The organism is Streptomyces sp. NPDC048255 (assembly GCF_040652415.1).
Classification (GTDB): Bacteria; Actinomycetota; Actinomycetes; order Streptomycetales; family Streptomycetaceae; genus Streptomyces.
On record NZ_JBEZMA010000001.1, the window covers coordinates 1 to 429617 of the forward strand.

The following is a 429617-nucleotide window of genomic DNA, read 5'->3' on the forward strand; positions in this document are numbered from 1 at the left end:
TCATCCACCGAAGTGGACGGGGTATCAACTTCTGGCGTTGATTTTTGGCACGCTGTTGAGTTCTCAAGGAACGGACGCTTCCTTTGTACTCACCCTCTCGGGCTTTCCTCCGGGCTTCGTTCTTCGTTTCCGACTCTATCAGATCCTTTCGGGCCTGACCCCCAGTCAGCGGGGTTTGTCTTCCGGGCTGTTGGGCCCTTCCGACTCCCGAACTCTAGCGGATTTCCGCGGCGACCGATAATCGGCCTTCGGAAATGAATTCGGGCATGCCGAATTCGTTCCCGGTGGGAGATCGTGCTGAGTTGGGTGCCGCAACGAGGCGGCGGGATTCGCTGTCGCCAAAACCGTCCGGCTCTGGGACAACTCGAAGAACCTTACGGATCCTCGGCGGCCGTGTCAAACCCGCGGGTCAGCTCGGCGACTGGAGGTCTTCCACGCGGTCCAGGAGGCGGGTGAGCATGTCGCCCAGCACCCCGCGTTCCGCGGTGGAGAGGTCCTGGAGGAGGTCCTCCTCGAAGACCGTGGCGGCGCGCATCGCGTCGAGCCACTTGCTGCGGCCCTCGTCGGTGAGCTCCACGATCACGCGGACCCGGTTGTTCTCGTCCCGCTCTCGGGTGACCAGGCCTTCGGCCGTCATGCGGTCGATCCGGTGGGTCATCGCCGCCGGGGTGAGGCCGAGCTGCTTGGCCAGTTCGCTCGGGCCCATCCGGTAGGGGGCGCCCGAGATGACCAGAGCCTTGAGGACTTCCCACTCCGCGTTGCTGATGCCCAGGGCCGCGGTCTGGCGTCCGTACGCGACGTTCATGCGGCGGTTCAGCCGGCTCAGCGCCGAGACCACCTTCTCGACCTGGGGGTCGAGGTCCTGGAACTCGCGCTGGTAGACGGCGATCTGCTCGTCGAGGCTCGGCTCGTGGACGGGCGTAGTGCCGTCGGGGGTGTCACCCATGGGTCGAAGTATGGCACGAGCCCGTTGGCGTCTAACTCCTTCGATGTGTAGAGTTAAGGATCGAAGTTTAGGTATGAAGTTCTGAAGTCTTCAGTCTTCGGCTCTCAAAGGCAGGTGAGAAGTGACCAAGGTGATGGGCGCTGCGATGCGGCGGATCCAGGCCGGGAACGCGCTGACCGCGTTCGGCATCGGTTTCACGGTTCCGTTCCTCTACATCTATGTGGCGCAGGTGCGAGGTCTGGGGTCCATGGCGGCCACGAGTGCGTTCGTGGCCTTCGCTCTGGGCGCTCTCGTCGCGCTGCCCCTCACCGGACGGGTGATCGACCGACGTGGTCCGGTCCCCGTGGTCATCGGTGCGGCCGTGACCGCGTCGGCGGGTGCGCTCGCGCTCGGGCTCTCCACCGGCGTGGTGCCCATCCTGCTGTCCGCCCTGGCACTCGGCGCCGGACAGGCCGTGATGCAGCCGGCGCTCGCCACGATGATCGTGTGGTGCTCCACGCCGTCCACCCGGACCCGTGCCTTCGCCCTCCAGTTCTTCATGCAGAACCTGGGCCTGGGCATCGGCGGTCTCATCGGCGGCCAGATCGTCGACGAGACCCGGCCCGGGAGCTTCACCCTGCTGTTCGGCATCGAGGCCGTGATGTTCCTGGTGCTGGCGGGGGTCATCCTCACCGTGCGGATGCCGCACGCGCCGGTCATCAAGGACGCGACGCCGAAGGACCCGTCCCAGGCGGGCGGCAGCGGCTGGAAGCGGCTGCTCCGGCACCAGGCCATGGTCAAGCTGCTGGTTCTGGGTTTCGTGATCTTCTTCGCCTGTTACGGGCAGTTCGAGTCCGGTCTCGCCGCCTTCGGTACCGAGGCCGCCGGGATCTCGCCCTCCACGCTGGGCTTCGCGCTCGCCGCCAACACCGGCGCGATCGTCGTGGCGCAGTTCGTGGTGCTGCGGCTGGTCGAGAAGCGCCGCCGGTCCCGGGTGATCGCGCTGGTCGGGCTGATCTGGACCGTGGCCTGGGTCATCGCCGGGTTCTCGGGGCTGGGGCACGGCAGCGCGGTGATGGCCGCCGCCGCGTTCATCACCACGTACGCGCTCTTCGGCATCGGCGAGGCCATGCTGTCGCCGACGCTGGCGCCGCTGGTCGCCGATCTGGCGCCGGAGGGCTCCGTGGGCCAGTACAACTCGGCCTTCGCACTGGTCAAGCAGATGGCGCTGGCCCTGGGGCCGCTCGGGGTGCCGCTGGGGGCGGGCGTTCCGATGCTCTACATCGGGGTCTTCGTCGTGGTCTCGCTCGGGATCGCCTGGCTGGCGCTGCGGCTCGGCAAGCAGCTGACGCCGGTGCAGGACAACCCCTCGCTGTCGAGGGTCGTGGCGCAGGGCGGCCCGGCCGTGGCGGCCAAGGCTGCCACGGCAGCGGTCGCGGAGCCCGCCCACGCGTGAGGCGCGTACGGATGGCGTGTACGGACGGCCTGTAGCCAGGTATGCGGAAGGCCCCGGTCCTTGTGGATCGGGGCCTTCCGCGTGTCCGGACTACTTGTCCGGCAGGGCGAACTCGCACCAGACGGCCTTGCCGCCGCCCGGGGTGCGGCGGGAGCCCCAGGAGGAGGCGATGGTGGCGACGATCGAGATGCCCCGGCCGGTCTCGTCGGCCGGTTCGGCGCGGCGCCGACGGGGGAGGTGGTCGTCCCCGTCGGTGACTTCGATGATCAGGCGGCGGTCGGTGCGGCGCAGTCGCAGGCGCATCGGCGGGGTGCCGTGCTGGAGGGAGTTCGCGACGAGCTCGCTCGCGGCCAGGACCCCGAGGTCGCACAGTTCGACGGGGAAGCGCCAGGAGGCGAGGACCCCCTGGGCGAAGGCGCGGGCGCGCGGGGCCGCCTCGATGCCGCCGAGGAGCTCCAGGGCGGCGTTGTGGAAGAGCTCGGCGTCCTGGCCGGTGCGGGCCGGCTGCTGGAGGACCATCACGGCGACGTCGTCGTCGTGGTCGGCGTCGACTCCCAGGGCGCGCATGAGGCGGTCGCAGATGACGGCCGGGGTGCCCTGGGCGCCGGAGAGGGCGCGTTCCAGGGCGGCGACGCCCTCGTCGATGTCCTCGCCGCGGCGTTCGACGAGGCCGTCGGTGTAGAGGACGGCGGTGGAACCGGGGCCCAGCGCGATGGTGCCGGAGGTGTGCAGCCAGCCGCCGGTGCCGAGCGGCGGGCCCGTGGGGTCGGCGGCGCGGCGTACGGTGCCGTCCTCGTCGCGGACCAGGATCGGGAGGTGGCCGGCGGAGGCGTACGCGAGCAGGCCCTCGTTGGGGTCGTGGACCGCGTACACGCAGGTGGCGATCTGGCTGGCGTCGATCTCGGCGGCGAGGCCGTCGAGGAGCTGGAGCACCTCGTGCGGGGGCAGGTCGAGGCGGGCGTACGCGCGGACGGCGGTGCGCAGCTGGCCCATGACGGCGGCGGCCCGGACCCCGCGGCCCATGACGTCGCCGATGACGAGGGCGGTGCGGCCGGCGCCGAGGGTGATGACGTCGTACCAGTCGCCTCCGACGGCGGCCTCGGTGCCGCCGGGCTGGTAGGTCGCGGCGACGCGGAGGTCGTCTGGCTGTTCGAGCTCCTGCGGGAGGAGGGAGCGCTGGAGGGTGACGGCGGCCTCGCGCTGGCGGCGTTCGCTGGCGCGGAGCCGTTCGACCGCTTCGGCGTGGTCGGTGACGTCGGCGAGGTGGACCAGGACGCCGGTGTGGTGCGGTTCGGGGTCGCTCGCGGTGTCGGTCTTGGGGAACTCGACGGGGGTGCAGGTGACGGTGTACGAGCTGGTGCCGCCGGGGGCGGTGCGGTTCTTGGCGGTACGGGGCTTGCCGCTGCGCTGGACCTGGTCGAGGAGCGGCAGGAGGCCGAGCTCGCCGAGTTCGGGGAGGGCCTCGTGGGCGGGGGCGCCGGTGGTGCGGGTGCCGAAGCCGGCGGTGTAGGCGTCGTTCACGTAGGCGACGCGGTGCTCGGGGCCGTGGACGAGGGCGACGAGGGCCGGGAGCCGGCCGAGGACCTCCCGTACGGAGAGCTCGTCGAGGGAGGGCACGGCGGCGAGGACGTCCGGCCGCGCGGCGTGGGCGCTTCCGGCTCCGGTCTTGGGTCCCGTCTTGGATCCCGTCTTGGGTCCGGTCGTGGCTCCCGTGCCGGTGCCGGTCCCGCAGACCGTGGGGTCGGCGGGGGCCGCGTCCGCGGACCGCTCGCTTCCGGGGTCGGCGCGGCCGCCGCGGGCGGCCGGGACGGAGCCTTCGCCCCGCTTGGCCTGGGCTGCGGCGTGTTCGGTCCGGGCGGCGGCGCGGCGCTGCGTTCCGGGAAACCGGGCGCTCCAGCGCGTGAAGTTCACTGCGTTCAAGCCTCGTGGTGTCGCAAGTGGTCGCTGTGTCGCTCGTGGTCGGTCACTGGACGATGTCACTCTGTGCAGGTGTGAGCCCACCTATGGTCACACGTCCAGTGTGGCCGACCGCACTGACAACGTCAGCCCTGGCTGTCCTGCGGGGGGTCGGGGGCGGGGTGGGGTGGTGGGGTCTTGGGGCCGCCACCCGCGGCCAGTTCGAATTCTGCCCTGGGGTGTTCGAGGGAACCCAGAGAAACGATCTCGCGCTTGAAGAGACCGGAGAGGGTCCATTCGGCGAGGACGCGCATCTTGCGGTTGAAGGTGGGGACGCGGCTGAGGTGGTACGCGCGGTGCATGAACCAGGCGGGGTAGCCCTTGATCTTGCGGCCGTAGATGTGCGCGACGCCCTTGTGCAGGCCGAGGGAGGCGACGGAGCCGACGTACTTGTGGGCGTACTCGGTGAGGACCTCGTCGCGGAGGGAAGCGATCAGGTTGTCGGCGAGGACCTTGGCCTGGCGGACGGCGTGCTGGGCGTTGGGGGCGCATTCGCGGCGGGGGCCCGTGGCGTCCTCGGGGGCGGTGATGTCGGGGACGGCTGCCGCGTCGCCGGCCGCGAAGGCGTGCTCCACGCCCTCGACGGTGAGGAAGGCGGTGCAGGTGAGGCGGCCGCGTTCGTTCGTGGGCAGGTCGGAGGCGGCCAGCACCGGGTGCGGTCTGACGCCGGCCGTCCACACGACGGTGCGGGTGGGGAAGCGGGCCCCGTCGCTGAGGACGGCCACCCTGTTCTCGCAGGAGTCGAGACGGGTCTCCAGGCGGACGTCGATGTTGCGGCGCCGCAGTTCGCGGACCGTGTACACGCCCATCTCGGGGCCGACCTCGGGGAGGATCCGGTCGCTGGCCTCGACCAGCACCCACTTCATGTCCTCGGGCTTGATGTTGTGGTAGTACCGCGCCGCGTAGCGGGCCATGTCCTCGAGTTCCGCGAGGGCTTCGACGCCCGCGTAGCCGCCGCCGACGAAGACGAAGGTGAGGGCGGCGTCGCGGAGGGCGGGGTCGCGGGTGGAGGAGGCGATGTCCATCTGTTCGATGACGTGGTTGCGCAGGCCGATGGCCTCTTCCACGGTCTTGAATCCGATGGCGTAGTCGGCGAGTCCCGGGACGGGGAGGGTGCGGGAGATGGAGCCGGGCGCGAGGACGAGTTCGTCGTAGGCGATCTCGACCGGGCCGGTGCCCTCGTCCTCGGTGGCGAGGGTGGTGACGGTGGCCGTGCGCTTGGCGTGGTCGATGCGGTGGGCCTCGCCGATGACGATGCGGCAGCGTCCGAGGACCCGGCGCAGCGGGACCACGACGTGGCGCGGGGAGATCGACCCGGCGGCTGCCTCGGGGAGGAAGGGCTGGTAGGTCATGTACGGCTCGGGGGTGAGCACGGTGACCTCGGCTTCGTCGGCTCTGAGCTTCTTCTGGAGCCGGAGGGCCGTGTACATGCCGACGTAGCCGCCGCCGACGATGAGGATGCGCGTCCGGGGCGGGGTGCCGGGGGCCGTGCCCCGGGAGTTAGCAGCCTTCACCACCCCATGACGCAACGTGGCTGGGAGTTTGTCCACAGGCCCGACAAATTGTGTGACCGGAGAGAGTGCCGGGACGGGGTTGTCGCGGGCCTTGAGGCGGAGTCAAAATGCGCAGGTCAGAGGGTACGGAGGGGGTGGTTCCGCGGGCATTGGACGGAAAAATGGGGGTGAATGCTCCGATCGGGCGGTGGTCCGTCCGGGGCTGCCTCTTCTGAATTGACTCTGGCTCAACTATGTTCGTATCTCGTCGAGGAGTAGGACCAGGGCCCTCATGACCGTGGCCCCCCTCGACACGAAGGCGGGGAGTGTCTCCGGGGGGAGACAAATGATTACCGGGGGAAACATATGAACATTTCCGATTTCCATGGTTCTGCGACCGCGCTCTCGGTCGAGAGCAACGGTCGTGTCGTCGCGGGCGGCAGCACGACGCACGGCGTGGGCCGCTCCACGCCGCTGCGCGTCGATGCCCAGCGCAATCTCGAACACGTCCTGCGAGCGGCACGTGAGGTGTTCGGCGAGCTGGGCTACGGGGCTCCGATGGAGGACGTGGCCCGGCGGGCGCGGGTCGGCGTCGGCACGGTGTACCGCCGCTTCCCGAGCAAGGACGTCCTGGTCCGGCGGATAGCCGAGGAAGAGACCGCTCGGCTGACCGAGCAGGCCAGGACCGCGCTCGGCCAGGAGGAGGAGCCGTGGCAGGCGCTCTCGCGCTTCCTGCGCACCTCCGTGGCCTCGGGTGCCGGGCGGCTGCTGCCGCCGCAGGTGCTGCGGGTCGGCTCGGCGAGCGAGGACGGCGTCGAGGAGGCCGAGGCGGCGCGGGTTCCGCACCAGCGCCAGGCCGTGGTCGCCGGGGCGGCTCCCGAGCTGCGGGTCGTCGGTACGCGGGCTCCGGTCGAGGACGAGCCCGCGGACGACTCGGGTGCGGGTGCGCTGCTCGAGGTCGTCGGCCGGCTGGTGGACCGGGCCCGGGAGGCGGGTGAACTGCGCGCCGACGTCACGGTGGCCGATGTGCTGCTGGTGATAGCTACGGCCGCGCCCGCGCTGCCGGACCCGGCGCAGCAGGCGGCGGCTTCGACCCGGCTGCTCGACATCCTGCTCGAAGGGCTGCGCTCCAGGACCGTGTGAGGGGCTGAGCCTGGTGGTGTGGGTGGCTGACCGGATGGGCGGCTGACGCTCTGGGTGCCTGACCCTGTGGGTGCCTGAGCGTGCGGTACCTGACCCTGCGGTGCCTGACCGTGCGGTGCCTGACCGTGCGGTGCCTGACCGTGCGGTGCCTGTGCGGGTGTTCGGTCCCGCGGCTGTCCGACCTCTCGAGGGGCCTGCTCCTCGAGAGGCCTGGCCCTCTGCCGGGTGTTGGCTCTCTGCCGGATCTTGGCTCTCTAACGGGTGAGGGCTGGTGCGGTGTTGTCGCCGCGCCGCCGAATTGTGCCCGGATGAGTGGATGCGACGGAGACGGCCTCGGCGTGCGTCCGCCGTGTGACACGCTTGATCGGTGTACCGGTTGAGTGTGTCGTGCGGGGGCTGCCTCGATGGGCGTTGACGGGCGGGACGAACCATTCGGTGACGTCGGCGGCGAGGTCGAGGCGGGCAGCCTGCCCGCCCGTCAGGTCCCGGCGCAGCGCGAACCGGGTGGACGGCATGCCCGCTCCTCAAGGGCCGACGCCACGGCCGGTGCCGGTTCCGGGGTCCTCGCGGGTTCCGGGGGCGAGCCGGCGCCTTCCGACGCGGACTTGATCGCCCGGATGCGTGGCGGTGACGACGGTGCGTACGAGGAGCTGTTCCGTCGCCATGCCGATGCCGTACGGCGCTACGCGCGGACCTGCTGCCGGGACGGCCACACCGCCGACGACCTGACCGCCGAGGTGTTCGCGCGGACGCTGCAGGCGGTACGGGGCGGGGCCGGGCCGGACCAGTCGGTGCGGGCCTACCTCCTGACCACCGTACGGAGGGTCGCGGCGGCCTGGGCGAAGACGGCCAGGCGGGAGCATCTCGTCGAGGACTTCGCGGTGTTCGCGGAGCAGGCGGCCACGGGCGTGGAGAGCGGAGCGGGGATCTCCGGGCTGTCGGGGGACGACACCCTCGAACTCGGCGCGGACGTCCGGGCGATGCGGGAGGCCGAGCAGTCGTTGGCCATGCAGGCCTTCCGGAGCCTGCCCGAGCGGTGGCAGGCCGTGCTGTGGCACACCACCGTCGAGGAGGCCTCGCCCAGCGCCATCGCGCCGCTGTTCGGGCTGAGCGCCAACGCGACCGCTGTCCTGGCCAGCCGGGCGCGGGAGGGGCTCAAGCAGGCGTACCTGCAAGCCCATGTGAGCTCCGCCCTGAGCGAGGGCGGGGACTGCGCGCGGTACGCGGACCGGCTCGGCGCCTATGCGCGGGGCGGGCTGCGGATGCGGGCGGAGCGGGGGCTGCGCAAGCACCTGGAGGAGTGCGCGAAGTGCCGGCTGGCCGCCGGGGAGCTCAAGGACGTCAACGCGGGGATTCCCGCGCTGCTTCCGGTCGCGGTCATCGGCTGGTTCGCCGCCGGGTACGCGGCCAAGGCGGCCGGAGTGGTGGCCGGGGGTGCCGTCGCCGCGGGTGGCGCCGGGGCCGCTGCGGCTGCCGCTGGTGGGTCGAGCGCGGGAGCCGGTGCCGGTGGGGCTGCGGGGGCGGGTGCTGCTGGTGGCGCCGCCAGTGGTGCTGCGGGCGGTGCGGGTGCGGCCGGTGGGGCTGGTGGGGCCGGGTCGGGGGCCGGCGGAGCCGTGGTCTCCGAGGGGCTCGGGCTGCCCGCCAAGGCTGCCATCGCCGCCGGGATCGCCGTCGCCGCGGCCGCCGGGGTGGTGTTCGCGCTGGCCGGGGACGATGCCGAGCCGCAGGCCCGGGCGAAGCCAGCGCCGAGTGCGGCGGCGCCGGCGGTGCCGGAGGTTCCCGCCCCGTCCTCGCCCGAGCCGAGTCCGCCCGGGGAGGAGCCGCCGCCCGCGCGGAGCTCCGTACCGCCGCGGAAGGCGTCCCCGTCGCCCTCGAAGCCGGCCGCCCTCGTTCCCCCACCCTCCTCGTCCCCGTCCCCCTCCCGCTCGCCGTCTCCTTCGCCGAGCCGGGAGAGGCCCTCGCCCACGCCCTCTCCGGCCAGGCCCTCGCCGAAGCCGAGTCCGCCCCAGCCCCCGCAGGGCTTCCAGCTGGCCCGGCTCGGGCAGTCGGCCTACGGGGACCACAGCAGCCCCGAGGTGGAGACCTGGCGCAGCAGCTGGGTGTGGCAGCGCTGGGGGCTGGAGGTCGGGGACCGGCGGTTCGCGCAGGGCATCACCGTGAACTCCCGCTCCTCGGTGGAGATCACCCTGAACCGGCAGTGCACCGCCTTCTCGGCGCGGGCCGGGGTGGACGGCCTGTCGCTGTTCACCGACGGCACGGTGCGGTTCTCCGTATACGCCGACGGGCAGCGGCTGTGGCAGTCCGGAGCCCTGGGACACCGGGATCCGGCCGTGGCCGTGCAGGTCCCGCTGGCCGGGCGCACGAGCCTGCGGCTGGTGGTGGAGCGGGTCGGGCAGGGCAGTCTGCCGACCCTGGCGAGCTGGGCCGACGCGGTGATCAGCTGCCGTTGAGCGCGGCGGCCAGCGCCGCCGGGCTGAGCGCCGCCCCGGCCGCCTCCTCGCGGGCGTGGCGGTCCGCGCCGAGCGCGGTGCGGGCCCGGTCCGGGAGACCCCCGACGGCGGCGGCCTCGGGGACCGAGCGGGGATTGCCCGCGCGCCAGGCGGTGGCCGCCGCGAGGGCCCGTACGGCCTCGGCGGGGCGATCGGCGGCGGCGAGGAGCAGGGCGGCGGTCTCGGCCAGCCCCGCAAGGACGCGTTCCGCGCAGTGCGCGGTGACGGCGGTGGCGAAGGCGGGCCCGAGCACGGCGAGCCCGGCCGAGGGCCCGTGTTCGCGGGCGGTGACGGCGGCTTCCAGATCGGCCAGTGCAGCGTTGAACTGCGGGGGGACGGTTATCTGCCCGCCCTGCTCCCGGGCCGTGTCGCATGCGGTCCGTGCCCGGTCCGTCTCACCCCGGCCGAGGGCGATCTGTCCCGACAGCAGCCGGGCAAAGGCGCACACGTCGGCGACGCCGTGTCGCTCGGCCTCGGCTTCCGCCTCCGCGAGCAGCCGCTCGGCGCCCTCCGTGTCCCCGGTGCAGTAGACGGCCTCCGCGGTCCGGGCGATGGCGAACGGTGCCTCGATGTGGGCGCCGACTTCGCGGGCCAGGCGCAGGCATTCCTCGTACTCGGCACGGGCCCAGTCGTACCTGCCGCGGGACAGCGCGACCTCTCCGGCCGCGCTCGCGACCTGGGCGCGGGTCCAGCGGTCGCCGGAGCGGCGGGCGATCTCGTGCAGTTCGGCGAGGTCCGCGTCGACGGTGGGGAGGCCACCGGTGATGTCGATGGCGACGTGGGTGCGGAGCATGAGCGTGACGCCGAGTTCCCAGTCGCCCGCGTGGCGGCGGCAGTTCTCGACGGCCCGGTCGAGGTCGGCGTGCACCTCGCGGGCGTCGTCGGAGAGGTAGCCGGTCATGGGCCACAGCATTCCGGGGAAGCGGGTGGTCTCCGGGGAGCCGCGGCGGAAGGCCGTCTGGATCCGGGCGGTGCGGGCGCGGGCCTCGGGGTTGCGGAAGTCCTCGGCGGGCTGGACCTCGGCGATCAGGAAGATGTGCAGGACCAGGAGCCGCATGTGGCGCCAGTACTCCGCGGAGCCCTCGGGGGCGTCGTCGCGGGTGACGGCGAGGACCCGGGTGGCCCATGCGGCGCCCTCGGTGCGGTAGTTGCGCAGCCACCAGAACCAGCCGAGGGCGAAGGCGAGGCGCTGGGCGGTCTCGGTGGCGGCCGGTCCGGGCGTTTCGGCAGCGGCGGCCTCGGCGCTTTCGCTTGCGGCGGTTTCGGACTCGGCGGTTTCGGACTCGGCGGTTTCGGACTCGGCGGTTTCGAGGGTGCGCAGGAGGGCCGCGCGGAGGTTGTCCAGCTCGGTCTCGGTGCGCCGGATCCAGGGGAGCTGGGCCGCGGAGCGCATGAGGGGTTCGGCTTCCTCGGCGAAGGCCAGGAAGTGGGCGGTGTGGCGGCGGGCGGTGGCCGCCCGGTCCACGGGGTCGGCGGCGGCGCGCTCGGCGGCGTACTCGTGGATGGTTTCGAGCATGCGGTAGCGCATGCCGTCACCGGGTTCCGCGGCCGGCTCGGCCAGGACGAGGGATTTGTCGACGAGGGAGCCGAGGATGTCGGCGACGTCGTACGAGGGGTCGGCGCAGACCGCTTCGGCGGCGCCGAGGTCGCAGCCACCGGCGAAGACCGACAGCCGGCGCAGCACGGTGCGTTCGGCCTCGTCGAGCAGGTCCCAGGACCAGTCGACGACGGCCCGCAAGGTCTGCTGACGCGGCAGGACCGTCCGCGCGCCGCTGGTCAGCAGGCGGAAGCGGTCGTCGAGCCGGTCGGCGATCTGGCGCGGCGTGAGCAGCCGCAGCCGCGCTGCCGCAAGCTCGATGGCGAGCGGCAGCCCGTCCAGGCGGGCGCAGATCTCGGCGACGGCGGCGGGGGCCTCGGCGGGGGTGAAGCCGCGGCGGGCCGAGGCACCGCGGTCGGCGAAGAGCTGCCGGGCGGGGTCGGGCGGCAGCGGTTCGAGGGGGCGGACGGTCTCGCCCGGTACGCCGAGGGGTTCGCGGCTGGTGGCGAGGATCTGGACGCCCGGGCAGTGCGTGAGGAGGCGTTCGGCGAGCTCGGCGGCGGCGCCGATGACGTGCTCGCAGTTGTCCAGGAGGAGGAGCAGGCGGCGGTGCGCGCAGTGCTCCACGAGGCGGGCGGTGGGGTCGTCGGCGGTGGTCTTCTCGCGGGCCACCAGGGAGTTCTCGCGCAGGCCGAGGGCGCTGAGGACGGCGCCGGGGACTGCGGCGGGGTGGTCGAGGCGGGCGAGTTCGACGATCCAGCCGGATGCGGAGTGGGCGGCGGCCGCGTGTTCGGCGAGGCGGGTCTTTCCGGAACCGCCGGGGCCGGTGAGGGTGATGAGGCGGTGGTGGGCCAGGTCGGTGTGGAGGGCGGCCAGTTCGGGCTCTCGGCCGACGAAGGAGGTGAGGCGGGGGCGGAGGTTGCCGCCGGACTGCGGGTGCTGGAGGTGCTGGTGGTGCTCTGGGTGTTGGAGATCCTGAGGGTGCTCCGTGTGCTCCGGGTGCTCCGTGTGCTCCCTGTGCTCCGTGTGCTCCGGGCGGGGCTTCGGCTGCGGCCCGGGCCGGAGGAGTTCCGCGTGCAGGGCGGCGAGTTCGGGGCCGGGGTCGGTGCCGAGCCCTTCGGCGAGGGTGCGGCGGGTGCGTTCGTATGCGGCGAGCGCCTCGGCGTGGCGGTCGGCGGCGCGCAGGGCGCGCACCTGCTGGGCGCGCAGCGGTTCGTCGTACGGGTGCTCGTGGATCAGCGCCTCGATCTCCGGCAGGAGGGCCGCCGGAGCGGATCCGTGGCGCAGGTCGGCCTCGATCCGGTCGCGCAGGGCGGCGGCGCGGTGGGCCTCGGGGGCGACGGCGTACGCGGTACGGGCGGGCTCGGGCAGGTCGGCGAGGGCCGGGCCCCGCCACAGGGTGAGGGCGCGGCGGAGGGTTCCGGCCGCGGTGGCGGGGTCCGTGGCCAGCTCGCGGGCGCCTTGGCGGGCCAGCCGGGTGAAGCGGTGCAGGTCGACTTCGTCGCGGTCGGCGGCGAGGCGGTAGCCCCCGGCGGGGTCGGCCCGGACGGAATCCCGGCCGCCGAGGGCGCGGCGGAGCCGGGCGACGAGGGCCTGCAGGGCGGCGGGGGCGTCCTGGGGCGGTTCGTCGCCCCAGACCTCGTCGACCAGGTCGGTGACGGAGGCGGCGGGGCCGCCGGCGCGGAGGGCGAGCGCGGCCAGCAGCGCGCGCAGGCGGGCGCCGCCGATGGGAAGGGGGGCGCCCGTCTCGTCGCGCGCCTCGGTGACGCCCAGGATCAGATACCGCACCGGCCAATTCTGCCTGGCCCCCTGCGGGGAGCAGGAACGGATTTCGGCGCCCGAGCCCCGGCTGCGCCGGTCAGCCCAGCCCGGGCGGGGTGGCTGCGCCGAGCCGGACCGCGCGTGCGCCGCCCCCGGCGGGTCTCGCGGGGAGGCGGGCCCGGCGGGGAGCCGGCCGCACCCGGCAAGCGCCGTCCTGGCACCGGCCGCACCCAGCCGCGCCGTCCTGGCACCGCACGACCCGGACGGCCCGCCTGGCCGCACGACCCGCACGTCCCGAACGGCACCGCACGACCCGCCTGGCCCGGACGGCACCGGACGGGCCGGACGGGCCGGACGGGCCGGACGGCCAGCCTGGTACCGGACGACCCGCACGGCCCGCCTGGCACCGGACGAGCCGCACGGCACCGCACCACCCCCACGGCCCGCCTGGCACCGGACGGCACTGGAGGCTGGCGGTCAGGCGAGACCCGCGCCCGGCCTGATCGACAAGGCGCCCCCTACGTGATCGAGGTGTCGCCCTGGGTTTCCAGGAGGGTGCGGAGGGCGGTGGCGACCGTGGCGCACGTGGTGGCGTCCAGCGGGGCGAGGAGTTCCGCGTAGTGGTCGAGGTGGTCGGTCATCAGCGCCTCGGTGAGCACGAGGCTCTGCTCGGTCAGCCGGATCCGGACCGTACGGCGGTCCTTGCCGTCCCGGACCCGCTCGACCAGGCCCTTGGCCTCCATGCGGTCGATGCGGTTGGTGATCGCGCCCGAGGTCACCATGGCGGCGGGGATGAGGGCGCCGGCCGTCATGGCGTACGGGGGGCCCGAGCGGCGGAGGGTGAAGAGGATGTCCAGCTCGCCCATCTCCAGGTCCCGTTCGGCGGCGAAGCTCTTGATCTGCTTCTCGATGATCCGGTTCATCCGCTGGATGCGGGCCAGTACCTCGACGGACCACAGGCCCGCGGCCAGGTCGGGGCGTTCCTTCGCCCATTGGCCGACGATCACGTCCACTGCATCGCCCATCGTGGCGTCCTCTTCCTCTTCTGTCGGTTCTGTGGGGTCCCGTCGGGCGGCGGGACCCGTCGAGGTTCCGTCGCTCCCGGCTTCCGCCCTACCCCGCGCGCTCCCCCTCAAGATATCTCAACGTTAAGACACTTGACGTTGAGATGACCGCCTGCTTTTATCTTAACGTTGAGATTCTCAATCTTGAGACGCATTGGAGCGGGCACACCATGACCACCGCCACCACCGCCACCACCCAGTCCCCGGCGCACAGCCCGGCACCAGCCGCCCCCGCGCGCGGACCCGTCCCCGCCTTATGGCTGGCCCTGCTGGCCACCCCCGTCGCCGCCGGGGCCAACGCCCCCGTGCTGATCCTTCCCGACATGGCCGGCGCCCTCGGGGCGGGCACCTCGGCCGCGACCTGGCTCGTCGCCGCCTTCGCCTGGGCCATGGCCGTCGGCACTCCCCTGCTGGCCGGGCTGCTGCGTCACCGGGGCCTGCGGGCGGTGCTCCGGCTGAGCAGCGTCCTCGTACTCGGCGGCACGCTCCTGGTCGCGGCGTCCCCCTGGCTGCCGCTGACCCTGGTCGGGCGGGCGGCCCAGGCCGCGGGCGGCGCCGGGCTGGTGGCGGCCGCGATGAGCCTGGCCGGATCCGCCCGCCGCATGGGCGTCATCAGCGCGGGCTTCGGCATCCTCGGCGCGGCCGGCCCCCTGCTCGGCGCCCAGCTCGCGCAGGCCGTGTCGTGGCGGCTCTCGCTCTCCGTGTCCGTGATCGCGCTGCTGGCCGTGCCGGCGGTCGCCCGGTACGCCCAGGCCCCGACGGCCTCAGGGGCCGCGAAAGCCCCGGCGCCCGCACGCGACAGGTTCGACGCCCGCGGTGCCGGGCTGCTGACGGCACTGGTCACCGCGCTGGTCCTGCTCCCCCACGCCCCCTCGGCCGCGCTGGCCTCCGCCGCCGTCGCCGCGGTGCTGCTCGCGCTGCACGTACGCCGCCGCCCCCAGGGCTTCGTACCGGAGGCGCTGCTGCGCTCGCCCCGTTTCCTCGCCTCGGCCCTGCTGGCCCTGGGCCTGTCGGCGTCCTACTTCACCCTGCTGTTCTCGGTGCCGCGGCTGCTCGCCGACCGGGCGGGCTGGGACACCGGCGCCGCCGGGTCGGGGCAGCTCGCGGCGCTGCTCACCGGATCGGCGCTGTCCTGGCTGCTGGCCGCGGCGTCGGCCCGGATGGGGCGCACGGCCGTACGCGCGGTGCTGGCCGGGGTAGGCACGCTCGCCGCGGTGACGGCGGCGGCCGCCGACCAGGGGCCGCTGCTGCTGGCCGCCACGGCGGGGGCCGTCTTCGCCGCCACCGGGGCCAACGCCGTCCTGTCGACGCACGCCGCGTCGAGCGCCCCGGACTCCCAGCGGCCCACGGCCATCGGCCTGTTCGTCCTCTGTTACCAGCTGGGCGGCGCCTTCGGCCCGGCCGTCGCCGCGGCCCTGGTGCTCGGCGCCTGATCAGGACAGGGCAGGCCGGTGCACGGGAACCCCCGTCGGAACGGCGCGGCGGCGTGCGCTCGTGGTACCCGTCCAGCAGGTGCCGCGGCGGGCGAGGAGCCGGCCCAGCCACAGTTCCATCGAGACGAGCTCCGCGAGCCCGTCGAGCGGGACCGGGCGGCCGTCCGCCGCGTCGAGCAGGGCCTGTTGCACGACCCGGGCCTCGATGAGGCCCGCGTCCGCGAGCAGCGGGGTGGCGAAGAGGGACAGCAGCTCGGTCAGGGCGGCCCGCAGCCCCAGCCGGGTGGCGGTCTCGTTCGGGGTGTTGGCGGTGGCGCCCCAGCCCGGGGGGAGTTCCCGTACCCCAGCCGAGGACAGGACGCTGCGCAGGATCTCCGCCCGGGCCCCGGGCTGGACGCGCAGGGATTCCGGGAGGGCGCGGGCGGCCCGTACGACCTGGTTGTCGAGGAACGGGGCGTGCAGGCGCTGGCTGCGGACCTCCACGGCCTGTTCGAAGACCCGGTGGTCGGCGGCGTGGCGGGCGAGGACCGAGCTGGCGCGGGCTTCGCCCGGCCGCAGGGACAGGGGAGGGCGGCCGGCCGCGGCCGCGAGGCGGATCGATACTTCCGCCAGGGCCTCGCCCGTCAGCCAGCCCGCCGCCGGGCCCGGCCGGGACCAGGTCAGGGCGGCCAGGGAAGCGTCCACCGGACCGGAAGCGCGCTCGGTGACCCCGCCTTCGCGGAGCCTGGCCGCGGCGGCTTCCATGCCCGCGCGGTACGTCGTACGGGCAAGTCTGCGGGCCGCCGAGTACACGGTCAGCGGGACCAGCAGGGACTCCCCGGAGGCCGAGGCCGAGCGGGCCAGGGCCGCCACCGGGCGCAGCAGGTGGCGCCGGCGGCGGTCCATCAGGAGGTCGGCCATGCGGGCCGGGTGCGCGTCGAGGACCTGGCGGGCGCCGTGGCCGGTGAAGTGGTCGGCGGATCCGGCGGCCAGCCGGCGCCGCTCGCGGGCGGCGAAGACCAGGGAGGGGCCGGGTTCGTCGGTGAGGGGGCCGTCGAGTTCGGCGTACGGGAGGGCTTCCTCGGCGGCGGCCACGACGACGTGGTGCAGGCGCGGGTCGGCGGCGATGGCCCGGGCCCGTTCCAGTTCGGCCTCGCGGCCCTGCGGGGTGGCGAGGTCGTTGAAGGTGACCGCCAGCAGCCGGGCGCCGGCGGGGCTCAGCAGGGTGCCCGGGGCGCCGGGCAGGCCGGCCGCGAGCAGTGCCAGGGTCGCGGAGGCGCTGCCGCCGGAGAGGTCGGCGCCCACACCGGGGGCCGGGGCGCCGCGGGCCGCGCGCCGGTCGGCGGGGCCCATTCCGGGCACGGGGCCGGGATCGTACGGCGGCGCCGCGTCGGGGGCATGGCGGGGCGCCGTGAGCCGGGCGCGCACGGCATCCACCAAAGCTTCCCGTACGCCCTCCACCGCGCGCTCGGGATCCGCCGCGGGCGCGGCCACCGCGAGCGAGGCCACCGGCTCGTACCCGGTGATCTCGCGGGAGCCCTCGCGCAGGATGAGCGCGTGCCCGGGCGGGATCCTGCGGACACCGGCGTACGGTGTGCCGTCGCCCAGTGCCTCGGGGCTGTCGGGGCAGGCCAGCAGGGCGGCGAGATGGCCGATGTCGAGCTGTGCCTCGATGAGGTCGGCGAGCGGGAGGGCGGCGGTGGCGTACGCGGTGCCGCTCGCCCAGGGGGTATAGAAGACGGGCCGGGCGCCCGCGAGGTCGCCGACGACGGTGATCCGGCGGCCGGCCTGGACGACGGCGGTGTAGCTGCCGGACCACTGGGTGAGGTGGCGCAGGGCCCCGCCGCGGGCGGCGTAGAGGGCGCGGCGCAGTTCGGCGTCGGTGGCGCCGCAGCAGCCGAGGACGGCGAGCCGGGTGAAGGGGTCGGAGGGGTCGGCGGTGAGGGTGCGGATCTCGTCGGGGCGCCAGTCGCCGACGGCCCAGAGGGGGTCGGGATCTCCCCAGAGCAGCTGGGCGCCGACGGGGTGGACGGTGCGTTCGGCGTCCGCGCCGGGGTCGTCGGGATGGGCGGCGTCGGCGATGCCGCCGCGCAGGCCGCCGGTGTCCCCGTAACCGGAGTTGTCCCCGTAACCGCCGGGGCCGCCGTATCCGCCCGGGCCGGCGGACGTGCCCTGGCCAGGGCTTTGGCCGGAGACTCGGCCGGCCGTGCCGAAGCTCGCGGCGATACTGCTCCAACCCACCAACCAGCGCACCGCCGCCTCCCCAGCCTGTGGGCACATGACCGGGGCACGGGCAGCACGGTCAGCGCTGAGGGCGCGGCCGGCGGGACCCCGGGTGGCTCGGGACCATGCTGCCACGGGACAGGCGTACGAGAGGTGCTAAAGGGGGCGCACATGCAAACGAACACGCTGCGGCCACACAGTATTTGGCGTTCCGTTCCCACCGCCCCATAGGTCGCTTTCGGCCATTCTTCGGCCGTGCTGAGCGGCGATGTGTGCCGCCGGCCGGCCGTGGGCGGGCGCGGTACGGGAGGCGGAATCCACCCCCCGGACCGTTCCGCCACCCGCGGGGATTGAGGCAGCGGCATCCCCCGGCCCACCCGATCCGCGCAGCGGGCCGACCCACGCACCGCACATCGAATCGCCGGGCCCCGCGGCCGACCAGAGCGCACGGGCGGGCGCACGGCCACACGGGCGGAGCACGCGATGACACGTGCGCCCCGGGGACGGGCCCCGGGCGGACTGTGCAAACGGACAACAATCCCGCCATACGGAAGTCGGGGCCTTAACGCTTGGGAGGCGGGGAACTACGCTGGGTTTACGAAATGCCGGGCGCCTATGCCCCGGCGGCGTCTGCGTTCCGCGTGTGACGAGGGGTGGCGCATGTCCAGGGAGCTCCGCGAGCCCAATGAGAAGCTCGGCGCCGTCCTCGCCCTCGCGGGCATCAGCAACGCCGGACTGGCCCGTCGGGTCAACGACCTCGGCGCACAGCGCGGTCTGACGCTTCGCTACGACAAGACCTCGGTGGCCCGGTGGGTGTCGAAGGGGATGGTGCCGCAGGGCGCCGCCCCGCATCTGATCGCCGCCGCCATCGGGGCGAAGCTGGGGCGGCCGGTGCCGCTGCACGAGATCGGGCTGGCGGACGCGGATCCCGCGCCCGAGGTCGGCCTGGCCTTTCCGCGCGACGTGGGCGCGGCGGTGCGCTCGGCCACCGACCTCTACCGGCTCGACCTCGCGGGGCGGCGCGGCGGTGGCGGGATCTGGCAGTCGCTCGCGGGCTCCTTCTCCGTGTCGGCCTACGCGACGCCCGCTTCGCGCTGGCTGATATCTCCCGCGGACGGCTCGGTGGCGCGCGAGCCGGCGGGCCCGGCGCACGGCACCCCGGGCCAGGGACCGGGGCAAGGGCAGGGACAAGGACAGGGTCAGGGACCGGGGCAAGGACAAGGGCAGGGGCAGGGACAAGGACAGAATCCGGCTCACGGCACCACGCCTCAGCCCCTCCCCGCTCCGGCCGTGCCCGCGCACGACGTACCGGCGCGCGACGCGACGGCTCCGGTCCAGGTGCCTCCGGCTTCCCCGCAGGGCCGTACGGCAGGACCGGCGACAGGATCGGCGGGCGGCCTCACGGCTCCGCCGTCCACCGTTGTGCCCGCGCAGCCCTCGGCCGAAACGCCGCGCGACCACGGTCAGCGCGTGGGCCACAGCGATGTGACGAAGCTGCGCGAGGCCGCCGAGGACGCCCGCCGCTGGGACTCCAAGTACGGCGGCGGCGACTGGCGTTCGTCGATGGTGCCCGAGTGCCTGCGGGTGGACGCGGCGCCGCTGCTGCTCGGCTGCTACACGGACGAGGTGGGCCGCGCCCTGTTCGGCGCCACCGCCGAACTGACCCGGCTGGCCGGGTGGATGGCCTTCGACACGGGCCAGCAGGAAGCGGCCCAGCGCTACTACATCCAGGCGCTGCGCCTGGCCCGCGCAGCCGCGGACGTACCGCTCGGCGGGTACGTGCTGGCCTCGATGTCCCTCCAGGCGACCTACCGGGACTTCCCCGACGAGGGCGTGGACCTGGCGCAGGCGGCCGTGGAGCGCAACCGCGGCCTGGCCACCGCCCGCACCATGAGCTTCTTCCGCCTGGTCGAGGCGCGGGCGCACGCGAAGGCGGGCGACTCGGTGGCGGCCGGAGCGGCGCTGCGGGCGGCGGAGGGATGGCTGGAGCGGGCGCGGGAGGGCGATCCGGATCCGACCTGGCTGGGCTTCTACTCGTACGACCGTTTCGCGGCGGATGCGGCGGAATGCTACCGGGACCTCAAACTCCCCCGGCAGGTGCGGCGCTTCACCGAGCAGGCGCTGTCCCGGCCCACCGAGGAGTACGTGCGCTCGCACGGGCTGCGCCTGGTGGTGAGCGCGGTCGCGGAGCTGGAGTCGGGCAATCTCGACGCGGCGTGCGCGGCGGGCACCCGGGCGGTGGAGGTGGCGGGCCGGATCTCCTCGGCGCGGACGAACGAGTACGTACGGGACCTGCTGCACCGCCTGGAACCGTACGGGGACGAGCCGCGCGTCGCGGAGCTGCGCGAGCGGGCCCGGCCGCTGCTCGTGGCGCCCGCGTAGGGGGTGTCTTGTCGGTCGGGCCGGATCAGCCCGGGTCGTCTGGTGCCGTGGATCGCAAGGCCGAGGAGGGAGGCGACGCGGAGCGTCGTCGACCGACGAGAACGCCGCGAGGCGCGGCACCAGACGACCCGGGCCCGGCCCGACCGACAAGGCACCCCCTCACGGCGGACGGCCCCGCGTGGCCGCTTTGTCGGTGGCGGGGTGCAGTATGCAGGGGTGGGAGGTGTCGGCTTGGGCGGCGGCAGGGGCAGGCTGGGCGGCGTGGGACGTGTGGGCGGCGTGCGCGGTGCGGGTGCTGTGCGCGGCGTGCGCGGTGCGGGTGCTGCGGGCGGCATGCGCGGCGGAGGTGCTGCGGGCGGCATGCGCGGCGGAGGTGCTGCGGGCGGCGTGGACTGCGATGTGCTGGTGGTCGGCGGCGGGATCGTCGGCCTGTCGACGGCGCACGCCCTGTCACGCCTCGCCCCGGGCACCCGGGTGGTCGTCCTGGAGAAGGAGGCCGGCCCCGCCCGGCACCAGACGGGCCGCAACAGCGGCGTGATCCACAGCGGGATCTACTACCGCCCCGGATCGCTGAAGGCGCGCTTCGCGGTGCGCGGGGCCGCCGAGATGGTCAAGTTCTGCGCGGAGCACGGGATCGCGCACGAGGTGACGGGCAAGCTGATCGTCGCCACGGAGCGCGAGGAGCTGCCGCGGCTGCACGCCCTGGTCCAGCGCGGCCGGGAGAACGGCATTCCGGTGCGCGAGCTGGGCCCGGCGCAGATCGCCGAGTACGAGCCGGAGGTGCGCGGCCTGGCCGCGATCCACGTCGGCACCACCGGAATCGTGGACTACGGCCAGGTGAGCGCCCAGCTGGCGGAGTCCTCGGGCGCGGAGATCGTCTACGGCGGGGCGGTGGACCTGATCTCGCGGCGCCCGTCGGCGGTGGCGGTCCGCACCACCTCCGGCCTGGTCGTCAAGGCCCGGGTCCTGGTGAACTGCGCGGGCCTGCAGTGCGACCGGATCGCCCGGCTGGCCGGGGACGACCCGGGCATGCGGATCATCCCCTTCCGGGGCGAGTACTACGACCTGGCCCGGCCCGAGCTGGTCCGGGGGCTGGTGTACCCGGTGCCCGACCCGGCGTTCCCCTTCCTCGGGGTGCACCTGACCCGCGGCGTCGCGGGCGGCGTCCACGTCGGCCCCAACGCCGTGCCCGCCCTGGCCCGCGAGGGCTACGCCTGGTCCACCGTCCGCCCGCGCGACATCGCCTCCGAGCTGGCCTGGCCGGGCTCCTGGCGGATGGCCGCGAAGCACTGGCGGTACGGGGCGGGCGAGATCCACCGCTCCCTGTCGAAGCAGGCCTTCACCCAGGCCGTACGCCGCCTCCTGCCCGCCGTCACCGCGGCGGACCTGCGCCCCGCCGCGGCCGGGGTCCGGGCCCAGGCCGTCCTGCGGGACGGCACCCTGGTGGACGACTTCCTGATCCGGGACGCCCCGCGCACGGTCCACGTCCTCAACGCGCCCTCGCCCGCGGCTACCGCTTCGCTCCCGATCGGCCGCGAGATCGCCGCCCGCGTCCTGCGCACCCTCGGCTCGGCCTGAGCGGAAGTTCAGGCCCGCCGGCGTTCGGGGCGCGGGGTCCGGGGCCGAGCCCCGGGACGCCCGGGCGCAGCCCGTGGCCGCTCGCGCGGCGGTGGTGGCCCGGCCCCCCGTCGTAGAATCAGGGCATTGTGTCTGAGTCCCTGAATCCCCAGCCGCCCAGCCTCCCGGATGCCGCGCCGGAGGCGCATTCGTACGTGCCGCCCAAGTGGCGCACCGAGCCCCGGTTCCCCGACGGGCCCTCGCCCGACCCGGCCGGGTCGCACCACGAGCGGCGGATCCGGAGCTTCCAGCCCCGGCGCAGCCGGGTCACCACCGGCCAGGGCGAGGCCCTGAAGCGCCTGTGGGGCACCTGGGGCCTGGACATCGACGGCCACGAGGTCATCGACCTCAAGGCGCTCTTCGACGGCCTTCCCGTCGTCCTGGAGATCGGCTTCGGCATGGGCGAGGCCACCGCGCAGATGGCCGCCGCCGACCCGGGCACGGGCATCCTCGCGGCGGACGTGCACACCCCCGGCCAGGGCAATCTCCTCGCCCTCGCCGAGCGGGGCGGCATGACCAACGTCCGCGTGGCCAACGGCGACGCGATCATCCTGCTGCGCGAGATGCTGCCGCCGGACTCGCTGGCCGGGATCCGCGTGTACTTCCCGGACCCGTGGCCCAAGGCCCGCCACCACAAGCGCCGGCTGATCCAGCCCGAGTTCCTCACCCTGGCCGCCACCCGGCTGGCACCGGGCGCCGTGCTGCACTGCGCGACCGACTGGGAGCCGTACGCCGAGCAGATGCTCGAAGTGCTCACCGCCCACCCGGACTTCGAGAACACACAGCCCGACGGCGGCTACTCCCCGCGCCCCGACTTCCGGCCGCTGACCCGTTTCGAGGGCCAGGGACTCGACAAGGGCCACCTCGTACACGACTTGCTCTTCCGTCGCGTACAGAACTGACAACGTCACCGCGCGTGTCAGACCCGCTCGGTAGGGTCATGACGTGTTCCGAGCGCTCCTTGGTGTGCTCGCACGTCCGTCGGGCACGGTCCGCACGCGCGTGCTCGTCGTCCTGCTCGCCGTGCTGGCCGTATCGGGTCTGTGGATCCTCGAACTCGTGCGGGAACAGACCGGCACCCCCGGCTTCTTCGTCGGCCTCGGTCTGGCCCTGCTGCCGGTGCCGCTCCTCATGGCGGCCTTCCGGTGGCTGGGCCGGGCCGTGCCCTCCCCCTGGGCGCTGTTGCTCTTCTGCTTCGGCTGGGGGGCCTGCACCGCGGCGCTGATCGCCATACTGGCCAACAGCTTCGCCACCGAGTGGATAGCCGCGGCCACCGCCGACCCGTCCGACGCCGACCAGCTCGGCTCGGTGGCGATCGCCCCGGTGGTCGAGGAGAGCGCCAAGGCGGCCGCCCTGCTCCTGGTGTTCGCGTTCCGAAGACGCCGTTTCACCGGCCCCGCCGACGGTTTCGTGCTGGCCGGTTTCACCGCCACCGGCTTCGCCTTCACCGAGAACATCCTCTACCTCGGCAACGCCTTCGGCGAGGACCTGGCGGAGGGCACCGGCGTCCTGGACTCGGTGACGGCCGCGACCTTCTTCGTGCGGGTCGTCGTGTCGCCCTTCGCGCACCCGCTGTTCACGGTGCTCACCGGACTGGGCCTCGGCGCGGCCGCGCTCAGCGCGCACCGTTCGCGCAGGGTCGGCCTGCCGCTGCTCGGCCTGGCGCTGGCCATGGGTCTGCACGCGCTGTGGAACAGCTCCTCGCGGCTCGGGGAGCACGGCTTCTACGTGGTCTACGGATCCGTGATGGTCCCGCTGTTCGGGCTGCTGGTGTACGCGGCCGTACGGATACGGCGCGGCCGGCTGCGGGCAGTCGCGGCGGAGCTGGCGGTGTACGCGGCGGCGGGCTGGTTCACCCGGGCCGAGGTGCCGGCGCTCGCGTCGATGCCGGCCCGGTCACTGGCCCGCGCCCTGGCGCGGCGCAGCGGGGGCCGGGCGGCGGGCCGGGTGGTCAGCCACTACGCGGCGGACGCGGCCGCGCTGGCGCTGCTGCGGCACCGGGCGCGCCGGGGCGGACCGGCCTGGGAGCCGGACTTCGCGCGCCGGGAGCGGGAGTTGCTGCACCGGCTCTGGCGGCGCAGGGCCACGGCGGCGCCCGCGCTGGCCCGCGCGGCGGTCATGGAGGAGCTGCTGCCGCCGAGGTTCGACCCCTTGGAGCGCGGCCGGCCGGGCAAGGGCCCGGACCGGGGCCCCGAGGCCGCGCGGGCCGGCGTACCGGCGCCCAGGCGCGCGGACCCCTGGCCGGCGGACCCGGCGCGTACGGACCACCCGGGCGGGACGGACCCCGGGCGATCAGGCCCTGGGAGTTCGGACCCCGGAAGGCCGGACCTCGGGCGTGCAGACCCAGGACGTTCAGATCCAGGACGTCCAGATCCGGGACGTCCAGGCCTCAGACGTTCAGACCCTTGGAGTTCAGCCACGCCAGCGGGTCCATCGTCGAACCGCCCTTGCGTACTTCCAGGTGGAGATGGGGGCCGGTGACGTTGCCCGTGGCGCCGACGCGGCCGATCGTGTCGCCCGCGCCGACCGAACCGGAGGTCACCGACATGGAGGAGAGGTGGCAGTACCAGATCTCCGTACCGTCCTCGAGCTCCAGCACGATCCGGTAGCCGTACGCCCCGGACCAGCCCGCCGAGGTGATCTTCCCGGCGCCCACGGCCTTGGCCGGGGTGCCGGTCGGGGCGGCGAAGTCGAGGCCGGTGTGGTGGCCCGAGGACCACATGGAGCCGGCCTGGCCGTAGTGCGAGGTGAGGGTGTAGGCGGAGGTGGGCAGGGAGTAGGAGCCGGCCAGCTTGGCGATTCGCTCCTGCTCGGCCTTGGCCTTGGCGGCCTCCTCGGCCGCCTTGGCCTCCTGCGCGGCCTTCTCCTCGGCCTTCGCCGCGGCCGCCTCGGCCTCCTTGCGCGCCGCCTCCAGCTTGTCCTTGGCCTCCTGGGCCGCGGCCGCCTGGGCTGCGCGTTCGGCCTCGGCCCGGATCTGGGCCTCGGCGGCGTCCTGCTGGGACTCGGCCTGCTGGAGGATGCGGTTGCGCAGGACCTCGCCGGCGTCCGCGCTCCGGTCGGCCTGCTGCGGGATGATCCCGGTGCGCGCGGCCGCTGCCCCGCCGCCGTCCGCGTTCCGCGCCTTTGCGTCGGAGGCGTCGCCGCCGAGCAGCTCGGGGAGTTCGGGCATGTCCGGCAGGGAGGGCATGGATATCGCGACCTGGGGCCGGTCCTGCGCGGTGGCGATGCCGCCCGCTCCGACCGCCGCGATGACGCCCACGCCGAGGACGGTGGAGCTGCGGGCGAGTCCCCCGCGCTGCTTGGCCACCCGGTGCTTGCCGCGGACCGGCCGGACCGAATCCTCGGTGGGATTCCACTCGCCCCAGGCGCCCGCCGTGGGCGGCTCCTGGATCTCGGTGCCTTCAGGGGCAGGCAAGTTGGAGGCCACCGGGGCACACTCCTCATTGGCGCGCACGCGCGCGGCGCCGTCTCTGACGACGGCTGGGACGACCGCGCTGCGTTATCAAAAGGTAATAGACGCGGGGGAGTGATTCCAAGCTGTTGCGCTTGATCGTTCTCACCAATCGGCCACTCCCTGACTGGCTTTGGCCTGGCCTTTTCATCATTAACAGGGTTTAAACCGGTCAAAACTCAAGTGCCACCCTCATCACTTCAGCCACACACAGAAAATGACGAACCGTCATTCATCTTGCGGAGCGCTCCCTTTCGGTCACCGGCTGTCACTCCCCTTCGCCCCGTCGTACGACCGGCACCGTGCGCCGCCGCTCCGGCTGCCCCTCCCCGGGCCTGCCGACCGCGAGCAGCGCCATGTCGTCCGTCGCGCCGCCGCCCGTGTGCCGGCGCACATCGCTGCTGAGCGCGCTGAGCAGCGCGTCCGGCCCCGGGAAGACCCTCCCGCGCAGCCGGTCCGCCGGATCATAGAAGGCCCCGGCCCGGTCCCGGGCCTCGGTCAGGCCGTCGGTGTACAGCAGCAGGGTGGCGCCGGCCGGGAACCGCCACTCCTCGGCCCGGTCCGGCCAGGCCCCCAGCTCGCCCATGCCGAGCGGCAGCGCGGGCTCCGCCGGGGCGAGGACCGCCAGCCGCCCGTCCCCGTGCAGGAGCAGCGGCTCGGGGTGGCCCCGGTTGAGCAGCCGCAGCACCCCCGTCCCCGGCGGGATCTCTCCGAGCACGCACGTCGTGAACCCCTCCACCGCGTCCAGGCTGTCGCGCCGCATCCCCTCCCGGGCCAGGGCGCGCTCCAGCCGCCGCGCCACGCACTCCAGCGTCGGCTCGGTCTCCGCCGCCTCCCGGAAGGCCCCGAGGACCACGGCGACGGCCTCGACCGCCCCCAGCCCCTTGCCCCGCACGTCGCCCACGGCCAGCCGCACGCCGTACGGGGTGTCCTGGACGGCGTACAGGTCCCCGCCGATGAAGGCGTCGGCCTGCGCGGCCTCGTACCAGGCGGAGACGTTCAGCCCCGCGATCCGATCCGCCGGGGTGGGCAGCACCGCCCGCTGCGCGGCTTCGGCGATCCCGCGCGCCGAGGCCAGCCGCTCGCCGCTGCGCCGGACCACCCGGTTGATCAGCAGGGCCAGCCCGGAGACCGTCAGGACGGTGACCAGCTCGGTCACCGCCTCCACCTTCCAGGTGGTGCCGTTCAGGGCGTGCAGCACGACCACGGCGAGCGAGGCGATGGCGCCGGTCAGGGCCGTGGCCCGGAGGCTGGACAGCGGGGCGGCGATCAGCGGGGCCGCCGAGAAGAAGGGTGATCCGGTGAAGCTCGGCGGGGTCAGCAGGTCGAACACCAGCCCGAGGGCGATCAGTACGCCGGGCAGCACCCGGACCACCTGCCGGGCCGCACCGTTGCCGAAGCCGCCACCGTCACGGGCGCCACCGCTGTCGCCGTCGCCGTCGCCGTCGGCGCGCTCGCCGTTGTCCCGCTGGCCCAGCCCCACCACGCTGCTCTCCTGCCGCCCGGTCCCTCGCACGGGTGCGGGCCACCGCCGCCTCGCCCCCCAAGGCTGGCGGGGACGCGGCCGCACGGCGAGCGGGCCGAGGCCGATCGGGTGAGGGGGAAACGACGAAGGCCCGGTTCTCCAGAAAGGAGAACCGGGCCTTCGTACTGAGTAGCGGGGGCAGGATTTGAACCTACGACCTCTGGGTTATGAGCCCAGCGAGCTACCGAGCTGCTCCACCCCGCGTCGGTAAACACAACTCTACGCCATCCGGGGGGAGGCCTCCGCCAATTAACCTCCCCACCCTCCCTCAGATCACCATCACCGCAGGTCAGAGCCTTGCAAACTGCTCTGAAGCCCGGTTTCGGAGACCGTTTCGACCGGGCCTTACGGCTCCGCACCGACCCCTCCAACAAGCCTGGCGGCGACGCTGAGTTCACCCTGACCCCGGCCGAACGGCCGCCCCGGTGCGGGGGAACACGACTGAGCGCGGAAGCGGCGACGTACCGGACGCGCGTCCCGCCCGCTCCCGGTCGACACCCCGGTGCGGGAGGGTGAGCATGGAAGAGGCGAGCACAAGCCGCCTGCGCCGGGTTGCCGCCGATGAGACGCGGCAGCCGGAGAAGGAGAGCCGGGGGCTCTTCGGACGGACGCTGCGGCCCGTAGGCGGACGTGTGCCCGCGGCGTGCGCGCCTTCGTCCCGGCGGCCGTCTCCCCCTCACGTTCCTCCCTCGCACTCCCGATGGGAGCATCACCATGCATCGACGCAATCGGCGCGCCGTGATCACTTCTCTGCTCGCGTCCGCGGTCGTACTCGGCGGCACGGCTTCCCTGTCGGGGACTGCCACCGCGGCGGTTCCCGCCGCCAGCTGCACGGTCACACCCTCGGCGAACGGCACGTCCGTCACCATCACCGGCGAGGGCTTCACGCCCCCGCGGACCCTGAACGACGGGGAGAGCACCGAGCCCTTGAACCTGGACGCGAACGGAAACTTCAAGATCACGCGGTTCCAGAAGAACGTCGACTACACCGTTCTCGCGGTCAACGAGGACCAGGACTTCGTCTTCGTGAACTGCAAGGTGGTCAAGGCCCCCGGCACGCAGCCGCCGAGCCCGACCCCGCAGAGCCGGCAGAGGGATTTCCAGCAGGGCTACCGGGCCGGACACGAGGCCGGCCGGGCCGCGGCAGACCTCGACTGCTCCACACGCCCCACAGCGGACAAGAGTGAGGAGCACTCGGACGCCTATTGGCAGGGCTGGACGGCGGCCGCCAACCGTGCCTTCGACATGATCTGCAACGCCGACTGACCCGAGGCCCGGCCGGTTGCTCAGCCCGGCTCCGGGCGGAGCCGGGTGAAGTAGGCCGAGTCCTTGAGGAGTACAGACCCCGGAAACGCCGGAACCCCCGTTGACGCAGGTCAACGGGGGTTCCGCCCAGAGGGGGTCAGTAGGCCATGTCGGACTCGAACCGACAACCAACGGATTAAAAGTCCGCTGCTCTGCCAATTGAGCTAATGGCCCCTCCACGTGCTCACCCCAGAGCATAGCCGCAGAGCGCCCGTCAGCCGATCGGGTATCGAGTGACCGGCCTGTCGTGGTGAGTTCGGGACCGCCGACGCATCTCGGCCGGCGCGGAGTCATGACAAAGGGCCCGTACGACACGGGGTGTCGTACGGGCCCTTTCAGTCATTCGGTCACCCGGCCAGGAGGTCGGCCGGAGCCGGACCGTCAGCCGTTGCGCTTCCAGCGGGGCTTGTCGTCGCGGCGGCCGCCGAAGGAGCCGGTGGAACCGGAGCCGGACGGACGGTGGTCGTCGCGGCGGCCGTAGGGACGGTCACCGGCGCCGCCGGAGCGGAAGCCACCGGACGGACGGTCGTCACGACGGTCGCGGTTGAACGGGCGGTCGCCGCCACCGGAGCGGAAGCCACCGGAGGGACGCTCGTCACGGTTGAAGCCACCGGACGGACGGTCGTCGCGACGGAAGCCGCCACGGTCGCCACCGCGGTCACCGCGGTCGTCACGGTTGAAGCCGCCCGAGGGACGGTCGTCGCGACGGAAGCCGCCGGACGGACGGTCGCCACCGGAGCGGAAGCCACCGCGGTCGCCGCCACGGTCGTCACGGTTGAAACCACCGGACGGACGGTCGTCGCGGCGGAAGCCGCCGGACGGACGGTCGCCACCGGAGCGGAAGCCACCGGACGGACGGTCGTCGCGGCGGAAGCCGCCACGGTCGCCACCGCGGTCGTCACGGTTGAAGCCGCCGGAGGGACGGCCACCGCGGTCACCGCGGTCGTCACGGCGGAAGCCGCCACGGTCACCGCCACGGTCACCACCGCGGTCGTCACGGCGGAAGCCGCCACGGTCGCCCCCGCGGTCGCCGCCACGGTTGTCGCGACGCTCGAAGTTGCCGCGGTCGTCACGCTGGGCGCGCTGCTCCTCGCGGCGCTCCTGCGCGGCCAGTTCGGCGGCAGCGGCCGCGGCAGCAGCCGCGACCTCGGCCTCGGCGGCCTCGGCCACCTCGGCGACAGCGGCCTCCGGGTCCTCGCCACGCTCACGCGCGGAGCGGGCGACCAGGCGGTCGGCCTCCTCGCGCAGCTCCACGGCACGGCGCGACAGGCGCTCCAGCTGCTTGGTCAGCTCGGCGACCTCGCGCTCGGCCTGCTTGGCGGCGTTGTTCGCGGAGTCGGCCTGGACCTCGGTCAGCGAACGGGCACCGGTGATCTCGGCGACCTCGGGCTCGAAGGCGCCGGCGCCCTGGACGATGTGGCGCGAGGCGTCGACGCCCGCGTCCTCCATCAGGCGGAAGATCTGGCGGCGCTGGTGCGGCAGGGCCAGGGAGACCACGACGCCCGACTTGCCGGCGCGGGCGGTACGGCCCGAGCGGTGCAGGTAGTCCTTGTGGTCGCCGGCCGGGTCCACGTTCAGGACCAGGTCGATGCCGTCGACGTGGATGCCGCGGGCGGCGACGTCGGTGGCGACGAGCGCGTTGACGTATCCGTCCTTGAAGTCGGCGAGGACGCGGGTACGGGCACCCTGCGTCATGCCGCCGTGCAGCGCGTCGGCCTTCACGCCGGCCTCGACGAGCTGCTCGGCGATGCGGTCGGCGCCCAGCTGGGTGCGGACGAAGATGATGGTGCGGCCCTTGCGGGCGGCGATGGCGGCCGTGACCGGCGCCTTGTCCTTCGGCTTCACGACGAGGACGTGGTGCGTCATGGTCGTGACGTTGCCCTGGGCGCTGTCGACCTCGTGCGTGACGGGGTTGGTCAGGTAGCGCTTGACCAGGGTGCCGATCTCGTTCTCCATGGTGGCGGAGAAGAGCATGCGCTGGCCGCCGCCGGGGATCTGGTCGAGCAGCTCGGTGACCTCGGGCAGGAAGCCCAGGTCGGCCATCTGGTCGGCCTCGTCGAGAACCGCGACCTGGACGTTCGCCAGGGAGCAGGCGCCGCGGTTGATGATGTCGCGCAGGCGGCCCGGGGTGGCGACGAGAACGTCGACACCGCGCTCCAGAGCGAAGATCTGGTTGCTCATGGAGGTACCGCCGCAGACGACCTTCATCTTCAGGCCGAGCACGTCGCCGTAGGGCTGGAGGGCGTCCGCGACCTGCATCGCGAGCTCACGCGTCGGCGTGAGGATGATGGCGCGGGGCTTCTTCTTCTCGGTGTGGCCGCCGGCCAGCGAGGCCAGGGTCGGCAGACCGAAGGAGAGGGTCTTGCCGGAGCCGGTGCGGCCGCGGCCGAGGATGTCCTTGCCGGCCAGGGCGTCCGGGATGGTCGCGGCCTGGATCGGGAAGGGGGCGGTGACGCCGTTCTGCGCGAGCTTGCGCACGATGCCGTCGGGGAGACCGAGGTCGCCGAAGGTGATCGTGGGCTCGGCGTCAGCGTCGGCGTCGCCGTCGAAGTCGGTGTCGAGGGAGTCCTCGAGGGACTCGATGATCTCGTCCGTCTCGATGGCCTCGATCGCCTCGTCGACCACAAGGGTCTCAACGGCGTCGACGATCTCGTTGGAGTCGTTCTCGGGCATGACGGAACGGTCAGAACTGGAAATGGACATGCGAAATGCGAAACCTTCCGGAGTCTCGGCACGCGCCCAAACTCCGTGAATCGCAAATCGACCGCCTCAATGCGGTCAGCCACGGCTAGGGAGAGTACGCGCCACGCGGCGCTCTTCGGAGTCGGCGCCGGGCAATGGGATCAAACGATCTATAACCATACGCACCCTCCCCCGGGTCTGGCAAGTCACTCCGGTCAATACGGCTCTGACCTGCGAAGACTCCCCAAGCCCCGAGGGCTTGCGACGACGAACACGACCGCAGCCACAGCCCTGCGGCGGCCGTCGGACTAGGGCTGCGGCGGCTGCGGCTGGGTGCTGGGCTGCGGCTGCGGAGACGGCGGCTCCGGAGTGGGTTCCGTCACAGGCGGCGTCGGATCCGGCGGCTCCGGAGTCGGGCTGGACGGCTGCTGGCCCTCGCCCGGGCCACCCGAGCCACCCGAGGCCCCGGAACCGCCCGAGCCGCCCGCACCGCCCGACCCCCCGGAGCCGCCGGCGCCTCCGGAGCCGCCCCCGGGCGGCTGCTGGGGCCCCTGGCCGCCCGCCGCCCCGCCCGGCCCCGCCGACGGCGAGGGCGCTCCCGGGTGGCCGCTGGGCGCGCCCTGGCTGGGCGTGGCCCCGGTCGCCCCGGAGGCCTTGCCGTCCTCCTTGGGCTTGCCGTTCCCCGCACCGTCCTTCGTTCCGTGCCCGTTGCCGTGGACACCCGAGCCCCGCCCGGAAGCGGAACCTCCACCCGCCCCGGCCGTCGCCTTCTGGTCCGCCGACGAAGCGGGGCCCGGCTTCGCGGCGTCCTCGCCGACACTCATGCAGCCCGCCGACGCCGCGACCGCGAGCGCGGTGACAGCGAGTCGGAGGGAAGCGGACAACTGGCGCACGGATGGCACCTCCGGAACCTGGAGACCTGGGGGACGAGCAGTCCGCATGAGCGGGTCAATGTGCCCAACTCCCCATGACCCGTAAGAGACACGCCCCCGCGGACACCGGCTCTCCGCGTGCCGACGCCCCGTCAGCCCAGCAGCCCGCGCGCCAGCAGCGACCCGAGGCGTACGGCGCCCAGCCCGACCAGCACCGACGCCACCACGTTCGCCGCCGCGAGGAAGGTCCGGCCGCGCTCGGCCAGCCGGAGCGTCTCGTACGAGAACGTCGAGTACGTGCTCAGCGCCCCGCACAGCCCGGCCCCCAGCAGCAGCTCCAGCCGCGCGGGGGCCGCCCCTGCCAGCACCGCGCCGGTCAGCGTTCCCAGCACCAGGCAGGCTGCCGCGTTGACCGTGAAGGTGCCCCAGGGGAAGAGCGAGTCGTGGCGCGCCTGCACCGCGCGGTCCGCCAGGTAGCGCAGGGGCGCCCCGACGACCGCGCCCGCCACCACGAGCAGCCAGTTCACCGGCGCCCCCGGACCGCGACGCGGGTCAGCGAGGCCGCCGCCCACACCGCGCCCAGCGCGGCGACCACCGTGAGGCAGGCGTACGCCAGGGCGGCCCCGGCCGCCCCGTCGTCCAGGAGCCGCGAGACGTCCAGCGCGTAGGTGGAGAAGGTGGTGAAGCCGCCGAGCACGCCGGCCCCGGCGAAGGGTCGCACCAAGGGATGCGCGGCCCGGCCGCCCGCGCCGATCAGCACCATCAGGACGCCGATCAGCGCACAGCCGGCCACATTGATCCAGAAGGTCGCCCACGGGAAGGCCCCGGGCCCGGCCGGCCACAGCACGGAGATCCCGTAGCGGGCACAGGCCCCGACCGCGCCGCCCGCCGCGATCGCGGCGAGCACCCGGCCCTGCGGCTCGGCCCGCTGGGCGGGGACGTGGAGGTCGACGTCCGGGTCGATCGCCTCGGCGGCGCCGCCCCGCGGTGCGCCGCCGCCCTGCGGTTCCGGCGCCGGGACGGGTCCCGGAGGGCTCATCCGTAGCCCAGCTCGTGCAGCCGTTCGTCGTCGATCCCGAAGTGGTGGGCGATCTCGTGCACCACGGTGACCTCCGTCTCCACGACCACGCTCTCCCGGTCCTCGCACATCCGCAACGTGGGGTTGCGGTAGATGGTGATCCGGTCGGGCAGCACCCCCGCGTACCACTCGCCGCGGTCCGTGAGCGGAGTCCCCTCGTACAGGCCGAGGAGCTCGGGGTCGTCGGCGGGCGGTTCGTCCTCGACGAACACCGCCACGTTGTCCATCAGCCGCGTCAGCTCCGGCGGGATGCGGTCCAGGGCCTCTGCGACGAGCTCTTCGAACTCCTCGCGCGTCATCTCCAGCACCCGGTCATTGTCGCTCCGGGGGAAACCGTTTTGGCGATAGCTCCCCGGATCCCATATGCTTCTCACGTCCCCGACGCGCTGAGAAGTGCCCGGCGGGCCTTTAGCCCTCATCGTCTAGTGGCCCAGGACGCCGCCCTTTCAAGGCGGTAGCACGGGTTCGAATCCCGTTGGGGGTACGCATTACCGTGTGCGAGACTTGGTCTCGCGCACTGCAAGGTCCTGTGGAGCAGTTGGTTAGCTCGCCACCCTGTCAAGGTGGAGGTCGCGGGTTCAAGTCCCGTCAGGATCGCTGAAGCCGGAAACGGTTTCGTGGCTGGGTAGCTCAGTTGGTACGAGCGATCGCCTGAAAAGCGATAGGTCGCCGGTTCGACCCCGGCCCCAGCCACCATCAAGAAGGCCCCGTCCATCGGACGGGGCCTTCTGTGGTTACTCCGCCTCGGTGGCGGACCCGGCGGGCTCCGCGGACCGGGCCCTGCGGCGCCACTGCACCAGGCCGACGGCCGAGGCCACCACGGCGACCAGCCCGAGCAGCGCCACGTCCGGAACGCCGTCGGCGAGGGAGCGCACCCACTGCTCCACGGCGAACGAGTCGTCCACGTCCAGCAGCCCCGGCAGCGCGCTCGCCCCGTCGTAGACCAGGAACAGCACGCCCAGGGTGATGAAGAACAGCCCGGACAGCAGCGAGGTGGTGTGCAGCTCGAAGCGGCCCACCGTGAAGGCCCGGCCGCGCAGCCAGCGCCGCCGGCCCAGCCCGAACCGCTCCCACAGCAGGGCCAGCACGAACAGCGGTACGGCCATCCCCAGGGCGTAGACGGCCAGCAGCAGGCCCCCGTAGACGGGGCTGCCGCTGACCGCCGCCACCGTCAGGACGCTGCCCAGGATCGGGCCGGCGCAGAAGCCCGCCAGCCCGTAGACCGCGCCGAGCGCGTACACCGACAGGGCGGTCGTCGGCCGGATCCTGCCCGACAGCTCGGAGAGCCGCTTCGAGGCGAAGCCCAGGCCCAGGATCTGCGCGCAGCCGAGGACGATGATCAGCCAGCCGCCCGCGAGCACCAGCTCGTCGCGGTTGCTGTGGAAGAACCGCCCGGCGTACGACCCGGCCGCCCCGAGCGGTACGAGGGTGCTCGCGAGGCCGGCGTAGAAGATCCCGGTCCGCGCCAGCAGCCGGGAGGTGGAGTCGATCGAGTACGCGAAGAAGGCGGGCAGCAGCAGGGCGCTGCACGGGCTGAGCAGCGCGAGGAGGCCGCCCAGCAGGGCGGCCAGGTATCCGATCTCGCTCACTGCTTCGCCGCCGCCTCGGCCTGGGCGATGGCGGCCGTGAAGGCGCCGATGGGCTGGGCGCCGGCGATCGGCTTGCCGTTGACCAGGAAGGACGGGGTGGAGGTGACGCCGATGCGGTAGCCCTCCTCCTGGTCCTTCTTCAGGGCCGCCGCGGCCTGCTCACCGGCCATGTCGGCCTTGAAGCGCTCCAGGTCGGGCACCCCGGCCTCCCGCGCGAGCTCGGCCAGGCGGGCCTCGCCGAAGCCCTTCTCCTTCGAGCCGTCGGCGTACGCGGCCGCGTGGAACTGCGCGAAGCGGTCCTGCTGCCCCGCCGCCCAGGCGGCCTTGGCTGCGGCCTCGGACTCGGCGCCGAAGATCGGGAAGTTGCGCCACTCGATGCGCAGGGTGCCCGCGTCGACGTACTTCTTCACCAGTTCGGGTTCGGTGTCCCGGGCGAACTTGCCGCAGTAACCGCACTTGAAGTCGGAGTACTCGATCAGCACGACGGGCGCGTCGGCGCGGCCGAGGGCGAGCTTGTCGCCGGACTCGCGGCGGGCCAGCGCCTTGAGCTCGGCGGCGGGGTCGTTCCGGGGCGCGGCCTCGGAGGAAGAGGAGGAGGAGCCGGAGCCGCCGGAGCCCTTCTCGGCGGGGGCGGTGGCCTGCCAGGAGACGATGCCGAGGGTGACGGCGGCGAGGGCGACCCCGGCGGAGATGAGGAGCGGCTTGCGGGAGGAGGACGAGGAGGAGGAACGGGAGGAAGAAGAGGAAGGGGACATGCGGGTGCGTTCTCCAGTGGATGCGGAAGGGCTGGGTGGACCGGTGGTGAACCGGTTCTCCTAGACCCGCATCACGGAGAGCTCCACCGGGCCGGGCGCCGGCCGGTCGGGCCCGCGTACGAGGACCCGTACGGGCTGGTTTCCGTGCGGGCGCGCGCCCTCGGGCACCGCCCGGCCGGGCGGGAGCTGCGCGTGTTCGGCCCCGGCGCGCGGGGGCATCGCGGGGAGGCCGCCGTGGTCCGGGCCTCCGGGGGCGCAGGCGGGCCCGCCGCCCGCGTCGAACACCGCGGCGGCAGCGACCGCGACCAGTTCCGGAGCCGCGGCCGGAACCGCCGCCGGGGCCCCGGAAGCCGCCGCGGCCGGAACGGCAGCCGCCCCGGACGGCGCGGCCAGGAGCATCGCGAGTGCGGCCAGTACCGCCGCCACGACCGCCACGACCGGCACGGCGGCCGATCGGCACCGCACGCCACGGCGCGTGCTGCTGGGCATACGTGGGGCCTCTCACGGAAGCGGTCGGGGGACTCGTCCCGAAATGGTACGGGTCCACCCCACAAATGCGTTCGCCACCCGTAGGGCCCAGGTGAGATCCTCGATCAGGTATGTCTACTTCCTTCGCCGCCCTGCAGACGCTTCTCGGTGAGATCTCCCTCCGTGACGCGCACCGCCTCGGCCGCCGCCTCGAGGGCGCCCGCCGTATCCGCAAGCCCGAGGCCAAGCAGGCCGTGCTCGACGAGATCGCCGAGGAGGCCGCGAAGGCCGCCGCGCGACTGGCCGGCCGTGCCTCGCGGATGCCCGAGGTCACGTATCCCGAGAACCTGCCCGTCAGCCAGAAGAAGGACGAGATCGCCGAGGCGATACGCGACCACCAGGTCGTGATCGTCGCGGGCGAGACCGGATCCGGCAAGACCACGCAGATCCCCAAGATCTGCATGGAGCTGGGCCGGGGCGTCCGGGGCATGATCGGGCACACCCAGCCCCGCCGGATCGCGGCCCGCACGGTCGCGGAGCGGATCGCCGAGGAGCTGAAGTCCGAGATCGGCCAGACGGTCGGCTGGAAGGTCCGGTTCACCGACCAGGTGGACCAGGACGCGACCTTCGTGAAGCTGATGACGGACGGCATCCTGCTCGCCGAGATCCAGACGGACCGCGAGCTGCGCGCCTACGACACGATCATCATCGACGAGGCCCACGAGCGGTCCCTGAACATCGACTTCCTGCTGGGCTACCTGGCGACGCTGCTGCCGAAGCGCCCCGACCTCAAGGTGATCATCACCTCGGCGACCATCGACCCGGAGCGTTTCTCCCGGCACTTCGGGGACGCGCCGATCGTCGAGGTCAGCGGGCGGACGTATCCGGTGGAGGTCCGTTACCGGCCGCTCCTCGAAGAGGAGGGCGACGACAGCGACCGCGACCAGATCACCGCGATCTGCGAGGCCGTGGACGAGCTCCAGTCCGAGGGCGCGGGCGACGTCCTGGTGTTCCTCTCGGGCGAGCGCGAGATCCGCGACACGGCGGACGCGCTGAACAAGCGGAATCTGCGCTTCACCGAGGTGCTCCCCCTCTACGCCCGTCTCTCGCACGCCGAGCAGCACCGGGTCTTCCAGCAGCACACGGGCCGCCGGATCGTGCTGGCCACGAACGTCGCCGAGACCTCGCTGACCGTCCCCGGCATCAAGTACGTGATCGACCCGGGCACCGCCCGGATCTCCCGCTACAGCCACCGCACCAAGGTGCAGCGCCTGCCCATCGAGCGGATCTCGCAGGCCAGCGCCAACCAGCGCAAGGGCCGCTGCGGCCGCACCAGCGACGGCATCTGCATCCGCCTGTACTCCGAGGACGACTTCAACGCCCGTCCCGAGTTCACGGACGCCGAGATCCTGCGCACGAACCTGGCCTCCGTCATCCTCCAGATGACCGCGGCCGGCCTCGGCGAGATCGAGAAGTTCCCCTTCATCGACCCGCCGGACCACCGCAACATCCGCGACGGCGTGCAACTGCTCCAGGAGCTCGGCGCGCTGGACCCGTCGGAGAAGGACTCCCGCAAGCGGCTCACGCCCATGGGCCGCCAGCTCTCCCAGCTGCCCGTGGACCCGCGCCTCGCCCGCATGGTCGTGGAGGCCGACAAGAACAACTGCGTCCGCGAGGTCATGGTCATCGCGGCGGCCCTGTCCATCCAGGACCCGCGCGAGCGCCCCTCCGACAAGCAGACCCAGGCCGACCAGAACCACGCCCGCTTCAAGGACGAGACCAGCGACTTCCTGGCCTTCCTGAACTTGTGGCGCTATGTCCGCGAGCAGCAGAAGGAGCGGGGCTCCTCCTCCTTCCGCCGGATGTGCAAGCAGGAGTACCTGAACTTCCTGCGGATCCGCGAGTGGCAGGACATCTACTCGCAGCTGCGTACGGTCGCCAAGATCATGGGCATCCACGTCAACGAGGCCGATGCCCCCGAGCACAGCGTCCACGTCTCGCTGCTGGCCGGGCTGCTCTCGCACATCGGCCTGAAGGACACCGACAAGAACGAGTACCTGGGAGCGCGGTCGGCGAAGTTCGCGATCTTCCCCGGCTCGGCGCTCTTCAAGAAGCAGCCGAAGTTCCTGATGTCGGCGGAGCTGGTGGAGACCTCGCGGCTGTGGGCCCGGGTCAACGCCAAGGTGGAACCCGAGTGGGTGGAGCCGCTCGCGCAGCACCTCGTCAAGCACACGTACAGCGAGCCGCACTGGGAGAAGGACCAGGCGGCCGTGATGGCGTACGAGAAGGTCACGCTGTACGGCGTACCGATCGTGGCCCAGCGGAAGATCAACTACGGGCGGATCGACCCCGAGGTCTCGCGCGAGCTGTTCATCCGCAACGCGCTGGTCGAGGGCGACTGGCGGACCCACCACAAGTTCTACGCCGACAACCGCAAGCTCCTCACCGAGGTGGAGGAGCTGGAGAACCGGGCCCGGCGCCGCGACATCGTGGTGGACGACGAGACCCTGTTCGACTTCTACGACCAGAAGATCCCCGAGCACGTGGTCTCCGGGGCGCACTTCGACTCCTGGTGGAAGCACAAGAAGCGCGAGGAGCCCGAACTCCTCGACTTCGAGCGCGAGATGCTGCTGACCGAGAAGGCGGCCGGGGTCACCAAGGCCGACTACCCGGACTCCTGGCGCCAGGGGCAGCTGAAGTTCCGGGTGACCTACCAGTTCGAACCCGGCGCGGACGCGGACGGCGTGACGGTCCACATCCCGCTCCAGGTGCTGAACCAGGTCACCGACGAGGGCTTCGACTGGCAGATCCCCGGGCTGCGGGAAGAGGTCGTCACCGAGCTGATCCGCTCGCTGCCCAAGCCGATCCGCCGGCACTACGTGCCCGCGCCGAACTTCGCGTCCCGCTTCCTGGACACCGCGGTGCCCTTGCAGGAGCCGCTGCCGGTGACGCTGGCGCGCGAGCTCCAGCGGATGGTCGGGGTCCCGGTGTCGGCCGAGGACTTCGACCTGAGCCGGATCCCGGATCACCTGAAGATCACCTTCCGGATCGTCGACGAGCGCCGCAAGAACGTCGCCGAGGACAAGGACCTGGAGGCCCTGCGCCTGCGGCTGAAGCCCAAGGCCCGCCAGGCCCTGTCCAAGGCCGCCGCCGCCACCGCCGAGCGGGCGGGCGGGGAGTCGCTGGAGCGGACCGGGCTGACCGACTGGACGATCGGCACGCTGACCAAGGTCTTCGAGACCCGGCGGGCGGGCCAGCCGGTGAAGGCGTACCCGGCGCTCGTGGACGAGGGGACGAGCGTCTCCGTACGGCTCTTCGACACCGAGGCCGAGCAGCAGCAGGCGATGTGGCTGGGCACGCGGCGGCTGATCCTGCTGAACATCCCGGTGAACCCGGCGAAGTTCGCCTCCGACCACCTGACCAACCAGCAGAAGCTGGCCCTGTCCAGGAACCCGCAAGGCTCCATCCAGGCGCTGTTCGACGACTGCGCGACCGCGGCGACCGACAAGCTGATCGCCGACCACGGCGGCCCCGCGTGGGACGAGGCGGGCTTCCGCCGGCTCTACGAGGCCGTACGGGCCGACCTGGTGGACACCACCGTGAAGACGGTCGGTCAGGTGCAGCAGGTCCTGGCCGCCTGGCAGTCCTGCGAACGCCGGCTGAAGGCCACCAGCAGCCTCGCCCTGGTCGCCAACCTCCAGGACGTGAAGACCCAGCTCGCGGCCCTCATGCCGGCCGGCTTCGTGACCCTGACGGGGCTGAGCAGGCTGGCGGACCTGATGCGGTACCTGGTGGCGGCGGACCGGCGGCTCCAGCAGATGCCCACGGGCGTCCAGCGGGACACCACGCGGATGCAGAAGGTCCACGAGATGCAGGACGAGTACGCCTGGCTGCTGGAGCAGTTGCCGAAGGGACGGCCGGTCCCGTCCTCGGTCACCGACATCCGCTGGATGATCGAGGAGCTGCGGGTCAGCTACTTCGCCCACGCGCTCGGCACGGCGTACCCGATCTCCGACAAGCGGATCGTGAAGGCGGTGGACGCGGCGGCCCCGTGATCGGGTTCGACCGCACCCCCTGAGCTGCTGTACAGTCTGATTCGCAGCCAAGCAATCGGCCGCAAATCAAGGACCTGTGGAGCAGTTGGTTAGCTCGCCACCCTGTCAAGGTGGAGGTCGCGGGTTCAAGTCCCGTCAGGTTCGCAGCAACATCAGGGCCCGCATCCCCAGGGATGCGGGCCCTGATGCGTTGGCGGGGGACATCCCCACACACCGCCCCGTACGAGGCCGCGCGCCCGGCCTCGCGCCCGGCCTCGCGGGCGGCTTCGTACGCGACCTCGCGCAGACCCCGTCCGCGACCTCGTGCGGGCCTCGTACCCGCCCCCGCGCGCGGGCTTCGCGCAGGCGCGCGCTGAGCCCCGTACGGGCCCGTCCGCGACCTCACACGCCTCACGCGTCCCTGAGGGCCCGTCCGGGGCGCCTGGAGGGCCCGTCGGGGACTCCTTGGAGGGTCGTCAGGTCCCCCGCCCGCTCCTCGCGGTCCCACGGACCGAGAATCCCTCGTTCGCATGATGCGTCCCGCGACGCGCGTCCCCTTACGGGGTGGATTGCCGGATGTACAAGAGTGATCATCTGTGACGGGTGTCACCATATGAGTTTTTGGGACTCATACTTTTATCGCATGCCTACGCTCGCTCGATTTAATATGTGCAATGGCACCCACCCCTCCGCCGGCTCGGCACCCACCCCGGACCACCCTGACCTGGGCATAAAAAAGATCGCGCTGGACCCGGCGGAGTCCAGCGCGATCGAACGACCGAAGGGCCTGTTGGGGCAGGCCCGGCCGTATGAAGCTATGTAGGTTTCATCGGATTGGGGGACCCGATATAAACCCGTTAAAGCGGGGTGTTACGAGACCTCAGGCCTCGCTGCGCTGCTGCGGAATTCCCGCGAGCAGTGCGCGAACCTCAGCCTCGCGGTAACGGCGGTGTCCACCCAGGGTGCGGATGGACGTGAGCTTGCCAGCCTTGGCCCAGCGGGTGACCGTCTTCGGGTCCACGCGGAACATCGTGGCAACCTCAGCCGGGGTCAGCAGCGGCTCGGCATCAGGGGTGCGAGCGGTCATGAGCGGCCTCCTCGGGAGAACCGAACCATCTCGGTTCTTTCCTCTAAATTCTGCACCTTGGCCCGCGGTGCCCGAAATGGACATACGCGGGCCGAGTCGGTTATAGGACGAACGGCTTGTCCTCGGCACTACAACTACACCATCCGTCCAGCCCCAAGGGCCAAACCGACGGAATTGCCCTCCGAGGTGTTCATCAGCGGCGGAAGCCGATGGACCGCCCCATAACGGACAGTCACCCCACTGTGACGATCAGTCACAGAGCGATCAGGAGTCGTCAGACCCCCCGTAGAGCGCAATGCCGAGCATTCCGCCCTTAGTTGGACGGAAGGAACCCTCCCCGGACTCCTTGTCCTATTTTGGCACGAGGGTAGGGGAAGGGCGCAAGGGTGTAGTTAGTGCGGTCCGTCACGCTTGGGCCAATGGCCCGTATCGGGACGTAGGTCCTGGTACTAGGACCTAAATGTAGTGATCAAGGCGCTGATCAGCCAGTTGTGACCCATCGACCGATACGCAACGGTACGTTCCGGGAAGCCGTGACCTTTCCGGGTGTTCTGCTCGATGTCGCGAAGAACACCCCGATCCGGGCCTAATTCGCGAAGAGCCTCTCCCGGACCGCCCGCCACCGCTCCGCCAGATCCTCGTACGCCCGGCCCGCGCCGTCCATGTCCCCCGCCCGCAGAGCCGCGATTCCCGCCGCCAGGTCCCCGGCCGAGCGGTCGGCCGCCAGCCCCTCCGCCGGGAGCGCGTACAGCAGCCCGCCGTAGTCCAGCTCGACCATCGAGCGCGGGTGGAACTCCTCCAGCCAGCTGCCGACCTCCACCAGCCCCTCGGCGAGCATCCCGTAGCCCTTCGCCTCGCGCAGGGTCCGCAGCCCGCGGGCCAGCCGCCGCCTCGCCTGGACCATCGGCGTCCGGTAGCGCAGCCGCTCGCCCGGCAGGTACTCCCGCTCCTCGTCCGCGAACAGCACGAACCAGCGCAGCGGCACCTGCCACACCCCCGTACGGATCCACGGGCGGGCGTCCGGGTTCCGCTCGCGCCAGCGCTCGTACTCCTCGGCCGCCCGCCGGCGCATCACCGGCGGGAGCGCGGCGTCCAGCACCGGAGCCGGGAACCACTCCACGAGCTCCTGGAGCGCGAGCCAGCCGCGCAGCCTGGTCCGCCACGGGCAGACCAGCAGCACGCCGCCCACCTCCGCCGTGAAGGCGTCCGCGCTCTCCTGCGCCGGCACCCCCACCACCGGCACCCGGACCAAATCCGCCAGCGACCGGCGCAGTTCGTCCTGGGCCGTCGGGGTCACCCCGCGGCGGGCGTAGTCGGCCCAGTGCGTGCGCTCCGCCTCCGGAAAGGCCGCCAGCGGCTCGTAGACGCGCAGGTAGGAGGCGTACGGGACGGTCGGCGCCGAGCGCGCGGCGGGCAGCAGGGGATCCGGGGATTCGCTCACGCTCTCGTACTGCCCCCTTTGGAGGCCGGGTTCACCTCCGGCGGGCCCGTTACCCGCTCGTGAGGGGCGTACGCCCGCCTCCGGCGGGGGCGGGCGGGGCCTTCGTACTCCGGGAGGGTTCCGATCCCCGGACAGGTCAACCGCGTGCGGCCCGCAGGTCTTACGCTGCTCCCAGCGCGCCCTCCCCCACCCGCAGGGCGGGCGTCATTCCGCCGCATCTCACCCATGGGAGTCACCACCGTGACCGAAATGACCGACGGCGTCCTGCACACCCTGTTCCGTACGGAGCAGGGCGGCCACGAGCAAGTCGTGCTGTGCCAGGACCGCGCCACCGGACTGAAGGCCGTCATCGCGATCCACTCCACCGCCCTGGGCCCCGCCCTCGGCGGTACCCGCTTCCACGCGTACGCCTCGGACGAGGAGGCCGTCCTCGACGCGCTGAACCTCTCGCGCGGCATGTCGTACAAGAACGCCCTCGCCGGTCTCGACCTCGGCGGCGGCAAGGCCGTGATCATCGGCGACCCGGCCAGCAGGGATCAGGGCGGTCTCAAGACCGAGGAACTGCTGCTGGCCTACGGCCGGTTCGTGGAGTCCCTCGGGGGCCGCTACGTGACGGCCTGCGACGTCGGCACCTACGTGGCGGACATGGACGTCGTGGCCCGCGAGACCCGCTGGGCGACCGGCCGCTCCCCCGAGAACGGCGGCGCCGGCGACTCCTCGGTGCTCACCGCCTTCGGCGTCTTCCAGGGCATGCGCGCCAGCGCCCAGCACATCTGGGGCGACCCGACCCTGCGCGGCCGCAAGGTCGCCGTCGCGGGCGTCGGCAAGGTCGGCCACTACCTGGTCGAGCACCTGCTGGAGGACGGCGCGGAGGTCGTGATCACCGACCCGCGCCAGGAGTCCGTGCAGCGGATCCTCGACAAGCACCCGGGCAAGGTCACCGCGGTCGCCGACACGGACGCCCTGATCCGCGTGGAGGGCCTGGACATCTACGCCCCCTGCGCGCTCGGCGGCGCCCTGAACGACGAGACGGTCGCGGCCCTCACCGCCAAGGTCGTCTGCGGCGCGGCGAACAACCAGCTCGCCCACCCCGGCATCGAGAAGGACCTCGCGGACCGCGGGATCCTCTACGCGCCGGACTACGTGGTGAACGCGGGCGGTGTCATCCAGGTCGCCGACGAGCTGCACGGCTTCGACTTCGACCGCTGCAAGGCCAAGGCCTCGAAGATCTTCGACACCACCCTGGCCATATTCGCTCGTGCGAAGGCGGACGGGATCCCGCCCGCCGCGGCGGCCGACCGGATCGCCGAGCAGCGCATGGCGGACGCCCGCGCCGCCCGCGCGGTCTAGACCCTGGTTCGGGCCCGCCCAGGGCCTTCGGGTGCGCCCGCCGGGGTTGCGGCGAGACGGAACTCACTGCACTTCGGCGGGTCGCCCGCCAGGAAAGGGTTAAAATCGCGGTTGACCAGCGAGGACGGGGCGCCTCGTTGGTCCTGCACCGGGGCACGTCATGCGGGCGGCGTACCGTATGGCCGCGGAAGCAGGTACCGTTAAACCCCTACGGACGGTCTCTCCACGGAGAGCCCGCTCCGAACCATGAACGCGTGTCAGACTCTGGGGCCGTCGAGCCCCGTCACCGAGGGGGTCGAGCCATGGGGCGCGGCCGGGCCAAGGCCAAGCAGACAAAGGTCGCCCGCCAGCTGAAGTACAACAGCGGCGGGACTGACCTCTCGCGTCTGGCCAATGAGCTGGGCGCATCGCCGACAGAGCCGCTGCCTATCAGCGAGCCGGTCGAAGTCGATGACGATCTGGATGACGACGACGACCCGTACGCCAAGTACGCGGATCTGTACAACAGCGATGACGACGACGAGGACGAGGAGTCCGGTCCGTCGGCACAGCGTCGCGGCGCTTGACGCCCTGAGGCGTCTGCACAGGTCAAAGAACTGAAACCCGGTCCAGGGCATTGCCCCGGGCCGGGTTTCAGTGCTGCTCAGCTCGCGTAGGAACCGGTGAGGGTGGCGCCCTCGGTGTGGTCGCCGCGGTCCAGGATCTCGCCCGCGACCCAGGCGTCGACGCCCCGGTCGGCCAGCGCGGTCAGGGCCACGTCCACCGACTGGCCGGGCACGACGGCCATCATGCCGACGCCCATGTTCAGCGTCTTCTCCAGTTCCAGCTGCTCGACCTGACCCGCCTTGCCGACCAGGTCGAAGATCGCGCCGGGGGTCCAGGTCGAACGGTCGACCGTGGCGTGCAGGTGGTCCGGGATCACCCGGGCCAGGTTGGCCGCCAGGCCGCCGCCGGTGATGTGCGAGTAGGCGTGCACCTCGGCCGTACGGGTGAGGGCGAGGCAGTCCAGCGAGTAGATCTTGGTGGGCTCCAGGAGTTCCTCGCCGAGGGTGCGGCCGAGCTCCGCGATCTCCTGCTCCAGGGACATCCCGGCCCGGTCGAAGAGGACATGCCGGACCAGCGAGTACCCGTTCGAGTGAAGGCCGGACGAAGCCATCGCGATGACGGCGTCACCCGTACGGATGCGATCCGCGCCGAGCAGCCGGTCGTACTCCACGACACCGGTGCCCGCGCCCGCCACGTCGAAGTCGTCCGGTCCCAGCAGACCCGGGTGTTCGGCGGTCTCGCCGCCCACCAGTGCGCAGCCGGCGAGGACACAGCCCTCGGCGATGCCCTTGACGATGGCCGCGACCCGCTCGGGGTGGACCTTGCCGACGCAGATGTAGTCGGTCATGAAGAGCGGCTCGGCGCCGCAGACGACGATGTCGTCCATGACCATCGCGACCAGGTCGTGGCCGATGGTGTCGTACACGCCGAGCTGGCGGGCGATGTCGACCTTGGTGCCGACCCCGTCGGTGGCGGAGGCCAGCAGCGGACGCTCGTAGCGCTTGAGGGCGGAGGCGTCGAAGAGGCCGGCGAAGCCGCCGAGGCCGCCGAGGACCTCGGGGCGCTGCGTCTTCTTCACCCACTCCTTCATCAGCTCGACGGCGCGGTCTCCCGCTTCGATGTCCACGCCTGCGGCTGCGTAGCTGGCACCGGTGGTCTTCTCTGTCATGACAGGAGAGAGCTTTCGTGTCGTTACTGCGTGTGGTGCTGGGCCCCCGGAGAAGCCTCAAAGAGAGGGCCCAGCGCAGGTTGAGCAGGCCAAACCGAAAAAATGCCTACGGACGGCGGAGCGCGTCGGCGGCGTCCGTGCCGCCCGCGAGCTCGGACTCCAGGAGCTGCTTGCCCAGGAGCTGCGGGTCGGGCAGCTCCATCGGGTACTCGCCGTCGAAGCAGGCACGGCAGAGGTTGGGCTTCTGGATGGTGGTCGCCTCGATCATCGCGTCGAGCGAGATGTACGAGAGCGAGTCCGCGCCGAGGGACGTGGCGATCTCGTCGACCGTCATGCCGTTGGCGATCAGCTCGGCCCGGGTGGCGAAGTCGATGCCGAAGAAGCACGGCCACTTCACCGGCGGCGAGGAGATCCGGATGTGGACCTCCGCCGCGCCGGCCTCGCGGAGCATCTTGACCAGGGCGCGCTGGGTGTTGCCGCGGACGATCGAGTCGTCGACGACCACCAGGCGCTTGCCCCGGATGACTTCCTTGAGGGGATTGAGCTTCAGGCGGATGCCGAGCTGGCGGATCGTCTGCGAGGGCTGGATGAAGGTCCGGCCCACGTAGGCGTTCTTCACCAGGCCGGAGCCGTACGGGATCCCGCTCGCCTCGGCGTAGCCGACGGCGGCGGGCGTGCCGGACTCCGGCGTCGGTATCACCAGGTCGGCGTCGACCGGGGCTTCCTTGGCGAGGCGCCGGCCCATCTCGACACGCGAGAGGTAGACGTTCCGGCCGGCGATGTCGGTGTCCGGGCGCGCCAGGTAGACGTACTCGAAGACACAGCCCTTGGGCTTCGCTTCCGCGAAGCGCGAGGTGCGCAGACCGTTCTCGTCGATCGCGATGAGCTCGCCCGGCTCGACCTCGCGGACGAAGCTGGCGCCGCAGATGTCGAGGGCGGCGGTCTCACTCGCGACCACCCAGCCGCGCTCCAGGCGGCCGAGGACCAGCGGGCGGATGCCTTGCGGGTCACGGGCGGTGTAGAGGGTCCCCTCGTCCATGAAGACGAGCGAGAACGCGCCCTTGACCTTCGGGAGGACCTTGGTGGCCGACTCCTCGATCGTCAGGGGCTTGCCGTCCTCGTCGGTCTGCCCCGCGAGCAGGGCGGTGACCAGGTCGGTGTCGTTGGTGGCCGCCACCTGGGTGGCGCGGCCGTCCTGACGGGGGAGGTCGGCGACCATCTCGGCGAGCTCGGCGGTGTTCACCAGGTTGCCGTTGTGACCCAGGGCGATCGAGCCGTGGGCGGTCGCGCGGAAGGTGGGCTGCGCGTTCTCCCAGACGGAGGCCCCGGTGGTCGAATAGCGGGCGTGACCGACCGCGATATGACCCTGGAGCGAGCCGAGAGAGGTTTCGTCGAAGACTTGGGAAACGAGGCCCATGTCCTTGAAGACGAGGATCTGGGAACCGTTGCTCACAGCGATTCCCGCGGACTCTTGTCCGCGGTGCTGTAGTGCATACAGTCCGAAGTAGGTGAGCTTGGCGACCTCTTCACCCGGAGCCCAGACACCGAAGACGCCGCAAGCGTCCTGGGGGCCTTTCTCTCCGGGGAGCAGGTCGTGGTTGAGTCGTCCATCACCACGAGGCACACCCTGAGTGTAGGCGAGGTCGACCACTGGTCCGAATTGGGGACGGCCGGGAAATGTCACAGCACAGAGGGTGACCGGACGCCTCCGTCTCGGTATTCGGATCACCTTGTTGACATGTACGAAGGCATTCGTACAGGCTCTCGCTCCATGCAGCCTCTCGGTGACCGCACTGTCACCCTCGTCGAGCGCCGCCACGTAGACCTGGTCCGTGTCGCGAGCGCCATCTGTCGCTGTTCCGCGTAGCCACAACTCTTTCTCTCCTTTCCCCATTTCCGCTCCGCCCCGCCCTGCCCTGCCGTGCCGCGCGCCGTCCCCGCGCCCGCCCGGGGCAGGGGGCCGGACCGTGCCTTGGAGTACCTGTGTCTTCGTACGAGAACAAGCTGTCCCGTCGTGCCTTCGGCGGCGCCGTCGGTGTGAGTGCTGCCGCCGCCGCGGTGGGGCTGGGCGCTGCCCCGGCCGCGGCCGCCGAGGCTCCGGCCGCACCGTCCGCGGGCCCCCGGGAGCAGGAGTTCCGGGCCGCCCGGGGGCGCCGCTCCCGCCGTCCGAACATCCTGTTCATCCTGGGCGACGACCTGGGCTGGGCCGACCTCTCCGCCTACCGCTCGCCGCACATCGAGACCCCGAACCTGGACCGCCTCGCCCGCCAGGGCGTCCGGTTCACCGATGCCTACTCCGGCTCCGCGACCTGCTCGCCGACCCGGTTCAGCCTGTACACCGGGCGCTACCCGGGCCGGACCAGGGGCGGGCTGGCGGAGCCGATCGCCGACAAGTCGGCGGGGCTGGAGCCGACGCACCCCACGCTGGCCTCGCTGCTGCGCGGCTCCGGCTACGCCACCGCCCTGATCGGCAAGTGGCACGCGGGCTACCTGCCCGACTACAGCCCGACGAGGTCCGGCTGGGACGAGTTCTTCGGCAACTTCGGCGGAGCCCTGGAGTACTACTCCAAGCTGGGCCTCGGCGGCGAGTACGACCTCTACGAGGGCGACGCCGCGTACAAGGACCTGCGCTACTACACCCGGATCATCACCGAGCGGGCGAGCGAGTACGTCTCCCGCGACCACCACGGCAAGCCCTGGCTGCTGAACCTCAACTTCACCACCCCGCACTGGCCGTGGATCGCCGACGGGGACACCGAGGAGAGCGCGGAGATCGTCCGGCGGATCAAGGCGGGCGACGGGCGGGCCCTGTGGCACCAGGACGGCGGCTCGGTCGGGAAGTACAAGGAGATGGTCGAGGACCTGGACCGCTCGGTCGGCGAGGTGCTGGAGGCCCTGAAGCGCTCCGGCCAGGAGGACGACACCCTGGTCGTCTTCTCCAGCGACAACGGCGGCGAGCGGTTCTCGTACAACTGGCCGCTGTCGGGCAGCAAGGCCTCCCTCCAGGAGGGCGGGATCCGGGTGCCGAACATCGCGCGCTGGCCCGCACGGCTGGACGGCGGCCAGGTCAGCCACGTGCCGGTGTTCAGCCCGGACTGGACGGCGACCCTGCTGGAGCTGGGCGGGGCCCGGCCGGACCGGGCGTACCCCCTCGACGGGGTGAGCCTGGCCGGGTACCTGCTGCGCGGCGAGAAGCCGGCCGGGCGGGACCTGTTCTGGCGGGTGCGCGGGGAGCGGGCGCTGCGCCGCGGGAACTGGAAGTACTACCGCGGCAAATCGGGCCGGGACCAGCTGTTCGACCTGGCCGCCGATGTCCGCGAACAGGCCGACAAGGCCGCGGTGGAACCGGCCCGGCTGGCGGAGCTGCGGGCGGCCTGGGAGTCCGTGGACGCGGGGCTGCTGCCGTACCCGGGCTGATCCCCGCCCGCCCGGCCGTGGTCACGGCCGGACTCGATGGTGACGTCCGCCGGTCGCCGTCCTCCGCTGCCATGGCGGAGGACGGCGGCGCGGCGCACGTGCGGTCACTCGGCGGCGGAGGCGGCCCTGGCGCCCAGGCCCTTGCCGTCGGGCGCGGTGAGGGTCAGCTGCGTGCCCTTGACCTGCCAGGTGAGCGGGCCGCTGCCGAAGAGCCCGGTCAGCGTCCGCTCCACCTCGCCGGCCGGGCCCTCGCAGGCCATCCGGGTCGTGGTGAGCGGCCCGAAGGTGACCGAGGAGCCCTCGACGGCGGCCGGGGCGCTGAACCGGTTGCAGCCGAGGTTGCCGCCGGCCGTGCCGTCGGCGGCGAGCGTGAACCGGGCCTTGCCGGCCGCCTCGGGCGGTACGGAGGACACGGTCCCGCCGCTGAGCAGGGAGTCGACGGTCCACTCGGTGGTGGTGAGCGGGGCGTCCGCCACCGGGGGCTTCGACGTCATGGCGATGGTGCTCCCGTCGGCGGTCTTCAGGGTGAGCCGGTCCGGGCCGCGGTCGACGGTCAGCCGACCCTGGAACAGCTTGGCGAACGCCGTCTCGAATTCCATGTTCTCGCAGGCCATGGCGGTGGTGGCGCCCGGTGTGACGGTCAGCGCGGAGTCCCCGTCCAGGGCGACCCCGGCCGTGAATCCGTTGCAGCCGTAGTTGCCCGTGGCCTCGTCCTGGGTGAGCTCGACGCGGGCGGCCTCGGGCGCGTGCAGGGTGCGGCCGCCGGTGGTCAGGGACTCGACGCCCCAGGAACCCGTGGGACCGGGCAGCGGACCGCTGCCGCTCTCCGAGACCTGACCGCAGCCGGTGAGGCCGAGGGCGAGGACGAGGCCCAGACCCAGAGCGGCCCGGGCGGGAACGTGGTCGCGGACGTGCCGGAAGGTACGCATGCTCCTGGGACGGAGCGGCGGCCCGGACGGTTCCCCGCCCGGGCCGGGCCGGCGCGGCTCCGCTCGGCCCGGCCCGGCCCCGCTCAGCTCATCAGCGGGAGCAGCGCCGAGAGGTCGGCCCGCTCCCCGCTGGCGCGCACCCGCGCCGCCGAGACCGACTCGGCCCAGCCGCTCCGGCCCGTGGCCAGCCTGATCCAGGTCAGCGGGTCGGTCTCCACCACGTTGGGCGGGGTGCCGCGGGTGTGCCGGGGCCCCTCGACGCACTGGACCACCGCGAACGGGGGCACCCGTACCTCCACCGAGGCACCCGGCGCCTTGACCGCCAGGGCGTCCGCGAGGACCCGGGTGCAGGCGGCGAGGGCCTGCCGGTCGACGGGGATGTCCAGACCCGCGGCCCGGTTCAGGTCGTCGGTGTGGACGACGAGCTCCACGGTCCGGGTGACCAGGAAGTCGGCGACGGTCATCCCGCCGATCCACAGCGGGAGCACGTGCCCGCCGGGCAGGACGTCCAGCAGCTCGGCGAGCCGGGCGCCGGTCCGCTCGTACAGCGCGTCGAGCGGTTCCGCGGCCCGGCCGGGCCGTGCGTCCGCCGTACGGTGCGCCTCGGCGATCACCCCGGCGATCGGCCCGGTCGCGAACGGCCAGGTCTGTACGGTCACTTCCGCGCGCGCGGCGGGCGGCCTGGCGGCGGCCCCGGCGAGCGAGCCGACCGCCCACGCCAGGTGCTCCGCCAGGTCCCGTACGGTCCAGTCGCCGAGCTGCGCGGGGCGCGCCAGGCGCTCCTCGTCCAGCCCGCGCAGCGCGTCGGCGACGTGGCCGAACTGGGCCAGGACGGCCGTGCGGATCCGGTCCGGGGCGTAGGTACGGGTCTTGGGTGCCATGCGGCGAGTCTGCCCGATCAGTCACCGCCCCCGCCGCAGCCTCCGCCACAACTGCTGCCGCCGTCACCGCTGCCGCAGGCGAAGCCGACGCCTCCGTGGTCGCCGCGGGCGGCCCGGGCGGCCCGCTCCACGCGCCGGCGCTCGTCCTCCACCCGGGACCTGAGGGTGTACGAGTTCCCGGCCGGCTGCCACGGCGGCAGGGAGTGGCGGCGTACGGGCAGCAGCGGGGCGGTCGTGACGGCGGTGACGATCCGGGTGTCGCTCTCGTAGTGGGCGTACTCCAGGACGACTTCGGCGCCTTCGTGGGGCACCCCGTACAGGAGCGCCTCGAAGGGCTCGCGGCGCGGGTCGATGTCGTGGTGCTCGGCCCGCAGCCGGCTCTCCTCCCCACCGGCCAGCAGCCGGCCGCTGCCGGAGCCGTGGCTGTTCGCGAAGAGGTCGCGGAAGGCGACCAGCGGCTCGGCCGTCGTCGTCACGGCGTCGGCGACCAGCCAGCAGGGCCCGACCAGCGGATTGCGCACGCCGACGCGCAGCACGGGCTGCGGCCCGTCGTGCAGCCGCCGGGCGGCGCGCCGCGCCTGGAGGCCGCGGCCGAGCAGGGTGGTACCGGGGACCAGCAGCAGGAGGGCGACGAGCTGCTGGCCGGCGGCGTCGTACGGGGTCCCCGTCCCCGCCGCCCGCAGATCCGCGGCCAGACCCCAGGCCAGGAGCACCGCGGCCGCGAGGCAGAGCGCGGCCCCGGGGGCGATCAGCCACCGGCCGCGCCGCCGGTGCCCCGTGGTGAGGCGCTGGGGGACCGGGCGGCGGGCGCCGCCGGCCGCCGCGAGGAAGAGGTTCCGCTGCCGGCTCCGGGCCCGCCGCCGCAGCAGCGCCCCGGTGAACGCCCAGGCGCACAGGGCCAGGACCAGCCAGGCGCCGGGCCCGTCGGAGCGCTCGGGGAGGGCCAGGGAGAGGACCGTGTCCAGGGCTGCGAGCGGGGCGCCGACGAGGGTCGCGCCCGGCAGGAAGCGGTACCAGGCGGGGAGCGCGAGCAGCAGGACCGCCCCGGGAAAACCGGTCCACGCGGTGCCGAGGTGGGTGCGCTCGGGTTCGTACCGGACGAGCAGCACGATCGCGAGGAGGACCAGCGGCGCCAGGACCCAGCCGACGACGGTCGGGGAGAAGGCCCACGGCACACGGGCATCGCGCCACCGCCGGGCGTCCTCGGGCTTCCAGACCGGGGCGCCGCCCTGGGGTATCGCCGCTTCGGGCAGGTTCTTGACGATGCTCACGGCGTCAGTATGCGCAAGCGCCGCCGCTGGTCAGAAGCCGGTTCCGGGTACGGAATCGCTACGGCCGGATGGCCGGGCCACGCGCGAGCCCCCGCCCGGAGGGGATCCGGGCGGGGGCTCGTACGCGTACGACGGGCGGGGATCAGGCCAGCAGGGCCGGGATCGTCGCCTCGTGGGCCGCGCGGAGTTCGGCCAGCGGGAGGGTGAACTCGCCCTGGATCTCGATCTCATCGCCGTCGACCACGCCGATGCGGGTGGCCGGCAGGCCCCGCGCACCGCACATGTCGGTGAAGCGGAGCTCCTCGCTGCGCGGGACGGCCACGATGGCGCGGCCCGCGGACTCGGAGAACAGGAAGGTGAAGGCGTCCAGTTCCTCGGGCACCACGATCCGGGCACCGTTGCCGCCGCGCAGGCAGGACTCGGTGAGCGCCTGGATCACGCCGCCGTCGGAGAGGTCGTGCGCGGCGTCGACCATGCCGTCGCGCGAGGCGGAGATCAGGATCTCGCCCAGCAGCTTCTCGCGGCCCAGGTCCACCTTGGGCGGCAGGCCGCCGAGGTGGTCGTGGACGACCTGGGACCAGGCCGAGCCGCCGAACTCCTCGGTCGTGTCGCCCAGCAGGTAGAGCAGCTGGCCGGCCTCCGAGAACGCCATCGGCGTGCGGCGGTTGACGTCGTCGATCACGCCGAGGACCGCCACGACCGGGGTCGGGTGGATCGCGGTCTCGCCCGTCTGGTTGTAGAGCGAGACGTTGCCGCCGGTCACCGGGGTGCCCAGCTCCAGGCAGCCGTCGGCGAGGCCGCGGGTGGCCTCGGCGAACTGCCACATGACGTCCGGGTCCTCGGGGGAGCCGAAGTTCAGGCAGTTCGAGATCGCGAGCGGCTTGGCGCCGGTCGCGGCCACGTTGCGGTACGACTCCGCCAGCGCCAGCTGCGCGCCCGCGTAGGGGTCGAGCTTGGCGAAGCGGCCGTTGCCGTCGGTGGACATGGCCACGCCGAGGTTGGTCTCCTCGTCGATGCGGACCATGCCCGCGTCCTCGGGCTGCGCGAGCACGGTGTTGCCCTGCACGAAGCGGTCGTACTGGTCGGTGACCCAGGACTTCGAGGCCTGGTTCGGGGAGGAGACCAGCGCCAGGACCTGCGCGCGGAGCTCCTCGGAGGTCTGCGGGCGGGGCAGCTTGCCGGCGTCGTCCGCCTGGAGCGCGTCCTGCCAGGAGGGGCGCGCGTACGGGCGGTTGTAGACGGGGCCCTCGTGGGCGACGGTGCCCGGGGGCACGTCCACGATCTGCTCGCCGTGCCAGAAGATCTCCAGGCGCTCGCCGTCGGTCACCTCACCGATGACGGTGGCGATGACGTCCCACTTCTCGCAGATCTCCATGAAGCGGTCCACGTACTGCGGCTCGACGATCGCGCACATGCGCTCCTGCGACTCGCTCATGAGGATTTCCTCGGGCGAGAGCGTCGCGTCGCGCAGCGGGACGGTGTCCAGCTCGACCCGCATGCCGCCGGAACCGGCGGAGGCCAGCTCGCTCGTGGCACAGGAGAGCCCGGCGCCGCCGAGGTCCTGGATGCCCGCGACCAGCTTCTCCTTGAAGATCTCCAGGGTGCACTCGATGAGGAGCTTCTCCTGGAAGGGGTCGCCGACCTGCACGGCGGGGCGCTTGGTGGGCTTCGTGTCGTCGAAGGTCTCGGACGCGAGGACCGAGACGCCGCCGATGCCGTCGCCACCCGTGCGGGCGCCGTAGAGGATGACCTTGTTGCCGGGGCCGGAGGCCTTGGCGAGGTGGATGTCCTCGTGCTTCATGACGCCGATGCAGCCGGCGTTCACGAGCGGGTTGCCCTGGTAGCAGGCGTCGAAGACGACCTCGCCGCCGATGTTCGCCAGGCCCAGGCAGTTGCCGTAGCCGCCGATGCCCGCGACCACGCCCGGCAGGACGCGCTTGGTGTCGGGGTGGTCGGCCGCGCCGAAGCGCAGCGGGTCCACGACCGCGACCGGGCGGGCGCCCATCGCGAGGATGTCGCGGACGATGCCGCCGATGCCGGTGGCCGCGCCCTGGTAGGGCTCGATGTACGAGGGGTGGTTGTGCGACTCCACCTTGAAGGTGACCGCGTAACCCTGGCCGACGTCGACGACGCCGGCGTTCTCGCCGATGCCGACGAGCATGGCGTCGTTCTGCGGGACCTTCTCGCCGAACTGCTTCAGGTGGACCTTGCTGCTCTTGTACGAGCAGTGCTCGGACCACATGACCGAGTACATGGCGAGCTCGGCGCCGGTCGGGCGGCGGCCGAGGATCTCGCGGATGCGCGCGTACTCGTCCTCCTTGAGGCCGAGCTCCTTCCAGGGCTGCGCGGCGTCCGGGTTCTCGCTGGCGTTCTTTACGGTGTCGAGGCTCATGCGCTGACCAGCTTCTTCAGGACCGAGGTGAAGAACGGGAGACCGTCGGTGCGGCCCGTCCCGATCAGCGGCTCGACCGCGTGCTCGGGGTGGGGCATGAGACCGACGACGTTGCCCGCGGCGTTGGTGATGCCGGCGATGTCGCGCAGCGAACCGTTCGGGTTCACGTCGAGGTACCGGAAGGCCACGCGGCCTTCGGCCTCCAGTTCGTCGAGCGTGCGCTCGTCGGCGGTGTAGCGGCCGTCCATGTTCTTGAGCGGTACGGAGATCTCCTGGCCGGCGGTGTAGTCGCCGGTCCACGCGGTCTCCGCGTTCTCCACCCGCAGCTTCTGCTCGCGGCAGATGAAGTGCAGGTCGTTGTTGCGGAGCATCGCCCCCGGCAGCAGGTGGGCCTCGGTGAGGACCTGGAAGCCGTTGCAGATGCCGAGGACGGGCATGCCGCCCTTGGCCTGCTCGATGATGGTCTCCATCACCGGCGAGAACCGGGAGATGGCCCCGGCGCGCAGGTAGTCCCCGTAGGAGAAGCCGCCCGCGAGGACGACCGCGTCGACCTGGTGCAGGTCCTTGTCGCGGTGCCAGAGCGAGACCGGCTCGGCCCCCGCGAGGCGGATGGCGCGCAGCGAGTCACGGTCGTCGAGCGTTCCGGGGAACGTGACGACTCCGATGCGAGTGGTCACCGTCAGGCCTCGACCTTCACGGTGAAGTCTTCGATGACGGTGTTGGCGAGGAAGGTTTCGGCCATCTTGTGGATGCGGTCGAGGGCGGCCTGGTCGACCGGTCCCTCCACCTCCAGTTCGAAGCGCTTCCCCTGGCGGACGTCGGCGATTCCTTCGAAGCCCAGACGCGGCAGTGCACGCTGCACCGCCTGGCCCTGGGGGTCGAGGATCTCCGGCTTGAGCATGACGTCGACTACGACGCGTGCCACTGGCACTCCCGTGTGGTGGTTGGTGCGAAGGCGGTTCCCTCAGCGTACCCGGCCAAAATTTCTACGCGGGTAGATATCATCTGACCTTGATCGCCGACCGGTTTCGCCTTCACCAACGCTTCGCAAAATCCCCCGGAAAACCGCGTACCCGGCATTGCGGCAAGACACGCGGAGATAATTAACTGGGCTTCGCAATGCAATGCGAATCGGGGTACAAAGGAATCACCCGAGGCGGTGGCATTTGTCGCTTCGCGACGGGGGCAGAAAGACGCATTGCTCCGAAACATCCACACAGGCGACATCACCGCACGTCAACGGGTGACGACGTCGCACGAAGGGACCGATATCCGTGGCGCAGCGCGTAGTAGTCACGCTCTCCGATGACATCGATGGCGGAGAAGCGGCGGAAACGGTCGTGTTCGCTCTGGACGGTAAGTCGTACGAGATCGACCTCAATGTGGCCAACGCAAAGAAACTGCGGAAGGGCCTGGCCCCCTTCGTGGCCGCCGGCCGCCGCCAGTCCCGCTCGGGGAAGGCCTTCAAGCACACCTCCATCGCACCGGACCCGGCGGTCGTCCGGGCCTGGGCCCGGTCCAACCAGTACGACGTGCCGCCGCGCGGCCGCATCCCGAAGAAGATCTACGAGGCCTACAACGCGGCCCACTGAGGGCCGATTTGCCATCCACCCCCCTGGATCGGCTAGTGTGTGGATCACGCCGAGGGGCGAGGCCGCAGGCCGAAGCCCCGAAGTCGTGCGGGTGTAGTTCAGTAGCAGAACATCCTCCTTCCAGGGGGAAGGCGCAGTGTGCGATCCCTGTCACCCGCTCTGCATCGTTTACCGACCACTCCGGTGGATCGGGTAGAGTGATGCACGCATTGCCGAGCGCAGTGCATGCGGACGTAGCTCAGTTGGTAGAGCACCACCTTGCCAAGGTGGATGTCGCGCGTTCGAGTCGCGTCGTCCGCTCAGAGTGGGAAGGCCCCGGTCATTACGACCGGGGCCTTCTTCGTGTTCCCCGAGAAACCACCGGCGTCTGCGGACGGGCCGCCCTGACAAATGTCATCCCGGGTCATGACGGCACGCACTGCCGTAGTGGCCCGCGCTGCACGAGACTCGGAGCAGTCACCGCCCTGGCCTGCATCATGATCACCGTGTTTGCTGTCCAGCGGTGGCCGCGCCGGGAATCGCGCGGCCGGAGCGCAGGAAGACCCAGGGGGACGAGGACCGTGTCGAAGCTGACGGGGTGGTGGAGGAACCGCAGCACCGCGGGGAAGGTCGAGGTCTACACCCGCTGGTCGTTCCACTTCTTCGTGCTGATGGAGATCCTCGGGTTCGGGCTGGGCCCGCTGGTCGGCCGTTCCGGGAAGTCCTCGGCGCTGGTGGCGGGCCTGCTCTTCGTGATGATGTGCGGCCACGCGGTGCTCTGCGGGGTGCTCTCGTCCAGGGCCCTGAGCTGGGTGGTGGGCAAACGTGAGCGCCCGGACCGGCTGGCGGCGGCCACCGTCGTCGCGACCGCCGCCGCGGCCCTGGCCGTCCTCGCCGTGCGGGCCGGCGGGGAGCTCGACCCGACCGCCGCGCCCACGCTGGTCATGGGGCTGGCCTGCTTCACCACCGGATCGCTGGTGCTCTTCCTGCGGACCGTCCGGCGCATCCGGTACGTCCCCCCGGTCGCGGCGCTCGGCACGGGCCTGGCCGTGCTCGGCCTGGGACTGGAGCCCACGGAGGCCGTGGGGTACGCCGTCGGGGTGCTGGTGGGCAGCCTGTTCTTCGGCGCCACCTGCGGGTTCTCGGCCTGGCTGCTGGACACGGTCCACGAACTGGACCGCTCCCGCGAGGCCCTGGCCCGGCTGGCGGTGGCGGAGGAGCGGCTGCGGTTCGGCCGGGACCTGCACGACGTGATGGGCCGCAACCTGGCGGTGATCGCCCTCAAGAGCGAACTGGCGGTCCAGCTGGCACGGCGCGAACGGCCCGAGGCGGTGGACCAGATGATCGAGGTGCAGCGCATCGCGCGGGAGTCCCAGCGGGAGGTACGGGACGTGGTGCGGGGCTACCGGGAGGCGGATCTCGCGGTGGAGCTGGAGGGTGCCCGCGGGGTGCTGAGCGCGGCCGGGATGGACTGCCGGGTCGACCTCCAGGGCGCGCGGGAGCTGCCGTCCGAGGTCCAGTCCGCGCTCGGCTGGGTGGTGCGCGAGGCGACGACGAACGTGCTGCGGCACGGGGACGCGCAGAACTGCGTGATCCGGCTGACGGCGCCGGAGGCGGGCGACGTGACGCTGGTGGTGGAGAACGACGGGGCGCCCGAGACGCCCTCGGGGCCGCCGGGTTCGGGGCTGGCCGGGCTGCGCGAGCGGCTCGCGGCACTGGACGGGACCTTGCAGGCGGGGCCGGTGGACGGCGGCCGGTTCCGGCTGCGTGCCGAGATCCCGGGCCGACAAGCGCAACGACTGGAGGTGCGGGCGTGAGCCCCGTACGCGTACTGCTCGCCGACGACGAACACCTCATCCGCGGAGCCCTGGCCGCGCTGCTGGGACTGGAGGACGACCTGCTGGTGATCGCCGAGGCGGCCTCGGGGCCCGAGGCGCTCGCGATGGCGCGGGCGCACCGGCCGGACGTGGTGGTGCTGGACCTGCAGATGCCGGGGGCCGACGGTGTGAGTGTGGCCACAGCGCTGCGGGCCGAACTCCCCGCCTGCAAGACCATGATCGTGACGAGCCACGGCCGCCCGGGGCACCTCAAGCGGGCCCTGGCCGCGGGGGTGCGGGCCTTCGCGCCGAAGACGGTTTCGGCGCAGCGGCTGGCCGAGCTGATCCGGACCGTGCACGCCGGAGGGCGTTATGTGGACCCGGAGTTGGCGGCCGACGCGATCAGCGCGGGGGACTCGCCGCTGACCGCGCGCGAGGCGGAGGTGCTGGAACTCGCGGCCGACGGGGCGCCGGTCGCGGAGATCGCGGAGCGCGCCTCGCTGTCGCAGGGGACCGTACGGAACTACCTGTCCTCGGCGGCGTCGAAGCTCGGGGCCGAGAACCGGCACACGGCAGTGCGTCTCGCACGCGAGCGGGGTTGGGTATAGTAGGTCTCGCGTTACGGCGCAGTGCGGACATAGCTCAGTTGGTAGAGCACCACCTTGCCAAGGTGGATGTCGCGCGTTCGAGTCGCGTTGTCCGCTCAGAACGAAGAAGCCCCCGGTCCTCGGACCGGGGGCTTCTTCGTGTCTCAGGCCCGGCTCTGCCAGGTCAGGCCGGTGAGCCGCTCGTAGGCCTCGATGTACTTGGCGCTGGTCTGCTCGACGACCTCCTGCGGCAGGGCGGGCGGCGGCAGTTCCCCCTTCGGGTCCCAGCCGGAGGCCGGGGAGGACAGCCAGTCGCGGACGTACTGCTTGTCGAAGGAGGGCTGCGCGTGGCCCGGCTCCCACAGGTCGGCCGGCCAGAAGCGGGAGGAGTCCGGGGTCAGCACCTCGTCGGCGGCGACCAGCGTGCCGTCCTTCGGGTCGAAGCCGAACTCGAACTTGGTGTCCGCCAGGATGATCCCGCGCTCGCGCGCGATGTCCCGGGCGCGGCCGTACACGGCGAGGGTGGTCTGGCGCAGCAGCGCGGCGGTCTCGGCGCCGGCGGTGCGGGCGACCTCCTCGTAGGAGACGTTCTCGTCGTGCTCGCCGACTGCGGCCTTGGCTGCCGGGGTGAAGATCGGGGCGGGCAGCTCGGAGCCGTCCACGAGCCCCTCGGGCAGGGCCAGTCCGCAGACGGTACGGGTCTGCTTGTACTCGGCGAGGCCCGAGCCCGTGAGGTAGCCGCGGGCCACGCACTCGACGGCGACCATGTCGAGGTTGCGGCAGATCAGCGTGCGGCCGGCCCAGTCGGCGGGGGCGCCTGCGGGCAGCTCGGTGGAGATGACGTGGTTCGGGACGAGGTCCGCGAGCTGGTCGAACCACCACAGGGAGAGCTGGGTGAGGACGCGGCCCTTGTCCGGGATCTCGGTGGGCAGCACCCAGTCGAAGGCGGACATGCGGTCGCTGGCGACCATGACGAGGCGGTCTTTCTCGTCGCGGTAGAGGTCGCGGACCTTGCCGGTGTGGAGGTGGACGAGGCCGGGAACCTCAACCGGCTCGGGCTTTTCGACGAATCCGGACACGGGGTCTCCCTGTGGGTCTGTACGAGCGCAAACCCATTCTCCCGTACGGCGGCCCGTGCCCCGCCCACGGGGTGTCATGCGGGCGCGGGGCTCAGTCGCGCTTGCAGATCCGGTCGAGGAGGTTGGCGGTGGCCCGCTGCACGCGCTCGTCGACGTGGCCGGGGCGGTCGAGGGCGGGGGACCAGGCGAAGGTGCCGGAGGCGAAGACCAGGGCGCCGCTGGGGGCCCGGTAGAGCGAGGTCTCCTGGTGGCGGCGGTGGCCCTCGGTGTCGAGGTAGGGGGAGTGGGCGAGCAGGATCCGGTCCTGGTGCTCGGGGAGCTGGGTGCGCGGGAAGTACCGGTCGGCCTCACCGGCGACCAGGCCGGGGAGTTCGTCGTTCTCGGTGGCGCCGGTGGAGTCCCAGAGCCAGTGCGTGGCATTGCGCACGATCAGGGGTGCGGGTTCGGGGACCCGTCCCGCGTACTGGATGCCGAGCAGCTGCTGCTCCGGGCGGTCGACTTCGCGCCACAGGCTGGGGCGGCCGGGGCCGCGGCGTTTTCGGCAGGTGAGGAGCCGGTCCTCGACCCCGGAGGGGGACGGGGCGAGCTCGACCTGCCAGTACATGGTGTTGGCGGAGAGGAAGACGAGCGAGGTGCCGTGGTCGCGGGCGCGCTCGGCGGTGCGGCGCATCGGCCCCGACCAGTACTCGTCGTGGCCGGGGAAGATCAGGCCGCGGTAGCGGGTCGGGTCCACGCGGCCCGCGTGCAGGTCGCGGGTGTCGGCGTAGGCGAGGTCGTAGCCGTAGCGCTCGGCCCAGCGGATGAAGTCGTAGGCGTGGCCGACGTGCAGGGGCAGGCCCGCGCCGGCGTAGGGGCGGTCGAAGGAGACGGTGATGGCCGCGTCCTCCTCGCCGAGCAGCCGGCCCTCCTCGTCCCAGGCGTGGTAGAGGCTGGCGCCGGTGCGGCCGTCCTCCGGGTAGAGGTTGTACGCCTGCCAGGTGATGTCGGGGAGCAGGAGCAGGAGGTCCGCGGGGTGGTCGTCGCGGACGGTGAAGGGGATGTGGGAGCGGTAGCCGTCGGCGGTGGTCAGCACGGCGACGTACGCGCCCACGCTCCAGTAGGAGGGGACCTGGAGGCGCCAGGACAGCCACCAGTGGTGGCAGGAGACGGTGCGGTCGGCGGCCAGCGGGGCGGGCTGGACGATGCCGGAGAGGCGGGGGCTGGTGGTGATCTTGGATGCCCCGTCGCCGCCGTAGTGGCCGATCCGGTAGACGTCGACGGAGAACTGCTGGGGCGGGTCGACGGTGATGTGGAAGTCGATGGCCTCGCCGGGGGTGACGGCTCCGGTGGAGGCGAAGCCCTTGATCTGGCGGTGCACGTCGTCGGCGCTGCGGGGTCCGCCGTTGCCGCGGGCGCGCGGGGCCTGGCCGGCGCCGGCCGCCGCCGGATCCACGTACCAGGGCACGACCTGGCCGGTGTCGCCGAAGTAGAACTCACTGCCCCGGAACCAGGGCAGGGGGCCCTGCCCGAAGGGGTCGGTCACCGCATGCGCGAGCGCACCTGACTCCCAACGCCGGATCTGGTCCGCACCCATACCGCTCCCCTCCCTCGCTCCCCCGAACGACGCTTTCAGGACACCCCGGTTCAGGACATCCAGCCGCGGCCGGTCCCAGCACATCACATAACGCACGCACTCCGTCACCGTTCGTCGCGAATTGACGTGACCGGAACATTCGGATCCGCTTATTCGTGCGAGCCGTAGCCCGGCCGGGCGCGGGCCGACCCGGGGAACCGGCGCGGGCGGGCGGCCGCCCGAACGGTCGGAGCCGCAGGTCCGGGCCGTGAGGGCCGCGGGTCCGGCCGCACGGGCCGGGCCGTCGGGGCCGCCCGGGCCGCCCGGTCAGACCAGCCGGACCGGCTTCTCCGGGCGGACGCCGATCTCCGAGAGCCACTGCCTCAGGGGCTCCGGATCCCCGTCCTCGACCAGGCACAGCACGCGCGGCGCCAGATCCGACCGGCGCTCCCCGCCGATCAGCAGGACCGGCCCGTCCAGCCAGTCCAGCCCCGGCGCGGCACCGGCCGAGTCCACGGCCGCGCAGCACACCATCGCCGTCACGTGGTCGGCCAGCAGGTCCCGCGCGCTGCGCGGCGGCTGCAAGGGGAACAGCGGCACGGTGTCCGCACCGCGCGCCTTGCCCGCCCCGGCGCCCGGACCCGCGGCCCGCTCCTCGCGGGCGAGGTCCCCGCTGAGCCGGCCGGCCAGCGCCTCCCCGGCCACGCCGTCGCCGGCGGGGTCCGAGAGGTGCCCGAGCACCCGCTCCAGCGTGGGCCCGGCGAAGCCGTCCCCGGGCGGGGACAGGGCTGCGGGAGCGGCGGCCACGGCGTCCAGCGCCGCGTGCAGACGGGCCGCCTCCGTACGCCACTTGCGGTCCACGACCTCTTCCGGATACGCCGCCCACTCCACCGGCGACCAGTCCGGGCCGGGCTCGGCCGGACCGCCGTGGAACAGCCGCGCGGCCAGCAGCGAAGCCGCCTCGTCGATCGCCCCGGGCTGCTCCAGCAGATCGCAGGCCGGGCGCTCGCCCAGCCGCGAGGTGAACCCGTCGGCCAGCCGGTCCCGCCGGGAAAGTTCCGTCAGCGCGGAGACCACTCCCGCGTCCAGGTGCGCCGGCCAGCGGCCCATCCGCCACGCGGGCAGGGCGACCCGGGTCAGCAGCCGGTCCCAGCCCGCGTACGCGAGGCCGACCTGCTCCTGGGCGACGATGCGCAGCCCGTAGTCCACACCCTGTGCACGGTCCGAGGCGGCCGCGGCCACCCCGCGCTCCATCTCGGTGGCGTCGACCCGGCACAGCCGCAGCAGGAACCGCGCGGGCGGGGCGATCCAGCCGAGGCCGCGCCGGCCGCCCACGTCCACGGCGGCGTCCAGACCGCGTACGAAACCGCGGGCATCGGCTATGTCCGGGTGCGCGGAAGGACCCGTACCGGCGACGACCGGGGCGAGGACGGCCCGTAGCTCCGCGACCCGCATCCACCACAGGAAGGGCGAGCCGATCACGAGCACGGGAGCCGCGCCCGGTTCGGACTCCGGGCCCGCGGGTCCGGCTGTGCCGGCAGATGTGCGCGCGCCGCCGCGGCGGTGGGCCGCATGCGTGCGGTCCTCAAGCCAGCTGTCGCAGTCGGGCGTCAGCGCTATGGCGGAGGGCGACGGGACGTCCATCCGGTCGGCCAGGTCCCGCACCAGCCGGTAGAGGTCGGGGGCCGCGGCCTCCGACAGGGCCACCGTCGGCGTCACGGCGGGGCCGGCCCGCAGCACCACCGCGGCGAAGACTCCGCCGACCAGCAGCACGAGCGCGGCGACCGCGCACACGGCCAGGGTCACGGCAGGCCAGGGATCCCCGGCCAGCCGGCCGGTCATCCTGGCGGCGACGAGCACCACCGCGAGGGCGGCGGGCAGCATCGCGGCGGCCAGGGCCCTGCTGCGCACACGCAGCACGGCCAAGGCGCGGGAACGTGCGGACGGCACGCCCGCTTCGACGATCGAACCGGTTCCGGACACGGCCGGACCTCACCCCCTCTGCCCTGCGGCGGCATTGCTCACTCCCCCACTGTGACACCCGCCACCGACATCGCAATGCCGGTGGGCCAAGTGCCGGAATGCTTGCGCCGCACCCTAGTTGGGGCCTGCCCGGTCGTCAGGCAGACGGGGTGACGATCACCCGATGGAATGGCTTTGGGTAAAGGTGGGTGCGTTCGAACGCGGCCGGATGCAGTCGTACGCGCACGCGCACGCGGGCCCGGGCGCACCTTCGTGCACACCGGGCCCGCGGGGTTCGTGGAGCCGCAGCTCAGCGGCGTCCGGCCGCCTGGGCCGCCTTGGCCGCGATGTCCGTACGGTGCTGGGAGCCGTCCAGCCGGATGCGCGCGACCGCCTTATACGCCTTGTCCCGGGCCGCCGCCAGATCGGAACCGGTCGCCGTCACCGACAGCACGCGGCCGCCCGCGCTGACGACCGCGTCGCCCTCGCGCCGGGTCCCGGCGTGCAGCACGTACGCGTCGGGGCCGTCCTCGGCGGCCACCTCGGCCAGGCCTTCGATCGGGTCCCCGGTGCGCGGGGTCTCCGGGTAGTTGTGGGAGGCGATGACCACCGTGACGGCCGCGTCCTCGCGCCAGCGCAGCGGGGGCTCGGTGTCCAGGGTCCCGTTGGCGGCGTTCAGCAGCACGCTCGCGAGCGGGGTGCGCAGCCGGGCCAGGACCACCTGGGTCTCCGGGTCGCCGAAGCGGGCGTTGAACTCGATGACCCGGGTACCGCGGCTGGTGATCGCGAGACCGGCGTAGAGCAGGCCGGAGAAGGGGGTGCCGCGGCGGCGGAGCTCGTCGACGGTCGGCTGGAGGACCAGCTCCATGACCTCGTCGACCAGCTTCGGGTCGGCCCAGGGCAGCGGGGAGTACGCGCCCATGCCGCCGGTGTTGGGGCCCTCGTCGCCGTCCAGGGCCCGCTTGAAGTCCTGCGCGGGCTGGAGCGGCAGCACGGTGACGCCGTCGGTGATCGCGAAGAGGGAGACCTCGGGACCGTCGAGGTACTCCTCGATGACCACGCGGTCGCAGGCCAGGGCGTGCGCCCGGGCGGCCGCCAGGTCCTCGGTGACCACGACGCCCTTGCCGGCCGCGAGGCCGTCGTCCTTGACGACGTACGGGGCGCCGAAGGCGTCGAGGGCCTCGTCCACCTCTTCCGGGGTGGTGCAGACGTAGCTGCGCGCGGTCGGGACCCCGGCCGCGGCCATCACGTCCTTGGCGAAGGCCTTGGAGCCCTCGAGCCGCGCCGCCTCGGCGGACGGGCCGAAGACGGGGATGCCGGCGGCGCGCACGGCGTCGGCGACCCCGGCGACCAGCGGGGCCTCCGGGCCGACGACGACCAGGCCGGCGCCGAGTTCGGTGGCGAGAGCGGCGACGGCGGCGCCGTCGAGGGCGTCGACCGGGCGGAGCTCGGCCACCTCGGCGATGCCGGCGTTGCCGGGAGCGCAGTACAGCGCGGAGACGTCGGGGTCGAGGGACAGAGAGCGGCACAGGGCATGTTCGCGGGCGCCGCCGCCGATGACGAGGACCTTCACGCCGCTCAGCCTAGCCCGGCCGGCGCGGCCGGTTTCGTGCGGCCACCCAACTAGCAGGCGCTACTCATTCGTGTATTCCTCCACAACGGTCGCTCCGAGCTCGCGCACGATCAGGTCGTGTCCGGTCAGCGCGCTCTCGACGAGGTCGGGATCGTCCTCCTCGGGAACGTCGTCCTCGGGGGCCACCGGCGGCGGTGCCTGCCGTACGGGGGGCTGCGGGGCGGAGCCCTGTTGCTGGGGGGACGCGTGGGGCGGCTGGTGCGGCTGCTGCTGGGCGGGGGAGGCCTGCGCCGGTGCCTGCGGCGGCGGGCTGTAGGCCGGGGCGGGCGCGGGCGGGGCGGCGTACGAGGAGGTCTGGAGCGGAGCCGGGGATCCGCCGCCCACCACGGCGTCGATCTTCCAGTTCACCTGGAACTGCTCGGCCAGGACCGCCTTCAGCACGTCCTCGCTGCCGCTGCTCGCGAAGTTGTCGCGGGCTCCGGCATTGGGGAAGCCGAGCTGGAGGGTGGTGCCGTCGAAGCCGGTGACCTGGGCGTTCTGGCTGAGCAGGATCCAGGTGAAGCGGCGGCGGTTCTTGACGGCCTCCAGGACGCCCGGCCACATCGCCTGGACCTGCCCGGCGCCGGCGGCCATGCCGGGAGAGGGCGCAGGGGCGGCCGCCGGGGTCTGGGCGGGGCTCGGGGCCTGGGCGGGCGCGGGGGCCGCGGGGGCTCCCTGACCGGGCGCGGCCGCGCTCGGCCAGGCACCGGCCGCCGGGGCGGAGGCGGGCGCGGGGGCCGCCGGGGCGGCGGGCGTGGCGGGGGTGGCGGCTCCCGGCCAGGCGCCGGGGGCACCGCCGCCGGGGGCACCGCCGCCGGGCTGCGCGGCCCCGGGCCATGCCCCGGGCGCGGGGGCCGGGGCGGCGGGGGCCGGGGCGGGAGCGGCCACGGGCGGGGCCACCGGGGCGACGGGTGCGGCTGCGACAGGCGCGGCTGCAGGTGCGACCGGCGGGGCGGGCGGGGCCACGGGCGGGGCCTGAACCGCCGGCTCGGGCTCGGGAGCCCGTACGGCGGCCCGCGCGGCGGCGACGCCCCCACCCGGCCCGGCGGGCGCCATGGGATGCGCCTCGGGCCCGGGCACGTAGCCCATGACGGGCGGGGCGGCGGGGCCGCCGGCCGCGGCGGCTGCCGCGAAGGCGGCGGCCCCGCCCCGCTCCAGCCGGTCGAGCCTGGCCTGGAAGGACCGCTCGTCGTCGAAGGCGGCGGGCAGCAGCACGCGGGCGCAGATCAGCTCCAGCTGGAGCCGCGGCGAGGTCGCCCCGCGCATCTCGGTGAGCCCGGTGTTGACCAGATCGGCGGCCCGGGACAGCTCGGCCGCCCCGAACACCGAGGCCTGCGCCTGCATCCGCTCCACGACATCGGCGGGGGCGTCGATCAGCCCCTTCTCCCCGGCATCGGGCACGGCGGCGAGGATGACCAGGTCACGCAGCCGCTCCAGCAGGTCGGCGACGAACCGGCGGGGATCGTTCCCGCCTTCCACCACCCGGTCCACGACCTCGAAGGCGGCCGCCCCGTCCCCGGCGGCGAAGGCGTCGATGACGGAGTCGAGCAGGGACCCCTCGGTGTAGCCGAGCAAGGACGTCGCCATGGCATACGTCACACCCTCGTCGGCGGCGCCGGCGAGCAGCTGGTCCATGACGGACATCGAGTCACGCACGGACCCGGCACCGGCGCGCACGACGAGCGGCAGCACGCCGTCCTCGACGGTGGCGCCCTCGCGCCCGCAGACCTCGCCCAGGTAGTCCCGCAGGGTGCCGGGCGGCACGAGGCGGAAGGGGTAGTGGTGGGTCCGGGACCGGATGGTGCCGATCACCTTCTCCGGCTCGGTGGTGGCGAAGATGAACTTGAGGTGCTCCGGCGGCTCCTCGACCACCTTCAGCAGGGCGTTGAAGCCCGCCGAGGTGACCATGTGCGCCTCGTCGATGATGTAGATCTTGTAGCGACTGGAGGCCGGCCCGAAGAAAGCCTTCTCCCGCAGGTCACGGGCGTCGTCCACACCACCGTGCGAAGCGGCGTCGATCTCGATGACGTCGATGGACCCCGGCCCGTTCCGGGCGAGGTCGCGGCAGGACTGGCACTCCCCGCAGGGGGTCGGAGTGGGACCCTGCTCACAGTTCAGGCACCGGGCGAGGATGCGCGCACTGGTGGTCTTGCCGCACCCGCGCGGCCCGCTGAACAGGTACGCGTGATTGACCCGGTTGTTCCGCAGGGCCTGCATCAGAGGTGCAGTGACATGCTCCTGCCCGATGACCTCGGCGAACGACTCGGGGCGATAGCGGCGGTACAGCGCAAGGGACGACACGTATACGAGGTTATCCGGGCCCACCGACAACAGCCGCCCGCCGACGCCCCCAGGGCCCCGGAACGCAAAGCGCCCCCCACGCACCCGCCAGAGCCCACTTACCCTTGCTGCCTTCCGGCCCTGGGGGAGTTGGGTGAGATAGCGCCACGTGAGGGGCTGGCCCCACCCTAGCGGATGAACGGCCCCGGAATCGAGCCGGACCCCCGCCAGGTCCCCCGCCGACGATCACGTTCGCGAGCACCCCTCAACGTCTTGTATTGTTTGCGGCGGAGGATTCGCCTAGTGGCCTAGGGCGCACGCTTGGAAAGCGTGTTGGGGGCAACCCCTCACGAGTTCGAATCTCGTATCCTCCGCACCCGCCCACCAGGGCAAACGAAGGACCCGACCGCATAGCGGCCGGGTCCTTCGTCGTTCCGTGGTTGCAGTTTTGGTTGCAGTTCCCGATCTACGCCCCTCGCTGCCTTGGGATGGCCGAGGCCCGGCAGGCGTCACAGGCCATCGCCGCGTTGGGCCCGTACCGGCGCATCAGCTGCCCGCAGCCGATGCACGGCCCGACCTCCCACGGTGGACATCCCAGGGTGGCTGCTGCGGCGGACCGCTCGACTTGTGTGATCCACGTCGCACGCCGCTTCCGCTGGGCCGGCATGCGGGCGAGGGTGAAGCCGCCCGTGGGCTGCCCAAGATCCCTGACCGGCCTGGGGTCGCTCCGAAACCATCCTTCCTCGCCGGCCCGGCAAGAGCGATCGATCTCCTGCTCGGAGAAGGTGATCTCGTCGTCAGTCTGCTCCTGCACCTTGGGCAGGGGGTTCCACTGACCGGTCAGCTCCCGCCAGGTCCGACACTCGGTACGGGGAACCCACATGTGGCGGCCGGCACGACCGCCACCACGGCTCGGCACGAAGACCGGCACGCTGTCGCCGGTGGCGCTGGTCAGGATCAGGTCCTCGATCCGAACGGGCGGCTTGGGCGGGTCGCAGAGCGCTGGGAGAAACCACTCGGCGTGGATCGCGCCGCAATGGCCCGTACCGCCGTTGTCGGGACAGTGGAGCGCGCTGCTCGACAGACAGCGCCAGACCTGTAGGTGCCGATACCCGCCGCGGATGACCATCTCGCTGCCGTCGGCGATCTCCCGCCAGGACATGTCGTCGACCCGGGCCCAGGGTGCTCGGTCAATCAGGGCCGCCGTGTCGTCCTTGGCAACCCACAGCGGTGTGATGTCGTGCTCCATGGCGTTGACCGACCGCCGGTGGACGCTGCTGGGGCTGAGCGGGGAGTACTGGATCTCCCAGCCGATCTGGATGCCGGAAGGCCCAGTAACCACAGCATCGGTAACGCCACGCCGGTTGGGCATACCCACCTCGGCGTCTGCGGCCAGCCCGTACCCCTCGGCGGTCTCGACGATCCGCTCCTTGGTGGCCTTGTGCTGATCGCTCTCCGCCGGCGTCGGCTTGTGCGTGATCGGCAGGTGAGCGGCAACCAGCGGTGAGCGGCCACCGACGCGAGCCCGCCGAATGAACATCCACGGGGACTTCCCGCCCGCCTCGGACGCGCACGGCTTGCCTCGGTGGTGCGCGAGGCACTCCAGCATCTGCGGGTTCCGCTCCGAGACGCTGGTCATGATCTCTTCGAGTAGACCGGGGTAGCCGCGGACCCCCAAGTCTGGCTGCGTCAGGTTGATCTCAATGCCGTATTCGGTATGCCACACGCCATTGGCCATCCCTCCACGATAGGAACGGCCACCGACAGGCAACAGGGCGCGCGAGGGCCTGAACTCCGAAAGCCGGCCCCCAAGTTCTGGAGGACCGGCAATCGAGAATGGGCTGGACGATCACTGACCGCCCAAGGTGATCAGCGGCGCCACCGGTCCCAGAGCCACCCGATGGCCGTGACCGTCACGAAGCCGAGCACCTGCTGCGCCTCGTTGCCGATGCCGGCGGTGTAGCCCGCCGCGTAGCCGACCGCGACCGCGGCCACGAACATCTCGAACCTGGGCGGCCGCTCGCTTCCGACCAGGGGGACACGCATACTGGACATGGTTCTTCTCCTCATCAGATGGGTTGGACCATCCGCCGGACCCCGGAGATCTGTGGAAGGTGACACGGGATCCGGCGGAAGCATGTGGGCTAGCTGTCGTCGCCGCGCTCCTCAGCCGCCGGCAACTCCTCGTACAGCTCGGAGCTCACGAGCTCGCCGAGCCTCGCCGCCATTTCAAGGCGTTGCCGCTCGGACAGGCTGCGGAAGGCTCGCCAGGCGAGTTCGGTGGGGGAGCTGGGTCGGCGGCCCATGGCGATCCAGGCGAGGATGAGCGACCTCTCGTTTTGGGAAAGATCCTTCAGCCGCTCCCAGACCGCCTCCGGGTCCTGGGGACGATGGACCCTGACTACGTCCGCGAGCCGGAGCTCCTGGACCCGTTCGACCGATGCCGAACGGAGAGGGGCCAACTCACGGCGTTCACGCAAGGTGCGAGCGCGGGCACCCGGCTCCCATACGGGATCTCCAGCCTGGACGAAACGGGCCTCGTGAGAGGTGAGGCGCGGGTCATCACGGTTGGTCGCGATGACCCAGCCGTAGTCGCGCAGCTCTCGAACCCGGCGGTCAATCTGCGTAACGTCGGGGAATGCCGCCCGCAGTTGCTCCTTGGTGTAGACGTTCCCCTCCCCCACCTCGGTAGCGAGCCACAAGGCGGTGCGCACCTTGGTCGCCATCTTCTGATCGGTCCAGTCCGGCAGTTGAGACTCCGTCATGCAGCCTCACCTCCTTCGTCCGCTGCACTCTCAGTAAAACATATCCGGCGGACTTCGGCGCCGTTTTCCGGCGCAGTCCGGCGCACGGTCGAACGAGAACGCAGAGGGCCCCGACCAGACAGGTCGGGGCCCTCTCCATACGCACCAACTACCACTCGTCGGTGTCGCCGTATCTTCCCGGGTTTCGGGCTCGGTCCGCGGCCTGAGCACACGCCTCTACAAGGGCCGCCTCCACGGCCGCCTTGTCCGTGCCTCGCACCTGTGCCTCGACCTCCTGGCCCGAACCGGGGCGTCGCGCCGTACGCCAGGCCGAGGCGCGGTCGGTGTAGACGTCGGTCTCGAAGTCCCAGGCCGGCACCGACCACAGTTCGGGAAGCGCGGTCAGCACGCGTTCCCCACCGGGGAGGAACAGGGCTCGGCCGTGGAAGACCACGGAGCGCTCCGGCATCTGATCGCGAAGGACGCTCGCGCCGCCGGGGCCCTGGTGCTCCCAGCGCCAGCGGTCCCACACTTCCACCTCGGCGGCGTGATCAGGCCAGTCCTCGCTCCACCGTGCGACGACCTCGTCGGCGTGCTCGCGGTGGAGGAAGGGAATCCGGCGCTCGCCGAGGCGGGCTACGTGGATCATCAGCTCGGTGGGGACAGGGCTCCGACCTGCGCCGGCAACACCTTCTTCTGCCCCTTGCTCGGTACCCCACAGGAGGCCGCCGATCTTGTCTGCGGTGTCCTTCAGGACGCGGCTGGTGAGGTGTTGGTAGCGGCGGCGCATCCGGGCGGACTTGCCGGGTTCCCAGCCCATGATGGCGTCGACGACCGCGTCCGGAACGCCGAGGATGAGCAGGACGGTCGCCGCGGTGTGGCGGGCGTCGTGGAGGCGAGCGTCGCGAACGCCTGCGGCTTTCAGCAGCTCCTTCCACTTGTGGTAGTCGGTGTTCGGGTTCAGGGGCTCGCCGGTGGGCGACGTGAAGACGTACCCCTTCTCGGTCCACAGGTCTCGGGCGAGGGCACGCTCACGAGCCTGTTCCTCCTTGTGCTGGCGCAGAAGCTGGAGCAGCTCGTCGGGGGCGCCGATGGGCCGCTGGCCGGCGCGGGACTTCGCGTTCTTCGTCTCCCGGCGGGTGTTGATCTTCTGCGGGCAGAAGCCGGGCTTACGCCCGCAGCGGTCGCCGCAGCCGTGCCTATACCGGGGCCGCAGCCGGCCACGGCGAACGCGGATCACGCCGAGCTCGAAGTCGACGTCAGTCCACTGCATGCCCAGGACCTCGCCCTGGCGAAGGCCCAGCGCCAGGGCGATGACCCAGCGTGCGGTGTTGCGGTGCTTGGCGGCCTCGGCGAGCAGGTGCTGGACCTCCTCGACGGTGTAGGGCTCGACCTCCTCCTCTTCCAGCCGCGGGGCCTTGGCGATCGTGGCCGGGTTGACGGTGAGGTGGGCGCGGCGGACCGCTTCGTTGAGAGCGGTGCGGACGGTGCGGTGGACCTGGTGGGCGGTGCCGGCGGCGCTGCCGGAGTCCTGCATCTTCTTGTAAAAGCGCTCCAGGTGCTCGGGCTCGAGCTTCGCCAGACGGTGGGCACCGAGGCCGGGTATGAGGTGGTGGTTCACCGCGACGCGGTAGCCGTCGATGGTGTTCTCCGAGACGTGCGCGGCGGCGATGTTCTCCACCCAGTGCGTCAGCCACGTCTCCAGCGTCCAGCTCTGACCGACCTTGCGGACGGCGCCCTTGTCACGCTGCTGTTCCAGCTCGCGTACGAGCTTGGTGACCTCGGGGCGAGTCTTGCGGCTGACGTGGCGCCGGTCGAGATTGCCGTTGTCCTTGGTGCCGACGGTGACGTAGCCGTGCCATCGGCCGTCCTTGCCCTGGAAGATCGACGAGGCGCCGTTGGGCTGGCGGGACTTCGGTGCGGAGGCTCGCGTCACGCGGCGGCCCCGAAGTCGCTCGCCGACAGGCGGCGGGCCAGGAAGTCGTTCACCGCCTCTGCTGGGATGCGGCGCAAGCTGCCGATCTTGACGGAGACGATCTCGCCCGAGGCGACGTACTCGTACAGCTTCGTGCGGCCCATGCCGATCCGGCGGGCGGCCTCGGCGACGGTTAGGGCGACGAGGGTCGTGTCGCCGACGGGGCGCTGCTCGGCCATGAGGGTGCGCAGGGCGTCCTCGGGGACGTCGAGGAGATGCGCTATCTGGGCAAGCGGAAGATCGCTTCGGTGCATGGTGGACTCCTCCTCGCCGGATCTGGCATTCCGGCGGGATCGTGTGATGGGTGGTCATGCAGCGTGTGGCTGCGGTCCCGGCTCCTGGTGCGCTAACACCGTCGGCGAGCTGGGATGGTGGGGGTTATTCGGGGTCGTCGAGGAACGCGAGGTCCTCGGGGAGGGCCGGGGGCTCGATGCCCCGTGCACGGAGCTTGCCGCGGTACTCGCGGAGCTCGCGTGCAGTCTCGCGGGTGTAGCCCTGAAGGCCCTCCAGAATGCTCTTGCCGTTGAGGCGCTGCCCGTGGAACAGGCCGTGGCGCTCAGTCTCCTCGGTAAAGGAAATCGCCTTCTGCACCTGGTTGACGGCCTGCGCGTGGATGCGCAGCTCGTAGATGATCTCGCTGGCCGTACCGGGATTCGGCTCGCTGCCCAGAAGGGTCTCGCCGCTGACCCAGGCGATGGCGTCCCAGATCGGGAGCTCCTCCCCTGGTACGACCTCGACCGAGCCGGCCATGCCAACGGGAAGCATGAGCGTGATCGGCGGGACCTCCAGAGCCTTGGCGAGAACCAGCAGTTCCGCGATCTCCACCCCGGACCGGCGGCCGTTCTCCAGGTTGGCGATCGAGGTCCGCGGGACCGGGTACCCGAGTTTGGCGCAGGCGTCCGCGAGGGCCTGAGCGCTCAGCCCCCGTTCCTTCCGATAGTGGCGCACCGCGTCGGCCACGTGCTGCGTGAGGCGCCCCTGCCAGTCGTTCTGCGTCATACCACCACGTTAACTTGGCCTGCGGCACAGCTTCAAGCCCTCATGGTGCATCCAGCGCACATTTTTTGTGCTGTGGAGATTCAAAGTCAGGTCTTGACTGTGCGCTCGATGCAGATGATGCTTCTGGTCCCGGGCATGGCCCGGCCGTGCCCGGAAATGGGTGCGGCCCCCGGTGTTAGCGCACCGGAGGCCACGAACGGATCCCAAGACCACCCATCATCCAGACGATCACCGGGGTGCGGCCTGCCAGGGCCGTATGCACTCCGGGGAGGGAATCCATGTCCCACATTACGGCCATCGGCCCCAGCGACACACCCCTCACCGCACACTTCGACCGCCCGTCCATTCCGGCGCCCATGGCCCCCGGGGCGGCAAATATGCCCCGCAACGAGGCGGCCGAGATGGCCGTGCTCGGCGCGTGCATCTTCCAGCGCGACGTCATCGACCAGATTCGCCGCATTCTCGAACCCGGCGACTTCTACCGCCCGGCGCACACCACCGTCTGGCACGCCCTGCTGGAGCTGCACAAGCGGCAGGCGCCCACCGACCCCATCGCACTCGGCCACGAGCTCCAGCGGAGCGGGGACCTCAACCGCGTCGGCGGCACCAGCTACCTCCACACCCTCGCCTCCGCCGCAGCGGTCGGATCCGGCGCCGCGTACTACGCCGAGATCGTCCGCCAGCAGGCCGATCTGCGCGCCATGCAGGCGATGGCGGTACGCGTCCTGCAAGGCGCCACCGCCGAGGGCGCCGACCCCGCAGAGGTCAGGACCCTGCTCAACACCTCCCTGAAGGAGGTCGCCGACCGTGCCCGCCGCAGCTCCGGTGGGCGCCTGCAGCGCTACGCGGTCGATGGCTGGGCCTTCGTCACCGAGACCGCGACCGACAGCGAGCCGGTCTGGGGCCAGCCGGGGAAAGCCGCCTGGGCAACCGGGGAGAGCCTGATGCTGGTCGGCCCTCCCGGGGTCGGCAAGTCCACCATCGCCCAGCAGGTGGTCCTGGCCCGCATCGGCCTGATCACCCAGGTCCTGGACATGCCCGTGCAGGAAGGCGAGAAGGTCCTCTACATCGCCGCCGACCGGCCCAGCCAGCTGGCCCGCGCCTTCTCCCGGATCATCCGGCCGGTCGACGAAAAGATCCTCCGGCAGCGCCTGGTGTTCTGGTCCGGGCCGCTGCCCGCGTCCCTGATCGCCGAGCCGCACCTGCTCGCCGAGCTCGCGGCCGAGCACGGCGCCGACACCGTGGTGATCGACAGCCTCAAGGACGTCGTCGGCAAGCTCACCGATGACGAGGCCGGACTCGCCTACAACAACGCCCGCCAGCAGCTCCTGCGCGACGGCGTCCAGCTGATGGAGCTGCACCATCAGCGCAAGCAGGGACAGGACGCCTCCCGCAGCCAGCGCCCCGTCCTGGACCAGGTCTACGGCTCGGCCTGGTTCACCGCCGGTGCGGGCAGCGTCCTCTTCGTCGCGGGTGCGGCGGGCGACCCGATCGTCCAGGTACACCACCTCAAGACCATCAACGGCGAGATCGGGCCCCTCCCGGTCACCCACGACCACGAGCGCGGAACCTCCCGCGTCGAGGACCACCTCGACCCGCTCACCCTGCTCCGCCGGGCAGGCACGGGCGGCCTGACCGCCCGCCAGCTCGCCGAGCAGATCACCGGTGAGGCCAACCCCAGCCAGGCGGACGTAGCCAAGGCCAGGCGCCGCCTGGAAACCCTCGCCAGGAGCGGCCACGCCGCCCAGGAGACAGGCGCCGGGGGCGGGGCCGGCGGAGGCCAGGCCACCCGCTGGACCGCCACCCCCAGCCGCCACATGGCTGTCGTCTCCTGACGCCCCGGGCGCGTACGCGGACCCGTACGCGCCCAACCGGGCAGAACACGCCTACGCAGCGCCTACACCGCATTCGAATTTCACGAAACCGCAGGTCAAGCGCGTACGGCCTCTCGAACGGCGCCTCCGCCCCAAAGCGCCTACGCGCTTCCCCCTCTTTAGAGAGGGGGAAGCGTAAGCGCCCCCTGAGTGAGCGCCCTTCGCTGCCACCGGCAAGACCCGCTTCCGCACCCTGGAGCCCTCCACCTTGCACTCCCCTGCCCCGAGCCCACTGGCAGCCATACGCGACAGCCGCAGCGTCCGTGTCGGTATCGCCCCGCACCCTGCCGGACCGGGCCACCAAGGACGAAGTCCTCGCCAACCTGGCGATCCCGGCGATGCCCGCCGAGCAGCCGAACCCGCCGGGGGCCGTCACGTGAACCGCAGCGGACGCATCGCCCTCGTCATCGGCCTGGTGGCCGTGGTCCTGATGGCCTTCCGCGTCTCGTGGAACGCGTTGTCCGACGTGGCCCGCGCCATCGGAGCAGACTCCACCGCCGCTCTTCTCTACCCGATCGTGGTCGACGGGCTGATGGCCCTCGCGCTGGTCGCCGCGCTCGTGCTGACCGGTGCCGACCGCACGTTCGCGCTGCGGGTCCTGGCCACCTACACGATCGCCAGCCTCCTGCTGAACTACGTACACGGCCTCGTACCGGCCCTGCACACCGAGTCGGTCCAGTGGGGCCGACTGACGGACTTGGACTACGCGAACTGGGCCCTCGTACTGCTGGCGACCTCGCTCCCGGTCGGGTCGATCTACTTCGGGTCGGACCTCGTGGCGAAGGTGCTGCACCACAACCCCGAGTCGGCCGACCCCGCGGAAACGGCCACCGACCAGTCGGGCGACCGGCAAGCCGACCAGCCGGCCAGCGAGGAGGCCCCACAGTCGAGGTCTGACCAGGCCAAACCTGACCCAGAGCAGCCAGCCGATTCGACCCCCATAAAGGTCACCGAACCACCCGTGACGAGGCCGACCGAGCCCGACACACCGTCCCCCGCTGCTGCTGCCCGACCGCCCCGGTCAGCCGCCGTGGCGGAGTCGACGGGATCTGCGCCGCGTCGGGCGACCGGTCGGGTCCCCGCCGCCGCCAAGCCGACCGCCCACCGCAACCGCACCGACGCCGAAGTCCTTCACGAGGCCCGACTCCTGACCGCCGACTGGAGCGACGACCAGCTGACCGCCGAGCGTCTGCGCACCACGCTACGGATCGGCCAGAAACCCGCCCGCCTCCTGCGCAACCAACTGCAGGCCGAGCGCACCGGCCAGACCCAGCCCGTCGCGGACGGCGGCTTCAAGGTCGGGCCACTCGACGAAGCCGCAGACCCCGCCGGCAACGTCTGACCCCCCACAAAGGCACCGCCCCCGCCCTTCCGGCGCGTCCCGCGTCCCCATTCAGCCGAGCACAAGGCAGCACGCAGCCATGCACCCCACGGAGAACCAATCCATGCACGACCCGACCCACGAACTCCCCACCGCCCAGCAGCACATGACCACCAGCGTCAACAGCGCAGCAAGTTGTACCCAGAGCATTGCTCCCGTCGGGAGCAATGCTCTGGGCTCCCCCGCCCCCAGGGTGGCGGGAGGGGACCCGCGCCAGGGGGCGCCGGTCCTTCGGGATGCGGCCGAGGGCGGACCGCACCCGGGCAGGGACGGACAGCACACCTGCCACACCACCCGCTGCACGCACACCACGTCGAGCTCGTCGCACGTGCGCCAGCGTGAACGTCTGCGCGCCGAGAACAAGCGCATGCACCAGCCCAGCTGCCGCCTGAACGACGACGAATACCAGCTCCTCACCGACGCGGCCTCGGTCTGCCGGATGAGCGTCGCCGGCTTCCTCGCCCACGCCGCACTGAAGGCCGCACGCGACCTCGACCGCACCGAAGCCGAGATCGCCACCCGCCGGGAGATCGTCAGCGAGCTGTTCGCCCTGCGCCGGGCCCTCGGCCAGATCGGCAAAAACCTCAACCAGGTCGCCACCGTCCTGAACTCCGGAGCCGACGCCCCGCACGCCAAGGCAGTCCTCGACGCCGTCCAGCGGACCGCCGAGCGCGTGGAGGACTTCACCCAGCGCTACCTGGAGACGGAGAACCCCGCCGGATGATCCCCCGCGTCCACAAGATGGGCAGCCGCACCATCGGCCTGATCCGCTACCTCTACGGCCCCGGCACCCACGAAGAACACATCGACCCGCACCTCGTCGCCGCTTGGGACAGCCTCGTCCCCGACCCCGGCCGGGACCCGGCCGCCACCTACGAGGACCTGCAAAGGCTCCTCGACCAGCCCGTCGAAGCCCTGCCGAAGTCGCGCCGCCCTACCGAGCACGTGTGGCACCTGTCCGTACGCGCCGCACCCGAAGACCCGATCCTCACCGACGAGCAGTGGGGCGACATCGCCCGCCGCATGGTTGCCGCCACCGGCATCGACCTGGGCGACGGCTCTGGCTGCCGGTGGGCTGCCGTCCGCCACGCGGAGGACCATATCCACATCATCGCCACCACCGTCCGCGAGGACGGCCGCAAGCCCCGCCGCCACAACGAAGCCAAGCGCGCCCAGGCCGAGGCCCGCCACATCGAGGCCGACTACGGCCTGCGCCGCCTCAACACCGGCGACGGAACCGCAGCCCAGCGCCCCACCAGCGCCGAACGCCACAAAGCCAGCCGCCACAACAGGGAGCGCACCCCGAGGGAGGAACTGCGCGAGAGCGTCCGGCGCGCGGCAGCCGGCGCCCATAGCGAGGAGGAGTTCTTCGACCGCCTCGCCGGCGCCGGTCTCCTCACCCGGCGGCGCGTCGCGCCGTCCGGGGACCTCCTCGGCTACACCGTGGCCCTGCCCGACGACCGCAACAAGCACGGTGAACCGGTCTACTACTCGGGGTCCAAGCTCGCCCCCGACCTCTCCCTGCCCCGCATCCGCGAACGCTGGACCGGGTCGGCGGAAGCCACCTCGGAAGACGACGGGAGGCCCGAGCAGCCCGCCCTGCCGCCCGTGACCGGCCCCGCATTCGCTCGGCGCAGGGCCACCGCTGCGACCTGGCAGGCGCTGCTGATCATCGACCACGACGACGACGGAACGGCAGCAGCCCAGATCGCCGCCGCCGGGGAGATCCTCGACGCGCTGGCCAAGACCTCCGCCGCTCACACCCGCGAGGAACTCCGCGACGCGGCCTTCGCGTTCGAGCGGGCCACCCGCTCCCACGTGAAGGCAGTCCGAGGGCACGACCGCGACCTGCGGCAGGCCGCCCGCGACCTCGTCCACAGCGGACCCGCCCTCGCCCGCGGCGAGGACGGCGCCACCACCGCCATGCTCATCGACATGGCCTTCTTCCTCGCCATCACGGCAGCGAACTGGCACGCCAAGAAGCACCACGCCCAACAAACAGCAGCCGCACGGCAGGCCGCCGAGCACTTGCGCGCCGCCTACCAGGCCGCAGCCGCCCAGCCCATGGCCTCACTCCACCAGCGAGGCCGCCACATGTCCCAGCCGTTGCAGCGCCGGCAGGCGGCCGTCCTGCGACACGCAGTCCCTGACCTGGCCGAACAGATCCTGGCCGAGCCCGGCTGGCCCGCCCTGGCCGCCACCCTCGCCGAAGCCCAGGCTGTCGGCCACAACCCGGCCGCCCTCCTTACGGAGGCCACCCGACGCCGGGAACTGGCCAGCGCCACCTCCATCAGCGATGTCCTCGTCTGGCGCCTACGCCGCACCGCGGGCCTCCCCGCCTACGGCGCCTCGGCGGCGGAAGCCCACCGGGCCACACCTGCCAATGGTCAGCCGACCCCCGCGCGGCAGATGCCGACACCATCGACGCCCCGCACACCGCACCGCTGATCACGGCGATCCGGCAGGGGACGCCATCTGGCTGATGGGCTCGACCACCCATTGTCCTGGGCCATCAGCAGCCCGTCACCCGCTCAGCAGCCGCCCCACACCCCCGGTGTGAAAGCCCTTCGCCCCAACCAAGGCACACCCCTATGCCCCGAGCACCACCCACAGGCACCGCCCCGAACCGCTCACCATCCCAAACCGATCACACGAACACGACAGAAGGAACCCACCCGTGCCCCAGCCTTCCATCCGCCCCGACGTCGTCGTCCTCTTCACCGACGTCGACTGGCACGGCCACCTCGACGACCCCCAGCGCCCCTACCATCGCGACGGGCGTCCGTTCACCCACGCCGAGCACCTCCTGCTCAACACCATCACCCCGGAAGAGCAGAACGCCGGGCTGGCGCAGTTGCGACGTGAGGCCGACTGGCTGCGCGACGTCGATGCGAAGCGTCAGGTCTTCGTCGACCTGGTCCTGAAGTACCTCGCCAAGCTTCCCGAGGGCTCCGTGGTCAGCGACGCCGTCGCCATCATGACCGACCAGGACTACGCCGAGTACGAGCGCCTGCTCCCCATAGTCACTGCGGAAGACACCCTCGAGTACCTCGCCGAACACGCAGAGGACTGACACAAGGGGAAATCAAAACGCCACCCATCGGCCAGCACGCTCAGCACACCGCGCCATCACCACTGCCCTTGGGTCCCCACATATGCCGCAGGCCCGACCGGAAGCTACGGCCGGGCCTGCGGCATACGCGTCGAACAAACTCGGCAGGAGCCTTCAGCCCCTCGCTGAGCCGAAATATCGACAGGCTCAGCCACTCGGAGATCAAAGGCGGGATGGTGTCGCATTGCCGTTCGTGGCAGGGTCGCCCTCATGCGGATTTTGGTGATGGGTGGCACCTGGTTCCTTGGTCGAGCGATCGTTGACGATGCACTTCGACGCGGATGGGAGGTCACGACGTTCAACCGGGGCAGATCCGGTGCGGTTGAGGGCGCCGACACGGTCCGGGGTGACCGGACGAGTCCCGACGACCTGAAGCGGCTCGCCACACACGGGCCGTGGGATGCCGTGATCGACACATCCAGCAGCGAGTTCCCACCCCGTGATGTGCTTCTCGCCGCCGACATCCTGCGCCCGGCCGCCGCCCGGTGGGTGCACGTATCCACAGTGTCCGTCTATGAGGGCTGGCCCCACGAACCGCTCACCGAGGACTCCTCGCTGTTGGAGTGCCCGCCGGACGCCGATGAGTCGTTCGGGTACACCGGCGCCGATGGCAGCCCGACGAAGTACGGGTTCCAGAAGGCAGGCGGGGAGGCCGCGGTGCGCGCCGCCTTCGGAGACGACGTGGTGTTCCTGCGGCCTGGGGTGATCTTGGGGCCTGGCGAGTACGTCGGCCGCCTCCCCTGGTGGCTCACCCGTGCCCAGCGCGGCGGCCCGATCGTTGTCCCCGCCCCAGCCGCCCGGATGATCCAGCCCGTGGACGTGCGGGACGTCGCCGCCTTCGCCGTCGATCAGGCCGCCGGCACCGATGGCCCCGGCCAGGCGTTCAACATCGCCCACCCCGAAGGCATCAGCTGGGCCGACTTCATCGCCACGTGCCTGACCGTCACCGGTAGCACTGGCAGCCCGGCGTGGGCCGATGCGGCGGCACTTACCGCGCACGGTGTGAAGCAGTGGACAGAGCTCCCGCTGTGGCGCACCCACTCCGGAGTGTGGTCCGTCGACGCCTCCCGTGCCGTAGCGGCCGGGCTCCGCTGCCGTCCACTCGCCGACACCATTGCCGACACATGGGCGTGGATGCAGGCAGACGGTCAACCGGTCGAACACCCACGGTGGGACGAGCACGGAGTGGACCCAGCCAAGGAAGCCCTGATCCTCGCCGCCCTCGGCCACCCGTAGGAACAGGGGGGCAGGTTCAGGGCTCGATGGCGAGGAGCCCGCTCCCCGTACCCAGCTGCCTCGGTGCCGAGAGACGCCCGAATTCCTCGATCTGTTCGCCGAGCGTGACAGCCACCCGTGTCTCCCTGAACGCGGGGGCTGTCAGAGCCCGCCGCAAACCGCCGGTGCGCTCCAGCAGCCCCGCCACACGCTGTTCCGCCGGAATCGCCCACACCGTCTCCAGCGTCGCAGCCGCCGCGTCCAGGTCGCCTCGGAGCAGCTGCGCCGCTGCGAGGTCGGCCGCGGCCTTGCCCCGTACTGGTACCGACTGCCGGGCCGGCGGCCGGGACGCGACCAGATCCAGCGCCCGTCGCGCCGTCACCTCCGCCCCCGCTCCGTCACCTACAAGCAGAGCGGTGGTGCCATTGGACATCAGCAACCGCTCCTCGTTGAAGGCGAACTCACCGCCGACGTCATCGTGCAGGGCGTCCCGCTCGCCGCTGTCCTGCCGCGTGGACGCGACGAGCGCGCGGGTGGCCCGTTCCCGGTCCCCGAGGTGCCCGTGGGCGCGGGCTTCGATGGACAGCAGCCGCCGCCTGGCCGTATCGCCTAGGCCGGCGTAGGCCAGCGCGGTCCGCGCGTGCCGTACGGCTTCGGAAGGACGGCCCGTGAAGTACGCGCAGATTGCCAAGGACCCGGTGGCATAGGCCCGTAGAGGATCGAACCGCGCCATCTCCCCGTACAGGGCCGCCGACCGGGCGAGGCGTGCCGAGTCGTTCAGGGCGCCGAGGTCGAACGCGGCGGTCGACAGCAGCGCGCACGCCTGTCCCGCCACGATCAGTAGGTCCTGCTGCTGCACAGGCACGTTGGTGAGTCCACGTTGGTGCTCCGCCTCCGAGCGCAGGACCTTCGCCCGCCGGAACACGTCGAAGGCGCTGGCGGCGCCGTACGAGCGGGCGAGGGACAGGGCGTCGTCACGGAGCTGGTCGATGGTCGTGTCGGATACGGACTGCGCGGCGGCAGCCCCCGCCTCATCGGCGGCGTCACGTGCGGTCATAGCGATTTCACTTTCGAGGTCGTACGCAGTGGAAGCCACCGATGTCGAGTTCGACAGCGCGGGCGGTGACCCGAACAGTGCCGCGGCCTCCACGTCGAAGAGCCGCTCCAGTACCCGACACGTGTCCGGCCCCGGCATGGTCTTGATCCGGCCCGAGGTCCACCGCCGGAACTGTGCCTCGGACACCGACAGGCCCTGTACGCCTGCCTGTACGGCCGCGCGCTCGAACGCCGTGACGAAGTCCCTGTAACGCCAATGCCGCTGCTGGACTAACACGCGCAGCAGCGTCGCCGGATCGTCCATCGGTCGCTCCCTCAAGGTCAGGAGACGGGCCACGTCGCGCCTCGCTCCACTTCGTGCCTACCCGTCAACGCCCCTGCTGCGCAATGAAATCCGAGCAGATGACATCGCAGAGCTACCTCCATGACACCTCGGTCACCCGGGCGAGCGCCAGATGACACCCACCGCGTCGTGGCCGTGACACCCGTACCAGGGGGACTCTTACGTCACTTCGACGACCCCGGTGAAAGGGAGTGGACCGTGAGCAGCCCCCGGCTTCCCCGACGAACCCCTGGCGCGACCAGCACGCACTACGAGGCCGTCGTAGCCCCGTACGTGGAGACGGACGCCGTCACCCCGTCGGAGCGCCGCGGTCTGCCCCGGGCCGCCGAGGCGTTCCGTAGCAGGAACGGCGATCCCTCCACCTGGAGCTCCGCCCAGTTCGACGCCTTCCTCGGCCTCGGAGGAGCCCAATGAGCGAGACCACGGGGGCGGACGTCTGGGTCACGGAGGACACCGGGCACCGGTTCCTCGGCCAGGACGTCGCGCACCCCGCCAGCGGACGTCGCGGAACCGTGGGCGCCGTCCTGATCTACGTATCGAAACTCACCGGCAGGCCGGTCAGGAAGGTGGCGCACATGCGCCCGCTGGACCATTCGGGTCGGGAATGGACCGCCGATCCGGACACCCTCCAGCTCCTCCAGCCGATCGCCCACTCGGCACAGACCAGCCGCACGAAGGGCTGAACAGGCTTCCCGCCCGGTGCTGATCAAACGGTCGGCACCGGTGGGGAACGGCGCCCAGGGCGCCGTGCACGAAACCGGTCTGGTGCCGTACGGCACCAGACGGGCGGCACCAGAGCGGATCCAAGCTGCCCGTCCCGGGCAGTCACCCTTCGACCAAGGAGATCAGCTATGCCGAAGCCCAGGAAAGAGAAGCAGAACCACCTCATCTACGCGGACGTCGTGGACTCCAAGTCCAAGGCGGGTGTGTGGATGGGTGAGCGTGCTTCCTTCCGCGACAAGCAGGGCCGCATCTTGGAGGCCCTGAAGGACCGCACCGACTGGGTCAGCCTGGAGGGCGCGGTCATGGTCATCAGCACCGAGCCGGCCGGTCTCACGGTCATCGCGCCGAACCCGACGCTCCCCGGTGTGATCGTCCTCTCCGACGGCGGTTCCCCTGCGGCCTCCGCCCGGCTCCAGGCCGACGCCGAGGACAAGGTCCGCGCCGTCATGGCCGAGCTGGGCATCGCCGAAGAGGAAACGGCGGCCTGACCCAGTGGCCACTCCCCAGCTGCTGTGGGGGAAATACTTCCAGTACGACCGGGACGGCGAGGCTGTCCTCCTCGACCCGGTCACGCTGGAGAGTGTGCTTCTCGACTCCGGCGAGGTCTCTGACCTCGCCGGGGTCCCCCCGACCGCGACACACTTAGCCCTCGCCGGGCTCGGCTTCACCCAGGACGGCCCCGCGGCCGACCGCCGGGAAGCACTCCACCACCGCCTCCACACCCTGGGCATCGACCCGACGCCGCGCAGGATCAGCGGCCTGCGGGTGGTGCTCACCGACCGCTGCAACATGGCCTGCACGTACTGCTTCGTCGACACCAACAGCGGCAAGCCGGATATGACGGAGGAGGAGCTCGCCGCCGGCCTGGAGTTCCTGTTCGAACAGAACGCTGGGCAGGAAGAGGTCTCGATCCAGTGGTTCGGCGGCGAGCCGACTATCCGCTTCGACCTCATGCAGTACGGCGACGAACTCGCCGACACCCTCGCGGCCCGGTACGGCGTCGAGCGGGTCCGGCGCACGGTCGTCACCAACGGCGCCCGCCTGACGGACGAGGCCCTCGACCACTTCGTACAGCGCGAGTACGGGGTGGGCATCTCCATCGACGGCCCACCAGGGATCAACTCGGCGAACCGGCTCCTCCTCGGCGGGCAGCCGGCGGACGACCGCATCCGCCGCAACGTCCGGCGCCTGGTCGAGGCGAAGGGCCTACACGTCGGCTGCAACCTCACCCCGACGGCGTCGAACATCGGGCGCCTGGCCGAGAGCGTGCAGTGGATCATCGACGACCTCGGCCTCAAGTTCATCTACGTCAACACGCCTATCCCCACCGGGGGCGAGTGGCGGGTGAACGGCGCTGACCTGGCCCGGGAGCTCTACGAGGCCCGCCTGACCGCGCTCGGGAAGGGCGGGATGCTCTTCTCCGTCCTCGACCGGGCCTTCCAGGCCCTCGACACCCGCCGGCCGATGCTCTTCGACCACATGCAGGGCGACCGCAGCCTCAACGCCGCCCTGCTGCCAGGCAACCGGGTCAGCGTGTGCGACATCAACTTCACCGAGCCCTCGTTCATCCACACGCTCGACGAGCTGCGCTCGAACCCCAGCCTCCTCACAAGGGCGACGAAGAAGGTCGCGCCGATCCCCGCGTGCGGCGACTGCCCGGCGCTGGCCATCTGCGGCGGCCCGTCCCGCAACGAACAGGCCCTCATCGGCGGCAGCACCCCCGACCCGCAAATGTGCGCCTTCTACACCAGCACCGTCGCCATCGCGGTCTGGGACAACACGGGGGTGCAATGAGTACCCCCGTCCGTACGGCACTGGTCTCGACGGCGGGACACTGTGAGGTCGCGTGCAGTTTCTGTTTCCGGGCTGATCGCGCCCGCGGCTTCCTCACCACCGCGACGTACACACGTGCCCTGTCGCGGCTGAAGGAGACCGGGGTGGAGGGCGTGTGCCTGACCGGTGGTGAGCCGACCCACCACCCGGACCTCAGGCAGCTTGTCCGCCTGGCCCTCCAGTTCGGCATGGCAGTGTCCATGGTGACCTCGGCCCGCTCGGAGCCGGAGGTCACCGCCCTCGCGGAGGTCGGACACCTCCTTACCAACGTGACCGTCTCCGCCGACTCGCAGGGCGCCATGGCACTCGGCCGCACCACCCGGACGGCAGCCTCGGCCGTCGCGACGCTGGACGCCGTGGACACCCCCACGAAAGTCCTCCACCTCACCTACTGGGATGTAGACGGTGAGGAAGCCGCGCAGCTCGCCGGCCTCGTCGCGGGGAAGGGGATCGACGTCCAACTGAGCCCCGTCCTCCTCTCCGAAGACGCCCTGCGCCGGGACAGTCGATCGGTCCAGGACTCCCTGGTGCAGAGGGCGCGCGATACGGCGTCACTCGGTCAGCACTTCCGCCTGTCGAACGGATACCGGTCCTACCTCGACGATCTTCGGCGGATGCAGCTTTCCGAGGAGGAGAGCCATCCATGCCGGGCAGCGACCCTCTACGTGTCCGCCAAGGGTGAGGTGCGGCACTGCCCCTATGGCGCATCCGAGATCAGCGTTCATGCGCCGCGTGCCGAGATCCGAGCCTTTCTTGACGCGCCGGCCACAGACCGCGTCGTACCCGACTGCGCCGCCATCTGCCGACCCGCGTCCCGCGACTGTGCGGCGGCCTGACCTTGGAGGTCCACGTGCAACCGTCGGTCTCCGTAACCGATCCTCACGACTTCAACACCCACTGGAGGCAGCCGCCGAACTTCCGCATGCAGGTCCCGTTCGACTACCTGTTCCTGCCGGCGATCGACATCCTCGACCACATCCGCCGGGATGACGAGGTGCGCTTCACGGTCCTCGGCGAGGACGACTGGGCGGTGCGCATGGAGCGCACCGCCGCGTTCCGCACGGCCCCGGTCGAGGAGATCGCCACGTGGCCGTTCCGCCTGGTGCACTTCAACCTCGCGCGGTTCTACGGCGAGCTCCTGGCCGGCTTCCAGGAAGAGGTCATGGTGCCCTGGCGCACCTACCTCTCGGCGCAGGGATTCACGTGGCAACGGTGCGCGCCGATCCTGTTCCTGTCCACCGAAGGCGCGGCCTCGACGTACCACAACGACAACTCGCACGGTCTGGTGTGGCAGGTCCAAGGGGTCAAGACCTTCCACAGCTACCACAACCCCGACAAGCATCTGTCCCCCGAAGCTGCGGTCCTCGGTGAGACCACTGCCGAGGATCCCCCGCCGCACGACGAGGCGGCCCGGCAGTCGGTAACGATGCAGCCAGGCGACCAGCTGTGGAGCCACGCCCTGACCCCGCACTGGGTCACCACCGAGTCGCCTCTCGCGCTCAGCGTCACGCTCTCCCACGGCGGCCTCTCCCGCCGCGGCCGATACGCCGACCGCGAGCTGGCCTTGCGCGACCACTGGGACAAGAACCCCGCCGAGGCGTGGACCCTCGACCTCGGCCACACCCGGTACTGAGCGAGCCCCAGCTGCCCCACCGCCAGACAGGCGGTGGGGCAGCGGTGCGTCTACCCCTGGCTCAGGGGGTCAGTCGGTTTGGTCCCCGGAACAGGAACGCGGCCTCGCGGATCGAGTCCAGGCCGAGCATGACCATCAGGATCCGGCCCAGGCCGGCGCCGAGGCCGCCGTGGGGCGGGCACCCGAACCGGAAGATGTTCATGTAGTCCTGCATCGGCTCGGTGTCCATGCCCTTCTCCTCCGCCTGCTTGAGGAGCACGTCGGAGCGGTGCTCACGCTGGGCCCCGGTGGTGATCTCCAGGCCCTTCCAGAGCAGGTCGAAGCTGAGCGTCAGGTCCGACCGGTCCGCCGGACGCATGTGGTAGAAGGGCCGGATGCTGGCCGGGTAGTGCGTGATGAACACGAACTCGTGGCCCGTGAGCTCTTTCATGTGGGCGGCGATCGTGCGCTCACCTTCCGGGTCCAGGTCCTCCTTGACGCCTTCGGGGTCCCAGCCACCGGCCCGCAGGATCTCCTGTGCCTCGGCCATCGTGATCCTGGGGAACGGGGCCTCCGGCACGACGACCTCGATGCCGAAGACCTCCCGGATCGCTTCACCGTGGACCTCGGCGACCTTCGCGATGGCGTGGGCGAGCATCCGCTCCTCGAACGCCATCACGTCCTCGACGTCGTCGATCCACGACAGCTCGACGTCCACTCCGGTGAACTCGGTCGCGTGCCGGGAGGTGTACGACGGCTCTGCACGGAAGACAGGCCCGATCTCGAAGACGCGGTCGATGCCGGCGGCCACGGCCATCTGCTTGTAGAACTGGGGCGACTGCGCGAGGTAGGCCGAGCGGTCGAAGTACCCGAGCTTGAACACCTCCGCGCCGGACTCCGAGGCGGTGCCCATCAGCTTCGGCGTGTGCATCTCCGTGCAGCCGTTCCCCATGGCGTACTCGCGCAGCCCCTGCTCCAGGGTCGTCTGCGCGGCGAACACCATTTGCGCGGTGGCCCGCTTGCGTACGTCGAGGAAGCGCCAGTCGAGCCGGTGCTCGTGGCCGGTGTGCTCGTCGATCGGCAGGGGCGTCTCCGCCCGGTTCAGCACCTCGATCGTCTCGGGGACGATCTCCAGGCCACCCAGGTTGACCTGGGCCGCCTCTACGACGCGGCCGGTGATCCGGACAGCGGACTCGGGAGTAAGCGATTCGATGGCGTCTTCGAGCGGACCACCATCGCGCTTGTGGGTCACCTGGACCATGCCGGAGTGGTCCCGCAGGATGACGAACTGCATCTTGCGTTGAAGCCGGAGTGCGTTCACCCAGCCGGAGACGGTGACGGTCTGGTCGAGGTGTGCGCGTAGGTCAGAAGCCAGTACGCGGCTAGTGGTGTGGATCATCGCAGCCCTCCAGGGGCGTCGTCATGATCCCTTGGAAGCGTGGGCGAGAAGGGTACTCGCGGTGCCACCACGCCTTTGCCACCGCCAGACAGCGGCGGCCTCATTCAGCCCGATGACGGGGGCAAACCGGCGGGGCATTGGGCCCGAGGGCCTTTCCTCCCCGCGCTCGGGAGGGTCTTCACCATGGGTGCGAGTCCGCCTTCACAGCTGCCGGCGGCTCTCTCTGCTCGCGTGATCCGTGGCTACTCGTCTCCGTCGACGCGTTGGTCACGAGAATAGGGATGCTGCACGCCCCTCGCAACGGATTCACGGCGGTGGCGCGCCAGGTGACCGAATGGTGCCCCTGCCGAGGCCAGATAGGGCGCCCCTTCGCCCATAGCTAGTGCTCTGCAAGGCCGCCACGAGAATGCGCGGCAACTACGATCAGGACCGCGAAGCCGTCCGGGCCGCTCGCGGCCCTGGATCTCGACCAGGAGGGGAACACCTACATGGGCAGGACTGAGTACTACAACGACCCCACCGCACCGAAGGCCAACACCCTCATCCCCGCCAGCAACCTGCTCGTCATCGACAACAGCGGTGCCATCCTGCTCCAGCGCCGCCGTGACACGGGACAGTGGGCTCTGCCCGGCGGAGCCCAGGACATCGGCGAGACCGCCGCCCAGTGCGCGGTCCGCGAATGCCTGGAGGAAACCGGCATCGTCGCCGAGATCACCGGCTTCCTCGGGGTCTACACCAACCCCCACCACATCGTGGCCTACACCGACGGCGAGATTCGCCAGCAGTACGAGAACACCTACATCGGCCGCCCCGTCGGCGGCGAGCCCACGATCAACGACGAGGCCGACGGCGTCCGCTTCATCCGGCCCGCCGAGCTCGACCAGTACGACATCCACCCAAGCATGCGCCAGCAGATCGGCGACTACCTCGCCGGCACGTACCCCTACCTCGGCTGAGCACCAGCCCTTCAGTCGTGGCCTGTTTGCCGTCGGGGCGGTCCATGGCCTGCTCCACTCCCAGCAGGGGGCCAGGACCAGTCCCGTGCTGGGATTTCACCACGACTACACCCGTCCAGCCCCGACGATGAGGGCTGAGCGATAGCCAGGGAATCCCAGCTCCGATACCATTCCGCGACGCTTATCCCTCGGCGGCATCGAGTGCGGCGGCCTCTACCGTTGTCTGCTCTGGCGTGTCACTTAGCTCCCATTGAACAGCACCGAGGTCGACTCCAAATCGACTGTTTTCCTCGAGAAACACATCCTCGCGGAAGACGAGGATTGGCTTCTTACCCTTCCCCTGACCTTTCGCCTCTCGCCAAATGGTATCCGCCGGACGATTTCGAAATTCCTTCAACTTCTTTTCGCGCTGCTCGCTCGCCGGCATGAGCGAGATGTCAATCCCATCAGATATGAGCTCTTCCATTTCGGCGCGGCTGTAACTGCGGTTGCAGAGGAGTCTCTCTGCCCGCTTCCGCCCGGGATGGATTGAATCCCATACCGATCGACCATTGCCCCGACCTTCGCCGGGCGCGTTTCCCCCGAACCCAGTCATCACGGTATTCCAAAGGACCGGACTATGGGTACGCAGAAGCGCCCGCTCCCCCAGGACGATCCAGATGTCATCAAGGGTCAGATATCTGACATCAAAATGCGAGGCGTCGAGATTGCCCGCTTCGTTAATGCTTCTGCGATGATCGGTTATTCGGCGGAACAATTTCGCTGCACCCAGATTTGGCGGATCCCCGTAATTGCTATTGCTAGCCGAAGCCTTTCCGACATAAATGGGTACCTCGGCGCCCTGCAGTCCCTCATAGACGTCAAGGCCACCCTTGTAATAGAGCGCGTATAGTCCTGCGCCCGGGAATGACTTGACTTTATCCAGGGGCACGCGCGGGCGTCCGTCCATCTCTTTCCGGAGATTACGGCTGAGCAAGTCAATGCCGAGCGGGTTGAAGTGCGGAAGTGTCGCGCCATCGGAGCTGGGGGCCATGCGCGGGATCTTACCCACCGCCACCGACGCACCGAGGCCAGCCCCCGACGCGCTGTCAAATTCGCACACGTGCGCCGATATCTACCTATCGTGGCTCTTTCGTCACACTAGGTCCAGTTCATTTCGATTCATGCTGGTCTGTTGACGATCCCCGCAGGGCGCTTATCACCCTCGCGCCCGCCACGACGGGATCCTCGTGCTCCCAGACCCGCACAACAGTCCAGCCGGCCTCCCGCAGGAGGCGATCCGTCTCCGCATCCCTGGCCTGGTTGCCCTCGATCTTGCTACGCCAGAACTCGGCGTTCTTGTGTGACTCCCGTAGGTGTTCCGGACAGCCATGCCAGAAGCATCCATCGACGAAGACAGCGACTTTGGGCCTAGAAAAGATCAAGTCGGCGGTACGCCGCAGCTCAGGCAGCGGCCGCGCCGCCACGCGATAGCGGAAACCTTGCTTGTGCAGCAAGGATCGGAGCCGCAACTCGGGCCGGGTGTCTTTGCTCCGATTGCCCCGCATCACGGCGCGTACCGATGGCGAGGAAGCCCAGGAACCCTCTGTCGGCGGTTCCTCAGTGAGAAGTCCCTTCTCCCAGGCCGCCTTCCAGCCCTCGGCGAGATTGGCGGCCCGGGTCGCGTGCTCGACCTGTCCGAGGTAGCGGGCAGGTGATTTACCACCGTCGGACCAGCGCAGGTACGCGCGAATACGTCGCGTGTCGGGAAGCACCTTCAGCTCCACCGAAGCCCGGGCGAACCGCCCCTCGCCAAGATCCACGGACCGCCTGAAACGACCGCCGGCGGCCCGGTCCTGTTCCGCAGCGATGGCAGCGCGGGTCCTACCAGGCCGTCCTTTCCATGCCCGGTCCGGCGGCGAGTCGTGTTTCCAGCCGCTCTGCGCCCTGTTGGTGGGCCCAGTCACTTCTGACGCTCCTCCGCCTCGTCTAGGACCGCAGCGACGGCCTTGGCGAAGACCTCCCCGAGTACGACTGGGACGGCATTCCCAAGCTGGCGCATTTTCTCCCCCCGAGGTCCTCTGAGGTCCCAGGTGTCGGGGAAGGTCATGACGCGGGCGGTCTCGCGTACCGTCATGTATCGGTGCTTATACCGAATACCGCCCTGGGCGGCCTTGTCCTTCACCAACTCATCGAGCAACATGACCGACTCACCCCCGGGCACGCCATGCACTCCGGCCTTGACGGTCTTCGCGGGGCGGTCGAGCTCATTGGGCGTGTGACCGGCATAGATGCGGGCGCCGGGCCAACCGATGTGCTCCGTGAACCCGCCGAGGAAGTGTTCGGTGCGGTCCAGCCACTCGTCAGGGACATCCGGTAGGGGCTTGTTCTCTCCAATGCCCGCGATCGCGTCCCGCAGCGTGTACCACGGCAGCAAGCCGTCATCCTTCGGCGTGGCTTCAGGGAGGCGGGCCGTAACCCACTCCTGGACATGGTCCGGGACGGTCGAGTGCCGGTCCCAGTAGCTGCCGTCCTTCATGGACCGGATCAGTGCCGCCTCGGAGTGTGTCGGTCTCACAAGCCGCTTGAAGAGTTCAACGTCGATGCCCAGGTCTCGGCGGAACGCGACGAGGATCACTCGGTTGCGGATCTGCGGCACGCCGTAGTCCGCCGCGTTCACGGGCATCATGACGACGTCGTATCGCTTCTTCGGGTCGTCGGGGGCTACTTCCAACCGCTCCCGCAGATACGCGTCGTGTTGCTGCCAGTCAGCGCCCTCTGCACGTTCTTCGAACGGCAGCTCCAACTCACGCTGGATGTACTCGAAGTAGGGCCTGAACGAGGGCCGCAGCAAGCCTCGGACGTTCTCGCAGATCACAGCCTTCGGCTGAACCTGACGCACGGCTCGGAAAAGCTGCGGGAACATGTTCCGCTTGTCCTCGTCGCCCTTGGCGACACCGCCGAGACTGAACGGCTGGCAAGGAGGGCCACCGGCGAGCACATCAACCTTGCCCGCCAGATAAGCCATGTCGAGCTCCTGGACGTCACCCGCCACGAGGGGAACCTTCTCCTCGGGTCCCGGGGCCCTCGTGGGCTGCTGCCCATCCGGGAGCCGCTTGGCGCCGTTGGCCTCCAGGGTCTCGCAGGCCCGCTTGGCGAACTCGTTGAAGAGCAAGGGCCGGAACCCCGCGCGGTGGACGGCCATGGCCAGACCGCCAGCGCCCGCGAACAGCTCGACACCAGTGCGGTCTCTCTTGGGTCCTTCTTGCAGCTCAGCCATTCCAAAAGCATACCGCGGAGTTGCTGATCTTCAAGCCATTTCACTCGAAGGGTTCGTTCCGGCGTGCAGGTGGCCGCTAGGGTCTCCTAGATCACGTTCACCAAGGGAGTGGGGCGGATGACGCCGGTTCTGGGGTCTGACGACGGGACGCAGTACCACAAGGACTTCACGCTGAGCATCACCAAGGCGCTCGGTGATCAGCTGGCGGCCGCGCTCGACGGTCTGGACAGGGCCCCTCTCCACGAGGAAAACCTCGCGCGACTCAAGGAGAAGCCGGGGGTCTACCAGCTCTACCTGGACGGCGAATTCGTCTACGTCGGCAAAGCCGACAAGTCACTGCCGGCCCGCCTCCGCAACCACCTCGTCAAAATCTCCGGCCGTCGCGGCATCTCGCTTGACGACGTCGCGTTCTCCTGCCTTTACGTCGCCGAGGACTTCTCCGCTCTCGCTCCAGAACAGCTGCTGATCAGCCACCACAAGGAGATGGGGAACATCCCGTGGAACAACAACGGCTTCGGCAACAAGGACCCAGGGCGTCAACGGGACAGCACAGTGCTCAAGCAGAACCACTTCGACGTCAAGTTCCCCGTCGACCTTGACCGGCCGGTAGCGGGCCTGACGCCTGGCGAAACCACCCTGCAGAGTCTCCTGGAGGAAGTTAAGGCCAGCCTCCCGTACAACTTCAGGTACGGGAAGTCGGTTGACTTCAAGGCCCGACCCGTTCACGTGCCCTCGCCGGAGATGACAGCTGATGCGGTGTTCCGGCTGATCTCAGCTGAGATACCCGACAAGTGGCAGGTCGCGGCGCTCATGGGGTACGTGATCATGTACGACGACAGCCCCAGTGAGTACAGGAGCGCTTGGCGGTACTACCGCCTTGGGCAGCCGATCGACGCCGTACCAGAAGCGGCGCCAGCGGGAGATATCGACGCTGATCAGCCTGACACGGACAGCTGATCGAGAGGGGTGCGCGAAGCCCCGAGTCTCAGCGAGTCGAGCGGCAGCGTCGCCGCGCCGTGGTCATGGTCACTCCATGTAGAGCCCATAGCCAGGCCGATGCCACACTGGCCGTGTGATTAGGGAACCTGCCGAGACGATCGTGACCGAGGCCGGCATTTTGGAGATCCCCTTGGGGGTGCTCGCGCAGGCCGGGCTGGGCCCAGGAACCGCAGTGCTCGTATACAGCGATGGAGACGGGCGAATCCTTGTCCGCCGCCAGGAGGACGCGATCCGCGATCTCCTGGAGAACGGCTCGCTATAGAGCGGCCGCCCAAGTCCGCCCACCACGCGGGGGCGGCTGGACAGGGCGTCGCCATTTGCTGAGCATCGCGCCGGCCACCCGAAGCGGATGGCCGGCGAGGCAGCGTGGTCCTGGTTGCAGTTCTGGTTGCATTCGCCTTCGTCCGGGCCCGTTCGGGATGAGGCCTCCAGGCCACTCCACCCCAGGTCAGGACGGGTACGACCTCCGTCGGACGGGCGTACGAACATTTGGAAAGCGTGTTGGGGGCAACCCCTCACGAGTTCGAATCTCGTATCCTCCGCCAGTGCCTCACCGGGCACGATGTCGAAGAGCCCCACCGCTTGCGGTGGGGCTCTTCGCGTTTCCCGTCTCAGTCGCTCTGGGGCCGGCCGCACAGGGCTTCGCCAACCTGCCCGGCGGCCTTCTTCGGCAGCCGCGCCGTCACTGCTGGCCCGGATCGGAAAAAGCCGCCCAGGCCGACGAAGCGATGGCCGGCATCACCGCGCGGCATGCGCCCGGGTGGCCCGGTCAGTCCAGGTCGAGGCGGGCGAGTTCGGTGCGCGAGCGGATGCCGAGCTTGGGGTAGGCCTTGTAGAGGTGGTGCTCGACCGTGCGCGGGCTCAGGAAGAGCAGCGCGGCGACCTCGCGGCTGCTGCGGCCCTCGGCCGCCAGCCGGACCACCTGCAACTCCTGCGGAGTGAGGCGGTCGGCAAGCGCGCGGGCGGTGGGGACGGCCGGGGCGGCGGACTCCCCTGCGGCACGGAGTTCGGCGCGGGTGCGGTCGGCCCAGGGAGTGGCATGCAAGCGCTCGAAGACCTCCAGTGCGCCGCGCAGGCGGGCCCGCGCATCCGCCTGGCGCCGGGCGCGCCGCAGCCACTCGCCGTGGGCGAGCAGGGTGCGGGCGGCTTCGAAGGGGCGTCCGCTCTTCTCGTGGAGCAGCTCGGCCTCGATGAAGGATTCCGCACGTCCGGTCAGCTGCGCCTCGCAGCGCAGGGCGATGGCCCGGGCCCACGGCTGGCCCCCGGCCTCCGCCCAGGACACGAGGCGCTGCCACGGGGGTCGGGCCCGCTCGGGGACGCCGAGTCGCACCGCGGCCTCGACCAGGTCTCCGGTGGCGGCCACCAGAGCTGTCATGTAGTGCCCCGGGCGGGTCCACGCCGACTCCAGGCGGACCAGTGCGTCCTCGTAGCGGCCCAGGCCCAGGTCGAGCAGGCCGAGCAGGCATGCCACCGAGATCCCGCCGTCGACGGTCCCCCCGACCACCGGCCGGCAGCGCTCCCGGTCTCCCTCGATCGCGGCGATCCGGGCGAGGGCCACGTCCAGACGGCCGATGCGCTGCGGCATGCCGCAGTCCTCGGCAACGGCCCGGGCCTCGGCCACCGACGCCTCCGCATCGCGGTGCCGGCCCTGGATCACCTGCAGCCGGGCCAGCATCTGCAGCGCCTCCGGGAGTCCGCCCACCAGGCCGGCCCGGCGCCTGCGGGCCACTTCGGCGGTGACCAGTTCCTCCACCCGGTCGTCATCGCCGAGCAGGGCCGCGGCGTAGCCCGGGCGCATGCCCGGTCCGCCCTCGGCCGCGGCCGCGGTGAGCGCGGCGAGGCCGGCCTGATGGTCGCCGTCCACCAGCTTGGCCATGCCCTGGACGGTGTGGTCGCCGGGGAGGAGCTGCGCGCAGGCCCGCACCGAATCTGCGTCTCCGGAGAACCACGCGTACCTCGCCGCGGTGCGCAGCATCGATGCCGACGGCCCGGGACCGGCTTCCGGAGCGCCGGCGACCAGGAGGCGCGCCGCGGCGGCCTGATCGCCGCGCTCGAACTCCACAGCGGCGCGGACCTCGGCGAGGGCCGCCCGTTCCGCTCCGGTGGTGGCGAGCGGGCCGGCCTGTCCGGCCAGGGCGCCGGCCATGCGCAGGTCCCCCGCGGCCACCGCCGCGGCGGCCGCACGGCGCAGCAGGCGCCCGCGGTCCGGCAGGGACGTGGAGAGAGCCGCGGCGCGCTGGTAGAGGTCGCAGGCGATGGCCGGGGCGGCACGGTCCCGGGCGCGGTCCGCCGCCCGGGCGACTTCCGCGGCCACCGAGGCGTCCGGTCCGAGGGCGGCCAGCGCCAGGTGGTGGGCGCGGACGTCGGAGTCCGCCGCCAGAGTTGCCAACTCGCGGTGCACGCGTGCCCGTTGGACGGAGGCGACACTCTGGTAGGCGGCGGCGCGGATCAGCGGGTGCCGAAAGGCCGGCCGGCCACCGTCGATGCGGAGCAGCCCCGACCGCTCTGCCGACTCCAGCGCCTGCGGTCCGCTGCCGCCCAGCGCGTCCACGGCGGCCAGCACGGAGCCCAGGTCACGGCTGCTGTCCGCGGCCGCGGTGAGCAGCAGCAGCCGGACGGCGGCCGGCAGTTCGGCGATCCTGTCGCGGAACGAGGCGAGCACCCGGTCGGTGACGTGCTGCCCGCCGGAGGGCCCGGACGTCCGATCGGCCCGGCCGAACTCCAGTAGTGCCAGCGGGTTCCCGTCCGCGTCCTCCAGGACCTGTTCGCGACGCGAGGCGGTCAGCCGGTACCGGTCGAGCACCCTCGCGGCAGCCTGCCGGTCCAGACGGGGGAGGAAGAGCTCCGGGAGACCGCGCGCGTCGAAGCCCTCGTCCCGCGCGGCGAAGACGAGCGCCACCGGCTCGGCGGCGATCCGGCGGGCCGCGAACAGCAGGGCGTCCGCGCTGCTCTGGTCCAGCCATTGGGCGTCGTCGACCACGCAGACCACCGGGCCGGACTCGGCGAGGCGGGCGAACAGCGTGAGCAGCGCGAGCCCTGTCGTGTACCGGTCGGCGGACGCGGCGGATCCGCCCAGCACGATCTGCAGCGCCTCCGCCTGGGGGCCGGGCAGCTGCGCGACCAACCCCTGTACGGGCCACAGCAGTTGGAGCATGGCAGCGCCGACGAGGTCGCGCTCCGCCTCGCAGCCGGTCACCCGTAGCACCGTGTGCACCGATGCTGCCGGGATGCGGTCCAGCAGGGCGGACTTGCCGATGCCCGCCTCCCCGCGCAGGACGAGGGCGCCCCCGCGCCCCTCCCTCGCCGAGTCGAGCAGCGCGTCCAGCGCCGCTTCCTCGGACTGCCGCCCGTAGAGCATGTGCCGCTTCCCCCTTGCTGCTTGCGCCGCTCCTGCGGAGCCTACGTAGCCGCTGCCAGAAACCTTACTGATCCGGCCGGTAGCCGCCCGCGCCTACGGTCGGGACCCAGTTCGCGGCACCCGCCGGGGCCTCCCTCTCAGCAAGGAGTCCGATCATGACCGTGCGCGTCCTCGCCCTCGTCGGCAGCCTCCGGGCCGGCTCGCTCAACCGCCAGCTGGCCGAAGCGGCCGTCAAGCACGCTTCCGGGCACATCTCCGTCGAGATCCACGAGGGCCTCGCCGAGATCCCCTTCTACAACGAGGACATCGACGTCGAGGGCGCCGTCCCCGAACCGGCGACGGTACTGCGGGAGGCGGTGTCCCGGGCGGACGCGCTCCTGCTCGTCTCGCCCGAGTACAACGGCACCATCCCCGCTTGAAGAACGCGATCGACTGGCTGTCGCGCCCGTACGGGACCGGCGCGATCACCGGCAAGCCGGTCGCCGTCATCGGCACCGCCTTCGGCCGCTACGGAGGGGTCTGGGCCCAGGACGAGGCCCGCAAGTCCGCCGGCATCGCCGGCGGCACCGTCCTCGAAGAGGTCCGGCTCTCCGTGCCCGGATCCCTCACCCGCTTCGCCACCACCCACCCCGCCGACGACACCGAAGTCGTCACCGGGCTCCTCCAAGTCCTCGGCCAGCTCGCCGCCAGGGCGAACGTCTGAAGCACACGTGCCGCGGCTCGGTCGGCCCTTCACGCTGTGGCCGGCTCACCTAAGCTGCGGGCGTGCCGTCGTACTCCATCGGGCAGGCCGCCGACCTGCTGTGCGTGAGCCCGAAACCGTCCGCCGCTGGGCCGACGCGGGGCGGCTGCCCGCCCACCGGGCGCCGGAGGGGGCCCGGGCCGTCGACGGCGTGGCCCTCGCCGCCTTCGCCAAGGAGCGGGCCGCCGGACTGCACCCGCTGCCCTCGAACGCCCCCGTGACCTCCGTACGCAACTCCTTCGCCGGGATCGTCACCGCTGTACGGCTCGACGAGGTGGCGGCCCAGGTGGAGATCCAGTCGGGGCCGCACCGCGGTGTCCCTGGTCACCAGGGAGTCGGTCGAGGAACTGGGCATCGCGGTCGGGGTGACCGTCACGGCCCGGGTGAAGTCCACCGAGGTCCACGTCGACCTGAGCTGAGCGCGCCCGGGCCTGCCGGGCCCGTCTGGGCCCGAACCTCCCTCCGGAGTCCCGGAACCCGCCGGCAGGGCTACCGGCAGCGCAGCGCCGCGTACAGGTCCAGCTTGTGGTCGAGGCGGGAGGTCTCGGCCGGTGAGGACCTGTACCCGCTCGATCCGGTAGTGCACCGTGTTCACGTGCAGGTGCAGGGCCTCCGCGGTGCGCGCCCACGAGCAGTTGTTGGCGAGGAAGACCTAGCGGCCGGGACGGGCACCACACCGTCCTGTCCTGGGCCGAGCTGGACACCGACTTCGCCGGCAGGCCGGTCCTGCTGGCCACCCGGCTCGACGGGGAGGAACTCGACGAGTCGGGCAGCCAGTTGGTGGTCCCGACGGACCGGTGCGGGGCGCGCTACGTCAGCTCGGTCACCCACGTGTGGTTCGGCGCCCTGTCGGCGCCGGGGCTCGGCTGCTGAACCCGACCGGGGCCGGCGGCCGCCCGCGGTCAGACGGCCTGGAGCGAGATCTCCGTCGACTTGATCAGCGCCACGACGGAGGATCCGGCGGCCAGGCCGAGCGCCTCGACGGCGTCCTTGGTGATGGCAGCGGTCAGCCCGCCGCCGTTCACGTCCACCTTCACGGAGGCCATGGCGCCGCCCGCGGCGACCTCGGCGACCGTCCCGGGGATCTGGTTCCTGATGGACAGGCCCTCGACCGGGCCGGTGGCCAGGGCCACCTCGGTGGCCTTGACCAGCGCGTTGACCGAGGAGCCCGCGGCGAGGCCGAGGTCCTTGACGGCGTCGGTGGTGACGGCGGCGGTGATCTCCTGGCCGCCGTCCAGACGGACCCTGACCGTCGTCATGGCCTCACCGGAGGTGACGGCGGTGACGGTACCGGCGAGCTGGTTGCGGATGCTCAGGCTCATGGCTGGTTCGACCTCTGCTCGTGCGAGTCGGGGGCTGCGCGCGGCCCGGGCGGACCGTACAAGATCGACGCTAGGCGGCTCCGCTTCGGCCTCCGGTCAGCCCCTCGCACCCGCCACCCGGAACCACCCGTGCGGCGCGCGGGTGCGGCGCGCACCGCACGAAGGCGGCCGGGCGGGTGCGCGGACGCCGACTACGCGTCCGACATCTGCGGCATCTCACCGACCGTCGTGGACAGGTCGATCACCGCGAAGGCCGCGCCCTGCTGGTCCGTGAGGGCGGCGAACCGTCCGAAGGGACTGTCCATCGGCCCGAAGTGGAGCGTTCCGCCGAGCTTCCGGGCCTTGGCGACCGCCTCGTCGCAGTCGGGGACCCCGAAGTAGATCTGGATGTAGGAGGGGATCTCCGGCGGGAACTCGTCGCCCATCTTCATCCGGCCCAGCACCGCGTTCTCCTTGCCGCCCAGGCTGAAGACCTTGAAGTCCATGCCGGCCGCCTCGGGGTCGTCACCCGCCTCCATCTGCTGGGCCTCGTACGGGAAGACCTTCGACAGGAAGCCGTCCGCCTTGTCCGGCTCCCGCGTGAAGACCTCGGCCCACGCGTACGAGCCCGGCTCGCCCATCTTCTCGAAACCCTTGTGGTCACCCGGCTGCCAGACGCCGAACACCGCGCCGCTCGGCTCCTTCCCGATCGCCATGGAGCCGAAGCTGCCGACCTGCATCGGCCCCATCAGCAGACCCCCGCCGGCCGTCTTGATCTTCTCGGCGGTGGCCTCCGCGTCGTGCGAGGCGAAGTACAGACACCACTGGGAGGGGGCGTCGGCGCCCGGCATCGGCGGGACGACGGCCGCGACGGCCTTGCCGTCGGAGTAGGCCTGCGTGTAGTTGCCGAACTCGGTGGCAGCCTCCCCGAAGGTCCAGCCGAGGACCTCGCCGTAGAAGGCCTTCGCACCCTCCACATCGGTGAACATCGCGTCCACCCAGCAAGGGGCGCCTTCTGTAAACTCAGCCATGATCGATCGACTCCTGTGTCGTGTGGCATGCCTGTGCTACCTGCTCGTACTCACGCTAGGCGCGCGGCGCGGCGACCGCGCGGCGACCGCGCACGGGAGGGACGCTGGAGCCATGGACAAGGACATCACCATCCGGCTGGCCCAGCAGCCGGAGGCGGACAAGCTCCTCGGCCGCAGCCCGCTCGCCGCGCTCGTCGGCATGCTGCTCGACCAGCAGGTGCCGATGGAATGGGCCTTCTCCGGCCCCTACACGATCGCCCAGCGGCTCGGCTCGGACGACCTGGACGCGCACGCCGTCGCCGCGTACGACCCCGAGGCCTTCGCCGCGCTGCTCTCGGCGAAGCCCGCCGTCCACCGCTATCCGGGGTCGATGGCGAAGCGGATCCAGCAGCTGTGCGCGTACCTGGTGGAGCACTACGACGGGGACGCGGCGGCCGTGTGGGCCGACGCCGCGACGGGCGGGGAACTGCTGAAGCGCCTCAAGGAGCTGCCGGGCTTCGGGGAGCAGAAGGCTCAGATCTTCCTGGCCCTGCTGGGCAAGCGGTTCGGCGTGCGCCCTCAGGGCTGGCGGGAGGCCGCGGGCGGGTACGGGCAGGCGAACGTCTACCGCTCGGCGGCCGACATCACCGGTCCGGAGTCCCTGGCGAAGGTACGGGCGCACAAGCAGGAGATGAAGGCCGCGGCCAAGGCCGCCAAGGCCGCCGGCGGGTCATAGGGGCCTGGACCGGGCTGGCCTGGTCTGGCCTGGCCTGGCCTGGCCTGGCCTGGCCTGGCCTGGTCTGGACCGGGCTGGTCGGCCGCCCGGGAACCGGCGCCGCTCTCCCCCGCCCGGCCCAGGAGGAGGAGTCGGCCCCGGCGGTACGGGCTCTGATCGCCGGAAGGCTGAAAATCGCCCCTCCGGGCTCAGCTGAGCCGCGCAAATGTCAGACCTGCTCCGTAGATTGGGGGCATGACCAAGATCGCCAGCGCAACTCGTGCCACCACTGCCGAAGCCGTTCAGGACGCCCCCGGCAGCGTCATCACGCTGCTCACGGACACCGCCGAACTCACCTGCAACACCGCCACCTTCGAGGAGGGCGCGGTCGGCGCTCCCCCGCACTTCCACACCAAGGCCACCGAGTTCTTCCACGTCACCGAGGGGCGCCTCGACGTCCTCGTCGGCGACGAGGTCCAGACCCTCGACGCCGGCGACTTCATCGCGATACCCCCGGGCGTCAAGCACGCCTTCGCCCCCGCACCCGGTCACACCGCGAGCGTCTTCGTCGGCTTCACGCCCGGCATGGACCGCTTCGACTACTACCGCCTGCTCGGCCGGGTCTTCGCGGGCGAGGCCACCGTGCAGGACATCAAGGACAGTTCGGCGACCTACGACAACCACTACGCGGAGAGCGCCGCCTGGTCCGGCCGCCGCCGCAGCGCGGAGCCGTAGACCACGTCCGCGTCGAGCCGGCGCAGCTCCTCCGCGATCAGCTCGGCGCCGCTGCGGACCTTCAGCGCCACCCTGCGGTCGGGGCTCCCGGGCAGGATCAGGGTGGCCAGCGCGCCCCCGGGACGGTCCACTCGTATCTCGCCGCCCGTGGTCTGGAGGCTGACCCCGGTGATCACCGGGCCGTCGGTCGCCACGCGGGCGACCGGCACCCCGAGCCGGTCCTCCAGCCAGCGCGCCAGCAGCTCCGCGCTCGCGTTGTCGGGCTCGCTCTCCACCCGCGCGCCGGTCACCGGCAGCGGTTTCTGGTCGAGGGCGGCGGCCAGCAGGGCCCGCCACGGCGTCAGCCGGGTCCACGCCAGATCGGTGTCACCGGGCTGGTAGCCGCCCGCCCGGACGTCGAGTACGCCCACCGGGTCCACGGCCGCGGCGGCGTCCGTGATCCGGCGCTGCGCCAGTGCGCCCAGCGGGTCCCCCGCCAGGTCGGCCGGGGCGTCGCCCGGCCACCACGCCACCACGGGCGCATCCGGCACGAGCAGCGGCAGGACGACCGAACCGGCCTGGTCGGTCAGCGCCCCGTGCAGGCGCAGCAGGATGATCTCCCCGGTTCCGGCGTCCGAACCGACCCGCAGCTCGGCGTCCAGCCGGGTCGCCCGGCGCTGGTGCGGGCCCCGTGAGGTCCGCTTGATCACCGCGATGATGCGGCACGGGTGCTCGCGCGACGCCTCGGAGGCCGCGCGCACGGCGTCGTACGCGTTCTCCTCGTCGGTGACGAGGACGAGGGTCAGCACCAGCCCCATGGTGGGGCTGCCGATGGCCCGGCGGGCTTCGAGCAGGGCCCGGTTGACCTTGCTGGAGGTGGTGTCGGTGAGTTCGGTCCGCATACCCACGAGTCTGTCAGCGCCCGCCCCGGTCCGGGCACCCGGTTCGCTCGATTCCCCCTGGAACGGCCCGCGCCGGTTCCGTGTCCGTCACGTGCTCTCACCGGGGCCCACCCGCCTCCACCCGCGTCACTCACCTGCGCCGCCTCGCCGTACCGAAGATCGACCGCGAGATCTCCCGGCCCACCTGGGTGCCGATGGACCGGGCCAGCGAGCGGAACAGCCCGCTGCCCACCACCTGTTGGGCCAGCGAGGGGTCCGGCTTCGGGGCGCTGCGCGCCGCCTTCTCGGCCGCCTTGGCCTGCTTCTCGGCCTCCGCGGCGGCCGCGGCCGCCTCCGCCTGCGCCTCGGCGGCGGCTTGCTCGGCGCTGATCTTCTCGTACGCCGATTCCCGGTCGACCGGCTGCGCGTACCGGGAGTACAGCATCGAGGACTTCACCGCCTGGTCGAGGGCGGTCGGTTCGACCGGCCCCATGAGCGACTGCGGGGCACACAGCCGGGTCGCCGCGACCGGCGTCGGGGCGCCCTTCTCGCTGAGCACGGTGATCACCGCCTCGCCGGTCCCGAGCTGGGTGAGCAGTTCCTCCAGGTCGTACGCGGAGTGGGGGAAGGTCTTCACGGTGGCCTTCAGGGCCTTGGCGTCGTCGGGGGTGAAGGCGCGCAGCGCGTGCTGCACCCGGTTGCCGAGCTGGGCGAGGACGTCCGCCGGCACGTCCTTGGGGGTCTGCGTGACGAAGAAGACGCCGATGCCCTTGGAGCGGATGAGGCGCACCGTCTGGGTGACGGAGTCCAGGAAGGCCTTCGAGGCGTCGTTGAAGAGCAGGTGCGCCTCGTCGAAGAAGAAGACCAGCTTGGGCTTCTCCAGGTCGCCGACCTCCGGCAGGTCGGTGTAGAGGTCGGCGAGCAGCCACATCAGGAAGGTGGAGAAGAGCTGCGGTTTGTCCTGGACCGCCTGGAGTTCGAGTACGGAGACCACTCCGCGCCCGTCGGCGGCCGTACGGAGGAACTCGCTGGTGTCGAACTCCGGCTCGCCGAAGAACTCGGCCGCCCCCTGCTGCTCGAAGGCGGTGAGCGCCCGCAGGATCACCCCGGCGGTCACCGTGGACAGTCCGCCGATGCCCTTGAGCTCGGGCTTGCCCTGGTCGGAGACGAGGAAGGCGACGACGGCCCGCAGGTCCTTGAGGTCGATCAGCTCCAGGCCCTTGGTGTCGGCGTAGTGGAAGATCAGGCCGAGGGACTGCTCCTGCGTCTGGTTGAGCTGGAGCACCTTGGACATCAGCACCGGGCCGAAGGCGGTGACGGTCGAACGCACCGGGATCCCGGTGCCGATCCCGCCGAGCGAGTAGAACTCGCTGGGGCATCCGGTGGGCTCCCACTGCTGCCCGACCTCCTTGGCCCGCTGCGCGACCGTCTCGTTCGCGGTGCCCGGCGCCGAGATCCCGGAGACGTCGCCCTTGATGTCCGCGAGGAAGACGGGGACTCCGCCCGCCGACAGCTGTTCGGCGATGAGCTGGAGGGTCTTGGTCTTGCCGGTGCCGGTGGCGCCCGCGACCAGCCCGTGGCGGTTGAGCATCGACAGGGGGATGCGGATCTGGCGCTCCGGCAGCACGTGGCCGTCCCAGAGGAGGGCGCCGAGGTCGAGCGCGGGGCCGGTGAAGGCGTACCCGGCGGCGATCGTGGCGGCGGGACCGGTGGCGTCGGCTGCGGCGGGCGGGGCGGGCGTGGTGGGCGTGGTGGGTGCGGCGGCCGCATCGGGCGCCCCGGCCGCCTCCGCGGCGTCCGGCGGGACCGTCCGGCCCGCCGGAACCTCTGGGTCCGTGCTCTCGCTCATGCATCACTCCCGAATTGGTGCCCTTTGCCACTTTTGCACCGACGCAGCAAGGCTGCGCCCGCAGGCACCGGCCCGGTAGGCTTTCCGTGTGATCTTCAAGCGCATCGGAAACGGGAGGCCGTACCCCGACCACGGCCGGGAAAGCACCCGTCAGTGGGCGGACGTCGCGCCGCGCCCGGTCCGGCTGGACCAGCTGGTGACGACCAAGGGACAGCTGGACCTCGAAACGCTGCTCGCCGAGGACTCCACCTTCTACGGCGACCTCTTCGCCCACGTCGTCAAGTGGCGGGGCGACCTCTACCTGGAGGACGGGCTGCACCGCGCCGTGCGCGCGGCCCTGCAGCAGCGCCAGGTGCTGCACGCCCGCGTCCTGGAAATGGACTGACGCCGGCGCCGGGGACGGCTTCCGCTTTCGAGCGGATTGCGCCTTTCGGGTCACCATTGACCTATCAGCAGATCATTTAGTAGGCATCGCCACCGGGCCGCACTACGCTGCGCCCATGAGCATGCTCACTCCCCCCGGCATGGGCGGAAAGTACCGCGTCACGGGAGCCGCCTACCCCCGCCTGAGCCGTAAGCGGAGCCGACGTCGCATCGTCTTCGCCGTGCTCGGCTCGGTCCTTGCGCTCGCCCTGCTCAGCTACGGGGCACTGCAGCTCATCGACGTGTTCCAGGGCGACAACGCCAAACGGAACACTGCTGCCGGCGCCAAGGACTGTCCGACCGCGGCTGCCGAACGGGCCGCCAAGGGCGCGCCCGCGGCTGCCTCGGCCCCACCGGCGGTCAAGCTCCCCCAGCCCGGCGAGATCACGGTCAACGTCTACAACGCGACGCCGCGCGCGGGTCTCGCCAAGGCGGTCGGCGACGAACTGCGCAAACGCGGCTTCGTCGTCGGCAACGTCGGCAACGCCCCCGCCGACTTCGACAAGAAGGTCCCCGGCACCGGGATACTGCTGGGCTCCCCCGCCACCGACAAGGCGGTCTTCTCCGTCCTGGGCACCCAGCTGGCCGGCACCACCCAGCAGACCGACGCCCGCGAGGGCGCGGACGTCGACCTGATCCTCGGTGACGCCTTCAAGGAGCTCAGCACGAAGGAGGACGCGGACAAGGCGCTGGCCGTACTGGCCAACCCCGTGCCCGCGCCCGCCAAGAACTGCTGAGAACCGCCGAGAACCGCTGAGCAGCGCTGCGGTCGGACGGCCGGGGACTACTCGGCCGAGCCGTACATCCGGTCGCCCGCGTCGCCCAGCCCCGGCACGATGTAGCCGTGCTCGTTGAGCCGCTCGTCCACCGCGGCCGTCACCACCGTCACCGGCGTGCCCGCCAGCTCGCGCTCCATGATCTCGACGCCCTCGGGCGCGGCCAGCAGCACCACGGCGGTCACGTCGTCGGCACCGCGCTTGATCAGCTCACGGATCGCCGCGACCAGCGTGCCGCCGGTGGCGAGCATCGGGTCGACGACGTAGACCTGCCGGCCGGAGAGGTCCTCCGGCATGCGCGTCGCGTACGTGGAGGCCTCCAGGGTCTCCTCGTTGCGGACCATGCCCAGGAAGCCCACCTCGGCCGTCGGCAGCAGCCGCACCATGCCGTCGAGCATGCCGAGGCCGGCCCGCAGGATCGGTACGACCAGCGGGCGCGGGTGCGAGAGCTTCACGCCGGTGGTCGGGCCGACCGGGGTCTCGATGTCCGCCTGCTCGGTGCGCACGTCCCGGGTGGCCTCGTACGCGAGCAGGGTCACCAGCTCGTCGGCGAGGCGCCGGAAGGTGGGGGAGTCGGTGCGCTTGTCGCGCAGCGTGGTGAGTTTGTGCGCCACCAAGGGGTGATCGACGACCTGCAAACGCACAACATCCTCCAAGACTCAGCCTGCGACCAGCAAAAACGGCCGCCCGACGCGACCCACACCCAAAAGGCTACGCGCTGACACGACCCCTTCGCGTCCGAAGCGGCGACCGCGCCCGCCCCGCCGTGCGGATGCGGCCCGCGCGCCCGCCCAGCACGCTGGACAGGTGAACAGCGCACCGGTCATCGCGGCCGTCGACGGATCCGAGCACAGCCTGGCGGCCCTGGAGTGGGCGAGGGCCGCGGCCCTGCGGCACGGGACGGGGCTGCTCATCGCACATGTGCTGCCCGACCACGCCCAGTTGTACGCGGGACGCCGGGCCGCCCTGCACGACGCGTCCCAGCCCGAGGAGTTCACCGACCCGGTACGGGACCGGCTCCTGACCCTCTTCGGCGGCGGCCCCGACTTCCCGGCGGGGGTCCGCTACGAGGCCCTGGAGGGCTCCGTACCCGAGGCGCTGCGGGTGATCGGGGCCGAGGGCCTGATGCTGGTCATGGGGTCCCGGGGCCGTGGCGGCTTCGCCACCCTGCTGCTCGGCTCCAGCAGCCGCGCCGTGGCCACCACCGCGCCATGCCCGGTGGTGGTGATCCCGCACGCGGAGCGGCGCGCGGACCCCGCCGACGTGGCCGGCGAGCCCTCCGCCGGCCGGGTGGTGCTCGGGCTGCACGCCGCCGAGACCCCCGACGACGTCCTGGAGTTCGCCTTCGCGGAGGCGGCCGCGCGGGGGACCACCGTCCAGGTGGTCTCGGCGTACGCGATCCCGCCCGCGCCGACGATGGTGATCGACAGCCCCTTCGTGGTGATCCCGCCGGAGGGGCTGGCCGACGGCGGGGACGCCGTGCCGGCCGAGCGGGAGATGCTGCGGTCCCAGACGGAGCGGCTGGCGCCCTTCCGCACCCGCCACCCGGACGTCCCGGTCGAGCAGGCCGCCGTACCCGGGGACGCGGCGGGGCGGCTGGTCACCGCCTCCCGGTCGGCGGCCCTGGTGGTGGTGGGCCGCCACCACCCGCGCCGCCGCGGCAGGTCGCTGTTCATCGGCTCGGTGGCGCACGCGGTCCTCCAGCACGCCCACGGCCCGGTGGCCGTCGTACCGACGCTGCACGACGACGCCTGAGCCGTCCGGCCCGCCCTCCGGCCCCTGGCACCTCTCTGACCTGCACAGGGGTGGCATCAATCGGGCCGTCCGGGGGAAGGTGGGTGCAGGGGGTCTGCTTCGCGCCGGCGGAGGAGGACGACCGGACCAGCCGGGGTGGTGGCCGATGCCCGAGACGCAGTCGAGCGAAGAGCACGAAGAGCACGAGACGCCGGAGACCGCGGCGCAGCGCAGGGCGCGGCGCGCGCAGTTCCTGCGCGACCTGAGCGAGGCGCGCGAGCTGCGCGACCGGGTCCAGCCCCGCCGCGCCCGCGCCGCCCGGATGCGCCAGCAGATGCGGATGCGCACGTTCCGCTGGTGACCCCCGCCGCGGGCGCCGGGGGAGCCGGAAGGGCCCGACCAGGTGAACGGGACACGCCAGCCCCCGCACCGAATCCGGCCGGTTCCCCGCACGACCGCACCGCCACCGCCCCGGACCCCCGCCCGAGCGCGTCCCGCCGCCCCGCAGCGCAACCCGCGCAGGCCCCGCCGGGGAGCCGCCGGCGCCCGTCCCGCGGCCTCCGTACGCGCCGCGCGGCGCACGGCACGGCACGACGCAAGCGCGGAAGACCTCTCGCAAAGCCGCCGTTTCTGCCACGATGCCGATTGGGCGGGGCACGGACGGCGAGCACACGGCCGTTCCACCCCATCCTCCGGCCGGGGGGACCTCCAACCGGCACGCCTAAGACCAGTGGGAGAGTCACGGTGTACTTCGCCGCACTGCTCGCGCGCACCGAAGACGGGTGGGAAGCGAGCGACATGGAACTCGACGACGTCGAGTCCCTCAGTGATCTGATCGATCTCGCCCGTTCCGCCGCTGTCGACGACGACACGGTGGTCGCCCTCATCGAGCAGGAGGACGCCTGGTTCGGCGTCATCCGCGTGGACGGGGAGGAGGACCCGCGGTACTTCGTATCGAACGCCTCCCTCGCCGCCCGCAGCTCCTACGGCTCGATGCTTACCAAAGAGCTGCTGGGCAGCGACGAGGAGGACGACGAACTCGACGAGCTGGACCTGGACGGCACCGAGGACGGCGAGGAGGAACCCATCGCCGCGTTCACGGACGGGGAGGACGACGATGACGAGGTGGGCGGGACCGGCGCGGAGCCGGTACCGGCCGGTCCGCTCGGCGATCCCCGGCTGCTGGACGACCTCGGGGTGACCCACAAGCAACTGATGACCCTGGACGGGGACGCCCTCTCGGAGATCGCCGACTCGCTCGGCGCCACCGAGGTCCTGGAGGCCGTCCGCTAGTGACCGGCCCGCAGGTGACCCACAGACACGACACGCAGGGCCCCGATCCCGTACGGGACCCGTGGCGGGACTCCATGCGCCTGGCGCTCCAGGAGGCCGCCCGGGCGGTGCCGGCCGGCGACGTGCCGGTCGGCGCCGTCGTGCTCGGCCCGGACGGGGAGCTCCTCGCCACCGGGTACAACGAGCGGGAGGCGTCCGGCGACCCGACGGCGCACGCCGAGGTACTGGCGCTGCGCCGGGCGGCCGCCGCGCTCGGGGAATGGCGGCTTCCGGGGTGCACCCTCGTGGTCACCCTGGAGCCGTGCGTGATGTGCGCGGGGGCGCTCGTGCAGGCGCGGGTGGCCCGCGTCGTCTACGGCGCGGACGACGAGAAGGCGGGCGCGGCCGGGTCGCTCTGGGACCTCGTACGGGACCGCAGGCTCAACCACCGGCCCGAGGTGGTCCGCGGCGTCCTCGCCGAGGAGTGTGCGCGGCAGCTGACGGACTTCTTCCGAGGGCTCTGACCGGTCCGCCGGATACGGATTTCGGCACACGGGGCACCTTGGGCTAAGCTCTCTCTCGGTAGCGTGTCCGAGCGGCCGAAGGAGCACGCCTCGAAAGCGTGTGATGGTGCAAGCTATCCGTGGGTTCAAATCCCACCGCTACCGCTCTGAGACCGAGAGCCCCGCCCCGCAAGGGTCGGGGCTCTCGGCGTTCCTGCGCCCGTACGCACCCGTTCGGGCTCCCGTCCGGAGGACAGCCGCGTGACCGTGCGGTCGGGCAGCCGTTGTCACGGCATGACCAAGACCCAGCGCATGCTCGCCGCCCTCGCCCTCGCGGGGGCCGCCGCGGGCTTCGCCGCTCCCGCCGCCTCGGCCGCCCAGCTCGCCCCCCTCGCCCTCCCGGACCTGCCGACGGCCGCCCCGGGCATGCCGGCGGGGGCCCAGCCCGCTTCCGTCCAGGAGATCGGCGCGAAGCTCAGTGAGGGCGCCAACCAGCTCAACCAGCTGATGGAGCTGCCGAACCACCTGGCCCCCGTGATCGCCCCCGTACAGCCCCTCACCGACCTGGCCGGGGGCATCGAGTAGCCGCGGGTCCGACCACGCCCCGGACACGCGAAGAAGGCCCCGACCGGAGTCGGGACCTTCATCGTGTGGGACGGGGGAAGTGGCATCGGGGGGACAAGCCACTTCCCCCGACGGAGGACGGAACCCGCCAGTCCGAGCCGCAGTCAGGGGGGAAGCTTGCGGCTCGGACCCCGCAGTGAGGTCCTGTCCCTCACCCACCGATTTCCTGCCAGAACCGGTGGGCTCACATCCATCCTGCGCCCACCGCACCCGCTCACGCTGCGGCAAAGGACCTGTTGCGCCGGGCCCTTGGTCCTTAAAGACCGGGTGAGTGTCCGAACATGACCGGTTAGACTCACCCGACTTCGCAGTACCGGTTGGGGAGGCCGACACCGTTCATGGACACCAAGAAGCTCATCACGGGCGTCCTCACCGTATTCGTCCTCTTCGTGATCATCACCCAGCCCAAACGGGCGGCCGAGATGGTGGGAATAGGTTTCCAAGGCATATCGGATGCCGCATCGGGCATCGGCGAGTTCATGACCGAACTGGTGCGCTGAACCCGTACGCTGAGGCGGATTTCCCGACTCCCCAGCCCCCCACTCCGACGTGTGGGGGGCTTTTCGCATCCCACCGTTGGGCATAATGCCCTCTTATGCCCAACTTGCCCTCAACACGGTGATATACGGTGCTTGCACACAGTGCACATGTCTTGTGATGCTATGACCGCTTTTGACGGATGAGTTGACTGAAGGGGTGGCGTGACCGTGCCGGCCAGTACTGCGCCTCAGGTGCCCCCTCAGCAGGATCCCCAGGTGCCCTCCCAGCAGGAGCCCCGCGAGGAGCCCCGTCAGGAGCCTCGCCAGGAGCCGCCCGAGGAGCCGCCGATCGCCCCGAGACCGCCCAGCCGGGGCGCGGACACCCGGGCCCTCACGCAGGTCCTCTTCGGGCAGCTGAAGGGCCTGGAGCCGGGCACCAGCGAGCACACCCGGGTGCGCGGGGCCCTCATCGAGGCCAACCTCCCGCTCGTCCGGTACGCGGCCGCCCGCTTCCGCAGCCGCAACGAGCCGATGGAGGACGTGGTCCAGGTCGGCACGATCGGCCTCATCAACGCCATCGACCGGTTCGACCCGGACCGGGGCGTGCAGTTCCCGACCTTCGCCATGCCGACCGTCGTGGGCGAGATCAAGCGCTACTTCCGGGACAACGTCCGTACCGTGCACGTACCGCGCCGCCTCCACGAGCTGTGGGTGCAGGTCAACGCGGCCACCGAGGACCTCACCACCCTCCACGGGCGCACCCCGACCACGCCCGAGATCGCGGAACGGCTGCGGATCAGCGAGGACGAGGTGCTGTCCTGCATCGAGGCCGGGCGCTCTTACCACGCGACCTCGCTGGAGGCCGCCCAGGAGGGCGACGGGCTGCCCGGACTGCTGGACCGCCTCGGCTACGAGGACCCGGAGCTGGCCGGCGTCGAACACCGCGACCTGGTCCGCCACCTCCTCGTACAACTGCCCGAGCGCGAACAGCGGATCCTGCTCCTGCGGTACTACAACAATCTGACGCAGTCGCAGATCAGCGCGGAGCTCGGCGTCTCCCAGATGCACGTCTCCCGGCTGCTCGCCCGGAGTTTCGCCCGACTGAGATCCGCAAACAGGATCGAGGCGTAACCGGAACGAGTGGAGATCATCTACGCGTTTCCTGACAGAACAGGCCGATCCCTCTCTGACCTCTTCTGTCGCTGGAGATATATGTCGACATGGCGCTACAGCGTGTTGCCGACATGTGACATTCTGCTTGAACCGCGTTTGCCGCAGCCCCGCCTCCGGTATTCAGGTGGAGGCTGCGTTCCTCCGACGGGCGCGCCGTACGCGACCGTCCGCGACCTCAAGGGGGTGGCATGTCCGTAGACCAGGGCAGCTCCAAGGTGCTCACGCTCGTCAAGAGCCCGGCACCGGTAGCACTGCCGGCGTCTGACCGCTCGGAAGCCATCGACACCCGGACCCTCTCCCGCTCCCTCTTCCAGCGGCTCGCCGCCCTGGACGCGGACAGCCCCGAACGGGCGTACGTACGCGACACCCTGATCGAGCTGAACCTGCCGCTGGTGCGGTACGCCGCCGCCCGCTTCCGCAGCCGCAACGAGCCGATGGAGGACATCGTCCAGGTCGGCACGATCGGCCTGATCAAGGCGATCGACCGGTTCGACTGCGAACGCGGCGTGGAGTTCCCGACGTTCGCGATGCCGACCGTCGTGGGCGAGATCAAACGATTCTTTAGGGACACCTCCTGGTCCGTCCGCGTCCCGCGCAGGCTCCAGGAGCTGCGCCTCGCGCTGACCAAGGCCAGCGACGAGCTCGCCCAGAAGCTGGACCGCTCGCCGACCGTCCCGGAGCTCGCCGCGGTACTCGGGGTCTCGGAGGAGGACGTGGTCGACGGGCTCGCCGTCGGCAACGCCTACACCGCCTCCTCGCTCGACTCGCCCTCCCCGGAGGACGAGGGCGGCGAGGGCTCGCTCGCGGACCGCCTCGGCTACGAGGACACCGCGCTCGAAGGGGTCGAGTACCGCGAGTCCCTCAAGCCGCTGCTCGCCAAACTCCCGCCCCGGGAACGGCAGATCATCATGCTGCGGTTCTTCGCCAACATGACGCAGTCGCAGATCGGCGAGGAGGTCGGCATCTCCCAGATGCACGTCTCCCGGCTGCTCACCCGGACCCTCGCGCAGCTGCGCGTGGGCCTCATCGGCGAGTGATCTGAGCCGTCCGGCCGGACGGGGTTCCCAATTGACGGAGCGTCAGGAAAACTGGCGCGATGCGAACGGGATCCCGTACGGCCGCCCTCCTCGCCCTGTGCTGCACGGCCGCCGCCGGCCTCACCGGCTGCGGCGGCCCCGCACGGGACGGCTACGTCGCCGTGGGCGCCGCGGCCCCGGGCCCCGAGCGGGGCGCGGGGGAGAACGTGGCGCCGCAGGGGCGGGTCGAGTTCCAGCAGCTCGGCGGCCCGTCCGCGGCGGGCGGATCCGCGGCGTCGGCCGAAGCACCGCCCGGACCCTCGGCCGGTACACCTGCGGGCGCGCAGGCCGGTACGCCGTCCAGTACGCCGGGCTCCCCGGCCCCGGGCGGCTCCGCTGCGGCGCCCGGCAGCGCTACGGGACCGGGCCGCGGCACCGGCGGCACCGGTACCGGCAGTCCCGCGGGGCCTGGCGCGCCCAGCGCGCCGGGTACGCCCGGCACCCCTGGCGCGCCGGGCACCGGCACGCCCGGCACCGGCGCTCCGGGCACGCCGACCAGCCCGCCCGCCAAGCCCGGCACGAAGCCGCCGGCCACTCCGGCGCAGCTCACGCTGTCCACCCCGGTGCGGGCGGCCGCGGGCGACCGCTGGTGCGAGCTGGTCACCGTCACCTTCACCAACACCGGTACCACCGCCGCCCGTTCCGGCACGGTCAGCTTCGCGACCCACATCATCGGCGCCCTCGGCATCGACTGGGCCACGATCACCACGACCCAGCCGCTTCCGGCACCCGTGCCGGGCGGGGGCGCGAAGACGCAGACCTACACGGTGTGCGTGGACGCCTGGCGCGTCCCGCTGGGCATGCACGTGGAGACCCGGAAGGTCACCGCCGGCTGGAGCTGAGCCGCGGTGGCGCGGATCAGCGCAGGACGAGCCACAGGGCGGCGCCGAGGACGAGCGCCAGCCCGAAGGCCAGGCCCAGCCACACGGCCTTCTTCGAGCCGGCCTGCTGCTGCTCGGCGCGGCGCTGCCGGCGGGCTCCGGGGCCGGCCTGCCTGACCGGCGCGGCCTCCTCCACGAACGCCCGGAACATCTGAGTGCTGCCCGCGGGGTCGTAGTTGCCCTCGGGGCCCTGTGAGTTGTGGTTCGCAGCCATGGGGCAGGACCCTAGCGGGTTTTCCGATTCCTTTACCGCCCCAACCCCCAGATTCATTTGCCTGCAACAACCATCTGCTTCTATGGTTGCCCTAAGCAACAAGATGGGGGCCGCCCGGTGACCACTTCCACCGCTCCGATCGCTCCGGTCGCTCCGGTCGCTCTTTCGGCGTCGACCGCTCCGTCGGCGCCACCGGGTCCGGCGGTTCCATCGGGTCCGGCAGTTCCGGCGCTTCCGGCAACCGGCGGCCGGTACCAGGAGCTGGCCCGCCAGCTCACCGGAATCGGCGCGGTCAAGCGCGATCTCGCCCGCACCCTGCCCCCGGACTGCCCGCCCGGCGCCGCCGCCGTCCTCACCGTGCTCGACCGGCACGGCGAGATGCGGCTCAGCAGGCTCGCCTCGTTCATGGCCGTCGACATCTCGGTGACCAGCCGGCACGTGGCCCACGTGGCCGACCGCGGCTGGATCGAGCGCCTGGCCGACCCGGGCGACGGACGCTGCCGGATCCTGCGGCTCACCCCGGCCGGGAGCGCGCTCCTCGCCGAGCTCGGCGCCCGCTACACGGACGCGCTGGAAAGAGCGCTGGCCGACTGGTCGCCCCAGGACATCGACGTACTGAACACCCTGCTGGCCCGACTCCGATCGAGCTTCTAGAACGTAAGGAAACACATGGCTACGACCACACCCACCGGTGTGCGGGGAGGCGGCGGCCGGTCGGAGACCACGTCCGGCAGCACGTCCATGACCCACCCGCAGATCATGAAGGCCCTGTCCGGGCTGATGCTCGGCATGTTCGTGGCGATCCTCTCCTCCACGATCGTCTCCAACGCCCTGCCCCAGATCATCAGCGACCTCGGCGGCACCCAGTCCTCGTACACCTGGGTGGTCACGGCGGCCCTGCTGTCGATGACGGCGGCCACCCCGCTGTGGGGCAAGCTCTCCGACCTCTTCAGCAAGAAGCTGCTGGTCCAGATATCCCTGGTGATCTACGTCCTCGGCTCCGTGGTCGCGGGCCTGTCCCAGAACACCGGCATGCTCATCGCCTGCCGCGTGGTCCAGGGCATCGGGGTCGGCGGCCTGTCCGCCCTGGCGCAGATCGTCATGGCCGCGATGATCTCCCCGCGCGAGCGCGGCCGGTACAGCGGCTACCTCGGCGCGGTCTTCGCCGTCGCCACGGTCGGCGGCCCGCTGCTGGGGGGTGTCATCACCGACACCGAGTGGCTGGGCTGGCGCTGGTGCTTCTACGTCGGCGTGCCCTTCGCGATCATCGCGCTGATCGTCCTGCAGAAGACGCTGCGGCTGCCCGTGGTGCGCCGGGACGTCAAGGTCGACTGGCTCGGCGCCTTCCTGATCAGCGGGGCCGTCTCGCTGCTGCTGATCTGGGTCACGCAGGCCGGCGACTCCTACGAGTGGATCTCCTGGCAGACCTGGGCGATGACCGGCGGCGCGGTGCTGCTCGGCCTGCTCTTCGTCCTCGTCGAATCCCGTGCGAGCGACCCGATCATCCCGCTGCGGCTGTTCCGCAAGAAGACCATCACCCTCGCCTCGGCGGCCTCGCTGTTCGTGGGCATCGCGATGTTCTCGGGGACCGTGTTTTTCAGCCAGTTCTTCCAGTTGGCCCGCGGTGAGTCCCCCACGATGTCCGGAGTCCTCACGATTCCGATGATCGCCGGGCTCTTCGTCTCCTCCACCCTTTCCGGTCAGGTGATCACCAAGACCGGTAAGTGGAAGGCCTGGCTCGTCTCCGGTGGCGTACTCCTGACGGCCGGACTCGGCCTCCTGGGCACCCTGCGCTACGACACCCCGTACTGGCACATCGCGGTCTACATGGCCCTCACCGGGCTCGGCCTCGGCATGATGATGCAGAACCTGGTCCTCGCCACCCAGAACCAGGTGGCTCCCGAGGACCTGGGCGCGGCCAGCTCCGTCGTCACCTTCTTCCGCTCCCTCGGCGGCGCCATGGGCGTCTCCGCGCTCGGTGCGGTCATGGCCAACCGGGTCACGCACTACGTCCAGGACGGGCTGGCCGCACTCGGCCCGGAGGCCGCGGCCATGGGCCACGGCGGCACCGCCGGCGGCGGGATCCCCGACCTCGACAAGCTGCCCGCGCCGTTCCGCGAGGTCGTCGAGTCCGCGTACGGGCACGGCGTCGGCGACGTCTTCCTGTACGCCGCCCCGTTCGCGCTGCTCGGTCTCGTGCTGGTGCTGTTCATCAAGGAGGTCGCGCTGAAGTCGAGCCCCGCGGCGCACGCCCCGGCGGCCGGCTCCGCACCGGCAGGCTCCGCACCGGCCGGAGCCGGGTCCGAGGCCACACGGGCCCCGGCGCCTGCGGTGGCGGTGGCCGCCACGGCATCCACGGCGACGACGGGATCCACGGCCGCTGCGGCTGCTGACACTGCTGCGACCACGGGGGAGGGGGCTCGGGGCTGATCCCCGAGCCACCCCGCTGAGGCCACCGCCCGAGCCCGCGATCCGTGGGCTCAGGCGGTGGCCTTCGCCTCGATGCCCGCGATCAGGACCTCGATCGCGAGGCAGAAGTCCCCCTCGGAGGCCCGCCGGACCGTGCCGCCGCAGCCGTGCAGGAACTGCGAGACGGCCAGGTGGGCGCCGGCCCGGGCGGCGTCCGCCAGGCCAGTGGCGTCGAGCAGCCGCTGGAGGGCGGTGTCGAAGGCCCGGGCGTGGGGGCCGATGTTCGGGTAGGCCGCGGTGAGCGGGGCCACCCAGGGGTGGTCCGCCAGCAGCCGCCGGTAGGCCCGGGCGAGGGCCCGCAGCCCGGCGGGCCAGCCCGCCTCCGCCGGCTCCCCTGGCTCCCCTGGCTCCCCTGCCTCCCCTGGCTCCCGCGGCTCTCTCAGCGCTGCCGGCCCTTCCGGCTCTTCCGGCTCTTCCGGCTCGGAGAGGACGAGTTCGCCCAGGGCCCGGTCCAGGGCGAGTTCGAGCAGGTCGTGCTTGGTGTCCACGTACCAGTACAGGGACATGGCGGTGACCCCGAGCCCCGCGGCGAGCCGCCGCATCGAGAACCGGGCCAGCCCGCCGGCGTCCAGCAGCCGCACGGCGGCCGCGGTGATCCGCTCCCGGTCGAGGCCGGAGGGGGCCTCGCTGCGGCGTCTGGCGGGGGCGGCGGGCCGGGTCTCCAGCCACACACTGGCCCGGGTCTCGCCGGGATCGGCCGCGGTCACCATGGGAAGCCCTCCTCAGACGCCCAGGGTTGAGCCCGGTATGCCCGGTGCGCCCCCTTGATCCTAGGGGGTGGAGCGAGGCCGCGTGAGGAGTGGATCCGGCCCGGGCGGAGGGAGGCGCACACCCCCATCGGCCCGGGCCGTGCGGCGGTCTGACGGACCGACCGTTCCGGCTGCCCCGGCTGCCCCGGCTGCCCCGGCCGTCAGGCCTTCGGCGCGGTGAGGTCGTAGAGGGTGGCCCCGCCGACCGTGCGCTCGGTGTAGTTCTCCTTCACCCAGGTCTCGATGGCGCTGCTGGTGCCGCCGCCCGGTCCGCCGCCCTGGCGCATGCCGGGACCGTTCTCACCGCCCTGCTCGGTCTGGCCGTTCGAGCCGCTCTGGCCGATGAAGTAGTGGATCCTCCCGGCCTTCACGTACTCCTGGAACTGCTCCAGCGTCGGCGACGGGTCGCTTCCGTTGAAACCGCCGATCGGCATCACCGGCTCGCCGGAGGCCAGCTGGTAACTCGCCGCGTTCTGCGAGCCGATGCCGGCCGCTGCCCAGGTGTACTTCTCCGCGTCGGCGCGCAGGGCCGCCGTGGCCTCGGCTCCGACCCGGGTGCCGCCGAGCAGCCCGCCGGGGCCGCCCTGGCCTCCGCCGGCCCGCTCGAAGCCGCGCCCGGCCTGACCGGCCTGAGCTCCCTGACCGGCCTGGCCTTGGCCCGCCTGACCCCGGCCCGCCTGGCTCTGGCCCGCCTGCGCCCCCTGGCCGTCCCGGCCGCCGCCGGGCCCGCCCTGGGCAGCGGGGCCACCCTGGCCTCCCTGGCCGTTCGGCATCGCCTGGCCGGGGCTCCCCTGGGGCGCCCCGCCCGGGCCGCCCTGGCCGTTCGGCGGCTGCTCGCCGCCCGCGCCGAGGCGCATCATCCCGCCGGGTCCGCCCCGGCCGCCCGCCACCGCCGGTCCCGCGGTCACGATCGAGCCCGTGTGGCCCGTGCTCACGGTCGTCAGGCAGTATGCCAACGGGCCCGCCAGGGCTGCCCCCAGGCCCAGTGCGGCCACGGCCGGCAGAGCCCGGCCGCCGCCCAGCCGGGCACCGGCCAGCAGCCCGGCCGCCGCGAGCACCCCGGCCGCCAGGACCGTCCAGCGCAGCCACGGCAGGTAGTCGGCGGCCCGGCCGAGAAGTACGTACGACCAGACGGTCGTCAGCACGAGCACCCCGGAAAGGGTGAGCGCGGCGGCCAGGCTGCCCCGCTCCTCCCACAGCACGGCGACGCCCATCCCGATCAGCGCGGCCACGAACGGTGCCAGCGCCACCGTGTAGTACTCGTGGAAGATGCCCTGCATGAAGCTGAAGACGAGCGCGGTGATCAGCAGCGAGCCGCCCCAGGCCAGGAAGGCCGCCCGGGCCATGCTCTCCAGCGAGTCGGTGGCCCGGCGGGCCCGCCAGGTGACCACCAGTCCCACTACGAGCAGGACCAGCGCCGCAGGCAGCAGCCAGGAGATCTGACCGCCGATATTGGCGGAGAACAGCCGGTCGATGCCGGTCTCTCCCCAGCCTCCGCCACCTCCGCCGCCGCGCCCGCCGCCGCCGACGCTGCCGGTCTCGTTGCCGTTGATCCGGCCCAGACCGTTGTAGCCGAGGGTCAGCTCCAGGAAGGAGTTGGTCTGCGAACCGCCGATGTACGGGCGGGAGTCCGCGGGCCAGAGCTCCACCACTGCCACCCACCAGCCGCCGGCCACCACCATCGCGAGCCCGGCGAGCAGCAGCTGGCCCAGGCGCCTGCGCAGCCGGGTGGGCGCGCAGACGGCGTAGAGCAGGGCGAGCGGCGGCAGGATCACGAAGGCCTGGAGGGTCTTGGTGAGGAAGGCGAGGCCGACGGCGACCCCGGCCCACACCAGCCAGCGGGTGTGGGCCCCGTCGAGGGCGCGCATCAGGCAGTAGACGGTGACGGTCAGCAGCAGGGTCAGCAGCGCGTCGGGGTTGTTGAAGCGGAACATCAGTGCGGCGACGGGGGTCAGCGCGAAGGCGGCCCCGCTGAGCAGTCCCGCGGCCGGGCCGAACTGGCGGCGGACGGCCGCGTAGAGCACGCCGGTGGTGGCGACGCCCATCAGGGCCTGCGGAACGAGGATCTGCCAGGAGCCCAGCCCGAAGAGCCGGACGGACAGCATCATCGGCCACAGCGCGGCCGGGGGCTTGTCGACGGTGATGGAGTTCCCGGCGTCGGAGGAGCCGAAGAAGAAGGCCTTCCAGCTCTCGCTGCCCGCCTGTACGGCGGCGGAGTAGAAGGAATTCGCGTAGCCCGAGGAGCCCAGGTTCCAGAGCAGCAGCAAGGCGGTGGAGAACAGCAGCACGGCGAGGGCGGGCCGTTCCCAGGCGGGCCGGCCGACGGCCGCCGTGGCAGCGGCCCGGTCGGGCGCGGGTGGGGTGAAGGCGGTCGGTACGGCCGTGGTCATCGGCCCTCCTTGGAGATGGGCGTCTTCATATGGGCTGCGCGCCGCTCGGGGAAGACCCAGGCGCGGAAGAGCAGGAACCGCAGCACGGTGGCGGCGAGGTTGGCGGTGATCAGGACGGCCAGTTCGGTGCTGTGCCCGGGTTCCGCCGTGGCCGCGCCGAGGGCGGCGAGGGAGCCGCTGGTCAGGGCCAGGCCGATGGCGAACACCACCAGTCCCTGGGCCTGGTGGCGTACGGCCCGGCGACGGCCCCGGACACCGAAGGTCAGCCGCCGGTTGGCGGCGGTGTTGGCGACGGCGGAGAGCAGCAGGGCGGCTCCGTTGGCGAGCTGGGGGCCGGTTCCGGCGCGGAAGACGGAGTAGAGCAGCAGGTAGAGCAGGGTGGACAGCGCCCCGACGGCGCAGAAGCCGAGGAGCTGGCGGGGCAGCCCGCGGTCCACGTCGGGGACGGCGGTGCGGTCGCGCGGGTCGTCGCCGAAGGGGCGGGCCAGCCGGTCGAGCGGGAGCGCGCCGACGGCGAGCGCCCGGCCGACCCGCCAGACGCCCTTGAGGTCCTCGGTGGCCGTCCGGACGATGTGGACGGTGGAGTCGGGGTCGTCCACCCAGTCCACCGGGACCTCGTGGATCCGCAGCCCGGCCCGCTCGGCCAGCACCAGCAGCTCCGTGTCGAAGAACCAGCCCGAGTCCTCCACCAGCGGCAGCAGCCGCTCGGCGACCTCGCGGCGGATGGCCTTGAACCCGCACTGGGCATCGCTGAACCGGGCGGCGAGGGAGGAGCGCAGCAGGAGGTTGTAGGCACGGGAGACGAACTCCCGCTTCGCTCCGCGCACGACCCGCGAGGAACGGGCGAGCCGGGTGCCGATGGCGAGGTCGGAGTGGCCGGAGATCAGCGGAGCGACGAGCGGCAGGACGGCGTTGAGGTCGGTGGAGAGGTCCACGTCCATGTACGCGAGGACGGGCGCGTCGGAGCCGGACCAGACGGTGCGCAGTGCCCGGCCCCGGCCCTTCTCCTCCAGCCTGGTGCTGCGTACGCCGTCGAGCGTGGCGGCGAGGGCGGCCGCGATCTCGGGGGTGCGGTCGGTGCTGGCGTTGTCGGCGACGGTGATCCGGAAGGGATAGGGGAAGGTGCGGCTGAGGTGGCCGTGCAGGCGGCGCACACAGGGGCCGAGGTCCTTCTCCTCGTTGAAGACCGGGATCACGACGTCGAGTACGGGCTCACCGGGCAGGGGCGCGAGGGGCGCCCGTGCCGGAAGGGCACCGGGAGAGGCGTCGGTTGACATGCCTCGACCCTCGCGGGGCGCCCTGTCATCGCTGTGTGGTGAGCCTGTGCCCCGTCTGTGAGTCCGCGCCCGCGCCGTCGGCCGGGGGCTTGGCGGCGAGCGGCAGCAGCACCTCGAAGCAGGTCCGGCCCGGCTCGCTCCGTACGCCGACCTGTCCGCCGTGCGCGCCCACCACGGCCTGGACGATGGCCAGCCCGAGGCCGGTGGAGCCCGCCGCCCGGGAACGGGAGGCGTCACCGCGGGCGAAGCGCTCGAAGACGTGGGGGAGCAGGGCGGGCGGGATGCCGGGGCCGTCGTCCTCGATCCGCAGCCGGACGGCGGATGTTTCACGTGAAACATGGGCGGTGACCGTGGTGCCGGGCGGGGTGTGCGTACGGGCGTTGGCGAGGAGGTTGACCAGGATCTGCTGGATCCGGGCCGGGTCGGCGCTCACGGGCGCGGGCTCGTCGGGAAGCCGCAGCCGCCAGTGGTGCCCGGGTCCGGCGGCCCGGGCGTCGCTGAGGGCGTCGACGACGAGCGGCGCGAGGTCGGTGTCGGTGCGGGAGAGCGGGCGGCCGGCGTCGAGCCGGGCCAGCAGCAGCAGGTCCTCGACCAGCCCGGTCATCCGGGTCGCCTCGGACTCGATGCGGCCGAGGGCGTGCCGGGTGTCGGGGCCGGGCTCCTCCCGTCCCCGCCGGGTCAGCTCGGCGTAGCCGCGGATGGAGGCGAGTGGAGTGCGCAGCTCGTGGCTGGCGTCGGCGACGAACTGCCGGACCCGGGTCTCGCTCTGCTGGCGGGCCGTCAGCGCGGAGGAGACGTGGCCCAGCATGCGGTTCAGCGCGGCCCCGACCTGGCCCACCTCGGTACGGGGGTCCGCCTCGGCTTCCGGGACCCGTTCGTGGAGCGCGGGCTCGCCGCTGTGCAGGGGGAGTTCGGAGACCCGGGTGGCGGTTGCGGCCACCCGGTGCAGCGGGCGCAGCGCTACGCCGACCAGTGCCTGCCCGGCGAGGGAGGCCGCGATCAGCCCGGCCACGGTGACACAGACCTCCACCGCGATCAGGGTCCCCACGGTCCGGTCGACCCCGGCCAGCGGGAAGGCCAGGGCCAGGCTGCCGTCGGAGGCGGTGAGCACCCGGTACGAGCCGAGCCCGGGCAGGTCCAGATCGGCCGCGCCCGCGCGCGGGGCCTTGGCGGCCTTCACGAGGGCCTCGGTCTGGGCGGGGGTGAGCGATACGCGGTGGTCGCGGTCGGGGCCCTCGGCGGGAACGCTGCGCGCCCCGGCGATCTTGTCCCCGGGATCGAGGCGGATCCCGGCGGTGCCCAGCGGGGTGCCGGGGGCCAGCACGAAGGCGAGGTTGCCCTCGCGGCTCGCCTTGGCGGCGCCGGGCCCCCGGGAGGCCATGCTCACCGCCGTGTGCAGCTCTTCGTCCAGCTGGCCCATCAGGTAGGAGCGCAGGGCGAGGGTGGTGACCGTCCCGATCGCGGCGCCCACCACGGCGATCAGCGCGACCGCCGCGAAGACGAGCCTGGTCCGCAGCGACCAGGGCCGCCGCCACGGCAGCCGCCGGCGGGGCGTGCGCGGTCGGCGCGACGTACGGGGCGTGCGGAGCCTGCGGGGTGCCCGGAGCCTGCCCGGTGTCCGGAGCCTGCCGGGCCCGAGGGCCGCGCCGGGACTGGGGGACGGGCCGGGGCTGGGCGACGGGCTTGGCCCGGGGGACGTGCCGGTCGGCACTAGTCGGCCGGCTTGATCAGGTATCCGGCTCCGCGCCGGGTGTGGATCATGGGCGCCAGTCCGGGGCCGCTCTCGAGCTTGCGCCGCAGGTAGGAGATGTACAGCTCGACCACGTTGGCCTGGCCGCCGAAATCGTAGGACCAGACCCGGTCCAGGATCTGCGCCTTGCTCAGCACCCGGCGCGGGTTGCGCATCAGATAGCGCAGCAGCTCGAACTCGGTGGCGGTCAGGTGGATCTCCCGGCCGCCCCGGGTCACCTCGTGACTGTCCTCGTCGAGCCGCAGGTCGCCGACGGCCAGCACCGAGCCGCCGCGCGCCGCCTGCGCCGCGCCCGAACGCCGGACCAGCCCGCGCAGCCGGGCCACGACCTCCTCCAGGCTGAACGGCTTGGTGACGTAGTCGTCGCCGCCCGCCGTCAGACCCGCGATGCGGTCCTCGACGGAGTCCCTCGCGGTCAGGAACAGCACGGGGACCTGCGGGATCTCCCGGCGCAGCCGTCCGAGGACGGCCAGCCCGTCCATGTCAGGAAGCATGATGTCCAGGACCACGACGTCCGGCCGGAACTCCCGCGCCGCCCGCACCGCGGCCGCCCCGTCCCCCGCGCCGCGGACCTCGCAGCCCTCGTAGCGCAGGGCCATGGACAGCAGCTCGGAGAGCGAGGCCTCGTCGTCGACGACGAGCACCCGGCAGGGTCCGCCGTCGGGCCGTACCAGGGCCGAGGGGTTGCTGGTGGACGTGGACGCGTGAGAGGTGGTCGTCGCAGTCATACGGCCACGCTGACCGGCACCTCTGAGAGCGTTCTTGTCCCTTCCTGTGAATCTCCTGAGAAACGCCGCTCAGCCGTCGAGCCGGAACAGGCGCGCGCCGTTGTCGTGGCACACCGCGCGCAGCCAGTCGTCCCCCAGGCCGAGCCGTTCGAGAGCAGCGAGCTGGTGCTCGTACGGGTAGGGGATGTTCGGGAAGTCGGTGCCGAGGAGGATCCGGTCGCCGAGGTCCGCGAGCCTGCCGAGCTCACCCGGCGGGAAGCCGCTGAACTGCTCGGAGAAGTCGGTGAAGGCCATGGTGGTGTCGAGCCGCACCTGCTCGTACCGGTCGGCGAGGTCGAGGAAGTCCGTGTACTCGGGCATCCCCATGTGGGCGATGACCAGCGGCAGCCGCGGGTGCCGGGCCAGCAGCCGGGCGATCGGCTCGGGTCCGGTGTACTTGCCGGGGGCTGGTCCCGAACCGCAGTGGATCACGATCGGGACACCGGCCTCCGCGAGCAGCCCCCACACCGGGTCGAGCCGGTCGTCGTTCGGGTCGTACCCGCCGACCTGGAGATGGGCCTTGAAGATCCGGGCCCCGGCGTCGACGGCCCGGACGGTGTACGCGTGCACGCCCTCCTCCGGGAAGAAGGTCGCGGTGTGCAGGCAGTCGGGGGTCCGGGCGGCGAAACCGGCGGACCAGGAGTTGAGCCAGGCGGCCATCGCGGGCTTGTGGGGGTAGAGCATGGCGGTGAAGGCCCGGACCCCGAACTCCCGCAGGAGCGCGACGCGCTGCTCCTCCTCGTGCCGGTAGGTGATGGGCCACTCGACACCGGTCAGCGGGCCGACCCCGTCGAAGTGGTCCCAGACCTTGTCCAGGACCCGCTCGGGCATGAAGTGGGTGTGGACGTCGACCAGTCCGGGCAGCCCGAGCCGCTCGCGGAAGGCGCGGACCGCCTCAGCCGTTGCGGACAAAGCCGTGGCTCCGCTCGACGGTCGCGACGTGCAATGTGTAGCTCTCGTACCAGTCGGCGCGGCCCTGCTTCATGGCCGCCTGGTGCTCAAGGTCCTGCCGCCACGCGGCGAGGGACTCGTGGTCGCGGAAGTAGGCGACGGTGATGCCGAGGCCTCCGGGAGTGCGCGCGGACTCGTAGCCGAGGAATCCCGGATTCGCCCGGACGATCTCGCTCATCCGGGCAAGGGTCTCCGGGTAGCCGCTGTCGTCAGAGGTGCGCACATTGGTGAAGACCGCCATCAGGTAAGGCGGTTCGAAGGCCTGTACTGGCTGGATGCTCATGACCACCACCCTCGGCGGCGCGCCCCCGGCCTGTCCACAGGAATCGGCCCTGCGCGCCCGAAGGGATCCAAGATTTGACCATGGCCGGGCAGCGCACCCGCACGGACAGCGCACCCTCACCCGCCTGACAGCGCACCCGCCCTGACCGCGGACCCGCACCCGCCCCGGACCGCTCAGAACAGCCCGTCCTGCTCGGTCTCCGGCGCCGCGGCCGACGGGATCTCCGCCACCGGAACGGCCGTCACCGACTCGCCCTCGGGGACGAGGAGTTCCCAGCCCGCCAGCAGCCGGGTGTCCACCACGAGCCCGTCCGCGAGGTGCAGATCGGGCCCGGCCGCGCCCACCAGCCGCCCCACCACCGCCCCGCCGGGGACCATCTGCGTGATCACCCGGGCGGACGCGGGCAGCCCGTCCAGCCCGAACGGCCCGGCGTGGTCGGTGATTTCGCACTCCAGCCGCTCCAGCGACTCCGGCCACCCGGGCAGCGCGGCCGCCCGGGCGTGCAGCTCGGCGACCTCCCGGGCCCGTTCGGACGCGGGCGGCAGGTGTGCCCGTACGGCGCGCTTGCGGGCGTAGGCGATCCGGTCGGGCACCCCGAGGGCCGCCCGCAGCAGCTCCTCGGTACGCCGGGTCGCCATCAGCGGCCCGCGCCCGAGCCATGTCCAGGTCACCGCCCCCTGCTCCAGCAGCCGGGCCGACCCGCGCTCCTCGGCGGTGATACCGACCTTGACCATGCCGGGTCCGAACCACGCCAGGTAGACGCGGTAGGTCCGCGGATCGGCCGCGTTGGTGTCGGCGGCCACCGAGAACGACCGGTCGAGGCGGGCGCACTCGGGGCACTGCGCGTTCCCGGTCCGGGCGGGGACGGTGGCGGCCGTGGGGCAGGCGGTCCGCTTCCCGGCCCGCCACACGCCCAGGCAGTGCCGCTCGCCGCGCGCGGCGAAGGCCAGCCGCTGCCCGTACGCGAGCACGCTCGCCCGCTCACCGCGCCCCTCCCCGAGCCACCCGATGGCGGGCCGGCCGTCCTTCCACCGGATCCCGGTGCACCACCAGCTCACAGCGGGAGCGGCCGCTCGAAGAAGGTCTCCAGGACGACGGTGGCGTGCGTGCCACTGACGCCTTCGATGGCGTAGAGGCGGCGCAGGACGTCCTGCAACTGCCCGGTGGAGGCCGTACGCACCTTGACCAGCACCGAGGCGCTGCCCGCGATGATGTGCGCCTCCTGGATCTCGGGGATCGCGGCGAAGGCCTCGCCGGACTCGCCCATCCAGGCGTTGGAGTCGACCATCACGTAGGCGAGGACCCCGCTGCCGACCGCGGCCGGATCGACGTCGACGGTGGTCCGCCGGATGACCCCGCGCTCGCGCAGCTTGCGCACGCGCTCGTGGGTGGCGCCGGCCGAGAGCCCCACGGCGGTGCCGAGGGCGGCGTACGACTGACCCGCGTCCTGCTGCAGGCGCAGGACCAGCGCCCGGTCGATGTCGTCCACGCGATCTTCCTCTCATGAGCCCGTTGGCTCTTGCGAGGAAGGTACCCGATCCTGCAATCTCACCATCACGCCGAACGTTATTCGGAAAGCAACTCTCACAGGGGAATCATGTCTGCCATAGCCGACCTCACCTTGTACGAGATCCTGGACGACCGCTTCCGCACCGGTCGCTGCGCCAACGGCGACGCCCGACTGGAGCGGCTCCACGACGACTGCCGCTGGGCGGAAGGCCCGCTCTACCTGCCGGCCTGGCGCCAGCTGGTGTGGAGCGACATCCCCAACGACCGCATGCTGCGCTGGGACGAGGCCACCGGCGCGGTCTCCGTCTTCCGCTCCCCGGCCGGGCACTCCAACGGCAACACCCTGGACCGCGAAGGCCGCCTCATCACCTGCGAGCAGGGCAACCGGCGCGTGACCCGTACCGAGCCGGACGGCGCCCTCACCGTCATCGCCGACCGCTTCGACGGCAAGCGGCTCAACAGCCCGAACGACGCCGTGGTCCGCTCGGACGGCTCGGTCTGGTTCTCCGACCCGGACTTCGGCATCACCAGCGACTACGAGGGCCGGCGCGCCCCCGCCGAGATCGGCGCCTGCAACCTCTACCGGGCCGACCCCGCCACCGGCGCGGTCCGCCTGGCCGCGGACGGCTTCCTGGGCCCGAACGGCCTCGTCTTCTCCCCCGACGAGAGCGAGCTCTACGCGGCCGACACCCGGGCCGGCCACATCCGCGCGTTCAAGGTCACCGACGACGGCCGTCTGACCGGCGACCGGGTCTTCACCGACTGCCCCTCGGTCGACAACATCCGCTTCGACGACGGAGGCCGGCTGTGGGCGGCCGCGATGGAGTCCGGCGTCCACTGCTACGCCCCGGACGGCACCCTGATCGGCCGGGTACGCGTCCCCGAACCGGTCTCGAACATCGCCTTCGGCGGCCCCAAGAACAACCGCCTCTTCATCACCGCCACCACCTCCCTCTACTCCTTGGTGATGTCGGTGACGGGCCTCCCCCGCGTCCTCTAGGTCCGGTCCGGACCACAGGACCTCGCGTCAGCGGGCGACGAACTGCGTCAGGATCGCCTGGACCTCGTAGATGTTGACGCCCTTGGTGAAGGTCTTCTCGATCGGCGTCGCGCTGCCGGATATCCAGATCTTGAGCTCGGCGTCCAGATCGAAGTGGCCGGCGGTCTCCACGGAGAAGTGCGTGATGCTCCGGTACGGGACGGAGTGGTACTCCACCTTCTTGCCCGTGAGCCCCTGCTTGTCGACGAACACCAGCCGCCGGTCGGTGAACAGGATGGTGTCCCGGATCAGCACGTACGCGGCGTGCACCTGCTCCCCCTGCCCCAGCAGCCGCGCGTAGTCCCGCTGCGCCGACGCGTGGTCGACGGTGTGCGCATTCCCGAACAGTCCCATGGGAGCCCCCTCTTCCTCAGGTTCGGTCAATCTCCCGCAACACTATCCAGACCCCCCGCTGGTCCACGTCCCCCGGCAGAGCCAGATCCCCCCTGACATCTCCCGGGGGACCTCCTCCCCATCAAGGAGGAGGCCGTGAGCAGCTCCAGCACCTGCTCCGGTGCCCAGTTCCCGGCCGCGCCGGGGCGGGAGGACAGGTAGTCGGCGATGTCCGCCTCCTCCCACGGCCCCGTCTCCAGCAGACCGCCGGCCAGGTACCCCAGGTACGCGGCGGACGGCATGAGCGGATCGATGTCCCGGAGGGTCCACGGCGCGGTGAACGTCAGGACGGGGATCCCCTCGATCGTCCCCGGGCAGATCAGCGTCTCGTACCGCCCGGCGCCCCGCTCATCGCGCCCCTCGCGCAGCACCCTGGTCAGGTCGACGTCCGCTCCCGGCTCCTCGTACATCTCCTGCGCGGCGATGTCCGACATCTGGCTCACGGTCACCAGGTGGGCGCGCGCTCTCGTACGCCCGGGGGCCGTCGGGTCGTAGAGGCCCCTGCCTCCCCTCCACACCGGGGACTCGGTGGCGAAGTAGAGGGAGCCTTCCAGTTCGACGGCGATCGACCGTTCCGGCGCCCGGTGGTCCCGGCAGCCCGGGTACGTCCGCGTCGCGCCGGGCGGCGTCCCACCGGCGAGGTAGGCGGTCAGCCGGTCCATGTGCATGTTGGAGCCGTAGGAGGCGTACCAGACGCGCTCAGGGGCGGGGACCTCACCGGTCAGGGGATCCGCGACGTGGACAGTCATGCTCTGTACCTCGCTGCTGTACGGGAAAACGCCAGAGGCCCCAGGATTTCTCCTGGGGCCTCTGGTCTGCTGTGCACTCGGCAGGATTCGAACCTGCAACCTTCTGATCCGTAGTCAGATGCTCTATCCGTTAAGCTACGAGTGCTTGGCTTGCTGGGGTTTTGCGCCCCGTTGGCCTTGCGAGAACAACAATACATGGACCTCGCCGGGACGCGAAATCCATTAGCCAAACCACTACTGACCTGCGGAAACAGCCTGGAAGAAGATCATCCAGTTGAGCCTGGCCGGGCGCCCCGGGGTCGCACAGACGTCGCAGGCGGGCCGGAACGCACCGAAGCCCCGGTCCATGCGGACCGGGGCTTCGTGAAGTGCGGAGGCGGAGGGATTTGAACCCTCGATGGGGGGTAAGCCCCAAACCGCATTAGCAGTGCGGCGCCATAGACCGGACTAGGCGACGCCTCCAGCACACCCCCGCGTACGAGGGTGCGTGCAGATGATGACACAGGCGCGGGGCCGGTCACCAATCCGCTCCCACGGTACTAGGACGAGCGGGCCGAGGGCAAAGCCTTAATGCCCGCCCGGGACGCAACGTCGGCGGGCCCCCGTCGTTGGTCAGGCGTACGACGTACGGACGACCTGGAGTGCCTCATGCTGCGTCTCGCCGCCTTCGCCGTCACCTCAGCCCTGGCCGCCACGGCGGCCGGGCCACTGCCCCCGCTGCCCCTGGGCCGGCTGCTGGCCGCGCCCGACCGCCTCACCATCGCCATGGCCGACACCGGGAACCCCCGGCTGGACCGGGAGTACCGGCTCGAGTGCGACCCGGTGGGCGGCGATCACCCCTGGAAGGAGGAGTCCTGCGCACGGCTGGACCAGCTCGCCGGGGAGGGGAAGGACCCGTTCGCCCCCGTCTCCAAGCGGCAGATCTGCAACATGCAGCACGGGGGCCCGGCCACCGCCCGGATCACCGGAACCTGGCGCGGACAGAAGGTGGACGCCACCTTCCGGCGGACCAACGGATGCGAGATCAACCGCTGGGACGAGTTGGAACCTCTGCTTCCGCCTGGGCGTTCCTGACCTGGGAGGATGCGCGGCTTGGGCGGTATCCACCCCTCATCCGCCCTCCCGCCGCGGGGCTGTGGCCTTAGACTCCTCCCGTGACTTGCCGGTAGTTGTGGTCAGGGAGGAAGCTCGTCGTGAGCAGCAGGCCATCCCGAGGCGCTGCTCGCCTCGCAGCAATACTCGACGCTCTTCCGGACGCGCTGTTGCTCGTCAACGCCAACGGCACTGTCGTCAACGCGAATTCGATCGCCCTCGAGGTCATGGAGAGCCCGGGCACCGGGCTCGTCGGCCGCGGCGTGCTCGACCTCCTGCCCGAGTTCGACTCCAAGCTGATCCCCGGTTCGATGCGCCGGCCCGGCGAGGACGACGGCGGCCGGGCCAAGCCCACGCGGATGACCGCCCGCCGGACGGACGGCAGCGAGTTCCCCGTCGAGGTCACCAGCGCGCATCTCGACGGCCGCGACGCCTATCGCGAGCCTCAGCCCTCCTACACGGGTGACGAGCTGCTGATGCTCGTCGTACGGGACCTCTCGCAAACGGTGGACACCGAGGCCGAGCTGGCCCGCTCGCAGCGCCAGACCGAGATGATCCTGCGGGCCGCCGCCGAGGGCGTCGTCGGCACCGACACCGACGGACGGGTGGTGCTGGTCAATCCGGCCGCCGCCCAGATCCTCGGCTACCGCGCCACCGACCTCGGCAACCGCGAACTGCACGGGCTCGTCCAGCACTCGCGCGCCGACGGCTCGCCGTTCCCCTTCGAGGAGTCCCCGCTCGCCGACACCCTGCGCAGCGGACGCAAGCACCGCGTGCGCGGGCAGGTGCTGTGGAACAAGGCCGGCCAGCCGGTCGCCGTCGACCTGACCACCTCTCCCGTACGGGACGGGGAGCAGCTCGTCGGCGCCGTCATGACCTTCACCGACCGGCGGCCCTACGACGCCCTCGCGGCGCGCCACGCGCAGCTGCTGGCCGTCCTCGGCGAATCGCTGCGCGGGCCGCTGGAGGAGCTGCGCGGTGAGCTGGCCACGCTCGCCGCCGACGACGCGGGACAGCTGTGGCCCGAGGCCAACCAGCTGCTGCACCACCTGGCCGCCGGGTACTCCCGGATGACCACGCTGGTGGACAACGTGCTCGGCTTCCAGCGCCTGGACGCCGGCAGCGACCGGCTCAAGAAGAAGAAGGTCCTGATCAACGGCGTCGTCACCGCCGGTGTCGACGGCGCGGTCGAGCTGATCGGGCCGGGGCGCGCGCAGTTCGCCGTCCACGCCCCGACGATCGAGGCCGAGGTCGACGCTGACCGCATCTCCACCGCGCTCGCGCACCTGATCGCGGACGTCGCCGGGGTGGACGCCACCGGCAAGACCCGTCAGGGCAACGGCTACAGCGACTCCACGATCGTGGTGGCGGCCGCGCAGCGCGGTGACGTCGTACGGATCGAGGTGCGCGGGCCGTACGAGGGCGGCAACCCGGTGCACGAGCCGATCGTGCGGGGCATCGTGTCCGCGCACGGCGGCGTACTGCAGACCGTGGAGGTTCCGGGCGCGCCCGGCGGTGCGTACGTGCTGGAGCTGCCGCTGGGCGCGGGCGCCGGAACGGTGACGCTGCCGGAGCCGGCGGAGGAGCCCCGGGGCGGAGCCGGGGAGGCCGACGCGGCCCCCGCCGGGAAGGTCTCCGGCGGGCGGCGCGCGCGACGCGGGGTGGATGCCTTCCTGGACGACGAACCGCGGGTACCCGGAGGACCGGTGGCCGCGAAGGCGGCCGAGGGCGGAGGTGGCGCGCTGGCGCTGCCCTCCGGGCGGCGCCGGGCGGGCGAGGCGGGCCCCGGCCGGCAGGACGCGGACCCGGCGCCCGGGCTGGCCCAGTCGCCGGTGAACCCGGCGGGGCTCGGCACCGGTCGCCGCCGCGGTCGCGACGGCGACGGCAGCGGCGAGGGCGGCCAGGGCGGGGCCGGGCGGCCCGTGCCCCCGCAGGGCACCGCCATGCCCGCACTGCCGCCCGTACCCTCCGTGCCGCCGGTTCCGGTGACCGAGCATCCCGCCGGGCGGCGCCGGGCGCTGGGCCCGGCCGCTCCGGCGCAGCAGCCGGGCGCTCCGGTGCCGGCGCAGCCCGGCGGTCCCGTACCGGCGACCGGGCTCGGGCCGACGCCCGCGCCCGCCCAGGCCCCGGCGCGGCCCATCGCCCCCGAGGGCGGCTTCGCGCTGCCCGCGGGACCGACCCCGGCTCCGCAGGCGCCGCAGGCCCACGCCATGGCCGGACCGGCTCCGGCCCCCGCCGAGGCCGAGGCCGACTCCGAGAGCACCGGCGGACGCCGTGGGCGCCGGGTGCTGGGCGCGCCCGGGGCCGAGCCCGAGACCGAGGCCGCCGCCGCGCGGCCCGTCGCGGGCGCACCGGATCCCGCCGAGGCGGCGCACCCGACCGGGCGGCGCCGAGCACTGCCCGCCACTCCGGCGTGGCCGGTCCCGGCGGCCCGGACGGCTCCCGAGGACGACGAGACCTCCGGCCAGCTCGCGGTCCCCGGGGCCCGGCAGCCGCAGGACGCCCCGGCGGATGACCAGCCGGGGCAGCCGATCAGCGTGCGCGCCCTCGGCACCCTGGGCCAGGGCATCTCCGTGGACCCGGCCGGTTCGGGCTCCGGCCGCCGGCGCCGGCTCGCCGAGCCCGCGCCCCAGGGCAGGGCCTTCGCCATAGGAGCCCCCGAGGCGGGCTCCGACGAGGGTCCCGAGCCGCTGGACGGCCCTGGTGGCGCCGTCGAGGTGGTCAACAGGCCCGTACCGCGGCCCGTGGACGACGAACTCCCGCCCGAGCCCCTGGACAACCCGCGCCGGCTCCTGGTGTGGCCCGCGCCCGACGTGCAGACGCAGCAGGCGCTCAGCGACCGCGGCTACCGGCCGGTGATCGTGCACTCCCGCGAGGAGGTGGACGCGCAGATCGCCGCGTTCCCCGCCGCGCTGTTCGTGGACCCGCTGACCGGGCCGATCACCCGGACCGCCCTGCAGTCCCTGCGCCAGGCCGCGGTGGCCGCGGAGGTCCCCGTACTGGTCACGGCCGGGCTGGGGCACGCCACGCGCGAGGCGGCGTACGGGGCCGATCCGGCCGTCCTCCTCAAGGCGCTCGCGCCGCGCGACAGCGAGCAGCACCCTTCCCGGGTGCTGCTGATCGAGGAGCACGAAGAGATCGCCACCGCGCTGACCGCCGCGCTGGAACGGCGCGGTCTGCAGGTCGCGCGGGCCGGGGCCGACACCGACGCCGTGGAGCTGGCGACCCGGATGCGGCCCAACCTGGTGGTCATGGACCTGATGCAGGTGCGCCGCAGGCGGGCCGGGATCGTGGACTGGCTGCGCGCCAACGGGCAGCTGAACCGCACCCCGCTGGTCGTCTACACGACGGCCGGCATCGACCCGGCCGAACTGCCGCGGCTGGCCTCCGGCGAGAGCGTGCTCTTCCTCGCCGAGCGGGCCACGACCACGGACGTCCAGGGCCGCATCGTGGACCTGCTGGCCAAGATCGGCACCAACTAGTAATCCTGGGCCGATGGCCACCATCAACACGAGCGAGCAGACCGTCCCCGCCGACAACGGCGAGGTGAACCTGCTGATCGCCCGGCAGGTGGAGCCCGGGCACGAGGAGAACTTCGAGGCCTGGGCCCACGGCATCCTGGAAACGGCCGCGGGCTTCCCGGACCACCTCGGGTACGGGCTCTTCCGCCCGGCTTCGCAGGGCGAGCCGTGGTTCCTGGTCCACCGGTTCCGCAATCAGGCGGCGTTGCAGCGCTGGCAGGACTCCGCGGAGCGGGCGCAGTGGTTCTCGAACTGCCTCGGCCACCACCACACGGAGATAGCCCGCCGGGAACTGCACGGCATGGAGACCTGGTTCGCCAAGCCGGGTACGACCCGGCCCGCGCCGCCCCGGTGGAAGATGGCGATCAGCTCGGGACTGGCCATCTTCCCGATCTCGCTCGTCGGCAACGCGGTGCTCGGGCCGTACCTGGTGGATCTGCACTTCGTACTGCGGACGGCCGCCTTCGCCGTCGTCTTCAGCACCCTGATGACCTACGTGGCCATGCCCGCCGTCAGCAAGCTGCTGCGGCCATGGCTCACCAAGGGCTGAGACCGGGTCAGTCCAGCTTCGTGACGTCCAGGGCGCCGTCCGCGTACTGCTTGCGGATCACCTTCTTGTCGAACTTGCCGACGCTGGTCTTCGGCACCGCCTCGATGACCGTCCAGCGCTCCGGCAGCTGCCACTTGGCGATCGACTGGGCGAGGAACGCGCGCAGCCCCTCGTAGTCCACGGTCGCGCCCTCCTTGAGGACGACGGTGGCCAGCGGGCGTTCGCCCCACTTGTCGTCGGGAACGGCGACGACGGCCGCCTCGGCGACCTCGGGGTGCGCCATCAGCGCGTTCTCCAGTTCCTGGCTGGAGATCCACTCGCCGCCGGACTTGATGACGTCCTTGGCCCGGTCGGTCAGGGTGAGGTAGCCGTCGGGGCTGATGATGCCGACGTCGCCGGTCTTGAGCCAGCCGTCCGCGCTGAACTTGTCCTCGGGGCGGAGGGGTTCGCCGGACGCGCCGCCGTAGTAGGCGCCCGCTATCCACGGGCCGCGCACCTCCAGCTCACCCGCCGAAGCGCCGTCCCAGGGCAGGAAGCTGCCGCCGGGGCCGACCAGGCGGGCCTCGACGCCTGCCGGGAAGCGGCCCTGGGTGATCCGGTACGGCCACTCCTCCTCGGCGCCCAGACCGGCCGGGGGGTGCGCCATGGTGCCCAGCGGGGAGGTCTCGGTCATGCCCCAGGCGTGGCAGAGGCGGACGCCGAGCTTGTCGTAGGCCTCCATGAGGGAGGGGGGACAGGCCGCGCCGCCGATGGTGACCTGCTTCATCGAGGTCAGGTCGCGCGGGTTCGCGGTGACCTCGGCCAGCAGTCCCTGCCAGATGGTGGGGACGGCCGCGGCGTGCGAGGGCTTCTCCCGCTCGATCATCTCGGCGAGCGGGGCGGGCTGCAGGAACCGGTCCGGCATCAGCATGTTGATGCCGGTCATGAACGTGGCGTGCGGCAGGCCCCACGCGTTCACGTGGAACTGCGGGACCACGACGAGGCTGGTGTCCGCGGACGTCAGACCCATCGACTCGGCCATGTTGACCTGCATGGAGTGCAGGTAGATCGACCGGTGGGAGTAGACGACGCCCTTGGGGTCCCCGGTGGTGCCGGAGGTGTAGCACATCGCGGCTGCCTGGCGCTCGTCCAGATCCGGCCAGGCGAAGCTGTCGGGACGGCCGTCGAGGAGCTCCTCGTACTCGTGCACCCGCACGTCCAGGCCTTCGAGCGCCGAGCGGTCGCCGATGCCGGCGACGACGACGTGCTCGACGGTCGGCAGGTGCGGCAGCAGCGGCACGAGCAGGGGCAGCAGCGTGCCGTTGACCAGCACGACCCGGTCGGCGGCGTGGTTGACGATGAAGACCAGCTGCTCGGGGGGCAGACGCAGGTTGAGCGTGTGCAGGACAGCGCCCATGGAGGGGATCGCGAAGTATGCCTCGACATGCTCAGCGTTGTTCCACATGAGCGTTCCCACGCGGTCGCCCTGCTGGACGCCGAGCTCGTCGCGCAAGGCGTTGGCGAGGCGGGCGGCGCGGGTACCGATCTCGGCGAAGCTTCGACGATGCGGCTCAGCCTCCCCGGTCCAGGTCGTGACCTGGGACTTCCCGTGGATCGTCATCCCGTGCTGGAGTATGCGGGTGACGAGGAGTGGTACGTCCTGCATGGTGCTCAGCAAAGCGTCCTCCCGGTGAGCGCTGCGGCGCTGCGGCGGCTACGGATGCTGCCGATTCTGCGCACGTACCGGTCGGCATGTCACTACCCAGGAGTAGAAACCCGCCCGTGTTTCACGTGAAACATCCGACGTCGGCCCCGCGCCGACCGGTCCGGAACCGTGTTTCACGTGAAACGACGCTGTTTCACGTGAAACAGCGGACAACCCGATCGGCTCAGCGGACCGGGGTGAGTTCCGGGTCCTCGCGGAGCTTGCGGAGTGCGCGGGAGACGGCGCTCTTGACCGTGCCGACCGAGACGCCGAGCAGCTCGGCGGTCTGCACCTCGCTCAGGTCCTCGTAGTAGCGCAGGACGACCATGGCCCGCTGCCGGTCGGGCAGCCGGGTCACCGCACGCCACATCGCGTCGCGCAGCGCCTGCGCCTCCGCGGGGTCGGCGGCCGGCGGCTCCTCCGTCTCCGGGATCTCGTCACAGGAGAACTCGTCGACCTTGCGCTTGCGCCACTGGGAAGTGCGCGTGTTGACCAGGGTCCGCCGGACGTATCCGTCCAGGGCGCGATGGTCCTCGATCCGGTCCCAGGCGACGTAGGTCTTGGCGAGGGCGGTCTGGAGCAGGTCCTCGGCATCGCACGGGTTGGCGGTGAGCGAGCGCGCGGTGCGCATCAGGACCGTGCCGCGGGTCCGGACGTACGCCGAGAACGACGGGTACGGCGTCGGATTCGAGGCGAGCGTGCACACAGGCGGGGTCATGTGTCCACGCTAGGAGCGGACGCGGGGCCTGGGATCGCCCGCAAGTGCCGAAGCCGGATCCGTCTCAGGTTGTAGGGCCGGTGCGGGCCCCACCTCCTGTAGGTGGAGGAGGCGGGGCGCTCACCGGACCCGGCTCAGGCCGTGGAACGGCTGTGACCTCAGCCGTCGGCGCCGAGGACCAGGCCGGAGGTCGGTACCCCGGTACCAGCCGTGACCAGGGCGTGCGCAGCGCCGCCGACCTGGTTGACGGAGGTCCCGCGCAGCTGGCGGACGGCCTCGGCGATGCCGTTCATGCCGTGCAGGTACGCCTCACCGAGCTGGCCGCCGTGGGTGTTCAAGGGCAGCGCGTCGGCGGCCACGAAATCGGCGGCCTCGCCGGGCGCGCAGAAGCCGAACTCCTCCAGCTGCATGAGCACGAAGGGGGTGAAGTGGTCGTAGAGGATGCCGACGTCGATGTCCGAGGGCCGCAGCCCGCTGGTCCGCCACAGCTGGCGCGCGACCACGTTCATCTCCGGCAGCCCGGTGAGCCCGTCGCGGTAGAAGGAGGTCATGCCCTCCTGGCGGCGCCCCGCGCCCTGCGCGGCCGCGGTGATCACCACCGGTGCCCGGCGCAGGTCCCGGGCCCGCTCGGTGCTGGTGACGACCACGGCCTGGCCGCCGTCCGTCTCCTGGCAGCAGTCCAGCAGCCGCAACGGCTCGACGATCCAGCGCGAGGCGGCGTGGTCGGCGAGGGTGATGGGCTTGCCGTAGAAGTAGGCGGCGGGGTTGGTGGCGGCGTACCGGCGGTCGGTGACGGCGACGTGCCCGAACGCCTCCGGGGTGAGGTTGTAGGTGTGCAGGTAGCGCTGGGCGGCCATGGCCACCCAGGAAGCCGGGGTCAGCAGCCCCCAGGGCAGCGACCAGCCGAGGGCCGCCCCCTCCGCCGAGGGCTCGCGCTGCTGCACGCCGGAGCCGAAGCGGCGCCCGGACCGCTCGTTGAAGGCGCGGTAGCAGACCACGACCTCGGCCACCCCGGTGGCGACGGCAAGCGCCGCCTGCTGGACGGTGGCGCAGGCCGCGCCGCCGCCGTAGTGGATGCGGGAGAAGAAGGACAGGTCCCCGATGCCCGCCGCCTGGGCGACGGTGATCTCGGGGCTGGTGTCCATCGTGAAGGTGACCATGCCGTCGACGTCGGCGGGGCTGAGTCCGGCGTCGTCGAGAGCGGCGTGCACGGCCTCGACGGCGAGCTTCAGCTCACTGCGGCCCGAGTCCTTGGAGAACTCGGTCGCCCCGATACCGGCGATGGCGGCCCGGCCGCCGAGTTCGTCGCGGGTGCGGACGCTCATCCGGCCCTCCCCAGGGTGACGGTGACGGTGCCGGTCACGTGGTGGCCGAGGCCGTTGGTGCCGACGACGCGGATCTCGGCGGTGTCCCCTTCGAGGGCGGTGACGGTGCCGGTGAGGGTCATGGTGTCGCCCGGATAGTTGGGGGCGCCGAGGCGGATGGCCACCTTGCGCAGGACGGAGTGGGGGCCGAGGTGGTCGGTGATGTACCGGCCGACCAGGCCGTTCGTGGTCAGGATGTTCATGAAGACGTCCGGGGAGCCCTTCTCCCGGGCCAGTGACGCGTCGTGGTGCACGTCCTGGTAGTCGCGGGAGGCGATGGCGCCCGCGACGATCAGGGTCCGGGTGACCGGTATCTCCAGCGCGGGCAGTTCCTCGCCGACCCTCAGCAATTCCACGGCTCAGCCCTCCTGCGCCAGCACGGCGCCCAGTTCGGCCAGCAGCTCGCTGCCGCAGCCCAGGTAGGCGTCCAGCTGGCGCCCCCACAGGAAGTGCCGGTGAACGGGATGGTCCAGGTCGGCGCCCATCCCGCCGTGCAGGTGCTGCCCCGCGTGCACGACCCGCTTGCCCGCCTCGGAGGCCCACCAGGCCGCCGTCAGCGCGTGGTCGCGCGCCGGCAGGCCCTGGTCGATTCGCCAGGCCGCCTCGTACGCGGTGACCCGGATCGCCTCCGTGTCCATGTACGCGTCGGCGGCCCGGAGCATGACCCCCTGGTTGGTGGAGAGCGGACGGCCGAACTGCTCGCGCGTGGAGGTGTACTCGACCGCCCGGGCGAGCGAGCCCGCGCAGACGCCCGCCTGAAGTCCGGCGAAGGCGGTGCGGGCTGCGGCAAGCGTGTGCTCGTAGGGGCTCGCGTCGGCGCTCCCGCCGGAGTCCACGGCCCCGATGCGTTCGGCCTCGGCGCCGGTCAGCGTCAGGCGGGCCGCGGACCAGGGGGCGGTGGTCTCCACCGGGGAGGTCCGCACGCCGGGCGCGTCCACCCGTACGAGCCACAGCGCCCGGTCCGCGTCCGGGACCAGCACATGCGTGGCCTCGCGCAGCCAGGGCACGGCGGGGGCCGTCCCTGTGAGCCGGTTGCCCTCGGCCCTGAACCGCCCGCGGTCCGGGAAGGCACCGGTGGCCACCGCCTCGCCGCTGCCCAGGGCGGGCAGCAGGCGGGCGCGCTGCTCGGCGCTGCCGTGGGCGGCCACCGGGAGGACCCCGTACGCGCAGGTGGCGGCGTACGGCACCTGCGCGGTGGTGCGCCCCTGTTCCTCCAGCAGCAGGACCAGACCGAGCAGTCCGATGTCCTCGACGGCCGCGATCAGACCGGAGGCGGTCAGGGCCTTCCACAGCTCGGCGTCACTGCCGGTGCCGGCGGCGGCGAGGCGTTCATGGGTGGCGAGATCGCCGAAGATCCGGGCGGCGAGGCCGACGGCGGCGGCCTGCTCCTCGGTGGGGTGGAAGTCCATCAGCCCTCGCTCCCGCGGAAGACGGGGAGTTCGAGGTCGTCGTCGACGCGCAGGAACTCCAGGCGGACGGGCATGCCGATGCGCACCTTGTCGTAGGGGATGCCGGTGATGTTGCTGACCGTGCGGACGCCTTCCGCCAGCTCGACGAGCGCCACCGCGTAGGGCGGGTCGAAAGCAGGGAAGGGCGGGTGGTGCATGACGACGTAGCTGAACACCGTGCCCTCGCCGGAGGCCTCGACGGTGTCCCAGTCGGGGGAGGAGCAGGCGTTGCAGCCGGGGAGCCACGGGAAGCGGAGGGTGGCGCATGCGGTGCAGCGCTGGATCAGCAGCTTGTGGTCCTTCACCCCGTCCCAGAAACCCTGGTTGTCGCGGTTGATCACCGGGCGGGGGCGCTGGGCCTTGTTCTGCGCCGGCCTGGCGGGCCGGTCTCGGGGTGGGGCGGGGGCGTACTTGAGGATCCTGAAGCGGTGGGTACCGGCGAGGTCCCCGTTCGCGTGGACGTCCATGCGGGTCGTGACGAAGTGGCCGGTGCCCAGTTTGGTCGTCTTACGGGGTGACACGGACTCGATGAGGGCGTCGAAGGTGATCGCGTCACCGGGGCGCAGCGGGCGCAGGTACTCCTGCTCGCAGTCGGTGGCCACCACGGAGGTGAAGCCCGCGCCGTCGAGCAGGGCGAAGAGCTCGTCGTAGGCGGAGGAGCGGTCGGTGTGGCCGGAGAGCCCGCCCATCGTCCACGCCTGGAGCATGGTGGGCGGAGCGATGGCATCGGGTCCGGTGTACGCCGGGTTGGCATCGCCCATGGCCTCGCACCAGTGGCGGATCATCGGCTCGTTGACCGGGTCCTTGCCCCGGCCCGCGGTGGCGGCGGGCTGCCCCTCGAAGGCCTTGAGCAGCGTGTGGAACCGGGCCGCCTCCTCGGTCCCGTCGGGCCTCCGGGGCGCTTCCCGCGCCTCGTCCGGCTCCCGGGCCGCTTCCTGGGCCCCGTCCGGCTCCCGGGCCGCGGCGTCTGCCGTCATCGCTTCCTCCCCTTCATGCCGAGCCGCATCATGGCGACGATCTCCCGCTGGACCTCGCTGACCCCGCCGCCGAAGGTGTTGATCTGCGCGGCCCTGTTCATCCGCTCCAGCTCGCCGCCCTCGAAGGCGCCGGGCCCGGGACCCCGTATGAGCCCCTCCTCGCCCACCACCTCCTGGCACATCCGGTACACCTCGACGGTGGACTCGGTGCCGAGGAACTTCACGCCGCTCGCGTCGCCGGGAGCCAGGGTGCCGCCGCCCACGTCTTGAACGAGGCGCCAGTTGAGGAGGCGTACGGCGGCCAGTCGCGCGTACGCCTCGGCCAGCCGGGACTGCACCCACGGCCGGTCGGCGGGGCGGTCCCCGGTGTCCGGGTCGGGGGTCCGGGCGTGGGCGAGCGCGGTCTCGTAGAAGTCCTCGGCCTGCATGCCGATGGCGGCCAGGGCCACGCGTTCGTGGTTGAGCTGGTTGGTGATCAGGCTCCAGCCGCCGTGCTCGGGGCCGACCAGGCTGCCTGCTGGCACGCGGACGGAGTCGTAGTACGTCGCCGTGGTCGTGAGTCCGCCGACGGTCTGGATCGGTGTCCAGGCGAAGCCGGTGGCCGCGGTGGGCACCAGGATGATCGAGATGCCCTTGTGCTTGGGGGCGTCGGGGTCGGTGCGGCAGGCGAGCCAGATCCAGTCCGCGTTCTGCGCGTTGGAGGTGAAGATCTTCTGCCCGTCGATCACCCAGTCCCCGCCGTCGCGCACGGCGCGGGTGCGCAGCGAGGCGAGGTCGGTGCCCGCCTCGGGCTCCGAGTAGCCGATGGCGAAGACGAGGTCGCCCTGGAGGATCCGGGGCAGGAAGTACTCCTTCTGCTCCGGCGTCCCGTATTTCATCAGGGTCGGACCCACGGTGTTGAGGGTGACCATCGAGACGGGGGCGCCGGCCCGGTAGGCCTCGTCGAAGAAGACGAACTGCTCGTCGGGGCCGCGGCCTTGACCGCCGTACTCGACGGGCCAGCCGAGTCCGAGCAGTCCGTCGGCGCCGATGCGGCGCAGGAGTGCGCGCTGGCCGGACGGGTCCTCGGGCACTCCGTCCGGCAGCAGTTCCCGGAAGTACTCCCGCAGTTCGGCTCGGAGCCGCAACTGGCCTTCGGTCGGGGCGAGGTGCACGGCGCTGGCCTCCCGGCATCACATCATCGAGTGAACCTGACTGTCCGTCAGATTCACCCGTGGTGTCAAGGTCGGGTGGTGCCCGAGGAAGCAACGAGGAGCCCGAGCGGGGCGGGGCATGCGCGAGGGCGCCCGCGCTACCGGACCCCAGCCGGTCCGGTCGCACGGGCGCCCTCAAGAGTTCGAGCGGGCTTTGGCCGCGTCTACCACCAGGGGTGGAAGTTCACCGCCACCGTGGAGTTGGACTGGTCGATGGCCGTGAAGGCCGAGCCGTTGACCTGCGCGGTGTTGTTCTGGTTGGACGCGCCGGACCCCGTGGCTACCTGCTGCGAGGTGGAGGAGTTCCCGTGGTTGTTGCCGCCCACGCCGCTGCCGATGATGCTGGCGACGCTCGCATTCGATCCGTCGTTCGCGAAGGAGCCGTTGTCGGCCGATGCCACTCCCCCGAAGAGGGCGACGGCGAGGGGGAGCGCGGCGACGGCGGCGATGACGCGGGCGGTACGGATGCTTGCCATGTCTGAATCCTCCAGAAAACCGAAGTGGGACTTGCTCCAAGGCAGTTGGCCGACCGCCTCGGTCGTTGCGTGTGCTGACGACGTCGCGAGACCAGAGTTGCCCACCGAATCCCCGGCGAACCACCCCGGAGTCCCCGATTCCCCCGCAAGTATGACCAACATCGGATAAACCTGGTTCGCGCCCCCGAAGCCCCAGATCAGCACTCCTGCACCGGGCGAAACCCATGCCCCACAAGCGCTGAAGCGTTCCGCCAGCTCACCTCGCCCGGACATGCCAAAAAGGGCCGCGCCGTCCGGGAACCCACCGTCTCCCGGTCCTGCGGCCCTGCGATCCCAAGCTGTGCGCCCCCTGCGCGCCCCCGGCGCCCGCCGGGGCAGACCAACCGTGCCCCGCTCCGGGGCACCCCGCGGCGCGATCCGCGGTCACGACTGACCGGGCTCCAGCGCCTGCGTCTGATCCTGCTTCTGATCCTGCTTCTGCTGCTCGTTCTGTTCGTGCTGCTTGTAGTGCCGTAGTGCCGTACCACTGCTCGCGGTGCTTCACTGCGCGTGGTGCCGTACTCCTGCGCTGCCCGTCTGTGCCGCCGGCCAAGCCGTACGGGGCTACGCGGCGAGAGCCAGCACTTCCCGCGCGGCTCCGGCAGGGGCTCCGACGGCGGCCGCGGTGAGGTCCAGGTCAGCCGGTCCGGATCCGGCACCCATGGCTGCCGCGGTGGTCGAGCGACGGACGGACGGGGTCTTGCCGTGGGCCTCGGCGCGGATCCGCTGCTTGATGGTCGGCGGGAGCGAACCGCCGTGCATCATCGCCCGCCAGGTCTGCCGGGCCGTCACCGCCGTCCGGCGCGCACCGCCCTCCGCGGGAGCCGGAACAGCGGGAGCGGGGACGGAGCCGGCGGCGGGAGCGGTCTTGCCACCGAAGCCGAGGGAAGCGAAGAAAGCCACGAGAGCGGCGAGGACGGCGGTCCAGACGGAGGTGAGGGTCGTGCGCTGTGCCATGACGGGATGCCTCGTTTCGCGATGTTCCGACGGGCGGATCTGCATACATTCGTCATGATGTGGTCGCAACCGCACGACCCCGGCAACGCGCGCCGATCTTCCGACAAACACCACTCGGAAGGCCCAAAGCCCCCGTCACCGCCAACGTTGCGGTGTCCCCGGCGTGCTTGCCGTGCACGGCTCTGACCAGGTACTCAGGGCCGAGCAGGATGAGTAGGCGTACTCAGGTGGCGGTCCTCGGCAGCTTCGAGACTGGGCGCAGGTCGAACGAAGCGGAACGAAACGGGGATCGTCATGGTGCGGCGCTGGTCGAAGCCTGAGATGTGGGTGCCCGGTGGATACCTGGCCCTGGTGGTCGCGATGCTGGTCTACGTCGCGGTCGGCAGCCGGACCGGGGACATCGGGTTCTTCGGAGTCTGGCCGATCCTCGCCACCGCGCCGGTCAGCCTCCTGCTGCTGAGCACCTTCGGACCCGCCCCGGACGCCCTGGACGAGTCGGCCCCGGTCGCGGGGCCCGTCTACGAAGGCTCGCAGCCGCCTCCCGAGCCGCTGCCCACGGAGTTCATGCCGGAGTCCGCCCCGCGCCCCGCGGACTGGACCCCGGACACATCCATCGACACCAAGCTCGACATGGGGTCCGAATTCGGCTTCTACGGCGCGGTCCTGGTCAGCGCCCTGGTAAACGCCGCGGCGATCTGGGCCCTGCTCCGCTACGTGGCGCGGCTGCGCGACGCCAGGAGTGCGCAGGTCTAGCGCCATGGTCCTGGCCCACAGATGGCCCATACGCACTGGTCAACAGCGGGATACGGCTGCATCAAGGTGAGACAGGATGAGCAGAGAGGGCGGGCACCCTGATCGGGTGCCCGCCCTCTGACCTGCTACTTCTCTGACCTGGCGGTGGGTGTGGGATTTGAACCCACGGTGACATCGCTGCCACGACGGTTTTCAAGACCGTTCCCTTAGGCCGCTCGGGCAACCCACCTGGCCGGTACAGAGTACCGGGCGGTGGGGGGCCGTGGGCGGGCGTGGGGTCAGGAGGTCTGGGCCTTGTCGTAGGCCGCCTTCGCCTCGTTGCCGAAGTACGGGCCGTACATCCGGTTCGGCAGGAAGGTGTAGCCGAAGCTGTTCACCGAGACCTGGGTTCCGAGGCCGGTGGCCTCGTTGAAGTCCTGGAACCAGGGGCCGCCGCTGGAGCCGCCCGTCATGTTGCAGGACAGGCTGTGGTCCTTGGTCAGCAGGAAGTCCTTGCCGCTGTTGCCGCTGCAGTACACCAGCTTGCTGCCGTCGTAGGGCGCGGCCGCGGGGAAGCCGAAGGAGTACATCCTCTTGTTGTATCCGCCGTTGAAGAGGAGGCCCTGGGCGCCGACGGCCTGGGTGAGGGTCTGGCCGTTGAGCGGGGCCACGACGGCGAGGCCGACGTCCATGTTCATGTCCTCGCTCGCCGCCCACTGGTCGGTGGCGAAGGTCTTGGTGGCCGGCCACTGCCCGTACGGGGCGTTGCCGTTGTTGTACGCGGGGACGAACACCCAGTTGGTGTGCCAGGCGCCCTGGTACTTCACGCAGTGGCCGGCCGTCATGACCGTGCTGCCGTTGGCACTGGTGACCGAGTCGCCCGAGCAGGAGGCGGTCCGGCCGCCCATGGTGAAGAAGACCCGGCCCGAGGTCTTCACCACGGCACCGCCGCCCGTCCAGGCCCCGCCGGCCTGCGGAAAGGCGGTGGGGGAGGCGGCGGCCGTCGGCGGGATGCTGGTGGGGGCCGCCGCACCGGCAACCGGGGTACGGGCCGCTCCCGGGACCGCCGTGACGTCGAGCGGGGTGGCGGTGCGCATCCGCTCGGCGGTCCAGAAGCCCTGGGCGTGCTGCTGCCTGAACGAGGCGGGGGCGTCGGCGGCCGCCGAGGGGGAGGCCGCCGACAGCGCGCCCGCGATCAGTGCGCCGGCGCCCACGAGGACGGATACGGCCCTGCGATGACGATTCACGCATGACTCCTTCTGCCGTGCCCAGGCCTCGGTCGGTCCCGGGCAGGGTGGGGGTGAAGAGCTGTCGGTGCGGATCGGCTGTTCTGTACTTCGGCTGTTCTGTACTTCGGCGGCTCTGTGCATCGGCTGTGCTGTGCTTCGGCTGCTCTGTGCATCGGTTGCTCTGTGCATCGCCTGTTCGGCTCGCGGAGGCAGAGTGGCACGGCCGCGCGTCGATGTCAGCGGACAGCCGGAACGTTCGGTCGGTTCCGGCCAGGAATTGGCCAACTCCCTTCCCCCACCGCCTCATACGGTGAGCATCACGCCCGCGTACGAGACCCCGGCGACCACCACCCAGGCCCCGAGCCCCAGCACCGCGGCCCGCCCGCCGGTCCGGGCCAGCGTCGGCAGGTGCACCGCGCTCCCGAGCCCGAACAGGGCGGCCGCCAGCAGTGCCTCCTGAGCCGTGTGCGCCCACTCCAGCGCCACTTCGGGCAGCGCCCCGGTGGCCCGCAGCGCGGCCGCGGCCAGGAATCCGGCCACGAAGAGCGGCACCGGTGCGGGCCGGCGCCCCGAGGCGGTGCGCACCCCGCGCCGCCTTGCCCGTACCGCGAAGGCCACGGCGGCAACCAGCGGAGCCAGCAGCGCGACCCGCATCAGCTTGACCAGCACCGCTTCGCCGAGCGCGCCCGGGCCCGCGGTCTGCGCGGTTGCCACCACCTGGCCGACGTCGTGGACGCTCGCTCCCACCCAGCGCCCGAAGGCCGGGTCGGACAGCCCCAACGGGCCCTGGAGCAGGGGGAGTACCGCGATGGCCAGCGTCCCGCACAGGGTCACCAGCGCCACGGACGCGGCCACGTCCTCCTCGTCGCTGCCGGAGACCTCGCTCACCGCCCCGATCGCCGAAGCCCCGCAGATCGAGTACCCCGTGGCGATCAGCAGCGGCTGGTCCCCGGGCAGGCCGAGCCGGCGGCCCAGCCAGAGAGTGCCGTAGAAGGTGGCCGCGACCACCCCGGCCACCATGGCCACCGTCGCCCAGCCCAGCCGGAGCACCTGGTCCAGCCCCAGGCCGAGGCCCAGCAGTACGATGCCGATCCGCATCAGCCGCCGGCCCGCGAGGGACAGGCCCGGGCGCGCGGCTCCCCGGACGAGGGTCCGCAGGCCGGGAAGGTGTGCCACCGCGATGCCCATCACCACCGAGGCCGTCAGCATGGGCACGGCGGGAGCGATGCGGTGCACGCACCAGGCCACGAGAGCGCCCACGACCGCGAGTCCCAACCCGGGCCAGGATGAAGATGTTTCACGTGAAACACGAACCGCCCGTGCCGCTCGGGGGACAGGGCGGTTCAGCAGGGCCATCAGGCGGCCGGGAGGGCGTAGACCCGGCGGACACTGCTGCCCAGGCGGGCGACGTCGGCGCCGTAGACGTGGAGGGAAATCGCTGTCGTACGACAGGAATTGCGGACCTTGTGGATATCACCGGGCGGCGCGAACCCGCAGACGTCCCCGGGGCCGTTGACCACTTCCTCCGTCGCCACCAGCCGGGCACCGGACGCCGCCGTGGCCGGGGCCAGCCGGTAGCGGAGCTCGCTCTCCTCGCCCTCGTGCACCCCGGCCACGCACCACGAGACGTGGTCGTGGATGGCGGTCTCCTGTCCGGGCAGCCACACCAGGGCGACCACCGAGAAGCTGCCGTCCGGTTCGGTGTGGAGGATGTGCTGCCGGTAGCGGTCCGCGCATCCCTCGCGCTGTTCGGGTGTGAGCAGATCCGGCGTCCCCAGGTGCGGGGCCACGCGCTCGCCGACGAGGTAGGCCGTCAGATCGGGGGCCAGTCCCCGGTCGACGACGGTGCGTATCTCCCGGACGAGGCCGGCCATCCTCGTGGTGGTGCGGGCCGGTGTCGTGGTGGTCATACCGGCAGCGTCCTGCGGTCGTTCGAGCACGTCCAACGACAGTTCTGACCCGAAATCCCAAGCGGAGCTTATGGATCGACCGGAGCGATCAGCACCCGATCCGGTTCGAGGCCACCTGCTTCAGCGCGTCGAGGACCACGGACGTCGCCGGGATCCGCAGATGGTCCCGGTAGACGTAGGCGGCGATGTGGCGGCGCGCGGCGGGCTGGAGCGGGCGTCCGCAGACCCGGCTCAGCGAGAGCGAGGGCAGCACCAGCGCGGGCATCATCGCCACGCCCAGACCCTGCGCGACCAGGCTCTGCACCACCAGGTTGTCGTCGGTGGCGAAGCGTATGTCGGGGACGAAGCCCAGCTCCGCGCACTCGTGCAGCAGATTGGCCCGGCAGCGCGGGCAGCCCGCGATCCAGCGCTCCTCGGCCAGGTCCGCCAGGTGCACGGCCCGGCGCCGGGCCAGCGGATGGCCGGTCGGCAGGAGCACCGTCAGCTGGTCCTCCAGCAGCCTGACCTCGGCGACCTCCTCGGGGATCTCCTCGTGCAGCCCGGGATAGGTGAAGGCCAGGGTGATGTCGCAGTCGCCTCGCTCCAGCCTGCGCAGCGATTCGGGAGGCTCCCCCTCCAGCAGCTCGACCTGGATCCCCGGATGCTCCTTGGCCAGACCGCTCAGCGCCTCGGGCACGAGGGTGACGTTGGCGCTGGGAAAGCCGCACAGCCGGACCCTCCCGGTGCGCAGGCGCGCATAGGCCTTCAGCTGGGCCTCGGCGGCGGAGAGGCTGCCAAGGATCGTCTCGGCGTGCCGGGAGAGGGACTCCCCGGCCTCGGTGAGCTGCATCTTGCGGCCGATGCGGGTGAACAACGGGGTCCCGACGGCACGTTCGAGTGCCTTCATCTGCTGGGTGATCGCGGGCTGGGTGTACCCGAGGACGCGGGCGGCCGCCGAATAGGACCCCGAGGCCACGACCGCGTGGAACGTCCGTATGTGCCGGGAATCGAACACTAGAGAAGCATAAGCGGACGTTGGGAGGGGCCGTAGGCGGAATCCCGCCTACGGCCCCTCCCCATCAAGCCAGCAGTTCCGACCGTGGGGTTACTTGTCGCCGACCCGCGAGCCGAGCGTGATGTCCACGGTGTTCGGCTTGCCGTCGCGCAGGTAGGTCAGCTTCACCGTGTCGCCGGGCTTGTACGTCCAGATCATGCTGATCAGGCTCGGGCCGCTGTCGACCGGCTTGCCGCCGAACTCGGTGATGAGGTCGCCGGGCTTGAGGCCCGCCTTGCCGGCCGGTCCGTTGGGGTCGACCAGCTCGTTGGCGGCCGCGCCCTGGTCGGAGATCTTGGCGCCCTCGGCCTTGGACTGGAGGTCCACGGAGACGGAGATCACCGGGTACACGGGCTTGCCCGTCTTGATCAGCGACTCCGCGACGTTCTTCGCCTGGTTGATCGGGATGGCGAAGCCGAGGCCGATCGAACCGGCCTGGCCGCCGCCGAAGCCGCCGTTGCCGGCCGACTGGATCGCGGAGTTGATGCCGATGACCGCGCCGCGCCCGTCGAGCAGCGGGCCGCCGGAGTTGCCCGGGTTGATCGAGGCGTCGGTCTGGAGCGCGCTCATGTACGAGTTCTTGCCGCCGGAGCCGTCACCGGAGGCGACCGGGCGGTTCTTGGCACTGACGATGCCGGTGGTGACCGTGTTCGACAGTCCGAACGGTGCGCCGATCGCGATCGTCGAGTCGCCGACGGCGACCTTCTCGGAGTCACCGAGCGGCAGCGGCTTCAGACCGGCCGGCGGGTTCTTCAGCTTGAGCACCGCGACGTCGTAGCCCTGGGCCCGGCCGACGACCTCGGCCTCGTACTTCTTGCCGTCGGAGAAGGTCGCCGTGACCTTGCCGCCGTTGGCCGCGGAGGCGACCACGTGGTTGTTGGTGAGGATGTGGCCCTGCTGGTCGTAGACGAAGCCGGTGCCGGTGCCGCCCTCGCCGTCGCCGGCCGAGGCCTCGATGGTGACCACGCTGGGCAGGGCGCCCGCGGCCAGGCCCGCGATGGAGCCCGCGTCGCGCTTGAGCTCCTTGGGGGTGGCCGCGCTGATGGTGGTCGAGCCGGTGCCGTTGTCGCTGCGGTCGGCGGCCCAGTAGCCGACGCCGCCGCCGATGCCGCCCGCGAGGAGGGCCGCCGCGAGCACGCCCGCGATCAGGCCGCCCTTGCCCTTCGGCTTGCGGGGCGGGGTGCCCTCGGCGGTCAGGGGGGCGCCCCAGACACCGCCGCCGTGGCCGCCGCCGTACGCCGGGACCGTGGGCGGCGGGGGCGGCCAGCCCTCGGCTCCGTGCGCGGCCGGGGCGTACGGAGCCTGCGGGGCGTGCGGGGCCTGTGGGGCGTGCGGGCCGGGAGCCTGCCCGTAGGCCGGGGCGGCCTGGGGAGCGGGGGCGGCCGGGGTGGGCGGGATCTGCTGGGTCTGCTCGGTGCCGGGCACGGGCGTCGGCGGCAGCTGCTGCGTCACCGGCTCGGCCGCGGCATGCCCGGGGGCCGGCGCAGCGGGTGCCACTGGGGCAGGAGCAGCAGGTGCCGGGGCTACGGGCGCCGGGGCAGCAGGCGTCGGGGGTGCGTCGGCCGGCTGCGGAGCAGCCGCCGGAACCTGCGTCTCGGAGGCCGGAGCAGGGGGTACTGACGGGGCCGCGGGGGGCGTAGGGGCCGCGGTGCCCTCGTTCTCGGTGCTCACAGCGCTCTCTCCTCGTCACACACGGCTTCAGAAATCTCTGGCGATCGGTCCGACTGAACGTTCGACGTGCCGCACAAGTTCCTGAGCAAAGCCTTTCCCATGACCCGTCAGAGCACTGTAAGCCGCACCTGTGTATCTCCTGCCATCCTTTATAACCGACATTTCGGACGCACCCGTGGTACCCGGTCTCGACGTCCCAGGCCCCGGCGGTGGCACCATGGCCCGGTGACCCAAGCACTGCCGCACCCCATCCAGGTCGTCGCCCACCGCGGCGCCTCGGAGGATGCCCCCGAGCACACCCTGGCCGCCTACCGCAAGGCGATCGAGGACGGCGCCGACGCGCTCGAATGCGATGTCCGGCTCACCGCCGACGGCCACCTGGTCCTGGTGCACGACCGCCGGGTGAACCGCACCTCGAACGGCCGCGGCGCCGTCTCCGCCCTGGAACTGGCCGACCTCGCCGCCCTGGACTTCGGCTCCTGGAAGGACCGCGAGGAGTCCCCCGACTGGGACGCGGACCCGGAGCGCACGTCCGTCCTCACCCTGGAGCGGCTGCTGGAGCTGATCTCCGACGCCGGCCGGCCCGTACAGCTCGCGATCGAGACGAAGCACCCGACCCGCTGGGCCGGACAGGTGGAGGAGCGCCTCCTCTTCCTGCTCAAGCGCTTCGCCCTGGACTCCCCGCCGGCCGAGGGCCCGCACCCGGTCCGGGTCATGAGCTTCTCGGCGCGCTCGCTGCACCGGGTGCGCGCGGCTGCGCCGACGATCCCGACCGTGTACCTGATGCAGTTCATCTCCCCCCGGATGCGGGACGGGCGGCTGCCGGCCGGAGTGCGGATCGCCGGCCCCGGAATGCGCATCGTGCGCAGCCACCCCGGCTACATCCGCAAACTCCAGGACGCGGGCCACTCCGTGCACGTATGGACCGTGAATGAGCCAGAGGACGTTCAGCTCTGCGCTGATCTGGGTGTAGAGGCGATCATCACGAACAGGCCCCGCCAAGTTCTGTCACAACTAGGGCGCTGACGTCCCCATTTGCCCACCCGCCACGCAGGACCCGCACGTCACAGGGTGTGCCCCGGCGCATCCGCTCCGCATTCGTTAGTCATGAATGCGTCAGAGTGCTCCGCCTCGGCGGTTTCCGGTCCAGGCCATTGGGGCATCCAGACCATGCGTGGGGCTAAGGAGGTTCCGGGGGTGGCGTTGGTGGTGGCACAGGAAGTGCCCACGTCGTCGTGCATGGACGTACGCCATGGTCCTGCGGGCGTGGGCGAGGCGAGACACCGCATGCGTGAGCAATTGCGCGTCAGCGGAGTGTCCGAATCGGTCGTGGACGATGCCGTACTGATCCTTTCCGAACTGCTCAGCAATGCCTGCCGACACGGCAGGCCCCTGGGCGCGGGAGAAGTCGGGGACGGGGAGATACGCGCCGCATGGCGCGTCGACAAAGCGGGGCGGCTGACGGTCGAGGTCACGGACGGCGGCGGGCCCACCCGCCCGGTTCCGGCCACGCCCTCGGTCACCGCACGGGGCGGCCGCGGGCTGAACATCATCAGCGCGCTGGCCCAGGACTGGGGTGTCCGGGACGGAGCGGCGGGTGAGATCACCGTGTGGGTGGTCGTTGCCTGTGGGCCCCGGCACGAGGATTTCGCTACGCGCGTTGCGCCCCCGGCGATCGACTTCAGCACCGCCTTCGACGACCTGGATCCCTGAGCACCGCGAGGGATCCCCGACAGCAGTACCGGTCATCCGCACAGGCGGCCGTCCGGGAGCGCACGCCGACCGTGCTCCCGGCCGCACCCCACCGGTTCCGGCGGTACGAACGGCTAGGCTCGCGCCCAGACACGACGCCGTACCGCCGCAACCGGGAGACACCCACGATGGCCAAGAAGCGCCCCGCAGCGAAGACTGCAAAGCCGCAGCTCAACAACGGTGAGATTCCGGTGGTGGGCGCTCGCGAGCCCTGCCCCTGCGGATCCGGGCGCCGCTACAAGGCCTGCCACGGAGCAGCCGCCGCGCACGCCGTCACCGAGCACGTGCGGCGCCCGTTCGAGGGACTGCCGGGCGAGTGCGACTGGGTCGCGCTGCGCGAGCTCGTGCCCGCCGCCACCGTCCCGCTGTCCCTCAAGGGCGGTCTGCCCGAGGGCGTTCCCTCCGTCACGCTCGTGACCGTACTGCCCATGGCCTGGCCGGCGCTGCGCCGCGAGGACGGGTCCGTCCTGCTCGGCCTGCAGAACGAGTCCTCCACCGGGGATCTCGGCCGCGACATGGCCGACACCCTGGAGCGTGCCCTCGTAGCGGATCCGGGGACTCCTGTTCCGGCCCGCCGCGTTCCGGCCGAGGGTCCGCGACTTCAGGATCTCCTGGACTCCGACGGCGGTTTCGAGCCGGTTGTGCACAGCGGGTTCGAATTCTGGATTCCGGAATCGGAGAGCGCCCAGAGCGCCTCTCCGGAGATCGCCGCCTCGCTCGAACGCGCCAACGCGGCGGCCATTCCCACCGTCAAGCTCGCCGGTGTGGACGCGGCCTACTGGTGCGAGACCCCGGAGAAGAACCACCTGCGCTGGGTCATGCCGCACCCCGAGGAGAAGCTGCTCGACGCCCTCGCGCGGCTGCACGCGGCGGGCACTGCCTCGCTCGGCGAAGGCACCCGGCTGGTCGGTTCCTTCCGCGCGCACGGCCTGATGGTTCCCGTCTGGGACCTGCCCACCGGCGTCACCGCGGACGATGTCGAGAAGCCCGCGGCCGAGTTCGCGGAGCGGCTGGCCGAGGCTCTGGCCTCGGACGCACCGCTGACCACGGAAGAGCGCCGGGCCCGCGGCGGACTCACCAACCGCCAGGTGACCCTCAGCTGACCTGCACACACGCGCGGACCGGTGACGGGAGTCACAACTCCCGCTAATCGTCTGCAAATCGGTGTCTGAATATCAGAGATCGAATTTGCGTACAGGCGATCTCTTGTTACCGTTCTTGTAGCCCGGTCGCTGGTGCATCCCCCGTCGCCAGCGACCGGGCCCTTCATTTCCGGCGGTTCTCAACCGTCACTCGGGGCCGGTGAGTTGCTCCCGGACCGCAAGAGCAGTGCCCCTTCATCATCCGGAACTGCGAATTCCGCAACAGCCGAGTAACTGTCCGGCGCTCCCGCCGAAGTCTCGCTCGGCGTCTCGCACAGTCCCGGCTCGTCCCCCGCACCGACCGCGCACCGGATCTGCACCGTCCGCCCGGCGGGCCCCATCACGGTCAGCACGGCGTCCAGCGGACGGCCGCTGGTGTTCCGGTAGTAGCTGCGGCCCCACGTGCGGCCCTCGCCCACCAGAACGCACGTCTGGGCCTCCAGGCCGTGCGGCGAGGACAGTTCGGGACCGCACTGGGAATCCGTACGGGGCTGCTGGGACGGTCCGGGCTGCTGGGCCGGAGGTGGCGGCGAGGCGGGCGAGGACGACGCCGACGAGGGGCGCGAAGGGTCCGAAAGGCCGAGCGTCGAGAGCAGGCCGCCGCCTTTTCCGTCATCCTGAACGGCGAAATCCGGTCCCGCGATCGCTCCGGCCAGCGGGAGCGACAAGATGATCAGCACACCGGCACCGATACCGATCAGGCGGAGATTCATTCGCCGAAGATAGCGACGCGGGAATGGGGCACGGAGATCCCCGCGCCCAATTCCCTTGGAAACCGGTCCAGCTGGCACCCGTACGAGTGATCCGCGGATGCCGGCCCGCCCCGCGGGTCAGTACGCCAGCCGGCTGCCGCCGCCGGGCGCTCCGCTGCTCGCCTCGACCAGCGCGTCCACGACCGCCTCGACCTCGGGCAGCCAGATCCCACCCGCAGCCGCCACCCGGTCCCCCGGCCGCGACCGCACCCGTTCCGGCGCCTGCGGCTCCCGCTCCCAGCGCACCTGCCCGCCGCTGGACGCGGCGGAGGGCGGCAGCAGCACGTAGCCGCCCTCGCCGTGGAAGCGCAGCGACGAGGGCACATGGTCCTTGGCGTAGAGGAGCTCGCCGAGCCGTTCCAGCGAGTACGGCGCCACCAGCAGCGACCAGCGGGTGGGCGTGGCCAGGACCGGCCCGAGCCGCATGCCCTGCGCGTCCAGCCGTACGAGGGCCCGTGCCGCAGCCTTGGCCGGCAGGCTCACCGCGCACGGAGCGGCCCCGCCGGTGGCCATCAGGACGGGGGCGGTCGGCCGGTTGGTCCACCACCAGGCCACCATCCGGGGGTCGGTGGTCGCCGCGAGCAGCCCCGGGTCGAAGGGGTGCGCGCCGGGGACGACGCAGTCGGGGTCGGGGCAGGCGCACCGCGAGCTGTCCGCGCCGGAGCGGCCGACTCCGGGCAGTACGGGCCACTGCCACGCGGTGGCGCAGGTGAGCGCGGCGTCGAGGAGAGCGGGAGCGGGAGCGGGCGGGCGGCTCTGTCCGGGGGCGGTTCGCCCGGACCGGGACCAGGACCGGGTTCCGAGGCGATAGCGGAGCCGCTGGAGACGCCTTCCGAGGATCTCGCGCATGAGCGCTCGTTCCTTTCCGTTGAACGTCGAGGGCCACATCACACCATGTAACAGGTGACTCACTACACGTACACGTTTCAGCTCGCTGTGCGCCTGAAGCAGGTTCACACGGTTCGTGCAGTTTTCTTATCGGGTCCATCAAACGTCCGGCGGGGGCGGAACGCGACCCGCACGGTACCGAGAGCGGCTGCCGCCGCTTAGGACGACGGCCGGTGCCGGGCGGTTCCCGACGGGTCCTGGCGGCGCCAACTGACCCCGCACACTGCCGATTACGTACCCGGGCTCCCCTGAACGCCCGCCCAGTCGACCGCAAAAACCGTCCGCTTCCAGCTTTTTCCGGCCAAGTTCTAGCCTTGGCTGGACAGTGAGTTGCCGTCCCACGGACACCAGGATTCCCACCTGGGCAATGCTGGACATGCATCCACGTGTGCGTGTAGATGTGGATTCCTTGATGGCGGCGCAGCACGATCTGGGGGTTTGCGATGCTATTCGGCGAATCGCACCAGGTGGAAAGGCGGACGCCATGAGCGCCCCGCATCTGCCGAAAGTGGCTGGAATCGATCCAGCAGTTACCGCGTCACCGCACACTGCGGCGCCCGCACCCGCACGGACCACCCCCTCACCGGTCCCTCCACCAGGCCCCGGCAGCCTGATCCAGGACCGGCTCGCGGGCATGGTCTCGGACCTCACCACCCTCCACGAGCTGACCGAGCGCCTGGCCCGCACCGGCGACCTCGACTCCTCCCTCCACGAGTTCCTGCGCGCCGGAGCCGCCCTCGTCGGGGCCCGCCGCGGGCTGCTCGTCCTGGAGCCCTCCGACGGACTCGGTCCGACCACCACGATCGGCCTCGGCCTCGGCCACGCCGACCTCGGCCACATCGAGACCGTGCCGCGCAGCGCGACCTCCTACGGCCGCATCCTCGACGGACTCCCCGATGCCCACGGCGGCTCCGAGGTGCTCCCCGAGCCGGGCGCGCCCGCCGGCACCGGAGGCTTCGCCGCCCCCGTCGACCCGCGCCACCGCGAGGTCGCCGCCCGCCTCGGCTACGCCGCCAGCTACGCGGTACCGCTGACCGCCGAGGCCACCGGGCGGCTCGGTGCGGCCGTCTGGCTCTACGACGAGCAGGCCGAGCCGGGCGAGCGCCAGCGCGACCTCGCCGGGCTCTACGTCCGGCACGCCGCCGAACACCTGGCCCGGATGCTGGAGGTGGAACGCTCCCGCTCGCGCCTGGCGACCGTGGCCGAGGAACTGCTGCCCAGCAGGCTGCCGCGGATCCCCGGGGTCCAGCTCGCCGCCCGGCACCACACCGGGCCGCTCGGCGGCGGCGACTGGTACGACGCCCTGCCGCTGCCCGAGGGCGCCCTGGGGCTGGCCGTGGGCTCCGTGACCGGGTCGGGGCCGAGCGCCGTCGCCGCGATGGGCCGGCTGCGGGCCTCACTGCGCGCGTACGCCGTCATGGAGGGCGAGGACCCCGTCGCCGTCCTGTCCGACCTGGAGCTGCTGCTGCGCCTGACCGAGCCCGCCCGCTCGGCCACCGCGCTCTTCGCATACTGCGAACCGGCCCAGCGCAAGATGATCCTGGCGGGCGCCGGACATGCGCCGCCGCTGCTCATCGGCGAGCACCGCACCGAGTACGTGGAGACCTCGCTCTCCGCGCCGCTGGGGATGCTCTCCTGCTGGGAGGCGCCCAGCGTGGAGATCGAGCCCGCACCCGGAGAAACGGTGCTGCTGTACACGGACGGGCTGCTCCAGCGCACCGGGGACCCCATGGACCGGGCCTACGCCCGGCTGCACGCCGCGGCCGCCGGGGTGCCCCGTAGCGCCCGGGACGACCCGGCCGCCATCTGCGACCACATCCTGCGGACCGTCCTGCCCGACGGGGAGACGGCCGACAGCCCCGAGGACATCGTGCTGCTGGCCGCCCGATTTGAGTGAGCCGGGCGTTTTGAGGCTGTTTGTGCGATAGCGCACACGGCCCTCCGTGCTTCTTCCGCTCGCACATACGATGGACGAGGTCCACACCCAGGTCCGTGTCTGTCGTAGCTGAGGAGAAGACGTGGCTGACGAGCTCACCCCGGAGACCCCGGAAGAAGAGCAGCCCAAGAAGACGCACAAGCAGCGCAAGAACGGTCTGTACCCGGGCGTCAGCGACGAACTCGCGGAGAGCATGCGCACGGGCTGGGCCGACACCGAGCTGCACGGACTGGAGCCCATCGCCCAGGCCGCGCACACCGCCGCCCGCCGTGCCGCGCTGTCCGCGCGCTTCCCCGGCGAGCGCCTGGTCGTCCCCGCGGGCCGTCTCAAGACCCGCTCGAACGACACCGAGTACCCCTTCCGCGCCTCGACCGAGTACGCGTACCTCACCGGCGACCAGACCGAGAACGGCGTACTGGTCCTGGAGCCCACCGGGGAGAGCGGCCACACGGCCACCGTCTACCTGCTGCCGCGCTCCAACCGTGAGAACGGCGAGTTCTGGCTGTCCGGCCAGGGTGAGCTGTGGGTCGGCCGCCGCCACTCGCTCACGGAGGCCGAGCAGCTCCTGGGCATCCCCGCCAAGGACGTCCGCGAGCTCGCCGAGGCCCTCATCGAGGCCGAGGGCCCGGTCCGGGCGGTACGCGGCCACGACTCCGGCATCGAGTCCGCCCTCACGGACAAGGTGACCAAGGAGCGTGACGAGGAGCTGCGCGTCTACCTCTCCGAGGCCCGCGCCGTGAAGGACGAGTTCGAGATCGGCGAGCTGCAGAAGGCCGTCGACTCCACCGTCCGCGGCTTCGAGGACGTCGTGAAGGTCCTGGACAAGGCCGAGGCCACGTCCGAGCGCTACATCGAGGGCACCTTCTTCCTGCGCGCCCGGGTCGAGGGCAACGACGTCGGCTACGGCTCCATCTGCGCCGCCGGCCCGCACGCCTGCACCCTGCACTGGGTCCGCAACGACGGCGACGTCCGCTCCGGTGACCTGCTGCTGCTCGACGCCGGCGTGGAGACCCACTCCCTCTACACCGCCGACGTCACGCGCACGCTGCCGATCAACGGCACGTACACCGACATCCAGCGCAAGATCTACGACGCGGTCTACGAGTCCCAGGAAGCCGGCATCGCCGCCGTCAAGCCGGGCGCGAAGTTCCGCGACTTCCACGACGCCTCCCAGCACGTGCTGGCCGAGAAGCTCGTCGAGTGGGGCCTGCTGGAGGGCCCGGTCGAGCGCGTCCTGGAGCTCGGCCTCCAGCGCCGCTGGACCCTGCACGGCACCGGCCACATGCTCGGCATGGACGTCCACGACTGCGCGGCCGCGCGTACCGAGGCGTACGTGGACGGCACGCTGGAGCCGGGCATGTGCCTCACCGTCGAGCCCGGTCTGTACTTCCAGGCCGACGACCTGACCGTGCCCGAGGAGTACCGCGGCATCGGCGTCCGGATCGAGGACGACATCCTCGTCACCGAGGACGGCAACCGGAACATGTCGGCCGGGCTGCCCCGCGCCTCGGTCGAGGTCGAGGCCTGGATGGCGCGCCTCAAGGGCTGACATCGGCGGATGTCCCGGCGCGGAAGCCGGCGTACGGAGGGCGGGATCCCGGTGCGGGGTCCTGCCCTCCGGCGTGTCTACGACACCTTGAGCGGCCCGTGTCTACGACACCTTGAGCAGCGCGTCGTCACGCCACTTCAGCATCTTGTCGAAGCTCACCGACGCGCCCCGGCCCGGCCGGTTGCGCAGGCGCACGTGGTCGGCGAGTTCGGCGATCAAGTGCAGTCCCCGGCCGTGCTCGGCCAGGGACGGTCTACGGCGGGCCACCGTCGCGGGCGGGAATCCCGGGCCCGAATCGGTCACCTCGATGCGGCAGCGGTCCCCGTCCAGATAGGCCGTGACGTGGTACGCCTCGGTCTCGTCCAGGGCATCGCCGCACCCGCCGTGCTCCACCGCGTTGGCACAGGCCTCGCTCAGCGCCACCGAGAGATCGAAGGAGATGTCCGGGTCAACCCCCGCGGTCTCCATCGTCCCCAGCAGCAGTCGCCTGGCGAGCGGCACGCTCGCGGCTTCGCGCCTCAAGTGGAGAGACCACCAGATGCTCATACGGTTACCTATTGCCGCCCGCGGGGGGCCGTAAGCGCCCCGGCGGCCGTCGGCGTCCTCAATGCCCTCGTTCGGCCGATGTGGCACTCCCGGGCACCGGTGTATGCGGGTGCCCGTGGAGCGGAACTCAAGGCGCCTTGCACGACCTGCCGTATGCAGGGCCTAAGCGCAGTGCGATGATGGCCCGGCCATGACTGCCCCCCACGCCAAGCACGCCGGAGCCGGCCTCCGGCTCGTCCGGACCGCGGTTTTCACCGCGGTCTGCGTCGTGCTGGCCGCGGTCGGGCACGCCCTGGCATCCTGCGCCACCGTGCCCTGGTGGACCCTCGGCATCGGCTTCCTGGCCGTCTTCGCGGCCGCGGCCCCGCTCGCGGGACGCCCCCGTACGCTGCCGGCCATCGCAGGCGGGCTCGCCGCCGGACAGCTGGGCCTGCACACGCTGTTCGGCCTCGGCCAGCACGGCGCCGCGGCCGCCCAGGCCCAGCCGCCGGCCGGCGCCGCCGACACCTCGCTCGCGGCGCTCGCCGCGCAACTGGTGTGCGGGGGCAACTCCGTACCGCTCGATCCGGCCGCCGCCCGGCAGATCCTGGAGGCCGCCGGCCTGGATCCGGCCGCCCTGGCCGCGCAGTCCCTGGAACAGGGCCAGGCCGTGCACGCCCACCTGGCGCACGCGGCCGGCCCGCCGCCCGCGACCGGCCTGTTCAGCCCGGCCATGCTGATCGGCCACCTGCTGGCCGCGCTCGCCGCCGGCTGGCTGCTCGGACGCGGCGACGCCGCGCTCTCGCGGCTCATCGAGCTCTCCCGGCTGTCCACCGAAGCCACCCCGGTCCGGGCGCTGCGCACCGCACTCGCCCTCGTACGCGCCCTCGGCGCCGGGCTCCCCGGCGCCCCCGCCCGGGACCCGCGGGCGCCGCGGCCCTCGGCCGACCCCGCCGCCGCCACCGGCCGGCAGGAACTCCAGCACGCGGTGATCAGGCGCGGGCCACCCGTGGCGCTCGCCCTCGCAGCCTGACGCGGCACTCCTCCCCGGGAACACGACACCTTCCCGCCGGGGCCCGGTGCCGCGAACTCCGCGCGCTCCCGTGCGCGGGGCACCGTCACCCTGCTTCTGTGGAGTGTTTCTGCCATGAAGACCTCTCGCGTCTCCTTCGCCGCCGCCCTCGCCGCCGGCACCGTCCTCCTCCTCTCCGGCCCTGCCTTCGCGCACGTCAGCGTGCAGCCCGGCGAGGCCACCAAGGGCGGGTACGCGACCATCAACTTCAAGGTCCCCAACGAGCGTGACAACGCCTCGACCACGCAGCTCGAGGTCAACTTCCCGATCGACCAGCCGCTCACGTCCGTCATGCCGCAGGACGTCCCCGGCTGGACCGTGACGGTCGAGAAGAGCAAGCTCGACAAGCCGCTCACCGTGCACGGCAAGCAGATCAACGAGGCCGTCACCAAGGTGACCTGGTCCGGCGGGAAGATCGAGCCCGGCAAGTTCCAGCAGTTCCCCCTCTCCGTGGGCAAGCTGCCGGAGAACGCCGACCAGATGGTCTTCAAGTCCCTCCAGACCTACGACAACGGTGAGGTCGTCCGCTGGATCGAAGAGGCCAAGGACGGCGCCGAGGAGCCGCAGAACCCGGCGCCCGTGCTGAAGCTGAGCGCCGCCAAGGGCGATGACCACCACGGCGCCGACGCGAAGACCGACGCCAAGAACACCGCCAAGGACGGCAAGGGCGCGAAGGGCGGGCACGACAAGGAGGCCGCCGAGCACGGCTCCGACACGACCGCGCGCGTCCTCGGCGTCGCCGGCATCGTCGTCGGACTGGGCGGTGTCGCCTTCGGCGTCGCCTCGCGCCGCCGCTCCGCCTGACCTTCGGCCCCGGGCGCCGTCGTTTCCGGACGCCCTCACCTCCTGATCCATCCCGGCACACCTCCCGGTACACATCCCCGATCCCAGGGACATCTCCATGCGCACCACACGTGTGACGGTCGCCGCGCTCGTCGCGGCGGCCGCACTCACCCTCTCCGCCTGCGGCGGCGAACCCGCCAAGACCGGCTCGGTCACCCAGATCTCGGGCGGCCAGAGCGGAGCCAAGGCTTCGACCGTTCTCGACCGCCCCTTCAGCAAGCCGGAACTCGTCCTCACGGACACCACCGGCAAGCCGTGGAACCTGCGTGAGCAGACCAAGGGCAAGCCGACGCTCATCTACTTCGGCTACACCAACTGCCCCGACGTGTGCCCGCTGACGATGAGCAACATCGCCGTCGCCAAGAAGGCTCTGCCCAAGGCCGACCAGGACAACCTGCGGGTCGTCTTCGTCACCACCGACCCCGAACGGGACACTCCCGAATCCCTCGGCACGTGGCTGAACTCCCAGGACCCGTCCTTCACCGGACTGACCGGGGACTTCGCCACCATCCAGGCCGCCGCCCGCGCGCTCGGCATCGGTATCGAGGCCGCCAAGAAGGAGGCCGACGGAAGCGTCGTCTCCATGCACGGCGCCCAGGTCATCGCGTTCTCGCCCAAGACCGACGAGGGCTACGTCCTCTACGGCGAGAGCACCACCGTCGATGACTACACCAAGGACCTGCCGAAGCTCATCAAGGGAGAGAACCCGTGACCACCCGCACCACCCGTACCCTCGCCGCCGCCCTCTCCCTGGCGGCAGCGCTCGTCATATCCGGCTGCTCCTCCTCCGACTCCGACTCCGGCTCTGAGGACGGGGCCGCGGCCAAGCCGAAGCTGACGGTGAGCGGCGCCTTCATGCCCGAGCCCGTCAACGACAAGATGGCCGGCGCCTTCATGGTCATCAAGAACGGCTCCAAGACCGCCGACAAGCTCACCGGCGTGACGTCCTCGCTCTCGGACGATCTGCAGATCCACGAGACCAAGGACCAGAAGATGCAGCAGGTCCCCTCCATGGACGTGCCCGCGAACGGTGAGCTGAAGCTGGAGCGCGGCGGCGACCACGTCATGTTCATGGGGCTCAAGAGCACCCCGAAGGTCGGCGAGAAGGTCACCGTCGAGCTGCACTTCGAGAAGGCCGACCCCGTCAAGGTCGAGCTCGATGTGAAGGAACGGACCTACACCGCTCAGAACTCCAACGCCCACTGACGGACCGAGGGACTGACACGCCATGACGGCCACCGCCCCCGCCCCCTCCGCGGCCCGCGTCCACGCCACGGCACTGCTGCCGCGGCTCGCGCTGGTCCTCGCAGCCCTGCTGGCAACCCTGTTCACCGCGGCCTCCCCGGCCTCGGCGCACGCCGCACTCACCGCGAGCGACCCCAAGGACGGGGCGGTGGTCGCCACGGCACCCTCCCAGGTGACCCTCTCCTTCTCGGAGCAGGTCGCCATGGGCGACGACTCCATCCGCGTCCTGGATCCCCAGGGCCGCCGCGTCGACACCGGCGAACTGCGCGACATGTGCAGCGGGAACGTGATCCGCTACGGCACCGCCCTGCACTCCGGCCTTCCCGGCGGCACCTACACCGTCGCCTGGCAGGCCGTGTCGGCGGACAGCCACCCGATCTCCGGAGCCTTCACCTTCTCCATCGGCGCTCCCTCGGCCACCAGCGTCACGCTGCCCGCCCAGCAGGCGGGCGGCGGCCCCGTCGGCATCGCGTACGGGATCGCCCGCTACGCCGCCTACGCCGGGTTCACCGTCCTCGTCGGCGCCTCTGCCTTCATCCTGCTGTGCTGGCGCCGGGGCGCCGCCGAGCGGCCGCTCCAGAAGCTCGTCCTGCGCGCCTGGGTCACCCTCACCGCCGCCACCCTCGCCATGCTGGTGCTGCGCACCCCGTACACGGGGTCCGGGAAGTTCGCCGACGCGCTCGACCTGGAGGGCCTGAAGGCGGTCCTGGAGACCAAGACCGGCGCCTCTCTCGTCTCCCGGCTGCTCCTGCTGGGCGCCGCCGCCCTCTTCATCGCGGTCCTCTTCGGTGCCTACGCACGGCGTCTGCCGGCCTCCGGCACGGCGCAGGGGGACGCGGACGGCGGTACGGAAGGGAACGCTGAAGGGGCCGCGGAAGCCACCGCGGAAGAGAACAAGGACACCAGCGACCTCGCCTTCGGCCTCGCCATCGGCGGCACCGTCGTGTCCGCGGGCATCGCCGCCACCTGGGCCCTGTCCGAGCATGCCTCCACCGGTATCCAGTCCGGTATCGCGATGCCCGTCGACATCCTGCACCTGCTGGCCGTCGCCGCCTGGCTCGGCGGCCTGACCGCGCTGCTGGTCGCGCTCCACAAGGTTCCCGGGATCGAGCGCGCGGCCGTCCGGCGCTTCTCCACCGTCGCCTTCGTCAGCGTCCTGGTGCTCGCGGCCACCGGTACCTACCAGGCCTGGCGTCAGCTCGGCAGCTGGTCCGCCCTCACGGACACCAGCTACGGACAGCTCCTGCTCCTCAAGGTCGGCATCGTCGCCGTCCTGCTCGCCGTCGCCTACATGTCGCGGAAGTGGACCGCGCGGCTGGCCGACGGCGCCACCGCTCAGACGCCCGTGAAGGTGATCGCGCCGCGCGATGTTTCACGTGAAACAGAGCCCGTCACCGTCCCGGCGGACCCCAAGCGCGCCGCCCAGCTCGCGCGGCAGCGCGCGGCCCTCACGAGCGCCCGCGAGAAGCGGGTACGCGACGCCGATCCGGACCGCGCCGGACTGCGCCGCTCGGTGCTGGCCGAGGCGGGCATCGCCGTGGTCCTCCTCGCCGTCACCACCGTCCTCACCAGCACCGAGCCCGGCCGCGCCGTGGAGCAGGAGGCGGGCCGCGGTGCCTCCGCCACCGCCGTGCCGGACCGCGCGATCAAGATCACCCTGCCCTTCGACACCGGCGGCCAGAACGGCAAGGGGGATGTGCGGCTCGAACTCGACCCGGGCAGGGTCGGCGCCAACACCCTCCACATCTGGGCGGACGCCCCGGACGGCAAGCCCCTCGACCTCCCCGAGGTCAAGGTCGCCTTCACCCTCCCCGCCAAGGACATCGGGCCCCTGCCGCTCGTCCCCGACCGCGCCGGCGCCGGGCACTGGAGCTCCTCGGGCGTCCAGTTGCCGCTGGCGGGCGAATGGCGGATCGACGTGACCGTGCGCACCTCCGACATCGACCAGACGACCGTCCAGAAGACCGTGAAGATCGGCTGACCAGCGTGACCGAGAGCAATACCGACATCGAGATCTCCCGCCGCAGGCTGCTGGGCACCGTCGGCGCCGCGGGCGCCGCGGGCCTGGCGCTGGGCGCCACCGGCGGCGCCCTCGCGCACTCCGCGCTCGCCGGCTCCGGGAGCGGCGCCGACGGCTCCAACGGAAGCCCGTCCGCCCTAGGGGCCACCCGGATCGCCTTCGACGGCGACCACCAGGCCGGCATCACCACGCCGCTCCAGGCCAAGGGGCACGTCGTCGCCTTCGACCTCGCCTCCGGGGCCGGCCGTACGGAGGCCGCCGCCCTGCTGCGGCGCTGGTCCGAAACGGCCCGGCGCCTGATGGCGGGCGAGACCTCCCCGGCCGACGACACGGGCATCGCGCTCGACGCCGGTCCTTCTTCCCTGACCGTCACCTTCGGCTTCGGCCACTCCTTCTTCGACCGGACGGGGCTCACCGCCCGCCGCCCCGTCGCCCTCGACCCGCTTCCGGTCTTCTCGGCCGACCGGATCGACGACCGGCGCAGCAACGGCGACCTGTGGGTCCAGATCGGTGCGGACGACGGGCTCGTGGCCTTCCACGCGCTGCGCGCACTGCAGAAGGACGCCGGGGACGCCGCCCGCGTCCGCTGGCAGATGAACGGCTTCAACCGGACGCCCGGCGCGACCGCCTCGCCGATGACCGCCCGCAACCTCATGGGTCAGGTGGACGGCACCGGCAACCCGAAGCCCTCGGAGCCCGACTTCGACAAGCGGATCTTCGTCCCCGGTGCGGGCCCCGGCCCCGCCGAGCACGCCTGGATGGGCGGGGGCTCGTACGCGGTCGTCCGGCGCATCCGGATGCTGCTCGACGACTGGGACAAGCAGTCCCTCGCCCAACAGGAGCAGGTCATCGGCCGCACCAAGGCCACTGGTGCACCGCTCACCGGCGGCAGCGAGACCACCGAGCTGGCGCTCGACAAGCTCGGCGCCGACGGCAAGCCCGTCATCCCGGCCAACGCCCATGCCCGGATCTCCGCCCCCGAGCAGAACGGCGGGGCCGCCATGTTGCGGCGCCCCTTCTCCTTCCACGACGGCATCGGCCCCGACGGCGCCCCCGACGCCGGGCTCCTCTTCATCTGCTGGCAGGCGGATCCGCTGCGCGGGTTCGTCCCGGTCCAGCGCAAGCTCGACCGCGGCGACGCCCTGTCGGAATTCATCCGGCACGAGTCCAGCGGTCTGTACGCGGTCCCGCCCGGCCCCCGCTCCGGCGAGTACGTCGGGCAGCGGCTGCTCGAAGGGTGAACAGCCGCCCGGCGGCGGGTGCCCCGGCATTAGGCTGATCACATGTCGGCCACCCGTTTCACCTATCTCGGCCCCGAGGGCACTTTCACCGAAGCCGCCCTCCGCACGCTGCCGGAAGCCGCGACCCGGGAGCTCGTCCCGATGGTGTCGGTACCGGCCGCGCTGGACGCCGTACGCAACGGCGAGGCCGCTGCCGCCCTGGTCCCGATCGAGAATTCGGTGGAAGGCGGTGTCACCGCCACGCTCGACGAGCTGGCCTCCGGCGAACCGCTGATGATCTACCGCGAGGTGCTGCTGCCCATCGCCTTCGCGCTGCTGGTCCGGCCCGGGACCGCCCTGTCGGACGTGAAGACCGTCACCGGGCACCCGGTGGCCCAGCCCCAGGTGCGCAACTGGCTGCGGGTGAACCTGCCCGACGCGGTGTGGGAGTCGGCCGCCTCGAACGCCGACGGCGCCCGGCTGGTCCAGGAGGGCCGCTTCGACGCCGCCTTCGCCGGCGAGTTCGCCGCCGCCACCTACGGGCTGGTCCCGCTGGTCACCGAGATCCACGACGCGGAGAACGCGGAGACCCGGTTCGTCCTGGTGGGACGTCCGGCCCGGCCCTCCGCCCCGACCGGCGCCGACAAGACCTCCGTCGTGCTCTGGCTCGGTGACGACCACCCGGGTGCGCTGCTGGAGCTCCTGCAGGAGTTCGCCGTGCGCGGGGTGAACCTGATGCTGATCCAGTCCCGGCCCACCGGCGAGGGGATCGGCAACTACTGCTTCGCCGTCGACGCCGAGGGCCATGTCTCCGACCGCCGTGTCTCCGAGGCCCTCATGGGCCTCAAGCGGACCTGCCCGCAGGTCCGCTTCCTCGGCTCGTACCCGCGGGCCGGGGTCGCTCAGGGTGACGTGCGCGCCGGCCGGCCGGGGACCTCCGACAGCGATTTCACGGCAGCCTCGGACTGGCTGGCGCGCTGCCTCGACGGCCGGGCGTAGGGCTTCGTCCACTGTCCACAGAGTTATCCACAGGCCGAGATGGGGACCTGGGGACAAGTCGACACTGCGATGCGACAAGGTCGACAAATCGGTCGGAGGGCCTAGGTTTCGCGCTGGGGAGCGGTAGGTGAACGGCGTCACCCACGTATCGCCGATCAACTCTTTGGAGCGAGGCATTCCCACCCGAATGAGTGTGTGAGGGTGGTTTGAACCCTGACTCCCTCCGAGCATCCGCCGTTCGGGAATGATCTGTTTCCGTGTCCACAGAGGCGGCACACAGCCTGTGGATAAGCTGGGGGTGGCGCGAATTCCTGTGGACAAGGAACGCCCTGAGACCCTGCTCAGCGCCCGCCCGACCGCTACCACCGTGCCCCATTTCGGCGAATGGCACCGTTTTTATTGACCACCTGAGAGCGATCAGTTCCGGTCAGTCGCCAAGATTTATCCAATAGCCGCAATTAGGGCATAGTGACACGCTGTGTGATATCGATGTGAGCCCGGGAACCCCAGCCCGGTAGCCTGGAGGGCGTGATTGACCTCCGGCTGCTCCGTGAAGACCCTGACCGTGTCCGCGCCTCGCAGCGCGCCCGTGGAGAGGACGTCGACCTCGTCGACGCACTGCTCTCCGCCGACGAGCGCCGCAGGTCCTCCGGCATGCGCTTCGACGCACTGCGCAACGAGCAGAGGTCGCTCGGCAAGCTCATCCCCAAGGCCTCCCCGGACGAGCGGGCCGAGCTGCTGAAGAGGGCCGAACAGCTCAAGCAAGCCGTCAAGGCCGCCGAGGCCGAGCAGAACGAGGCCGACGAGGCTGCCAAGCAGCTCCTCCTCCAGCTCGGGAACATCGTCCACGAGGACGTCCCGGTCGGCGGCGAGGAGGACTTCACGGTCCTCGAGACGCACGGGACCATCCGCGACTTCGCCGCCGAGGGCTTCGAGCCCAAGGACCACCTGGAGCTCGGCGAGTCGCTCGGCGCCATCGACGTCGAGCGCGGCGCCAAGGTGTCGGGCTCGCGCTTCTACTACCTGACCGGTGTGGGCGCCCTGCTGGAGCTGGCGCTGGTCAACGCGGCGATCGCGCAGGCCACCGAGGCCGGCTTCATCCCGATGCTGACCCCGGCGCTGGTCCGCCCGCGCGCCATGGAGGGCACCGGCTTCCTCGGCCAGGCCGCCGAGAACGTGTACCACCTGGAGAAGGACGACTACTACCTGGTCGGCACCTCCGAGGTCCCGCTCGCGGCGTACCACATGGACGAGATCATCGACGCCGACAAGCTGCCCCTGCGGTACGCGGGCTTCTCGCCCTGCTTCCGCCGCGAGGCCGGTACGTACGGCAAGGACACCCGGGGCATCTTCCGCGTCCACCAGTTCGACAAGGTCGAGATGTTCTCGTACGTCGCGCCGGAGGAGGCCGAGGCCGAGCACAAGCGGCTGCTGGACTGGGAGAAGCAGTGGCTCACCAGCCTGGAGCTGCCGTTCCAGGTGATCGACGTCGCCACCGGTGACCTGGGCGCCTCCGCCTCGCGCAAGTTCGACTGCGAGGCGTGGATCCCCACCCAGGGCAAGTACCGCGAGCTGACCTCCGCCTCGAACTGCGACGGCTTCCAGGCCCGCCGCCTGTCGATCCGCTACCGCGACGGCAAGAAGACCCAGCCGCTGTCCACGCTGAACGGCACCCTGTGCGCGGTGCCGCGCACGATCGTCGCGATCCTGGAGAACCACCAGCAGGCCGACGGTTCGGTACGGGTGCCCCAGGCGCTCCGTCCGTACCTCGGTGGCCGTGAGTTCCTGGAGCCGATCACCAAGTGAGCCCGGCCCCGTTCCCGTACAAGCTCGTCGCGACCGATCTCGACGGCACGCTGCTGCGTGGCGACGACACCGTCTCGGAACGCACCCGTGAAGCGCTCGTCGCGGCCACCGCGGCGGGTGCGGCGCACATCATCGTCACCGGCCGGGCCGTGCCCTGGACCCGCCACGTACTGGACGACCTCGGCTACAAGGGGATCGCCGTGTGCGGGCAGGGCGCGCAGGTCTACGACGCGGGCGCGCACCGGCTGCTGACCTCGGTCACCCTGGACCGGCAGCTGGCCGGTCTGGCGCTGTCGAAGATCGAGGCCGAGATCGGTCCGCTGGCGCTGGCCGCCAGCCGGGACGGGGTGGACGGCGAGGTACTGATAGGGCCCGGGTACCAGATGCAGGAAGGCCTGCCCGCCGTGTACCTGGAAGACCACGCGGCGGTGTGGACGGCCCCGCTGAACAAGCTGTACATCCAGCACCCCGGGCTGGACGACGACGCGCTGGTCAAGGTGGCTCGGCAGACCGTGGGCAGCCTGGTCGACATCGTGATGGCGGGCCCCGGCATCGTGGAGATCCTGCCGCTGGGGCTGACCAAGGCCACCGGCCTGTCGCTCGCCGCGCGCCGGCTGGGGGTGAAGGCGGCGGAGACGATCGCCTTCGGTGACATGCCCAACGACCTCCCGATGTTCGGCTGGGCGGCGCACGGGGTGGCGATGGCCAATGCCCATGCCGAGCTCAAGGCGGTGGCCGACGAGGTGACGACCTCCAACGAGGAGGACGGCATCGCGGTGGTGCTGGAACGTCTGCTGGGCGCCCGGTAGCGGACACGACGTACGAGAAGGTCCGGGGCAGCCCGCGCCATACGGCGCGCTCGAAGTGGCTGCCCCGGACCTTTTGTTGCTCCCCGCACCCCTCACTCTGCTCCTTGCGCAGTCCGCGTACCAGCGAATTTCCCTGCCTCAGCCGTGGATCCGGCGGCGCCGCCAGTAGGCGACGGTGACGACCGCGAGGAGCGGCCCCCACAGCACCAGAGGGGCGTAGCAGAGGGTCATGAGCCACCAGCCGGCGCCGGTGGGCGCTCCCGGCGCCGCCATGCCGGTGCTCCAGTGAAAGGCGCCCGGGACGGCGATCAAGGTGACGGCGGCGGCTCCCAGGGCGGCGGGTACGACGACGGCGAGGGGCGGGATCCGGCGGCCTCGCAGCCCTGGGATCCAGCCCGGCACCACCTCGCCCCAGCGCTGCACGAGGCCGAGGGTGAGCAGGCCGAGGCCTTCGGCGAAGGCGCTGAGGGCCACCAGGTAGAAGGACCACTTGCCGGGGAAGAGTTCGGCCTCCAGCCCGCTGCCGACCCCCCAGCCGACGGGTATGCCGACCGCGATGGCGATCCTCCACAGGCCGCTGGGAAGGAGGGTGAGGGCGGCCGCGTGGGCGGCCCAGCGGACCGGGCGGCTGACGGCCGGGCCGGTGGGAACGTCCGCAGCGGTGGGCGAGGTGGCAACGGCGGGTGCGGCGGTGAGCGTGGTCATCGTCCAAGTCCTTTTCGGGAGGCGGTTGGTGATGCCTCAAGCCTGGTCCGGCGGGCGCCGCGGAACCATCCGCCGATCAGCAGGCCGGGGAGGCGCCGGTGGCGGCCGGGCTCTGCCGAACGGCAGATGTCCACGGCCGGGAGGGACTTCGTAGGGTCGGGGCGTGACCTTGAAACCGAGCGCGCTGTACGCCCCCGCCCTGGCTGTTGCGGGCCTGCTGTCCCTGATCGGTTCGGCCGTGCGCGTGCCCGACGCCTGGACGCTGGCGGGGATGGCGGTACTGCTGCCGCTGCTGGCCCTGGTGGCCCGCTGGTCCCCGGTACGGTCCGGAAGCCTCGCGGGCGCCCTCGGCATGGCAGCGGTGACGCTCTGGCCGGTCCCGCTGGTGTGGGCGGGCGGATCGTGGCTGGAGATCGGCGGAGCGGCGGCCTTCTGGTCGCTGCCGGCCTTCGGCGCCGTGGCCGCCGGCGGCTACCTGCGCCGCCAGGCGGGCCGGGTACGGCAGGCCGTACGGGAGGCACGGCGCGACCAGCAGTTGGAACTGGCCCGGGATCTGCACGACTTCGTGGCGCACGACGTGAGCGCGATCGTCGTGCAGGCCCAGGCGGCGCGGTTCGTCGCCGCGCAGGACCCCGACCAGGCGGTCCGCGCACTGGAGCGGATCGAGGCCGCGGGGCTGAGCGCGCTGGAGGCGATGGACCGCACCGTGCACGCGCTGCAGGAGGCGGCGGGCGGAGCGACCGCTCCGGTGCCGGGGCTGGCGCAACTGCCGGAGCTGGTGGAGCGGTTCGAGGGCGGAGTGCTGGACGCCGACCCGGAAGCCGTACGGGAGCTGTCGCGGGAGGCGGGCAGCACCGCGTACCGCGTGGCCGTCGAAGCCCTGACGAACGTACGCCGGCACGCGCCCGGGGCGGCCGTGGTGCGGGTCGCCGTACGCCGGGCCGCGGCGGGCATAGAGCTCAGCGTGGCGAACTCCGCGGCCGGTGGTGCGGCCGGGCTGCTGCCCCGCAGGCGGCGGGGCGGGACCGGACTGGCAGGCCTGCGCGGGCGGGTGGAGGCCGCGGGCGGGACCCTGCGGGCCGGAACGGGCTCTGACGGCGGATGGCAGGTTTCCGCGGTCTTCCCGGCGCGGGAGCACCCCCTCGGGTGATCATGGCCGCGTGACCACACGCATCCTGATAGCCGACGACCAAGAAGACATCCGCAGCGGTTTCCGGCTGATCCTCGACTCGCAGCCGGACATGACCGTGGTGGGGGAGGCCCCGGACGGCGAGAGCGCGGTGGCGCTGGCCCGGGAGCTGCGGCCGGACGTGGTCCTCGCGGACATCCGGATGCCGAAGCTGGACGGGCTGGAGGTGACGCGGCTGCTGGCGCCGCAGACGCGGGTGGTGGTGGTGACCACCTTCGACCTCGACGAGTACGTGCACACCGCGCTGCGCAACGGCGCCTGCGGCTTCCTTCTGAAGCGGTCGGGGCCCGCGCTGCTGATCGAGGGGGTACGGGCGGCCATGGCCGGGGACACGCTGATCAGCCCGCAGATCACGGTGCGGCTGCTCAGCAGGCTCACGGATGCCGCGCCGGGCGGGCCGGCCGCGCCACGGGTGCCGCAGGCTCATCCGCTGACCGGCCGGGAGGTGGACATCGTGCGACTCGTGGCGCGGGGGCTCACCAACGCCGAGATCGGTGCGGAACTCTTCATCAGCGCGGGGACGGCGAAGACCCACATCGCGAACGTCCAGGCGAAGCTGGGAGCCCGGAACCGGGTGGGGATCGCCGCGTGGGCATGGGAGCACAGCCTGGCGCAGGCGGAGGGCAGCTAACGACGTTTCACGTGAAACAAGGGTTGTGTTTCACGTGAAACAACGTGCCGGGTGAGGGGCCAGGCGAGCAGACCGACGGCGAGCGCGATGGCGTGGCCGAGGTCGGTGAAGGTACCGCCAGTGGCGAGCGGGAGCCCGAAGAAGACGATCAGCCCGGCGAGGTAGAACCATCTCCAGGGGCCGGGGAGCCGGTAGGTCAGCACTCCGGCGGCCGCCGCGAGTCCGTAGCTGACGCCGATGTCGACGACGTGGGTCATGCTGCGCGGAGCCCGGTGGTCCTGGATGGCCATGAGGAGGACCTTCTGGCTGACGAGCGTGGCGACGACATGGGCGGTCGCGACGATCACGAGCCAGCGCAGGGTGCCCAGCCAGCGTTCGACGGGGGCGTGGAAGACCTCGAACAGCAGGGCGTAGAGGGCCAGTGAAGCCGGGTTCTCGATCCAGAAGGCACTGCTGAGGAGAGCCCGGACGGGGTGGTTGACCAGCTCGTGGATATTGCTGCTGTTGCGGTGGAGCAGGACATGCTCGACCCGGTCGGGGGCGATCACGACGATGACGCTGGTGACGGCGATGATCAGAAGCCAGATGTGCGTACCGGGCGAGGAGCGTATCCAGGACCTCAGGGGCCTGGACGGCTCCGGCTCCGTGTACTCGGTCATGCACCGATGATCCCGCGCGAAGCTGTGCCCCGCCTGGCCGGTGAGCCGGGCGGGGCACGTTGCCCGCAGTGGTGCGCCGGGGGCCGGCAGGGGCCTACTCCTCGCCCGCCAGAGTCAGGCGGCGCAGCCGCTGGCCCGCGTAGACAGTGGCACCCGCGGTGACCACGGCGAGCAGGACCGCGGCGGTGGGCAGCCCCACGGTGGCGTCCACGTACCCCTCGCCGGCGACCTTCTCGGCGAGGGACAGCGCCCACTGCTGGACGCTGAGGGTCTTGGCACCGGAGACCAGGCTGCCGAAGAGCGACTCCCAGATCAGGGCGTAGACCAGGCCGAAGACGACCGCGTGCCGGCTGACGGTGCCCAGCAGCAGGAACAGCGCGCTGTAGGCGATCGAGGCGACGAGGGCGGCGATGGTGTAGGCGACGGCGATCTGCTGGCCGTTGCCGTTGAGGATGAAGCCGGCGATCAGGGTGGGGATCGCGGAGAAGGCCATGGTGACGGCGATCGCGATGATCAGCTTGGTCATGATGATCGTCGGTCGCTTCACCGGCTTGGCGAGCAGGTAGACGATCGAGCCGTCGTCGATCTCCGGGCCGATGGCTCCGGTGCCGGCGATGACACCGATCAGCGGGACCATCGTGGCGAGGGCGAAGCCACCGAGCAGGTCGGCGGCGACCTTGTCGTCCACACCCGTGAGCAGGCGGACGGCGATCGAGATGAGGATCAGCAGGGCGGGCAGCAGGAAGAGGATCAGCGCACGGCGGCGGCCGAGCAGGGCCCGGTAGGTGAGCCGGGCAACGGTGGGGTTGTACATGGGTGCCAGCTCCTTCAGGCCGCGACGAGGTAGGAGAAGACCGACTCGAGGGACTCGTCGGAAGGCGAGACCGTCAGCAGCCGGATGCCGTGCGCGCGGGCGACCCGCGGGAGCAGCTCGGTGAAACGTCCGAAGTCGACGGCCTGGATGCGCAGGGCGCCCTCCTTCAGGTCGACCTCGATACCGGCCGTGGACGGGTCGGCGATCAGGGCCGCGGCGAGGGCCCGGTCGTCGGAGGAGCGGACGAGGTAGCGGTGCGGACGGTCCGTCATCAGGCGGCGGATCTTCCGGAAGTCGCCGGAGGCGGCGTGCCGGCCGGCGACCACCACCTCGATGTGCGAGGCGAGCTGCTCGACCTCCTCCAGGATGTGGGAGGAGAACAGGACGGTGCGTCCCTCGTCGCCCATCCGCCGCAGCAGGTCCATCAGCTGCATGCGCTGGCGCGGGTCCATGCCGTTGAACGGCTCGTCCAGGAGGAGCACGGACGGGTCGTGGACGAGCGCGGACGCCATCTTCACGCGCTGGCGCATGCCCTTGGAGTAGGTGGAGATCTTGCGGTCCTGGGCGTACTCCATCTCGACGGTGGCGAGGGCCCGCTGGGCGGCCGCGTCGTCGAGGCCGTGGAGTTCCGCGTTGGCGACGACGAACTCCCGGCCGGTGAGGAAGTCGTACATGGCCTCGCGCTCGGGCACGACGCCGACCTGCTTGTAGATCTGCTCGTTGCGCCAGATCGGCGCGCCGTCGAGGGTGACGGTGCCGGTGGAGGGGGCGAGGAAGCCGCCCATCATGTTGATGAGCGTGGACTTGCCCGCACCGTTGGGACCCAGCAGTCCGGTGACTCCGGGACCGATGCGCATGGTCACGTCGTTGACGGCGACGACGTTCCCGAACCAGCGGGAGGTGTGGTCGATGTCGATGGTGGTCACAGCCCGGCCTTCCGGTAGCGGGCCATCAGGGCGGCGTAGGAGCCGACGATGAGGCCGAGGGCGACGAGCAGGTAGACGAAGCCGGTGCCGGCCGTGGGGCCCTCGCCGCCGGGGAAGGCGGAGGTCGCGCCGAGGAAGGCCGTCTGGAAGCCGTCGATCAGGGTGATCGGGGAGAACAGGCCCATCCAGTCGATGGCTCCGGCGTTCCCGGTGCTGTAGGCGATGCCCTGGACGGCGGTCACCGCGCCGTAGGGGATCAGGAGCACGGCGATGATGGCGGCGACGCCGAACCCGCGGCGCGGGGTGAGCGCGGCCATGACCAGCCCGAGGCCGGCGAAGAGCAACGACAGAAGCAGTACCGACACCAGTCCCTGCCCGAATCCCTTGGTCTGGTCACCGAAGTCGAACTTCGCCAGCAGCGCGCCGATCCACATGATCAGCAGCGGGGTGGCGGTGAGGATGAACAGCGCCGAGGCCATGGCCGCGTACTTGGCCACGACGTAGTCGACGCGTTCGACGGGCCGCGAGAAGTAGAGCGGCACGGTCTTGAAGCGCAGGTCGCGGGAGACCGACTGGGGCGCCTGGGAGGCGAGGTAGAGGCCGATGATCACCTGTGTGGTGAGGGCGTACGTCGTGTACTTGATCGGCAGCTCGGTGGAGCCGGGGACCGCGATGGCGACGGCGACGATGATCAGCGCGGGGACGCACATCACCGCGAAGAGGAGCATCGGCAGGACCTTGGACTTGGCGGAGCGGCCGAGTCCGTAGGCGCCGCGCAGGGACTGCGAGAACAGCGACTTGCGAGCGTACGCGCGGCCGAGCCGGGCCCCGTCGTAGGACCGGTAACCGATGTTGTGGATCTGGGTCGAGGTGTCAGGCGCCATCGGAACCGGCTCCCTTCTGCTGGACGGTCTGGTCGTTGTCGCGGAAGACCTCCGCGATGTGGTGGCGGCGCTGCTCCATGCGGACCAGACCGATGCCCAGGTCGGCGACGGTGTCGCGGACGGTGTCGTACGTCTGCTCGCCGGTGGCCTCGACGAGGAGGACGTGACCCGCTCCGGGCAGGCCCTGCTCCCCGCTCATGAGGAGGGTGACGCCTGCCTCGGCGAGCGCCTTGCGCAGGGCGGCAGCGCCGTCCGGGTGGGCGTCCGAGTCGGTGACCTCGACCGCGAGGGTCGTGGTGGTCTGCGTGAAGTCGCTGGTGGAGCTCGACCGCAGCAGCTTGCCGCCGTCGACGACCACGACGTGGTCGCAGGTGCGCTCCAGCTCGCCGAGGAGGTGCGAGGTCACCAGGACCGAAATGCCGAAGTCGGTGTAGACGCGGCGGATCAGGCCGAGCATCTCGTCGCGGCCGACCGGGTCGAGCCCGTTGGTGGGCTCGTCGAGGAGGACCAGCTGGGGGTCGTGGACGAGCGCCTGGGCGAGTTTGACGCGCTGCTTCATGCCCGTGGAGTAGCCGCCGAGGGGCCGGTAGCGCTCCTCGTACAGCCCCACGTGGCGCAGGGTGTCGGCGGTGCGCTCGCGGGCGGCGGTCGGCGGGAGGCCCGACATGCGTGCCATGTGGACGACGAACTCGGTGGCCGAGACGTCGGGTGGCAGGCAGTCGTGCTCGGGCATGTAGCCGACGCGTTCACGGATGGCGTTGCCATGCGTGGCGACGTCGAGGCCGAGCACGGCGGCGCTGCCCTCGGTGGCGGGGGACAGTCCCAGCAGGATCTTGATCAGCGTGGACTTGCCGGCTCCGTTGGCACCCACGAGGCCGGTCACACCAGGCCCGATGTCCAGGGAGAGCCGGTCGAGGGCGGTCACTCGGGGGTACCGCTTGCTCAGGCTTTCGGTCGCGATGACAGTCACGGCACCGACGTTAGTGGCGTACCTGGCCGGAAGCGTCAGACCTGGAGCTGGATCCCTTCTCAGCCTTCCGGCGTACGGACCCGTACTGGAGGCTGATGTGGCCCGGACAACTTTGTCCACAGGTCCGTGCACGACCCTTGACGTGATCTCCGGTCATTGTCACATTCATCAGTGTCAACTTACGGGCGCGTACGGCTACAGGGACGGACGGCTGGCATGGCTGGGGACACCAAGCAACGCACCGCGCAACTCACCGCCGACCTGAGCGGCTTCAGGGAAGTGCAACGCCTCTCCTACGCGTGCGCGGAGGCCGTCGCCGCGCAGCTGCGGCCCGGGGTGACCGAGCGCGAGGCCGCGCGGATGCAGCGCGAGTGGCTGCGTGAGCGCGGGGTGCGGGACTGGTTCCACCTGCCCTTCGCCTGGTTCGGGGACCGCACCGCCTTCACGAACTTCAAGATCCCGCTGCAGTTCTTCCCGACCGGCCGGAAGCTGGAGCCCGGGATGCCGTTCATCCTCGACATGGCACCGGTCTACAAGGGCTACGCGGCCGACATCGGCTACTCGGGCAGCCTCGGCCTCAATCCTGTGCAGGACCGGCTCATGTCCGATCTGCGGGCGCACCGCGAGCTGATCCTCGAGCAGGTGCGGGAGCGCCGCTCCCTGCGCGAGATCTACGAGAACGTCGAGCGGCTGATGAACCGGCAGGGGTACGCCAACCGGCACCGCGCCTACCCCTTCGGCGTGATCGCGCACAAGATCGACCGGGTCAAGGAGCGCCGCTGGTCGCCGACCGCGTTCGGGTTCGGCACCCAGTCCCTCAAGGGGCTGGCCGGCGACGCCCTGCACGGGCACCGCGAGGGCTGGTCCCCGTTGTGGAGCCCGTACCGCTTCTCCGACCACCCGCCGCAGCCGGGGCTGTGGGCGGTGGAGCCGCATCTGGGCTTCCGGGGCACCGGCGCGAAGTTCGAGGAGATCCTGGTCGTCACCGACTCCCGGGACCCCGAGGAGAGCGCGTACTGGCTGGACGACGATCTGCCGCACGTGCGGCGCTGGGCCGAGGAGAAGGCAGCATGAGCGGCATGAGCGGAGCACAGGCAGCAGGACCGGCGGGGGCGCGCGAGCGGAAGGTGAGCACCGGCGGGGTCGAACTGTGCGTCGTCGAGCTGGGCGAGGCGGACCGGCCGACCGTGGTGCTGGTGCACGGCTATCCCGACAGCAAGGAGGTCTGGTCGGAGGTGGCCGAGCGCCTCGCGGCACGGTTCCACGTGGTGCTGTACGACGTACGCGGCCACGGCCGTTCCACGGCGCCGCAACCGCTGCGCGGCGGGTTCACCCTGGAGAAGCTGACCGACGACTTCCTGGCGGTGGCGGACGCGGTCAGCCCGGACCGGCCGGTGCACCTGGTCGGCCACGACTGGGGTTCCGTACAGGGCTGGGAGTTCGCGACGGTGGCCCGCACCGAAGGGCGGATCGCCTCCTTCACCTCGATGTCGGGCCCCTCCCTCGACCACTTCGGCCACTGGATCAAGAAGCGGATGACGCGGCCCACCCCCCGCAGGGCGGCGCAGCTGCTGGGCCAGGGCGCCAAGTCCTGGTACGTCTACATGCTGCACACGCCCGTACTCCCGGAGCTCGCCTGGCGCGGACCGCTCGGCAAGCGGTGGCCGGGGATCCTCCAGCGCATCGAGAAGGTCCCGGCCGGCGCCTACCCGACGGACTCGCTGCCCTCGGACGCGGCTCACGGAGCCTGGCTCTACCGCGACAACGTCCGGCCCCGGCTGCGCCGGCCGCGCCCCGACGCGTACGCGCACGTGCCGGTCCAGCTGATCACCCCGACCGGGGACGCCTTCCTGTCCGAGCGGCTCTACGACGACCTGGAACGGTGGGCCCCCGACCTGGTGCGCCGGACGCTGCCCGCCAAGCACTGGGTGCCCCGGACCAGGCCGGACCAGCTGGCCGCCTGGATCACCGAGTTCGTCACCACCCGGGAGGAGCCCGCCGCGCGGGCGCCGGAGCAGAAGGCTCCGGGAAGGTACGCCGACCGCTTCGGCGGCCAGCTGGTCCTGGTCACCGGCGCGGCCAGCGGGATCGGCCGGGCCACCGCCTTCGCGTTCGCCGAGGCGGGTGCCCGCGTGGTGGCCGTGGACCGGGACGCCGAGGGCGCGGCGCGCACGGCCGACATGGCGCGCCTCGTCGGCGCCCCCGAGGCCTGGGGCGAGTGCGTCGACGTCAGTGACGAGCAGGCGATGGAGAAGCTCGCGGCGAAGGTCGCCGCCGAGTACGGGACCGTGGACGTCCTGGTCAACAACGCCGGGATCGGACTGTCGGGGCCCTTCCTGGAGACCACCTCCGAGGACTGGAAGAAGGTCCTCGACGTCAACCTGTGGGGCGTCATCCACGGCTGCCGGATCTTCGGGAAGCAGATGGCCGAGCGCGGCCAGGGCGGACACATCGTCAACACCGCCTCCGCAGCGGCCTACCTGCCCTCCAAGACCCTGCCCGCCTACAGCACCTCGAAGGCGGCGGTGCTGATGCTGTCGGAGTGCCTGCGCGCGGAACTGGCGTCGAAGTCGATCGGCGTCTCCGCGATCTGCCCCGGAATCGTCAACACCAACATCACCGCCACCTCGCGTTTCGCCGGGGTGGACGCGGCCGAGGAGAAGCGCCGCCAGGAACGCTCCTCGCGGCTGTACGGGCTGCGCAACTTCCCCCCGGAGAAGGTCGCGGAGGCGATCCTGCGTGCCGTGGTGCGCAACGAGGCCGTGGTGCCGGTGACCCCCGAGTCCAAGGGCGCCCTGTGGATGTCCCGCTTCGCCCCGCGCACCCTGCGGGCGCTCGCGAAGCTGGACCCCCCGCTGTGAGCCCGGCGGCCCCGGATCCGGACCAAGTCGGCTCGCACCCGATCACCCCGCGCAGGGTGGCCTTCGACTGGAAGACCACCCCGCTGCACTGGATACCCGGCGAGCCCACCGCCACCCACGTGATCAATGTGCTGCACCTGCTCCTGCCTGCCGGGGAGCGGTGGTTCGTGAAGGTCTTCAAGGAGGGCCTGCCGCTGGTCACCGATCCCGGGCTGCTCCGGGACGTGAAGGGGTTCATGGGCCAGGAGGCCACACACAGCGTGCAGCACGCGTACGTGCTGGACCACCTCGCGCAGCAGCGGCTGCCCACCGAGGCGTACACGAAGCACGTGGACTTCCTCTTCGAGAAACTGCTGGGGGAGAGCCCGCCGTTCGGGGCGCCCGTCACGCCGCAGGAGTGGCTGCGCTTCCGGCTCTCCCTGATCGCCGCGATCGAGCAGTTCACGGCCGTTCTCGGGGACTGGGTCCTGCGCGCCGAGGGGCTCGACCGGGCCGGAGCGGACGAGATCATGCTGGACCTGCTGCGCTGGCACGGCGCGGAGGAGGTGGAGCACCGCTCCGTCGCCTTCGACATGTACCAGCACTGCGGGGGCACCGGTCTGCCCCGCTACGCGCGGCGCGTGGAGGGGATGGTCGTGGTCGCCCCGGTGCTGGCCTGGCTGTGGGTGTGGGGTGCCTCGTACCTCATGCGCAACGACCCGCAATCGGGCGGTCGGCGGCGCTATTCGCTCCGTGCGCACAACCGGGCCGTGGCCAAGGGACTGCTGCCCACGTGGAGAGAGCTCGGCACGGCCATACCCCGCTACTTCCGGCGGTCGTACCATCCCTCGCAAGAGGGCTCGCTGCGCAGGGCGGTCGAGTACCTCGCGGCTTCACCTGCCGCCCGGGCCGCGGCCGGCGCGGTCGGCCGAGCCGCGATGTCGTAGGGAGCCGGGATTGTCCGATCAGGCAGTAGCCGAGTACCGGATCGAGGATCTGGCACACCACAGCGGCGCGACGGTACGCACGATCCGGGCGTACCAGGACCGCGGTCTGCTGCCGAAGCCGGAGCGCCGGGGCCGCTCCAACGTCTACCGGGACACGCATCTGGCGCGGCTGCGCCAGATCGCGGACCTGCTGGACCGCGGCTACACCCTGGCCTCCATCAAGGAACTGCTGGAGGCCTGGGACGCGGGGCGCGGGCTGGGCGGCGTACTGGGGCTGGTCGCCGAGGTGCACGGGCCGTGGACCGACGAGGAGGCGGCCCGGATCAGCCGGGAGGAGCTGAACGAACGGTTCGGCGGGAAGCCCGACGACGCGGCGGTGGGCGAGGCGTGCGAACTGGGGGTGCTGGAGCGGATCCCGGGACGCCCCGAGGAGTTCCTGGTCCCCTCTCCTCAGGAGCTGGCGGTGGCCGCCGAGCTGTACGCGGCCGGGGTGCCGCTGTCGGCGATCACCGGGCACCTGCGGGAGCTGCGCGGGCAGGTGGAGCACATCGCCTCGCGGTTCCTGGAGTTCACCACCGAGCACGTCTTCGCCCGCTACCTGGGGCACGTCCCGCCCACCGACGCGGACGCGGCGGAGGCGGCCACGCTGGTACGGAGGCTGCGTCCGCTGGCCCAGCAGACGGTGGACGCGGAGCTGGCGCGGGCGATGCGGCTGTTCGCGACCCGGCACCTCCAGCGGCACCTGGGCGCGGCCGGGGCACCGCAGCCCTCGGGGCCCGCGCCGGTGGTTCTGCCGGCCGGGACGGTACGGGCGGTGCAAGAACTGGTGGGCGCCGAACACGTGGCGGAGTTCGTCCGGGCCGCGACGGAGCGGGAGCTCCAGGCCCGGACGATGAACGATCTGGCGCGCCGGGGCGAGCGGTAGCGTTTGCCGCGCCGGGGCGAGCGGTAGCGCTCGGTCAGTAGTCCACAGGGCGGATCGCGCTTTTGCCGCTGAAATCGCCCCAAACAGCTGTGGACAACTGCCGCACCCCTGTGGACAACAGGGGCGCGCGTCAGCCGGCCGTATCGGCCGGACCTTGACCGGAGGTCTCAGCCGATGGTCTCGTACGCGGCTTTGGTGGGCCCCGCACCGTCCACCGGCTCGGCGCCGGGCAGGGGGCCCGGCACGGCACCCGTCACGGCACCCGGCACGACCTCCACCACGACCTCCGCCGCGGTCGCCACCTCCGCCACCTTCGCCGACGCCGTCCGCGCGGCCCGGGAGCTCCCGTAGAGGAGGGAGGCGAGGATCAGGCCGAGGACCCCGCCGACCAGCTGGGCGGCGACGAATCCCGGCAACGACTGCGGTGCTATGCCGGTGAAGGAATCGCTGAAGCTGCGCCCGATGGTCCCGGCCGGGTTCGCGAAGGACCCGGACGAGGTGAACCAGATCGCGGCCGCGATGTACGCGGCGACCGCGGCCGGGATGAGCCTGGGCCGCCCGATGCGTTCGAGGCCCTGGATGACCAGCACCAGCCCGGCGGTGGCGACGACCTCGCCGATGAGCAGGTGGCCGCCGTCGCGGACCTGGGTGGCGAAGACGCCGGGGGTGCGGCCGAACATGGCGTCCGCGAGGACCGCTCCGCCGATGGCTCCGGCGGTCTGGGCCGCGGTGTAGACGAGGGCCTCCCGGCCGCCGAGTCCCGCACCGCCCCTGCGCCGGGCCCACCAGGAAGTGAGGGTGACCACCGGATTGAGGTGGGCGCCGGACAGCGGCCCGAAGAGGGTGATGATCAGCCCGAGGCCGATGGCGGAGGCGAACGTGTTGGCGACGAGGGCGACACCGGTGTCGCGGGTGAGTTCGGCGGCCTGGATTCCGGAGCCGATCACCACCACGAGCAGACCGGCGGTGCCGATGAGCTCGGCGGCGGCGCGGCGTGGAAGGGAAGCGTGCGCTGTCATGATTTCTCCCCATGGGCAGATGTGGCAGCGGAAAATATATTCCGTATCTCGGAATAGCGATAGAGGCTGTCCACCCCGGCCGGGCCCCGGAAAATCCCTGCCGGGAGGCCGCCCGACCGGGCACCCTGGGGCCATGGACGAAAGACGCACCGTGAAGGTGTCCAAATACGTCTCGAAACACCTCCGGCATCAGCCGGAACGCATCGGACTGGTGCTCGACCCGCACGGCTGGGTGGAGATCGCCGACCTGCTGCGCGCCGCCGCCGCCCACGGGTTCGCCTTCAGCCGCGCCGAGCTCGACCACGTCGTCGCCGCCAACGACAAGCAGCGGTTCGCCGTCGACGGCACGCGGATCCGGGCCAGCCAGGGGCACACCGTCTCCGTGGACCTCGGCCTCCCGGAGGCCGAACCGCCCGCGTACCTCTACCACGGCACCGTCGCCGCCGCCCTGGACCCGATCCGCGCCGAGGGCCTGCGCCCGATGGCCCGCCACCACGTGCACCTGTCCCCCGACCGGGAGACCGCGACCCGGGTCGGCGCACGGCGCGGCCGGCCGGTCGTGCTCAGCGTGGACGCCGCAGCGATGCGCGCGGCCGGGCACGTCTTCCGGATCAGCGCCAACGGGGTGTGGCTGGTGGACGCCGTACCGCCGCAGTTCCTGCGCTTCCAGTAGGACGGGCCTCCAGGCGGGCCCCGTACCGGAGAGCACGGCCCCAGGCAGCGCCTCCGTACCGCCGCCGGGAGCCCGGCGAATTCGGGCGGAGATCCACAGCCCGTCCCCCTACTCTGTTCCCACTCAGGGATCAGTGAGGGGGGACCTCGCGATCGCCGAACCACCCATGCGCGTACGCGAGGTGCCGCCCCATGACGTCCATGCCCCACACTTTCCAGGTCGATCTGCGCGGTCTGGTCGACCTCCTCTCCCATCACCTCTACTCCAGCCCGCGCGTCTACGTCCGCGAGCTCCTGCAGAACGCGGTGGACGCGATCACCGCCCGCCACGCCCTCGACCCGGCGGCGGAGGTCCGCATCCGGCTGTCGGCCACCGGCGGCAGGGTGACCATCGAGGACAGCGGCATCGGCCTGACCGCCGCCGAGGCCCACTCCCTCCTCGCCACCATCGGCCGCAGCTCCAAGCGTGGCGGGGACAGCGCCGCTGAGAAGATCCGCGGACTGGAGAGCACCCGCCAGGAATTCCTCGGCCAGTTCGGCATCGGGCTGCTCGCCTGCTTCGTCGTGGCCCGCCAGATCCGCGTCGTCACGCGCTCCGCCCGCGATCCCCAGGCCGCGCCCGTCGAATGGCTGGCCACGGACGACGGTTCGTACACCGTGCGCGAACTCCCCCACGAGGCACGCACGGAGCCCGGAACCACCGTCGTCCTGGAGCCACGCCCCGGGGCCGAGGAATGGACCACTGCCGCCAAGGTCGAGCAACTGGCCCGCGACTACGGCTCTCTGCTCCCCTACGACATCACCTTCGACGACAGGCAGGGCGATGGGCAGGGCGATGGGCACGGCGACGGGCTGCGCTCCGTCACCGACCGGCCGCCCGTGTGGGAGCGCGCCTTCCCCACCCCCACCGCCCGCCGCGTCGCGCTCGCCGGGCACTGCGCGCAGCTCTTCGGGTTCACCCCGCTCGACAGCATCGACCTCGACCTCCCGGTCGCCGGGGTGCGCGGAGTGGCGTACGTCCTCCCCGAACCCACCAGCCCCGCCCACCGGTCCGGACACCGCGTGCACCTGAAGGGCATGCTGCTGACCGACCGGGCCGACAACCTGCTGCCGGACTGGGCGTTCTTCGTCCGCGCCGTCATCGACACGGACACCCTGCGGCCCACCGCCTCCCGCGAGAACCTGTACGACGACGAGACCCTGTCCGCCGTCCGCGACGCACTCGGTGCCCGGGTCCGGACCTGGCTCGCAGAACTCGCGGCCAGCGAGCCGGAGCGCCTCGCGGCCTTCCTGCGCGTCCACCACCTCGGCGTGAAGTCGCTGGCCCGGCACGATGCCGACCTGCTCGGGCTGATGCTGCCGTGGCTGCCGTTCGAGACCAGCGACGGTTCGATGAGCCTGGAGGAGTTCGCGGCCGCCCACACGGAGATCCACTTCACGCGGACCGTCGAGGAGTTCCGCCAGATCGCACCCATCGCCGCGGCCCACGGCCTCGGCGTCATCAACGCGGGATACACCTACGACGCGGACCTGCTCGCCCTGCTGCCCGTCGTACGGCCTGAGCTCAAGGTCGTAGAGCTGGACGCCGGAGCGGTCACCGAGCGGCTCGACCCGGTGCCCACCTCCGCCGAACTGGCCCTCGCCCCCTTCCTGGCCACGGCCCGCACCCGGCTGGAACCCCAGAGCTGCGACGTCGTACTGCGCGCCTTCCAGCCCGTGGCCGTCCCCGCCCTCTACCTCGACGACCGCCAGGCCCGGCAGGAGCGCGACCGCACCGCGGCCCTCGACAGCGCCGACTCCCTGTGGAGCGGCATCCTCGGCTCGCTGCGCGGCTCCGCTCCGCGCGCCCGCCTGGTCCTCAACCACAACAACCCGCTGATCCGCCGGATCGCCGCCCTCCCCGACGAGGCCCTGACCGCGACCGCCGTCGAATCGCTGTACGGCCAAGCCCTGCTGATGTCCCAGCGGCCGCTGCGCGCGGCCGACACCACGCTGCTCAACCGGGCCTTCCTCGGACTCCTGGAGTGGGCGACGCACCCCGCCGACACCCAGGAGGACCAGAAGTGAGCCCGATGACCGCCGAGGAAGTCCGCCAGGCGCTCTACGCGAACCAGTGCCTCCCCAACGGACCCGCGCGCAGCGCCCAGGCGGAAACCCTGGCCGGCGCCGCCGAAGCCTGCGGCGACAGCCGCCTGTTCCGCCAGGCGCTGCTCAACCAGATCGACGCCTACGAGTACAGCTCCGAGCGGACCCGCATGGTGGTCCCCTTTGCCCGGCTGCTCCAGGAGTACGACCGCGACCCGGGCGGCTTCGACAGCGGCGAGGCCCACTCGTTGTTCTGGCGGTTCAAATGGGTCTCCGGCCAGCTCGTGAGCTCCCCCGAGATCCCCCTGTCCTCGGTGACCGGCTGGCTGGAGGACATGGAGCGGCGCTACCGGCTCGCCGGATACAGCGAGCGCGCGGTGCGCCAGTCCGAGTTCTACCTCGCCGACGCCACCGGAGACGACGAGCGGGCGGAGCGGGCCGTCAGCCGCTGGCAGTCCGCCGACCGCGACACGATGAGCGACTGCCACGCCTGCGAGACCAACTCCCAGGGCTGGTTCTGGGCGAGCCGCGGCGATGACGCGAAGGCCGTCGACGTCTGGGAGCCCGTGCTGGCCGGCAAGCAGAGCTGCCTGGAAGAGCCCCACCGGGTGCTCGCCCGCTCCCTCCTCCCGCTGGTCCGGCTCGGCCGCGGCGCCGAGGCCCGCGCCCACCACCTGCGGGGCTACCGAATGGCGCGCGGCAACGAGAGCCTGCTGCGCTCCATCGGCGAGCACATCGAGTTCTGCGCGCTGACCGGCAACGAGGCCCGCGGCCTGGAGATCCTCTCCGAGCACGCCGCCCGCCTGGGTCCGCTCGTGGACGTCGAGGCGCAGATGCAGTTCTACGGCGGCGTCCTCGTGCTGCTGCGCCGCCTCGGCGAACTCGGGCACGGGGCGGACCCGTCCGTCTCCTACGAGGGCACCGCGCGCACGGTGGACGAGCTGTACGGGCTCCTGCGCGAGGACGCCCTGGCGATCGCCCGGCGCTTCGACGAGCGCAACGGCACCACCCGGGTCTCGGACCGGCTCGTCGAACGCATCGGGCGGACCCCGCTGCTCGACGCCCTGCCGCTGGGTGTGCGCAGCACGGCGCTGGCGCGGACGGCGTCCGCGCCCGTACGGAAGGCCTCCGCGCCGGGGTCGGCCGAGGGCTTCGCGGAGCTGGTGGAGCGGGCCCGGGCGGCACGCGACCTCGGGCACCCCGGCGCGGACACGCTGTGGGCCGAGGTGGCCCTGCGCCCCGAGGCCGGGGCGGACCCGCTGGTCGCAACCGATGTGGCGGACCACCGGGCCCTGGCGGCTGCGCGGGCCGGGTCCGGCGAGGCCGCGCGGTTGCTGGCGGGCGTACGCGACGGCTACCGGGAGGCGGGTCTGGCGGAGCGCGCCGCCCTGGCCGAGCTGCGGCTGGCGACCGTGGCCGCGCAGTCCGGGGCCGGGGCGGGGGAAGTGCGGAAACTGCTGGCCGTCGCCCTGCGCGCCGCAGAGGCGCTGGACTCGGACGAGCCGCTGCGGACCCGGCGGATCGCGTTGGCGGAACTGACCGCGATCCGGGTGGAGTCCTACCTGCGCTCGCTCGACGCGGCACCGGACCACGACGGCCACGAGCACGGGCCCTCCCACGGGCACGGGCACGAACACTCACACGACCCGCAGCACGCGCACGGCGAACTGACCGCCGAGCTCAGCGCCTTCGTCGACGCCTACGCGCCGGCCCTGCCCGACGTGGCGGCGGAGGCCGAGGAGATGCTCGGCCGCCTCGCCCTGTCGCAGGGCGAGGCGGAGCGTGCCGTGGGACTGCTCGCCGTGTCCGCCGAACGGTCGGTCGCGGCGGGACGGCCGTGGCTCGCCGTGGACCCGCTGGTGCTGCGGGCCGGTGTGCTGATGTCGCTGGACCGCCCCGCGGAAGCGGAGGAGGCGGCCCGGGCAGGGCTCGCACACGCCGCCGAGGTGACCGACGCCGAGGCGCAGGGCGTCGTACGGCTCACCCTGGCCGACATCCTGCTGCGGCGGAGCGCGGCGGATACGGAAGCCGCCGGGCACGCCCTGGAGGCGGCGCACTGGTTCGACCTGGCCGGGCTCACCTCCGACGGCGGGGCCCAGGCCCGGCTGCTGCTCGCCCGGTGCCACGCCCGCGAGGGCCGCACCGCCGAGGCGGCCGAGGTGCTGCAGTCGACGCTGCCGGACCTGCTGGAGCACGGCGAGGGCCAGGCCGTCTCCGTACGGGAGTTCCTGGGCGATCTGCTGCGCGAGCTGAGGGACGCCCGGGGCGCGGCGGAGCAGTACCTGCTGGCGGCGGAGCTGGCCGAGCACTGGGAGGACCCGCGTCCGCAGGCGGGCTTCGCCCAGGCGGCTGCCGATCAGCTCTCCGAGGCGCGGCTGGTGCCGGAGGCGGTCGCCGCGTACGAGCGGGCCCTCGCACTGCGCCGGCGGTCGAAGGACGCGCCGGTCGCCGAGGTGCGGATCCTGCGTTCGCTGGCCTGGCTGGGGCTGCGCGACGGAGTCGACAACGCGGCGGTGGCGGGGGCTCGGGCCCGGATGGACGAGGCGGCGGAGGTGCTGACCACCGCACTGGCCGGCGTTCCCGGCGACCGCGAGGCGCGGGCCGAGCTCGCCGAGACCTGGAACCAGCTGGCGCAGGTCCTCGACCGGCGCGTCTGCGCGTACGAGGACCAGCACGGGGAGGAAGCGGAGGAAGACCGGGACTCCTCAGCCGCCGAACCGCTGAGCGCGGCGGAGCTGGAGGCACTGCGGCTGGAGGAGATCCTGCTCTGGGACCGGGCCGCCGCGCTCCACGCGGAGCTCGGCCCGGACCAGCTGGAGGCCCGGTACCAGTGCGTGAACAACGCCGCCTGGACCGAGCGCGAGCTGGGCCGGCCCGAAGCCGGCGCCGCCCGGGTCTCGGCGCTGGCGGACGAGGTCCGGGCCCTGCCCGAGGGCGCCGCACCGGAGTGGCTGCTGCAGAGCGCCGAACGCACCGCGCAACAGCTGCTGCGCGCCTCGTCCTGACACCGTCCGCTGCCGCCGCCTCTCCAAGGAGCGGCGGCGGCAGCTACAGCGGTGGGGGCCCGCTCAGCGCAGCTGGGACAGGGCCTCGGTGGCGATCCGCTCGAAGACGCCCTGGTCGGCGGCGAAGTCCGAGTCGGGGATCGGCCAGTGGATCACCAGCTCGGTGAACCCGAGCTCCTGGTGGCGGCCGGCGAAGTCGACGAAGGCGTCCACGGACTCCAGCGGGCGCCCCCGGTCGGGGGTGAACCCCGTGAGCAGGATCTTGTCGAGCTCGGCCACGTCCCGGCCTGCCTCCGCACACGCCTTGCCGAGCTTGTCGACCTGGCCGCGGATGGCCTCCACCGACTGCTCCGGGGTGCCCTCCTCGAAGATCTTCGGGTCGCCGGTCGTCACCCACGCCTGCCCGTAGCGCGCGGCGAGCTTCAGGCCGCGCGGGCCGGTCGCGGCTACGGCGAAGGGCAGCCTGGGCCGCTGGACGCAACCGGGGATGTTGCGCGCCTCCTCCGCCGAGTAGAAGTCGCCGGAGTGGCTCACCGCCCCCTCGGTCAGCAGCCGGTCCAGCAGCGGCACGAACTCGGCGAAGCGGTCCGCGCGCTCGCGCGGGGTCCAGGGCTCCTGGCCCAGCGCGCTGGCGTCGAAGCCGTTGCCGCCCGCCCCGATGCCGAGGGTGATGCGCCCGCCGGAGATGTCGTCCAGGCTGATGAGCTCCTTGGCGAGGGTCACCGGGTGCCGGAAGTTCGGCGAGGTGACCAGCGTGCCCAGGCGCAGCCGGTCGGTTACGGCCGCTGCCGCGGTCAGGGTCGGTACCGCCCCGAACCACGGGCCGTCACGGAAGGTCCGCCAGGACAGATGGTCGTAGGTGTAAGCGGCGTGGAAGCCGAGCTCCTCGGCCCGTACCCACTGGTCGCTGCCTCCCTTGTGCCACGGACGTACAGGAAGGATCACCGTGCTCAGGCGCAATTTCATGCCTTCGAGCCTACGGCGCCCCAGGCACCGATCGTGTTTCACGTGAAACATCGCCCTCGGCGTCGCCGTCCGCGCGCCGATGTTTCACGTGAAACACCGGCCACTCGGCCAGGTCTTTCCGATCATGGTCCTGTCGTGCGGACCCATGGGCGAAGATGGAGCGTGACCTCGGCTCCCCAGCGCCCGGACGGGCCAACCCCCGCACCCCGGCTCATCGCCACCGACCTCGACGGCACCCTGCTGCGCGACGACAAGTCCGTCTCGCTCCGCACCGTCGCCGCGCTCGCCGCCGCCGAGGAGGCCGGGATCGAGGTCTTCTTCGTCACCGGGCGCCCGGCCCGCTGGATGGACGTGGTCAGCGATCACGTCCACGGCCACGGCCTGGCGATCTGCGCCAATGGCGCCGCAGTGGTAGACCTCCATGCCGGACGGGAGTTCGTGCAGGTCAGGGCCCTTCCCCGGGCATCCGCTCTGGCCGTCGTGGATGCTCTGCGCGCGGCCGCTCCCGGCACCTCCTTCGCCGTCGAGCTGACCACCGGGATCAACTACGAGCCCGAGTACCCGCCGTTCTTCAAGGACGCGGGAGCGAACATCGCCACCGCCGAGAAACTGCTGCACGAGGACACGGACGGCAGCGCCGCACCCGTGCTCAAGCTGCTCGCGCACCACGCCGAGCTCGCCCCCGACGAGTTCCTGACGCTGGCCCGCTCCGCCGCCGGCCAGTACGCCTCGATCACCCGCTCCAGCCCGACCTCCCTGCTGGAGATCAGCGGGCAGGGCGTCTCCAAGGCGAGCACCCTGGCGCTGTGCTGCGCGGAGCGCGGGATCTCGCCCGACGAAGTGGTCGCCTTCGGGGACATGCCCAACGACGTCGAGATGCTCGGCTGGGCAGGCACCTCGTACGCCATGGGCAACGCCCACCCGGATGTGATCGCCGCCGCCTCCGGCCGTACGACGGCCAACAACGAGGACGGCGTCGCGTTGGTCATCGAGCGCATCCTGGCGGAACGCATCGCCCGCCGGCAGGAACGCCGGCAGGAGCACGAGCCGGAACCCAAGCAGGAGCAGCAGCAGGCCTGACTGGGCGCCCACGGCTCAGAGCGGGGCCTCCCACACCAGCGTGGTGCCGCCGCCGTCCTCGCCGATGCCCGGGCCGTACGAGCTCGCGCCTCCCAGGGACTCGGCCCGGCGCCGCAGGTTCCGCAGCCCGCTGCGCCGTCCGCCCTCCGGGATGCCCACCCCGTCGTCGGCGACCTCGAGCCGCACGCCCGGGCGCCCGTCGGCCAGGGTGATGGTGGAGTCCACCACCACCTCGATCCGTGAGGCGTCCGCGTGCCGGAAGGCATTCGACAGGGCCTCGCGGAGCGCCGCGATCAGGTTCTTGCCCACCAGCTCGCCGACGACCGCGTCGATCGGGCCGAGGAAGCGGTGTGCGGGCTTGAAGCCCAGCGGTACGGCCGCCATGTTGATCTCCCGCAGTACCCGGGTGCGCAGCCCTGAGGGGGCCTCCGCCGGGCCCTGCTGGAGGGCGAAGATCGCGGTGCGGATCTCCTGGATCGTCACGTCCAGCTCGTCCACGGCCTTGCCGACCCCGTCACGGACCTCGGGGACGATGGACCGGCGCTGGGCCCCCTCCAGCATCATCCCGGTGGCGAACAGCCGCTGGATGACCAGGTCATGGAGATCGCGGGCGATCCGGTCGCGGTCCTCGAACACGGCGAGCCGCTCCCGGTCGCGCTGGGCCTCGGCCATCATCAGGGCGAGCGCCGCCTGGGAGGCGAACTGCGTGGCCAGGGTCCGCTCGGCCTCGCTGAAGGGACGCGCGCCACGGGCCCTGGGGGTGACAAGGGCGCCCAGCACCCGTCCGCCGCTGTGCAGCGGCAGCATCATGCAGGGCCCGTACTGGCTGGTGAGCTTGCTGGTCATCCGGGGGTCGGACGCGGCGTCGTCGACGAAGACCGGCTCGCCGTGCAGCAGTCTTTCCACCACCGGGCTCTCGGCCGGGATCACCACGCCCAGCGAGGTTGCCGGGTTCTCGGCGGAGACGGCGACGATCTCCATCCCACCCTCCTCGGCCGGCAGCATCACGATTCCCGCGGAGGAGTCCGCCAGGCGGCGCGCCTGCTCCGCGACCACCACGAGGGCGTCGTCCGCGTCCCCACCGGACAGCAGGGCGGTGGTGACGGCCACCGAGCCGTCGATCCAGCGTTCACGCTGGGTGGCGGCCTCGTAGAGCCGGGCGTTGCCGATGGCGATGCCCGCCTCGGTCGCCAGCACCCTGACCATGTGGACGTCGTAGTCGTTGAACTCGCCGCCACCGTTCTTCTCGGCGAGGTAGAGGTTGCCGAAGATCTCTCCCTGCACCTTGATCGGAACGCCGAGGAAGCTCCTCATCGGCGGGTGGTGCTGCGGGAATCCGGCCGAGCGCGGGTCCTTGGTCAGATCGGCGAGGCGCACCGTGTCCTGATGCGAGATCAGGGCGCCCAGCAGTCCCCGCTTCCCGTCCGGACGGTGGCCGATCTTCCGGGCGAGTTCGGAGCTGATCCCGTAGGTGACGAAGTCCGAAAGCCCGCGGCCCTCGGTGTCCACGACACCGATCGCCGCGTAGCGGGCGTCGGCAAGCTCGGCCGCGGTCTCGCAGATGCGGTCCAGTGTGGAGTGCAGTTCCAGTCCGGTACCGACCGACCTCATGGCCTCCAGCAGTTGCGGCACCCGGGCCGTGAGCTCGGTGGAAAGGCCCTGGAGACTCCTGGTGGCCTGGGTGGCGGCCTCCAGGGGATCCGGCGTTCCCGGGGGCGGATCCGACGGTTGCGGCGACTCCTGCACTGACATGCTCTTGAGCCTAGTTAGTCCCCTTTAGCGAGGAAAGTCGGCCTGGTGAAACTCGGCCACGCTCCCGCCAGCCGCCCTCTCCCGTTCCAGCAGCCGCCGCAGCGGCCCCTCCACCTCCGCAAGCTCCGCGTACGCACCACGTTGCACGACCGCCCCGCGGTCCAGTACGAGCACCTCGTCGACCGCCTCCAGACCTGCCAGCCGGTGCGTGATCAGCACGGTGGTACGCCCCACGGTGGCGGCCAGCAGATCCGCGGTCAGGGCGTCGGCCGTGGCCAGGTCCAGGTGCTCGGCCGGCTCGTCCAGGACCAGTACGGGGAAGTCGGCGAGCAGGGCCCGGGCCAGGGCCAGGCGCTGGCGCTGGCCGCCGGAGATCCGCTCACCGTGCTCGCCGACCAGGGTGTCCAGCCCGTCCGGCAGCCCGTCGGCCCACTCCAGCAGCCGGGCCGCGGCCAGCGCCTCCCGCAGCTCCTCCTCGCTCGCCCCGGTCCGGGCCAGCCGCAGGTTCTCCCGTACCGAGCTGTCGAAGAGGTGCGCGTCCTGGGCGCAGAGGCCGACGACGGTCCGTACGTCGTCGCCGTCGAGCAGCCGCGCATCCGTCCCGCCCAGGGTGTACGAGCCGTCACGCGGGTCCAGGAAGCGCAGCAGGACCTGGGCCAGCGTGGTCTTGCCCGAGCCCGAGGGACCGACGACGGCGATGCGGCGGCCGGCCTCCAGGGTGAGGTCCAGCCCGTGCAGCGCGTCCCGTTCCTGGCCGGGGTGCCGGGCGGCGAGCCCCGTCAGCCGCAGCGGGAAGGCCTCGGCGGGCATCCGGTCCGCCTCTTCGGGCTCGGCGACCGGGACCGGGGCGTCGATGACCTCGTAGACCCGCTCGGCGCTACGGCGCACCCGCTGGCGGTACTGGACCGCGAGCGGAAGCCCGTTGACCGCCTCGAAGGCTGCCAGGGGAGTCAGTACGGCGACGGCCATGGCCACCCCGGACAGCCGCCCCGCGTGAACCGCGCTCGCGGCAACGGCCGCGGCGGCCACCACCGTGAGCCCGCAGACCAGCGCGGACAGTCCGCTGCCCAGCCCGGTGGCGGCCGCCCCCCGCGCGGCGATGGCCGTCAGCACTACATCACTCCGCCGCGCGCGGTTCTTCCTGTCCTCCAGGGCGCCGGCGACGGTCAGTTCCGCAGTACCCGTGAGCAGATCGGCCACCCGGGTGGCGAGCTCGCCCCGCGCGGGCGCGAGCCTGCGCTCCGCACGGCGGGCGCACGCCCCGCTGACCAGCGGCACCCCGATGCCTGCGGCCAGCAGTCCGACGGCGAGGACGGCTCCGGCCCCGGGCAGCAGCCACGCGGTGAAGGCCACGGATCCGGTGCCGACCAGCACGGCGGTGCCCAGCGGCAGCAGCCAGCGCAGCCAGTAGTCCTGCAAGGCGTCGGCGTCGGCCACCAGCCGGGCCAGCAGATCCCCCCGCCGGTGCTCGCGCAGCCCGGCGGGCGCGATCCGCTCCAGCCGCCGGTAGACCGACACCCGCAGGTCGGCGAGCATCCGCAGCACGGCGTCGTGCGAGACGAGCCGCTCGGCGTACCGGAAGACCGCACGGCCCAGTCCGAAGGCGCGGGTGGCGGTGACGGCCACCATCAGGTAGAGCACGGGCGGCTGTTCGGAGGCCCGCGAGATGAGCCACCCGGACACGGCCATCAGCCCGACGCTGCACCCGACGGCCAGCGCCCCGAGCAACAGCCCCAGCCGGAAGCGGCCTTGCCACGCCTGGGCCACGGCCCGCACCCGGCGCAGCGGATCGGTCCCGCCCGCGTCCGTTCCCCCGCCGGCGCGTGCCTTCTCGGGCGCGGCGCCGAGGATCCACTCCCCAGGGTCCCGGGCCGTCACAGACCCGGCTGCGGGGAGGGCGCGGTGAGGCCGGTCGGCCTCGGGCCCCGGTGCTGTGGAGCGACCCGCCGTCATGGCCACCACCCGGTCGGCGACGGCGAGCAGGGCCGGCCGGTGCACCACCAGCACCACGGTCCGCCCCACGGCCAGCCGCCGGACCGCGTCCACGATGCCCGCCTCGGTCTCCCCGTCGAGAGCCGCCGTCGGCTCGTCCAGCAGGAGCACCGGCCGGTCGGCCAGGAACGCCCGCGCCAGGGCCAGGCGCTGTCGCTGTCCGGCGGACAGCCCCACGCCGCCCTCGCCCAGCAGGGTCTGCGCCCCGCGCGGCAGGGCGGCCACGAACTCCCACGCCCCGGCGTCCCTCAGGGCCGCTTCCAGTTCGGCGTCGGAGGCCGTCGCCCTGGCCAGCCGCACGTTCTCGGCTATCGTCCCGGCGAACAGGTGCGGCCGCTGCGGCACCCAGGCGATCCGCTCGTGCCACTGCGCCGGGGCCAGATCGGCCAGGTCCACGCCTGCGACCCGGACCCGCCCTGCGCTGGGTGTCACGAACCCCAGCAGCACCTGGAGCAGGGTGGACTTGCCCACGCCGCTCGGGCCGGTGAGGGCCACGCACTCCCCGGGCTCCACCGTCAGGGAGACGGGCCCGGGGGAGTCCTCGCCCCGTCCTTCGTACCGGACGGCGACCCCTTCGATCTCGATCCGCAACGGGGTGCCGGCCGGCAACACCTTCTCACCGGCCGGAGCCGCGACCGGGGTCTCCAGGACCGCGAAGATCTCCTCCGCGGCCGACAGCCCCTCCGCGGCGGCGTGGTACTGGGCCCCCACCTGGCGCAACGGCAGGTAGGCCTCGGGGGCCAGGATCAGGATGACCAGGCCCGTGTAGAGGTCCAGTTCCCCGTGGACCAGCCGCATGCCGATGGTCACGGCCACCAGCGCCACCGAGAGGGTCGCCAGCAGCTCCAGGGCGAAGGACGAGAGGAAGGCGATGCGCAGGGTCCGCATCGTCGCGCGCCGGTAGTCGTCGGTGATCTTGCGGATCGACTCGGCCTGCGCCTTGGCCCGCCCGAACACCTTCAGCGTCGGAAGTCCGGCCACCACGTCGAGGAAGTGTCCCGACAGCCGGGACAGCAGTCGCCACTGACGGTCCATCCGGGACTGGGTGGCCATCCCGATGAGGACCATGAACAGGGGAATCAGGGGCAGCGTGACCACGATGATGGCCGCCGAGACCCAGTCCTCGGTGACGATCCGGGCGAGTACCGCCACCGGTACGACCACCGCGAGCCCCAGCTGGGGCAGATAGCGGGAGAAGTAGTCGTCGAGGGCGTCCACGCCACGGGTGGCCAGCGCGACCAGGGACCCGGTCCGCTGACCGGTCAGCCAGCCCGGACCCAGCTCCGCCGCCCGCTCCAGCAGCCGGCCACGCAGCTCCGACTTGACCGCCGCGCCCGCCCGGTGCGCGGCGAGCTCCGTCAGCCAGGCGATCAGCCCCCGCCCGAGCGCCACGGCCGCGAGCAGCAGCAGTGGCGTCCGGAGCGCTTCACCGTCCAGGCCCTCCTCGAAGGCGCCGACCACGATCTCGGCGATCAGCATCGCCTGACCGACGACCAGGCCCGCCCCGGCCAGACCCAGGGCGACCACGGCCCCCAGGAAGAGGCGGGTGGAGCGGGCGTACCGAAGCAGACGCGGATCGATCGGTTTCACGTGAAACATCCCCCAAGACAGGGCAGGGCCAGACCGGCGGGTGAGTCGTCCGAACCGGCGGGTCAGTCGTCCGAGGTCCTCGGTGCACCGAGGACCTCAGCGCATCCAGTACGTCAGTGCACATCGACGATGTGCTGCGTCCCGATCCGCTTGCGGAACACCCAGTACGTCCAGCCCTGGTAGAGCAGGACGAGCGGTGTGGCCACTCCCGCGCACCAGGTCATGATCTTCAGGGTGTAGGGGCTGGACGAGGCGTTGGTGACCGTGAGGTTCCAGGCGTCGTCCAGCGAGGACGGCATGACGTTCGGGAAGAGCGTCAGGAAGAGCATCGCCACGGCCGCCGCGATGGTGATCCCGGACAGTGCGAACGACCAGCCCTCACGGCCCGCCAGGTTGAAGCCGAGTGCCGCGACCAGCGCCACCACGGCGACGGCCATGGCGATCAGGCTCTTGCCGTCGCCGCGCGAGACCTGGGTCCAGATCAGGAAGACGAGTGCCAGCACGGCCGTGACCGCGCCGAGCCGGGTGGCCAGTGCGCGCGAGCGGTCCCGGATGTCACCGACCGTCTTGAGCGAGGTGAAGACCGCGCCGTGGAAGGTGAACAGGGTGAGGGTGACCAGGCCGCCGAGGATCGAGTAGACGTTGAGCAGGTCGAAGAGGCTGCCGACGTACTCCATGTCCTGGTCGATCTTCACGCCGCGCACGATGTTGGCGAAGGCCACGCCCCACAGGAACGCGGGGATCAGCGAGGTCCAGAAGATCGCGTGTTCCCAGTTGGTCTGCCACCGGTCCTCGGGACGCTTGTGCCGGTACTCGAAGGCGACGCCGCGGATGATCAGGCAGACCAGGATGAGCAGCAGGGGCAGGTAGAAGCCGGAGAACAGGGTGGCGTACCAGTCGGGGAAGGCGGCGAAGGTCGCACCGCCGGCCGTGAGCAGCCATACCTCGTTGCCGTCCCACACGGGCCCGATCGTGTTGATCAGGACCCGCTTCTCCTTGCGGTCGCGGGCGAGCAGCTTGGTCAGTACGCCGACTCCGAAGTCGAAGCCCTCCAGGAAGAAGTAGCCGGTCCACAGGACGGCGATGAGCACGAACCAGACGTCATGGAGTTGCATGGTGTGGTCCCCTCAGCCTCAGTACGAGAAGGCCATCGGCCGGTCAGGGTTCTTGTCGTCCCCGCCGATCTTGGTGGGCGGGTTGAGGTCGGCCTCGGTGAGCTCGGGCGGCCCGGCCTTGACGTACTTCACGAGGAGCTTGACCTCGATCACCGCGAGTACGGCGTAGAGCAGCGTGAAGCCGATCATCGAGGTGAGCACCTCGCCCTGGGAGACGTGGGGCGAGACCGCGTCACGGGTGCGCAGGACTCCGTAGACCACCCACGGCTGGCGTCCCATCTCGGTGAAGATCCAGCCCCAGGAGTTGGCGATCAGCGGGAAGCCCATGGTCCACAGCGCGAGGATCCAGTACCACTTGGCGAACTTGGGGCTCAGCGCGCTCTTGAAGAGGACCAGGTGCGGGACTTCGTCCTCCCCGGTCCGCAGCCCCCGCGGCAGCAGGAACTTCCTGCGCGTCAGCCACATGCCCAGCGCTCCGACGCCGAGCGAGGCCATGCCGAAGCCGATCATCCACCGGAAGCCCCAGTAGGCGACGGCGATGTTGGGCCGGTAGTCGCCGGGGCCGTACTTCTCCTGCTGGGCCTTGTTGACGTCGTTGATCCCGGGGACGAAGGAGGTGAAGTCGCCGTTGGCCAGGAAGGACAGCACGCCGGGGATCTCTATCGCGACCTTGTTGTGGCCCTTGTCGACATCGCCGTACGCGAAGACCGAGAAGGGCGCCGGCGCCTCGCCGTCCCAGAGCGCCTCGGCGGCGGCCATCTTCATGGGCTGCTGCTTGTACATCACCTTGCCGAGCAGGTCACCGCTGATGGCGGTGCCCAGACCGGCGATGATCATCACGGTCAGGCCGAGCCGCAGCGAGGTCCGCATCACCGGGATGTGCCTCTTGCGCGCCAGGTGGAAGGCGGCGATGCCGACCATGAACGCGCCGCCGACGAGGAAGGCGGCCGTGATGGTGTGGAAGAACTGGGTGAGCGCCGTGTTCTGGGTGAGCACGAGCCAGAAGTCGGTGAGCTCGGCCCGTCCCCGCTCCTCGTTGATGCGGTACCCGACGGGGTGCTGCATCCAGGAGTTGGCGGCGAGGATGAAGTAGGCCGACAGGACGGTCCCGATGGACACCATCCAGATGCAGGCCAGGTGGATCTTCTTGGGCAGCTTGTCCCAGCCGAAGATCCACAGGCCGATGAAGGTCGACTCGAAGAAGAAGGCGATCAGCGCTTCGAAGGCCAGCGGGGCCCCGAAGACGTCACCGACGAATCGCGAGTAGTCGGACCAGTTCATGCCGAACTGGAACTCCTGGACGATGCCGGTGACGACACCCATCGCGATATTGATCAAGAAAAGCTTTCCCCAGAACTTCGTGGCCCTGAGGTACTTCTCCTTCTCGGTGCGCACCCATGCGGTCTGCAGCCCTGCCGTGAGCGCGGCAAGGGAGATCGTCAGCGGGACGAACAGGAAGTGGTAGACGGTGGTAATGCCGAACTGCCATCGCGCCAGCGTCTCCGGCGCCAAAGCCAGGTCCACGTCGTCGTCTCCTTCGGTCGCCGTGGTCAGAGCGGCAGTCTGCCTGTCTCATCCCGCACAATCCGGGAGGAACCAAGACAGCTTGTGAACGCGTTCACATTCACAAGCATTATGTCCTACCGGCATCCGGGGCAATCAGGCGGGGGTCCTCTAGCCAATAAATTCAACAGATTGTTGAATACGGCTCATGCAGATACGAATCTCCTGGCCCGCGGGCCAGCTCACCGCAACCCTCGACGAGACCCCGACCAGCAAGGCGCTGGCCGAGGCCCTTCCGATCTCTGCCTCGGCGAACACCTGGGGCGAGGAGGTCTACTTCGACACCGGCGTCTCCGTGGCGCTGGAACACGACGCCCAGCAGGTCGTCGAGCCCGGCACGGTCGCCTTCTGGACCGAGGGCGACGCGCTCGCGCTCCCCTACGGCCCGACGCCCATCTCGCGCGGAGGCGAGAGCCGCCTGGCGAGCCCGTGCAACGTGCTCGGCTCGTTCGACGGCGACGCCCGCCTGCTGTCCACCGTCCGCGACGGCGACCCGGTCCGCGTGGAACTGGCGTAGCGGCCCCGGACGGGGCCGACCGCCCTACAGCTCCTTGAAGAACGCCTCGGCCGTGTGCAGGAAGAGGTCGTTCGCCTCGGTCTCACCGATCGTGACCCGCAGGCCCTCGCCGGCGAAGGGCCGGACCACCACACCGGCCTTCTCGCAGGCCGCCGCGAAGTCGGCGGTCCTCTCCCCCAGCCGCATCCAGACGAAGTTCGCCTGAGTGTCCGGGACCGTCCAGCCCTGCGCGAGCAGCGTCTCGTGGACCCGGTTGCGCTCGCACACCAGCGCCCCGACACGGCCCATCAGCTCGTCCTCCGCACGCAGCGAGGCGACCGCCGCGTCCTGGGCGAGCTGGCTGACGCCGAAGGGCACCGCCGTCTTGCGCAGCGCCGCGGCCACCGGCTCGTGCGCCACCGCGAACCCGACCCGCAGGCCGGCCAGCCCGTACGCCTTGGAGAACGTGCGCAGCACCGCCACGTTCGGACGGCTGCGGTACAGCTCGATGCCGTCCGGCACGTCCGCGTCGCGTACGAACTCGCGGTAGGCCTCGTCCAGCACCACCAGGACGTCGGAGGGCACCCGGTCCAGGAACCGCTCCAGCTCGGCACGGCGTACGGCGGTGCCCGTGGGGTTGTTGGGGTTGCAGACGAAGATCAGCCGGGTCCGCTCGGTGATCGCCTCGGCCATCGCGTCCAGGTCGTGCACGTCCCCGTCCGTCAGCGGTACCCGCACGGAGGTCGCACCAGAGATCTGCGTGATGATCGGGTACGCCTCGAAGGAGCGCCAGGCGTACATGACCTCGTCGCCCGGGCCGGCCGTCGACTGGATCAGCGACTGGGCCACGCCCACCGAGCCGGTGCCGGTGGCAATGTGCTCGACCGGCACCCCGAACCGCTCCGCGAGCTCGTTCACCAGGCCGGTGCAGGCCATGTCCGGGTACCGGTTGAAGTTCCCGGCCGCCGCGACCGCGGTCTCCAGTACCCCCGTCAGCGGCGGGTACGGGTTCTCGTTCGAGGACAGCTTGTACGCAACGGCCCCGCCCGCGGCCGCGGGCTTGCCGGGCTTGTATGTCGGAATGCCGTCCAGCTCGGCGCGCAGCTTCGGGCTCTTCTCGCTCACCGCAGGTCCTCCTCGACCGTCCCGTACGACGTCGCCGTCGACTCAATACTGCTCACCTTATGAGGATTCCGCCTTCCCGAGAATGGGGGCGCCAGGAATGTGGGGGAGCGCGCGCATATATGCGCGCGCCGGTGGCCCGCGCCGTGGCGCGCGTCCCTCGTGCAGGTGAGTTGAGACCGTCCCGAGACCACACCGTTTTGGCATGCTCGTACCCGCCGACACGGGCCAAGACCCCCCTGCGCGATCAAATACCTTCATTTCCAAGGTCATTGGGGGTGGCGAACCATGCAGAAACCTGCCTGTCAACGCGTGCATATGCACCCGGACCACCCACCCCACCGAGCCCTACTATCGGCTCGCCATGACAGCAGCAGGGAAGCATCAGGTGAGCCGGACCGAGACCACCCGGCGGGCCGCCGGCCGACAGGGCCGGGCCGGCATCAGGGACGTCGCCGCCGCGGCAGGCGTCTCCATCACAACCGTCTCCGACGCGCTCAATGGCAAGGGACGGCTGCCGGACGCCACCCGCCGCCACGTTCGCGAAGTCGCCGACCGGCTGGGCTATCGCCCGTCCGCCGCCGCTCGCACCCTCCGTACCGGCAAGTCGGGTCTCATCGGCCTGACCGTGACGACGTACGGGGATGAACCTTTCACCTTCACCGAATTCGCCTACTTCGCCGAGATGGCCAGGGCCGCCACCTCCGCCGCACTGGCCCGTGGCTACGCCCTCGTCATCCTCCCCGCCACCTCCCGACACGACGTGTGGTCCAACGTCGCCCTCGACGGCACCGTCGTCATCGACCCCTCCGACCATGATCCTGTCGTCACCGAACTGGTCCGCCAGGGCCTGCCCGTGGTCTCCGACGGCCGACCGGCCGGCTCCCTCCCCGTCACCGCGTGGGTGGACAACGACCACGAGGCCGCCGTACTGGGCCTGCTCGACCACCTCGCCGCCGCCGGGGCCCGCAGGATCGGCCTGCTGACCGGCACCACCACCGATACCTACACCCGTCTCTCCACCACCGCCTACCTCAACTGGTGCGAGCGCGTGGGCCAGGACCCCGTCTACGAGTCCTACCCCGCCCACGACCCGTGCGCGGGCGCCGTCGCAGCCGACCGGCTGCTCGCCCGCCCCGACCGCCCGGACGCCGTCTACGGTCTCTTCGACCCCAACGGCACCGACCTGCTCGCCGCCGCGCGGCGCTACGGCCTGCGCGTCCCCGAGGACCTGCTGCTCGTGTGCTGCAGCGAGTCCACCGTGTACGCCAACACCGAACCGCCCATCACCACCCTCTCCCTCAAGCCCCGCCGCATCGGAACCGCCGTCGTCCAGCTGCTGATCGACGCCATCGAGGGAGTGGACACCGGACGTCCCGTCGAACAGGTCGTCCCGACCGAGCTGATCATCCGTACCTCCTCGCAGCGCAGGCAGCCCCGTACGACCGTCAGTCCACCCCGCTCCCCGGCGAAGGACTGACCGCCAGACCGCCCCCACCAGCCCGACTGAGGTCCCACTCAAGATTTCCGCAGCACCGATATCGGGAGAAAACGGCAGGAAGGAACGGCTCCGCAAAGGATTCACCACCCCTGGTGCGTCACAGAGCGCGAACCGCATTCCTATGATGGGCGCACGACATCACGGACCCTCCGCCCCGGAGGTCAGGAGGGTCCGCAGGTGTACGGCAGCGCGACGGTGGTGGAGGGGTCGATGACTCAGGGGGCCGGTCAGGGACCCGCGATGCGGACGGAGACGCTGCGGGACTTCCGGGTTCCGGTCAACGAACCCGCCCCGTACGCCGTATCCACCGGGCTTCCCGGCGAGGCGCCCGTGTACGGCGAGTACCCGGCGTACTACGAGGGCGCCCGGTCCGTACCCCCGCAGCCCCGCTATGCCCCGGAGACGAGCGCGCCCCCGGCACCTCCGGCTCCGCAGCCCGTCGCGGAACCGGTGCACGCAATGAGCCAGGACCCCGAGGAGAGCGACCCCGAGGGCTACACGCCGACCCAGCGCGACCTGCCCGTCATCGGCCGCGGCGCACTCGGCGGGCCCGGCGACACCGTCCAGGTCCAGTACGTCCCCCAGGAGGCGGAGGCGGCCGGTCCGGGTCCGCTGTACGTCGTCGGCGACGTCCACGGCTACCTCGACGAGCTCGTCACCGAACTCCACGCCCAGGGCCTCATCGACGCCGACCGGCGCTGGTCCGCCGGCAATGCCCGGCTCTGGTTCCTCGGCGACTTCACCGACCGCGGCCCCGACGGGATCGGCGTCATCGACCTCGTCATGCGGCTGTCCGCCGAGGCCGCCGCCGCCGGCGGCTACTGCAAGGCCCTCATGGGCAACCACGAACTGCTGCTCATCGGCGCCAAGCGGTTCGGCGACACCCCCGTCTCCTCCGGCGCCGGTACCGCCACCTTCCAGGCCGCCTGGCTCCTCAACGGCGGCCAGCGCACCGACATGGAGCGCCTCCAGGACGTGCACCTCCAGTGGATGTCCCGCCTGGACGCGGCCGTCCTGGTGGAGGGCCACCTGCTGCTGCACTCCGACACCACGGCCTACCTCGACTACGGCGACTCCGTCGAGGACGTCAACGACACCATCCACGAACTGCTCAACCGCAACGACGCCGACATCACCTGGGACCTCTTCCGCAAGTTCACCAAGCGGTTCGCCTTCCGCGACGAGGGCACCGGCCCGCAGGCCGTGCGCGAACTGCTCGGCACCTACGGCGGCAGCCGCGTGGTCCACGGGCACAGCCCCATCCCCTACCTGCTCGGCGAAGTGGGCACCGAGGACGGCGACGAGGCCCGCGGACCTGAGGCGGTGGACGGTCCTCACGTGTACGCGGAAGGGCTCGCCATCGCCATGGACGGCGGGGTCACGATGGCGGGCAAGCTGCTGGTCGTGCAACTTCCGCTGAACGACTGAGGATTACGCAGCGTTCTCACACGGGGCCAATTCCTGAAAGCCCCTGTCACCCTGTGGCGTGTGCGCTCTACCATCGCTCTATCCGTAGCAGGCTCTCCTCCGTTTGTGCCGGCGCCCGGGTCTACGCGGGCATACCGGCTTCTACGGAGCATCGGGGGATGCACATGACCAGCGCTCCGCACCTGCTGACCGAAGACCGGCCCGAGTTCGATCGGCTCCTCGACGAGGCGCTGCGCACCGCACCGGAAAGACCCGAGCTAGCCACCCTCGGGGAACGGCTCAACGCCGAACAGCTGCGCACGATGGCCATGGGGGCCAGTGCGCTGCTGACGGCTGCGGCCGCAGCCGAGTACGACCACTACGTGAAGGTCCGCGGAGAACGGCGCGACGGACTCCTGTCCACCCCTGGGACGACGGGGCAGGAGGACGGCGAGCAGGGCAGTGGCGGTGGTGCGGGTGTCAGCGCCGTGGTCGCGGTCCTCGCGCCGGTGCTGGCGGGCACCGCCATGCTGATCTTCCTGCTCGTGGGCTACATCCTGAAGATGGTGGAGCCCGAACCCGCCTTCGCCGACACCATGCTGACGGCCGGCTGGCTCTTCGGCGCACTCACCGCGGCCGCCCTGCTGTTCGCGGTGGTCGGGCTGCTGGTGACGGCCGTACGCAACAGTTCGACCGAGGTGGCGGCCGACGAGACGGAGGCGATACCCGACGAGGTCTCCCGCGCCCGGGAGGCCTGGCGGCACGCCCTGCTGGAACGGGGCATCATGCCGTTCCTGAGGGACGCCCTGGCCGACCCGAGCGCGGGTCCGGGATATCCGACGCCCCGTACGCCAGGGGCCGGGCGCATCCCCAACCTTGGATACTCCCGGCCCGACTTCACCAGCCCGGGGACCGCGTCATCCCAGGGTCACCGGCCCGGCTACTCCGCGCCGGACTTCACGAGCCCGGACTTCGGCGGCCCTGATCACGAGCCGGAGTGACGACCGCACTTCCCGGCCGAGTCCCCTGACGCCGCCCGCAGTCTGCGTGCGTACCGTATCTGCCGGTCTACGCTCCCGCCTGCCTGGGATGTTTCACGTGAAACACGCCTCGCTGTTTCACGTGAAACATCGGATCCCGCGTCGCGGGGCTACCCTGCGGCCCGGTCCCCCAAGGGCCGCCGCCGCAGCGCGGCATCGGTGAGAGCCGGCGGCTTCCAGGCCCCGTCCGGGTGGTAGACATTGTGGCCCGGCGGGACGATCTCGTCGATCCGGTCGAGCGTTGCATCGTCCAGAACCAGTCCGGCACCCTTGATCAGCGACTCCAGCTGATCCATGGTCCGCGGCCCGATGATCACCGAGGTGACGGCAGGGTGCGCCACCGGGAAGGCGACGGCCAGCTCCGGCAGGGAACAGCCGATGGAGTCGGCCACCTCGACGAGCTGCTCGACGGCCTCCAGCTTCGTCACGTTGCCCGGGATCGAGGGGTCGAAGCGGGCCGGCATCAGGGCCGCCCGTCCCCGGGTCATGTCCACGGGCTCGCCGAGCCGGTACTTGCCGCTGAGGAACCCGGACGCGAGGGGGCTCCAGGTCATCACGCCCATGCCGTAGCGCTGGGCCACCGGCAGTACGTCGGCCTCGATCCCACGGGCGAGGATCGAGTACGGGGGCTGTTCGGTCCGGAAGCGCGGCAGGGCCCGCCGCTCGGATACGCGGTGCGCCTCGACGATCTCTTCGGCGGGGAAGGTCGAACAGCCGAAGGCCCGGATCTTGCCCGCCCGCACCAGATCGCTGAGGACGGAGAGCGTCTCCTCGATGTCCGTGGCGTGGTCCGGCCGGTGTACCTGGTAGAGGTCGATCCACTCGGTATCGAGCCGACGCAGGCTCTCCTCGACGGCCTGCACGATCCACCGCCGCGAGTTCCCGCTGCGGTTGCGGCCCTGCCCCGGCTCCCCCTCGCCCATGTGGAAGTGCACCTTGGTGGCGAGTACGACCTCGTCCCGCCGCCCCTTGAGGGCCTTCCCGACGATCTCCTCGGACTCCCCGCCGGAGTACATGTCGGCGGTGTCCACGAAGTTGATGCCCTGATCGAGCGCGGCATGGATGATCCGCGCGCAGTCCTCGTGATCCGGGTTACCCACTGCCCCGAACATCATCGTGCCGAGGCAGTGCGCACTCACCTCGATGCCGGTCCCGCCCAGTATTCGGTATCGCATGGTCATGGGCCCGCACTCTATGACGCGAGCACGGGCCGGCAAAGCACCCGGCAACACCCTGCCAGATAGCGGATTCCGGCACCCGGCCGGAGGCCGGCCCTACCGGAGCACTGCCCTGGAAACCCCCCTCCAGTTCCCAGGACAGTGCTCGCCGGACGGGACGGTCAGTCGGCCAGCGGCAGGTACACCCGGTTGCCCGAGGCCGCGAACTCGGCGGACTTCTCCGCCATGCCCGCCTGGATCTCGTCGGCCTTCAGGTCACCGCCGTGCTCACGGCGGATGTCCTGCGAGATCTTCATCGAGCAGAACTTCGGGCCGCACATGGAGCAGAAGTGCGCGGTCTTGGCCGGCTCCGCGGGAAGCGTCTCGTCGTGGAACTCACGGGCCGTGACGGGGTCGAGGGCCAGGTTGAACTGGTCCTCCCAGCGGAACTCGAACCGCGCGTCGGACAGGGCGTCGTCCCACTCCTGGGCACCCGGGTGGCCCTTGGCCAGGTCGGCGGCGTGCGCGGCGATCTTGTACGTGATGACACCGGTCTTCACGTCGTCCCGGTTGGGCAGGCCCAGGTGCTCCTTGGGCGTGACGTAGCAGAGCATCGCGGTGCCCCACCAGGCGATCATCGCCGCGCCGATGCCCGAGGTGATGTGGTCGTACGCGGGCGCGACGTCCGTGGTCAGCGGGCCGAGCGTGTAGAACGGCGCCTCCTCGCAGATCTCCTGCTGGAGGTCGATGTTCTCCTTGATCTTGTGCATCGGGACGTGTCCCGGGCCCTCGATCATCGTCTGGACGTTGTGCCGCTTGGCGATGGTGTTCAGCTCGCCCAGCGTCTTCAGCTCCGCGAACTGCGCCGCGTCGTTGGCGTCCGCGATGGAGCCCGGGCGCAGGCCGTCACCCAGCGAGTACGTGACGTCGTACGTCGCGAGGATGTCGCAGAGCTCCTCGAAGTTCGTGTAGAGGAAGTTCTCCTTGTGGTGCGCCAGGCACCACGCGGCCATGATCGAACCGCCACGCGAGACGATGCCGGTCTTGCGGCGGGCCGTCAGGGGCACGTAGGGCAGCAGCACGCCGGCGTGGACCGTCATGTAGTCGACGCCCTGCTCGGCCTGCTCGATGACCGTGTCCTTGTAGATCTCCCAGGTCAGGTCCTCGGCACGGCCGTCGACCTTCTCCAGCGCCTGGTAGAGCGGAACGGTACCGATCGGGACGGGGGAGTTGCGCAGCACCCACTCGCGGGTGGTGTGGATGTTGCGGCCCGTCGAGAGGTCCATGACCGTGTCGGCGCCCCACTTGGTCGCCCAGGTCATCTTGTCGACCTCCTCCTCGATGGAGGAGGTGACCGCGGAGTTGCCGATGTTGGCGTTGACCTTCACCAGGAACCGCTTACCGATGATCATCGGCTCGATCTCCGGGTGGTTCACGTTCGCCGGAAGCACGGCCCGACCTGCGGCGATCTCCTCGCGGACGACCTCGGGGGAGACGTTCTCGCGGATCGCGACGTACTCCATCTCCGGGGTGATCTCGCCCCGGCGGGCGTACGCGAGCTGCGTGACGGCGGCGCCGCCACGGCCCCGGCGGGGCTGCCGGGGACGGCCCGGGAAGACCGCGTCGAGGTTCTTGAGGCCACCGCGCGGCGAGGTGTGCTTGATGCCATCGTCCTCGGGGCGCACGGGACGGCCCGCGTACTCCTCGGTGTCGCCGCGGCTGATGATCCAGTTCTCGCGCAGCGGGGCGAGGCCCCGGCGGACGTCCGTCTCGATCTGCGGGTCGGTGTACGGCCCGGACGTGTCGTAGAGCGTCACGTCCTTGCCGTTGGTGAGGTGGACCTGACGGACCGGCACCCGGAGGTCGGGGCGGGAGCCCGCCAGGTATCCCTTGTGCCAGCCCGGCTGGCGCTCGGTCTGGCCGTCGGCGTCCTGGCTGACGGCAGGCGTGCGTGCGTCCTGAATGGTCATGAGACCTGATCTCCCTACGCCGGCATTACCCGGTAACAGGTTCGGCGGTCGACGCAGCCTCTTCCCGTACGCATTTGTGATCGCGTACGGTGATCAGCGCCCTCTCAGCCCGGTGCTCCGAGCTCCCGCGTTGTGCAAAGGTGCCCCCACGCTAGCGTCATCTGTGGCGTGCTGAACAGTGGGCCCCCTCATCTCTTGCGATGATCTGCCAGTGACGTCCTCGCCGCAGCCCCCCACCGAGCCCAACGAGCCCACTGGCCACACGGGCCACGCACACTCAGGTCACGGACCTGCCTCAGGCCATTCCCACAGCCACAGCCACGGCCCGGCGGCACCCGTCTCGAAGCACCTGCGCAAGGTCATCGCGGCCGTACTGATCCCCTTCGCCACCGCCGTCCTCGTCGGCATGGTGGTGCTCTGGCCCGGCGGCGCCCCCGCACACGAGCGCAGCGGGGTCGGCTTCGACCGCCAGACGCAGCAGGGCAAGGTCGTCTCGCTCGAGCAGGTCGACTGCAAATCCGTGAACGCCGCGCAGGTGCCGCCCACCGGCGACACCTCCACTCCCGAGGGCCGTGAGGCCCAGGCCGCTCAGACGGGCGAGTGCAAGAAGGCCACCGTCGAGGTCGGCTCGGGTCCGGACAAGGGCCGCACCTTCGTCGAGATCGTCCAGCCGGGCGCACCACGGCAGTTGGAGAACGGGCAGGAGGTGGTGGTCGCCTTCGCACCGGACGCGCCGCGCGACCTCCAGTACTCCGTGGTCGACGTGAACCGCAAGCTCCCGTTGGCCCTGCTCGCCGCCATCTTCGCCGTCGCCGTCGTCCTCGTCGGCCGGATGCGCGGGCTGTTCGCGCTGATCGCGCTGATCATCAGTTTCGGAGTGCTGACCCTCTTCATCCTCCCGGCCATCCTGCAGGGTTCCAACCCACTGCTCGTGGCGGTCGTCGGAGCCAGTGCGATCATGCTCATCGCCCTGTACATGTGTCACGGCCTGACCGCCCGGACCTCTGTGGCGGTCCTCGGCACACTGGTCTCACTGCTGTTGATCGGCCTGCTGGGTTCCCTGTTCATCGACTGGGCCTTCCTCAGCGGCAACACCGACGACAACACCGGGCTGATCCACGGGCTCTACCCGGACATCGACATGAGCGGTTTGCTGCTCGCAGGCGTGATCATCGGATCGCTGGGCGTACTGGACGACGTGACGGTCACTCAGACCTCGGCGGTCTGGGAACTCCATCAGGCCGACCCGTCGATGGGGCCGCGCGCCCTGTACCGGGCAGCCATCCGGATCGGCCGGGACCACATCGCGTCGGTGGTCAACACCCTGGTCCTCGCCTATGCGGGAGCCGCCCTGCCCCTCCTCCTGCTGTTCTCGATCGCGAACAGCAGCATGGGTTCGGTGGCCAACAGCGAGCTGGTCGCGGAGGAGATCGTACGGACGCTCGTGGGCTCGATCGGGCTCGTGGCCTCGGTCCCCGTGACCACGGCGCTGGCCGCGCTGGTGGTCTCGGCCGACCGGCCGGGAGCCGCCGCCCCGGCCTCCGGGCCGGGGCGCGGCGGCCGGGGCCGGCGGCGCAAGCGCCGATAGGGGCGGCTCCGGCGCGAGGTTCGGGGCTCCCTCAGCCCGCGTTCTGCTCGTTCTGCCGGGAATCGGCGAGGATCTTGCCGAGCGCCTCGTCGAGGTTCTCCTCGAAGTCACCCAGATTGCGCTCCTGACCGAGCGGAACGATCCGGTCTGTGCGGTCGAGGAACGCGACGAGCGGCGCCGCGCTGGCGCGGAACAGGGCCCGGTCACCCCCGACCTGGAGCCGGATGTGGACATCGGACAGTTCCTCGGGCTGCGTGGGGGCGATGTGCACATCGCCGTCACCGCACGGCTTGTTGATGCCGTCGAGGAGGAGTTCCCGGCCGAACGCCCAGGTCACGGGCGCGTCTCCGGGCAGGTGGAACGTCAGGCGGACCGCGTAGGGATCACGGGCGTCGTACCGGAGTTCCACCGGGATTCGGAACGAGAGCTCCTCGGAAACGAGGAAGCTCATCATGACCTCTGCCTGTACCGACTCGCGCATTGCCTACCCCTAGTGGAAGTGGCCAGGAATGGTCCCCCAAGCCCTCTTGACAAGAGTGGTGGAAGCGCTAGCAGATCACAAGGAGTGAGTTTTCAGATACTGATAGAGAACGAGAGGGTGCTCAACAGCGCGCCTACTTCACTCCGTAGTCGATCGACCGCATAGCGCAATCGGTCTTCCTGGTGCAAAGGGAGTGAAATCGCCATAGTTGCGGCCACGTCGCCGGCAGTGATCGGGATGGCCGCACACACCGTCCCCAAGGAATACTCCTGACGCTCCGTAACCGGCTGCATCCGGCCAAGGGAGCTGATCCGCTCTTCCAGTGACCTCAGATCCGCGACGGTGTAAGGGGTGACGGCCTGGACCGGATACCGGTCGAAATGGTCCTTGCGCGACTCCTCGTCGAGCTGGCCGAGCAGGCACTGGCCGATGGCGTGCGCGTGGCCGGTCTCACGGAAGTCGGCCCACTCCTCGCAGGCCGGGGTGGACGGGGTGTCCGAGACACCCACGACCTCGATCTCACCCTCGCGGTAAACCGCGAAGTAGACGGGAGCCCCGACCGCGTCGCGGAAGTGCGCGAGGGAGTCGAGGATCATGCTGCGACGTTTCTGCTGGAGTCCCGCACCGGCCAGACGCCCAGCCGCGTCGCCGAGGAGGAAGACGCCGCTCTCGCGCCGCAGATAGCCCTCATGCGTCAGGGTGCGCAGTAGGTGGTACGCGGTGGGGAGCGGGAGCCCGGCTTCGCGCGCCAGTTGTTTCGCCGGGGCTCCCCCGCTATGGGAACCCACCGCTTCGAGCAGCCTCAGCGCCCGCTGCACCGACCCGATCAGCGTCGGCACACCGGCGTTGTGAACCGAAGACAAACCTCACCCCCAGGCGTGGCAGCAGGCCTCGGGGTGGCCCGCCCTGCGGGGGCCTCCCCCGCGCATGCCGTGGCTCCTGGGGGTCGTGCTCGGCAGTTGATCTGACATAACCGCAGGTCAGTGCGGTCTTACCGACATTCGGTGCCCAGGGGAAACGGCACAGATTGCCACTCTATCGGCCGGTTCCCGGAGAGTAGGCCGTTTCGGGCGTCACGTTCCCTCACCTGGCTCAACGGGAACACCCTCCGGCGCGAGGACCTACCAATCGCGGGACGAGGACTTCGAAGCGCCGCCGCTGAACTTCTTGACGACGAAGATCAGACCGCCGACGAGTCCGGCGAAGAGGAGCAGCTTGAAGACGAGCCCGATGAGGGCGCCGAGGATGGTGGTGATCACGCCGCCGAAGACGAACAGCGCCAGCAGTGGAACGGCGACCCACTTGACCCACCAGGGCATGCCCGCGAAAACCTGTCGGATGCCGTCCATGTCCTCAACCTCTTCCTCATCAGTGAGTTCCTGCTCTCGATGCTAGGAGCCCACCGCGTCGCACGGGGCCCCGCGAGCCCCCGGAGTCCCCTGATCCGACCCCTAGGGGGACCAGGGGCACGACCTCATCCGGCGGGTCCCCTCACCCCTCCGGCGGGGAGAAGACCACCATCACCCTCAAGTCCTCGGCGATGTGGTGGAACTTGTGCGGAACCCCGGCCGGGACGTAGACCACGCTGCCGCGCGCCACCATCGTGGTCTCCTCCCCGACGGTGATCGAGGCCCGCCCGCTCACGACGAAGTAGACCTCGTCCTGACGGTGCGGCTGCTGCGGGTCGCTCTGCCCCGCGTCGAGCGCGTACAGCCCGACTGACATGTTGCGCTCACGCACGAACTGCAGATACGCGCCGTCGTTGGCGACCCGCTCCGCTTCGAGCTCGTCCAGCCGGAAGGCCTTCATCGTCGTTGTGCCCCTTGTGCTCGGTCATGGCGCGGCATCCGCTGATCTGCTGATGTCCCACCGGGATCTTCTCTGCCACGATCAGACACATGACGAATTTCGTAGTCAAGACGCTCGCCAATGCCGCGGCCCTGGCCGTCGCCATCTGGCTGGTCTCCGGCATCACCCTCGACGACGGCAGCAGCCTCGGCAGCCGTACGCTCACCCTGATCCTGGTCGCACTGGTCTTCGGCCTGGTCAACTTCATCGTCAAGCCCGTGGTGAAGCTGCTCTCGCTGCCGCTGTTCATCATCACGCTCGGCCTGTTCACCCTCGTCGTGAACGCCCTGATGCTGCTGCTGACCTCGTGGCTGGCCGAGCAGTTCGACCTCAGCTTCCACGTCGACGGCTTCTGGACCGCGGTCATCGGCGGCCTGATCATCTCCATCGTCTCCTGGGCCGTGAACCTGGCCCTGCCCGACAAGAACTGAACGGGCAGCCCATGTACCGCGTGTGCTTCGTCTGCACGGGCAACATATGCCGCTCGCCCATGGCCGAGTCCGTCTTCCGCGCCCACGTGGCCGAGGCCAGACTCGACGCCCTGGTCGAGGTGGACAGCGCCGGCACCGGCGGCTGGCACGAGGGGGACGGCGCCGATCCGCGCACCGTCTCCGTCCTGGAGGCCGCCGGGTACGCGCAGGACCACAGGGCCCGGCAGTTCCGGCGCTCCTGGTTCGCCCGCCTCGACCTCGTCATCGCACTCGACGCCGGGCACCTGCGGGACCTGCGGGCGCTGGCGCCCACCCCCGAGGACGCCGCCAAGGTCCGGCTGCTGCGGTCCTACGACCCGACGGCCGGGGCCACGGAGGCCGACGTCCCGGATCCCTACTACGGGTCGCTCGACGGGTTCGAGGAGTGCCTGGAGCTGGTCGAGGCGGCGAGTCCCGGCCTGCTGGACGCCGTACGCGAAGCAGTGAAGGAGCACACCACGTGAACGAGTTCGACAACGGGGCGATCCGCCACGGCACGGCCGCGGCGGACCCGCTCGGTGACGGCACCCGGGCGGTGCGCGCCGGGCTGCCCGAACCCGTCAAGAACGAGCCGCCCCTGCCCGGGCCGGTCTTCGCCGCCCACTTCCACCTCCCCGGCGACGTCGAAGGCCCGTACACCTACGGCCGCGACACCAATCCCACCTGGACCCTGCTGGAGCGGGCCATCAGGGAACTGGAGGCCCCGGGCCAGGAGGTGCAGACGGTCGTCTTCGCCTCCGGCATGGCCGCGGTCTCCGCGGTCCTCCTCTCCCAGGCACGCACCGGTGACACCGTCGTCCTGCCCGACGACGGCTATCAGGCACTGCCACTGGTGCGCGAGCAGCTGGAGGCCTACGGAATCCACGTACGCACCGCCCCGACCGGCGACGACGCCCAGCTCACGGTCCTCGAAGGGGCCCGGCTGCTGTGGATCGAAACGCCCTCCAACCCGGGGCTGGACGTGTGCGACGTACGCCGCCTCGTGGACGCCGCGCACGCGGGCGGGACCCTGGTCGCCGTGGACAACACCCTCGCCACCCCGCTGGGGCAGCGGCCCCTGGAACTCGGCGCGGACTTCTCCGTCGCCAGCGGCACCAAGGGGCTGACGGGGCACGGCGATCTGCTGCTGGGGTACGTCGTCTGCCGCACCCCGGAGCTCGCCGCCCAGATCCGGCAGTGGCGCAAGATCGTCGGCGCGATCCCCGGTCCGATGGAGGCCTGGCTCGCCCACCGCTCACTGGCCACCATCCAGCTGCGCGCCCAGCGCCAGTGGGCCAACGCGCTGGCCGTCGCCGAGGCCCTGGCCGACCGCGCGGACGTGACCGGGCTGCGCTACCCCGGCCTGCCGGCGGACCCGTCCCACAAGACGGCCGCCCGCCAGATGCGGGGCTTCGGGTCGGTGGTCTCCTTCACCCTGCCCGACCGCGCGCACGCGGAGCGGTTCATGACCGCCCTGCGCCTCGTCGAGGACGCCACGAGTTTCGGTGGCGTGCGGTCCACCGCGGAGCGCCGCGGACGATGGGGCGGCGATGCCGTGGCGGAGGGCTTCATCCGGTTCTCCGCGGGCGCCGAAGACACCGAAGACCTGGTCGCGGATGTCCTGCGGGCCCTCGATTCCGCAGGTCGCAGGGGCTGAGCGGAACAAGGAAGGGCGGTCCGAGCCTCCCCCCTCGTGGCTCGGACCGCCCCGGGTTCCGCGCGCGAAGAACCACGCGCACAAGGCTAGTTGACTCTGTGTCAGAGTCCAATCACGGTAGAGACAGGGGCCTATCGGCATATTTATAGTTGAAGGCCCCCACCGAGAGGTGCCGCTATGGACCTGGCTCTGCTGCGCACCTTCGTCGCCGTGCACCGGGCCGGCTCGTTCACCCGGGCAGCCGCGCTGCTCGGCCTCTCCCAGCCCGCCGTCACCTCCCAGATCCGCACCCTCGAACGCCAGCTGGGACGGCCCCTCTTCCACCGCCGGGCCCGCGGCGTCACGCCCACCGCCGTGGGCGACGAACTCGCCCACAAGGCCGCCCCGCACCTCGACGCCCTGCTGCGGATCACCGAGGCCGAACGTGAGACCGCCGGCGCGTTACGCACCCTCCACGTCGCCGGGCCCCCCGAGTTCCTGTGCCTGCGCGTACTGCCCGCGCTCGCGCCCCTCGTCGGCCAGGGCCATACCCTGCGCACCACCCTCCAGACCGGCGCCGAGGAGGCTCTCGACGGCCTGGCCGCGGGCCACCACGACCTCGTCGTCACGACCGCCCGGCCCCGCGGGGGACTCTTCAACGCCACCGCGTTGTGCGACGAGGAGCACGTCCTGGTCGCCGCCCCGTACTGGGCGGCGCTCGTCGACCCGGACCGGCTGCGGGACAAAGGCCCCTGCGCCCTCGACGGGATCCCGCTCGTCGAGGTCCACGAGACCCTGCCGCTCGTCACCCGCTACTGGGCCGCCGTGTTCGACACCCGGCCCGACACCAGGCCCGCCGCCGCCACCGTGGTCGTGCCCGACCTGCGGGCCGTACTGGAGTGCGTCCGGGCCGGCGCCGGGCTCGCCGTACTGCCCCGCTACCTGTGCCGGCCCGCCCTCGAAAGCGGTCAGATCGTCGCGCTGCTGGAGCCCCCGGTCCCCCCGCTGCGCACGTGGTTCCTCGTGGTCCGGACCGGCGGCCTCGCCCTCGCACACGTCGCCCGGGCTCATGACCGGCTGCTGCGCGCCGCCTCGCACTGGTGAGTCCCCGCTCTTTCCCGGCTCTTGCGCGTTTCAGAAGCGGAGTCGCGGGCCACTCTTCTCCCATGACCGAACGTCCCGTGGTCAAACGCACCGCCCGCGCGATCCTGCTCGACGGTGACGACCTGATCCTCATCAAGCGCACCAAGCCCGGCGTCGATCCGTACTGGCTGACCCCCGGCGGTGGAGTGGAGCCCTCGGACGCCACCGTCGTCGACGCCCTCCATCGAGAGGTCCACGAAGAACTCGGCGCGAAGATCACCGATGTGGTGCCCTGTTTCGTCGACACCGTCGAGCACATCGCCGACGGGGGAGTGACCGGCGTGAAGGTGCAGCACTTCTTCGTCTGCCACCTCGAGTCGATGGACCCCAGCCAACGGCACGGCCCCGAGATCGACGAGCCCGAGGGCGAGTACGAGATCGTCCGCGTGCCCTTCAGCCGGGTCGGGATCGCCGCCGTCCACCTCGTCCCGCTGTCCCTGCGGCACTACCTCGACGGCAATATCGAAGGCGTACGCGCCATGCACGCCGCCGATCTGGGCTGACCGGACGGCCGCCCCCACCTGCGCCGACAAGGGCGCGGCTGAGACCGGCGGGTGACCCGGCGGTCTCAGCCCGCGACGCCCGCCAGCTCCTCCACGGCGTCGTGCCGGATGCGGTCACCGGGGATCCCGATCCGCTTGAGTTCGTCCACTCCGCTGCGGATCATCGCGGGCGGCCCCGAGATGAAGGCGTCGTACGTACTCCACGGCCCGTGTTCCCCGACCGCCTGCGGCAGCTGCCCGGACAGCCAGTCACCGACCACCGGCCGCACCGAGAGCCACGGGTGCGAGCGCTGGAGCCCCAGCAGCGTGTCCTTGTCGTAGAGGTCGTCATCGCTGCGCGCCCCGAAGAACACCTCCACCGGGCGCCGCTCTCCGTGCTCGGCCACGTCCTCGATCAGCGCCTTGATCGGAGCGATACCGGTGCCGCCGCCCAGGCAGAGCATCCCGTTGTCCGTGGTGTGGTCCACCACCATCGAGCCGGCCGGCGGCCCCAGGCGCAGTACGTCCCCCGGCCGGGCATGGCGCACCAGCGCGTTGGAGACCCACCCCGCGGGAACGGCCTTGACGTGGAAGGACAGCAGCCCGTCGGTGCGGGGTGCCGAGGCGAAGGAGTAGTGCCGCCACACCCGGGGCCACCACGGAGTCTCCAGGCTCGTGTACTGGCCCGCCAGGAAGGCGTACGGCTGGTCGGGGCGGACCGTCAGCACGGCGATGTCCGGCGTGCGCAGATCGTGGGAGACCACCTCCGCGTGCCACCACGCGGGGGCCTTCACCTCGTCCTCGGCCGCCGCGTCGATCATGATCTGTGAGATCGCGGTGTACGCCCGCACCCACGCGGCCTGCGCCTCCGGCCCCCACGTCCCCTGCGCGTACCGGGCCAGCGCTCCGAGGAGGGCCTCGCCCACGACCGGGTAATGCCCCGGCATGGTGCCGTACTTGCGGTGTCCGGTGCCCAGTCGGCGCAGGTAGGGGGTGAGTACGTCCGGATTGTCGATGTGCTCGGCGGCGGTCAGCAGCGCCTTCAGCAGCCGGTCGCGCTGCGCGTCCATGGCGGCGGGGAACAGGCCCCGCAGTTCAGGGTGACCGGTGAACACCAGGGCGTAGAAGTACGAGGTCACCTTGTCGGCGACGGGGGCGATCTCCGCGAGGGTCCGGCGGATCAGCACGGCGTCCGGAGAGGGCTCGGTCACACCGCCGCCCCCGGCGGGTATCCGGCCCGTCCCCCGTCTGGCCGATCTGTTGGGCGGAGCGTCCATGTGGTGCCTCGCTTCGAGCATCTCGGTCGGTCTGCACACGCCACGGCCTCAGAATCCGTGGTTCCGGGTTTCACAGCGTGCCAGCCGGCCCAGGACCCGGTGGGAAAACGCGGGAATTCGGCGTTTCGAGCCCACTTTCCTCTTAAGATGCCTCAATTCTCGGGCGTGCCACCGTGACGAGCTGGTATGCCTCACGCAGATCCCGGCCCTCGTAGACATGGGTGGCGCGCTCCGTCAGGACGGGCCGCGCGTTGACCGCCACGGACACCGGGACCGCCTCGAAGAGCACCATGTCCGTCGCCGAGTCCCCGTACGCGACACAGTCGCTGCGGCTCACGCCGAACCGCGCACACAGCCGGTCGGCCACCGTGACCTTGCCCGCCGGAGTCAGGATCCCGGCCTCCTCCACGGGCCGGGTGAACGGCACCGCGGGGAAGACCGAACCGTGCGCGGCATGCGCGCCCCACTCGAGCAGCAGCTCCACGAAGAACGACGGCGACAGCGAGACCACCGCGCAGTAGTCCCCGCGCTCCCGGATCTCCTGCCAGACCTCGCGGATGCCCGCGAGCCACGGGGACCCCTCGAACGCCGCCCTGACATGCGCGGGCGTCAGATCCGCCCACAGCGCGTGCGCGGCCACCGAGAACTGGTGCGGCCCGATCTCCCGGGCGCTGAAGGCCCGTTCCAGCTCGGCGATCTCCGCGCTCAGCCCTAGCTGGCGGGAGATCTCGACCGGCGCCGCCGAGCCGTACATCAGCGTCCCGTCGAGGTCGAAGAGGTGCAGGAGGGTCATAACCGCCGAGGCTAGTCCGTCCGTTTCCCGTCGAGCCGCATGTTTCACGTGAAACATCGGCTGTTTCACCTGAAACATCGGCTGTTTCACGTGAAACATCGGCCGGTTTCACGTGAAACATAGGCCGGTTTCGCGTGAAACATCGGCGCGGCCCACACGAGACTGCGGCTGGTTTCACGTGAAACATCCATCCCCCAAATCCCCTGGACGCCCCCGCGGCCGTGATCCAGTCTGATCAGGTGACACCACCAGATCTCACCGCACTGCCGATCCGCGCGCTGACCCCGGAAGACCTCCGCCACTGCGCCGACCTGTCAGAAGACCGCGGCTGGCCCCGTGAGGACCACAAATGGAGACTGCTCCTCGCGGCGGGGAGCGGCTACGGCATGGACGCCCCCGACGGACGGGGGCTCGCCGCAGCCTGCGTCGTCACCCGGTACGGCCAGACGCACGCCGGCCCGGAACTCGCCGCCATCGGGATGGTCCTCGTGGCCGAGCGCTACGCCCGGCGAGGCCTGGGCCGCCGCCTGATGACCCACGTCTGTGACGACGTCCTCAAAGGCGTCCCGCTCACGCTGCACGCCACCCCCTACGGCCGCCCCCTCTACGAGGAGCTGGGGTTCGAGACCACCGGCCGCGCCGAGATGCTCATTGGCACCTTCCGCCCTGATCCCGCCGCCTCCGTCTCCGACGGCGTCCGGCCCGCCACCGCCGAGGACCTGTCCCGGATCGTCCGCCTCGACACCGAGGTCTTCGGAACCGACCGGACCCACATGATCACTAGGCTCCCCGCCTTCGCGGACCGGCTCCTCGTCGCCGAGGACGCAGCGGGCAGCCTCACCGGCTACGCCGCCTTGTGGCCCAACATGGAGACCCATGTCGTCGGGCCGCTGATCGCTCGTGACACCGCCGGCGCCCGAGCACTCGTCACCGCCCTCGCCGCCGGCACCGAACGGCCGCTGCGCACCGATGTCGATGTACGCCACGAGGAGCTCCTCGACTGGCTCAAGGACCGCGGTCTCACCTCCGTGGCCTTCAACTCCGTCATGACCCGCGACACCCCCGGCCTGCCCGGAGACTGGACCCGGCGCTGGGCCCCGCTCACCGTGGCAGCGGGCTGAGACAAGGAACGTCCCACCATGAACGACACCACTGAACTGGCCATCCGTCCCGCCACCGCGGAAGATCTGCCCGCCATCGTCGCCATGCTCGCCGACGACCCGCTGGGCGCCTCCCGGGAATCCCCCGAAGACCTCACCCCGTACCTCGCCGCCTTCAAGCGCCTGGACGACGACCCGAACCAGCATCTGGTCGTCGCCGTGCGTGCGGACCGGGTCGTGGGCACCCTCCAGCTCACCATCGTGTCGGGGCTCTCCCGCAAGGGCACCACCCGTTCCATCATCGAAGGGGTGCGCGTCCACTCCGACGAGCGCGGCAGCGGACTGGGCACCCGGTTCGTCGAATGGGCGGTCGAGCAGTCCCGGCTCGAGAACTGCCAGCTCGTCCAGCTCACCTCGGACGTGACCCGGACCGACGCCCACCGCTTCTACGAGCGGCTGGGATTCACCGCCTCCCACGTCGGGTTCAAGCTCCAGCTCTGATCAGCCGCACGTGAGCAGGCCGGGCCGCCGTGTCGGTGGCCCGGCCTACGATCGCAAAATGAGCCCCAGCCTTCCTCTGGTCACCACCACCGAACGCCGCAACCGGCTCGGCAGGCGGCACCGCCTGGCCCCCTCGGCCCGCGCCGCCACGGTCAGTCAGGCAGCGGACGCCGTCGTCGCCCTGCACGCCACCGACGCAGCGACCGTCTTCCTGTCCGCCCGAGCCCGGCTCAGCGAGGGCGGGCCTGACACGATCGAGCGGGCGCTCTACGAGGACGTCGGCCTCGTCCGGCTGCTCAGCATGCGCAACACGCTCTTCGCGGTCTCCGCCGAACTCGCCCCGTACGTCGACTCCTCCACCGCCCGGGGCATCGCCGCCAAGGAACGCCGCACCCTGCTCAAGCACCTCGACGAGGACGGCCAGGGCCTCGATGCCGACTGGCTGGCCCGGGCCGAGGCCGCTGCCCTCGACGCCCTGGACTCCCGCGGCCCCTGCACCGGCAGCCAGCTGTCCGCGGCCGTGCCCGCCCTGCGCCAGAAGATCACCATCGGCCGGGGCAAGAAGTACGAGACGGAGACCGGGGTCGCCACCCGCGTCATCCGCCTGCTCGCCGCCGACGGGCGCATCCGCCGCGACCGGCCGCGTGGATCATGGACCTCCAGCCAGTTCCGCTGGGTCCACACCGACCCCTGGCCCGTCGTACCCGCCACAGAAGCCCGCGCGGAGATCGCCCGCCGCTGGCTCCGGGCCTACGGTCCGGCCACCGAGGCCGACCTGAAGTGGTGGACCGGCTGGTCCCTCACCGATGCACGCAAGGCCCTTGCCGCCGTGGGCCCCGACCAGGTCCGGCTCGAGGACGGCGGCACCGCCCTGGTCAGCCCCGGCGACACCGCACCCGAGCCGGCCCCGGAACCCTGGGCCGCGCTGCTTCCCGGCCTCGACCCCAGCGGCATGGGCTGGTCCGACCGCCGCTTCCACCTCGATCCCGCCCACCGGCCGGCCCTCTTCGACTACGCCGGCAACATCGGCCCCACCGTGTGGTGGAACGGGGAGATCGTCGGCGGCTGGGCCCAGCGCCCCGACGGAGAGATCGTCTGGCGGCTGCTCGGCAGCCCCGGCCGCGACGCCGAACAGGCGGTCTCCGCCGAGGCCGCCCGCCTCGCCGACTGGGTGGGCGGCGCCCGCATCACCCCGCGTTTCCGCACCCCGCTGGAGCGCGAACTCGTCGCATGAGCGGAGTCGTCGGCGTTCCTCAGCCGATGCCCCGCCAGCCCTGCGGGTCCACCCCGCCGGGTACCGGGGCCTGGGCGTCGTAGGGCTCCCGCGTGAAGACGAACGAGGCCAGGTCGAGGTGGCTCACCGTGCCGTCCGCACGGCGGACCGCCCTCAGCGTCTCCCCCGCGTAGTAGCCGGACAGACCGGTCCAGCTGCCGTCCGCCTCCGCCCGGAAGCGTGCCGAACGCCCGGCCCCGCCCACCGGTCCCAACTCCAGCGTCCCGTCCGCACACAGCCGCACCACGCTGGCCGAGGTGCCCCAGTACCAGGGGCCACAGAGCTCCAGGGCCACCGGATCGGCCTCCCGGAACGGCCGCCAGGGCTCCGGGAACCGCGGTTCCGCGTCGGCCACGATCGCCACCAGGTCCGCGGCCACCGCCGTGGACGGCAGGCCCGAGGTGCAGTTGGCCAGGACCACGGCCGCCACGTCGTCCGACTCGCTGACCCACAGCCCTGCGACGAACCCCGGCAGGGAACCACTGTGCCCGATGAGCCGGCGGCCGCCGTGAGCCATCAGCTGCACGCCCAGCCCGTAGCCCTGCTCGGCCAGGCCCGGCTCGGGCGGCGAGGACGGCGTACGCATCTCCCGTACGGTCCGCTCGCTCAGCACCCGCTCGTCACCTCGCAGCAGGAAGTCCGCGAACCGCCCCAAGTCCCGGGCCGTGGACCACAGCTGGCCTGCCGCGGCCATCAGACCGAGGTCCTCCAGGGGCTCCGGCATCATCACGTCCGCCCACGGGTGCACCGCCCAGCCGCCCGCGTGCGGTGCCTGCGGCAACCCGCTCGTCCGGTCCAGGCCCAGGGGCTCCAGTACCTCGGCACGCAGCACCTCCGACCACGGCTTGCCGCGCAGCTGCTCGACGAGCGAACCCAGCAGGGTGTAACCCGGGTTGGAGTAGTGGTGCCTGCTCCCCGGCACGTGCCGGAACGGCTGTTCGCCGAGTACGTCGGCCAGCTCCGGCCGCAGGTCACCAGGGGTCCGCTCCCACCAGGCGCCGGGGGTCTCGGCCGCCAGCCCGCCGGTGTGGGACAGCAGTTGGGCGATCGTCACGTGGCCGGCGGAGGTCCCCGGCAAGTGCTTCTCCAGCGGATCGGCGAGGTCGAGCAGCCCCTCGTCGCGCAGCCGCATCACCAGAACAGCGGTGAAGGTCTTGCTGATCGAGCCGATCCGGTACTGCACGTCCCCGTCCGGGCCGTGCCCCCCGACGGAGGTCCGGGAGCCCTCCCAGACCAGCTCACCGCCCCGCACGACGGCCGCCACCACCGACGGCGCGCGTCCTTCGCTCTGGGCGACAGCGATCCGGTGCCTCAGCGCACGTCGGGTGGCAGGGAGCAGTTCCAGGTCTTCAGAGAGCGCATCCATGATCGGATGCTATGTGTTGGCCATGTCCACGAACCGCGAATAGTGGCCCTGGAAGGCCACGGTGATCGTGGCGGTCGGGCCGTTACGGTGCTTGGCCACGATCAGGTCCGCCTCGCCGGCGCGGGGGGATTCCTTCTCGTACGCGTCCTCACGGTGCAGCAGGATCACCATGTCCGCGTCCTGCTCGATCGAGCCCGATTCACGCAGGTCGGAGACCATCGGCTTCTTGTCGGTGCGCTGCTCGGGACCACGGTTCAGCTGGGAGAGCGCGATCACGGGGACCTCGAGCTCCTTGGCCAGCAGCTTGAGGTTTCGCGACATGTCGGAGACCTCCTGCTGACGGCTCTCGGGACGGCGCGAGCCGCCCGACTGCATGAGCTGGAGGTAGTCGATGACGACGAGCGAGAGGTCGTTGCGCTGCTTGAGCCGGCGGCACTTGGCGCGGATCTCCATCATCGACAGGTTCGGGGAGTCGTCGATGTAGAGCGGGGCGGCCGAGACGTCGGGCATCCGGCGGGCGAGCCGGGTCCAGTCGTCGTCCGTCATCGTGCCGGAGCGCATGTGGTGCAGCGCGACCCGGGCCTCCGCCGAGAGCAGGCGCATCGCGATCTCGTTGCGCCCCATTTCGAGCGAGAAGATCACGCTCGGCAGGTTGCTCTTGATGGAGCAGGCCCGGGCGAAGTCCAGCGCCAGCGTGGACTTTCCCATCGCGGGACGGGCGGCGATGACGATCATCTGGCCCGGGTGCAGGCCGTTGGTCAGCGAGTCGAGGTCCGTGAAGCCGGTGGGGACGCCGGACATCTGGCCGCTGCGCGAGCCGATCGCCTCGATCTCGTCGAGGGCGCCCTCCATGATGTCGCCCAGCGGCAGGTAGTCCTCGGAGGTCCGCTGCTCGGTGACCGCGTAGATCTCGGCCTGGGCGCTGTTGACGATCTCGTCGACGTCGCCGTCCGCCGCGTATCCCATCTGCGTGATCTTCGTACCCGCGGCGACGAGGCGGCGCAGGACGGCTCTCTCGTGGACGATCTCCGCGTAGTACTCGGCGTTCGCCGCCGTCGGGACGGACTGCACGAGCGTGTGCAGGTACGAGGCCCCGCCGACCTTGCTGATCTCACCGCGCCGGGTCAGCTCGGCGCCGACGGTGATGGGGTCGGCCGGCTCGCCCTTGGCGTACAGGTCCAGGATGGCCTGGTAGATCGTTTCGTGCGAGGGCCGGTAGAAGTCGTGCCCCTTGAGGACCTCGACCACGTCGGCGATCGCGTCCTTGGAGAGCAGCATGCCGCCGAGCACCGACTGCTCGGCGTCGAGGTCCTGGGGCGGGACACGCTCGAAGCCGCCACCGCCGCCGTCCCAGGAGCCGCCCTCGCGGCCCCGGTCGTGCTGTTCGTCCCCGCGGCCGCGGCCTTCGCTGTTGCGGCGCGTACGGGCGGGCAGACGGTCACCTGGACCGCTGTCGGCCCAGGGGTCGTCCATGGGCTCGGGCATGCTCACCGGGCCGCCTCCTCCCGTCCGCAACGCGGACCTCGCCGTGCGACTCTTTCTTACGACACGGCTCTGACATTTGGGGCACCCGAATCGGCTGGCGGCGAGTCGGGCAACGCACCACGGTAGGGCCGGGAGCGGCGTCAGCCAATCTTGTTATCCACAGGCTGTGTGGATGAGATGTGGATGACGGCGCCAATGCTGTGGGTAACTCGCCTGAAGCTGTGCACGGACCGGGGGACGGCGCTGTGGACAAAATCACCTGCACCACCCCCACACCATGTCTGACCTGCTATTTCTTTCCCGACCGCCGTCGGGGGAGAAAAATCTTGGCCACTGTCTCAAGATCGCCTCCAACGGGTTGGAAAGAACGCCCAAGTCAGCGCGTTGGTAAGGACCTAAGGACTCTTGTGTCCATTACCTGTGGAAGATTAGATTGAGCGCATGACACAGGCCCCCGCAGCACCGAAGGCTGCGCCGAGGCGGCACGACCGCGAGATATTCGCACTCGCCGTTCCCGCCTTCGGCGCCCTCGTCGCCGAACCCCTCTTCGTGATGGCCGACAGCGCCATCGTGGGACACCTCGGCACCCCCCAGCTGGCCGGCCTCGGCATCGCCGCCGCCCTGCTCACCACCGCCGTGAGCGTGTTCGTCTTCCTCGCCTACGCCACCACCGCGGCCGTCTCCCGGCGGGTCGGAGCCGGCGACATGCAGGCAGCGATCCGGCAGGGCATGGACGGCATCTGGCTCGCCCTGCTGCTCGGTGCGGCCGTCATCACCGTGGTTCTGCCCGCGGCACCCTGGCTGGTCTCCCTCTTCGGAGCCTCCGACACCGTCGCTCCCCACGCGATCACCTACCTGAGGATCTCCTCCCTCGGCATCCCGGCCATGCTCATGGTCCTGGCCGCGACCGGTGTGATCAGGGGCCTCCAGGACACCCGTACCCCCCTGTACGTGGCCATCGGCGGCTTCGCGCTCAACGGGGCCCTCAACGTCGCCCTGGTCTACGGGGCAGGCCTCGGGATCGCCGGTTCGGCCTGGGGCACGGTCATCGCCCAGTGCGCCATGGCTGCCGCCTACCTCGTCGTCGTCGTACGGGGCGCCAGGCGCCACAACGCCTCCCTGCGCCCCGATGCCGCAGGAATCCGGGCCTGCGCCCAGGCCGGCGCGCCCCTGCTGGTCCGCACCCTCTCCCTGCGCGCGGTTCTGATGATCGCGACCGCCGTGGCCGCCAGGCTCGGCGACGCCGACATCGCCGCCCACCAGATCCTGCTCTCCTTGTGGTCCCTGCTCGCATTCGCCCTGGACGCGATCGCGATCGCCGGTCAGGCGATCATCGGGCGTTATCTCGGCGCGGGCGACACCGAAGGCGCGAAGGCCGTCTGCCGCCGCATGGTGCAGTGGGGGATCGTCGCGGGCGTCGTACTCGGCCTGCTGGTCGTTCTGGCCCGTCCGGTGTTCATCCCGCTGTTCACCAGCGATCCGGCGGTGGAAGACGCTCTGCTGCCCGCCCTCCTCGTCGTGGCCATCTCCCAGCCGGTCTCCGGCATCGTCTTCGTCCTCGACGGAGTCCTGATGGGCGCGGGCGACGGCCGGTACCTGGCCTGGGCCATGCTGCTGACCCTCGCCGTCTTCACCCCGGCAGCCCTGCTCGTTCCGACTGTGGGCGGCGGCCTGACGACCCTCTGGTGGGCCATGACGCTGATGATGCTGGTCCGCATGGTCACCCTCCAGCTGCGCGCCCGCTCGGGCCGGTGGCTGGTCGCCGGAGCCACTCGCTGACCGTCCGCCGGACGGTGGCGCCGAGATGTTTCACGTGAAACATGCCGAGGGGCCGGTCATGTTTCACGTGAAACATGACCGCAGAGCCGCCCTCCGGAAACGACGAAGGGCCGCACCCCAGCGGGGTGCGGCCCTTCGAAGGCAGCCCTTAGGCGGCGACGACCTCGATGCCCACGTTCGCGGCCACGTCGGCGTGCAGACGCACGGAGACCTGGTACGAACCGAGGGTCTTGATCGGGGAGCCCAGCTCGACGCGGCGCTTGTCGACCTTCGGACCGCCCGAGGACTCGATCGCCGTGGCGATGTCGGCCGGGGTCACGGAACCGAAGAGACGACCGGCGTCACCCGCGCGGGTGGCCAGACGGACCTTCACGCCCTCGAGCTTGGCCTTGACCTCGTTGGCCTGCTCGATGGTCGCGATCTCGTGGATCTTGCGGGCGCGGCGGATCTGCGCCACGTCCTTCTCGCCACCCTTGGTCCAGCGGATCGCGAAACCACGCGGGACCAGGTAGTTGCGAGCGTAACCGTCCTTGACGTCGACGACATCGCCGGCGGCACCGAGGCCAGAAACCTCGTGGGTCAGGATGATCTTCATTAGTCGGTCACCCTTTCCTTATCGCGCGGTGGACGTGTAGGGCAGCAGCGCCATCTCACGGCTGTTCTTCACGGCCGTGGCGACGTCACGCTGGTGCTGCGTGCAGTTGCCGGTAACGCGGCGGGCACGGATCTTGCCGCGGTCGGAAATGAACTTCCGCAGCATGTTCGTGTCCTTGTAGTCCACGTACGCGGTCTTGTCCTTGCAGAACGCGCAGACCTTCTTCTTAGGCTTGCGCACAGGCGGCTTCGCCATTGTGTCTCTCCTGTGTGATCAAGAAGTGGGGTTGCGAGCTGCCCTAGAAGGGCGGCTCGTCCGAGTAGCCACCGCCGGAGCCGCCGGAGCTTCCGCCCCAGCCGCCCCCGCCGCCGCCCTGCTGCTGGCCACCGGCCGGCGCGCTGGACGCCCACGGGTCGTCGGAGGGAGCTCCGCCGCCCTGCGGGGCACCGGCGCTGGGGGCTCCGCCCCAGTTACCGCCGCCGCCACCCTGCTGCTGACCGCCGCCGTATCCACCCTGGCCACCGCGGCCGGTGGTCTTGGTGACCTTGGCCGTGGCGTTCTTCAAGCTGGGGCCGACTTCCTCGACGTCCAGCTCGTAGACCGTGCGCTTGACACCCTCACGGTCCTCGTACGACCGCTGCCTCAGCCGGCCCTGCACGATGACGCGCATGCCCCGCTGAAGGGACTCGGCGACGTTCTCGGCCGCCTGCCGCCACACCGAGCAGGTCAGGAACAGGCTCTCGCCGTCCTTCCACTCGTTGGTCTGGCGGTCGAAGGTGCGGGGAGTGGACGCGACACGGAACTTCGCGACCGCCGCACCCGAGGGGGTGAAGCGCAGCTCGGGGTCGTCGACGAGATTGCCGACGACCGTGATGACGGTCTCGCCTGCCATGGATGAACCTCTCGGCGGGGATTGCTGCTGGGCTGCTGTGCTACTCGATCCCGATTACCGCTGAACCGAAGTTCAGTGGGTCTCGGGGCGAAGGACCTTGGTCCGGAGAACCGACTCGTTCAGGTTCATCTGTCGGTCAAGCTCCTTGACGACCGCAGGCTCGGCCTGAAGGTCGATGACCGAGTAGATGCCCTCGGGCTTCTTCTTGATCTCGTAAGCGAGACGACGACGGCCCCAGGTGTCGACCTTCTCGACCTTTCCGTTGCCCTCACGGACGACGGAGAGGAAGTTCTCGATCAGCGGGGAGACAGCGCGCTCCTCGAGATCGGGGTCGAGGATGACCATCACTTCGTAGTGACGCATGTGGAACCCACCTCCTTTGGACTCAGCGGCCACGGTCGTTCCGTGGCAGGAGGGTCGTGATGCGTGCCGCACGGTGCCTGAGAACAGACACCGCGCAGACCGTACAGACTACCCCGTCGACTCCTTCCGGTTGAAATCCGGCACCGGAGGGCCACAATCTGTATTCATCGGGTGTGCTCGGTGCTATGCCCCCGGCTCCTCCGGAGGCGGCCCCCCGCACCGCTCTGCTTCAGCCAGGAGGTGCCTTCCGATGGCACAGGCCATGCGACCCCAGTCCTCGATCTCGCTCTTCGCGACCGATGGCAAGCCCCACCCGCTGCAGGACACCCTGCTGGCGGTCACCCTGGTCCTCGGCGCCGTGGCGTTCATCACGGCGTTCTTCCACCATCTGCACCTGCTCAGCTCCTGGACCGGGCTGATCGGGATCCTGACCGGCGCGTACGGACAGTTCATCTCCGTCACGACACGCGAGCGCTTCGCGCTGATCATCGGCCTTGGCGCCTCTGCCTTCGGCTTCTTCCTCGGCATGGCGCACGGCGGCCTCTTCGGCGGCTGGCTGGGCTGACCGGGGGACCTCCGCGACGGGGCGCCGGCCGCACGCCGGCCCGGCCTCCGGCCTGTCCCCCAGATGGGTGGCGCCCCTGTCGCAGTAGGCTTCGCGCCATAGCCAGCGAAGCCGCCGGAGGAGACGCCCCGCATGAGCCTGTCCCTGAGGACCATCAGCCGAGAGCAGCATCTGGGATACCTCCAGAGCCTGCCCTCTGCTAGCCACTGCCAGGTCCCGGCGTGGGCCGACGTGAAGAACGAGTGGCGATCGGAGAACCTCGGTTGGTTCGACGGCTCCGGCGAACTCGTCGGAGCCGCCCTCGTGCTGTACCGGCAGCTGCCCAAGGTGAAGCGGTACCTCGCGTACCTTCCCGAGGGCCCGGTCATCAACTGGTACGCCCCGAACCTGGAGGAGTGGCTCCAGCCGATGCTGGCGCACCTCAAGCAGCAGGGCGCCTTCACCGTGAAGATGGGCCCGCCCGTCGTCATCCGCCGCTGGAACTCCGCCGCCATCAAGGCCGGAATCCAGGACCCGGACGTCAAGCGCCTGCGCGACGTGGAGGCCTCGGTCATCGAGCCCCGCGCCTTCGAGGTCTCCGACAAGCTGCGCCGCATGGGCTGGCAGCAGGCCGAGGACGGCGGAGCCGGTTTCGGTGACGTGCAGCCCCGCTACGTCTTCCAGGTACCGCTGGCCAACCGTTCGCTGGACGACGTCCTCAAGGGCTTCAACCAGCTGTGGCGCCGCAACATCAAGAAGGCCGAGAAGGCCGGCGTCGAGGTGGTCCAGGGCGGCTACGAGGACCTGCCGACCTGGCAGCACCTGTACGAGATCACGGCCGAGCGCGACAAGTTCCGCCCGCGCCCGCTCAGCTACTTCCAGCGCCAGTGGACGGCCCTCAACTCCGAGGACCCCAACCGGATGCGGCTCTACATCGCGAAGCACGAGGGGGAGCCGCTGGCCGCCGCCACGATGCTCACCGTCGGCCAGCACGTCTGGTACTCGTACGGCGCATCCGCCAACCACAAGCGCGAAGTGCGGCCGTCGAACGCGATGCAGTGGCGCATGCTGCGCGACTCGTACGCCCTCGGGGCCAGCGTCTACGACCTGCGCGGCATCTCTGACACCCTGGACGAGAACGATCACCTGTTCGGCTTGATCCAGTTCAAGGTCGGCACGGGCGGCGAGGCCGTGGAGTACGTCGGCGAGTGGGACTTCCCGCTGAACAAGGTGCTGCACAAGGCGCTCGACATCTACATGTCGCGCCGCTGACCCCACCCCTCACCCACCCACCCACGCACCGCTGCACCACGCAGCTTTTCAGGAGAGGTTCCGGACGGGCATGGCGCTCACGCTCTACGTCGACACCGCGCGCTGGCGTGCGCACCAGAAGCAGATCCAGGACCAGTTCCCCGGGTTGATCCCGGTCTGCAAGGGCAACGGCTACGGCTTCGGCCACGAGCGGCTGTGCGAGGAGGCGACCCGTATGGGCGCCGACGTCCTCGCCGTGGGGACGACCTACGAGGCCGCCAGCATCAAGGACTGGTTCGGCGGCGACCTGCTCGTCCTCACCCCGTTCCGGCGGGGCGAGGACCCGGTGCCGCTGCCCGACCGGGTCATCCGCTCGGTGGCCTCGCTGGACGGGGTCCGCGGGCTGGTGGGGGCCCGGGTGGTCATCGAGTGCATGAGCTCGATGCGCCGCCACGGCATCTCCGAGCAGGACCTCGGCCAGCTGCACGCGGCGATCGAGGACGTCCGGCTGGAGGGCTTCGCCCTCCACCTGCCGCTGGACCGCCCGGACGGCTCGGACGCCGTCGAGGAGGTCATCGGCTGGATGGACCGGCTGCGCGCGGCCCGGCTGCCGCTGCACACCATGTTCGTCAGCCACCTGCGGGCCGAGGAGCTGGCGCGGCTTCAGCAGCAGTTCCCGCAGACCCGGTTCCGGGCCCGCATCGGAACCCGCCTGTGGCTGGGCGACCACGACGCGACCCAGTACCGCGGCGCGGTCCTCGACGTCACGCGCGTCGCCAAGGGCGACCGGTTCGGCTACCGCCAGCAGAAGGCCGCCTCCGACGGCTGGCTGGTCGTGGTGGCCGGCGGTACCTCGCACGGTGTGGGCCTGGAGGCCCCCAAGGCCCTCCACGGCGTGATGCCGCGGGCCAAGGGTGTCGCCCGCGCGGGCCTGGCCACGGTCAACCGGAACCTGTCGCCGTTCGTCTGGGCGGGCAAGCAGCGCTGGTTCGCCGAGCCGCCGCACATGCAGGTGTCGATCCTGTTCGTGCCCTCGGACGCGACCGAGCCGAAGGTCGGCGACGAGCTGGTGGCGCACCTGCGCCACACCACCACGCAGTTCGACCGGGTGCTCGACGCCTGAACCCGGCGGGGCCGGGCCGCTCCGCCCGGCAGCCGACCCCCGGTCAGTCCTTGCGGGGCATGCCCCAGTCGACCCGCTGTTCCTCCGAGGGCGCCGCGTACCGCGGCGCCCTCGCGGCGTCCGACAGCACGAACACGTCCTCGGCCCCGTCCAGGACGCCGCCCGAGGGATCGTCCGCGCCGTCCCGGCGTACGACGTCACGCTCGGGCATCAGGACGTCCCGGACGATGACCGCGCACAGGTAGAGGGTGCACAGCAGGTGCGCGGCGATCGCCAGCTGGTATCCCTCCACGGGCAGCCCCTGGTGCTTGTCCCCGCTGGTCGTGTAGGCGAGGTAGAACCAGATCCCCAGGAAGTACACGACCTCGCCGGCCTGCCAGATCAGGAAGTCCCGCCAGCGCGGCCGGGCCAGCGCGGCGAGCGGGATGAGCCACAGCACGTACTGCGGCGAGTACACCTTGTTGGCCAGGATGAAGACGGCGACGACCAGGAAGGCCAGCTGCGCGAACCGGGGCCTGCGGGGCGCTGTCAGGGCGAGCAGCCCGATCGCTCCGCAGAGCAGGAGCGTCAGCCCTGTCGCGTAGGTGTTGGCGCCGTCCAGGGGGTTGCCCGAGCGCTGGGAGATCAGCAGCCACACGGAACCGAAGTCGATGGGCCGTTCCTGGCTGAAGGTGTAGAACTTCGTCCAGCCGTCCCAGGCGCCGACCATGACGGGCAGGTTCACCAGGAGCCAGGCGCCGGCCGTGCCGAGGACCGCGGCGCCGAAGGCGCGCCACTTCCCGGCCCGCCAGCAGAGCACGAACAGCGCCCCGAGCAGCAGTACGGGATAGAGCTTGGCCGCGGTGGCCAGGCCGATGAAGACACCGAAGAGCGCCGGACGGCCGCGGGACCACATGAGCATCCCGGCCGCGGTCAGGGCGATGGCCAGCAGGTCCCAGTTGATCGTCGCGGTGAGAGCGAAGGCCGGGGCGAGGGCGAAGAGCAGGGCGTCCCAGGGCCGGCGGCGGTGGGTGCGGGCGACGCACACGGCGATGACCGCGGCGCAGATCATCAACATGCCCGCGTTGACCATCCAGTACATCTGCTCGCGGTGCTGGAGGGATCCGCTGCTCGGGGTCAGCCAGGAGGCGACCTCCATGAAAAGCCCGGTGAGCACCGGGTACTCCAGGTACTCCATGTCGCCGGGGAGCCGGTCGAAGTAGGGCGTCAGGTTGTCGGCGAAGCCGCGTACCGCGTACAGGTGCGGGATGTCGGAGTAGCAGGCGTGGGTGTACTGGGAGCCCGCTCCCCGGAACCACGCCCAGTCGTAGCAGGGCAGTTTCTGCACCATGCCGAGGGCGAACAGGCCGAGGGCGACGAGGACCACGACGCGGACCGGCCCCAGCCAGTGGCCGCCGAGCCGGGCATAGCGGCCGAGGGGGCCGCCGATGAGCTCACTGCCGGCTGCGGCGACCTCGTCCTGCTGGGTGGGCAGTACGGGGCGGTCCTCGTGCACCTTGGTCATGCGCTCATCCTGCCGTACCGGGCCCGGCATAGGGGAAGCCCGTCGCACGGGGTGCGACGGGCTTCCTCGAGCTCGCTGGACGGGCCGGTCAGTCGTCCGGCATGCCGGTGGGCCATCCGGTGCTACCGCCCGGGCGGCCCGGTCTGCCGGAGCTCGACGGCGACGGTGATCCGCTGGCTCCGCCGTCGGCACCGGCGATGACCCCGCCGTTCGTGGTGCCCTCGTTGGTGGTGCCGCCGTTGGTGTTCCCGGACGTGTTGCCGGAGGTGGTCTCCGGGTCGCAGTACAGCTCCCACGGCTTGCAGGACGGCTTTCCGCCCTTGGAGGGGGTGGGGGACACCGTCGGCGGGGAGCTCGACGGCGACGGCGACGGGGAGGCGGACGGTGTCGGGAGAGCCGACGGCGTGGGCGAGGGGGCGCCCACGGAGTCCGCGGTGACGCCGAGGGGCTCCGCCTCCGGGAAGGGCTTGACCGGGGTGCCCTTGAGCGCCTCGCGCATGTACTCGGTCCAGATCACGGCGGGGATGTCACCACCGTGGATGGAGTCGGTACCGCCCACTCCGTTCATGGACATCAGCTTCTTGTCCGCCGAGTTGGGGTCGGTACGGAACAGGGTGACGGAGGTGGACAGCTCCGGGGTGTAGCCGACGAACCACGCCGACTTGTTCTCGTCGGTGGTACCCGTCTTGCCCGCCGCGGGCCGGCCCAGCGCCTTCGCCTTCTTGCCCGTGCCGTTCTGGATGACGTTCTCCAGGACCTTGGTGACGTTGTCGGCGACGGCGTTGTCCATCGCCCGCTGGTCCTTCGGGGGCTCGAAGCCGGACAGCTGCTCGCCGTTCTTCTCGACGCTGATCACCGAGTAGGGCTCGCGGTGCGTGCCGGAGGCCGCGAAGGTGGCGTAGGAGTCGGCCATCCGGATGGCGCTGGGGGTCGAGGTTCCCAGGGCGAACGAGGCGTCGTCGCCGACGCCCATCGACTCCTTGAGGATGCCGGTGGCCTTGGCCACGTCGCGGACCTTGCTGTGGCCGACGTCGAAGACGAGCTGGGCGAACGGCACGTTGATGGACTTCTCCATCGCCTCGTTGAGGGTCACGTAGCCGAAGGGGGTGGCGCTCTCGTTCTTCTGCTTGAACGGCTTGCCCGAGTTGTCCAGCAGGGGCTTGCCCTGGCGGTTCTTGATCACGGTGAGGTCGTCGGCCATGTACTTGCTGTCGACCGACAGCCCCTCGCCGTTCGTGTTCTGGGTGCCGTACTGCATCGCCGCCGCGAGTACGTACGGCTTCCAGGTCGAGCCGACCGGGACACCGCTGGTGTTGGCGTTGTTGCTGAAGTACTTCTTGTCCATGCCGGGCCCGCCGTACAGGGCGACGATCGCACCGGTCTTCACGTCGACGGAGGCGGCACCGAACTGCACGAAGGTGTCGAGGTCGGGCCGCTTCTTCTCGTCGAGGAAGTCGTTGCGGGTCTCCTCGACGGCCTTGACCAGGGCGTCCACCTTCGGCTTCTGGAAGGTGGTCTTGATCCGGTAGCCGCCCAGGGCCATCTGCTCGACGGTGATGCCCTTGGTCTTCATCACGTACTGCTTGGCCGTCTCGACCAGGTAGCCGATCTGGCCGGACATGGCACGGGCCTGCTCGGACTCGACGCGCGCGGGGAACTCCGTGTACTTGGCCCGCTCGGCCTTGTCCATCCGGCCGACCTCGACCTCGCGGTCCAGGACCCAGGCCCAGCGCTTCCTGGCCCGGTCCTCGTTGGCGGCGGGAGTGGCCGCGGCGCCGATGCCGCCGTCCGGGTTGTAGAGGTTGGGGCCCTTGAGCACCGAGGCGAGGAACGCGCTCTCGGACGGGTTGAGGTCCTGGCAGTCCTTGCCGAAGTAGGCACGGGCCGCCGCCTGGATGCCGTACGCGTCCCGGCCGTAGTAAGCGGTGTTGAGGTAGCCCGCGAGGACCTTGTCCTTCTCCTCGGAGACACCCAGATTGATCGAGATGAAGAGCTCCGTGACCTTCCGCTTGAGCGTCTGCTCGGAGCCGAGGTAGGTGTTCTTCACGTACTGCTGCGTGATGGTCGAGCCGCCCTGGGTGGAGCCGCCCTTGGCCATGTTCCACACGGCCCGGGCGATGCCCATCGGGTCGACGCCCTTGTCCGTCTCGAAGGACTCGTTCTCCGCGGCGATCACCGCGTCCCTCATCGACCGGGGGATCTTGTCGATGGGCACGATCTGGCGGTTCATCGAACCGCCGGTCGCGACCATCTGGCTGCCGTCCTCCCAGTAGAAGACGTTGTTCTGCGCCTGTGCCGCCAGGTTCGGGTCGGGCTTGTTGACCATGGCGATGCCGATGCCCGCACCCGCGATGATGACCGCGAAGAAGCCCAGGGCCGTGCCGGAGACGAACTTCCAGGAGGGCACGAAGCGCTTCCAGCCGTCCCTGTCGGACCGCGGGTAGTTGATCATCCGCTTGTCCGGGCGGCGGCCCGGGCCGGAACCCCGGCCGTTCCTGGCCGCGCCGCGTCCCCGGCCCGCGGAGCCCCGCTGTGCGGCCCGCCGGGCGTCGGCGCGGCTGCCCTGGGCTGGCTGGTCTGCGTACGGGCCGCTGGGTGACGCCGTGGGGACGTCACGTCCGGCGCCGGTGCCCCTGCCGGGGCGCTGCTGGGCGGCCCGGCGGGCCGAAGCGCGTCCGCCACCTTGGGGCTGCGGCGGTTTGCGGCGGTGCTCGCTCATCGAACGACTACTCCTCGGGCAGGCGAGTGGCCTGGAAGCGGCAGGTGAGTTCCGGTTCCCCCGGTGTCCTGGCGCACAGACTACGCACGCTCAAAACCCAATCCATGCCGAAGTTCACCCCAAATCAGGCAACTTGCCTCGTACGAATTGGTGATGTGACGCCGGTCACCACCCCACCCCTTGTAGTGGAAGGCAGCCCGTTCTATCGTCTGGATGTATCGAGCCGATACATCAGCTCGGTATAAAGACTCAGGGCGGAGGAGAGGCAGGCGGATGAGCAGGCGCTCAGGCATCCTCGAATTCGCCGTCCTCGGCCTGCTCCGCGAATCCCCCATGCACGGCTATGAGCTGCGCAAGCGGCTCAACACCTCACTGGGGGTGTTCAGGGCCTTCAGCTACGGGACGCTCTATCCCTGCCTCAAGACGCTGGTCGCCAACGGCTGGTTGATCGAGGAACCGGGCAGCGCTCCGGAAGACGCCCTCGCCGCTTCACTCGCAGGGCGCCGCGCAAAGATCGTCTACCGGTTGACGGCGGCGGGTAAGGAGCACTTCGAGGAGTTGCTCTCCCACACCGGCCCCGATACCTGGGAGGACGAGTCCTTCGCCGCCCGCTTCGCCTTCTTCGGCCAGACCGAAAGAGACGTGCGGATGCGGGTACTGGAGGGCCGCCGTAGCCGGCTCGAGGAGCGCCTGGAGAAGATGCGCGCCTCACTCGCCCGTACGCGGGAGCGGCTCGACGACTACACGCTTGAGCTGCAGCGGCACGGCATGGAGTCCGTGGAGCGCGAAGTGCGCTGGCTGAACGAGCTCATCGAGAGCGAGCGGGCGGGACGGGATCGGAGACGACCCGGTCCGCCCGACGAAACTGCAAAATGAGGCCTGCATCTCGCATGCCTCGTCCGAGAACAAACAGGGAGCAACCGGAATGGGTTCGGTTCGCGTAGCCATCGTCGGCGTAGGCAACTGCGCCGCCTCGCTGGTGCAGGGCGTCGAGTACTACAAGGACGCCGACCCGGCGGCCAAGGTCCCCGGTCTGATGCACGTCCAGTTCGGCGACTACCACGTGCGTGACATCGAGTTCGTCGCCGCGTTCGACGTCGACGCGAAGAAGGTCGGCCTCGACCTTTCGGACGCCATCGGCGCCAGCGAGAACAACACCATCAAGATCTGCGACGTCCCGAACACGGGTGTGACCGTTCAGCGCGGCCACACCCTGGACGGTCTGGGCAAGTACTACCGCCTGACGATCGAGGAGTCCGCCGAGGCTCCGGTCGACGTGGTCCAGATCCTCAAGGACCGCCAGGTCGACGTCCTGATCTGCTACCTGCCCGTCGGCTCCGAGGACGCGGCGAAGTTCTACGCCCAGTGCGCCATCGACGCCAAGGTCGCGTTCGTCAACGCCCTCCCGGTCTTCATCGCCGGCACCAAGGAGTGGGCGGACAAGTTCACCGAGGCCGGTGTCCCGATCGTCGGCGACGACATCAAGTCGCAGGTCGGCGCCACCATCACGCACCGCGTGATGGCGAAGCTGTTCGAAGACCGCGGTGTCCGTCTCGAGCGCACCATGCAGCTCAACGTCGGCGGCAACATGGACTTCAAGAACATGCTCGAGCGTGACCGCCTCGAGTCGAAGAAGATCTCCAAGACGCAGGCCGTCACCTCGCAGATCCCCGACCGTGAGCTCGGCGAGAAGAACGTCCACATCGGCCCGTCCGACTACGTCGCGTGGCTCGACGACCGCAAGTGGGCCTACGTCCGCCTCGAAGGCCGTGCCTTCGGCGACGTCCCGCTGAACCTCGAGTACAAGCTCGAGGTGTGGGACTCCCCGAACTCCGCCGGTGTCATCATCGACGCCCTGCGCGCCGCGAAGATCGCCAAGGACCGCGGTATCGGCGGCCCGATCCTGTCGGCGTCCAGCTACTTCATGAAGTCCCCGCCGGTGCAGTACTTCGACGACGAGGCCTACGCGAACGTCGAGAAGTTCATCAAGGGCGAGGTCGAGCGCTAGTCGAGCCCCAAGGGTCCATAAGGACACCTGGACTTCGGCTGTTCTTCCGCGGAGGGTCCCCGGGCAATATGCCCGGGGACCCTCCGCGTATGTGACCCTTGCCCTCATGCCTGTCGTGCGTGATCTGCGCGTACTCCTGCGCCTCCGGGACTTCCGCAACCTGCTCGCCGTACGGCTGCTCTCCCAGGCCGCGGACGGTGTCTACCAGGTCGCGCTCGCCACCTACGTCGTGTTCTCCCCGGAGAAACAGACCTCCCCCGCGGCCATCGCCTCGGCCATGGCGGTACTGCTGCTGCCCTACTCGGTGGTCGGCCCCTTCGCCGGCGTGCTGCTCGACCGCTGGCGCCGCCGCCAGGTCTTCCTCTACGGCAACCTGCTGCGCGCCCTCCTCGCCTGTGTCACCGGCGTGCTGATCGTCGCGCACGTCCCGGACTGGCTGTTCTACGCCTCGGCGCTGTCGGTGACCGCCGTCAACCGCTTCGTCCTCGCCGGACTCTCCGCCTCCCTGCCCCACGTGGTCAGCCCCGGTCAGCTGGTCACCGCGAACGCGCTGTCCCCCACCGCCGGAACACTCGCGGCGGTCGCCGGCGGGGGACTGGCCTTCCTCGTCCGGCTGCTGGCCTCCGACTCCGACGCCGTCGTCGTCGTGCTGGGGGCCGGGTTGTACCTGTGCGCGGCGCTCGTCTCCCTGCGCCTGGCCATCGGCCTCCTCGGGCCGGACCACCCCGCGGGCCGGGCCCACCCCTCGGTCGCCGAGGGGGTCGCGCTCACGCTCCGGGGCATGGCCGAGGGCCTGCGGCATCTGGCGGAGCGGCGCGAGGCCGCCCGGGCGCTCACCGCCATGACGATGATGAGGTTCTGCTACGGGGCCCTGTTCGTCATGCTGCTCATGCTCTGCCGCTATTCCTGGTCGGACAACGAGGCCGACGGGCTGGCCCTGCTGGGCCTCGCTGTCGGCGTCTCGGGGGCCGGATTCTTCACGGCCGCCGTCATCACTCCTTGGCTGGTGGGCCGGCTGGGGACACTCGGCTCCATCACCGCCTGCGCCGCCGGCGCCGCCGTCCTGGTCCCGGCGCTCGGGCTGTTCTTCACCCCCGAGCCGATGCTGGCCGCCGCGTTCGTCCTCGGCCTGGCCACCCAGAGCGCCAAGATCTCCACCGACACCGTCGTGCAGTCCCGCGTGGACGACGAGTTCCGCGGCCGGGTCTTCTCGGTCTACGACGTGCTCTTCAACGTCGCCTTCGTCGGCGCCGCCGCGGTGGCCTCCCTCATGCTGCCCGCCGACGGGCGGTCCGTGACGCTCGTCCTGTGCGTGGCCACTCTCTACGCCGTGACCGCGGCACTGCTGAGCCGGCACGGGCGACGTTTCACGTGAAACATCGCCCGTGCCCGGTGCGTCGGCATCGATGTTTCACGTGAAACATCGATGCTGACGGCCGCGCGTCAGGCCTGAGCGGCCCACCACTCCTTGAGGGCGGCGACCGCCGCATCGTGTTCCATCGGACCGTTCTCCAGCCGCAGCTCCAGCAGGAAGGCGTACGCCTTGCCGATCACCGGGCCGGGGCCGACGTCCAGGACCTGCATGATCTCGTTACCGTCCAGGTCCGGCCGGATCGCGTCCAGCTCCTCCTGCTCCTGAAGCTGCGCGATGCGCTCCTCCAGGCCGTCATAGGTCCTGGAGAGGGCGTTGGCCTTGCGCTTGTTGCGCGTGGTGCAGTCGGAGCGGGTCAGCTTGTGCAGGCGCTCCAGCAGCGGACCGGCGTCACGGACGTAGCGGCGCACGGCGGAGTCGGTCCACTCGCCGTCGCCGTAGCCGTGGAAGCGCAGGTGCAGCTCCACGAGCCGGGACACGTCCTTGACCATGTCGTTGGAGTACTTCAGCGCGGTCATGCGCTTCTTGGTCATCTTCGCGCCCACCACCTCGTGGTGGTGGAAGGAGACCCGGCCGTCGCTCTCGAAGCGGCGGGTACGGGGCTTGCCGATGTCGTGCAGCAGGGCGGCGAGCCGCAGCACCAGGTCCGGGCCGTCCTCCTCCAGCGCGATCGCCTGCTCCAGAACGATCAGCGAGTGGTCGTACACGTCCTTGTGCCGGTGGTGCTCGTCACTCTCCAGCCGCAGGGCGGGCAGCTCGGGCAGCACCCGGTCGGCGAGCCCGGTGTCCACGAGCAGGCCGAGGCCCTTGCGCGGGTTGGGGGAGAGGACCAGCTTGTTCAGCTCCCCCTGCACCCGCTCCGCCGAAACGATCTCGATCCGCTCGGACATCGCCTTCATGGCCGCCACGACCTCGGGGGAGACCTCGAAGTCCAGCTGCGCCGCGAACCGCGCCGCCCGCAGCATGCGCAGCGGATCGTCGGAGAACGAGTCCTCGGGGGTGCCCGGGGTGCGCAGCACGCCCTGGGCCAGGTCCTCCAGGCCGCCGTGCGGATCGATGAACTCCTGCTCCGGCAGGGCCAGCGCCATCGCGTTGACCGTGAAGTCACGGCGGACCAGGTCGTCCTCGATCGAGTCGCCGTAGGAGACCTCGGGCTTGCGCGAGGTGCGGTCGTACGCCTCCGAGCGGTAGGTGGTCACCTCGATCTGGAAGCTCCGGTCGGCGCCCTCGACGCGGGCGCTCTTCTGCGCACCGACGGTGCCGAAGGCGATGCCGACGTCCCACACCGAGTCGGCCCACGGCCGGATGATCTTCAGGACGTCCTCGGGGCGGGCATCGGTGGTGAAGTCGAGGTCGTTGCCGAGACGCTCCAGCAGCGCGTCGCGGACGGACCCGCCGACCAGGGCGAGGCGGAAGCCCGCCTCCTGGAATCGGCGGCCGAGCTCGTCGGCGACAGGCGCGACCCGCAGCAGTTCACTCACTGCGCGGCGCTGCACCTGACTCAGGGCACTGGGGTTGTCTTCCTTGGCGTTCGGCACAACAGAAAAGGGTACGTGCCCGGCCCGGCGCGGGCTCCCCCGTTTCCAGCGACCCCGGCACACCGCGGTCCCGGTCCGGAGCCGATCATGTGGAGCAAGGCGCGGCACTCGCGCCCGGCGGGTCTCGTTACCATGCGTGGACGGACAGACGAAGACCACCGACACTTCGAGGGACGGGCTAGCGCGTGGCCGAGGCGGCAGAGAACCAGGGGGCGGCGCTCGTCCCTGTCCGACGCCGATGGCTGCGGCGGGCGGTCGTCCTGCTCGCCGGGACCCCGGTGCTCGCCGCACTGGTCTACTCGCCGGCACCGAGGGCCCAGGCTGCCGAGGCGGCCTCCGTCGACGTCCAGCTGGACTCGCTGGCCCCCACCGCGCCTGTGAAGGGCGACACACTCACCATCTCCGGCACGGTGGTCAACAACGGCCGGGAGACGATCACCGACGCCCACGTGGGCCTGCGGGTCGGGCCCGCTCTGGGGGACCGGGCATCCATCGACGAGGCGGCGGACCGCAACGGTTTCCGCGCCGGCGCCGATCCGGGCGAGATCGATTCGGCCTACGCCGTGAAGATCTCCTCGCTGCCGTCGAAGGTGAGCCAGGAATTCACCCTCACCGTTCCCGTGAACAAGCTGGAGCTGGACAAGGACGGTGTATACCAGCTCGGCGTCTCCCTGTCCGGGGCGACCGAGAGCCGCCCGTCCGAGCAGGTCCTCGGAATCAAGCGGACCTTCCTGCCCTGGCAGCCGGACGCCGCGGCCAAGAAGTCCCAGCTCACCTACGTGTGGCCGCTGATCTCCCGCACCCGGGTGACGGCGGAGACCGGCTCCGACGAGCTGCAGACCCCGGTCTTCCTCGACGACTCGCTCGCCGAAGAGCTCAAGCCGGAGGGCCGCCTGGGCCAGATGGTCACGCTCGGCAAGGAACTGCCGATCACCTGGGTCATCGACCCCGACCTGCTCTACACCGTCGACGCCATGACGAAGGGATACCGGGTCCGCAGCCCCGACGGGAAGACCGTCCAGGGCAAGAACAAGACCGTCGCCGAGCGGTGGCTGAGCTCCCTCGAGGGCGCGGTCCAGGGCAAGAAGGTCGTCGCGCTGCCCTTCGCCGACCCCGACCTCGCCTCCCTCGCCCACCACGGCAAGGACGTCTCGGGCACCCTGGGCCAGCTGCGGCCGGCCACCGACAAGGCGAAGCAGGCCGTCGAGACGGTCCTGCACGTCCCCGCGTCCACCGACTTCTCCTGGCCTGTGGACGGCGCCATCGATCCGTCGATCGTCAACGTCGCCACCTCGGCCGGCGCCCACCACGTGCTCACCCGCAGCGACAGCCTCACGGAGACCGGGTCGCTCGGCTACACCCCGTCGGCCGCCCGCCCGATCGGCGCGGGCACCACCGCCGTCGTCGCGGACGCAGAACTCTCCACCGCCTTCGACGGCGACATGCTCAACGCCGGGAACTCGGTCCTCGCCGTGCAGCGCTTCCTCGCGCACAGCCTGGCGCTGAACCTGCAGAAGACCAACGAGCAGCGCAGCTTCGTCGTCGCCCCGCAGCGGACGCCGTCCGTCAGCCAGGCCCACACGATGGCCGCCGCCATACGAGCCCTGCAGGCGGGCCGCTGGACCCTGCCCGGCGACCTCGAAGCCGCCGCCGCGGCCAAGCCCGACCCCGGCGCCGCAACCCAGGTCCCGGGCGCCGGGCAGTATCCCGAGGCCCTGCGCAAGCAGGAGCTTCCGGTGTCGGCCTTCGAGAAGATCCGCACCACCCAGAACACCCTCGACCACTTCAAGGTCATCCTCGCCGCTCCCGACCGCGTCGAGATCCCCTTCGGCAACACCACCAACCGGGAGATGTCCACCTCCTGGCGCGGCCGTCCCGATGAATCCCGGCTCTACCGGGACCAGGTGCAGGACTACCTGATCAGCCTGACCGAGAAGGTCAAGGTCATCCCCAAGTCCGACGCCACCCTGTCCGGACACAGCGCCACCATCCCGGTCAGTGTCCAGAACAGCCTCGTCCAGGACGTCCACGACCTCGTGCTCCGGGTGAAGTCCGCCAACCCCACCCGCCTGATGTTCGGCAAGAGCGGCCAGTCCGAGCAGGAGGTCACCGTCCAGGGCGGGCACAGCCAGACGGTCAAGTTCACCGCCAACGCCACCGCGAGCGGCCCCGTCGAGGTCACCGCGCAGCTCTTCACCAAGGACGGCGTCGCCTACGGGAAGGAACGCAAGTTCACCGTCGAGGCCACCGAGATCACCCCCACCGTCATGCTCGTGATCGCCGGTGGTGTGCTGCTCCTCGTCCTGGCAGGCATCAAGATGTACGCAAGCCGCAAGCGCGTCGCAGCTCGCGCGGCCGCCGAGGAGAGCACGCAGCAGAGTGACGAGTCCCCGGACACCGGACCGCAAAGCACCGACGGGTCCGGCACGGGTGAGACAGTGGACCGTTGAGCGATGCCGTGGCCGGTCGGCCTGGGGACGATGAGGTGGGGTTTCGATGAACGCGCCGTACGACGGTGACCGCGCGCAGGGCACTGGCGGGCCCGCGCCCTCCCAGGGCACTGCCCCGGGCGCCCCGGTGCCCGGGCAGGTTCCCGCGCCTGCGCCCGCGCCGGAGCGTGACCCGTATGTCCAGGAAGCCTACGACTACGACCCGTACCGGTCTCAGGACCTGTCCGCCCAGGACCCCGTCGCCGAGGTCCTCTACGACCGCGCCGCGCACCCGCCGCCGCCGCCGGGCACCTACCAGGAGCCCGGCCCGCTCTACGCGGCGCCGCTGGCGCCCTCCTACTCGCCCGACCCCCGGGTCTGGGCCCAGACCCCGCCGCCCGAGCCGGACGGCCCCTCCCGCCACCTCCCGTACGGGGACCGCGCGTCCACCACCGAGTTCGTCGGCGTGGACTCCCTCGTCACCAAGGCGGCGGAGGAGGAGCCCCAGCCGGACGCCTTCGCCCACCTCTACCGCGACCAGCAGGCGGCGCCCCGGACCCCCGCCGAGGAAGTCCCCGTCGCCGCCCCGGCACCGAGCAAGCCCGCCGGACGCGCCTCCAGCCTCCTCAAGTCCAGCGCCCTCATGGCCGCCGGAACGATCGTCTCCCGCATCACCGGCTTCCTGCGGACCCTGGTCATCGCCGGTGCCATCGGCGTCGGCACCTTCAACGACACGTACCAGATCGCCAACACCCTGCCGACGATGATCTACGTGCTGGTCGGCGGCGGCGCCCTCAACGCCGTCTTCATCCCGCAGCTGGTCCGGGCCATGAAGAACGACAGCGACGGCGGAGAGGCGTACGCCAACCGGCTGCTGACCCTCGTCGTGGTCCTGCTGGCCGGGATCACCACGATCTGCGTCCTCGCCGCACCGGTGTTCATCACGATGATGTCGCCGAAGATCGCCTCCGACCCCCAGCAGATGGACGTCGCGGTCGCCTTCGCCCGCTACTGCCTGCCCACCATGTTCTTCATGGGCGTCCACGTGGTCCTCGGTCAGATCCTCAACGCCCGCGGCCGCTTCGGCGCGATGATGTGGACCCCGGTCCTCAACAACATCGTCGTCATCGCCACCTTCGGCGCCTTCATCTGGGCCTTCGGCGGCTTCACCACCTCCGGCGTCAACGCCACCACCGTCACCGCCGACGGCGTGCGCCTGCTGGGCCTGGGCACCTTGCTCGGCCTCACCGTCCAGGCCCTCGCGATGCTGCCGTACCTGCGTGACGCGGGCTTCAAGCCGCGCCTGCGCTTCGACTGGAAGGGCCACGGCCTCGGCAAGGCCGCCGGCCTGGCGAAGTGGACGTTCTTCTTCGTCCTCGCCAACCAGATCGGCCTCGTCGTCGTCACCCAGCTGGCCACCTGGGCCGGGTCGGTCGCCGAGAAGCAGGGCCACTCCGGCACCGGCATCACCGCCTACAACTACGCGCTGCTGCTGTGGCAGATGCCCCAGGCCATCATCACCGTGTCCGTCATGACGGCCGTCCTGCCCCGCATTTCGCGCTCCGCCCACGACGGGGACGCCGCCGCCGTCCGCGACGACATCTCCTACGGGCTGCGCACGTCGGCCGTCGCGATCGTTCCCTGCGCCTTCGCGTTCCTCGCCCTCGGCGTCCCCATGGCGACGCTGCTCTACGCCGGCTCCGGGTCGGGCGCCCAGAACATCGGCTACATCCTGATGGCCTTCGGCCTCGGGCTGATCCCGTACTCCGTCCAGTACGTCGTCCTGCGCGGCTTCTACGCCTACGAGGACACCCGGACGCCCTTCTACAACACGGTCATCGTGGCCGCCGTCAACGCCGCGGTCTCCGCAGCCTCCTTCTTCGTGCTGCCGGCACGCTGGGCCGTCGTCGGCATGGCCGCCGCCTACGGCCTCGGCTACGCCGTCGGCGTCGGCGTGGCCTGGCGCCGCCTCAAGACCCGCCTGGGCGGCGACCTCGACGGCGCCCACGTGATGCGCACCTACGCCCGCCTCACCGGCGCCTGCGTCCCCGCCGCGGCCGTGGGTGGCGCCGCCGCCTACGCGGTCACGCAGTGGCTGGGCAGCGGGGTCCTCGGATCCGCCACCGCACTCGTGGCCGGCGGCATCGCCCTGGCCGCCGTCTTCCTCATCGCCGCCAAGCGGATGCGGATCGAAGAGCTCAACGCGATGGTCGGTATGGTCCGCGGACGTCTGGGGCGCTGATGCGCACGACCGGCAACTGCCCGCACCCCCTTCGTGTGTCGTGCACAGCGCCGGACTGTGGGCACAATTGGCTTGGCTTCGCAGACTGGCCGAAAGCGCGTAACGGATGGGGAGGCAGGAACGACGGTGGCGGAACGTAGCACGGCTGCCGTCGACGTGGCCGACAACAGCGGCGACGAGCCGCTGGCCGCGAAGGCGGCCAAGGCCACGGCCGACGGGGTGGACACCCAGAACGGACAAGCCGCGGACGGACCCATGCCCGAAAAGGACGGCGAACGCACGACGGCGGCCCCCGCGGCCGCACCCGAACTCCACAGCGGCCACAAGCTCGCCAGACGCTACCGGCTCGAAGAGTGCGTCACCCGTGTGGACGGATTCAGCAGCTGGCGTGCGATGGACGAGAAGCTGCGCCGGGCCGTCGGCGTCCACCTGCTCCCCGCCGACCACGCGCGGGCCCGCTCCGTCCTGGCCGCCGCCCGCTCCTCCGCCCTGCTCGGCGACCCCCGGTTCGTCCAGGTCCTCGACGCCGTCGAGGAGAACGACCTCGTCTACGTCGTCCACGAATGGCTGCCCGACGCCACCGAACTCACCGCCCTGCTCGCGGCGGGCCCGCTGGAAGCCCACGAGGCCTACCAGCTCGTCAGCCAGATCTCCCAGGCCATGGCCGCCGCACACCGTGAAGGCCTCGCCCATCTGCGCCTGACGCCCAGCGCGATACTGCGCACCTCCACGGGCCAGTACCGCATCCGCGGCCTCGCCGTGAACGCCGCCCTGCGCGGCATCACCAGCGAGACCCCGCAGCGCGCCGACACCGAGGCCATCGGCGCACTCCTCTACGCCGCCCTCACCCAGCGCTGGCCGTACGAGAGCGATGCCTACGGCCTGACCGGCCTGCCCAAGGGCGTGGGCCTCATCGCTCCCGACCAGGTCCGCGCCGGTGTGCACCGCGGGCTCGGTGAACTCGCCATGCGCGCCCTCGCCAACGACGGAGCCACCGCCTCCCGCCAGGAACCCGCCTGCACCACTCCGGAGGAACTAGCCAAGGCCGTCGCCGCGATGCCCCGCATCCGGCCGCCGGAGCCCGCGTTCACCGCCCCTCCGGAGTACCAGCAGACCACGTACCAGCAGGGCAGCTACGGCCGTCCCGCGGGCCCCGGCGCGAAGACCGTCCAGAACGTCCCGGTCGTCCCGCCGGCCCCGCTGCAGAGCCGTACCGGCAGGGTCCTCAAGTGGGGCGTCGCCGCCCTGCTGATCGCCGCCCTGGGCCTCGGCAGCTGGCAGCTCGCCGACACCCTCCTGGAACGCGTGAACCAGGGCAGCAACAGCGACACCGGCCCCTCCCAGCCCCCTGCCGACGACGCGCCCCAGAAGAAGGAGCCGAGCAAGGCCCTGCCCCTGTCCCAGGCCACGGTCCTCGCCATAGGCGGAGACCAGGTCAAGCCCGAGGACGCGGGCAAGGCCATCGACGGAAGCGCCGACACGGGCTGGATCACCCCCCACTACCTGAGGTACCCGAACTTCGGAAACCTCGATGGCCGCAGGGACGGCAGCGGCATCATCGTCGACCTCGGCAGTGTCCAGGACGTGACCGGAATCGACCTGGACCTCTACGTCGCCGGACAGAAGCTCCAGGTCCTCGCCGCGGCCCCGGACGCCTCCGCCCCGGACTCGCTCGGTGACTTCTCCCAGCAGCTCGTCAAGCTGGACATCGCGAAGAAGAAGCTGCAGGCGACGCTGGACGCCCCGGTCCGCACCCGGTACGTCCTCGTCCACATCACCGAGCTGCCCGCCGCCGACGACGGGAAGTACCGCGGCGGCATCAACGGCATCAAGGTCCTCGGTCAGAACTCCTGACCGTCCGGCCCCGGGGTCCGCTGCGCCACCGGCACGGCGGACCCTCGTGTTTCCCCCGCCCAAGCCGTAATCTCCCTGCGGGAGGCTAGGTGTGATGCACGACGCAGCGACCGGCGACAGCGACGCAGACCTGCTGGCCAGGCATGCCGCCGGAGACCCCGAGGCTTTCGGTGAGCTCGTACGCCGCCACCGCGACCGGCTGTGGGCCGTGGCCCTGCGCACGCTCGGCGACCGCGAGGAGGCCGCCGACGCCGTCCAGGACGCCCTCGTCTCCGCCTACCGGGCCGCCCACACCTTCCGCGGCGAATCCGCCGTCACCACCTGGCTGCACCGGATCACCGTCAACGCCTGCCTCGACCGCGCCCGCAAGGCCGCCTCCCGCAGGACCGCGCCCCTCGATGACACGGACCGCCTGGAGCGCCTCCTGGAGCCCCACGAGTCCGCGGAGGCCCCTGCGGAGCGCCAGGACCTCCACCGGCAGCTCCTGGCCGCCCTGAGCACCCTCCCGCCGGAACAGCGGGCCGCACTCGTCCTCGTCGACATGCAGGGATACCCCGTAGCCGAGGCCGCCCGCATGCTCGACGTCCCCACGGGCACCGTGAAGAGCCGGTGTGCGCGGGGCCGGGCGAAGCTCGTCCCGCTGCTCACTCATCTGCGCTCGAATGCCGGGGATAACACCGGCGCCGAGCGGGGAAGGAACCGGACGCCGGGGACAGCCGTCCCACCAGCGGCAGAACCCAGGCATCCAGACCCAGACGCTGTGAAGGGCGGAGGTGGACGACCGTGACTCCCCCTACTACTGGCGTGCCCGGCACGACCCGGCACCCGGATGTCTCCGAGATCTCCGACCTGGCCGAAGGGCTCCTCTCCCCGTCCCGCACCGCGGAAGTCCGCCGCCACCTGGGCGACTGCATCCTGTGCGCCGACGTCCGCGCCTCCCTGGAGGAGATCCGCTCGCTCCTCGGCACCCTGCCCGGACCGTCCCGGATGCCGGCCGACGTCGCGGGCCGCATCGACGCGGCCCTCGCCGCCGAGGCGCTCCTCGACGCCACCACACCGCGGGTTTCCGAGCAGCAGCGCCGCCTCGCACCGGACCCGCGACCGGGCGCCGCCGACCACGATGTTTCACGTGAAACATCGCCCAGCACGACGCCCCGGCCCGAGGGTCGCCGGCCCTCCGGTCACCCGGTCGGCCCAAGCGGTCCCGGGCGGCGGCGCGCCCGCCGCCGGATCGCCGTGCTGGCAGGACTGGCCGGGGCCGCCGCCTGCGCCCTGGGCGTCTTCCTGTTCGGCGACCTCACCGGCCCGTCCTCCCCTCAGAGCACCGCCCGCAACGACACCGCGGTCACGGACACCCAGCCCCGCACCGATGACGGCTCTTACACCGCACAGGGGCTCCAGAACAGCGTCCGGGAGCTCCTGGCCTCCGGGCAGGGCTCCAAGACCGTCCCTGGCGAGCAGAACAACACCTACGGCACGGAGAACACCCCGCCGGGCACCGAGGTGGCCCCCGGCAACCGCGGTGCGTCCTCCGTCCCGGCGTGTGTGCAGGACGCCACCGGCCGCGCCGAAGCCCCGCTCGCCGCCGAACGCGGCAGCTACCAGGGCACGGCCGTCCAGCTGCTCGTCCTGCCTCACCCCGGGGACCCGGCCCGGGTGGACGCCTACCTCGTGGACTCCAGCTGCGAGAGCGGCGCTTCGGCCACCCCCGGACGGCTGATGCTGAAGGGCACATACCCCCGAAGCTGACACGTCGCGGTCCGCACTCGGACAGGTGGGGAATGCGAGCGGCTTAGGATCCGTTGGGTGGGGTGAGAGTCCACACCGGCCCCCCGGTAGCCAGCACGCAGTCCGCAGAGACGAGGAAGAAACCCGTGAGCGACGTTCGAAACGTGATCATCATCGGCTCCGGGCCGGCCGGTTACACCGCCGCCCTGTACACCGCACGCGCTTCGCTCAAGCCGCTGGTCTTCGAAGGCGCCGTCACCGCCGGTGGCGCGCTGATGAACACCACCGAGGTCGAGAACTTCCCCGGTTTCCGGGACGGCATCATGGGGCCGGACCTCATGGACAACATGCGCGCGCAGGCCGAGCGTTTCGGCGCCGAGCTGGTCCCCGACGACATCGTGTCGGTCGACCTCGCCGGTGAGATCAAGACCGTCACCGACACCGCCGGCACCGTGCACCGCGCCAAGGCCGTCATCGTCACCACGGGCTCCCAGCACCGCAAGCTGGGCCTGCCCAACGAGGACGCACTGTCCGGCCGCGGTGTCTCCTGGTGCGCCACCTGCGACGGGTTCTTCTTCAAGGACCAGGACATCGCCGTCGTCGGCGGCGGCGACACCGCGATCGAGGAAGCCACCTTCCTCTCCCGGTTCGCCAAGTCGGTCACGATCGTCCACCGTCGCGACAGCCTCCGCGCCTCCAAGGCCATGCAGGACCGCGCCTTCGCCGACCCCAAGATCAAGTTCTCCTGGGACAGCGAGGTCGCCGAGATCCACGGTGAGCAGAAGCTCTCCGGCCTCACCCTGCGCAACACCAAGACGGGTGAGACCTTCGCGCTGCCCGTGACCGGCCTCTTCATCGCCGTCGGCCACGACCCGCGCACCGAGCTGTTCAAGGACCAGCTGGAACTCGACGACGAGGGCTACCTGAAGGTCGCCGCTCCGTCCACCCGGACCAACCTCTCCGGCGTGTTCGGCGCGGGCGACGTGGTGGACCACACGTACCGTCAGGCGATCACCGCCGCGGGCACGGGCTGCTCGGCCGCTCTCGACGCCGAGCGCTTCCTCGCCGCCCTCGCGGACTCCCAGCCCGCCCACGCGACTGTCTGACCCCTCTCCACCCCGTACCCCACACCCCACACCCCGCAGGAAAAGAAGGAGGCCGCAGTGGCCGGCACCCTCAAGAACGTGACCGACGCAGACTTCGACGCCGAGGTCCTCAGCAGCGACAAGCCCGTACTGGTGGACTTCTGGGCCGCCTGGTGCGGACCGTGCCGCCAGATCGCGCCCTCGCTCGAGGCCATCGCCGCCGAGCACGGCGACCAGATCGAGATCGTCAAGCTGAACATCGACGAGAACCCGGCCACGGCTGCCAAGTACGGCGTCATGTCCATCCCGACGCTGAACGTCTACCAGGGCGGCGAGGTCGTCAAGACCATCGTCGGGGCCAAGCCGAAGGCCGCCATCCTGCGCGACCTCGCGGACTTCGTCGAGGCCAAGACCGCCTGACGCTCCACACTTTTCCCGCAGCGCAGCTCACGTGAAACGGGGCCGCCCCCTCTCAGGGGGTGGCCCCGTTTCGCTGTCCGGCTCACAGCGGACGCAGCGCCGGCTCCTTACGGGCCGCACCCAGCAGCCGGTCCAGAGCCAGCTCCACGTCTTCCTTCCACGACAGCGTCGAGCGCAACTCCAGCCGCAAACGGGGATGCAGCGGGTGCGGCCGCACCGTCTTGAACCCCACCGCCAGCAGGTGGTCCGCCGGCAGCAGACACGCCGGACCTTCCCACCGGGCATCCCCGAAGGCCTCGATCGCCCGGAAGCCGCGCCGCAGCAGATCCTTGGCCACCGTCTGGACCATGACCCGCCCCAGCCCCTGCCCCTGATAGCCCGGTGTGATCCATGCCGTGATCAACTGCACCGCATCAGGAGAGACGGGACTCGTGGGGAACGCCGTGGCCCGCGGCACATAAGCCGGCGGCGCGTACAGCACGAAGCCCACCGGAACCTCGTCCACATAGACCACGCGGCCGCACGATCCCCACTCCAGCAGGACGGCGGAGATCCACGCCTCCTTCTCCAGGGCCGCGTTACCCGCCTTCACGGCGGCTTCGCCGCTGACGGGATCCAGCTCCCAGAACACACAGGAACGGCAACGGCGGGGCAAGTCCTGGAGGTTGTCCAGCGTGAGTGGTACCAGCCGACGACCCATGAACGCATCGTATCCACTGCCCCGCCTTTCTTCGACGGCGCAGCTCCACGACCGCAGACCGGATGAAACCCGGACAAAGCAAAAGGCGGACCGCCCCGGTTCACACCGGCACGATCCGCCCCTCAGCCCTCAGCTGTCCGGGATCACTCCCCGGAGAGCCCCTGCTCCAGCACCCGGCCCTCGCCGGGTGCCAGCGTGCCCAGAATCCGCTCCAGATCCTCCATCGAAGCGAACTCGACGGTGATCTTGCCCTTCTTCTGACCCAGATCGACCTTCACCCGCGTCTCGAACCGGTCCGAAAGGCGCGTCGCCAGCTCACTGAGCGCCGGAGCCACCCGGGCGCCCGCCCGCGGCCCCTTCGGCTTGACCACGCCGGAAGGCTCCGAAGCCATCAGCGTCACGATCTCCTCGACCGCACGCACCGACAGCCCCTCGGCCACGATGCGGTGCGCCAGCCGGTCCTGCTCCTCGGAGTCCTCAACGGACAGCAGCGCACGCGCATGCCCCGCCGACAGCACCCCCGCGGCCACCCGACGCTGCACCGAGGGCGACAGCTTCAGCAGACGCAGCGTGTTGGAGACCTGCGGCCGCGAGCGCCCGATCCGGTCCGCCAGCTGGTCGTGCGTGCAGTTGAAGTCCTGGAGCAGCTGATCGTAGGCCGCAGCCTCTTCCAGCGGGTTCAGCTGCGCCCGGTGCAGGTTCTCCAGCAAGGCGTCCAGCAGCAGCTTCTCGTCGTCCGTCGCCCGGATGATCGCCGGAATGCGCTCCAGGCCGGCCTCCCGGCACGCGCGCCACCGCCGCTCACCCATGATCAGCTCATAGCGCCCGGGAGCCGCCTGCCGCACGACCACCGGCTGGAGCAGACCCACCTCCTGGATGGAGGTCACCAGCTCCGCCAGCGCGTCCTCGTCGAACACCTCACGCGGCTGCCGCGGGTTCGGCGTGATCACGTCCATCGGCAGCTCGGCGAACGTGGCCCCGGCCACGCCCTGGGCCTCAGACCCGGCCGTCGGCTCCGGCACGGTCACCGTTCCGGCCGCGGGCGATGTTTCACGTGAAACATCGGCCTGCGCCAGCGCGGCGAGCTTCGCCGCCGCGACCCCGCGCTCCGAAGTCAACACCGGCACCGCTGACGGAGACGTCGACCCGCCACCCATCGCCGGAGGTGTCTTCTCCTGCGGGGCCGCGGGGATCAGTGCACCGAGCCCCCGCCCCAGACCTCTGCGTCGCTCACTCACTGGATCCCCTCCGCCACACTCTGCGTGCTGTTCATGCCCGGGCCCAGATGGGCCTGCTGGGCGTCGTACTGGATTCCGACCCCGCGATACGCGATCTCGCGCGCCGCCTCCAGATAGGAGAGGGAACCGCTGGAACCCGGGTCGTAGGTGAGCACCGTCTGCCCATAGCTCGGCGCTTCAGAAATACGCACGGACCTGGGGATGCTCGTCCGCAGCACCTCCTTGCCGAAGTGGCTGCGCACCTCCTCCGCCACCTGCGAGGCCAGCCGCGTCCTGCCGTCGTACATCGTCAGCAGGATCGTCGACACGTGCAGCGTCGGGTTCAGGTGGGCTCGCACCAGATCGACGTTGCGCAGCAGCTGCCCCAGCCCCTCCAGCGCGTAGTACTCGCACTGGATCGGGATGAGCACCTCCGCACCGGCCACCAGCGCGTTCACCGTCAGCAGTCCCAGCGAGGGCGGGCAGTCGATCAGGATGTAGTCGAGCGGCTGCTCGTACGCCTGGATCGCCCGCTGGAGCCGGCTCTCACGGGCCACCAGGGACACCAGCTCGATCTCCGCACCCGCGAGGTCGATCGTGGCCGGGGCACAGAAGAGGCCCTCCACGTCCACCACCGGCTGGACGACGTCCAGCAGCGGACGGCTGTCCACGAGGACGTCGTAGATCGACGGAACATCCGCGTGGTGGTCGATGCCCAGGGCTGTGGACGCGTTGCCCTGCGGGTCGAGGTCGACCACGAGGACCCGTGCGCCGTGCAGGGCCAGGGAGGCCGCCAGATTCACGGTCGTCGTGGTCTTGCCCACGCCGCCCTTCTGGTTGGCGACCACCATGACGCGGGTCTGCTCCGGCCTGGGCAAGCCCTCGCCGGCCCGTCCCAGCACCTCGACGGCCAGCTGGGCGGCTCGGCCGATGGGGGTGTCATTGTCCACAAGGGCGGGCGGCGATGTTTCACGTGAAACATCCTCACCCGCCGATTCAGAGCGGGGACCGGGGACCGGGTCGGCCATCGGCCCCGCGAGGTTGGCGTCGGACCGCACGGTGTCACTCTCCTCGACATCAGGCTCGCGATGAACAGAGCCTCCCATGTCACCAGGGTCGCGAACCAGCGGGGCCCGTACTCCTGTGGATGAATCCACCGATGTGGACAACTCCGTCCCCCTTGTCTCCTTGCGGTGACGGGGGGACGCAGCCGCACGACCGCGGCTGATGATTCCGTGCAGCAGAGAGCGACGTTTCACGTGAAACACGATGCCCGGGCGGAGTCTTCGCGCCGCTACGACACTCCGAAATCCATACCTATAGGGCCCAACGCACGCGAAATATCCGCCGCACCCCGTGGAACGGAAGGATCAGCGGCGCCGGCGCGTGCGGCTCACCCGGGCTGCCTTAGCCCGCTTGGCCGCGAACCTCACCCCACCGGGGCTCTCCCCGACCTCGACCCGCACCACCGTCGACATCGGGTCCACCACACCCTCGCCCACGTGGAGCACCGAGGTCTTCACCACACCGAGCTTGGTCAGCGCGGCCTTCGCCGCCACCAGCTCCTCCTCCGCGGTGTCGCCCTTCAGGGCGAGCATCTCCCCGTACGGGCGCAGCAGCGGCACGCCCCAGCCGGCCAGCCGGTCCAGCGGGGCGACGGCGCGCGCCGTCACCACGTGGACGGGCTGCACCTTGCCGAGAACCTCCTCGGCCCGACCGCGCACGACCGTCACGTGGTCCAGGCCCAGCAGCTCCACGGCCTCCTGAAGGAAGGTGGTCCGCCTGAGCAGCGGCTCCAGCAAAGTGATCTTGAGGTCGCGGCGCACCAGGGCCAGCGGGATTCCGGGCAGCCCCGCACCCGAGCCCACGTCGCACACGGTGACGCCCTGGGGCACCACCTCCGACAGGACCGCGCAGTTCAGCAGGTGCCGCTCCCACAAGCGAGGAACCTCACGCGGCCCGATGAGACCCCGCTTGACCCCCGCATCCGCCAGCAGCTCCGCATACCGCACAGCTTCCGGGAAAAACTCACCGAACACCGCGCGCGCCTCTTCAGGCGCCGGGGGAAGCTCCGCTGCCTCCGTCACGGGGACCGTCCTTCCGTACCGCAAGGTTTGTAAAACCACGTCGTTGAAATGCCGCTTTGTTCACTGGCCAGGCTGACAAACATCGGCCCCGCCTGCGAGACAGACGGGGCCGGACGCACTCGCTACCGGTCAGGCCGGGAGCACAACGACGAAGCGCTGCGGCTCCTCGCCCTCGGACTCGCTCCTCAGGCCGGCGGCCGCCACGGCGTCGTGGACGACCTTGCGCTCGAACGGGGTCATCGGCGCCAGCTTCAGCGGCTCGCCGGACGCCTTCACGTCCGCCGCGGCCTGGGCGCCCAGTGCTGCCAGCTCCTCACGCTTCTTCGCGCGGAACCCGGCGATGTCCAGCATCAGCCGGCTGCGGTCCCCGGTCTCGCGGTGCACGGCGAGACGGGTCAGCTCCTGCAGGGCTTCCAGGACCTCACCGTCGCGGCCCACGAGCTTCTGCAGGTCGCGGCTGGCGGAGTCGCTGACGATGGACACCGCGGCCCGGTCGGCCTCGACGTCCATGTCGATGTCGCCGTCCAGGTCGGCGATGTCCAGCAGACCCTCGAGGTAGTCGGCCGCGATCTCGCCCTCCTGCTCGAGGCGGGTCAGGGTGTCGCCACCCTCAGCGGCGGCGGTGGTGGTGCCTTCCGTCACGGGAGGGACTCCTTCTTACTTCTTGGGAGAGGGCTTGCTGGGCGTCTGACGCTTCGACTTCGGCTGCCGCTTGGGCTGCTGCCGCTTCGCGACACCGCCGCTCGCCGCATCCGCATCGGCCGTGGCCTCGGAACTCTTGGTGACAGAGCCGTCCGCCTGGGCGGCCAGGCCCTGCTTGGTGAGCGCGGTGATGAACTTGCGCTCGTTGTCGTTGCGGTCCGGGCCCTTGGCCACGATCGCCGCCACGACCCTCTTCTTGGCCCGCCCCTTGACGTCGCCGTGCGAGCTGATCGACTTGAGCAGACGGGTCAGGTACTGGTCCTGGGCCAGGCTGCCCGGCGTCGGGTTCTGGCTGATCACGTACATCTGCTGGCCCATGGTCCACACGTTGGTGGTCAGCCAGTAGACGAGGACACCGACGGGGAAGTTGATGCCCATGACCGCGAAGATCACGGGGAAGATGTACATCAGCATCTTCTGCTGCTGCATGAACGGCGTCTTGACCGAGAGGTCGACGTTCTTCTGCATCAGCTGACGCTGGGTGTAGAACTGCGACAGCGACATCAGGACGATCATGATCGCGGTCACGATGCGGACGTCCATCAGCGAGGCGCCCAGCGCCTCGACCTTGGCCGGGTCGTCCATGAACTTGGCGGCGATCGGCGCACCGAAGATGTGGGCCTCACGGGCGCTGTCGACCAGCTGCGGGGTGAGCGCGCCGATCTTCTTGCCGTCGGCGATGCTCGACAGCACGTGGTACAGCGCGAAGAAGAACGGGGACTGAGCCAGGATGGGAAGGCACGAGGAGAGCGGGTTGGTACCCGTCTCCTTGTACAGCTTCATCATCTCTTCGGACTGGCGCTGCTTGTCGTTCTTGTAGCGCTCCTGGATCGCCTTCATCTTCGGCTGGAGCGCCTGCATACCCCGCGTCGCCTTGATCTGCTTCACGAAGAGCGGGATCAGACAGATACGGATCAAGATCACCAGGGACACGATGGACAGGCCCCAGGCCCATCCACTGTCCGCTCCGAAGATCGCCCCGTACAGCTTGTGGAACTGGACGATGATCCACGAAACGGGTGTGGTGATAAAGCTGAACAGACTGGCAATCGTGTCCACTAATCAGGCTCCTTGAGCATTGCGAGATCTACGCAACGCACTGCGCAGCTGCTCGTGCCAACGCGGGCGTTTCCGGGGTGGGACATGATCCACACCACCCGGGGACCACGGATTGCACCGCAGGATCCGCCAGGCGGTCAGAACCGTCCCCTTCACCGCACCATGCCGGTCGATGGCCGTGTACCCGTAGTGCGAACACGAGGGGTAGTAACGGCACACCGGCCCGAGCAGCGGACTGATCGTCCACTGGTACAGCTTGATCAAAGCGAGCAGCGGGTACTTCATCGAGCCACGCCTCCCAGGAGCCGCACCAGCGCGGCATCCAGGTCCCGGGCCAGTTCGTCGGGGCCGGCGTCGCCCGACCCGGGCAACGCACGTACCACCACCAGGCTACCGGCGGGCAGCTGGGCCAGCCGGTCGCGGACCAGATGGCGCAGACGGCGCTTCACCCGGTTACGGACGACGGCACCGCCGACAGCCTTGCTGACGACGAAACCCGCACGCGTCGAGGGATCGATCTCCCCCGGCTCGTGCGGGTCCGTTGCACCGCTTGTACGTAGGTGGACGACGAGGAGCGGGCGACCAGCCCGACGACCTCGGCGTACCGCGCTCGCGAAGTCCTCGCGCCGCCTCAGCCGATTTTCGGGAGACAGCACGACGTCACGACCTGCGTGTTGTTACGCGGAAAGGGCGGCGCGGCCCTTGCCACGACGGTTCGCGAGGATCGCGCGACCGGCACGGGTACGCATCCGGAGACGGAAGCCGTGGGTCTTGGCACGACGGCGGTTGTTCGGCTGGAAGGTGCGCTTGCTCACTCGGGGGCTCCAGAGAATGAATCGTTGTGGCGGGACATCGCCTGGCTGTCACCGTGCGCCCACGAGGAAACTCGCGTGTTCGCCCGAGTGGCACCGCTAAACGATCACAACCAGTGATCTTCGCCCATCGGTAGGCAGGCGGCAGCAGCCATCGACAACTCGACCTCGTTACGGTACGCGCGGCTACGCCATCCGGTCAAACCGAGCAGTCGAGGCCGCACACTGTGCACAGGCTGTGGACAACGACTTGAACCGTACCCGTCGCGCTGACTACCGTTGTCCGACCCTGGATTTTTTGTCCCGACCGTCCCAAAGAACCACACATTCGTGGGACCCCCTGTGAGAGAGCGTGCTCTGTGGCTGACGTACCTGCCGATCTTGCCGCAGTGTGGCCAAGGGTGCTCGAAAAGCTCCTCGGGGAGGGACAGCCGGGCATCGAGCCCAAGGACAAGCAGTGGGTCGAGCGGTGTCAGCCCCTGGCGCTCGTCGCCGACACCGCGCTGCTGGCCGTACCCAACGAATGGGGCAAGCGCGTCCTCGAGGGCCGGCTGGCCCCGCTGATCAGCGACGCCCTCAGCCGCGAGTGCGGCCGCCCGATCCGGATCGCCATCACCGTGGACGACTCGGCCGGCGAGCCCGCGCCCCCGGCACCGTCCGCCCAGCAGCAGGGCGGGTACGAGCCCTACGGCGGCCAGCGCGGCGGCGGCCACACCGGCCCCGGCGGCGGCCCGTCCGACGAGCTCCCCAGCGCCCGCCCCGCCTACCCGGACTACCAGCAGCCGCGCCCCGAGCCCGGCGCCTGGCCCCGTGGCGGCCAGCAGGACGACTACGGCTGGCAGCAGCCGCGCCTCGGCGGGTTCCCCGAGCGCGACCCCTACGCCTCCCCGCAGCCGGGCTACCTCCAGCAGTCCGAGCCCTCCGGCTACGACCAGAGCTCCTACGAACAGCAGAAGTACGAGCAGCAGAAGTACGAGCAGTCCCCGTACGAGCCCCAGCAGTCCCATCAGTACGAGCAGCCCGCGCCCCGCCCGGCGACCGGCCGGCCCGCCTCGGCCCCGGCCCCGTCCGGCGGCTCCACCTCGGGCCCGCTGGAGCCGACCGCCCGGCTGAACCCCAAGTACCTCTTCGACACCTTCGTCATCGGCGCCTCCAACCGCTTCGCGCACGCCGCAGCGGTGGCCGTCGCCGAGGCGCCGGCGAAGGCGTACAACCCCCTCTTCATCTATGGGGAGTCGGGCCTCGGCAAGACGCACCTGCTGCACGCCATCGGGCACTACGCGCGGAGCCTGTACCCCGGCACCCGCGTGCGCTACGTGAGCTCCGAGGAGTTCACCAACGAGTTCATCAACTCCATCCGCGACGGCAAGGGCGACGCGTTCCGCAAGCGCTACCGCGAGATGGACATCCTGCTCGTCGACGACATCCAGTTCCTCGCGAGCAAGGAGTCGACGCAGGAGGAGTTCTTCCACACCTTCAACACGCTCCACAACGCCAACAAGCAGATCGTGCTCTCGTCCGACCGGCCGCCCAAGCAGCTCGTCACCCTCGAGGACCGGCTCCGGAACCGCTTCGAGTGGGGCCTGATCACCGATGTCCAGCCGCCCGAGCTGGAGACCCGCATCGCGATCCTGCGCAAGAAGGCCGTCCAGGAGCAGCTCAACGCCCCGCCGGAGGTACTGGAGTTCATCGCCTCCCGCATCTCGCGCAACATCCGCGAGCTGGAAGGGGCGCTGATCCGGGTCACGGCCTTCGCGAGCCTGAACCGGCAGCCGGTGGACCTGGGCCTGACCGAGGACGTGCTGAAGAACCTGATCCCGGGCGGCGAGGACAGCGCGCCCGAGATCACCGCCTCCGACATCATGGCGGCCACCGCGGACTACTTCGGGCTCACCGTGGACGACCTGTGCGGCTCCTCGCGCAGCCGGGTCCTGGTCACCGCCCGGCAGATCGCCATGTACCTGTGCCGGGAGCTCACCGACCTCTCCCTGCCCAAGATCGGGGCCCAGTTCGGCGGCCGCGACCACACCACCGTGATGCACGCGGACCGCAAGATCCGCGCCCTGATGGCCGAGCGCCGCTCCATCTACAACCAGGTCACGGAGCTCACCAACCGCATCAAGAACGCCTGAGGCGGCCTGCGTCCGCAGCTCCGGTGGCTTCCTGTGGAGCCGCTCCAGGACCGGCGCAGGAGCGCTCCAGGACCGGCGCAGGCCCGCGCCAGGGCACCCGTAAACCACTTTCAGAGGGCGCTCCCGGACTGCACCGGGGGCGCTCTTCTTCGTTCGCGCGCCCCTGACCTGTTCGAATACGCCCCCTGAAGAGCAACTCATCCACAGATTGGGGGACTTTCTTCCGTCCACACCCTGGGGACGGCTCCCGTCACCCACAAACCTGTCCACAGGGGTGCCGGGTGAGTAACCATCAGTCCAGGTCAGACCCCTGTGGAATTGTGCGCAACCGTTGTCCACAGGCTGTGGACAAATATTTCATCCACAGCCTCCTCCACCCCTTTGTCCACCACTGACCCACAGGTTGCCGCATCCTGTGCACAGGATCCGACGAGTTCTCCACACCGTTGTCCACTGTTCGGCAACCGGAAGCCCCCTCTCACCGCCCCGAGTGAAAGCGGTCACACCGATGTGGACGTTTGGCCTGTGGAGTACTGGGGAAAAGCTGGGGACGCACCTGTGGAGTACCGGGGGTCACCTGGGGACGGCCTGTGCAGAACTTTTTGTTCTCCACAGACACACGGGGTTGTCCACCGGTGTCACCCACAGGGCCGGTGGATAAAAAACGCTGGGTGACCTGCGGAAACGGGGTTATCCACCGTATCCACAGGCCCTACTACTACCCCCATAGAGAGTTAGCCCGGATTCGGTTTTCAAGCGGGTCCTGTGCACAACTCGGTGGGCGGCCTCCCCGACACCTCGCTCCCGACTTGACCGCCAGCCGCACCGACTGTCGGCGCCGTACGTCAGACTGGTCCCCGGCATCGGTCGAGGCATCGACGAGCCGACGACGAAGGCCGGCAGACGAGCGAGCAACAGCAGGAGGCGGTTCCGGTGAAGATCCGGGTGGAGCGCGACGTACTCGCGGAGGCGGTGGCCTGGGCGGCCCGTAGCCTCCCGGCCCGGCCGCCGGTGCCCGTTCTCGCGGGCCTTCTGCTGAAGGCGGAGGAGGGCAAGCTGAGCCTCTCCGGCTTCGACTACGAGGTCTCGGCCCGCGTCTCCGTCGAGGCGGACGTCGAGGAGGACGGCACCGTCCTGGTCTCCGGCCGGCTGCTCGCCGACATCTGCCGCGCCCTCCCCAACCGGCCGGTGGAGATTTCCACAGACGGTGTACGGGCGACCGTGGTCTGCGGCTCCTCGCGGTTCACACTCCACACCCTGCCTGTGGAGGAATACCCGGCGCTGCCGCAGATGCCGACCGCGACCGGCACCGTGCCCGGTGAGGTCTTCGCCTCCGCCGCCGCCCAGGTCGCCATCGCCGCCGGCCGCGACGACACGCTGCCCGTGCTGACCGGTGTCCGCATCGAGATCGAGGGCGACCGCGTCACCCTGGCCTCCACCGACCGCTACCGCTTCGCGGTCCGCGAGTTCCTGTGGAAGCCCGAGGACCCCGAGGCCTCCGCCGTGGCCCTGGTGCCCGCGAAGACCCTGCTGGACACCGCCAAGTCCCTGACCAGCGGTGACACCGTGACCCTGGCGCTCTCCGGCTCCGGCCAGGGCGAGGGCCTGATCGGTTTCGAGGGCGCCGGCCGCCGCACCACCACCCGCCTCCTCGAGGGCGACCTGCCGAAGTACCGCACGCTCTTCCCGACCGAGTTCAACTCCGTCGCCGTGATCGAGACCGCCCCGTTCGTCGAGGCCGTCAAGCGCGTGGCGCTCGTCGCCGAGCGGAACACGCCGGTCCGGCTGAGCTTCGAGCAGGGCGTGCTGATCCTGGAAGCCGGTTCCAGCGACGATGCACAGGCTGTGGAGCGTGTGGACGCGAAGCTGGAGGGCGACGACATCTCGATCGCCTTCAACCCGACCTTCCTGCTGGACGGCCTGAGCGCGATCGACTCGCCCGCCGCCCAGCTCAGCTTCACCACCTCCACCAAGCCGGCGCTGCTCAGCGGCCGTCCGGCGGTCGACGCGGAAGCGGACGAGGCCTACAAGTACCTGATCATGCCGGTACGCCTCTCCGGTTGATTCTTCGCAGGTCAGGCCCGGTCTCGCAGCTGCGGGACCGGGCCTGACCACGTTCGGCCGAGAGGTGCCGGCATTCCGCGCCCCGTGGCGCCGCGCCGCACGGCCGGGCGTAGGCTCGGGGCCTGGGGTGTCCCCGGGAAGCACGGGACCCCGGCAAAGACGGCCACAACGCTTAAGGAACCACCTGATGGAGCTTGGTCTCGTCGGTCTCGGCAAGATGGGCGGCAACATGCGCGAGCGCATCCGCCGCGCAGGCCACACCGTCATCGGATACGACCGCAACCCGGACCTTGCCGATGTCCACAGCCTGCGGGAACTTGTGGACAGTCTGCAGGCCCCCCGCGTCGTGTGGGTGATGGTCCCGGCAGGTGCGGCGACGCAGTCCACCATCGACGAGCTCGCGGAGCTGCTCTCGATCGGCGACATCGTCGTCGACGGCGGAAACTCCCGCTGGACCGATGACGAGAAGCACGCCGCCGAGCTGGCCACCAAGGGCATCGGCTTCGTCGACTGCGGCGTCTCCGGTGGTGTCTGGGGCCTGGAGAACGGCTACGCGCTGATGTACGGCGGCGCGAAGGACCACGTCGCGCGGGTCCAGCCGGTCTTCGACGCCCTCAAGCCCGAGGGAGAGTTCGGCGCCGTGCACGCGGGCAAGGTCGGCGCGGGCCACTTCGCGAAGATGGTCCACAACGGCATCGAGTACGCCATGATGCAGGCCTACGCCGAGGGCTGGGAGCTCCTGGAGAAGGTGGACTCGGTCACCGACGTCCGCGAGGTCTTCCGCTCCTGGCAGGAGGGGACGGTCATCCGCTCCTGGCTGCTGGACCTGGCCGTGAACGCCCTCGACGAGGACGAGCACCTGGAGCAGCTGCGCGGCTTCGCGCAGGACTCGGGCGAGGGCCGCTGGACGGTGGAGGCGGCGATCGACAACGCCGTGCCGCTGCCCGCGATCACCGCCTCGCTGTTCGCGCGGTTCGCCTCGCGCCAGGACGACTCCCCGCAGATGAAGATGATCGCCGCGCTGCGCAACCAGTTCGGCGGCCACGCGGTCGAGAAGAAGTAGCAGCTCACCGGCCGCACCGCAGCAGGAGCGGCACGGAGCAGCGGCAGTACTGAAGCAAGAAGCAGAGAAGCAGAGAAGAAGAAGGAAGCCGGGGGAGGTCGGCGCCGTATGCACGTTTCGCATCTCTCATTGGCCGACTTCCGCTCGTACGCCCGGGCCGAGGTCCCCCTCGACCCGGGCGTCACGGCTTTCGTGGGCCCGAACGGCCAGGGCAAGACCAACCTCGTCGAGGCGATCGGCTACCTGGCGACGCTGGGCAGCCACCGGGTCTCCTCGGACGCCCCGCTCGTACGGATGGGCGCGGACCGGGCGATCGTCCGTGCCGCCGTCACCCAGGGCGAGCGCCAGCAGCTGGTGGAGCTGGAGCTCAATCCGGGCCGGGCGAACCGGGCCCGGATCAACCGCTCCTCGCAGGTCCGGCCGAGGGACGTGCTGGGCATCGTCCGCACGGTCCTGTTCGCGCCGGAGGACCTGGCCCTGGTGAAGGGCGACCCGGGCGAGCGGCGCCGCTTCCTCGACGAGCTCGTCACGGCGCGCTCGCCCCGGATGGCGGCCGTCCGCTCCGACTACGAGCGGGTGCTCAAGCAGCGCAACACCCTGCTGAAGTCCGCGGCGATGGCCCGCAGGCACGGCGGCCGCTCGATGGACCTGTCCACCCTTGACGTGTGGGACCAGCACCTCGCCCGCGCGGGCGCGGAGCTGCTGGCGCAGCGCCTCGACCTGATCGCGACCCTGCTGCCGCTGGCGGACAAGGCCTACGAGCAGCTCGCGCCCGGCGGCGGCCCGCTGGGGCTCGCGTACCGCTCCTCGGCGGGCGAGCCGGTGGACAGCGGGGAGGCGCGCACCCGCGAGGCGCTGTACGAGGCGCTGCTGGCGGCCCTGTCGGAGGTGCGCAAGCAGGAGATCGAGCGGGGCGTGACCCTGGTCGGCCCGCACCGCGACGACGTACTGCTGCGGCTGGGCGAGCTGCCGGCGAAGGGGTACGCGAGCCACGGCGAGTCCTGGTCGTACGCGCTGGCGCTGCGGCTGGCCTCGTACGAGTTGCTGCGCTCCGAGGGCAGCGAGCCGGTGCTGATCCTGGACGACGTGTTCGCGGAGCTGGACGCGCGGCGCCGGGAGCGGCTGGCGGAGCTGGTGGCACCGGGCGAGCAGGTCCTGGTCACGGCGGCTGTGGACGACGACGTCCCGGGCGTGCTGGCGGGGGCGCGGTTCGGGGTGTCCGGTGGTGAGGTGACCCGGCTGTGAGCGACCAGGAGAAGGAACCGCGCAAGGCCCCGGAGGTCTCCGGAGTGGACCTCGCGCGGCAGGCCCTCGCGGCGGCGCGGGAGCAGGCGCGGGCCCGTGGCAACGCGGCGGCCGGCCGCAAGCGGCAGCAGCCGGGGCTGCGCTCCGGCGCGCGGGCGGACGGCCGTGACCCCATGCCGCTGATGGCGGCCCTGGACCGGCTGCGCACCGAGCGCGGCTGGGAGATGCCGATGGCGGTGGCGGGCGTGATGGAGCGCTGGCCGGAGATCGTCGGCCCGGACATCGCGGCGCACTGTGAACCGGAGCGGTACGAGGACCGTGAACTGGTAGTCCGGTGCGATTCCTCGGCATGGGCCGCGCAGCTGAAGCTGCTCGCTCCGCAGCTGGTCGCGCGGCTGAACGCGGATCTGGGCCAGGGCACGGTCCGGCTGATCAAGGTCCAGGGACCGGGCGGCCAGCCCAAGCGGTACGGGGCCTGGCGGGCGCCGGGCAGCACGGGGCCCGGGGACACGTACGGCTGAGCCGGGCCCCCTGCGGGGTCGCCCGGTGGTCCAGCTGGGCGGAGCCCCGGCTCCGCCGGGGCCCGGGGCTCCGCCCCGGGCCCGCGCCTGGCCGGGACGGTGCGCGGACGTCGGCGGGGCCGAAGGCGGGTGGTGTCCCTCACGGTAGCGGGAGGTTGACAGGCCGAAGCGCTGGACGCCCGCGTGAGCCTCTTTGAGCCCCTTCCCGGATATGGGGAGTCGGAGAGAGGAGGTTCAGGGCGGCACATGCGGACTCAGGTACCGGCAAACCCCCATTCATGTCGGTGGTACCGGTAGACTGAAGCGAATCCCGCCCACTTGCGGGATCGCAGTCTCAGTACCGCTGACAAAAGCTGACAACGCAGATCGACGCAGCCGCTCCTGCTTGCATGCCTGCTGGCCCGGAGTACGGCCTGTGCTGTGCCAGAAAGGGCGCTTCGTGGCCGATTCCGGCAACCCCAACGAGAAGAACGAGTCCACAGTCGACGGCGAGGCCGGTGAGGCGAACCAGTCCTCGTACACCGGCAGCAACATCCAGGTCCTGGAGGGCCTGGACGCGGTCCGCAAGCGGCCCGGCATGTACATCGGATCGACGGGTGAGCGCGGTCTGCACCACCTCGTCTACGAGGTGGTCGACAACTCGGTCGACGAGGCGCTGGCCGGGCACGCGGACACCATCGACGTGACGATCCTCGCCGACGGCGGGGTGCGCGTGGTCGACAACGGCCGAGGCATCCCCGTCGACATCGTGCCGTCCGAGGGCAAGCCGGCCGTCGAGGTCGTGCTCACCGTCCTGCACGCGGGCGGCAAGTTCGGCGGCGGCGGCTACGCGGTCTCCGGCGGTCTGCACGGTGTGGGTGTCTCCGTCGTGAACGCCCTGTCGACGAAGGTCGCGGTCGAGGTCCGGCGTGACGGCTACCGCTGGACCCAGGACTACAAGCTCGGCGCTCCGACCGCTGCCCTGCAGCGCAACGAGCAGACCGACGCGAGCGGCACCACGGTGACGTTCTGGGCCGACGGCGACATCTTCGAGACGACCGAGTACTCCTTCGAGACGCTCTCGCGGCGCTTCCAGGAGATGGCCTTCCTGAACAAGGGCCTGACCCTGTCGCTGACGGACGAGCGCGAGTCGGCGAAGGCCACCATGGGCGCCGACTCGGCCGACGAGGCCGACGACAACCAGGCGCGCACGGTCCGGTACTACTACGAGGGCGGCATCGTCGACTTCGTGAAGTACCTGAACTCGCGCAAGGGCGAGATGATCCACCCGACGGTCATCGACGTCGAGGCCGAGGACAAGGAGCGGATGCTCTCGGTCGAGATCGCGATGCAGTGGAACTCGCAGTACACGGAGGGCGTGTACTCCTTCGCGAACACGATCCACACGCACGAGGGCGGTACGCACGAAGAGGGCTTCCGTGCGGCGCTGACCGGTCTGGTCAACCGCTACGCGCGCGAGAAGAAGCTGCTGCGCGAGAAGGACGACAACCTCGCCGGCGAGGACGTCCGCGAGGGTCTGACGGCGATCATCTCGGTGAAGCTGGGCGAGCCGCAGTTCGAGGGCCAGACGAAGACCAAGCTGGGCAACACGGAGGCCAAGACCTTCGTGCAGAAGGTCGTCCACGAGCACCTCAACGACTGGTTCGACCGGAACCCGAACGAGGCCGCGGACATCGTCCGCAAGTCGATCCAGGCGGCCACCGCCCGCGTCGCGGCCCGCAAGGCCCGTGACCTGACCCGTCGCAAGGGCCTCCTGGAGAGCGCCTCGCTGCCGGGCAAGCTGAGCGACTGCCAGTCGAACGACCCGACGAAGTGCGAGATCTTCATCGTCGAGGGCGACTCGGCCGGCGGTTCCGCCAAGTCCGGCCGCAACCCGATGTACCAGGCCATCCTGCCGATCCGCGGCAAGATCCTGAACGTCGAGAAGGCCCGTATCGACAAGATCCTCCAGAACACCGAGGTCCAGGCGCTGATCAGTGCCTTCGGCACGGGTGTGCACGAGGACTTCGACATCGAGAAGCTCCGCTATCACAAGATCATCTTGATGGCGGACGCCGACGTCGACGGCCAGCACATCAACACCCTGCTGCTGACCTTCCTGTTCCGCTTCATGCGGCCGCTGGTCGAGGCCGGGCACGTGTACCTGTCGCGCCCCCCGCTGTACAAGATCAAGTGGGGCCGGGACGACTTCGAGTACGCGTACTCCGACCGCGAGCGCGACGCCCTGGTGGAGCTCGGCAAGCAGAACGGCAAGCGGATCAAGGAAGACTCGATCCAGCGCTTCAAGGGTCTGGGCGAGATGAACGCCGAGGAACTGCGCATCACCACGATGGACGTCGACCACCGCGTGCTCGGCCAGGTCACCCTGGACGACGCGGCGCAGGCCGACGACCTGTTCTCGGTGCTGATGGGTGAGGACGTCGAAGCACGGCGCTCCTTCATTCAGCGCAACGCCAAGGACGTTCGGTTCCTCGACATCTGAGTCGGCTCTGATGGCCGCCTGAAAGGACTTCTGACCAGCAATGGCCGACGAAACCACCCCTACCGCAGAGAATCCCGCGGAGGAGCAGCCCGTGGTGCGCATCGAGCCCGTCGGGCTCGAGACGGAGATGCAGCGCTCCTACCTCGACTACGCGATGTCCGTCATCGTGTCCCGCGCCCTGCCGGACGTACGGGACGGCCTCAAGCCGGTCCACCGGCGCGTGCTGTACGCGATGTACGACGGCGGCTACCGGCCCGAGAAGGGCTTCTACAAGTGCGCCCGCGTCGTCGGTGACGTCATGGGCACCTACCACCCGCACGGTGACTCCTCGATCTACGACGCCCTGGTCCGCCTGGCCCAGCCGTGGTCGATGCGGATGCCGCTGGTGGACAGCAACGGCAACTTCGGCTCCCCGGGCAACGACCCGGCCGCCGCGATGCGCTACACCGAGTGCAAGCTGATGCCGCTGGCCATGGAGATGCTCCGGGACATCGACGAGGAGACCGTCGACTTCACGGACAACTACGACGGCCGCAACCAGGAGCCCACGGTCCTGCCGGCCCGCTTCCCGAACCTGCTGGTCAACGGCAGCGCCGGCATCGCGGTCGGCATGGCCACCAACATCCCGCCGCACAACCTCCGCGAGGTCGCGGCCGGCGCGCAGTGGGCGCTGGAGCACCCGGAGGCCTCGCACGAGGAGCTGCTCGACGCGCTCCTCGAGCGGATCAAGGGCCCCGACTTCCCGTCCGGCGCCCTCGTCGTGGGCCGCAAGGGCATCGAGGAGGCGTACCGGACCGGGCGCGGCTCCATCACGATGCGCGCGGTGGTGGCGGTCGAGGAGATCCAGAACCGCCAGTGCCTGGTGGTCACGGAGCTCCCGTACCAGACCAACCCCGACAACCTCGCGCAGAAGATCGCGGACCTGGTCAAGGACGGGAAGGTCGGCGGCATCGCCGACGTCCGCGACGAGACCTCCTCGCGGACCGGCCAGCGCCTGGTCATCGTCCTCAAGCGGGACGCGGTCGCCAAGGTCGTGCTGAACAACCTGTACAAGCACACCGACCTGCAGACGAACTTCGGCGCGAACATGCTGGCGCTCGTCGACGGCGTGCCGCGCACGCTGTCCATCGACGCCTTCATCCGCCACTGGGTGCAGCACCAGATCGAGGTCATCGTCCGGCGTACGCGCTTCCGCCTGCGCAAGGCGGAGGAGCGCGCGCACATCCTGCGCGGCCTGCTCAAGGCGCTGGACGCGATCGACGAGGTCATCGCGCTGATCCGGCGCAGCAACACCGTCGAGATCGCGCGCGAGGGCCTGATGGGCCTCCTGGAGATCGACGAGATCCAGGCGAACGCCATCCTCGAGATGCAGCTGCGACGCCTCGCGGCCCTGGAGCGGCAGAAGATCGTCGCCGAGCACGACGAGCTCCAGGCGAAGATCAACGAGTACAACGCCATCCTGGCTTCGGAGGCCCGCCAGCGGTCCATCGTCAGCGAGGAACTGGCGGCGATCGTCGAGAAGTTCGGCGACGACCGGCGCTCCAAGCTGGTGCCCTTCGACGGTGACATGTCCATCGAGGACCTGATCGCCGAAGAGGACATCGTCGTCACGATCACCCACGGCGGCTACGTCAAGCGGACCAAGACCGAGGACTACCGCTCGCAGAAGCGCGGCGGCAAGGGCGTGCGCGGTACGAAGCTGAAGCAGGACGACCTGGTCGACCACTTCTTCGTCTCCACCACGCACCACTGGCTGCTGTTCTTCACGAACAAGGGCCGGGTCTACCGGTCCAAGGCGTACGAGCTCCCGGACGCCGGCCGCGACGCCCGCGGGCAGCACGTGGCGAACCTGCTGGCCTTCCAGCCGGACGAGAAGATCGCGCAGATCCTCGCGGTCCGCGACTACGACGTGGCGCCCTACCTGATCCTGGCCACCAAGGGCGGCCTGGTGAAGAAGACGGCGCTCAAGGACTACGACTCGCCCCGTTCGGGTGGTGTCATCGCGATCAACCTCCGGGAGACGGAGGACGGCAGCGACGACGAGCTGATCGGCGCCGAGCTGGTGTCCGCCGAGGACGACCTGCTGCTGATCAGCAAGAAGGCGCAGTCGATCCGCTTCACGGCGACCGACGACGCGCTGCGCCCGATGGGCCGCGCGACCTCGGGCGTGAAGGGCATGAGTTTCCGTGAGGGTGACGAACTGCTCTCCATGAGCGTGGTCCGGCCCGGTACGTTCGTCTTCACCGCGACCGACGGCGGCTACGCCAAGCGGACGCCGGTCGACGAGTACCGGGTCCAGGGCCGTGGCGGTCTGGGCATCAAGGCCGCCAAGATCGTGGAGGACCGCGGATCCCTCGTCGGGGCGCTCGTGGTGGACGAAACGGACGAAATCCTTGCCATCACGCTCAGCGGTGGTGTGATTCGTACGCGCGTCAACGAAGTCAGGGAGACCGGCCGTGACACCATGGGCGTCCAGCTGATCAACCTGGGCAAGCGCGATGCCGTGGTGGGCATCGCTCGTAACGCCGAGGCCGGTCAGGAAGCTGACGAGGCCGACGAGATCGAGTCAGAGATCGGGACCGAGGCAGCCGACGGACAGGCCGCCGAGGCCGCCGAGGGCACGCAGCCTTCGGCGGGGGAGCACGAGGAGTAAGTCGTGAGTGGAGCCACGGGCGCCGGACCGGCCGAGACTGGAGCGAACGGTGCCCGTGGCCCCGCCGCGGACTCCCAGGGGGGAACCGTGACGGATACCCGAGAACCGGAGCGCCAGGCCGGTGCGGAAACCGACCAGGACCGGACGGCGCAGCCGTACCAGCCGCCGCAGGCCTACGCGGCCCCCTCGGGCCCGGGGGCGCCGCGCGGCGGCTCGGCGGCCTCCGCGCAGCGCAAGCCGCGTACGGGAGCCCGTACGGCGCCCAGGACGCGCAAGGCGCGGCTGCGGGTGGCCAAGGCCGACCCGTGGTCGGTGATGAAGGTCAGCTTCCTGCTGTCGATCGCGCTGGGCATCTGCACGGTCGTGGCGGCCGCGGTGCTGTGGATGGTCATGGACGCGATGAGCGTCTTCTCGACCGTCGGCGGCACGATCAGCGAGGCGACCGGATCGAACGAGAGCAACGGCTTCGACCTCCAGTCGTTCCTGTCGCTGCCGCGCGTACTGATCTTCACGTCGGTGATCGCGGTGATCGACGTGGTGCTGGCGACGGCGCTGGCGACGCTGGGCGCGTTCATCTACAACCTGTCGGCGGGCTTCGTCGGCGGTGTGGAGCTGACGCTCGCGGAGGACGAGTGACCGGCTGACTGACCTGCGGGGACGTCGGCGGGGAACGGATTTTGGCTGGACCCGCTCCGTGCGCTAACCTTCAGGAGTCAGCGCGCAGCGCGGATGGGGCTATAGCTCAGTTGGTTAGAGCGCATCCCTGATAAGGATGAGGCCACAGGTTCAAATCCTGTTAGCCCCACAGTGTCGAAGACCCCCAGGCCAAGGCCTGGGGGTCTTCGTCGTACGGTCACCTGACGGCCAAGTGTCGGTCTATGAGCGCCGATCGGATATCGGCCGGTGTGTATTGTTGGGCGCCAGAAGTCCCCTACGTCAACGAAAGACGAGGTCGCGCGGTGAAGAAGCTGCTCCTGGTCGCACTGGCCGCCATCGGCGGGCTCCTCGTGTACCGCCAGATCCAGGCGGACCGCGCCGAGCAGGACCTGTGGACGGAGGCAACTGACTCCGTGCCCTCTGGTTCCGGTGTGTGAGACCGAAGGCTGATCCCATGAAGCCCCGGCTGCCGCTGCGGCCGGGGCTTTGTGCTGTTCTGTGACAAAAAGTTACGTTATGCAAAGATTTGGCTTGCGCTAGCAAAGTCGGGGTGGACGTGATGGGTCGGGTACGGACGTCAGTGCGGGTGGGCGCCGTGGCGGGGGCGGCGGCCCTGGGTCTGGCAGCCGGTCTGCCGGGGACGGCGAGCGCGGAGGGCACGGCGCCGAAGCCGGTCCCGACCTACCGCGCCGCGGACGATGCGAAGGCGATCGAGGGCAAGCCCTCCACCGCGGACGCCCCGCAGATCGAGGCGGGCAGCGTCTACAAGGACACGATCGCCCCGGGGGAGCGCGTGTACCGGCTCGTCCTGGAGAAGGACGAGTCCAACGTCTACGTCTCCGCCGTGGTCAACCCCGCCCTGGGCGCGAAGGTGACCGGCAGCGACGGCATCGAGGTGGAGATCATGACCACCGCGGGGCGCTCCTGTCCGGGCAGCACCGGCCGGGCGAGCTTCGGCTACGACCCCGTGCCCATCAGCGCCGCCGGTGTCCGGTGGGGCTCGGAGGACGCCGACTGCGCGCCCGCCGGCATCTACTACGCCAAGGTGACCCGCACCGCGGCCAAGGGCTCCGACCAGAGCCCCTGGCCGCTCGAGATCAAGGTCCAGCGGGAGCCCGGCCGCGGCGCGGGCGTCCCCACCACCGCACCCAGCGCCTGGCCTTCGGGGGCCCCGGCCCTGCCCGGCACCGAGCCGGTGGCCCGTACCGGCGGCACCGGCTTCAACGACGCCCGCGCCCTGGGCGCCGGGGTATGGCGCGACGAGATGCGGCCCGGGCAGACCCGCTTCTACCGGGTCCCGGTGGACTGGGGCCAGCAGCTGGGCCTGAGCGCCGAACTGGCCACCGCCAAGGTAACCAAGCAGTACTCCTCCGCCTCCAACGGGCTCACCGTGTCCCTGTACAGCCCCTACCGCAGCCTGGTCTCGTACGAGGACGTCTCCTACGACGGCAAGCAGGCCGGGGTCACCCTGGAGAAGACCCCGCCCGTCGCGTACGAGAACCGTTTCTCCACCGACCGGGACCTCCAGCAGGTGGGGATCGCCGGCTGGTACTACGTCGCGGTGACGATGGGCGGCAAGGTCGCCGAGTTCACCGAGGACGCGGTCCCCGTGCCGCTGACCCTGCGGCTGGACCTCGCCAACACCCCCGCCAAGGCGCCCGCGTACAAGGGCAGTCCGGCCGCCGGAGGGTTCGGGGTCGACGAGCGGGACCGGGCCGCCGCGAAGGAGGGCCTCACGGCGCCGGAGGCCGCCGAGGCCGCGGACGAGCAGTCCGTGATGCGCGTCGTGGCCGTGGCCGGGTTCTCCGCGGGGACCCTGCTGCTGCTCGTACTCGGCGGCTGGATCCTGCTCGCGCGGCGCGGCCGGGGCGCTACAGCTGGGTGAGGGCCCAGGTGCCCACGGCGAAGCAGAGCAGCGCCAGGGCCAGGATCCCGGCCGTCACCTTCGCCGGGGGCGGGGTGACGCCGCCCGTGCGGGCCACGGGGTGCGCGGCGGTGACGGGCTCGGGGAGCGGGGCCGCCGGGCCGGGCGCCACTGGCGGTGGCAGGTGGAAACTGCCCGTCTCCGAAGGCCCGAACGCGCCCGCCGGGGCGGGGGCGGCCGGGTACACGGGAACCGTGGCGCCCGCGGCGGGACCGCCCTGGCCCCCGGCCGTCGTCGCGCCCGTGCCGCGCGGATCGGTACGGGTGGCCTCGGCCGAGAACCCCGGCGCGGACGCTCCCGGGGCCGTGGGAACGCCCGGCACGACGGCGGCCGTCGGCGCCTCGGGAGTCACCGCGGCCGTGCTCTGGGGCCCCTGAGGGCCGAAACCGGCAGGGAGCGGGCCGAGTTGGTCGAACACCTCCACCGGTCCCTCGTCCGGAGCGGGCGGCGGCAGCAGCTCCACCGCCTCGGCGAGGGCCTTGCGCGCGCCCGTGGCCGTACGGAACCGGCTCTGCGGGTCCGGCTGGAGGAGACCGGCCAGGACGTCCCACAGCGGCGCGGGGACGCCTTCCGGGGCGCCGGGGGTGCCGTGGGCGAGGAAATGCTCCACCAGGGCCTGGGAGTCGGGCTTACGGCCTTGTAGGAGGTACAGGGCGACCAGTCCGACGGCGAAGAGGTCCGCGGGGAAGTCCGGTTCGGCGCCCATGAGTTGTTCGGGGGCGAAATAACCGGGCGTGCCCACCACGTAGTTGGTCTCGGTCAGCCGGGGCTCACCCTTGCGCATCGAGATGCCGAAGTCGGACAGCCGCAGGTGCGGCCGTCCGGTTCCGGTGGCCTCCATCAGGATGTTGGCCGGTTTGATGTCGCGGTGGACGACGCCCTCCGCGTGAACCGCCGCCAGCCCCGACAGGAGCTGGTCGAGCAGCGCGCACACGAAACGGGGCGGCAGCGGGCCGTAGTCCCCGATCACGTGGCCGAGGGAACCGCCGGCGACCAGGTCCATCGTGAAGAGGACCTTGTCGTCGTCCGCCGCCCAGCTGGCCGGGGCCAGCACGTGCGGGTGGTCGATGCGCAGGGCTTGCTCCCGCACGAAGCGCAGGAGCGTGTGGGCGTCGCTCTGCAGGAGGACCTTGGCGGCCACGTACCGGCGTCGCCGGTGGTCCCAGGCGCGCCAGACGGCGCCCGCGCCACCGCGCCCGATCGGATCGATCAGCTCGTACCGACCGGCGAAGACCTCACCCATCGCTGTGCCCGTCCCCCGTCACCCGTTGTCCGCTTTCCTGCGTGTCAGTTCTGGTGGGCCTCGTAGTGGGCGACCGCGTCGGCGGTGCGGCCCGCGCCGTACACCCGGAGGAACTCTGCCAGTTCCGGGTGGCTGGGGGCGAGGGTGTCCGCCGCGTCGATGATGTCACCGGCCGCGGAGACCGAGCGCAGCAGCGACTGGATCTCACGGACGACGCGCTTGACGGTGGGGGCGCCGGAGCTGGTGGGGGTCTGTCCGCTGTTGCTGAGGACGGAGCCCCCCTGGGTCTTCTTGATCTCGTCCATCCGGTCGGTCGCCTCCGCCGCGCTGACGCTCCCGTCGGCCACCTGGCCGGCGAGGTCCTGGAGGGCCTGGACGCGCTGGACCACGGCAGGATTGCCGATCTTGGCGCGCTGGCCGCTCATCAGCTGGGACAGCATGGGCGCCGACAGTCCGAGGACGGCAGCGAGGCGGGCCTGGTTCAGACCGAGATCATCTATGAGCCGGCGGAAGAGCGCTCCGAGAGGCTCCCCGTACCAACTGCGCTGAAGCTCTCTGGCTCTGGCCGTAGCCTCTTGCTGTACTGCGTCCACGCTTACTACTCCCCTTCGCTGGTGCGAACCTCGCGAGCATCTTACGGAGCGTGGTCGCAGGGCGGGAGTCCCTATCATTTTGCGGGATGAGGGGGTACACCCGGTACTCTGTTCTGCGGAACGACCACTCCCCGGCCGGGGTACGGTCACGCCCGTTTCACGGGGCCTTAGCTCAGTTGGTAGAGCGCTGCCTTTGCAAGGCAGATGTCAGGAGTTCGAATCTCCTAGGCTCCACTCTCAATGACCCCCCTGACCTGCGTAAACGCGGTCAGGGGGGTCATTTTTTCATGTCGCGCGGTGGGTCTGCGGCCTCATCGAGACCTCACTCTGGGGCCCATCGGCGGCTCATCGGCGGGCTGTTGGGGCCCCGGCCCGCAGCAGGGTCGCCGTCAGGGCGATCGCCGTCAGGAGGAGTGCGGCTCCGATGGCGAAGGCCAGGTGGTAGCCGCCGGTGAGGGCTTCGGCGGGGGTGGCGCCGGTGCGGGCGAGGGACTCGGTGCGGGAGGCCGCGAGGGTGGACAGGACGGCCACGCCGAGGGCCATGCCGATCTGCTGGGTGGTGTTGAACAGGCCCGAGGCGAGTCCCGCGTCCTCCTGGTCGGCGCCGGACATGCCCAGCGTCGTGAGGGCCGGCAGGGCCAGGCCGAAGCCGGCCGCCAGGAGCATCACGGGGAGCAGGTCGGTGACGTAGTCGGCGTCCACCGGCAGCCGGGTCAGCAGGCCCAGGGCCAGGGCGAGCAGGGCGAGGCCGGCCAGCAGGACCCGGTGTTCGCCGAAACGGGAGTTCAGCCGGGCCGAGACGCCGAGGGAGACCGCGCCGATCACCAGGGCGGCGGGGAGCATCGCCAGACCCGTTTCGGCGGCTCCGTAGCCCTTGACCTTCTGGAGGTAGAGGGCGACCAGGATCTGGAAGGAGAAGAGCGCGGCCACCATCAGCATCTGGACCAGGTTCGCCCCCACCACCGTCCGCGAACGGAAGATCCGCAGCGGCACCAGCGGGGTGCGGGCCTTCGCCTGACGGAGGGTGAAGGCGGCCAGCAGGGCGAGGGAGAGGGCTCCGAGGCCGAGGGTGTGCGGGGAGGTCCAGCCGTACTGCTCCACCTCGACCACGGTGTAGATGCCCAGCATCAGCCCGGCGGTGACGAGGGCCGCGCCGAGTACGTCGGCACCCGCGCGCGGTCCCGGTCCGCCGCGGGCGCCGTCGGCGGGGAGCGCGGGGCGGGCCAGCAGGAGGGCGGCGAGCCCGATCGGCAGGTTGATGAAGAAGATCCAGTGCCAGTCGAGGGCGTCGGTGAGGACCCCGCCGAGGACCTGGCCGAGGGAGGCCCCGGCCGCGCCGGTGAAGGAGAACACGGCGATCGCCTTGGCGCGTTCACGGGGTGCGGTGAACAAGGTGACCAGGATGCCCAGGCTGACGGCGGAGGCCATCGCGCTGCCGATGCCCTGGAGGAAGCGGGCGGCGATCAGGACGGCGGGGGAGGCGGCGAAGCCCGCGAGCACCGAGGCGGCGGTGAAGACGGTGGTCCCGGCCAGGAACATCCGCTTGCGGCCGATGAGGTCGCCGAGGCGTCCGGCCAGGAGCAGCAGGCTGCCGAAGGCGATCAGGTAGGCGTTGACCACCCAGCTCAGACCGGCGGGGGTGAAGCCGAGGTCGCTCTGGATGGCGGGCATCGCGACGGTGACGATGCTGCCGTCGAGGATCGTCATCAGCATGCCCGTGGAGAGCACGGTGAGGGCGGTCCAGCGGGAGCGCAGTCCGCGCTGTTCGCGCCCGGCCGGGGCGGGGGCGGAAGAGGAGGAAGGGGTTGCGGTGGCGGAGGGGGAAGCGGCAGGCATCGGTCTCTCCAGTCAGTGAGGGCGACTGATGTGACCGTAGCAGATAGTTTCGTTGCAGATCATATTTTTCGGATCGAAGATTAGAGTGGAGTCATGACCGCCATGGCGCCCACCCGGACCGAACCCGACCTCTCCTTCCTCCTGGACCACACCAGCCATGTACTGCGCACCCGCATGGCAGCCGCGCTGGACGAGATCGGGCTCACCGCCCGCATGCACTGCGTCCTCGTCCACGCACTGGAGGAGGAGCGCACCCAGATCCAGCTCGCGGAGATCGGCGACATGGACAAGACGACGATGGTCGTCACCGTGGACGCCCTGGAGAAGGCCGGACTGGCCGAGCGCCGGCCCTCGACCAAGGACCGCCGGGCCCGGATCATCGCCGTCACCGACAAGGGCGCGGCCGTCGCGGAGCAGAGCAGCCGGATCGTCGACCAGGTGCACGCCGACGCCCTCGCCTCCCTCACCGACGCCGACCGCACGACCCTGCTGCGCGTCCTCGGCCTCCTCGCCGAAGGCGGCCTGGGGACCCCCTCCGACAGCCCCCGCCCGGCGCGCCGCGCCCGCCAGTGACCGGCCGGTGAGCCGCTGACGAGCCTCCGGTGAGCCGATGGTGAGCCCTCGGCGGTCCCCCGGATGGCGCAGTCACTGGGCCGCCCGGGGCCCGGTGGCCGACAGTGGGAGAAGGCATCGCGCCAGGGGGGCAACACACGCCGGAGGCGTACAGACATGGGAATCTTCGACTTCCTCAAGTCCGACAAGCAGAAGCGTCAAGAGGCCGCCGAGAAGGCGAAGGAGCAGGTCCAGCAGCAGGCTTCGGCGGCGGCGAAGCCTCCCGCGAGCCCGGCGGCCGACGCCGCCTCGGCCACCCGGGCGGCCGCCGAACGCATGGCGGCGGCCGCGCCGCCCAAGCCCGCGCCCAAGGCGGCGCCCGCGATGCCGACCCCCTCGTCCGCCGCCCACAAGGCCGTGCCCGCCGCCCCCCAGCGGGCCGGGATGCCGCCGAAGCCCGCCGCGGCCGCCTCCGCCCGGCCCGGAGCCGCGCACACCCCGACGCCCGGCTCGGCGGCGCACAAGGCCGTGCCCGCGGCTCCGGTCAAGCCGGCGCCCGCCGCGAAGAAGCGCACGTACACCGTCAGGCCCGGCGACTCGCTCTCCGCGATCGCCCGCCGCGAGCTCGGCAACGAGGCCCGCTGGCGCGAGCTCTACGCCATGAACAAGCAGGTGGTCGGCCCCAACCCGGACCTCATCCGCCCGGGCATGGTCCTCACCCTCCCCTAGTGCTGTGACCGGAAAGGTTCCGCAGGCTCACGCAGAAGGGGCCCGGATCCAGTGGGATCCGGGCCCCTTCTCGGGCCGCACGCCTCAGAGTTGCTTGTCCTCCGCCGTGCCGTTGCCCGCCTCGCGCTCCTTCGCCGCCAGCTCGTCGTCGAAGCTCGCCGGCTCGGCGTCCTGCGAGGACAGCTCGGTGGCCGCCGGCGGCTCGACGAGCCAGTCCGGGTTCGACTGCTGGTCCCACCACTTCCAGGCCGCGTACGCGCCGCCCGCCAGCAGTCCGACCAGCGCCACGCCCTTCAGCAGCCGTCCCGTACGGGCCCGCCGCTCGTGTCGGCGCACCAGCCGCCGGATCTCCTTCGGCGTCACCTGGCCGCGCAGCGCCGCCACCGCAGCCGTCGACCGGGACGCGGCCTCCTCGGCCACCGGCTGAGCCGCCGCCAGCGCGCTCTCGATCCGCGGCTGGGTGTACTCGGCCGCCTGCCGCGCGGCCTGGCGCGTCTGCCTCACCGCCTTCGTCGCCGCCCGGTCCACATTCGGCGGCACGTGCGTGCGCGCCGCCTTCAGCCGGGGATGCACATGGCAGTCGTAGGTCGTTCGGGCCTGCCGTGCGGCCTCGTTGGCCGCGTACGACATCTTCGGCGCCAGCCGCTCATTCGCCTCATGCGCGTAATGCACCGCGGCATCCTTGGCGGACTCTGCGTACGGCGCCACCACTTCCGCCGCGTGCCTCACACTCTCCCTGGCGCTCTCGGCTGCCAGGCGCACGCTGTCCTTGCCGGTCACGGGATCCTCCTCCTCGGTGGCGGACACAGTTCACCTTTCCACCCTTTGTCGGATCATGCCTGCCATACGGCTGCCGGGCATGCGTGACAGGGCATACGGGTGGACGATTTTCTGTGCGTCGCAGCGCTCCGTGCGAGGATCTGGACCGACAGTGATGACTATGGAAGGCAGATCCGTGGCCGAGAAGCTCTACGCCACCCTGAAGACCAACAAGGGCGACATCGAGATCGAGCTGCTGGCGAACTTCGCTCCGAAGACCGTCCGGAACTTCGTCGAGCTCGCCACGGGCACCCGCGAGTGGACCCGTCCCACCGACGGCCAGAAGACCACGGACCCGCTCTACGACGGCACCGTCTTCCACCGCGTCATCAGCGGGTTCATGATCCAGGGCGGCGACCCGCTCGGCAACGGGACCGGCGGCCCGGGCTACCAGTTCGCCGACGAGTTCCACCCCGACCTGGCCTTCACCAAGCCCTACCTGCTGGCCATGGCCAACGCCGGCCCGGGCACCAACGGCTCGCAGTTCTTCATCACCGTCGCCCCCACCGCCTGGCTGACGCGCAAGCACACCATCTTCGGCGAGGTCACCGACAAGGCCAGCCGGGCGGTGGTGGACGCCATCGCCGGCAGCCCCACCAACCCGCGCACCGAACGCCCCCTCGACGACGTGGTCATCCACTCCGTGGCCGTCGAGAAGCGCTGACGCCCGGGGCCCGGTCCGGTGCCGGGAACCTTCCGCCCCGCCCGTCCGTCCTCGATACGTACCGGATCCGACCGAGGGGACCGATGGACACCGACCGTCTGCCGGGCTGCTACCGCCACCCGGACCGCGACACGGGCATCAGCTGCACCCGCTGCGACCGCCCGATCTGCACCCAGTGCATGATCAGCGCCTCGGTGGGCTTCCAGTGCCCCGAGTGCGTCCGGGAGGGATCGGGTACGGGGCACCGGCCGGTCGCCAACGCGCCGCGCACCCTCGCGGGCGGGGTGGTGGCCGAGGATCCCCACCTGGTCACCAAGATCCTCATCGGGATCAACGCCGCGGTGTTCTTCGTGGGCCTGGTCGCCCCGGCCGTCGTGGTCCAGCTGGAGCTGCTCGGCCGCTACCGCGAGTTCATCGGCGGCCCCATCGAGGGGGTCTCCACCGGCGAGTACCACCGCCTGCTGACCTCGGTGTTCCTGCACGTCGAGTGGTGGCACATCATCGGCAACATGATCGGCCTGTGGGTCATCGGCGGCCCGCTGGAGGCGGCGCTGGGCCGCGCCCGCTACCTCGCCGTCTACCTGCTGTCGGGCCTGGGCGGAAGCGCCCTCGTCTATCTGCTGACCGCGCCGAACACCCCGACCCTCGGCGCGTCGGGGGCCGTCTTCGGGCTCCTCGGCGCCACCGTCGTGCTGGCCCGCCGGCTGCGCTACGAGATGCGGCCGGTGGTCATCATGGTCGTACTGATGCTCGTACTGACCTTCGTGCCGCTCGGCGGCGGGGCGCTGACCGTGTCCTGGCAGGCCCATGTCGGCGGTCTGATCACCGGTGCACTGGTGGGGGCGGGCATGCTCCGGCCCGCCACCGGCAGGAACCGCGCGCTGATCCAGTGGGGTACCTGTGTGGTGGTGTTCCTGCTGGTGGCAGCGGTGATCGTGACGCGGACCGTGGAACTCGCGGCACTCACCTGATCACACCGGCGTCAACTCTCCACAGAGTTATCCACAGATCTTCTGTCTTTTCCTCAGGTGTGGATGACGCTGTGGATAACTCATGGGGAGAGCTTCCGTCAGGGGCCGGTCGGTGCTACTTCCACTGCGTGGACACGCCGAATCCCGCCGCGATGAAGCCGAAACCGACCACGATGTTCCAATTGCCCAGCGCCTCGATGGGCAGCTGGGTATCGGTCACGTAGAAGACGACGATCCAGGCGAGTCCGATCAGGAAGAACGCCAGCATGACCGGGGCGACCCAGCTGCGGTTCGTCAGCCTGATCGTCTGCGCCTGCTTCGCCGGCGGCGGCGTGTAGTCGTCCTTCTTGCGGATACGTGACTTCGGCACGAGGGGCTCTCCTGTCGATGCGCTGGGGACCTTGCCTGCCCCGGGCGTCCGTTAGCGTAGTGGACCTGTGGCGTTGAAGGAGAAGGGTACGTTGAGCGATTCCGACGACTCCTCCGCGGGTCCCCGTCGCCGGGCCAGGCCGGTCCGGCTGCTGACGGCCGCCGTCTTCGCCCTGGCGGGCCTCATCTTCGTCACCAGTTTCAACACCTCCAAGGGTACGAACATCCGCACGGACGCGTCACTCCTCAAGCTGTCCGACCTGATCGAGGAGCGCAGTCAGAGCAACGCGGAGCTGGAGGAGAGCCTCGGGCCGGTCCGCACCCGGGTGGACGCCCTCGCCGAGCGCGACGACGGCCGGACCAAGGCCGAGGACGCCAAGATGGCAGCCCTGCGCGCCGCCGCCGGCACCGAGGAACTGTCCGGCAAGGGGCTGAGCGTCACCCTCAACGACGCCCCGCCGAACGCCACCGCCCGCATCCCCAACGTGCCCGAGCCGCAGCCCAACGACCTGGTGATCCACCAGCAGGACCTCCAGGCCGTGGTGAACGCACTGTGGCAGGGCGGCGCCGAGGGCATCCAGGTCATGGACCAGCGGCTGATCTCCACCAGCGCCGTGCGCTGCGTGGGCAACACCCTGATCCTCCAGGGCCGGGTGTACTCGCCCCCGTACAAGATCTCGGCCGTCGGCGACCCGGGCGCGCTGCGCAAGGCCCTCGCCGCCTCCCCCGCCCTGCAGAACTACCAGCTGTACGTCAATGCGTACGGCCTCGGCTGGAAAGTGGACGAGCACAAGGCGCTGACACTTCCCGGCTACTCCGGCACAGTGGACCTCCACTATGCGAAGCCGGTGGCGGCCACGCCCTGAACGCCCACGCCCTGACGTCGTACTGCGCCTGGTGGTACGGACGTTCAGCGAGGTGTGCCTGACGGCGGGCACGCTGATCGTGCTGTTCGTGGCGTACGTACTGCTGTGGACCGGGGTCAAGGCGGACCGGGCCATGGACGGGGAGATGGAGCGGCTGCGCGACCGCTGGTCGGCGGCGCCCGCGGCCGCCCCGCAGCCGGCGCCCCCGCAGCCGCAGCCCGTGCCGGAGCCGGCGGCGTACCCCGCGGGCCGGGCCTTCGCCGAGATGTACATCCCGCGCTTCGGCCCGGACTGGAACAAGCCCGTCCTGGAGGGCACGGGCACCGAGCTGCTGAAGAAGGGCCTCGGCCACTACGAGGGCACCGCGCGCCTCGGCGCCACCGGGAACTTCTCGGTCGCGGGCCACCGGCGGACCTACGGAGACCCCTTCAAGGACTTCCCCCGGCTGCGCGCGGGCGACGCGGTGATCCTCAAGGACGCGACGACCTGGTACACGTACACGATCAGGGGCGGCCCGCTGCGCACGCTGCCGACCGAGGTCGGGGTGGTCGACCCGGTTCCGCTCAAATCCCCGTTCACCGCCCCCGGCCGGTACCTGACGCTGACGACCTGCGATCCCGAGTGGGGCCACAGCCACCGGCTGGTCGTCTGGGCCGAGCTGACCGGGACCCGGTCCGCGGCGCAGGGCCGGCCGGAGGGTTTGCCGAGCTGACCCACCTGCCCGGGCCGCTGCCTTTAGTCTGTTCGCGTACCGCCCCTGCGGTGCGGGAACGATCGTGGACGGAAAAGGGAAACAGACGGAATGTACGGCTGGATCTGGCGGCATCTGCCGGGCAACGCGTGGGTTCGCGCGCTGATCTCACTCGTACTGGTCCTCGCGGTGGTGTACGTGCTGTTCCAGTACGTCTTCCCGTGGGCCGAGCCGCTCCTCCCGTTCAACGATGTGACGGTGGACGAGGGATCGGGAGTCACTCCGTGAGCGCGCGCATTCTGGTTGTGGACAACTACGACAGCTTTGTCTTCAACCTGGTCCAGTACCTCTACCAGCTCGGCGCCGAATGCGAGGTGCTGCGCAACGACGAGGTGGAACTCTCGCACGCGCAGGACGGCTTCGACGGCGTCCTGCTGTCCCCGGGCCCGGGCACGCCGGAAGAGGCGGGCGTCTGTGTCGACATGGTCCGGCACTGCGCGGAGACGGGCGTCCCGGTCTTCGGCGTGTGCCTCGGCATGCAGTCGATGGCCGTCGCCTACGGAGGGGTCGTGGGCCGGGCCCCCGAGCTGCTCCACGGCAAGACCTCGCCCGTGGTGCACGAGGGGCTGGGGGTCTTCGAGGGACTGCCCTCCCCGTTCACCGCCACCCGCTACCACTCCCTCGCCGCCGAGCCGCAGACCCTCCCCGACGCGCTGGAGGTCACGGCGCGGACGGAGGACGGGATCATCATGGGGCTGCGCCACCGGGAGCACGACGTGGAGGGCGTGCAGTTCCACCCCGAGTCGGTGCTGACCGAATGGGGCCACCGGATGCTCGCGAACTGGCTGGTGCGGTGCGGTGACGCGGGTGCCGTGGAGCGCTCGGTGGGGCTGGCCCCGGTGGTGGGCAAGGCCGTCGCGTGACGGCGGTCGCGCCGTCCGCGCCCACCCAGGGCCGGGCCGCGCGGCGCAGGGCGGCCCAGGAGGCCGCGAAACGGGCCGCCAGGCGAACGCGCAGGCGGGGCGGGCGGCGGCGCAGGCGGCCCGTGTCGGGCGGCCCGCTGGTCGTCGCGAGCAGGCTGGGCGGGGAACTGTTCATCACGCTGGGCCTGGTGATGCTGCTGTTCGTCGCCTACCAGCTCTGGTACACGAACCTCCTGGCGGAGCGGACGGCGAACGGGGCGGCCGGCTCGCTCCAGCAGACGTGGGAGCGCGACCCGGGCGGCGCGGCGGGCGCGCCGCCGGTGTCGGCGTTCGAGCCGGGGCAGGGGTTCGCGATCCTGCACATCCCCAAGCTGGACGTGAAGGTGCCCGTGGCGGAGGGGATCAGCAAGCCGAAGGTGCTGGACCGCGGGCTGGTCGGGCACTACGGCGAGGGTGCGCTGAAGACGGCGATGCCGGCGGACCCGCAGGGGAACTTCGCGGTGGCGGGGCACCGGAACACGCACGGTGAACCCTTCCGCTACATCAACCGGCTGGTGCCCGGGGACCCCGTCGTGGTCGAGACGCGGGACGCCTACTACACCTACGAGATGACCTCGGCGCTGGCGCAGACGCCGCCGACCAACGTGGCGGTGCTCAAGCCGGTGCCGGAGGGGTCGGGGTTCACGGCTCCGGGCCGGTACATCACGCTGACGACCTGCACCCCCGAGTTCACCAGCACCTATCGGATGATCGTATGGGGCAGGATGGCCGACGAACGCCCCCGCAGCCAGGGCCCGCCGCCCGCGCTGGACAGCCCGTAGCCCTCGTAAGGACGAATCAGCAGTGTCTCGTGCCCGCCGCCGCGCCGCCGCGCCGCCTCCTCACCGCAGTGTGCTCGCCGGCTTCCTGAGCCTGCTGGGCGAGGTCCTGATCACGGTGGGCCTGGTACTGGCCCTGTTCGTGGCCTACTCCCTGTGGTGGACGAACGTGCTCGCCGACCGGAACGCGTCGGCCCGGGGCGACCAGGTCCGCCAGCAGTGGCAGACGCCCTCCGCGGACTCCGGGCCGGTCCAGCCGGGAGCGCTGGACACCGGGGACGGCGTCGGCTTCCTGCACGTACCGGCCATGAAGAACGGCGAGGTGCTGGTCAAGGCGGGCACGGCGCCGGACGTCCTCGACGACGGGGTGGCGGGGTACTACACGGAGCCGGTGAAGTCGGCGCTGCCGTGGGACGAGAAGGGCAACTTCTCCCTCGCCGCGCACCGGGACGGACACGGGGCCAAGTTCCACAACATCGACAAGGTGAAGAACGGCGACGCGATCGTCTTCGAGACGCGGGACACCTGGTACGTGTACAAGGTCTTCGCCGAGCTGCGCCAGACGTCCAAGTACAACGTGGACGTGATCAACCCGGTCCCGAAGGAGTCGGGCAAGACGGCTCCGGGCCGGTACATCACGCTGACGACCTGCACCCCGGTGTACACCTCGAAGTACCGGTACATCGTGTGGGGCGAGCTGGTGCGGACGGACAAGGTGGACGCGCAGCGCACGCTGCCCCCCGAACTGCGCTGACCCGGGCCTTCCGGGTTTCCCGGAAGGCCCCGCGAGGCCCCTGGGGGCGGCTGTGGCGCCCCACGCAAAAGGTCCGGCACCCGAGGAGGGGCCGGACCTTTTCCGTGTGCGGGGCGGGCGCTAGCGGCCGCCGCCGGTGAGGCCTCCGAAGAAGCCGCCGTTGCCGCCGTTCCCGCCGTTGTTCCCGCCGTCCGGGCCCGCCATGGTGGTCACGTTGACCGCCTGGCCCGTGTTGACCGGGGTACCGACGGGCGGGTCGGAGGCGACCACGATCGCCTTGTCGTCCGTCGGACCCCCGAGGACCGCGCCGAAGGTCAGGTTGGCGCGCCGGAGCTCGTCCTTCGCCTGGCCGACGGTCTTGCCCGCCAGCAGCGGAACCTGGGTCTGCTGGGCGGCCTTGGCGATCGTGATGTTGACCGTCTTGCCCACCTCCAGCTGCTCACCCGCCGCGAACTGCTGCGCGATGACCGTCTTCGGGGCGGCCCCGGGAGACTCGGTCTCGGTGGTGCTGCCGAGCTTGAGCTTGACGTCCGAGAGCAGCTTGGCCGCCTGCTCCTTCGTCTTGCCCATCAGGTCCGGGACCTGCGCCTTCGACTGCTCCTTGGCGACGGTCAGCGTGATGAGGGAGCCCTCTTCCGCCTCGGTGCCGCTCTTGGGGTTCTGGTCGATGACGGTCCCGGGGGTCCGCTCGGACTCCTGGGGCTTGCGCTCGACCTGGAAGCCCTTGTCCTTCAGGAGCTTCTCGGCCTCTTCGTACTTCATGGTGAGCACGTCACCGACCGACACCTTGGGCGAGCCGGAGGAGATCTTCACCTTGACCGGGGAGCCCTCGTCGACCTTGGTGCCGGCCTCCGGGTTCTGCGAGCAGACGTTGCCCTTGGGCTGGCCCTTGCAGGGGACGTCGGCTTCCTTCTCGATCTTGAGCCCGACGTTCTCGCCGCTCTTCTGCGCCTGCTCGAGGGTCTGGCCGACGAGCTTGGGCACGGCGGGCCGGTTGTCGGCGCCTCCGGTGGACAGGGAGCGGCCGATCAGGATCGCGCCGACGAGGACGAGGATGCCGGCCGCCACGAGCAGGATCGTGGACGCCTTGCTCTTCTTCTGGCGGCGGTGCGGGCCCTGGTCGTAGCCGCCGTGGCCCTGCTCGCCGTACCCGTAGCCGCCGTCGCCCGGGGGCATGGGCGGCATCATCGAGGTCTGGCCGGAGTCGGCGGTGCGCAGGGCGGTGGTGGGCTGGTCGTAGCCCTGGTGTCCGTAGCCGTGGCCCTGGTCGGGGTAGCCGTAGCCGGCCGCCCCCATGGACGCGGTGGCGGCGACGGGCTGGCCGTCGAGGCAGGCCTCGATGTCGGCGCGCATCTCGTCGGCGGACTGGTAGCGGTAGTCGGGGTCCTTGACCAGGGCCTTGAGGACGATGGCGTCCATCTCGGGCGTGATCTCGGGGTCGAAGTTCGAGGGCGGCTGCGGTTCTTCCCGTACGTGCTGGTAGGCGACGGCCACGGGGGAGTCGCCGACGAACGGGGGCCGGACGCTGAGGAGCTCGTAGAGCAGGCAGCCGGCGGAGTACAGGTCGGAGCGTGCGTCGACCTGTTCGCCCTTGGCCTGCTCGGGGGAGAGGTACTGCGCCGTGCCGATGACGGCCGCGGTCTGCGTCATGGTCATGCCGGAGTCGCCCATGGCCCGGGCGATGCCGAAGTCCATGACCTTGACCTGGCCGGTGCGGGTCAGCATGACGTTGGCCGGCTTGATGTCGCGGTGGACGATGCCGGCGCGGTGGGAGTACTCCAGGGCCTGGAGGATGCCGATGCACATCTCCAGGGTCCGCTCGGGCAGCAGCTTGCGGCCGGAGTGCAGGAGTTCGCGCAGGGTGGAGCCGTCGACGTACTCCATCACGATGTACGGGATGGAGATGTTGTCGACGTAGTCCTCGCCGGTGTCGTAGACGGCGACGATCGCCGGGTGGTTCAGCGACGCGGCCGACTGGGCCTCGCGGCGGAACCGGGCCTGGAAGGACGGGTCGCGGGCGAGGTCGGCGCGCAGGGTCTTGACGGCGACGGTACGGCCGAGCCGGGTGTCGTGGGCGAGGTAGACCTCGGCCATGCCACCACGGCCGAGCACGTGGCTCAGCTCGTACCGGCCGCCGAGGCGACGCGGCTCTTCCATAACGTGCAGCCCTCTCCGTCAGTCCCGACCGCACCTGTGTGTGGTCCGGCGGTGTGCTGTTCGCGCAAAGGCTACCGGCCGATCGTCAGTGATCGGTTCGCGACCACAGGCTGATACCGGACCGGTACCGTACGCTCGGATCCGGACGGGAGCAGTGATGCAGGTCACTTGTGGGTCGCCCCACTGCTCGCCTCCGGTCCCTCGGTCATCCCTGGTTCTTGAGTACGGCTTCCATGACGGCCTGGGCGACGGGGGCGGCGAGGCCGCCGCCGCTGATGTCCTCGCGGTCCGCGCCGCTGTCCTCGATGACGACGGCGACGGCGACGGGCGAGGTGCCGTCGGGGTTCTCCGCGTAGGAGATGAACCAGGCGTACGGGCGCTTCTTGTTGCCCTCGCCGTGCTGGGCGGTGCCCGTCTTTCCGCCGACCTTGGTGCCCTTGATCTTGGCGTTGGTGCCGGTGCCCTTCTCGACGACGTTGACCATCATCTCCTGGACCTTCTGCGCGTTGGCGGCGGAGAGGGGCCGGCTCATCTCCTGCGGGTCGTGCTTCTCGATCACGTCGAGGTTCGGGGCGGTGAGCTGGTCGACCATGTACGGCTTCATCAGCTTGCCGTCGTTGGCGATCGCGGCGGTGACCATGGCCATCTGGAGCGGGGTGGCGGCGGTGTTGAACTGGCCGATGGCGCTCTGGGCGTTGCCGTCCTTGGCCATCTTCTTGTCGTAGACGCTGGCGAAGGCGCGGACCGGAGTGTCGATCTTGTCGTTGTTGAAGCCGAACTTCTCGGCGGTCTGCACCATCTTGTCGCGGGTCACCTTGTCGCCCAGGTTCGCGAAGACGGAGTTGCAGGAGACGCGCAGGGCGTCGTTGAGGCTGGCCTTCTCGCAGCCGGACGCGTGGTTGACCATCGGGGTCTGCGTGCCGGGCAGCAGGTACGGCTCGGGGGTGTCCGTCGGCGCGTTGATGTCGGTGACGACGCCGTGCTCCAGGGCCGCGGCGGCGGTGACCACCTTGAAGGTGGAGCCGGGCGGGTAGGTCTCGCGCAGGGCCCGGTTGACGAGGTTCTTGTCCTCGCTGTCCCTCAGCGAGACCCAGGCCTTCTCGTCGTTCTTGGAGTTGCCCGCGAAGCTGGACGGGTCGTACGAGGGGGTGGAGACCAGGGCGAGGATGGCGCCGGTGCGCGGGTCGATCGCGGCGACCGCGCCCTTCTTGTCGCCGAGCTTGGCGAAGGCGGCCTTCTGGGCGGCGGGGTTGAGCGTGGTGACGACGTTGCCGCCCTGCTTCTTCTCGCCGGTGAACATGCCGATCGTGCGGTCGAAGAAGAGCCGGTCGTCGTTGCCGGTGAGGATCTGGTCTTCGAGGGACTCGAGCTGGGTTGCGCCGTAGGCCTGCGAGGCGTAGCCGGTGACGGGGGCCCAGAGGGGGCCGTCGATGTACGTCCGCTTGTACTTGTAGTCGCTGCCGTCGGTGACCGCCGAGCCGGTGATCGGCTCGCCCCCCTTGACGATGATGTTGCCGCGCTCGGTGGCGTACTGGGCGATCTGGACCCGGCGGTTCTCCTTGCGGGTGCTGAGTTCCTCGGCCTGGACGTACTGCAGCCAGTTGGTCCGGATCAGCAGCGCGAGGACGAGCAGCCCGCAGAACAGCGAGATGCGGCGCAGGGGCTTGTTCATGACGGGCGGACCACCTGGGTCATCTCGGAGTCGGGGGACGGGGCGGGGGCCGGGGCAGGTCGGCGTGCGGTGTCGCTGATCCGGATGAGGACGGCGACGAGGATCCAGTTCGCGAGGACGGAGGAGCCGCCGGAGGCGAGGAAGGGCATCGTCATGCCGGTGAGGGGGATGAGGCCCATGACTCCGCCGGCGACGACGAAGATCTGGAGCGCGAAGGCGCCGGAGAGGCCGATGGCGAAGAGCTTGCCGAAGGGGTCGCGCGCGGCGAGGGCGGTGCGGACGCCCCGCTCGATGATCAGGCCGTAGAGCAGCAGGAAGGCCATCACGCCCGTGAGGCCCAGTTCCTCGCCGACGGTGGAGAAGATGAAGTCGGAGTTGGCGGCGAAGCCGATGAGGTCGGAGTTGCCCTGGCCCCAGCCGGCGCCGAGGACTCCGCCGGAGCCGAAGCTCATGATCGACTGGGCGATCTGCTCGCAGGCGCCGGCGTCGAGGCCGTTGCGCTGCCAGCAGCCGAAGGGGTCCAGCCAGGCGCTGACCCGGGCTCCGACGTGGCTGGAGAAGGAAGCGACCACGACGGCGCCACCGACCGACATCAGCAGGCCGATGACGATCCAGCTGGTCCGCTCGGTGGCCACGTACAGCATGATCACGAAAATGCCGAAGAACAGCAGCGAGGAACCGAGGTCGTTCTCGAAGATCAGGATGAGCAGGCTCATCGCCCAGATCACCAGGATCGGGCCGAGGTCGCGGCCGCGCGGCAGGTAGAGGCCCATGAACCGGCGGGAGGCCAGGGCCAGGGCGTCGCGCTTGACCATCAGGTAGCCGGCGAAGAACACCGCGAGGACGATCTTCGCGAACTCACCGGGCTGGATGGAGAATCCGGCCACGCGGATCCAGATCTTGGCGCCGAAGACGTCCGCGCCGAGGCCGGGGACCAGCGGCAGGAGGAGCAGCACCAGGGCCGCGACCATCGAGATGTAGGTGAACCGCTGCAGGACGCGGTGGTCCTTGAGGACCAGCAGGACGGCCGCGAACAGGGCGATGGCCAGCGCCGTGTAGAGCATCTGGTTGGGCGCGGAGGGGGAGAACGCGCCGTACGAACGCTTGGCGAGGTTCTGGAGCCGCTCGGACTGGTCGAGCCGCCAGATGAGGACGAGCCCGAGGCCGTTGAGCAGCGTGGCCAGCGGCAGCAGCAGCGGGTCCGCGTACTTGGCGTACCGGCGCACGACGAGGTGCGCGACCCCGGCCAGGGCGCCGAGGCCGAGGCCGTACAGGAGCATGCCGGGCGGCAGGCTGCCGTTGATCGCGAGACCCACGTTGGCGTAGGCGAAGATCGGGATGACCACGGCGAAGCCGAGCAGCATCAGCTCGGTGTTCCGCCGGCTCGGCAGCTCGATGGCGCCGATGGTGGTCGTGTTGGTGACAACGCTCATGGTGTGGCAGGCCCCCTGTGCCCGCGGGTGTCTACTGCTTTCCGCAGAAACTGACCACTTGCTGCTCCTGGGGAGACAGCGTGGTGCCGGGTGTCTGGCCCTGCGCCTCGGCGTTGCGGCGTTCCTCGTCCTTCTTGCACGCGGAAACCTGGAGGCCGAGGCCGTCGAGCTTCTCACGGGCGGCGTCGAGGCTGCTCTCGCTGATGGTGTCCTCGACGAGCTTGCGCTTGAAGGGCGGCAGGTACTTCAGTTCGATGTCGGGGCGGTCGGTCTCCACCTTGGAGAGCTCCAGCGGCCCCAGCTTCTGGCTGATGCCGCGGAAGAGCGCCACGTGCTCGCCCTTGACCCCGACGTAGAACTGCGTCTGGGTCCAGCGCCAGCCCGCGTAGAGGCCGCCGCCGACGACGCCGACGACGAGGAGCAGGGTCAGGGTGCGGGTGGTCCACTTGCGCCCTTTGCTACGGCGCCTTCGGGGCTTGTCGTACGTGTCCTCGTAGCCGCCGTCGGAGTCGTAGGCGTGCGCGTCGGCTTCGCCGAAGCTGCCGTATCCGCCGCCGCCCTGTCCCTGGTCCCCGTAGCCGTAGCCGGGGGACTCGCCGCTGCCGGGAGGGCCGAAGGCACCGGCGGGCGGCGGGGCCTGGCGGCCCAGGCCCGAGGCGCGGCCGGCCGGGGTCTGCATGGCGTTGCCGTCGAAGAGCTGGTGCTGGTTCTCGGCGACCGCGCCGACGACGACCGGGGTGTCGTTCAGCTGGGCGGCCAGGGTGTCGCCGCTGTCGGTGTTGAGGACGTCCGCGACGATGCAGGTGATGTTGTCGGGGCCGCCGCCGCGCAGGGCGAGCTGGATGAGTGCCTGCACGGTCTCGTGGGGGCCGTGGTAGTCGGCGAGGGTCTCTTCCAGGGTCTGGTGGGAGACGACGCCGGAGAGCCCGTCGGAGCAGATCAGGTAGCGGTCACCGGCGCGGACCTCGCGGATGGAGAGGTCGGGCTCGACGATGTCGCCGCTGCCCAGCGCGCGCATCAGCAGGGAGCGCTGCGGGTGGGTGGTGGCTTCCTCTTCGGTGATGCGGCCCTCGTCGACGAGCCGCTGCACCCAGGTGTGGTCCTGGGTGATCTGCGTGAGGACGCCGTCGCGCAGCAGGTAGGCGCGGGAGTCGCCGACGTGGACGAGGCCGAGGCGCTGACCGGTCCACAGCAGGGCGGTCAGGGTGGTGCCCATGCCTTCGAGCTGTGGGTCCTCCTCGACCATGACGCGCAACTGGTCGTTGGCGCGCTGCACGGCCGTGGCGAGGGAGGTGAGGATGTCGGAGCCCGGGACGTCGTCGTCGAGCTGCACGAGGGTGGAGATCACCTCGGAGCTCGCGACCTCACCGGCGGCCTGGCCTCCCATGCCGTCGGCGATCGCGAGGAGACGGGGGCCGGCGTAGCCGGAATCCTCGTTGCCCTCGCGGATCATGCCCTTGTGCGATCCGGCGGCGAACCGCAGGGACAGACTCATGTGTACCTGCCCTGTCGACGCTGCTGCCTCCGGGTACAACCGGTCTCGAGCCACACTGCCCACCCTCCGGTCGGGAGCGCGCTCGGGTCCGTGTCCTCGGTGGGACGGATCGCCGCGGCTCGCTCGCTCCGCTCGCTCATTCTCGTACTACTTCCGCAGCTCGATGACGGTCTTGCCGATGCGGATCGGGGCGCCCGGCGGAATGGGCGTCGGGGTGGTCAGCCGGGTCCGGTCGAGATACGTGCCGTTGGTGGACCCGAGATCCTCGACGATCCACTGGCCGTCACGGTCGGGATAGATCCTGGCATGGCGGCTGGACGCGTAGTCGTCGTCCAGCACGATCGTGGAGTCGTGGGCCCGGCCCAGGGTGATCGTCTGGCCGGCGAGGGCCACCGTGGTTCCCGTGAGGGTGCCCTCGGACACGACCAGCTTGGTGGGCGCACCGCGGCGCTGGCGCTGCTGCGGTGGCGCGGCGGCCTGGCGCCCCGGCTGCTGCGGGGTGCCCGCGCCCGCGCTGCCGCGGCGGGAGCCGCGCTGCGTGACGCGCGTTCCGAAGAGGTCACTACGGATGACCTGGACGGCCACGATGACGAACAGCCACAGAACGGCTAGGAAACCCAACCGCATGACCGTCAGGGTCAGCTCTGACATTGCCCCCGCTTCACCCTTCGGCTTGCCGGTAAATGATGGTGGTGCTGCCCACGACGATCCGCGAGCCGTCGCGGAGCGTAGCGCGGGTGGTGTGCTGCCCGTCCACCACGATGCCGTTGGTGGACCCGAGATCCTGGATCGTCGAGGGCGTTCCGGTCCGGATCTCACAGTGCCGGCGCGATACGCCGGGGTCGTCGATCCGCACGTCGGCTTCGGTGCTTCGGCCGAGTACGAGCGTGGGGCGTGAGATCTGGTGGCGGGTGCCGTTGATCTCGATCCAGTGGCGCCGGGTGGCGCCCGCGCTGGATACGGGTGCGGGGCCGGCCGGAGCCGGCCTGCGCCCGGCGGGTCCGCCCGGAGGCGGACCGGCGGGCATCGGCGGGGCGGCGACGGGGGGGTACCCGTATCCGCCCTGCGGGGACTGTGGGGCCTGGCCGTGGGCCGGTTGCGGCGCCTGCGGCTGGGAGGTGCTGGAGGCGAGTGTACGGCTGCGGACCCGGTAGAGGCCGGTGTCGAGGTCCTCGGCCTTCTCCAGGTGGACCTTGATCGGGCCCATGAAGCTGTAGCGCTGCTGCTTGGCGTAGTCGCGGACGAGGCCCGCGAGCTCGTCGCCGAGCTGGCCGGAGTACGGGCTCAGGCGGTCGTAGTCGCCCGCGCTGAGCTCGACGATGAAGTCGTTGGGGACGACGGTGCGCTCGCGGTTCCAGATCGTGGCGTTGTTGTCGCACTCCCGCTGGAGCGCGCCTGCGATCTCGACCGGCTGGACCTCGGACTTGAACACCTTGGCGAAGGTGCCGTTCACCAGACCTTCGAGTCGCTGCTCGAACCGCTTCAGGACTCCCATGGGGCACCTCCTCCGTCGTTGTCGCCCTGTACTGCTTACTGATCGTATCCACGCGTGGCGGATTCGGCTGGTTCCCCATCGGTCCCGTGCTGAGGAGTGTTGGTCCTCACAAGCGATCGTAGGGGGGCTCCAGGGACAGTGTCCCGCACCGGGGGCGGAGTGCGGGAGGGGCAGTCGTGGCCGGGGTGGGGGGTGCGGGGAAAGGGATGTGAATCCACCCCGTCCGACGTGCTAATGTTTCGACGTCGCCAGGGGAACGGCCCGAAAGGGAAGAACCACTGGGGAGCTGCTCGGGCGAGTGGCGGAACGGCAGACGCGCTGGCTTCAGGTGCCAGTGTCCTTCGGGACGTGGGGGTTCAAATCCCCCCTCGCCCACATCGACGAAACGGTCGTCATCGCGAAAGCGGTGGCGGCCGTTTCGTGTTTCCCGCCCGCGGGTGCCCACTCTCCCCCTCTTCATCTCTTCCTCTCCCCATCTCCTCCCCTTCTCTCTACTTTCGTCGGGCGGGGCGCGACGAAAGAGGGCAGTGCGGGAGGAGGGCGGGTGTCTAGGGTCGGTCGCGTGGATGCGACGGCGAAGATGCGTGCGGGCCGGGACTGGCTGATGGGGCCGGAGCCCTGGACGCGGCGGACGCTGGCCGGGGACCTGCTGATCGCCTTGGTGCTGGCCCTCCTCGGCCTGGGCGTCGAGGAGCTCGACAACGGCTCCGGGCAGCGGATGGCGGCGGGCGCCGTGGCCGTGCTGGTACTGACCCTGCTGCGGCGCAGGCTGCCCGCGACGACGCTCGTCGTGGGATCCGCGGCGGGGGTGTTCCTGCCCGGCGCGTTCCTGGTCTCGGCCCTGCTGGGCTGGTCGGCGGGGCGCCGGATCGTCGGGGTGGGACGGGCCCTGGCCGCATTCGTCGGGGCGTTCCTCGCGGTGATCGGCTCCAGCCTGGTTCACGAGTGGGGGCAGACGCGGCTCCTGCTGGTGATCGTCTTCTCCACGCTGATGTTCCTGGCGACGACGGTCATGCCCGGCCTGGCCAGCCGCTATTGGCACCAGCGCCGTACGCTGCTGCGCGCGCTCCAGGAGCGCAACGCGCAGCTGATGCGGGAGCGGGCGATGGTCGCGGGCCAGGCCCGGCTGCGCGAACGGCAGCGGATCGCCCAGGACATGCACGACAGCCTCGGCCACCAGCTGGCGCTGATCTCGGTGCACACCGGTGCGCTGGAGGTGGATCCGCAGCTCACCGACCGTCAGCGCGAGGGTGTGGGGGTGCTGCGGCAGGCCTCGGTGGCGGCCATGCACGAGCTGCGCGAGGTCGTCGGGATCCTGCGGGACGGGGTCGAGGCACCCCTCCCGGTGGAGGAGGCGGCGCAGCCGGCGGCGCGCGGGGTGGCCGGGATCGCGGGGGTCGTGGAGGCGGCGCGGGCCGCGGGGACCGACGTACGGCTGAGGAGTTCGGGGCAGCCGAGGCCGCTGGTGGCGGCCTGCGACCACGCGGCGTACCGGATCGTGCAGGAGGCGCTGACGAACGCGTACAAGCACGCTCCGGGCTCGGCGATCTCGGTGGAACTGCGGTACGAGGACGACTCGCTGGTGGTGGAGATCGCCAACGGGCCCGCGGCCGGGGCGGGTGCCGGCGAGGTGGTGTCGGGCGGCCAGGGGCTGACGGGACTGCGCGAGCGGGCGCGGCTCGTCGGCGGGATGGTGCACGCCGGGGCCACCGAGGGCGGCGGGTTCCGGGTGGCGGGGGTGCTGCCGTACGGGGCCGAGCCGGCCGGGGTGGAGGACGTCGCGGACGACTTCGGCCAACAGGCCCGGGCACAGGCCCTGGCGCTGCAGGGCGCGCCGCCCATGGACTGGGCCGCGGTCGACCGGGAACTGGCGGTCCGGGGGCGCAGCCGGACCGGCGGCGTCGTCCTGGGCTGCGGGATCGCGGTGGCGGCGGTGGTCTTCCTGGTGGTCGTGCTCGGGGCGGTCGTGGTGCTGATGCTGGGCTCGGTGAACGACTCGATGATCGACCGGGCCGACTACGACGCCGTCCAGGTCGGCGAGAGCGAGCAGGCGGTGCGCGAGCGGCTGCCGGACGGAGACAGCATCCTGACCTCGGGCCTGGACCGGAAGGGGCCGCAGCGGCCGGAGGGTTCGCAGTGTCTGGCCCTGATGTCCACGGAGGCTTCGGGGGAGTTCACCACCGACACCGTTTTCCGGTTCTGCTTCAAGGACGGCAAGCTCGTCGACAAGCAGGTCTACGAGGTCAAGCAGTAGGAGCGCGGGTGACGGCCAGAATGATCAGAGTGGTGATCGCCGACGACGAGCCGCTGATCCGGGCCGGGATCAGGATGATCCTGACCTCGGCGCCGGACATCGAGGTCGTCGCGGAAGCGGCGAACGGCCGGGAGGCGGTGGAACTGGCTCTCGCGCACGCCCCGGACGTGGTGCTGCTGGACATCCAGATGCCGGTCATGGACGGGCTGACCGCGCTCGGGGAGCTGAAGCGGGCGGCCCCGGAGGCCCGGGCGCTGATCCTGACGACCTTCGGGGAGCGGGAGAACGTCCTGCGGGCGCTGGGCCAGGGCGGTGCGGGCTTCCTGCTGAAGGACTCGGCGCCGGGTGAGCTGATCGGAGCGGTCCGCGCGGCGATGGCCGGGGACGCGTACCTCTCGCCGGCGGCGACCCGGCACGTGGTGGACCTGCTGGCGTCGGGGAAGGCCGCGGCGCGCGGCGAGGAGGCCCGGCGGCAGGTGGCGGAGCTGAGCGAGCGGGAGCGCGGGGTGCTGGCCCTGCTGGGGGAGGGCCTGTCCAACGCGGACGCGGGCCGGCGGCTCCACATGAGCGAGGCGACCGTGAAGACGTACGTGAGCCGGATCCTGGCGAAGCTGGGGTGCGAGAACCGGGTGCAGGCCGCCCTGCTGGCCAGGGACGCCGGGCTGTAGATACGGTCACCCCGTTCGACAGGTGATCGATCCACAGGTGGGGGCGGCGTCCATGGTGACGGTAGTGGGACAGCGGATACCGGACGTGACGGGCTTCGGGCCGCGGGTGGCGGCCGGCTCGCCCAGGCAGGAGGGCAAGGCCCTGCGGGTGCGCGTGCCGCGGGCGGCGCACGCCCGCTTCGAGGCGCCGGCCGGGCGCCCGGACGCGGTGCGCGCGGTCGAGGAGTCCAACGTCGGCCGGGTGGCCGAGCTGGCGCCGATACGCGTGGGCAGGATGGCCGCGAACCCCTTCGCTTTCCTGCGCGGGGCGGCCGGGCTGATGGCGCACGACCTGTCCGGCGGGCCGGTGACCGGGATAGGCGCGCAGCTCTGCGGGGACGCGCACGCGGCGAACTTCGGGCTGTACGGGGACGTGCGCGGCCGGCTCGTCATCGACCTGAACGACTTCGACGAGACCGTCTTCGGGCCGTGGGAGTGGGACGTGAAGCGGCTGGCGGCCTCGCTGGTGCTGGCCGGGCGGGTGGCGGGCGCGGACGAGGACACCTGCCGGGAGGCGGCGCTGGACGCGGTGGGCGCGTACCGGCGGACCATGCGCCTGCTGTCCAAGCTGCCGTCCATGGACGCGTGGAACGCCATCGCCGACGAGGAGCTGGCCTCGCACAGCGATGTGCGGGACCTGGTCGGCACCCTGGAGCGGGTCATGGAAAAGGCCCGCAACAACACCTCCGCGCGGTTCGCCGCCAAGTCGACCGAGCCCACGCCGGAGGGCGGACGGCGCTTCGTGGACGCGCTGCCCGTGCTGCGCCGGGTCGGGGACGAGGAGGCCGCGGCCGTGGCCTCCTCCCTGGGCCCGTACCTCCACACCCTCCAGGGCGACCGGCTGCCGCTGCTGGCCCGCTACGCGATCCACGACGTGGCCTTCCGCGTGGTGGGGACCGGGAGCGTCGGCACCCGCTCGTACGTGGTGCTGCTGCTGGACCACCGGGGCGAGTCGCTGGTGCTCCAGGTGAAGGAGGCGCGACCCTCGGTGCTGCTGCCGTACCTGCCCGCGCTGGGCTTCGCCTCGCCGCCGCCGGAGCACGAGGGGCGCCGGGTGGTGGCCGGGCAGAAGCAGATGCAGGTGGTCTCGGACATCATGCTGGGCTGGACCACGGTGGAGGGACGGCCCTTCCAGGTGCGGCAGTTCCGCAACCGCAAGGGCAGCGTGGACCCGGCGGCGCTGGCCGCCGAGCAGTTCGACGACTACGGGCGGATGACCGGGGCCCTGCTGGCCCGGGCGCACGCGCACAGTGCCGATCCGCGGCTGCTGTCCGGGTACTGCGGGAAGAGCGGGGAGCTGGACGAGGCGATGGCCGACTTCGCGGTGGCCTACGCCGACCGGACCGAGGCCGACCACGCCGACCTGGTGGCGGCGGTGCGGGCGGGCCGGATCGCGGCGGAGACCGGGGTCTGACCAGCCGGATCGCGGCCGGGACCGGGGGCTGACCAGCCGGATCGCGTCCGGGACCGGGGGTTGACCGGCCGTCTCGTGGCGGGCGATGTTTCACGTGAAACAGCGCCCCGGGCGGCGGGCCGTAGGCTGGCCGGGTGAGCGAGCAGACCGAGCAGCCTGAGCAGCCCGAGCAGACAGTCCCCGGCGACTCCGGCGCCCCCGGCGAGGAGCGCCCCGAGGCGCGCCTGGAGCGGGCCGTACGGGCCGCCGAGCAGGCGTTGATCGAGTTCGAGATCGCGGTGGAGACCTTCCGGGTGGAGGTGGAGAACTTCTCCCGCCTTCACCACCAGAAGCTCGGCCCGATGTACTCGCGGCTCGACGAGCTGGACGCGCTGATCGCCGAGGCGAAGGCGGCGCGTACCGGCGACCCCGAGGACCTGCGGCGGGCGCGGGACGCGCGCGCCCTGGTCATGCCGATGCCCGGGGTGGACGAGCTGTTCCACGACTGGCTCGGCTCCGACGGGATCTCCGACGACGCGTCCGCGATGCTCACCGACCGGCCCGTGCGGCCGCCGGAGCGGGTGCGGCCCTCGGAGGAGGTCCGCCGGCTCTACCGCGAGCTGGTCCGCAAGGCCCACCCGGACCTCGCCCAGGACGAGGTGGAGCGCGAGCGGCGCGACGCGTTCATCGCGCGGGTCAATGCCGCGTACGGGCGGGGCGAGGAGCAGCTGTTGCGCGAGCTGGCCGAGGAGTGGGCGGCCGGTCCGGCGCCGGAGGCGCCTGGGCACGGTGAGAGCGAGGAGCTGTACGCGCGGCTGGAGTGGCTGGCGCGGCGCAAGGAGCTGCTGTCGCTCGTGGCCCGGGAGCTGGAGGACAGCGCGATCGGGTCCATGCTGAGGATGGCCCCCGAGGACCCGGACCGGCTGCTGGAGGAGATCGCCGAGCAGCTGCTGGCGCAGGTGTCCGAGCGCGAGGCGGAGCTGGCGGCCCTCGCCGCTCCGTGAGGGGCGGGCGGTTTCCGATAGGTTGGCCGCAGATCTGCGAAGAGAGAAGGCGACAGCTATGAACTTCGGACTGCTTCCCTCGGTGGACGCCGCCGCGGTGCCCTCCGAAGGCTTTGTCCTCGACGTCCGCGAGGACGACGAGTGGGCGGCCGGCCACGTCGAGGGCGCCCTGCACATTCCGATGAGCGACTTCGTGGCGCGCTTCGGTGAGCTGACGGAGGCGGTCGACGACGGCCGCCGGGTGCACGTGATGTGCCGGGTGGGCGGGCGTTCCGCGCAGGTCACCCAGTACTTGGTGCGCCAGGAGATCGACGCCGTCAACATCGACGGCGGGATGCAGGCCTGGGAGCGCGCGGGCCGCCCGATGGTGACGGACAACGGCACCCAGGCCTTCGTCCTCTAGACCCGCCGAACCTGACCCGGCCTGGCCGGGCCCGGTGCGGCCTGGTGGGGCAGCCCGGCTTGCGTCAGGCCAGGGGGTGGGCGGCCAGCAGGTCGCCCAGGGCCTCCTCGTGCGCCGCGGCGGGGCCGAGCTGGAGCTCCAGCTGCTTGGCCCAGGCGTGGTACCGGTGCAGCGGGTAGTCGGTGTCGGCGCCGAACCCGCCGTGCAGGTGTTGCGCGGTCTGCACGACCCGGCGCACGCCCTCGGCGGCCCAGATCTTGGCGACGGCGACGTCCCCCGCGCTCGGCAGCGGTCCCCCGGCGCCGCCGGTGGCGGCGTCGAGCCGCCAGGCGGCCTGCCAGAGGGTGACCTCCATGGCGCGCAGGTCGATGTAGCGGTCGGCGGCCTGCATGGCCACGGCCTGGAATGTGGCGACCGGGAAGCCGAACTGCTCGCGCTTGCTCGTGTACCGGCTGGTCATGGTGAGGACCCCCTCGCCGAGCCCGAGCGCGAGTGCGCAGGTCCCGGTGGCGAGGAGCTGGCGGAGCCGGTCCCAGGCGCCGGGGGCGTCGATGAGGTGCGTCGCGGGCACCCGTACGCCGTCCAGGGCGAGTTCGGCGAGCCGCTCCCCGGTGGTGGAGTACTGCTCGGCGAGGGTGAGCCCGCCCGCGGTGCGCGGGATCAGAGCGAGGACGGCCTCTCCTTCCCCGGTGTGGGCCGGTACGGCGATCCAGTCGGCGCTCTGGGCCCAGGCAACGGCGGTCTGCGTGCCGTCCAGGACCCAGTCCCCGCCCGGGCTCTCGCGGCGGGCGGTGACGGCGAGTTCGGCCGGGTCGTGCCCGCTGCGGCCGTGCGCGGCGGCGGTGAGCACGAGCGTCCCGCGTCCGGCGCCGGGCAGCAGGGCGGCGGCCAGTTCGGGGCCGCCGTGGGTCTGGACGGCCATGGCGGTGGCGCAGTGCTCCAGCAGCGGCACCCGGGCCAGCACCTTGGCCGCCTCGCGCAGCACCAGGCACAGGGCGATGGCGTCCAGGCCCGCGCCGCCGTGCTCCTCGGCGAGGACCAGGCTCAGCAGGTCGGACCCGGCGAGCTTGGCCCACAGCGGGCGGTCGAAGTCGTCGGCGACGGCCCCCGGGGTGAGTGCCGGGCTCGGCACGCTGTCGGGAGCGACGTCCGCGAACACGGCCTTCGCCGCCTCGACGGCGGCCTGCTGCTCCTCGGTGAAGGTGAAGTCCACTGCCTGTCCTCCCGCGCACACCCGGTCCATCCTGTCCTGACGGTGCGTCAAGATAGAACACGTTCCTGAAATTGGACAGGGGGCGGGGAGGGCAGCCCGCTCAGCGGTCGAAGTCGATCTCCACTTCCTCCGTCACGGGGTGCGACTGGCAGGCCAGCACGAACCCGGCCTCCGTCTCCTCGGACTCCAGCGCGAAATTGCGGTCCATCCGCACCTCGCCCGTCACCAGGAAGGCCCTGCAGGTACCGCACACCCCGCCCTTGCAGGCGTACGGGGCGTCCGCGCGGTTGCGCAGCACCGCGTCCAGCAGGGACTCCCCGTCCTGGACCGGCCAGGTGCCCGAGCGCCCGTCGAGCCGGGCGGTGACCCGCCCGTGCGCGGGGGCCGCCGCGGTCGCGGGGCGGACCGGGGCGGCAGTGTCCTCGACGTGGAAGATCTCCTCGTGCACCCGGGTCCGTACGACGCCGAGCGCGTTCAGCGCCCGCTCCGCGCCCTGCACCAGGCCGTACGGGCCGCACAGGAACCAGCCGGTCACCTCGGCGACGGGCAGCAGCGCGGGCAGCAGGGCGGCCAGCCGCTCCTCGTCGAGCCGGCCGGACGGCAGCCCGGCTTCCTGCTCCTCCCGGGAGAGGACCGTGACCAGCTGGAACCGCGCGGGATAGCGGTCCTTCAGGTCGGCGACCTCCTCCAGGAACATCGTCGAGGCCGCCGTACGGTCGCTGCGCACGAGGCAGAACCGGGCGTCGGGGCGGGCGGCGAGCAGGCTCGCGGCGATCGACAGCACGGGGGTGATGCCGCTGCCTCCGACGATCGCCGCGTAGTGCCCGTCGGCCGGGGCGGCCGCCGGGTCCAGGACGAACCGTCCGGCCGGGACCATCACGTCCAGTACGTCCCCGGCGGCGATCTCCTTGTGCGCGAACGTGGAGAACTCCCCGCCCTCCACCAGCCGCACCCCGACCCGCAGCAGCTCCGGGCCCGGAGCGTCCGCCGCCGGGGCGGGGGAGCAGATCGAGTAGGTGCGCCGGATCTCGGCCCCTTCGAGGACGGACCGGCGCAGGGTGAGGTGCTGCCCGGGGGCGTGCCGGTACTCGGCGCGCAGCTCCGGCGGCACCCGCAGGGTCAGCGCCACCGCGTCGTCGGTGAGCCGGTCGACCGCCGCCACCGTCAGGGGGTGGAAGGCGCCGTGGCGCGCGGGGCGCGCGGCGGCGGATGGCACCGAGGACACCGACGGCACAGACGGCGGGGACACGGCCATCTACAGCTCCTTGAAGTGGTCGAACGGTTCGCGGCAGGAGGTGCAGCGGCGCAGCGCCTTGCACGCGGTGGAGGAGAACCGGCTGAGCAGCTCGGTGTCGGTGGAGCCGCAGTTCGGGCAGCGGACCGACAGGGTCAGCGGGACCGGTCCGCCGGCGGAGTGCGGACGCGGAGGCGCGATGCCGAACTCGGAGAGCTTGCGGCGGCCCTCGGCGCTGATGTCGTCCGTCGACCAGGCGGGGGCCAGCACGGTGTTCACCCGCACCTCGCGGATGCCGTGGGCGGTCAGGACCCGCTCGATGTCGGCGGCCATGGCCTCGATGGCCGGGCAGCCGGTGTAGGTCGGGGTGAGGGTGACCTCGGCGTGCCCGTCCTCGTGCATCCGCACGCCGCGCATCACGCCGAGCTCGGCGAGGGTGAGCACGGGCAGCTCGGGGTCCGGGACGGACCCGGCGAGCACGGCCAGCTCCGCCTCCAGGCGGGTCGCGCCGGTGTCGGTCACCATGACGCCCCCGGGTGGCTGCGGTGCAGGTGCTGCATCTCGGCGATGAGCCGGCCGAACGGCTCGGTGTGCAGGCCCTGGCGCCCGGCGCCGGCCGCCCAGGCCCCGGTGCGCGGGCCCTCGGGCAGCGCGAGCCCGGCCCGCTCCAGTACGCCGGTCACCGCGGCCAGCCAGCGCCCCTCCAGGGCGGCCCAGTCCACCTCGTCGAGCCCTTCCACCGGCTGGAACATCTCACCGGTGTACTTCCACAGGGCGTCCAGGCCGGCCCGCATGCGCTCGTGGCTCTCCGGGGTGCCGTCGCCGAGCCGCAGGGTCCACTGCTCGGCGTGGTCGCGGTGGTACGCGGTCTCCTTGACGGCCTTGGCCGCCAGGGGCGCGAACGGGCCGTCCCCGCGCGCGAGTTCCCCGTAGAGCTCGTGCTGGTAGAAGGAGAAGAAGAGCTGCCGGGCGATGGTGTGGGCGAAGTCCCCGTTCGGCTGCTCGACCAGCTGGAGGTTGCGGAAGGACCGCTCCTCGCGCAGGAAGGCCAGCTCGTCCTCGTCGCCGACCAGGGACAGCAGGATGCGGGCCTGGCCGAGCAGGTCGAGGGCGATGTTGGCGAGGGCGACCTCCTCCTCCAGCACGGGCGCGTGGCCCGCCCACTCGCCGAGGCGGTGGGAGAGGATCAGCGCGTCGTCGCCGAGGGCGAGGGCGGCCGCGGTGACGGCGGTGCTGCTCGTGGTGTCGGTGGTGTCGGTGCCGGTCACAGGTGGCTCACCCCCTCCGGGATGTCGTAGAAGGTCGGGTGCCGGTAGGGCTTGTCCGCGGACGGGGCGAAGAACGGGTCCCGCTCGTCCGGCGAGGAGGCGGTGATCTGAGTGGAGGGCACCACCCAGATCGAGACGCCCTCGCTGCGCCGCGTGTAGAGGTCACGGGCATTGCGCAGGGCCATCTCCGCGTCGGGGGCGTGCAGGCTTCCCGCGTGCGTGTGCGAGAGGCCGCGCCGCGAACGCACGAACACCTCCCACAGGGGCCAGTTCTGCGTCATACCCGTGCCTCCTCGTTCTGTTCGTTCTGTGCGGTGCGCTGTGCGGCGTGCTGTGCCGCCTGCTTCTCCGCGTACGCCGCGGCCGCGTCGCGCACCCAGGCGCCTTCCTCGTGCGCCGCGCGCCGCTGGCTGATCCGCTGCTCGTTGCAGGGGCCGTTGCCCTTGAGCACGTCCCAGAACTCCGCCCAGTCGATGGCGCCGAAGTCGTGGTGCCCGCGCTCCTCGTTCCACTTCAGGTCGGGGTCGGGCAGGGTCAGGCCCAGGGCCTTCGCCTGCGGGACGGCGATGTCCACGAACCGCTGGCGCAGCTCGTCGTTCGAGTGGCGCTTGATCCGCCAGGCCATCGACTGCGCCGAGTGCGCCGACTCGTCGTCCGGGGGGCCGAACATCATCAGCGACGGCCACCACCAGCGGTCGACCGCGTCCTGCGCCATCGCGTGCTGCTCCTCGGTGCCCTTGGACAGGGTCATGAGGAGCTCGAAGCCCTGGCGCTGGTGGAAGGACTCCTCCTTGCAGATCCGGACCATGGCGCGCGCGTACGGGCCGTAGGAGCAGCGGCAGATCGGCACCTGGTTGGTGATCGCCGCGCCGTCCACGAGCCAGCCGACTGCGCCGACGTCCGCCCAGGTCAGCGTGGGGTAATTGAAGATCGAGGAGTACTTCTGCTTGCCCGCGTGGAGCTTGTCGAGCAGCTCGTCGCGGCTCGTGCCCAGCGTCTCGGCGGCGCTGTAGAGGTACAGCCCGTGGCCCGCCTCGTCCTGCACCTTGGCCATCAGGATGGCCTTGCGGCGCAGCGAGGGCGCACGGGTGATCCAGTTGGCCTCGGGCTGCATGCCGATGATCTCGGAGTGGGCGTGCTGGGCCATCTGGCGGACCAGGGAGGCGCGGTACTCGTCGGGCATCCAGTCGCGCGGCTCGACGCGCTCGTCCGCCGCCACGGCGGCGTCGAAGGCCGCCGCGAGCTGTGCGCCCAGGTCAGCCGTCATACCCGGCGCGCCCGGCCCGGCTGTCCCGAGGGCCGTCTCCGGCCCCGTCTCCGGAGTCACTGCCACCATCGCGGCCCCCTGTCAGAGTGTCTCGGCCGGCCTTCCGGCTGCCCGACCGACCGATCGTTCGGTTCGTCCTCTTCAATGGTGGGACGGTGGCCCGTAGGGTGTCAACCTCTGTGGTCAACCCTGTGGACGCCGGACGATCGGGGCGGGATGGATTCGAACGAGCACGAGCCCGTGGAAGGGGGCGCGGAGGAGGTCGCGGAACGGCCCGCTCCACCGCCGCCGCGGGTGCCCGGGATAGCCGGTCTGTCCGCTCCGTACCGCATCCTGGCCGCCGTGGCGCTGGGGGCCGTCGCCGTCGCCGCCTGCGGCCACCTGGCGCTCGTCTTCCTGCACGTGGCCCCGTCCAACACGGTCAGCAAGCAGCACGCGCGGACCGTGGACGCCTGGATCTACCCGGAATTCGAACAGAACTGGAAGCTCTTCGCCCCCAACCCGCTCCAGCAGAACATCGCGGTGGAGGCGCGCGCGCAGGTACGGACCGCAGCGGGCGAGCTGGTCACCAGCGACTGGCGCGACCTGTCCGCCGAGGACGGCGCGGCCATCCGGCACAGCCTGCTGCCCAGCCACACGGAGCAGAACGAGCTGCGCCGGGCCTGGGACTTCTTCACCGGATCCCACGACGAGGACAACGAACCCAACGGCGAGCGCGGCGCGCTCTCCGAGGAGTACCTGAGGCGGATCGCCGTGGACCGGCTGGCCCCCGTCCACCGGGGCGGCCACCTGCTGCGGATCCAGCTGCGCTCGGCGACTACGGCGGTGGCCGCGCCCAGCTGGAGCACCGAGACGACCGACACCCAGACCTACTACCGGGAGCTGCCGTGGTGGACGGTCTGAGCCGCGCGCGGCGGGCTGCCGGGCGGGCGCTCGCCCAGGTCACCGGACGAGCCCTGGGCCCGCACCAGAGCGCCGTGATCCGCATCGGCTTCGCCGGGACCTGGCTGTTCTTCCTGCTGCGGGAGTTCCCGAACCGCGCCGAGCTGTACGGCCCGGACGGGCCGTGGAGCTGGGAGCTGGCGCAGCGGCTGATCGCCTCGAACCGGGCCTTCACCGTGCTGATGTGGTCCGACTCGACGCTGTGGTTCGAGATCGTCTACGCCGTGTCCGTGCTGGCGAGCGTCGGGCTGCTGCTCGGCTGGCGCACCCGGGCGCTGTCCGTGGTGTTCATGGTCGGGGTGCTGTCGCTCCAGAACCGCAGCGTGTTCATGGGCGACGGCGGGGACAACGTCATCCACCTGATGGCGATCTACCTGGTGCTGACCCGGTGCGCGCAGGTGTGGTCGCTGGACGCGCGCAGGGCCCGCCGGCACGGCTCGGCGACGGCCGGGGCGGGCGGGCCGGTGCTGTGGGTGGTGCTGGGCGCGGTGCTCGCGTACGGCGCGGCGACCGGGCAGTTCGGCCTGGGCTGGCTGGCGGCCTTCGCGGCGCTGTGGGTGGTCGCCGGACTGTGGTGGATGGCCGACCGGTACGAGCCGGCCGGGGAGGGCCGGGCGGCCCTGGACGTCCTGGCGAACCTGCTGCACAACGCGGGGATGCTGGTGATCATGGCGGAGGTCTGCCTGATCTACGCCACGGCGGGCTGGTACAAGATCCAGGGATCGCGGTGGCAGGACGGGACGGCCCTGTACTACCCGCTCGGGCTGGACTACTTCACGCCCTGGCCGGGGCTGTCGGGGCTGGTGGCGAGCAGCGGGACGCTGGTGATGCTGCTGTCGTACGGGACGGTCGCGGTGCAGGTGGCGTTCCCGTTCACGCTGTTCAACCGGCGGATCAAGAACGTGCTGCTGGGCGTGATGATGCTGGAGCACGTGGGGATCGCGGTGCTGCTGGGCCTGCCGTTCTTCTCGCTGGCGATGATCGCCGCTGACGCGGTGTTCCTGCCGACGGGGTTCTTGGTGTGGCTCGGAGCGGGGGTCGCTGCGCTCGGGCGTCGGCGGGTGGGGGCGGGTCGTCCGGGTGCGGCGGCCGCCGTGGCCCCTGCGGAGGCCGAGCCCCCGCCGGCTCCTGCGGAGCCGAGCCCCGTTTCGCGCTGACTTCGGCGTGCGGCGCCGTTGCCGGGGGCGCTGCCCCCGGACCCCCGCGCCTCAAACGCCGGCGGGGCTGGATTTGCATCGGCTTCGGTGCGGCGGGTGCGGGGGCGGACCGTAGGGTCGGGGTATGACTGAGGAGCAGAGCCCCGAGGAGATCGCGCGCCTGTGGCAGGAGGGTGTCGGGCAGGAAGGGCTCGTGCTGCTGGACGGGTTCCACGCGCTGAAGCACGCGCTGCGGTTCGGGGCCGAGGTGCGGATGGCCGTCGCCGAGGATCCCGGCGCCGTACGGGCGCTCGCCGGTGAGCTGGCTCCGGACGTCGAGGCCGAGGTGGCCCGGCTGGTGCGGAAGGCGCCGCTGAAGGGGCTGCTGGCCCGGGTGCACCCCACCGGGGTCGCGGCCCTGGCCGTACGGCCCGACCGTGCGGCGGGGCTCGCGGCGCTGGGGCGGCGGCCGCGCCCCGCGCCCGTCGTGGTGCTGGACAACCCCCGCAACCTCGGCAACGTCGGCGCCGTGGTCCGCCTCGCCGCCGGCTTCGGCGCCACCGGCGTGGTGACCCGCGGCGACCTCGACCCCTGGCACCCGAACGTGGTCCGGGCCGGGGCCGGGCTGCACTACGCCACCACCGTGGACCGGGTGGAGCTCGACACCCTCCCGGCCGGGCCGCTGTACGCGCTCGACCCGGAGGGCGAGGACATCCGCTCCCTCACCCTCCCGGACGACGCCCTGCTGGCCTTCGGCTCGGAGCGCCACGGCATCTCACCCGAGCTGCGCGCCCGGGCGGACCACCTGGTCTCCCTGCCGATGCGGCCGCAGGTCTCCAGCTACAACCTGGCCACCAGCGTGGCCATGACCCTCTTCCACTGGGGCGGGCCCAAGCCCTGAGCCGCGCTCAGGCCTGGCGGCGGACCTCCACCACGCGGAAGCGGTTCGCGACGAACGCGCCGTCGCACAGCGCGGCGTTCGCCGCCGGGTTGCCGCCCGAGCCGTGGAAGTCGGAGAAGGCCGCCGTCTGGTTGACGTACACCCCGCCGGTCAGGTTCAGGGAGAGCTGCGCGGACTCCTCCAGGCAGACCTCCTCGATGGCCCGCTCGGTGTCCGCGGAGGTCGTGTACGCGCCCACGGTCATCGCGCCCTTCTCCCGCACCGTGCGCCGCAGCAGCTCCAGCGCGTCCGCCGTGGAGTCGACGGCCACCGCGAAGGAGACCGGGCCGAAGCACTCGGAGAGGTACGCCGCCTCCGGGTCGGGCTTGGCGGCGTCCAGCTTCACCAGCACCGGGGTGCGGACCACGGCGTCCGGGAACTCCGGGTTCGTGACCTCACGGGAGGGCAGTGCGACCTCGCCGAGGGAGGCCGCGGCCTCCAGCCGGGCCTTGACGTCCGGGTTGACCAGCGCGCCCAGCAGCGCGTTGGCCCGGGCGTCGTCGCCGAGCAGGCCGCCGACCGAGGCCGCGAGGTCGGCGACGACCTCGTCGTACGTCTTGTGCCCGGCGTCGGTGTCGATGCCGTCGCGCGGGATCAGCAGGTTCTGCGGGGTGGTGCACATCTGACCGCTGTACAGCGACAGGGAGAAGGCCAGGTTGGACAGCATCCCCTTGTAGTCGGAGGTCGAGTCGATGACGACGGTGTTGACGCCCGCCTTCTCCGTGTAGACCTGCGCCTGGCGGGCGTTGGCCTCCAGCCAGTCGCCGAACTCCGTGGAACCGGTGTAGTCGATCAGCTTGATCTCGGGCCGGACGGCCAGGGTCTTGGCGATGCCCTCGCCCGGCCGCTCGGCGGCGAGCGCCACCAGGTTCGCGTCGAAGCCGGCCTCGGCGAGGACCTCCCGGGCCACCTGCACGGTCAGCGCGAGCGGGAGAACGGCCCGCGGGTGCGGCTTGACCAGCACCGCGTTGCCGGTGGCGAGGGAGGCGAACAGGCCGGGGTAGCCGTTCCAGGTGGGGAAGGTGTTGCAGCCGATGACCAGGGCGATGCCGCGCGGGACGGCCGTGAAGCTCTTGCCGAGCTCCAGCGGGTCCTTCTTGCCCTGCGGCTTGGACCAGTCGGCCCGGCCCGGGACGCGGGTCTGCTCCTCGTACGCGTAGGCCACGGCCTCCAGGCCGCGGTCCTGCGCGTGCGGGCCGCCCGCCTGGAACGCCATCATGAAGGCCTGGCCGCTGGTGTGCATGACCGCGTGCGCGAACTCGTGGGTGCGGGCGGAGATGCGGGAAAGGATCTCGATCGAGACCAGGGCGCGGGTCTCGGGACCCGCGTCGCGCCAGGCGGCCACGCCGGCCTTCATGGCGGGCAGCAGCACCTCCAGGTCGGCGTGCGGGTACTCCACGCCCAGCTCGGGCCCGTACGGGGACACCTCGCCGCCGGTCCAGCCGTCCGTACCGGGCTGGCCCAGGTCCAGCCGGGTGCCGCGGACGGCCTCGAAGGCGGCCAGGCCGTCGGCGGGGGCGTTCTCGCCGTACGCCTTGGGGTGCTCGGGATGCGGGGACCAGTAGGCGCGGCTGCGGATCGCCGACAGGGCCTGGTCCAGGGTGGGCCGGTGCTTGGCGGACAGCTGGGGGACGGTGAGCTCGGCGGGCATCAGGGACCAACTCCTCGTTGAGCCGGGCGGGATCGCGCGGGATCGGCAGGCGCTTCAGGCAAGGCAGGGCGAGAAAGAGCAGACTGGAGTTAGAGTAACCGAACGATCGGTCGGGACAAGAGGGCCCGGCAGACCTGTGGATAAGTCGGTGCGGGAGGATCTGGTCATGACAGCAATCGAGCGGTCCCGCACTGTGGCGGTCGTCGGCGCGGGCACCATGGGACAGGGCATCGCCCAGGTCGCCCTTCTCGCAGGTCACCGGGTGCTGATCTACGACATCGACGCCGCCCTCGCCGTCGACGGCGTCGGCTTCGTGCAGGACCGCGTCGAGCGGATGGCCGCCAAGGGCCGCCTGGATCGCGCCGAGGCCGAGGACGCGATCGGCCGGATCGGTGCGGCGGGCACCCTCGCGGACCTCGCCGACGCGGCCCTCGTCATCGAGGCGGTCGTCGAGAACGTCGGCGTCAAGCAGACGCTCTTCGCCGCACTCGAAGAGGTGGTCGCGCCGGACGCGCTGCTGACCACCAACACCTCCTCCCTCTCCGTCACCGAGCTCGCGGCGCACCTCGCGCACCCCGGCCGCTTCCTCGGCCTGCACTTCTTCAACCCGGCCCCGCTGCTCCCGCTCGTCGAGGTGATCAGCGGTTTCGCGACCGACCCGGCCGCCGCCGAGCGCGCGTACCGCACCGTCCTCGGCTGGGGGAAGACGCCGGTCCGCTGCGCCGACACCCCCGGCTTCATCGTCAACCGGATCGCCCGCCCGTTCTACGCCGAGGCCTTCTCGGTGTACGAGGAGCAGGGCGCCGACCCGGCCACCATCGACGCGGTGCTCCGCGAGTGCGGCGGCTTCAAGATGGGCCCCTTCGCGCTGACCGACCTGATCGGGCAGGACGTCAACGAAGCGGTGACCCGCTCCGTCTGGGAGTCCTTCTACCGGAGCCCCAAGTTCACCCCGTCCCTCGCGCAGCGCCGGCTGGTCCAGTCGGGCCGCCTGGGCCGCAAGTCGGGGCACGGCTGGTTCCCGTACGGCCCGGGCGCCGTCCTGCCGGAGCCGCACACCGCTGCCCCGCAGGAGGCCCCGGCCAAGGTCACCGTCGTGGGCGACCTCGGCCCCGCCGCGGACCTCGCCGACCTGCTGGAGGAGGCCGGGATCGCCGTCACGGCCACCGAGCACGGGGGCCCGTACATCCAGCTGCCCGGCGAGGGCCAGCTGGTCCTCGCGGACGGCAAGACCTCCGTCGAGTTCGCGGACGTCGTCTACTTCGACCTCGCGCTCGACTACCGCGGCGCCACCCGGATCGCGCTCTCCGCCAGCGAGGACACCAGCGAGCGCACCCTCGCCGAGGCCGTCGGGCTCTTCCAGAAGCTCGGCAAGAAGGTCTCCGTCATCGGCGACGTCCCCGGCATGATCGTCGCCCGGACCGTCGCGATGCTGATCGACCTCACCGCCGACGCCGTCGCCCGCGGAGCGGCCAGCGCGGAGGACATCGACACCGCGATGCGGCTCGGCGTCAACTACCCGCTCGGGCCGGCCGAATGGCACGACCGGCTCGGCCAGGACTGGGCGTACGACCTGCTGCACCACCTCGACGAGCGCTGTCCCGGCGGGCGGTACGCGCCCTCGCTGGCGCTGTTCCGGCTCGGCTACGCGGCCGGCGACGAGGACGGGGCGGAGGAGACGGGATGACCACGGTCAAGCGGGACACCTACACCCCGGAGACCCTGCTGACCGTCGCGGTCCAGGTCTTCAACGAGCGCGGCTACGACGGCACCTCCATGGAGCACCTCTCCAAGGCCGCGGGCATCTCCAAGTCCTCGATCTACCACCACGTCACGGGCAAGGAGGAACTGCTGCGCCGGGCCGTCAGCCGGGCCCTCGACGGGCTCTTCGCGGTGCTGGAGGAGCCCGGCGCCGTACGGGGCCGGGCGGTCGAGCGGGTCGAGTACGTCACCCGGCGCACGGTGGAGGTGCTCCTCGCCGAGCTGCCGTACGTGACCCTGCTGCTGCGGGTACGGGGCAACACCCGGACCGAGCGCTGGGCGCTGGAACGCCGCCGCGAGTTCGACCACCAGGTCGCCGACCTGCTCAAGGCCGCCGCGGCCGACGGCGACCTCCGGGCCGACGTGGACATCCGGCTCGCCACGCGCCTGCTCTTCGGCATGGTGAACTCGCTGGTCGAGTGGTACCGGCCGCACCCGGGCACCACTCCGGACCAGCTGGCGGACGCGGTCGTCCACATGGCCTTCGACGGGCTGCGCGCCACCCCGTAGGCCGTACGGCCACCCGGTCGGCCCAGCCGGGCCGAAACGATCCGCCGGGGCCCTTGCCGGCCCCTGTCAGCCTCCGTCAGCCCGTCTCCGTCCTTCCCGGCCGCGCCGGGCCCCCTCAGCCCCTCACTCCTCCGTGAGCGCCGGTCCGCCCGCGGGGCCCGGGTCCAGGAGGTCCGTCTCCTCGAACACCAGCAGGGTGCGCGTGGAGAGGACCTCCGGGATGGACTGGAGGCGGGTCAGCACCAGTTCGCGCAGGGTGCGGTTGTCCGGGGTGTGGACCAGCAGGAGGACATCGAAGTCCCCGCTGACCAGCGCGATGTGGGCCGCGCCCGGCAGCTCGCGGAGCTGTTCGCGCACCGTCCGCCAGGAATTCTGGACGATCTTCAAGGTGATGTACGCGGATGCGCCCTGGCCTGCGCGTTCGTGGTTGACGCGGGCCGTGAACCCGCGGATCACCCCGTCGTCGATCAGCCGGTTGATCCGGGCGTAGGCGTTGGCCCGCGACACGTGCACCTGCTCCGCCACCGAGCGTATCGACGCGCGGCCGTCCGCCTGGAGCAGCCGCACGATGGACCGGTCGATCGGGTCCAGGGTGCGCGGCGGCACGGGAGCGACGGGCGGCGCCTGCGGGACGGGCGTGGCCTGCGGCACCGGGGTGGCCTGCGCCACCTGGGGGACCTGCGGGACCGCGGGGCCGCTCCCCGGCGGGACCGGGGCGGAACCCGCCGCGGCCATTTGTTCATCCGGCATTGCCCGATGCCTCCCTCTCCTGGACGTCCTGCATCCATCCCAGGGCCCCGGCGCCACTTTGTCCACAGCCTGGAGCCGCCTGTAGCCAAATTGCGCAGACAACCGAACAATCGGTTGGTGAGGCGCCTCACACCCGGGGCGCTCCTGCCCGCTTCCCAAAAGGAGGTGTACGCCGCCATGACGGTCCAAGAGCTGCCCGGTGCCGGTGCGTCCCACCGTCCGACCCCGCCGCCCGCCTGGAGGCCCCGTACGGATGCCGCCCCGCTGCTCCCGGACCCCGAGCCCTACCGGGTGCTGGGCACCGAGGCGGCAGGCCGGCTCGACCCCGCGCTGATGCGCCGCTGCTACGCCGAGCTGGTGCGCGGCCGCCGCTACAACGCGCAGGCCACCGCGCTGACCAAGCAGGGGCGGCTCGCCGTCTACCCGTCCACCGTCGGCCAGGAGGCCTGCGAGATCGCCGCCGCGATGGTCCTGGAGGAGCAGGACTGGCTGTTCCCCAGCTACCGCGACACCCTCGCGGCCGTGGCGCGCGGACTGGACCCCGTACAGGCGCTGACCCTGCTGCGCGGCGACTGGCACACCGGCTACGACCCGCGCGAGCACCGGATCGCCCCGCTGTGCACCCCGCTCGCCACCCAGCTGCCGCACGCGGTGGGCCTGGCGCACGCGGCCCGGCTGCGCGGCGACGAGGTCGTGGCCCTGGCCATGGTCGGCGACGGCGGCACCAGCGAGGGCGACTTCCACGAGGCACTGAACTTCGCCGCCGTCTGGCAGGCCCCGGTGGTCTTCCTCGTGCAGAACAACGGCTTCGCGATATCCGTCCCGCTCGCCAAGCAGACCGCGGCCCCGACGCTGGCCCACAAGGCCGTCGGCTACGGGATGCCCGGCCGGCTGGTCGACGGCAACGACATCGCCGCGGTGCACGAAGTGCTGTCCGAGGCGGTCCGGCGGGCCCGGGCCGGCGGTGGACCGACCCTCATCGAGGCCGTCACCTACCGGATGGAAGCCCACACGAACGCCGACGACGCGACCCGCTACCGCGGGGACGCCGAGGTCGAGGCATGGAAGGCGCACGACCCGGTGGAACTGCTGGAGCGCGAACTGACCGCGCGCGGGATCCTCGACGAAGCGGGCATCCAGGAGGCGCGCGACGAGGCCGAGACGATGGCCGCAGCGCTGCGCGAGGCGATGAACGCGGAGCCGGTGCTGGACCCCATGGACCTCTTCGCGCACGTCTACGCGGAGCAGACGGACCGGCTGCGCGAGCAGGCGGCCCAGCTGCGCGCCGAGCTGGATGCGGAGGACCGGGGATGAGCGCGGTGGCGACGAAGGCGGCGAAGCAGGGGGCCAAGCCCGCGACGATGGCGCAGGCCCTGACTCGGGCGATGCGCGACGCGATGGCCGAGGACCCGACGGTCCACGTCATGGGCGAGGACGTCGGCACGCTGGGCGGAGTCTTCCGGATCACGGACGGCCTCGCGAAGGAGTTCGGCGAGGAGCGCTGCACGGACACGCCGCTCGCGGAGGCCGGGATCCTGGGCGCCGCGGTGGGCATGGCCATGTACGGGCTGCGCCCGGTGGTCGAGATGCAGTTCGACGCGTTCGCGTACCCGGCCTTCGAGCAGCTGATCTCGCACGTGGCGAAGATGCGCAACCGGACCCGGGGCGCGATGCCGCTGCCGATCACCATCCGCGTGCCCTACGGCGGCGGGATCGGCGGCGTGGAGCACCACTGCGACTCCTCCGAGGCGTACTACGTGGCGACGCCCGGCCTGCACGTGGTGACCCCGGCGACGGTCGAGGACGCCTACGGGCTGCTGCGCGCCTCCATCGCGAGCGACGACCCGGTGGTCTTCCTGGAGCCGAAGCGGCTGTACTGGTCGAAGGCCGACTGGTCGCCGGAGGCGCCGGCCGCGGTGCCGGGGATCGGAAAGGCGCTGGTCCGGCGGACGGGCACGAGCGCGACGCTGATCACGTACGGGCCTTCGCTGCCGGTGTGCCTGGAGGCGGCCGAGGCGGCGCGCGAGGAGGGCTGGGACCTGGAGGTCGTGGACCTGCGCTCGCTGGTCCCCTTCGACGAGGAGACGGTCGTCGCCTCCGTACGCCGGACCGGGCGCGCGGTGGTGGTCCACGAGGCCGGCGGCTTCGGCGGGCCGGGCGCGGAGATCGCCGCCCGCGTCACGGAGCGGTGCTTCCACCACCTGGAGGCGCCGGTGCTGCGGGTGACGGGCTTCGACATCCCCTACCCGCCGCCGATGCTGGAGAAGCACCACCTGCCGGGCGTGGACCGGATCCTGGACACCGTCGCCCGCCTGCAGTGGGAGAACTGATGCCGCAGGTCATGGAGTTCAAGCTGCCGGATCTCGGCGAAGGCCTGACGGAGGCCGAGATCGTGCGCTGGCTGGTGGCGGTCGGCGACGTCGTCGCCATCGACCAGCCCGTCGTCGAGGTCGAGACGGCCAAGGCGATGGTGGAGGTGCCCTGCCCGTACGGAGGAGTGGTCACCGCACGCTTCGGTGAGGAGGGGCAGGAACTTCCGGTCGGGGCCCCGCTGATCACCGTGGCGGTGGGTGCGCAGTCGGTGCCCTCCGGGGCCGTGGAGGCCCCGGAGGGCGGGGCCGAGGGCTCCGGCAACCAGCCCCGGCCCCTGATCGGCTACGGAGCGGACGAATCGCGTCCGGCGCGTCGGCGACGGGTGCGACCCGTCACCGCCGCGGTCTCGGCGCCCGTCGCGGCCCCGGCCCCCGTCGTCGCGGCCGCGGCGGCGCCGTCGGCTCCGGCGGTCTCCGCCGGGCCGGTGCCCGTCATCTCTCCGCTGGTGCGCAAGCTGGCCAAGGACCACGGGGTCGACCTGCGCGCGCTGCACGGGTCCGGTCCCGAGGGCCTGATCCTGCGGGCCGACGTCGAGGCGGCGCTCGCCGCCCTGCGGGCGCCCGAGCCGGTCCAGGCCCCCGCCCCCGCGGCGGTGGCGGCGCAGGGCGAGCGGATCCCGCTCAAGGGGATCCGCGGGGCTGTCGCCGAGAAGCTGTCGCGCAGCCGCCGGGAGATCCCCGACGCCACCTGCTGGGTCGATGCGGACGCCACCGAGCTGATGGCGGCCCGGGCGGCCATGAACGCCGTGGGCGGCCCGAAGATCTCGGTGCTCGCGCTGCTGGCCCGGATCTGCACGGCCGCGCTGGCCAAGTATCCCGAGCTCAACTCCACCGTGGACCTCGCGGCGGGTGAGATCGTCCGGCTGCCGTCCGTGCACCTGGGCTTCGCCGCGCAGACCGAGCGGGGCCTGATGGTCCCGGTCGTCCGGGACGCGCAGAACCGCAACCCCGAGTCCCTGTCGGCGGAGTTCGCCCGGCTGACGGAGCTGGCACGCGCCGGGAAGCTGGCGCCGGCCGATCTGACGGGCGGGACGTTCACCCTGAACAACTACGGGGTGTTCGGGGTCGACGGCTCCACGCCGATCATCAACCACCCGGAGGCGGCGATGCTCGGCGTCGGCCGGATCATCGCGAAGCCGTGGGTGCACGGGGGCGAGCTGGCCGTGCGTCAGGTCGTGCAGCTGTCCCTGACGTTCGACCACCGGGTCTGTGACGGGGGTACGGCGGGCGGCTTCCTGCGGTACGTCGCCGACTGCGTGGAATCCCCGGCGGTGCTGCTGCGCAGCCTTTAGCCGTCCGGCGGGGCGGGTGGGGTGGGGTGGGTGCGGGTTCCGCTGCGCGGAGCCGGTCCCCGCCCCGCCCTTCCTCCGTTCCCCGGGGCTCCGCCCCGGACCCGCGCCTCAAACGCCGGCGGGGCTGGAAGAGGCCGAGCCGGGCTCAGGCTGTCAGCAGGAGTTTGCCCACGTGGGAGCTGGACTCCAGGACACGGTGGGCTTCGGCGGCCTGTGCCATCGGGAAGGTGGCGTGCACCACCGGGTGCACTCGGCCCGCAGCCACCAGGGGCCACACGTGCTCCCGTACCGCCGCGATGATGGCCGCCTTCTCCTCCAGCGGCCGCGCCCGCAGCGAGGTCGCGGTGATCGCGGCCCGCTTGGCCAGCAGCGCGCCGAGGTTCAGTTCGGCCTTTACCCCGCCCTGCAGTCCGATGACCGCGAGCCTGCCGTTCACGGCGAGGGCGTCCACGTTCCGCGCGAGGTACTTCGCGCCCATGATGTCCAGGATCACGTCCGCCCCGGCCCCGCCCGTCGCGGCCCGCAGCTCCGCCACGAAGTCCTGCTCGCGGTAGTCGATCAGGATGTCGGCGCCCAGCTCCTTGCACCGGGCCAGCTTCTCCGGGCCGCCCGCCGTCACCGCGACCCGCGCGCCCACCGCCTTGGCCAGCTGGATGGCCATGGTCCCGATGCCGCTGGATCCGCCGTGCACCAGCAGGGTCTCGCCGGGGCGCAGCCCGGCGACCATGAACACGTTCGACCACACCGTCGCGACGACCTCGGGCAGCGCGGCCGCCGTCACCAGGTCCAGGCCCGCCGGAACCGGCAGCAGCTGTCCCGAGGGGACCGCCACCTTCTGCGCGTACCCGCCCCCGGCCAGCAGCGCGCACACCTCGTCGCCCACCGACCAGCCGGCCACGCCCGGGCCGATCGCGGAGATCCGCCCGGAACACTCCAGGCCGGGGTGGCGCGAGGCACCGGGCGGCGGATCGTAGAACCCCTGCCGCTGGAGGATGTCGGCGCGGTTCACGGCGCTCGCCGCCACCTCGACGAGGACCTCGCCCTCGCCCGCCACCGGATCGGGTACGTCGGTCCAGACGAGGGCCTCGGGGCCGCCGGGCTGCTCGATGGTGATCGCATGCATGGCCCGGAGGCTACGCGAATCAGCCCCGCGGAAGACAGCGTCCGCCGCGGCTCCCGCCGCTCGCGCCTATTCGGCGGGTCCCCGCGGGACCGGAGCCGAGTTGGGCGGAGCCGCCCGCACGATGGTGATGAGACGGTCCGTCAGCTGCAACGGGCTTGCGTGCGCGTCGTCGTAGGGCAGCAGCCGGTGACCGCGCAGGACGCTCACCACCAGGTCGCCGGTCTCCCGGACGGATTTGCCGACCTCCGCCCTGGTGACGGGACGTTCGATGAGGTCGAGGCCGCTTCCCTGCTGGATCAGGTCCTCCATCACGGTGCCCGCGCTCGGGCTGATGACCGAGAGGCCCAGCAGCCGTCCGGCTGCGCTCGCGCTCGTGATGACCGCGTCCGCGCCCGACTGGCGCAGCAGCGGGGCGTTCTCCTCCTCGCGGACCGCGGCGACGATCTTCGCCCCGCGGTTGAGCTGGCGTGCCGTCAGGGTGACCAGGACGGCGGTGTCGTCCCGCTGGGTGGCGATGACGATCTGACGTGCCTTCTGCAGTTCGGCACGGAGCAGGACGTCGGAGCGGGTGGCGTCGCCGACCACTCCGGTGAACCCCTCCGCGGTGGCCGTGTCGATGACCTTGGCGCTGGGGTCGACGATGACGACCTGCTCCTTCTGCAGGCCGGTCGCCAGCAGCGTCTGCAGGGCCGAGCGCCCCTTGGTGCCGAAGCCGACGACGACCGTGTGCTCACGCAAGTTCTTCCTCCAGCGGTTCAGCCGCCACTCTTCCCTCGTCCGCTCCGTGAGGACTTCCAGGGTGGTGCCGACCAGGATGATCAGGAACAGCACGCGCAGCGGGGTGATCAGCAGGACGTTCACCAGCCGCGCGCTGTCGCTGTACGGGACGATGTCGCCGTAGCCCGTGGTCGACAGCGTCACGGTGGCGTAGTAGACGCAGTCGAGGAAGTCGACCGACTCGTTGGCGTTGTCGTGGTAGCCGTGGCGGTCGAGCCAGACGATCAGGACCGTCAGCCACAGCACGAACAGGGCCATCAGCAGGCGTTTGCTGACCTGCCGCAGCGGCTTCTCGACGATCCGCCTGGGCAGTTTGATGCGCCGGGAGACGAGTTTCTCGTCGGCGCCGCGGGCCATGGCGTCCTGGCCGTGAAGTTTCACGTGAAACATCCCCCCGAGGCCCACGGCAGATCCAGGATCTCCAGCTCGTCACCGGACCGCGCGCCGTGCGGCGGTACGACGGCCAGCGCGTCGGCGGCCGCCACGCCGCGCAGCATCGCGGGACCGTTGTAGCGCAGCGGCACCGCGTGCTCGTCGGTCAGCAGGACCGGGACCAGCCGGGTGTCCTGCGGGTGGCCGGGTACGTCGCCCTGCACGGCCGCCGTGTACCGGGGGCGCCTGCGGCGGCCGGCGAGGGCGCGCAGCAGCGGGTCGGCGAGGGTCAGCAGCCCGGAGACGGCGGCGAGGGGGTTCCCCGGCAGGCCCACGACGTGCCTGCCGTCCGAGCGGCCGCCGACGCGGCCCAGCAGCATCGGGTGTCCGGGGCGCACCTGCACCCCGTCGACCAGCAGGTCTGCGCCGGCCTGGCGCAGTACGGGGTGGACGTGGTCGACGGGGCCGGAGGCGGTGCCGCCGGTGGTGACGACGACGTCGGCGGTGGAGGTGGTGAAGGCCTCCAGCAGGGCTTCGGCTCCGGCGGGGTCGTCGCCGAGCCGCCGGGTGCCGATGACCTCGGCGCCGAGGCGGGTGAGCCAGGGGCCGAGCATGGGGCTCAGGGCGTCCCGGATCAGCCCGTCGTGCGGCAGGCCCTCGGTGAGCAGTTCGTCGCCGAGCACCACGATCTCCACGCGGGGCCGGGGCCGGGTGCTCAGCTCGTCGTACCCGGCGGCCGCGGCGAGGCCGAGCACGGCCGGGGTGACCAGGGAGCCGGCGGGCAGCAGCAGATCGCCGGAGCGGCACTCCTGGCCGCGCGGGCGGATGTCCTGGCCGGTGAGGACGGGCCGGTCGGCGAAGAGCTGGCTGCCGGCCTCGTGGCAGTGCTCGTCGCGGATCACGGCGGTGGTGTCGGCGGGGATCCGGGCGCCGGTGGCGATCGGTACGGCCTCGCCGTCCGCGAGGGGATCGGGCCGGCCGGAGCCGGCGAGGACCTGCCGGCCGGCGCGGACGCTCCACGGGCCGGGTCCGGCGACGGCCCAGCCGTCCATCGCGGAGGTGTCGAAGGAGGGCAGGTCGGTCAGGGCCTCCAGGGGGGCGGCCAGGACCTCGCCGAGGGCGTCCGCGAGCGGGACCCGGTGGGTACGGGCCCGCACCCCGGCCCCGGCGTGGGCGGCCGTCTCCCGGGCCCGTGGCCAGGAAGCGATGCGGTGGCCGCCCGCCCCGCCGCCGCCGTCGGGGGCGCGGCTGACCAGGGCCAGGGCCTGGTCCAGGGCGTGCTCGGCGTCGGTGGGGGTCATCCGGAGCCGTTCTCTCGGGCGTCGGCCTCCGCTTCGGCCGCCCAGCGCAGCGCCAGGTCGGCGGCCTTGCGGGAGGCTTCGGCGACGGCCTGGGCGGGGTCGGCGCCGGTGGCTTCGGCTTGGGCGGCCGCGTAGCCGACCAGGAAGGTGGTCAGCGGGGCGGCGGGCCGGGCGACGCCGTGGGCGGCGTCACGGGCCAGGTCGAGCAGGGTCTTGGTGTCGACGGTGAGGTCGATGCCGAGCTCCGCCTTGACTGCGGTGATCCATTGGTCCAACACGGTTCCATGCTCTCTGATCCGGGCGCGAGCGACGGCAAGGTCGTCCCAGGTGTCGCAGTCGAAGGAGGCGAGTGGCGCAGTGCCGGTCAGCCTGGTCAGGCCGAGTTCGGCGGTGAGGGCGCGCAGGGGGAGCCCGCCGAGGCTGCCGTGCTCGGTGGCGAGCAGGGCGATCTCCCTGCGCAGGGGCTCGGCCCGGTAGGCGGCGACCAGGGGCTGGTCCCGCCCGTCGGCGTCCCGCAGCAGGGCGCCGTCGGCCTGGCCGGCCCCGTCCAGCAGGGCCCGTACGGTGTCCCGGTCCAGGAAGGGCAGGTCCGCCGAGAGTACGAGGACCAGCTCGGCCGTCGTGTGGCGCAGCCCGGCATCCAGCGCGGCGAGGGGGCCGCCGCCGGGCGGGTCCTCGCGGGCCCAGTGCACCGGGCGGGCGGTGGGCCTGCGGCCGCCGACGACGACGGTCGTCCGGGCGTCCGCGCAGGCGTCGAGGACCCTGTCGAGGAGGGTTCGGCCGCCGACCCGCAGGGCGGGTTTGTCCGCCCCGCCGAGTCGCTGCGCGGCGCCGCCGGCCAGCACGATGGCGTCGTAGCTCATGCCCCTGAGTATGCGCGGCCATGTCCCCTGCGGGGAGCCCCACTTATCTGCGGCTTAGGCCGGCGCTGCGGGTGCGGGTGCGGCGCCGTTGCCGGGGCTCCGCCCCGGACCCCGCGCCTCAAGCGCCGGCGGGGCTGGGTTTGGCTTCGCCGGGGCTGGATGTGGCTTCGCGCGGGTGGTGTGGCCTCGCGCGGGTGGTGTGGCTTCGCGCGGGGGTGGTGTGGGTTCGGGTGCGGGCCCGGGCCGGGTGGCTCGGGCCCGCTGGTGGGTGCTCGGCGGAGGCTAGAGGTACGGGCCCGAGCGGATGGCGCCGTGGCTGCCGTCCTCGTCCTCGTGCGAGGCGCCGGGCGGGAGGGCGCGGCGCATCTGCTCCAGCTGGGCCCGCGCCGCCATCTGCTGCGCGAACAGGGCCGTTTGGATGCCGTGGAACAGGCCTTCCAGCCAGCCCACCAACTGCGCCTGGGCGATGCGCAGTTCCGCCTCGGAGGGAATGGCCTCCTCGGTGAAGGGGAGGGACAGGCGTTCCAGCTCCTCCACCAGCTCCGGAGCCAGACCGTCCTCCAGCTCCTTCACCGACGCGGCGTGGATGTCCTTGAGCCGGACCCGGCTCGCCTCGTCGAGAGGCGCGGCACGTACCTCTTCCAGGAGTTGCTTGATCATGCTGCCGATCCGCATGACCTTGGCGGGCTGTTCGACCATCTCCGTCACCGGGACCTCGCGCGACTCGTCATCGGCGCCGCCGACCGCCGTCCCGTCCTGTCCCACGATCAGGACGTTCGGGGGGCTGTCCTGCGACCGTTCACTCCTCGGCATCTCCATGCCGCCATTGTCTCGCACACCTTCGTACTCACACGGTGTGCCCCCGTACAGGCGTGATCCACCCTGTACGGGGGCACCAGCATGGGCCCGTTCCTGACTAGCCGGCCGCGCGCCGCGCCAGCGCTCCGCTGGACCGGGTGACCAGGGCGGCCAGCAGCGCCGCACCCAGCGGGACGACGATCAGCAGCCCGCCGAGGGTCGCCCACGGCACCGCGATCGGCACGTAGACCTCGGTGCCCGCGGGCTCGTACCCCATCGACACGGCCCGGTCGAGGAATCGTTCCGTCTCGCGGGCCGTGGCGAGCCGGAGTCCGACCGCCGGCAGGATGCCCGCCGCCGAGCCCAGGATCACGCCCATCAGGGCGATCACCCCGCACTGGAAGCCGCTCAGCGTGCGCCGCACCCGCGGGGGCGCGCCGACCGCGGCGAGCGTCTTCAGGTCGGCCTCGGCGTCGGCCTGGGCCAGTCCGGTGGCGATGCCGGCCGCGCCGATGGTGACCAGGCCCGCGAAGAGGGTCAGGGCGAGCACCTCGATGCTGTTGTCGCCCTGGTAGCCCTGCTCGATCTTGATGGCGGCGTCCACGCCCATCTGGTCGAGGAGTCCGTCCAGCCGCTGGCGCTGCTCGCTGTCCGGAGCGCCGTCGAGGGCGAAGAACGAGCCGAACGCGGCCGTCGTCAGCCCGGCGGACCGGGCGGCGGAGGGCGGCAGGATCAGTTCGACGCCCCAGGCCTGGACGCCGTCGGGCGCCTGATAGACCGGCAGGACCTTGTCCTCGCCCGGCTTCTCCGCACCCGTGTTGCGTGCCGCGTCGGCCGCGTCGGGGTCGGTGATGAGCCGGATGGTGACCTTGTCGTCCTTCACGTTCTGCTTGCTGAAGGAGACCGCCTTGCCCGACTTCAGCGCGGAGACGGCGCCGGGGTCGGTCACGGCCAGTGCGGTCAGCAGCTTCTCGTCGGAGACGACGACCGGGTTCTCCATGTAGTGCTCGGTCCGCGCGCAGCGCCAGTCCTTGCGCAGTTCCTTGGCTTGCTCGGGCGTGAAGTCGGCGGGCCCGTGCGGGGAGTCGAACAGCGGGCAGCGCTGTTCCTTGGGCTGGATGACCTCGGCGCGCCCGCAGCCCGTGTCGGCGGAGTACGTGTCGCAGCCCGGCCGGCCGACCACGAGCCGGTCCACGTCGGCCCGTACGGACAGCGAGAACTCCTTGGACAGGGCCTCGCGTACGGCGGGGACTTCCTTGTGGGCGCTGTTGTCGGAAAGGGAGACCATCCCGTGCAGGCTGGGCAGGTCGGCGGTGTACTCGTGGCGGGCCTGCACCTCCTGGCTGTTCTGGTACGTGGCCACCGCGACGGTGCCCGCGACGGCGGCCAGCACGGCGGCCACGGCCGGTGCCGTACGCCCCCGGTTGCGCACGGCGTCGCGCAGGGCGAGCCGCGGCGACAGCGGCATCCAGCGCCCGATCCGCCCGAACATGCCGACCAGGACCGGGGTGAGGGCGACGACGCCCAGCTCGGCGATGGCGCTGCCGCCCGCGACGACCAGGGTGCCCGTCTCGGAGACGGTGCCGTAGAGGGCGATGGCGGCGCCGCCCGCGACGGCGATCAGGCCGATGACGGGCAGCACCCGGTTGGCGCGCCGGACGCCGCGGCGGCCGGTGAGCGAGGCCAGGACGGTCTGCCGGGACGCGGTGACGGCCGGGGCGATCGCGGCCAGCAGGCCGGTGAGCACGGCGAGCAGGGCGATGGCCAGCAGTTCCAGCGGCCGGACGTCGAACCCGCCCCAGCGCAGGCCCAGGAACTCCTCCAGCAGCGGGCGGAGGGCCAGGGTGAGGGCGATGCCGATGACGGTGCCGACGACCGCGGCCGCGGCGCCGATGACCAGGCCGCCGGAGAGCACGATGGCCCGGATGTGCCGCCGGTCGCCGCCGTTGGCGCCGACGAGCCCGAGCTGACGGCGCGAGCGCCGGGCGCCGACCGCGAAGGCGGGGCCCGCGAGCAGGCAGATCTCCAGCATGGCGAGGCCGACGACGGTGGCCAGGACGGCCATCTCCATGGTCGTGGATGCGTCCGAGAAGGAATCCTGCGGCTCCTGTGCGTACAGCGGCACCTCGGAGTCGGCGGGCTTGTCGAGGATGACCGCACGGGAGATGACCAGGGCGCCCTTGGCGTTGGCCTCCTTGACCATGTTCCACGTGAAACCGTCGCCGCCGACCGTCACGAGGTACTTGGTCTCGGCCCGCACCCCGGGCACGTCGATGGCCCGCAGGGCCTTGTCGAGCGGGGTGAGCATGGTCCCGGGCGGGGCGATGACCTGCACTTCTTTGAGCGAGTTGGGCAGTTCGTAGGCGCCGACGATCAGGTAGGAGGCGTCGACCCCGCGCGCGGAGACCCGGGAGCCGACGAAGTAGCCCGACTCCTTCAGGAAGGCGTTGGTGGCGATGATCTCGCCCGCGGCCTCCGGCAGCCGGCCCCGGTCGAGCGTGAACCGGCCCTTCACCAGCGGGCTGTGCGTGTCGACTTCCCGGAGGGCGGTCTCCAGGAGCCCGTGCGTGGTGCGGAGTTTGGCGTGGCCGATGCTGTCCTTGACGACCTGGGTGCCGGCCGGGAGCGCCTGCGGGATGTCCGGCTGCATCTTTTCGGCGGGCGGCTCGTACGCCTTGTAGCCGCCGACCGGCGCGTAGTTGTCGCCGTCGGGGCTCTGGAGGATCGGTACGCCCAGCGAGGAGACGCTGACTTCGGCGTCGGCGGTGCCGAGGCGGCGTTCGAGGTCCTGCGCGGTGGAGAGCTCGGCGCTGCGCATGGTGAGGTCGGCGGCGCTCACGCCGACGATCGGCAGGGCGATCATCGCGAGGACGAGGATGCTGCGGCCCTTGGCGCGCCAGGCGTCGCGGCGGGCTATGCGGATGGCCGCGATCCAGGAGTGGTACCAGGAGATCACTGGCCGGCCGCCTGCCCCGAGAGCAGGGAGTCGGCCTGGCTGCGCAGGGTCTCGTCGACCACGCTGCCGTCGCGCAGGAAGACCACCCGGTCCGCCCAGGCGGCGAAGCGCGGCTCGTGCGTGACGAGGACCCCGGCCGCGCCGGCGTCGCAGCGGGAGCGCAGCAGGGCGAGGACGGATTCGCCGGTCTCCGAGTCGAGGGCGCCGGTGGGCTCGTCGGCGAGGACCAGACGGCGGTCGCCCACGAGGGCGCGGGCGATGGCCACGCGCTGCTGCTGGCCGCCGGACATCTCGTCGGGGAAGCGGTCGGCGAGCTGGCCCAGGCCCATCTCCTCCAGCGCGGCGAGCGCGGCGGTGCGGGCCTTGCGGGCGGAGGTGCCGTCGAGTTCCAGGGGCAGGGCCACGTTCTCGGCTGCGGTGAGGGCGGGGATCAGGTTGTAGTCCTGGAAGACGTACCCGATGCTGCGGCGGCGCAGCGCGGCGAGCTGCTTGCGGCCGGCGGTGGTGATGTCGGTGCCCTCGACGACGACCCGGCCGCTGGTGGGCGTGTCCAGCCCGCCGGCGAGGGTGAGCAGCGTGGACTTGCCGGAGCCGGAGGGGCCCATGACGGCGACGAGTTCGCCGGGGAAGACGGAGAGGTTGATGCCGCGCAGGGCGTTCACCTCGGTGGCACCGCTGCCGTGGGTGCGGACGAGCTGGTCCAACTGGAGTACGGGTTGCTGGGCATGGCGCTGGTCAGGCATGAAGGGGTCCCCCCTGGAAAGGTGGTTCAGCCCCGCCGCGTGCGGGCGGTACGGGGCGGGGTGGTGGTCGTAGGGGCCGGGACGGGGTCGTCGGCCTCGGCTTCGGTCTCGGCGGCCTGGGGCGCTCCGGGTACGGCCCTCCGGTCGGCCGGAAGGGAGAGCCGGACGAGCCGGGCTTCGCAGTGGTCGAGCCAGCGGGCCTCGGCCTCGGTCTGGAAGATCAGCTGCTCCAGCACCAGCAGCCAGGCCACGTCGTCGCGTTCGCGGCTCTGCCCGCTCTCGATCGCGGTGAGGGCCTGGGCCTTGAGCCGGGTGTAGTCCTGCATCGCCCTGATCGTGGCGTGCCGCTGGGACTGGATGACGGCGCGGATGTCCACGCCGGGGGCGCCCACGGCCATGGCGAGCTTGATGGACAGCTCGTCACGGGGCGGGTGTGTGCGGTCGACGGGGCGCTCGTACCACTGGTGGAGTTCGGCGCGGCCGTGGTCGGTGATGGCGTAGAGGGTGTGCCCGGCGGTGTCCTCGCCGCCGGGGGCGACGAGTCCGTCGCGCTCCAGGCGGGCGAGGGTGGTGTACACCTGGCCGACGTTGAGCGGCCAGGTGGAGCCGGTACGGGATTCGAACTCGGTGCGCAGCTGGGAGCCGTACCGAGGGCCCCGTTCCAGCAGGGCGAGAAGGCCGTGGCGGATCGACATACTCAGTATGTATACCGAGTATGCCCTTGATGGCAACCGCCTCCGGTCGTACGACCGGAGGGGGAGGAGACCGTATGCGTCCGACTGGAGGCGGTCCTGAGGGTGTTCCCGTGGCATGTCCGTGCCGGTCCCGTGGCGGGTCCGCGGCGTTCCGCAGGCGGGGTCAGATGCCCTTGCGCAGCCGCATGCCGAGGTAGCCGAGCCCGACTCCCATCAGGGCGAATCCGGTCCCGAGGGGCAGTATGTGCGCGGCCAGGTCGGCGGCCCGCTCGTTCGGCTCGGTCCCGAGCGCGCTCACCGGGCGGGGCGTGGCCGTGGCCGGGGCGACGGCCGTGGGTACGGGGCTCGGGAGGCGGGGCGGTGCGACGGGTTCGGTGCGCGGGCGCGGCCGCAGCGGGCGGGCGGCCGCCAGCGCCTCCGGGTTCGGGGGTTCGGCGGCGGGGCGTCCCGGCCGCTCGCGCCCGGCTCCGGCGGCGCTGCCGGCGAGGTCCGGGTATCCGTCGTCGTCCTCCCGTACGGCGGCGGAGGGCGCGGCCGAGACGGTGGACACGGCGGGTGTGAGCGCCGCGGCGGCCAGTACGGCACAGGCCAGCCAGCGTGACGGGCGGAAGCCTTGGATCACGGGGAGCCCTTCCCGTTCCGAGCGGCCGGGTACGCGCTGGAGGCAGCGGTACGTGCTCAGATTTACATAAGGGCGCAAAACCGGCATCCCGGGCACTCCATGAGAGTGCCCGGGATGCCGGTCTGGCTCAGTCCGCGGCGGCCCTGCAGCCCGGCCGCCGCGCCGCGACCCCCTAGCCGGGGTTGCCCGTGGACACGGTCAGCGTGTACTCCGTGCCCTCTTTTTCGATCTTGGCGCCGGGCGCCGGCGACTGCTCCAGCACCATGTCCTGGCCGTACACGGCCTCGTCCTTCTCCAGGATCTTGTACTTGCCGGCGGAGGCCTGGATGCAGGCCTTCACCGAGAGCAGGTTCTTGTACCGGAAGTCCGGCGCCTGGTACTTGGTCGCGTCGCTGAAGTCCTTCGTCGGGTCCTTGCACTTGGCGGGGTCGATCGTGCGCGAGGTGTCCGGACCCTTGTGGCTGGGCTTGGCCGAGCCGGGCGCCGACGCCGAGGGGCCGGAGGACGCCGTCTCGTCCTTCTTCTTGTCGTCGCCGTTCAGCGAGATCGCGGCGATCAGACCGCCGACGGCCAGCAGCGCCACCGCGATCGCGCCCACGACCACCGGCGTGTTCTTCCGCGGGCCCGCGCCCGTGGGGGACGTGCCGTGCGCGGCCGGGGAGATCGTGTACGGCGGCGGGGTCTGCGGCGCGTACTGCTGCTGCGGCGGGTAGGCGTAGCCGCCCTGGCCGTGGTTCTGCGGCGGGGGCGTCGGCGCCGGCGCGTATGGGGACGGCGCCGGGGTGTGCGGGGCCTGGTACGGCTGCTGCACGGACTGCGGCGCCGGCGCCTGGAAGCCCGAGTCCACCGGCGGGAACACGGCGGAGGACACGCCCGCCCCGCTGCTCACCGGCCCGATGCCCTGGACGATGACCGGAGCCCCGGTCTGCCCGGCCGACATCACCCGCGCGACCTCGTCCCGCATGGCCGCGGCCGTGGGGAAGCGCTCGTTCGGGTTCTTCCGCAGGGCCCGCGCCACCAGTGCGTCCATCGCCGGGGTCACCGACCGGTTGATGGAGGACGGCGGGACCGGCTCCTCCTGCACGTGCGCGTACGCGATGGCCAGCGGGGAGTCGGCGTCGAACGGGATCCGGCCGGTCAGTAGCTGGAAGAGCATGATGCCGACCGAGTACAGGTCGGACCGGGCGTCGACGGCGCGCCCCAGGGCCTGCTCGGGCGACAAGTACTGCGGGGTGCCGACGACCATGCCGGTCTGGGTCATCGAGGTGACCCCGGACTGCATGGCGCGGGCGATGCCGAAGTCCATCACCTTGACCACGCCGCGCTTGGTCATCATGACGTTGCCCGGCTTGATGTCCCGGTGGACGAGACCCATCTCGTGGCTGGTGTCCAGCGCGGCCAGCACGTCGGCCGTCACCTTCAGGGCCTTCTCCGCGGGCATCGCACCGTACTGCCGGATGTCCGCCTGGAGCACGGAGCCGAGCGGCTGCCCCTCCACGTACTCCATCACGATGTACGGCATGACCGAGCCGTCGAACTCGTCCTCACCCGTATCGAAGACCGAGACGATGTTGGTGTGCGACAGTTTGGCTACAGCCTGCGCCTCGCGGCGGAACCGCTCGCGGAAGGACTGTTCGCGGCCCAGCTCGGTGTGCAGGGTTTTGATCGCCACCTGACGGTCGAGCGCGGTGTCGTACGCGAGGTACACGGCGGCCATGCCGCCCTCACCGAGCAAATCCCGTAGCTGGTAACGGCCACGGGCCAGGGAACCGCCTGCGTACCGGCCCTGAGTGCCGTCCTGGCTCATGACTCTTGCTTCCCCTCGCCATGCTTATGTCGGGCCCAGTCTGCCGGAGGGCAAGCACACGTCAAGCCAGGTGCCCTTTCCGTGACCACGGGTCCACCCGGCGTCAGCTCCGAACGGCGAGCGGTTCCGAGGCTGTAGCGTTCGTCGGAGCACCACGAAGAGGACTACCGCTGAGCGGCGGCCGAGAGAGACGACGGCGAGGACTGATGGCACCCGAACCCGAGGCAGGCGGCGCCGGGATGGCCGAGGACCCTTCGCACTGGGGAGCAGGCGGCCTGGTGGGAGACGGCCGTTACCGGCTCACCCACCGACTGGGCCGCGGCGGCATGGCCGAGGTGTTCGCCGCCGAGGACGTACGCCTGGGCCGCACCGTCGCCGTGAAGCTGCTGCGCGCCGACCTCGCCGAGGACCCGGTCTCCAAGGCGCGCTTCACCCGCGAGGCACAGTCCGTCGCCGGGCTGAACCACCACGCCGTCGTCGCCGTGTACGACTCGGGCGAGGACCGGGTCGGCCCCAACACCGTGCCGTACATCGTGATGGAACTGGTCGAGGGCCGCACCATCCGCGAACTGCTGGTGAGCGCCGAGGCCCCGGGCCCCGAGCAGGCGCTGATCATCGTCTCCGGCGTGCTGGAGGCCCTCGCGTACTCGCACCAGCACGGCATCGTCCACCGCGACATCAAGCCGGCGAACGTCATCATCACCGAGACCGGCGCCGTCAAGGTGATGGACTTCGGCATCGCCCGCGCCCTGCACGGCGTGCAGTCGACGATGACTCAGACCGGCATGGTCATGGGAACCCCGCAGTACCTGTCGCCCGAACAGGCCCTCGGCAAGGCCGTGGACCACCGTTCCGACCTGTACGCGACCGGCTGCCTGCTGTACGAACTGCTCGCGCTGCGGCCCCCGTTCACCGGCGAGACCCCGCTGTCGGTGGTCTACCAGCACGTCCAGGACGCACCCGTCCCGCCCTCGCAGCTGCCCGAGGGCCACCACATCCCGCAGGAGCTCGACGGCCTGGTCATGCGCTCCCTCGCCAAGGACCCGGACGACCGGTTCCAGAGCGCCGAGGAGATGCGCGGGCTGGTCCAGTACGCGCTCCAGATGTTGCACGACCAGGGGCCGAACACGGGCACCTGGAACACCGGCCCGGTCACCATGGCCCTTCCGCACGGGCGGAGCGGCGCCACCACGGCCATGCCCGTGGGCGGGACGGGCGGGCAGCAGCAGTACCCCTCGCACGCCTCGACCTCGCAGTTCCAGCAGCCGATGGTGCCCCCGCTGAACCCGGACGACGGCTCGGCCTTCCCCGGTGGCGGCGGCCACGGCGGCCAGGGCGGCAACGGCGGCAGGTACGACGGCTACGACAACGGCGGGAGCAGCCGTTGGAAGATGTGGCTGTTCGCGGTGCTGGCGGTCATCGCGGTCGCGGCGGGCGCGGCCTACGCCATCAGCCAGGTGGGCGGCGGCAAGGAGAAGGGCCCCGCCGACACCCCCACGACCAGCCAGAGCGTGCCCAGCGGCCAGCCGAGCACCCCGGCGACCCCGGAGACCACGCCGCCGACCCGCACCCCGGACAACACCCAGACGTGGACCGAGGCCCCTCCCACGCGGACCGCCACCCGGCAGCCGACCTCCACCGCGTCGAACTCGCCGTCGAACTCGCCGTCCATGTCCTCCTCGCCCTCGACGTCCTCCTCGCCGTCGACGACGAAGTCCGCGACCCCGCCGAAGTCATCGCCGCCGGTGACTCCGCCGACCAAGACCCCGGACCCGCCCGTCGGGCTCTCGGAAGACGAATGAGGCAGCAGGACGGGCCCGGCGGAAACAATTCCGCCGGGCCCGTTCCCGTACGCGCTGCTCTTATGTGAAAGAACGCCCGTCAGAGTGCGTGCTGGTACTGCCGGTCCGGATTCCCGGCGAGGGAGTGAACTGTGACGAACTGGGGTTCTATGTGCATGTAGACGGGGTCGAAGACCGCTCCGTCCACGAAATGCGGACCCGGCCCGAAGAGTTCCAGTTCGGCGGTGGTCGGTTCGACGATCCGCGCGGTGCCGGTGAACTGGACCGACCACAGGTGCGGGTCACGGGAATTGAAGTTGTCGGCCCCGTAGGCCACGACACTGCCGTTGCACGCCTGGTGGTAGCCGAATCCCGCGTGCATTCTCAGGACGACGTTGCCGTCCACCACGATGTGGCGGGCGAGGGCGAGGAAGGGCAGCGCGCGCATGCTCGTGGCCACCCGGCCGTACGGCACCCGGCGCAGCAGTTCGATGGCGTGGAGTTCCTCTGGGGACATGTCCCCCACTGTCGCCGCCGGCGCGGGCGCGGGGAAAGAGGATCCCGCCCCGATGATCGGGGACGTTGGTCCCGAATGAAACGGCGTACGACGGGTCCGCATCTCCGTACGTCCGTCGTATGTCCGTCGTACGTCCGTACGCGCTTCCCGCGCCGGGCGCGCTCCGGACGCCGCTGCTAGCGCTTCTCCGCCTGGAGGCGGGCCACGTAGGCGGCGGCCTGCGAGCGGCGCTCCATGCCCAGCTTGGACAGCAGGCTGGAGACGTAGTTCTTGATCGTCTTCTCCGCCAGGTGCAGCCGCTCGCCGATCACGCGGTTGGTCAGGCCCTCGCCGATCAGGTCGAGGATCTTCCGCTCCTGCTCGGTGAGGTTGGAGAGGCGGTCGTCGCCCTTGCCGCTCTTGCCGTCCCGCAGCCGCTCCAGCACCCGGGCGGTGGCCACCGGGTCGAGCAGCGACTTGCCGGCCGCGACGTCACGTACGGCGCTGAGCAGCTCGTTGCCGCGGATCGCCTTGAGGACGTAGCCCGAGGCGCCCGCCATGATCGCGTCGAACAGCGCCTCGTCGTCGGCGAACGAGGTCAGCATCAGGCACTTGATGTCCTCGTTCTGGGAGCGCACCTCGCGGCAGACCTCCACACCGCTGCCGTCCGGCAGGCGGACGTCGAGGACCGCCACGTCAGGGCGGGTGGCCGGGATCCGGACCAGTGCGTCGGCCGCCGTACCGGCCTCACCGACGATCTCGATGTCCTCTTCGACCGACAAGAGCTCGTGGACGCCCCGACGTACCACTTCGTGGTCGTCTAGGAGGAATACCTTGATTTTTCCGTCTTCGCGCACAGATTCAGTTTCACACACTCACCCCTTCCCTGCCGCAGTTGACCGGGATAACGTGCCGTTGTTCCGGCCCCCTGCAAGGCTGTGACCAGTGGTTGTTCCCGCTTGCTCGAATTTACTTGGAAATCCAAGCAAACGTGCAGGTCAACTGGGGTTTCGCAGTTATGCGGCGCACTGGGTAACGTGCATTGCGCAGGGCACTCGCCGGGGCACCTGTCACGCCTGAATCCGTACGCGACGCGCACCCACCCCGTGCGCGGGTACGGATTAGGTGAGCCGCACTGGACCCCGGAGAACCCGGGTGCCGGACCGACGGAGGAGCACACGTGACCGTGGAGAGCACTGCCGCGCGCAAGCCGCGACGCAGCAGCGGCACCAAGCGGACGGCGGACGCGACGAGCGCCCGCAAGACCGCCGCTGCCACCGCGCAGACGCAGGACGCTGAACCTCAGCTCGTACAGCTGCTGACGCCCGAAGGGGACCGGGTCGAGAGCGCGGAGAACGCGGAATTCGCCCCCTTCGTCGCCGACATCACCACCGACGACCTGCGCGGGCTGTACCGCGACATGGTCCTGACCCGCCGTTTCGACGGTGAGGCGACTGCCCTCCAGCGCCAGGGCGAGCTGGGCCTGTGGGCCTCGCTGCTCGGCCAGGAGGCCGCCCAGATCGGCTCCGGCCGGGCCCTGAACGACGACGACTACGTCTTCCCGACCTACCGTGAACACGGTGTGGCCTGGTGCCGCGGAGTCGACCCGACCAACCTGCTCGGCATGTTCCGCGGCGTGAACCACGGCGGCTGGGACCCCAACACCAACAACTTCCACCTCTACACGATCGTCATCGGCTCGCAGACGCTGCACGCGACCGGTTACGCCATGGGAGTGGCGAAGGACGGCGCCGACAGCGCGGTCATCGCCTACTTCGGCGACGGCGCGTCCAGCCAGGGCGACGTCGCCGAGGCGTTCACCTTCTCGGCGGTCTACAACTCCCCCGTGGTGTTCTTCTGCCAGAACAACCAGTGGGCGATCTCCGAGCCGACCGAGCGCCAGATGCGCGTGCCGCTGTACCAGCGCGCGCAGGGCTTCGGCTTCCCGGGCGTCCGCGTGGACGGCAACGACGTGCTGGCCTGCCTGGCCGTGACCCGCTGGGCCCTGGACCGGGCGCGCCGCGGCGAGGGCCCGACCCTGGTCGAGGCGTTCACGTACCGCATGGGCGCGCACACCACCTCCGACGACCCGACGAAGTACCGGCGGGACGAGGAGACGGCGGCCTGGGAGGCGAAGGACCCGATCCTGCGCCTGAAGACCCACCTGGTGGCCACCGGGGGCGCCGACGAGGCGTTCTTCGCGGAGCTGGAGGCGGAGAGCGAGGCGCTGGGCAAGCGGGTGCGCGAGGTCGTGCGCGCCATGCCCGACCCCGACACCATGGCGATCTTCGAGAACGTCTACGCGGACGGGCACGCGCTCGTCGACGAGGAGCGCGCGCAGTTCGCCGCCTACCTCGCGTCCTTCGAGGGTGGGGAGTGACCACCATGGCCATCGAGAAGATGTCTATCGCGAAGGCGCTCAACGAGTCGCTGCGCAAGGCCCTGGAGACGGACCCGAAGGTCCTGATCATGGGCGAGGACGTGGGCAAGCTGGGTGGTGTCTTCCGGATCACCGACGGCCTGCAGAAGGACTTCGGCGAGGAGCGGGTCATCGACACCCCGCTCGCGGAGTCCGGCATCGTCGGCACGGCGATCGGCCTCGCGCTGCGCGGCTACCGCCCGGTCGTCGAGATCCAGTTCGACGGGTTCGTCTTCCCCGCGTACGACCAGATCGTCACGCAGCTCGCGAAGATGCACGCGCGGGCCCTCGGCAAGATCAAGATGCCGGTCGTCGTACGCATCCCCTACGCGGGCGGCATCGGCGCCGTCGAGCACCACAGCGAGTCCCCGGAGACGCTGTTCGCGCACGTCCCGGGCCTCAAGGTGGTCTCGCCGTCGAACGCGAGCGACGCGTACTGGATGCTCCAGCAGGCGATCCTCAGCGACGACCCGGTGATCTTCTTCGAGCCGAAGCGGCGCTACTGGGACAAGGGCGAGGTCGACGTCGAGGCCATCCCCTACCAGCTGCACAAGGCGCGCGTGGCGCGCGAGGGCTCCGACATCACCCTGGCCGCCTACGGTCCGATGGTGAAGGTCTGCCTGGAGGCCGCGGCCGCCGCAGCCGAGGAGGGCAAGTCGGTGGAGGTCGTCGACCTGCGCTCGATGTCCCCGATCGACTTCGACGGACTGCAGGCCTCGGTGGAGAAGACCCGCCGGCTCGTGGTCGTCCACGAGGCGCCGGTCTTCCTCGGCGTGGGCTCGGAGATCGCTGCTCGCATCACGGAGCGGTGCTTCTACCACCTGGAGGCGCCGGTGCTGCGCGTGGGCGGTTTCCACGCCCCGTACCCGCCGGCCCGCCTGGAGGACGAGTACCTGCCGGGCCTGGACAGGGTGCTCGACGCCGTCGACCGCTCGCTGGCGTACTGAGGAGCCACGTTCATGACGATCCGCGAATTCAAGATGCCCGACGTGGGCGAGGGCCTCACCGAGGCCGAGATCCTCAAGTGGTACGTCCAGCCGGGTGACACCGTCACCGACGGTCAGGTCGTCTGCGAGGTCGAGACGGCCAAGGCCGCGGTGGAGCTGCCGATCCCCTTCGACGGCGTCGTGCACGCCCTCCTCTTCGAGGAGGGCACCACGGTCGACGTCGGCCAGGTCATCATCTCGGTCCGGACCGAGGGGGGAGCCGCCGCCGAGGCGGCCCCGGTCCAGGAGGCGGCTCCGGCCGCCGCCGCCCCCGAGGCGGAGGAGCCCGCCCCCGAGGCCCGTCAGCCCGTGCTGGTCGGCTACGGGGTCTCCACGGCCTCCACGAAGCGCCGCCCGCGCAAGGCCCCGGCGGGCACGGCCGCGCAGAACGGCACGGCCGCCCCGGCGGTTCCGGTGGCCCCCGCGGCCCCGGTGGCCCCGGCGGTTCCCACCCAGCAGAACGGGAACGGGCAGGCCGCCGAGGAGCGTCCGCTGGCCAAGCCGCCGGTGCGCAAGCTCGCCAAGGACCTCGGGATCGACCTGGCCTCGGTGGTCCCCACCGGGGACGGCGGGATCGTGACCCGGGAGGACGTGCACGCCGCGGCCGCCGCGGCGCTCGCCCCGCAGACCGTGGCCGCCCCGGCCGAGGCGGCTCCGGCCGCCGCACCGGCCCCGGTGGCCGCGCAGGCTCCGGCCGCAGCGGCCGAGCCGGGGGCGCGGGAGACCCGTATCCCGGTCAAGGGCGTCCGCAAGGTCACCGCCCAGGCCATGGTGGGCTCCGCCTTCACCGCGCCGCACGTCACCGAGTTCATCACCTTCGACGTGACCCGCACGATGAAGCTGGTCCAGGAGCTCAAGGCCGACCCGGACCTCGCGGGGCTGCGGATCAACCCGCTGCTCCTCATCGCCAAGGCCGTCCTGGTGGCCATCCGGCGCAACCCGGACGTCAACGCGTCCTGGGACGAGGCGGCCCAGGAGATCGTGCTCAAGCACTACGTCAACCTGGGCATCGCCGCGGCCACCCCCAGGGGGCTGATCGTCCCGAACATCAAGGACGCGCACGCCAAGACCCTGCCCGAGCTGTCCGAGGCCCTGTCCTCGCTGGTCGCCACGGCCCGCGACGGCAAGACCTCCCCGGCCGACATGCAGAACGGCACGATCACCATCACCAACGTCGGCGTCTTCGGCGTCGACACCGGTACGCCCATCCTGAACCCCGGCGAGTCCGCGATCCTCGCGGTCGGTGCGATCAAGCTCCAGCCGTGGGTCCACAAGGGCAAGGTGAAGGCCCGCCAGGTCACCACCCTGGCCCTGTCGTTCGACCACCGTCTCATCGACGGGGAGCTCGGTTCCCGGTTCCTGGCCGACATCGCCGCGGTCCTGGAACACCCGCGCCGCCTGATCACCTGGTCGTGACGCGGTACGACGCACCACCCGACGGCCGGTCCCGCACCACGGGGCCGGCCGTCGGCCGTCGCGCCCAAAACCCCTGGCCCAGGGTGTGACTCCGTGTGATCATCGCCGGATGCGCTTCCGCCCTGCCACCGCAGACCCCGCCGACCTCGACCGCGCCGCCGCCTACCCGGCCGACGGCCCCGTCGCCGCCCTGACCGCCGAGAAGATCCGTGAGGAGCTCGCCGCCGGCCAGTTCCGCCCCGAGTGGACCTGGTTCGCCGAGGACGAGGACGGCGAGATCCTGGCCCGCGCCCTGTGGTGGGGCCGCGCCGACAGCGAGCGGCCCATCGCCCTCGACTGCCTCCAGGTCCGGGCCTCCGTGACCGACCCGGCGGCCGTCGCCGCCGGCCTGCTCGCGGCCGGGCACGCCGCCTTCGGCACGCTCCCGCTCTACAACCTCTCCCTGCCCCGCGACTGGCGCGCCCGCCCGGACCTGGCCGAGGCCGTCGCCTGGCGCCAGAAGGCCGCGTACGAGACCGGTCTGACCCGCGAGATCGAGCGCCTGCGCTACGAGTGGACCCCCGCGGCCGGCACCGCCGCCCCCACCGGCCGGCTCGTCTTCCGCGAGGGCACCGACGAGGAGTTCCTGGACGCCTTCGTCCGGCTCTCCCACGGCAGCCTCGACGAGCACACCGTGAGCGAACTGCGCTCGATGGACGCCGAGGAGCTGGCCCGGGACGACATCGCCTTCTACTCCGACTGCCCCGGCGAGCGCTCCTGGTGGCGCCTGGCCCACCTGCCCGACGGCACCCTGGCCGGCCTGGCCCTCCCCTCCGCGACCCCCTACCACCGGAACGTCGGCTACCTGGGCGTCGTCCCGGAGCAGCGCGGCCGCGGCCTGATCGACGAGATCCTGGCCGAGATCACCCGCTTCCACGCGGCCGAGGGCGCCGATCGCATCACGGCGACCACGGACACCGTCAACGTCCCGATGGCCGCCGCCTTCGATCGGGCCGGCTACGAGATCACCGAGATCCGCCTCGTCCTGGAGGAACCGGCCGAAGCGTGAACCGGGCCCTGCCGGAGGTCCGGCGGTGTCGGGTCCGGCTGCGCCGGGGCTCCTGGGGCTCCGCCCCAGACCCCGCGCCTCAAACGCCGGCGGGGCTGGATTTGCTTCGGCGGGGCCTGGTCGGTGGGGTCGGTCCGCGGTGCCGTGTGCCCTGCGGGCGGCTCGGCCGGGGTGGGCTCGTCGCAGCGGGGCCCGGTCGGTGGGGTCGGTCCGCGGTGCCCCTCCGGGCTGTCTCCTCGGCTCGCGCACTGAGCCGCCGCTACGCCCCCTCGGCCCAGGTTGCGCGCTCGTCCTGCGGGGACAGCCCTGCGCGGCACCACTCCCCTCCACCACGGGTTCCCGGACAACCGCCAGGCCTGGCTTCCGAAGCCGAGGCGTGGGACGGGGACGCGCAGGAGAGTCCCCGCAGGACGAGCGCGCAACCCAGGCCGGACATTCGCAGCCCGGGTTAAGTGCGCGAGCCGAGGAGACGCTCCGGAGCGACCCCGGCCCACACCCGACGCCAAACCCAGCCCCGCCGGCGATTGAGGCGCGGGCCCTGGGGCAGAGCCCCGGCAACGGCGCCGCACCCGGCCCTAGCGCGCGGCGTTGCCCAGGACCTTGACCGGGGTGATGCGGACGACCACGCGGACGTCCTCCGGCGGGGCCTCGGCGTAGTCCTTGCCCGCGCCCGGGCCCGCGTACTCCTCGGCGATGCGCACGGCGACCGCGCGGCCGGCGTCCTCGGTGACGGTGGCCGTGCCGCGGATCTCCGCGTAGAGGAAGGGGTTGGCGAGGTCGAAGACGGTCAGGCCCACCCGCCCGTCCCGGGCGATGTTGCGCTCCTTGCGGCGGCCCTGCTCGGTGGAGATCAGCACGTCGCCGCCGTCACGGGTGACCCAGACCACCGAACTCTGGGGACTGCCGTCGGGGTTGATGGTCGCCAGCACCGCCGGATGCGGGGCGTCGAGCAGCTGGCGTACGGTCTCGTTCAGCTCAACAGTCATGGCCAGGAGGCTAGTCGGGGCGGCCGGCGGAGCGCCGCCGGTTTCCGGCCGCGGCCGCCGACTACCCGAAGTCGGTCATTTCCAGCTGATGTTGAGCCAGGGGCTGGCGGGGTCCGTGGTCAGCGTGAGGTGGGCGCCGAGGGCGCCCGCGTACCACTCGCCGAACTCCTCCTCGTCGAAGTGCAGGCACCGGCCGAGGACGTACCCGGCGGAGAACTCCGCCCAGGACCGGTACGTCTGGCGGGCCGACTCCCCCGCGCGCAGGACGGCCCGCTCCGCCTCGTGGAGGGTGCCGTAGCGGGTGCCGAGGCCCCAGCGGGCCATCTGGGAGGCCCGGCCGTGGTCCCAGCCCTCCACCGAGCGGACCCAGCCGTCCTCGGGGAGCAGGCCGTCGGCCCGGAAGCGCTGTTCGTAGCGGGTGATCCGGCCGATGAGCCGCTTGACCCCGGCGATCTCGCCCTCCACCTCGGCGGTGGGGCGCGGCTGCGCGAGGGTGACCCCGTCGGGGGTCAGCTGGGGTTCGGCGGAGCGTTCGGCGTTGCGGCGCAGGCTGGCCTCGGCCGCGTACCGCCAGTGCTCGATGTCGACGGGCCCGGCGAAGTCGGAGGCGAGTACGCGGCGGACGCGCAGCGCGTACTCCCAGACGGGGCTGACCATCCCGGCGTTCAGCAGCTGCTCCAGCGTGGCGAGCCAGCCGGGCCGGTCGGTGATGCCCCAGCCCTTGTGGAGGCGCCGGCGCTCGTGGTGGTAGCCGGAGCCGTGGTAGGCGAGGGAGTTCCAGAACTCCCCGTTCGTCACGGCGAGATGGGCGCCCATGGCGAGGCCGTGGGCGATGGGCCCGTGGAGCGGGCCGCCGGTGAAGAGGGCGTGGACCTTGCCTGCGGGCAGCCCGTGGGCGCCGACGGCCTCGCCCTGCGCGCGCCAGCGGGCCAGGTCGGCGGGGGTGGTGGTGAGGTAGGCCTCGGTGGGGGTGCCCGGGTTCACGGCCAGGAAGGCGGGATCGGCGGGGGTCCACACCCTGCCGAACCAGCCGAGGCTCTGGGACTCGTAGACCGTCTCCGGTACGGGCGCGGGCAGCATCCCGGCGGTGTGGACGACCAGGGCGTTGTCCGGGGTGGGGTAGAAGCGCACCGTGTCGGGGTCGGCGTCGGCCTGGACGCGGGGCTGCGCCAGGAAGAGCTGGGCCCGGGCGAGGGTGCCGAGGTACGCGGACCAGTCGCCGGCGCTCCTGGCCTCGTACAGCTCTCTCTCGACGGCGCTCGGTGCGATCCAGGTCCCCATGTGGGGACCCTATACGGGCGGCCCGGCCCGCCGTCCGCCGACCGGACAACCAGGGCGGAACCGGCCCGCCGCACCCCCGTCCGGCGCCCGGGGCACCCGTACGCCCCCGTGCCACCACGCGACCGTCCGGACCCCCTTGACGCGCCCCACCCGCGGGGAGACGCTCCCGGGGCTCGGAAGCGAACGGTTGCAGCTGGGGGGCCGCCATGCCGGAGGAGTCTGTCCAGACCGCGGGGGAACTACGGGCGCGGCTCGTGGCGCTGGGGGCGCGGTGGTCGGTGCTGGAGCACCTGGCCGACGGGGAGCCGGTGCCGCGCCCCTCGCTCGGTCTGGAACCGGGGGCGAACCTGACGCCCGCCGCCGCGGCGGGCCCGGTGGACCTGCGGGCGCTCCTGGGGCGGGAGAGCGCCAATCCGCACCTCACCCGGCGCCGGGCGGCGCACGGCTTCCTCCCGGCGGCGGGGGAGGCCCCGTCCCGCCGGCCGGCCGCGGGGGCCCGGCCGGCGGCCGTGGACTGGCGCGCCCGCTGGGGCCGGCCCTGGATCACCAAGGTGAAGGACCAGAACCCGTGCGCTTCCTGCTGGGCCTTCGGCGCCGTCGGCCTGGTGGAGTCCATGGCCCGCATAGAGCACGGAGTGTGGGCCGAGCGGTCCGAGGGGGACGTGCACGACGGGATGAAGTCCCCCTGCGGGCAGGGCGGCGACCCGGAGTCCGCCCTGGACTGGATCGCGGCGAACGGCGGGCTCGCCGACCCGGACTGCTGGCCGTACAGCATCCCGCCCGCCGGTCTGCCCGCCGCGCGCCGCGACGCCTGGCGCGCCGAGTACACGCCCAGCTGGGACCGTTCGGGCCGCACCGTGCGGATCACCGGCTACGTACGGCTCGGCGACGTGGAGCAGCAGAAGGTCTGGCTGGACACGGTCGGCCCGCTGACCGCTTGCTTCGACGTGTACGAGGACTTCTTCGGCCTGGGTTCCGGCGTCTACCACCGCACCAGCGAGCGGCTCGCGGGCGGCCACTGCGTGCTGGTCGTCGGCTACGACGACGCGGCCGGCTGCTGGCTGTTCAAGAACTCGTGGGGGACGGGCTACCACGTGGGCGGCTACGGGCGGATCGCGTACGGCGAGGCGAACATCGACTACTGGGCCAAGTGCGGCCTGCGCGGGACCAACATCGACCCGTGGAGCAAGCGCCGCCTGCACACGGGCAACGTCTACGAGAGCGGCAACGGCCGCGCCCACCGCAACTTCGAGCTCCTCGCCACCACCGGCGGCGGCCGCCTCCAGCACTGGTGGCGCGACGGCGACGCCCCCTTCCCGTGGGCCCGCGCCCGCACCTTCGCGCACGACGCCTCCGGCCAGCCCGCCTTCACCGGGAGCACCTACAACCGGAACATGGAGTCCCTGCACGTCACCACCGGCGGCCGGCTGCGCCACTGGTACTACGAGCAGTCCGGCGGCGCCTGGCGCGACGGCGGCGTCTTCGGACCGGGTGACGCGGCCGTCGGTTCCACCCCGGCCTTCATCCAGAGCGACTACGGCAAGCCGGGCAATTTCGAGGTGGTCGTCCGGACCGCAGACGGGCGCCTGAACCACTGGTGGCGGATCAACGGCGCCCCCTGGACCTGGAACGACGGCGGCCGCTTCGCCTCCGGCATCGCCCACTACGGCCCCGCCCTCGTGCAGACCCGCGGCCGCCGCCTCGACCTCGTCGCCGCCCGCGCGGACGGCCGGATGCAGCTGTGGTGGCGCGACGACGGATCCGGCTTCGCCTGGCGCGCCGGGGAGGTCTTCGGCAGCGCGGCGGCCGCCACCTCCGCGCCCTGCCTGATCGAGGCGCAGCACGGGGCGGCGGACGAGGACACCGCCGGGAACTACGAGCTGTGCGTGGCCGTCGACGGCGGGCGGGTCGAGCACTGGTGGCGGGGGAACGCGGCCGGCTCCGCCTGGAGCCGCAGCGCCGTCTTCGGACACGACGTGCTCGCGGTCACCGGGATGCTCCAGGGCAGTTTCGGGTTCAACCTGGAAGTCATCGTCCTGCGCACCGACCGCCGGCTCCAGCACTACTGGCGCGACGGCGCGGGCTGGCACGAGGGGCCGGTCATCGGCCCCGTCTGAGAGGACCTGACGCGCGTGGAGGTACGGAGCGTCGTACTGAGCCCCGGTGAGACGTACGAGCTGCGGCTGACCGGGCGCGGGGCGCGCGGGTACGTGTGGACCTGGCAGGTCAGCGGGGACGCGGACGTGGTCGCGGTCTCGGAGGGGCCGACGGCCTCCGGGCAGGGCCCGCACGTCCCGGGGGCGGCGGTGGAGCGCACGTACGCCGTACGGGCCCGTCCCCCGGGCGGCGGCCGGGCCCGGATCCGCTTCGCGCAGATCCGGCCGCCCTACCCGGACGAGGCCCCGTACGACGAGTTCGTCCTGGACGTGGAGGTCACCTGAGCGCCCACCGCTGTACGGATTCCAGCGGGCCCCGGTCGAACCGGCGCAGCCACAGCCACGACCCGGCGGCCAGCGCCAGTCCCACCGCGGCCCACAGCCCCATCACCCACCAGGGGCCCGTCCCGGCCAGCCGGGCGGCCAGGCCCAGTCCGAAGCCGTAGCAGAGCAGCATGCACAGCAGGTTCTGGGTGACGTAGCAGGTCAGGGCGGTGCGGCCGACCGAGCTGAGGGCGGTGGTGACGGGCCGCGGGATCCACAGCCGGTCGAGGGCGTACCCGATCAGGCCGATGTAGCCGACGGCGACGAGCGGCGCGGCGCCGTAGCGGCCCAGGAAGAAGAAGTCCTCGCCGCCGAGGGCCGTCGCGGCGTTCAGGGGCAGTCCGAGGCCGAGGCCCCAGAGGGCCATCCGGGACCTGATGCGGCGGCCCGCGCCGGTGTCGGTGAAGGCGCCCGCGCGGTGGAGGCGCACGCCGAGGAGGAAGAGGAAGACCAGCAGGCCGAAGGAGAAGACCGGCTCGATGCGCAGCACGAGGAGGTTCTCCAGCCGGAAGGCGATCTGGGCGCCGTAGCCGCCGTGCGCGTACAGCTCGACGGCGGCCGCCTCGGGCGCCTTCGGCGAGCCGCCGCCGGGCCGGGTCACGGCCGCCAGCGTCACCAGGGAGACCAGGGTCAGGTGCACGGCGGCGGCCGTCCACATCGCGCGCCCGCGAACCTTCTCGGAGCGGGCCAGCAGCCAGGCGACGAGGAGGGCGGTGACGGCGTAGCCCATCAGCACGTCCCAGGCGAAGACGAGCAGGAAGTGGACGGTGCCCTCCAGGAAGAGGAAGGCGGCGCGCCGCCAGTAGCGGCCGGGCCAGGGTTCGCCGCGGCGGGCGGCGGAGTCGTACTGGATGGCCAGGCCGACGCCGAAGAGGACCGTCAGCAGGGCCAGGAACTTGCCGTCGGCGAGGAAGCGGAAGACGCTCTCGGCGAGGTTCGCGGCGGAGGGGTCGGCGACGGGGTCGGGGGTGGTGAGCCCGCCCTGGAGCACGCCCCATTCGGAGCCGGGCGAGGCGAAGATCCAGACGTTGGTCATGAGCGTGCCGAGGATGGCGGCGCCGCGCAGGACGTCGAGGAGCGGGAGCCGGGAGGTCGTACGGCTCCCCGGGACGGTGGTCAGGGTGTCGGCCATGACTTCAGCGTCCCGGCCCGCGGGGCCCCGTACGTCGTGCCGGTGGACGAACGCGCGGTACATCCTTCGATGCAGCGGGCGGGGCCCGTCGTCCGCATCCTGGACGGCTCCGGACATGCACCCCTGTTGTATCTATGCTGTGCTCATGCCAGCCGCCACCCGTACCGGGACCGCCGCCGACCGGGTCTACCAGCACGTCAAACAGGGCGTCCTCGACCGCCGCTACGAAGGCGGCACCCTCCTCACCGAAGGCGAACTCGCCGAAGCCGTCGGGGTGTCCCGCACCCCGGTCCGCGAGGCCCTGCTGCGGCTGGAGACCGAGGGGCTGCTGAAGCTGTACCCGAAGAAGGGCGCGCTGGTGCTGCCGGTCTCCGCGCAGGAGATCACCGACGTGCTCGAAACCCGGCTGCTGGTCGAGGAGTTCACCGTACGCAGGGCCGTGCCCGCGCCGCCCGCGCTGCTGGAGCGGCTCGCCGCCCTGCTGGAGGAACAGCGCCGGCACGCCGCCGGGGGAGACCTCGCCGCGATGATGGCCGCCGACCGCGCCTTCCACGCCGAGATCGTGCGCGACGCCGGGAACCAGATCCTCTGCCGCCTCTACGACCAGCTCCGCGACCGGCAGCTGCGGATGGGCGTGGCCCTGCTGCACAGCCACCCCGACCGGGTCGAGCGGACGCTGGCCGAGCACGCCGAGATCCTGGACGCGCTGCGGGCCGGGGACGAGGAGGCGGCGGCGGCCGCGGTGCGCGGACACATCGGACGGGTCGGGTACCTGGTCCGGGGGCAGGGCCGGTGACCGGGGCGGTGACCGGGGAGGCGGCCGCGGCCGCGGTCAAGGACCCGCCGGGCGGGCGCCGGGCCGTCGCCGTCTGGGGCATCGGCGTCGCCGTCTACTTCGTGGCGGTGATCTTCCGTACCAGCCTGGGCGTGGCCGGACTCGACGCCGCCGACCGCTTCCACGTCAACGCCTCGGCGCTGGCCACCTTCTCCCTGCTCCAACTGCTGGTCTACGCGGGCATGCAGATACCCGTGGGGCTGATGGTGGACCGGCTCGGCACCAAGAAGGTGCTGACGCTGGGCGCGGTGCTCTTCACCGCCGGACAGCTCGGCTTCGCCCTCTCCCCCTCGTACGGGATGGCGCTGGCCGCCCGGGCACTGCTCGGCTGCGGCGACGCGATGACCTTCATCTCCGTGCTGCGGCTCGGCACCCGGTGGTTCCCGGCCCGGCGCGGGCCGCTGATGGCCCAGCTGGCCGGACTCGTCGGCATGGCGGGCAACCTCGTCTCCACGCTGGTGCTCGCGCCCGTGCTGCACGGGGTCGGCTGGACGGCGGCCTTCGCGGGCAGCGCGGTCGCGGGGCTGGTGGTCCTCGTCCCCCTGGTGCTCTTCCTGCGCGACCACCCGGAGGGGCACGAGCCGGCCACCTCGCCGCGGGGCGGGGGCGGCTTCGTCCGCCGCCAGATCAGGGAGTCCTGGAGCGAACCCGGCACCCGCCTCGGGCTGTGGGTGCACTTCACGACGCAGTTCCCGGCGATGGTGTTCCTGCTGCTGTGGGGGATGCCCTTCCTGGTCGAGGCGCAGGGGCTTTCGCGGACCACCGCGGGCGGACTGCTGACGCTGGTGGTCGCCTCGAACATGGCCCTCGGGCTGGTCTACGGCCAGATCGTCGGCCGCCGCCAGTCCTCGCGGATCCCGCTCGCGCTGGGCACGGTCGGGCTGACCGCGCTGCTGTGGGCGGCGGTCCTGGTGTACCCGGGGGACCGGGCCCCGATGTGGCTGCTGGTCACGCTGTGCCTGGTCCTCGGCTCGTGCGGACCGGCCTCGATGATCGGCTTCGACTTCGCCCGCCCGGCCAACCCGGCGGAGCGGCAGGGCACCGCGTCCGGGATCACGAACATGGGCGGCTTCATCGCCTCGATGACCACCCTGCTGGTGGTGGGCATCCTGCTCGACGCCACCGGCGACAACTACCGCATCGCCTTCTCGACGGTGTTCGTCCTGGAGGCCCTGGGGATCACCCAGATCCTCCGCCTGCGGGGCCGGGCCCTGTCACGGGAACGGGAACGGGACCGGCCGGTCCCTGCCCCGGTGGCGGCATCAGCAACATCCAGCCCCGCCGGCGTCTGAGGCTGCGCTACGGGGTGACCGCGAAGTTCGTCAGGATGGCCTGCGCCAGCTCCGCGTCGCCCTCCACCTTCACCCGGTCCGCCACGGCGTGCGGGCGGACCCGCCCCGCCGCCAGGCGGACGTACGTCTCCCAGTCCAGGGTCAGCGTCACCGCCGGACCCAGCGACGGGGCCTTGTCCAGCGTCCCGCGGCCCGCCGCGTCCACCCGTACCGTCCGCATGAACTCCAGCGGCCCGTGCACGTCCACGACCACCGCCGAGTTCGCGGGGGCGCCCGCGCCCTTCGCCACCACCTTCGGCAGCCCGGCCAGGAGGATGTCCCGCGCCACGTACGCGCCCGGCGAGTCCCAGTTCCCCGGCACGCCCAGCGCGAGGCGCAGGTCCTGCTCGTGGATCCACACGTCGAAGGCCCGCAGCCGCAGCGCGTGCTCCAGCGTCACCTGGTCGCCCAGCGGACCGCGCACCATCGTGGCCGGATCCCGCTTCTCGTTCCGCAGCTGCCGGGACCGGCGGATGACGGTGTACTCCAGCTCCGAGGTCATCTCCGGGGCGGTGTGGTGACGGCGTACGTCGACCTGCACCTCCATGTACCGGCTGAACTCGTCCACCACGTGCCGCAGGTCCCGCGCGACGGTGTGGATCGGCCGCGGGTCCCCGAGCTGCTCGCATTCGATGCCGATGATGTGTGACACGACGTCACGGACCGACCAGCCGGGGCACGGGGTCGCCCGGTTCCACTCGCCCTCCGTCAGCGGGAGGACCAGCTCGGATATCGCCTCGATGGAGTGCGTCCACGCGTCGGCATAGGGCTGAAGGCTGGGATGGACGGTCAACGGGACCCCTCGCGGTGCTGTTCAGTGACGCGTTCTGGAAGATCTGGACAACGGACTCAGCTTCCAAAACTACGCTGCCGGTGAGCACCCCGGCAGTGCTTTCGTGTGACGATCGTAGGCCCGAGTTGACGGCTTGAATGCCAGGACGGTGGTACTGTGCGCGCCTCGCTGATCCAAATCGCTGTGAATGAGGGCGAGTCGGTGGTTTCCCGGCGCGCCCGCGTGGCCGAACTCGTACGGGAGCAAGCCGGCTCCGACCTCGTGGTCCTGCCGGAGCTGTGGACCGTCGGAGCCTTCGCCTACGAGCAGTTCGAGACCGAGGCGGAACCGCTCGACGGCCCCACCTTCGAGGCCATGTCCAAGGCCGCGCGCGACGCCGGGGTCTGGCTGCACGCGGGGTCCGTCGTCGAGCGCGCGGGCGACGGCTCGCTCTACAACACCGCCCTCGTGCTCTCCCCGACGGGCGAGCTGGCCGCCACCTACCGCAAGATCCACCGCTTCGGCTTCGACCAGGGCGAGGCCGTGCTCATGTCGGCCGGCGACTCCCTGACCACGGTCAGCCTGCCGGAGCAGACCCTCGGCATCGCCACCTGTTACGACCTGCGCTTCCCCGAGCTGTTCCGCGGCCTGGTCGACGCCGGGGCCACCACGATGGTGGTCGTGGCGGGCTGGCCCGCCCGCCGCCGGTCCCACTGGACCGTGCTGAACCGGGCGCGCGCCGTGGAGGACCAGTCGTACGTCCTGGCGTGCGGCCTGGCCGGCACCCACGCGGGCGTCGAACAGGCCGGGCACAGCCTGGTGGTGGACCCCTGGGGCGAGGTCCTGGCCGAGGCGGGCCCGGGCGAGGACGTCCTCACCGTGGACCTCGACCCGGCGAAGGTCTCCGACACCCGAACCCAGTTCCCCGCCCTCAAGGACCGCCGGCTGGGCCGCCCGTAGGGGGTGTCTCGCCGGTCATGCCGGGCCCGGGGCGGATCGACGAGACACCCCCTTGGGGTGTCTAGGGTTGAGCCGGACGGGTGAACGAACGGCGGACGGACGGGGAGCGGGCCGTGGCAGAGGCCGAGGCGGGAGACGCCGGACAGGGGCGGACACCGGTGCGGGAGCAGGTGCAGGTGCAGGAGCAGGCGTGGGCGCGGACGGCGGCCCGCGTGCAGGAACGGCTGCAGGCCCGGTACCAGGCCCCGCCGGAGCCCTCCGTGCACGGCGTCCAGCGGGCGATCGCGGGCGGCGCGCTGCTGCTCGGCGGCCTCGTGCTGCTCTGGGGCGCCGGCGTCGGGATCCCGGGCGCCTTCGTCCTCCCGTTCGCCGCGCTCATCGCCCCCGTCCTGGTCCGCGACCGCACATGGTTCCGCCGGGTCTGCCTGGGCGTGGCCCTCGTACTGCTGCCCGCCGGGGTCCTCCTGTACCTCGTCGGGATGTTCCTGATGATCCCGTCGGCCGTGCTCCTGCTGCTGGCCCGCGGCGCCGACCCGCGCCGCAGCCCGTCGGGCGCGCGGGTCCGGGCCGGCATCGCGGGCCTGCTGGGCCTGCTCACGGCCGCACTGCACGTCTACGCCCTGGTGGCCGTCGCCTCCGGCGGCTAGTGCTGTGGGGGCTGGCACGGGCGGCTGGCTGCGGGCTGCGGGGCGGCTGGCGGCAGGCCGCGGGAGGCTCTAGAGGTCGTCCTCCCGCTCCTTCTCCGCCATCCGGATCACGCACACGGCCACCGCGATCAGCAGCGCCGCGTCCGCGTCCTCGCGGATCACGTCCACGGCGTAGGTCTCGCGGATCCGGTACCACTGCCGCGAGACCAGCGCGAGCAGCTCCCCCTCGTACTCGACCTTGAACTCCCGGTCCAGGATCCGCCCGCTGACGTCGAGCTCGGTGCCCTCGACCAGGGTCACCCGGTAGTGGTTGCGCAGCAGCGAGAAGCGCTTCTTGCGGATCACCGCGAGCTGGCGCCCGTCCCGCTCCCGCTCCAGGGTCATCGCGTCGCGGAAGCTGAACACCTTCTCCCGCAGCGTGATCAGGATCCTGCCGTCCGGATCCTTGAGCTCCAGGGTGTCGCGGATCCGCAGCGCCTTCCCGTCGACGAGGAACGCGTGGCGGCCGGCCTCGTCCTCGATCCAGTAGTCGTCCCCGATGGCCAGCACTTTGTCCCGAACGAGGTATTTCATGCGCTGATCGTTGCCCGCGATAGGTTGCCGTCATGCCCCTGCTCTACGTGACCGACCTGGCGTACCCGGCCCGCGGCCGCCGCTACTGCGACGAGGACATATTCCTCACCTCCCGCCTGCGGGAGCACTTCGAGCTGGCCCTGTGCCACCCCGCCGACGCCCAGGCCCTGATGCCCGGCTTCGACGCGGTGGTCGTCCGCAACAGCGGCCCGGTCCTGCACTACCAGGAGGCCTACGACGCCTTCCGTACGGCCGCCCTCGCCGCCGGGACCCGCGTCTACAACCCGCTCACCGGCCGCGGCGACATGGCGGGCAAGCAGTACCTCCTCGACCTGACCGCCGCCGGCTACCCGGTCATCCCCACGGTCGACGACCCGGCCCGGCTCTCGCAGCTGCCGCAGGCCGCGCAGTACGCGGTCAAGCCCAAGCAGGGCGCGGACTCCATCGGCCTCGCCTTCACCACGGAGCCGTCGGGACCGGCGGGGGAGATCCTCATCCAGCCCCGCATCGACTTCGCGTACGAGGTCTCCTTCTACTTCGTCGACGACGCCTTCCAGTACGCCCTCCACGCCCCTGACCCGGCCCGCCGCTGGGACCTCCAGCCGTACGCCCCCACCGAGGCGGACCTGGCCTTCGCCCGTACCTTCATCGCCTGGAACACCCTCGGCCACGGCATCCAGCGCGTGGACGCCTGCCGGGCGCCGTCCGGGGAACTCCTGCTGGTGGAGCTGGAGGACCTGAACCCGTACCTCTCCCTGGACCTGCTCCCGGCCGAGGTCCAGGACGCCTTCGTCACAGCACTCACCGGATCTCTCCACGCCTTCCTCACCTGATGTCAGACCCGGATGCCAGGCTCGGGCCATGGACAAGCAGACGTTCTGGAAGCTGATCGAGACGGCCCGCGAGCAGGCGGAGGCGGACCGGGTGTCCGAGCGCGCGTCGGCGCTGCTCGCGGGCCTCCCGGAGGCGGAGATAGCCGCCGCCCAGCAGGTGCTGTGGGACCTGCTGGCGGAGTCCTACCGCAGCCCGCTCTGGGCCGCGGCCTACGTGATCAACGGCGGCTGCTCGGACGACGGCTTCGACTACTTCCGGGGCTGGCTCCTCACCCAGGGCCAGGAGGCCTTCGAGGCGTCCCTGGCCGACCCGGACTCCCTGGCCTCCCACCCCGCGGTCCGCGAGGCGGCGCAGGAGGGCCTGGAACTGTGGGACGAGGAAGCCCTCTCGATCGCCTGGAGCGCCTACCGGTCGGCCACCGGCCACGAGCTGCCCGCGGACTCCTTCACGATCAGCTACCCGCCGCTGGACCCGGCCTGGGACTTCGACTTCGACGACACGGCGGAAACCGCCACCCGCCTCCCCCGCCTGAGCGCCCTCTTCGGCCCGTCCGCCTAGAGCCCGCTGGTGTCCAGCTCGACCCCGAACGGCTCCGGCAGCCGGACGGGCGTCCCGAACGGATGCGGCCCGTCGACCTCGGTGTACCCGAGCCGCCCGGGCCCGGCGTACAGCGTGACGGGGTCGATGTCCTCGCTGTAGTCGTGCGCGGTGGTCATCCCGGGCGCCTCCTTCGATGCGTGCGGCCAGAGTCCCGCGGGGGACCGCTGTGGGGCGTCACCCCTACGGGTGGCTCTGGGGTGGGGTGGCACCCTTGTCGCATGAATTCTGCCGCGCCCGCGCCCCGACGTGCCCGAGTCCGTGCCCCCGAGCTGATCGGCAAGGGTGGCTGGCTCAACACCGGAGGCAAAGAAATCACCCTCGCCGATCTGCGAGGTAAGTGCGTTGTTGTCGACTTTTGGACCTTTTGCTGCATCAACTGCCTGCACGTCCTCGACGAGCTGCGCGAGCTGGAGGAGAAGCACCGCGACACCGTCGTGATCGTCGGCGTGCACTCGCCGAAGTTCGTGCACGAGGCCGAGCACGCCGCCGTCGTCGATGCCGTCGAGCGGTACGAGGTGCACCACCCCGTGCTGGACGATCCCGAGCTGGCGACCTGGAAGCAGTACGCCGTGCGGGCCTGGCCGACGCTCGTCGTGATCGACCCCGAGGGGTACATCGTGGCGCAGCACGCCGGTGAGGGGCACGCGCACGCCATCGCGCGGCTCGTCGAGGAGCTGGAGGCCGAGCACGAGGCCAAGGGGACCCTGCGGCGCGGGGACGGGCCGTACGTGGCGCCCGAGCCGGTAGCGACCGACCTGCGGTTCCCCGGGAAGGCGCTGGTGCTGCCCAGCGGGAACTTCCTGGTGTCGGACTCGACGCGGCACCAGCTCGTGGAGCTGGCCGCCGACGGGGAGAGCGTCGTACGGCGCGTCGGCAGCGGGGAGCGCGGGTTCACGGCGGACAGTTTCAGCGAGCCCCAGGGGCTGGCGCTGCTGCCCGACGGCAGTGTCGTCGTCGCCGACACCGTCAACCACGCGCTGCGCCGCTTCGACCCCGTCACCGGGGCCGTCGAGACCGTCGCCGGGACCGGGCGCCAGTGGTGGCAGGGGTCGCCGACCGCCGGGCCGGCGCTGGAGGTGGACCTGTCCTCGCCGTGGGACGTGGCCTGGTGGCAGGGCCGGGTGTGGATCGCCATGGCCGGCGTCCACCAGCTGTGGACCTGGGACCCGGAGACGGGGACGGTCGAGGCCGCGGCCGGGACGACCAACGAGGGCCTGGTCGACGGGCCGGCCGCCGAGGCCTGGTTCGCCCAGCCCTCGGGGCTCGCGGCCGCCGGGGACCGGCTGTGGGTCGCCGACTCCGAGACCAGTGCCCTGCGGTACGTCCACGCCACCGACAGCGGCTACGCCGTCGCCTCCGCCGTCGGGACCGGGCTGTTCGACTTCGGCCACCGGGACGGGGACGCGGGCCAGGCCCTGCTCCAGCACCCGCTCGGGGTGACCGCCCTGCCCGACGGTTCGGTCGCGGTGTGCGACACGTACAACCACGCGCTGCGTCGCTACGACCCCGCCACCGGGCAGGTCTCGACCCTCGCCACCGATCTGCGGGAGCCGAGCGACGCCGTGCTGGTGGGTGGGGACATCGTGGTCGTGGAGTCCGCCCGGCACCGGCTGACCCGGCTGCGGCTGCCGGAGGAGGCGGTGCGGGTGGATTCCGTGGCGCACCGTACGCAGCGGGCCGCCACCGAGGTGGGGCCCGGCCCGCTCCGGCTGGACGTGGTGTTCCAGGCCCCGGGCGGGCAGAAGCTCGACACCCGGTACGGGCCCTCGACGCGGCTGCTGGTGTCCTCGACCCCGCCCGAGCTGCTCGTGGCCGGGGAGGGCGCCGGGACGGACCTGTTCCGGGAGCTGAAGCTGAACCCGGAGGTCACCGAGGGCGTGCTGCACGTCTCGGCGATGGCGGCGTCCTGCGACGACGACCCTGAGAACGAGTACCCGGCCTGCCATGTCCACCAGCAGGACTGGGGAGTTCCCGTGACGGTGACCGCGGCCGGGGCGAACCGGCTGCCGCTGGTCCTCGCGGGCATGGACGCCGACGCGTAGGACAGGGGTCGGCAGGGAGTAGGGCCCGCCCCCGGCGCTCGCGTCCGGGGGCGGGCCGTTCTCAGCCCTCCAGGAAGGCGACGAGGGCGTTCGCCAGGAGGAACGGGTCGTCCGCGCCGCACAGTTCGCGCGCGCTGTGCATGGAGAGGATCGCGACGCCGATGTCCACGGTCTGGATGCCGTGGCGGGCGGCGGTGATCGGGCCGATCGTCGTGCCGCACGGCATGGCGTTGTTGGAGACGAAGGTCTGCCACGGCACGCCGGCCCGCTCGCAGGCGTTCGCGAACACCGCGCGCCCGCTGCCGTCGGTGGCGTAGCGCTGGTTGACGTTGACCTTCAGGATCGGGCCGCCGTTGGCCCGCGGGTGGTGCGAGGGGTCGTGGCGCTCCGCGTAGTTGGGGTGCACGGCGTGGCCGGTGTCCGAGGACAGGCAGACGGTGCCGGCGAAGGCCCGCGCGCGGTCCTCGTACGAGCCGCCGCGCGAGAAGACTGAACGTTCCAGCACGTTGCCCAGCAGGGGGCCGTCCGCGCCGGTGTCCGACTGCGAGCCGTTCTCCTCGTGGTCGAAGGCGGCCAGCACCGGGATGTGGTCGAGCTTGCCGGCCCCGGCGCCGGACGCGACGGCGGCCAGGGCCGCGACGCCGGCGTGCACCGACAGCAGGTTGTCCATGCGGGGGCCGGCCACCAGCTCGCGGTCGCGGCCCAGGTACGCGGGCGGCTCGATGGAGTGGACCATCAGGTCCCAGCCGGCCACCGAGCCCTGGGGCAGGCCCTCTTCCTCCTCCAGGAACGCGATCAGGTCGCCCTCCTGCACCTCGCCCAGGCCCCAGATCGGCTGCATGTGCCGCTGCTTGTCCAGCTTGAGGCCGTCGGTGTTCACCGACCGGTCCAGGTGCACGGCCAGTTGGGGGACGCGCAGCAGGGCGCGGTCCACGTTGACCAGGCGTTCGCTGCCGTCCCGCAGGGTCAGCCGCCCGGCCAGGCCGAGGTCCCGGTCCAGCCAGGTGTTCAGCAGGGTGCCGCCGTAGATCTCGACGGCGATCTGGCGCCAGCCCTGCGAGCCCGTGTCCGGCAGCGGCTTGACGCGCAGGTTGGGGGAGTCGGTGTGTGCGCCGACGATCCGGAAGGGGGTGTGCGCGGCCGCGCCCTCCGGGACGTACCAGGCGATGAGTGCGCCGCCGCGGAGCACGAACTTGCCCCCGGTTCCCGCATCCCAGGCGTCCTTCTCCGACAACTGCCTGAAGCCTGCCTTCTCCAGCCGCTCGGCCGCATTGGCCACGGCGTGGTACGGCGACGGACTGGCCGTCAAAAAGGTCATCAGATCGTCGGTGTGGCCGCGGTCGAAGCGGGCGGGAGAGCTCATGTGGTTCACCTTAACGACGGTCGTGTTCGTCATGGCCGGACTGCGGCGGATGGCCGGAGTCCGGTCCCGCGCATGGTGATCTGCGGTCCCGGCGACTCTCAGCCCGGCGGACGTTCGAATCTGCGCTGCAGCTGCCTGCGCTCGCCCCGGCGGATGCGGGGGAGCATTTCCGGGGTCTGCGCGGAGCGCTGCGCGCGTCTCTTGCGTCCGGCGCAGAAGATACAGGCCTCGCCGGGGGGCGCGTCCGGGTCGATGGGCGCGCCGGGGTGCTCGGAGCATCCCGAGGCGTTGCGCGGCCGGGAGAGTTCGCGGGCGACTATGAAGGCGCGGTGCAGGTCGTCGGCGATGCGGACGAAGTCCTCGGCGGGCGAGGACAGCCCCAGGTGGAAGCGCTGGTCCTCGACGGTGCGCAGCCAGGTGCGCAGCACGTCGAGGGAGTACGGGGGCTCCGGCACGGGGTAGCCGAGCCGGCGCTGCTCCCCGGCGGGCGGGGCGGCGGCCTTGCGGGCGCTGTGGCCGCGCAGTCCGAGGCGGCGCCGGTCGTTGCACAGGAGGCAGCGGCCCCAGCCGTCGGGGGCCTCGGGGTCGAGGGCCCCGTTGGGGTGCTGGGAGCAGCCGGTGTAGCTCTTGGCGGGGGCGAGGCCGGCGGCGGTCTGGAAGGCCACGTAGAGGGCGTCGGCGATGCCGTCGTACTCGGCGGGGTGGGCGCCGTCGTACAGCTCCCGCAGGTGGTCGCCGAGGCTGCCCAGGCTCGCCTGCAGCTCCTTGAGGGCGTACGGCCGCCCGGTCGGGACGGAGTACCCCCTGCTGCCGTGCTGATCCTGTGGACTCATGCCTACGAGCGTCCCATGAACGGCTGACAACGGGGAAAGCCGCAGTACAGGGGCTTGTACGTCAGCGGCCGGGCCCCCGTGCGGAGGGCCCGGCCGCTGACGTACGTACACCGCGTACGGCGGGGTGGCGCGTCGGCGCGCAGGTCAGAAGGCGGCCTCGTCGAGCTCCATGAGGGAGTTGTCGACGACCTCGGCCAGCTGGCGCTGGACCGAGACGCCCGGCAGGATCTGCGACGCGAAGAACTTCGCGGCGGCGATCTTGCCGGTGTAGAAGGGCACGTCCTTCGCGGAGGCCGTGGCCAGCTTCTCGGCGGCCACGGCGGCGCCCTTGAGCAGCAGGTATCCGACGACCACGTCGCCGGAGGCCATCAGCAGCCGGGTGGTGTTCTGGCCGACCTTGTAGATGTTCTTGACGTCCTCGCCGGTGGCGGTGAGGTCGACGATCATCTGGCCGACGATGGCCTCGAGGTCGACGGCCGCCTTGGCGAGCGCGTCGCGCGCCGGGGCGAGGTCGTCGCCGCCGGCCGCCTCGGCCAGGAACTTCTTGATCGTCTCGGAGAGGACGTTCAGCGAGGCGCCCTGGTCGCGGACGATCTTCCGGAAGAAGAAGTCCTGGCCCTGGATCGCCGTGGTGCCCTCGTAGAGGGTGTCGATCTTGGCGTCGCGGATGTACTGCTCGATCGGGTACTCCTGCAGGTAGCCGGAGCCGCCGAAGGTCTGCAGGGACTGGGCGAGCTGCTCGTAGGACCGCTCCGAGCCGTAGCCCTTGACGATCGGCAGGAGCAGGTCGTTCAGGCCGATGAGGGAGGAGGCGTCCTCGCCCGCGGCCTGCTTGATCTGGATCTCGTCCTGGACGGAGGCGGTGTACAGGACGAGGGCGCGCATGCCCTCGGCGTACGCCTTCTGCGTCATGAGCGAGCGGCGCACGTCGGGGTGGTGCGTGATGGTGACCTTGGGCGCGGTCTTGTCCATGAAGTTCGCCAGGTCCGGGCCCTGCACGCGCTCCTTGGCGTACTCCAGCGCGTTGAGGTAGCCGGTGGAGAGGGTGGCGATGGCCTTCGTGCCGACCATCATCCGGGCGAACTCGATGATCATGAACATCTGGCGGATGCCGTCGTGCTTGTCGCCGATCAGCCAGCCCTTGGCGGGGTGCTGGTCGCCGAAGGTCATCTCGCACGTGTTGGAGGCCTTGAGGCCCATCTTGTGCTCGACGTTGGTGGCGTACACGCCGTTGCGCTCGCCCAGCTCGCCGGTCTCCCAGTCGAAGTGAAACTTCGGGACCAGGAAGAGGGACAGGCCCTTGGTGCCCGGGCCGTGGCCCTCGGGGCGGGCGAGGACGTAGTGGAGGATGTTCTCCTCCATGTCGTGCTCACCGGAGGTGATGAAGCGCTTCACGCCTTCTATGTGCCAGGAGCCGTCGGCCTGCTGGATCGCCTTGGTGCGGCCGGCGCCCACGTCCGAGCCGGCGTCCGGCTCGGTGAGGACCATGGTGGAGCCCCAGCGCTTCTCGACGGCGATCTGCGCGACCTTCTTCTGCGCCTCGTTGCCCTCTTCGAAGAGGATGCCGGCGAAGGCCGGGCCGGAGGAGTACATCCAGATGGCCGGGTTCGAGCCGAGCAGCAGCTCCGCGTAGCCCCAGATGAGGGAGCGGGGCGAGGTGGTGCCGCCGATCTCCTCGGGCAGGCCCAGGCGCCAGTACTCCGAGTCCATGAAGGCTTCGTAGCTCTTCTTGAAGGAGGCCGGGACCGGCGCGGTGTTGGTGGCCGGGTCGAAGACCGGCGGGTTGCGGTCGGCGTCCTCGAAGGAGGCGGCCAGCTCGTTCTCGGCGAGGCGGGCCAGCTCGGACAGGACGCTCTTGGCGGTCTCGGTGTCCATCTCCTCGAAGGGACCGGTGCCGTACAGCTTGTCGCGGCCGAGCACCTCGAAGAGGTTGAACTCGATGTCGCGGAGATTCGACTTGTAGTGCCCCATGGCGACGGCTCCGTTAAGGCTCGGGGAGACAGGTTCCTCGTACATACCAATCGGTAACGTAATGATGCTACCCACGGGTAATAAGGGCAACCCTTGCCGGGCAACTGTGACCAGGGTCAAGCGTGGCGCGATTGCGTGCCTGGGCGCCGGGGCCGGTCGGTAGTCTTCGTCCCATGTACGGCTACGACCAGAACGTGAGCGCAGGGCAGCAGTACGCGGCCCCGCAGCAGATGGCAGGCGGGTACGGCGAGCAGCCGCTGTATCCCGAGCCCTCGCCGCCGTCGCTCGCCGACGCGGTACGGGCCTTCACCACCGGGTCGCTGTCCGCCGAGGACTTCCAGCAGATCTTCGCCACGTCGAAGGTCTACTGCCCGCGCGGCGAGACCCCGGGCTTCCTGGCCCTGCACAACACGCAGCAGCCGGTCATCCCCATGTTCACCACGCTCAAGGAGCTGCGCCGGTACGCCGGCAAGGAGTCCAAGTACTTCGTGATCACCGGCGCCGAGGTGATCGACCTGCTGCCGACCGGGTACGGCTTCGTCCTCGACATGGAGGGCGACCACCGCATGGTCTTCGACGCGAAGGCGGTCGAGCAGATGGTCGACTACGCCATGCGCCGGATGTACGGCTGACGGCTTTTGCCCTGCGGGCGGCCCGGCCTCGGTGCGGCGCCGTTGCTGGGGCTCCACCCCAGACCCCGCGCCTCAAACGCCGGCGGGGCTGGATTCGGCCGCGTGCCCTGCGGGCGGCCTGGCGGTGTGCGGTTCGGCTTTGCCGGGGCCTGGTCGGTGGGGTCGGTGCGCGGTGCCCCTCCGGGCTGTCTCCTCGGCTCGCGCACTGAGCCTGACCCGACGCCATCAGCCCGGGTTGCGCGCTCGTCCTGCGGGGACAGCCCTGCGCGGCACCACTCCCCTCCACCCCGAGTTCCCGGACAGCCGCCAGGCCCCGCATGCGAAGCCGAGGCGTGGGACGGGGGCGCGCAGGAGGGTCCCCGCAGGACGAGCGCGCAACCTGGGCCGGGCATTCGCAGCCGGGGCTGAGTGCGCGAGCCGAGGAGACGCTCCGGAGCGGCCCCGGCCCACCCCCGCACCCCCCGAGCCCCGGCAGGGGTAGCCGCACCGCCGTGCCCCCGAACCCCCGGGCCCCCCGCAGGAGCAGCCGACCGCCCCACCCCCGTGACCCGCCGAGCCCCCCGCCGGGGGATGGGTCGGGGGAATTACTGCGAGGGGTTCTCCGTTGTGGGCGGGTGTGGCAGAAAGTTCGAGTTTCAACTAAACTCGACGCAGAAGGAGGTCCTGACCATGCCCGCAGTGACTGTTGAGAACCCGTTGACGCTCCCCCGCGTGGCCGAGCCGCAGGCGGTCGTCCCGCGCAAGGTGCTGGCCGTCACCACCGCTCCCGGTGGGTTCGAGGGCGAGGGATTCCCGGTGCGCCGCGCGTTCGCCGGGATCAATTACCAGTACCTCGACCCGTTCATCATGATGGACCAGATGGGCGAGGTGGAGTACGCGCCGGGCGAGCCGAAGGGAACCCCCTGGCATCCGCACCGCGGCTTCGAGACCGTGACCTACCTGATCGACGGAACCTTCGTCCACCAGGACAGCAACGGCGGCGGCGGAGTCATCAACGGCGGCGACACCCAGTGGATGACTGCCGGGTCAGGGCTTTTGCACATAGAGGCCCCGCCGGAGTCCCTCGTCGTGTCCGGCGGCCTCTTCCACGGCCTCCAGCTGTGGGTGAACCTCCCGGCCTCCGACAAGATGATGCCCCCGCGCTACCAGGACATCGGCGGCGGCCAGGTCCAGTTGCTGTCCACCCCGGACGGCGGCTCCCTGCTCCGCGTGATCGCCGGTGAACTGGACGGCCACCAGGGCCCGGGCATCACCCACACCCCGATCACGATGGTCCACGCGACCGTCACGCCGGGCGCGCAGATCACCCTGCCGTGGCGGGAGGACTTCAACGCCCTGGTCTACGTCCTGGCCGGGCGCGGATCGGTCGGCGAGGACCGCAGGCCCATCCACACCGGGCAGACCGCCGTCTTCGGCGAGGGCGGCTCGCTCACGGTGCGGGCGGACGCCTCGCAGGACGCGAACACCCCGGACCTGGAGGTCGTCCTCCTCGGCGGGCGTCCGATCCGGGAGCCGATGGCGCACTACGGGCCGTTCGTCATGAACAGCAAGCACGAACTCCAGCAGGCTTTCGACGACTTCCAGGCGGGCCGGCTGGGGACCATCCCCACCACCGCGCGCACCGGGCTCGGCCACCGCGGCGCCGGTGAGGCGGACGAGGACTGACCGGCCCGACGGGCTCCCGGAGGGGAGCCCGTCCTGCTGTGGGGGCACGCGGAGGGCCGGGCGACCGACCCGGCGGCCGCGCCCGCCGGGTCGGCCCCCGCCAGGTCACGGCCGTCAGGTCGCACTTTCGGAGACGATCGCTTCGACGACCAGTTCCGGATGCACGTACCGCCCGCCCGAGTGCACGATGCGGATGGCCGCCACCAGTTGCTCCGCCGGCGTGGACCTCGACGCGACGCCCCGCGCCCCCGCGGAAAGACACTGCTCCAGCCGCCCGGACCGGCCGCTCTCCGTGATGATCACGGTGCGGCAGTCCGGCAGGTCGTCTCGCAGCGCCGCCGCCACCTGGACTCCGTCCGGTCCTGGCCGCCCGGTGTCCCCGATGTCGAGGACGGCCACGTCCGGGCGGTGGGCCCGCGCCATCGCCAGCGCTTGCGAACCCGACTCCGCCTCCGCGACCACCCGCAGGTCGCCCTCCAGTGCCAGCAGGTCACCCAGCGTCCTGCGCATGAGGTGTCCGTCGGCCGCGAGGAGCACGCGGATGATCCGGTGCCCCGTCCCTCCGCTCATCCGGCCACCCGCTCCGGGCCGGACGGCAAAACCGTGATCGATCGGTATTCGAAGTACATACCAGTCAGCGTCACACCGGGCCCTCGTGGCACATATTGATATTTGTCATGAATTCGGCGGTGGCCGCGAGGCCTCCGGGGCGCCGGGTCAGTCGGTGACCGCCACCGGCCCCGCCACCGGTTCGGCCACCGCTTCCGCCTGGGCCGTGCCGAGCGTCTGCGTCGCGGCCAGCCGTGCGTACAGCCCGCCCTCCCGCAGGAGTTCGGCGTGCGTGCCGGCGGCCCGCACGCGGCCGTCCTCCAGGACGAGGATGCGCCGGGCGCCGGTCACCGTGGACAGCCGGTGGGCGATCACCAGGACGGTGGTGGTGCGGGCGATCTCCGCGATGACCTCGCGCAGCTCGCTCTCGTTGAGCGCGTCGAGCTGCGAGGTGGCCTCGTCGAGCAGCAGGAGCCGGGGCCGTCGCAGCAGCGCCCGGGCGATGGCTATGCGCTGGCGCTGGCCGCCGGACAGGGCCGTGCCGCGGTGGCCGACCTCCGTGTCGAGGCCCTGCGGCAGGCTGTCGACCAGGGCGGTGAGCCGTACCTTCTCCAGGACGCGGTGGAGTTCGTCCGGGCTCGCGCCGGGGGCGGCGAGCATCAGGTTGTCGCGCAGGGTGCCCGCGAGCACGGGGGCGTCCTGCTCCACGTAGCCGATGGTCCGGCGCAGCTCGGCCGGATTCCAGTCGCGCAGGTCGCGCCCGTCGACGGTGATGCTGCCGCCGTCGATGTCGTAGAAGCGTTCCAGCAGGGCGAACAGCGTGCTCTTGCCGGTGCCGGAGGGCCCGACGACGGCGGTCAGCCCGCCGGGGCTGATCTCGAAGCCGGCCCCGTCCAGGACGGGACGGCCGTCCTCGCGGTAGCGGAAGACGACGTCCCGGAAGACGATCTCGGCGCCCCCGTCGCCCGCGGCCGCAGCCGGGGCAGCTGCGGCGGCCGGTGCGGCCCGGCCGCCGGCCGGGTCGCCGGACCCGGCGGGCTCCTCCCCCTCCTCGGGGGCGAGTTCCAGCACCTCGTGGATGCGCCGGACGGCGGCGGTGCCGACCTGGAGGCCGCTGATCCCGCTCGCCAGCTGCGCGACCGGCCCCACCAGGTAGAACAGGTACAGCAGGAAGCCGATCAGCGAGGCGACGCTCATCGACCCGTTCGCCACCCGTGCCCCGCCCAGGCCCAGCACGGTCAGGAACGCCAGCTGCACCACCAGCCCGCTGGAGGTGCCGGCCACCGCACCCCAGCGGGCGGCCCGCAGGCCCGCCTGCCAGGCACCGCGCGCCGAACCCTCCAGAGCGGCGCTCTCCCGCTCTTCGGCGCCGCTCGCCTTGACCGTACGGATCGCTCCGAGCAGCCGCTCCAGCCCCGAACCCAGCTCGCCGAGGGCTTCCTGGGCCTCCTTGCTCGCCCGGGCGATGCGCGGCATGACCAGGGCCGTGCACACGCCGATGGCGAGGACGACACCGAGCACGGCGAGGAAGAGGACCACGTCGAGCCAGGCCATCAGGACGAGCATGCCGAGCAGCGTGACGGAGCCGATGAGCGTGTCGACGAGGTTGTTGGTCGCCGCCTCGCGCAGCAGGGTGGTGTCGGCCGTCACCCGGGAGATGAGATCTCCGGGCGGACGCCGGTCCAGGTCCGCGACCCGCAGCCGGGGCAGCCGTGAGATGAGCCGCCTGCGGGCGCCAAGTACCACGCTCTCGGCCGCCCGTTCGACGGCGTACATGCCGAAGGCGCTGGCCAGCGCCCCGCCCACGATCAGCAGGGCGAGGAGCAGCACCTGGCGGGAGACCGGCTCGTCGACGGCCAGGGCCTCGACGAACGACTTCGCCACGAGCGGCTGGGCGAGGCCGGCGACCCCGCCGAGCGCGCTCAGTGCCGCGCCTGCGATCAGGGCCTTGCGGTGCGGGCGGGCGTGCCCGAGCAGGGAGCGGGTGGCCGAGTTTTTCATCGTCGTGGGTTCCTTCGTCCGGTCGGTTGGGTCAGGACATCCGCAGGGTGGTGAGGATCTCGGGCGCCTTGTCGAACAGCCGCTGTCCCATGGTCCGCAGGGTGACCAGCACGGCCAGCAGGCCGTACGCCGTACCCAGCGGCAGCAGCAGCCACGCGAGGGCGGAGCCGTTCAGGGCGATCGCGCCCGCGATCACCGGGGCGATCGCCACCACTCCGAGGAAGGAGCTGAGGAAGTTCGCCAGGTGGTAGCCGCCGCTCTGGCCGGGCGCACTCACGCTCCAAGGGTCCTCGGGGTACGGGTAGGGGTGGAACACGCTGATGGCCATGCCCATCGCGAAGGTCACCCCGAGCAGCGCGAAGCTGACGCCGAGCGCGGCCGCGAGCTGGTCGGTGCGCCCGGTGACGAGGGCGGCGCCGGTGGCGACGGCGGTGAGCCAGGGTGCGATGACCACCAGCTGGGGGAGCAGCCGGCCGACGAGTTCGGCGCGGGCCTGCGCCACGGTGCGCAGCGTCGCGACGTTGCTCCAGATCGCGGAGCCGTCGAGGGCGAACAGCACTCCGGGGACGGTCAGTCCGAAGACCCAGGCGCCGCCGACGGCGGCGTACGGGGTCCGCATGCCGGCCGCCGCCATCACGACCGGGAACAGCAGCGCGTACGCCAGCGCCGCGATCATCGTCAGCCGGTGCCTCGGCGACCGTGCGAAGGCGCTGAACTGGTGGTGGGCGACGAGCAGGGTCCGGCTGGAGGTGAGCATCCGGGCCCGCAGGCCTGTCGTCCGGCCCGCCCGGACGGCCTGGGCCGTGGAGGCGTCCGTCGTGGTCATCAGCCGGGTCAGGGAGCCGTGCCACCACACCATCAGCAGGGCGATCAGGGCGGCGGTCCCGGCCAGTTCGAGCAGGGCGGTGCCGGTCCTGCCGTCGGCGGCGGCCCGGATCGCGTCGGCCGGCCAGCCCGGCGGGGTCCAGCGCAGGATCCGTACGACGAGGGGCGGCAGGGCGAGCCCCGAGCCGGCGGTGGTCAGCAGCAGGTAGGCGGCGTAGCCGCCGACCGCGGTCAGTACGCCGCCGAGGGCGGCGGCGTCCTTGCCGCGCCGGCCGGTCAGCGCCCGCGCGAAGGAGGCCAGTACGGCCCGGGAGGCGACCACGCACAGCAGCAGCATCAGCGGTACGGCGAGGACGGTGACGGCCGCGGCGGGGAAGCTGCTGCACGCGCCCTCTGCGGCGCCGACGACCGCTCCGGTGATGAGGACGAGGGTGCACAGCGGCCCCGGGCCGATGAGCGCGGAGGCGGTGGCCCCGGCGATCAGCCGGCGCGGCCGGACGGGCAGTACGGCGAGCCGGGTCGGATCGGAGCTCTCGTCGCCGCCCGCGCCGAAGGACAGCGGCAGCGCCAGCCAGGCGACGGCCAGCCCGGTGAAGGCCAGGACGGCGAAGTCGGGTGCGTCCGGCTCGCCTTGGGCCAGGGCCAGGCCGACGGCCGCGTAGCAGGCCCCGGCCAGGCTGATGCCCGCGCCGGCCACGAAGCCCACGGCGCGGGCGGTGCTGCGGCGCAGGCTGCTGCGCAGGAGGGCGAGTTTCAGCCCGACGAAGACCCCAACCATGCGAGGCTCCCTCCCTTCGCCTTCCCGGCCGGGGCGCCGACCAGTTCCATGAAGCGCTCGTTCAGGCTCCGGCCGGCCCGTACCTCGTCGAGGGTGCCGTCGGCGACCACGCGCCCCTTGGCCAGGATGGCGACGTGGGTGCACAACGCGGCCACGAGTTCCATGACATGGCTGGAGAAGACCACCGTCGAGCCGGTCGCGGTGTACTGGCGCAGCACCTCGCGGATCGTCTCGGCCGACACCGGGTCGACGCTCTCGAAGGGTTCGTCGAGGAAGAGGACCGGCGGGTTGTGCAGCAGCGCGGCCGCCAGGCCGATCTTCTTGCGCATGCCGGTGGAGTAGTCGACGACCAGCTTGTCGCCGGCCTCGGAGAGCCCGAGCACGTCGAGCAGCTCCTCGGCGCGCGCCTCGGTGTCGGCGGCGGGGAGCTCCCGCAGCCGTCCGGTGTAGCGCAGCAGTTCCCGTCCCGACAGCCGCTCGAACAGGCGCAGGCCGTCGGGCAGGATGCCGATGCGGTGCTTGGCCTCGTACGGGTCCTGCCAGACGTCGTACCCGGCGACCGTCACGGTGCCCGCGTCGGGCCGGAGCAGGCCGGTGATCATGGACAGGCTGGTGGTTTTGCCGGCGCCGTTGGGGCCGACGAGGCCGTAGAAGCTGCCCCGGGGGACGGTGAGGTCGACTCCGTCGACGGCGACCTTGTCGTCGAATTCCTTGCGGAGCCCGCGCACTTCCACGGCCGCCGGGACCGCGTCTCCTTCGGGGGGGTGTTGCATGGTGCTGCCTTCCGCCTGGGTGGGGGGTGGGGGGATGGGAGGCCTACGGGGCCCGTTCGGCGCGGGCCGGTCCGCTCAGCGGGCGGGGAGGTCCGGAGAGGCCAGGTTCCGGTAGGGGGCGCCCGGGTCGATGCCCGCGCTGCTGAACGCCTCGTGCGCGCTCTCGGAGCCGGTCGTTGCCCGTACGGCCGCCTCGGCCAGCGCCGAGGCGCGGTGCTGGCCGAAGCTCAGCCCGCCGGCGCCGGGCCGGGGGTCGTCCGGCTCCCAGGCCACGGCCGTGCCGGGCCCGAGCCGGTGGGCGAAGACCGAGGTGTCCGGGCCGGTGCCGGGCAGGGCGCGGACGGCGTCGGCGATGGTGTGGCAGGCGCCCCAGGACTCGCTGCCCAGGTAGACGACGAGGGCGTCGCGCCGCGGGTAGTCGGCCGGACCCGACAGCACCTTGGCGTGGTAGCCGGCTCCCGCCGCCTCCAGGCGCTCCAGTACGGTCCCCCAGATCATCGGGGCGCGCCCGGGTTCGGTGATGTGGACGTAGACCCGGAGCAGTTCGTCGTCGAAGCGCGGCTCGCGGGAGCCCATGGCGTAGAAGAACCCGGGCGAGAGCGCGGGGCGGGCCGGTGAGGCGGGGGAGCGCACCTCCGTGCCGGCGACGAGCGGGCCGTCCGCGGTCAGCCGGTCCACGGGCACCCGGACGCGTACGCCGTCCCAGGACACGAGCGCCTCACCGCCCGGTTCCTGCGGGGCCCGGAGCAGGACGCCGGTGCGCTGGATCTCGCGGTGCGGCAGCGCCGCCGCCAGCTCCCGCTCGAAGCCGCGGTCCCGCGGGGTCATGCTCCGGCGGCGGGTGTCCGCCTCGGCGCGGCCCGTGTGGAACACCTCGTACAGCGCCGCCCCCAGCCGCTGCTGGAGTTCGCGGGCGGATTCGCCCTCGATGGTGCGGGGCCCGACGGTGGCGGTGAGGCCGTCGGCGGAGAGGTGGATCCGCGCCAGGGCGTCGGCGAGGTCGGGGGCCAGGGGGGAGGCCGGCGCCGGTTCGGCGGTGGCCGGTCCGGGGGTGAGCGGCCCGGTGGGGGCTGCGGCGGTGGTCACGAGGCGTCTCCGAGTCCGACGACGTGGGTGAAGCGGGCGGGGTCGAGCAGGGCCGTGCGGCCGATGCCGGCGGCGGCCCGCTCGATGCCGAGCAGGCGGTTGGAGCGCATGGCCCCGGCGAGCAGCCGGTCCAGCAGGTGCCAGCCCGCGAAGGCGGTGGCGCGCTCGGCCAGGCCCGGATCGGCGTCGGGCCGCGCGTCGCGGTAGCCGCGCCAGAACTCCTGGACGACCGGGCGCAGCCGGGCGAGCTTCTCCGCGCCGCGGGCGAGTACGGTCTCGCGCGTCATCGACAGCCCGGCGAAGGCGGCGGTGTCGGCGTCGCCGCGGGAGGTGACGATGTCGTGCACCGCGCGGTGCAGCCATTCGCCGGCGAAGCCGCCCACGTCGCGGGCCGGGTCGGCGAGGCGGAACTCCTCCCAGTCGGCCACGTGCAGCCGGCTGTCCGCCCCGGGGTGTCCGGTGATCAGGAACTGGTCCATCCGCAGGTCGCAGTGGGCGGGCACGCGCGGCGCCGCCCGTTCGGCGTCGAGCAGCCGGTGCACCGCCCCGATCAGCTGCGCGTCGTTCTGCAGCAGCCGCCAGGTCTCCAGCTCCGCCCCGCTGAACTCCTCGAACGCGGCGGCGGGCAGCGCCTCCAGCAGCTCCGGCGAGGGCAGGGCGGGAGTGCTGCGCTCCAGCTGGTCCTGCTGCCCGGCGGGACAGGCGTGCAGCCGCCCGAGTGCGGCGCCGGAGCGGTGGGCGAGCTCCGGTGTGAACTCCTGGTCGGCCATCAGTTCGGCGCCGCTGCGGGCGTCGTGGAGGTACTCGAAGGCGAGCAGCCCGGCGTCCGGGTCGCTGCCCAGCAGCGCGGGTCCGCGCAGTACGCCGGCCGGGGCGTCCGCCACCAGACGTTCGTAGCCGAGCGCGCGGTCCATCCGGGCCCGTACGTCCTCCGGCGGACCGGTCAGCCGCTTGACGAAGACGCGGGCGCCGCCGGTCGTGCGGCCGGCCCAGGTGTCGTTGCGGCCCTGCAGCGCGGTGAGGTCCGCGCGGTCGAAGGGGCCCGTGCCGATGCGCCGCAGCAGGGCGTCGACCTCGGGCGCGGTGTCGAGGTCCACGGGCTGGAACCGGAGTTCGGTGCGGGCGGCGGTGGTGGTGCGGGTCACGGCGTCTCCTCGGCCGGGTCGGCCGCCGGCGTGGCGAGCACTCCGGCATAGGCGGGCTGGGCGAACAGGTGCGCGCAGTCGCGGGCCACCTCGGCGGCCGGGGCCTCGTACAGGGCCTCGGGGAAGCCGACGAGCTCGGCGGTCCGGCGCCCGGCCGCGAGCCAGGCGCTCAGCGCGTCGGCGAGCGAGCCCTGGGTCTGCGGCGCGAGGGCGAACTGGCCCGCGCAGTACCGCCGGGCGGCGTCCACCTCGGCGCCGGTGGGCGGTTCGGCGCCGGCGCGCCGCAGCTCTTCGCGGATCACGGCGGCGGCCTCGACGGCCCCGACGGGCGGCAGCTGGGCGTGGACCTGGACGAGCGGCCCGGTGCCCGCGTGGTCGCCGAAGCGGCCCGCGTACGAGGTGAAGCCGTACGGGGCCTGCGGCGTGCGCAGCGCGGCGAGCCGGGCCCCGGGCTGGCCGCCGCCGAGCACGGCCACCGCCAGCCAGCGGGCGGCGAACGACCCGGCCGGGGGCGGCTCGGGAGTGGCCCACAGCAGGTGGGCGGCGGTCGCGGGCAGGGCCGGGGGCAGGCTCAGCAGCGCGAGGCCTTCGCCGGCGGCCGGGAGCGGCGCGTGCGCGCCGGGCGGCGCGTCGAGGGCCGAGGTCAGCGGGCGCAGGGCGGCGGTCGCCGCCGCGGCCCAGGCCTCGGGATCCAGGTCGCCGACGGCGGTGAGCTCGATGCCGCCCGCGTACAGGGGGGCCGTGAGGGCCGTCCGGCCGGCGCCCGGGCCGGGCCGGCCGACCAGGAGCCGTCGGCACAGGGCCTGTTCGACGAGCCAGGCCGGGCTGGTCACCCGGGCTCCCATGCGGGCGCGGGCCCGCGGTTCCACGGCGGCGAGTTCGGCGGCCGTCGGCGGGGCGCCGAGCAGGTCGGCGAACAGCACCGGGTCGGGGGCGGGCGCGGGCAGCCAGGCGTCGAGCAGGACGGCGCCGTTCTCCACGGTCGTGGACACGGCCCCGCGTGCCGGGAACCGGGCCGTCCAGCGGTCGGCGAGGACCAGGGCGAGCCGTTCGCGGTCGGCGGGCGCGGCCGCGGGGGGCGAGGGCAGGCGCAGCCGGAGTTCGACGAGGGGGGCGCGGGGGTCGCGTACGGCGGCCACGGCGGGCTCGGCCGGGCGGCCCGCGGCGGGCCCGGGGCCGGTCTCGGCGAAGGCGGGCAGCCGCAGCGCGGCCGGGACGGCCGGGGCCGCCGGGACGGCCGGGGCGGCCGGGGCCGCCGGGGCGGTCGACCGCCGGGTGGCGGGTGCCGGGGCCGCCGGGGCCGCCGGGGCCGCCGGGGTGCCGGTGGGGGCGGGAGAGACGGAAGAGGCAGCGGATGCTGCGGTGCCGGTGCCGGTGCCGGTGCCGGTGCCGGTGCCGGTGCCGGTGCCGGTCACGGTGCCGGTGGGCGGGGCGGCGGCGGCGGTGGCGGGAGTGGCGGGCGCGGGAACCGGGGCGACGGCGCGGACGGCGGTGCCCAGGCCGCGGAAGGGGACCGGTGTGCCGCCCGGGAGCAGCGCCAGCACCGCCCGGTGGTCCGCGGCCAGCGCACCGGCGGCCGCGCGGACTTCGCCGGCGCCAAGAGCTCGCAGGCGGGCGGGCAGCTCGTCCAGGAGGGCGGGTTCGCCGAAGAGGATCTCCAGCCGGCCGAGCGCGCGGGCCCGGGGGCCCGGCCCGTGATGGGCGCGCAGGTGGTCGTCGGCGAGCCGCCGGGCCGCCTGCCGGACCTCGGCGTCGGCGACCTCGTCGGCATCGGCGATGGCGCGCAGGGCCCCGTCGACCCGGTGCAGCGCGGCCCGTACCCCGTCCTCGTCGGCGGCGGGCAGGGTGATGACGAGGGTGTCGGGGTCGAGCGCGTCCAGCGGGCCGAAGAATCCGCAGCCCGCGTCGACCGGCGGCACGGCCAGCAGCCGGGCTGCCACGAGCCGGGCGAGGTAGCCGTCGAGGTCGGCCGCGGGGTCGGGCAACCGGTAGCCGAGGCAGACGGCGCCACCGCCGGGCACGGTCCGTACGCTCACCCGGTCCGCGGTGAGCGGGGGTTCGGCCAGCACCGGGCGGTGCGCGGCGTCGGGCCGGGCGGGCCCGGCCGGGACCGCGGCGAAGTGCCGGGTGACGAGGGCGGCGACCTGCTCGGGGTCGTCCGCGCCGCTCACCGTGAGCACGGCGTTGCCCGGGGCGTAGTGCTCGCGGAAGAAGCCGGCGCAGTCCTCGGGGGTCAGGCGGGCGAGGTCGCGCAGGTCGCCGTAGCCGTCGTGGGTGTTCGTCCAGCGGTCGTAGAGCAGGGCGGGCAGCAGGGGCCAGGGCAGCCCGCCGAGCGGGGCGTCGTACACGGCGGCCTTGATCTCGGCCTCGATGCCGCTGAGTTGCTCGGCGAGGGAGTCCGCGGTGAAGCGGGGGGCGCGCATCCGGTCGGCCTCGGCGGCCAGCGCGCGCTCCAGAGCCGCGGTGGGAACGACGTGGACGTAGTCCGTGTAGTCCTGGTGGGTGGTGCCCTCGGCGGATCCGCCGCCCGCCATGAGGTCGGCGAAGTAGGCGCGGTCGGGGAAGCGTTCGCTGCCCTCGAACATCATGTGTTCCAGCAGGTGCGCGAGGCCGGCGCGGCCCTCGGGCTCCGAGCGGAAGCCGACGCCGTAGTGGACGGCGACCGCCGTCAGCCCGCCCGCGGCCGTCGTGTCGATCAGTACGCGCAGCCCGTTGTCGAGGGTCAGCCTGCGTATGCCCGTGGTGTCGGTCATGCGGCCGCCCCCTCGGTGAGCGTGGCGGCGAGCACGCCGTACAGGCGGGCCTGGCCGGTCGAGGCCGGGATGTACGCGGCCGTGTCGTGCGCGTGCAGCGCAACGCGCAGGGCGGTGCCGTGCAGGTGGCCCTCACGCGCGGCCGCGGCGTCGCCGCCGTAGCCGTCGAAGAGGGCGTCCAGCAGCTGCTGCCAGACCTGCGGGTCGGCGGCGGCGCCCAGCAGCCAGCGGAACTCCAGGAGTTCCCCGGCGAGCCAGCCCAGGTCGAAATGGGGCGGGGCGGCGCACAGGTCCTCGCCCGTCAGCAGCACCGCCGGTGCGGCTCCGGCGGCGGGGAGGAGCGAGCCGAGGCCCGGCGCGCCGTGCGACAGGACGTGGCCGTCCGCGGGGCCGAGGGCTTGCGACACCCAGGCGAGAAGGGGGGCCACGGCCGCCTCGCCCAGCAGGTCCGCGGCGGTGGCTCCGCCGGCGGTCGTACGGCCCGACAGCCAGGCGTGCAGCCGTACGACCGCGCGCGCGGGCCGCCGGGCCTCCTCGGGGACGGGCGGGGCGTGGAGTGCGGCGAGCAGCGCGCCGACCTCCCGGAGGGTGCCGGTGAGCGCGCTGTGGCCGCCGGGGACGGCGTGCGGTCCACCCCCGGTGATGAGCCAGTGGGCCACGGAGTACGGGCCGGGGGCGGCGTACGTCCGGGCGCCGTCCGGCGCGGGATCCCCGGTCAGCAGGCGGGTACCCGGGCCGGGGGAGGCCTGCTCGACGAGCTCGCGCAGGCGGGCGGTGAGCGGTGTGAAGGCCTCCGGAGCCCCCGCACCGGGCCGGCGCAGCCAGCGGTGGCCGCCGTCGGGCAGGGCGGTGACGGTGGTGGAGAGCAGGCCTGTCGCGTAGGCGTCGACCACGACGCCGCTCATGGCGTCGGCTCCGCCGTGATGCTGCGGTGCAGCGCGGCGAGGCCGTCCACCACATCGGGGAGCGGGGCCGGGGCCCAGCTGTCGGTGCGCCCGGTGGTCAGGCTGAGCGCGGGCACGGGCGGCAGGACGACGCAGTTGGGGCGCTCCGCGAGGGCCTCGGCGTGGCGGCGGTAGGCATGGCTCTGGGCGCCGCCGGGCGGCAGCGCGGGGGCGACGGCGACGGGCGCCGCCGTGCACTGCGCGGTGAGCAGCGAGGGGCTGTCGGCGAGGCCGAGCGCGAGCCGGGCGGTGTACGAGAACGTCGAGGGGTAGACGAGTACGGCCTCGGCCCAGGCGGTCAGGTCGACGTGCGGGGCGCGCAGCACGGGCTCGTCCGGCCAGGCGTCCACCAGGGTGCGGCGGCCGGTGAGCAGGTTGAGGGTCTCGCGCGTGACGAACCGCTGGGCGCTGCGGGTGAGGATGGTCTGGATCTCCAGAGCGGGGTGGGTCGAGCGCAGCCAGGTGATCCAGGAGGGCAGTTCGGCGGCGGAGACGGAGCCGGTGGCGATGAAGAGGAGCCGGGTGAAACCGAGCCCGGCGGGCTCGGTGCCCGCGGCGGGAGCGGTGTCGGTGATGCGCTCGGTGCGCTCGGTGGGGTGGGTCACGGCGGCTACCAGCCGTTCCCGGTGAACAGCGCTTCCAGGTCGCGCAGTACGGCCCGCGGTCCCTCCAGCATGCCCACTCCCACGTTGTTGAGGACCACCTCGTCGACGCCCGCCGCGTGGTACGCGGCGATGCCCGCGGCCAGTTCCGCGGGGTCGCCGGTGAGGGCTCCTCCCGCGGCGAGCAGGCTCCTGGCGGTGGCCGTCGGGTCCTCGCCGTCGACCTGTACGCCGGCGCGGTTCAGCATGTCCTGGTAGTGCGGCGCGGCGAAGTGGTCGGAGCTGCCGGTTCCGAGGACGGCCAGGGTGTTCCTGCCGTCGGCCGCGGCGGCCATGGGGACGACGGACACGACACGCGGCACGGGCCGGCCCGCGGCTTCGGCCCCTTCGCGCAGCGCGGGGACGATGACGTCGCGCACGTACGCCGGCGGGGTGAGCCAGGTGATCGCCACGTCGGCGCTCTCCCCTGCGATCCGGGCCATGCCGGGGCGCAGCACCCCGAGGCCCACCTCGACGGGGGGTGCGGGCGAGCGGGGGATGGAGCCGGCGTAGGAGAAGTAGGTGCCGCGCTGGTCGACCTCTTCGCCGTCGAGCAGCGCGCGGACGATGGTCAGGTATTCGCGGCAGGCGGTCAGCGGGCTCTTGTAGGGCTCGCCGAGCAGGGCTGCCTGGAAGGCGCGTGCACCGGGCCCGAATCCGGCGGTGACCGGGTGGCCGGAGGCCGCGGCGAGGGTGCGGGCCTCGATGGCGGCCTGGGCGGGATGGCGCAGCGGCATCAGCGAGACACCGATGCCGAACGGGACGCGCAGGCCCATGCCGCTCAACTGCGCGAGGATCTGGTGCTGTTCGTTGAGCAGGAGCTGTCCCTGCCACAGTGCCCGCGCTCCGCGCCACTGCACGAACGCCGCGAACGGCGCCGCCTGCTCCGCGCGGGTCGGGACGATGGGCAGGAGAACAGAGACACTGCGGCTCATCGCCGGACCTCCGGGAGTCACGGAAGAGGAAGGGCAGGGAAGGAGGACGGGCGGGAAGAATGGGTGGTGCCCCGCCCGGGTCACGGACCCGGAGCACGGGGCTGTGGCGGTCCTGGGCGCCTTGCCCGCGCCCAGGACCGCTCGGTTCAGCCGTTACCGGCCGCCGCTACTGCTGGATCAGCAGCCGTACTTCCAGGAAGCGGTGCCGGCGGCGACGCTCACCTTGGTGTAGGCGATGGTGGTGAGGGTCGGCGTGATCGCCGGGGCGTCGGCCGACGCCTCGAAGTTCAGCTCGGCCGCGTCGGCGTAGGCCTCGAAGCCACCGACGAGCTCCATGATGTTGACGTTCTCGATCTTCTGCATTGTGCTCTCCAGATCTTTGGAAACGTCCGCCTCTGGTTCCGGCGGACGTGTCCCAGTCAACAACCGTGGGCTGTGGTACGGATATTGGCCCTTGGTGAGGTGTCCCTTGGGACAATGTCCCCGGTGCAGATGAGCGGATGGTGCAGATGGGCCATCAGCGCGGCTTCGAGCCGGGAGCTGACGCCGAGCTTCTCCACGATGCTGGCCACATGGGCCTTCGCGGTCCGCTCGACGATGCCCAGCCGGCGGGCGATGAGCCGGTTGGGCATGCCGTGGCCGAGCAGTGTGAGCACTTGTCGCTCACGCCCGGTCAGTGTCTCGATCCCCCGTGGATCGTTGACGGCGCCGCGCAGCAGTGCGCAGTCGCAGGTGCCCGCGGTGTGGGCGTCCAGGTCCGCCAGTTCCGTGTGCTGGTCAGGCACGCGGACGGCGATGGACGCACGACGGGACTCCATGGTGTGCAAAGCAGTCACTCTCCCCCGATGGACTGTTCGAAATACGATCGTAAGCATCGGGTAACGGGAGAGCAAAGTCTCGGCACATGAGACAGCTCACATGGTATTGCAGGAACCGACGGGGTGTCAGATCGCGGGCCCCACCTGCTGTTACGTATCGAGAGGACCGGTCACCGGGACGGCGTACCGGGCCCGGAGTTCCGAGACCACCCCGAAGGCGGCCGCGGTCAGCGGCACCGCCAGCAGCATGCCGAGGATCCCGGCGACGCTCGCCCCGGCCGTGATGGCCAGCATGACCACGGCCGGGTGCATCTGCACGGTGCGGCTCTGCACCATCGGCTGGAGCACGTACCCCTCGATCATCTGGACCAGCAGCACCACGCCGAGCGTCCACAGCCCGATGGCCCAGCCCCGGTCGGCGAGGGCGACGAGGACCGCCACGGCGCCGGAGAGGAAGGCGCCCAGGTAGGGGATGTACGCGGTCACGAACACCAGGGCGGCCAGCCCCAGCGCGCCCGGCACGTCGAGCACCAGCAGACCGGCGCCGATCAGCACGGCGTCCACCAGGGCCACGAAGGTGGTCCCGCGCATGAAGCCCTCGACGGCCTCGAAGGCGCGCCGTCCCATGGCCTCCATCAGGTCGCCCGAGCGGCTCGGGACGAGCGCGCGCAGCGTGCCCACGGCCCGGTGGGAGTCGCGCAGGAAGAAGAAGATCAGCACGAGCGCCAGCAGTGCCGTCGCGAGAACCGTCCCCACCACGCTGAGCCCTGCGACCACCCCCGAGGCGGCCGTGCCGCCGAACTTGGCGAGCAGGTCCTTGGAGTTCTTCGCGACGTCCTCCAACGAGGTGCCCAGCGCCCCGAAGTGCTCCGCGAGGCTCTGGCCGGCCCGCCGCAGGGCGTCGACGATCTGGTCGCCGGTCTCGATGAGCGCGAGGACGACGATGTACGAGGCCCCGCCGACGACCGCGACCACGGCGAGGCAGGTGAGGGCCGCGGCCAGCGAGCGGTTGACCTTCATGCGCACCAGCCGCCGGTGCAGCGGCCCGAGCAGCGCCGTGCCGAGCACGGCGAGCAGTACGGGCGTGACGACCGTCCGGAACACGCCGCACAGCCACACGACGACGGCCAGCACGGCGGCGAGGAGGAGGGCGACGGCGCACCAGGCGGCGAGTCGCCGCACGGGCTCGGGCAGCAGCGGAGTCGGCACGGCTGTATCCAAGCACGGTTGCCGCCGCCGTCCGGGGGCTCAGTCCAGCGGGTCGGGATCCGGTTTCGACTGCTCGGCGAGCTCGAACCAGATGGACTTGCCCTCACCGCGCGGATCGACGCCCCAGGTGTCGGCGAGCATCTCCATCAGCAGGACGCCGCGGCCGCTGGAGGCCATCTCGCCCGGCTGCCGCTTGTGCGGGAGCTCGTCGCTCGCGTCGGCCACCTCGATGCGCAGCCGCCGCTCACCCAGCTCGCCCACGGCCTCGGCCACCAGCAGCGCGTCGCCGTCCGTGTGCATCAGCACGTTCGTCACCATCTCGGAGACCATGAGCACCGCCGAGTCCACCTGCTCGGCGTCCGCCCAGTCGTGCAGCAGCTCGCGGATCTGCTGCCGGGCGCCCGAGATCCGTTCCGGCTCCGCCTGGGCCACGGTCAGCATGGTGCGGCGGGCCGGCCGGGACGGGCGCTGCGGGACGCCGCAGCCGCAGTCCTTGCTCTCGCGCCACAGCAGGACCACCGCTATGTCGTCCTCGCGCCGGTCGGCGAGCGGGCCGGTGGTGTGGTGCGAGGAGGGCCCGTGCACGGCCTGGACCAGCAGGTCGGCCAGTTTCTCCAGGTGGCCGGCCTCGGGGAGCGTGGATTCGGCGTGCCCCGGCTCGCCGTGGCCGGGCACCGGGCTCACCGAGCCGGGGGTCTCGGCCTCCAGGATCGCCCGCAGCCGGGCCCAGCCGGTGTCGAGGTCGTGCCCGCCGGTCTCGATGAGCCCGTCGGTGCACAGCATCATCGTCTCGCCGGGTTCCAGGGTGAACCGGGTCGTGGGGTAGTCGGTGTCCGGGACGATCCCGAGGGGGAGCCCGCCGGAGGTGGGGCGCATCAGGACGGTCCCGTCCGTCATCCGCACCGCGGGGTCGGGATGGCCGGCGCGGGCCACCTCCAGGACCCCCGTCTGCGGATCGCACTCCACGTACAGGCAGGTCGCGAAGCGCGGGCTCAGGAAGTCCGCGTCGGCGTCCGGGCCCGCGCCCTCGCCCCCGTACGCGTCCGGGCCCGCGCTCCGGCCCCCGTACGCGTCGCTCTCCTGCGAGGCGCACAGTCCGGCGAGGAAGCGGGAGGCGCGGGAGAGCACCGCGTCGGGGCGGTGGCCCTCCGAGGCGTACGCGCGCACCGCGATCCGCAGCTGACCCATCAGCCCCGCCGCCCGCACGTCGTGCCCCTGCACGTCCCCGATGACCAGGGCGAACCGGCCGGAGGGCAGCGGGATCATGTCGTACCAGTCGCCGCCGACCTGGAGGCCGCCGCCCGTCGGGACGTACCGGGCGGCGATCGTCATGCCAGGGATCTCCGGGCCGAGCTGCGGCATCATCGAGCGCTGCAGGCCGGTGGTGAGCTCCCGCTCGGATTCGGCCACCCCGGCCCGCTGGAGGGCCTGGGCCAGCATCCGGGCCACCGTCGTCAGGACGGACCGCTCGTCGGGGGAGAAGGACACCGGGTGCTTGAAGGCGGCCATCCAGGCGCCCATGGTCCGCCCGGCCACGATGAGGGGCAGGAAGGCCCAGGACGCCCGCCCGAAGCGCTGGGCGAGCGGCCAGGTGGCCGGGAAGCGCCGTTTGTAGTCCTCCGGGGAGGGCAGGTAGATCGCCCGGCCGGTCCGGACGACCTCCGTGGCCGGGTAGTCCGTGTCCAGCCGCATGTCCGAGAACGGCGCCTCGTCCCCGGGGCCGTGCCCGTGGTGCCCGATGATCGACAGCCGGTCCCCGGCGACCCCGAAGACGGCCAGCCCGTCGGGGCTGAAGCCGGGCATGGACAGGGAGGCCGCGACCCGCAGCACCTCGGTCGTGGACCGGGCCTCCGCCAGGGCCCGGCCCGCGTCCAGCAGGAACGCCTCGCGGGAGCGCCGCCAGTCGCCGGTGATCGGGGTGTGCACGGCCGTGGTCCCGGGCTGCGGCTCGGCGATCTCCTGGATCGTGCCGATCAGCTCGTAGTCGACGCGCCCTTCGGCGGTCCGGTTCTCCAGCGGCTTCGAGCGGCTGCGTACGGTCCGCAGGACCCGTCCGTCCTCGTCCATGATCCGCAGCCGGGCCTCGGCGAGGGTGTCCTCGGCCACGGCCAGGTTGACGATCCCGTTGATCTCGTTCCAGTCCACCGGGTGGAAACGGGAGCGTACGGCGACCTCCGGCAGCACCACAGGCTCCGCGGGCAGCCCGAGCAGCCGGGCGGCCTCGCCGTCGAGGGTGACCGTCCCGGAGGCGTTGTCCCATCGCCACAGGCCGGTCGCGATGGCGGCCAGGACGTCCTCGGTGCGCACCTGGCCATCTTTACAGCTCATCCCACCGGCGTGCCTCTCCAGCGGGCCCGCCGGGAGCCTTCGCCCGGCCCCCGCCGGGCGTGCCCGACCGGCCCCCCGCCCGGACGGTAACCTTGTGAGGGTTGAATCCCACCCTGGTATCGCGAAGAACTGGATGACTGATGCATCGGTACAGGTCCCACACCTGCGGCGAGCTCCGCGCCTCTGACGTCAACGCCGACGTCCGGCTGAGCGGCTGGCTGCACAACCGTCGAGACCTGGGCGGCATCCTCTTCATCGATCTGCGTGACCACTACGGCATCACGCAGCTCGTGGCCCGTCCCGGCACCGCTGCCGCCGCGGTCCTGGACAAGCTCTCCAAGGAGACCGTGGTCCGGGTCGACGGCAAGGTCGTCTCGCGCGGTGCCGAGAACATCAACCCCGAGCTGCCGACCGGTGAGATCGAGATCGAGGCCGCCGAGGTCGAGGTGCTCGGCGCGGCCGCCCCGCTGCCCTTCACGATCAACACCGACGACGGGGTGAACGAGGAGCGGCGCCTGGAGTACCGCTTCCTGGACCTGCGCCGCGAGCGCATGCACCGCAACATCATGCTGCGGTCCGCCGTCATCGCCTCCATCCGCTCCAAGATGGTGGCCCTCGGCTTCAACGAGATGGCGACCCCGATCCTCACCGCGACCTCCCCCGAGGGCGCCCGTGACTTCGTGGTCCCGTCCCGCCTGAACCCGGGCAAGTTCTACGCCCTGCCGCAGGCCCCGCAGCAGTTCAAGCAGCTGCTGATGATCTCCGGCTTCGACCGGTACTTCCAGATCGCGCCCTGCTTCCGCGACGAGGACGCCCGCGCCGACCGCTCGCCGGGCGAGTTCTACCAGCTCGACGTGGAGATGTCCTTCGTCGAGCAGGAGGACGTCTTCCAGCCGATCGAGCGCCTGATGACCGAGCTCTTCACCGAGTTCGGCAACGGCCGCGAGGTCACCTCCCCCTTCCCGCGGATCCCCTTCCGCGAGTCGATGCTCAAGTACGGCAACGACAAGCCCGACCTGCGTTCCAAGCTGGAACTCGTCGACATCACCGACGTGTTCGAGGGCTCGGAGTTCAAGGCCTTCGCCGGCAAGCACGTGCGCGCGCTGGCCGTCCCGGACACCGCCGCGCAGCCGCGCAAGTTCTTCGACGGCCTCGGCGAGTACGCGATCTCGCTCGGCGCGAAGGGCCTGGCCTGGGTCCGCGTCGGCGAGGACGGCGCCCTGACCGGTCCGATCGCCAAGTTCCTCACCGAGGAGAACGTCAAGGTCCTCACCGAGCGCCTGGGCCTGGCCCCCGGCCACGCCGTGTTCTTCGGCGCGGGCGAGTTCGACGAGGTCTCCAAGATCATGTCGGGCGTCCGCGTCGAGGCCGCCAAGCGCGCGGGCCAGTTCGAGGAGAACGTCTTCCGGTTCTGCTGGATCGTCGACTTCCCGATGTACGAGAAGGACGAGGAGACCGGCCGGATCGACTTCTCCCACAACCCCTTCTCCATGCCGCAGGGCGGCATGAAGGACCTGGAGGAGAAGGACCCGCTCGACATCCTGGCCTGGCAGTACGACATCGTCTGCAACGGCATCGAGCTGTCCTCCGGCGCCATCCGCAACCACGAGCCCGAGGTCATGCTCAAGGCCTTCGAGATCGCCGGTTACGAGGCCGAGACCGTCGAGCGCGAGTTCGCGGGCATGCTGCGCGCGTTCCGCCTCGGCGCCCCGCCGCACGGCGGCATCGCACCGGGTGTCGACCGCATCGTGATGCTGCTGGCCGACGAGCCGAACATCCGCGAGACCATCGCCTTCCCGCTCAACGGCAACGCCCAGGACCTGATGATGGGCGCGCCGACGGTGCTGGAGGAGACCCGCCTGCGCGAGCTGAACATCGCCCTGCGCAAGCCGGTGGAGGCGAAGCCGGCGGAGGCCAAGCCGATCGCCGAGGCCGTCCACCCGGACGCCGCGCGCTAGGTTCACAGCGACGAAGGGCCCGGGATCCACCACTGGATCCCGGGCCCTTCGTCCGTTTCCGGACCGGGTTCGCGGCTAGAAGCGCTCCAGGATCCCCTTGAGGAGGGCGGCGGAGGTCAGCTCGGTCGGGGCGGGGCCGGCGTGGAAGAAGCCGGCGTTGTCGGCGTCCAGCTTGCGCAGGAAGTCGAAGGCCTTGGCGTCGTGGTCACCGAAGGCGACGAACTGCCAGTGGACGCCCGGGGCGGTGGCGGCCGCCTCGGCCAGGGCCGCCTTGGCGGGCTGGCGGTTGTCGGGGGCGCCGTCGGTCTGGAAGACGACCAGGGCCGGGCCCTCGCCGCCGTCCTTCTGGTAGCGCTCGACGACCGCTTCCACGGCCACGTGGTAGCTGGTGCGCCCCATCCGGCCGAGTTCGGCGTGCCGGGCCTCGACCCAGGCGCCGTCGTGGCCGTCGAGGGTCAGGTCGGCGGTGCCGTCCAGCTCCGTCGAGAAGAACACCGTGTGGACGGTCGCCTGCTCGTCGAGGTGCGCGGCCAGGGCCAGGGCGTGGTCGGCGAGGTACTGGGCGCTGCCGTCCTTGTAGAACCCGCGCATCGAGCCCGACCGGTCCAGGACGAGGTACACCTTGGCCCGCGCCCCGGCCTTGCCCTTGCCCCGCAGCACCTGCCCGGCGGCCTTGTACGCCCCGGCCAGCGCCGGCGCCTCCCGCCGTACGGCGGCGAGCGCGTACGCGGGCCCACCCTCGGCCTCGGCGGCGACGGGCTCGGCCTCTGCCTCTGCCTCGGCGGCGGCGACGGGCTCGGCCTCTGCCTCGGCGGCGACCGGCTCGTTCTCGGCCTCGGCCTCGGCCTCGGCGGCCACGGGCTCCGCCTCCACCTCGGCAACGGGCTCCGCCTCAGGGGCGGCTGCCTCGGCCACGGGCTCCACGACGGGCTCGGCCTCGACGGCGACGGGCTCCACCTCAGCGACGGGCTCCGCTTCGGCGGCCACGACCTCTGCCTCGGCCAGGGGCTCCACCACGGGCTCGGCCACGACCTCGACGGCCACGGCCTCGGCATGCTCGGCCTCGGCCTCGGCCTCGACGGCCTCGACCACCGGCTCGGCGACGGCCTCGGCGGCCACCGGCTGGGGTTCGGCGACCTCGGCGGCGACGGCCTCGGCCTCGACCACCGGCTCGGCGACGGTCTCGGCGGCCACCGGCTGGGGTTCGGCGACCTCTGCGGCGACGGCCTCGGCCTCGGCCACCGGCTCCGCCTCGGCCACCGGGGCCTCGGCGGCCACCGGCGCGGCCTCGGTCACGGGCTCCGCCACCGGCGACGGGTCCGGCTGCGCCGCAGGCGTGGGCGCCCGGCGGGCCTCCGGGACCGTCGGGTCCGGGGTCGTGGCCGGAGCGGGGGCGGTGAGGACCGTCCCCGGCTCGCGGTCCCGCGGCGCCGACTGCGGCGGAACCGTCGGGTTGTCGAAGGAGGCAGCCACCAGTTCCGCAGCCGCGTCCAGCGGGGTGCGTTCCGCCTGGCTCGGCAGGCCCGCGGAAGGGGCGTCCGAAGTCTCCGGAACGGGTTCCGCAGACCGTCCGAACACCTTGCGCAACAAGCTCCGAATACCCATGGGCCAGGCCTTTCGCATGAGTGCGTGCGTCATTTGTCCGTGCTGCGCGGATGATCCCTGCCCAGAGTGGACACGTAAGGTTATCGGCCGCCTGGCTGGATCTTCGGCAGGGGCACCTTTCGTGGTGTCCGGCCCCCGGCCACCCTCACACCCATCCCGCACCCTGCCCCGAACTGTCGCTCCGACGTGCCGGGTTCACCGACCGTTCATCCCCGCGCCGCCGCTTCGGCGCAACCCGCGCCTACCGTCACGGCTGGATCGTTCCGACACGTTGTCGGCGCCCACGCAGCTACTCGGAGGACACTCGTGCGCAAGCTCCTGCCGCTCATCGGCAACCCGCATGGGGGCGGCCGTTCCGCCCTCACCTGTCGCTACCGTTGCGGCGACGCCTGCTTCCACGAGGTGCCCAACACGAGCGACAACGAGTACGCGGGCGACGTCATAGCCCGCGCCTACTCCCGTCGCTCGATGCTGCGCTCGGCGGCCGTCGTCACCGTCGTCACGGCCGCGGGCACCGCCGTCACCCTCGGCGCGGGCGGCGGCGGGCAGGCCGCCAACGCCACCGAGGCGGCGGCCGCCGGCGCCAAGGACGCCGGCCAGGCGGCCCGCGGCCTGCGCTTCAAGCCGGTCGCGCCGAACACCGACGACAAGGTCACCGTCCCCGAGGGCCACGAGCAGAACGTGGTCATCCGCTGGGGCGACCCGATCATCAAGGGCGCCCCGGGCTTCAACCCCGACAGGCAGACCGCCGCCGCCCAGGCCGGTCAGTTCGGCTACAACAACGACTTCCTGAGCCTGCTCCCGCTCGGCGGCGACTACGAGCGCCAGCAGCTGCTCGTGGCCAACCACGAGTACACGGACGAGCAGCTCATGTTCAAGGCGTACGACCCGGCGAACCCGACCCGCGAGCAGGTCGAGATCGCCTGGGCCGCGCACGGCCTGTCCGTGGTCGTCGTCCAGGAGGACCACCGCAGCGGCAAGCTGACGGCCGTCTCCCGCCACCAGCTCAACCGCCGGCTGACCGCCACCAGCGAGTTCAGGATGGCCGGCCCGGCCGCGGGCGGCGCCCTGCTGAAGACCTCCGTGGACCCGACCGGCACCAAGGTGCTCGGCACCCTCAACAACTGCGCGGGCGGCACCACTCCCTGGGGCACCACCCTGCACGGCGAGGAGAACTTCAACCAGTACTTCGCCAACGCCGGCCAGGTCACCGACCCCGTCCGGGCCGCCCGCCTGAAGCGCTACGGCGTGACCGCCGGTGCCTCCGAGCGCAAGTGGGAGCGGTTCGACAAGCGCTTCGACGTGGCCCAGGAGCCCAACGAGTCGCACCGGCACGGCTGGGTCGTCGAGCTGGACCCGTACGACGTCAACTCCGTTCCCCGCAAGCGCACCGCGCTCGGCCGCTTCAAGCACGAGGCCGCTCAGCCCCGCCTGACCGAGGACGGCCGGCCGGTCGTCTACATGGGCGACGACGAGCGCTTCGACTACTTCTACAAGTTCGTCTCGTCGAAGCAGATGAAGAAGGGCAACTCGCGCGCGGCGAAGGAGCACAACCTCACGCTGCTCGACGAGGGCACCCTGTACGTCGCCAAGCTGACCGGTGACTCCCCGGCGGCCGCCCTCGATGGTTCGGGCAAGCTGCCCGACGACGGCGAGTTCGACGGTTCCGGCGTGTGGATCAAGCTGGCCACCGGCAACGTCTCGCACGTCGAGGGCATGACCGCCGAGGAGGTGTACGTCTTCACGCGCCAGGCCGCCGACAAGGTGGGCGCCACGAAGATGGACCGCCCGGAGGACGTCGAGCCCTCCCCGCGCACCGGCCGCGTCTACGTCGCGCTGACCAACAACACCGACCGCGGCAAGCCGGGCAAGGAAGGCGCCACCGAGGCCAACCCGCGCAACCTGAACAAGCACGGCCAGATCCTGGAGCTCGCCGAGAACTTCGACGACCCGGCCGGCGACGGTTTCGCCTGGCGGCTGTTCCTGGTGGCCGGTGACCCGAACGACCCGGCGACCTACTTCGCGGGCTTCCCGAAGGACAAGGTCAGCCCGATCTCCTGCCCGGACAACGTGGCCTTCGACCCGCACGGCAACCTGTGGATCTCCACGGACGGCAACCAGCTCGGCTCCCACGACGGCCTGTTCGGCGTCGCGACCGCCGGTGAGCGCCGCGGTGAGCTGAAGCAGTTCCTGACCGTCCCGCGCGGCGCCGAGACCTGCGGCCCGATCATCCAGGACAAGCGCGTCCTGGTTGCCGTGCAGCACCCGGGCGAGCTCGACGGCGCGTCGGTCGAGAAGCCGCAGTCCGTGTGGCCCGACGGCCCCGGCAAGATCGTCCGTCCGGCGGTCGTGTCCGTCTGGCGCAAGGACGGCCGCAACATCGGTGTCTGACCGGTCCCGCTGACCGGACTCACCCGTCCGGCGGGCCGTGTTCCGCGTGCACCTCGTGTCACGCGGAGCGCGGCCCGCCGCCGTTCACCGGTCGCCTCCCGGCGGTTCCGCATCCGCCAGGCGCCCGACGGGCAGCCGGAGCGTGGTCACCGCGCCCCCGTCGGGCGCGTTGGCGAAGCCGAGGGAGATCTCCAGGACCGCCGCCTGGCCGGCCACGATCGTCAGGCCCAGCCCGTGGCCGCGCCCTCGTCCGGGATCACCGGTGCGGAACCGCTGGGGCCCCTGCTCGATCAGCTCGGGCGGGTAGCCGGGCCCGTGGTCGCGTACCACCACCACCGGCCCCTCCACCGTCACCTCCACCGGCGGCCCGCCGTGCTTGTCCGCGTTGACCAGCAGGTTCGTCAGGATCCGGTCCAGACGGCGCCGGTCGGTGAGGACCACCGCGTCCCGGACGACCCGTACGGAAGCGGCCACCCGGGTTCCCGCGACGGCCCGTTCCACCGCCCGGCCGAGCTCCACGCGGGCCAGGTCGGCGCGCTCCACGCCCGAGTCCAGCCGGGAGATCTCCAGCAGGTCTTCGGTGAGCAGGTGCATGGCCTGGAGCCGGTCGTTGATCATCTCCTTGGGGCGGCCCTCCGGCAGCAGCGCCGCGGCGGCCAGTGAGCCGGTGAGCGGGGTGCGCAGCTCGTGCGCGACGTCCGCGGTGAAGCGCTTCTCCGCCTCCAGCCGCTCCTGGAGCGACCCGGCCATCGAGTCGAGTGCCTGCGCCACGTCCCGTACCTCGTCCCGGGACCGGCGCGCCCGCCGGCCGTCCGCGCCCACGCCCGCGGCTGTGTCCCCGTCGGCTCCGTCGGCCCCATCGGCCGCGTCGGCGGGGAAGTCCACCCGCGCGTCCAGGTCCCCGGCGCTGATCCTGCGGGCCACGGCGGCCGTGGCCGTGAGGCGCCGGCTGATCCGGTTGGCCAGGAAGAGGCCCGCCAGCGCCACCACTCCGGCGGCGAGCGCCGAGGAGGCGAGGATCGCGGTGTCGATGTGCCGCAGCCGGGCCCGGGTGTCCTCGTACGGGATCCAGACGGCGAGGGCCTTGTCGTCGGCGGGTCCGGCCGCCCACATGACGGGCTTGCCCGCGTGATCGCCCACCATGCTGCCGGTCATCCCGCGGGCGACGAGCTCGCGCAACCGCTCCGGCAGGTCGGGCGGGTCCAGGGCGATGTTCACGTCGCCGTGCGTGGTGCCGTACTCGTAGTGGCCCAGGGCGTGGTCCAGGTCCGCGGCCGCCTCCTTGCGGACCTCGCCGACGATCTGCCGGGACACCACGTTGTGAACCAGGATCCCGAGCACGGCGGCGACCATGCAGCAGACCATCGTGGTGGTCAGGGCGATCTTCCAGCGCAGGCTGCTCAGCGCGCGCATCGCGACCGGTCCCCGCTCAGGGGGGTGTCCGGGAGGGCCCGGCACTCGTCGAGCGTGAGCTGTTCCAGGTTCATGCTCCCGGCGTCGGGGTCCCACACGTAGTCGGAGACGGCGACGTACTCCGGGTTCGAGGTGGGCTCGCGGACCGCCAGGTGCTCGGCGGCCACCTCCACGCCCTCCAGTACGGCGCGCCGGGACAGGATCCGGGCGATGGTCCCGTCCTCGCGGACGGTGTAGACCCGCAGTTCGCTGAGGCGCCCGTCGATGTCCAGGGCGGTGATCAGCTCCTCCCGGCCGTCGCCCGTCAGGTCGTGCAGGACGCTGGGGCGCACCGGGCAGTCGGGGCCTCCGTCCACAGCCTGTGTGCACAGCGCGAGCCGCTGGACCGCCCGGGGGTCGACGAGCCGTCCGGTCCCGCCGTCCCGGGCGGTGGCGGAGGTGATGTCGGCCCGTACGACGTCCAGCGCGTCCACGCCGCGCATGGTCCGGCCCGCCGCTTCGGGGAGCCCCGGCACCACGGCGGCCCCGGGCTGCTCGCCCGGCTCGGGCGGGGCGGGGCGGAGGTCCTTCCACAGGGTCCGGGGGGCGTGCACCGTGCCGAGGTCGCCCTCGCTCTGCAGCCCCTCCACGTCGGCGCATCCGGCCGAGGCCGCCAGGACGGCGGCGAGGAGCATCACGGCCGGGGTGCGGTGCATGTACCGATGCTCTCGCGGGGGGCGGCCACCGGCCCGGGCACAGGTCCGTCCGGGTGAACCGGAGGCCCCCCCATCCCCCGGGCCCCCACCCCTGGCCCCCGCCCCGGTCAGACGTCCGGATGGACGACCGCACGGGCCGCCGCTACCTCCTGGCGGACCGGGGCCAGCACGCCCGACCCGTCCGCTCCGGGCGGCGCCGCCGCCCTTGCCGCGGCCGTGCGGGTGCCGCGGACCTCCTCGGCCAGGGCGCGCAGCTGCCGCGCGAGCGCCTCGACCTCCGCCGCGGCGGGCGACGCGGCCCCGTGGTTGACCCGGACCCGGGCCGCCGTGGTCGCGTCGACGATCCGCTCCAGGGCGACCACCAGCGGCCACCACGCGGCGGCCCGCGCCCCGGTCGGCGGCGGTTCCGTCAGCGCCCGCTGGAACTCGCTCCGTACGGCCGACAGGTCCCGGTAGATCCGCCGCCTGGCCTGGAGGCGGACGGTGCGCGCCTCCCTGCGGGCGGCCTCGTCCGCCACGGGGGCGAAGGCCCGCTCCAGGTACCGGGCGGCGTCGTACACGGTGTCGGCGAGCCGGTCCCCGATCCGGGTGCGCCAGCTCTCGGGCCACAGCAGGTAGCCCGCGACGAGCACGATCGCGCAGCCGATCAGGCTGTCCAGCAGCCGGGGCCGGATCAGGTCGAAGCCCTGGTGGTTGAGCTGGTCCGAGAGGAGCAGGATCACGGGGGTGATCGCGGCGGTCTGGAAGGCGTACCCCTTGGCGGAGAAGGCCGGGATCAGCGCGCCGAGCACCGCGATCACGGGCACGTCCCACCAGCCGCGCGGCACCTCGGCGAGCACGGCCGCGGCGAGGACCAGCCCGGCCGCGGTGCCCAGGGCGCGCAGCACGGCCCGGGAGAACACCGAGCCGAAGTCGGGCTTGAGGACGAAGGTGACGGTCAGCGCGACCCAGTAGGACCGCTCGACCTCGACCAGCGAGACGAGCGACTGCGCGAGCCCGATGCACACGGCGAGCCGCAGCCCGTACCGCCAGGAGGCCCCGGAGAGCACCATGTCGCGCACCGCGCGGCGGGCCCGGACCCCGAGGGCGGCGGGCCGGCCGAGCTTGTCGTCGACGTCGGCCACGTTGCCGGCGGAGTAGGCGTCCTGTTCCGCGAGGTGCACCACGGCCGCCGCGTGCCGCAGGGCGGAGTCCATGGCCCGCTCCGCCGGGGTGTGCGGCGCGGGCAAATCGAGTACGGGGGTGCCGGTGCGGCCCTCCTCGACGGCCGCGGCCAGTTCCCGCACGGCGGCCGGGATCTCCGGCGGCAGCGGTCGGCCGCGCAGGTGCGCCGCGGGCGCGGCCTCCACCAGCGGGATCACCACGTTGAGCTGGGCCAGCATCCGCACCAGCGAGGGGCTGCGCCCGTGCACCCGGGCCCGTCTGCCCAGCACCAGGTCGTAGGCCTGGTTCAGGGACTGGGTGACCTGCTGGCGGCGCTCCTCGTAGGCCGCGCCGGGTCCGCCGGCGGCCTCCAGGGAGTCGGCCAGGGCCCGGTAGGTGGCGGCGACGGCGGTGCGCTCGGGCCGGCGGCCGCGCAGCGGCCAGCCCAGCAGGGTCAGCGCGAGGACGAACAGTCCGCCCGCGCTCAGCAGCAGGGGGGCGGTCCACCAGGGCCGCGGCAGCGGCAGCCCGGCGCCGATCACGGCGTTGAGCAGGAGCAGCAGCCCGGACACGGAGGCGACCGTGCCGATGGAGGAGATCATCCCGGAGACCAGGGCGACGAGGGTGAGGACGCCGACGGCCAGCCAGCCGTGTCCGAAGACCAGGGTGCCCAGTGCGACGCCGACGGCCCCGAAGAGCTGCGGTACCGCGATGTTCAGGATCCGCATCCGGTAGGCGTCGGCGGTGTCGCCGATGACTCCGGAGAGGGCGCCCATCGCGACGAGCGCGCCGTACTGGGGCTCGTCCAGGGCGAAGCCGACGGCGAGCGGCACGGAGAGTGCGACGGCGGCGCGCAGCACGGCGGCCCAGGGGATGGGGGCGGTGGCCGGGCGCAGTCCGTTGAGCAGCCATGCGGGCGGGGCCAGCGGATGGTGCCGGGAGCGCCCGGCCGCTATCTGTTCGGTGCGTTCGGTGCTCATTCCCGTTTCCGTGCCGCCGCTCGCGAATCGGTTCTTCTGGGCTATTCTGCGTCGTTCTGCCTACGTTGGGTACCTTCCGAGCTTATGGGGTGCGGCGTAGCCGCCCGGTCAGCCAGGCGGCCAGCGCGGCGACGAGCCCGACCGCGAGGACCACCCAGGCGGTGGTGCGCAGGAACGCGGTGAGGGCGTCGTACACCGCTCCGGCGGCCGCCCGGTCGATGTCGGCCGGCAGGTCGTCCAGGGTGAGGCGGCGGCACAGGGCCACCGCGATCCACAGGAGCACGGCTCCGGTGGCGAGCCCCAGCCCGGTGGCCACCACGGCGCGCCGCCGGTGGACGGCGACGGCGACGGCCGTGGCGGCCAGGGCGAGGGTCAGCAGGGGGAGCCAGATGCCGGCGACCTGGAGCATGCGGAAGCCCTTCCGGAGCGCGCCGAGTCCGTCGTACTCCATCACCTTCACGGAGACGTGGGTCTCCGGGATGCGGTCGGCGAAGGGCACGCCGTCGGCGACGAGATCGCCCTTGACCTGGGCGATCACGGGCGCGAGGTCGATGGTGACGGCGTCGCCGTGGCCGGTGGTGAGCGCCTCGAGGAAGGCGGCGTGGGCGGCGCGGTTGGCCGCGTCCCAAGCGGTCCGGTAGGCGGGGGTGCCGGTGAAGGAGCGCATGGCCTCGCCGAGGAGGGCTTCGACCCCGCCCTGGAAGGGGCCCGCGTCGATCTGCCCGGCGAGGGCCCGGGTGACCTGGGTGACGACCACGCCCTGGACGGCCGGGTCCGCGGCGAGCGGGGACATGGCGGCGGTGTAGCGGTCGGCGTCACCCAGCTCGCGGTCGGCCCAGTACGCGACGGCGCTCGCGGGCACCAGGAGGGCCACGAGCACGATGAGTACCGCCGACAGGATGGTGCGCACGTCACCAGGGAAAGCGCCCGCGCGGCCGGGCGCGAGCGGCGTTGCTGCGGGCGGGTGCGCCGATTCGCCCGTGCGGGCGAGAGCGCGGACACCGCTCGCCGAGTTGCCGGTCGCAGGCACCGGGTGTGCCCTGGATGATGGGAGAGAGGAGCCCGTCATGGCACATGCGGCACCCACCGCCTCCCGGCGGCACCACTACCGCTCGACGGCGGACACCGACCACACCGTCAGGAACGCCCTCACGCGGGCCCTGCTCGCCGGACTCGTCTACGGAGTCTGGGCCGCCTTCATCCAGCGTCAGATGGGCCCGGTCGACGCGGGGAACGTGTTCTACGGGATCCTGTGCGGCGCGCTCTTCGCCGCCTGCATGTTCGCGCTCAACCGCGTCGGCCCCCGGCTGAAGCGGGAGGCGCACGCCGCCGCGTACGGCGTCTTCACGGGCATCGCCGCGGGCTATCTGCACAGCCTCACCAACTCGTCCGTGCTCCGCGCCACCACCGTCGGCCTGTTCGTGGGCATCGGCGTCGGCGCGGCCGCCTTCTACCGCTATTACACGCGCGAGGACTGAGCACGCGCGAGGACTGAGTTCGGGATCGGCGCCCGGCCGCACTTTCGGCCGGGCGCTTCTCCACCCTGCGGGGAGCCGCTACGCGGCCGGCTCGGCGGCGGGCTGCGGTTCGCTATCCGACTCGGCGGTGGCCGGGGTCCTGTCCGCGGCGGGCTCGGCCTGGCGGACCGGAGGGGTGAAACGGGCGGCCTCGGCGCGGAGCATGGCGTTCAGGGCAGCGTAGGGGTCGATGGGCATGGCGGAACCTCGCGGTGCTCGGGGGGTGTGGGGGTACGCGCTGCGAGTGCCTGACCGGTGGTCGGGCCGGACCCGTCAGCAGCGCAGGACCACACTGCGCACCGCCCGCCGGGACAGCGCCGGTTCGGCCGGCCCGGACGCCGGGCGGCAGGGCGGACCGGCCGCATGTTTCACGTGAAACACCGGCAGCGGCCTGCGCTGTACGCCCGGCAGCCCGCGCGCGGGGGGCCGTACGGCGGCCCGTGCTTCGGGATCGGCGGCCGGATCGGACTGTCCCTCGGTGGGTTCCGCGGGCGCTGAGGAGCTCGTACGGGGCTCGGCGGCCGTCGCGCCCGCCGGGCCGGCGCCGAACACGCACAGCAGGACGACGCAGGCCACGGTCAGGGCCTGGGTCAGCACCCTCCATGCCCTCCGTGTCGTCCGCACGCGTCGTGTCCCGCTCATGCGAGGGGTGTGCCCCGACACGCCGGGACGTTCCCCGAAGTGCCCGCAGAAGGGTCCGACCGGGGGACGAAGACACCCCCGCACGGCAGACATCGCGTGGTGCGGGACGCGGGTACGCCCGCCGGCCGGGCGCCGTGACCGGGGCTCAGACCACCACGAGGGTCGCCGCCGCCGCGCCCATCAGCGCGGCGGCGAGGTGGATGGCCGGGTGTCCGTAGTCACCGAACCAGAGGTGGCGGGCCAGCCCTCCGAGAGCGGCGAGGGCGGTGATGAGGCCCAGCTGCGCGAGGAGGGTGACGGCGGTGAAAGGGGCCAGGAGCAGCAGGAGGGAGTTCAGCCAGAACGGGGCCGCGCCCGTCCAGCCCCGCCACCGCCAGATCGCCGTCGGCATGTGCTACCGGCCCCTTCATCGTCAACTTGTGGGCTGCACAGCCTCCTTGGGTGCGGAGGCGGGCACAAGGGCGCGTTCGGCTAGATAACCGAAGGCCAGGCCGAAAGTCGCCCACAGTGCGGTCTGGATGGCCAGGGAGGCGAGGCGGAAGTCCCAGATCAGCGCGGCCGGGAAGCCCGCCGGGACCTCGTTGACCCCGGGGAGCAGGGCGTAGGAGATGCCGACCGCGGCCACGAAGCCCACGCCGGCGACGGTGCTCGCGTTCCAGTTGCCCAGGCGCGGCGCGAGGCGCCGTCCCAGGATGAGGGCGCCCGCGGCCAGCAGTGCGCTCAGGGCGATCATCAGGAGGTAGAGGGTGGTCCGCCGGGCGGCCGTCTCGGGGTCTCCGACGGCCGGCGGGTTGGCCGGGTACTTGAGGAACGGCACCAGGGTCACGGCGACGAACAGGCCCCCGGTGACCAGCGCGGCCGTGGCCCGCGGGCCGAAGCGGCCGATGCGGCCCAGGGCGTAGCAGTAGACGAGCGCGCCGATGCCGCCGAGCGCGACCCCGTAGAGCAGGACGCCGGTGCCGAGGCCGGCGGTGGCCTGGAGGGCCCGGCTGACCGGGGCCTCCTCGCCGTGGCCGTGGTCGTGGCCGGCCGCGGCCTCCTCGATGGCGATCGCCGCGTCCACCTTGGACTCTCCGAGGAGGTACGCGACGAGGAAGGCGACCAGGCCGGCCAGCAGCCCGGCCAGCATGCCCCGCACGAGCAGGGTGCGGGGGGAGACGGTACGTGGGGAGGTGGTGCTCGGAGCGGAGGAAGTCATGCTGCGGTTCCCTTGCACGAGTGGGGGATCAGTGGCAGGGGAAGCCGAGCAGGTGGCGGCCGTCGTGCAGCCATTCGTGGACGGTCTCGCCCTCGAAGAGCGCGGTGGCGCCCTGCTCCACGCCGACGAAGTACAGCAGGACGAGGGTGAGGACGGAGACGAAGACCGCCCAGGGAGCAAGCGCGGAGAGCGAGAGGGGTGCGACGGCGACAGGCGTCGTGGGCACGGCGGAGTGGGCCATGACAGGTACCTCCAGAGGGAACACGCGTCCCGGTCAGTGGTGCTCGCGACGACGGTGGCGGGTCTGACTTGCCTCCCCCTTCCGGGAGGGTTCACAGTGGCGCGACCGTGCCGGATTCTCACCGGTGCTTCCGCCGTACCGTCGTCATTCAGTTGTGTCACCCGCGACCGTACCGAGCTTACGCTCCCTTTATGAAGCCCTCTTCGGTACGAATTCACCTCGTCACCCCGGAGTTCGACGCCGCCATGCGGCGCCACCGCTTCGGGGCCGGCGGGCCCTACGCCCTGGACACCGGGCAGTGGGCGGGGCGGACCCTGGACGAGGTGGCCGCCGAGGATCCGGCCGCGGTGCACCGCTGGCTGACGGATCCCGCGTACGCCCCGCCCGGCGGGGAGTCCGTCGAGGCGCTCGTCGCCCGTGCCGGGAGCTGGCTGGACGGTCTGGAGCCCGGCACCCACCGGGTCACCGCCGAGCAGGCCTTCGTCCGGGCGGCCGTGGTGCACGCGCTGGAACTGCCGCCGCAGACGTTCTGGCGGCTGGACGCACGACCCCGCACGCTCACTGAACTCAGCGGGCGGGCGGGGCGGTGGAACCTCCGGCTGGGGAACGAGGTCCCCGCGGAGGGTTAGACGAGGAGGCGGGCGACGGAGCGCGCGCGGAGGCTCAGGCCACGATCCAGTCGGAGGTGGCGATCACCGGCTGCACGCCGTCGCGGTGGATGGTGCCCTCGATCAGGCCGTACATCCGGTCCGCCGCGAAGTACACCTCGTTGTCGTTCTTGAGGCCGAAGGGCTCCAGGTCGACGAGGAAGTGGTGCTTGTTGGGGAGGTTGAGGCGCACCTCGTTGACCTTGGGGCAGTTGTCGAGCACCCGCTCGGCCATCTGGTTCAGGGTCTGCTGGAGCGAGTACGAGTACGTCTCCGCGAAGGCTTCCAGCATGTGCTTGCGGACCTTCCGGTACGACCCGTCCCAGTCGTACGCGGCGTCGTCGGCCGCCAGTGCCGAATGGGCCCAGCGCGCGGTCACCTTGGTCGCCAGGATGCGGTCGTACGCCTCCTGGAGGGTCGTGTACTTGTCCTTGATGTAGCCGTGGAACTCGGAGTTGGTCGAGTTCATCACCGTCAGGTCCTTCAGGCCCGAGATGACCTGGAGCCCGGTGGTCTCGCTGTAGGTGATCTGCGCGGTGCGCACCTCCTGGCCCTTGCGGACGAAGGAGTGCTGCTCCTTGCGCGTCGGGACCGGGATGCGGTCCCACACGTACTCCTCGATGCGGATCTGCGCCTCGCGGATCGGCTGCTGGGAGGAGACGAAGTGCTTGGCGAGCAGGATGCCGAAGGCCTCGGGGGACTCGATGCCGTGTTCCTTGCCGAAGGCGTACACCGTGTTCTTGGTGGTGTCGGTCGGCAGGCAGTTGCCGTTGTCGCCGCTCAGGTGGACGTCGCGGAACTCGCCGCGGAGCGCGACGGAGACGTTGAGGTCGCGGATCTCGTGCCAGGAACCGTCGTTGCCCTTGCGGGTGACCTTGACGATTCGGTTCTCGGCCTTGCCGTACTGGTTCTGCGCCAGGACGTGCTTGCTCATGCTGTCTTCCTTCGGGTACTCGGGAACACGGAGTCCGGTTGTCTGGATCCCGTACGCCCGGCGTCCAGCGGTCGGTCCGCTCCCCGCCGTTCGGCCCCGAAGGGCCGCCCCGGGACTGACGTGCATCCCGGTCCGTAGGTGCTTGGTGCTCGGCCTGCGGTGCATGCATCCGGGCCTGCACGGATTGCAGCATGTATGCGGGGGGTTGACCACCGCACGGATCCTCCGAATACCCGCACCGGCGGATTGGGCGACCCCACAGATCCCCAGGTCAGAGCATGTGCGCGTCCGCGACCGAGAGGGCCCCGTCGAGGATCTCCAGGCCCTTGGCGACGTCCTGCGGCGAGATGTTGCAGGCCGGTGCGACGTGGATGCGGTTGCCGGCGATCAGCGGCCACAGCCCGCCCTTCTTGCAGGCGGCCCCGAACTCCACCATCGGCGCGTTGTCCGCCCCGGAGGCGTTGTACGGCACCAGCGGCTCCCGCGTCCGGGGGTCCCGTACGAGCTCCAGGGCCCAGAAGGTGCCCAGGCCCCGGACCTCCCCGACGGAGGGGTGCCGCTCGGCGAGCGCGCGCAGGCCGGGGCCGAGGAGCTCCGCGCCCGTGCGGGCGGACTGCTCGACGATGCCCTCATCCTCCATGACGTTGATGGTGGCGACGGCGGCCGCGCAGGCCAGTACGTGCCCCGAGTACGTCAGCCCGCCCGGGTAGGGCCGACGGGCGAAGGTCTGGGCGATGGCGGCCGAGATGGCCACCCCGCCGAGCGGCACGTAGCCGCTGGTCACGCCCTTGGCGAAGCAGATCAGGTCGGGGACGACGTCCCAGTGCTCGGAGGCGAACCACTTACCGGTGCGCCCGAAGCCGACCATGATCTCGTCGAGGATGAAGACGATGCCGTAGCGGTCGCACAGCGCGCGCACGCCGGCCAGGTAGCCGTCCGGGTGGACCAGGACGCCCGGCGCGCCGCCGACGGTCTCCAGGATGACGGCGGCGATGGACTGCGGGCCCTCGAAGACGATGGTGTCCTCGAGGTGGCGCAGGGCCCGCTCGCACTCCTCGGCCTCGTCGGCCGAGTAGAAGGGCGAGCGGTAGGCGAAGGGCCCCCAGAAGTGCACGACACCGGCGGTCGCGCTGTCGTTGCCGAAGCGGCGGGCGTCACCGGTCAGGTTGATCGCGGTGGAGGTGGCCCCGTGGTACGAGCGGTACGCGGACAGCACCTTCGGGCGGCCGGTGTGCAGCCGGGCCATGCGGACGGCGTTCTCCACGGCCTCGGCGCCCGCGTTGGTGAAGAAGATCTTGTCGAGGTCACCCGGGGTGCGCTCGGCGATCAGCCGGGCCGCCTCGGAGCGGACGTCGACGGCGAAGCCGGGCGCGACGGTGCACAGCTTGGCCGCCTGCTCCTGGATGGCCGCGGTGACCTTCGGGTGCTGGTAGCCGATGTTCGTGTAGACGAGGGCGCTGGAGAAGTCGAGGTAGCGGTGGCCCTGGTAGTCCCAGAAGTACGAGCCCTCGGCCCCTGCGACGGCGAGCGGGTCGATCAGCTCCTGCGCCGACCAGGAGTGGAAGACATGCTTCCGGTCGGCGTCTTTCACGGCGGCGAGGTCGAAGGCTGCTGCGTTCATGAAACGAGCGTAGTTGTCCAGGATGTGGACCCGGGAGCGCCCGGGCTGTTCCGGCCTGATCGGCGAGCCACCCCCTAGGATTGGCTTCCTTTGACGGGGGTAAGCGCGGCGCGGAGACAGGAGGCCCTGTGACCGAGCAGACGCGGCGGCTGGTCCTGGGCGGTGCCACGGCCGGGGTCGTGAGCCGGTGCCGGGACTTCACCCGGCAGGCGCTGGCCGACTGGCAGTGGCAGGCGCGGCCCGAGGCCGTGGAGGACGTGCTCCTCCTGGTCTCCGAGGTGGTGACCAATGCCTGCCTGCACGCCGGCGGCCCGCGCGAGCTGGTCCTGCGGCACACGCCCGAGCGCCTGCGCGTCGAGGTCAGCGACGACAGCCCCGAGTCTCCGCGCCGCCGCCCGCCCGGTGACCGTGCGTTGCCGGGAGGGCACGGGCTGATCGTGCTGGAACGGCTCGCGCGGAACTGGGGGTCGGTGCCGTCAGGGAGCGGGAGGCCCGGCAAGACGGTCTGGCTGGAGGTTCCGGCGCGGAGCCGGCGGCCGGACGGGGCGCGGACGCGGGGTCCGCAGCCGTAGCCGTAGCCGTAGCCGCTGCCATAGCCGTAGGCGTCGCGTCGGGGGCGGGTTCGTCCGGCGGCTCGCCGGCCGGCTCCTCGTCGGTCAGCAGCCCGGTGCGCAGCCGTGTCAGGGTCCGGGTCAGCAGCCGCGACACGTGCATCTGGGACAGGCCCAGCCGGTCGCCGATCTCGGACTGCGTGAGCTCCTGCCCGAAGCGCAGCGCGAGCAGGGTGCGCTCACGGTCGGGCAGCCCGGCCAGCATCGGCTTCAGCGACTCCAGGCACTCGATCCGGTCGTACGCCGCCTCCTCCTCGCCGAGCGAGGGCTGCCCCACGTAGGCGTCCCGGTCGCCCCCGTCCTCCTGCACCGGAGCGTCCAGGGAGCGCGCGGAGTACGCGTGCGCCGCCTTGCGGCCCTCCGCCAGCTCGGCGGGGGTGACGTGCAGGTGCTCCGCGAGCTCCTCGTCCGTGGGCGCGCGGCCGAGGTCCTGTTCCAGGACGTCGTGCGCCTTGGCCGCGTCGATCCGAAGCTCCTGGAGCCGTCGCGGGACCTTGACGGCCCAGCTGGTGTCCCGGAAGAACCGCTTGATCTCGCCGCTGATCGTCGGCATCGCGAAGGAGGTGAACTCCACGCCGCGATCCGGGTCGAACCGGTTGATGGCCTTGATCAGGCCGACCGTGCCGACCTGGACGATGTCCTCCATCGGCTCGCTCCGGCCGCGGAACCGGCGGGCGGCGTACTTCACCAGGCTGAGGTTCAGCTCGACGAGGGTGTTGCGTACGTACGAGTACTCGGCGCTGCCCTCCTCCAGCTCGGCCAGTCTGCGGAACAGGGACACGGACAGGGTCCTGGCCTCGTGGGTTGCGACGTCTGTGAGCTCTGTACGGTGCATGGCCTGCGCTCCTCCGACGGTGGGGCCCCGGCGGTGCCGGAGTCGTCGTCGCGCTGTCCCAGGGGATATACCCGCCCCTATCACCCGGTACCCCTACAAACCTCCAGGTCCGGGCCCGGGGAGCGCGTCCCCGTACAGGCGGAAGAGCCGCGGGCCCCCGGCGGGGGCAGCGGCCCGGAGCCGGTCCCAGGCCCGCGCGGCGGTCTCCCGGGCCACCGTCCCCGGCCACGGCTGCGGCAGCAGTTCCGGCGGCAGCAGCGGATCCGGAACCATCGCGGCGGACAGCGCGGCCGCCAGCGCGACCGCCTGGGCGAGCACGACCGCGCCGCCCGCGGCCGGCGCGGGCGGTGTGGCCGCTGTGGCCGCCGCGGAGCCGCCCGGCGAGCCCGCCGCGGCCCCGGAGCCGTCCGGCGCCGACGGGCCCGACCAGGGTTCCGCGAGGGTGCGCAGGGCCTCGTAGCGGTCCGCGATCTCGGCCAGCGGCCACAGTCTGGCCGCCAAGGCCACCGGGTCGGCGGTCCCGCCCACCGCCAGGTCCCGGGTGCTCAGGCAGCTCAGCGCCTGCGCCACCCCCAGCTCTGCCGCGCGGGCCCGTACGTACGGGCCGATCGCGTTCGGCGTGACGTACAGCCCGCCCTGCACCGGGGCCGCCCCGAGACCGGTCAGGGCGTCCCGCAGGGCGTCGCGCGCCGCCCGCGCGGATTCCGGGACGGCGAAGGCGAAGGCGTGCCAGACCCCGTCCCACGGCTCCAGGCCCCGGTCCTGCCTGTACGCGTGCCGTACGAACTCCACCTCGGGTACGAGCGCCGCCGGCTCCGGTCCCGCCCCGGCCCCGCTCCCGGAGCCCGCGCCCGCAGCCGTCAGCCGCAGTACGGAGCGCCGCCCGCGCCCCTCCAGCCCGAACCGTCCTTCTGCCACCAGCCGTTTCACGCACAGCCGCACCTGCTGGGCGGTCATGCCGAGGAGCCCCGCGACCTCGTACAGCTCGGCCCCGTCCACCGTCCCGTCCTCCCGGACCAGCGCGTGCACGACCATCCGCGTGGGGACCGCGGCGGCGGGCGGGGCCGCCGCGTCCGCCGGTCCCGCCCCTGCCGCCGGTCGCGCCCCGTCCGCCGGACCCGTCCCGCTCATCGCCGTACCGCCTTGTGCATCGTCGTCACGGCCCCGAATCCCAACACGTCCCGCAGCCACGGCGTCCGTCGCACCCGGACCGCCCGGAACCCGTGCCGTTCGTACAGGGCCCGCGCCCGCGGGTTCTCCGCGACCACGTCCAGCCGGATCCGCCGGCACCCCTGCTCCACGGCGATGGCCTCGATCTCCCGCAGCAGCAGCCCGCCGATGCCCCGGCCCCGCTCGGCGGGGTCCACGGCGACGCCGTCCATGACCAGTTCGCCCCGGGCCGGTGTGCGCTCCAGCAGCGCCAGCAAGAACACCCGGTACAGACCCCTGACCTGCCCGTACGCCGCCCTGACCGCGGCCGCGTCCCCGCCGACCAGCCCGCGCCCGGCGAGCTGGTAGCCAGCCACGCCCACGACCGCGCCGTCCGGGCCGCCGGACAGCGCGGTCACGGCCCGGTCGGCGTGCAGGTGCCCGGCGATGAACCGGCGCCCGGCCTCCGCGGGGCCGAGCGCGGCGCCCAGCTTGCCCCCGAAGGCCTCCCAGTACAGCTCGGCGACGCGCGCCCCGGCCCCTTCGGGCACTCCGCGTCGCAGTTCCACGCTCTCCGTCGTCATACGCACAAGCTTAATACGTTCATTGCCGTTACGATCGTTCTTTAAACGAGCGAAATGAGAGCCCCTGATGACCGAGCCCCGCCGCAAGGCCCGCCGCACCCTGCGCACCGCCCTCCTCCTCGCCCTCACCACCGTCGTGCTCCTGGCCACCGCCCTCGCCGGCGTCGTCCTGTGGCAGCACACCTACGAGCTGCACGAGGAGCGGGTCACCGTCCCGGCCGCCGGCCGCGCCCTGCCCGGCGTACTGGCCACCCCCGCCGGAAAGGGGCCCGGCCCCTTCCCGCTCGTGGTCCTCGTGCATGGTGACGGCGAGACCGACGCCACCCACGACGGGTTCTACCGGCCCTACTGGGAGGCCTTCGCCCGCGCCGGGTACGCCTCGCTCTCCCTCGACAAGCCCGCCGACTGGCTCGCCCAGTCCATGGACGACCGGGCCCGCGAGACCACCGACGCCATCGCCTGGGCCCGTACCCGGCCCGGGATCGACGCCGGCCGGATCGGCCTGTGGGGTGCCAGCCAGGCCGGATGGGTGCTGCCCAAGGTGGTGGCGCGGGCCCCCGCGCCGGGCATCCGCTTCGTCATCGCGGTCGGCACCGCCGTGAACTGGGAGCGCCAGGGGGAGTACCACCTGCGCGCCGGACTCCGCGCGGCCGGGGCCGACGCCGACCGCACGGCGGCCGCCTTGCGCACCCGGGAGTCCACCCTGGCGCTGCTGCGGCGCGGGGCGTCGTACGAGGAGTACCGCGCGAGTCCTGGCGCCGACCCGGAACTCACCGCGGAGCGCTGGTCGTTCATCAGCCGGAACCACACCGCGGACGCGACCGGGGACCTGCGGGCGATGCGGGCCGTGGGGGCCGTCCCGGTGCTGCTGATCTCGGGCGCCGACGACCTGAACGTGGACGGGGCGGAGACCGAGGCCGTCTACCGGGACCTGCTCGCGCCGGGGACGCTCACCGTCCGCCGCTATCCGGCAGCGACGCACGCCCTGCTCCGCACCCGCGTCGAGCGTTCCTCCTGGCGGCTGACCCTGACGGCCGTGTTCGCCCCGCGCGCCGTCTTCCCGCCGGGTCTCCTCGCCGACCAGCGGGCCTTCCTCGAAGGCCTTCAGCGCTAGGGCGTCTCTTTCGGATCTTGCCGGGCGACAAGATCCGAAAGAGACGCCCTAGGAGGAGGTGCGGGGAGCCCGGGAGCCGGGCCCCCCGCACGGGTCACTCGTACTTCTTCCGCGGCTGGCACAGGGCCGGGATCATGGAGGCGGCCATCAGGGCGACCACCCACACATAGGTGTGCTGGAAGGCATCGGCCAGCGAGGGGGCCAGTTCGGCCCGGGCGGCCGCGCTCAGCCCCTGGGCAGCGGCCAGTCCGCCGTGCTCCGCCGCGGCCGTGGTCAGCAGCACCGAGAGCAGCGCGGTACCGATCGACCCCGCCACCTGAGAGTTGATGTTGATCAGCGTGCTGGCGGCCGGCACCTGGGGTGGTGCGAAGCCACGGGTCGCGCCGGTGACGGTCGGCATCATCGTCATCCCGACCCCCGCCCCGGCCACGGTCAGCGAGACGATCAGCCGCCAGTACGGGGTGTCCGGCCCGAGCTGGGCCGTGAACGTCCCGTAGCCGAGCACCGCCAGGGTGACGCCGATCGGCACGATCCGCCCCGCCGGGATCCGGTCCGTCAGACGGCTCGCGATCTGCAGGGTGATCCCGGTGGCGAGCACCTGTGGCACGCCCAGCAGCCCGGACATGGTCGCGCTCTCACCCCGTACGAGCTGGTAGTACATCGGCACCAGCATCAGGGCCCCGAAGTACGCCCCGGCGAACAGCGCCATGGTGCCGATCCCCGCCGCGAAGGCCCGTACCCGCAGGAGACGCAGGTCCAGCAGCGGGGCGGAGGCGGTGAGGGCCCGTACGACGAAGGCCACCACCAGCGCCGCGCCCCCGAGCGTGGGGACCAGCACCTTGGCCGAGACGAAGTCACCGGACTCGCCGCCCGTGGCGAGACCGTAGATCAGCGCGGCCAGTCCCGGAGACAGCGTCAGCAGGCCGATCGCGTCGAGCCGGTGGGACGCCCGCACGGTGTCCCGCGGGAAGATCAGCACGGCCAGCACCACCGTCAGCACGCCGATCGGCACGTTGATGAGGAAGATCCAGCGCCAGGACGCCGCGTCGACCAGCCAGCCGCCGAGGACCGGGCCGACGAGCGGCCCGACCAGGACGGGGATGCCCAGCAGCCCCATCATCCGGCCCTTGTGCTCCGGCGCGGCGGCATTGATCACTATGGCCATCCCCAGCGGGACGACCATGCCACCGCCGAGCCCCTGCAGCACACGGAAGAAGATCAGCGTCTCGGTGCTCCAGGCACAGCCCGCCAGGGCCGAACCGGCCGTGAACAGGCCGACGGAGACGATGTACAGCTGCTTGCTCCCGAACCTGCCCGCCGCCCAGGCGGTGAGCGGGATGACGGCGGCGAGGGCCAGCATGTAGCCCGTGGCCGTCCACTGGATGGTGGCGAGCGGGGAGTGGAAGTGCTGGGAGAGGCCGTCCAGCGCGACACCGAGGATGGTGGTGTCGAGGATGGTCATGAACGAGCCCACGATCACCACCATGGTGATCGCGACGGCCGAGGCGCCGGGCCGCGCCGGGGCACCCGGCGGGGCGGGATCCTGCATCGTGGTCATGTACGTACGTCCTGTCGCGAGGGCCCGACGAGGTCTAGACGCTGTACGGACGGGAGGTGCGGCCGTCGCGCAGGGTCTGGGACCACCAGGCGAGCTGGTCGAGCATGGTCTTGGCGGCACCGGCCGCGCCCTGCGCGTCGTGCGCCGGGCCGCCCTCGCCGAAGTGCTCCCAGGCGCCGTGGAAGCTGACCCCGTCGCGGATCGGGGCGCAGTGCAGCTCGCCGAAGACCTGACGCAGGTGCTCGACCGAGCGCAGCCCGCCGCCGACGCCGCCGTAGGACACGAAAGCGACGGCCTTGGCCTTCCACTCGTCGCGGTGCAGGTCGATGAAGAGCTTCAGGTGCCCGGGGAAGCTGTGGTTGTACTCGGGGGTGATGACGACGAATCCGTCGGCGGCGCCCACCCGTGCGGCCAGCTCGTTCAGCGCGGGGGTCCGGGCGGTGCGCCAGCCCGGCTGCACGACGGGCAGTTCCAGCCCGGCGAGGTCGATGACATCGACCTCGAAGTCACCGTGCTGCTCCGCGAGCGGAACGAACCAGTCGCTGACGGTGGGTCCGAAGCGGCCCTCGCGGTTGGAGCCGACGATGACGGCGATCCGCAGCTTCTGCGTGGCGGTCGCGGTGGCGGTCACAGTGTTGTTGTCCATGGCCAAGACAGTAGGAGCAAGCGGGCCGCCGGGTCCTGAGGCGATCGACTAGGTTGAACCGTCCGGTGGGGCCCGCCGGGCTCCCGCGCGCGCGAGCCGTGCCGGGCCAACCGGCGCCCCGGACCGGGTGTTTCACGTGAAACATCGCCCGACCAGCCGTCCGGCGGCTGCGGTGAGGGCGGCGCGGGCACCGGTCGCACCCCCCGACTTCGCCGGTGGGACCCGAGCGGAATCCAACTGTCCGTGGACCGGGGCACGAGCACATCTGGACCTCCGCGCGCCACAGCCTCCGAGGAGTGTGCCGCTCGCGGCCCCTCCGGTGCGCCTGCCACTCCAGCCGCGCCGGCCGGTCAGCCGCCGAGCGTGACCCGGGCGAGCGTCCGTCGGGGATCCGGCGGGCAGTGCGCTTCGCGACCTCCTCGATCAGGTGCTCGCAGTTGTCCAGCACCAGCAGGACGCTCCGGGCCCGCAGGGCCGCGGCGAGCCGGGCCGCCGGGTCGCCCGCCCCTGCGTGCTCCCGTAGCCCCAGGGCGGCCAGTACGGCCTGCGGTACGCCGGACCCCTCGCTCAGCGGTGCCAGCTCCACCAGCCACACCCCGTCGGGGAACCGGCCGAGCAGCGGACGGGCCGCCTGGACGGCCAGCCGGGTCTTCCCCGCGCCGCCCGGCCCGGTGAGGGTGGTGAGCCGGAACCGGCCGATCAGCGTGTCCACCCGGGCGAGGTCGGCCTCCCGGCCGACGAAACTGGCCAGCCCCGACCTCAGGTTGGTGAGCGGCGCAGCGTCCGGCCCCGGCCCGGCGGTGGCGGCCGAGGGCTCCTCGTGGGCCGCCCGGGCGGGTGGCACAGTCGGCGTCGCTGCCGCGGGCACGGGGTGCGCCTCGGCCAGCTCCCCGCGCAGCACCGCGGTGTGCAGTGCGGACAGCTCCGCCGAAGGGTCGGTCCCGAGCTCCTCGGCGAGCGCCTCGCGGGCCCGCCCGTACACCGTGAGCGCCTCGGCGGGCCGCCCGGCCGCGACGAGGGCGCGCATCAGCGCCCCGACCAGCTTTTCCCGCAAGGGGTGTTCGGCGACGAGGGAGCTGAGCTCGCCGGTCAGCTCCCGGCCGTGCCCCACGCGCAGATCGGCCTCGATGCGGTCTTCCAGGGCCGCCATCCGCAGTTCCGTCAGCCGGGTCACCGGCGCCCGGAAGAAGTCGGAGCCCGCCACGTCCAGCAGGGCCGGCCCGCGCCACAGCGCGAGCGCTTCCCGCAGGATCCGCGCGGCCGTCGCGGGGTCCCCGGCCAGGGCGCCGCGCCCCGCCGAGGCCAGCTGCTCGAAGCGGACCACGTCCACGTCCTCGGGCCGGACCGCGAGCCGGTAGCCCGCCGGATGCGATTCGACGTCCACTCCGTGCAGGGCCCGGCGCAGCCGTGACGCCAGGGCTTGCAGCGCGTTGGCGGCCGCCGCGGGCGGGTCCTGCTCCCAGATGCCGTCGATCAGCAGCTCGGCGGACACCACCCGCCCCGGCTCCAGCGCCAGCAGAGCAGGGCCCGCAGGCGCGCGCCCCCGACGGCGACGTCGTCCCCGTCCTCGCTCCGTATGGCCAGGGCACCCAGCATCGAGATCCGCATAAACGCCATTGTGCGGCGCCGCGCCGACTGCCCTGCGGGCCGGGCTACTTGTCGGAGTAGCTGAAGTCCCCGACCGTCCAGGCGCTGACGTCCTTGACGGCGATCCGGTACATCCCGCCGGTCTCCGGGATCCCCAGGGTGCCCTGGAGGATGCGGGCCACGTGGAAGTGCAGGTGGGAGGGTGGTCCGGCCTCGGGCCGGGTGCCGCCGTCCTGTTCGGGTTCCCTGAAGATGCCGGCGAACGGACCCAGTTGGTCGGAGTCCTGGAGCACCTCGGCCACGCGCTGGCGCCACACGCTCTCGGGGGCCAGCCGGCCGGTGACGACGGCGCCGTGCACCACGACGGTCAGGGACATCTGATTGGTCTGCTCCGACTCGACCATGGAGGCGATGTCGAGGAGCAGGTCGTCAGGAATCGACATGGGCGGGACTCTAGCAAGCGCGGCGGGCGGACGGCGGCCCGGAACGCGACGGGCCGGGGCCCGCACCCAAGAGGATGCGGGCCCCGGCCGCGGAGTACGCGTCGGCGTCAGGCGGGAACGATGTTCTCGGCCTGCGGGCCCTTCTGGCCCTGCGTGACGTCGAAGGTGACCTTCTGGCCTTCCTGAAGCTCACGGAAGCCGGAAGAGGCGATGTTCGAGTAGTGGGCGAACACGTCCGCGCCGCCACCCTCCTGCTCGATGAAGCCGAAGCCCTTTTCCGCGTTGAACCACTTCACGGTGCCAGATGCCATATGAATTCTCCTTCGGGGCATTGCCCGGAATCGCACCGTGCGAATCCGGAGTCGCTGAGATTGTCGCCCCGGCCGGAAATGCACCGGCAAATAAAAAGTGCGCTCACCGAAAAACCTGGTGAGAGCACTTGTAAGTTTTTTGGGAACCACAACTGCAACTGAGATCACAGTAGCACGGGGGGAAGCCGCCGACGGGGAAACTTTCCCAGCCCGCAGCCCGGCGCGCCATGAAATTTTTCAAGTGCGCCGTCGGTATTTCCGCAGGTGCGGCAGCGGATATGTACGTCAGAAAGTCGTATGAACCGTGCCGGGTTACGGGGCCCCGGCCACTGTCTTCTCCGCCTTCTCCGCGTGCCCGTGGGACGGCAGCAGCTCGCTGACGACGAAGGACACCACGGCCGCCAGGATCACGACGGGCATCATGGCCGAGGTGCCGAGGACGAGGGTCACCAGGACCACGCTGCTCACCGGCAGCCGCATCACGGCCGCCAGCGCGGCGGCCATGCCCGCCGCGAACCCCGGTACGACACCCAGGCCCGGCAGGGGCGACAGGAGCACACCCGCAGCGGCCCCGAGGAAGAGCACGGGGAAGATGGGGCCGCCGCGCAGGCTGCCGAGGCAGAGCGTGTACGCGACGCCCTTGAACAGCAGGACGGCGAGCAGCGCCCCGATGCCCCAGGAGTGCGGGTCGGTGGCCAGCCCGGCGACGGCGTCCTGGCCGGAGGAGGCGACCTCGACGGGGGAGCGGCCGGTGATCAGCGCGTAGAGGGCGGCGCAGGCCGCGGCGCCCAGGGCGCACAGGACGGTCCGTACCAGGGGCCGTCCCGTGATGTACACGGCGACCGCCCGGGCCCAGGTCAGCACGGGGTGCAGGACGAGCGCGAGGACCACGGCGATGGCCAGCGCCCAGAGCACGTCCCCCACGTCCAGGTGGGGCTCCGGGAGGGCCGAGCCCAGCGACAGGTCCCCGGTCGACAGCCCGGTCCAGCGGCCGAGCCCGGTGAACACCAGGGACCCGATGCCGCTCGACAGCAGGGAGGGCACCATGACGGCGAACAGCTGCGGCCCGCCCACGCCCGCCACCTCGATCAGCAGCACCGCGGCGATCAGCGGATTGCCGAAGATGGCGGCGATCGCGGCCGCGGCTCCGGCCGCGCCCAGGAGCGCGGTGCCCTGCGGGGTCGTCGGCGCCTGCGAGAGGTTGCGCAGCAGCACGGCCAGGCCGCCGCCCAGGGCGATCAGCGGGGCCTCCGGGCCCAGGACGGCGCCGAGCGGCAGGCTGGCCAGCGCCGCGATGACGATCCCGGGCAGGAACGCGGGAGGGGTGCCGCCCGCGTGCAGTCCGGCGGCGGGGACGTGGCCGCCGGCGCCGGGCAGGTGGGCGACGACCAGGCCGACCACGGTTCCGGCGATGAGCAGCAGGGGGAGCGGCCACCACCACGGCGGGGCGTCCCAGCCCAGCGCCTGGGGGAGGTCCGCCCACAGGACGTGTTCCAGCTCGTGCAGCAGGACGAGGAACCAGAAGGCGGCGAGGGACACCGGGATGCCGATCAGGCCGCAGAAGGCGAGCAGTTTGAGGTAGCCGGGGCTGCGGAGCACGTCCCGTAGGACGATCGCCTCCTGTGGCCCGGTCCCGTCGACGGGCGGGGGGTCGGATCGAGGGCGCGGCTCCGTCATGGGCACCTCCCTTTCCCCTCGATGATCCACCTGGACGGCGGCCTCCGCCGCCGGGACCGGCCGGGCTGCGGCCGCGGCCGTTCACGGCCCGTCCTCCTGGGGCGGAGGCGGGTCCCCGCGCCTGCGCATCCCGATCCGGACCGCGCCGACGAGGACCTTGGCGATCACGCCCAGCACGATCAGGTCGGCGACCATCTGGACGGTGGCCAGGACGCGGCCGGTCTCCGTGAGGGGTGCGATGTCCCCGAATCCGACGGTCGCGAACACGGTGACGGTGAAGTACAGCGCGTCGGTCCGGTTCAGCGGCTCCGGGAACGTCTGCGGAACCTCCGTGGAGAGCATGAAGTACGTCGCGGCGAAGAGCACCAGGAACAGCGGGACGGCGGTGGCCAGCGCCTCGACGGCGCGCAACCTCGGATACTCCGCACGGGTGATGGCGGTGGCCTGGAGGACGACCACGGCGCCGAAGATCACCAGGCCGAGCGCCAGCAGGACGACCGTGCGGACGCCGAACCCGCCTTCCAGCGGGGCGAGGTAGAAGAGCGCGGTGAGCAGGACGACCGAGGCGGTCGAGCGGAGCAGGCATGCGGCGAGCGCCCGGCCGCGCAGCCGGGCGGCCGGGTCCCCCCGTTCGGATGCGGTGCGGTCCATGGCTTCAGGAGAAGGCGGCGCAGCGCATCGCGCGACCGGAGCCGGGGCCGGTGGGCCGCGTCCGGCGTCCGCTCGGAATGCGGACCTCTCGCACCGACTGTATGAAGGAAGGACCGCCTTCATGATCGGAGCCGAGCATGGATGACTATCCGCTTCTCAACCTCTTCTGGACGATGTTGTGGCTCTTCCTGTGGATCATGTGGTTCTTCCTCCTCTTCAAGGTCGTGACGGACGTGTTCCGTGACCACGAGCTCGGGGGCTGGGCGAAGGCGGGCTGGCTGGTCCTCGTCCTCCTGCTGCCGTACCTCGGCGTCCTCGTCTACCTCGTCGTCCGCGGCAAGAGCATGAGCCAGCGGGAGGTGAAACACGCCAAGGAGCACGAGGAGGCCTTCAAGGCGTACGTCCAGAGGGCGGCCGGGACGGGCGGCGGTTCGGCGGACGAGCTGCACAAGCTCTCCGCGCTGAAGGACAAGGGTGATATCACCCAGGAGGAATTCGACCGGGCCAAGGCCAAGATCCTGGCCTGAATTCCCCCGCACCGGGACCCGCGGGCCCCGCCTTCCCCGGCGGGGCCCGTTCCGTTGATACGTCGGTACCATGAACCTGTCCGGGCGGGACCGGACCGCGAACCCACCACCGACGGCGGAGACCCGGTACATGCCCAAGCGCGTTGACCACGAGGAACGGCGGACGCAGATCGCCGAGGCGCTCATCCGCGTCGCCGGCCGGCAAGGACTGCACGCGGTCGGGATGCGGGACGTGGCAGCCGAGGCGGGCGTGTCCCTGCGGCTCGTCCAGTACTACTTCCAGACCAAGGAGAAGCTGCTCTTCTACGGTCTCCAGCACCTCACCGAGCGCTTCACCGCCCGGGTGGGCGCCCGCCTCGCCGCCGTCGGACCGGACCCCGGTCCCCGCGCGACCGCGGAGGCGCTGCTGCTGGCCTCCCTGCCCACCGACGGGGAGAGCCGCACCTTCCACCTGCTCTACAGCTCCTACGCGATCCTGTCCGTGACCGACGAGGCACTGGCCGCCCAGCCGTTCATCGACAATCCCGACGCCGCGGAGAACGCCCTGACCGGCCTGTTCCGCCAGGCCCAGGAATCCGGCCTGGCCGACCCCCGCGCCGACGCGCGTACGGAGGCGATCAGCCTGCTCGCGATGACGGCGACCATGGGCACCAGCATCCTCGTGGGCCAGCGCACCCCCGAATCGGCCGTCGCGGTGCTCCGCCACCACCTGGACCGCATCTTCACGCCGTCCTGACCCGCGGCCGGGCCCAGCCGGCGGCGGGCGGCAGCGGCGTGGTGCTTCCCGGGAGTCAGGCCGAGGTGTCGGGCGGTGATCCCGCGGCCCGGCGGAATTCGGCGTTGAGGCGCTGGGCCTCTTCGAGCTGGTCCTCCAGGATGACGATGCGGCAGGCGGCCTCGACCTGCATGCCCTGGTCGACGAGTTCCCTGGCGCGGGCCGCGATGCGCAGCTGGTAGCGGGAGTAGCGGCGGTGTCCGCCTTCGGAGCGCAGGGGCGTGATCAGGCGGGCCTCCCCGATGGCCCGGAGGAAGCCGGGGGTGGTGCCGAGCAGCTCGGCCGCCCTGCCCATCGTGTAGGCGGGGTAGTCGTCGTCGTCCAGTCGGCCGCCGAGCGAGTCATCCGCTGTCATCTGCACCTCCTCTTGGGAACGCGTCGGGGGCCCCGGCGCCGTACGGCAGCGGGGCCCCGGAGGAAATTCAACACCATCGGCCCGTCCCGGCGCTGCGCGGACCTGACAGGGACCACGTTCCGCACGCAGTGAGGGCCCCGGCCGGCGTGTGCCGGTCGGGGCCCTCACTGTCATGGCGGCGGCGCTGCGCGCCCCGGCCCGTCGCTCAGACGGACACGGGGGAGCCGAGCAGCGCGGACGCGCGCCGGAGCGGGTCGAGGCCGCGCGCGGGTGCGGGGGCCTCGGGCAGTCCGCGGCAGGTGAAGCCGAGCTGGGTCATGGCCCGGATGACTTCGCCGGCGCTGAAGTCGCGGCGGTCCTGGCGGGTGATGACCTGGCCGACCTGCTTGACCGGGTAGACGCGGCGGCCGATGATCACGGACTCGCCGACGACGGGTTCGGGCTTGACGCCCTTCATCGATTCCAGCACGCCGCTCTTGGTGAGGTCGAACGGGAATCGGGCGATGACACAGCGCATGATTGCCTCACAGGGAGAAGGGGAGAGTGGTCCGACCTGGGGCAGGCGCTTCAGGCGGCCGTACCGAGCGCCGGCTGCCGCTGGCCGGTACGGCGCGCTGCCTGAGAGGGCCGGCCGCGCCGGCCGCGCGAGGCGGCGCTGCGCTTGGGGCGCTCGCTCACCGGTGCCGTGATGACGACGGGGATGCCGGAGGGTGCCTGGGCGCCGGTGATGCGGTGCAGCTCGGCCTCGCCGGAACGGACCTGGGTGGTCAGCGGGACGATGCCGGCGGTGGCCATGAGACGGCTCATGTCGCGCCGCTGGTTGGGGGTGACGAGCGTGACGACGCTGCCGGACTCGCCGGCGCGGGCGGTGCGTCCGCCGCGGTGGAGGTAGTCCTTGTGGTCGGTGGGCGGGTCCACGTTGACCACGAGGTCCAGGTTGTCGACGTGGATGCCGCGGGCGGCGACGTTGGTGGCCACCAGCACCGTCACGTGCCCGGTCTTGAACTGGGCCAGGGTGCGGGTGCGCTGGGGCTGGGACTTGCCGCCGTGCAGGGCGGCGGCCCGTACTCCGCTGTTGAGGAGGTCCTGGGTCAGCCGGTCGACGGCGTGCTTGGTGTCCAGGAACATGATCACGCGGCCGTCGCGGGCGGCGATCTGCGTGGTCGTGGCGTGCTTGTCGGCGCCGTGGACGTGCAGCACGTGGTGTTCCATCGTGGTCACCGCGCCGGCCGAGGGGTCGACGGAGTGGACGACGGGATCGCTGAGGTAGCGGCGCACGAGCAGGTCGACGTTGCGGTCGAGGGTCGCGGAGAACAGCATCCGCTGCCCCTCCGGGCGTACCTGGTCGAGCAGGGCCGTGACCTGCGGCATGAAGCCCATGTCGGCCATCTGGTCGGCCTCGTCGAGCACGGTGATCTCCACCTGGCCGAGCCGGCAGTCGCCGCGCTCGATCAGGTCCGCGAGGCGCCCGGGGGTCGCGACGACCACCTCCGCGCCACCGCGCAGGGCGCCGGCCTGCTTGGCGATCGACATCCCGCCCACGACCGTGGTCAGCCGCAGCTTCACGGAGCGGGCGTAGGGGGTGAGGGCGTCCGTCACCTGCTGGGCGAGCTCGCGGGTGGGGACGAGCACCAGGGCCAGCGGCTGGCGGGGCTCGGCCCGGCGGCCGGCGGTACGGGCCAGCAGGGCGAGGCCGAAGGCGAGGGTCTTGCCGGACCCGGTGCGCCCGCGGCCGAGTACGTCGCGGCCCGCGAGGGTGTTCGGCAGGGTCGCGGCCTGGATCGGGAAGGGGACGCTCACGCCTTCCGCGCCGAGTGCGGCGAGCAGCTGGCCGGGCATGTCGAGATCGGCGAACGCCTCGACGGCGGGCAGCCCGGGGGTGATCGTCTTGGGCAGGGCGAACTCACCCTGTACGGCGGCGGGTCGGCGGCCGTAGCCGCCGGAACGGGACTGCCCGCCGGCACGGGACTGTCCGCCGGACCGGGACTGCCCGCCGGCACGGCTGGGGGCCGGCGAGCCGAAGCGGTTTCCGCGCGCGGAGTCGTCGGAACGGCCTCCGCCCGTGCGGGGGGAGCGGGTGTTCGTGCGTGTGCGGTTCATGCGGAACCTTCCTCGATGCGGCGCATATCAAGGAATTCCCGCAGCGATGAGCGGCATGGAGAATTGCAAGAATGGCCGAATGGAACGCGAAAGCAAGCCCGGCCGGCTGAATGCGAATGCGGGCGCAGGTGCTGGAATGGGTGACACGGTGCCTACGAGGGATCCCCGTACGACGGGGATCGTAGAATCCTCGGGTCGTCCCGCAGGTGGACCCACTGCGGGGAAAATGCGTGCAGCTGAGGCCCGCACCCCGAGGGATGCGGGCCCCAGCTACGAAGTACGCGTCAGCGTCAGGCGGGAACGATGTTCTCGGCCGTCGGGCCCTTCTGGCCCTGCGCGATGTCGAAGGTGACCTTCTGGCCTTCCTGCAGCTCGCGGAAGCCCTGGGCGGCGATGTTCGAGTAGTGGGCGAACACGTCAGCGCCGCCACCGTCCTGCTCGATGAAGCCGAAGCCCTTTTCTGCGTTGAACCACTTCACGGTACCAGCAGCCATGTCATATCTCCTTTGGGGCAGTACACCGGGATCCGCACCGTGCGGACCTCGTGTCGCCGCGATGATTACCCCACCGGAAGAAACACGACCGGAAATGCGCAAGCGGCCAGAGTGGCAAGAAAACCGACTGGGCGCTTGAAATTTTGGGAACCACAACTGCAACTGGTATCGACAGTAGCACGCATCGTCGGCCCGTGTGCGATAAGTATTTCCCATACCTTCGGTGCCGCAAAAACCCTCAGGGCGCGGTCGGCCAAATTCTCATCTCGCGGGCACAGATATTGACTCACGCGTGCCATGGATCCTGCGGGCCAGCACCTGCCCTGGCCAGGCATCGGACAGGAATTCCTCGGTGCGGGCGAATCCGTTGCGCTCGTAGAACGCGACCAGTTCGCCCCCGCCGCCCGCCCAGCAGTCGACCCGCAGCAGCTCCACGCCGGCCCGGCGAGTCTCCTCGGCGGCATGGGCCAGCAGCGCCGCCCCGATGCCCTGACCCGCGTACCGCCGGTCGGAGACCAGCAGCCGGACGTACCGCTCGGGCTCGCCGGCGGGCGCGATCGGCAGCTGCGGGCTGGGCCCGGAGTCCAGCACCAGGGCTCCGACCGGTGTGCCGTCCTCCGACTCCGCGATGTACGGGGCGTTCTCGGTCGTGTACCGCTCGACCCGGGCCACCCCGCCGGGCTTGCGCGAGTACGGTGTCGTGCCCCACTGCTCGGTGTTGCCGCGCGCGTTCATCCAGGCCACCGCGGCGTCGAGCATCCGCAGAATGGCCGGTGCGTCGGCCGGGCCGCCCGGTCTGATCCGTATGCCGTGCGTGTCGTGTGTGCCCTGTGTGGTGTCGTTCACGGCCGAATCCTAAATTCAGCCGCCCGTGCCCGTGCCCGGGGCCGGTGCCGGCCCCGGTGTGTCCGGCCGCAGCTCCTACGCGTCGGCCGCGCCGCTGACCCCGGCCGGGTCGAGGGAGTCCACGTCCTCCATGAAGCTCAGCATCCGGGCGTTGACCACGTCGGGGTGGTCGATCTGCGGGCCGTGGCCCGTCGCGGCGATGATCTCGGCGCGGGCTCCGGGGACCAGCCGCGGTACGCGCTCCAACTGCCGCTGCGGGTGCACGAGAAGGCTGCGCTTGCCCATGATCAGGTAGAGCGGGGTCCGGATGGAGCGCAGCGCGTCCTCGGCCAGGGGCAGCGGCGCGGGGCGGCGGATCCGGAAGGCCCGCGCGCCCGCCTGGACCCACTTGCGCAGCTCGGGGACGACGATCACCGGCTGCTCCAGCCAGGAGGCCAGGCGCGGGCGCAGCGCCTTGGGGGCGAAGCTGGCGAAGAGGCTGACGAAGACCCAGGCGAAGAAGCGCAGGCCCACCTTCTCCAGGCCGCCGGGGTCGAGGGCGGTGACCGAGGCGAGCCGTCCGGGCCGGCGGTGCGCCTGGTTGAGCACCAGCCAGCCGCCGTAGGAGGAGCCGACGAGGTGGACCCGGTCGAGGCCGAGCGCGTCGAGGGCCTCGTCCATCCACTGGGCGGCACGCTCGGGCCGCCACATGGGTTCCCGGTGGACGCTGCGTCCGGCGTCGCCCGGGGTGTCGAGGGCGTAGACGGGGCGGTCGGCGCTGAGCGCGGGGGTGTTGGGGTACCACATCGCCGAGCAGTAGCCCGCGCCGTGGATCAGGACCACCGGCGTACGGGACTCGGCGGCGGGGTCGGCGGGACCGTACCGGTAGACGCGCGTGGTGCCGAAGCTCGTCTCGACGTCCGTCTCGGAGCGTGCGGGCGCGCCCATCGCGTAGAGCACGTCGCAGGCGGCGAAGTAGCGGTCGCGCAGCTCGTCGTTCACGTAGCGGCCGATGTCGCGGCGCGCACGGGTCGTGTTCTCGGGCACGGGGCACCTCCGGGAAGATCCGTTCTTCGAAGATCCGTTCTTCGTGGTACGACCGTATCATGATGTTGGTACACCGGTACCACGAAACGACCCCGGGGGTGCGCGGGGAGCCTGTCCGCGCGAGGGCCCGCGCCCGCCCGTCGAAGTGACCTGCATCACACGCTGTCACAGCGATCGGTCGCGCGGTGTCTTGAGGCCGAACCCCTTGAGACGAAGGAGACACACCATGACCAGGCACACCGAGGTTGTCGTGATCGGCGGCGGATACGCCGGAGTCATGGCCGCCAACCGCCTGACGCAGCGCGACGACGTGACGGTGACGCTGATCAACCCGCGCCCGGCCTTCGTCGAGCGGATCCGCCTGCACCAGCTGGTGGGCGGCTCCCACGAAGCGGTCGTCGACTACCGCAAGGTCCTGGCCGAGGGCGTCGAGCTGGTGGTCGACACGGTGACACGCATCGACGCGGCCGGGCGCAGCCTGGCGTTGGCGACCGGCGGCACGGTCGGCTACGACTACCTGGTCTACGCGGTGGGCAGCGGCAGCGCCGACCCGGGCGTGCCCGGAGCGGCCGAGTTCGCGCACCCGATCGCCGCCCTGGAGGAGGCACAGCGGCTGCGGCCGGTCCTCGAAGCCGCGCCCGCGACGGCCGCGGTGACGGTGGTCGGAGCCGGCCCGACCGGCATCGAGACCGCCGCCGAACTGGCGGAGGCGGGCCGCGCCGTGACCCTGGTCTGCGGCGGGGTGCTCGGCCCGTACCTGCACGCCCGGGGCCGGCGCTCGGTCGCGGAGCGGCTGGCGAAGCTCGGTGTGACCGTGCTCGACGGCCCCGAGACGAAGGTGACGGCCGTGACCCGCGATGCCGTGCGGCTCGGCGGCGGCCGTGAGCTGCCGAGCGAGGTGACCATCTGGACCGCCGGATTCGGCGTGCCGGACCTGGCCGCCCGCAGCGGGCTGAGCACCGACGCCCTGGGCCGCCTGCTCACGGACGAGACGCTGACGAGCGTGGACGACGCGCGCATCGTGGCGGCCGGCGATTCGGCGGCGCCGTCGGACCTGCCGCTGCGGATGAGCTGCCAGGCCGCGATGCCGCTGGGTGCGCGGGCCGCCGACACGGTGCTCAGCCGGATCGACGGTGAGCGGCCCTCGACCCTGAACCAGGCCTTCGCCGGCCAGTGCATCAGCCTGGGCCGGCGCGCCGGCATCTTCCAGTTCGCCCACAAGTACGACGTCGCGCTGTGGTTCCACATCGCCGGCCGCCCTGGCGCGAAGCTCAAGGAACTCGTGTGCACGGGCGTCATCAAGCACCTGGCTGACGAGGCGGGCAAGCCCGGTTCGTACCGCTTGCACCGCGTTTCAGGAGGCGCCAAGCGCCAGGAACTGCTGCGAGCCAAGCGCGGCGAGGTGCCGGCCACCGCCGATCGGGCAGCCTAGTCAAGATCGAATGGCTACCGACGAAAGGGACGTTGCTGTGGATGCACGCTTGAAGGCGGTCGGCGACCAGGGCCGGCCGCGCAGGAGAGGGGCCGGGAGATGAGCGACGAGCACCTCACCGACCCGGCGACCGAGACCTTCGTCGCCCACCGCAACCTGCTCTTCACCGTCGCCTACGAGATGCTCGGATCGGCGGCCGACGCCGAAGACGTCCTCCAGGAGACCTGGCTGCGCTGGGTCAAGGTCGACCTGGAGCAGGTGCGCGACCAGCGCGCCTACCTGGTCCGGATCACGACCCGGCAGGCGCTCAACCGGCTGCGCACCATGTCGCGCCGCAAGGAGGCGTACGTCGGCCCCTGGCTGCCCGAGCCGCTGCTCACCGCGCCGGACGTGGCCCAGGACGTCGAGCTCGCCGAGAGCGTGTCGATGGCGGTCATGCTGGTCCTGGAGACGCTGTCGCCGACCGAGCGCGCCGTCTTCGTGCTGCGTGAGGTCTTCGACGTCGGCTACGACGAGATCGCGGCCGCCGTGGACAAGAGCCCCGCGGCCGTCCGCCAGATCGCGCACCGCGCCCGCCGGCACGTCGATGCCCGCCGCCCTCGCGAGGTGGTCTCCGCGAGCGAGACGCGGGCGGCCCTGGAATCGTTCCGGCGCGCGCTGGACAGCGGGGACCTGCAAGGCCTCCTCGATGTGCTCGCGCCCGAGGTCGTCCTGATGAGCGACGGGGGCGGCATCAAGCAGGCCGCGGTCCGGCCGATCGCCGGCGCCGACAAGGTGGCCCGTTTCATGGTCGGCGGGCTCCGCAAGAACAAACTCCCGATGGTCGTCGGCCTCACCGTGGTCAACGGCTGCCCGGCACTCCTCGTACACCTGGACGGCGAGATCGACGGCGTCATGGCGGTCCGCGTGGAGGACGGCCGCATCATCGGCCTCTACTACGTGCGCAACCCGGAGAAGCTCTCCCACGTCGAATCCGAGACCCCGCTCACCCTGCGGTGAGCCCTGGTGGCCGGGCCCTCCCTCCGGGGGGCCTCGCCGCCCTGACGCGCCCGTCCCGGCACCGCTCGCCGGCCGTCTGACGCCGCCCGGGCCGGGCCTGCGCCGGCAGTCCTCGTCGGCCTCCGCTGACCTGCGCAGAACCGGCCGCGATCGCGCATGGCGGAGGCCGGACGAGGGCAGACGCCCGGCATGACGGCGACCGGATGGCAGCGGCGCGGGAGCCGGGGACCAGGTGGGGGAGCCCCGTCCGGTCGCACGTCACGCGACGGATCCGGGGACGCGGCGCTGACCATGGGAGTCGAGGAGGAGTTCTTCCTCGTGGACCCCCGTACGGGGGCCCCGGTGCCGCGCGCACCCCAGGTGCTGGAGGCGGCCTCCGCCCTGATCGGGCCGCAGGCCCAGTCCGAGTTCTACAGCTGCCAGGTCGAGGTCTGTACGCAGCCCACCGCCTCCCGCGTCGATCTGCACGACCAGCTGCGGGCCCTGCGCGACACCGCCGGCAGCGCGGCACGCGACGCGGGATGCCTGCTGGTGGGCTCGGGCACCGCCGTGGTGCCGCCGCCCGAACCCGTCCCCGTCACCGACACCCCGCGCTACCGGCGCATGGCCCGGTACTACGGCGCGGTGGTCGACGGCAGCCTCGGGATCGTGTGCGGCTGCCACGTGCACATCGGCACCCTCGACCGCCCCCGGGCCCTGGAGCTCGCCAACGGCCTGCGGCCCTACCTGCCCGCGCTCCAGGCCCTCGCGGTGAACTCGCCGTTCGCCGGCGGAATGGAGAGCGGGTTCGCCAGCTGGCGCTCGGTGGAGTTCGGCCGCTGGCCGACGGCCGGAGCCGCCCCGCTGCTCGACCCGGCCGGCTACGAGCGGACCGCGGACGCCCTGGTGCGTTCGGGGATCCTGCTCGACCGGAGGATGATCTACTGGTTCGCCCGCCCGTCCGAGCACGTACCGACCCTCGAAATCCGGGTCGCGGACGTCAACGCCGACCTGGACACGACCGTCCTCCTCGCCCTGCTGATCCGTGGACTGTGCACGGCCCTCCTGGTCGAGCCCGAAGCGGAGAACGGCCCGCCGGACATCCCGCTCGACCGGCTCCAAGCGGCCCACCGCTTTGCCGCCCGCTACGGCCCCCGCGGTGCGGCGCTCGACCCCTTCACCGGCGAGACCGTGCCCGGGCCGGCCCCGATATCCGTGCTGCTGCGCCGGGCCGTGCCGGGCCTGGAGGCGACGGGAGACCTCGCCGAGGTCGAGAGGCTCCTCGACGGCCTGCGCAGGCGGGGCACCGGCGCGGAGCACCAGCGCGAGGTCTACCGCCGTACGGGCAGCCTGCGCGCGGTGGTGGACCACCTGGCGGCCACCACCGCATGACGGGCCACACGCCTGCCAGTGCGGCAGGCACCCGTCAGAAGGGGCCGGGCCCGGCCGGGCCGACGACGCCGAACAGCGCGCCGTCCGGGTCCCGCAGGGTGATCTCGTGGGGGAAGGGGCCGGGATCCGTCACGGAGACGGTGCTGCCGCCCAGGCCGACGGCCGCCTTCACCGCGGTTTCGAGGTCGGGCACCCGGAAGCTGACGTGCCAGCGTGGCCACAGGTGCGGGTCGGGGGCCTCCGTGAGCGACCCGCCGTGCAGGCGGGCCACCGTCCGGCCCGCGTGGCGGAGCAGGATGCGGTCGTCCTCCTCCACGTAGGCGACCTCGCAGCAGCCGGCGTGGTCGCAGGCCCACTCCAGGACCTCGCCGTAGAAGATGGCGGCGTCGAAGGCGTCCCTGGTGCGCAGTTCGAGCCAAGCCGGAGCGGCTTCGCCGCCCATGTCCCAGTCGGGGATGGCATCGCCCTGCCAGATCCCGAAGACCGCACCGTCGCGGTCGGCGGCGAGCGCCGCCCGTCCGGTGCCGAAGGGCAGGGGGCCGACGGCGACCGTTCCGCTGCGTTCGAGGATGCGGGCCACCGTGGCGTCGGCGTCCTCCGCGGCGAAGTACGGGGTCCAGGCGACGGGGACCGCGACCGCCGGGGGCAGGGCGCCGAGGCCGGCCACCGGGACCCCGTCGCTGAACCCGACGGAGAACCCCTCCCCGAGCAGGGCGTGGCCGAAGGTCCAGCCGAGGACCGCACCGTAGAACTCCTGCGCCGAGCGGAGGTCGCGGGCCATCAGACTGACCCAGCAGGGTGCGCCGAAGGTTTCGTGGCTCGATGTCGACACGACTCTCAACCCCATCCGCTGGTGCGCCCGGGAGCGCCCCTCCCACGGTAACTCGTGGGCGCTCCCGGAGACGGTGCGTAGGTGACCGGGCGCGGTCCGTCAGGTACGGAGGAGGCTGTTGGAGCCGTCGACGGCGTCGGCGCCCTCCTCGTTGAACCAGTAGTCGCCCGCCGCCAGGTAGCGGAAGGCGTGCGTGCTCTTCCCGGGCAGGGCCACGGTGACCGCCCGGGTGCCGTCCTTGCGCGGCTGCAGCTCGTGCGTACCCGGCTGCCAGTCGTTGAAGTCGCCGACGACGCTCACCGGTCCGGGCGGGTTGTCCGCCGGCAGTACGAAGGTGATCTCCGTGTGGTCCTTGCCGCCTTTGCGGCGCTTGCGTTCGAGCACGGGAAGGCTCCTGCCGAGTCGGGGAACGTCGGCCACATCCTCGTACCGACGCCGGGCCGGGCCCACGACGACACGACGGACGGGCACCCGCGCGGCGGAGCGTTGACGGGGGATTCGGCCGGACGGGAGCGGGCAGGCGAGGGGTGAGAAGCCGTCCCCGAAAAGCCAGGTCGCACCATGAGGCACACGTACACGCATACGTACACGCATACGTACACGCACACACACCTGGGCGAACACGGAACGAGGACGCCGACCCACCCGCTCCCGTCGGAGCCGGGCCCGGTGCCTCCCACGCACCCCTTCCCCGGCGATCCCCACACGCCGAGGCCCGTCCCGCGGCCCGTCCCCGGCCCGGAGCCGGTGCCCGATCCGCCGTCACCGCCTCCGTCCCGGTAGCACGCGGCCCACGTCCCCGACGGCAGGGAGCAGCCCATGGGAACCCCTCCCAACGATCCCGTTCCCCCCGGTCCCACACCGGCGCCCGGCCCCGGCCCCGGTCCGCAGCCGGGTCCGGTGCCAGGCCCCGTACCGGTTCCCGGCGGGCCCGACCCCGTGCCCCCGGCCCCGCCGCAGCCCGAACCCGATCCCCGGCCTCCCCCCGCACCGCGCCCCGACCCGCACCCGCATCCGGGACCGCTGCCCGGCCCCGTCCCGGCACCCGAACCCGTCACGTGAGGGCGGGGACGCGCCTCGACGGCCGCCCGGGGCCCGGCCACGCCAGCGGCGGGTGGTGCGGCGACGGCAGGTAGGCCGGGAAGTAGGCCACGGGCACGAAGGGGATGCCCAGTTGCTCGGCCACCGACCGCGCGGCGGCCACGGCCGGGACCAAGCCGAAAGCCCCCTTGGGCCAACTCGTCTGCGGACTGCGGTGGTTACTGCGCCCCAGCCCGTGGCTGAAGCCGATGAGCTGTTCAGCCGTGCTGTTCCTCCTCGGCCTCCATGTGCCGGATCCCCGCGTGGGTGAGGGTGACCATCGCGGGGGTGTTGCCCGGTTCCCAGTCGACGGTGATCAGCCCTTCGCCCGCCAGGTAGGTGCAGGCGGCGGCCAGATCCTGTTCCGGCACCTGGAGTTCGCGCCGTAGCTGTGCTCCGGTGGTGCCGAGGAGGCGGTTGCCTTCGACGGCTTCGTACAGGACCCGGAGCACCTGTTCGCGGTAGGTCCTGCGTTCGCGCAGTGTGGCCATGACCGCGTCCTCTCATGCGCGGGGCGGGCTTTCGGGCCCGGGCCCGGCCCTCAGATCTCGTCGGAGTGGGCGCCGGTGCCGACGGGGGTTCTGCTGGCGGCCAGCCAGGAGCGGGCAGGGCCGGCGGGTTTTGCCGTGTCCACGGTGAGGTGGAGGCGGGTCTTGCCGTCAAGGGCGGGGTAGCTGCGCTGCTCCGCGCTTGCGAAGCTGTGGCGGAGCGCCTCCGCGACCGCTCGGGCGGCTTCGGGTGTGTGCGCGATGATCCGGACCTCGGCGTGTCCGGGCGACGGCATTGTCTGGGACTCGATGTGCTTCACGCTGGCGTGTTCCTTTCGGGGTGGGAATGGCAGGGAATGCGGCGGGTGGGCGCGCGGCGCGCCCACCCGCTGATCCCGGTCAGGAGGAAGCCTGTTCCTCACCGGGCGGCATCCGGGCGGTGGGCTCGACGACTGGTGTCGTCCGGTTGACCGGGAGGTCTCGGCAGGGGCTCGCTGAAGTGGTAGGCCGCGATCCGGGCGTCGTGCTGCGCGTTGAGCAGGTGGATCAGGCGCATTCCGATGCCGGTCGCGAGGATGATCACCGCGATGAGGACGAGGGTCTCCACGCTGCTCACCTCCAGCCCTTCCCGGGCAGCGGGAGAGCGCGCCGGTCCGGGTTCCCGGGGATCGGGTTCCCGAAGGGGGACAGGCAGGCCCCGCCTTCACCCTCCCAGCCGGCTTCCTGGCGCTCGGCGTCGCGGATGCCGCGCCCGATGACGGTTTCGTTGGCCATCAGGACGTCGGCGGCCAGGACGCTGCCCGGGATCGCGGCAGCGGCCATCAGCCGGGCCGCGGCCGCGGGCTCGGTCTCGGGCGGGATCACCAGCAGGTCCCAGCGGCCGACGGTGTAGGAGAGCAGGATCAGCTTGTCGGGATCCTGTTGGTCGAACCAGCCCACGTGCACGGTGCGCCCGTCAACGGAAACCCTGTGCGGGATGACGGGCCAGCGGGCCGGGTTCACGCTGACGCGGGTGATGCGCCCCCACGGCTCGTCCAGAGCGGCGGCAAGAGCCGGGAGCTCGGCTGCGAGGTCACGGGAGGAGGGCCACCAGGCGCCGTCCAGCTGGCCTGCCAGAGCGGTCTTCGGCGTGAGGGACAGGCGTGCCGGGCGCAGGGCGACAGCCGGCTGCGCGGCGCGATCGAGGGTCGTGTTCATGACGCGGACCCGTCCCCGGTCCGTTTCGCGAACGGGCCGGTGCAGTGATCGCCGGAAACGACGTCCGCATGGGAGCGGGTGTGCGAAATACTCCCGGTCTCTTCACCGTACTCCGCTTCGCGCTCCAGGAAGCCGCTTCTGACCAGGTATTTTCCGGCGCCTGAGGCGAGACCGGCGTCGTCGGGCTCCCTCGCCTCACCGCGGGGGCGGGCGGAGTACCGTGAAACGACGGAGGCACCTCCGATCATCAGCCTTCCCGACGCCGCTGCCGGCCGTCGGACGGGGTGCCGTCGCACCGCGAGACAGGCGAACCACCATGGCCGTATCCGACACCCCGTCCCCACGGAACCTCCTCCCGGACGCGATCCACCAAGCGGTCAAGCCCGGCACCGCCCTGCTCCGGCTGGAGACCACACGGTCGTGCCAAGGGCTCCTCGACGGCGCGTGGTGGCCGCGCTCCAGGAACGCCACGACCGAGCTGCCCGCCCTGATCACGGCATTGACCGCGCACCTCGGGGCCATCACGCGGGTCGGCCTGGACGCCTCCGCCTGGCAGCGGGACATCCCGACCCGTCTGGTCATCGACGACCAGGTCGTGCACCTCGACTCCGACCCGGTCGGCGACGGAACCGTCCTCATCACGCGCGGCCACAACGACCACTTCACGCTGCTGGTGGTTCCCCCGGGCACCACCGCCGATGCCGCCCGCGAAGCGATGGCCCGCGCCGTCCGCGCCGACAACATCACCCAGGCCGCTCAGATCCTCCTCGCCACCACACCCGGACCGGCAGACGGCGCCGCCGCCGGCCCGGAAGCCTGACCCCGGATCCTCAGCGGCCGAGGTACCGCTCGACAGCCGCGGCGACGCCCCCCGGTCAGTTCACCGGAATGATGTCGGGGGCGCCGAGCCGCACCGCGTCGGCGGTCCGGTCGTCCGGCTGCTGCTGGGCCTCCCGCTCGGCGGCCACGCGCTTGAGGTAGTGGTCGACCTCGCGGTCCCGGTGCGCCCGGTCCCATCCCAGGTGGGGCGCTATCAGCTGGGTCACGGTCGGCGCCGCGTCCACCCCGCGGTCCCAGGACTCGATGGAGATCCGGGTGCGCCGGGCGAGGACGTCCTCCAGGTGGCGGGCTCCCTCGTGGGTCACCGCGTACACGGCCTCGACCCTCAGGTAGTCGTCGGAGCTCGGCAGTGCCTCGCCGAGCGTGGGGTCGGCCGCCACCAGGGCGAGCAGTTCGGGCGCCAGGGAGCCGTAGCGGTTCAGGAGGTGTTCGATACGGGCGACATGGAGCCCGGAGCGCTCGGCAAGCCGGTGTCGCGAGTTCCACAGCGCCGGGTAGCCGTCGGCGCCCAGCAGCGGAACGCGGTGCGTGACGCAGTCGGGGACCTTCTCGTCCAGGGCGCGGGCGGCCTCGTCGACCGCGTCCTTGGCCATCACCCGGTACGTGGTGTACTTGCCGCCCGCCACCACGACGAGGCCGGGCACAGGATGGGCGACGAGGTGCTCCCGGGAGAGCTTGCTGGTCTCCGCCGCCTCGCCGGACAGCAGGGGCCGCAGGCCGGCGTAGACGCCCTCCACGTCCTCGGCGACTAGGGGGGTGGCCAGGACGCTGTTGACGTGTTCCAGCAGGTAGGTGACGTCCTTGGAGCTGAGGGCGGGGTGGGCCTTGTCGAGTGTCCAGTCGGTGTCGGTGGTCCCGATGATCCAGTGCCGGCCCCAGGGGATGACGAACAGCACGCTCTTCTCCGTGCGCAGGATCAGACCGGTGCGGGAGTTGATGCGGTCACGGGGGACGAGCAGGTGGACGCCCTTGGAGGCGCGGACGTGGAACTGGCCGCGGGTGCCGGCCATGGCCTGGGTGTCGTCCGTCCACACCCCGGTCGCGTTGATGACCTGCTTGGCCCGCACCTCCGTCTCGTTGCCGCTCTCCAGGTCCGTGACGACGGCGCCGACCACCCGCTCGCCCTGTCGCAGGAAGCGGCTGACGCGGGTGCGGTTGGCGGCCAGTGCCCCGTACGAGGCGGCCGTACGGGCGAGGAACAGGGTGTGCCGGGCGTCGTCGACCTGGGCGTCCCAGTACTGGATTGCGCCCACCAGGGCGTCGGAGCGCAGGGCAGGCGCCTCGCGCAGGGCCCGGTGCTTGCTCAGGTGGCGGTGGTGGGGCAGGCCTCCGGAGGTGCCGGAGGCCCGGGCCATCGCGTCGTACAGCAGCACGCCGCTGCCGACGTACGGGCGCTCCGTGACGCGGTGTTGCAGGGGGTAGAGGAAGGGCACCGGACGTACCAGGTGGGGGGCGAGGAACCGGAGCAGGAGGCCCCGTTCCCTGAGTGCTTCGGCGACCAGGCGGAAGTCGAGCATCTCCAGGTAGCGCAGGCCGCCGTGGATGAGTTTGCTGGAGCGGCTGGACGTACCCGATGCCCAGTCGCGGGCCTCGACGAGTCCGACGCTCAGGCCCCGGGTGGCAGCGTCCAGGGCGGCGCCGCTGCCGACGACGCCGCCCCCGACGACGAGGACGTCGAGTTCGCCCTGTCCCATGTCGGCGAGAGCCTGTGCGCGGGCTTCGGGTGAGAGGGCCACCGGATCGACCATGGTCTCCTCCTCGGTGCTGCGGGCGCGCGCGGCAGGAAGCTATTCGACCTTGGCCCAGTCGAGCGTGCGCTCCACCGCCCGCTTCCAGCCCTCGTACCCTTCCGTGCGCCGTTCCTCCGACCACTCGGGGTTCCAGCGCTTGGACTCCTGCCAGTGGGTGCGCAGTTCGTCCGTGTCCCGCCAGAAGCCGGTGGCGAGCCCCGCCGCGTAGGCGGCGCCGAGCGCGGTCGTCTCGGCGACCACGGGACGGCTCACCGGTACGCCCAGGACATCGGCCTGGGTCTGCATGCAGAGGTCGTTGGCCGTGACTCCGCCGTCGACCTTGAGCACGTCGAGGTGGACGCCGGAGTCCTGCTCCATGGCTTCCACCACGTCGCGGGTCTGGTAGCAGATGGCCTCCAGGGTGGCCCGTGCCAGGTGTCCGTTGTCGTGGTAGCGGGCCAGACCGACGATCGCGCCGCGGGCGTCGGAGCGCCAGTACGGGGCGAACAGGCCGGAGAAGGCGGGCACGAAGTAGATGCCGCCGCTGTCCTCGACGGTGCTTGCCAGGCGCTCGCTCTCGGCGGCGTTGCCGATGATCTTCAGCTGGTCGCGCAGCCATTGCACGGCGGATCCGGTGACCGCGATGGATCCTTCGAGTGCGTAGATCGCGGGGTCGTCGCCGAACTGGTACGCCACGGTGGTCAGGAGGCCGTGCTGCGAGCGGACCAGTTCCGTCCCGGTGTTGAGCAGCAGGAAGTTGCCGGTTCCGTACGTGTTCTTCGCCTCGCCGGGCGCGTAGCAGACCTGCCCGACGGTGGCCGCCTGCTGGTCGCCGAGGACACCGGTGATGGGAATGGCCTCGCGCAGCGGCCGGGAGGTGCGGGTCCGTCCGTACGCCTCCGCGTGGGAGGAGGGGTTGATGGTGGGCAGCATGGCCCGGGGTACGCCGAAGAAGCCGAGCAGTTCGTCGTCCCAGTCGAGGGTCTCCAGGTCCATGAGCATGGTGCGGCTGGCGTTGGTGACGTCGGTGGCGTGGACGCCGCCGTCGGGTCCGCCGGTGAGGTTCCACAGCACCCAGCAGTCGGTGTTGCCGAAGAGGGCGTGGCCCTGCTCGGCGGCCTCCCGCACGCCGTCGACGTTCTCCAGGATCCATTGGATCTTGCCGCCGGAGAAGTACGTGGCCGGCGGCAGCCCCGCTTTACGGCGGATGACGTCGCCCTGGCCGCCGCGCTCCAGTGCGGCGGCGATGGAGTCGGTACGGGTGTCCTGCCAGACGATGGCGTTGTAGTACGGGCGGCCGGTGCGGGGGTCCCAGACGACGGTCGTCTCGCGCTGGTTGGTGATGCCGACGGCCGCCAGGTCGGAGGCATCGAGGTTTCCGTGCCGGAGGGCGTTCTGGATCACCGAGTTGGTGCGTTCCCAGATCTCCACCGGGTCGTGTTCGACCCACCCCGAGCGCGGGAGGATCTGGGAGTGCTCCAGCTGGTGCCGTGCCACCTCGTTGCCTGCGTGGTCGAAGATCATGAAACGGGTGCTCGTGGTCCCCTGGTCCACTGCGCCGACGAAGTCAGCCATGGGGTGCCGCCTCCTCTTGGGATGCCGTGTGGGGGCTGTCGTACGGGATGCGGGACGTGCGGTGTCCGCCCGCCCCGGATCAGGTCAGCTCTCGTCCGGTGTCGGGACGCGTCCGGGGGGCTCCGGCTCGGCGGACGGCAGGAACCTGCCGATGAAGAACTTGTAGAGACCGGCTCCCAGCAGACCGCCGATCAGCGGGCCGACGATCGGCACCCAGAAGTAGAAGTGCCCGTACTGATCCCTCCATGCCCCGCCGTATCCGGTGAAGAAGCTGGCCAGCCGGGGGCCGAAGTCACGGGCGGGGTTGATGGCGTACCCGGCGTTGGTGCCCCAGGCCATGCCGATCGCCACGACGATCAGGCCGACGATGAACGGGGCGAGGTTGGCACCGGGAGGCGTGTTGAGCAGGTCCGTGACCGCGAGGACCAGCAGGAGCAGGATCGCGGTGCCGATGATCTGGTCGCGCAGTGCGCCCCACTCGGTCACCGGCAGGTTCGGGTTTCCGTTGGCCGGGAGCGTGGAGAAGACGCCCTGCGTCTTGATGGTGTGGCCGGGGTCGGCCTTGGCCAGCGCCTCGGTGTAGTTCCAGCGGACGATCAGGGCGGCAGTGAAGGCTCCGGCGGTCTGGGCCAGCGCGTAGGGGGCCACCTTGCTCCACGGGAAGCCCTTGAAAGCGGCCAGGGCGACGGTCACCGCGGGATTGATGTGGGCGCCGCTCAGCCTTGCCGCGACGTAGACGCCCAGGGTCACGCCGAGACCCCAGGCCCAGGCGATGCTGTCGTGGTTCCCGAGGCCGCCTGCGGGGTCCGTCAGGGCTCCGCCTGCGACCACCTGGGCCACGACACCACAGCCGAAGAGAATGAGGATCATGGTGCCGGCGAATTCGGCTGACAGCTCGCCGACCAGTCCCCGCGCTTTGAGGCGCTCCTTCATGGGTGCCCGCTTCCCGCCGGTCCGAAGACCGGCATTCGACTGCCCCGAGCCCCCCGGTTCAGCGTAAGACGGGTCACCCGTACCGGAAAGGCGAGGGCGATTCGGTCCCGGGGAGGCCGGTGCCCGCTTCGGATTCCTCGGTCCCCCTCCGAGGCGGGCGCCCGAGTTCTCGCGGATGTCCGCGGCATGGCAGCACACTGTTCGTATGGCGTGCCCTCGCTGACGCGCCTGCCCGGCGCGCGGCGTTCGGTGCTCCGTGCCGGCGCCGGGCCGCTCAACCGCCGGCTCCGACCGGGAGGCACACGATGAGGATGTTGATCAACAGTCCGCAGACCGTGGTCGCGGACGCCCTGCGAGGGCTGGCCGCGGCCCACCCGGAACTGGACGTGGACGCCGAGGCCCGGGTCGTCGTACGGCGGGACGCGCGGCAGGGCGGGCGGGTCGGTCTCGTCTCCGGTGGCGGCTCCGGACACGAGCCCTTGCACGCCGGCTTCGTCGGACACGGAATGCTGTCCGCCGCCTGTCCGGGCGAGGTGTTCACTTCCCCCGTGCCCGACCAGATGGTGCGGGCGGCCAAGGCCGTGGACTCCGGCCAGGGGGTGCTGTTCGTCGTCAAGAATTACACCGGGGACGTACTGAACTTCGACATGGCCGCCGAGCTCGCCGAGGAGGACGGCATCCGGGTCGAGCGGGTACTGGTCGACGACGACGTCGCCGTGACCGACAGCCTCTACACCGCCGGGCGCCGCGGCACGGGCGCCACGCTCTTCGTCGAGAAGATCGCCGGGGCGGCGGCGGAGGAGGGTGCGCCGCTGGAGCAGGTCGCCGCGGTCGCCCGGCGGGTCAACGAGGCCTCGGGCAGCTTCGGCGTGGCGCTGAGCGCCTGCACCACCCCCGCCAAAGGCAGTCCCACCTTCGATCTGCCGGACGGCGAGCTGGAGCTGGGCATCGGGATCCACGGGGAGCCGGGCCGGGAGCGGCGCCCGATGATGCCGGCGGGGGAGATCGCGGAAGTCGCGGTGGGTTCCGTGCTGGACGACATGGCGAACGAGGCCCCAGTCGACGGGCCGGTACTGGCCCTGGTGAACGGGATGGGCGCGACGCCACTGCTGGAGCTGTACGGCTTCCACGCGGAGGTGGCCCGGGTGCTGGCGGCTCGGGGCGTCCCGGTGGCTCGGACCCTCGTGGGGAACTACGTCACCTCGTTGGACATGGCGGGGTGCTCGGTGACGCTGTGCCGGGCCGACGAGGAAATGCTGCGGCTGTGGGACGCGCCGGTGCAGACGCCGGCCCTGCGCTGGGGCCGCTGACCCCCCGGTCGGTCTGGCACAGGAAGACAAAAGGCCCAGGTCGCTGACCTGGGCCTTCTTCGAAGAGCGGATGACGGGAGTCGAACCCGCGCCATAAGCCTGGGAATCAACGGCACTTGGGCGCCCCGATGGCCTGTGACCTGTGCGAACGTCCGCGAAAGGCCTTGCGCCTACGAGAGGCAGGTGCCGGGGTCTTCAGGTGCGGTCATGTCCGGACGCACTCTCAGTCGGGAGCAGCCGCTCGGTCCCCGGCTCACCCTTGATCCGGCCGTGTCGGAGCAGGTGGTCCAGTACGCGCTCCACGTGGTCGGCGTTCTGGACGCTGCGGCCCCCGAGCATCGCGCCGGCGAGGTGGACGATGTCATCGGGTGTCACGTCCAGGCAGTCGCGGACGATCTCGTAGACCAGTTCGGCATCGAACATGATGTCGACGTCGTCCGGGAGCGGTTGCCGCACGGGCGCTTGCCGGGTCGACCAGATCGACGCGTCCCGGGGCAGCGGATCTCCGTCCTCACCCAGAGCGAGTTCCGTCCGGCTGAGGACCTGTACGGCGAAGTTCTCCAGGCCGCGCCAGTCGTACATGTCCTTGGGCAGACTCTCGCCCTTCCGCCGGGGGAAGTGGTCGGGTGCCGCGGACCGGGTGGCGGTGACCGCCTGGCGGGCCAGCGCTCGCACGGTGAGCTCGGACGAGGAGCCCTGGTTCTCTCGGGCGATCGTGATGATCTGGTCATAGAGGTCGTGCCGCACCTCGGGGTACGGGCCGAGCCTCCGCTGCCGCAGGACGTTCGCGAAGTGCCAGGAGCGTGTGGCGGTTGCGGGGTCGGGGATCGGCTGGGGGGCGCGCGCCTGCGCGGGGACGCCGGCGGCGGCGACTGCCGTGGCCGGGACCGCTGCGGCAGGCGTGGCCGTGGGCGCTGAAACCCGCGCCGATTGTGGCTGCGGCACCGGCGTCGCCTGGATGGCAGCGGAGGGCTCTGTGCTCTCTCGGAGTGCAACGCTGATCTGCGGCTCGCGCCCGAACTGCAGGATCATTCCGCGCTCCTGCGCCTCCTGCAGCAGCATCGAGATGAGCCGCGGCGTGCGCGCGAGCGGATATCTGGGGTCGAAGCGTGGTTCCACCACAGTCAAGTGGGTGCGGAGATCGGTCTTGAGGACGGAGCTTCGCGGCCCCGGGTGCCTCTGGGCCCGCCGCAGGGCTTCTTCCAGTGCGTTCAGTGCGTCGCCGATCGGCATCAGCTGTTCGGGCCAGGAGGAGCCCGGCTGCCCGACTCGATGGGGCACGTGGTCTCGAAGACTGTGTGTGGTGATCTGCTGGTCGAGCAGAGCGAGGTCTCCGTCCCTCCCGAGTACCCGGTGATGGAACGAGAAGACGGTGAAGGCGGCCTCGGGGAATTCCGCGGAGTATTTCGTGATCAGTTCTGCCACGGCGCTGGCTGCTTCCAGATCACCCGGAAGACCGGGCAGGGCCCGGATGTCCGCCCCGGTGGGAGGCGGCTCGAATTCCCTTGCTTGATCGGCTCGTGTCACGAGGATCAGCCGTGCAGGATTTGGAAACCTTGCGACAACCGAGTTCGTGATGGCGGACGCCGTTCCGTTGATGGCACGTGTCGTGTCGACGATCAGGACATCCAATGCGGCCCCCCGGGGAGTGACTGGGCTTGAAGGTGACGGGGTCGCTGCAGGACAGCGACCCCGTAGCGCTACTGGTCGATGTTGTTCGACATGAGGTGCTTCACGCAGACCTCGGTGACCACGGCGCAGACAATCGCCAGTCCGAACTCGACGGAGAGGGCGAAGGAAATGGAAACCATCAGAATGAGGATGCAGATAGCGATCCACTTACTGTTCACTGCGTACTCCAATTTTTAGAAGAATTCTGCTATTTGGAGTGCGGATGAACGATGTGCGCTTATGGATGACGTGCTGAGTGATGCGTGATGGCTGATGAAGGTGGAGGAGATGACAAGAGGTTTCGCAAGGATGTGCGATGCGGGATGTGTCGCAGAAACGATGAAAGATGAGGGCGGGAGGACCGCCGTGTCGGAGTTTAGGGCGTCCCCGCGGTAGCCAACAAGTGGATCGTGCAACACATGTGATCACCCGTCAGGGGTGCGTTGTTCTAGCAGCGTTGGCTGGGTGATGGAACGGTGCGCAAGCGGTGCGGGACTCCTGAGCAGATCTAGACGATGAAGAAGGCCCAGGTCGCTGACCTGGGCCTTCTCTCAAGAGCAGATGACGGGAATCGAACCCGCGCCATAAGCGCGGCTGCGTCGTCACCGGCACCGGGGCCGAATCCGGCGTGGCGAGGGTCAGCTCTGTCCGTTCTCGGTCCACGATCGGAGTTTCTCCGGGTTGCGGACCGCCCAGATGCTAGTGATGCGGCCGCCGGTGAGGCTGAACGCCGCCACGGTGACGGTGACGCCGGTGTGCTGGGCGACCAGGCCGGGCCGGCCGTTGACCGTCCGCTCCAGGAGCGTCAGCCCAGGGGCTTTGTCGGCGATGTGGATCAGGTACTGGGCGATGCGCTCGCTGCCCTCGACCGGGCGCAGGACGGTGCCGACCATGCCGCCGCCGTCGGCGGTCATCGTGGCGCCGGGGTCGAGGAGGTCGACGAGGGCCTTGATGTCCTTGGCCTCCCACGCCTCCTTGAAATCCCGCACCAGACCGGCCTGCCCGGCCGTCGCAGCCGCCGGAGCCTGCGCGGCGCCGATACGCCGACGGGCCGAGGACGCCAGCTGCCGGCAGGCGGCGGGCGTCCGGCCGACGATCTCGGCGACCTCGGCGAAGGGGTACCGGAAGACGTCGTGCAGGATGAACGCCACGCGTTCGGCAGGCGTCATCGACTCCAGCACGACGAGGAAGGCCATGTTCACCGACTCGTCCAGGGTGACCCGGTCGGCGGGGTCGGCCGGCTCGGTCCTGCCGTCGTTCGCCGGTCCGCTGAACCACTCCGTACGGTCGGGCAGCGGCTCGGGTATCCATGCGCCGACGTAGCGCTCGCGCCGGGCCCGCGCCGAGCCGAGCATGTCCAGGCAGATGCGGCTGGCCACCGTCGTCAGCCAGGCACCGGGAGACTCGATGGCCTCCTGCCGTTGGCGCGACATCGCGTACCAGCGGGTGTAGGTCTCCTGCACGGCGTCCTCGGCCTCGGACAGCGAACCGAGCAGCCGGTAGGCGAGATTGATCAGCTGGCGCCGCTCGTCGACGACAGCGCTCAGGCCCGGCTCGGACCGTTCGTGCCCTGGCTCGGATGGGGTGCTCATGGTTGCGACCGCTCCCTGGTTCTTCTCGTCCGATTCCGCTCTCGCCACTTCGACGAAACACCGCACCGGAGTGTGAGGCCGGCGCTTCGCCTCACATTTCGAGGAGCTGCGTCGTCGGACCACCGAGACACTACTGATCCACCGCCGCGAGGCAGAAGAGGGGACCGCGTCATGGCCACACAGACGACGGCAGTACCGGGCAGAGTCACGTTCCCGCAGGTCGCGATAGCCCTGCAGACGTTGGCCCTCTTCTTCCAGGCGGTCACCGCCGGGATGCTGCTGTCCTCGTCCCTCGGCGCGGTACTGCACGACGCCGGATCGAAGGTGATGTACGGCGCTTCGATGCTGTACGTGCTCGCCGCGATCCTGGCGTGGCGGCCGGGCGGCGGCTCGCCCCGCCCGATCCTGTACGCGTCCGGCTTCCTCGTACTCGCCTCGGTGCAGGTGGCGCTGGGCATCGCGCACGTGCCGTCGCTCCATGTCCCCCTGGGCATCCTGATGTTCGGCCTGAGCGTGCTGGCGCTGGCCCAGGTGCTGTCCACCCACTTGTCGAAGCGCACCGGCACCCGGCCGTAGCCGCCGCCCGATGCGGTCCTGCTCGGCACAAGGCCGCCGAGCAGGACCGGCAGGGGCCAAGTGGTGGTGCTGGTGGGGCTGCCCACCCGGCACCGGCTGGTCTTCGTTCCGCTGGACGGCGCGATCGTCGGGCCGGGGTACGTCAAGGTCGACTACGGCAAGGCGCTGGTGAAGAAGAGTCCTTCGCTCGGCACGGACGACGTCCTGCCGGCCGAGGAAGAGGAAGCCGTCTTCCAGCACTACGGCCTCACGCACGGGCGTCGCTCCGGACGCCGCCACATCCGCTGAGCAGGCCGGGTGACCTTCTGTACCTGGCCTGTGCTGCGGGGATAGCGGTGGGTGACCGTTCGGGGTGCGTGGAGGTGCAGGCGCTGTTTCGCTGGTGGCATCCGCTCTCCCCCAGATCCCAGGAGTGATCATGAGCGTTGCAGGCGAGCCCGGCAGTCGCGCGCAGCAGATGCGTGACCAGGCGGCGAAGCTCGAACAGGCCGCGGAGCGTGCCACCGACCCGGCGGAGCGCCAGCGGCTGAAGGACAAGGCCTTGCGGCTCTCGGAGCAGAGCAAGAAGGAGAGCGAGCGGGGCCTCGGGGACGTCGACCCCATGTGACGGCCCTGCGACATGTACCGGCCGGTGGCTGCCCGCGCGCCTCTCTGCGTGAGGGAGACACCGGCCGGTGTTGTGCGGCACGGGTGGTGGCAGGCGGGTCAGCGGGCCGGCCGGGCCCTGCGTGTGTGGGCGAGCGCTGCTCTGCTCAGAGGTTCGGGTGGGGAGGCTTCATGCCTCCCTCGCCCACCGGCTCTGAGATCGGCTGCGCGTGCCGTTCGGCCGGGTCCGAGCGGCCGGGGTACGGCACACGGCCTCGGTTGCTCCCGCTATGAAAGGCCCCGGCCCACGGCATCCGTGCCTCGCAGGCGCAGTCGTCACACTGCGGCTGGTGGATTGGGTGTTTCGGTGGTGCGGCGGTATTCGGCGTTGATGCGCTGGGCTTCCGCGAGCTGGTCTTCGAGGATGACGATGCGGCAGGCGGCCTCGATGGGGGTGCCCTGGTCGACGAGCTCCCGCGCGCGGGCGGCGATGCGCAGCTGGTAGCGGGAGTAGCGGCGGTGTCCGCCCTCTGAGCGGAGCGGGGTGATGAGGCGGGCTTCTCCGATGGCGCGGAGGAAGCTCTGGGTGGTGCCGAGCATGGCTGCGGCCCGGCCCATGGTGTAGGCGGGGTAGTCGTCGTCGTCGAGACGATCGTCGAACGAGTCGTGTGCTGTCATTTGCACCTCTCTCTGTGGAACGCGTGGAGGGGCCCTGGTGCCGTACGGCACCAGGGCCCCGAAGGAACTGCTACACCATCTACCGACCCTAGTACTGCGTCGGCCTTCTGTTTCCGCGGACCTGACCTGTACTCGGCCGGGGGCGCGGGGATCGCGGTTGCTTGACCGGAGACCACCTCACTATCGATGTCCTGCGGTACCCGGGCTCAGTCTTTCGGCCCGGGCGATCCTGATGGCGGTCAACTCCTCCGTTCTTCCCTCTGAATCGATCACTTGCCAAACGGGGGACTGCGTACTGCTGGTGATGCGAACTGCACTTACTGAACTGCCACTGCGTCAACTGCGGTACTGCTCATGGCCGCCCCTGATCACTGCGGGCCGCCCGGTCCGGTCGTCAGTTCCGTCGCCGTCCTGCAACAACCCTGGCTTCGGAGCTCCACCACCGCACCGCCCTGCGAACTGCGTCTACTGATGCCCGGCAGTTCGTCTCTCCGGGCCTTGCTCGATCTCGGCTACGAGAGAAACCATAACCAGACCGCAAGTGAATGTCTACTGCGGCCGCAATAGATTTTTGTGTGTTCGACGAGGAGGTAATCGGGGTCGAACGCGTCTCTGCATCCGCGCGCATGTACCCGCCGCCAGAGGTGGGGGCCCGACCGGGATGCGCCGGTCGGGCCCTCACTCCTGTACGGGGTGTGCCGGCAGCCGTGCCCGCCCTGCGGTCAGGTTGCGGAAGTCCTGGAACCGGGTGGGGCGGGATCAGGCGGCGGGCTGTGGCTGCCGGAGTTCTGCCTGGCCGAAGAGGAGCGCGTAGCCGCCGGGGAGCTGGTGGAGGATGCGGGCGATGAGGTCGGGGCCGGCGAGGCGTGTGACGACGGCGAGTACGGCTCCGGTGTCCCAGCGGGCGATGGCCGGGGTGGTGCCGGCGCGGGCGGCCATTTCCTTGACGAAGCCCCAGCCGGTGAGTTGTTCGGTGTCGGGGATCTGGGCGGTCAGGGCGAGAGCGGCCTCGACGGGGAGGCATTGTGCGAGGTCGACGCGTTCGTCTCCGGTGATCTGTCGGCCGAGGGCGGCGAGGACAGTGCGGACGGCTTCCTCGGCGCGTTCGCGGGTGGGGTAGGCGCCTTCGTAGCGCACGCGTTCCAGCATCTGGTCGAACGTCATGGCCGCACGGGACGGGTTCGCTCGAGGCTGGTCGTACATGGTGCTGCGGTTGCCTTTCTCTTCGAGGGTTCGGTTTCCGGCCGGCCGCGGTCAGGTGGGCTGGGGGTGGCCGAAGAGGAGGTCGTAGCCGGGCGGGAGCTGGAGCAGGACCTCGCGCATGAGGACGTCCCCCGCCGCGGCGGCCACGGTGGAGAGGACCGCGCCGATGTCCCACAGGGCCGTCTTCTCGGTGGCGCCTTCGATCCAGGCCGCGGTCGCGCGGACGAAGCGTTCAGGTGAGAGCGGTTCGGCGGCCTGCAGGGGGTTCAGGAGAATCAGGGCGTACGCCTCGGGGAGCCGGGCGGCGAGCTCGGCCCGGACGGTGCCGACCAGGTGTGCGCCCAGCAGGGCCAGGACGACGCGGGCCGCCCGTTCGGCTTCCTCCCGGGTCTGGTACTCGCCGCGTTCCTGGACGTGGTCCAGGAATGCCTCCCGGCGCATCGTCATCACGTCACCTCCGGAGAGGGGTGAAGGGGCGAGGGGTGCGGAGGACGGGGTGCCGGAGGGGGGTCGGTTCCCCGTCCTCCGCCGCTGGTGCCGTGCTGTTCAGCCGGAGATCTGCTTGCGGCCGGATTCGCCGCCGATGCTGATCTTCCGCGGCTTGGCGCGCTCGGCGATCGGGATCCGCAGGGTCAGGACACCCGCGTCGTAGTCGGCTTCGATGTGCTCGGTGTCGAGGGTGTCAGCCAGCATGATCTGCCGGGAGAAGACGCCCAGGGGCCGCTCGGAGAGCTCCATCTGCACGCCGTCGGACTTCTCCGCGGGCCGGCGCTCGGCCTTCACCGTCAGCATGTTCCGCTCGACGTCGATGTCGATCGCCTCGGTGCTCACCCCGGGGAGGTCGAAGGCGATCACGTACACGTCGCCCTGGCGGTAGGCGTCCATCGGCATCACGGACGGCTTCGACCACGTGCCAGACGCACCCGACAGCTGCTGGACGATCCGGTCCATCTCGCGGAACGGGTCGGTGCGCATCAACATCGCGAAACACCTCCAGTTGGTTCAGGCAGGAACTGCCAATGCGCTTCAACGTGTTTCCGTTGTAACATGTCATTGAAACGATGACAAGCAACAAGTCATCTGGAGGATGACAGAGCGACGGAGAGTGTCATGAACGAGGCCCCCGAGCCGACCGCACCAGTCCCCTTCCTGGCCGCCGCCGCGGCGCTGGAGACCATCAACCAGGCCGTCAAGGACGCGCAGTACCCCTCCGCAAGAACGCCGATGGCCGAAGCGAGGCCCGCGCCGGGCTCCGGCCCGCATCCGGCTCTGGCCGCGCTGCTGATGCTGCGCGAGGTCCGTGAGCAGCTCGCCGGCTGGGAGAGCGGCCTGATCGAAACCGCCCGGGGACAGGGCGCCAGCTGGGCCGACCTTGCCGGCCCCCTCGGGGTCGCCAGCCGTCAGGCAGCCGAACGCCGCTACCTCCGGCTGCGCCCCGGCACCGCCGGAAGCACCGGCGAGGAACGCGTCCAGGCCACCCGCGACACCCGCGCCGCCGACCGCACCGTGACCGCCTGGGCCCGCGACAATGCAGCCCACCTGCGCCGACTCGCCGGGCAGGTCACCGCCCTCACCGGCCTCCCCGCCAGCGCCGAGGGCGCCATCGGCGACCTGAACCTGGCCCTCGCCGACAACGACGCCGCCCGGCTTGTCCGCCCCCTGACCGCCACCCGGGCCCATCTGCGGCCCGAGGACGCCGCGATCGCCGAACGTATCGACGCCCTGACCCGGCACACCGACCAGCTACGCCAGCACACCCACGACCAGCGCAGCACGTGACCCGTATCGCGCCTCCTGGAGATCACAGGCGCCCTGATCCTCTTCCCCGTGGACAGGACCCGCCGACTGCCGGCCGCTTTTCGAGGGGGCGCGGTGAATCCGTTGCGCCGGCCCCGGTCGGCCACGGCTGGCAGCCATGGGCAGGGGTGACCTGGTCGGTGGGTTCACATCCCGCCACCCCGACTTCGTAAGACCAGGTCAGGGGCCGGTCAGGCCTGATCCGTGGCGGCTATGCGGTGGTAGCCGCGTCGGAAGTACACGAGGGGTTCCGCCGTGCGCAGGGGCTGGGCGCGGGTGAGGCGGACGATGGCTATGGTGTGGTCTCCTCCGGGGACCTCGTACTGGATGTCGGCCTCGAAGCAGGTGAGTGCGCCGGCCAGCAAGGGTGCGCCGTTCTCGCCCCGTTCCCAGTCCACTCTGTGGAACTTGTCGCCGCCGCTGACCGCGAACCGCCGGGACAGTTCGCTCTGGTCGGCGGCCAGCACGTTCACCGCGAGCCGCCCGGCCGAACGGATGCGCGGCCAGCTCCTGGAGGTGCGGCTCGGGCTGAAGGAGGCGAGCGGCGGGTCGATGGAGAGGGAGACGAACGACTGCACGGACATCCCGACGGGCTCCCCCTCGCTCATCGCCGTGATCACCGCGACTCCGGTACAGAACGTCGCTGCCGCATCACGAAGTGCGGATTCGTCGACGGCAGCGGTCATGCGGTCTCCTTGGCGGGCTGGCTCGGGCGCCCTGTGGTGTGGACGGTGGTCGTGAGGACGACTGTCCACCAGCTTGGCCCGGGGCCGGTGGATCGCCTAGGGGCTGAGGGGCGCATGAACCTGCTTGGCAGCAACATGAGGGGCGGGGCGAAAGCACGCCGGAAAGCACGCCGGGTGGGAACGAGAGTCTCGTTCCCACCCGGCGTGTGTGTTCCTACGGTGCCGCGCTCGCCAGTCAGTCCCTGGTGCGTTCGCGCACGGCCTTGAGGATCTCCTCGACCGCCTCGTCCACCGGGACGAAGTTCTTCTGCTCGCCGCTGCGGTAGCGGAAGGAGACCGCGCCCTTGGCCACGTCCTCCTGGCCGGCCAGCAGCATGTAGGGGATCTTCTGCTGCTGGGCAGTGCGGATCTTCTTCTGCATGCGGTCCGGGCCCGCGTTGATCTCGACCCTGATCTCGTGCTCGCGCAGCCGGTCGGCGATCTCCTGGAGGTAGGGGACCTGCTCGTCGGTGATCGGGATCCCCACGACCTGGACCGGGGCCATCCAGGCGGGGAAGGCGCCCGCGTAGTGCTCGGTGAGCACACCGAAGAACCGCTCGATGGAGCCGAACAGGGCGCGGTGGACCATGATGGGCCGCTCCCTGGTCCCCTCCGCGGACTGGTATTCCAGGTCGAACCGCTGCGGCAGCTGGAAGTCGACCTGGATCGTGGACATCTGCCACGACCGGCCGATGGCGTCCCTGGCCTGCACGGAGATCTTCGGGCCGTAGAAGGCCGCGCCGCCCTCGTCGAGGACCAGGTCCAGGTTCTCGCTGCCCGCGGCCTCCCTGAGCGCTTCGGTGGCCTCGGCCCAGTCCTCGTCCGAGCCGACGTACTTGGGGCTGGCCGGGTCCTTGGTGGACAGCTCCAGGTAGAAGTCGGTCAGACCGTAGTCCGCGAGCAGGTCGAGGACGAAGCGCAGCAGGTTGCGCAGTTCCCCGCCGAGCTGCTCCCGGGTGCAGTAGATGTGCGCGTCGTCCATCGTCAGGCCGCGCACCCGGGTCAGGCCGTGCACCACGCCCGACTTCTCGTACCGGTACACCGTGCCGAACTCGAAGAGCCGCAGCGGCAGTTCACGGTAGGAACGCCCGCGGGACTTGTAGATCAGGTTGTGGAACGGGCAGTTCATGGGCTTGAGGTAGTAGTTCTGGCCCTCGTCCAGCTCCATGGGCGGGAACATGCCCTCCGCGTACCACTGGAGGTGCCCCGAGGTGCGGAACAGGTTCTCCTTGGTGATGTGCGGGGTGTTGACGAACTGGTAGCCCGCCTCACGGTGGCGCTTGCGGGAGTAGTCCTCCAGCGCCTGGCGCACGGCCGCGCCCTTGGGGTGGAACACCGGGAGACCGGAGCCGATCTCGTCCGGGAAGGAGAAGAGGTCGAGCTCGTTGCCGAGCTTGCGGTGGTCGCGCTTCTCGGCCTCGGCGAGGAAGTCGAGGTGGGCCTTGAGCTCGTCCTTCGAGGGCCACGCGGTGCCGTAGATGCGCTGGAGCATCGGGTTCTTCTCGCTGCCGCGCCAGTAGGCGGCCGCGTTGCGCATGAGCTTGAAGGCCGGGATGTTGCGGGTGGTGGGCAGGTGGGGACCGCGGCAGAGGTCCTTCCAGCACAGCTCGCCGGTCTTCGCGTCGAGGTTGTCGTAGATGGTCAGCTCGCCGCTGCCCACCTCGACGTTCGCGCCGTCGTCGGTGGCGGCGGAGCCCTTGATGCCGATGAGCTCCAGCTTGTAGGGCTCGTCGGCGAGCTCCTCGCGGGCCGCCTCGTCGGTGACCACGCGGCGGGCGAACTTCTGCCCGCGCTTCTGGATCTCCTGCATCTTCTTCTCGATGGCCTTGAGGTCATCGGGGGTGAAGGGCCTGGCGACGTCGAAGTCGTAGTAGAAGCCGTTCTGGACCGGCGGGCCGATGCCCAGCTTGGCCTCGGGGAAGAGCTCCTGCACGGCCTGCGCCATGACGTGCGCGGTCGAGTGGCGCAGGATGTTGAGGCCGTCCTCGGAGGAGATTTCCACCGGCTCGACGCTCTCGCCGCCGACGACGGTGGAACCGAGGTCGCGGAGCTCACCGTTGACCCGCGCGGCAATCACGGTGCGGTCCTGGGCGTACAGCTCGGCGAACGTCGTGCCCGCGGGAACTGTCTCGTCGGACTGCTGACTGTCACGGGTGACGGAGATGGTCACGTCGGTCAAGGAGGGCTCCTCGGTGTTCTTGGGGCTTTCTGATCATATTGACAGGCCCGTCGCCCCTGGGGTGGGCCGTCCTGCCGGAGTTGGTCCCGCAGAGCGGGGGCGGAGGCGGGTGGACCCTATCCGAGCGCTCCCGCTCGCGCGGCACGGCGCAGCCCCCACGGGACCAGCAGGGCGGCGGCAGCGGCCCAGCCGCCGCACACCAGGAGCTCACCCAGCAGGTCCGCCCCGGGCAGGGGGCCGCCCGCGGCGAGCTTGCGTATGCCGGCCAGGGCGTGGGTCATCGGCAGGACGGCGCCGACCACCCCGCCCGGGCCTTCGGCGGGCTGGGTGTTCACCCCGCTGAACAGCATCATCAGGATCAGCAGCCCAGAGGTCAGATAGCCCCGGGACTCGGGGAACCGCATGCTCACGGGCGTCAGAGCCAGCGCTAGGGCGTAACAGGACAGCGTAGCCAGGGCCTCCAGGCCGAGAATCCCGGGCAGCGCGGCCGGCGGCAGCGCCGCCCCGGTGATCAGCGGCAGCAGTGCGGTGGCCAGCATCGCGGTCGCCATGGCGTCGCAGACCCAGTACACGCCCCGCGCGGCCAGCACCGGCAGCGGCCCCGTGCGGCTCAGCAGCAGCAGCGGCAGGGTTCCGGCCCGGCGCTCGGCGGCACTGGAGGACACCACGCCCAGCGCGCCCAGCGGGCCGAGCAGGGCGGCGTTGCCGAGCGCGATGTAGTCCTGGCTGTCCGGTGTGCCGAGCAGCCGGCCCAGCGACGCGAAGAAGGCGACCTGGGCCAGGAGCCGCAGCGCCCAGCCGAACAGCCAGGACCGCCAGGTGAACATCCGCCGATAGTCGTGGAAGCCGGCCTGGACCCCGATCTGGAACAGGTGCAGCCGGCGGTCCACCGCCCCCACCAGGCCGGCGAGCCGGCCCGAGGGCAGGGCGGAGGTGGCGAGGGGGTACTCGGTCAGTGGGTGCTCGGACATGGGGTACTCAGACATGGAGAGCGATGCTCCCTTCACGGGCGCGGGTCATGACACGTCGCAGAACCAGTACGCCCAGCAGGCACTGGATGCCTGCCAGGAGCGCCAGGACCAGCAGCCGGGCGTACAGGTCCGCCGGAGTCGCGCGGAGCGCGTCCCGCATCAGGTCGGCGCCCCACGACAGGAACCAGAGCCGGCTCAAGGCCGCCAGCGGCTGCGGCAGCAGCGAGGCGGGGACCACCAGTCCGGCGAGGAGATAGCAGGGGTAGGTGAGGGCGTTCTGATAGGTACGGGCGCCCCGGACCAGCGCGAACACTCCCGCCAGCAGTGTTGCCGCGCCCACGGTGCCCGCGAACGTCAGCAGCAGCGCTGCCAGGAAGGAAGCCGGTGCGGCCACCCGCAGGGGGAAGCCGTACCCGTAGACGCCGATCAGTACGATCTCGGCCGCGGCGGGCAGGCAGAGGGTCGCGGTGGCGGCGATCCGCAGGGTCAGCGAGCGGGTGTACGAGCCGGGGGCGGCCAGCAGCACCTCCAGCATCCCTTCGGCGCGGTCGTGGTCGACCGCCTCGGAGGCGACGAAGACGGCGTGCGACCACATCGTCATGACGAAGGTGGTCAGTGCCACCGGGGCCGCCAGCTCGGGACGGCCGCCGGACCGCACCACGGTGAAGAACACCAGGGAGTAGAGCGGGACGAAGACCAGCAGGGACAGGACGCCCGGGCGGCGGACGATCAGCAGCCAGGCGGTGCGGGTGTGTTCGTTCATCGGACGCTGAACTCCCGGTCGGGTATGACAGCGCGGTAGACGTCACCGAGGCCGGGGGCACTGATCGAGACCCCGGCACAGCCGGTCCTGGCCAGCACGCCCAGGACCAGGGCCAGTTGTTCTGTACCGGTGACGGTGAAGCGCAGTTCGCCGGTCTCGGTCCGGTGGCAGCCGGCTGCGGCGAAGTCGCCGTCCCAGGTGCGCCGGAGCTCGTCCAGGGCGCGGTCGGTCGCCGTGGCGACGCTCACGAGCCGCTGGTCGGCCAGCCCGGCGAGCAGTTCTCCCGGGGTGCCCCTGGCCACGATCCGGCCCTGGTCGAGGAGGAGTACGCGGTGGCACAACTCCTGGGCCTCGCGCATGTCGTGCGTGGTGAGGAGGATGGTGGTGCCCTGGGCCTGGAGCTCCCGTACGAGCTCGAGGAAGCCGAAGGCCGCGTTGGGGTCCATGCCGCTGGTGGGCTCGTCGAGCACGAGCACCTCGGGCTCGGCGACGAGGGCCCTGGCCAGGTGCACGCGCTGGAGCATGCCCCGGGAGAACTTCTCCACCGGGCGGTCCGCGTGCTCGGTGAGCCCCAGCTCCGCGAGCACGGAGCGGGTGCGCTCGCGGCACTCGCGGCGGCCGAGGCCGCACATCGCGGCCCAGTAGCGGACGTTCTGCTCGGCGGTCAGCCGCCCGTACAGGCCCCGTTCCCCGCCGAGCACCAGGCCGATGGACGCCCGTACCGCCCGGGGCTCCCGGACCACGTCGAACCCGGCCACCCGGGCCGTGCCCGAGGTGGGGGTGAGCAGCGTGGACAGCACCCGGGCGAGCGTGGTCTTGCCGGCGCCGTTGGGCCCGAGCAGGCCCATGGTCTCGCCGCGCCGCACGGTGAAGGAGATCCCGTCGAGTGCGTTGCGCTGGCCGGGCTTGCCGCCCTTGTACGCACGGACCAGGTCGGAGACCTCGATGCTGAGGGCGGCGTCCGACAGCGGGGACAGCGGGGACAGGAGGGACAGGGGGGATGGGGGGGACGGGGGTGGTGCAACGGATGACGACGGGGACATGACTGCGCTCCTCACGATCCACTCGGTGGTGCTGCGGACTCGGCGGCCGTGGCGGTCTGGGCCTGGGCCTGGGCGAGTTCCCGGGCGAACTCCTGCGCCCGCCGGTACTGGACGGGGTCGACCCACTCCTGCGTGACCAGCAGGAACGCGCCCAGCGGGCTGGTCAGTACGATGAAGTCACCTGATGCGTGCACCGCGGCCCGGTCCCGCGGCCAGAAGGGGCCGTCGACCCGCAGCGGCATGCCGAAGACCGGGAAGGCCGTACGCAGCCGCTCCGCGACCGACCCGCCGGCTACCAGCTTGCGCTGGACCCGTTCGAGCACGGTCTCGCCGTCGGGGCCGGAGCCCTCGGCCACGGCCGGGCAGAGCCCGGTGCGGCGCTCCCGCTCGGCTTCCGCCGGCTCGGCCAGCGCCGATCCGTAGGCGGCGGCGATGACGGGTGCCACGCTCGGGAAGCCCCGTGCGAAGTCGATCAGCTCCAGCAGTTCCGGGGAGATGTTCGCCTCGGCGGCGGCCTCGGCCAGCTCGGCCGGGTTCGGGGCCTCCGACGAAGCCAGTACCGCGGCGCAGTCCAGTACGTCCCGCACCGTGAAGCCTCGCTGGAAGCGTTCCTCGGCCACCGCGAGAAGCTGCGCCACGCTCTCCCGCGCAGGCATCGCGCTGCGCAGCGGCACGGCCTCGCAGTCGCCGGGGTAGGCGTAGGTGGCGATCTCCACCCTGAGTTCGGGGTCCAGCCAGGGGTCCTCGGAAGGGGCGAACAGGCCGACCATGAAGTGCCCGCCCGCTCCCCACCCGGTGACGGTCAGCATGAGGTCGTAGACCGGCAGGATGTCGGCGACGATCCGGGCGGAACGCCACAGTGCCACCTCGTCGGCGGCCAGCAGATCCAGGTCGCCGGAGGTGCGCACCACCCAGTCGGGCTGGAACCGCGACAGGCCCGGTCCCTTCACCACCCGTGCGCCGTGGGGCGCCACCGCCGCGGCGATCTCGGCGTAGACCGCGAGGCGGGACCGGTGGCGCCGTAGTTCGTCCTCGGAACCGGAGCCCATCCGCCGACCCTCGTGGGCGGCGGCGGACAGCAGCAGCGGGGACAGCGTGTAGGACGCCGTGCGGGCCCGGTGGAGGAGCTCGTCGGGGGGACAGTCCTCATCGGTGCCGAGCAGTTCGCACAGCACTCCGAGGGTGGGCTCGAAGCCTCGGTCGTTGCCTCGGCCGTTCTCGGGCGCGTTCATGGGGACTCCCAGACTTCGGGGTCGAGGGGGCAGCGCCAGTAGGTGTCCAGGAGCTGCCAGCCCTTACGGATCAGTGAGGCGACCACGCGCTCTCCCTGGACGGCGCCTTCGGCGTCCAGGCCGTGTACGACGTTGCCCACGAGGGGCAGGCCGACGTCGGCGGCGTGCCGGGCGGACGCCGCGACCAGGGCCCGGGTCAGGAGCGGGACGTCCTGGTCCTCGTCCACCAGGATGTCGACGAGGTCCACGAAGGGGGTGCCGTACACCTCGTCCACGGCCCCCGTGAGCAGGGTCGCGTGGGCGATGGGGCGAGGACCTCCGGGGGTGTCGAGAGAGGCGATGAGCGACACCCGGTCGGGGGCGGCGAGGTAGGCGTCGACGGTCTCGTCCACCAGCGCGCCGCCGTCGGGAAGCCCGCGCTGGCTGTTGCCGTCGGCGACGGCCCGGCGCAGCCAGTCGCCGACGCGGGCGTCCGCGCCGGGTCCCACCGAGGGGGCGATCGAGATGCCCGGCGGAAGCAGCGGGCCGGGTCCGGCGGCACGGTCGAGGACGAGGTGGGTCAGATCGCGGACCATCGGCGCGGGCAGGGCCACCTCGCCGCGCGAGCGGACCACGAGATTCCGCCACCGCGGGCGCGGCTGCCCGGCCATCACCTCGTGCACCAGCAGCGCCAGCGCGGACGGGTCGGTGAGCAGCGGCTCGGGTGCGTACTCCACCAGGCAGTCGACCCGGCCGTCGGCGGGGTCGGTGCTCGTGCCCGCTATGCACGGGTGGCCCGCGACCTCCCACAGCAGGCCGGTGCCGGCGAAGGACTCCAGGTCCGGCGCGGCCGTGGTGACGGCGACCGCGGTGACGGCGGCGGCGCTCATCGGTCCGCCTCCGGGCGTACGACCACCGACAGCTCCCGCAGCAGCCGTTCGGCGGCGGCCCCGACCTCGTCGGCGGTGACCGCCTGGAGCGCGGCGGCGTCCTCGGCCGCCGACCAGGGGCGGTCCCCGGCGTAGGTGCCGCGGGCCAGCTGGATCGCCTGTCCGAGGGGGTTGTCGGCTTCCTCCAGCAGTTCGAAGGCGGCCTGGCGGCAGGCGGTGGCGACCCGCTGGGGGTCGGGCTCCGCCGCGACCTCCGCGAGGCAGGACCGTACGGTGTCGAGCACCAGCGGGCCGTTCTCCGGTTCGGTACCGACCAGTACCCGCCATGAGCCGCCGTCGCGGTAGCTGCGGTTCCAGGACTGGAAGTGGTAGCCGAGGCCCTTCTCGTGGCGCAGCCTGCGGTACAGCAGCGAGGCGGAGCCGCCGCCCAGTACGTGGCTGAGCACGGTGTAGGCGTGGCGGCCCGGATCGTCGACCGCCGGGGAGCGGCCGCCGATCGACAGCCAGCAGAACTCCTCGGGCCACTCCTGGACCGGGCCGCTGGCGGCGAGGGGGGCCAGGGCGAGGCGGGCGGGGGCGGCGGTGCGGCGGGGAAGCTCGTCGATTCCGGTACCGCGTACGGCCTCCCGTACGTCCTCGGCGGTGAGCGGGCCGACGGCGATCAGGGCGATGGGGGCCGAGGCCAGCAGGTCACGGTGGACGCCGAGGACCTGTTCCATGGAAGCCGCCTGCACTTCGGCCGCGGTCCCGCCGACCGGGCGGCCGAGCGGGTGGCCGGGGAAGAGCTCGCGGATGTAGGCGTCCTGGACGACATCGCACGGGTCGGAGGCGGCTGCGGCGAGTTCCTGGAGCACCGCCTTGCGCTCGGCCTCGAAGTGTTCCTCGGTCACATGGGGCCGGGCGACGGCGGAGGCGAGCGCGGCCATGGTCTGCGCCGCGAGCTCGGGCAGCACCTGGGCGTGGAGCAGCATCAGCTCCAGGCCGGTAACCGCGTTCCCGCTGCCTCCCACGAGCTCGATCTCCTCGGCCAGCGGCCGGGGTTCGGCGCCGTCGGCGCGGTCCACCTGGGAGGACATCAGGATGTGTTCCAGGAGGTGCAGGGTGCCGCCCTGGCCGGCTGGGTCGTGGCGGGAGCCCGCTCCGATCGCCACGGACACGGCGGCGGTGGCGAACCGGTGGTCGGTGCGGGTGAGGATGCAGACGCCGTTGGAGAGGGTCAGCTGGTCGACGGCTGACATCGGACCTCCTGGGTCACGGTGGTGGGGCGGGAAGGAGGAAGAGGTGGGGCCCAGCACCCCGAGGGGCGCCGGGCCCGTGGACGTTCTTCAGGGAGAAGGGCAGGTCACTTGCCCTGGTTGGCCTTGTCCAGGCTGGGGCGCATGCCGACCTTGTGCTGACGGATGGAACCGGCCTTGTCGAGGGACGGGCGCATGCCGACCTTGTGCTGACGGATGGAACCGGCCTTGTCCAGGGCGGGGCGCATGCCGACCTTGTGCTGACGGATGGAACCGGCCTTGTCC

Annotated in this window: 385 protein-coding genes, 17 tRNA genes, 1 other RNA gene, 10 pseudogenes and 2 riboswitches; of the genes and pseudogenes, 184 read left to right on the forward strand and 229 right to left on the reverse strand. The window is 71.7% G+C overall.

The window, feature by feature from the left end:
• Positions 1-409: 409 nt before the first annotated feature.
• The gene (locus tag AB0D94_RS00005) at positions 410-946 is read right to left on the reverse strand and encodes a MarR family transcriptional regulator (RefSeq protein WP_266935367.1); all 537 of its coding nucleotides are present in this window, start codon (positions 944-946) and stop codon (positions 410-412) included.
• Positions 947-1079: 133 nt separating this feature from the next.
• Between AB0D94_RS00005 and AB0D94_RS00010 the strand changes: the two genes are divergently transcribed.
• Positions 1080-2381 carry an MFS transporter gene (locus AB0D94_RS00010; protein ID WP_362044395.1) on the forward strand — a complete coding sequence of 434 codons (1302 nt, stop codon included), beginning with the start codon at positions 1080-1082 and terminating at the stop codon, positions 2379-2381.
• A gap of 90 nt (positions 2382-2471) precedes the next feature.
• Here AB0D94_RS00010 and AB0D94_RS00015 read toward each other — a convergent pair whose 3' ends face one another.
• Together AB0D94_RS00015 and AB0D94_RS00020 are read right to left on the reverse strand one after the other, a co-directional pair.
• Positions 2472-4292: an ATP-binding SpoIIE family protein phosphatase gene (locus AB0D94_RS00015; RefSeq protein ID WP_362044397.1), complete on the reverse strand. Its 1821-nt coding sequence runs from the start codon at positions 4290-4292 to the stop codon at positions 2472-2474.
• 131 nt (positions 4293-4423) lie between these two features.
• Positions 4424-5854: an NAD(P)/FAD-dependent oxidoreductase gene (locus tag AB0D94_RS00020; RefSeq protein ID WP_362043623.1), complete on the reverse strand. Its 1431-nt coding sequence runs from the start codon at positions 5852-5854 to the stop codon at positions 4424-4426.
• A 342-nt stretch (positions 5855-6196) separates the two neighbouring features.
• On the opposite strand from AB0D94_RS00020, the gene AB0D94_RS00025 reads away from it, so the two are divergent.
• Both AB0D94_RS00025 and AB0D94_RS00030 read left to right on the forward strand, forming a co-directional pair.
• Positions 6197-6973: a helix-turn-helix domain-containing protein gene (locus tag AB0D94_RS00025; RefSeq protein ID WP_362043625.1), complete on the forward strand. Its 777-nt coding sequence runs from the start codon at positions 6197-6199 to the stop codon at positions 6971-6973.
• Positions 6974-7377: 404 nt separating this feature from the next.
• On the forward strand, positions 7378-9423 hold the full coding sequence (locus AB0D94_RS00030) for a sigma-70 family RNA polymerase sigma factor (RefSeq protein WP_362043627.1): 2046 nt from the start codon (positions 7378-7380) through the stop codon (positions 9421-9423).
• Here AB0D94_RS00030 and AB0D94_RS00035 read toward each other — a convergent pair.
• Both AB0D94_RS00035 and AB0D94_RS00040 read right to left on the reverse strand, forming a co-directional pair.
• Complete coding sequence (locus tag AB0D94_RS00035; RefSeq protein ID WP_362043629.1) at positions 9410-12787, reverse strand: BTAD domain-containing putative transcriptional regulator; 3378 nt, start codon at positions 12785-12787, stop codon at positions 9410-9412. The genes AB0D94_RS00030 and AB0D94_RS00035 overlap by 14 nt on opposite strands.
• Positions 12788-13278: 491 nt before the next feature.
• Complete coding sequence (locus AB0D94_RS00040) at positions 13279-13785, reverse strand: MarR family transcriptional regulator (protein WP_362043631.1); 507 nt, start codon at positions 13783-13785, stop codon at positions 13279-13281.
• A gap of 209 nt (positions 13786-13994) precedes the next feature.
• On the opposite strand from AB0D94_RS00040, the gene AB0D94_RS00045 reads away from it, so the two are divergent.
• Positions 13995-15257, forward strand: coding sequence for an MFS transporter (locus tag AB0D94_RS00045; protein ID WP_362043633.1), 1263 nt, complete (start codon positions 13995-13997; stop codon positions 15255-15257).
• On the opposite strand, the gene AB0D94_RS00050 is transcribed toward AB0D94_RS00045, so the two are convergent.
• On the reverse strand, positions 15258-17516 hold the full coding sequence (locus tag AB0D94_RS00050) for an asparagine synthase-related protein (protein WP_362043635.1): 2259 nt from the start codon (positions 17514-17516) through the stop codon (positions 15258-15260).
• A gap of 603 nt (positions 17517-18119) precedes the next feature.
• Between AB0D94_RS00050 and AB0D94_RS00055 the strand changes: the two genes are divergently transcribed.
• The 4 genes from AB0D94_RS00055 (at position 18120) to AB0D94_RS00070 (ending at position 23939) form a co-directional block, all read left to right on the forward strand.
• Positions 18120-19841 (forward strand): sporulation protein, encoded by a 1722-nt coding sequence (locus tag AB0D94_RS00055; RefSeq protein WP_362043637.1) that lies wholly within the window; start codon positions 18120-18122, stop codon positions 19839-19841.
• A 360-nt stretch (positions 19842-20201) separates the two neighbouring features.
• Complete coding sequence (lhgO, locus tag AB0D94_RS00060; RefSeq protein WP_362043639.1) at positions 20202-21419, forward strand: L-2-hydroxyglutarate oxidase; 1218 nt, start codon at positions 20202-20204, stop codon at positions 21417-21419.
• Positions 21420-21613: 194 nt separating this feature from the next.
• The gene (trmB, locus tag AB0D94_RS00065) at positions 21614-22360 is read left to right on the forward strand and encodes a tRNA (guanosine(46)-N7)-methyltransferase TrmB (RefSeq protein WP_362044399.1); all 747 of its coding nucleotides are present in this window, start codon (positions 21614-21616) and stop codon (positions 22358-22360) included.
• A gap of 64 nt (positions 22361-22424) precedes the next feature.
• Positions 22425-23939, forward strand: coding sequence for a PrsW family glutamic-type intramembrane protease (locus AB0D94_RS00070; RefSeq protein WP_362044401.1), 1515 nt, complete (start codon positions 22425-22427; stop codon positions 23937-23939).
• Here AB0D94_RS00070 and AB0D94_RS00075 read toward each other — a convergent pair.
• The 3 genes from AB0D94_RS00075 to AB0D94_RS00085 all read right to left on the reverse strand — a co-directional run bounded on the left by AB0D94_RS00075 (position 23848) and on the right by AB0D94_RS00085 (position 26638).
• Entirely contained in the window at positions 23848-24873 is a 1026-nt protein-coding gene (locus AB0D94_RS00075) for a M23 family metallopeptidase (protein WP_362044403.1), read from the reverse strand. The genes AB0D94_RS00070 and AB0D94_RS00075 overlap by 92 nt on opposite strands.
• A 304-nt stretch (positions 24874-25177) precedes the next feature.
• Positions 25178-26284 (reverse strand): PP2C family protein-serine/threonine phosphatase, encoded by a 1107-nt coding sequence (locus AB0D94_RS00080; protein ID WP_362044405.1) that lies wholly within the window; start codon positions 26282-26284, stop codon positions 25178-25180.
• 280 nt (positions 26285-26564) lie between these two features.
• A tRNA-Met gene (locus tag AB0D94_RS00085) sits at positions 26565-26638 on the reverse strand.
• 510 nt (positions 26639-27148) lie between these two features.
• On the opposite strand from AB0D94_RS00085, the gene AB0D94_RS00090 reads away from it, so the two are divergent.
• On the forward strand, positions 27149-27700 hold the full coding sequence (locus AB0D94_RS00090) for a hypothetical protein (protein ID WP_362043641.1): 552 nt from the start codon (positions 27149-27151) through the stop codon (positions 27698-27700).
• 140 nt (positions 27701-27840) lie between these two features.
• On the opposite strand, the gene AB0D94_RS00095 is transcribed toward AB0D94_RS00090, so the two are convergent.
• The 6 genes from AB0D94_RS00095 to AB0D94_RS00120 form a co-directional block, all read right to left on the reverse strand.
• Positions 27841-27913: transfer RNA gene (locus AB0D94_RS00095), tRNA-Lys, on the reverse strand.
• Between the two features lie 207 nt (positions 27914-28120).
• Positions 28121-30442, reverse strand: a complete 2322-nt coding sequence (locus AB0D94_RS00100) for a DEAD/DEAH box helicase (RefSeq protein ID WP_362043643.1) — start codon at positions 30440-30442, stop codon at positions 28121-28123.
• A gap of 287 nt (positions 30443-30729) precedes the next feature.
• Complete coding sequence (locus tag AB0D94_RS00105; RefSeq protein WP_362043645.1) at positions 30730-31314, reverse strand: hypothetical protein; 585 nt, start codon at positions 31312-31314, stop codon at positions 30730-30732.
• Positions 31315-31445: 131 nt separating this feature from the next.
• Complete coding sequence (gene crcB, locus AB0D94_RS00110; RefSeq protein ID WP_362043647.1) at positions 31446-31820, reverse strand: fluoride efflux transporter CrcB; 375 nt, start codon at positions 31818-31820, stop codon at positions 31446-31448.
• Entirely contained in the window at positions 31817-32332 is a 516-nt protein-coding gene (locus AB0D94_RS00115; protein WP_362043649.1) for a CrcB family protein, read from the reverse strand. The genes crcB and AB0D94_RS00115 overlap by 4 nt, the downstream gene beginning before the upstream one ends.
• Complete coding sequence (locus AB0D94_RS00120; protein WP_362043651.1) at positions 32329-32679, reverse strand: metallopeptidase family protein; 351 nt, start codon at positions 32677-32679, stop codon at positions 32329-32331. Before AB0D94_RS00120 ends, AB0D94_RS00115 begins: the two co-directional genes overlap by 4 nt.
• Positions 32680-32782: 103 nt before the next feature.
• Between AB0D94_RS00120 and AB0D94_RS00125 the strand changes: the two genes are divergently transcribed.
• From AB0D94_RS00125 to AB0D94_RS00135, 3 genes are all read left to right on the forward strand, one after another.
• Positions 32783-32855: transfer RNA gene (locus AB0D94_RS00125), tRNA-Glu, on the forward strand.
• Between the two features lie 39 nt (positions 32856-32894).
• Positions 32895-32968, forward strand: a tRNA-Asp gene (locus tag AB0D94_RS00130).
• A 22-nt stretch (positions 32969-32990) separates the two neighbouring features.
• A tRNA-Phe gene (locus tag AB0D94_RS00135) sits at positions 32991-33067 on the forward strand.
• A 38-nt stretch (positions 33068-33105) separates the two neighbouring features.
• Here the strand turns inward: AB0D94_RS00135 and AB0D94_RS00140 are convergent.
• The 3 genes from AB0D94_RS00140 to AB0D94_RS00150 are packed head-to-tail and all read right to left on the reverse strand — an operon-like array spanning position 33106 to position 35204.
• Positions 33106-33960, reverse strand: a complete 855-nt coding sequence (locus tag AB0D94_RS00140; RefSeq protein WP_362043653.1) for a cytochrome c biogenesis CcdA family protein — start codon at positions 33958-33960, stop codon at positions 33106-33108.
• Positions 33957-34715 (reverse strand): thioredoxin domain-containing protein, encoded by a 759-nt coding sequence (locus AB0D94_RS00145; RefSeq protein ID WP_362043655.1) that lies wholly within the window; start codon positions 34713-34715, stop codon positions 33957-33959. The genes AB0D94_RS00140 and AB0D94_RS00145 overlap by 4 nt, the downstream gene beginning before the upstream one ends.
• Positions 34716-34775: 60 nt before the next feature.
• Positions 34776-35204, reverse strand: a complete 429-nt coding sequence (locus AB0D94_RS00150) for a hypothetical protein (RefSeq protein ID WP_362043657.1) — start codon at positions 35202-35204, stop codon at positions 34776-34778.
• Between the two features lie 110 nt (positions 35205-35314).
• Between AB0D94_RS00150 and hrpA the strand changes: the two genes are divergently transcribed.
• Both hrpA and AB0D94_RS00160 read left to right on the forward strand, forming a co-directional pair.
• A complete protein-coding gene (gene hrpA / locus AB0D94_RS00155) occupies positions 35315-39238 on the forward strand; it encodes an ATP-dependent RNA helicase HrpA (protein WP_362043659.1) in 3924 nt (1307 codons plus the stop codon).
• 70 nt (positions 39239-39308) lie between these two features.
• Positions 39309-39382: transfer RNA gene (locus tag AB0D94_RS00160), tRNA-Asp, on the forward strand.
• Positions 39383-40097: 715 nt separating this feature from the next.
• Here the strand turns inward: AB0D94_RS00160 and bldC are convergent.
• Both bldC and AB0D94_RS00170 read right to left on the reverse strand, forming a co-directional pair.
• A complete protein-coding gene (gene bldC, locus AB0D94_RS00165) occupies positions 40098-40304 on the reverse strand; it encodes a developmental transcriptional regulator BldC (RefSeq protein WP_003949541.1) in 207 nt (68 codons plus the stop codon).
• 586 nt (positions 40305-40890) lie between these two features.
• Positions 40891-41745 carry a hypothetical protein gene (locus AB0D94_RS00170; protein ID WP_362043661.1) on the reverse strand — a complete coding sequence of 285 codons (855 nt, stop codon included), beginning with the start codon at positions 41743-41745 and terminating at the stop codon, positions 40891-40893.
• A 240-nt stretch (positions 41746-41985) separates the two neighbouring features.
• On the opposite strand from AB0D94_RS00170, the gene AB0D94_RS00175 reads away from it, so the two are divergent.
• Entirely contained in the window at positions 41986-43095 is a 1110-nt protein-coding gene (locus tag AB0D94_RS00175) for a Glu/Leu/Phe/Val dehydrogenase dimerization domain-containing protein (RefSeq protein ID WP_362043663.1), read from the forward strand.
• Between the two features lie 302 nt (positions 43096-43397).
• Positions 43398-43661 (forward strand): DUF3073 domain-containing protein, encoded by a 264-nt coding sequence (locus AB0D94_RS00180; protein WP_266935398.1) that lies wholly within the window; start codon positions 43398-43400, stop codon positions 43659-43661.
• Positions 43662-43738: 77 nt separating this feature from the next.
• On the opposite strand, the gene purM is transcribed toward AB0D94_RS00180, so the two are convergent.
• Positions 43739-44809: a phosphoribosylformylglycinamidine cyclo-ligase gene (gene purM, locus AB0D94_RS00185; protein ID WP_362043666.1), complete on the reverse strand. Its 1071-nt coding sequence runs from the start codon at positions 44807-44809 to the stop codon at positions 43739-43741.
• Positions 44810-44915: 106 nt separating this feature from the next.
• Positions 44916-46433 carry an amidophosphoribosyltransferase gene (purF, locus tag AB0D94_RS00190; protein WP_362043668.1) on the reverse strand — a complete coding sequence of 506 codons (1518 nt, stop codon included), beginning with the start codon at positions 46431-46433 and terminating at the stop codon, positions 44916-44918.
• 147 nt (positions 46434-46580) lie between these two features.
• On the opposite strand from purF, the gene AB0D94_RS00195 reads away from it, so the two are divergent.
• The gene (locus AB0D94_RS00195) at positions 46581-46676 is read left to right on the forward strand and encodes a putative leader peptide (protein WP_324617183.1); all 96 of its coding nucleotides are present in this window, start codon (positions 46581-46583) and stop codon (positions 46674-46676) included.
• A gap of 116 nt (positions 46677-46792) precedes the next feature.
• Entirely contained in the window at positions 46793-48226 is a 1434-nt protein-coding gene (locus AB0D94_RS00200) for a sulfatase-like hydrolase/transferase (RefSeq protein WP_362043671.1), read from the forward strand.
• Between the two features lie 104 nt (positions 48227-48330).
• On the opposite strand, the gene AB0D94_RS00205 is transcribed toward AB0D94_RS00200, so the two are convergent.
• From AB0D94_RS00205 to purS, 6 genes are all read right to left on the reverse strand, one after another.
• A complete protein-coding gene (locus AB0D94_RS00205; RefSeq protein ID WP_362043673.1) occupies positions 48331-49155 on the reverse strand; it encodes an META domain-containing protein in 825 nt (274 codons plus the stop codon).
• Between the two features lie 83 nt (positions 49156-49238).
• Positions 49239-50036, reverse strand: a complete 798-nt coding sequence (locus AB0D94_RS00210) for a sterol carrier family protein (RefSeq protein ID WP_362043675.1) — start codon at positions 50034-50036, stop codon at positions 49239-49241.
• A gap of 17 nt (positions 50037-50053) precedes the next feature.
• On the reverse strand, positions 50054-51307 hold the full coding sequence (locus AB0D94_RS00215) for a hypothetical protein (RefSeq protein ID WP_362043677.1): 1254 nt from the start codon (positions 51305-51307) through the stop codon (positions 50054-50056).
• A 142-nt stretch (positions 51308-51449) separates the two neighbouring features.
• Positions 51450-53699, reverse strand: a complete 2250-nt coding sequence (gene purL, locus AB0D94_RS00220) for a phosphoribosylformylglycinamidine synthase subunit PurL (RefSeq protein ID WP_362043679.1) — start codon at positions 53697-53699, stop codon at positions 51450-51452.
• Entirely contained in the window at positions 53696-54376 is a 681-nt protein-coding gene (purQ, locus tag AB0D94_RS00225) for a phosphoribosylformylglycinamidine synthase subunit PurQ (protein WP_362043681.1), read from the reverse strand. The genes purL and purQ overlap by 4 nt, the downstream gene beginning before the upstream one ends.
• Positions 54377-54378: 2 nt before the next feature.
• On the reverse strand, positions 54379-54630 hold the full coding sequence (gene purS, locus AB0D94_RS00230; protein ID WP_008740952.1) for a phosphoribosylformylglycinamidine synthase subunit PurS: 252 nt from the start codon (positions 54628-54630) through the stop codon (positions 54379-54381).
• A 343-nt stretch (positions 54631-54973) separates the two neighbouring features.
• Between purS and AB0D94_RS00235 the strand changes: the two genes are divergently transcribed.
• The 6 genes from AB0D94_RS00235 to AB0D94_RS00260 all read left to right on the forward strand — a co-directional run bounded on the left by AB0D94_RS00235 (position 54974) and on the right by AB0D94_RS00260 (position 57791).
• A complete protein-coding gene (locus tag AB0D94_RS00235; RefSeq protein WP_266935411.1) occupies positions 54974-55291 on the forward strand; it encodes an Lsr2 family protein in 318 nt (105 codons plus the stop codon).
• Positions 55292-55378: 87 nt separating this feature from the next.
• Positions 55379-55450: transfer RNA gene (locus tag AB0D94_RS00240), tRNA-Gly, on the forward strand.
• A gap of 68 nt (positions 55451-55518) precedes the next feature.
• Positions 55519-55591: transfer RNA gene (locus AB0D94_RS00245), tRNA-Gly, on the forward strand.
• 260 nt (positions 55592-55851) lie between these two features.
• Positions 55852-57087 (forward strand): histidine kinase, encoded by a 1236-nt coding sequence (locus AB0D94_RS00250; RefSeq protein WP_362043684.1) that lies wholly within the window; start codon positions 55852-55854, stop codon positions 57085-57087.
• Complete coding sequence (locus tag AB0D94_RS00255) at positions 57084-57695, forward strand: response regulator transcription factor (RefSeq protein WP_362043686.1); 612 nt, start codon at positions 57084-57086, stop codon at positions 57693-57695. The genes AB0D94_RS00250 and AB0D94_RS00255 overlap by 4 nt, the downstream gene beginning before the upstream one ends.
• Before the next feature lie 23 nt (positions 57696-57718).
• A tRNA-Gly gene (locus AB0D94_RS00260) sits at positions 57719-57791 on the forward strand.
• A 47-nt stretch (positions 57792-57838) separates the two neighbouring features.
• On the opposite strand, the gene AB0D94_RS00265 is transcribed toward AB0D94_RS00260, so the two are convergent.
• From AB0D94_RS00265 to ffs, 6 genes are all read right to left on the reverse strand, one after another.
• Entirely contained in the window at positions 57839-58753 is a 915-nt protein-coding gene (locus AB0D94_RS00265; RefSeq protein WP_362043688.1) for a phosphoribosylaminoimidazolesuccinocarboxamide synthase, read from the reverse strand.
• 91 nt (positions 58754-58844) lie between these two features.
• Positions 58845-60326, reverse strand: a complete 1482-nt coding sequence (locus AB0D94_RS00270; RefSeq protein ID WP_362043690.1) for a N,N-dimethylformamidase beta subunit family domain-containing protein — start codon at positions 60324-60326, stop codon at positions 58845-58847.
• A gap of 306 nt (positions 60327-60632) precedes the next feature.
• The gene (locus AB0D94_RS00275) at positions 60633-62288 is read right to left on the reverse strand and encodes a hypothetical protein (protein ID WP_362043692.1); all 1656 of its coding nucleotides are present in this window, start codon (positions 62286-62288) and stop codon (positions 60633-60635) included.
• A 289-nt stretch (positions 62289-62577) separates the two neighbouring features.
• Entirely contained in the window at positions 62578-63840 is a 1263-nt protein-coding gene (gene purD, locus AB0D94_RS00280; protein WP_362043694.1) for a phosphoribosylamine--glycine ligase, read from the reverse strand.
• 60 nt (positions 63841-63900) lie between these two features.
• On the reverse strand, positions 63901-66180 hold the full coding sequence (locus AB0D94_RS00285) for a DNA polymerase III subunit gamma and tau (RefSeq protein ID WP_362043696.1): 2280 nt from the start codon (positions 66178-66180) through the stop codon (positions 63901-63903).
• A 62-nt stretch (positions 66181-66242) separates the two neighbouring features.
• Positions 66243-66341, reverse strand: an RNA gene (ffs, locus tag AB0D94_RS00290) — signal recognition particle sRNA small type.
• Positions 66342-66448: 107 nt separating this feature from the next.
• Here ffs and AB0D94_RS00295 point away from each other — a divergent pair.
• A tRNA-Ser gene (locus tag AB0D94_RS00295) sits at positions 66449-66533 on the forward strand.
• Positions 66534-66625: 92 nt separating this feature from the next.
• Here the strand turns inward: AB0D94_RS00295 and AB0D94_RS00300 are convergent.
• The 6 genes from AB0D94_RS00300 to AB0D94_RS00325 form a co-directional block, all read right to left on the reverse strand.
• Positions 66626-67897, reverse strand: coding sequence for a hypothetical protein (locus AB0D94_RS00300; protein ID WP_362043698.1), 1272 nt, complete (start codon positions 67895-67897; stop codon positions 66626-66628).
• 131 nt (positions 67898-68028) lie between these two features.
• Positions 68029-68214 carry a hypothetical protein gene (locus tag AB0D94_RS00305; RefSeq protein WP_361950979.1) on the reverse strand — a complete coding sequence of 62 codons (186 nt, stop codon included), beginning with the start codon at positions 68212-68214 and terminating at the stop codon, positions 68029-68031.
• Between the two features lie 89 nt (positions 68215-68303).
• Positions 68304-68924 (reverse strand): hypothetical protein, encoded by a 621-nt coding sequence (locus AB0D94_RS00310; protein ID WP_362043701.1) that lies wholly within the window; start codon positions 68922-68924, stop codon positions 68304-68306.
• A 148-nt stretch (positions 68925-69072) separates the two neighbouring features.
• Positions 69073-70839 (reverse strand): tyrosine-type recombinase/integrase, encoded by a 1767-nt coding sequence (locus AB0D94_RS00315; protein ID WP_362043703.1) that lies wholly within the window; start codon positions 70837-70839, stop codon positions 69073-69075.
• Positions 70836-71132, reverse strand: coding sequence for a helix-turn-helix domain-containing protein (locus AB0D94_RS00320; RefSeq protein WP_362043705.1), 297 nt, complete (start codon positions 71130-71132; stop codon positions 70836-70838). Before AB0D94_RS00320 ends, AB0D94_RS00315 begins: the two co-directional genes overlap by 4 nt.
• A 124-nt stretch (positions 71133-71256) precedes the next feature.
• Positions 71257-71877, reverse strand: a complete 621-nt coding sequence (locus AB0D94_RS00325; protein WP_361939683.1) for a helix-turn-helix transcriptional regulator — start codon at positions 71875-71877, stop codon at positions 71257-71259.
• A 377-nt stretch (positions 71878-72254) separates the two neighbouring features.
• On the opposite strand from AB0D94_RS00325, the gene AB0D94_RS00330 reads away from it, so the two are divergent.
• From AB0D94_RS00330 to AB0D94_RS00355, 6 genes are all read left to right on the forward strand, one after another.
• A complete protein-coding gene (locus AB0D94_RS00330; protein WP_362043708.1) occupies positions 72255-73712 on the forward strand; it encodes a DnaB-like helicase N-terminal domain-containing protein in 1458 nt (485 codons plus the stop codon).
• A 415-nt stretch (positions 73713-74127) separates the two neighbouring features.
• Positions 74128-75093: a DUF2637 domain-containing protein gene (locus tag AB0D94_RS00335; RefSeq protein ID WP_362043710.1), complete on the forward strand. Its 966-nt coding sequence runs from the start codon at positions 74128-74130 to the stop codon at positions 75091-75093.
• A gap of 103 nt (positions 75094-75196) precedes the next feature.
• Entirely contained in the window at positions 75197-75856 is a 660-nt protein-coding gene (locus tag AB0D94_RS00340; RefSeq protein WP_362043712.1) for a hypothetical protein, read from the forward strand.
• On the forward strand, positions 75853-77580 hold the full coding sequence (locus AB0D94_RS00345) for a mobilization protein (protein ID WP_362043714.1): 1728 nt from the start codon (positions 75853-75855) through the stop codon (positions 77578-77580). The genes AB0D94_RS00340 and AB0D94_RS00345 overlap by 4 nt, the downstream gene beginning before the upstream one ends.
• Before the next feature lie 229 nt (positions 77581-77809).
• Positions 77810-78205: a hypothetical protein gene (locus tag AB0D94_RS00350; protein ID WP_362043716.1), complete on the forward strand. Its 396-nt coding sequence runs from the start codon at positions 77810-77812 to the stop codon at positions 78203-78205.
• A 249-nt stretch (positions 78206-78454) separates the two neighbouring features.
• The gene (locus AB0D94_RS00355; protein ID WP_362043718.1) at positions 78455-79480 is read left to right on the forward strand and encodes an NAD-dependent epimerase/dehydratase family protein; all 1026 of its coding nucleotides are present in this window, start codon (positions 78455-78457) and stop codon (positions 79478-79480) included.
• Positions 79481-79496: 16 nt separating this feature from the next.
• Here AB0D94_RS00355 and AB0D94_RS00360 read toward each other — a convergent pair whose 3' ends face one another.
• Positions 79497-80819, reverse strand: a complete 1323-nt coding sequence (locus AB0D94_RS00360) for a DNA-binding protein (protein WP_362043720.1) — start codon at positions 80817-80819, stop codon at positions 79497-79499.
• Positions 80820-81056: 237 nt separating this feature from the next.
• On the opposite strand from AB0D94_RS00360, the gene AB0D94_RS00365 reads away from it, so the two are divergent.
• The 6 genes from AB0D94_RS00365 (at position 81057) to AB0D94_RS00390 (ending at position 85047) form a co-directional block, all read left to right on the forward strand.
• Positions 81057-81272, forward strand: coding sequence for a hypothetical protein (locus AB0D94_RS00365; protein WP_362043722.1), 216 nt, complete (start codon positions 81057-81059; stop codon positions 81270-81272).
• Positions 81269-81541 (forward strand): hypothetical protein, encoded by a 273-nt coding sequence (locus tag AB0D94_RS00370; RefSeq protein WP_362043724.1) that lies wholly within the window; start codon positions 81269-81271, stop codon positions 81539-81541. Before AB0D94_RS00365 ends, AB0D94_RS00370 begins: the two co-directional genes overlap by 4 nt.
• Positions 81542-81709: 168 nt before the next feature.
• Complete coding sequence (locus tag AB0D94_RS00375) at positions 81710-82069, forward strand: hypothetical protein (protein WP_266907177.1); 360 nt, start codon at positions 81710-81712, stop codon at positions 82067-82069.
• A 4-nt stretch (positions 82070-82073) separates the two neighbouring features.
• A complete protein-coding gene (locus tag AB0D94_RS00380; protein ID WP_362043727.1) occupies positions 82074-83375 on the forward strand; it encodes a radical SAM protein in 1302 nt (433 codons plus the stop codon).
• Positions 83372-84250, forward strand: coding sequence for a radical SAM protein (locus AB0D94_RS00385; protein ID WP_362043729.1), 879 nt, complete (start codon positions 83372-83374; stop codon positions 84248-84250). The genes AB0D94_RS00380 and AB0D94_RS00385 overlap by 4 nt, the downstream gene beginning before the upstream one ends.
• Before the next feature lie 14 nt (positions 84251-84264).
• Positions 84265-85047, forward strand: coding sequence for a hypothetical protein (locus tag AB0D94_RS00390; RefSeq protein WP_362043731.1), 783 nt, complete (start codon positions 84265-84267; stop codon positions 85045-85047).
• A 61-nt stretch (positions 85048-85108) separates the two neighbouring features.
• On the opposite strand, the gene aspS (AB0D94_RS00395) is transcribed toward AB0D94_RS00390, so the two are convergent.
• Complete coding sequence (gene aspS / locus AB0D94_RS00395; RefSeq protein WP_362043733.1) at positions 85109-86425, reverse strand: aspartate--tRNA(Asn) ligase; 1317 nt, start codon at positions 86423-86425, stop codon at positions 85109-85111.
• Positions 86426-86913: 488 nt separating this feature from the next.
• Between aspS (AB0D94_RS00395) and AB0D94_RS00400 the strand changes: the two genes are divergently transcribed.
• Positions 86914-87381, forward strand: a complete 468-nt coding sequence (locus AB0D94_RS00400) for an NUDIX domain-containing protein (RefSeq protein ID WP_362043735.1) — start codon at positions 86914-86916, stop codon at positions 87379-87381.
• A 181-nt stretch (positions 87382-87562) separates the two neighbouring features.
• Here AB0D94_RS00400 and AB0D94_RS00405 read toward each other — a convergent pair whose 3' ends face one another.
• From AB0D94_RS00405 to AB0D94_RS00415, 3 genes are all read right to left on the reverse strand, one after another.
• Positions 87563-88414 (reverse strand): Eco29kI family restriction endonuclease, encoded by an 852-nt coding sequence (locus AB0D94_RS00405; RefSeq protein ID WP_362043737.1) that lies wholly within the window; start codon positions 88412-88414, stop codon positions 87563-87565.
• A 118-nt stretch (positions 88415-88532) separates the two neighbouring features.
• The gene (locus AB0D94_RS00410; RefSeq protein WP_362043739.1) at positions 88533-89183 is read right to left on the reverse strand and encodes a very short patch repair endonuclease; all 651 of its coding nucleotides are present in this window, start codon (positions 89181-89183) and stop codon (positions 88533-88535) included.
• Between the two features lie 140 nt (positions 89184-89323).
• A complete protein-coding gene (locus tag AB0D94_RS00415) occupies positions 89324-90640 on the reverse strand; it encodes a DNA cytosine methyltransferase (RefSeq protein WP_362043741.1) in 1317 nt (438 codons plus the stop codon).
• Positions 90641-90757: 117 nt separating this feature from the next.
• Here AB0D94_RS00415 and AB0D94_RS00420 point away from each other — a divergent pair, with 117 nt between their 5' ends.
• A complete protein-coding gene (locus AB0D94_RS00420) occupies positions 90758-91597 on the forward strand; it encodes a GIY-YIG nuclease family protein (RefSeq protein WP_362043743.1) in 840 nt (279 codons plus the stop codon).
• A gap of 115 nt (positions 91598-91712) precedes the next feature.
• On the forward strand, positions 91713-91901 hold the full coding sequence (locus tag AB0D94_RS00425; protein WP_362043745.1) for a hypothetical protein: 189 nt from the start codon (positions 91713-91715) through the stop codon (positions 91899-91901).
• A gap of 507 nt (positions 91902-92408) precedes the next feature.
• Here AB0D94_RS00425 and AB0D94_RS00430 read toward each other — a convergent pair.
• On the reverse strand, positions 92409-94997 hold the full coding sequence (locus tag AB0D94_RS00430; RefSeq protein WP_362043747.1) for an AAA family ATPase: 2589 nt from the start codon (positions 94995-94997) through the stop codon (positions 92409-92411).
• A gap of 155 nt (positions 94998-95152) precedes the next feature.
• Here AB0D94_RS00430 and AB0D94_RS00435 point away from each other — a divergent pair.
• A pseudogene (locus AB0D94_RS00435) lies at positions 95153-95700 on the forward strand (NADPH-dependent FMN reductase).
• A gap of 62 nt (positions 95701-95762) precedes the next feature.
• A pseudogene (locus AB0D94_RS00440) lies at positions 95763-96158 on the forward strand (helix-turn-helix transcriptional regulator).
• A gap of 70 nt (positions 96159-96228) precedes the next feature.
• Here the strand turns inward: AB0D94_RS00440 and AB0D94_RS00445 are convergent.
• Positions 96229-96391: pseudogene (locus AB0D94_RS00445) on the reverse strand (helix-turn-helix domain-containing protein); the annotation flags it as partial.
• Between the two features lie 2 nt (positions 96392-96393).
• Here AB0D94_RS00445 and AB0D94_RS00450 point away from each other — a divergent pair.
• Positions 96394-96612 (forward strand): annotated as a pseudogene (locus tag AB0D94_RS00450) (molybdopterin-dependent oxidoreductase); the annotation flags it as partial.
• Positions 96613-96641: 29 nt separating this feature from the next.
• Here AB0D94_RS00450 and AB0D94_RS00455 read toward each other — a convergent pair.
• Together AB0D94_RS00455 and AB0D94_RS00460 are read right to left on the reverse strand one after the other, a co-directional pair.
• Positions 96642-97061, reverse strand: a complete 420-nt coding sequence (locus AB0D94_RS00455; RefSeq protein ID WP_362043749.1) for a TOBE domain-containing protein — start codon at positions 97059-97061, stop codon at positions 96642-96644.
• A 191-nt stretch (positions 97062-97252) separates the two neighbouring features.
• Positions 97253-98071, reverse strand: a complete 819-nt coding sequence (locus tag AB0D94_RS00460) for a VOC family protein (protein WP_362043751.1) — start codon at positions 98069-98071, stop codon at positions 97253-97255.
• 112 nt (positions 98072-98183) lie between these two features.
• Between AB0D94_RS00460 and AB0D94_RS00465 the strand changes: the two genes are divergently transcribed.
• Both AB0D94_RS00465 and AB0D94_RS00470 read left to right on the forward strand, forming a co-directional pair.
• On the forward strand, positions 98184-98786 hold the full coding sequence (locus tag AB0D94_RS00465) for an HhH-GPD-type base excision DNA repair protein (RefSeq protein WP_362043753.1): 603 nt from the start codon (positions 98184-98186) through the stop codon (positions 98784-98786).
• 234 nt (positions 98787-99020) lie between these two features.
• Positions 99021-99500, forward strand: a complete 480-nt coding sequence (locus AB0D94_RS00470; RefSeq protein ID WP_362043755.1) for a cupin domain-containing protein — start codon at positions 99021-99023, stop codon at positions 99498-99500.
• On the opposite strand, the gene opcA is transcribed toward AB0D94_RS00470, so the two are convergent.
• Both opcA and AB0D94_RS00480 read right to left on the reverse strand, forming a co-directional pair.
• Positions 99449-100381 carry a glucose-6-phosphate dehydrogenase assembly protein OpcA gene (gene opcA, locus AB0D94_RS00475; RefSeq protein ID WP_266935454.1) on the reverse strand — a complete coding sequence of 311 codons (933 nt, stop codon included), beginning with the start codon at positions 100379-100381 and terminating at the stop codon, positions 99449-99451. The genes AB0D94_RS00470 and opcA overlap by 52 nt on opposite strands.
• Before the next feature lie 130 nt (positions 100382-100511).
• Positions 100512-102209 (reverse strand): helicase HerA-like domain-containing protein, encoded by a 1698-nt coding sequence (locus AB0D94_RS00480; protein ID WP_362043758.1) that lies wholly within the window; start codon positions 102207-102209, stop codon positions 100512-100514.
• Positions 102210-102297: 88 nt separating this feature from the next.
• Between AB0D94_RS00480 and AB0D94_RS00485 the strand changes: the two genes are divergently transcribed.
• On the forward strand, positions 102298-102594 hold the full coding sequence (locus tag AB0D94_RS00485) for a type II toxin-antitoxin system VapB family antitoxin (protein WP_009067182.1): 297 nt from the start codon (positions 102298-102300) through the stop codon (positions 102592-102594).
• A 115-nt stretch (positions 102595-102709) separates the two neighbouring features.
• Positions 102710-103369 carry a LytR C-terminal domain-containing protein gene (locus AB0D94_RS00490; RefSeq protein WP_362043760.1) on the forward strand — a complete coding sequence of 220 codons (660 nt, stop codon included), beginning with the start codon at positions 102710-102712 and terminating at the stop codon, positions 103367-103369.
• A 47-nt stretch (positions 103370-103416) separates the two neighbouring features.
• On the opposite strand, the gene upp is transcribed toward AB0D94_RS00490, so the two are convergent.
• Positions 103417-104052, reverse strand: coding sequence for a uracil phosphoribosyltransferase (upp, locus tag AB0D94_RS00495; RefSeq protein ID WP_031141526.1), 636 nt, complete (start codon positions 104050-104052; stop codon positions 103417-103419).
• Positions 104053-104215: 163 nt separating this feature from the next.
• Between upp and AB0D94_RS00500 the strand changes: the two genes are divergently transcribed.
• The 10 genes from AB0D94_RS00500 to AB0D94_RS00545 all read left to right on the forward strand — a co-directional run bounded on the left by AB0D94_RS00500 (position 104216) and on the right by AB0D94_RS00545 (position 111111).
• Positions 104216-105163: a universal stress protein gene (locus AB0D94_RS00500; protein WP_362043763.1), complete on the forward strand. Its 948-nt coding sequence runs from the start codon at positions 104216-104218 to the stop codon at positions 105161-105163.
• A gap of 145 nt (positions 105164-105308) precedes the next feature.
• Positions 105309-105503 (forward strand): hypothetical protein, encoded by a 195-nt coding sequence (locus AB0D94_RS00505; protein WP_362043765.1) that lies wholly within the window; start codon positions 105309-105311, stop codon positions 105501-105503.
• Between the two features lie 383 nt (positions 105504-105886).
• Complete coding sequence (locus tag AB0D94_RS00510; protein WP_362043767.1) at positions 105887-106435, forward strand: hypothetical protein; 549 nt, start codon at positions 105887-105889, stop codon at positions 106433-106435.
• A gap of 74 nt (positions 106436-106509) precedes the next feature.
• Positions 106510-106938, forward strand: coding sequence for a tRNA adenosine(34) deaminase TadA (gene tadA / locus AB0D94_RS00515; RefSeq protein ID WP_362044407.1), 429 nt, complete (start codon positions 106510-106512; stop codon positions 106936-106938).
• A 57-nt stretch (positions 106939-106995) separates the two neighbouring features.
• A tRNA-Ser gene (locus tag AB0D94_RS00520) sits at positions 106996-107082 on the forward strand.
• A gap of 129 nt (positions 107083-107211) precedes the next feature.
• Positions 107212-107502: a hypothetical protein gene (locus AB0D94_RS00525; protein WP_266935463.1), complete on the forward strand. Its 291-nt coding sequence runs from the start codon at positions 107212-107214 to the stop codon at positions 107500-107502.
• A 377-nt stretch (positions 107503-107879) separates the two neighbouring features.
• Positions 107880-108041, forward strand: coding sequence for a hypothetical protein (locus AB0D94_RS00530; protein ID WP_167347253.1), 162 nt, complete (start codon positions 107880-107882; stop codon positions 108039-108041).
• A 255-nt stretch (positions 108042-108296) separates the two neighbouring features.
• Entirely contained in the window at positions 108297-109151 is an 855-nt protein-coding gene (locus AB0D94_RS00535) for an RNA polymerase sigma factor SigF (protein ID WP_362043770.1), read from the forward strand.
• Positions 109152-109381: 230 nt separating this feature from the next.
• On the forward strand, positions 109382-110230 hold the full coding sequence (locus tag AB0D94_RS00540; RefSeq protein WP_362043772.1) for an RNA polymerase sigma factor SigF: 849 nt from the start codon (positions 109382-109384) through the stop codon (positions 110228-110230).
• A gap of 59 nt (positions 110231-110289) precedes the next feature.
• Complete coding sequence (locus tag AB0D94_RS00545; RefSeq protein WP_362043774.1) at positions 110290-111111, forward strand: hypothetical protein; 822 nt, start codon at positions 110290-110292, stop codon at positions 111109-111111.
• A gap of 16 nt (positions 111112-111127) precedes the next feature.
• Here the strand turns inward: AB0D94_RS00545 and AB0D94_RS00550 are convergent, their stop codons facing one another.
• Entirely contained in the window at positions 111128-111364 is a 237-nt protein-coding gene (locus AB0D94_RS00550; protein WP_362043776.1) for a hypothetical protein, read from the reverse strand.
• A 261-nt stretch (positions 111365-111625) separates the two neighbouring features.
• On the opposite strand from AB0D94_RS00550, the gene AB0D94_RS00555 reads away from it, so the two are divergent.
• Both AB0D94_RS00555 and AB0D94_RS00560 read left to right on the forward strand, forming a co-directional pair.
• Positions 111626-112018, forward strand: coding sequence for a MarR family transcriptional regulator (locus tag AB0D94_RS00555; protein ID WP_362044409.1), 393 nt, complete (start codon positions 111626-111628; stop codon positions 112016-112018).
• Positions 112019-112033: 15 nt separating this feature from the next.
• Positions 112034-113794, forward strand: a complete 1761-nt coding sequence (locus AB0D94_RS00560) for an MDR family MFS transporter (protein ID WP_362043778.1) — start codon at positions 112034-112036, stop codon at positions 113792-113794.
• Positions 113795-113844: 50 nt separating this feature from the next.
• On the opposite strand, the gene AB0D94_RS00565 is transcribed toward AB0D94_RS00560, so the two are convergent.
• The 9 genes from AB0D94_RS00565 to AB0D94_RS00605 form a co-directional block, all read right to left on the reverse strand.
• Positions 113845-114543 carry a TetR/AcrR family transcriptional regulator gene (locus AB0D94_RS00565; RefSeq protein WP_362043780.1) on the reverse strand — a complete coding sequence of 233 codons (699 nt, stop codon included), beginning with the start codon at positions 114541-114543 and terminating at the stop codon, positions 113845-113847.
• Between the two features lie 200 nt (positions 114544-114743).
• On the reverse strand, positions 114744-116972 hold the full coding sequence (locus AB0D94_RS00570; RefSeq protein ID WP_362043782.1) for a glycosyltransferase family 39 protein: 2229 nt from the start codon (positions 116970-116972) through the stop codon (positions 114744-114746).
• Positions 116969-118249 (reverse strand): bifunctional glycosyltransferase family 2/GtrA family protein, encoded by a 1281-nt coding sequence (locus AB0D94_RS00575; protein ID WP_362043784.1) that lies wholly within the window; start codon positions 118247-118249, stop codon positions 116969-116971. Before AB0D94_RS00575 ends, AB0D94_RS00570 begins: the two co-directional genes overlap by 4 nt.
• A gap of 25 nt (positions 118250-118274) precedes the next feature.
• Positions 118275-119723, reverse strand: a complete 1449-nt coding sequence (locus AB0D94_RS00580) for a HAMP domain-containing sensor histidine kinase (protein WP_362043786.1) — start codon at positions 119721-119723, stop codon at positions 118275-118277.
• A 236-nt stretch (positions 119724-119959) separates the two neighbouring features.
• Complete coding sequence (locus tag AB0D94_RS00585) at positions 119960-120727, reverse strand: response regulator transcription factor (RefSeq protein ID WP_362043788.1); 768 nt, start codon at positions 120725-120727, stop codon at positions 119960-119962.
• 69 nt (positions 120728-120796) lie between these two features.
• Positions 120797-121678: an amidohydrolase family protein gene (locus AB0D94_RS00590; protein ID WP_362043790.1), complete on the reverse strand. Its 882-nt coding sequence runs from the start codon at positions 121676-121678 to the stop codon at positions 120797-120799.
• Entirely contained in the window at positions 121662-122000 is a 339-nt protein-coding gene (locus AB0D94_RS00595; protein WP_362043792.1) for an antibiotic biosynthesis monooxygenase, read from the reverse strand. Before AB0D94_RS00595 ends, AB0D94_RS00590 begins: the two co-directional genes overlap by 17 nt.
• A gap of 173 nt (positions 122001-122173) precedes the next feature.
• Positions 122174-123058, reverse strand: a complete 885-nt coding sequence (locus AB0D94_RS00600) for a DUF2797 domain-containing protein (protein WP_362043794.1) — start codon at positions 123056-123058, stop codon at positions 122174-122176.
• Positions 123055-123489, reverse strand: a complete 435-nt coding sequence (locus AB0D94_RS00605) for an Lrp/AsnC family transcriptional regulator (protein WP_362043796.1) — start codon at positions 123487-123489, stop codon at positions 123055-123057. The genes AB0D94_RS00600 and AB0D94_RS00605 overlap by 4 nt, the downstream gene beginning before the upstream one ends.
• A gap of 108 nt (positions 123490-123597) precedes the next feature.
• On the opposite strand from AB0D94_RS00605, the gene AB0D94_RS00610 reads away from it, so the two are divergent.
• Positions 123598-124509 carry an SMP-30/gluconolactonase/LRE family protein gene (locus AB0D94_RS00610; RefSeq protein WP_362043798.1) on the forward strand — a complete coding sequence of 304 codons (912 nt, stop codon included), beginning with the start codon at positions 123598-123600 and terminating at the stop codon, positions 124507-124509.
• A 27-nt stretch (positions 124510-124536) separates the two neighbouring features.
• On the opposite strand, the gene AB0D94_RS00615 is transcribed toward AB0D94_RS00610, so the two are convergent.
• From AB0D94_RS00615 to AB0D94_RS00630, 4 genes are all read right to left on the reverse strand, one after another.
• The gene (locus AB0D94_RS00615) at positions 124537-124902 is read right to left on the reverse strand and encodes a PH domain-containing protein (RefSeq protein ID WP_362043800.1); all 366 of its coding nucleotides are present in this window, start codon (positions 124900-124902) and stop codon (positions 124537-124539) included.
• 26 nt (positions 124903-124928) lie between these two features.
• Positions 124929-125690 carry a histone deacetylase gene (locus AB0D94_RS00620; protein ID WP_362043802.1) on the reverse strand — a complete coding sequence of 254 codons (762 nt, stop codon included), beginning with the start codon at positions 125688-125690 and terminating at the stop codon, positions 124929-124931.
• Positions 125691-125762: 72 nt separating this feature from the next.
• Positions 125763-125835 (reverse strand) — tRNA-Arg (locus tag AB0D94_RS00625).
• Between the two features lie 226 nt (positions 125836-126061).
• Positions 126062-126152, reverse strand: a tRNA-Ser gene (locus AB0D94_RS00630).
• Between the two features lie 186 nt (positions 126153-126338).
• Here AB0D94_RS00630 and AB0D94_RS00635 point away from each other — a divergent pair.
• The 3 genes from AB0D94_RS00635 to AB0D94_RS00645 all read left to right on the forward strand — a co-directional run bounded on the left by AB0D94_RS00635 (position 126339) and on the right by AB0D94_RS00645 (position 130853).
• Positions 126339-126764 (forward strand): SSI family serine proteinase inhibitor, encoded by a 426-nt coding sequence (locus AB0D94_RS00635; RefSeq protein WP_362043804.1) that lies wholly within the window; start codon positions 126339-126341, stop codon positions 126762-126764.
• 119 nt (positions 126765-126883) lie between these two features.
• Positions 126884-130264, forward strand: coding sequence for a PAS domain-containing protein (locus AB0D94_RS00640; protein WP_362043806.1), 3381 nt, complete (start codon positions 126884-126886; stop codon positions 130262-130264).
• Positions 130265-130277: 13 nt separating this feature from the next.
• The gene (locus tag AB0D94_RS00645; protein WP_362043808.1) at positions 130278-130853 is read left to right on the forward strand and encodes an antibiotic biosynthesis monooxygenase; all 576 of its coding nucleotides are present in this window, start codon (positions 130278-130280) and stop codon (positions 130851-130853) included.
• 7 nt (positions 130854-130860) lie between these two features.
• Here the strand turns inward: AB0D94_RS00645 and AB0D94_RS00650 are convergent, their stop codons facing one another.
• The 9 genes from AB0D94_RS00650 to AB0D94_RS00690 all read right to left on the reverse strand — a co-directional run bounded on the left by AB0D94_RS00650 (position 130861) and on the right by AB0D94_RS00690 (position 139709).
• Positions 130861-132510, reverse strand: a complete 1650-nt coding sequence (locus tag AB0D94_RS00650) for a long-chain fatty acid--CoA ligase (RefSeq protein WP_362043810.1) — start codon at positions 132508-132510, stop codon at positions 130861-130863.
• 211 nt (positions 132511-132721) lie between these two features.
• Entirely contained in the window at positions 132722-133255 is a 534-nt protein-coding gene (locus tag AB0D94_RS00655) for a SigE family RNA polymerase sigma factor (protein WP_362043812.1), read from the reverse strand.
• Positions 133256-133413: 158 nt separating this feature from the next.
• The gene (locus tag AB0D94_RS00660) at positions 133414-134580 is read right to left on the reverse strand and encodes a lipid-transfer protein (protein WP_362043814.1); all 1167 of its coding nucleotides are present in this window, start codon (positions 134578-134580) and stop codon (positions 133414-133416) included.
• Entirely contained in the window at positions 134577-134966 is a 390-nt protein-coding gene (locus AB0D94_RS00665) for a MaoC family dehydratase (RefSeq protein ID WP_362044411.1), read from the reverse strand. The genes AB0D94_RS00660 and AB0D94_RS00665 overlap by 4 nt, the downstream gene beginning before the upstream one ends.
• A 12-nt stretch (positions 134967-134978) precedes the next feature.
• A complete protein-coding gene (locus AB0D94_RS00670) occupies positions 134979-136028 on the reverse strand; it encodes an acyl-CoA dehydrogenase family protein (RefSeq protein ID WP_362043816.1) in 1050 nt (349 codons plus the stop codon).
• Positions 136028-137044, reverse strand: a complete 1017-nt coding sequence (locus tag AB0D94_RS00675; RefSeq protein ID WP_362043818.1) for a bifunctional MaoC family dehydratase N-terminal/OB-fold nucleic acid binding domain-containing protein — start codon at positions 137042-137044, stop codon at positions 136028-136030. The genes AB0D94_RS00670 and AB0D94_RS00675 overlap by 1 nt, the downstream gene beginning before the upstream one ends.
• A complete protein-coding gene (locus tag AB0D94_RS00680; protein WP_362043820.1) occupies positions 137041-138198 on the reverse strand; it encodes an acyl-CoA dehydrogenase family protein in 1158 nt (385 codons plus the stop codon). Before AB0D94_RS00680 ends, AB0D94_RS00675 begins: the two co-directional genes overlap by 4 nt.
• A 203-nt stretch (positions 138199-138401) precedes the next feature.
• Positions 138402-138713, reverse strand: a complete 312-nt coding sequence (locus tag AB0D94_RS00685) for a hypothetical protein (RefSeq protein ID WP_362043822.1) — start codon at positions 138711-138713, stop codon at positions 138402-138404.
• A 603-nt stretch (positions 138714-139316) separates the two neighbouring features.
• A complete protein-coding gene (locus tag AB0D94_RS00690; RefSeq protein ID WP_362043824.1) occupies positions 139317-139709 on the reverse strand; it encodes a DUF6344 domain-containing protein in 393 nt (130 codons plus the stop codon).
• 294 nt (positions 139710-140003) lie between these two features.
• Here AB0D94_RS00690 and AB0D94_RS00695 point away from each other — a divergent pair, with 294 nt between their 5' ends.
• A complete protein-coding gene (locus tag AB0D94_RS00695) occupies positions 140004-140462 on the forward strand; it encodes a hypothetical protein (protein WP_362043826.1) in 459 nt (152 codons plus the stop codon).
• A gap of 139 nt (positions 140463-140601) precedes the next feature.
• Here the strand turns inward: AB0D94_RS00695 and AB0D94_RS00700 are convergent.
• The 6 genes from AB0D94_RS00700 to AB0D94_RS00725 all read right to left on the reverse strand — a co-directional run bounded on the left by AB0D94_RS00700 (position 140602) and on the right by AB0D94_RS00725 (position 146284).
• A tRNA-Ser gene (locus tag AB0D94_RS00700) sits at positions 140602-140691 on the reverse strand.
• A 49-nt stretch (positions 140692-140740) separates the two neighbouring features.
• On the reverse strand, positions 140741-141688 hold the full coding sequence (locus AB0D94_RS00705; protein WP_362043828.1) for a peptidase: 948 nt from the start codon (positions 141686-141688) through the stop codon (positions 140741-140743).
• 285 nt (positions 141689-141973) lie between these two features.
• Positions 141974-143026 carry a putative sulfate exporter family transporter gene (locus AB0D94_RS00710; RefSeq protein ID WP_362043830.1) on the reverse strand — a complete coding sequence of 351 codons (1053 nt, stop codon included), beginning with the start codon at positions 143024-143026 and terminating at the stop codon, positions 141974-141976.
• Positions 143026-143580, reverse strand: coding sequence for a cysteine dioxygenase family protein (locus AB0D94_RS00715; protein ID WP_362043832.1), 555 nt, complete (start codon positions 143578-143580; stop codon positions 143026-143028). The genes AB0D94_RS00710 and AB0D94_RS00715 overlap by 1 nt, the downstream gene beginning before the upstream one ends.
• An 88-nt stretch (positions 143581-143668) precedes the next feature.
• Positions 143669-144574: a LysR family transcriptional regulator gene (locus AB0D94_RS00720; protein WP_362043834.1), complete on the reverse strand. Its 906-nt coding sequence runs from the start codon at positions 144572-144574 to the stop codon at positions 143669-143671.
• Between the two features lie 90 nt (positions 144575-144664).
• Entirely contained in the window at positions 144665-146284 is a 1620-nt protein-coding gene (locus tag AB0D94_RS00725; RefSeq protein WP_362043836.1) for a trypsin-like peptidase domain-containing protein, read from the reverse strand.
• 225 nt (positions 146285-146509) lie between these two features.
• Here AB0D94_RS00725 and AB0D94_RS00730 point away from each other — a divergent pair, with 225 nt between their 5' ends.
• The 3 genes and pseudogenes from AB0D94_RS00730 (at position 146510) to AB0D94_RS00740 (ending at position 149139) form a co-directional block, all read left to right on the forward strand.
• Entirely contained in the window at positions 146510-147310 is an 801-nt protein-coding gene (locus AB0D94_RS00730) for a glycerophosphodiester phosphodiesterase (protein WP_362043838.1), read from the forward strand.
• Between the two features lie 85 nt (positions 147311-147395).
• Positions 147396-147997, forward strand: a pseudogene (locus AB0D94_RS00735) (ATP-binding protein).
• Positions 147998-148164: 167 nt separating this feature from the next.
• Positions 148165-149139 (forward strand): DUF5926 family protein, encoded by a 975-nt coding sequence (locus AB0D94_RS00740; RefSeq protein WP_362043840.1) that lies wholly within the window; start codon positions 148165-148167, stop codon positions 149137-149139.
• Positions 149140-150008: 869 nt separating this feature from the next.
• Here the strand turns inward: AB0D94_RS00740 and AB0D94_RS00745 are convergent.
• Positions 150009-150779, reverse strand: a complete 771-nt coding sequence (locus AB0D94_RS00745; protein WP_362043842.1) for a bifunctional DNA primase/polymerase — start codon at positions 150777-150779, stop codon at positions 150009-150011.
• Positions 150780-151185: 406 nt separating this feature from the next.
• Here AB0D94_RS00745 and AB0D94_RS00750 point away from each other — a divergent pair, with 406 nt between their 5' ends.
• Complete coding sequence (locus AB0D94_RS00750; protein ID WP_362043844.1) at positions 151186-152715, forward strand: PP2C family protein-serine/threonine phosphatase; 1530 nt, start codon at positions 151186-151188, stop codon at positions 152713-152715.
• Between the two features lie 121 nt (positions 152716-152836).
• Positions 152837-154303 (forward strand): aminopeptidase P family protein, encoded by a 1467-nt coding sequence (locus AB0D94_RS00755; RefSeq protein ID WP_362043846.1) that lies wholly within the window; start codon positions 152837-152839, stop codon positions 154301-154303.
• Positions 154304-154405: 102 nt separating this feature from the next.
• Here the strand turns inward: AB0D94_RS00755 and AB0D94_RS00760 are convergent, their stop codons facing one another.
• On the reverse strand, positions 154406-154849 hold the full coding sequence (locus AB0D94_RS00760; protein ID WP_362043848.1) for an ATP-binding protein: 444 nt from the start codon (positions 154847-154849) through the stop codon (positions 154406-154408).
• Positions 154850-155039: 190 nt separating this feature from the next.
• Here AB0D94_RS00760 and AB0D94_RS00765 point away from each other — a divergent pair, with 190 nt between their 5' ends.
• From AB0D94_RS00765 to AB0D94_RS00805, 9 genes are all read left to right on the forward strand, one after another.
• Complete coding sequence (locus tag AB0D94_RS00765; protein WP_362043850.1) at positions 155040-155861, forward strand: hypothetical protein; 822 nt, start codon at positions 155040-155042, stop codon at positions 155859-155861.
• Between the two features lie 114 nt (positions 155862-155975).
• Positions 155976-156704, forward strand: a complete 729-nt coding sequence (locus AB0D94_RS00770; RefSeq protein WP_362043852.1) for a YcnI family protein — start codon at positions 155976-155978, stop codon at positions 156702-156704.
• Positions 156705-156801: 97 nt separating this feature from the next.
• Positions 156802-157455 carry an SCO family protein gene (locus tag AB0D94_RS00775; protein WP_362043854.1) on the forward strand — a complete coding sequence of 218 codons (654 nt, stop codon included), beginning with the start codon at positions 156802-156804 and terminating at the stop codon, positions 157453-157455.
• The gene (locus tag AB0D94_RS00780) at positions 157452-157949 is read left to right on the forward strand and encodes a copper chaperone PCu(A)C (protein ID WP_362043856.1); all 498 of its coding nucleotides are present in this window, start codon (positions 157452-157454) and stop codon (positions 157947-157949) included. The genes AB0D94_RS00775 and AB0D94_RS00780 overlap by 4 nt, the downstream gene beginning before the upstream one ends.
• A 22-nt stretch (positions 157950-157971) precedes the next feature.
• Positions 157972-159969 carry a copper resistance protein CopC gene (locus tag AB0D94_RS00785; RefSeq protein WP_362043858.1) on the forward strand — a complete coding sequence of 666 codons (1998 nt, stop codon included), beginning with the start codon at positions 157972-157974 and terminating at the stop codon, positions 159967-159969.
• A 5-nt stretch (positions 159970-159974) separates the two neighbouring features.
• Entirely contained in the window at positions 159975-161249 is a 1275-nt protein-coding gene (gene efeB, locus AB0D94_RS00790) for an iron uptake transporter deferrochelatase/peroxidase subunit (RefSeq protein WP_362043860.1), read from the forward strand.
• Between the two features lie 42 nt (positions 161250-161291).
• Complete coding sequence (gene pheA / locus AB0D94_RS00795; RefSeq protein WP_362043862.1) at positions 161292-162227, forward strand: prephenate dehydratase; 936 nt, start codon at positions 161292-161294, stop codon at positions 162225-162227.
• Positions 162228-162755: 528 nt separating this feature from the next.
• Positions 162756-164033 (forward strand): serine--tRNA ligase, encoded by a 1278-nt coding sequence (gene serS / locus AB0D94_RS00800; protein WP_362043864.1) that lies wholly within the window; start codon positions 162756-162758, stop codon positions 164031-164033.
• Positions 164030-164842 (forward strand): HAD family hydrolase, encoded by an 813-nt coding sequence (locus AB0D94_RS00805; RefSeq protein ID WP_362043866.1) that lies wholly within the window; start codon positions 164030-164032, stop codon positions 164840-164842. Before serS ends, AB0D94_RS00805 begins: the two co-directional genes overlap by 4 nt.
• A 138-nt stretch (positions 164843-164980) precedes the next feature.
• Here AB0D94_RS00805 and AB0D94_RS00810 read toward each other — a convergent pair whose 3' ends face one another.
• Positions 164981-165547 (reverse strand): hypothetical protein, encoded by a 567-nt coding sequence (locus AB0D94_RS00810; protein WP_362043868.1) that lies wholly within the window; start codon positions 165545-165547, stop codon positions 164981-164983.
• Between the two features lie 163 nt (positions 165548-165710).
• Between AB0D94_RS00810 and AB0D94_RS00815 the strand changes: the two genes are divergently transcribed.
• Both AB0D94_RS00815 and AB0D94_RS00820 read left to right on the forward strand, forming a co-directional pair.
• Positions 165711-166697, forward strand: coding sequence for a histidine kinase (locus AB0D94_RS00815; RefSeq protein WP_362043870.1), 987 nt, complete (start codon positions 165711-165713; stop codon positions 166695-166697).
• A 10-nt stretch (positions 166698-166707) separates the two neighbouring features.
• Positions 166708-167367, forward strand: a complete 660-nt coding sequence (locus tag AB0D94_RS00820; RefSeq protein ID WP_362043872.1) for a response regulator transcription factor — start codon at positions 166708-166710, stop codon at positions 167365-167367.
• Here the strand turns inward: AB0D94_RS00820 and AB0D94_RS00825 are convergent.
• The 5 genes from AB0D94_RS00825 to AB0D94_RS00845 all read right to left on the reverse strand — a co-directional run bounded on the left by AB0D94_RS00825 (position 167364) and on the right by AB0D94_RS00845 (position 171620).
• Positions 167364-168026 carry a rhomboid-like protein gene (locus AB0D94_RS00825; RefSeq protein ID WP_362043874.1) on the reverse strand — a complete coding sequence of 221 codons (663 nt, stop codon included), beginning with the start codon at positions 168024-168026 and terminating at the stop codon, positions 167364-167366. The two genes, AB0D94_RS00820 and AB0D94_RS00825, sit on opposite strands and share 4 nt — an antisense overlap.
• Positions 168027-168120: 94 nt before the next feature.
• Positions 168121-168840: an ABC transporter permease gene (locus AB0D94_RS00830; RefSeq protein WP_362043876.1), complete on the reverse strand. Its 720-nt coding sequence runs from the start codon at positions 168838-168840 to the stop codon at positions 168121-168123.
• A gap of 14 nt (positions 168841-168854) precedes the next feature.
• On the reverse strand, positions 168855-169766 hold the full coding sequence (locus AB0D94_RS00835; protein WP_362043878.1) for an ABC transporter ATP-binding protein: 912 nt from the start codon (positions 169764-169766) through the stop codon (positions 168855-168857).
• Positions 169763-170650, reverse strand: coding sequence for an ABC transporter permease subunit (locus AB0D94_RS00840; protein WP_362043880.1), 888 nt, complete (start codon positions 170648-170650; stop codon positions 169763-169765). Before AB0D94_RS00840 ends, AB0D94_RS00835 begins: the two co-directional genes overlap by 4 nt.
• Complete coding sequence (locus tag AB0D94_RS00845; protein WP_362043882.1) at positions 170640-171620, reverse strand: ABC transporter ATP-binding protein; 981 nt, start codon at positions 171618-171620, stop codon at positions 170640-170642. Before AB0D94_RS00845 ends, AB0D94_RS00840 begins: the two co-directional genes overlap by 11 nt.
• Before the next feature lie 216 nt (positions 171621-171836).
• Between AB0D94_RS00845 and AB0D94_RS00850 the strand changes: the two genes are divergently transcribed.
• Genes AB0D94_RS00850 through AB0D94_RS00865 form a run of 4 tightly spaced genes read left to right on the forward strand, consistent with a single transcriptional unit; the run spans position 171837 to position 176332 of the window.
• On the forward strand, positions 171837-172694 hold the full coding sequence (locus AB0D94_RS00850) for a M24 family metallopeptidase (RefSeq protein ID WP_362043884.1): 858 nt from the start codon (positions 171837-171839) through the stop codon (positions 172692-172694).
• Entirely contained in the window at positions 172691-174481 is a 1791-nt protein-coding gene (locus tag AB0D94_RS00855; protein ID WP_362043886.1) for an SDR family oxidoreductase, read from the forward strand. The genes AB0D94_RS00850 and AB0D94_RS00855 overlap by 4 nt, the downstream gene beginning before the upstream one ends.
• Complete coding sequence (locus AB0D94_RS00860) at positions 174478-175407, forward strand: metal-dependent hydrolase (RefSeq protein ID WP_362043888.1); 930 nt, start codon at positions 174478-174480, stop codon at positions 175405-175407. The genes AB0D94_RS00855 and AB0D94_RS00860 overlap by 4 nt, the downstream gene beginning before the upstream one ends.
• A 10-nt stretch (positions 175408-175417) precedes the next feature.
• On the forward strand, positions 175418-176332 hold the full coding sequence (locus AB0D94_RS00865) for a MerR family transcriptional regulator (protein WP_362043890.1): 915 nt from the start codon (positions 175418-175420) through the stop codon (positions 176330-176332).
• Between the two features lie 167 nt (positions 176333-176499).
• On the opposite strand, the gene AB0D94_RS00870 is transcribed toward AB0D94_RS00865, so the two are convergent.
• Positions 176500-177351, reverse strand: a complete 852-nt coding sequence (locus AB0D94_RS00870) for an aquaporin (RefSeq protein ID WP_362043892.1) — start codon at positions 177349-177351, stop codon at positions 176500-176502.
• 133 nt (positions 177352-177484) lie between these two features.
• Here AB0D94_RS00870 and AB0D94_RS00875 point away from each other — a divergent pair, with 133 nt between their 5' ends.
• The 3 genes from AB0D94_RS00875 to AB0D94_RS00885 all read left to right on the forward strand — a co-directional run bounded on the left by AB0D94_RS00875 (position 177485) and on the right by AB0D94_RS00885 (position 183113).
• Complete coding sequence (locus AB0D94_RS00875; protein WP_362043895.1) at positions 177485-178024, forward strand: RNA 2'-phosphotransferase; 540 nt, start codon at positions 177485-177487, stop codon at positions 178022-178024.
• Positions 178025-178215: 191 nt separating this feature from the next.
• Complete coding sequence (locus AB0D94_RS00880) at positions 178216-180090, forward strand: HSP90 family protein (protein WP_362043897.1); 1875 nt, start codon at positions 178216-178218, stop codon at positions 180088-180090.
• Positions 180087-183113, forward strand: coding sequence for a tetratricopeptide repeat protein (locus tag AB0D94_RS00885; RefSeq protein WP_362043899.1), 3027 nt, complete (start codon positions 180087-180089; stop codon positions 183111-183113). Before AB0D94_RS00880 ends, AB0D94_RS00885 begins: the two co-directional genes overlap by 4 nt.
• A 63-nt stretch (positions 183114-183176) precedes the next feature.
• Here AB0D94_RS00885 and AB0D94_RS00890 read toward each other — a convergent pair whose 3' ends face one another.
• Positions 183177-184079, reverse strand: coding sequence for an LLM class flavin-dependent oxidoreductase (locus AB0D94_RS00890; RefSeq protein ID WP_362043901.1), 903 nt, complete (start codon positions 184077-184079; stop codon positions 183177-183179).
• A gap of 162 nt (positions 184080-184241) precedes the next feature.
• Here AB0D94_RS00890 and AB0D94_RS00895 point away from each other — a divergent pair, with 162 nt between their 5' ends.
• The gene (locus AB0D94_RS00895; protein WP_362043903.1) at positions 184242-185159 is read left to right on the forward strand and encodes a Cof-type HAD-IIB family hydrolase; all 918 of its coding nucleotides are present in this window, start codon (positions 184242-184244) and stop codon (positions 185157-185159) included.
• Positions 185160-185174: 15 nt separating this feature from the next.
• Here AB0D94_RS00895 and AB0D94_RS00900 read toward each other — a convergent pair whose 3' ends face one another.
• From AB0D94_RS00900 to AB0D94_RS00915, 4 genes are all read right to left on the reverse strand, one after another.
• Positions 185175-186911 carry a GAF domain-containing protein gene (locus AB0D94_RS00900; RefSeq protein WP_362043905.1) on the reverse strand — a complete coding sequence of 579 codons (1737 nt, stop codon included), beginning with the start codon at positions 186909-186911 and terminating at the stop codon, positions 185175-185177.
• Between the two features lie 24 nt (positions 186912-186935).
• Positions 186936-190493, reverse strand: coding sequence for a thiol reductant ABC exporter subunit CydD (cydD, locus tag AB0D94_RS00905; protein ID WP_362043907.1), 3558 nt, complete (start codon positions 190491-190493; stop codon positions 186936-186938).
• 113 nt (positions 190494-190606) lie between these two features.
• On the reverse strand, positions 190607-191608 hold the full coding sequence (cydB, locus tag AB0D94_RS00910; RefSeq protein ID WP_362043909.1) for a cytochrome d ubiquinol oxidase subunit II: 1002 nt from the start codon (positions 191606-191608) through the stop codon (positions 190607-190609).
• An 18-nt stretch (positions 191609-191626) separates the two neighbouring features.
• Positions 191627-193132, reverse strand: a complete 1506-nt coding sequence (locus tag AB0D94_RS00915; protein WP_362043911.1) for a cytochrome ubiquinol oxidase subunit I — start codon at positions 193130-193132, stop codon at positions 191627-191629.
• 187 nt (positions 193133-193319) lie between these two features.
• Here AB0D94_RS00915 and AB0D94_RS00920 point away from each other — a divergent pair, with 187 nt between their 5' ends.
• Positions 193320-193688 (forward strand): cyclophilin-like fold protein, encoded by a 369-nt coding sequence (locus AB0D94_RS00920; RefSeq protein ID WP_362043913.1) that lies wholly within the window; start codon positions 193320-193322, stop codon positions 193686-193688.
• Positions 193689-193712: 24 nt separating this feature from the next.
• Here AB0D94_RS00920 and hisC read toward each other — a convergent pair whose 3' ends face one another.
• Entirely contained in the window at positions 193713-194792 is a 1080-nt protein-coding gene (gene hisC, locus AB0D94_RS00925; protein WP_362043915.1) for a histidinol-phosphate transaminase, read from the reverse strand.
• Between the two features lie 361 nt (positions 194793-195153).
• On the opposite strand from hisC, the gene AB0D94_RS00930 reads away from it, so the two are divergent.
• The 3 genes from AB0D94_RS00930 (at position 195154) to AB0D94_RS00940 (ending at position 198698) form a co-directional block, all read left to right on the forward strand.
• Positions 195154-196269, forward strand: a complete 1116-nt coding sequence (locus AB0D94_RS00930) for a LacI family DNA-binding transcriptional regulator (RefSeq protein ID WP_327414982.1) — start codon at positions 195154-195156, stop codon at positions 196267-196269.
• Between the two features lie 231 nt (positions 196270-196500).
• Positions 196501-197718 carry a metallophosphoesterase gene (locus tag AB0D94_RS00935; protein ID WP_362043918.1) on the forward strand — a complete coding sequence of 406 codons (1218 nt, stop codon included), beginning with the start codon at positions 196501-196503 and terminating at the stop codon, positions 197716-197718.
• A 158-nt stretch (positions 197719-197876) separates the two neighbouring features.
• On the forward strand, positions 197877-198698 hold the full coding sequence (locus AB0D94_RS00940; protein WP_362043920.1) for a hypothetical protein: 822 nt from the start codon (positions 197877-197879) through the stop codon (positions 198696-198698).
• A 149-nt stretch (positions 198699-198847) separates the two neighbouring features.
• Here AB0D94_RS00940 and AB0D94_RS00945 read toward each other — a convergent pair whose 3' ends face one another.
• The gene (locus AB0D94_RS00945; protein WP_362044413.1) at positions 198848-199912 is read right to left on the reverse strand and encodes an aldo/keto reductase; all 1065 of its coding nucleotides are present in this window, start codon (positions 199910-199912) and stop codon (positions 198848-198850) included.
• 164 nt (positions 199913-200076) lie between these two features.
• On the reverse strand, positions 200077-201864 hold the full coding sequence (gene thiC / locus AB0D94_RS00950; RefSeq protein WP_031141348.1) for a phosphomethylpyrimidine synthase ThiC: 1788 nt from the start codon (positions 201862-201864) through the stop codon (positions 200077-200079).
• Positions 201859-202003: riboswitch (TPP riboswitch) on the reverse strand. Its footprint overlaps the gene before it by 6 nt.
• Positions 202004-202042: 39 nt before the next feature.
• Between thiC and AB0D94_RS00955 the strand changes: the two genes are divergently transcribed.
• Positions 202043-203452: a YibE/F family protein gene (locus AB0D94_RS00955; protein ID WP_362043923.1), complete on the forward strand. Its 1410-nt coding sequence runs from the start codon at positions 202043-202045 to the stop codon at positions 203450-203452.
• A 31-nt stretch (positions 203453-203483) separates the two neighbouring features.
• On the opposite strand, the gene AB0D94_RS00960 is transcribed toward AB0D94_RS00955, so the two are convergent.
• The 4 genes from AB0D94_RS00960 to AB0D94_RS00975 form a co-directional block, all read right to left on the reverse strand.
• Positions 203484-203933: an SsgA family sporulation/cell division regulator gene (locus tag AB0D94_RS00960; RefSeq protein WP_362043925.1), complete on the reverse strand. Its 450-nt coding sequence runs from the start codon at positions 203931-203933 to the stop codon at positions 203484-203486.
• Between the two features lie 92 nt (positions 203934-204025).
• A complete protein-coding gene (locus AB0D94_RS00965; protein WP_362044415.1) occupies positions 204026-204763 on the reverse strand; it encodes a helix-turn-helix domain-containing protein in 738 nt (245 codons plus the stop codon).
• Between the two features lie 291 nt (positions 204764-205054).
• Positions 205055-205273 (reverse strand): DUF5326 family protein, encoded by a 219-nt coding sequence (locus AB0D94_RS00970; RefSeq protein WP_362044417.1) that lies wholly within the window; start codon positions 205271-205273, stop codon positions 205055-205057.
• Positions 205274-205424: 151 nt separating this feature from the next.
• The gene (locus AB0D94_RS00975) at positions 205425-205742 is read right to left on the reverse strand and encodes a cupin domain-containing protein (protein ID WP_266935573.1); all 318 of its coding nucleotides are present in this window, start codon (positions 205740-205742) and stop codon (positions 205425-205427) included.
• A gap of 89 nt (positions 205743-205831) precedes the next feature.
• On the opposite strand from AB0D94_RS00975, the gene AB0D94_RS00980 reads away from it, so the two are divergent.
• From AB0D94_RS00980 to AB0D94_RS01000, 5 genes are all read left to right on the forward strand, one after another.
• Positions 205832-206212 (forward strand): phage holin family protein, encoded by a 381-nt coding sequence (locus AB0D94_RS00980; protein ID WP_362043928.1) that lies wholly within the window; start codon positions 205832-205834, stop codon positions 206210-206212.
• Positions 206213-206223: 11 nt separating this feature from the next.
• Positions 206224-206715 carry a low molecular weight protein-tyrosine-phosphatase gene (locus AB0D94_RS00985; RefSeq protein WP_362043930.1) on the forward strand — a complete coding sequence of 164 codons (492 nt, stop codon included), beginning with the start codon at positions 206224-206226 and terminating at the stop codon, positions 206713-206715.
• A complete protein-coding gene (locus AB0D94_RS00990) occupies positions 206712-207887 on the forward strand; it encodes a cystathionine gamma-lyase (protein WP_362043932.1) in 1176 nt (391 codons plus the stop codon). Before AB0D94_RS00985 ends, AB0D94_RS00990 begins: the two co-directional genes overlap by 4 nt.
• 177 nt (positions 207888-208064) lie before the next feature.
• Positions 208065-208970 (forward strand): LysR family transcriptional regulator, encoded by a 906-nt coding sequence (locus AB0D94_RS00995; protein WP_362043934.1) that lies wholly within the window; start codon positions 208065-208067, stop codon positions 208968-208970.
• 62 nt (positions 208971-209032) lie between these two features.
• Entirely contained in the window at positions 209033-209512 is a 480-nt protein-coding gene (locus tag AB0D94_RS01000; protein WP_266935581.1) for an NUDIX hydrolase, read from the forward strand.
• 65 nt (positions 209513-209577) lie between these two features.
• On the opposite strand, the gene AB0D94_RS01005 is transcribed toward AB0D94_RS01000, so the two are convergent.
• On the reverse strand, positions 209578-210789 hold the full coding sequence (locus AB0D94_RS01005) for a globin domain-containing protein (protein ID WP_362043937.1): 1212 nt from the start codon (positions 210787-210789) through the stop codon (positions 209578-209580).
• A gap of 121 nt (positions 210790-210910) precedes the next feature.
• Positions 210911-211561: an HAD-IB family phosphatase gene (locus AB0D94_RS01010; RefSeq protein WP_362043939.1), complete on the reverse strand. Its 651-nt coding sequence runs from the start codon at positions 211559-211561 to the stop codon at positions 210911-210913.
• Positions 211562-211800: 239 nt separating this feature from the next.
• Between AB0D94_RS01010 and AB0D94_RS01015 the strand changes: the two genes are divergently transcribed.
• From AB0D94_RS01015 to AB0D94_RS01025, 3 genes are read left to right on the forward strand one after another with little or no spacing between them, the layout of a single operon-like run.
• Entirely contained in the window at positions 211801-212682 is an 882-nt protein-coding gene (locus AB0D94_RS01015) for a GNAT family N-acetyltransferase (RefSeq protein ID WP_362043941.1), read from the forward strand.
• A gap of 18 nt (positions 212683-212700) precedes the next feature.
• Positions 212701-213162: a GNAT family N-acetyltransferase gene (locus tag AB0D94_RS01020; protein WP_362043943.1), complete on the forward strand. Its 462-nt coding sequence runs from the start codon at positions 212701-212703 to the stop codon at positions 213160-213162.
• A gap of 58 nt (positions 213163-213220) precedes the next feature.
• The gene (locus AB0D94_RS01025; RefSeq protein ID WP_362043945.1) at positions 213221-214396 is read left to right on the forward strand and encodes a winged helix DNA-binding domain-containing protein; all 1176 of its coding nucleotides are present in this window, start codon (positions 213221-213223) and stop codon (positions 214394-214396) included.
• Positions 214397-214415: 19 nt separating this feature from the next.
• Here the strand turns inward: AB0D94_RS01025 and AB0D94_RS01030 are convergent, their stop codons facing one another.
• Together AB0D94_RS01030 and dnaB are read right to left on the reverse strand one after the other, a co-directional pair.
• A complete protein-coding gene (locus AB0D94_RS01030; protein ID WP_362043947.1) occupies positions 214416-215801 on the reverse strand; it encodes a serine hydrolase domain-containing protein in 1386 nt (461 codons plus the stop codon).
• A 9-nt stretch (positions 215802-215810) separates the two neighbouring features.
• Positions 215811-217274: a replicative DNA helicase gene (dnaB, locus tag AB0D94_RS01035; RefSeq protein WP_031141325.1), complete on the reverse strand. Its 1464-nt coding sequence runs from the start codon at positions 217272-217274 to the stop codon at positions 215811-215813.
• A gap of 453 nt (positions 217275-217727) precedes the next feature.
• Between dnaB and AB0D94_RS01040 the strand changes: the two genes are divergently transcribed.
• Positions 217728-219065, forward strand: a complete 1338-nt coding sequence (locus AB0D94_RS01040) for an MATE family efflux transporter (protein WP_362043949.1) — start codon at positions 217728-217730, stop codon at positions 219063-219065.
• Positions 219066-219213: 148 nt separating this feature from the next.
• On the opposite strand, the gene rplI is transcribed toward AB0D94_RS01040, so the two are convergent.
• The 4 genes from rplI to rpsF form a co-directional block, all read right to left on the reverse strand.
• On the reverse strand, positions 219214-219660 hold the full coding sequence (rplI, locus tag AB0D94_RS01045) for a 50S ribosomal protein L9 (RefSeq protein WP_030008386.1): 447 nt from the start codon (positions 219658-219660) through the stop codon (positions 219214-219216).
• A gap of 18 nt (positions 219661-219678) precedes the next feature.
• Complete coding sequence (rpsR, locus tag AB0D94_RS01050) at positions 219679-219915, reverse strand: 30S ribosomal protein S18 (RefSeq protein WP_005315025.1); 237 nt, start codon at positions 219913-219915, stop codon at positions 219679-219681.
• A 43-nt stretch (positions 219916-219958) separates the two neighbouring features.
• Positions 219959-220552 (reverse strand): single-stranded DNA-binding protein, encoded by a 594-nt coding sequence (locus tag AB0D94_RS01055; RefSeq protein ID WP_362043952.1) that lies wholly within the window; start codon positions 220550-220552, stop codon positions 219959-219961.
• 72 nt (positions 220553-220624) lie between these two features.
• Entirely contained in the window at positions 220625-220915 is a 291-nt protein-coding gene (gene rpsF / locus AB0D94_RS01060) for a 30S ribosomal protein S6 (RefSeq protein WP_004950685.1), read from the reverse strand.
• A gap of 250 nt (positions 220916-221165) precedes the next feature.
• On the opposite strand from rpsF, the gene AB0D94_RS01065 reads away from it, so the two are divergent.
• The 3 genes from AB0D94_RS01065 (at position 221166) to AB0D94_RS01075 (ending at position 223833) form a co-directional block, all read left to right on the forward strand.
• Positions 221166-221480, forward strand: coding sequence for a hypothetical protein (locus tag AB0D94_RS01065; protein WP_362043954.1), 315 nt, complete (start codon positions 221166-221168; stop codon positions 221478-221480).
• A 132-nt stretch (positions 221481-221612) separates the two neighbouring features.
• Positions 221613-222731, forward strand: coding sequence for a peptidoglycan bridge formation glycyltransferase FemA/FemB family protein (locus tag AB0D94_RS01070; protein WP_362043956.1), 1119 nt, complete (start codon positions 221613-221615; stop codon positions 222729-222731).
• Positions 222732-222801: 70 nt separating this feature from the next.
• Positions 222802-223833 carry an alanine racemase gene (locus AB0D94_RS01075; protein WP_031141320.1) on the forward strand — a complete coding sequence of 344 codons (1032 nt, stop codon included), beginning with the start codon at positions 222802-222804 and terminating at the stop codon, positions 223831-223833.
• Positions 223834-223876: 43 nt separating this feature from the next.
• Here AB0D94_RS01075 and AB0D94_RS01080 read toward each other — a convergent pair whose 3' ends face one another.
• Both AB0D94_RS01080 and AB0D94_RS01085 read right to left on the reverse strand, forming a co-directional pair.
• On the reverse strand, positions 223877-225337 hold the full coding sequence (locus tag AB0D94_RS01080; RefSeq protein WP_362043959.1) for a glycosyltransferase 87 family protein: 1461 nt from the start codon (positions 225335-225337) through the stop codon (positions 223877-223879).
• Between the two features lie 88 nt (positions 225338-225425).
• Positions 225426-228056 (reverse strand): transglycosylase domain-containing protein, encoded by a 2631-nt coding sequence (locus AB0D94_RS01085; RefSeq protein ID WP_362043961.1) that lies wholly within the window; start codon positions 228054-228056, stop codon positions 225426-225428.
• A 273-nt stretch (positions 228057-228329) separates the two neighbouring features.
• Between AB0D94_RS01085 and AB0D94_RS01090 the strand changes: the two genes are divergently transcribed.
• The 3 genes from AB0D94_RS01090 (at position 228330) to AB0D94_RS01100 (ending at position 231439) form a co-directional block, all read left to right on the forward strand.
• Entirely contained in the window at positions 228330-228932 is a 603-nt protein-coding gene (locus AB0D94_RS01090; protein ID WP_362043963.1) for a helix-turn-helix transcriptional regulator, read from the forward strand.
• Positions 228933-228981: 49 nt separating this feature from the next.
• Positions 228982-230064, forward strand: coding sequence for an inositol-3-phosphate synthase (locus AB0D94_RS01095; protein WP_362043965.1), 1083 nt, complete (start codon positions 228982-228984; stop codon positions 230062-230064).
• 106 nt (positions 230065-230170) lie between these two features.
• Positions 230171-231439: an MFS transporter gene (locus AB0D94_RS01100; protein ID WP_362043967.1), complete on the forward strand. Its 1269-nt coding sequence runs from the start codon at positions 230171-230173 to the stop codon at positions 231437-231439.
• Positions 231440-231507: 68 nt separating this feature from the next.
• Here the strand turns inward: AB0D94_RS01100 and AB0D94_RS01105 are convergent, their stop codons facing one another.
• The gene (locus tag AB0D94_RS01105) at positions 231508-232974 is read right to left on the reverse strand and encodes a CCA tRNA nucleotidyltransferase (protein WP_362043969.1); all 1467 of its coding nucleotides are present in this window, start codon (positions 232972-232974) and stop codon (positions 231508-231510) included.
• A gap of 185 nt (positions 232975-233159) precedes the next feature.
• Between AB0D94_RS01105 and AB0D94_RS01110 the strand changes: the two genes are divergently transcribed.
• The 7 genes from AB0D94_RS01110 (at position 233160) to trxA (ending at position 242732) form a co-directional block, all read left to right on the forward strand.
• The gene (locus AB0D94_RS01110) at positions 233160-235424 is read left to right on the forward strand and encodes a DUF6049 family protein (protein WP_362043972.1); all 2265 of its coding nucleotides are present in this window, start codon (positions 233160-233162) and stop codon (positions 235422-235424) included.
• A 46-nt stretch (positions 235425-235470) separates the two neighbouring features.
• Positions 235471-237645, forward strand: coding sequence for a murein biosynthesis integral membrane protein MurJ (murJ, locus tag AB0D94_RS01115; RefSeq protein WP_362043974.1), 2175 nt, complete (start codon positions 235471-235473; stop codon positions 237643-237645).
• Positions 237646-237771: 126 nt separating this feature from the next.
• Entirely contained in the window at positions 237772-239499 is a 1728-nt protein-coding gene (locus tag AB0D94_RS01120) for a protein kinase family protein (RefSeq protein WP_362043976.1), read from the forward strand.
• A 94-nt stretch (positions 239500-239593) separates the two neighbouring features.
• Positions 239594-240286, forward strand: coding sequence for an RNA polymerase sigma factor SigM (sigM, locus tag AB0D94_RS01125; RefSeq protein ID WP_362043978.1), 693 nt, complete (start codon positions 239594-239596; stop codon positions 240284-240286).
• A gap of 17 nt (positions 240287-240303) precedes the next feature.
• Positions 240304-241248 carry a hypothetical protein gene (locus tag AB0D94_RS01130; RefSeq protein ID WP_362043980.1) on the forward strand — a complete coding sequence of 315 codons (945 nt, stop codon included), beginning with the start codon at positions 240304-240306 and terminating at the stop codon, positions 241246-241248.
• 125 nt (positions 241249-241373) lie between these two features.
• Positions 241374-242333: a thioredoxin-disulfide reductase gene (gene trxB, locus AB0D94_RS01135; RefSeq protein ID WP_362043982.1), complete on the forward strand. Its 960-nt coding sequence runs from the start codon at positions 241374-241376 to the stop codon at positions 242331-242333.
• 57 nt (positions 242334-242390) lie between these two features.
• A complete protein-coding gene (gene trxA / locus AB0D94_RS01140) occupies positions 242391-242732 on the forward strand; it encodes a thioredoxin (protein WP_362043984.1) in 342 nt (113 codons plus the stop codon).
• Between the two features lie 82 nt (positions 242733-242814).
• On the opposite strand, the gene AB0D94_RS01145 is transcribed toward trxA, so the two are convergent.
• The 9 genes and pseudogenes from AB0D94_RS01145 to rpmH all read right to left on the reverse strand — a co-directional run bounded on the left by AB0D94_RS01145 (position 242815) and on the right by rpmH (position 249312).
• Complete coding sequence (locus tag AB0D94_RS01145) at positions 242815-243432, reverse strand: GNAT family N-acetyltransferase (protein WP_266935605.1); 618 nt, start codon at positions 243430-243432, stop codon at positions 242815-242817.
• A gap of 143 nt (positions 243433-243575) precedes the next feature.
• Positions 243576-244670 (reverse strand): ParB/RepB/Spo0J family partition protein, encoded by a 1095-nt coding sequence (locus AB0D94_RS01150; RefSeq protein WP_362043986.1) that lies wholly within the window; start codon positions 244668-244670, stop codon positions 243576-243578.
• On the reverse strand, positions 244667-245755 hold the full coding sequence (locus AB0D94_RS01155; RefSeq protein ID WP_362043988.1) for a ParA family protein: 1089 nt from the start codon (positions 245753-245755) through the stop codon (positions 244667-244669). Before AB0D94_RS01155 ends, AB0D94_RS01150 begins: the two co-directional genes overlap by 4 nt.
• A gap of 264 nt (positions 245756-246019) precedes the next feature.
• Positions 246020-246736, reverse strand: coding sequence for a 16S rRNA (guanine(527)-N(7))-methyltransferase RsmG (rsmG, locus tag AB0D94_RS01160; protein WP_362043991.1), 717 nt, complete (start codon positions 246734-246736; stop codon positions 246020-246022).
• 129 nt (positions 246737-246865) lie between these two features.
• A complete protein-coding gene (locus AB0D94_RS01165) occupies positions 246866-247378 on the reverse strand; it encodes a R3H domain-containing nucleic acid-binding protein (protein ID WP_362043993.1) in 513 nt (170 codons plus the stop codon).
• A gap of 15 nt (positions 247379-247393) precedes the next feature.
• On the reverse strand, positions 247394-248497 hold the full coding sequence (yidC, locus tag AB0D94_RS01170; RefSeq protein WP_362043995.1) for a membrane protein insertase YidC: 1104 nt from the start codon (positions 248495-248497) through the stop codon (positions 247394-247396).
• A gap of 30 nt (positions 248498-248527) precedes the next feature.
• Positions 248528-248782, reverse strand: a pseudogene (gene yidD, locus AB0D94_RS01175) (membrane protein insertion efficiency factor YidD); the annotation flags it as partial.
• The gene (rnpA, locus tag AB0D94_RS01180) at positions 248779-249153 is read right to left on the reverse strand and encodes a ribonuclease P protein component (protein ID WP_362043997.1); all 375 of its coding nucleotides are present in this window, start codon (positions 249151-249153) and stop codon (positions 248779-248781) included. The gene rnpA and the pseudogene yidD, both read right to left, overlap by 4 nt.
• A gap of 21 nt (positions 249154-249174) precedes the next feature.
• Complete coding sequence (gene rpmH, locus AB0D94_RS01185) at positions 249175-249312, reverse strand: 50S ribosomal protein L34 (protein ID WP_008741645.1); 138 nt, start codon at positions 249310-249312, stop codon at positions 249175-249177.
• A gap of 356 nt (positions 249313-249668) precedes the next feature.
• Between rpmH and dnaA the strand changes: the two genes are divergently transcribed.
• The 11 genes from dnaA (at position 249669) to AB0D94_RS01240 (ending at position 264011) form a co-directional block, all read left to right on the forward strand.
• Positions 249669-251441, forward strand: coding sequence for a chromosomal replication initiator protein DnaA (gene dnaA / locus AB0D94_RS01190; RefSeq protein WP_362044000.1), 1773 nt, complete (start codon positions 249669-249671; stop codon positions 251439-251441).
• A gap of 933 nt (positions 251442-252374) precedes the next feature.
• Positions 252375-253505, forward strand: coding sequence for a DNA polymerase III subunit beta (dnaN, locus tag AB0D94_RS01195; RefSeq protein ID WP_031141289.1), 1131 nt, complete (start codon positions 252375-252377; stop codon positions 253503-253505).
• A 127-nt stretch (positions 253506-253632) separates the two neighbouring features.
• Positions 253633-254568 (forward strand): phosphogluconate dehydrogenase (NAD(+)-dependent, decarboxylating), encoded by a 936-nt coding sequence (gnd, locus tag AB0D94_RS01200; RefSeq protein ID WP_362044003.1) that lies wholly within the window; start codon positions 253633-253635, stop codon positions 254566-254568.
• Between the two features lie 108 nt (positions 254569-254676).
• Positions 254677-255813, forward strand: a complete 1137-nt coding sequence (gene recF / locus AB0D94_RS01205) for a DNA replication/repair protein RecF (protein WP_362044005.1) — start codon at positions 254677-254679, stop codon at positions 255811-255813.
• Positions 255810-256334 (forward strand): DUF721 domain-containing protein, encoded by a 525-nt coding sequence (locus AB0D94_RS01210; RefSeq protein ID WP_362044007.1) that lies wholly within the window; start codon positions 255810-255812, stop codon positions 256332-256334. The genes recF and AB0D94_RS01210 overlap by 4 nt, the downstream gene beginning before the upstream one ends.
• A 415-nt stretch (positions 256335-256749) precedes the next feature.
• Entirely contained in the window at positions 256750-258816 is a 2067-nt protein-coding gene (gene gyrB, locus AB0D94_RS01215) for a DNA topoisomerase (ATP-hydrolyzing) subunit B (RefSeq protein ID WP_362044009.1), read from the forward strand.
• A 40-nt stretch (positions 258817-258856) separates the two neighbouring features.
• Positions 258857-261469, forward strand: a complete 2613-nt coding sequence (gyrA, locus tag AB0D94_RS01220) for a DNA gyrase subunit A (protein ID WP_362044011.1) — start codon at positions 258857-258859, stop codon at positions 261467-261469.
• 3 nt (positions 261470-261472) lie between these two features.
• Entirely contained in the window at positions 261473-262105 is a 633-nt protein-coding gene (locus AB0D94_RS01225; protein WP_362044013.1) for a DUF3566 domain-containing protein, read from the forward strand.
• Positions 262106-262200: 95 nt separating this feature from the next.
• A tRNA-Ile gene (locus AB0D94_RS01230) sits at positions 262201-262274 on the forward strand.
• 154 nt (positions 262275-262428) lie between these two features.
• Positions 262429-262563 (forward strand): DLW-39 family protein, encoded by a 135-nt coding sequence (locus AB0D94_RS01235; protein ID WP_208809277.1) that lies wholly within the window; start codon positions 262429-262431, stop codon positions 262561-262563.
• A gap of 122 nt (positions 262564-262685) precedes the next feature.
• Positions 262686-264011 carry a hypothetical protein gene (locus AB0D94_RS01240; protein ID WP_362044420.1) on the forward strand — a complete coding sequence of 442 codons (1326 nt, stop codon included), beginning with the start codon at positions 262686-262688 and terminating at the stop codon, positions 264009-264011.
• Here the strand turns inward: AB0D94_RS01240 and AB0D94_RS01245 are convergent.
• Positions 263998-265293: a serine/threonine-protein kinase gene (locus AB0D94_RS01245; protein ID WP_362044015.1), complete on the reverse strand. Its 1296-nt coding sequence runs from the start codon at positions 265291-265293 to the stop codon at positions 263998-264000. The two genes, AB0D94_RS01240 and AB0D94_RS01245, sit on opposite strands and share 14 nt — an antisense overlap.
• Positions 265294-265337: 44 nt before the next feature.
• Positions 265338-265886 (reverse strand): DNA-binding protein, encoded by a 549-nt coding sequence (locus AB0D94_RS01250; RefSeq protein ID WP_362044017.1) that lies wholly within the window; start codon positions 265884-265886, stop codon positions 265338-265340.
• 161 nt (positions 265887-266047) lie between these two features.
• Between AB0D94_RS01250 and AB0D94_RS01255 the strand changes: the two genes are divergently transcribed.
• Positions 266048-266120: transfer RNA gene (locus tag AB0D94_RS01255), tRNA-Ala, on the forward strand.
• Between the two features lie 111 nt (positions 266121-266231).
• Here AB0D94_RS01255 and AB0D94_RS01260 read toward each other — a convergent pair.
• A complete protein-coding gene (locus tag AB0D94_RS01260) occupies positions 266232-267722 on the reverse strand; it encodes an MFS transporter (protein WP_362044019.1) in 1491 nt (496 codons plus the stop codon).
• 93 nt (positions 267723-267815) lie between these two features.
• Between AB0D94_RS01260 and AB0D94_RS01265 the strand changes: the two genes are divergently transcribed.
• Positions 267816-268295 (forward strand): MarR family transcriptional regulator, encoded by a 480-nt coding sequence (locus AB0D94_RS01265; RefSeq protein ID WP_362044021.1) that lies wholly within the window; start codon positions 267816-267818, stop codon positions 268293-268295.
• A 156-nt stretch (positions 268296-268451) separates the two neighbouring features.
• A complete protein-coding gene (locus AB0D94_RS01270; RefSeq protein ID WP_362044023.1) occupies positions 268452-269003 on the forward strand; it encodes a LysM domain-containing protein in 552 nt (183 codons plus the stop codon).
• A gap of 84 nt (positions 269004-269087) precedes the next feature.
• Here AB0D94_RS01270 and AB0D94_RS01275 read toward each other — a convergent pair whose 3' ends face one another.
• Positions 269088-269783 carry a DUF5324 family protein gene (locus AB0D94_RS01275; RefSeq protein ID WP_362044422.1) on the reverse strand — a complete coding sequence of 232 codons (696 nt, stop codon included), beginning with the start codon at positions 269781-269783 and terminating at the stop codon, positions 269088-269090.
• 175 nt (positions 269784-269958) lie between these two features.
• On the opposite strand from AB0D94_RS01275, the gene AB0D94_RS01280 reads away from it, so the two are divergent.
• A complete protein-coding gene (locus AB0D94_RS01280; RefSeq protein ID WP_362044424.1) occupies positions 269959-270486 on the forward strand; it encodes a peptidylprolyl isomerase in 528 nt (175 codons plus the stop codon).
• Positions 270487-270569: 83 nt separating this feature from the next.
• On the forward strand, positions 270570-271457 hold the full coding sequence (locus AB0D94_RS01285; protein WP_362044025.1) for a rhomboid family intramembrane serine protease: 888 nt from the start codon (positions 270570-270572) through the stop codon (positions 271455-271457).
• Positions 271458-271572: 115 nt separating this feature from the next.
• Here AB0D94_RS01285 and crgA read toward each other — a convergent pair whose 3' ends face one another.
• Positions 271573-271827: a cell division protein CrgA gene (crgA, locus tag AB0D94_RS01290; protein WP_037797883.1), complete on the reverse strand. Its 255-nt coding sequence runs from the start codon at positions 271825-271827 to the stop codon at positions 271573-271575.
• Between the two features lie 91 nt (positions 271828-271918).
• Between crgA and AB0D94_RS01295 the strand changes: the two genes are divergently transcribed.
• From AB0D94_RS01295 to AB0D94_RS01320, 6 genes and pseudogenes are all read left to right on the forward strand, one after another.
• On the forward strand, positions 271919-272692 hold the full coding sequence (locus AB0D94_RS01295) for a DUF881 domain-containing protein (protein WP_362044028.1): 774 nt from the start codon (positions 271919-271921) through the stop codon (positions 272690-272692).
• Positions 272664-273404, forward strand: coding sequence for a class E sortase (locus AB0D94_RS01300; protein ID WP_362044029.1), 741 nt, complete (start codon positions 272664-272666; stop codon positions 273402-273404). Before AB0D94_RS01295 ends, AB0D94_RS01300 begins: the two co-directional genes overlap by 29 nt.
• A gap of 90 nt (positions 273405-273494) precedes the next feature.
• The gene (locus AB0D94_RS01305) at positions 273495-273671 is read left to right on the forward strand and encodes a hypothetical protein (RefSeq protein ID WP_362044031.1); all 177 of its coding nucleotides are present in this window, start codon (positions 273495-273497) and stop codon (positions 273669-273671) included.
• Positions 273668-274306, forward strand: coding sequence for an aminodeoxychorismate/anthranilate synthase component II (locus AB0D94_RS01310; protein WP_362044033.1), 639 nt, complete (start codon positions 273668-273670; stop codon positions 274304-274306). Before AB0D94_RS01305 ends, AB0D94_RS01310 begins: the two co-directional genes overlap by 4 nt.
• Positions 274288-275127: pseudogene (locus AB0D94_RS01315) on the forward strand (class E sortase); the annotation flags it as partial. The gene AB0D94_RS01310 and the pseudogene AB0D94_RS01315, both read left to right, overlap by 19 nt.
• Positions 275128-275149: 22 nt before the next feature.
• Entirely contained in the window at positions 275150-275878 is a 729-nt protein-coding gene (locus AB0D94_RS01320; RefSeq protein ID WP_362044035.1) for a class E sortase, read from the forward strand.
• Positions 275879-275998: 120 nt separating this feature from the next.
• On the opposite strand, the gene pknB is transcribed toward AB0D94_RS01320, so the two are convergent.
• From pknB to AB0D94_RS01350, 6 genes are all read right to left on the reverse strand, one after another.
• Positions 275999-278035, reverse strand: coding sequence for a Stk1 family PASTA domain-containing Ser/Thr kinase (pknB, locus tag AB0D94_RS01325; RefSeq protein ID WP_362044037.1), 2037 nt, complete (start codon positions 278033-278035; stop codon positions 275999-276001).
• A gap of 205 nt (positions 278036-278240) precedes the next feature.
• Complete coding sequence (locus tag AB0D94_RS01330; protein WP_362044039.1) at positions 278241-279707, reverse strand: penicillin-binding protein 2; 1467 nt, start codon at positions 279705-279707, stop codon at positions 278241-278243.
• Complete coding sequence (locus tag AB0D94_RS01335; protein ID WP_362044041.1) at positions 279704-281140, reverse strand: FtsW/RodA/SpoVE family cell cycle protein; 1437 nt, start codon at positions 281138-281140, stop codon at positions 279704-279706. The genes AB0D94_RS01330 and AB0D94_RS01335 overlap by 4 nt, the downstream gene beginning before the upstream one ends.
• A 31-nt stretch (positions 281141-281171) precedes the next feature.
• Positions 281172-282635: a PP2C family serine/threonine-protein phosphatase gene (locus AB0D94_RS01340; protein ID WP_362044043.1), complete on the reverse strand. Its 1464-nt coding sequence runs from the start codon at positions 282633-282635 to the stop codon at positions 281172-281174.
• Between the two features lie 147 nt (positions 282636-282782).
• Positions 282783-283286, reverse strand: coding sequence for an FHA domain-containing protein (locus AB0D94_RS01345; RefSeq protein ID WP_362044045.1), 504 nt, complete (start codon positions 283284-283286; stop codon positions 282783-282785).
• A 10-nt stretch (positions 283287-283296) separates the two neighbouring features.
• Positions 283297-284130 (reverse strand): DUF3662 and FHA domain-containing protein, encoded by an 834-nt coding sequence (locus tag AB0D94_RS01350; RefSeq protein ID WP_362044048.1) that lies wholly within the window; start codon positions 284128-284130, stop codon positions 283297-283299.
• A 292-nt stretch (positions 284131-284422) separates the two neighbouring features.
• Here AB0D94_RS01350 and AB0D94_RS01355 point away from each other — a divergent pair.
• The 6 genes from AB0D94_RS01355 to AB0D94_RS01380 all read left to right on the forward strand — a co-directional run bounded on the left by AB0D94_RS01355 (position 284423) and on the right by AB0D94_RS01380 (position 289891).
• Positions 284423-284505 (forward strand) — tRNA-Leu (locus AB0D94_RS01355).
• A gap of 205 nt (positions 284506-284710) precedes the next feature.
• Positions 284711-286384 carry a histidine kinase gene (locus AB0D94_RS01360; protein WP_362044426.1) on the forward strand — a complete coding sequence of 558 codons (1674 nt, stop codon included), beginning with the start codon at positions 284711-284713 and terminating at the stop codon, positions 286382-286384.
• Positions 286385-286404: 20 nt separating this feature from the next.
• Positions 286405-287052 carry a response regulator transcription factor gene (locus AB0D94_RS01365; RefSeq protein WP_362044428.1) on the forward strand — a complete coding sequence of 216 codons (648 nt, stop codon included), beginning with the start codon at positions 286405-286407 and terminating at the stop codon, positions 287050-287052.
• A gap of 52 nt (positions 287053-287104) precedes the next feature.
• Positions 287105-288505 (forward strand): DUF2252 domain-containing protein, encoded by a 1401-nt coding sequence (locus AB0D94_RS01370; RefSeq protein WP_362044050.1) that lies wholly within the window; start codon positions 287105-287107, stop codon positions 288503-288505.
• Between the two features lie 224 nt (positions 288506-288729).
• Positions 288730-289488 carry a J domain-containing protein gene (locus AB0D94_RS01375; RefSeq protein WP_362044430.1) on the forward strand — a complete coding sequence of 253 codons (759 nt, stop codon included), beginning with the start codon at positions 288730-288732 and terminating at the stop codon, positions 289486-289488.
• A gap of 58 nt (positions 289489-289546) precedes the next feature.
• Complete coding sequence (locus AB0D94_RS01380; protein WP_362044052.1) at positions 289547-289891, forward strand: rhodanese-like domain-containing protein; 345 nt, start codon at positions 289547-289549, stop codon at positions 289889-289891.
• A gap of 64 nt (positions 289892-289955) precedes the next feature.
• Here the strand turns inward: AB0D94_RS01380 and AB0D94_RS01385 are convergent, their stop codons facing one another.
• From AB0D94_RS01385 to paaA, 6 genes are all read right to left on the reverse strand, one after another.
• Positions 289956-291104: an acyl-CoA dehydrogenase family protein gene (locus AB0D94_RS01385; protein ID WP_362044433.1), complete on the reverse strand. Its 1149-nt coding sequence runs from the start codon at positions 291102-291104 to the stop codon at positions 289956-289958.
• 100 nt (positions 291105-291204) lie between these two features.
• Positions 291205-292359 (reverse strand): 2Fe-2S iron-sulfur cluster-binding protein, encoded by a 1155-nt coding sequence (locus AB0D94_RS01390; protein WP_362044054.1) that lies wholly within the window; start codon positions 292357-292359, stop codon positions 291205-291207.
• The gene (paaD, locus tag AB0D94_RS01395) at positions 292360-292863 is read right to left on the reverse strand and encodes a 1,2-phenylacetyl-CoA epoxidase subunit PaaD (protein WP_362044056.1); all 504 of its coding nucleotides are present in this window, start codon (positions 292861-292863) and stop codon (positions 292360-292362) included.
• Positions 292857-293606, reverse strand: a complete 750-nt coding sequence (gene paaC, locus AB0D94_RS01400) for a 1,2-phenylacetyl-CoA epoxidase subunit PaaC (protein WP_362044058.1) — start codon at positions 293604-293606, stop codon at positions 292857-292859. Before paaC ends, paaD begins: the two co-directional genes overlap by 7 nt.
• A complete protein-coding gene (gene paaB, locus AB0D94_RS01405) occupies positions 293603-293887 on the reverse strand; it encodes a 1,2-phenylacetyl-CoA epoxidase subunit PaaB (RefSeq protein ID WP_362044060.1) in 285 nt (94 codons plus the stop codon). Before paaB ends, paaC begins: the two co-directional genes overlap by 4 nt.
• Entirely contained in the window at positions 293884-294873 is a 990-nt protein-coding gene (gene paaA / locus AB0D94_RS01410; RefSeq protein ID WP_362044062.1) for a 1,2-phenylacetyl-CoA epoxidase subunit PaaA, read from the reverse strand. The genes paaB and paaA overlap by 4 nt, the downstream gene beginning before the upstream one ends.
• Positions 294874-295017: 144 nt before the next feature.
• On the opposite strand from paaA, the gene AB0D94_RS01415 reads away from it, so the two are divergent.
• The 3 genes from AB0D94_RS01415 to AB0D94_RS01425 all read left to right on the forward strand — a co-directional run bounded on the left by AB0D94_RS01415 (position 295018) and on the right by AB0D94_RS01425 (position 297852).
• Complete coding sequence (locus AB0D94_RS01415; protein WP_362044064.1) at positions 295018-295776, forward strand: DUF5819 family protein; 759 nt, start codon at positions 295018-295020, stop codon at positions 295774-295776.
• A complete protein-coding gene (locus AB0D94_RS01420) occupies positions 295773-296972 on the forward strand; it encodes an HTTM domain-containing protein (protein WP_362044435.1) in 1200 nt (399 codons plus the stop codon). The genes AB0D94_RS01415 and AB0D94_RS01420 overlap by 4 nt, the downstream gene beginning before the upstream one ends.
• A 124-nt stretch (positions 296973-297096) precedes the next feature.
• Positions 297097-297852: a TrmH family RNA methyltransferase gene (locus AB0D94_RS01425; RefSeq protein ID WP_362044066.1), complete on the forward strand. Its 756-nt coding sequence runs from the start codon at positions 297097-297099 to the stop codon at positions 297850-297852.
• A 7-nt stretch (positions 297853-297859) separates the two neighbouring features.
• Here the strand turns inward: AB0D94_RS01425 and paaN are convergent, their stop codons facing one another.
• Positions 297860-299542, reverse strand: a complete 1683-nt coding sequence (paaN, locus tag AB0D94_RS01430; protein WP_362044068.1) for a phenylacetic acid degradation protein PaaN — start codon at positions 299540-299542, stop codon at positions 297860-297862.
• A gap of 166 nt (positions 299543-299708) precedes the next feature.
• On the opposite strand from paaN, the gene AB0D94_RS01435 reads away from it, so the two are divergent.
• Together AB0D94_RS01435 and AB0D94_RS01440 are read left to right on the forward strand one after the other, a co-directional pair.
• Positions 299709-301229: a 3-hydroxyacyl-CoA dehydrogenase gene (locus AB0D94_RS01435; RefSeq protein ID WP_362044070.1), complete on the forward strand. Its 1521-nt coding sequence runs from the start codon at positions 299709-299711 to the stop codon at positions 301227-301229.
• Positions 301226-301813, forward strand: a complete 588-nt coding sequence (locus AB0D94_RS01440; protein ID WP_362044072.1) for a TetR/AcrR family transcriptional regulator — start codon at positions 301226-301228, stop codon at positions 301811-301813. The genes AB0D94_RS01435 and AB0D94_RS01440 overlap by 4 nt, the downstream gene beginning before the upstream one ends.
• 123 nt (positions 301814-301936) lie before the next feature.
• On the opposite strand, the gene AB0D94_RS01445 is transcribed toward AB0D94_RS01440, so the two are convergent.
• Positions 301937-302563, reverse strand: coding sequence for an Lrp/AsnC family transcriptional regulator (locus AB0D94_RS01445; RefSeq protein WP_362044074.1), 627 nt, complete (start codon positions 302561-302563; stop codon positions 301937-301939).
• A 177-nt stretch (positions 302564-302740) separates the two neighbouring features.
• On the opposite strand from AB0D94_RS01445, the gene pdhA (AB0D94_RS01450) reads away from it, so the two are divergent.
• Genes pdhA (AB0D94_RS01450) through AB0D94_RS01460 form a run of 3 tightly spaced genes read left to right on the forward strand, consistent with a single transcriptional unit; the run spans position 302741 to position 306227 of the window.
• Positions 302741-303877 (forward strand): pyruvate dehydrogenase (acetyl-transferring) E1 component subunit alpha, encoded by a 1137-nt coding sequence (gene pdhA, locus AB0D94_RS01450; RefSeq protein ID WP_362044076.1) that lies wholly within the window; start codon positions 302741-302743, stop codon positions 303875-303877.
• Positions 303874-304893 (forward strand): alpha-ketoacid dehydrogenase subunit beta, encoded by a 1020-nt coding sequence (locus AB0D94_RS01455; protein WP_362044078.1) that lies wholly within the window; start codon positions 303874-303876, stop codon positions 304891-304893. The genes pdhA (AB0D94_RS01450) and AB0D94_RS01455 overlap by 4 nt, the downstream gene beginning before the upstream one ends.
• Positions 304893-306227 (forward strand): dihydrolipoamide acetyltransferase family protein, encoded by a 1335-nt coding sequence (locus AB0D94_RS01460; protein WP_362044080.1) that lies wholly within the window; start codon positions 304893-304895, stop codon positions 306225-306227. The genes AB0D94_RS01455 and AB0D94_RS01460 overlap by 1 nt, the downstream gene beginning before the upstream one ends.
• Positions 306228-306372: 145 nt before the next feature.
• Here AB0D94_RS01460 and AB0D94_RS01465 read toward each other — a convergent pair whose 3' ends face one another.
• From AB0D94_RS01465 to AB0D94_RS01510, 10 genes are all read right to left on the reverse strand, one after another.
• Positions 306373-307350, reverse strand: coding sequence for an NAD(P)H-quinone oxidoreductase (locus AB0D94_RS01465; protein WP_362044082.1), 978 nt, complete (start codon positions 307348-307350; stop codon positions 306373-306375).
• Between the two features lie 66 nt (positions 307351-307416).
• Positions 307417-308517: a potassium channel family protein gene (locus tag AB0D94_RS01470; RefSeq protein WP_362044084.1), complete on the reverse strand. Its 1101-nt coding sequence runs from the start codon at positions 308515-308517 to the stop codon at positions 307417-307419.
• Entirely contained in the window at positions 308505-309800 is a 1296-nt protein-coding gene (locus AB0D94_RS01475) for a molybdopterin molybdotransferase MoeA (protein WP_362044086.1), read from the reverse strand. Before AB0D94_RS01475 ends, AB0D94_RS01470 begins: the two co-directional genes overlap by 13 nt.
• On the reverse strand, positions 309797-310663 hold the full coding sequence (locus AB0D94_RS01480) for an NTP transferase domain-containing protein (RefSeq protein ID WP_362044088.1): 867 nt from the start codon (positions 310661-310663) through the stop codon (positions 309797-309799). The genes AB0D94_RS01475 and AB0D94_RS01480 overlap by 4 nt, the downstream gene beginning before the upstream one ends.
• Positions 310664-310945: 282 nt before the next feature.
• Complete coding sequence (locus AB0D94_RS01485; protein WP_362044090.1) at positions 310946-311482, reverse strand: bacterial proteasome activator family protein; 537 nt, start codon at positions 311480-311482, stop codon at positions 310946-310948.
• Between the two features lie 97 nt (positions 311483-311579).
• A complete protein-coding gene (locus AB0D94_RS01490) occupies positions 311580-314417 on the reverse strand; it encodes an FtsX-like permease family protein (RefSeq protein ID WP_362044092.1) in 2838 nt (945 codons plus the stop codon).
• A complete protein-coding gene (locus AB0D94_RS01495) occupies positions 314414-315160 on the reverse strand; it encodes an ABC transporter ATP-binding protein (protein WP_362044094.1) in 747 nt (248 codons plus the stop codon). The genes AB0D94_RS01490 and AB0D94_RS01495 overlap by 4 nt, the downstream gene beginning before the upstream one ends.
• 26 nt (positions 315161-315186) lie before the next feature.
• Positions 315187-315855: a PadR family transcriptional regulator gene (locus AB0D94_RS01500; protein ID WP_362044096.1), complete on the reverse strand. Its 669-nt coding sequence runs from the start codon at positions 315853-315855 to the stop codon at positions 315187-315189.
• Between the two features lie 163 nt (positions 315856-316018).
• Entirely contained in the window at positions 316019-316477 is a 459-nt protein-coding gene (locus AB0D94_RS01505; protein WP_362044098.1) for a hypothetical protein, read from the reverse strand.
• Positions 316478-316649: 172 nt separating this feature from the next.
• Positions 316650-318284, reverse strand: coding sequence for a protein kinase (locus tag AB0D94_RS01510; protein ID WP_362044100.1), 1635 nt, complete (start codon positions 318282-318284; stop codon positions 316650-316652).
• A gap of 206 nt (positions 318285-318490) precedes the next feature.
• Here AB0D94_RS01510 and AB0D94_RS01515 point away from each other — a divergent pair, with 206 nt between their 5' ends.
• Complete coding sequence (locus AB0D94_RS01515) at positions 318491-320086, forward strand: protein kinase (RefSeq protein ID WP_362044102.1); 1596 nt, start codon at positions 318491-318493, stop codon at positions 320084-320086.
• Positions 320087-320165: 79 nt separating this feature from the next.
• Here the strand turns inward: AB0D94_RS01515 and AB0D94_RS01520 are convergent, their stop codons facing one another.
• On the reverse strand, positions 320166-320582 hold the full coding sequence (locus tag AB0D94_RS01520; protein ID WP_362044104.1) for a pyridoxamine 5'-phosphate oxidase family protein: 417 nt from the start codon (positions 320580-320582) through the stop codon (positions 320166-320168).
• A gap of 176 nt (positions 320583-320758) precedes the next feature.
• Positions 320759-321418: a response regulator transcription factor gene (locus AB0D94_RS01525; RefSeq protein WP_362044106.1), complete on the reverse strand. Its 660-nt coding sequence runs from the start codon at positions 321416-321418 to the stop codon at positions 320759-320761.
• Positions 321419-321741: 323 nt separating this feature from the next.
• On the opposite strand from AB0D94_RS01525, the gene pdhA (AB0D94_RS01530) reads away from it, so the two are divergent.
• The 4 genes from pdhA (AB0D94_RS01530) (at position 321742) to AB0D94_RS01545 (ending at position 326430) form a co-directional block, all read left to right on the forward strand.
• Entirely contained in the window at positions 321742-322941 is a 1200-nt protein-coding gene (pdhA, locus tag AB0D94_RS01530; protein WP_362044108.1) for a pyruvate dehydrogenase (acetyl-transferring) E1 component subunit alpha, read from the forward strand.
• 5 nt (positions 322942-322946) lie between these two features.
• Positions 322947-323927, forward strand: coding sequence for an alpha-ketoacid dehydrogenase subunit beta (locus AB0D94_RS01535; protein ID WP_362044110.1), 981 nt, complete (start codon positions 322947-322949; stop codon positions 323925-323927).
• A 12-nt stretch (positions 323928-323939) separates the two neighbouring features.
• Positions 323940-325382 carry a dihydrolipoamide acetyltransferase family protein gene (locus tag AB0D94_RS01540; protein WP_362044112.1) on the forward strand — a complete coding sequence of 481 codons (1443 nt, stop codon included), beginning with the start codon at positions 323940-323942 and terminating at the stop codon, positions 325380-325382.
• A gap of 109 nt (positions 325383-325491) precedes the next feature.
• Positions 325492-326430: a GNAT family N-acetyltransferase gene (locus AB0D94_RS01545; RefSeq protein WP_362044114.1), complete on the forward strand. Its 939-nt coding sequence runs from the start codon at positions 325492-325494 to the stop codon at positions 326428-326430.
• Positions 326431-327005: 575 nt separating this feature from the next.
• Here AB0D94_RS01545 and AB0D94_RS01550 read toward each other — a convergent pair.
• On the reverse strand, positions 327006-327416 hold the full coding sequence (locus tag AB0D94_RS01550) for a PPOX class F420-dependent oxidoreductase (RefSeq protein ID WP_362044116.1): 411 nt from the start codon (positions 327414-327416) through the stop codon (positions 327006-327008).
• Positions 327417-327491: 75 nt separating this feature from the next.
• Entirely contained in the window at positions 327492-328697 is a 1206-nt protein-coding gene (locus AB0D94_RS01555) for a DUF1266 domain-containing protein (RefSeq protein WP_362044118.1), read from the reverse strand.
• Positions 328698-328903: 206 nt separating this feature from the next.
• Between AB0D94_RS01555 and AB0D94_RS01560 the strand changes: the two genes are divergently transcribed.
• Both AB0D94_RS01560 and AB0D94_RS01565 read left to right on the forward strand, forming a co-directional pair.
• A complete protein-coding gene (locus AB0D94_RS01560; RefSeq protein WP_362044120.1) occupies positions 328904-330814 on the forward strand; it encodes a C1 family peptidase in 1911 nt (636 codons plus the stop codon).
• 15 nt (positions 330815-330829) lie between these two features.
• Complete coding sequence (locus AB0D94_RS01565; RefSeq protein WP_362044122.1) at positions 330830-331138, forward strand: protease inhibitor I42 family protein; 309 nt, start codon at positions 330830-330832, stop codon at positions 331136-331138.
• On the opposite strand, the gene AB0D94_RS01570 is transcribed toward AB0D94_RS01565, so the two are convergent.
• Complete coding sequence (locus AB0D94_RS01570; RefSeq protein WP_362044124.1) at positions 331131-332309, reverse strand: DUF418 domain-containing protein; 1179 nt, start codon at positions 332307-332309, stop codon at positions 331131-331133. The two genes, AB0D94_RS01565 and AB0D94_RS01570, sit on opposite strands and share 8 nt — an antisense overlap.
• Positions 332310-332454: 145 nt before the next feature.
• Here AB0D94_RS01570 and AB0D94_RS01575 point away from each other — a divergent pair, with 145 nt between their 5' ends.
• Together AB0D94_RS01575 and AB0D94_RS01580 are read left to right on the forward strand one after the other, a co-directional pair.
• Complete coding sequence (locus AB0D94_RS01575) at positions 332455-333105, forward strand: GntR family transcriptional regulator (RefSeq protein ID WP_362044126.1); 651 nt, start codon at positions 332455-332457, stop codon at positions 333103-333105.
• Positions 333102-334436 (forward strand): MFS transporter, encoded by a 1335-nt coding sequence (locus AB0D94_RS01580; protein ID WP_362044128.1) that lies wholly within the window; start codon positions 333102-333104, stop codon positions 334434-334436. The genes AB0D94_RS01575 and AB0D94_RS01580 overlap by 4 nt, the downstream gene beginning before the upstream one ends.
• 7 nt (positions 334437-334443) lie before the next feature.
• Here AB0D94_RS01580 and AB0D94_RS01585 read toward each other — a convergent pair whose 3' ends face one another.
• Positions 334444-335268 carry a maleylpyruvate isomerase family mycothiol-dependent enzyme gene (locus tag AB0D94_RS01585; protein ID WP_362044130.1) on the reverse strand — a complete coding sequence of 275 codons (825 nt, stop codon included), beginning with the start codon at positions 335266-335268 and terminating at the stop codon, positions 334444-334446.
• A gap of 156 nt (positions 335269-335424) precedes the next feature.
• Between AB0D94_RS01585 and AB0D94_RS01590 the strand changes: the two genes are divergently transcribed.
• Complete coding sequence (locus AB0D94_RS01590; protein WP_362044132.1) at positions 335425-336207, forward strand: carbon-nitrogen family hydrolase; 783 nt, start codon at positions 335425-335427, stop codon at positions 336205-336207.
• Between the two features lie 113 nt (positions 336208-336320).
• Positions 336321-336854 carry a hypothetical protein gene (locus AB0D94_RS01595; RefSeq protein ID WP_362044134.1) on the forward strand — a complete coding sequence of 178 codons (534 nt, stop codon included), beginning with the start codon at positions 336321-336323 and terminating at the stop codon, positions 336852-336854.
• A gap of 69 nt (positions 336855-336923) precedes the next feature.
• Here AB0D94_RS01595 and AB0D94_RS01600 read toward each other — a convergent pair whose 3' ends face one another.
• A complete protein-coding gene (locus tag AB0D94_RS01600; RefSeq protein ID WP_362044136.1) occupies positions 336924-337427 on the reverse strand; it encodes an LURP-one-related family protein in 504 nt (167 codons plus the stop codon).
• A 32-nt stretch (positions 337428-337459) separates the two neighbouring features.
• Between AB0D94_RS01600 and AB0D94_RS01605 the strand changes: the two genes are divergently transcribed.
• On the forward strand, positions 337460-338260 hold the full coding sequence (locus tag AB0D94_RS01605) for a hypothetical protein (protein ID WP_362044138.1): 801 nt from the start codon (positions 337460-337462) through the stop codon (positions 338258-338260).
• A 28-nt stretch (positions 338261-338288) separates the two neighbouring features.
• Positions 338289-338819 carry a DUF4240 domain-containing protein gene (locus AB0D94_RS01610; protein ID WP_362044140.1) on the forward strand — a complete coding sequence of 177 codons (531 nt, stop codon included), beginning with the start codon at positions 338289-338291 and terminating at the stop codon, positions 338817-338819.
• Here AB0D94_RS01610 and AB0D94_RS01615 read toward each other — a convergent pair.
• Positions 338816-338935 (reverse strand): annotated as a pseudogene (locus AB0D94_RS01615) (Uma2 family endonuclease); the annotation flags it as partial. The gene AB0D94_RS01610 and the pseudogene AB0D94_RS01615 sit on opposite strands and share 4 nt — an antisense overlap.
• A gap of 144 nt (positions 338936-339079) precedes the next feature.
• On the opposite strand from AB0D94_RS01615, the gene AB0D94_RS01620 reads away from it, so the two are divergent.
• Complete coding sequence (locus AB0D94_RS01620; RefSeq protein WP_362044142.1) at positions 339080-340903, forward strand: NHL domain-containing thioredoxin family protein; 1824 nt, start codon at positions 339080-339082, stop codon at positions 340901-340903.
• Positions 340904-340964: 61 nt separating this feature from the next.
• On the opposite strand, the gene AB0D94_RS01625 is transcribed toward AB0D94_RS01620, so the two are convergent.
• The 3 genes from AB0D94_RS01625 to AB0D94_RS01635 form a co-directional block, all read right to left on the reverse strand.
• Positions 340965-342266, reverse strand: a complete 1302-nt coding sequence (locus AB0D94_RS01625) for a M18 family aminopeptidase (RefSeq protein ID WP_362044144.1) — start codon at positions 342264-342266, stop codon at positions 340965-340967.
• 98 nt (positions 342267-342364) lie between these two features.
• Positions 342365-343099: a hypothetical protein gene (locus AB0D94_RS01630; protein WP_362044146.1), complete on the reverse strand. Its 735-nt coding sequence runs from the start codon at positions 343097-343099 to the stop codon at positions 342365-342367.
• 144 nt (positions 343100-343243) lie between these two features.
• Positions 343244-345070 (reverse strand): acyl-CoA dehydrogenase, encoded by a 1827-nt coding sequence (locus AB0D94_RS01635; RefSeq protein ID WP_362044437.1) that lies wholly within the window; start codon positions 345068-345070, stop codon positions 343244-343246.
• 173 nt (positions 345071-345243) lie between these two features.
• Between AB0D94_RS01635 and AB0D94_RS01640 the strand changes: the two genes are divergently transcribed.
• Positions 345244-345702 carry an SseB family protein gene (locus AB0D94_RS01640; protein ID WP_030153025.1) on the forward strand — a complete coding sequence of 153 codons (459 nt, stop codon included), beginning with the start codon at positions 345244-345246 and terminating at the stop codon, positions 345700-345702.
• A 669-nt stretch (positions 345703-346371) separates the two neighbouring features.
• Entirely contained in the window at positions 346372-347367 is a 996-nt protein-coding gene (locus AB0D94_RS01645) for a pirin family protein (RefSeq protein ID WP_362044149.1), read from the forward strand.
• 114 nt (positions 347368-347481) lie between these two features.
• On the opposite strand, the gene AB0D94_RS01650 is transcribed toward AB0D94_RS01645, so the two are convergent.
• The 14 genes from AB0D94_RS01650 to AB0D94_RS01715 all read right to left on the reverse strand — a co-directional run bounded on the left by AB0D94_RS01650 (position 347482) and on the right by AB0D94_RS01715 (position 364131).
• Positions 347482-347937, reverse strand: a complete 456-nt coding sequence (locus tag AB0D94_RS01650) for a response regulator (protein WP_362044151.1) — start codon at positions 347935-347937, stop codon at positions 347482-347484.
• A gap of 147 nt (positions 347938-348084) precedes the next feature.
• Positions 348085-349917, reverse strand: coding sequence for an ABC transporter ATP-binding protein (locus AB0D94_RS01655; protein ID WP_362044153.1), 1833 nt, complete (start codon positions 349915-349917; stop codon positions 348085-348087).
• Between the two features lie 31 nt (positions 349918-349948).
• Complete coding sequence (locus tag AB0D94_RS01660) at positions 349949-351520, reverse strand: transporter (protein WP_362044155.1); 1572 nt, start codon at positions 351518-351520, stop codon at positions 349949-349951.
• Positions 351496-352293 carry an ABC transporter ATP-binding protein gene (locus AB0D94_RS01665; RefSeq protein ID WP_266935709.1) on the reverse strand — a complete coding sequence of 266 codons (798 nt, stop codon included), beginning with the start codon at positions 352291-352293 and terminating at the stop codon, positions 351496-351498. Before AB0D94_RS01665 ends, AB0D94_RS01660 begins: the two co-directional genes overlap by 25 nt.
• Before the next feature lie 75 nt (positions 352294-352368).
• Positions 352369-353379 (reverse strand): T3SS effector HopA1 family protein, encoded by a 1011-nt coding sequence (locus tag AB0D94_RS01670; RefSeq protein ID WP_362044157.1) that lies wholly within the window; start codon positions 353377-353379, stop codon positions 352369-352371.
• Entirely contained in the window at positions 353376-354524 is a 1149-nt protein-coding gene (lxmK, locus tag AB0D94_RS01675) for a class V lanthionine synthetase subunit LxmK (RefSeq protein ID WP_362044159.1), read from the reverse strand. The genes AB0D94_RS01670 and lxmK overlap by 4 nt, the downstream gene beginning before the upstream one ends.
• A complete protein-coding gene (locus AB0D94_RS01680; RefSeq protein ID WP_362044161.1) occupies positions 354521-357277 on the reverse strand; it encodes an insulinase family protein in 2757 nt (918 codons plus the stop codon). The genes lxmK and AB0D94_RS01680 overlap by 4 nt, the downstream gene beginning before the upstream one ends.
• The gene (locus AB0D94_RS01685; protein WP_362044163.1) at positions 357274-358182 is read right to left on the reverse strand and encodes a hypothetical protein; all 909 of its coding nucleotides are present in this window, start codon (positions 358180-358182) and stop codon (positions 357274-357276) included. The genes AB0D94_RS01680 and AB0D94_RS01685 overlap by 4 nt, the downstream gene beginning before the upstream one ends.
• Entirely contained in the window at positions 358179-358826 is a 648-nt protein-coding gene (locus AB0D94_RS01690; protein WP_362044165.1) for a flavoprotein, read from the reverse strand. Before AB0D94_RS01690 ends, AB0D94_RS01685 begins: the two co-directional genes overlap by 4 nt.
• Positions 358827-358831: 5 nt before the next feature.
• Positions 358832-359797 carry an LLM class flavin-dependent oxidoreductase gene (locus AB0D94_RS01695; RefSeq protein ID WP_362044167.1) on the reverse strand — a complete coding sequence of 322 codons (966 nt, stop codon included), beginning with the start codon at positions 359795-359797 and terminating at the stop codon, positions 358832-358834.
• A gap of 177 nt (positions 359798-359974) precedes the next feature.
• Positions 359975-360160: an LxmA leader domain family RiPP gene (locus AB0D94_RS01700; RefSeq protein ID WP_360633443.1), complete on the reverse strand. Its 186-nt coding sequence runs from the start codon at positions 360158-360160 to the stop codon at positions 359975-359977.
• A 56-nt stretch (positions 360161-360216) separates the two neighbouring features.
• Complete coding sequence (locus AB0D94_RS01705; RefSeq protein ID WP_362044170.1) at positions 360217-360582, reverse strand: helix-turn-helix transcriptional regulator; 366 nt, start codon at positions 360580-360582, stop codon at positions 360217-360219.
• A gap of 183 nt (positions 360583-360765) precedes the next feature.
• Positions 360766-361824, reverse strand: coding sequence for an AI-2E family transporter (locus AB0D94_RS01710; RefSeq protein ID WP_362044172.1), 1059 nt, complete (start codon positions 361822-361824; stop codon positions 360766-360768).
• 39 nt (positions 361825-361863) lie between these two features.
• On the reverse strand, positions 361864-364131 hold the full coding sequence (locus AB0D94_RS01715; RefSeq protein WP_362044439.1) for a SpoIIE family protein phosphatase: 2268 nt from the start codon (positions 364129-364131) through the stop codon (positions 361864-361866).
• A gap of 161 nt (positions 364132-364292) precedes the next feature.
• Here AB0D94_RS01715 and aspS (AB0D94_RS01720) point away from each other — a divergent pair, with 161 nt between their 5' ends.
• The gene (gene aspS / locus AB0D94_RS01720; protein ID WP_362044173.1) at positions 364293-366110 is read left to right on the forward strand and encodes an aspartate--tRNA ligase; all 1818 of its coding nucleotides are present in this window, start codon (positions 364293-364295) and stop codon (positions 366108-366110) included.
• A 75-nt stretch (positions 366111-366185) separates the two neighbouring features.
• Here aspS (AB0D94_RS01720) and AB0D94_RS01725 read toward each other — a convergent pair whose 3' ends face one another.
• Positions 366186-367715, reverse strand: a complete 1530-nt coding sequence (locus tag AB0D94_RS01725; protein WP_362044175.1) for a VWA domain-containing protein — start codon at positions 367713-367715, stop codon at positions 366186-366188.
• A 306-nt stretch (positions 367716-368021) separates the two neighbouring features.
• Here AB0D94_RS01725 and AB0D94_RS01730 point away from each other — a divergent pair, with 306 nt between their 5' ends.
• Positions 368022-370106 (forward strand): PhoX family phosphatase, encoded by a 2085-nt coding sequence (locus AB0D94_RS01730; RefSeq protein WP_362044177.1) that lies wholly within the window; start codon positions 368022-368024, stop codon positions 370104-370106.
• An 84-nt stretch (positions 370107-370190) separates the two neighbouring features.
• Here the strand turns inward: AB0D94_RS01730 and AB0D94_RS01735 are convergent, their stop codons facing one another.
• From AB0D94_RS01735 to AB0D94_RS01750, 4 genes are all read right to left on the reverse strand, one after another.
• Complete coding sequence (locus tag AB0D94_RS01735; RefSeq protein WP_362044179.1) at positions 370191-371519, reverse strand: ATP-binding protein; 1329 nt, start codon at positions 371517-371519, stop codon at positions 370191-370193.
• The gene (locus tag AB0D94_RS01740; RefSeq protein WP_362044181.1) at positions 371507-372214 is read right to left on the reverse strand and encodes a hypothetical protein; all 708 of its coding nucleotides are present in this window, start codon (positions 372212-372214) and stop codon (positions 371507-371509) included. The genes AB0D94_RS01735 and AB0D94_RS01740 overlap by 13 nt, the downstream gene beginning before the upstream one ends.
• 107 nt (positions 372215-372321) lie before the next feature.
• Positions 372322-374337: an FUSC family protein gene (locus AB0D94_RS01745; protein ID WP_362044183.1), complete on the reverse strand. Its 2016-nt coding sequence runs from the start codon at positions 374335-374337 to the stop codon at positions 372322-372324.
• Positions 374338-374419: 82 nt separating this feature from the next.
• Positions 374420-375247 (reverse strand): hypothetical protein, encoded by an 828-nt coding sequence (locus AB0D94_RS01750; RefSeq protein WP_362044185.1) that lies wholly within the window; start codon positions 375245-375247, stop codon positions 374420-374422.
• A gap of 157 nt (positions 375248-375404) precedes the next feature.
• Between AB0D94_RS01750 and AB0D94_RS01755 the strand changes: the two genes are divergently transcribed.
• The gene (locus tag AB0D94_RS01755; protein ID WP_362044187.1) at positions 375405-375815 is read left to right on the forward strand and encodes a hypothetical protein; all 411 of its coding nucleotides are present in this window, start codon (positions 375405-375407) and stop codon (positions 375813-375815) included.
• Between the two features lie 78 nt (positions 375816-375893).
• On the opposite strand, the gene AB0D94_RS01760 is transcribed toward AB0D94_RS01755, so the two are convergent.
• The 5 genes from AB0D94_RS01760 to AB0D94_RS01780 all read right to left on the reverse strand — a co-directional run bounded on the left by AB0D94_RS01760 (position 375894) and on the right by AB0D94_RS01780 (position 377935).
• Positions 375894-376052: a hypothetical protein gene (locus tag AB0D94_RS01760; protein ID WP_362044189.1), complete on the reverse strand. Its 159-nt coding sequence runs from the start codon at positions 376050-376052 to the stop codon at positions 375894-375896.
• Positions 376053-376127: 75 nt separating this feature from the next.
• Positions 376128-376451: a hypothetical protein gene (locus tag AB0D94_RS01765; protein ID WP_362044191.1), complete on the reverse strand. Its 324-nt coding sequence runs from the start codon at positions 376449-376451 to the stop codon at positions 376128-376130.
• A gap of 190 nt (positions 376452-376641) precedes the next feature.
• Entirely contained in the window at positions 376642-376887 is a 246-nt protein-coding gene (locus tag AB0D94_RS01770) for a hypothetical protein (RefSeq protein ID WP_362044193.1), read from the reverse strand.
• A 21-nt stretch (positions 376888-376908) separates the two neighbouring features.
• A complete protein-coding gene (locus tag AB0D94_RS01775; RefSeq protein WP_362044195.1) occupies positions 376909-377694 on the reverse strand; it encodes a CbtA family protein in 786 nt (261 codons plus the stop codon).
• 28 nt (positions 377695-377722) lie between these two features.
• Positions 377723-377935, reverse strand: a complete 213-nt coding sequence (locus AB0D94_RS01780; RefSeq protein WP_362044197.1) for a CbtB-domain containing protein — start codon at positions 377933-377935, stop codon at positions 377723-377725.
• 38 nt (positions 377936-377973) lie between these two features.
• A riboswitch (cobalamin riboswitch) is annotated at positions 377974-378115 on the reverse strand.
• A gap of 11 nt (positions 378116-378126) precedes the next feature.
• On the opposite strand from AB0D94_RS01780, the gene AB0D94_RS01785 reads away from it, so the two are divergent.
• Positions 378127-378564, forward strand: coding sequence for a histidine phosphatase family protein (locus AB0D94_RS01785; protein ID WP_362044200.1), 438 nt, complete (start codon positions 378127-378129; stop codon positions 378562-378564).
• A gap of 34 nt (positions 378565-378598) precedes the next feature.
• Here the strand turns inward: AB0D94_RS01785 and pucL are convergent, their stop codons facing one another.
• Positions 378599-379516: a factor-independent urate hydroxylase gene (pucL, locus tag AB0D94_RS01790; RefSeq protein WP_362044202.1), complete on the reverse strand. Its 918-nt coding sequence runs from the start codon at positions 379514-379516 to the stop codon at positions 378599-378601.
• A 271-nt stretch (positions 379517-379787) separates the two neighbouring features.
• Positions 379788-381137 (reverse strand): aspartate aminotransferase family protein, encoded by a 1350-nt coding sequence (locus AB0D94_RS01795; RefSeq protein WP_362044204.1) that lies wholly within the window; start codon positions 381135-381137, stop codon positions 379788-379790.
• A 179-nt stretch (positions 381138-381316) separates the two neighbouring features.
• On the opposite strand from AB0D94_RS01795, the gene AB0D94_RS01800 reads away from it, so the two are divergent.
• Positions 381317-381709 (forward strand): ATP-binding protein, encoded by a 393-nt coding sequence (locus tag AB0D94_RS01800; RefSeq protein WP_362044441.1) that lies wholly within the window; start codon positions 381317-381319, stop codon positions 381707-381709.
• A gap of 79 nt (positions 381710-381788) precedes the next feature.
• Here the strand turns inward: AB0D94_RS01800 and AB0D94_RS01805 are convergent.
• From AB0D94_RS01805 to AB0D94_RS01815, 3 genes and pseudogenes are all read right to left on the reverse strand, one after another.
• Positions 381789-382547: pseudogene (locus tag AB0D94_RS01805) on the reverse strand (SigB/SigF/SigG family RNA polymerase sigma factor); the annotation flags it as partial.
• Positions 382548-382676: 129 nt separating this feature from the next.
• A complete protein-coding gene (locus tag AB0D94_RS01810) occupies positions 382677-383618 on the reverse strand; it encodes a PaaX family transcriptional regulator C-terminal domain-containing protein (protein ID WP_362044443.1) in 942 nt (313 codons plus the stop codon).
• A gap of 92 nt (positions 383619-383710) precedes the next feature.
• A complete protein-coding gene (locus AB0D94_RS01815; protein ID WP_362044206.1) occupies positions 383711-384316 on the reverse strand; it encodes a GNAT family N-acetyltransferase in 606 nt (201 codons plus the stop codon).
• 67 nt (positions 384317-384383) lie between these two features.
• Between AB0D94_RS01815 and AB0D94_RS01820 the strand changes: the two genes are divergently transcribed.
• The gene (locus tag AB0D94_RS01820) at positions 384384-385430 is read left to right on the forward strand and encodes an alpha/beta hydrolase (protein ID WP_362044208.1); all 1047 of its coding nucleotides are present in this window, start codon (positions 384384-384386) and stop codon (positions 385428-385430) included.
• 94 nt (positions 385431-385524) lie between these two features.
• Here AB0D94_RS01820 and AB0D94_RS01825 read toward each other — a convergent pair whose 3' ends face one another.
• The 8 genes from AB0D94_RS01825 to AB0D94_RS01860 all read right to left on the reverse strand — a co-directional run bounded on the left by AB0D94_RS01825 (position 385525) and on the right by AB0D94_RS01860 (position 392303).
• Complete coding sequence (locus tag AB0D94_RS01825) at positions 385525-386988, reverse strand: DHA2 family efflux MFS transporter permease subunit (RefSeq protein ID WP_362044210.1); 1464 nt, start codon at positions 386986-386988, stop codon at positions 385525-385527.
• Between the two features lie 34 nt (positions 386989-387022).
• Entirely contained in the window at positions 387023-387589 is a 567-nt protein-coding gene (locus tag AB0D94_RS01830) for an NAD(P)H-dependent oxidoreductase (RefSeq protein WP_362044445.1), read from the reverse strand.
• On the reverse strand, positions 387495-389126 hold the full coding sequence (locus AB0D94_RS01835; protein WP_362044212.1) for a BTAD domain-containing putative transcriptional regulator: 1632 nt from the start codon (positions 389124-389126) through the stop codon (positions 387495-387497). Before AB0D94_RS01835 ends, AB0D94_RS01830 begins: the two co-directional genes overlap by 95 nt.
• Positions 389108-389242, reverse strand: coding sequence for a hypothetical protein (locus AB0D94_RS01840; RefSeq protein ID WP_362044214.1), 135 nt, complete (start codon positions 389240-389242; stop codon positions 389108-389110). The genes AB0D94_RS01835 and AB0D94_RS01840 overlap by 19 nt, the downstream gene beginning before the upstream one ends.
• Positions 389243-389286: 44 nt before the next feature.
• Complete coding sequence (locus AB0D94_RS01845; protein WP_362044216.1) at positions 389287-389664, reverse strand: hypothetical protein; 378 nt, start codon at positions 389662-389664, stop codon at positions 389287-389289.
• Between the two features lie 107 nt (positions 389665-389771).
• Complete coding sequence (locus AB0D94_RS01850; RefSeq protein WP_030011983.1) at positions 389772-389975, reverse strand: cold-shock protein; 204 nt, start codon at positions 389973-389975, stop codon at positions 389772-389774.
• Between the two features lie 312 nt (positions 389976-390287).
• The gene (locus AB0D94_RS01855) at positions 390288-391652 is read right to left on the reverse strand and encodes a chloride channel protein (RefSeq protein ID WP_362044219.1); all 1365 of its coding nucleotides are present in this window, start codon (positions 391650-391652) and stop codon (positions 390288-390290) included.
• An 81-nt stretch (positions 391653-391733) separates the two neighbouring features.
• On the reverse strand, positions 391734-392303 hold the full coding sequence (locus tag AB0D94_RS01860; RefSeq protein WP_362044221.1) for a potassium channel family protein: 570 nt from the start codon (positions 392301-392303) through the stop codon (positions 391734-391736).
• A 137-nt stretch (positions 392304-392440) separates the two neighbouring features.
• Here AB0D94_RS01860 and AB0D94_RS01865 point away from each other — a divergent pair, with 137 nt between their 5' ends.
• Both AB0D94_RS01865 and AB0D94_RS01870 read left to right on the forward strand, forming a co-directional pair.
• Positions 392441-392830, forward strand: coding sequence for an SHOCT domain-containing protein (locus tag AB0D94_RS01865; protein WP_362044223.1), 390 nt, complete (start codon positions 392441-392443; stop codon positions 392828-392830).
• Positions 392831-392960: 130 nt separating this feature from the next.
• Positions 392961-393566, forward strand: coding sequence for a TetR/AcrR family transcriptional regulator (locus tag AB0D94_RS01870; RefSeq protein WP_362044225.1), 606 nt, complete (start codon positions 392961-392963; stop codon positions 393564-393566).
• A gap of 55 nt (positions 393567-393621) precedes the next feature.
• On the opposite strand, the gene AB0D94_RS01875 is transcribed toward AB0D94_RS01870, so the two are convergent.
• From AB0D94_RS01875 to AB0D94_RS01900, 6 genes are all read right to left on the reverse strand, one after another.
• Complete coding sequence (locus AB0D94_RS01875; protein WP_266935750.1) at positions 393622-393960, reverse strand: MerR family transcriptional regulator; 339 nt, start codon at positions 393958-393960, stop codon at positions 393622-393624.
• A gap of 205 nt (positions 393961-394165) precedes the next feature.
• Positions 394166-394477 carry an SCO5918 family protein gene (locus tag AB0D94_RS01880; RefSeq protein ID WP_362044227.1) on the reverse strand — a complete coding sequence of 104 codons (312 nt, stop codon included), beginning with the start codon at positions 394475-394477 and terminating at the stop codon, positions 394166-394168.
• A 50-nt stretch (positions 394478-394527) separates the two neighbouring features.
• Positions 394528-396060 (reverse strand): DEAD/DEAH box helicase, encoded by a 1533-nt coding sequence (locus AB0D94_RS01885; RefSeq protein ID WP_362044229.1) that lies wholly within the window; start codon positions 396058-396060, stop codon positions 394528-394530.
• Between the two features lie 290 nt (positions 396061-396350).
• A complete protein-coding gene (locus AB0D94_RS01890; RefSeq protein WP_055611897.1) occupies positions 396351-396554 on the reverse strand; it encodes a cold-shock protein in 204 nt (67 codons plus the stop codon).
• A gap of 261 nt (positions 396555-396815) precedes the next feature.
• A complete protein-coding gene (locus tag AB0D94_RS01895; RefSeq protein ID WP_362044447.1) occupies positions 396816-397313 on the reverse strand; it encodes a GNAT family N-acetyltransferase in 498 nt (165 codons plus the stop codon).
• 162 nt (positions 397314-397475) lie between these two features.
• The gene (locus AB0D94_RS01900) at positions 397476-398426 is read right to left on the reverse strand and encodes an alpha/beta fold hydrolase (protein ID WP_362044231.1); all 951 of its coding nucleotides are present in this window, start codon (positions 398424-398426) and stop codon (positions 397476-397478) included.
• A 226-nt stretch (positions 398427-398652) separates the two neighbouring features.
• Here AB0D94_RS01900 and AB0D94_RS01905 point away from each other — a divergent pair, with 226 nt between their 5' ends.
• The 3 genes from AB0D94_RS01905 (at position 398653) to AB0D94_RS01915 (ending at position 402228) form a co-directional block, all read left to right on the forward strand.
• Positions 398653-399858 (forward strand): FAD-dependent oxidoreductase, encoded by a 1206-nt coding sequence (locus tag AB0D94_RS01905; protein WP_362044233.1) that lies wholly within the window; start codon positions 398653-398655, stop codon positions 399856-399858.
• 99 nt (positions 399859-399957) lie between these two features.
• Positions 399958-400857, forward strand: a complete 900-nt coding sequence (locus AB0D94_RS01910) for an RNA polymerase sigma-70 factor (protein ID WP_362044235.1) — start codon at positions 399958-399960, stop codon at positions 400855-400857.
• A gap of 291 nt (positions 400858-401148) precedes the next feature.
• Entirely contained in the window at positions 401149-402228 is a 1080-nt protein-coding gene (locus AB0D94_RS01915) for a YbdK family carboxylate-amine ligase (RefSeq protein WP_362044237.1), read from the forward strand.
• 34 nt (positions 402229-402262) lie between these two features.
• Here the strand turns inward: AB0D94_RS01915 and AB0D94_RS01920 are convergent, their stop codons facing one another.
• From AB0D94_RS01920 to AB0D94_RS01950, 7 genes are all read right to left on the reverse strand, one after another.
• Entirely contained in the window at positions 402263-403009 is a 747-nt protein-coding gene (locus AB0D94_RS01920; protein WP_362044239.1) for a VOC family protein, read from the reverse strand.
• A gap of 150 nt (positions 403010-403159) precedes the next feature.
• Positions 403160-403444 carry an isoamylase early set domain-containing protein gene (locus AB0D94_RS01925; RefSeq protein WP_362044241.1) on the reverse strand — a complete coding sequence of 95 codons (285 nt, stop codon included), beginning with the start codon at positions 403442-403444 and terminating at the stop codon, positions 403160-403162.
• Positions 403445-404114: 670 nt separating this feature from the next.
• The gene (locus AB0D94_RS01930) at positions 404115-404276 is read right to left on the reverse strand and encodes a hypothetical protein (protein ID WP_362044243.1); all 162 of its coding nucleotides are present in this window, start codon (positions 404274-404276) and stop codon (positions 404115-404117) included.
• 82 nt (positions 404277-404358) lie between these two features.
• Positions 404359-404631, reverse strand: coding sequence for a hypothetical protein (locus AB0D94_RS01935; protein ID WP_362044245.1), 273 nt, complete (start codon positions 404629-404631; stop codon positions 404359-404361).
• 50 nt (positions 404632-404681) lie between these two features.
• On the reverse strand, positions 404682-404948 hold the full coding sequence (locus tag AB0D94_RS01940; RefSeq protein ID WP_362044247.1) for a hypothetical protein: 267 nt from the start codon (positions 404946-404948) through the stop codon (positions 404682-404684).
• Positions 404949-405046: 98 nt separating this feature from the next.
• A complete protein-coding gene (locus AB0D94_RS01945) occupies positions 405047-405244 on the reverse strand; it encodes a hypothetical protein (protein WP_362044249.1) in 198 nt (65 codons plus the stop codon).
• Positions 405241-405825, reverse strand: a complete 585-nt coding sequence (locus tag AB0D94_RS01950) for a DUF5994 family protein (protein ID WP_362044251.1) — start codon at positions 405823-405825, stop codon at positions 405241-405243. Before AB0D94_RS01950 ends, AB0D94_RS01945 begins: the two co-directional genes overlap by 4 nt.
• Before the next feature lie 316 nt (positions 405826-406141).
• On the opposite strand from AB0D94_RS01950, the gene AB0D94_RS01955 reads away from it, so the two are divergent.
• Entirely contained in the window at positions 406142-406645 is a 504-nt protein-coding gene (locus tag AB0D94_RS01955; protein WP_362044253.1) for a DUF5994 family protein, read from the forward strand.
• Positions 406646-406700: 55 nt separating this feature from the next.
• Here AB0D94_RS01955 and AB0D94_RS01960 read toward each other — a convergent pair whose 3' ends face one another.
• The 3 genes from AB0D94_RS01960 to AB0D94_RS01970 form a co-directional block, all read right to left on the reverse strand.
• Positions 406701-408413, reverse strand: coding sequence for a glycerol-3-phosphate dehydrogenase/oxidase (locus AB0D94_RS01960; protein ID WP_362044255.1), 1713 nt, complete (start codon positions 408411-408413; stop codon positions 406701-406703).
• A 39-nt stretch (positions 408414-408452) separates the two neighbouring features.
• Positions 408453-409970 (reverse strand): glycerol kinase GlpK, encoded by a 1518-nt coding sequence (gene glpK / locus AB0D94_RS01965; protein WP_362044257.1) that lies wholly within the window; start codon positions 409968-409970, stop codon positions 408453-408455.
• 84 nt (positions 409971-410054) lie between these two features.
• Complete coding sequence (locus tag AB0D94_RS01970; RefSeq protein ID WP_362044259.1) at positions 410055-410903, reverse strand: MIP/aquaporin family protein; 849 nt, start codon at positions 410901-410903, stop codon at positions 410055-410057.
• Positions 410904-411208: 305 nt separating this feature from the next.
• Between AB0D94_RS01970 and dhaK the strand changes: the two genes are divergently transcribed.
• Positions 411209-412213 carry a dihydroxyacetone kinase subunit DhaK gene (dhaK, locus tag AB0D94_RS01975; protein WP_362044261.1) on the forward strand — a complete coding sequence of 335 codons (1005 nt, stop codon included), beginning with the start codon at positions 411209-411211 and terminating at the stop codon, positions 412211-412213.
• A 195-nt stretch (positions 412214-412408) separates the two neighbouring features.
• Here dhaK and AB0D94_RS01980 read toward each other — a convergent pair whose 3' ends face one another.
• Both AB0D94_RS01980 and sigJ read right to left on the reverse strand, forming a co-directional pair.
• A complete protein-coding gene (locus AB0D94_RS01980; RefSeq protein WP_362044263.1) occupies positions 412409-413845 on the reverse strand; it encodes a hypothetical protein in 1437 nt (478 codons plus the stop codon).
• Positions 413846-414522: 677 nt separating this feature from the next.
• Complete coding sequence (sigJ, locus tag AB0D94_RS01985; protein ID WP_362044265.1) at positions 414523-415476, reverse strand: RNA polymerase sigma factor SigJ; 954 nt, start codon at positions 415474-415476, stop codon at positions 414523-414525.
• A 171-nt stretch (positions 415477-415647) separates the two neighbouring features.
• Between sigJ and AB0D94_RS01990 the strand changes: the two genes are divergently transcribed.
• From AB0D94_RS01990 to AB0D94_RS02000, 3 genes and pseudogenes are all read left to right on the forward strand, one after another.
• Positions 415648-416052, forward strand: coding sequence for a hypothetical protein (locus tag AB0D94_RS01990; protein WP_362044267.1), 405 nt, complete (start codon positions 415648-415650; stop codon positions 416050-416052).
• Positions 416053-416127: 75 nt separating this feature from the next.
• Positions 416128-416340, forward strand: a pseudogene (locus AB0D94_RS01995) (PRC-barrel domain containing protein); the annotation flags it as partial.
• A 130-nt stretch (positions 416341-416470) separates the two neighbouring features.
• Complete coding sequence (locus AB0D94_RS02000; RefSeq protein ID WP_266609065.1) at positions 416471-416659, forward strand: DUF6381 family protein; 189 nt, start codon at positions 416471-416473, stop codon at positions 416657-416659.
• A gap of 314 nt (positions 416660-416973) precedes the next feature.
• Here the strand turns inward: AB0D94_RS02000 and AB0D94_RS02005 are convergent, their stop codons facing one another.
• From AB0D94_RS02005 to AB0D94_RS02020, 4 genes are all read right to left on the reverse strand, one after another.
• The gene (locus AB0D94_RS02005) at positions 416974-417315 is read right to left on the reverse strand and encodes a MerR family transcriptional regulator (RefSeq protein WP_362044270.1); all 342 of its coding nucleotides are present in this window, start codon (positions 417313-417315) and stop codon (positions 416974-416976) included.
• Between the two features lie 759 nt (positions 417316-418074).
• Entirely contained in the window at positions 418075-418518 is a 444-nt protein-coding gene (locus AB0D94_RS02010) for a DUF2267 domain-containing protein (protein ID WP_362044272.1), read from the reverse strand.
• 51 nt (positions 418519-418569) lie between these two features.
• Positions 418570-418965, reverse strand: a complete 396-nt coding sequence (locus tag AB0D94_RS02015; RefSeq protein ID WP_362044274.1) for a DUF2267 domain-containing protein — start codon at positions 418963-418965, stop codon at positions 418570-418572.
• A 99-nt stretch (positions 418966-419064) separates the two neighbouring features.
• Positions 419065-419499 (reverse strand): Hsp20/alpha crystallin family protein, encoded by a 435-nt coding sequence (locus AB0D94_RS02020; RefSeq protein WP_362044276.1) that lies wholly within the window; start codon positions 419497-419499, stop codon positions 419065-419067.
• 129 nt (positions 419500-419628) lie between these two features.
• On the opposite strand from AB0D94_RS02020, the gene AB0D94_RS02025 reads away from it, so the two are divergent.
• A complete protein-coding gene (locus AB0D94_RS02025) occupies positions 419629-420297 on the forward strand; it encodes an HSP18 transcriptional regulator (RefSeq protein ID WP_362044278.1) in 669 nt (222 codons plus the stop codon).
• A gap of 209 nt (positions 420298-420506) precedes the next feature.
• Here the strand turns inward: AB0D94_RS02025 and AB0D94_RS02030 are convergent, their stop codons facing one another.
• From AB0D94_RS02030 to AB0D94_RS02065, 8 genes are all read right to left on the reverse strand, one after another.
• A complete protein-coding gene (locus tag AB0D94_RS02030) occupies positions 420507-421001 on the reverse strand; it encodes a flavin reductase family protein (protein ID WP_362044280.1) in 495 nt (164 codons plus the stop codon).
• A gap of 235 nt (positions 421002-421236) precedes the next feature.
• A complete protein-coding gene (gene thrS / locus AB0D94_RS02035) occupies positions 421237-423219 on the reverse strand; it encodes a threonine--tRNA ligase (RefSeq protein WP_362044282.1) in 1983 nt (660 codons plus the stop codon).
• 116 nt (positions 423220-423335) lie between these two features.
• Positions 423336-424205 (reverse strand): ABC transporter permease, encoded by an 870-nt coding sequence (locus AB0D94_RS02040; protein ID WP_362044284.1) that lies wholly within the window; start codon positions 424203-424205, stop codon positions 423336-423338.
• On the reverse strand, positions 424198-424953 hold the full coding sequence (locus AB0D94_RS02045) for an ABC transporter permease (protein ID WP_362044287.1): 756 nt from the start codon (positions 424951-424953) through the stop codon (positions 424198-424200). The genes AB0D94_RS02040 and AB0D94_RS02045 overlap by 8 nt, the downstream gene beginning before the upstream one ends.
• Positions 424950-425996, reverse strand: coding sequence for an ABC transporter ATP-binding protein (locus AB0D94_RS02050; RefSeq protein ID WP_362044289.1), 1047 nt, complete (start codon positions 425994-425996; stop codon positions 424950-424952). Before AB0D94_RS02050 ends, AB0D94_RS02045 begins: the two co-directional genes overlap by 4 nt.
• An 11-nt stretch (positions 425997-426007) precedes the next feature.
• Positions 426008-427228 (reverse strand): hypothetical protein, encoded by a 1221-nt coding sequence (locus AB0D94_RS02055; RefSeq protein ID WP_362044291.1) that lies wholly within the window; start codon positions 427226-427228, stop codon positions 426008-426010.
• The gene (locus AB0D94_RS02060) at positions 427225-428097 is read right to left on the reverse strand and encodes a hypothetical protein (protein WP_362044293.1); all 873 of its coding nucleotides are present in this window, start codon (positions 428095-428097) and stop codon (positions 427225-427227) included. The genes AB0D94_RS02055 and AB0D94_RS02060 overlap by 4 nt, the downstream gene beginning before the upstream one ends.
• Positions 428094-429335, reverse strand: a complete 1242-nt coding sequence (locus AB0D94_RS02065) for a pitrilysin family protein (RefSeq protein WP_362044295.1) — start codon at positions 429333-429335, stop codon at positions 428094-428096. Before AB0D94_RS02065 ends, AB0D94_RS02060 begins: the two co-directional genes overlap by 4 nt.
• Positions 429336-429617 lie beyond the last annotated feature (282 nt).

What these genes read in the sequence shown, in the direction of transcription:
- AB0D94_RS00305 (WP_361950979.1), bottom strand. Translation starts at nt 68,214, where the DNA reads ATGTCCAGTATGCGTGTCCCCCTGGTCGGAAGCGAGCGGCCGCCCAGG.
- AB0D94_RS01270 (WP_362044023.1), top strand. Translation starts at nt 268,452, where the DNA reads ATGGGAATCTTCGACTTCCTCAAGTCCGACAAGCAGAAGCGTCAAGAG.
- AB0D94_RS02060 (WP_362044293.1), bottom strand. Translation starts at nt 428,097, where the DNA reads ATGAGCGCCGCCGCCGTCACCGCGGTCGCCGTCACCACGGCCGCGCCG.
- AB0D94_RS00145 (WP_362043655.1), bottom strand. Translation starts at nt 34,715, where the DNA reads ATGTCCCCTTCCTCTTCTTCCTCCCGTTCCTCCTCCTCGTCCTCCTCC.
- AB0D94_RS00585 (WP_362043788.1), bottom strand. Translation starts at nt 120,727, where the DNA reads ATGACTGCGACGACCACCTCTCACGCGTCCACGTCCACCAGCAACCCC.
- AB0D94_RS00660 (WP_362043814.1), bottom strand. Translation starts at nt 134,580, where the DNA reads ATGAGCGTCCGCACCCGCGACGAACTCGGCGGCCGGGCCGCCATCGCC.
- AB0D94_RS01485 (WP_362044090.1), bottom strand. Translation starts at nt 311,482, where the DNA reads ATGGAGATGCCGAGGAGTGAACGGTCGCAGGACAGCCCCCCGAACGTC.
- AB0D94_RS01700 (WP_360633443.1), bottom strand. Translation starts at nt 360,160, where the DNA reads ATGCAGAAGATCGAGAACGTCAACATCATGGAGCTCGTCGGTGGCTTC.
- AB0D94_RS00455 (WP_362043749.1), bottom strand. Translation starts at nt 97,061, where the DNA reads ATGAGCCTGAGCATCCGCAACCAGCTCGCCGGTACCGTCACCGCCGTC.
- AB0D94_RS00210 (WP_362043675.1), bottom strand. Translation starts at nt 50,036, where the DNA reads ATGGCACCCAAGACCCGTACCTACGCCCCGGACCGGATCCGCACGGCC.
- AB0D94_RS01265 (WP_362044021.1), top strand. Translation starts at nt 267,816, where the DNA reads ATGACCGCCATGGCGCCCACCCGGACCGAACCCGACCTCTCCTTCCTC.
- AB0D94_RS01605 (WP_362044138.1), top strand. Translation starts at nt 337,460, where the DNA reads ATGCCCCTGCTCTACGTGACCGACCTGGCGTACCCGGCCCGCGGCCGC.
- AB0D94_RS00480 (WP_362043758.1), bottom strand. Translation starts at nt 102,209, where the DNA reads ATGAGCGAGAGCACGGACCCAGAGGTTCCGGCGGGCCGGACGGTCCCG.
- AB0D94_RS01535 (WP_362044110.1), top strand. Translation starts at nt 322,947, where the DNA reads ATGGCCATCGAGAAGATGTCTATCGCGAAGGCGCTCAACGAGTCGCTG.
- AB0D94_RS01755 (WP_362044187.1), top strand. Translation starts at nt 375,405, where the DNA reads ATGGCACATGCGGCACCCACCGCCTCCCGGCGGCACCACTACCGCTCG.
- AB0D94_RS00715 (WP_362043832.1), bottom strand. Translation starts at nt 143,580, where the DNA reads ATGACCACCACGACACCGGCCCGCACCACCACGAGGATGGCCGGCCTC.
- AB0D94_RS01960 (WP_362044255.1), bottom strand. Translation starts at nt 408,413, where the DNA reads ATGGTCGATCCGGTGGCCCTCTCACCCGAAGCCCGCGCACAGGCTCTC.
- AB0D94_RS00595 (WP_362043792.1), bottom strand. Translation starts at nt 122,000, where the DNA reads ATGAGCATCCAGCCAGTACAGGCCTTCGAACCGCCTTACCTGATGGCG.
- AB0D94_RS00405 (WP_362043737.1), bottom strand. Translation starts at nt 88,414, where the DNA reads ATGGCCCCCAGCTCCGATGGCGCGACACTTCCGCACTTCAACCCGCTC.
- sigM (WP_362043978.1), top strand. Translation starts at nt 239,594, where the DNA reads ATGCACGACGCAGCGACCGGCGACAGCGACGCAGACCTGCTGGCCAGG.
- AB0D94_RS01335 (WP_362044041.1), bottom strand. Translation starts at nt 281,140, where the DNA reads ATGAGCGTTGTCACCAACACGACCACCATCGGCGCCATCGAGCTGCCG.
- bldC (WP_003949541.1), bottom strand. Translation starts at nt 40,304, where the DNA reads ATGACCGCTCGCACCCCTGATGCCGAGCCGCTGCTGACCCCGGCTGAG.
- AB0D94_RS01955 (WP_362044253.1), top strand. Translation starts at nt 406,142, where the DNA reads ATGGCCGTATCCGACACCCCGTCCCCACGGAACCTCCTCCCGGACGCG.
- AB0D94_RS01695 (WP_362044167.1), bottom strand. Translation starts at nt 359,797, where the DNA reads ATGAGCCGCAGTGTCTCTGTTCTCCTGCCCATCGTCCCGACCCGCGCG.
- AB0D94_RS00935 (WP_362043918.1), top strand. Translation starts at nt 196,501, where the DNA reads ATGACTCAGGGGGCCGGTCAGGGACCCGCGATGCGGACGGAGACGCTG.
- AB0D94_RS00745 (WP_362043842.1), bottom strand. Translation starts at nt 150,779, where the DNA reads ATGCGCGAGATCCTCGGAAGGCGTCTCCAGCGGCTCCGCTATCGCCTC.
- AB0D94_RS00675 (WP_362043818.1), bottom strand. Translation starts at nt 137,044, where the DNA reads ATGACGGCAGACGCCGCGGCCCGGGAGCCGGACGGGGCCCAGGAAGCG.
- AB0D94_RS01910 (WP_362044235.1), top strand. Translation starts at nt 399,958, where the DNA reads ATGAGCGACGAGCACCTCACCGACCCGGCGACCGAGACCTTCGTCGCC.
- cydB (WP_362043909.1), bottom strand. Translation starts at nt 191,608, where the DNA reads ATGCAACTCCATGACGTCTGGTTCGTGCTCATCGCCGTCCTGTGGACC.
- AB0D94_RS01350 (WP_362044048.1), bottom strand. Translation starts at nt 284,130, where the DNA reads ATGGGAGTCCTGAAGCGGTTCGAGCAGCGACTCGAAGGTCTGGTGAAC.
- AB0D94_RS00825 (WP_362043874.1), bottom strand. Translation starts at nt 168,026, where the DNA reads ATGACCGAGTACACGGAGCCGGAGCCGTCCAGGCCCCTGAGGTCCTGG.
- AB0D94_RS01455 (WP_362044078.1), top strand. Translation starts at nt 303,874, where the DNA reads ATGAGCGCGGTGGCGACGAAGGCGGCGAAGCAGGGGGCCAAGCCCGCG.
- AB0D94_RS01155 (WP_362043988.1), bottom strand. Translation starts at nt 245,755, where the DNA reads ATGGGAGGCTCTGTTCATCGCGAGCCTGATGTCGAGGAGAGTGACACC.
- AB0D94_RS01685 (WP_362044163.1), bottom strand. Translation starts at nt 358,182, where the DNA reads ATGAGCGGCGTCGTGGTCGACGCCTACGCGACAGGCCTGCTCTCCACC.
- AB0D94_RS00980 (WP_362043928.1), top strand. Translation starts at nt 205,832, where the DNA reads ATGACGAATTTCGTAGTCAAGACGCTCGCCAATGCCGCGGCCCTGGCC.
- AB0D94_RS01775 (WP_362044195.1), bottom strand. Translation starts at nt 377,694, where the DNA reads ATGACTTCCTCCGCTCCGAGCACCACCTCCCCACGTACCGTCTCCCCC.
- AB0D94_RS00610 (WP_362043798.1), top strand. Translation starts at nt 123,598, where the DNA reads ATGTCTGCCATAGCCGACCTCACCTTGTACGAGATCCTGGACGACCGC.
- AB0D94_RS02010 (WP_362044272.1), bottom strand. Translation starts at nt 418,518, where the DNA reads ATGTACGACCAGCCTCGAGCGAACCCGTCCCGTGCGGCCATGACGTTC.
- AB0D94_RS01495 (WP_362044094.1), bottom strand. Translation starts at nt 315,160, where the DNA reads ATGCCTGACCAGCGCCATGCCCAGCAACCCGTACTCCAGTTGGACCAG.
- AB0D94_RS01840 (WP_362044214.1), bottom strand. Translation starts at nt 389,242, where the DNA reads ATGCGGATCTCGATGCTGGGTGCCCTGGCCATACGGAGCGAGGACGGG.
- sigJ (WP_362044265.1), bottom strand. Translation starts at nt 415,476, where the DNA reads ATGAGCACCCCATCCGAGCCAGGGCACGAACGGTCCGAGCCGGGCCTG.
- AB0D94_RS00045 (WP_362043633.1), top strand. Translation starts at nt 13,995, where the DNA reads ATGACCACCGCCACCACCGCCACCACCCAGTCCCCGGCGCACAGCCCG.
- AB0D94_RS00655 (WP_362043812.1), bottom strand. Translation starts at nt 133,255, where the DNA reads ATGACCCCGCCTGTGTGCACGCTCGCCTCGAATCCGACGCCGTACCCG.
- lhgO (WP_362043639.1), top strand. Translation starts at nt 20,202, where the DNA reads ATGCGCGGCGGAGGTGCTGCGGGCGGCGTGGACTGCGATGTGCTGGTG.
- AB0D94_RS00545 (WP_362043774.1), top strand. Translation starts at nt 110,290, where the DNA reads ATGCGAACGGGATCCCGTACGGCCGCCCTCCTCGCCCTGTGCTGCACG.
- dnaB (WP_031141325.1), bottom strand. Translation starts at nt 217,274, where the DNA reads ATGGACGACCCCTGGGCCGACAGCGGTCCAGGTGACCGTCTGCCCGCC.
- AB0D94_RS02040 (WP_362044284.1), bottom strand. Translation starts at nt 424,205, where the DNA reads ATGTCTGAGTACCCCATGTCCGAGCACCCACTGACCGAGTACCCCCTC.
- AB0D94_RS01330 (WP_362044039.1), bottom strand. Translation starts at nt 279,707, where the DNA reads ATGAACAAGCCCCTGCGCCGCATCTCGCTGTTCTGCGGGCTGCTCGTC.
- AB0D94_RS01795 (WP_362044204.1), bottom strand. Translation starts at nt 381,137, where the DNA reads ATGAACGCAGCAGCCTTCGACCTCGCCGCCGTGAAAGACGCCGACCGG.
- AB0D94_RS01305 (WP_362044031.1), top strand. Translation starts at nt 273,495, where the DNA reads ATGTACGGCTGGATCTGGCGGCATCTGCCGGGCAACGCGTGGGTTCGC.
- AB0D94_RS00090 (WP_362043641.1), top strand. Translation starts at nt 27,149, where the DNA reads ATGCATCGACGCAATCGGCGCGCCGTGATCACTTCTCTGCTCGCGTCC.
- aspS (WP_362043733.1), bottom strand. Translation starts at nt 86,425, where the DNA reads ATGATCCACACCACTAGCCGCGTACTGGCTTCTGACCTACGCGCACAC.
- AB0D94_RS00785 (WP_362043858.1), top strand. Translation starts at nt 157,972, where the DNA reads ATGACGGCCACCGCCCCCGCCCCCTCCGCGGCCCGCGTCCACGCCACG.
- AB0D94_RS01475 (WP_362044086.1), bottom strand. Translation starts at nt 309,800, where the DNA reads ATGACCCCCACCGACGCCGAGCACGCCCTGGACCAGGCCCTGGCCCTG.
- AB0D94_RS01870 (WP_362044225.1), top strand. Translation starts at nt 392,961, where the DNA reads ATGCCCAAGCGCGTTGACCACGAGGAACGGCGGACGCAGATCGCCGAG.
- AB0D94_RS00550 (WP_362043776.1), bottom strand. Translation starts at nt 111,364, where the DNA reads ATGGCTGCGAACCACAACTCACAGGGCCCCGAGGGCAACTACGACCCC.
- AB0D94_RS01635 (WP_362044437.1), bottom strand. Translation starts at nt 345,070, where the DNA reads ATGGGGCACTACAAGTCGAATCTCCGCGACATCGAGTTCAACCTCTTC.
- AB0D94_RS00740 (WP_362043840.1), top strand. Translation starts at nt 148,165, where the DNA reads ATGGCCAAGAAGCGCCCCGCAGCGAAGACTGCAAAGCCGCAGCTCAAC.
- AB0D94_RS01905 (WP_362044233.1), top strand. Translation starts at nt 398,653, where the DNA reads ATGACCAGGCACACCGAGGTTGTCGTGATCGGCGGCGGATACGCCGGA.
- AB0D94_RS01655 (WP_362044153.1), bottom strand. Translation starts at nt 349,917, where the DNA reads ATGAAAAACTCGGCCACCCGCTCCCTGCTCGGGCACGCCCGCCCGCAC.
- AB0D94_RS00575 (WP_362043784.1), bottom strand. Translation starts at nt 118,249, where the DNA reads ATGTCAACCGACGCCTCTCCCGGTGCCCTTCCGGCACGGGCGCCCCTC.
- AB0D94_RS01810 (WP_362044443.1), bottom strand. Translation starts at nt 383,618, where the DNA reads ATGGTCGTGCACGCGCTGGTCCGGGAGGACGGGACGGTGGACGGGGCC.
- AB0D94_RS00525 (WP_266935463.1), top strand. Translation starts at nt 107,212, where the DNA reads ATGACCAAGACCCAGCGCATGCTCGCCGCCCTCGCCCTCGCGGGGGCC.
- AB0D94_RS00180 (WP_266935398.1), top strand. Translation starts at nt 43,398, where the DNA reads ATGGGGCGCGGCCGGGCCAAGGCCAAGCAGACAAAGGTCGCCCGCCAG.
- AB0D94_RS01645 (WP_362044149.1), top strand. Translation starts at nt 346,372, where the DNA reads ATGCCCGCAGTGACTGTTGAGAACCCGTTGACGCTCCCCCGCGTGGCC.
- AB0D94_RS01515 (WP_362044102.1), top strand. Translation starts at nt 318,491, where the DNA reads ATGGCACCCGAACCCGAGGCAGGCGGCGCCGGGATGGCCGAGGACCCT.
- AB0D94_RS01575 (WP_362044126.1), top strand. Translation starts at nt 332,455, where the DNA reads ATGCCAGCCGCCACCCGTACCGGGACCGCCGCCGACCGGGTCTACCAG.
- AB0D94_RS01055 (WP_362043952.1), bottom strand. Translation starts at nt 220,552, where the DNA reads ATGGCAGGCGAGACCGTCATCACGGTCGTCGGCAATCTCGTCGACGAC.
- hrpA (WP_362043659.1), top strand. Translation starts at nt 35,315, where the DNA reads ATGTCTACTTCCTTCGCCGCCCTGCAGACGCTTCTCGGTGAGATCTCC.
- rplI (WP_030008386.1), bottom strand. Translation starts at nt 219,660, where the DNA reads ATGAAGATCATCCTGACCCACGAGGTTTCTGGCCTCGGTGCCGCCGGC.
- AB0D94_RS01070 (WP_362043956.1), top strand. Translation starts at nt 221,613, where the DNA reads ATGAGCCTGTCCCTGAGGACCATCAGCCGAGAGCAGCATCTGGGATAC.
- AB0D94_RS00900 (WP_362043905.1), bottom strand. Translation starts at nt 186,911, where the DNA reads ATGTCAGTGCAGGAGTCGCCGCAACCGTCGGATCCGCCCCCGGGAACG.
- AB0D94_RS01030 (WP_362043947.1), bottom strand. Translation starts at nt 215,801, where the DNA reads ATGGATGCGCTCTCTGAAGACCTGGAACTGCTCCCTGCCACCCGACGT.
- paaN (WP_362044068.1), bottom strand. Translation starts at nt 299,542, where the DNA reads ATGCCCGCCGAGCTCACCGTCCCCCAGCTGTCCGCCAAGCACCGGCCC.
- AB0D94_RS01935 (WP_362044245.1), bottom strand. Translation starts at nt 404,631, where the DNA reads ATGGCCACACTGCGCGAACGCAGGACCTACCGCGAACAGGTGCTCCGG.
- AB0D94_RS00960 (WP_362043925.1), bottom strand. Translation starts at nt 203,933, where the DNA reads ATGCGCGAGTCGGTACAGGCAGAGGTCATGATGAGCTTCCTCGTTTCC.
- AB0D94_RS01440 (WP_362044072.1), top strand. Translation starts at nt 301,226, where the DNA reads ATGACCACGGTCAAGCGGGACACCTACACCCCGGAGACCCTGCTGACC.
- AB0D94_RS00765 (WP_362043850.1), top strand. Translation starts at nt 155,040, where the DNA reads ATGACTGCCCCCCACGCCAAGCACGCCGGAGCCGGCCTCCGGCTCGTC.
- AB0D94_RS01000 (WP_266935581.1), top strand. Translation starts at nt 209,033, where the DNA reads ATGACCGAACGTCCCGTGGTCAAACGCACCGCCCGCGCGATCCTGCTC.
- rpsF (WP_004950685.1), bottom strand. Translation starts at nt 220,915, where the DNA reads ATGCGTCACTACGAAGTGATGGTCATCCTCGACCCCGATCTCGAGGAG.
- AB0D94_RS01005 (WP_362043937.1), bottom strand. Translation starts at nt 210,789, where the DNA reads ATGCTCGAAGCGAGGCACCACATGGACGCTCCGCCCAACAGATCGGCC.
- AB0D94_RS01950 (WP_362044251.1), bottom strand. Translation starts at nt 405,825, where the DNA reads ATGAACACGACCCTCGATCGCGCCGCGCAGCCGGCTGTCGCCCTGCGC.
- pucL (WP_362044202.1), bottom strand. Translation starts at nt 379,516, where the DNA reads ATGAGCAAGCACGTCCTGGCGCAGAACCAGTACGGCAAGGCCGAGAAC.
- AB0D94_RS00345 (WP_362043714.1), top strand. Translation starts at nt 75,853, where the DNA reads ATGATCCCCCGCGTCCACAAGATGGGCAGCCGCACCATCGGCCTGATC.
- AB0D94_RS00880 (WP_362043897.1), top strand. Translation starts at nt 178,216, where the DNA reads ATGACGTCCATGCCCCACACTTTCCAGGTCGATCTGCGCGGTCTGGTC.
- AB0D94_RS00770 (WP_362043852.1), top strand. Translation starts at nt 155,976, where the DNA reads ATGAAGACCTCTCGCGTCTCCTTCGCCGCCGCCCTCGCCGCCGGCACC.
- purM (WP_362043666.1), bottom strand. Translation starts at nt 44,809, where the DNA reads ATGACAGAGAAGACCACCGGTGCCAGCTACGCAGCCGCAGGCGTGGAC.
- pheA (WP_362043862.1), top strand. Translation starts at nt 161,292, where the DNA reads ATGTCGGCCACCCGTTTCACCTATCTCGGCCCCGAGGGCACTTTCACC.
- AB0D94_RS00340 (WP_362043712.1), top strand. Translation starts at nt 75,197, where the DNA reads ATGCACGACCCGACCCACGAACTCCCCACCGCCCAGCAGCACATGACC.
- AB0D94_RS01480 (WP_362044088.1), bottom strand. Translation starts at nt 310,663, where the DNA reads ATGAGCTACGACGCCATCGTGCTGGCCGGCGGCGCCGCGCAGCGACTC.
- AB0D94_RS01145 (WP_266935605.1), bottom strand. Translation starts at nt 243,432, where the DNA reads ATGGGTCGTCGGCTGGTACCACTCACGCTGGACAACCTCCAGGACTTG.
- AB0D94_RS01040 (WP_362043949.1), top strand. Translation starts at nt 217,728, where the DNA reads ATGACACAGGCCCCCGCAGCACCGAAGGCTGCGCCGAGGCGGCACGAC.
- tadA (WP_362044407.1), top strand. Translation starts at nt 106,510, where the DNA reads ATGCGCCTGGCGCTCCAGGAGGCCGCCCGGGCGGTGCCGGCCGGCGAC.
- AB0D94_RS01895 (WP_362044447.1), bottom strand. Translation starts at nt 397,313, where the DNA reads ATGCTCGACGCCGCGGTGGCCTGGATGAACGCGCGCGGCAACACCGAG.
- AB0D94_RS00115 (WP_362043649.1), bottom strand. Translation starts at nt 32,332, where the DNA reads ATGAGCCCTCCGGGACCCGTCCCGGCGCCGGAACCGCAGGGCGGCGGC.
- AB0D94_RS00430 (WP_362043747.1), bottom strand. Translation starts at nt 94,997, where the DNA reads ATGCTCTACGGGCGGCAGTCCGAGGAAGCGGCGCTGGACGCGCTGCTC.
- AB0D94_RS00995 (WP_362043934.1), top strand. Translation starts at nt 208,065, where the DNA reads ATGGACCTGGCTCTGCTGCGCACCTTCGTCGCCGTGCACCGGGCCGGC.
- AB0D94_RS01085 (WP_362043961.1), bottom strand. Translation starts at nt 228,056, where the DNA reads ATGAGCGAGCACCGCCGCAAACCGCCGCAGCCCCAAGGTGGCGGACGC.
- AB0D94_RS00930 (WP_327414982.1), top strand. Translation starts at nt 195,154, where the DNA reads ATGACAGCAGCAGGGAAGCATCAGGTGAGCCGGACCGAGACCACCCGG.
- AB0D94_RS01465 (WP_362044082.1), bottom strand. Translation starts at nt 307,350, where the DNA reads ATGCATGCGATCACCATCGAGCAGCCCGGCGGCCCCGAGGCCCTCGTC.
- AB0D94_RS01500 (WP_362044096.1), bottom strand. Translation starts at nt 315,855, where the DNA reads ATGTCGATCCGCCACGGCCTTCTCGCCCTGCTGGAACGGGGCCCTCGG.
- AB0D94_RS00855 (WP_362043886.1), top strand. Translation starts at nt 172,691, where the DNA reads ATGAGCGGCATGAGCGGAGCACAGGCAGCAGGACCGGCGGGGGCGCGC.
- AB0D94_RS01640 (WP_030153025.1), top strand. Translation starts at nt 345,244, where the DNA reads ATGTACGGCTACGACCAGAACGTGAGCGCAGGGCAGCAGTACGCGGCC.
- AB0D94_RS01620 (WP_362044142.1), top strand. Translation starts at nt 339,080, where the DNA reads ATGAATTCTGCCGCGCCCGCGCCCCGACGTGCCCGAGTCCGTGCCCCC.
- AB0D94_RS00620 (WP_362043802.1), bottom strand. Translation starts at nt 125,690, where the DNA reads ATGACTGTCCACGTCGCGGATCCCCTGACCGGTGAGGTCCCCGCCCCT.
- AB0D94_RS00055 (WP_362043637.1), top strand. Translation starts at nt 18,120, where the DNA reads ATGTCCAGGGAGCTCCGCGAGCCCAATGAGAAGCTCGGCGCCGTCCTC.
- AB0D94_RS02030 (WP_362044280.1), bottom strand. Translation starts at nt 421,001, where the DNA reads ATGACCGCTGCCGTCGACGAATCCGCACTTCGTGATGCGGCAGCGACG.
- AB0D94_RS02055 (WP_362044291.1), bottom strand. Translation starts at nt 427,228, where the DNA reads ATGAACGCGCCCGAGAACGGCCGAGGCAACGACCGAGGCTTCGAGCCC.
- AB0D94_RS02045 (WP_362044287.1), bottom strand. Translation starts at nt 424,953, where the DNA reads ATGAACGAACACACCCGCACCGCCTGGCTGCTGATCGTCCGCCGCCCG.
- glpK (WP_362044257.1), bottom strand. Translation starts at nt 409,970, where the DNA reads ATGGCTGACTTCGTCGGCGCAGTGGACCAGGGGACCACGAGCACCCGT.
- paaB (WP_362044060.1), bottom strand. Translation starts at nt 293,887, where the DNA reads ATGACGCAGAACTGGCCCCTGTGGGAGGTGTTCGTGCGTTCGCGGCGC.
- AB0D94_RS01065 (WP_362043954.1), top strand. Translation starts at nt 221,166, where the DNA reads ATGGCACAGGCCATGCGACCCCAGTCCTCGATCTCGCTCTTCGCGACC.
- AB0D94_RS01435 (WP_362044070.1), top strand. Translation starts at nt 299,709, where the DNA reads ATGACAGCAATCGAGCGGTCCCGCACTGTGGCGGTCGTCGGCGCGGGC.
- AB0D94_RS00330 (WP_362043708.1), top strand. Translation starts at nt 72,255, where the DNA reads ATGCCCCGCAACGAGGCGGCCGAGATGGCCGTGCTCGGCGCGTGCATC.
- AB0D94_RS01885 (WP_362044229.1), bottom strand. Translation starts at nt 396,060, where the DNA reads ATGAACCGCACACGCACGAACACCCGCTCCCCCCGCACGGGCGGAGGC.
- AB0D94_RS00945 (WP_362044413.1), bottom strand. Translation starts at nt 199,912, where the DNA reads ATGCGATACCGAATACTGGGCGGGACCGGCATCGAGGTGAGTGCGCAC.
- AB0D94_RS01510 (WP_362044100.1), bottom strand. Translation starts at nt 318,284, where the DNA reads ATGAGCCAGGACGGCACTCAGGGCCGGTACGCAGGCGGTTCCCTGGCC.
- AB0D94_RS00040 (WP_362043631.1), bottom strand. Translation starts at nt 13,785, where the DNA reads ATGGGCGATGCAGTGGACGTGATCGTCGGCCAATGGGCGAAGGAACGC.
- AB0D94_RS02000 (WP_266609065.1), top strand. Translation starts at nt 416,471, where the DNA reads ATGAGCGTTGCAGGCGAGCCCGGCAGTCGCGCGCAGCAGATGCGTGAC.
- dhaK (WP_362044261.1), top strand. Translation starts at nt 411,209, where the DNA reads ATGAGGATGTTGATCAACAGTCCGCAGACCGTGGTCGCGGACGCCCTG.
- AB0D94_RS01010 (WP_362043939.1), bottom strand. Translation starts at nt 211,561, where the DNA reads ATGACCCTCCTGCACCTCTTCGACCTCGACGGGACGCTGATGTACGGC.
- AB0D94_RS00005 (WP_266935367.1), bottom strand. Translation starts at nt 946, where the DNA reads ATGGGTGACACCCCCGACGGCACTACGCCCGTCCACGAGCCGAGCCTC.
- AB0D94_RS01970 (WP_362044259.1), bottom strand. Translation starts at nt 410,903, where the DNA reads ATGAAGGAGCGCCTCAAAGCGCGGGGACTGGTCGGCGAGCTGTCAGCC.
- AB0D94_RS01340 (WP_362044043.1), bottom strand. Translation starts at nt 282,635, where the DNA reads ATGAGTCTGTCCCTGCGGTTCGCCGCCGGATCGCACAAGGGCATGATC.
- AB0D94_RS01825 (WP_362044210.1), bottom strand. Translation starts at nt 386,988, where the DNA reads ATGACCACGATGCAGGATCCCGCCCCGCCGGGTGCCCCGGCGCGGCCC.
- AB0D94_RS00850 (WP_362043884.1), top strand. Translation starts at nt 171,837, where the DNA reads ATGGCTGGGGACACCAAGCAACGCACCGCGCAACTCACCGCCGACCTG.
- AB0D94_RS01680 (WP_362044161.1), bottom strand. Translation starts at nt 357,277, where the DNA reads ATGACCGACACCACGGGCATACGCAGGCTGACCCTCGACAACGGGCTG.
- AB0D94_RS02065 (WP_362044295.1), bottom strand. Translation starts at nt 429,335, where the DNA reads ATGTCAGCCGTCGACCAGCTGACCCTCTCCAACGGCGTCTGCATCCTC.
- AB0D94_RS01445 (WP_362044074.1), bottom strand. Translation starts at nt 302,563, where the DNA reads ATGCCGGATGAACAAATGGCCGCGGCGGGTTCCGCCCCGGTCCCGCCG.
- AB0D94_RS02025 (WP_362044278.1), top strand. Translation starts at nt 419,629, where the DNA reads ATGAACGAGGCCCCCGAGCCGACCGCACCAGTCCCCTTCCTGGCCGCC.
- AB0D94_RS01860 (WP_362044221.1), bottom strand. Translation starts at nt 392,303, where the DNA reads ATGGACCGCACCGCATCCGAACGGGGGGACCCGGCCGCCCGGCTGCGC.
- AB0D94_RS00840 (WP_362043880.1), bottom strand. Translation starts at nt 170,650, where the DNA reads ATGGCGCCTGACACCTCGACCCAGATCCACAACATCGGTTACCGGTCC.
- AB0D94_RS01725 (WP_362044175.1), bottom strand. Translation starts at nt 367,715, where the DNA reads ATGGGTATTCGGAGCTTGTTGCGCAAGGTGTTCGGACGGTCTGCGGAA.
- AB0D94_RS01425 (WP_362044066.1), top strand. Translation starts at nt 297,097, where the DNA reads ATGACTGAGGAGCAGAGCCCCGAGGAGATCGCGCGCCTGTGGCAGGAG.
- AB0D94_RS01020 (WP_362043943.1), top strand. Translation starts at nt 212,701, where the DNA reads ATGAACGACACCACTGAACTGGCCATCCGTCCCGCCACCGCGGAAGAT.
- AB0D94_RS00670 (WP_362043816.1), bottom strand. Translation starts at nt 136,028, where the DNA reads ATGGACTTCCACCCCACCGAGGAGCAGGCCGCCGCCGTCGGCCTCGCC.
- AB0D94_RS00150 (WP_362043657.1), bottom strand. Translation starts at nt 35,204, where the DNA reads ATGCCCAGCAGCACGCGCCGTGGCGTGCGGTGCCGATCGGCCGCCGTG.
- AB0D94_RS01740 (WP_362044181.1), bottom strand. Translation starts at nt 372,214, where the DNA reads ATGCACCGCACCCCGGCCGTGATGCTCCTCGCCGCCGTCCTGGCGGCC.
- AB0D94_RS01300 (WP_362044029.1), top strand. Translation starts at nt 272,664, where the DNA reads ATGCGAAGCCGGTGGCGGCCACGCCCTGAACGCCCACGCCCTGACGTC.
- AB0D94_RS00685 (WP_362043822.1), bottom strand. Translation starts at nt 138,713, where the DNA reads ATGGCAAGCATCCGTACCGCCCGCGTCATCGCCGCCGTCGCCGCGCTC.
- AB0D94_RS01260 (WP_362044019.1), bottom strand. Translation starts at nt 267,722, where the DNA reads ATGCCTGCCGCTTCCCCCTCCGCCACCGCAACCCCTTCCTCCTCTTCC.
- AB0D94_RS00690 (WP_362043824.1), bottom strand. Translation starts at nt 139,709, where the DNA reads ATGGCACAGCGCACGACCCTCACCTCCGTCTGGACCGCCGTCCTCGCC.
- AB0D94_RS01520 (WP_362044104.1), bottom strand. Translation starts at nt 320,582, where the DNA reads ATGTCCCCAGAGGAACTCCACGCCATCGAACTGCTGCGCCGGGTGCCG.
- AB0D94_RS00360 (WP_362043720.1), bottom strand. Translation starts at nt 80,819, where the DNA reads ATGGACGATCCGGCGACGCTGCTGCGCGTGTTAGTCCAGCAGCGGCAT.
- AB0D94_RS00615 (WP_362043800.1), bottom strand. Translation starts at nt 124,902, where the DNA reads ATGGGACTGTTCGGGAATGCGCACACCGTCGACCACGCGTCGGCGCAG.
- AB0D94_RS00205 (WP_362043673.1), bottom strand. Translation starts at nt 49,155, where the DNA reads ATGCGTACCTTCCGGCACGTCCGCGACCACGTTCCCGCCCGGGCCGCT.
- AB0D94_RS00570 (WP_362043782.1), bottom strand. Translation starts at nt 116,972, where the DNA reads ATGACCACGGCCGTACCGACCGCCTTCACCCCACCCGCGCCCGACCGG.
- AB0D94_RS01625 (WP_362044144.1), bottom strand. Translation starts at nt 342,266, where the DNA reads ATGAGCTCTCCCGCCCGCTTCGACCGCGGCCACACCGACGATCTGATG.
- AB0D94_RS00375 (WP_266907177.1), top strand. Translation starts at nt 81,710, where the DNA reads ATGCCGAAGCCCAGGAAAGAGAAGCAGAACCACCTCATCTACGCGGAC.
- AB0D94_RS00775 (WP_362043854.1), top strand. Translation starts at nt 156,802, where the DNA reads ATGCGCACCACACGTGTGACGGTCGCCGCGCTCGTCGCGGCGGCCGCA.
- recF (WP_362044005.1), top strand. Translation starts at nt 254,677, where the DNA reads ATGCACGTTTCGCATCTCTCATTGGCCGACTTCCGCTCGTACGCCCGG.
- AB0D94_RS00100 (WP_362043643.1), bottom strand. Translation starts at nt 30,442, where the DNA reads ATGTCCATTTCCAGTTCTGACCGTTCCGTCATGCCCGAGAACGACTCC.
- AB0D94_RS00195 (WP_324617183.1), top strand. Translation starts at nt 46,581, where the DNA reads ATGCAGCCTCTCGGTGACCGCACTGTCACCCTCGTCGAGCGCCGCCAC.
- AB0D94_RS01855 (WP_362044219.1), bottom strand. Translation starts at nt 391,652, where the DNA reads ATGACGGAGCCGCGCCCTCGATCCGACCCCCCGCCCGTCGACGGGACC.
- AB0D94_RS01470 (WP_362044084.1), bottom strand. Translation starts at nt 308,517, where the DNA reads ATGTTTCACGTGAAACTTCACGGCCAGGACGCCATGGCCCGCGGCGCC.
- AB0D94_RS01735 (WP_362044179.1), bottom strand. Translation starts at nt 371,519, where the DNA reads ATGCGCGCGCTGAGCAGCCTGCGCTGGAAGATCGCCCTGACCACCACG.
- AB0D94_RS00565 (WP_362043780.1), bottom strand. Translation starts at nt 114,543, where the DNA reads ATGGTGACCGCGGCCGATCCCGGCGAGACCCGGGCCAGTGTGTGGCTG.
- gyrA (WP_362044011.1), top strand. Translation starts at nt 258,857, where the DNA reads ATGGCCGACGAAACCACCCCTACCGCAGAGAATCCCGCGGAGGAGCAG.
- AB0D94_RS02050 (WP_362044289.1), bottom strand. Translation starts at nt 425,996, where the DNA reads ATGTCCCCGTCGTCATCCGTTGCACCACCCCCGTCCCCCCCATCCCCC.
- AB0D94_RS01875 (WP_266935750.1), bottom strand. Translation starts at nt 393,960, where the DNA reads ATGACAGCGGATGACTCGCTCGGCGGCCGACTGGACGACGACGACTAC.
- AB0D94_RS01570 (WP_362044124.1), bottom strand. Translation starts at nt 332,309, where the DNA reads ATGGCCGACACCCTGACCACCGTCCCGGGGAGCCGTACGACCTCCCGG.
- AB0D94_RS00400 (WP_362043735.1), top strand. Translation starts at nt 86,914, where the DNA reads ATGGGCAGGACTGAGTACTACAACGACCCCACCGCACCGAAGGCCAAC.
- AB0D94_RS00750 (WP_362043844.1), top strand. Translation starts at nt 151,186, where the DNA reads ATGCTGGACATGCATCCACGTGTGCGTGTAGATGTGGATTCCTTGATG.
- AB0D94_RS00975 (WP_266935573.1), bottom strand. Translation starts at nt 205,742, where the DNA reads ATGAAGGCCTTCCGGCTGGACGAGCTCGAAGCGGAGCGGGTCGCCAAC.
- AB0D94_RS00270 (WP_362043690.1), bottom strand. Translation starts at nt 60,326, where the DNA reads ATGGGTGCGGACCAGATCCGGCGTTGGGAGTCAGGTGCGCTCGCGCAT.
- AB0D94_RS00890 (WP_362043901.1), bottom strand. Translation starts at nt 184,079, where the DNA reads ATGAAATTGCGCCTGAGCACGGTGATCCTTCCTGTACGTCCGTGGCAC.
- AB0D94_RS00310 (WP_362043701.1), bottom strand. Translation starts at nt 68,924, where the DNA reads ATGACGGAGTCTCAACTGCCGGACTGGACCGATCAGAAGATGGCGACC.
- AB0D94_RS00320 (WP_362043705.1), bottom strand. Translation starts at nt 71,132, where the DNA reads ATGCACCGAAGCGATCTTCCGCTTGCCCAGATAGCGCATCTCCTCGAC.
- AB0D94_RS01080 (WP_362043959.1), bottom strand. Translation starts at nt 225,337, where the DNA reads ATGACCAAGGTGCACGAGGACCGCCCCGTACTGCCCACCCAGCAGGAC.
- AB0D94_RS01540 (WP_362044112.1), top strand. Translation starts at nt 323,940, where the DNA reads ATGACGATCCGCGAATTCAAGATGCCCGACGTGGGCGAGGGCCTCACC.
- AB0D94_RS00920 (WP_362043913.1), top strand. Translation starts at nt 193,320, where the DNA reads ATGCAGATACGAATCTCCTGGCCCGCGGGCCAGCTCACCGCAACCCTC.
- AB0D94_RS00635 (WP_362043804.1), top strand. Translation starts at nt 126,339, where the DNA reads ATGCTGCGTCTCGCCGCCTTCGCCGTCACCTCAGCCCTGGCCGCCACG.
- AB0D94_RS01650 (WP_362044151.1), bottom strand. Translation starts at nt 347,937, where the DNA reads ATGAGCGGAGGGACGGGGCACCGGATCATCCGCGTGCTCCTCGCGGCC.
- opcA (WP_266935454.1), bottom strand. Translation starts at nt 100,381, where the DNA reads ATGCGGACCGAACTCACCGACACCACCTCCAGCAAGGTCAACCGGGCC.
- AB0D94_RS00985 (WP_362043930.1), top strand. Translation starts at nt 206,224, where the DNA reads ATGTACCGCGTGTGCTTCGTCTGCACGGGCAACATATGCCGCTCGCCC.
- AB0D94_RS01415 (WP_362044064.1), top strand. Translation starts at nt 295,018, where the DNA reads ATGGTGGGACGGTGGCCCGTAGGGTGTCAACCTCTGTGGTCAACCCTG.
- AB0D94_RS01600 (WP_362044136.1), bottom strand. Translation starts at nt 337,427, where the DNA reads ATGAAATACCTCGTTCGGGACAAAGTGCTGGCCATCGGGGACGACTAC.
- AB0D94_RS01785 (WP_362044200.1), top strand. Translation starts at nt 378,127, where the DNA reads ATGAAGCCCTCTTCGGTACGAATTCACCTCGTCACCCCGGAGTTCGAC.
- AB0D94_RS00050 (WP_362043635.1), bottom strand. Translation starts at nt 17,516, where the DNA reads ATGTGCCCACAGGCTGGGGAGGCGGCGGTGCGCTGGTTGGTGGGTTGG.
- AB0D94_RS00490 (WP_362043760.1), top strand. Translation starts at nt 102,710, where the DNA reads ATGAGCATGCTCACTCCCCCCGGCATGGGCGGAAAGTACCGCGTCACG.
- AB0D94_RS02015 (WP_362044274.1), bottom strand. Translation starts at nt 418,965, where the DNA reads ATGACGATGCGCCGGGAGGCATTCCTGGACCACGTCCAGGAACGCGGC.
- AB0D94_RS00695 (WP_362043826.1), top strand. Translation starts at nt 140,004, where the DNA reads ATGGTGCGGCGCTGGTCGAAGCCTGAGATGTGGGTGCCCGGTGGATAC.
- AB0D94_RS00460 (WP_362043751.1), bottom strand. Translation starts at nt 98,071, where the DNA reads ATGGCTGAGTTTACAGAAGGCGCCCCTTGCTGGGTGGACGCGATGTTC.
- AB0D94_RS00530 (WP_167347253.1), top strand. Translation starts at nt 107,880, where the DNA reads ATGGACACCAAGAAGCTCATCACGGGCGTCCTCACCGTATTCGTCCTC.
- pdhA (WP_362044076.1), top strand. Translation starts at nt 302,741, where the DNA reads ATGACGGTCCAAGAGCTGCCCGGTGCCGGTGCGTCCCACCGTCCGACC.
- AB0D94_RS00830 (WP_362043876.1), bottom strand. Translation starts at nt 168,840, where the DNA reads ATGTACAACCCCACCGTTGCCCGGCTCACCTACCGGGCCCTGCTCGGC.
- thiC (WP_031141348.1), bottom strand. Translation starts at nt 201,864, where the DNA reads ATGACCATTCAGGACGCACGCACGCCTGCCGTCAGCCAGGACGCCGAC.
- AB0D94_RS01380 (WP_362044052.1), top strand. Translation starts at nt 289,547, where the DNA reads ATGAACTTCGGACTGCTTCCCTCGGTGGACGCCGCCGCGGTGCCCTCC.
- AB0D94_RS01370 (WP_362044050.1), top strand. Translation starts at nt 287,105, where the DNA reads ATGGTGACGGTAGTGGGACAGCGGATACCGGACGTGACGGGCTTCGGG.
- AB0D94_RS00710 (WP_362043830.1), bottom strand. Translation starts at nt 143,026, where the DNA reads ATGGCCCTGCTGAACCGCCCTGTCCCCCGAGCGGCACGGGCGGTTCGT.
- AB0D94_RS01390 (WP_362044054.1), bottom strand. Translation starts at nt 292,359, where the DNA reads ATGGCCGTGTCCCCGCCGTCTGTGCCGTCGGTGTCCTCGGTGCCATCC.
- AB0D94_RS00560 (WP_362043778.1), top strand. Translation starts at nt 112,034, where the DNA reads ATGGCTACGACCACACCCACCGGTGTGCGGGGAGGCGGCGGCCGGTCG.
- AB0D94_RS00355 (WP_362043718.1), top strand. Translation starts at nt 78,455, where the DNA reads ATGCGGATTTTGGTGATGGGTGGCACCTGGTTCCTTGGTCGAGCGATC.
- AB0D94_RS01555 (WP_362044118.1), bottom strand. Translation starts at nt 328,697, where the DNA reads ATGGGGACCTGGATCGCACCGAGCGCCGTCGAGAGAGAGCTGTACGAG.
- AB0D94_RS01560 (WP_362044120.1), top strand. Translation starts at nt 328,904, where the DNA reads ATGCCGGAGGAGTCTGTCCAGACCGCGGGGGAACTACGGGCGCGGCTC.
- paaD (WP_362044056.1), bottom strand. Translation starts at nt 292,863, where the DNA reads ATGGTGACCGACACCGGCGCGACCCGCCTGGAGGCGGAGCTGGCCGTG.
- AB0D94_RS00760 (WP_362043848.1), bottom strand. Translation starts at nt 154,849, where the DNA reads ATGAGCATCTGGTGGTCTCTCCACTTGAGGCGCGAAGCCGCGAGCGTG.
- AB0D94_RS01990 (WP_362044267.1), top strand. Translation starts at nt 415,648, where the DNA reads ATGGCCACACAGACGACGGCAGTACCGGGCAGAGTCACGTTCCCGCAG.
- AB0D94_RS02005 (WP_362044270.1), bottom strand. Translation starts at nt 417,315, where the DNA reads ATGACAGCACACGACTCGTTCGACGATCGTCTCGACGACGACGACTAC.
- AB0D94_RS01095 (WP_362043965.1), top strand. Translation starts at nt 228,982, where the DNA reads ATGGGTTCGGTTCGCGTAGCCATCGTCGGCGTAGGCAACTGCGCCGCC.
- AB0D94_RS01245 (WP_362044015.1), bottom strand. Translation starts at nt 265,293, where the DNA reads ATGGGTGAGGTCTTCGCCGGTCGGTACGAGCTGATCGATCCGATCGGG.
- pknB (WP_362044037.1), bottom strand. Translation starts at nt 278,035, where the DNA reads ATGGAAGAGCCGCGTCGCCTCGGCGGCCGGTACGAGCTGAGCCACGTG.
- AB0D94_RS00420 (WP_362043743.1), top strand. Translation starts at nt 90,758, where the DNA reads ATGACGCCGGTTCTGGGGTCTGACGACGGGACGCAGTACCACAAGGAC.
- AB0D94_RS01550 (WP_362044116.1), bottom strand. Translation starts at nt 327,416, where the DNA reads ATGACTGTTGAGCTGAACGAGACCGTACGCCAGCTGCTCGACGCCCCG.
- AB0D94_RS00415 (WP_362043741.1), bottom strand. Translation starts at nt 90,640, where the DNA reads ATGGCTGAGCTGCAAGAAGGACCCAAGAGAGACCGCACTGGTGTCGAG.
- AB0D94_RS01850 (WP_030011983.1), bottom strand. Translation starts at nt 389,975, where the DNA reads ATGGCATCTGGCACCGTGAAGTGGTTCAACGCGGAAAAGGGCTTCGGC.
- AB0D94_RS00030 (WP_362043627.1), top strand. Translation starts at nt 7,378, where the DNA reads ATGGGCGTTGACGGGCGGGACGAACCATTCGGTGACGTCGGCGGCGAG.
- AB0D94_RS01075 (WP_031141320.1), top strand. Translation starts at nt 222,802, where the DNA reads ATGGCGCTCACGCTCTACGTCGACACCGCGCGCTGGCGTGCGCACCAG.
- AB0D94_RS01240 (WP_362044420.1), top strand. Translation starts at nt 262,686, where the DNA reads ATGGGTCGGGTACGGACGTCAGTGCGGGTGGGCGCCGTGGCGGGGGCG.
- AB0D94_RS01890 (WP_055611897.1), bottom strand. Translation starts at nt 396,554, where the DNA reads ATGGCTGCTGGTACCGTGAAGTGGTTCAACGCAGAAAAGGGCTTCGGC.
- aspS (WP_362044173.1), top strand. Translation starts at nt 364,293, where the DNA reads ATGCATCGGTACAGGTCCCACACCTGCGGCGAGCTCCGCGCCTCTGAC.
- AB0D94_RS00370 (WP_362043724.1), top strand. Translation starts at nt 81,269, where the DNA reads ATGAGCGAGACCACGGGGGCGGACGTCTGGGTCACGGAGGACACCGGG.
- AB0D94_RS01770 (WP_362044193.1), bottom strand. Translation starts at nt 376,887, where the DNA reads ATGCCGACGGCGATCTGGCGGTGGCGGGGCTGGACGGGCGCGGCCCCG.
- AB0D94_RS01610 (WP_362044140.1), top strand. Translation starts at nt 338,289, where the DNA reads ATGGACAAGCAGACGTTCTGGAAGCTGATCGAGACGGCCCGCGAGCAG.
- AB0D94_RS00010 (WP_362044395.1), top strand. Translation starts at nt 1,080, where the DNA reads ATGGGCGCTGCGATGCGGCGGATCCAGGCCGGGAACGCGCTGACCGCG.
- AB0D94_RS00940 (WP_362043920.1), top strand. Translation starts at nt 197,877, where the DNA reads ATGCACATGACCAGCGCTCCGCACCTGCTGACCGAAGACCGGCCCGAG.
- AB0D94_RS00385 (WP_362043729.1), top strand. Translation starts at nt 83,372, where the DNA reads ATGAGTACCCCCGTCCGTACGGCACTGGTCTCGACGGCGGGACACTGT.
- AB0D94_RS00465 (WP_362043753.1), top strand. Translation starts at nt 98,184, where the DNA reads ATGGACAAGGACATCACCATCCGGCTGGCCCAGCAGCCGGAGGCGGAC.
- AB0D94_RS01865 (WP_362044223.1), top strand. Translation starts at nt 392,441, where the DNA reads ATGGATGACTATCCGCTTCTCAACCTCTTCTGGACGATGTTGTGGCTC.
- AB0D94_RS01845 (WP_362044216.1), bottom strand. Translation starts at nt 389,664, where the DNA reads ATGTCGATTCCTGACGACCTGCTCCTCGACATCGCCTCCATGGTCGAG.
- AB0D94_RS01285 (WP_362044025.1), top strand. Translation starts at nt 270,570, where the DNA reads ATGGACACCGACCGTCTGCCGGGCTGCTACCGCCACCCGGACCGCGAC.
- AB0D94_RS01090 (WP_362043963.1), top strand. Translation starts at nt 228,330, where the DNA reads ATGAGCAGGCGCTCAGGCATCCTCGAATTCGCCGTCCTCGGCCTGCTC.
- AB0D94_RS01915 (WP_362044237.1), top strand. Translation starts at nt 401,149, where the DNA reads ATGGGAGTCGAGGAGGAGTTCTTCCTCGTGGACCCCCGTACGGGGGCC.
- AB0D94_RS00505 (WP_362043765.1), top strand. Translation starts at nt 105,309, where the DNA reads ATGCCCGAGACGCAGTCGAGCGAAGAGCACGAAGAGCACGAGACGCCG.
- AB0D94_RS01365 (WP_362044428.1), top strand. Translation starts at nt 286,405, where the DNA reads ATGATCAGAGTGGTGATCGCCGACGACGAGCCGCTGATCCGGGCCGGG.
- AB0D94_RS01815 (WP_362044206.1), bottom strand. Translation starts at nt 384,316, where the DNA reads ATGACGACGGAGAGCGTGGAACTGCGACGCGGAGTGCCCGAAGGGGCC.
- AB0D94_RS01630 (WP_362044146.1), bottom strand. Translation starts at nt 343,099, where the DNA reads ATGAGTCCACAGGATCAGCACGGCAGCAGGGGGTACTCCGTCCCGACC.
- AB0D94_RS00875 (WP_362043895.1), top strand. Translation starts at nt 177,485, where the DNA reads ATGGACGAAAGACGCACCGTGAAGGTGTCCAAATACGTCTCGAAACAC.
- AB0D94_RS01745 (WP_362044183.1), bottom strand. Translation starts at nt 374,337, where the DNA reads ATGAGCACCGAACGCACCGAACAGATAGCGGCCGGGCGCTCCCGGCAC.
- AB0D94_RS00645 (WP_362043808.1), top strand. Translation starts at nt 130,278, where the DNA reads ATGGCCACCATCAACACGAGCGAGCAGACCGTCCCCGCCGACAACGGC.
- AB0D94_RS00870 (WP_362043892.1), bottom strand. Translation starts at nt 177,351, where the DNA reads ATGACAGCGCACGCTTCCCTTCCACGCCGCGCCGCCGCCGAGCTCATC.
- AB0D94_RS00810 (WP_362043868.1), bottom strand. Translation starts at nt 165,547, where the DNA reads ATGACCACGCTCACCGCCGCACCCGCCGTTGCCACCTCGCCCACCGCT.
- AB0D94_RS02020 (WP_362044276.1), bottom strand. Translation starts at nt 419,499, where the DNA reads ATGTTGATGCGCACCGACCCGTTCCGCGAGATGGACCGGATCGTCCAG.
- AB0D94_RS00540 (WP_362043772.1), top strand. Translation starts at nt 109,382, where the DNA reads ATGTCCGTAGACCAGGGCAGCTCCAAGGTGCTCACGCTCGTCAAGAGC.
- paaA (WP_362044062.1), bottom strand. Translation starts at nt 294,873, where the DNA reads ATGACGGCTGACCTGGGCGCACAGCTCGCGGCGGCCTTCGACGCCGCC.
- AB0D94_RS01345 (WP_362044045.1), bottom strand. Translation starts at nt 283,286, where the DNA reads ATGTCAGAGCTGACCCTGACGGTCATGCGGTTGGGTTTCCTAGCCGTT.
- AB0D94_RS01025 (WP_362043945.1), top strand. Translation starts at nt 213,221, where the DNA reads ATGAGCCCCAGCCTTCCTCTGGTCACCACCACCGAACGCCGCAACCGG.
- AB0D94_RS00470 (WP_362043755.1), top strand. Translation starts at nt 99,021, where the DNA reads ATGACCAAGATCGCCAGCGCAACTCGTGCCACCACTGCCGAAGCCGTT.
- AB0D94_RS01665 (WP_266935709.1), bottom strand. Translation starts at nt 352,293, where the DNA reads ATGCAACACCCCCCCGAAGGAGACGCGGTCCCGGCGGCCGTGGAAGTG.
- rpsR (WP_005315025.1), bottom strand. Translation starts at nt 219,915, where the DNA reads ATGGCGAAGCCGCCTGTGCGCAAGCCTAAGAAGAAGGTCTGCGCGTTC.
- AB0D94_RS01920 (WP_362044239.1), bottom strand. Translation starts at nt 403,009, where the DNA reads ATGGCCCGCGACCTCCGCTCGGCGCAGGAGTTCTACGGTGCGGTCCTC.
- AB0D94_RS01660 (WP_362044155.1), bottom strand. Translation starts at nt 351,520, where the DNA reads ATGGTTGGGGTCTTCGTCGGGCTGAAACTCGCCCTCCTGCGCAGCAGC.
- AB0D94_RS01760 (WP_362044189.1), bottom strand. Translation starts at nt 376,052, where the DNA reads ATGCCCATCGACCCCTACGCTGCCCTGAACGCCATGCTCCGCGCCGAG.
- AB0D94_RS01460 (WP_362044080.1), top strand. Translation starts at nt 304,893, where the DNA reads ATGCCGCAGGTCATGGAGTTCAAGCTGCCGGATCTCGGCGAAGGCCTG.
- AB0D94_RS00300 (WP_362043698.1), bottom strand. Translation starts at nt 67,897, where the DNA reads ATGGCCAATGGCGTGTGGCATACCGAATACGGCATTGAGATCAACCTG.
- AB0D94_RS00025 (WP_362043625.1), top strand. Translation starts at nt 6,197, where the DNA reads ATGAACATTTCCGATTTCCATGGTTCTGCGACCGCGCTCTCGGTCGAG.
- AB0D94_RS01880 (WP_362044227.1), bottom strand. Translation starts at nt 394,477, where the DNA reads ATGCGCTGTGTCATCGCCCGATTCCCGTTCGACCTCACCAAGAGCGGC.
- AB0D94_RS01545 (WP_362044114.1), top strand. Translation starts at nt 325,492, where the DNA reads ATGCGCTTCCGCCCTGCCACCGCAGACCCCGCCGACCTCGACCGCGCC.
- AB0D94_RS01780 (WP_362044197.1), bottom strand. Translation starts at nt 377,935, where the DNA reads ATGGCCCACTCCGCCGTGCCCACGACGCCTGTCGCCGTCGCACCCCTC.
- AB0D94_RS01820 (WP_362044208.1), top strand. Translation starts at nt 384,384, where the DNA reads ATGACCGAGCCCCGCCGCAAGGCCCGCCGCACCCTGCGCACCGCCCTC.
- AB0D94_RS00325 (WP_361939683.1), bottom strand. Translation starts at nt 71,877, where the DNA reads ATGACGCAGAACGACTGGCAGGGGCGCCTCACGCAGCACGTGGCCGAC.
- murJ (WP_362043974.1), top strand. Translation starts at nt 235,471, where the DNA reads ATGAACGCGCCGTACGACGGTGACCGCGCGCAGGGCACTGGCGGGCCC.
- AB0D94_RS01360 (WP_362044426.1), top strand. Translation starts at nt 284,711, where the DNA reads ATGCGTGCGGGCCGGGACTGGCTGATGGGGCCGGAGCCCTGGACGCGG.
- purL (WP_362043679.1), bottom strand. Translation starts at nt 53,699, where the DNA reads ATGAGCCTCGACACCGTAAAGAACGCCAGCGAGAACCCGGACGCCGCG.
- AB0D94_RS01100 (WP_362043967.1), top strand. Translation starts at nt 230,171, where the DNA reads ATGCCTGTCGTGCGTGATCTGCGCGTACTCCTGCGCCTCCGGGACTTC.